This is a genomic window from Larkinella ripae (assembly GCF_054780775.1).
The window spans coordinates 690,294-1,098,598 of sequence record NZ_BAAGVR010000028.1; the positions used below are offsets into that span (position 1 = coordinate 690,294).

The following is a 408,305-nucleotide window of genomic DNA, read 5'->3' on the forward strand; positions in this document are numbered from 1 at the left end:
GCCAGGGCTCCCAAACCGGTGCCCAGAATGATGCCCACCACGGGCTTGGGCGTGTTGAACGCGCGGATAAAATCGGCGGCTTTTTGGATTTGTTCAAGCATAGGTAACCACGGACCGCCGGGCGGCCCCGTTTAGGTGGTATTTTTTGAGACTATTTTATTGGTATTGGAACACGCTGAATCGTTGCTCATGGACTTTAGTCCGTGCGGATTGCGCCGATATGCGTGCCGGCCACAAAACCGGTCGTCCAGGCGTTCTGGAAATTAAAACCGCCCGTGATGCCATCGACATCGAGGATTTCACCCGCGAAGAACAGGCCGGAGTGGGTCCGGCTTTCGAGCGTTTCCGGATCAATCGCGTCGGTGGTGATGCCGCCACAGGTGACAAATTCTTCCTTGAAGGTGCTTTTGCCCGCAACCGCATAGGTGCTGTTTCCCAGCAGGTTGATGAGCCGGTTTTGGGCTTTGGCGGGCAATTCGGCCCAGCGTTCGGTGGACGACACCCCGGCTTCCGTCGCCAGGGCCGCCCACAGGCGGGTGGGCAAACCGAACAGCGACTGCGTGACGACCTGTTTTTTCGGGTGTTGCTGCCGGAACAGTTGAAATTGCTCCCGAATCTGGTTTTCGTTCAGGGCAGCCAGCCAGTTGATCCGGATTTCGTGCCGGTAATCAATTTCGGCCAGATCGCGGGCGGCCCAGGCCGACAACCGTAAAACCGCCGGTCCGCTGAATCCCCAGTGCGTAATCAAAACCGGTCCGCGTTGTTCCTGCTTCGTTCCACCAATGCGAACGATGGCATCCGGAACCGCCACGCCCGCCAGCGCCAGCAAGGGGTTGCCGGGCGTATTGAAGGTAAACAGGGACGGCACCGGTGGCACGAGCGCCTTTGCCGGTTCCGCCAGTCCCGGAATCCAGTCGTAGGAGGGTGCCTGCGGATAGCCCCCGGCCGCCACCAGCACCCGGTCGGCGGTCAGTCTTTCGTCCGTCAGCAGTTCGAGTTGCCACTGGCCGTTTTGGAAAGCCAGCGATCGGACCCCGCAGGAGGTCCGGATTTGAATTCCCAGGCGCCGGGCTTCCTGCAATAAACAGGTAATGATCGTTTCGGATGAATCGGTAACCGGAAACATTCGGCCGTCGGCTTCGGTTTTCAAGCGAACCCCCCGGTTTTCGAACCAGCGGACGGTCGATGTGGCATCAAACTGCTTGAGCAGCGGGCGCAAAAACGTGGATCCCCGGGGGTAATTTTTGACCAGCTGCCGGTTGTCGAAACAGGAATGGGTGACGTTGCAGCGCCCACCGCCCGAAATTCGTACTTTGCTCAGGACGCTTTTGCTTTTTTCGAGGATGGTGACGGCGGCATCCGGGAACTGTTCAGCAGCCGTGATGGCCCCAAAAAAACCGGCGGCTCCTCCACCGATGACAATGATTTGTAGGAACGGCATGCGGGATGGAATGGAATCGGCAAATAAAGACAAAATTAAAACCGTAATCCCGCATTCGGAAACAAATATCGAATGCCAACTACGGATTGAATTCGTAACTTAGCCCCATGTTTTTTCGTTCACGACGTTATTACCGAAGCGGTTTTCGCCTGCGCAGCAACACGCTGATTTTATTGTTTGTTTTTTTTCTGATCGGCCTTTTTCTTCACTACGGCGGTCGGACCGAACCCGTTGTCGCCTTCTGGAACGATGTCAAAAGTCTGGTCGGGATAAAGTCGGATCGAAAAGGACGCCAGGAATCCAATCCCTACAAAGCTCCGGAGCCCGGGCCGGAAGCAGACGCTGACAACACCGACACCGAAGCCTCCGACGACCGGTCGTTGCTGGAGAAGGCGAAAACGGCCGAAAAAGCGGCCCGCACGGCCCCGCGATCCGGGGTGGCCAAGACGCTGTTCGACTTCGAAAAAGCCGTTGATTTTACGCTGCCCGCGTTTGGGGCAACCGACGCGATCATCCGGCACGACGGTTACACGCTGCGGTACCGCGAAGCGTTCGAACAGGCCGATTGGGTGTCGTATCCGTTGCTGGAAAACGAAATTCTGGGCGATGCCGATCGCAAAAATGAGCAGTTTCAGCCCGATCCGATGGTCGAAACCGGCTCGGCGCTGTCGTCGGATTATACGCGCTCCGGCTACGACCGGGGCCACCTGGCTCCGGCGGGCGATTTTAAGTTTTCGCAGCAGATGATGCGGCAGACGTTTTACATGAGCAACATCAGTCCGCAGGTGCCGGAATTCAACCGGGGCATCTGGAAACAACTCGAAGAACAGGTGCGGGTCTGGGCGCTGCGCGACCAAGGACTTTACGTCGTTACGGGGCCGGTTTTGCGGTCGGGTCTGCCGACGATCGGCAAGAAAAACCGGGTTGCGGTGCCGGAATACTATTACAAGGTGCTTCTGTACTGCAACAATCCGGAAATCCGCATGATCGCCTTTCTGCTGAAAAACGAGGAATCGGACCGTTCGCTGAAGCAGTTTGTGGTCCCGGTGGACGAGGTGGAACGACGCACCGGCATCGACTTCTTTCCCAAAATTCCGGACAAGCTCGAGCAGCAACTGGAAAGTGCCCGACCGGCGCAACTGGTCGAAAACTGGTTTCGTTTCTGATGTCAGTTGATAGCCTTAAAATATCATTTCAACGCGTATTTCCCGCACTTTAGGGGCTTCGGGGTTTCGGTGGGCCGGAAAGTTGAATTACTTGTGATCGATTTCAGTAATTCACCGCCACTCTGTTTATTGACATGAACCCGCGACCGACACCGTTTCACTCGTTAAAGTCCATTCTGAACGTTGCTCTGAATGGCAACAAAGACCACGTTGAAGCCATCTGCCACCGAATGGGCATTGATCCCGGTGCGGTTTTCGACTACGTTTGTCAGGCGATGGAATACGGTACCGGGTATCAGCAAACCCAACCGCTGGCCGAACAATCCCGCGCCATTGTGCTGCGTCGGCTCGACAACCAGCAGTCCGCCCAGATCGAAGATATCGCCGATGAACTGGGGTTGTCGGTGCGGTCGCTGCAACGCCGGTTACAGGCCGAAGACGTGACCTTCCGGGAAATTATTGACTACGCCCGGCGCGACATTGCCCTGCGGCTGATTCGCACCAACCAGCACAACATCAACGAAATTGCGTGTGTCATGGGCTATGATGAACCAAGTTCGTTCCGCCGGGCTTTCAAGAAATGGACCGGCCACAACCCGAAAGCGTATCAGTTGGCGACTTGTTAGGGGTCGCTCCGTTGTGACCGGTGTTTGGGGCTGCGTACCCCGCACCTCGGGGAGGGGTACGCAGCCCCGGATTGCATCCGGGAATATCCATAGTCAACCCCTGGCGGGGTTGAGGAAAAAGCAGAAAAACCGCTGAGTCTCCAGCGGTTTTTCTGCTTTTGAGGGGGTGTTATCGCTTGGCTTCCAGGTCTTTCACCCAGTTCTGGGCAAACGTGCGGGCGGCCCAAACCGGCTCTTTGCCCATGCGGAACAACAGCTTCCAGGGGCCGGGTTTGTTGCGGTACTGGGGATTGACAAACTCGGTTTTGGAGCCTTGCCGGGTAAGCTGGGCGTCAAAATCAACCGAACCGGCCAGGGCGATAAAATCGTTCAGGCGTTGTTTCAGCACGGCATTCAGGTTGGATGCGGTTTTGTAGTCGGCCAGGCGTTTCTGGTAGGCTTTGGCATCCTGCTGCGATTTTTCCAGATTATCTTCCTCTTTGCTCATCTGCTGCGCCATCTGGTTCTGGAGCATCTTGTCGAAGCTGGCAATGTACTGTTTTTTGAACTCTTCCGGTTTTGTTTTCGACAGCGCCTGCAAGCGTTTCAGTTCGGCCAGTTCTTTGGTTTTGACGGTTTTTTCGGCCCCTTCGGCGGTTGCGAGATCCGCCTGCACCATCTGGATCTGGCTTTGAATCATCATCGCCAGCGTAGCGGGGGGCATCTGGCTATACGTGCTCTGAATCATCGCAGCCTGCTGATTGTAAGCCGATTTGACATCGTTCATCGACGTGGCCTGGGTTTGGGCGGCTTCCCGGGTCTGCGCATCGCTGACATTGTACTTGTTTTTCAGCCAGTCCTGATACCGGTTTTTGAAATCGCCCGATCCGGCATACGACCTGACGACGGCACCCAGGGCCTGAACAGCCGCCACCCGCGAATTGTCGGGGATTTTTTTGGCGAGCTGCCGGACTTTACCGGTATACTCAACCACCAGCTGATCCGTTGTAACGTTTGAAAAGACGGTTTCGTGAACCTGTTCGGGGGTCAGTCCCAGGTCGGTTACGATGTCGCCGGGACGGGCGGCAATCCACCACCCACCGGCCACGACGGTGAAGGCTATGACAAGAACATTCTTTTTCATGGTCAGACCGGCTTATTTGAATTTGGCGGTCAAACCCAGGCGCAGCACGGCAACGCCGTATCCGATTTCACCAAAACCGCCAAATTTCTCCGAGAACATGTACCGCGAACCAACGTGCAGACCCAAAAAGAGGGAGTTGCCGTAGGGGCTGTAGTAATCGCGGGCCGAACCGTAGGTATCGCTGTAGGAAGAGGTCCGCAGGCCGACCGAAATACCGGCATAGGGATCAAATTTATCGTCGCTGATGTTCAGAATTTCCCCAAAGTGGTAGGTGCCCCGGGCCGTGAAAAATAGAAACGTATAATTCCAGCGGTAGCCCCCGCTGTTGTAGCCGTAGCGGGCGAAGTCGAACGAGCCACCGACCGAAATGTTATCTTTCACCGTATATTCAAAGGATGCGCCGATGGGCAATCCCCGGTAGGTGTAGGTGCCCAGACCGACCCCGGCATTCAGAAATTTGTCGCCTTTTTCGACGGTTTGCGCTTTGGCGGCAGGCATGAGGGCGACGGCAAGCAGCCACGCCAGAATCGTGAGTAAGGTTAACTTTTTCATGTGTTTTTCGTATTTGTTGTTTGGTCCCACCGGTTTTGAGGACCGGTTTCTGTTACAAAGGTAGCGGCAGAAAACGACGCGGGAAGTGTCATTTTACGCAGAAATCGCGCATTTGACGACACTTCCCGACCGCTAACACATTCCGGTTTTCGCCTGAAAGGCGGTTTTTCTTACCAATTCGTGCTTTTGAAGGAGCTGCCCCCGATCATCAGCCATTTGCCGTCTTCCGTAAAACCGTATTTAAACGTTTGGATTTGTTTCTGCAGCTCCTCGGCCGTGGCTTTCCGGTTGAAATTCCGGTTGGACGCGCAGCTGTAAAAACCGCGAAACGATCCCTCGGTGGGGGTGATGGTAAAGGTTTGAGCCTGTTCGTTAAAATCGACTTTCCCCTTATAAAAACTGAACGATTCGGAGCGGCAGCCGTAGTCGTTGGCAACGCCGATGTAGAACATTTCAAAATGGCCGCTTTCCGTGAACTGGAACGCCACGGACTGCTCAAACGGATTGCCCTGGTAGCTGCCGTCGTAGCCCCAGAAGTTGGCCATCGCAAAATTGCCGTGCAGCCATTTTCCGGTCAGCCGGGCGGGTACAAAACCGCCCGGACCCAGCGCATCGTCTTGCTCGTTCGTGCAACTGGTGAAACTAAACAGCAAAGCGGTCGCTACCGACCCAATAAACAATAAGGTCACCTTTTTCATGTGTGGATCGATTTAATGGATACTAAACGGAAAAGCTAGGCCGGCGTGGTTCGCCGGGGATGACTTTGGGAGTGGGGCCTCAATTCGCCCAGCACGTCATTGATGTACTTTTCGCACAGCGCATTAGGGTGGTAGGTCGCAAATTCCGCACGGAGCCGCGCCACGTTCTGGCGGTAGCTGGCATCGCTGAGGACGGTTTTTACCTGCGTACGAATCTGCTCGGGGGTGGGGGTTTCGGTTTTCAGGTTGATCCCTAGTTTGAAGTACCCAATCCGGGCCGTGATCTCACTTTTCCCTTCGTGAACGCCCGCAGCCACCATCGGGAGGCCGTTCTGAATACCGAGCATCACCCCGCCGTAGCCGCCGTTGGTGACGTACACGTCGCAGTGCGGCATGATTTCGTTGAAGTCGATAAAATCTTCGATGATCAGGTTGTCGTGCGGAAACCGGGCCCGAAGTTCGGCCGTCTGCGAACCCCCCGTGGTGGCAATCACGAGCGTATCCGAACTTTTAAAGGCTTCGAGCGTCGGAACGATTATTTTTTCCGGGTCGCGCTCGACGGTGCCCTGCGTTACCAGAACGACGTTACAGTAGCTCTTTAGTTTATCGTACTGCGTGAACGTGGACCGGCTGCCGGTGCGGTAGGGCAGGAGCGGACCCACAAACCGGATGTTTTTTCCCAGGTCTTTCCGGGCGTATTCAAAACCGGGTACGCCACTCTGGAGATAAAGATCGGTGCTCCGAATCAGGGCATCAAAAAAGAAATCGTTGGTGGGGATCAGACCATGCTGTTGCAAAAGCTTGTTATACAGGTCTGTACACGGTTTCAGGAGCACGTTTTTGGTCAGGTAGCGGAGCACGTCCTGCCTGCGCTTTCCCCAGAAACCGTGCGCGGGGGTAAGGCCCATGCCGGCCGGGGGCAGGTCGTTCGATGATTCCGTTAACGGAACTATCCCAATCCCGACCACCGGCACGTTCAGCAGTTGTTTGATGAAGGGTCCGGCTGAAAAGAGTGTGTCGCAAACCAGCAGATCGAACGCAAATTCCTGGTAAATCCCGGTGATGTCGGCGACGAATTCGGGTGCCCGGTACAGGAAAACGTTGTTCATGTCGAACCGCAGCCGGGAAATCGTGCCTTTGATTTTTTTTCGTTCCGGAAACAAGTCTTCCAGATTTTCCTGGTTAACCACTTTGGCGGTTTTGAACGGAAAAACCGGGATGCCGATTTTTTCAGCTTTGGCCAAATAGGGACCACCGGTATACCAGCGAACGTCGTGGCCCAGCGACTGCAAATGCTTGGCGATGCCCGTCAGCGGGTTGAAATGGCCGTCGGCCGGAATGGTGGCGAAAAGAATCTTTTTAGCGTTCATGATGTGTTGGTTGATGAAGAAGGATCCGGTACGGAACGCCACCGGTTCAAACTGTAAGGTAGGGTAAATCCGGCCGGATTCCCGCTTGTCGTTCGGAACTGGAAACCGCCGAAAAACCGGAAAACGGCATCAGATTACGGAAGCATACTGGGGTGAAATGCAGTAATAATACAGGCACGAATGGCCGGATTGATTGCGCAGGGTGTGCCGAATGCCGGGTGCTACGGTCAGCGATTGCCCGGCCGTCAGCCGGATCCAGCGGTCGCCGACAAAAATTTCCAGTTCGCCGTATTCGACCGAAAAATATTCTTCTTCGTCGGAATGCGTGTGCAGGGCCGTTCCGCAGGCTCCGGCGGCCAGCCAGACCACGCCGGTATCAATTTTGGAGTGCGGCAGGCTCGGCAAAAACCAGTATTTGATGCCGCAGGTAGCGGCTAGATCGAGGTCCGCTTCGCGGATGGCGACGTGGGACAGGTTGAGCGTGGCCTGTTGGGTGGCAAAATTGTTCATAAGTTTCCGCGGTGCGGGTCGGATTGTTGTTTACAGACGATGGAAAGCCGTAGCTTCCGGTTTCAAAGGTCCTGCTTTGGCCCGATTCGAGGAAGGGAATGCTGAATGAACATGAAACTTTGGGTGATGAACTGGAAACTTTTCGGGCTGAACCTGTCCCGCAAATGGCGGCCCGGTTTGGAAAGCAGGGAAAAACCGGCTCCGGAAGAATCTGGTCTTCTGGATTGATTCGAGGTTGAGTTCCCCGTAAACACCAGAGGAGCGTTCTGATCGAACGCTCCTCTGGTGTTTAAAACCGTATTTTAACAGGATTGTCTAGGCCAGCTGGCCCTTCAAAGGCAAAACGACTAGGTTTTCTGCTTCTTTTTCTTGGCCGCCGGAAACAGGATGTTGTTCAGAATCAGGCGATAACCGGCTGAGTTGGGGTGCAGGTTCAAATCGGTTGGTTCTTCGTTGATCTCGTGCCGGTAATCTTCCGGATCGTGGCCGCCGTAGAACGTGAAAAAGCCCTTGCCGTAGGGCGCGTGGATGTAGCGGGCTTCGTTGGCGGCCCGGTTTTCGGCCAGCACCACCACCTCCGGTTTAATCAGTCCTTTTTTGAAGGCCGTCGTCTGTCCCATGAACCCTTTAATGATGTTCAGGTGATTTTGTGTCAGCATGGTCGGGATGGGATCCCATTTGGCCGAAAACTGAAACAGCGTAAAATAATCGTTTTGTTCGATCAGGCCGCGTTCTTCGGGCTGGTTGTCGATGTTGGAAAACTCAATCTGGTACGGATTGATGTAAACCTGAAAATTCCGGAAAGCCAGCGTCTGGCTGTAGTCGAGTTTGCTGTTGGCCGCCGGATCGGCGGGATCGCCGTCGTAAATGGATTCGGCAATGTCGGTTTTTTGCGTAGCCAGCGCAATGTCGTACGTATCGGTTGCATTGCACATGGCGAACATATAACCACCGCCGAGGCAGTAATCGCGGATTTTCTGAACCACGCTGCGTTTCAGTTCCGACACCTTGCTCACGCCGTATTTCTTGGCAATCAGTTCGGCTTCCCGTTTTTGTGCCTGGTACCAGGGCTGGTCGCGAAACTGGAAAAACTTGCCGTATTGCCCGGTAAAATCTTCGTGGTGCAGGTGCAGCCAGTCGTACTGAGCCAGTTTCCCATCCATCACGTCTTCGTCAAAAACCGTCTCGTACGGAATTTCGGCGTAGCTCATCACCAGCGTGACGGCATCATCCCACGGCTGCTTGGTTTTGGGGGAGTAAACGGCCACTTTAGGGGCTTTCTGTAATTTAACGGCGTCCATGTTGGCGTCGGGCGAGGCCACTTCCGCCAGAATCTGGCCGCCCTGTGCGTCGGAAATTACTTCGTAACTGACGCCCCGGATCACCATTTCATTGACAAACCGCTGGTTGTGCGGCACCATAAAGCTACCACCCCGGTAATTGAGCAGCCAGTCCACTTCGGTGTCGTATTGGCGCAACACCCAGTAGGCGATACCGTATGCTTTCAGGTGATTCTTCTGATTTTCATCCATCGGAATCAGGATTTTCGACGCCCAGACCGGAGTCGTTAATGCCAAAATCAGGATGAGCGGTAATAGCAGCCTTTTCATCGGTAATCTTTTTTTAGCTGTTTTCAGTAGCTTTGTCTCTACTGAAGTTCAACGAAGATAAGCAATTTTTATGCTAATCGTTTGGTAGGAAAGGGGAATCAGGGCTAAAAGAACGACGTAAAATCGTTCCATTCCGCCTTTTTCCGGTTTTCCTGCTTTTATAACCCCAAAACCTATGAATCTGCTCGAAAATATTCGCGAAGGGATTCGTTCCATCATTTCCAACCGGCTGCGAACCATTCTGACTTCGCTCATTATTGCCATTGGCATCACGTCGCTGGTAGGAATTCTGACGGCCATCGACGGTTTGCAGAGTTCGGTCGACAGCAGTTTTGCGGGGCTGGGGGCCAATACCTTTGATATTCAGGGGCCTCAAATGTACCGGCGGTTTGGCGGCCGTTCCGAAAAGCGCGTACCTCCCATCGATTACCACCAGGCCATGACGTTTAAAAGGCGGTTTCAGCAGGGTGAAAATATTTCGGTCTATGCCGCCGTGACGGGCGCTGCGCAATTGAAATACGGATCAAAAAAAACCAATCCGAACGTTCAGTTGACGGGTGTCGATGACAATTTTCTGGGAATCAAAGCCATGAAGTTGCAATCCGGTCGGAATTTTTCCGCGGTCGATCTGGAAAATTCGCTCAACGTTACCATCATCGGCAGCGAAGTTGCCAAAACCCTGTTCGACCGCAACCAGAATCCGCTGAACAAGGAAATCAACGTCCTGGGTGGGAAATACAAGGTGATCGGCATCCTGGACAAGAAAGGCGGTTTTTCGGGAGGGAGCGATGATCGGATGGTGCTGGTACCGCTGGAAAATGCGCGGGCGATGGCCGCCAACCGGACGCTGACGTTTGACATTACGGGTTCCGTTCCGAACATGGGCGATGCCGAAACCGCCGTCGACGAAGCCCGGGGACTGATGCGGCAGATTCGGCGCGATCCGTTGGGGCGGCCCGATTCGTTTGAAATCAAGCGCGCTGACGAACTTGCCAAGGACTTCGAAAACATCACCAGCTACCTCCGGATTGGCGGTTTTGGCATCGGTTTCATTACGTTACTGGGCGCATCCATCGCGCTGATGAACATCATGCTGGTGTCGGTCACGGAGCGGACCCGCGAAATTGGCATCCGAAAATCGCTGGGGGCGACGCCGAAGCGGATTCGGGAACAATTCCTGATTGAGGCCATTGTCATCTGCATCATGGGCGGACTGGGCGGTATTTTGTTGGGAATTGGGATCGGCAACCTGATTTCGTCGATTGTCAGTCAGGGCAACGGGGTTTTTGTGGTTCCCTGGTTCTGGATGGCGATTGGAATCCTGGTTTGCGTGACCGTCGGTTTATTTTCGGGAATTTATCCGGCGTTCAAAGCCTCCCGACTCGACCCGATCGAAGCCTTGCGCTACGAATAAGGCGGTTTTGTAAATGAATTTCTCCTAAAATGCGGTTTTTTCGCCCGGACGACTTGCAAAACCGTTCGACATGGTTACTTTTGCACCCACGTTCGCTGAGCGACGCGCCGTAGGAATGCCGGGATGGCGGAATCGGTAGACGCGTTGGTCTCAAACACCAATGTCTGCAAGGGCATGCCGGTTCGAGTCCGGCTCCCGGTACATTTAACACCTTACAAAGATCTGATTTTCAGTGATTTGCAAGGTGTTTTTGTTTTACTGCTGTAACATTGCTTAAACAAATTATTACAGATAGTAACGATTAGTCGTCGGCATTGAGACATTTTTAATAACCATTCTCCAGGCTCAATTCAGCCACTAGTTATATGAGAACTCATTCTTGGACTTGATGGATTGCCCTTCGGGCGCGGTAGCTTCGCGAGTGGTATCACCTGCCAATCGCTTTTTACCGGCTTCCAAAAATTCGATTCAGCTTCGGCGGACCAATCTGGCGGTGGTTGATGGTGGTATTGAGTCCTTCTCGTCGGTAGATTTCAGCGACTGACTGTTCACCTTGCAAAACTTCCAGGACGATGCGAATCTTTTCTTCAGTGGTGTATTGGCGTCGGGTTTGACCCGGTGCCGGTGCGGCTGGATGTCTTTAATAATGAATTGGGCAGGTTTGCGTTCAGCCGAAGGATTAGTAGCTGTACGTTTTGATTGGGATTTGACCGATTTGGACATAAATAAGGTAGTTTGGGAAAGAGAATTTAGATAATTGTCTTTCCCATTTTCATCTCTTCTATCAACTTTCATTTGACGATGTATACTTCCTATGGGTTTCAATAGTTTGCAAAGAACAAAAAAAGAGAGGTGCCCATTGCGGAACACCTCTCTTTCTTACCTTCAAAAATTGATTAATTCTGCACAGCCAACGGGTTGTACAAAATTTCATCTTCGGGAATCTGAAGGGTCATATTGGCTACCGGTAAACTGGACTTGGTAACATGGTTGGCAGAGCTGGCTCTGTCCACAGGGATATTCCAGCGCTTGTTGTTGTAGAACTCGCGGCCGCCTTCACCCCAAAGTTCGATGCGGGTTTGTAGCTGCACCATTTGTAAAGTAGTGAGCCCCTGCATCGCAGGATAAGTAGCCGTAGTTAGCGGTGTCACTCCTGTTTTGGTACGGGCAGCCAACAGCCGGTCGAGCGTTGCTTTGGCAGCAGCTTCTGTGGCTGGCGACATCGCTTCAGCTTCAGCCTTCATAAGCAGTACTTCCGAAGAACGCATGTAAAACGCCGTTGAAGCGCCTACATCAATTTTGTTGTTGCTGTTCAATCCGTGGGTAGCTGCGAATTTTAGGTTAGTATACGAAGGAATAAAGGCAACCGTGTTGTTTGGCGGATAGGTGTAGTTGCCAATGGGTTCCAGCGAAAATGCATCTTTACGGAAATCATTGGGTGCGATTTTTTCATACAGTCGGTTATCAATCCTCTTGTAAGCTCTTTCCAGCCCTCCGTTACCTCTACCGAAGGGATTCATGTAAGCGGTAAAGTAAGTATTAGCAGCACCAAGCGGGAAACCTAAAATGACCTCCGGATTTTGCGTATTATTGAGAAAGCCATTGGTTTCCGGCCTTATTTCGGGAGCTGCTGCGGTGCCTATGTTCTTACCTCCGTACTGCGCCTGACTCAGAAGCGTCGGATACTTTGCCAGAATCTCATTACACGCACTGATCGCAGTAGCCCAGTCCCCAGTCCATATCGATACACGTGCCAGCAGAAAATTGGCCACAGCCAGATCGATATCCGTTATATCAGCCGTATAGCCAATCCCAGCCTCTTTGAACAAGGCAATGGCACGGTTCAGGTCGTTTTTGATAAAGGCATACGTTTCTACAGCGGATGAACGAGGCTTGTTTTCCTGAGTGGGTTGAAACCGGTCATACAAAGGAAGGCCAAGTTTGTCCTTTCCGCCCTGCAGGAAGGCGTTCTGATAATTTTCCATCAGGTAGTTGTACCCATAGGCTCTGGCAAACAATCCTCTGGCTTTGCATTCCTTCAGAAAGTTGTTGCCGGCCACGGTTTCATCCGGAAGATAATTGAGCATCTGGTTTGCAGTGGTAATACAAAACCAGCCATACCTCCAGTAATTACCATTCTTTGCGTTGGCAGTTCCAATGAAGTCACCAAGCTGATATTCGATTGAACCGGAGAGTACGTTCAGCCCTTCCTGATCACCCAGAATGATATCATTTCCTTCAATGGAGCGATTGACATCCAGGCCTTGAGTGGAATAATACATGTCCGCAACGCCCGCACCTGTGGCACCTGCGTTGTTGAACAGCAGGGGCATGGCGTTGGCCATACCACCCATGACGATCCGGATCTTGGCCTCGTCACCCGATGCTAGAAGTTCGGCTATTTGCTTGTCGGTAATGCTGTGTGGCGGTTCCACTTCCAGCTTATCGGCACACCCAGAAAATAGCAGCATACCCGAAACTGCCAAACCCGTTATATATTTATTGAGAATACGCATCTTTCGACTAATTAAAAGTTTAAATTAATACCCACCGAAAAGGTGCTCATAGGCAGATACACGGCGGCCCCTACTTCCATTCCACCGACCAGCGACATCCGCGGATCGATACCTGAGTGAGCCGTCAACATCGCCAGGTTGTCGCCGGATGCATACACCCGTACACTTTTTGTTTTCAACCTGTCCAGGATGGGGCCACTAAGCGTATAACCCAAGGAGAGGTTTTTGATATTCAGATAAGAAGCGCTGAATAAAGCCTGATCTGTATATTGCCATGGCCCAAAGGTTGAACCGCCCGTATAGAACGTATCCCCATAAAATGCCATCGGGAATTTGGCGTCTCTGTTCTCAGGTGTCCAGGTATTTCCCAATACTTCTTTCGATAATGCGTTCCCTATGTTCCCCGATCGGTACAGGTGGTTGGCATATTCCACACTCAGGAATTTCCCCCCCAGCTGGTAGGCCAAGATAGCGGTGAAGTCGAAACCTTTATATTGAAAGCTTGTAGAAAAGCCGCCAATAATTTTGGGAATCGCACTACCCATTTCATACCGGTTGGCCAGCGTGTAATTAGTGGTGCTAACAATTTCTCCCACTCTGCTGTCCTTAAAGCGTCCTGCATCCTGGTCTTCCTGCGTAACGGTGTGATGGAACAAGGGCAAGCCTGTGCTCTGATCCACTCCCGCATACTTGTAGAGATAAAGGTTGTAGTAATCCTTATTTTCACCCCGCAGGTACATGATCTGGCCGGCAGTGTTAGCACCGCCATTGGCAATTCCCCATCCATCGATGAAGCCTGTAAAGTTTCCGCCCAGTGATGGCGAACCTACACTTTTGGGAAATTTAGTCAGAATGGTGCGGTAGTGGGTACCATTCAATCCGATGCTCCAGTTGATATTTTTGTTTTGGATGAGTTTGATGTCCAGGGCAATTTCCACACCGCGGTTGACAATTTCAGCGTTGTTCAGGGTGAGTGAAGCTTGTCCCATTGAAGCGGCAAGAGGCTGTGCAAACACGGAGTTTACCGTCTTCTTGTTGTATACATCGATGGTTCCACTCAATCTCCTGTTTAAAAGGGTGAAATCGATACCGGCATCAAAGGTATGCGTGTTTTCCCAGGTTAATTTATCATTTACGGCAGCACCTTGCTGAAGGGTGTACGTTGCAGGAATACCTGCTCCAGCCGTTGAGCTTGTGTAAACCGCACCGTAGCTCCAGGTCTGATAACCCGAATAGTTGCCGATACCGCTCTGGTTACCGATAACTCCATAGCTGGCCCGTAGTTTCAAATCGTTGATGATTTTGCTGGATCCCTGCATGAATTTTTCCTGAGAAATACGCCATCCTCCACCAACAGACCAGAATGTGCCCCAGCGATTCTCGTTGAATCGGAATTTAGACGAACCGTCTCTGCGCAGCGAGCCTTCCACAAAATACTTGTCGTCATAGTTGTACACCGCCCGGCCAAAATAGCTATCCATGGTCGTGATGTCTCCACCATAACCCGGAACACCGAACGGTGCGCCCGCTGTATTGTACCGGCTGGTGAAGTTACCTGCGCCGGTAAACCCATTGATCAGCGAATACGCGGAGGCAAAGTTCACCAGATCACTTTTAAATTGGTAGAATTCATGGGCAGCCAATGCCGTAACGGAGTGGCGACCAAATTCCTGACCCCAGTTAAGCAGCTGCTGCGTGTTGAAAACGCCGGTGTTCGTATAATACTTACCAATCGCACCTATCCCTACTACCGCTCCCGTCTCAGGCGTACCATAACGCGTCCGCTCTTCCGTAAAGCGGTCATACGAAATGTTGTTGGTAAAGCTGAAATTCTTGAGGAAATTCACCGTAAAATACCCTTTAAGGTTCAAATCGTGCGATTCCCTACGATCGATGTCTTTATCCAACAGGTCGATCAGGTTGGTAGCGTAAAGCGGTTGGCTGGTGGTTCCGTTCGGGAACGTACCGGGCTGAACGCCAAGGGGCGAATAGGTATCATTCGCATTATCAGATACCATGTCGGTGCCGTTCGGATTTTTACGGATATTTCCCTGAAGGTCTCTGGCGAACAACGGTACGAGTTGATTCTGTCCATTCACCCACCGGAACGCGTTTTGCTGCACGGTTCCGGGGTTACGTCCGAAACGGGTAGCCGGCGATTGGGTATTCCGCATACTGTAACCCAGATTTGTTCCTACTTTCAGCCAGCTGGTGAGTTGCGCATTAATATTTGTCCGTGCGTTGTAACGCTTAAAGGTCGACCCTCTGATATAAGAAGGATCTTCCAGCAAACCCAAAGAAACAAAGTAATCCATTTTATCGGAGCCACCGCTGGCCGATACAGTATGCTCCTGACGGAACATTTTTTCGAAAAAGTAATCCTTGTACGATCCGGCTTCCCAAAGTGGTCTTGCATCCGGATTTAACTTGCCCGTAGTAGGGTCAATCAGGTACGCACCCGACATGGTCGCACTGGCATTGGCTCCGCTACCGGTGGTGGTATACACGGCGCCCGGCACATCATAGGCCATGTAGTTCCCCAATAGGTTCATGGCAAAGTTTGTCTTTGATCCCGTGTAATCGAATAAATGAGAACTGGCAAACAAACCGGCCGCTTCATGAGACATGTTTGGATTGGCCACATTCGTCGTGAATTTACCGTCGGTAGATGATCCGCCGTTCACACCGTAACGTGCGGAGTTGTAGATGGCCAGCCAGGCATGTTCATAAATGTCTTTGGCATTATCAATGAGATCAAACCGCAATCCACCCAGATAATTGAATCCAGCCCGAGTTTGTACCGAAATATTCGGTTTCCCTTTTGTTCCTCTTTTAGTCGTCACCAGCACAACCCCATTTGCTCCTCGCGAACCGTAAACGGCAGTGGAAGCGGCATCTTTCAGCACGCTGATGCTTTCAATGTCCTTCGGATTGATGGAAGACAGTGCATTGGGGTATTCAGTGGGCACACCATCGATCACGATCAGGGCATTGGAGCTGTTCTGGCTGGTAGAGCCCGCTCCGCGTAAACGAATACCCATGTCCAGACCAGGCTGTCCATCAATGGAAGAGACCTGAATCCCGGGGACCACACCTTCAAGGGCTCTGGTAACCGTGGAGTTTGCCTGCACAGAAATGACTTTAGAATCAACCTGTGATACCGCACCAGTAAGCGTGCTTCGCTTGGCGGTACCGTACCCGATCACGACTACTTCGCTAAGCTGATTGTCTGCCGCAGCCAGATTAATGTCAATAGTTTTCCTGTTGCCCACAACGGTTTCCTGGGTGGTGTATCCGATAAAGGAGAATACCAGGGTGGAATTTGCATTAGGAACATTTGGGATGGTAAAAATTCCATCGGAATTGGTGACAGTGCCGATCGTTGTCTCTTTAACGATCACACTCACCCCGGGCAACGTGGCCCCTGAAGCATCGGTTACCTTACCCGAAACCCTCACCTGTGCATAAAGGCTTAGACTAAAAAGCAGGTTGCACAGAATGAGTAAGGATCCTTTTCTTTTGATCGTAATGATTTTGAGCATACGTGAATGAGAAAAAAAGTGAATAATAAAATGGTAAAATAATTGGTGTAAGAATAATGGTATTTACATGTTGCAAAAGCAAGTGAGAAGAAACTTCTCCTTACCTAGAGTATCCAAAAATTTATTATTTTTTTGCAATTTTAAGATAAAGCCAGGTTTTCTGAACAGCTTTTACTTTGGATGGGCGATAGTCCGGAACTTAATCCGCCGGGCCGCCCGAGCGGTAGAATTGGTCTGGAGGTATCAAATGCGTAGCTTGAGGAACCAATGGGGCCGCCCAAGCGGTCTTTATCAATTTAGCTCAACTACGGGTAGCGATTCAGGAAGAAGATAAAATGATGGATAAAAGCTTCTCCCTTCTTTCGGAAGAAGTCCTAATTATAGATTAATAATCTCTTCTATAAGGAGGAATTGCGGTTTTTGATGTGTTACTAAAACCGGTGAAGATATAACATTAAGTAACCGTCAACAAACTCGTGCCTATTCGGACAACTCGCAGCAGTACGATTAAGTATAAGCTGGTACGAATCATCAACTTAAATGTGTTTTGATTTTCACTTCCTCATTTTCCTTGAAAAGAACCCTAACACTACAGCCACTACTTCATTTCAATTATTAATTGCTACTCAGCTTGAAATATAATCTATATCAAATACCGCTGACCAAAAAGAATAATTGTTTTTGAGTAGCTTTTTTAGCAGAATATTTAACCAATTTAAGTCTTTCAGGACTGAATTCTTACCCGCTACGTCTGTAGGTTGGATAAAATTAGCCTGGACAAATAATGCATTTCCGTCATATGCTGGGAGCGTTTTTGCGAGACCCTTGTATAGGTAACATTTTTGTATAATATGCCCAGCCTGCTTAGGCAAAAAATCCACAGCAGCCAGTAAAAGCAACTTTTACGTTTCGTTTACATTCTTTTACTAACCTCCAACACATCTCAGCAAAAAGACTGGTAGGTTTGTTGAAAGTCGTTGGTATCAAAAAGGAAAAAGGATGAACTACCCCACGTATATGCTTTATTCTTACTGTCTGTTTTTCTCACTTCCTGTGGTCAAATCCAAACAAACTCACCTAAAGATACTAACAAGTCCGAAACCAAAGACATAGTCACTTCCTATGGGCCTAACACCATGGTTCGGAATGTAAAGCAAGATAGAAACGGAAATATTTTGATTGCCTCATGGAAGGGTATTTTTCGATACGACGGAAAATCGTTCACCAATCTCACCAGTAAAATAAGTTTGCCCAGCTTCTGGGATGTCCTGGAAGACCGAAAAGGAAATCTTTGGTTCGCTACCAGGGATTCAGGGGTTTATTATTACAATGGAAAATCCTTTCAACATTTTACAACCAGGGAAGGACTTGCCAATAATTTTGTTTGTAAAATTTATGAAGATAGAGCCGGCATTATTTGGTTCGGCACCGGAGAGGGAGTAAGCCGTTACAATCCCAGCCGGGCAGGTGGGCGATCTTTTCGAAATTTTACAACAAAAGACGGACTTTCCAATAATGGTCTTACTACCATCATGGAAGACAAAACCGGGAAACTATGGTTTGGCACAAGGGGTGAGCCCTGTTTTTATGATGGAAAGACATTTACGGTTTTCAGAAATAAAGATGGTAAAGCCTTTAACAACGTTTGGTCGATCATCGAAGATAAAAAAGGCACTATTTGGCTCGGTGACAATGATGGTCTTTGGCGCTATGACGGCAGCACCTATACACTGGTATCGAAGAGAGGTGCTTCAGCGATGATCGAAGATAAAAAAGGTAACATCTGGACTACGGGTAGTGTACATCCTCCTAATGGAAAGGTCTGGGCACTTTCACGGTACGATCAACAATCGTTGTACAATGAGAAGCCAACTGTAACCGAAATAATGTCAATAGAAGGACCGGGAATGCTTTGTGGGATTCAGGAAGCGAACGATAGAAGTATTTGGTTTGGCGCTATGGGGTCTACAAGTGGGGTGTTTCGTTATAATGGAAAACCATTACGGACTTTAGAAGGAAAGAGGATCAGAAATAAGGTGTATTGCCCCACCTGCTACTTTCTGCTCATTACTAATTAATATGGTTTTACTTTAAACTTAAATAAAATGAAAAAATTAGTTGTGTTTATTCCGGCTGTCCTCCCGGTATTATTTCTCCTAAATTCTTTTGTGCTAAAAGAAAAGGAAGCAAAAAGGAAACCAATGAAAAAGGGCAATTCAGCGGGGATTGTCAACATCATTTTTAAATCTACGGATGGTGGACAAACCTGGCAGGACATTAGCAAAGGGCTGCCTGAAAATTTGCAGAGAGCAGGTGTACCGAGAGATGGTTTCATTGCAAATGACCGTGGGCTCTATTTACGTACCGGAAATGGGATTTATCACCGTGAGCCAAATTCCACAACCCCTTTTTGGACAAAAGAGATCTTCCCTGGTAATCAACGCAACATTGTCCCTGGCAAGAATGGGATATTTGCCTATGATTTCAAGGGTCAATTTTTACAGAAAATAAACGGATCGAGTGATTGGTCACCCGTATATAAGGATTTTCAAGAGCAAGCCGTACGCCTAAACGGAACGATAGATTATTATTACACGAATTATAAAGTAAAATTTGTACGCACCGTTTTTGAAACGGCCGGAGGCACAGTTTTCATCATTTCCAGCAACAGCCTTTTTAGATCAACGAACCAGGGAAAAACCTGGAAACAAGTGCATGTTGGGGGCGGGGATATGAAATTGGTAGAGTCAAACGGTGTCCTTTTGGCTACCTACAGAGAGGGAATAGTAAGATCCACCGATGATGGTCAAAACTGGGATCGTGTAATCAGTGAAGAGGGTGCTGGCATCGCTGTGGAACGGATTGATGGAGGATTTGCGGCTATAGTAAACAACCCAACAACCCAAACAAACAGCCTACACATTTCAATGGATAATGGAAAAATCTGGAATGCCATCGATGAAGACCTTCAGCCTTCCTGGAGTAGTCTCTTGCTGAAAAGAATAGGCTTACGTCAATCTTCATCGGATATTTTATCAATTAAACAAATGGGTAACTATTTGCTATGTGGTCGCTCAGATGGTTTATTCCGGTCATCTGACATGGGCAAAACATGGCAACAACTGGTACTTCCTCCTACAGAAAAGTATGGCTTCAATTTAGCTGTTTCGGGCAACGTGATCTATATCATACCCAATAAAGGATGTTGAAAACTCCAAACTCAGAAATAATAAGTATGCTGTGACCTTAGCCCATATCTTGGACAGTCAAACTTGGAGAATCGGGCTGGTTTTGACCTTGACCCAAATCTTGGACAGCCAAAACTAGAAAATCAGGCTTTCCTTTTCTTTGTTTTTTATCCCCTTTCCAACTTCATCAGGCGTCAAATTACCTAACGAACTGTGAGGACGGTATGAGTTATATTCATGTCGCCAAGCTTCGATCTTGTCCTGAGCATCTTCTAAGGACAAGAACCAATGAGCATTCAAACACTCATCGCGAAAACTCCCGTTGAAGGACTGCGCGGGCAGCCCCGTCAATAAACGGGTTATCAGTGGGTTTCCCGGGTCGAGAAAAATCCAAGGTTACCTGGTTATCATACGCCCGCACGGGCGGCCCCGCATTTATCCAGCGCTTTTGATATAAACTCGCTACCATTGTCCACCTGTATTCGGTTCGGTACGGCTAAATTTACCACCTTTAATTGATTCATTACAGCGACAACGTCTTCGCCTTTCAGCGACTGACCGACATGGATTGCCAGGCACTGTCGGCTAAAGTTATCGACTACAGTTAAAGCCCGAATTTTCCGGCCGTCAAACAACTGATCCGCTACGAAGTCCATGCTCCAACTTTGCCGGGTGGCCGGTGCCATGAATAGTGGAGAGCTTAGGCCTGTCGAGTCGATGAGAGGCCGCTCTATTTCGTTTTGGACGCTTGTTACGGAGGTTCAAACCTTCTTCACAATACACGCGATGGACTCGTTTGTGATTATCCCGCCAGCCTTCCCGGCGCAGCAGTACATGAATCCGTTTATAGCCATAACGAATTCTAACCTGGGCAATTTCCCTGATCCTACGACGGACAGCCGTGTCATCACGCCGGTGCGGTTTGTAATACGGCACCGGCCGCCCGGCAACAAGATCTCTGAAGTTGCACAATCGAGCAGGCGCGTAAGGTTGGAACTCGGTAATCACTCATTAAGCTAGCGGCCAGCATCCGCTTCTGGGCTGGCCTTAAAGCTTTTTTTTGAGCACATCTTGTAACATTTGCTTATCTAAGCTCAGGTCAGCTACAAGTTGCTTCAATTTCTGATTTTCCTCCTCCAACTGCCGAAGTTTTCGTAGTTCTGGAACCCCTAAACCAGCGTACTTCTTTTTCCAATTGTAGTAGGTAGCCTCACTGACTCCCATCTTCCGACAAACTTCTGCAACTGGCACCCCCGTGTCAGCCTGACGGAGTGCAAAAATGATTTGTGCTTCGGTGAATTTCGTCTTTTTCATGAGCGATTTCGGATTGTTTAAGTTATCAAAATCGCCCGAATTTCTCTACTTGCTCAGTGTCCAGTTTTCAGGGATAAGGTCACCCCGGATTCGTTCTGGTTTTCCGTACTGTTCCAACAGTTGATTCAGAAACCGAGTTACTCGTAGGGCAGGTAGCGAATAGTCAACCTCTATGCCTAGTGCTTGCCGATTATAGTCATCGACTACATTTAGGGTCCGAAATTTCCGACCACCCATTGATGTATCACAAGTGAAATCCAGCGACCAGCATTCATTACAAGCCTACGCTTTGGGCAGCGGCTGACACTCATCCGTCAGCCGCTTCTTAGTTTTCCGCCGCAAACTCAAGCCCAAACTTTTGTACAACTCCTTATTCTTTTATGGTTAACTATCTGTCCCTGTTTACGAAACCGACTATAGATTTTCAACAAGTACCAGTGTTGTAACGCCGAGCCAGTTTTTCAATCCGACGACATAGCGCCTGGTCCCTCTTTAGTCTAACCAATTTTGTGCGCCAATAACCTTGTTGGATTCCTAAAAAAACGGTACGAAAATTTGGTAAATCATCGATTGAACCAAGTCAAAAAGTCTTCTAGGAATGAGGGCTAGTATGTTTCGGCTAGCGTAAGGACATTAGAACTGGTATCGTTTGCCTACCACCGTTACGTTGCTTCGACGGCCCTGTTCGGGTACGACCGATGCGGGCTGGGGCCGCTGAATAAGGTGGTTTGGCAAACCGATCGATTGGTCGTAAAGTCTAAGCCCGACCGGGTGCCCGACCGTGGCATCAACGTGCAGCATGAGCTGCTTGCTGAGGGGCAAACCGGTAAATAGCATATCATAAGCCGGGCCATCGGGTGTCTGTTCGGTCTGGATTGGCAGCGCTTCGCCGTTGACGCTGAGGCTATTGATGCGACCCGCCATTCCCGGAAACAAAACCGCTTCAAGATGGGCGGCCCCACGAACCGAATGCAGCCGCAGGGTGAGGTAGCGGTGGCCATTGCGGGTGCTGTCGGTTAGTAGCTCGGCTCCTGGTGGGGCGACGTCAATGGGACGGGCGGGTTGCCTGAGGTAGCTGTTCCAGGCAACCAGGTGGCCGTTGGGAAACACTTCAGTCAGCTGACCGTATGACGGGTTGGTAAAAAACTGCCGGTTCCAGGGGTCGGGCCTTTCCAGGGAATACGAGGCCCAGAATGCCCGCTTCGTATCGGCATTCAGATAGTAGGCCGTTTGCGTATGCAGGGGCTGGCTGTCGCTCGGCGCTTCGTGGTAAATAGCAAAACCCAGGAGCGCGGCTCCTGACAGGAGGGACACCAGGGTCACCGCGGACGCTTTTCGCCAGCGTAGACCACCGTCGATAGCTAACCACTGGGGTAATAACAACAGAAGGAATAAACTTAGCAGCACGACCGACGCGACGGGCAGTTGCAGATCGAAGGTAATAAACAGCAGGTACGCCATTGGTAGCACAATGCCAATTGTAGGGCAGGCCGACAGCAACATAAAGAGAGTACTGGTTAAGGGGTGGGGTTGTCGCTGGGCCAGCCAAGTCAGAAACACCATCCCCAGCAAGGCCCCCAGCAGCGGAAACAGTAAAAAATACGAACCGGCGGGTAGCCAGACGGCCAGGACTCCGGTCAGCACGAACACCAATCCGTAGGCACTCAGGACCAATGCCAGAGGCCGCAGCCAGCGGAGAAAGAGTCGAATCAGTACCCCGAACAGGCCGACGGTCAGCAGCAGATACGCTCCGAAGAACAGGTGGGCGCCGTACGTGCCATTGAAAAAATGCCAATACGGCAAAGCCCGCACCACCCCCAGATTGATACCCCAGCAAGCGCCCCCCAGCATAATCAGCAGCAACAGGCTTAAGCCGAAACCGCCCAGAAACTGAGCGAAGGTAAGTTGCTTCTGTCGGCGACTGACCATCAGGACAAGGATTAAGGTAGCGGTTAACAGGGCAATCCAGAATCCGTTCAGGGACATGGGATAGTGCACTAACCAAGTGCCGAAGCCGTTGAAAAATACTTTGTCGGGTGCCCGGACCTGGTCGAGTGACCCGTTGGCAAAGTGTTGCACCAGCGCCAGCATCGTCTCGCCATGGTGTTGCAGACCATTCTGGTCGAGATTTTGGGGCGAATCAGTTAGCTTATGGTAGTGCACAAAGCCATCGAGAAAAGCCGCATTGACGCCGGCGTAACCAGCCTCGCGCAAGGGGGTGAAGTCGGTGTTGTTAGGCAGCAATCGGTAGATGGTGTACATGAGCGACGAGGTCAGCGGGTGGGGCATGGCCTGGGCCAGGTGCTCGACAATCCAGCCGTTTTGCTCGCTCATCTCAAACAGCAGGCTCGGTCCGCGATTGCCCCGCGATTCGAGGTTAATCACAAAGCCGACGTCTTTGGCCCAGGGGTGGCGCAAAAACGCCCGGGCACCGAATAGTCCGTTTTCTTCGCCGTCGGTGAAGAGCACAATCAGATCGTGTTGCAGCGGATCGGACTGCCGCAGCGCCCGCACCGCTTCCAGAATGGCCACTACCCCTGCGCCGTCGTCGGCAGCGCCAAGGGTATTGGGCTGCGAATCGTAATGAGCCAAGACCAGCACGGACTTTCCCGACTGGCGGCCCTTCAGCCGGGCCATTACGTTATAGACATACCCCGCTCTGGAGGCCACACTCAGCACCGCCCCTGACGTAGGCAGCGAAGCGGGCTTGGTTGGCGGCACCACTACCGTAGCTTCCTGGACCTGTGGCTGTAGGCCCAGTCCCCGCAGAGCCGCCAGCAAATAAGCCCGCACACGGGGGTGGTCGGGTGTACCGCTGGCATGGGGTTGGCGGGCAATCTGACGCAGGTGGCCCATGGCCCGTTCAGCCGAAAACTCGGTCCGTGGGGCTGTGGCGGGCCGGGCGGTTGGCGGCTGCATCAGGTGAATGCTCCAGTAGCACAAGCCAAGGATAGCCAGCAATAACACCAGCGACTGGCGGATCGATGAAGTAGTGAACAGGTCGGTCATGCACAAAAGATACGGAGTATTATCGAATCATACGGGTAGAGCCAAGCGCTTTATAACCGGGTAATGAACCTGGATCGTTGCCACATCGGTAGCGAAGGTTTGTTGAGTTTGAAGCCGGCAGTTCCGATCAGTACTTCATTGGCTTTTTATACTTCATACTTCACTAAACTGGTGTTCTGTATTAATTTCAGGATGCTGCTGTTAGGCCTGTCGGTCCGGACAATGACTGGGCAGGAGGGCTCAGAAGAATCCGCCTGGTAGCCGAAATCACTCCTGGACCATCAAAATTATCCGTTTGGTAAGACGCTGATTGTTTTGGAAAAAGCGCTAGTTGATCTGGTAGCTGACAAATGCGATTTTCTGACTATCGGGACTCCAGGAGGGAACATTGATGGTCCCCTGACCACCGAAAAAGACGGGCGTGAGGTCTTTAATGGTTTGGGTTTTGAGGTCCATCAGCCGAAGTTTGACCTTTTTACCAAACGAATGATTTTGCTTTTCGTCGGACGTATAGGCAATGTAGGCAAGCCACTTATTGTCGGGGGAGGGGTGAGCAAACCAGTTGGAGTTTTCATCAAAGGTCAACTGTTCGGGCTTTGACCCATCGGCCAGCATTCGCCATATTTGCATGTGGCCGGTGCGGTAGGAGTTAAAATAAATGTATTTTCCATCAGGTGAATAATCAGGACCGTCGTCCAGACCTTCCGTGGTGGTCAATCGTTTTTCGATGCCGCCTTCTATACCAATGGTGTACACATCGAAATTTCCATTCCTTACGGCGCAATACGCCAATATTTTCCCATCAGGGCTCCAGCCATGCCAGAATGAAGGTACTTCGGGAGTCACCCGGCGGGGTTCTCCACCCTGGATAGGCACTACGTAGAGCGCTGATTTATACGACACGGGTGAGGGGTTGGTTTTATCATTGTGACTGATAACCAGCCATTTCTTATCGGGTGAAATCCCGTGATCGTTGTTGCATTCTGTCGCAAAACCCGTGTTCAGGTGGGTTACTTTTTTGGACCCCAAATTCAGCGTGTACATCTTTCCCTTGCTGTTGAGAATGAGGTAGTTGTCGGGATGCCAGTTCGGTGCTTCAAAGTGGGCTTTGATCGCCAGTACGGTATCGATCTTACCGGTTATGATGTCAAGCGTTTGAATAAAGCTGGTGGTGTCTTTCCGGCTTTGGGCTACGGTATTCTGCGAGCCAATTAGCCAGCAACAAAGTAGGATGGTCCAATGGATGCGAAAGTGAAAGGCTGTCAGCGAAAACGTAGGGCTCATAAAATACGGTTTTAAGAGGAAGGAAAAACAGATTAAAGCAAAAGTATCATTTTTAATATCATCTAAAAAAAAGATGATATTAAAAACTAGTCATACTCTCTGCATATAAAATTATATAAACTGGCGTATGGTTTACCGGGATAAGCCCTATCTTTAGGCCGCTTCCAGAAAAGTATCGGGTTAGAATGACGAGATTCAATGAGAACGATTTCATTGCACACCTATCGATTGATTGTGTGATCTTTGGCTACCAGGATAAACAACTGTACGTGCTGATCTCCAAATTGAAATTTGAGCCACGCAGTTGGTCGCTACCTGGTGGATACATTTTTAAAACGGAGGGGATTGACCAGGCGGCCCGTCGGATTTTGCAGGAACGGACTGGCCTGGATCATATTTATCTGGAGCAGTTTCGGGTGTTTGGTCACGAAACCCGCATTGCTGATAGCCCTTACCGGGAGGTGGTCCAGTCCGCATTACGCCAATCCGATCCGCAGCGATTTGATGTTCAGGCGATCGAGTGGATGACGAGCCGGTTTATTTGTATTGGCTACTATGCCCTGGTAGACATCAGCAAAGTCGATCCGAAAGCGGGCGAGTTCGATGAGTATTTAGAGTGGTGCAGTGTCCACGAGCTTCCGGAAATGATCCATGACCATGGTCAAATTTTTACGGCTGCCCTCGAGTCGCTTCGCGGGCATTTAGACCAAAAACTTCTTGGCTTCAATCTGTTGCCCGAAACCTTCACCATGCGTCAGGTACAGCAACTCTACGAAGCGGTGTACAACCGGGCCTTTCCAATCAATAATTTCCAAAAGAAAATCCTGGATTTGGGTGTATTGGAGCGCCTTCACAAGAATTATACGGGTGCCGCCAATACCGCCCCTTACTTGTACCGGTTTAAAAAATAAGGTTGGTTAAGAAACAATCGGCCCTCAGTCCTAGCGGTTTTTGCTTCCCGGTTTTCAGGTCGGATACAACTGCGCCGAAGCAGCCGGGTGTTTTCGGCGAAAAGACCGAAGGCTTCCGGTTTCCATGCTCTGGCAACCATCGCTCGTTTTGGATAGTATTGACACCTTGGCTGGCAGGAAACGAACGAACCGCATTTCACCGCCAGCGAGTATGCCCAGCTGACCACTTGCTTTCAGGCGTATGCGCACCCTTACCCAAAGTAAATCCCTGCGGTATCTGACCTTTTTTTACCTCTATATCATGCAGGGCATCCCCTCTGCTTTTGCCCTGATCACCTTGACCAACTACCTGGCCGGCCGGGGGCTGAGTGCGGCCGACATCGCCCGTTTCGGTGCATTGGTGGGGTTGCCCTGGGGCTTTAAGTTTATCTGGGGACCGCTGGTAGACCGTTATCAGCAGTCCGCTATGGGGCGTCGTCGACCCTGGGTGCTGGTGGCCCAGCTCATGGCCTTTGGCGCTTCACTGGGTTTGCTCACGATCACCGATCCCGCCGGACAAGTTAACCTGCTGACGGCCATGTTTGTGGTGCATGGTGTGTTTGCCTCCCTGCAGGATGTAAGCGTCGATGCGATGGCCATTACGGTGGTACCCCCTGGCGAGCGCGGCCGGGTGAACGCCTTGATGAAGGGCGGTATGATTACCGGACAGGCGCTGGGAAGTGCCGGGCTGGCGTTGGTTCTCGATCGGGTGGGATTCCATACGGCGGCCCTGCTGCAATCGGTGGTACTGGGTAGCCTCATGCTGCTGACGCTGTTGATCCGGGAAGAACCCAGTCATGCCGGGTTATCGCTTGGCACCCGCTCAGTCCGGGCGGAAAAGCCTGAAATCACCTCGCTATGGGCGTTGGTCAGCGCTTTAAGCCGGGCGATAGGGGCCCCGTCCCGTTTACGCATATTCCTGGCGGTTGCCCTGATTTTTGTGGCCGAACGGCTGTTTCAGCGGGTGTTTGCCCTGGACCTGATTCAGCGTCTGAACTGGACGCCCACGGCCGTATCGGTGCTGGGCGGTACCTACGGCACGTTATTAGCCGTTAGCATCGCTCTGCTGGTGGGCTGGCTATCTGATCGGGTGGGGGGGCTACGGCTGCTGAGAATGGTGGTTGTGGTGATGAGCTTAAGCATGGTGATGTATTCAGGGGCCGGCAGGCAATGGAGTGACCCGGGGGTTGCCATCGGCGGACTCATGGGTCGGCAAACCTTCGAATCGATCTTCAGCATTGCTGCTTTACCCGTTTTAATGAGCCTGTGTCAACGGTCAGTGGCCGGGGCGCAGTTCGCTTTTTACATGGCCTTGAGTAACCAGGCTGATGTGTTGGGGATCTACGGCTCGGGGCTTCTCTATCCGCACATATCCGCCCCCGCCGTGGGTGTAGGCTGTGGGTTCATTATAGCCCTGGCGGGCTTACTTTTGTTGGGCGCTAACCGTCCTGCGGGTGTATTACCCTAAAATAGCTTGATAATGATTAGGTAAAGTAATCAAGGGGGGCAGCTTTCTCAATTTAAGAAAAAGTACTAAACCAGGTCTGCTACTAGCAAGTAATTAATCGTGGCAAGTTGGCTAACTTGTTGAATGATAGGGGTATATTAATGAAACGTTGGGTAATGTTCACCTGGTCACAGCATCACTTTTACGAGTATCTCCTAATTTAAAGGTTGGTAGGAAAGCGACTTCGCCCAATTGTCTGTGAATCAGCGGGAATACCTAGTGGTCTTGTTGCTTGGATTTGCCTTTTTGAGTTTAATACCTGTTTCCTATCCTCGTCAGATTGTAGCGGGGCCGTCCAGCGGCTGGGCTGTTGAGAGTTCACTGCAAGGCACTGGTTTACGAAGGGCAATGAAGATGGCATTAAAGACCAATTTAGATCAACTAAGCACCAAATTATGCACTATTTAGTTGGGGGTAGTATCGTTCGATTTTGTGAAACTACTACGAAAATCGCCAGCAGCCTGACCCAGCAAGACGATTCGCATGAAAACGCGTTATCCGAGCGGATGAATCGAACTATCAAACCGGGCCGACGGGGTGGATAAGATGCTTCTCAACCGGGCGTTTGTCGGTGTTGAAGCCGCTGAAGAAAAATAAAGAAAAATAAGGTGGAGGATGAAAAACTATCATACCTTGTTGGGTCCCCTGGCAAGTGTGACCCCTTGACCGCACCGGCGGCCCGGGCCTGACCAAGCCCACCAAATGCAGGGCAAATTTGTCCAAAAATGCGCCCATCGCAACGCAGGGTAAAGCAAAAAGCATAAGGGGAGACGGTATCCGTTACTCACAAAGAGTCCTAAATTTTTCAAGCGATTTTACGGACATACACCGGCTGCCATTGCCTAAATTAGCAGGAATTCTAAGGTTTACCCACCGGAAAAACGGTTCCTTTGCGTCAGTGCAACCCCATTAATCCGTTGTGGAACAGCCCGCTCTTATCCTCGACCCAAACCCTGATCATCCCGTCTGGAGACGCCATCTTTTCGAGGCTGATTTTTATTTGTTAAAACAATGGACGCTTGACGTCAAGGGTTCGGGATTGCCCTATACGGGCGACAGTTATTGTTTTAGTCTGGTGTTTAGTAATTCTGGTCAGATAAAATTCGACTTAGCCAACAAAGCTTACGAACTGCATACCGGTTATGTAGTGGTTGAAAAAGGCCATAACTATGATTTTCGGCTGTACCCGGCAACTGGCAGTTTTTCGATCATTGATTTTACCGATGATTTTTACGAACAGTTACTTGATGAATACCACCTGCGTCATAGCTCTTTTTTCGGTAATCCCAACGCACTCACCCTGGGGTTGAGAACAACACCCGTCATCGATTACCTCTTTTACCAGCTTTGGCAGCCGGGAGGGGAAATGAGTCGGTTAGGACGTGACCAGTTAGTGTTGCAGTTGGTACAGGAAGTCGTTGGGCGGATTGAAAACTACGAACCGAATGAACCGATAACCCGCTACAAACAATTTCATCTGCATTCCATCGAGCAGGCAAAGGCGTATCTGCATCGGGAGTTTAGCCGCGACCTGTCCCTGCTGGATTTAGCGGATCACTGCTGTGTGAGCCCGTTTCATCTGGGTCGGTTATTCAAAGCGCACACGGGTTACACGCCGTATCACTATTTGGTCAGCATCCGCCTGGCCCACGCCGAACGGCTGCTGCGCGACACCGCCCTGCCTGTAACCGATATTGGTTTCGCGTCGGGCTTCAACAGCCTGGAATATTTTATCACGGCGTTTAGGCACCGCTACCAGCGGAGTCCGGCGCAGTACCGCAAACAGGGACCATTGTAATGCGTATGCCGGTGGTGGCCATTGTCAATACGTCTCGGCCAGGCCGAAAACGCTGGCCAACTTTCCCGAAAATCCAACATTGCGAAAACCGAGAGGCTATCTGTCATTCATAATCAGTCTGGTTTCTAAATCAAAAAGAAAATGAGAACGGTAAAACTTCAAATGCACCTGTCAATCGACAATTTCGTAAACATGGAGCGGGGCGGCAAAAACTTCAAATGGGACCACGAAGTGATCGAATTCTGTATTAAAAATCTCGATAGTGTGGACGCCATTTTACTCGGACGTAAAACCGCCCAGGAATTAATACCCTTCTGGGATCAAGTGGCTACCGATTCAAGCCATCCTGATTTTGCTCTTGGGCAACGAATTTCGGAACTTCCAAAAGTCGTCTTTTCGAATACCCTCACCGAACATTCCTGGAAAAACACTACGCTAATCAGTGGCGACATGCATACTGAACTAAGCAAGCTCAAAAAATCAAAAGGCAACGATATTCTGGTCTATGGCGGAGCTTCTTTTGCTGCTTCCTTAATTCAAACCGGGTTGGTAGATGAGTTTTATTTTCTGCTGAATCCATTTCGTTTAGGCAAAGGGGTAACCCTATTTCATCCAAACGCCGATGTTCAATTGTTTACGCTTATAAAATCGATGCCTTTTCCCTGTGGTACCGTACTGCTTCACTATAAACCCAAGCAACTGTAGATCCGAAAACTAATCAGGACCAGAAACTACCAATCGCCATGAAAAAATAAGGAATTCGTAACGCACAGATTCCAAACCCTGCCCTAAAAGCACTCGGCCAATTGGTCGGCGAATGGGACACCGTAGGCACCCACCCCGCCGTTCCCGGCAGAGTTTTGACGGGAAAAGCATCCTTTCAGTGGATTGAGGGCGGGGCCTTTCTACGGTGGTACGCTGAGGTGGCTGAAGAAGGATTCCCGGCGGGTATTGCCATTTTCGGCAGCGACGACGCGACCGGCGAGTTGTTTATGCTCTATTTTGACGAGCGGAAAGTGTCGAGAAAGCACCAGGTCTCGGTAGAAAACAAGGTAGTGAAATGGTGGCGTAATACCCCCGGTTTTTCGCAGCGATACACCTTGACCATTTCTGACGACGGGAGTACCATCGTCGGAAATGGCGAATTAAGTAAAGACGACACAACGTGGGAAAACGATCTGGATCAGACCTACACCCGTGTTCAATAATGGTGTTTACCACCATGCTGCAACAAACAATTTCCAATCACCCATGAGAAAGCTTATTTTATTCATGTCAACGTCGCTGGATGGACGTATCGGGGGAACCGATGGGGAAACGACCGCCGAAAACACCATCGACACGCCGGAGCAGGAGGATCACCGTTACGCCAATCAGTTGTTTGCGGCTGCGGATACGGTCGTGTTTGGCCGGGTGACCTATGAAGGGTTTATCGGCTACTGGGATACGCTCGATCTGTCCGATACGTCGGTGCCAGCCGTTGAAGTGGAATTTGCTCAGGCTTTCCGACGGCTAAACCGGGTCGTTTTCTCCCGTACCTTAACCCAGGTACCCGACAACACTCTGTTGATCAACGACGACATTTCAACGCAGGTGAATAAACTCAAGCAACAGGCGGGTCAGGATATGCTGCTGGTTTGTGGCCCCGAACTCCTGGCTACCTTGGTCGAACAGGGTTTGGTTGATGAACTACGGGTCATTATTCTGCCAAAAGCGGTAGGCAAAGGCCAAGTGCTATTCGGCCAACTCCGCCAGCCAGTGAAATTGACGCTACTGACGACCCATGCATTCAAGTCGGGTGGTGTCCTGCATCACTATCAAGTCAATAATGGCTGAACTGATGCGAAAATGCAGGGGGATGCCGGTACGTTTACAAGAAAAATCAGGCTCCCCGTAAAAAACTCATCTACTTTGAGAAATCCGGTCATTATATTCCCTGCCCCGAACCTGATAAATTCAATACGTTATTGAAAACCCTTGCACAAATATATGAAGCTGACCAATCAACAAATCGCGGAAGCGTTCTCAAAACACGAGTTCGAACTAACGTATCCGTATCTGAGCGATGCAATCCAGTGGAATCTGGTTGGTAGCGAACGGATTAGGGGCAAAGAGGGCGTGATGCAGACCTGTAAGGAGTCGGCTGCCTATTTTGACACCGTGACCACAACCTTCGCCCAGTTTGTTGTGCTGACGGGCGATGACTTTGTAGTAATCGATAGCCTGGCTGACTATCAGGATGCCCAGCAGCAAACCACCCGCATTGCATCCTGTGATATTTATCGCTTCACGGATGGTAAACTGTCGGATATTACTTCCTATACTGCCGATGTGAGTGATAACGAGTAGGGAACGGGACGCTTTGAATAGATTACAGGCATTCCATACGTTGAGGAAACACAACCGGTAATCATGAAGCCAGACGCTCAAACCAATAACCTAACGCTAGACGAATACGCCGGGGGCGGGGGCAAACGCTATCGTGTTTTATCAAGCCAGTTTAGTTAATGCACTGCTTCTGCCACTTTCCGGGCATGAGGAGTCTGGTCATGAGGAGCGTATCACGGCGTTTACCGCATAGTATACAAATTAATGCCTGTTATGAATAATATACCATTTCCGGTGATTGATATCAGAAAACAGACCGACGCTGTCACGACCAACTATGCAAATTTTTTGTTAGCTTCCGTTAACGATCATGTGGTCAACGTGAGCGTGATGACCGAAAGCTACTACTGGCATTATCATCCCAACTCGGATGAAACATTTCTGGTGATGGAAGGCGTACTACTCATTGACCTGGTAAGCGAAACCATCGAGTTGCTACCTGGCCAGCTCGTTACCATCCCCCGAAACGTAGTCCACCGAACCCGGCCTAAAGGCGAGCGTTCGGTGAATATAACCGTTGAGCATAGTCAGATTGAAACCATTGCAATTGATCCGGTTGGCTGAGTACGTTTTCTGCCGCTGGCAGGTTGTGATGAATGTTGAATTTGTGGCTGTCGGATTCAGTAGTATATAGAAACAACTACGCGAGGGAGGGTCGTTTATCGAACTGTTTGGGCCGCTGTTGTACAGGTACGTGATAACGTCGGTCGATTCGGATGAGTGTTGATAGGCTATATTCCGTTTTATTTACTTCCCCTTGTTCAGAAGTGGACGTTTGCTATAATCCATTCCAGCCAGCCGCACCTGGATTGGTAGGGACAGTGGCCCCTCTTGCCTTTCCTTTTTTTCTTGATCCCGGCTCACCCGTCATCACAATGCGCCGTTAGGTACCGGCAACTGTACCAAACTGCCTTATTTGCCTTGAACAATGGAACGCACCCGGGGCGATTGCCGAGCTGATAGGATCAGCTAAGACTACAGCGTACCTGACGGGAGCTGGCCACAACCTGTTTATGAAACAACCTTAGTCCTTACCGCAGGTCGGCCACCAAGGATTTATTTCGGTGCTTGACCCGTCGTTCTCCGTCAATGAAGGGTACGATTACGGAGCAGATTGTCCATTTTTACACCCCTTCTGGCAGTCACATCGTTGAAATGCTTCCCTTTGGATTGAAAAGGGGAGTGAGAAGCGAGTTTGATCCGTATTTAATCCTTTCTTTCAATAAACCTGCTGATCTTGGGTTAGCAGGTCGATTCAAAAAGGGGTAAATTCACTGTAATTGCTGTAAGGTTATTTCAGGGTAATACAAACTAAAGCGCCCGTCTTCAATGATATACACCGGATCGCCCTCCAGGAAGCTTTCGAAGCGCTCGAATTTAGCGGCCAGCCAGGTAATCAGCCGGTAAAAAAGGAGAATGGTCACGAAGACGATCAGAGCCGGCAGAATGGCATTTTCCTCGGTGAACATCGGATCACCGGCTGCCGATCCCAGGCCAATGATGATCGCAACTTCAAATAGCGATAACTGCCGAATGCCTTTTTTGCCGGTGAGTCGCAAAAAAGTCAGGATCAAGGTGAACATGATCAGGGTTCGGAAAACGATTTCGGCGGCAAACCCCCAATCTAAATCACTCAGAAAAATGGTTTTGAAATCCATACAAGGTTAACAAGCATACAGGTGGCCCTTTCATCTTTGTAACCAAGTCGGGACCGAATTGATCCGGTTTCGCATATTTTCTGTTTGAATGGCTTTTTTGGACCAGGCTTTTCTTCCTCACTACGACCCTGGTTGCCCAACAGGTGCGTGCAGGATCAATACTTGCAAGCAGATAGTGCCATTGAGAAGGCATTACCTGCTCAAATCAGATACCAGTTCTCTCGTGATTCAAGGCAGGAAAGCAACCAACGGTTCAAGGATTGAACCGCTGCTCATAAAATTTAAAAAGTCAGAAAGCGATGACTTCGCCGGAATTTGACGCAGGGAGTTACTTCTCAGCGCGTGATGCCAAAAAGTCCCGCTGAAATGTCAGCATCAGTTTATTATAGTCCTCTAACTGCGAGGGTTTGGTGGCAAAACCGTTGGCTTGTAGTTGCTCGGCTTTTTGGCGATCCGCCGGTTGACTCGAAGTCGTCAGGATCACCACTGGCACCGAATCGTAGGTTGCATCCATACGAATGTGGGCCAGGGTCTCAAAGCCATCCATAATGGGCATGTTCACATCCATCAGCACCAAGGCTGGCAAAACCGGGGTCTGCTGCAAAGCTTTTAGCAACTGCTCCCCGTTGCTTAAAACCGTCAGGTGACAGTCCGGATTGTATCGCCCAAAAGCATGCTGGAGCAAAAATTGATCGTCCTCATCATCATCTACAATAAAAACACATTTCTTTTCACGCATGGACACACCGGGGATGGGGAAGTCGTGTTGTTGGGTCCCGGATAAAAACCGCCAAGCTGGTGAATAAATTCCGAAGGGCTTTCTGATTTTAATTCAGTCATGGAATGCCCAGGACCAGCGACCGGGTTACACACTCAGTTCTCCGGCATCTCTCAAACATTGCTTCTCGTCATGCTATTGTGTTTGATCACACACCACCAGTTTGAATGGAACGAAATGGCCCTATTGGCTTAATTGACGATGACGAAGATGATCAACTGGTGTTCCAGCCCTTATTGGAAACGATTGCGCCCCAGAGTAGTGGTATTTGATAATGGTGAAGATGCCATTGCGTATTGTACTTACGTAAAAAAGCAATCCCCTTCATCTTTTTTACCTCATTCTAATCAGGCCGAGGCAAACAAAGCGACTCTATGGTTACCTAACAAACTCAAAAGGTGCTGTGGCAATAACATCGTCCCATAATAATCTGAGTTGCCCTCCTTTTTTCGTTTCATTTAGCTCAATAGTGAATTGCTGCTTTATTTCAGTTGATTTTTGGACGGGAATAGCCACTTGGAAAAGTTCTTTTGCCCGATCAGGGTCGGTGGGCCAGTTTTTGACATCCGTGCTTAAAATGAGTATCCATTCATTTACTTTAGGAATGGTGTAGATGCTATACTCGCCTTTGGGGACTATCTTTTTATAGATTTTTACGGCGTTTTCAAAGGTAATCGTCGTTGGACCATTTGCGCCGGTTCGCCATAAGGAGTCGTACGGCACCACGCCCCCAAATATTCGACGGCCTCGTTTATAGGGCCTTCCATACTTCACCGTCACCGTTGATTTCTGGATGCTGGCCTGTAAGGATTCGGTTGGCGAGGGGATGCCAATGCCCCCTGTTTTGGTCATTCGTTTGGCAACCGCATCAATGTCAATCGGAAGATGTTTTGTTACGATATAATTCCACGGCGTTCCAATACCATCCACACTTTCTATTCGGCCCTGCTGGTTGACGGTAATGGTGGTGTATTCCAAAAAAGGTCCACCAAACCTGATTTTATTCTTTGTTTGGTACCGAACCCCGATGTCGTACACGCCGATGTTATGATTGATCATTTTTAAGGGGAGCGTCTGAAACCGGGACTTCGCCAGACGCATGCACTGCCATTCCATAAGGGAGATCAAGGGCACCCAGCCGCCCACAAAATCCATTTGGCGGGCCGGGTGCCGGAACCGTTTTTCCGAATTTGTCCCGGCTTCCGAGTTATAGTAGGTACAGGTATCGTTTCGACAGTTCATGTTTAATCGATACTCGAAAGCGCCCGACTTGGCTTCAAACGGAAGTGAGCTGTTGAGCGGATTCATGGCGTTGATATTGAATTCGCGGATGCTGCCGTCCGGGTAAAAGTGAACGCTGAACTCACCGATGTAATCTTCCGGAACGCGGATAAATGCTTTTCCGTACAGGTGGTTATTAATCATTGTGTACGTTTCGACCAGAACCGTATCCACACCCATTCGTCCAATGAAGGACGCCGTAAAGGGCTTGGAGTTTTGACCAACACAGGGCAACGTAAAGAGAAGGGCCCACGCGCTTAAATACACCCCTTTAAGGTATATTTTGGAACTAAGAAACCAGTGACGATGAACACTCATTAAGAGAAGATTGTCAGGTAAGGACGTAACAATCAAAAGTACCGATGCCCAAATGAAGAAAATTGTAAAAATGCGACATTTTTCAGAATGCAAAACCGGGCATAGCGTAACCAAGACTTATATGGCTATGTTTCCGCTATGCTAAAGCGCTCTGGTGATTTTAAGACGATCTATAAAACGATTCGCAATAACCCAAACCTCATTTATTTACCTGCTCCCAAACGAAACAGGCAGGGTTTGCTGCGGCACGTTTCACAAAGGCAAAGTATTTTGATTTACGTTCGGTACCTAAACAGTTTATTGATACTTGTACCAAAAATTTAGGGGAGTTGCCGATGACCGTATCACTGATCAGGATGCGGTCATGTTGGTTTGACCCGTTTTTCCAGGCGGATTTGACATTAATATCGTTGCTCAATGTGTCTTTCTGTGGAAAGATTTCAAAAAGGATGGACGCCCCTGTGGTCTCCTGGTAATCTGAAGCAATTAAAAATGTTCCCTGATAGCCGCTCTCACAATTCCCTTGCGCTATCAGCGACAGGGGGGGCTGACAAGCTTCTGGCTCCTGCACATTTCTTGGTTGACAAGCGTTAAAAAGCACTTTCAAGCCAAATGTACCTAGGATTTTTTTGATGAATTTCATGGGCAGCTTATCCGGTTTTTTCATCGTTTATTGGACCCAGTAACGCCAAGGTACAGATCGATATTTGGCAACGTTCACCTAATTTGACTTACAATTGCCAGTTTGACCACCCCCTGAAATCATCCGAAAATTAAAACCCAGCTAATCGTTGCCTAATCTCGTTTTTCGCTATTAACCTCCTAAAAGCAAAACCTGACAGAGTACCGGTCATGTCGCGTGTAACCGTTTTTTAGGCAACTAGTATGTAGCCTCTATAGTTGTTTGATTGCTTTTCGTATGAAATCGTAAACGAGGCTACATTTAATCGAAGTACCGCCCAGAATCGCATAAATGACTACGGTCGGTTTAAAAATGAGAGGTCTGACATCCACGCCCGGCACCCGCGTAAATAAACTGGTACGGAAACTGTTGGGTTCCGCTATGATTCGGGCACCAGTCCAGGTAGAGGCAATGACTAAGCCAGCCGCGACCAATATGATATCTTTGATAATATATTGGGCTGCCAACGTAGGAGCATGAGTCGGGCCCGGGAACAATTCGCCAAAATAGATTACTAATGGCGACATAGCCCCAATCATTTGTGCGCCCATCAGCCAAACACCAATCCGTAGAAACCGGCCTGAAATAAAACAAATTCCAATAATGCACTCCAGAGCCGCCACAAAGTGCATAGCACTGTGGCCCCGAAGGCCACCCAGTGTAAGGACAGAGGTGGTTTTGGTGGCCAACACTTCAATGGGGCTAATTCCAGGGAAGAACTTTAAAAAGCCAAAGCCCAGAAATACAATACCCATTCCAAGGCGTAGAAGCGGGATGCTGTGAATCACCAACCAGCGATTCATCCGGGTATCCAGGCGATCGAAGTGTTCAAAGAGATTGGTTAAAGTTTTCATATAGGTTGATTTATTTGTAATCATTTACGCGAAAAACCAAAAGATAGATTTGAAGCGTATAGATTTTCCCTATATAAAAGGTCAATACCGCCGATCATTCAGTTATAAAGTAGTATTAACAACTTTATCTCAATGCAGAACTGATTATTTCAGATTATTAAGCCTGGTGCAAATCAGGCAATACCCGCAACCGGGTAGTCCATCATGGCGGTGTTGGTTTCCTCTCCATCGTTATGAGGGAAGAGCGGGGGCAAGCGGGCGGGATAAAAGCTCCAAAACTTCGCACGAATGGTCTGAATTTCCAGCGATGTAATTCTTGAAGTGAAATTGTAGATTTTAGTTTTGAATAACTAAACGCGTTAGGGGCTTCACAAAAGGAGCGTTTTTATATGATTGCCACGGTATAGTATAGTCATAAGTGCCGGCGAATGGTTAAGGAGACATTATTAATCTTGTCCAGAATTGCCCACATTCAAAGTTCCATCAGCTAGTCATCCCAACCCATCATGGATGACCCCAGATAGACTGGCTGATTTAAGACCGTTCACGATGGATTCTGAGTTAACCCAAATAAAGCCCAGGTATTAAAGTGGGAGGGAAGGGGCGGATTTGATCCGCGATTCCTATCTTTTTGACTTCGTAGTATTCATCGCAAAATCCCCTTTTTAAGCAGGTAATAGATGTCTCTGGCAAATTGGCCGCTTAAATAATTGGTCAAAGATTCAATTGACTGGCTCCGGTTATTAATAACCCCTGGCGCTCCTGAACATAAGCAATTACTGCTCCTTTCGAACGGTCAAAATCAGGTGGCAGGGAGATCGTAACATGCCCGGATTGGGTGGCGTATACGGTTTGTAAAGTCCGTACAACATTGCGGTGTTCCAGTTTGCGTCCTGCGTTTTCGCCCCGGATAACGGTGGTTTCGGTCGATTTGCTAACCAGCGCGACATTCAAAACCGCATCGTCAAAACCGCCTTTCAGGGAATAGGAAACCGCCAGGCTCTCCGGTTTCTGGGCCGATATCGCAAGGGCAATCGCCACTCTGGCGGGCTGACGCAACGAGCTCGCCAGGGAAGTTTGCAACCGTTGCCGGTTGGATCCCACAAATTCCGTCTTTCCGTTGACCACCCCCTGGGGCGTGTAAATACCTTTAGCCGCAAACTGGCGGGCATAGCGCCGTTGCCGGTCCGAAAACTGGCGGTTGCTGTACGGATCTTTCCAACCCAGTCGGTCCCAGTAATCGACGTGAAACGACAAACCGTACACGTGCTGGTGATTCGTATTTGCTTCCGTAACTGCCTCATTCAACAGTTTATCAGCGGGTGGGCAACTCGAGCAGCCCTGCGAGGTAAATAATTCCAGGACGGCAACGGGTTCGTACAGCGGTTCAGAACCAGCATTAAGCAGCAATAAACCGGACGTAATCAAGGCGGATAAGTTTAATAATATTTTCATCGGAATGTTCGATGGGTGACCGTGATGCACTATAAACCAATGAAATAACGATAGCCATATACCGTCAGATAATCACGTAGGCGTTTGATATGGTCAGCGAAGCGAATATCGCCAATTCCCTTCGGATTTTTCACTCCGTATTTAACCGGATTAATCACACACAATGAAGCACCGTGCGAACCTGTTAACGATTGTCCGTTCATTTTGTAGGCTAAAAGCGTCCGCGGATGGATCGCACGGCCTTTGTCGATGCCGACGTTATAAATGGGTAATCCTCAGCAGATCATCCCGGCCAGAACCGGGAAGTTGATCCGGTGAAACCAGCAAATGGCCAGTTGGTGTCCATGAACGATGCGCGTCATTTGCAACGAAAGCCAGGCGCCTGAACCGCAATTGACCGATCCCGCTATGACGGGATCGGTCAATTGGGATTATAAAGATCTTAGCGGTTGTTTTCTTTACTTTCATCCATTTTACCGTCTTTCTTCATCTTGTCCTTCTTCATTTTGGAACGTTCCATTTTCGATAATTTACCGCCTTTCATTTTGTCATCCATCATTTTGCCGTCTTTCTTCATCTTATCCTCTTCCATTTTGGAAGAAGCCATTTTGTCTTTCTTCATTTTATCGTCCTGAGTTTTATCCTGGGCAAAAACCGCAGGGGACAAACAACAGACGCTTAGTAGTGCAGAGGCCACGAGTGACTTTATGGATGCATTGGTTTTCATGAGGTTATGATTTAGTTTCACCCAGAGAACGGCTCGCTGAATTCAAAAGTTATCACGAAAGTCTAACGTTTTTGATTTCAGAAGCCACTACCGAACAATCGGGAATCGGGGCGTGTTGAAAAGCAATATCACTAGGTCCGCAACTGCCAAGCCGATGAAAAAAGTCCTGATGATTGAAGATGATACGACGTTGGTCGAGCTGGTGCGGATTCATCTGCGGGAGTTAGCGTGTGAGGTAATCACCACCCCGTCGGGGCTGGATGGGTTGACCATCATCGGCCGGCAAACCGTGGATTTATGTATTCTGGACTTAATGTTGCCTGATCTGGACGGGATGGAGGTTTGCCGTCGAATTCGCCAGCAGCTTTCGCACCTGCCCATCCTGATGCTGACCGCCAAATCCCAGGAGCTGGACAAGGTGTCGGGGCTGGAAGCCGGGGCCGACGATTACCTGACCAAACCCTTCGGGATCCGGGAGTTGCTGGCGCGCGTTAAGGCCATTCTCCGGCGCAGCGAACTCAGCCCACCCGAAAATCGAATTGATTCTGACCCAATCCAATTGCAGTATAACGATTTGTTGATCGACGTCGCTAAAAAACGGGTAACGATTCGGGATGAGCGGGTTGAACTGACGCCAAAAGAATTCGACTTGCTGGTTTTGCTGGCGGGCAATCCCGGAAAAACGTACAGTCGGAAGGAGTTGCTAACGCTCGTTTGGGGGTACAAGTTTGAGGGATACGAACATACCGTTACGGCCCATGTGAATCGCTTACGCAGTAAAGTAGAACCCGACTTTGCCCATCCCAGCTACATTCTGACATCGTGGGGAGTGGGCTACCGCTTCGCCGAGACTGAACCCGATAAACGTCATGCGTAAGCGCTTCATCCCTACGATCAGCAAACGACCAAACCTTGGTTTGTATGGAAAACTGGCATTGACCTTTTTGCTGGTACTCACCCTGTTAGCCGCTGTTTATGGCTTCCTGACGGCGTATTCGGCGAACCGGTATTTTGAAGCCAACTACCAGCGGCTGAATCGGGAGGTTGCGGCTCACATTGCCAAGTTTACGCTGCCATTTATTAATCAGCGGGTAAATCGAAAAGGGGCTGAAACCATTTTCTTCAATGCGATGGTCACCAATCCCAGCGCGGAAGTGTACCTGCTGGATTCGGCCGGAACCATTTTGCTGTACCACGCCGAACCCAAGGAAATCCACCTGAATCGAATCGCGCTGCACCCCATCCACGACTACATTCAGACCAGGGGGCAAGTTTACATTCTGGGCGATGATCCGAAAGATCCGCTGGAAAAGAAAATATTTTCGGCGGCAAAAGTAGTCAAAAACGGCCGGATGCAAGGGTATGTTTACGTCATTCTGACGGGGGAAGGATACAGTTCCCTAATGAGCCGGTTGCTGCAAAGTCACGTGTTGACGTGGGGTATCCGAATGATGGTAATCACCTTGCTGGCGGCTCTGATGATTGGATTACTGATGTTTTACCGGTTAACGCGAAACTTAAACCTTATCATTCAAACCGTAAAGCAGTTTCGGGAAGGCGATTTTTCGGCCCGCATCCAGGTCCGGTCTTCGAGTGAGCTGAGCGGAGTCGCCACTACGTTTAATGAGATGGCTGGTGCGTTGTCGCAAAATATTGAGGATTTGAAGAACGCGGAGCAACTAAGACGCGATTTGATCGCCAACGTTTCCCACGACTTGCGGACACCCGTCACGGCCATTCACGGGTATGCCGAAACGCTGGCTTTTCACCCGATTCGGCCTGGTGAACAGACGCAGTCGTATGTAACCGTCATTTTGCAAAGCACGCAGAAACTGATGAAACTGGTGGAAGAACTGTTCGAACTTTCCAAACTGGAAGCCCGGCAGTCGCAGCCGCACCAGGAGCCGTTTGTATTGGCCGAGTTGGTGGCGGAAACCGCTGCGAAGTTTGAACTGATTGCCGCTCAAAAAGGCATTGTTCTGAATTGTGAAGACTGCCGGTCCGAAATTCTGTGTTATGCCGATATTGGAATGATTGAGCGTGTTCTTCAGAATTTGGTCGAAAACGCCATAAAATTCACACCGGACGGTGCGTTTGTGCGCCTAAAAATGAAGGTGAATCCGAAAACCGTGACGGTTTCGGTGATTAATTCCCTTCAGGGGCATCCGCTTAGCGATACCATGCGCCAGTATCTGGAAAAAGTTCGGGATACGGGTGAATCGGCGGCCAACCGTCCTTCCGGCGTTGGTCTCGGATTGACGATTGTGACCAAAATACTACAACTGCATCAGGAAAAGCTCCACATTGAAACGGCCGCCGATACCATCTGCTTCTGGTTTGAACTTCCGGTTTATCTGCCCAATCGGAATGAATAAAACAGGTGTTGAATTGGCTGGTTATCGACTTTTTTAAATTATTATCCCCGTAATAAGTTTCTTGCTAAACCGTATTTTTTGCGATACTCTTCGAAGGAATACTTTTTAACTACTGGATACTCGGGTGAATATCGATCGATATTCACCCGAGTATCCAGTAGTTATCATCCTCTTTTTTATCGGAACTCATCTTGTTTTATAAGCTACCGATTTAAGCGTTGATTTATTTATCAAAACCAGCCAATCCTAAAAAAATGTATTTGCCGGCAATTCCTTTTCCCGCAGCCGTAGTTGCCAGGATCGTTTGTGATTTATAAGTCGCACCGGCGCTGGTGTTCTCGAAAAGATTAATGGAATACGATTGAAACGATCCCAGATTATAGACATATTTATTGTCCGGCGAAACCCACAATTCTTTGGAGTCACCGTTAGGAGCGATGCCACTTCTGCCTTCCGCTTTTGTTAACGTTAAACCGGATGTGCCGACGCCAAACGTTGATACAAGATTGGTTTGAAAACTGGCGACGAATAACTTATCCCCGGTGGCGTTTAACACGGTCCAGCAGGCTTCATTAATAGCCGGTGAAGAAGAAACCCCGTAATTGGAAGTCTTTGTCACCGTTGAACCGTTATCTTCTAACACGGTTACGCTGTTGTTCAATTTGTCGGGAGTCAGGTTGAAGTTCGAAACAAATAATTTGGTATTGCCCGAAATTGCCCAATTGAAACCAATGGTTCCTGCAATACCGGATTCTTCAAAATAACGAGTTTGGCTGACCATTCCGTTGGCGAAATTATAGACATAAACCCGGCTTGGATGCTGTTCATCCAAGGAAGTTAATTTTGTGTTGAAATGGGCGATTCCCCAGGTTGCTACGGCCAGTTTTGTTCCGTCGGGGCTAAAACTGACCGTTGTGGGTCCGCCATTTTCCCGGACATATTTCGCCAAAAGCTTTTCATAGGTTAAAATCCCGGTTTTCGCATTAAAGGAAAAAAGCTGGATGTTTCGTTCATTATCCGATGCGTCCGGTTGTTTCAAATCCATGGCATGGAAAGCATCATTCGGGTATCGCTCAATTGCTGCTCCGTCCTTCTGTATGTTGGGGTTATTCCATTGGTTACCGACAACCACCCAGTACTCATCGGCAAGACCTACCTTTGGGGTATAGGCAATACTAACTGGCCTGGTTCCACCCGAACTGGTATTGCTTTTAAACGTAAGGTCGCCATTTGATCGGTTTAGCGAAAAAACGGAAACTTCGTTACCACCGGCATTGGTGGCTAACAAATAATCACCAAGCAGCTGAACGGCCCCCTGTGAGTCGAAATCCCCGTGTGCATCACCACCAGCCGACACATTGGCACCTCCCTTACTATTGGTAGGATAAGCCATTTCATCAGACAATGATCCATCGGCACGACGGGAAAATTTGACGACCTGATTGATGTCTTCCCCATTGGTTGTTGTGTACAGGTAGCCAGCAATTTGATTGGAAGGGATTGTGTGATCCTGTAAACAGCTTTGAGCCAGAAAAACAGTGGATACAACGACGGCTTTTAATAATGCTGATTTATTTCCCATGGTTTCGAGTATTTAGTGATTTATAAATGGATAAATTTTGAAATGCAGAACAGATAAAAAAGGGAAATGCTTGCTTTTGCAACAGATAGGTAATAGCCATCGGAGGAGCGGCTATCGGGATAATTTCTTGGCGATACCTTGGTTTAGTTTTTTTTCGAAATCGTTGTCTAATTGTACAATTTTGAACAGCCTCAAATCGGAATAAGTTATCACGAAAGTGTAACATTTTGATTTTATTGAATTGCCAAAATAGTTTATTGTGGTTTTTAACGAAGCTTCGCAGATGCTTATAATTTCCCTGCTTTTTTCTGATGCGCCAAGCCGTTTATTATTCTTTATCGAAGCTGAAACAGGCAATACTGACTGAAGAAGGAATATAAATTCCTTTCTTTGCCTGATATAAGATTTTGTTAATCAAGACCAAATGCCTTTTTGAGCCCGCGCAAACTTGGGTTATACAAGCAGCCTATTTGGAAGTACATAATACTGGTAAGCTATTACTACCATTTGGATACTTTTTTGCAGGCAAAGGGCCGTTTAGAAGTAGACCGTAGAAGGATTGGAATGGTCTTCGTCTCACGAGAAGAAGCGTTTGGTGAGATGACGCGCTGTTTGTTTCATTTTAGCCTGGAGCTAAAGGATACGCAGTGCAGGTAGGGTTTTTATTCGATCCCGAGTTTTCAAGCCAAGGATTGAGCTGGCAAGAATTCCGTAGCGGTCCGAAAAGAATGAGAAAGTGATGCGAAAGGAGTGAAAAAAGGATGAACGTCGGGGGATTCGTTCAAGTTATGAAGCTAGTTCCATGCGTAGGACTTTAAAAGGAGCGTTTAAGGAGACGGTTTATTTGTACGATGATCCCAATGGCGTTCGTTGGTTAGGATCATCGCACCAGCCACTTAATTGAGCAACTGGCGATGACGGTAATCATTGGGCGCCAGGCCAGTTGCTTTTTTGAAGAACCGGGTAAAATGCTGGGGATACTTGAACCCCAGCTCAAACGCAATTTCGCTTACCGATTTGCCTGGATCGAGAATTTTCTCTTTGGCAAGTTCCATTACTTTCAATTGAATGGATTCCGAGGGCGTTTTCCCCGTTTCTTTTTTGATCAGATCGCCGAAATAATTGGCCGAAAGGTGTAGCTGATCCGCACAATAGCTAACGGAAGGAAGGCCAATGGTTTGGGGCTTCTCGGATTGGAAATAGGTTTTCAACAAGGCCTCAAATTTTTCCAGACTGTCGGTATTAATGTCTTGCCTGGTAATAAATTGGCGATCATAAAACCGGGTGCAGTAATTGAGCAACAACTCAATATTGGCCGAGATAAGCAGTTTGCTGTGTTTGTCGGTTCCCTGTTCGAGTTCATACCGAATTTTCTCAAAGCAATCCAATACGATTTTGCGCTCTCTTTCGGAGACATGCAGAGCTTCCCTGCTTTCATAAGAAAAGAAGGTGTAATCGTCGATATGCTTCCCCAGTGCCGTCCCACGAATCAAGTCAGGATGAAACAGCAGAGCGTAGCCTTGTGGTTTGTAATCTTCATTTATATCCACGTTGATAATTTGCCCGGGCGCGACGAAAAGCAGGGTTTGATCCTGATAATCGTAGGTATGGCGGCCGTAGTTCATGTCGCCACAGTTGACTTCTTTTAGATAAACTGCGTAGAATCCAAAGTTCATTCTTGAGGCATAGACCTCCGGGGTTCTGCCCGTAAAATTGATCACGCTTACCAGCGGATGCCGGTTTTCCTGCTGGTAAAAAGCATCGTGCTCGCTGACGGTTTCAATTCGCAAAATGGTATCCATATCCCTTCTAGATGTGTCGGTACAAATTTACCGGTAATTATTTGCGACCCATATCGGCAAGCCCATATCTGTAAAAAGGGTAGGTAAACCCGTAAATGGTATAAGTGCTGATTGTCATCGGTCTACGACCTTTGTACCTAGATTTGTTTAACGGCCCATATTTTTTCATTAACCAACTAAAACCACTTGAATCATGAAGATCATGAACGATAAAGTTGCCCTGGTAACGGGCGCAGCAGCAGGGATTGGGTTTGCAGCCGCTAAAGCATTTGCCCAGGCGGGCGCATCGGTCGTCCTGGCCGATTGGGATGAGAAACAGGTCCATGCGGCAGCCGGGCAGCTGGCAGCCGAAGGGTACAAGACGCTGGCCGTGGTCTGTGATGTAGCTGATGACCAGGCTGTTCAGGTCATGGTGGAAAAAACCGTATCCACTTTTGGACGGTTGGATGCCGCCTATAACAATGCCGCAGTTCAGAACGTACTGGCCGGTGCCGCCGAGCAGACGCGGGATGATTTCGACCGGGTAACGGCCATCAATCTGCGGGGCGTTTGGAGTTGCATGAAGTACGAATTACAGCAGATGCGCCAGCAAGGCCATGGTGCCATTGTCAATTGCTCGTCGATCGGTGGTATTCTAGGGGGGGCTCAGCGGGGTACCTACCATGCCGCCAAGCACGGCGTCATTGGATTGACCAAAAGTGCGGCCCTGGAATACGCATCTCAGGGAATCCGGATTAACACCATCTGTCCGGGCATTATTCACACTCCAATGGTTGATCAAATGCTTGCCGGCGGCCAACAGGAGGTGCTTGATGCCATGCTAAAAGCAGTACCGGTGGGGCGGCTCGGGCGGCCGGAGGAAATTGCCAATGCGGTGCTTTGGCTGTGCAGCGATGCGGCCAGCCTGGTCATCGGCCATACGCTGGTCGTTGATGGCGGTTACAGCATTCAATAGCTAAAATTTATTGGCATTAAGGCACCGATGGATAGCTCAATCGATCCATATGAACTTTAATTTCACCCGCCGATCAGTCAGTAGAATCGTCAGGACCAGAAAGCCGTAAAAATCCGGCCGCCTGGTTCATTGGCCTGGTGGGCGATTCAAAATTCGATTTAATAACGGTATTTAAGAAACCGGCTTGGATCGATTTGCCGCCATTTCTGACCGCTATGAGAACCGGGGGTATCCGGATGCAACGCGCCACCAACAGTCTGACCGCCTGAATGGGTTGTCTGTCCTGTAATTGGTTACGTATGCCGCTCGACCGTAGGATGCGAACCCGATTATTGGTTGTTCATGGCTAAATTACTGCTGTAATAAACGGGCAAATGCTTGTTATAATTTTAGTCCGCTTGAAGATTGCTTAGCCTGCTGGAGCCGAACGCATCCCGGTGACCATCACATTCAGTACGAACCCCATGTTAAAAGCATTGTATTCCGACTCGATCACGCTTCATTTGATTGAAGATGACAATCTGGCCGATGTCTGCCTCCTATTTCAGGGCTTTCCTGACTCCCGTGATATGCTGGCGGAACTGCTACGCAATTATCTGCCCCGTTATGAGAATGGTCGGCGAACCAATTACGGCTTCTATGTTCTGCTGAATGACGAACTGGCGGGCATGACCCTGTTGAATGTGGATAGCCCTCCCGACCAGTGGAATGGATCGACGGGAGCCGACATGTTTGCTCACATGCGGGGGCGGGGCATTACCCCTCGGAGTAAACCCCACTTGTTTTACTTAGCGTTCGAACTGCTGGGGCTAAACCGCGTGGCGACGGGCTGTTTGATCTCCAATGAGTCTTCGAAACGATCCATTGAGAAAACCGCCGGTTTTCAGTTGGAGGGCATCTCGCGGGAATCAGGCGTCAATGAACGGGGTGAGTTTGAAGACGAATACCTCTACGCCATCTTGAAGCGGGACTGGCTCGCTCTATACGATGCAGCTCAGATTCGGGTAATTCATTAACCATTTCGGCAAAATCACCCTATACCTGACCCCATTCGTAAACCCACGTTTCCTGCTGAAGCTAGCGGTTAATTGAAGGATCGACAGGCCATCCGCTTTCAGTCAGGGGCTCAACCGTCGGAAGGCACTGCAACAGGTCGACTTGCTGTGAATTCGTCTTCATCCGATCGCGACGGTCTTTCTGGTCTATACTTGTGGATTGTTCGTTTATGCCCCAGATAAACGAAGGGTGGCGCGTGGAGGTCACACCTGACTGTTAAAATTTTCCAGATTTACATAGGAATCAATTCCATGAAACTTACCGTATTCAGTGCCACTGGCGGCACTGGTAAACAACGGGTTGAGCAGACCCTCTGCGGAGTCCGTATGTCGGTTCGTGAAAGGTATCCGTGCTGTAGCTGCGTTGTCGAAATACAGCACGGATACGTGGAATTTCTGGGGCTCTGTAGACACCCCGAAGCAATAAACATACCTTCCTCTTTTCTCAAATCCGGTAGCGCCAGGCATAAAAGCAGAATTGTCTGTCCACCAGAGTTAGGTTCTCCCTAACCCTGGTTTGAGGAGCGACCTCCTAAATGCCATGGGTTGCCTGTCTCCCTTTTTTGCTTTTGCCGCTTTTCAATAAAATCCGCCTAAAGTTTTCCAGGCACAGGGGCGGAGTTCAACTACAGCCTCTATTTCCTTATTACTTTCACGGTTACGCTTTTTAGCCCATTGATGACCCGTAAAAAAAGCAATCCTGCCGGTTGCTGACCCACCGATAGGCTTTGCCGTTCAACGGCTTTGGCAGCTTCAATTTGGCGCTGGCTGATCAACCGCCCGCTGGCATCGGTGAGTTGTAACCGTATGGGCTGGCCTTCCGCCCCCCGAACTTCCAGCTCAATCTGGTCCGAAACCGGGTTGCCCAAAACCGTTACCTGAAGCGGGGAGCTTGTTTCGGCCGACAGACGCACCGGTGAATTACAGGTGAGAACCTTGGGCCCTCCTTTCAACGCATAGGTGCTGCCCAGCACCCGGGCCATGATCGGCCGCGATACACCGTCTTTAAGCCCGTCGGGGACGGTGAGACTATAGCCGTGAACGCCGTTGCCCTTGCCCGCATCTTTCAGATCCTGACGGGATATGTTGGCCACCGTGCTACCATAAACCTCTTTGGTTACGTTGTGGTAGAATTCCACCGTCAAGGGGGTATTGGGTTTGCCCCGATCCCACACCCAGCCGCGGATCGTGCCGCACTCGACCTTATCCAGATAACCTTCAAAACTGCCCGTCACTGTTGTAGTCGAGGCCGGGTTAACCGTTAGCGGAAAGCTCACCGAATTGGTTAAGGGGCCAGGGTCGGTCGCCTGATACGTCAATACGAAGGCGCCCGCTTCCGAAGGCGTTCCGGTGATCACCCGCGAGGTTTCATTGATCAGCAATCCACCCGGTAATCCGCTGAGTTTATACGTCAAGGGCTGTCCTTCCGGATCGGTGAAGGGAACTAAAGTTCCCGAGAAGGGAACACCTACCTGAGCCGCCAGCGGAGCAATCAGGATGGTTGGCGAAGGGGGTAAAGGGGGCTTGTTGCCCCCCGGAACCGGCACACCTTCACAAATCAGAGCCTTCGGCGAATCTTTCAGAATGAAACTGCTCCCCTCGATGCGGGCCGATAGCTTGTGAGGTAAACCATCTTTGAGACTTGCTGGAATGGGGAAACTGAACGCATGTTTGCCATTGCCTTTGCCCCCGGTTTGCAGATCCTGCCGAAACTGATCGGCCATGATGGTGCCGACGTGGTTCGGTCCATCCAGAATTTGAATGGAAAAGGGCGCATTGGGTTTGCTTCGGTCCCAGGCCCAGCCCCGAAACGTCGAGCAATCGGCTCCGTAGACAAACCCGTCGAAAGAGCCTGTTACCAGCGGGGGCGATATCGTGACCGTGTGCGATGCGGTCCCCGTGCAACTGCCCTGCGTACAGGTCACCGAGTAGACAAAGCTGCCGGGGGCGGAGGTGGAAACGGGGATCGTAGCGGTGGTGGCAGTCAGGCCGGCCCAGGTAATCGACCCTCCTTCGCAACCCTTCACCGTCAGGGTTACCCCCAATGTGTTTGGCAATAGCGGGAGGGTCGTCACGTTGGAGTGCAGGCTGGGAAATCTACATTCATGTAGGGCCACCAGCCAATAATCAAATTGACCCTGGTAGGGTTCAGTTCGATCCCCGCCGGTTGCATTTGATTGCCCCAGTAGCAGATACTCGCCCTGGGTGGTCTGGGCCAGGCTAAATAAGAGATCATGCCCCGAACCCCCGACGGTTTTATCTTCCTGCAAGGTCCCGTCGGCACCCAGTTTAACCACCCAATAATCAGTGATGCCCTGACTGCCCTGGGTTTTGGTGCCGCTCTGGCCGGACTCAGAATAGCCACCTATCAGGTAGCCGTTATCCTGCGTGGCCAGCACGGAGAAACAATAATCCTGTCCACTGCCCCCCAGTGTACGATCCCACTGCTTTCGGCCCAGCGCATCAATCTTGACTACCCAGTAATCATTTTCACCTTGATTAATCTCGGATTTATCTCCGCCGATGCCAGAATTTGAAATGCCCCCCAGAAGAAAGCCGCCGTCCGGCGTTGGGGTCGCAGTCGTTAAAACATCCTTACTATTTCCCCCCAGGGTAACATCCCACTGGCGGACGCCTTGCGAATCGAGCTGAATGAGCCAATAGTCACTGTCCCCCCGCAACGTATCTTGAATGTCTTCGTTGTTGGTTGAGGAAGTATACCCCATCAATAAGGCACCACCCTGGGCGGTGGCCAGTATGGCCCTGCATTCGTCGTGGTCATTTCCTCCCAGGGTTTTATCCCAGAGTTTCTGACCCGAAGCGTCGATTCGCACCACCCAGTAATCTAAGTTTCCCTTACCATTCTGGCTTTTGTCCCCGCTGGCGGGAGAGGATGAGTTTCCTGTCAAAAGATAGCCCTTGCCCTCTGGTACTTCCGCCAGAGCATATAAATAGTCAAAGTCCGATCCCCCGAAGGTTTTATCCCACTGCTTATTGCCTAAGGAGTCAATTTTTACCACCCAGTAATCAATGGTGCCTCGGTTCATGTCGCTTTTCTCCCCACTGATGGTTGAGTTGGAATGTCCGCCCAGCAGGAATCCCCCATCGGAAGTAGCAATCATGGCCGTAAAATAATCGATGGCCGTTCCCCCGAAGGTTTTGTCCCACTGTTTCTGGTGATTGGCCGAGTATTTGACCACCCAATAATCCCAGCTTCGCCGGGCCGTATCGGTTTTGGTGCCGGTGGCACCGGAATCGGAGAGCCCGCCCAGGATATAACCGCCGTCGGGAGTAGCCAGTACAACCTGTCCCAAATCATCACCCGTTCCGCCGATGGATTTGTCAAAGTGTTTGGTAATCTGAGCGAAACCGGTACGGCTCATGAAAGTCCCCGGGATAAGCACTAGGAACCAGAACAGGACACGCGATTGGAGTAAAATAGCTTTCATACGATAATCGATTAGGAGGACACTAGAATTAATTACTCCAAAATTAAAGGCCCTCACCGACCAGGCGTATTCAGAATGTTACACGATGCTATCAATTATGTTACATTCTTAAAAAAACTCCGGTAACAAAGCGACTTTCTTTACCGATGGGCAGCAAATTTTGTGAATTGAGAAATCAGAGAAACGGGTTGAATCAGCGGCCTACTCCGCGATGATTTTCTTTCGTTAAGCTGGCCCTGAATCGACCTGCCATCTAAAGGCTTATCCAGGGTCAATATGTCCATCCAATACTGTTATTACGCTAACATAATGAACCCATCCGTGTAAGGAAATTTCATAGTAATACATTCCTCACCATGCCAATACGTGACCTTCTGCGGGTTATTTTCGTCGGATTACTACTAGCTTCTTTCCCCTTGCGTGCCCAAACAGTCCGAATGGATTCCTTACTGAACGTACTCTCAATTCAAAAACCGGATACAAATCGAGCCCAGACGCTTCTGGCTATCAGTTGGGCTTTCCAGGAAATCAACCAGCAGCCCTTGCCGAGCAACAAAAAAAGAAGCGCTGATTCTGCTGCTTCAAAAGGAAGCGCAACTAAACCAGCAGCAAACCGAGCGGGCCCAATTCCGTGGCCACGCGCTCCTGGCAGTTGGTCTGTTCCTGCTCCTGTTGGGGGCGCCAGTAGTGCCTGGCTTTTGAACCGATCCTGATTTCGCCGGCTCCAGGAAGCTCAGCAACTCCGTACCCAGATTGCCCATGACCTGCATGATGAGGTGGGCAGCAAGCTCAGTAGCATCTCCATACTGAGTGGCCATACCGATACCTTGCTCAGTCAGCAGAAAGCCGAATCGGCCCAAAAAATGGTCCAGAAAATTTATCCGGATGCCCGCCAGATTCTCGAATCGATGGATGAGATCATTTTAGGGAGTACGCCCAGCTCCTGATGGAATTGAAAGACATTGAAATGTCTTTTCAGACCGACCCCTCGCTTGAAAAATTGATTGTCCCCGTGGAAGTTCAGCGGAACATGCGGGGGAATTTATCAACGCTGGGATAAAATCGGGATTCTAAAAAGGGTTCGAAGGCAAAGCGCCAGCTCGGAATGCCAGCAAAGCCCCGGGAGCGTGGCAGCATTTCAAGATCTCATTCCGTGCGCCCCGCTTTGACAAAAATGGCGCAAAAACGGAGAATGCGCGGTTCATCCAGGTGCTCAATGACGTGATCGTCAACGAGAATGTCGAAGTGACTGGCCCCACCCGATCAGCGCTATTTGAAGATGAGCGTTCCCTGGGCCCTCTGATGTTTCAGGGCGATCATGGGCCCTTGGCCATCCGAAATATCCGCTATACTTTGTTATGAGAAACGTCGCCTAAATTGGACGGTCCAATGCAGGGCCGATCGTGCGGCACATTCCGGTGGGTTGGTTATTTTTTACCTAATGCTTGCCCGGTAAAAAATAGGGGATGGTTAACGCGTGGTGTATAGTGCCGAACAAGCCCGTCAGGCTTTGAATAGCCTGACACGAGGTACATAGCGATTGAATAAAAGTGGACCGCATTCAAACGAACTCCCTTTAGGCCAGAATTGGATGCCGGTGAAACGGTTTGCTGCGGTCAAAAACATACCGGTAGGTAATCAGTTTCCGGCTCTGCTCGGCACCCAGATTTCGCGAAATATTCAGTATTCTTGGATTAAAATCGCCTTGCCACTGCAACTCCACTTCCCGGTAGCGGGTTGAAGCTTTGATGACTTTTTCGGCCTCTACAATCATAAAATAGTCAATGCCCGTTCCTTGAAACGCCGGCACAATACCAAAAGCTACTCCCACAAATCGGCGACAGACGCCAAAAAACCGGAGAATGACAAAGACCAGCTTGGCCCACAGATTAAACCGCCCATTCAAATAAGCGATAATCTGATTCAGATCGGGCAGGTTAATCCACATGGCAACGGGCTGCCTCTTGTGGTACGTAAACCAGATTAGTTTTTCATCCAGAATGGGAGCCATGGTCTTGAACAACTGGTGGGCTTGCTCCGGACTGATTTCCTTGTTTCCTTCATGCTCTGCCCAGGCCTGGTTGTAAACGGTACTAAAGTCCCGGGCATACTTCTCCAGGTCGTTTTTCGTTGCATGAACGGCCTGGAAATCCGGGTCATTGGCAAAGTTGCGGTGCGCAGTATAAAACTTGGGTTGTAATTGGGACGCCTGTGAAGCTACGTCCATTCGCCAGCAGATCTGATTATAAAAGACCTTAAATCCGTAGTTTTCAAACAATGCCTGGTAATAGGGGGGATTGTAATTCATGGTGTAAAGCGGAGGGTCGAAACCCGCAACCAAGAGTCCCCACCACTTATCCCGTTCCCCGAAATTAATTGGTCCATCCATGGCCTGCATGCCCCGATCCAGTAACCAGCTTCTGGCGCTATCAAAAAGATAATTGGCCGCCGATTGCTGATCAATGCATTCGAAAAAACCCACTCCTCCCACCTGCATATCGTCGCCTTTATTTTTATAGCGTCGATTGACAAAGGCGGCAATTCGACCAATCAAATGGCCTGCTTCGTCTTTAAGAAGCCACCGGATGGCCTCACCATGTTTAAAAAACTTGTTTAGTTTACTATCAAAAACCGCCTTTATATCTTTGTCCAGGGGCCTGATCCAGTGGGGGTTGCGCTGATTGACCAGAATATGGACGTTGAGAAAGTCACCTTCGTGTTGGGGGGTCAAAACTTCGATTAGCTCCATCGCATTTACTTCGTTTCCTGTAGGAGAACTAACGAATTAACGCGGCAATACGTCAACACCACCCAGGATAAATGTATACTTCCGATCGATTCAGGTAACGCTACTACCCGGAAAAACCGGCTCAAATCTAAATCATGGGCGGTTTTACCTGGCTTTATTTCGCTTTTTTGTCCGGTAAAATCGGTACTGATCGAGCAGCACCCCCTGCTTCCAGTTATCCTGATTTGAATTTCCTGCGAGCGCCCCACTCTAAAAACCGGTAGGACATAAATTGCAACAGGGGTAATAATTTCGCATCGGTACCGACCCGGTAGCTGAAGCGGGGGCGGGTCGAGCGAAGAATTTTCAACGTCACTTCGGCGACCGGTTCGGGCGTTGGCGCCTTTTTAATGGATTCCGAGAAAATACGCACTGCATTCTGCTAACTCACCGCATAGTCGGTAAGGGTAGGGGGAGTCGATTCATGAGCCTGTTCCAAATTAGATTTGAAAAAACCGGGTTCAAGGACCGAAACGTCGATATTAAACGGAGCTACCTCATACCGCAGGGATTTAAAGAAGCCTTCGATCGCATGCTTGGAAGCGGCATAATAACTTTGAAACGGGACACCGATCAGCCCTGCTAAAGATCCGATCGTAATAATGCGTCCCTTTCGCTGTTGCCTCATCAGCGGCAAAACCGCTTTGGTCACCATGACGGTCCCCCAAAAATTAGCGTCAATTTGTGGGCGGGCCTCCGCTAGGCTCGTTTCTTCCGCATTACCACTGATAAGAATACCGGCATTGTTAATCAACACATCGATAACCGGGGAACGGGCGAGGAAAGCCGCCACGCAATTTTTAACCGACTCTTCGGATGTGATATCAAGGGGTAAAAGTGGAAAGGGGAGAGTTGATTGATGCTTTTCCGGAAACCGGCTGGTGCCAACAACGGAAAAACCATTCTCATGCAGTTTGGAGGCAATCGCCAAGCCAATACCCGAAGTTGCTCCTGTAATCAAAACCGTTGTCATATCGAGAAATGAAAGGTCTTTAGGTAGTACCTGTTTGGAATGGGAATGTTCAGCGGATCAGGCGATTAGCCCGAAAGAATTTTTTTACTGAGAAAATAGGGGTCGGTAATAAAATGAATATACTTGTTAACTGAGTTACTTAGGAAACGTTCGTTTCCAGCAAACTCAGTAGCTCCTCTATTGGACCCGTCTTGCTTAAATGAGCCTCAAAACCCGATTCATAAGCCCGCTGTTTATCTTCTTGCTCGCTGTAGCCGGTTAAGGCAATCAACCGCGCCTGATGACCCCAGGGCTGCTGACGGATCAACCGACACGTTTCGTATCCATCTATGCCCGGCATGCTAATATCAAGAAGGACGACTTCCGGCTGGTAGGTTGCGCCCACTTGCAGGGCTAAGGTCCACTCGTACTGGTCTGAACAGGAAAGCTTTTCAATTCTAAGAGCATCCGTAAAATCACTACTGCATCGGGGCTGTCATCCACCACTAAAACTCGGCTGCAAATGGAAATAGGCTGATTCATGATGGGCCAGGTTTTTTGTAGGGTGGTAAGATAGGCAGATAAACGATAAATTCACTGCCCTGATCCAGACCCGCGCTCTGCGCGTCAACGCGCCCACCATGCATCTCCATACCAGGGAAATTAGCGGGATAAGAATATCCAATCACAGGATAGCTGTTCGGCACGGAGGGCGAGAGTTGGCAAAACACAAAACCGGATGGGGCCGTTAAGTCTAAATGATTCCGATACAGACCTTGCCCGCAACCATTGAAGCAATCATTACGGCGGGCCCCACGCCGGCTGACACCCTTGATCTGGTGGTGCAAACCGTTGGCAAAGCGCTGAATGCTGACCGCTGTTTTCTCTACGTCCGGCAGCCCGCGCGAGGGCGGGGTCGAACCGCTTTTTGCTGGCGGAAAAACAAAACCATTACGGACAAAAATACGGTTCAGCCTGACTGGCAAGCCGATACCGACACGTTGCCCGCCCAAGATCCCCTGATTCGGGCTGGTTTGGCCGGGCAACCTTCGGTGTATGTCGATGATGTGGAGACGGCAAATCCGGATGTCCTCAACCGGCAGTTTGAGCGGGAAACATTCGGCCACCGGGCGCTCATTCATGCGCACATTCAGCGGGATAATCAACTGTGGGGGATTCTTCAGCCCTGCATGTTTGGGAACCCCCGGCACTGGACTCACGAAGAGAAGGCACCGATCGAGGCCATCCTGCCGCTTCTGCAGCCGGTGATCGCGGCTTTTGTAGAAGTCGACTCAAAGAACTAATACGGTAAAAACCGGTATTGGAAAGAAATCAGGGTTCGATTCAGGTAGCCAATGCGAACTGTGCTGATAAATCTCTATCATCAGGCACTTTTGAGCTTTAGAACCACTTGTTGACTTGTAAGTAAGTCATCCTTCCCGTATTTTTAGGTGCATCCACCACAACCCGGAACACGGGTTGATCGACGTTTGCCTAGACTAAACCTTCCCTGATGAAACCGACTTTATTTCTGCTGATTGCCTGGTTGACTGCGAACACGGTCTACGCCCAATCCGACGTTCAGAAACGCTACCAGACGAAACTGATTATGGCCGAGGATGGCAGTACCATCGAGTTGGATGCGGGCACCTTCACGTTCACGAGCAGTTTATCACTCCAGGACAAAAAGCGCATCGTGATTCGCGGAAAAGGCGTCGACAAAACCGTACTCAGCTTCAAAGGCCAGACAGACGGAGCTGAGGGGCTACGCGTGTCGAACGGTGAGAATATTGTCATCGAAAACCTGACCGTCCAGGATTCCAAAGGCGATGGCATCAAGACCATGAACGTCAAAGGCGTCACCTTCCGCAACGTCAAAGTTGAGTGGACGGGACCACCCAAGTCAACCAATGGCGGTTACGGCTTGTATCCGGTTCAGTGCGACAACGTAATCATTGACGGTTGCACGGCCATTGGGGCTTCCGACGCGGGCATCTATGTGGGGCAGTCGCGCGGGATTGTCGTCAAAAACAGCAAAGCTTACCATAACGTAGCTGGAATTGAGATCGAAAATTCACTCAACGCGGAGGTGTTCGACAACGAAGCATACGAGAACACGGGCGGTATTCTGGTGTTTGATCTGCCCGATCTGGTTCAAAAGCAGGGCGGCAATGTGCGGGTGTTCAACAACTACGTTCACGACAACAACCTGCCTAATTTTGCTCCCCAAGGCAATATCGTCGCCACCGTAAACGCCGGGACCGGTCTGCTCATCCTGGCGGCCAGCGGGGTGGAAGTGTTTAACAACCGGTTTATTCGCAACCAAAGTACGGGAACGGGCATCATCAGTTACCTGTTCACCCAGCGACCTATTACCGACAAAGCCTATTATCCGTTCTCGACAGCGATTTCCATCCACGACAACGTCTACGAGCGCAACCCTGATTCGCCCCGCCCGTCGGGTGAACTTTTTGAACTCATCCTCAAAACCGGTCCGTCCATTCCTCATATTCTATACGACGGCATTGTGGATCCGGCCACGTTGGACAAACATGGGAACCCGCAGCCCGACCGGCGCATCTGTATCCGAAACAACAAAAATCAAAGCTTCCTCAATCTCGATGCCGGGCAGGGTTTCAAAAACATGTCCCGCAATGCCGCGCCGTACGACTGCCAGCTGCCACCCTTAAAGACCACGACGGTCAACGCCCGTTAACGGATGAAAACTTACCTGATCGGTGCCCTGCTGGTGGCCCTATGGCTGATACTGGTTAGCTGGCAAACGGCCGGGGTTCCCGAAAAACTATCGGACTATGGCTTTTTTGCCGTTGATCTGGCCCAACAGCAACCGGTCGCCGGGGTGACTCCCTACAGGCTGAATACGCCTTTGTTTTCGGATTACGCCGAGAAACTCCGGTTTGTCAAGCTACCCCCGGGTCAGTCGGTGGCTTATTCCGAAACCGGGGTGCTTGATTTTCCGGTCGGCACCACGCTAATCAAAACTTTTTACTACCCGAATGATTTCCGCGATCCGGCCAAAGGACGGCGGCTGTTGGAAACGCGCTTGCTGGTTCATCAGCCGGACGGTTGGAAAGCCTACGTATACGGGTGGAACGATGCGCAGACCGACGCGGTGCTGGAAGTGGCGGGGGACAGTAGAACCGTCCAGTACGTGGATGCGCAGGGCGCGCGCCGTCAGCACAGCTACGTAATTCCCAACTTAAACCAGTGCAAAGGGTGTCATAATCGCCAGGAAATCCTGACCCCCATTGGTCCGTCGGTACGGCAACTCAACGGTGATGTGCTGTACGCCCGGTCGACAAAAGCGGAAAACCAACTTCAGTATTGGGCGCGAACCGGGATGTTAACAGGGATGCCCGCGCTGGCCGACTGTCCCAAAACGCCCGTCTGGGACCAACCCAAAACCGGCTCGCTTAACGACCGGGCGCGGGCCTGGCTCGACATCAACTGCGCCCATTGCCACAATCCACACGGTCCCGCGATGACGTCGGGACTCAACCTGAGCATTGGGGAGACGAGCCCTACGGCGCTGGGAATTTTAAAAACGCCGGTTGCTGCCGGGCGCGGGACGGGTGGGCGTGCCTTCGACATCGTTCCGGGCAAACCCGATGAGTCGATTTTGGTTTACCGCCTGCATTCGACGGACCCCGGTGATATGATGCCCGAACTCGGCCGCAAAACGGTGCACCGCGAAAGTCTGGAACTGCTCCGGGCGTGGATCAAAGCGATGGATTGAAGCGAGTCGGCCTAAGTCTACCGGGTTATTAGGTCGGTTCAAAAATGGACGTTTCTGAAACAATTTGCTCGCTGTTTTATAAGGTCCAGTGTTATTTCCGTCTCCCATTCTTCCAATAGCCTTTTCAAAAGATGCCCAGCAACCTTTCTACTTCTTTTTGATAGAGTCGGCCGATTGGTAGCTCCTGCCCGGCTACTTCGAGGTGCCGGGGTGTATAGGTTGTAATATGGGCCGCAGACACGATGTAAGACCGATGAATTCGAACAAATTGATCGGCCGGTAACATCGCTTCCAGCGTACTAATCATTTGCTTGACCAGTAACGGCTTACCGAATGAAGTGGTGATCCGAACAAAGTCTTTTAAACTTTCGATGTAAAGGATATCCCGGGTCTGCACTTTCATTAATTTGCGATCGACCCGAAAAAAAAGAAATCCTGCTTCGGGGATTTGGACTGCATTCTTTTTGGCAGCTCCTGCCGCCGTCGGCCCCTCGACCGTTTTTTGAACTTTGCCGATGGCCCGCAAAAACCGGTTAAATGGAATGGGCTTCAGCAGGTAATCGACCACATCCAACTCATAACCATCGAGGGCATACTCCCGAAAAGCCGTGGTAATGATCACGGCTGGCGGCTGGCGCAAGGTTCGCAAAAAATCAGTGCCCAGGATTTGGGGCATGGTGACATCTAAAAACATCAGATCGATGGGTTGCCGTTGCAGCACCTCAAATGCTTGCAGAGCATTTTCGCACCGGGCAACCACTTCCAGACTCTCTACCGATTCGATGTAGCGTTCCAGAACGTCCAGTGCCGGGGGTTCATCATCAACGATAAGGCAACGAAGTTTCATTGGATGAGACAGCTTAAATAACGGTAAACCGGTCCCGTCATTTCGTGAGGAGTTGACTTACAAACTTTAAGTAAGGTAGCAAAATTTGCCAGGTTCTTTGCGAATGCATTAGCGACTGGTTACCAACGCCGTTTGCCAGTAGGGTGGTCCAATCATTGGCCAGGCAGTGACGAAATTTGCCGCCGTAACCCAGCACTCATGATTCAGTGGAGCTTGGCATTAGGGCGGTTCCTTGTGATGGGTGATTGATAAAAGCAGTTTCAGAGAAACCACATACGCATCTGGCTTCGACAAAAGTTCCAGCTCAAAATTCTCCTGGTAGTAAAAATTGAGTTGTTTCTTTAAACTCTCCAACCAGTTGAAGGCATCCGGTTGGCTGCTAGCCTGCCCGTGGACGGTTTTCAGCGTCAGATGCGTTTCACTGACGGCCAGATCAATCGTGACCCAGAACGGGTCACCGGTGATGGGCTTGATGAGTTCTGTTGAAAACGGCCCAAATGCCTGTTCGACAATAGGAAATAAAATTAGGGGCGGAATCCGATGCTGCCCTGTATCACCGCGAATTGCTAACGAAACCTCCATTCCAGCCGGATGCAGGGTTTGCTGTAAGAAAACATACTGTTCAATCACCTCAATTTCCCACGCCAAGGGTACTCGGGGGCGCTGACTCTCATAGAGCGAATAGCGGAGGAAATGAGCTAAAGTTAAAACCAGCTCGGAAGCCTGCGCGGGTTGCTGCTGCGTGGTTTGGTGCAAACGCTCCAGCAGTCCAAAGAGAAAGGCCGGATTCAGTTGAAGCTTAAGCAGTTGGAGTTCCGTCTGAAGTTTTTGATTTTCGAGTCGCTGGCTTTCCCGCTGTTTCTGAAACCACTGACGATACAGCCGTGTCCCGACAAGCAATCCGGCCACCAGATTTACCTCAAAAAGAGTTCCGTTTGTAAAGGTTGGGTTAAATACCGCCCAATTGGCCCATAGTTCCGCCGGCCCGGTTACCGGCTGATCGGTCATGGCGGGAATGGTAATGCCGAATAAAATTCCACTCAGCACATCATTCAGACACCAGGTTAGTACCACCAGCAGCCCCAGCCCGACGCTGAACCGCCCGAATTGCCGGCGCAGCACGTAGGGGAGGAGCTGGTAGCTCAGTCCATAGCTATAAACCAGCGGGATGGGTAAGAACACTAAAAAAAAGTTGGTCAGATACACGAGCTGATCCATCTCGTAAATTCGTTGGTCGGCGTGGGCCGCACCCATCATGAAAACAATGGCTACTCCCCAGAAGAGCAGGTGACGGACCAATCGGTGAGCGGGCCGGCGAATTGGCATATGGTTAAGCAGTGCGGGCCGAACGGGAAACTTCCTCCCCGGCAACGGAGTGGATAGGCAGGATAATGTTCAGCTCAACTACAAAGCAACCCGGTTTTTCCTGAATCGCCAGATGGTGGGCCGCGGGATAGAGCAGTTGGAGTCGCTTGCGGACATTCGCCAGACCGATGCCGCGGGTAGTGGCCGGCGCGGATCGGAACAAAAGCGCTGACTGAGTTTTAGAGGTTCGGTCGATACTGTTTTCCAGCCGGAACGTCAGCACCCGATTCTCCATCCGTACCAGCAAGTCAATCCGGGCCTGATCGGTTTGTTGCGAAGCCCCGTGTTTAAACGCATTTTCCAGGAATGGAATCAGCAGCAGAGGAGTAATGCTCTGATCGTTGGTATTGCCTTGTACGGTTGTCGTATTGATCAGGCGGTTGCCGTACCGCAGCTTCTCCAGGGCGATGTAGCTGTTGAGAAAATCAATTTCCTGGCTCAGTAGCACCGTTGGCCGATTGCACTCGTGGAGCATATAGTGCAACAAGTCCGCCAGTTTTCGCACCGTATCCGGGGCCTGCCGGGACTGTTGAAGGGTTAATGAATACAGATTGTTGAGCGTATTGAACAGGAAATGCGGATGGATTTGCGCTTTAAGTACCTGTAATTCTACCGTGAGGGTCTCGTGATTTAGTTGTTGAGTATGCCGCTCTTTTTCGTACCAGTAACGCGCCAGCTTGATTCCCAAAGCTGTCAATACAAGACAGTGCATAATCATAAAACCACCAACCGTAAAAATGGTCAGGTAGGACGTATTTAAAACTCCGTTGAAAACCGGGGTTGGCTTACCCGTCCGAAACGGAATCAGCACCAGCGCCCGAAAAAGAAAATGGCCCACTAGGCTCCCGAGCAAAAAAAAACCGACCAGTACGGCAAACTGCGTGTACTTCCCCTGCACCAACCGGGGAATAATGCCATAGAGCATGGAATACACAAACAAAAAGTGGAAGGGTAAATGCAGCAGCGCAGTCTGGAGACTAACGGTAAAACCGCCCACGCGCGGCATCATCACCCAGGTAAAAAAAACGACGTAGACAAACCAAAACAGCAGGTGGCGTCCCAACCACTGGCGAACCTGCCCATTTGAAAGTTTTTCGTACCAGCGCATGGTAGGGGGTTGATTCAAGCTGACATTCGGGATGGGTCATTTCCGGCAAGGAGGCCGGTTACGGGGTTCGGTGTGGATTGATGCCTACTAAAATAGTCTCAAAAAAAGAACCATCCTATTTTATCAGCACCATTGTCGATTAAACGCGCGGTAAGACCGTTCAACGCCGTTGGTCGGTGATAAACGACATTGAACCAGCCTGATAGGCTGTCTGACTGACCCGTCGGGGGACTGGTCGATAAATCCGGCGCGGGACGAAACAATTGCTGAGGTTTCCATCGTAAAGTCAATTATTAACCTTTGCGCACCATTCCCAATGAACAGCTTATCTGCTTTCCTTGCTTACCTAAAACAACAGTTTCCGGTTTTCCTGGTCATGCTGACTATGGCCGGAGTTTGCGTAACCTGCACGGTTCAGGATCACCGGCCTGCCGTAGCTGATGCCGCCGATTATCCCGGTGACGTGGTCCGCTCGTGGCTGACTCTGCAACTGAAACTCGCCTTAACTGCCCCGGGAGGGCCAACTTCTTCACCCCGGCGGTATGCCTATACCGGCATTGCTCTCTATGAGTCGATTGTGCCAGGGTTGGCGGGGTACCAGTCGATTGCGCCCCAGCTTAACGGATTGCCCTCGTTGCCCCCGATTGAGCCTAACGAAGTGTACTACTGGCCGGCTTGTGCGAATGCCGCCATGGCCGCTATGAACCGAAACTTTTACCCCACCACTTCAGCCTCTAACAAAGTGTTGATCGACTCCCTGGAAGCCGCCAATTTCGCGCTTTACCAGAAAGGCCGTTCCGCCGACGAGTTGAACCGATCGGCCGCGTTTGGCAAACAGATAGCCGCGGCTGTTTTCGCGTGGGCGAAAACCGACGGTAATGACAACACATTACCCTACACTCCACCGGTTGGCCCGGGTTTGTGGGTTCCGACCCCACCGGCGTTTGCTCCGGCTGCCCTCCCCAATTGGGGCAAAAGCCGCCCGATTGTTGCGGGTAGCGATGAAGGTACCGAGCTGGGGACGCCAATACCGTATTCCGAAGACCCATCTTCCGCTTACTACGCTCAGGTAAACGATTTATATACGGTTTCACAGAGCCTGACAACGGAGCAGAAAATAATTGCAACGTTCTGGCCCGATAATGCCTGGCACAATATTCTGAGTCAGGTGTTGGCCATTGAAAAACCGAACCTGGACGTTGCCGCCGTGGCTTTTACCCTGATGAGTATTGCCATGTCGGACGCGCAAATCAACCTTTTCAAAGGAAAGTATTTTTACAACGGGGTTCGGCCCATTACCTATATCCGGACCGTGATGAATCTTCCGGACTGGAACACGTTGATTCCAACCCCGCCCCATCCCGAATTTCCGGCCGGGCATTCGGTTACCTCCGGGGCTGCGGCTCAAGGCATGACGGTCGTTTTCGGACCGAATTACCACTATACGGACACTCCTTATAACCTGGTGGGATTCAGCCCGCGGTCCTACGATTCTTTTAACGAAGCGGCTACCGAAGCCAGTCTGTCGCGTCTATTCGCCGGAGTTCATTATCGTAAAACAGTCGAATTGAGTCTACTACAAGGCAAGGTGATTGCCAATACCGTAGCTCAAAAACTGAAATTTAAGCCCTGATTCGGCGAATGCAACGGTTCTTATTGAGTGCTCAGCACGCTAACGATTTGAGGGATGAAACGGGATTTCTAGAAGTAGGCTTATTGGGAAGTGGTACCTATTGGAATTTTGAATGATGCGATTGTTGTCTAAACGATCATCTTTAGATAGCGGCTGAAACAAGATTCTTCATTCCCGTTTCAACCTCACGAAAGGTCATAGTATAAAGGCAAACTCTCTGAGCCTAAATTTCGCAGCGTATCCAAATTGCTTATTTCGGGTTATCATCTCTCAAAAACCGCCTTTCACTGGCTATCGCTTTAGCCATGCCTTTTTCAAGTTTGACATCTCAATAAGACTTTGTCTTCCGACAGACAGTAGTGATGATCTGTAATTTCAAAGTCAGGTTAGTCTGGCTTTCCTTTTACCACCGATTTTCCATTTGCCCCAATGCTAATCGCTGTGAAGATTGTCGAATTGAAAGACGTTTCATTTTTAATTACGCCAAAAACAAGGCTTTTCTGTTGCTAAGAAAAGCCGGGGTCGGTTTGATAAACCGTCCCTAACAAGCCCGCTCATGATGCGCCGGGGATCAACGCTCTAATTAGTCTGCGCACCTTTTTCGTTAAAAAAAACGGTCAGGCAATCCTTCCCTGCCACTACAATATCCTGCCGACCCGTACCCCGCAAATCGCCGAGCGCAAACGAGATGCCGGTCCCTTTGCCCACACCGGCAAGTCCGTAGGCAATCGGGTGTTTGGTGAAGGCTTTACCATCCCAGGTAAAGTAGTACAGGCCCACCTCGTCGTAGCAGCCGGGGTCGGTGTCGTTGTGAGCCCGGAATCGTTTGCCCGTGATCAGTTCCGGTTTGCCGTCGCCGGTAATGTCGGCCCATTCCATCGTGTGGTATTGGGAAGCCTTTTCGTCAATGCTGTGCTTGATCCAGCTGCGTTTGCCTTCCACCACGCGCTGTTCATACCAGTGCAATCCGTAGCTATGCCCCTGACCCACAATCAGATCGTTGGTGCCGTCGCCCGTTAGATCCACCACCAGAATCGGAACACTGGTCGTTCCCAGATCAAATTCCGCTTGCAGTTCCCAGGTCCCGTTCCCTTTGTTCTCGTACCAACCTTTGCTGACAATGAAATCCCCTTTGCCGTCGCCGTTGAGGTCACCAAAGCCTAATCCGTGGTTTTGCATTGGCCCCACCGTAACCTGACGAAAGCGCCCGGGCTGCTCCAGCTTGAAGTAGTTCAAGGGCTTCCCCGGATTGTTCGGAACAATTTCGACCACGCCGTCACCGTCTACATCCCAGGCGCGGGTACACTCCACGGCGTTTACGCTGGCCACAACGTGCACCGGCCAAACCCCGGTTTTTCCCGGATTTTCCAGCCACCGGAGCGTACCGCCCCAGTAGCCGCCCGTGATCACATCCAGGTTGCCGTCCCCGTTAACATCCAGCGGAATGGTCGAAAAATCATCGTAATACTGGCCATAGCGTTGCTGGTAGCCAAGCAAATGCCGTTTCCGAAACAACGCCTTGGGATCGGACGAATTCTCGTACCAGAAATCGCCCGACACCAGGTCCGGTTTTCCGTCCTTATTTACATCGATCAACCCCACCGATTCGTAGCTTTCGGCGGCCACGAAATAGCGGAAAAAACGAGGGAGTTCTTCTTTAGCCGGGCGGTCGCTGATCGAACTTAGGGACAAAACCGTCGTGACCGAAAGCAGAACCAGCCTGTTGACAGAAGAAGTCAAAAACAGGGTTGAGATGGCGCTACGCATGGCATTTTACGGTATTTCAAAATTACTTGACACTCAGCAGGTAGCTCAGAAGTTTATTGAACTGATCCGGGGGCATCACCTGACCGAAATGGTCGGGCATCAGCGTGAACTTGGACGCCTGGCTTTCGGCAATGTCTTTTTTGGGCACGATAAATTCCTCCCCGGCCGCGTTGGCAAAAACCAGCGAAGCCGCTTCCTCCCGTCGGAACAACCCGGTTTTCACGATGCCGTTTTTCAGCTTAATCGTGTAGGTGCGAAAAGCTTCGGAAATGTTACGATTCGGATCCAGGATCTTGGTTGTCAACGCTTTGCTGCCCCAACTGCCGATGCCATCGAGCTGGGGTCCAATCAAGCCACCTTCTTTGTTGATCTGGTGACAGGGGGAGCAATTCTGCACAAAAACCGTGCGCCCCCCTTCCTCCGGACGCGTCAGACTCGCAAACTGGGTTAGTCGCTGTTGAATCAAGGCTTCCCGCGTCTCATCGATGGGACTCAGGTTGGCCGTCAGCTGTTGAAATTCCGCCCGTTGTTTCGGGCTAATGTTGAGAAAGAGCCGATCTTCCAGACCCGGTTGCACCAGAATCCGGGTGTAGAGCAGACCACTTCGCACCTGCTTCAGAATGAGATCTTTGCCTTCCGGAGAGGCCGCCAGGGCTTTCAGTAATTCGAGCTGAATGTCGCCGGTAGCCGTTTTCAGGCCCGCTTCCAGCACCTTCCGGGTCTGGGCCAGGGGCGCTTCACCCAGCAGCACCGCCAGTTCCTTTCGATAGGCCAGCGGAAGTTGTTCCTGGCTGAGCAGACTACCTAACAGCGGAGCGGAGCGTTCGGGATTCAGCCGGAGCAGGGCCCGGGCACAGGCGGTTTTGATGAAATACTCCGTTGCCGGGCTTTGAAAAAGCGTCTGAATGGCGGGTTCCAGCCGGGTGATGCCCGATTCGCCCGCCGTTTCGATGGCAAAGCGTTGCTGCTCGGCTTCCTCTTTCGGACTCAGGGCCGGTAACCGCACCGCCGGCGAACTGAAACCGCCCGCCCAGATGAAGCCGGCGGACTGATCGATTACCTCCAGAAAAACCGCCTTACCCTGATAGGGAGCAAGATCCCAGGAAACATTCGCGGCCGGGTAGTCGTCTGCTTTGGGAAATTCCTGCCGGGCAATAACCTGGGCGGTTTCGTCGGCTAGCCGGAGCTGCACCCGGTTGAGCGGATCGGTGGATTTGCGGGCATTGGCTTGGACCACCGCGAAGGTCAGCGAGGCTGGAGCCGTAAAAACCGGCGACCGAACGATGCCCCGAAAACCGCCCAGCTCGAAGCCAATCAGGTTCAGGTCCCGGGCCAGCGGGGTCGTCGGGGGCGGATTGCGCAGCACCACGGGACCGGTTTTCAGGTACACATCGCCCTCTAGTTGGTACGGCCAATTGATGGCCGGTGCGTTAATCAGGCGCTCAGCGAGGGTGATGCCCCACTTTCGAACCAGGGCATTCTCGGGGCTGCTCCGTTGTTTAATACTCTGCTGAATGACTGTAAACAACCGGTACTGGCTGCTGGCATCACCCGCGTATTTTGTTTGAATAAAGGTAACCAGGCCATCGCGTTCGGCGTCGGGCAAATAAAGCGCCGTGTGGCGGAATAGCTTTAATTCCGTTGCCAGGGGAAATTCAATGGTTTTCAACGTCCTAAGCAGGTGCTGAGCGGCATAAGTGGTATCGACGCCACTCATGGGCTCGGCCAGTATCATCAGATCTGCCCGGCTCCAGGAAGCCCCTACCACGGCCTTGCCCAGCACGTCCTTTCGAAGCAGATTCCGCAGACAGAGGTTGGTGGTAAACTTCAGGTGAGTGTCTTCTGCCGGAATCCGGGGCTGAAAAGCGACCAGCGCCCGGACCGTTTCGAACGCCGGGTAGTTCTCCAGCGCTTCCACAGCAGCCCGCTGAACGTGCGGACTGGCATCGACCAGCGCCCGAAGCGTCGGCTGATAGAAAGCGTGTCCCGGCGTTATTTTTTCCCGAATAATGCGCAGCGCGTGCGTTCGGACCCGTTCGTCCGGATGCTGCATGGCCCGGAGCAGGACTTGATCCTGCAAGGCACCCAGTTGATGCAAAATCCATAGACCATGGGCCATTTGGGTGCCCGAGCCCTTCCGCCCATTGACTAGGCGGGTGAGGGGTTCAATCGCCTGTTTCCCCAGGCGGTGAATTACCTGGTCGGCCGCCGTCATTCGATTGGGTAAGGTATGCTCCTCGGTTAGAGCCGCCACCAACGTTTTGAGGTCCGCTTTGGTCCAGTCCCGGTAGCCATCTTTATCGGTTTGCCCTTTGTAAGTAATCCGCCAGATCCGGCCCCGCAGATGATCGCGCCCGGGATTGGTCAGGGGCACTTCGTAATGCCCGATGATCCGGTTATAAAAATCAGCTACGTACAAAGCGCCGTCGGGGCCTTGTACAATGTCGGTTGGTCGAAACCAGGGATCAGCACTGCGCAGAAAATCCTCTTCCAGTTTCGCCACGGGCGACGAACCTTTAAAGACGTACGAATTGCGGTAGATCCGGCACTTCACCACGTCGCCGACGTAAAAACTGTTGCGGTAGGGTTCCGGAAACGTCGCTCCGCGGCTGAGCCCCAGTCCGGCCAGGGCCGTCGCTTCTTTTTCGTGCGGTTTCATTACTGGCGCAAAGCCGACTCCCTGCGGCAACCGGCCGAAATAAGGATATTCGGCACCCCGGATGAGCTGATAAAGGGGCGACGAATGACAGTCGGACGAATAAAGATAGCCCCAATCGTCGAAAACCATCCCGAACGGGTTGACCCGTCCCCGGGTAGTCTGCTCTACCCGGCTGCCATCCGCCCGAAACCGGAACGTATTGCCCGACGCCAGGACTACGGTATCGCCGTCGCTACCCGTAATTTTTGACAAGTTCGTGTACCCGTGGCAGGCGTGAATCCAGCCGTCGAAGCCGCGCGTGAGGTGATTGACCATGCCATGGGTGTCTTTGTAACCAAAGGGTCCCAGGAGAATGTCGCTTTTTTCAGGCTTGTCATCGCCGTTTGCATCGGTCAGTTTGTACACATTGGGAATGCTGAAATGAACCGCGCCATCCGGCACCGGCAGAATACCAATCGGAATGTTCAGCGTATCGCGAACGGTCGTGAAGGTATCCGCGCGGCCGTCGTGGTCTTTGTCTTCCAGAATGGTCAGGCGGTCGCGGCCCTGCCCCGGGTTGGCGGCAAACGGGTACTCGACGGATTGGGTTACCCACAGGCGCCCCCGGGCATCGAAGGATAAATTGATCGGTTTGCCAATCTGCGGTTCGGCGGCAAACAGGCTGATTTCAAAACCGGGGGGCAGGCTGAATCCCAGTCGCTCTTCTTCCGGGGTGCGGGCTTCCGTGGTACGAATAGGGTCGTCAAATACTTGGCTGTTGTACTTGGTTTCGGGTACCGAAGAAGCCACCGGTTGCGATATTTTTCGTTGCCAAGGCGCCGTACAACTGGCTACTAGCAGCAAAACAATGAAAAGGTTGCGTAGAAAGAACTGCATGAACTTGATATAAAAACCTTTGTCGACCAGGTGGCCATTTGGCAAAATTACATGTTGCAGAAAGTGCAATCCTCTACGTTATTTCTTATTTATGGTATTTTTATTCAAGCTCCTATTTAAAGGGATATCCTGCCTGTCGTCAAATGCATGTGGACAAAAGAGCGGGCCGATGGACCAATAAGAGCGGAGTGGGATGCCACTGCGGCAATTCAGATATTGCACCGCCGATGGTAGGGGCGTACTAAAAAAACAGGGAGCAGACCGATCAGTGGAGACATATTCTTACTCTCTGAAAATTGAAATCCGAAATGAGCCCATCCAATAGAGTTGAAGCCAAAGCCCTGTTGAAGATTGAAACATCGATGGGATCAATTGGCTAGAGTCTTAAAAGGAAACCGATCTTTAGGGAAATCGAAGTATAAATCCCCAGCTTCCAATTAAAAACATTACCTTCATCTTATAAAACAAACTGTCTTTGGGAAGCCCTAGAGCCCATTAGAGTCTGGTTGATGTGTGGATGAGTCATACTTTCATTATTACATGCTTTGTGTTATTCTGACTTATTCTATAATTTTATATAGGTAGTGCTCTCAATTGTAGTTATTTCTCCTCATGAACCTTTCCCCTCAACGTCAGATCGAAGAACAATTGCGGGTACTAGGGGAACATGTTCCAGACTTCGGCGTATTTTTAGTGGATCTGCAAGGCAAAATTCAGTCTTGGAATGATGCAGTTGATCGAATTACCGGATACCCACATCAACAGGTTGTCGAGAAGTCTTTCTTTGTATTTGATCTTCTGACTAAAACAACCATTCCTCCTGCGGTTCAATTGAATACCAGTCTTCAGCAGGGTCGTTGTGAACAGGAATGCTGGTTGATCAGAAAGGATCAAAGTCAGGTCCGGATTACATTTATTCTAACAACCGTTCGGGATGAAAAAGGAACCGTAGCAGGTTTGGCCGCAATTATTCATCCAGCAGCCTTACCCGCGCAACTTGATGAACCCCTTTCAGTTGATGAGCAGCAAAGGCTTCATCAAACCCACCTGTTATCGACTATCCTGGAGAAATCACCGGTAGGTCTGGCGTTGTACAAACCCGTTTTCGATGACCAAGGTCGAATTCTGGATTTTATGTGTACCCTCACCAACCCCGCTAATGCCGCAACCGGCAGCTTAAAGGTCGAACAGTTAGCGAATCACTCCCTGAAAGAGCTGTTTACGCGGGCCGAAGAGACTATTTTTTGGCGAAAGCTGGCCGCTTGTTACTACACCAGTGAATCCCAGCACCTTGCCGGGCATTTTGTCGCCTACTGGATGGATATCTGGATCGATGGCACCTTCTATAAATTGGACGAGGAGGTGCTTTGGGTTGCTCTGGATGTCACTCAGCTTAAAAAGGCGCAGGTAGAACTGGAACAACAAATAATGAGCCTGAAGGAAGCCAAGCAGCAAGTCGAGATCGATTTAGTGCGGATTCAGGTAGCTGAGAAGGAAGTAGGGAAAGCCCTGAATACCGAGCGGGAGATGAATAAACTCAAAAGCGAATTCATTAACCTGGTTTCTCATCAGTTTCGCAATCCGTTGACGAGTATTTTTCTGAAGGCCGAAGCCCTCAAACGGCTGAGTGACGGTTGTAGTGACCCCGCTTTTGCGCATAAAGTAATCGAGTATTCGGAGCAGGTGGGACGGGATATTCACCGGCTCAATAAGTTGATCAATGAAGTGCTGTACAACGAACGTTTGCGATTAGGTCAGGTCGAGATTCACCAGGAGCAGGTCGATTTGGTACATTTATTTCAACAGTTAATCCACCAGCAGCAACACCACGATCCGGCTTATCAACGAGTCCATTTTGAATGTAAAGCGGAAACGGTAATGCTTTGGATCGATGAGACGTTGTTTGAGCAGGTCTTGGAAAATCTCATCAGTAATGCCTTGAAGTATTCGGAGGATTCGGACCAACCCGTTGAAGTGGGTCTGGAAGAAACGGAAGATGCGTGGATAATAGCGGTGAAAGATTACGGGATCGGTATTCCTGCTGATGACCTGAAGCATGTGACCCAGAGTTTTTACCGGGCCTCGAACACCAAACTCTACCCCGGCACGGGTTTAGGACTAAATCTCTCGTACCGGTTCACGCAGATGCACGGAGGAGAACTCACCATCGAAAGTGAAGAAGGGATTTACACCCTGTGCAAAGTTAGCTTACCCAAACATCCTAAGGGTGGTTCGGACGTAAAAGCCGGAAAAAAATATCAGTAAGCTTGCTGGTGTTGAATTGCAAATTAAAACAAGAGGGTATTGATGCAATGCCAGTCGTTGAAGTCCATTCCTTACTAATTGAAAATGTTCCCCAGGTCATTGATCTTTCAGTCTGATTCTGCATCATACTTGAGAAAATCAAAGTAGTAATGCTCTAAGCAGTTGCCACCGATAGTATCAGTATCAGGTAATGTCAGTCGCTTTCGCCACCGGATTTCTTCCATTGCTTGTAAACCCCGCTAAATTATTTCTATTGACATCAGGTATTTGAACGGTAGCAACCTAATAAATTGATTCTTTCTATCAAAGTATGGCCCTGACTATTAATTCATAGTATTGTATTTTAGCGTTAAATAAGATGTCAAAAGCGACGTTAAAAACAAAGTCGAATTAGCAGTTGGAAAGTAGGTCTAAAAACGACGCTTTTTGGTATGTTATTTTTTATGGTATTTTTGGCCGCAGGATTAACGTTAAACAGAAGACAGGCATGATATTTACAGTCGGCGGAATCAAAGGCGGATCGGGCAAGAGTACAATCGCCACCAACCTCACGGTCTGGCTCAGTAAACAGGGGTACGATGTATTGCTCGTCGATGCGGATGAACAGCAAACCGCAACAAAGTTTTCCCGCTGGCGGGAACAATTCACGGATGGGAACAGCGGCTACACAACCACCATACTGACTGGCGATGCGGTCCGTCAGCAGGTCGCAAAATTCAAACCCAAATTCGATCACATTATCATTGATTCGGGCGGGCGTGATACCACCAGCCACCGGGCCGCGTTGTTTGTTTCGGATGCGTACATGGTGCCGTTTAATCCCCGAAGTTTTGATCTGTGGACGATTGAAGAGGTCGAAAACCTGGTTCGGGAGGTTCGCGTTCTAAAACCCAACGAGCTCCATGCCTTTACGTTTCTGAACCGGGCTGATTCGCAGGGCTCCGACAACAAAGACTCCGCCGATCTGTTGCAGGAAAGTACCATCCTGGAATTTGTGGGACCCCCGATTGTTTCAAGAAAAAGCTTTGCAAACGCATCTTCCCGCGGTCTGGGTGTGATCGAACAAACGCCGGTGGATAAGAAGGCTATCCATGAAATCACGTTGATTTTCAAGACAGTTATGCAAAAATTAGACGTTAAAGTTACGGTCTAAAATAGCGTCAAAAATTGCGTTATTTTTAACTTTAAAAAACTGTCATTATGGCAATATCGAAAGCGCCGGGAACTGCCAAACCGGAGGAAGCCAAGAAAACGGCTTCGGAGCGAAAAATTCAGGAGTTTATTAATCAGGGGGGCAGCTCTACGGCTAAGGGTCGATTGAATCCGGAAAGTGCCGATGCGACCAAAAGCATCAAACTGATTCTGAAAGAAACTGAGATGGAGGCTATCAAGCAACTCCGGAATCAGCGCCCCCGAAACCGCAACAAGAAAATTACCATTTCCATCCACGACTGGGTGCTGGAAGCCATCGAAGAAAAAATCCTGCGGGAACAGAAGAAATACGGTTTGACGCTGTTATAAACGTTTTATCAGGCGTTTTATTCGCTGTCGGAAACAGCGTCGAATTAAATGCAATAAATAGCGTCATTTTTGGCGTTTAAAAGCCAGCACTTAAAATTGATAAACAGGCTTATAGCGAAAAATGGTCTGTTTCGTTTCTCATGAAAAAGATTGTGGCGGGGCTTGGTTTTCTGATAATTTCGTTGGCCGGTTTTGCGCAGGCTCCGAAAGGCAAAGGATTGCTCGTTTGCGGTGACAGCAAGGTGCATCTGGTGAATTATGAGCCCGGCAAAGACAGCATTCCGGAGGTGATCTGGACCTGGGACGCGCACGAAGCGATGGACCTGCCCACCGAAATTCGAACCCAAAAGTTCAACACGATGGACGACTGCAAAGCCATTCAGAACGGTGAACAGATTCTGGTTTCGTCCTCGGGCGGAGTCATTGCAATAGTCAATCGGAGGGACAGCAAAGTGCTGTTTCACGCCAATGTACCCAACGCCCATTCCATCGAACTGCTACCCGCTGGCCTGATTGCTGCGGCAGCGTCGACCCACCCGAAGGGCAACCGGATTATGCTGTTCGACCGGCAACAACCCGACAAGCCACTATTTACCGACAGCCTGTACTCCGCGCACGGTGTGGTCTGGGACCAAAAGCGGCAACGCCTGTATGCACTGGGCCTGACGGTTTTGCGGGAATACCGGCTAGAAAAGGGCAGCTTGCCATCGCTTAGACGAGTGCGGGAATGGACCATTCCGGGCAACAGCGGCCACGACCTGCAACCGACGCTGGACGGCGATTACCTGTTTCTAACCGAAACCGGCGGGGCCTGGCAATTTGATCTGAGGAAACACACGTTCTCGAAAATTCCCGGTTTTGCCGATGCACCCCACACCAAAAGCGTCGGCCGGGATCGCTCCGGGCAGTTCATTTACACCGTTCCGGAAGAAAGCTGGTGGACGTTTCACGTCCGGTTTCAGCACCCGAACCACGCGCTGAGTTTCCCGACCATGAAGGTCTACAAAGCGCGCTGGTTTCAGCCCTAATCGGTCTCGACGAAGCGCTGGTGTGAGCGAAGGACAAAACCATTCTGGTGCTGAACAAACAGGATGGTTCAATCGAAGCCCGCGTTCGGAAAGGGGAGCAGCCCGGGCCGAAGCCGCTGCCATCCTGATGCCCGATACTTTTGAGCAAGCCAGAACCGCTCACCGGCTGAATCCAAATAGTCTGATGGAAGTGGTGTTGGGCTGCATCGAAGCCGATCTGGCCATCAATGCGGGTACGGCCCTGAAACCGGTGCAAACCTGATCGTCCTCTAAAGGCGGTTTTTTTCAATGACCGGAGCCTGAAACCGCTACCGACGCTTCAGCCAGGTAAAAGCCCCCGCTGCGGCTAATCCGCCAATCAGATACCAGCCAATGGTCATGGCCGCCGTGGCGGTGGTGCGTCGGCTGGGCGCGGTTCCCAGACCCAGCGGACCGGGCAATCCGACGGCCCCAACTCCCGCAGCCAACCCCAGAACCGTACCCGCCACCAACGCATTTTTGGGTTTGGCGAGCCCCACCAGGCTGTAATAAAGTGCGTTGGAAACCAGATCGGCGCCCAGCGCCCATTGGTGCAGTTCCTTATCGGCGGGCGGCTCCGTACCGGTTTTTTCCAGGACTTTCTTGATGGCCCGCATGCCGAGAATATCCGCGCGGGGCGCATCGTCGATCACTTGCCGGGCGGATTCGTGGAGCGCAGTCAGGACACTGGCTCCAACCAGTCCACTGCTCAGCGATTGCAGAATTGTTTTGTTTAGATCAGCCATAGGTGCTTAACTCAAAACCGCCCCGGAATGTTGCTTTCGGGAAAGCTTCCGGCGAATTTTCGGCTGTAGCCGGTTTTTTGGGTCCAAAAGGTAGTAGATAAAAACGCCCTAACGCCTTCTAATCACATTCGTTCTTAAAGAGGAATACAAGGCAAAAATCTTCAAAAGGGGTGGGGTATTGCATGATCCGTTCTACTATGTTCCGGTTTTGGAAAGTAAGTCTGACTCTGCTTTTTCTCGGTTTGATAACCACAAGCGGTTTTTCCCAAAAACCGGTTAACATCCTGTGCATCGTCACGGAGGATATCAGTCCGTATCTGGGTTGTTACGGTGACCCGGTTGCGAATACGCCGAACCTGGATCGGCTGGCGACCGAAAGCATCCGGTTTACGCGGATGTTTACGCCCGTGGGGGTTTGCGCCCCCAGCCGCGCGGCCCTGATTACGGGCCTGTATCCGACGGCCATCGGGGCCAACCAGATGCGGAATTTTGCGCCCAACGCCCCGGCTAATTACTTTCCGCCCGGTATTCAGCACTACGAAGTCGTGTTGCCGGAAGGGGTGAAGTGTTACACCGAATACTTCCGGGCTGCGGGCTATTTTTGCACCAACAACGCTAAAACCGACTATCAGTTTGCGCCCCCGCTGACGGCCTGGGATGAAAACGGCACCACGGCGCACTGGAAAAACCGGGCCGACGGCCAGCCGTTTCTGTCGATTTTCAACCTGGAAGTAACGCACGAATCCCAGATCTGGCGCCGGAATCGGGAGCCGCTGGTGATTGATCCGGACAAGGTGCCGCTGCCGCCGTACTTCCCCGACGATTCCACCGTGCGCCGGGACGTGGCCGTGCTATACAGTAACATCCACGAAATGGACAAGCAGGTGCAGAGGCTGATCGACGAACTGAAAACCGCCGGATTGCTCGACAACACCATCATCGTGTTTTACTCCGACAACGGCGGCCCGCTGCCCCGCCAGAAACGCGAACTCCGGGAGAGCGGAACGCTGGTGCCGTTCATGGTGCGCTTGCCGGACGGTTTTCGGCGCGGCCAGGTCGAAAACCGCCTGTGTTCGTTTGTAGACATTCCGGCCACCCTACTGTCGCTGGCGGGCCTTAAACCGCCTTCGTACCTGCACGGTAAAGCCTTTTTGGGGAAATACCAGACGGCCGCGCGCGCGTATGTCTTTGGGGGCCGAAACCGCATGGACGAGCAAATCGACAAACAGGGCTACGTGCGCGACCGGCGGTTTCGCTACATCCGCAATTATCAGCCCGAAAAACCGGGTTATCTGCCGGTCGGGTATCGATTACAGATTCCCATGATGCAGCGGATGTGGGCGTTGCACGAACAGGGGAAACTGAACCCCGCGCAGGAGCAGTGGTTCCAGGCGCCCCGGGCCGTCGAAGAGTTTTTTGAGGTCAGCAAAGACCCCCACGAACTAACGAATCTCATCAACGACCCGGCTTACCAGAAAGACATCGCCCGCTTGCGGCAGGCTTATAGCGATTGGGATAAAACGCACAACGAGCTGTGGACCTTATCGGAAGCGGAATGCCTGGAGCGGTTTTGGCCCAACCGCCAGCAACCCGTGGTGGCCACCCCGACGTTTAAAACCACCGCCGACGGGCTGGTCATCACTTCCGCGACGAAGGGCGCTTCGCTGGCGTACCGGGTAAACGGACCGGATAAAAAACACTGGAAACTGTATACCGGTCCCCTCAAAACCCGACCGGGTGAAGTGGTCACCGCGGTGGCGGTGCGGGTGGGGTATAAAAACAGTCCGGAAGCCGTATCCAGCGCCGATAATTCCAAATAACGTTACGTCACGTTCATGCAAAAAACCGTTCCTGCCCTCATCTTCCTGACGATCACCGCGGCCCTGGCATTTCGGATAACCGAACCGCCGACGGACTGGCCCGAATACAACGGCAATGGCGCCCGCAATCATTATTCCGCACTCGATCAGATCAACAAAACCAACGTTGGTCGGCTCAAAGTAGCCTGGACCTACGCTTCGGGCGGGGCCGACACGCTACAAAACCGCACCCAGATGCAGTGCAATCCCATCGTTATCGACGGGGTTCTGTACGGCGTTGCGGCCAATACCCAGGCGTTTGCCATTGACGCCACAACCGGAAAAGAACGCTGGAAAACCACCTTGACCGACAACAAAGGGACCTTGAGCCGGGGGGTAACCTACTGGTCGGATGGTGCCGACAAACGGATTTTCTTCGGAGCCGGCAGGTGGCTGTACGCGCTCGATGCCGCCACCGGAAAGCGCATCGACGGTTTCGGCGCGCAGGGGCGCATCGACCTGAAGGTGGGTATTGAGCGGCCCGGCGCGGATGATTACATTGTTTCCAATACGCCCAACACCATCTACAAAAACCTCATCATTGTGGGGGGGCGGGTGGCCGAAACCGAAACCGCCCTGCTGGGCGACGTTCGGGCGTATGATACCAAAACCGGCCGGCTTGTCTGGACTTTTCACACCATTCCGCAGAAAGGAGAACCGGGCTACGAAACCTGGCAGCCCGAAAACCCCCGGCAGCGGCTGGGGGGAGCCAACGCCTGGGCCGGTATGTCAATTGACCGGGAGCGGGGCATTGTGTACATCCCGCTGGGGTCGGCGGCTTACGATTTTTACGGTGGCAATCGGAAAGGAGACAATTTATATGCCAACTGCCTGCTGGCGCTGGATGCGGCCACGGGCAAAAAACGATGGCACTTTCAATTGGTTCACCACGATGTCTGGGACCGCGACCCGCCCGCTCCGCCGAACCTGCTGACCATCACGCAGAACGGACGGAAAATCGACGCGGTGGCCGTCGTTACCAAACAGGGGCAAACGTTTGTTTTTGACCGCGTAACCGGAAAACCGGTTTTTCCGATCCGGGAAGTGGCGTTTCCGCAGGAGGGCGTTCCGGGCGAAAAAGTTGCGGCAACCCAGCCGGTGCCGCAACGACCGGTGCCGTTTACCCGCCAGTCGTTCACCGAAAACGACCTGAGCCCGTTTGTGGCCGACCGCGATTCGCTGGCGGCCCTGATCCGCACGGCCCGCACCGGTTCGGCCTACATTCCCATTACCGAAAAACTGACCATTTTCTTTCCCGGTACCGACGGGGGCGCGCAATGGGGTGGGGCCGCTGCCGACCCCGAAGGCATTCTTTACATTCCGGCCAAGGAATTGCCGGTGTATACGAGCCTGATTCGCCGGGAACAAGCCCGCAGCAACGATCCGGCAACGGGCGGTAGCCAGTACAAACAGTATTGCTCGGCCTGCCACGGCCTCGACCGCAAAGGTAGTCACGATGGCTCGTATCCGTCGCTGGTGCAGCTGGGCGACCGGCTTTCGCGCGAACAGGTGCAGCAGGTGTTGGTGAGTGGGCGGGGCATGATGCCGTCGTTTTCGCACATTTCGGCGGCCGAGCGGGGCGCCATCATTGATTTTCTGTTCAACAAAACCGCCACTAAACCGGTGGTGACAAGCCAGAAAATGGTAATTCCGTACCAGCATACTGGCTACAATCGCTGGTACGATCGCAACGGCTATCCGGTCAGCAGGCCGCCCTGGGGTACGCTGACGGCCCTGGATCTGAATACCGGCGAGCGTCGCTGGCAGGTGCCCCTGGGCGAATATCCGGAATTGACGAAACGGGGTATCGCGCCGACCGGCACCGATAACTACGGCGGTCCGCTGGTGACGGCGGGCGGTTTACTGTTCATTGCGGCCAGCCGTGACGAAAAAATCCGGGCGTTTGACAAGCAAACCGGCCAACTGATCTGGGAAAGCCCGCTGCCCGCGGCCGGTTATGCCAGCCCGAGCACCTATACGGCCAACGGGCGGCAGTACGTGGTGATTGCCTGCGGGGGTGGTAAGCTCAAAACCAAATCAGGGGACCGGTACGTGGCGTTTTCACTGGGCGATTGAGCGCTGCTCCCTTTTTCTGCTGCGCTTTCCAACCTTTCGGGCTCCATACTGCACTTTAGCTTGTTTCAACGGTTTTTCGGTCCGTCCATGGCGATGGATACGGTTTACCGGGATGCAACTCTAAATGCGTGTTTATGAAATCCACTTCCGCGTTTTTTCTAGTATTCTTCCTGGTCCGGCTCGTGGGCAATGGGCAATCGCAGGAACCGGCTCCGGTCAGCTACTCGCAGGAGGGCCGCCAAATGACCACGAATGAACTTCAGCGGTTTTACCGGTACATTACCCGGGCCAGCGTACAGGAAAAAACGATGGTGAAACTGGGTATCTGGCCGGCATCGGATCGGGGAGAGCAGTCCGAACAGCGCAAATTCCGGGCGGGTTTTAACGCCGAATGGGTCGTTGAGCAGAAGCTGTCGCCCGCGTTCTCGTTTCTGGCCGGCTTCGACGCTTTTTGGCGGTATGCGACCTATCGCCAGCGTGACGGCGTTTCGCTGATCCCCAACCCAAACCCGGCTCAGGCCAATTTTCCCAAGAAAGAAAGCCGGTTTCAGGTGAACTGGAAAGCCGGTTTTCGGTACTATTATGCCATGCCCGCTCGAATCCGAAACGGGAAATCAGCCAACAATTTTTCGGGAAATTACGTGGCGGTTCAAGTCGCGGAGCCCCTGCGGAAGTACAGCCGGTACGAAACCTACAACCCGATTCTGAAGCGGGAAGAAAACCGCCGGTGGACGGATAATCTGCTGGCTAATCCGTCCCCACGACTGCTGCTTGCGTACGGCATTCAGCGCAGGCTGGGTTCGATGGGTTACGCCGACCTTCAGGCCGGACCGGAAATCCAGTTTTCAGACCTCCACGCCGGTCCCAGTTTTTCATTTCAATTGACCGCCCTGATTGGATTGGGTTGGTAGTCAACCCGAAAACAGGGGAACGGGGGATGATCCGGTAGCGCGCGGCACGTTGGTCGTGTCGGCGCTGGCCGAATTTTTTTGCTCCCTCCAGACCATCACCCGTTCATCAATCGCTACATAGACAGCCCCAGCCGAATGGCCTGTTCGACCGGGGTATACCCGGTTTCGGACCCCGCAATCCGCAGCGCGTTCCGGAGCAACAGGGGCGGATGGGCTAAAAACCGGGGTTCGGTGCCGTGGTGCGGCTGAGCCGCGTGCGCCAGAAAAGGGTGGCACAGAAAAACCGTACCCGCCGGCCAGGTGGCCAGAACGTCCGGCCGCTGGGGCAAGGACGACAGGTTCTGGGCCAGCTCCAGAAAAGAAAGGCCCGGTTCGCCCGCCGGAGCGAGCAAGCCGGCTACCTCCCGGTGGGAGCCAGACCGGATGCGGGTCGGGGCGTCTTTTTCGCCCACATCCGAAAACAGGAACAGCATCAGGAGCGCGCGGCCTTTCGAGTGCAGGTTAACCCGCCACTCGAAATAATTGGCCGGATCGTCGCCGGGAAAACCGGCATCGACGTGCCAGCCCGTATCACCGGGATCGTCGTCGGACGGAAAACGCACCGGGAACGTGCCCATGCTTCGGCAGGGAAGCCAGTTGCCAGGCCCCACCAGCTGGTCGAACGCCCGGTGCAGGATCGGCGTGTTGGCGGCCTGAATAAACGGTTCCTGCGCGTACATTCCCAGGCGAACCACCGGTTTGGTCCAGGTGGCCGGGTTGGTCGGGTCGCCGGCCAGGTCCTGCCAAAGAAGGGTTCGGGCTTCCCGGGCGGTTTCCGCCGAAAACGCCTGGTCGACGCGCACAAAACCGTCCGTAATGAATTGATCGATTTGATTTTTCGTTAAAGCATCCATGCTGGTGTTGTCAGGAGTATAAAAAAATGGGTCTTGCTCAGGAAGTAAGCCGGGTCGTGGGCCGAACGCGTTTGTATGCCGGGCCACGTTCTTTTCAGTGGGCCAATACGGATGATCCGCCCACGACTGCCGTAAAACCGAATGCAAAGACCATACGAAGACGGGCCTTCAAAAAGGCCGTTTGTCGGAGCGACAAGAGGAGGGAGCTTAAAGCATGGGTGCCATTCTCATACGGGCAAAATTAAGCGAATTGGACCAGTCAACCAAAGCATGGCCCGAAAGCGGCCTGTTTTTGGTACGCGTTCACAGCCGTTTGCAGGACTGAAAGGGGCATAATGAAGTGGCTTGGTAAAACAAGTATCCGGTTTTGAAAGCGTCAATAATTTACAAGCCGCTTTCCATCAGGTCTTTAAAGAAATACGTTGTATTAAAATGCGATTTCAATAAACTTTACCGCCGAAACGCCCAACCGCTAAAACAAAAGGTCATCGGTTCGGGTCATTAGACCGCAAGTCAGCGAATGAATCAGGCTAACTGATTGGCGTATAACCGTTAGGGTTAGACGGCATGATGATCTTTCGGGCCGGATGCGTACCAATCCGGGAGTTAAATGCACCAGCGAATGAAATAAGAAACAGGCCAAACCGTGGTAGCCATGCCAACCCAGACGCCGGTTTTTCAATTGCAGTCGTTCCCCCACTACGAACCCGACACTCTTTTTCACATGGTCCGGCTGGAGGAGGCCGAGGGTGAGTTGGCGGAAATTGGCCAGCCACACGCGCACACCTACTACCAGCTGATGTGGATCGGGGAGGGTGGTGGGACGCACACCATTGGCGCCAGATCGTATGCAATGGCCCCGGCTCAATTGTATTTTCTGGCGCCCGGCCTGGTGCATCGCTGGGACCTCTCGCCGGATTGCCAAGGGTATCAGCTGTTTTTTGATGCCGATTTCTGCCGCGACCGTTCGGGCCATTTTCTGTACCGGTATCCTTTTTTTAACGCCGACAGGCACCCTCCTTTTCTGGCTGTTCATGATCCGGATGCGCTGTTCAGCACCGTTCTGGATTTTATGTACCGCGAATACGCCAGCCAGCAGCCCAACCGGTTGGAAATGATCCTGTCGGCTTTGCACATCATTCTCGAGCTGACCGACCGCCAGTACCGGGCGCAGTGGGATGGCGTGGGTTCGTATCTCTACGATCGGATACGCCAGTACGAAGAATTGATTGAGCACCAGTTTCAGACGGTTCGGGAGGTCAGCGAGTACGCGGCCCAAATGAACCTGACCCCGCATTACCTGAATCAGCTCTGCAAAAAAATCATTGGCAAAACCGCCAGTCAGGTCTTTCAGGAGCGGGTCCTGCTCGAGGCAAAATTCCTGCTGCACCACACCTACGGTTCGGTCAAGGAAATCGGGTTTCAACTGGGCTTTCAGGATCCGTCGTATTTCGTGCGGTTTTTCAAAAAATGGACCGGCGAAACCCCCGCTTCGTTCCGCCACCGCCCCCGGTCGAAACGCTGATCTGTACCACAAAAGGTACGATTTGTCATTTTATTGAAACCGTTGTGCGCTTAGTTTTGCACGATATTTGAACGTACCATTGTCTGATAACAAAATCAGCCTGGTAATTTTTAGCACCAACTTCAAGTGGAATTCAAGTCGTGAGCGGAAGGAAGTGGCGTCCTGGAATGGGTAAAGTGGTTTATCTTCTGGTCAACTAAGGACGGGTCGTTCGCAACGTCCTGATCAAATTTCTACGGCCGGTTTTTCGCCGTTCGGGTGGTAACCCGCGCCAGGGTGATATGTTTGTACAATAAATTTAAATAGTGTCATATTTTAATTTAAATCAGCGTATGCAAAACCGTAACTTGACTCTTTTATGGCTCGTTTCTTTTTTGGGTTTCTGGTTTTCAGGCGGTTTCACCCGCGCGGCCGCCTTCCCGCCCCCGGCCGGCCACCCCATCACACGTTCCGGCGGGGCCGTACCCGTTAACCAGCAGCGGTACATTGGACTGACCATTTTCAACTTTGAAACCGATCCTGAGGTGGATGATGAACGGATCCGGCACTCGGCCGGCGCCGGGTGTAATGCCGTGGAAATCACCATCAACTGGGACCGGGTGTATCCGACCCGCCAAAGCTCGGCTAACTGGAAGGTGGTCGATTCGCACGTTCAGACGGCGCTGCGGCACGGTCTGAAAATTGCCCTGCGGATTCACATCGGCCGGGAGCTTTCGCGGCTGGGCGGTTTCTGGGGCGATGGCGAAACGATGTGGTCGGCCGACGGTTCCCGGATGGACGGCGGGGGCATCACGCAGTTTAGTTTTGCTCACCAGGCCACGCTGGAGCTGGCGAAGGATTTTGTGGAAGAAACCACCCGGCGTTACCGGTACCTGCAGCAGCAAAACCGCCTGCTGTTTATGTCGGTCGTGGCTTCGCCGGCGCTGGAATCGGAATACTCGCCGGTGCACCACAAACCCGACGGCACGAAGTACGTGGTGCCGTTCGATTACGGTGATCCGATGAAACAGGCGTTTCGGGACTGGCTGCGGGGGCGGTTTTCGCTGAGCGTGCTGAACAGCCGCTGGAGCACCGGTTTCGGCGACTGGAACGCCGTGACCCCGCCCACGGGCAACCTCAGCGATCCGTATAAACTGTTCACAACCAACCGCCAGGGGCAGGATTGGTACGTACTTCGGCACTGGATGCTGGAGCGTTATCTAAATGAAATCATGACCACCGTCCGCAGCGTCGATGGTTCGATTCGGGTGGTCAACCAGCACGGGGCGGTTTGGGACCGGCTGAGCGGGTTGCGCGGAACGTTCGCCTTTAAAAGCCTGAACCGGAACGCGGATGGACTGAAATTCAACGATGGACCGACCTACAACCACCGGTTTTCGATGGATGTGGTGCGCAGCAACCTGAAACCGGGCGCCTTTCTGATCAACGCGGTCGACGGCATGTTTTACACCACGGTCTCGGTCGATACCTATTTCGACCAGATTGAGCAATGTTTTGAACACGGCGCGTCGATGCTGACCCTGGCCAACTTCGGACCCAAAAACGCCCGCGCACCCCTCACGGAACTCATTCAGCGGGTCGTCAGTGCCGGCTTGCTCGACCAGCCGGTGACGGCGGTGCAAACCGGAGGCACCATCAGCTACAAAGTATCGGAAATTGCGAAAAGCAATTACGGCCCAATTGCGTCGCGCTGGAATGACCAGTACACGAAATCCGGCAAAAAACCGGTTCAGGTGCATTTGGTCGAAGACTGGCTGGACGATACGGACGAACCGGTTCAACCCGATGCCAACCAGGCTCCGCAGATCATCAAAGCGTTTCCGGACCAGACCGCAACGATTGGAAAACCGTTCAGCCTGGCCGTGGCCGAAAGCCACTTTAGAGATCCGGATGGCAGCATTGCCCGGGTAGACGTGAGCGGGTTGCAGGCCGGACTGAGCTACCATGCCGGAACCAACCTGATTTCGGGCACGCCCACCGCAGCCGTAACCCTGACCGTAACCGTGAAGGCGACGGATAACGACGGAGCTTCCGTGACCGCCAATTTTCGGATCAGAATCGGCGGAGAAACCACCGCTCCGCCCGCTGATCCCGAACCGGAAGAACCGGAAACCGGCGGCAACGTAACCGGCAATTTTGAAGGGTATCTGGACAAGGTGGAATGCGGCACGATGCGCGGCTGGGTCTGGGATCGGGACCGGCCCAATACGCCGGTGGTGCTCGAATTTTACGCCGATGGGCAGCGAATTGGTACCACGGAAGCGGATAGTTACCGGGCGGATCTGAAAAGCGCCGGCAAAGGCGACGGTAATCACGCCTACAGTTTCACGACGCCCGCGGGCATGAAAGACGGAAAAACGCGCGAAATCAGCGCCAAAGTGCTGAACTCGGAATACACCCTGAAATGGGCGCCCAAGGAGTTGACCTGTCCGTCGCCGGCCCGCCTGGCGGCCGAATCCGCCGAACGCGGTCTGGACGTAAAGGTGCTGGGCAACCCGGTGGGCAACCAGCTGGCGGTTGAACTCCGGGGCGCCGAAGGCAAGTCGGTACGTTTTCAGGTAACGGACCTTCAGGGCCGGGTGGTGATGGAACGGGTTATCGAAAGCGCAGGCGGCACCGAAACCCAGCGGTTCAGCCTGGCCGCCGAACCACCCGGTTTGCTCTTCTTGCGGGTTGCGACGCATTCGCAGGCCGTTACGCTAAAAGTGATCAAACAGTAAGTGTTTTGAAAAACCGCCCGGAACCCACGATTCGGGCGGTTTTTTCTGCCTATCGTTGAAAATTACCCCCTGTAAAAACCGGGTGCGCGACCAGAACCGGATGTGCTGTCCGGTTTTTCCTTTAAAAAACGTTCGACGTTTCCCCGCAGTTTCTGTACTTTTGCGAACCTGAAGCCTGCGCTCGGGCGCATCGCTTCCTTCATCGACTTCCTATTGCAATGACCGGCCCGCTTCTTTCAGGGGACGGTTTTTTTGTGTCACCAGGCCGCAATTACCAATTTCTCTTTTTTATAATGGATACTTTATCTCAACAGTTGAAGAGTTTGTTTCCGGCGGAAGACCAGATTCCGGCGGAGTATCGGATTGAACCCCTGCACCAGCGCGACTACCTCGTCGGTGGGGAGATCCGGTCGTGGGACGGACCGACGCAGGAAGTGTTGTCGCCGGTTTTTGTGCAAACGACCGATGGCCTGGTCCGGAAAGTTATTGGCAGTTACCCGCTTCCGATGGACGATAACGAAGCCCTGGACGCGCTCGATGCGGCCGTGCGGGCCTTCGACAACGGCCGGGGCGAATGGCCCACGATGGCGGTGGCCGACCGCATCGGCTGTATGGAGCGGTTTGTCGGGAAAATGATGGAGCAGAAAACCGCCGTAGTAAACCTGCTCATGTGGGAAATCGGCAAGACCCTCGGCGATTCAATCAAGGAATTCGACCGGACGGTGCAGTACATCTACGACACCATCGACGCCTTCAAGGACCTCGACCGGGCCAGCTCCCGGTTTCGGATCGAGGAAGGCATTATTGGCCAGATCCGGCGCTCACCCCTGGGCGTCGTGCTGTGCATGGGGCCGTTTAATTACCCGCTCAACGAAACCTATACGACGCTGATTCCGGCAATTCTGATGGGCAACACGGTTTTGTTCAAACCGCCGAAACACGGCACCTTGCTGCACCACCCGCTGCTGGAAGCCTTCCGGAGCTCGTTTCCGAAAGGGGTGGTCAATACGGTTTACGGCCGGGGAGCCACGGTGGTGCCGACGCTGATGAAATCGGGAAAAATCAACGTGCTGGCCTTGATCGGGTCGAGCCGGGTGGCCGACAGTCTCAAAAAAATGCACCCCAAAAGCAACCGCCTGCGGGCGGTGTTGAGTCTGGATGCCAAAAATGCCGCCGTGATTCTGCCCGATGCCGACATTGAGCTGACGGTTAAAGAGTGTATGCTCGGCACCATGTCATTCAACGGGCAACGCTGCACGGCCCTGAAAATTCTGTGGGTGCACCGCTCCATTGCCGACGCCTTTCTGCAACGCCTGGGCGAAGAGCTGAACAAACTAAAACCGGGTTTGCCCTGGAGCAAAGGCGCGCAGGTGACTCCGCTGCCGGAACCGGGCAAACCGGCTTACCTGGATGAGTGTCTGCGGGATGCGGAAGCGCAGGGGGCCCGCATCCTGAACGAAGGGGGCGGCACCACCGTCGAATCGTTCGTCTTTCCGGCGCTGGTTTATCCGGTGAAGGAAGGCATGAAATTATACCGGGAAGAACAATTCGGGCCGGTGGTTCCGGTGGTGCCTTTCGATAGCCTCGAGGAGCCGATTCAATACATCATCAATTCGGATCACGGGCAGCAGGTCAGCATTTTTGGCAGCGAAACCGGGCAGATTGCCCACCTGATCGACCCGCTGGTGAATCAGGTGAGCCGGGTGAATATCAACGCCCAGTGCCAGCGCGGACCGGATACGTTTCCGTTTACGGGCCGGAAAGACTCGGCGGAAGGTACGCTGTCGGTGGAGGATGCCCTGCGGTCGTTTTCCATCCGGACGGTGGTGGCCACCAAAGATACCGATCCCAACAAGCGGATTCTGAACACCATCGTCGAGCAGCAACAGTCCGAGTTCTTATCGACGAAGTTTATTTTTTAGCAATACGGTTTCGGTTTACGGGTTTCAGTATTCGGTTGTCGGTTTTCGGCATACGGTTTTCGGCATACGGTATACGATTTTGGTGCTGATGCTTACGCTTTCAGTGCTCTTTCTTTGTTATTCGTTATCGAGCAAGGAAGGCATCAGCCCACTGAAAACCGTATACCGTAAACCATAAACCAATAACCGGATACCGAATACTGTAAACCGAAAACCGTAAACTCTTTTTGTATATTATTAATCCGATTTTAATTTCCCGCTCCCTCAATTTCTCTTAATCGTATGAACCCATCCGCGCCGGTACGGTGTTAGGATCAGGATAATTTGGTCCGATAACAACAATCCCCGCTGGTATGGCTATTGAACTACTACCGATTGATCGCGTCAGCAAGGCCGACAAGACCCTTTTTAAAGAATCGTATTTTAAAAAACACCAACCCGCTATTATTCAGGATTTCTGCCACGACTGGCCGGCCTACAAAAACTGGTCGTTTGAAAAGTTGAAAGAACGGGCCGGGCACCTCACCGTCGATTTGTACAATAACAAGCCTGCGGATCCGGACAAAAGCACGATGTTCGTCGATGAGCGAATGAATTTCGGGGAATACCTGGACAAGATCGGTTCCAACGAGCAGGTTGAACTGCGGATTTTTCTTTTCAACATTTTCAAGCACATTCCCTCGCTGAAGAAAGACATTCTGAAACCGGATCTGGTCGACGGTTTTGCGATGAGTCTGCCGTTTATGTTCTACGGGGGGGCCGGGTCGGTGGTGCACATGCACTATGACATTGACCTGTCGCACGTTTTCCTGACCCAGTTTGTGGGCCGGAAGCGGGTGGTTTTGTTTGCGCCCGAATACACTCCGCTGCTGTACCGGCTGCCGTTTTCAGTCATTACCTACACCAACGTTAACAACCCGGATTACGAGAAATACCCGGGATTGCAGCACGTCAAAGGCTACGAATGCACGCTGGAATACGGCGAAACACTCTATATGCCAGCTGGTTACTGGCATTATATTGAATACATCGACGGCGGCTACGCCCTGGCGTTGCGGGTTCTGAACGAATCCTGGCTGAAACGGATTGAAGGCGCCTGGAACCTGCTGGGCGAAATGCGGATCGACAACTTCATGAAGAAGCATTTCACCAAATTGTGGTTTGAATACAAAAACCGCAAAGCCTTCGAGAACGCGGACGAAGCCATCAAACTGGTCCGCCGTTCAGCAGAACTGGTGGTGTGAAACCCTTTTTTTTCGCAACCCGGCCCGAAAATTGGTTTTCGGGCCGGGTTCTTTTTTGGCCTTCTTCGACGCCGTTTGGAAAGAAATAAGACACGGACAAGAACGAATCATGAATGGATTAGTGGTTTTCAATCCGAGCCCAATCCATTCGTTATTCATCGTTTTACCGGTCTTATTTTCCAATGAATCCGGAATCGGGCTGTAACTCGCCTGCGTTGTTACCTGGTAACCTTTTCTCTCTTTTTTATATTCATTTGAAAAATGATACCTTGCGTCTACCCTTACTGTACTCTACTTTACTATACTCCTAAATCATCCTCAACCGAAACCTTGATTTCCTATGATGAGACGAATGCTAGTGGTAGCCGGCCTGTTGATGCTGCAACTGGTGGCCTACGCCCAAACCCCGTTTACCCACGGCCGATTGCGGGTTTCGGACAACCAGCGGTTTTTGGTTCACCAGGACGGAACCCCGTTCTTCTGGCTGGGCGATACGGCCTGGGAGCTTTTCCACCGGCTCAATCGCGAGGAAGCCGACCGGTACCTGAAACGCCGGGCCGAGCAGGGCTTTACGGTGGTGCAGGCCGTGGCGCTGGCCGAACTTGACGGTCTGAACACGGCCAACGCGCTGGGCGACAAACCATTGGTGGACAACGATCCGGCGAAACCCAACGAAGCGTACTTTAAACACGTCGATTACATCATCGGAAAAGCCGCCGAGCAGGGCATCGTCGTGGCGCTGTTGCCCACCTGGGGGGATAAACTGGACAAATCCACCTGGGGCAAAGGGCCCGAGATTTTTAATTCACAAAACGCCCGGGCGTTTGGCAAATGGATCGGAAACCGCTACAAAAACCGGGAGAACATCGTCTGGGTGATGGGCGGTGACCGCACACCCCGCCAGGGTTCCGAGGATGTGGCCGTCTGGCGGGCTATGGCCGAGGGGGTAGCCGAGGGCGTGGGCGGACACGACAAGGCATTGATGAGCTTTCATCCGCAACCCAATTCGCTCGAAATGGGCGGTTCGTCTCACTGGTTTCACAATGACAAGTGGCTGGATTTTAATATGTTGCAAAACGGCCATTGTCGGGATACGCCCACGCACGACAAGATTGCCCACGTCTACAACCGGACGCCAGCAAAACCGGTGATGGATGCCGAGCCGATTTACGAAGACCACCCGGTTTGCTTCAATGTAAAGGATCTGGGCACGTCAAACGCCTACGACGTGCGGAAATATGCCTACCTGGACCTGTTTGCCGGGGCCCACGGCCACACCTACGGATGCCACGACATCTGGCAGATGTTTGCACCGGGCAAGGAGCCGACCAACGGCCCGCACTTTGCCTGGTACGACGCGCTGGAGTTGCCCGGCGCCAACCAGATGCAGTTGGTCCGCAGGCTGGTGGAATCGCGGCCGGTGTTGGACCGGGTGCCGGATCAGTCGCTGGTGGCGGAAAATAATCTCGTTCCGGCCGAGCGCATCCAGGCGACGCGGGGCAAGGATTACGCCTTTATTTACAGCGCAGCCGGTCGGCCGTTTACGGTTCAGCTCGGAAAAATTAGCGGAAAGGAGGTCAAAGCCACCTGGTTCGATCCGCGCAAGGGCGAGGTAAAACCGGCGGGGACGTTTGCCAACCAGGGCAGCCAGGCAATGAAACCGCCCACGACCGGCTACGGGCAGGATTGGGTGCTGATCGTGGACGATGCGTCCAAAAATTTCGCCATGCCGGTGGCCGCCCGCTAAGGCATTTTCAAAAACCGGGTGTTGAGCTCAACACCCGGTTTTTCATCACGACCGGATTTGGGCCGGGTTGCGACGGCCCCAGAAAACAAAAAGAAGGAAGGCCAGCAGGACCAAATTGAAGGGAGTGTTGGCGGCTTCCCCGCGGGCGAAATGGAACCCAATGGCGCAAACTTGAAGTGCCGCACACCCCAGAGCCGCCAGACCCCTCAGCCCCGGCCTGATTCGGGTGAACATGGGCAAAACCAGGCCGATGCCGCCCGCCAGATCCAGAACGCCCGTCAACCGGACCAGCCCCGGGTAGTCGCCCGCCCAGGGCCACATTCCGGCGAGCGTCAGAATAGGAGTAACGAGTTTGAAAAGGCCGGTGCCGTCAAAGAGGAGCGCCAGCAGAATCTGAACGGTCCATAAAGCGATGTGCAGCGGTTTTGAGGGGTGGCGGTGGCGGATCATGGGAATACGCAGTTGGTTGGTCCCGCAAAGGTCACTACTTTTGCCTTCAAAAAAGCGGGCGGTTACCTGCACGTAAGCACCATGATTTTAACGGAGGGCACAACCAAACAGCTCCATTGCCTGGACCAGATGCGGCCGATTCGCGATGCGCTGGAGGTGATCGGCGGGAAATGGAAAATTATCATTCTGACGGCCATCATGCAGGGAAACCGGCGGTTTACGGAAATTGAAACGAGCCTTCCCAACATCAATCCGAAGGTGCTGGCCAACGAATTGAAGGACCTGGAGGAGCATCTGTTGATCCAGCGCATCGTCCGGGACCATCTTCTGATTGAATACGTCGCCACGGAGTATTCCTATACGCTCAAAAAGGTGATGATGGAATTACACGCCTGGGGCACCAGCCACGGGGAGAAAATACGAGGCCAGTAACGAAACCGCCCATGAAAAAACCGGCAAAACCGTCCGAATCAGACCAAGTGGCCGCTTTCATGGCCGCGCTCGATTACCCGTTGAAGGCGGAGGTAGAAACGCTCCGGCAGCGCATTAAAGAGGCCAGTCCGGAGCTTAGCGAACGCATCAAATGGAACGCGCCGAGCTACTACACCGAAGCCGATCTGCTGACGTTCAACTTCCATTCGGCGAAGGAAATCCGCCTGATTTTCCACCACCCAGCCATCGTGGACATTGCATCGGACTGGCTGAAAGGCGACTACAAAGACCGGCGGATCATGTATTTCGCCAGCAGCGCCGAGGTGGAAGCGGGCCGGGAAGAACTCGGAAGAATCCTGAACGCTTACGTGGCACTTGCCAAAAAAAATAAGGCCTGATTCACCGGGTTTTACCAGAAAAACCGGGTTGCGAACCAGTAGTATTTGAAACCGGGTGACTCTTGCTGGGGAATTGAAGCCATTTCCTGCACACACGAATGAAACGACGCAACTTTGTGAAAGCCTCCCTGCTTACGGGCTCGGCGGCCGGTTTTCTGAATCCCCTGGATCCGGCAGCCACCCCGGAAAATTCTGCTCAAAATCCGGCTCCGGAATTTTATGAACTCCGGGTTTATACCTTAAAAAACGGTCGGCAGCAGAAGCTGGTCGAAACCTATTTCCAGCAGGCCGCCATTCCGGCCCTCAACCGGCTGGGCAGCCAGACGATCGGCGTCTTTACGGAGTATCTCGCGCAGGGTTTTACGAAACTGGTGGCCTTGATTCCGTATCCGTCGCTGGACGCTTACCTGAAAGCGCCCGATTTACTGGCCCGTGATGCCGCCTACCAGCAGGCCGGAGCCGATTACCTGAACGCAACGGCCACCGAACCCGCCTACGAACGCATTGAAAGTTCGTTGCTCAAGGCGTTTGCCTACATGCCGAAACTGGAAGCGCCGGCGAAAAAACCGCGTATTTTTGAACTGCGTCGCTACGAAAGCCCCACCGAGGTGACCGGGCAAAAGAAAATCGAAATGTTCAACGAGGGCGGTGAAATTGCCATTTTCAAACGGGTGGGCCTGACGCCGGTTTTTTTCGGCGAGACCCTGATTGGGCCCTTGCGCCCCAACCTGACGTACATGCTGACCTTCGACGACATGGCCGAACACGACCAGAACTGGAAGACCTTCGGGAGTGATCCGGAATGGAAGAAAATCAGCGCGAAACCGGAATACGCCAACGCCCGCATCCTGTCGAACATCACCCGGACGTTTCTGGTGCCGACGGCTTTTTCGCAAATCTAAACCGCTTACTTTCTCTTTCTACCGCAATGAGGGCAATGGATACCGGTTCGGTGCAACTGGGCTATGAATCGACGGAACCAAAGCGCCGGGGGCCGCACGAAATTCTGGGTTTTCGGTCGTCCAGACACCAGCCGGTTCCCGAGACGCCCGCGCCGGAGGGGATTTTTTACGATGGCACGGCGCACCTGATGACCATTGCCGCCACGGGTGCGGGCAAGGGGCGGGGCGTCGTGATTCCGACCCTGCTGACGTATCCCGGTTCGGTGGTGGTGCTCGACCCAAAAGGCGAAAATTACCAGGTGACGGCCCGGGCCCGGCGCGAAATGGGTCAGCGCGTAATCCGGCTGAATCCCTTCGACATCAACGGCCCGGAAACCGACGCCCTGAACATGCTGGACCTGTTCAAGCTGCCCAATACGGACGTGGAAACCGAAGCCCAGATGCTGGCTGAACTGTTTTCCAACGGCAGCCGGGGCACACGCGAACCCTTCTGGGATCTAACCGCCTGCATGCTGCTGGCCGGAGTGATTGGCTACGTCGTAACCATTCTGCCGCCCGAAGAACGCACGCTGCAATCCATTCGGAAAGTGCTGTTTTCCAACTCGGTCGACTACGACATTGCCGTCATTCTGGACACGCACGGGAAAAACCTGCCCCGGGCCACTTACCACCAGCTGGCGGCTTACCTGTCGATGCCCGAGCGCGAAACCCGCCCGAGTGTGCTGGCAACGGTGAACGCGTATCTGTCGCCTTTACTGAGCGAACAGGTTACCGAAGTGACCAGCCTTTCGAGTTTTTCGCTGCTGGATTTCCGGGCGGGTGAACCCATTTCCATCTACATCATTTTGCCGCCCGACAAGATCAAATCACACCGGGCGCTGATCAAGGTGTGGGTGGGGGTGCTGCTGCGGGCCGTCACCAGCCGGGAATCCATTCCGGAATTGCAAACCCTCTTTTTGCTGGACGAAGCCGGACAGTTGGGCAATTTTACGTATTTGCAGAGCATCATCACGCTTTGCCGGGGCTACGGCCTGAAGTGCTGGACGATCTGGCAGGACATGGCGCAACTGGTGGCGAATTATCCCGACGACTGGGAAACGCTGATGAATAACTGTGGGGTGCTGCAATTTTTCGGTTGTAAAAACTTCAAAGTAGCCCGGAAGATCGAGGATTTTACCGGCGTTCCCGCCAACGAAATCCGCCAGTTGACGGACACTGAACAGTTGGTCCTGATCGACAGCCAGCCGATTTTTTCGAAACGGATGGATTACCTGACTGACCCCCAGTTTGCCGGGCGGTTTGATGCCAATCCCCTGCACCTGCGTAGCCGGATGAATGGCAAATCGGCCGGTTCCGGGATGTAGCCGGTTTTTGTTGGATAACCGAACCGGAAGTCCCGGTTTTTTGGAAAAAGTAAATTCAAAATAGTTAGTAATGATATAAATAAGTGGGTTTTGGTTTCCTATTGTTAATTCTATAACATATATTTGCTAGGTATTATAGTATAACTAAAATATAATAGGACGATGCAACCAATCCAATCCCGCATCTGGGACGGCCAGAAAATGCTTTACCTGACCGGGCTGCCCATGACCCCGGAACCGTACTTATCCATCTGGCTCCAGGAAGCCATTGCAACGGTCAATCAAGAGCCGCCGACGGAGGAAGTAGCCGACCAGACGACGGTTTCCTGGCGGCTGATGCGCACCATTGGGCAGTCGGACCGGCAGGGAATTTTGCTGTACGAATGTGATCTGGTGGAGTGGGACGGTCGGATTTTCGAGATTGGCTGGTCGGGTCAACGCTGCGGGTATGCCTTGTTCCAACCCCTCGGTTCCGGTGAGTTTCCGGCGTTTTCGCTCAGCGCCCTCCACGCCCGGCAGCTGCGGGTGCTCGGCAACCGGTACGAAACTCCGCAACTGCTCGAACAGCGATTTCTGGTGCAGGCTGCGGCCTGAGCGGACGCCCAATTAATTGATAACCAAGAAGCTTGTACGTGCCCCTTCCAACCGAAGCCGGCGCCTGCAAGCTTTTTTGTTGGCTGCCGGGTCGAAAAAACCGGCTCGTCGCAACCGCCCGTCCGGCCGTCGTCCCGAAACCGGATCAGTTCATCAATTGCTGGCGTTTTTCGCGGTTCGACGACGCCGAATGCGTGAAAACGAGTTCCTTGGCGACGTCCGGTTTTGGACTGCCCAGAATCCTGGCCAGGGTGGCTTCCACCGTCGGTCGGTCGTCGTCAAAATCGCCGTGGTGACGGGCCGTCGAGCGTTTGCGGGGGTCTTTGGTTTCGGTGTTCGGCGACTGAATCCAGTCCACCTGTTTCGACTTGAAGAGTTTGTCCAGTTCGGGATCGAAAAAATCGCCGTCATTGGGATTCAGCGCCTTGTCGATGAACCGGGCCAGCCCCAGAATGGGTTCGCCGTTCGGACGCAACAACGGAATGCGGGGTTTGGCTTCAAAGGCATTCGACACTAGATACAGCAGTGATTTGTTGTAAATCCGGGCGCAATGATCGTCCTGTTCGGCTTCGTCGGTCAGGGTAAAAAGCGCAAACCGTTTGATTTTTTTGCTTTTAATCGCGGGCAGATACTTCTCTTTGAACAGGGAAACTGTGCAGGCCGGAGCCCACAGGGTGCAGGATTCGACCGTGAGCCCGAACGTATTGGTGAGCAGCTCAATAACCGGCCCCTGAAAAATGCTCCCGGCGCTGTGGCCCACCACGTGAATTTCGATCTCTTCCCGTTTCGCCAGTTGGGCAATCTGTTCCAGCGCCAGCAGCGCCCCACCGTTTTTTGCCGTCGCCAGCCGGGCATTTTCCTTCATTTCGTCCCACTGGAGCTTGCCCATCACGGCGCGGGCCACCGGTTCCAGCGCGTCATCCAGCCGGTCGAGCATAAAATCCTTGCTGGCGTCCAGAATCCCCTCGGGCCGACGGCGTTTCAAGGCATCCTGTAAAATATTGGTGGTAGTCGTCCAGAAATCCGTGTGCCAGATGAACGAAACCGGGTACACTTGGGCATCCAGCAGGGCGGGGCGGTAGTCGGCCAGCCGCTGCACGGCGGCATCTTCGCCCACCAGCCCACCGTGGGCGTACAGGAGTAAACGTTTCTTCGTCCAGTTTTTCGTCATCGCCGGAAAGTCGTCCTGAAAAATCGTTTCCACCTCGGCTTCGGAGGTGCCGAAACTGCCGCCTTCGTTCAACCGTCCGTCGTTGCCCAGGCTGATGATGTGGGGCCGCAGCGACGAAAAGGCGTAGGCGTTTGATTTGCCGGATGCGGCCGAATTGCTGATGGCAATGGACTGGGGTTCGGCCAGCGTCACCGGTGCGCCCAGCCGGGCCACCCAAACGTCGGTTCCGTTCACCAGCCAGTCGTCGTACGAAATCAGGGCAAAACCGTCTTTTCCCCAGGTTGGCCCCCACGAGTTCTGGATCCAGAAACCGGTCTGATTATACCCCACGATCGCAAAGGCGTGACCGCCCAGCACCTGCCCCGAATGGGCGATCAACCCGTCGGCCTGAACGTTCCGCCAGCCTTCGTGAACCGAGGCCGTCGCGTACAAAATACCGACTTCGGCCATGGCGCTGTGCATCGCCACCAAATCTTTGTGGTTCACCCGGTAATAGGCCCCCAGCGGCCGCAGCCGACCGTCGCGGGTCCGGGTTTCGGTGAGTCGCTCTTTTTTGCCGGTGGCCTGGTAGGGCCAGCAATCTTCCGCGCAAATACCGTGTTTATGCCAGCCTTTCATGGCCCCGCGCGCGCTCGAACCGCTGTAATCTTCGCCCGGCCACTCGTCGTAGCGCCGGGCCATTTCGTAGAGCATCCGCGGGCTGACGGGCTTGGGATCGGGCACCACTTTGCGCCGGAGCAGGAGGTAATTGGCGACGGTGGCGAGTCCAAAACCGGTGCAGGCCCCTTCCTGGCCCTGATCCAGAATCGGTACCTTCCAGCTTTTGTACTCGTCGAGGTCGATGCGAACCGGCACTTCGTACAGGTTGGAAACGTAAATTTTATCCCGAAAATCGAGCGTGTCGGGCCGGGCGTTGAATTCGCTTGTGCTAATTGGGGTAGGGGTCGCCATTTTTTTGATGCGTTAAAAGGTAAGCGGTAGAATGGAGGGGCTAGGGCGCTTTGCGGGCCTGGGCTTCGAGAATGAGCTGGATCTGCGCTTTTTCTTCCGTAACGTGTTCGTAACTACCTTGCCCTGCGGTGGACAATTTTCTTAAATTGGCTGAATTGATCACCGTTCGGCCAAACGTCAACACGCTTAGGTTGATGCTTTTCCGGGCAAACTGACCGACCGATTCAAACGTCTTTTCGCTGATGGGAAACTCGCCGTCGGTGGCCAGAATGATCCGGTTGTTGCCGGCCGGAATAAAATGGGTATCGGCCACCTTGTAGGCGGTCCGAATGCCTTCGTTGCCGTCGGTTTCACCGGTGGAGCGGAGTTGGTCGATGGCCTGGATGATGTCGGCGGTTTTGGCCCCGGAAGTCGGCGGCAGCACCACGTTGGCCTTGCCCGAATACACCACAATCGACACCTGATCTTCGGGGCGCAGCAGGGGGAGCAGGGATTTGATCGCTTTTTTGAGCAACGGAAGTTTGAACGGCGATTCCATCGAGGCCGAGACATCGAGCAGCAGCACCAGGTTGTTGGTTGCAAAACCGGTCAGCGTGGGTGCGGCCCCGGTGGGCGCCGGGGCCGGATTGGCGGGCATCGGCGCGGGCGGTTCCGTTTTTTCAAGGCGGGGTGCGGCTTCGCGCTCCGGTTTGACGGTGCTTGGTCGTTGAAACGCAAACAGATTGGGTTGGTTGACCATCTTCAGCACCCCGGTTCGGGCCAGCGCGCTGAATTGGTTGTAGAGATACACCAACTGTCCGTTGTAGAAATAATAAAACGATTCGTACGGATGCGCGCCGTACGACCGGTTTTTCGGAGAAATTGGCTGTATCTGGGCTACTTTTTCGGCAAACTGACCGGAGTTTTCGGCCACATCCTCGTACGGCGTATACGGACAAAGGCCGTTGCTGCGCCCGTAACGCGGGAGTCCTTTCAGGTTTTTGTATTCGTCCGTGATCAGGTTTCGCCTGTGAGTCAGGATCTTGTCGGTTTGGGGCAAGTCGGTGGTTTCTTCCTTCATGAAATCCCGCACCCCGAACAAAACCGCCCGGTCGTCGTCGATGGCTTTCAGCAGCGCCTGTCCGGCCACGTGCCACGAACTGGCCGGATTTGCCGGTTTATAACTTTCGTGAATCCGCCGGACATCGGTATACAACTGCTCCTTTTTCTGGTCAAACAGGTCAAACAAAACCGCATACCGGTCCAGAATTTCATCCGAACGGTTCAGCCGGTCCTGTTCATACCCTTTCTCCTGCGTGTACCCAATCAGCTCGATGCTCAGGCCATCCATTTCCTTCAGCATGTTCATCAGCACCTCGGCCTGGCTGTTGATCGGTGTCCGATAAGTAACCGGAATGGCCTTGCTGTTCGTCAGCAGAAGCTGGTAGTCGGCCGCCGGAACGTGGAAGGCGTTGTGGTCGTAGGTGAGTGGAGCCCGGCGCCGATTGGGGTCCGGATTGCGGCAATATTCCGCCGACGACTGGTAGTTCCGCACCTGAAGCTGGAGGAGGTTCATTTGCCGCAGCGATTCGTTGATGAAGTCGATGTAGGCATTCAGGGCGTGAAAGGTGGCGTCGCTGGCGGGCAGAACCGACGGTTTGGTGTTGAACACCACCAGCGGCAGGTCCCGAAACGGCTCCGTGCGCGTAGTTTTTGACGCACTGGCACCCACCGTCTCCAGGACGAAAACCGGGGCGAATTTGGGGTAATCGAGCAGGCGTTTGTGCGGGGCGCTGGACGTGACAAACGTCTGGTAAAACGCCCGCAAATCGTTGTTGTAATGATTGAGCAGGTTCCGGTAAACCGCGTTGCCGTGCCGCGCCGACTGCCGGGCCGCAAACGTGTAACCGTTCACCGCATTCTGTTTCAGGTCCTGAATGGATTGGAGCGCGCTGCGAAACGAGCCGATCATGCTGGAAGCCGGGTAGGCAATTTTCGACGCATTTTTTCCAAAACCGGCCAGCCATTCCACATCCTTCAGCATGCTTTCGCGCAGGCTGTCCACCGGCCAGGCCGACGGACTTTCTTCGTTGAGAACATACGGCCAGGCCGCCAGCGTTTGTTGCTCCCGGCTCAAAATCTGCACCATTTCGCGTTCCAGTTCAAGATACGGATCGCTGGGGTCGTAAGGCTGATACTGGCGGTAAATTCGCTGAATCTGGCGGTAAAAAGCCTCGCGTTTGCGGCTGATCTGGCCCGCCTGCTTTTGCAGATCGGCGAGCAGCGCATCCGATTTTTTCAAGCCGTCGCGTTGGTAGTCCTGTAGCCGGACGTAGGTTTCCAGCGCCTTCCCGGATGCATCGAGCGTTTCGAGCAGGTGCCAGAGGGCTTCGGCTTCGGCATTCAGGTGCTGGCTTTCGGCGGCACTGAGTCCCGAGTGGGTGAGGTCGACGGCTCTTCGGTAGTAAAATTCTTCCAGCGGTCCCGACGACGGAAGCCGCAGGAGCGTCGTGGGTTTGGTTCGGAACTGCCGGGTCGCTTCGTAGTACGGATGCAGCATCTGCATCCGGTCGGACACCAGCTCGGCCGATTGATCCAGAAACGCCACGTAGTGATTCAGGGATTGCGGGGCCGGATTGCGCTGGGCGTACGCCGATCCAAAAACCGTCAGAAAAAACAGGGCTAGCAAGCAGGTGGTGTGCATAATTGTTTCAGAATCAACCGGTCCGCAAGTTGGGCGCTTTGCGGCAAGATCGCGATACCGTTTACGAAAAACCGTATTTCTACGTCCGAAAACCGGGTGATTGACCGCGGGTGAAAATAAATCCTTCTGGAAAATTGATCAAATCTCCAAAATTCTGAAAACCGCCTTCCGGAACATATTTTCCGCCAAAAGCGGTAAGTCGGGGGCGGTTTTGTCTTATACCGGTAATTCAAAGGCTATTTCTTCGGTTTCCGATTTCCTGATCCATGATTCAAATCAACAACGCCCTTCAACCGGCTGACTTTTCCACCCGACTTCAGCAGTTCTGGGAGCTATCCGCCCAAAAGATCAACCTCATTGACCGCCAGTACGATACCGCCAAAGGATCCCCGGTTTTTACGGTGCAGGGCCAGTATACCACCCGCGGCTGGACCGAGTGGACCCAGGGCTTTCAGTTTGGCTCGTCCATTCTCCAGTTCGATGCCACCGGCGACACGCATTTTCTGGAAACGGGGCGGCAAAAGACCCTCACGGTGATGGCTCCGCACATCAGTCACACGGGGGTGCACGACCACGGCTTCAACAACGTGAGCACCTACGGCAACCTGCTGCGGCTCATGAACGAGGGTAAAATTGCCTTCAATGAGTGGGAAAAGAATTTTTACGAACTGGCGCTGAAGATATCCGGGGCCGTGCAGGCCAACCGCTGGACGGCCGTCAAAACCGGGGGCTTCATTCACTCGTTCAACGGGCCGCATTCGCTTTTTGTCGATACCATCCGGTCGTGCCGGGCGGTGGTGCTGAGCCACAGCCTGGGTCACGTTTTCCAGGGTGAAGGCGACGTGGTGATCAACCTGCTCGACCGCGGTTTGCAGCACATGAAAGCGACGGCCGACTACTCGGTTTTTTACGGCGAGGGGCGCGACACGTACGACCTCTGGGGCCGCACCGCCCACGAAAGCGTGTTCAACACCAAAGACGGCAATTTCCGCTGCCCCAACTCGCAGCAGGGTTATACCGGTTTTTCGACCTGGACGCGCGGACTGGCCTGGGCCATGTGCGGTTTTGCTGAACAGCTCGAATACCTGGATACGATCGACAAAACCGAGCTGGAACCGTTCGGCGGCTGGGCGGTCATCGAAGCGTACCTGCTGAAAGCCGCCCGCGCCACCTGCGATTTTTACATCGAACACACGCCCGTCAACGGAATTCCGTACTGGGACACCGGCGCGCCGGGTCTGGCCAACATGGGCGCCTACCTCGACAAACCCGCCGATCCGTACAACGATTTTGAGCCGGTAGACAGCTCGGCAGCCGCCATCGGTGCGCAGGGGCTGCTCCGTCTGGGAAGATACCTGTCCGAAAAAGGAGAACAGGAAAATGGGCTGCGGTACTGGCAAGCGGGGTTAACGGTGTTAGATACGCTGTTTCAGGAACCGTATCTGAGCACCGATCCGGACCACCAGGGCTTGCTGCTGCATTCGATCTACCACCGGCCCAACGGCTGGGACTACGTGCCCGAAGGTAGCAAAATTCCGTACGGCGAGTCGAGCATGTGGGGTGATTACCACGCCCGCGAAGCAGCCCTGTACCTCCAGCGGGTTCTGAACAACGAGAAGTACTATACCTTTTTCGGAGCGCTGTCATGAACGAGAATCCGCAAACCGCAGCTTCGGCCCGCGAACCCTCGTTCACGGACTTTTCCAAACTCTGCGTGCACACGATCACCACCAAACCCTGGTCGGTGGAGGAAGCGGCCGAGCATTTTGCCCGTTCGGGCATTGGCGGCATCACGGTCTGGCGGGACGCGCTGGCCAACCGAAACATTCAGCAAACCGGCCAGTTGCTTCGCGATCATAACCTGACGGTGGTTTCGCTCTGTCGGGGCGGTTTTTTTCCGCATCCGGATGCGGCCGGTCGCCAGGCGGCCATCGACGACAACCGCCGGGCCATCGACGAAGCCGCCGAATTGGGGGCTCCGCACGTTGTGCTGGTCTGCGGAGCCGCGCCGGGTCAGCCGCTGACCGAATCCCGCAAGCAGATCCGCGACGGAATTGCCGCCCTTTTGCCCCATGCCGAAGCTAGCAACGTCAGGCTGGCCATTGAGCCCCTGCATCCGATGTACGCCGATAACCGCTCGGCGGTCAATACCTTGGGGCAGGCCAACGACATGGCGGAGGAGCTGGATTCGCCGTTTGTGGGCGTAGCCGTCGATGTATACCACCTCTGGTGGGACCCGACGCTGGAACAGGAAATTGTCCGTTGCGGTAAAAACGGCCACTTGTTTGCTTTTCATATCTGTGACTGGAAAACGCCGACGCTCGACCTGCTCAACGACCGGGGATTGATGGGCGAAGGCTGCATCGACATCCGCCAGATCCGCTCCTGGGTCGAAAAAACCGGGTTTAGCGGGTTTAACGAAGTTGAAATCTTTTCCCATCACTACTGGGCGGAAGACCAGACCGAGTTTCTAGAGAAAATAAAATACGGGTATCGGTATCATTCCTGAAACCGGGTAACCACTAGCCAGTGAACCAATCCAACCATACAGCCATCTAACCATTCATTACAAGTGAAAGAACACAAAGTCGGTATTATCATGAACGGCGTTACGGGCCGAATGGGTACGAATCAGCACCTGTTGCGTTCCATAGCCGCCATTATAAAGCAGGGCGGGGTGAAAGTCGGAGCGGATGAGGTCATCATGCCGGACCCGATTCTGGTGGGCCGCGATGCTAATAAACTCGAAAAACTCTGCCAGCAGTCGGGCGTGACGAAAATGACGACCAACGTCGATGAAGCCCTGGCCGATCCGCATAACATCATTTATTTCGACGCCCAGACCACCGGGCGCCGGGCCGAGGGAGTCCGCAAAGCCGTCGAAGCCGGCAAGCACGTTTACTGCGAAAAACCGACGGCGGTGAGCACGGAGGTGGCCCTGGAACTGTACAATCTCTGCACCGCTGCCGGCCTGAAGAATGGCGTCGTGCAGGATAAACTGTGGCTACCCGGTTTGCTGAAACTGAAACGCCTGATTCAGAACGGCTTTTTCGGGGAAATCCTGTCCGTTCGGGGCGAATTTGGCTACTGGGTATTTGAAGGGCACACGATTCAGGCCCAGCGGCCTTCGTGGAACTACCGCAAGGAGGACGACGGCGGGATCATCGTCGATATGCTGTGCCACTGGCGCTATGTGCTTGACAATGTGTTTGGTAAGGTGAAATCCGTGTCCTGTCTGGGCGCCACGCACATTCCCGAACGCATCGATGAGCAGGGAAAACCGTATGCGGCCACGGCCGACGATGCCGCTTATGCGACCTTTGAACTGGAAGGGGGCGTGGTGGCGCAGTTCAACTCCTCCTGGACCACGCGGGTTCGGCGCGACGACCTGCTGACGCTGCACGTCGACGGTACGAAAGGCTCGGCGGTGGCCGGGTTGCGGGAGTGCTACATCCAGCACTACGGCAACACGCCCAAACCGGTCTGGAACCCCGATATTGAGCAGCCGATCAAGTTTTTCGAAGGCTGGGCCAAAGTGCCGGAGCAGGAAGTTTTTGATAATGCCTTCAAAGTGCAGTGGGAGCTGTTCCTGAAACACATCGTGAAAGATGAGCCGTTTCCCTGGGATTTGCGGGAGGGGGCCAAAGGCGTTCAACTGGCCGAAAAAGGCATTGAAAGCTGGGAAAAACGCTGCTGGGTTGATATTCCGGAATTATGAAAAAAGTAGCGTTTGTAACCGGCGGGAGCCGGGGCATTGGATACGGAATTGCGGAGCACCTGGCGAAAGCCGGTTTTGATCTGGCAATCAACGGCGTTCGGCCGGAAGAATCCGTTGGCGAGGCCCTCAGCGGCTTGCGGGAACTGGGGGCTGAGGTCATCTATTGCCAGGGCGATATTGCTTCCCGCTACGATCGTTCGCGCATGGTGGAGCAGATCCGGTCGCATTTCGGTCGGCTGAACGTGCTGGTCAACAATGCCGGGGTGGCACCGAAAGAGCGCCGGGATATTCTGGAAGCAACCGAGGAAAGTTTTGAGCACGTGGTATCGACCAACTTGCAGGGGGCGTATTTTCTGACGCAGGCAGCAGCCAACTGGATGGTGCAACAAAAGGCTGAACAGAAGGCATTTGCGGGTAGTATAATAAATGTATCCTCGATCTCCGCAACCGTCGCGTCCGTCAACCGGGGCGAGTATTGCATTGCGAAAGCCGGGTTAAGCATGGCAACCCAGTTGTTTGCCGCCCGGCTGGGGGAGTTCGATATTCCGGTTTTTGAAGTCCGGCCCGGCATCATCCGGACGGACATGACCTCCGGGGTGGTCGTAAAATACGATAAACTGATTGAGGAGGGATTGACGGTCCAGAAGCGCTGGGGCTTTCCCGACGATGTGGGCCGGGTGGTGGCCGCCCTGGCCCGGGGCGATTTCCCGTACTCGACCGGGCAGGTCATCATGGTCGATGGCGGCATGACGATTCCCCGGCTTTGAGTTGTTTCACAGCGGTAATCAGAGAACATCAGACCTTCTCTGATTACCGCTGGTTTCCACCGATCAACTCTGTGAACTAACAGGTAATAATTCTCCTAAACTCCCTAAAAAATGCAAAACGACTCCCGCAGAACCTTTCTGAAAACCGCAGCCACCGGCTCCCTGGCCGTGCTGGGCTTGCCGACCATCATTCCGGCCCACGCTTTCGGGGCCAACGACCGCGTCCGGGTCGCCGTCATCGGCGTCAACGGGCGCGGGCAAAGCCACATTTCCGGTTTTTCCGCCCTGCCCAACGTGGAAGTTGTCACGCTCTGCGATGTCGATAACGTCATTGCGGCTGAGCGGGCGGCCGAATTCGAGAAAAAATATTCCCGCAAGGTGAAAACCGAGCAGGATTTGCGCAAGGTGTACGAAGACAAAAACATCGACGCGGTGAGCATTGCCACGCCCAACCACTGGCACGCGCTGGCGGCCATCTGGGCGTGTCAGGCCGGCAAGGATGTGTACGTCGAAAAACCGGGTACGCACAACCTGCGCGAAGGCCGGAAACTGATCGAAGCCGCGTCGAAATACAACCGTATGGTGCAGCACGGCGTGCAGTTGCGCAGCTCCACGGCCATTCAGGAAGCCATCAAGCACCTGCGCGACGGCCTGATCGGAAAGGTGTACATGGCGCGGGGACTGGTCTACAAATGGCGGCCCGACATTGGAAACAAGGGCAACGGACCGGTTCCTGAGGGACTGAACTGGGATTTGTGGCAGGGACCGGCCAAAACCCGGGACTTCAGCAAAAATTACGTGCACTACAACTGGCACTGGTTCTGGGATTACGGCAACGGCGACATCGGCAACCAGGGCATTCACGAAACCGATCTGGCGATGTGGGGACTGGACGTGGGCCTGCCGGAAGAGATCAGCTCGACGGGCGGCAAATACCTCTGGAAAGACTGCAAAGAAACGCCGGAGGTGCTGACATCGACCTACAATTATCCGAAAGAAGGAAAGGTGATTCAGTTTGAAGTGCGCCCCTGGATGACCAACAAGGAAGACGGCGTGGAAGTGGGCAACCTGTTCTACGGCGACAAAGGCTACATGGTCATCAACGGCTACAACGATTACAAAACATTTCTGGGCAAGGAGCGCACCCCCGGACCGGCGGGCCACGCGGGCGGGGATCACTACCTGAACTTTATCGAAGCGGTTCGGTCGCGGGATAAAGCGAAGCTGAACGGCCCGGTCGAAACCGCCCACCTGTCGTCGGGTCTGGCGCACCTGGGCAACATCGCCTACCGCCTGGGTCGCCAGTTGAAGTTTGACCCGAAAAAAGAAGAATTCATCAGCGATTCAGAGGCCAATTCGCACCTGAGCCGCCAATACCGGTCGCCCTACGCGCTGCCGAAGCAAGTATAACGTTCGGTTTACGGTATACGGTTTTCGGTGGGCTGACCAGCAGAAAAGGACGAATGAATCCAATGCGTAAGCAACCGAAAACCGTATACCGTAAACTGTAAACCTTAACCGAAAAAATGATTGAGCAACCCAAAACCGAGAAAAGCCTGAGTAGTCAATTGCTTCAATTGCCGGTGATTGTGGCCGCGCTGGGGTACCTGGTGGACATGTATGATTTGTTTCTGTTCAGCGTGGTTCGGGTGCCGAGCCTGAAAGCGATGGGCGTGGAGGGGGACCAGCTTTTGCCCGAAGGCATTGCGCTACTGAACTGGCAAATGGCCGGGATGCTGCTGGGCGGTATTTTCTGGGGTGTGATGGGCGACAAACGCGGTCGGCTTTCGGTCCTGTTCGGGTCGATCCTGATTTATTCGCTGGCCAATATCGGAAACGGCCTGGTGACCACCCTGCCCATGTACGCGGCCCTGCGGTTTGTGGCCGGCGTGGGGCTGGCGGGCGAACTGGGCGCCGGGGTGACGCTGGTGACCGAAGTCCTGCCCCGACAAATTCGGGGGTACGGCACCACCATTGTCGCCACAATGGGCGTTTTGGGGGCCATCATGGCGTATTTTGTGGCCGACCTGTTCCAGTGGCGGATTTCGTATTTCGTGGGCGGTGGCCTGGGCCTGCTGCTGCTGGTGCTGCGCATCAACATCTTCGAATCCCGGGTTTTTGAAGCCGTCAAGGAGCGGCAGGTGAAACGGGGGGATCTGGCCATGCTGTTTACCAATTCGAAGCGGTTCTGGAAATACATTCAGTGCATTCTGGTGGGCCTGCCCATCTGGTTTGTGGTCGGGATTCTGGTAACGTTTTCGCCGGAATTCGGCCAGGCCATCGGCTTATCGGAGCCGGTGGTGGCGGGCAAGGCCGTCATGCTGACTTTTACCGGACAGGTTTTTGGCGACATTGCCAGCGGGCTGCTGAGCCAGTACCTGAAAAGCCGCAAGAAAGTAATTGGCAGCTTTATCGCCCTCTCGCTGGTGTTCGTGCTGGTGTATTTGCTGATTCCGATGAAGGATCTGAATGCGTTTTACCTGGTGTGTATTCTGCTGGGCGTCGCCAACGGGTATTGGGCGTTGTTCGTGACCATTGCCGCCGAGCTTTTCGGTACCAACCTGCGGGCCACGGTGGCCACCACGGTTCCGAACTTTGTGCGCGGGGCCGTCATTCCGCTGACCTCCCTGTTTGTATACGGAAAAGCGCAGATCGGTACGCTGCAAAGCGCGCTCTGGGTGGGCCTGTTAACGGCCGTCCTGGCGTTCACGGCGCTGTATTTCATGGAAGAAACCTTTAAGAAGGAGCTGAATTATGTGGAAACGGACTAGGCTTTTGGGTCTGTTGGTGGCCGGGCTGCTGGTTTCAAAACCGGCCGTCCGGGCGCAAAAGGCGGGGGGCGGTTTTCGGCTGCACCCGCAGAATCCCCATTATTTTCAGTACCAGAATAAACCGATCCTGCTCATTGGCTCGGGCGAACATTACGGTTCGGTGGTCAACCTGGACTTCGATTACAGCCGGTATTTGCGGGCCACGGCGGCCGACGGCATGAACACGACCCGCTTGTTCGCGGGCGCGTACGTGGAAAAACTGGGCGATTTCGGCATTATGAAAAATACGCTGGCTCCGGCGGAAGGGCGTCTGGTCTTGCCCTGGCGCCGGAGCAGCGAAGCCGGGTATGCGCTGGGCGGAGCCCGGTTCGATCTGAATCAGTGGGACCCGGCGTATTTCGAGCGGCTGAAAAATTTCATGACCGAGGCCCGCCGGAACGGGGTCATTGTGGAAATCAATTTGTTTTCGGCGCATTACGCCGATGGCTGGAATTACAGCGCCCTGAATCCCCGAAACAACGTCAACCAAACCGACAGCATTCGCTCGCAATGGGTCAACACGCTGGAAAACGGCAATTTGCTGGCCCATCAGGAGACCTACGTCCGGAAACTTGTGCGGGAGCTGAACGGGTTCGATAACCTGTATTTCGAAATTCAGAACGAACCCTGGGCCGACCAGACCGACATCACGCGGATGCGCAACGAGTACGGCCCCGACAATGACTGGCGTTCCACCCTGCAGGTGGTGTCGCAGCGCTCGAATGCCTGGCACCGGCGGGTTGCGCAGTGGATCAGGGACGAAGAAAGCAGGCTGCCGAACCGGCACCTGATATCGCAGAACGTCAGCAATTTTCATTACCCGATTGCGGATGCCGATCCGAACATTTCCATTTTTACCTTTCACTACGCCCTGCCGGAAGCGGTCACGGAAAATTACCACCTGAACCGGGTCATTGGCTTCAACGAAACCGGGTTTGCCGGCCGCGCGGATGCCACCTACCGCCGGCAGGCCTGGCGGTTTCTGATGGCCGGGGGCGGTTTGTTCAACCAGCTCGATTATTCGTATTCCGTCGGTTCCGAAACCGGGCAGGATACGATCTACAAAGCTCCCGGCGGGGGCAGTCCGACCCTGCGCGCCCAGTTTAAAATCCTGAAGAATTTTTTCGAAACGCTCGATTTTGTGCAATTAAAACCGGACCCGGCCGTCGTGGCGGTGGCCCCGGGCGCCACGACCCAGGCGCTTGGCAACGGCAAATCGGAATGGCTGATCTACTACGAACCGCTGGCCGTGAAGCCCTATGACCTGCAGTTGAGGTTGAAAAGTGGTTCGTACCGGGCCGAGTGGACGGATGTGGTGACCGGACAAAAACTGAAAACCGCAACCGTAACCAACGGGCGGCTGGCGGTTCCGGAAGGGCCCAACGAGAAAGTAGTCGTGATTCGAGCGGCCGGCGGGAAAGCCCGTTAAGAGTTCGGGATGGCCGCCGGAATCAGCAGCGGAAGCGTGACGATGAAAAAACCGTCCTGCTCCGTAATCCGCGGTTCCGATTCGTCCAACAGCCGGTATTTGGCCGCGATGTTGTTCAACCCGACCTGATTCGACAGCACTTTGGTGGTTTTCCGCTGCACGTTATTGCGCACCCGCAGCCAGCCGTCGGGCGTCAGTTCGATGCGGATTTGCAGCGGATTCGTGGCCTGAACCCGGTTGTGCTTAACGGCGTTCTCGACCAGCAACTGCAGGGTCAGGGGCGGTAATTGCCGGGGGAGAAAATCCCCCGGAACATCGATGGTGAGCAGCACCCCGGCGCCGTAGCGCATTTTCAGCAGGTGGTAATAGGATTGGATAAAATCCAGCTCATTTTCGAGGGAAGTCAGGGTGTTTTCGTTGGTTTGCAGCAAATACCGGTACACCCGCGCCATCTCGTCCACGTACTGTTCCGCCTGCCGGGCGTCTTCACTGATCAGGCTGGACAGGGCGTTGAGGCTATTGAACAGAAAGTGCGGATTGATCTGGTTTTTAAGCACATCCAGCTGGTTCAGCAGCACCTCGCGCTTGTAGATTTCGGCCTGCAAACTGTTTTCCTTCCACTTCGTCAGCGAGTAAAGTCCTTCGTACAATCCGATGAAAAGAATAATGGTACAGGCCGCCAGCCAGAGGTTATTGGTCGCGATCTGTTCGGGGTGAAAATTCAGGAATTCGACGTGCTGATAGGTGTAGAAAGGAATTAGGGTGGATGCGCTGATGGTGGCAAGAAACACCAGAAATTCGAGGACAATGCGCGTGAGCGTCTGCCGGATTTCGGGAAACCGCTTCATGATCCGGAAGATCAGGTTTTCCTGAACAACCAGCAGCGTCAGGCACACCACGTAGGCAAAAACCGTGGTGGAAAGCCAGATGCGCCAGTCGGAAAAAAACCGGTCGCCAAACCAGTTGTAAATCCCGAGCGGGGCTGACCAGGAAACCAGGGCCACAAATATCCAGATGCGTCGCTTGGAGAACCGAAGCAAAGGATGCTGAAAGATCCGGCGAAATTGCATTAATGAGTCAGAAGAGCGATCCAATAAACGGCAAGCAACAGAGAACGCGATTTGAATGGCTAATATATGAAATAAAATGGAGGCATTCAACCGGTTCTCCGTCGCTGATTGGCCTGGCGCTTACCGCTTCGCCTGCGAGAAAGAATAGGGGAAAGCCGCGGGCTGCGTGCCGCGTTGCTGGTTGGGCGTGGGCCGCAGCGTAAACTCCACGGTTCCGCCCCGCAGCAGCGCCTGGTGACTCAGCCAGTTTTGAGCGTGCGGTTTTCCGTTCAGGTTCACCGCGTCCACGTAGCGGTTTTTGTCCGAGTTGGTCGGCGCGCTGATCACCAGTTGTTTGCCGTTTTCGAGTTGCAGCGTGGCCTTTTTAAACAGGGGCGCACCCAGCACGTACTGATCCGTTCCGGGACAAACCGGGTAAAAGCCCAGCGCCGAGAACACGTACCAGGCCGAGGTCTGGCCGTTGTCTTCGTCGCCACAGTAGCCGTCGGGCGTGGGCAAATAGAGCCGGTTCAGGGCTTCGCGGACCCAATACTGCGTTTTCCAGGGCGCTCCGGCGTAATTGTACAGGTAAATCATGTGCTGGATTGGCTGGTTGCCGTGGGCGTAATTGCCCATGTCGGCGATCTGCATTTCGCGGATTTCGTGAATTACGCTGCCGTAGTAGCTCTCGTCAAAAACCGGTGGGAGCGTGAACACCGAATCCAGTTTGGCGACAAAATTTCGGGGTCCACCCATCAGCCCGATCAGGCCCTGCACATCGTGAAAAACCGACCAGGTGTAGTGCCAGCTATTGCCCTCCGTGAAGGCGTCCCCCCATTTGAACGGGTTGAACGGTTTCTGAAACGAACCGTCCTTGTTCTTGCCGCGCATCAGCCCCGTAGCCGGGTCGAACAGGTTGCGGTAGTTCTGGCTGCGTTTGGCAAACCGGTCGATTTCGGCCTGCGGTCGTTTCAGGGCTTTGGCGAGTTGGTAAATCGTAAAGTCGGCGTAGGCGTATTCGAGCGTCCGGGCGGCATTTTCGTTGATCTTCACATCGTACGGCACGTACCCCAACTCGTTGTAATACTGAACGCCCCGCCGACCCACGGCGTCCATGGGGCCTTCGTTTTCGGAGTTTTTCAAAACCGCTTCGTAGAGCGTGTTGATGTCGTAACCGCGCAGGCCTTTGAGGTACGCATCGGCCACGATGGAGGCCGAATTGGACCCGATCATGGTGTTGCGCAGGCCCGGACTGGCCCATTCGGGCAGCCAGCCGCCTTCCCGGTAGGCATTCGCCAGCCCTTCCTGCATCTGGGCGTTGAGCGACGGATACATCAGGTTGAGGAACGGAAACAGCGAACGGAAGGTATCCCAGAAACCGGTGTCGGTGAACAGATACCCGGGTAGAACCTGGCCGTTGTAGGGGCTGTAATGAACGACTTTCCGGTTGGCGTCGAGTTCGTAGAACTTGCGCGGAAACAGCAGCGAGCGGTACAGGCAGGAGTAGAACGTCCGGGTTTGATCGACCGTGCCGCCTTCGATTTTGATCCGGCTCAGTTCCTTATTCCAGGCGGTTTTGGCTTTCTGCGCGACGGTTTCGAACGAATCGCTGCCGATCTCCCGCAAATTCAGTTCGGCCTGTTCGGGGCTGATGAACGACGATGCCACGCGGACGTTGACCACCTCACCCTTTTTCGTTTGAAAACCGACCACCGCGCCGACGTGATCGGCCTGGCGTTCGAGAACCTGGCTTACCGCCTGTTTACCCTGAAAAACCGTGCGGTACGTGAACGGTTTGTCGAAAATCAGGACGAAATAATTCTTGAAATTGGCCGGAACACCCCCGCTGTTTTTGGTCGTGTAGCCGATGATCTTGTTTTCACCGGGAATGATTTTGATGAACGAACTCTTGTCCAGCGCGTCGATCACCACCGAGGCACTGTCGGTTTGCGGAAACGTAAACCGGAAGCGGGCGGCCCGTTCGGTGGGGGCAATTTCGGTGGTTACGTTATGGTCGGCCAGGTACACCCGGTAGTAATACGGTTTGGCAATTTCGGATTTGTGCGAAAACCAGCTCGCGCGTTCGTTCTCGTCGAAACGGACGTTGCCGGTGACGGGCATGATGGCAAACTGGCCGTAGTCGTTCATCCAGGGCGAGGGCTGGTGCGTCTGTTTGAAGCCCCGGATTTTATCGGCCGCGTACGTATACGCCCAGCCGTCACCCATGCGACCGGTTTGCGGCATCCAGAAATTCATGCCCCAGGGCAGGGCGATGGCCGGGTAGGTGTTGCCATTCGACAAGCTCGGCTTGGAGTCCGTGCCCATCAGCACGTTAACGTACTCCACCGGGTCGGCCACCCGGCTGACGGTTTGGGCGGGGGCGGTTTTGAAAAGGAGGCAGGCTAAAAGCAGCAGGAAAAGGTTGCGCATGGGGCTAGTGGATAAACCGGACGTTTAGACGCAAAGGTAAAGCCCCGCGGGCTCAATTTCCTATTTTGCCGTCGCCGGTTTTAGCGGATCACCGTTTTCGTCGACTTGGGTGGACTGGGATGAAAACCGGATGGCAACCGCCTGCAGAGTGCTGCCTTCAATCATCAAACCGCCATCCTGCCAGGGGGCATTGAATGAGTCGTTCGGCGGGACCGAACCCTGATTGAAATGAACAAAGTGCAGTTCATAAAAACCGTTCGGCATTTTAAAAACCCGGTCGTCCGAACCGGGTTGCCAGCGGGCGCCCCATACGTAGATTCGAGGTTGTGATCTCCGGGGAATTGCCAGGTTTTCCAGGAGATTGGCGGGGGCCAGCGCCCGGTTTTCGTGAAAGGGTTGCCCGGCGCCGTCAGTAGAAAAGTGGTCGCGGATTCGGGCGAACTGCCGGCGCAGCAACTCGTAAAAATGGGCCTCGGTCAGCTCGAATTGCTGCACAAAAAGCATCAGTTTCCGCAGGTCCGGAACCGCCATCTTGTCAACGACCTTAAAATCCTGGTACGAATCGCCCGTCCGCACGTAATCCAGTGCCCCCGCCGTCCCGTTTTTTTCGACCGGATAAAAACCGGGGGCCGCCGAACTAAATTTCTGGTAAGCCGGAATTTTTCGAACCGCAGCACCCTGGGCAATGGCGATAATGGCCTGACTGGTAGGCGCATTGGGCTGTCTGGCGTCAATTTTCACCCGGTAGTCCGCTTTTCCGACCCTGACCTTCAGATAAAGGTCGTCGTTCACTACGCTGGATTGCGTCAGGGTTCCCACCAAAACCCCGTACTCGCCCGGAATGCCCCGTTGAACGGTGGTTGCCGGCCGATCCGGTTGTTTTACGCGGGCGGTCGTGTCGGTGGGTACGTTGGTGGCCGGCGTCTGCTGCTGGGGAGTCGCCGTTGGCGGTACTTGTTCGGGTCGGGTTTGCGCGGGTGCCTGATACACTGGATTTTTCGACCGAACCGGGCCTTTTTTGTTCGTCCGAACCGGCTGTTTGCGCGCCGGGGTGCGCCGGGAAGTCACGGTGCTGGAGACGGGCGGTGCACTTTCCACCGGCTCGTTTGCCAGGGATGGGCGGTAATTCAATTGGATCCAGGCGGCATTGAGCCGGGCCAGCGAATCGATTTGGGAAGCCGAAAGCGGGAGCCGGGAGATGGTCAGCGTAAGCAGGCTTTTGTCCGTCGGCGCATCCGGCAGAACGAGTTGCACCCGGTTGAATTGAGCCGCCTGCCTGGCCGTACGGATGGTCTGAATTTCCAGATTGTCGTTTCGGTAGTAACTAATGGGCCGATGGCTGTCACCGGCCAAATCCCGCAGCTGAGTTCGGATGGTGTCGATGGGGCGATCCAGATTCAAGATTTTCAGGTACTGCGCCAGGGTCGAATCCGGCGGAATCCGGTCGGCGGATAAAAACCAGGCGGTGGGGGCCATGATCGCTTTGATATTCCGCAACGCAACGACCTTTTCCTGAGAAACGAGTTGGCGGGCGGTATCGAGTTCAGCTCCCCGTTGGTAGCGCAGCGCGTGGAGGTTGTACAGGGCCTCAAAGGTGGGGCGGTAACGGCCCGAAGCCCTTAAAAAGACAATTCGTAACGCATACAACTCAGCCTCCGGCAACGAACGGAGGGCAGTGGTTTGAAAGGGCGACGGAAACCGGAATCCCAGCGCCTGACCGCTGCGCAGCACCCGGAAGGCCGTCGCGCTGTCTTTGAGGCTGTCCTGCGAAACCGCAGTCGCCAGGTTGTTGTAAATCACCGCGCTGTCGGAACCAACCCGGGCCGTTTCGGAATACAAAAACCGGCCCAGCCCGCCCGCCGATTCCTGCTGGCCGGGCGGCTGGGTCTGATAACCGGCCGCCAACAGAAAAACCGCAACGGCCGCCAGCAGTCCCCAGTACACCCGGTTTTGGCGCTGGCTGCGGGCTTTCACGCGGTGTGCCACCCGTTTGTCGGCAATCAGTCCGGCTTTCTGGAACGGCGCCAGTTGCTGCAGGGCTTCCCGTTTCCGGTTTTCGTCGGTGAGCCAGATTTCGTACGTGTGCACGTCGCGTTCTTCTGCGGCCCCGCTGCCCGGCACCACCGGCACCGATTGCAGCAAATCCAGCACGGCACTGCGAACGGCAGTTTTTAGCTTTTCCGGTAATTCCGAAAACCGCTCCAGCAACTCCTGCCGCAGTTTTTCCGGTATTTTTTGCTGTTGAAGCCAGGGTAAGGCGGTTATTTTCAGGAGATTGGTGGTCGTGACGATCGCCATAGTCTCGTAATATCCCTCAAGGGCTTTTCCAATGATCAGCGTCATTTCCCAGGTCGGGGTGGGGTAGAGGGCGGTCGCGTACGCCCATTGCTTCAACACTGTAAACCCTTGTAAGGTCGGCTGTTCGGTCCGAAACGGCTTTTCCAGAAACCGATCCACGTCGGCAAGGCTGAGTTTTTCGGCGGCTACGCCAAAGATGCCACGGTCGGGGGCGGGGTCCGGATCGACCTGAAAGCGTTCCCGCAATTCCGAAAAAGTTGGTCGGTCCTGCGCCAGAAAATAGTCCCGCAGCGCCAGCTGACCCTCGGGCGTGGTCGGGAGCAGGATGAAAAACGGAACAAGCAGTTGCTCGACGGCCTGCCAGTTGTCGGGATATACCGGGGTCAGTATCGCGCGTTTTTCCCACGGGCCGAACAGCCTAGCGACCCAGGACGCCAGCGCGCCGGTGTTGAAATCAATGAGTCGGATGCCGTCCGTCATCAGCACCAGGTAGGAAGTGCGGTGAAACCGGTACAGGTCTTCCGGGCCAATGCCATTCGGGTATTTTTCGCTCCAGCAAATGCGCGGATCGGCGTTGAAAAAAAACGTCTCTAATTCCACTTCCCCCGCGGCCAAAACCGTTCCCAGGTAACTGTAAAGCCGGGCCTGCTGGTGAAACGTCGAGCGGTTGTCGATCAGAACGAGGTAACGCGGACGCACTTTAATGGGCCGGTAATGAATCGTGGGATACCCGCCGGCACGGGCCGTAGCCCGGATGCTCCGACCAATATCCATCGTTCGCCGTTGGCTTTCGTCGCGCTGGTTGAGCTGACGCGCCCAGGTGTCCAGCGACTCGGTTTGTTGGATGGTTTTTTCCTGATCGGGGAAAGTTAAAAAATAAGGCGGGCGGTTGCTGGGCCTGATTTTTCGCAGCGGATAAAAAAACCGGTAGGCGATTGCCCCGACGGCGCCCGTGCCGAAGAGAACCGCCAGCAACAGGGTCCAGGGATTAAGCTGGTAGGTCGTCAGAACGGTTTCTGCGGCTCTGATTAGCGGAAACGATTCGACGGGCGCGGCCGGGGACGTGGTGGGCGTTGCGGGTAAACCGGAGTCCAAAACCACGGAACGGTTGGTGTCGGCGGGGGTTGGAACGGGGTCGGGTAAAACCGGACTGGGTGTCAGGATTTTATAAAGGACGATACCGGCCAGCACCAGGACCGCTGCCAGCAGAAGGGCCCCAATCAGGCGGTAATTTGGGCGGGGCGGTTTTTCTTCCGTCTCCGGTGAGGTGCTCTGGTCCTGGGGATCAGCCGGCTCCGAACGGTCGGTGGTCAGTTCAGGATTGGCCAGGACCCGGTCGAAAATAAGCCCGAAATTTTCCAGCTCGCTTTCGGAGCGGGCCACCACCGGACCCAGCAATTCGCGGAGCTGCTGGTGTTGCCGGTCTTCTTCGGCTTGGGTCAGCCCATTCGGAAAATACGCACTGCTCACCCGAAAACACCGGTCGTAGATCTCTGGCGTAATCGCGAAGCCTACCTGGCGAAGCTGTTCAAGCAATTCGCCGAGGGGCAACAGTCGATAGGCGGGCGGGGGCGTCATGGGTTTTCGGAACCAACCGTTAGGGCGTCATTTTCCGAATGATTTCGAGGTCTTCCGCGTGTTTGGCCAGAATGCTGAAACTGGCCTGGCGCGTCGCTTCCGGAACTTCGCGGAGGCTTTGCCCGTTCAGAATCGCGTGCCGCAGGAAATAAATCCAGCTGATGAGTTCGGCCGTTGCCGGTTTTTTCTTCGATACGCTGGTTTTCACGTCGTCGAAAAAGGTGATGTATTCTGCGATGCGCTGCTCCACGGCCTGGCGTTTTGCGTCGCTGGCCGTCAGGTCCGGAAATTTATTGAAAATCTGGTTCCAGACGATTTTCTGTAATTCCTGCTTTTCCGGAAACTTGATGTGGTAAAAAATACACCGGCGCAGAAAGGCGTCCGGCAGGTTGTTCTCCGAATTGCTGGTCAGAATCACAAACACGTTCCGGTCGCCGATTTTGTACTCGGCGTTGCCATCTTCCCGCACCTGAAACTGGAAGCGGTCCAGTTCATTGAGCAGATCGTTCGTGAAATCCCGGGGGGCTTTATCCACTTCGTCAATCAACACCACCGAACTGCGGGGTTTCGACGCGTCGATGTCCTTCACGGGCAGGTAAGGGCATTTGTCGAGCATTTCCTGGCTGCTCAGCACGATGGCCTGCCCCAGCGCCTGAAGCCGGATGTGTTTAGTCACTTCCGGAACGGACGGTTTTTCCGGAACCGACAAAACCGGGGCGGTTTTCCGGTTGGGTCCGTCGGATTGGGCCGCGTCGAAATGGGTGGCGTGGAAATGGCCCAGTGCGTCGTAGAGGTAAAATAAATCGGTGGATGCCGACACGGTTTTGGTGTTGAACACCAGCGGTCTTTCGAGGTATTCCTCCGGGAACGCAGCGTGCAGGTCGGCGGCAAGTTTTTCGGCCAGTCGGGTTTTTCCGGTTCCGGGTTCGCCGGTCAGCAACAAGGGCTGCTTGAGCAGAATCGCCACGCGAACGGCATTCGCCAGCGCCGTGTCGAGGATGTAATCCGACGGATTTTTTGCCATCCGGGGCGCATCCAGTTCGTTTTGTTTGTCAAACGTAAATTTTTCGACCAGAGCCATATTCCTAACGGGTTTGAGAAAGCCTGAGGTGGGCGATAAGCGTCAACAACTTGTCTTCCAGCACTTCCACATCGATCTTTTTGGATCTGAAAACCTCGCCGGCCACTTTTTCCCGCTCGGTTTCGGGCACCGACTGGAGGTAATTCCGAAACCAGCGGTGCAGCTCGTTTTCGCCCTTCGGTACCGACAGGAACTGCTCGTCCTGATTGAGAATGATCAGCGCACTTTTCTCCGGCTCCTGCGGATTGACCAGGTCCGATTCCTGAAACGGCCTGAGAATTTTCCGGACCGGGTTGCCCTCAAAAAAAGCCGAAAACCAGTTTTCTTTCGGGGTGTAGATGATGTTCCAGAAAAATAAAAAATAAGGTGGTTTGGCGGGCTGGGCCGCCGGTTCGGCCGGGCGGAACTGGTCCATAAACTGGCGAATGGCCTGCCGTACGCTTCCGTTTAAATCGTCGGCGCTGATTTTCAACGCCACCAGCGTGTACTCGTTGTGCTGAACTTCCGGGATTTTCAGGAAATCCGGGAACGAATAACTGCTGGTTTTCGTCCGGCCTTTCAAGACTTCATAAATGGCAAAACTGATTTTGTTTACGTTTTTGTGGGAGCCGTTGAGGTAAACCGTCCGGTTATCCTCCGGGTGAAAAGGGTAGTTGTAGTGGTTTTCGGGTTTGTTGGTAATCTTTTCGTACACCAGTTTGCGCGCCAGTCCGAGCGGAGACTGGCAATCCTCGCCCACCAGCAGGTAGTGCTGAACGGGCCGGTTCATGGCGTCCAGACTGAAACTGGCGTCGAAGGCCGTGCGGTATTCGTCGCGGCCGCACAGGTAGGCAAGCTGCTTATCGGCCAGTCCTTTTTCGGCGGGGAGCAGCGAGCGGTCGTTGAGCAGACACCAGGTCAAAACCGCATCATTCCGGCAGTACAACCCCCAGGCGCAGGGGGTTTCCGGCGGGCCGGTCGGGATGGCGCCCCGCAGGTAGAGGGACTGGCGGCCGGTCAGGGAGGGCAGGGTGGAAACCGCTTCATCAAAGGCCTGCTGCAACGACCGGCGGGGGCGCGTAAACGATTCGTAGAACTTGATGGCAAACTGGCTGGCCGGCCCGTCGGGAACGGCGGTTGAGGTGGCAATGACGGCTTCGACCCCGTGGTCGAGCAGGGCTTCGACGTAGCCGTAGGTGGAGCAGCCGTTCAAAAACACCAGCTTCGGTTTTTTGCCACTCAGCAATTTCAGGAAACGATCCTGGTGGTAGCTGCCGTCGGTCAGCGTAAAATGGGTCTGGCTGGCGTGGCCGCAATAATGAAAAACCGCCAGATTTTTATCGATGCTGATCACCGCATTGTGAATGTCGTCGGCGTCGGTTTCGGTGGCGTAGGCCGTAAAGGTGAGAAGGTCTTTAAGCTCCAGGTCGTTGAGAAGCCGGCTGATGGCCTTGATTTCAATTTTTAATTCGCCCAGATACGCTTCGTATTCTTTCGCTAACGTCGTCGGATTTGCGCTGGCAAGGTAAACAACCGGTTTGTCCATTCTCCTATTCAGATTCAGCCTGGAAAGTAAGGTACTGAAAATAGTCAGAAACCGGAAATGGCGACTTATCCAACGGTCAGCCGGTCGTTAAAAACCGGTTTTTCCCTAGTTCGGAAGGTGGAGGTGTTTTAAAATGACCCGGGTGAGAAGGGCCGGGTTGTAGGGTTTGACCAGAATTTCGTTTAGTCCGGCGGTTTGGGCGCGGTCGCCGACCTCCTGCGCCAGGCTGGCGGTCAGGGCGATGATCGGCAGGGTTTCGTTGCGTTCCCGGATGATCCGCGTGGCTTCGTACCCGTCCATGACCGGCATCTGCAAATCCATTAAAATCAGGTTGTGCCGGGAGGAATCGAGCCGGTCGACGGCTTCCTGGCCGTTGGTGGCCACATCGACCGACGCCCCGAGCCGGTTCAGAATGGTTTTGGCCAGCATGATGTTCATGGCGTTGTCATCGACCACCAAAATGATCATGCCTTCCAGCGGTTTTTCCTTGAGTACGGGATTGGGTTCTTCCTGATTTTCGGACGGTTGGGCCATGATCGGAAAGGTCTGCGTGAAATAAAACCGGGAACCCTGGCCCGGTTCGCTCTGCAACCGGAGGTCCACGTGCTGCAACTCCAGAATTCGCCGGCAGATGGTCAGACCGAGGCCGGTGCCGCCGTAGCTGCGGGACATCGACGAATCGGCCTGCGTGAAGCGGTTGAAAACGAGTTCCTGCTTTTCGGGGGCAATCCCGATGCCGGTATCTTCAATGGAAAAGGTGAGGGTGATGGTTTGGTCCGTTCGTCCGTTGACGGCCAGACTGACCAATACGTGGCCTTTTTCCGTGAACTTGATGGCGTTGTGGACGAGGTTGGAAATCACCTGCGCCAGCCGGGTGGGATCACCGCCGATTTTGCCGGAATAGTCCGGATCGACCACCAGCCGCAACTCCAGCGCCTTCTCTTTCGCGGCCACCTGATAGCTCGACACCACATTTTGCAGAATGCCGACCGGGTCCATCGGAATGGTTTCGAGGATGGTTTTGCCCGCTTCAATCCGGTTGAAATCCAGAATATCGTTGACGATGTGGAGCAGGTTTTTGGCCGAGAACAACATCACGTCCAGGTGCTGTTTCTGGTCCTGACGCGGTTTGTCCTGAAGCAGCAGGTGCGTCATGCCGATCACGGCGTTGAGCGGGGTGCGGATTTCGTGGCTCATCGTGCTCAGAAATTCGCTTTTGATCCGCAGGCCCTCTTCCGCCTGTTCCTTGGCCCGCTGCAGGGTATTGGCAAACCGAAACGACAGCACAAGCGATTGCAGAAAGAAAAAACCGACGTAGCCGACGAACAACACCAGGTCTTCGGGAAATGCCACCTGAAAATACTTCAGGATGATGACAACAAAAACCGCCAGCAACACGCCCGTGCTTAGCAGCGAGTAGGTCGCCCCCGGGCGGTTCCGGCGGGCCGCCAGCCAGTATATATAAAAGGCGTAGGCGATGTAGACGACCATCAGCCCCAGAAAAGGCGAAATCAGCTGGGTAAAAACCGGGGGCGGAAACACGATCGTCACCCCGGCAAACAGCAGACTGATGGAGGCCATCGCCCGGATAAACCATCGGCTGACATCTTCCGGATACAGCGACCCGGTATACAGCGCAAACGTGGCCACGCTCAAAAAGAGCGACAGGTATTCGAGGTGCAGCGTCAGTGACCATCCCGTATCCTGAAAGAGCGTATGGAGGGCGTAGAGGTCGGTGCCGACGATGCGGTAACTGTAGAGCAGGCAGAAAACCGAAAAGTAAAGAATTGAAATCTCGTGCCGACCAAAAAGGAACAGGCCCAGAAAAAACAGCCCCCCCATAAACAGACAGCCGGTCAGGAAAAAAACCAGCATTTGCTCGCGGTTGAAATCAATCAGCAGAACGTCGGCCGGGCCCAGCTCCAGCGGTTTGTAAACGCCCCCTTTGGAGTGGTGAAAATTAGCGACCTGGAGCAGCAGCCGGAGGGTATCGGAGGTGGGCGGCAGCGGTTTGACCTGGGTGGACCAGAATGGAGTGGTGGTTTCGCGGGTCGTTCCGGGAAAACCGCTGTGGGTAAATTCCTGCCCGTTTACAAACAGGCGGTACGACGTAAACGCATCGGGTAGTTTGAGGGCCAGCGGGGGCGTTTGGGCGGGCAGCAAAACCGTCAGCGCATAGGTGGCATATCCGTAGGAGGGAAGGGGCTGATTTTTCCAGGTTTGCTGGTCCCAGCGTAGGGGAAACGGGGTAAATTCGGCGGGGATTTCCGGATCACCCGGTTTTCGGAGCGCCTGCCAGTACCATTTCCAGCTTCCGGTTAATGCCACGGTTTGCAACTTAAAATCGACGGTGCGGAGGTCCTGAACGCCCAGTCGGGCCTGAGGCAGGGCCGGATCGGTGGACTCCAGTTCGATTGGGGAACAACCCGTTAGCAGCAAAGCCAGCAGCATCAGGTAACCACGGAAAATGGGGTTGCTCTTTCCGCCCGAAAAAAACCAGCTTTTCATGTCGTGCATCCAACGTCCGGTAATGATGGGACTAACATACTAATTAACAGACAATATGTTTTCATCGGTTCGCGTAATTTTTGCGCAGAAAACCGGGGGAGAGGCCGGAAGGTCAGTGATTGGCCGGAATGCGGGCCGCGTGGATCCAGAAGGTCCGGGTCTGGTCGATGAGGTAACTAAGCTGCTGGTAGCTAGACGGTTTTATCAGGTACGAGTTCGCCCCCAGCTCATAACAGCGGGTGATGTGTTCGGGCAGCGAAGAGGTGGTCAGGACAAGAACCGGAATGGCGCGGTAGGCCGGGTTGGCGCGGAGTTCGTTCAGGGTCGTAAAACCATCCATGCGGGGCATGTTCAGATCCAGAAAGATCAGGGCCGGTAATTGCCGGGGATTGGCGTTCAGATGTTCCAGAAGTTCAACACCATCACTCGCAAAAAGGACCTCGCAATCCAGCCAGCTTTTATCCACTACGGACTTAAACAGAAGCCGGTCGTCATCGTCGTCGTCGGTAATGATAATGCGGTATTTGGGATTCATTGAACAGGAATGGCGGCAGGTCGTTTCTCAAAGATAACGAATGCCGGTCAAATCCAATTTATCCCCGCTTAAACTTTTTGAAAACCAAATCCGTCCTTCCTTCAGTACATTACTTACCATTTTGTAGGAATTGGATAGTGACCGGAAAAGAGTAGCGGATGGAGGATACGTGCGAACCAACGGATGACCTGGAGCCAACCCATATAGGTGGCCTTAAGCAGGAGGGAAGCGTTGGATCGGAAGATTCGTTTGAGATGCCGGGCAGGCGGCCGAAAGCAAGCGGATTCAGGGGTGGAGAAATTGCACTACCTGTGGCAAATACTTTTATTTGTGGCGATTTTTTTGCATATTTGTATGATAGGCCAATCGTTGAATGGGCCTCCAGCCGTCCGATGATTTTCTACGGTTTGGTTCCACTTTTTTAACCATCGCTTCGTTCGTATTACCGGACAAAGAATTGACTTCTTATGGCAGAAGAGACAGAAGAACAAAACAACTCCACCAACATTATCCCCATCAACATTGAAGACGAAATGCGCGGTGCCTACATCGATTATTCGATGTCGGTTATCATCTCGCGTGCTCTGCCCGACGTGCGGGACGGTCTGAAGCCGGTGCACCGGCGGGTTTTGTTTGGCATGGCGGAGTTGGGGGTCAATTATAACAAACCCTTTAAAAAGTCGGCCCGGATTGTCGGGGAGGTGTTGGGAAAATATCACCCCCACGGCGACTCCTCGGTGTACAGCACCATGGTGCGGATGGCCCAGGACTGGTCGCTGCGGTATCCGCTGGTGGATGGGCAGGGCAACTTCGGTTCCATCGACGGCGACGCTCCGGCGGCTATGCGGTACACCGAAGCCCGTTTGAAGCGGATTGCGGAAGAAATACTGACGGATATATACAAGGAAACGGTTGATTTCCAGCCCAACTTCGACGATTCGCTGGAAGAACCGAGCGTAATGCCGGCCAAACTGCCGAACCTGTTGCTGAACGGCTCGTCGGGAATTGCCGTCGGGATGGCCACCAACATGGCACCCCACAACCTGACCGAAGTGGTGAACGGGATTGTGGCCTACATTGAAAACCACGACATCACCGTCGATGAACTGATGGAGCACATCAGCGCTCCGGATTTTCCGACGGGGGCCACGATTTACGGAATGGAAGGCGTCAAGAATGCCTTCCGGACGGGTCAGGGCCGGGTGGTGTTGCGGGCCCACGCCACCATTGAGGAAAATAAAGGGAAGACGCAGATTATTGTGACGGATGTTCCCTATATGGTCAACAAGGCGATGATGCTGGAAAAAACCGCGGAGTTGATCAATGACAAGAAAATTGAGGGTATTTCGGCCTTTCGGGATGAGTCGGACCGCGACGGTCTGCGCGTGGTGTATGACATCAAACGCGATGCCGTGCCGAACGTGGTGCTGAACAACCTCTATAAGTACACCCAGCTGCAGTCGTCTTTCAATATCAACAATGTCGCGCTGGTGAAAGGCCGGCCGGTTTTGCTGAACCTGAAAGACATGATCCGGTATTACGTGGAGCACCGCCAGGAGGTGATTACCCGCCGGACGCTGTACGAACTGCGGGAAGCCGAAAAGCGGGCGCATATTTTGGAAGGTTTGCTGATCGCCCTGGATAACCTGGATGCGGTGATCGAACTGATCCGGAGTTCGCGCGACCCGGACGTGGCCAAGAACGGCTTGATCGAGCGGTTCCAGTTGTCGGAAGTTCAGGCCAAGGCGATTCTCGAACTGCGGCTGCAACGGTTGACCGGACTGGAGCGCGATAAGATTGTTGCCGAATACGAAGAACTGGCCCGGCTGATTGCCGATTTGAAAGGCATTCTGGCCAGCGAAGAACGCAAGCTGGAAATTATCCGCGAAGAACTGCTTGAACTCAAGGCCCGCTACGGCGATGCCCGCCGGACGGAAATCAACATGCTGGGTGATGGTAACATCAGCGATCTGTCGCTGATTGCCGACGAGGAAATGCTCATCACCATTTCGCACCAGGGATACATCAAACGGACGCCGTTGACCGAATACCGGACGCAAAGCCGGGGTGGCGTTGGCTCACGGGCCGCTAAAACCAAGGAGGACGACTTCACGGAGCATTTGTTCATGGCCACCATGCACAATACGCTGCTGATTTTTACCCAGAAAGGACGATTGTACTGGTTGCCGGTTTATGAACTGCCCGAAGGCGCGCGCGATTCGAAAGGACGGCCCCTGGCGAACTTCATCAACATCGAATCGGATGATAAGGTCCGGGCGGTGATCAATGTGAAGGATCTCAAAAATACCGACTACATCAACAACAATTACATTGTGATGTGTACGGAGCAGGGAACCATCAAGAAAACCTTGCTGGAAGCTTATTCCCGTCCGCGGCAGAACGGGATCATCGCCATCACGATCAACGAAGAGGAGGGAGACCGGCTGCTGAATGTGTGTATGACCAATGGACAGAACGATATCATCATTGCATCGAGCGAAGGAAAAGCCGTTCGGTTCAACGAAAGCCGGGTTCGTCCGATGGGTCGGACGGCCGCCGGGGTTCGGGGGATTGATCTGGAAGAAGGCGTAAAAGCCGTCGGTATGGTTTGCATCGGTCGCGAGGATGCCCAGTTGCTGGTGGTTTCGCAGAAAGGGTTCGGCAAACGCTCCCCGCTGGACGAATACCGGGTAACCAACCGGGGTGCCAAAGGCGTTGGTACGCTGAAGGTAACCGATAAAGTCGGCAATCTGGTCGGGATTTTGGAGGTTACGGATTCCGATGATCTGATGATCATTACGAAATCGGGAACCGCCATCCGGATGCACGTGGAGGAGGTTCGGGTCATTGGCCGGAACACCCAGGGCGTGCGGCTGATCAACCTGCGGGACGGGGACGAAATTTCGTCGGTAACCCGAATTGCGCGCGAAGAAGATGAGGAAACCGAACCGGCGACCGGGGAAGCGGGGGTGTCAGGCGATGGGTTGGAGGAAACCGCGTCTGAGTAAATGGCTTGATAATCCCATATTTTATTCGGTACTTTCCAAAATTAATTCTGAATGAAACGTTCAACCACAAATTTTAGTCCCATGAAACGACTCTCGTTCTTTCTACTGGCGGGATTTTTATCAGTAGGAGCCTATGCTCAACAAGGCCTTGATGCTCTGACTGAAAAAACCTTCCAGAGCGAGAAAGAAAAAAGCGACAAGGCCATCACGGATGAAAAATCGTCGGCCAAGCCCAAAACCTGGATGGATCGCGCCAAAACGTATGAGAACATCGCCACGCAGGCTATCAAGCTGGACTCGAATGCCGCAAACGTTGCTTATGAAGCGTACAAAAAAGTAGTCGAGTTAGACAAAGATAAGAAGTCGGGTGGGCCGGGTAAAATGGCCAAAGAAGCCGAAGAAGCCCTGAAAGGGCAGACGATGTTCCAGGCTTTCATGAACTCGGGGATCTACAAGTACCAGGCTAAAAATCTGAAGGATGCTGCGGCCCTGATGGCAAAAGCGGGTGAGATCAACCCGAAGGATACGACGGCGGCCTTGTACGGCGGAATATTTGCGCAGGGAGCGAATAACAACGCCGATGCCAAAACGAATTTTGAGCGGTACATCGCCAATGGTGGAAAAGACGTCTCGGTTTACACTACGCTGGTGAGTCTGTACTACCAGGACAAGGAAATTGAGAAGGCGCTGGCCACAATCGACAAAGGCATTGCGAATTTGCCAAACAGCAAAGACCTGAGCACGCAGAAGGTAAGCATTCTGGTTTCGACGGGTAAAGAAGAGGATGCGATCAAAAACCTGAAAGACATTCTGGCGAAAGACCCCAACAACCTGACTAATTTGTTGACGATGGCGGGCCTGTACGATAACATTCAGCGTTCGCAGTCGGATGAGTTGAACAAAATGTCCGGTAGCGCCAAGAAAGGCCCTGGTGCCGCCAAGCAGCTGGAAGAGGAAAAAATGGTGCTGAAAGAATCGCAGGCCGAATTGACCCGGCTGAGTGCCCGGGCCAAGCGGGAGCCGAAAAACGTTGATGTGAAAAACCAGATTACGCGCGTAAAGCAGATGATCACGGATTCGCAAACGAAAATGTCCGGTTTGGAGAAGGACGTACAAACTCAGGCGCAACAGGCGCAGGCCGCTGGTGATCAGACGCAGAAGATTGCTGACCTGACGAAGAACCTGGAAAGCAATCGCGTGTCAATGAAAGAGTACTACCAAAAAGCATTGCAGGTGGATGCCAACAGCTTTGACGCCAATTTCAACCTGGGTGCGGCTTACTTTAACGAAGCTATTCAGATCCGGAAACAACTGGAGTCGATGGACATGAAAGAATACCAGGCACGCGGCAAAGAAATCGAAGGTCAGGTTTGCGGTAAGTTCAAACAAGCGCTGCCGTATTTCGAGAAAGCAAAATCCGTGAAAGATTCGGATCAGGATTTGAACGACAACCTGACAAACCTTCAGAATATTCTGAAGCAGTTTGAAGAGAAGAAGGTTCCCTGTGTCGAAGTAAAAGGATAAGGATAGAGGACAGCTTGAAACGGCTGTCCTCTATTTTTAAAAAGTCTAGTTAACATAATATAAATTATACAACAACTATTTCGGGTGCTTTATAAGCGATAAGTATACTCGTAATAGCTTACTAGATAGAGGGTTATATAAGACCGTATCGATCAATGATTTATGGATTCACGTGGAACAATTGTCAGCGAGTTAGCTTTCTGGAGATTGGCCGAACGGAAAATAAGAAGGCCGTTTACGTACGATTGATCAGTTTTCAGCAGGTACCAAATCCAGAAAAATAAATTGGGAATCCCACTGATTCGATTTGGCGTACGAACGCCGAACGATTTCGCCTTTTTTAAATGCTACCGGTTTTTTGAAAATCGGCCCGTCGTACACAAAGGAATGATACTCGCCGTTTTCACCACACGGATCAACATTGAGCGGTAATTCATTTACCATGGTATCGTCTACGGCGCGGCCCACCCAGCGTTCGGATAAACGATTTTCGTTCAGGCAAACCAGCAACGCTTTAAAACCGCATTGGTGAAACGTTCGCACTAGCGAAACCGTGTTCTGGTCCCACAACGGAAAAACGCCGTGCAGACCGAGTTCGTGCAATTGCTTATCGCGGAACTGTCGTAAATCTTCCAGGAAAATATCGCCGTAGATGACGTGGGTAATTCCTTCATGTTTTAATTCAGTCAGGCGTTGTTTGACGAGTTCGTTGTAGCGTTCCATGGAGACGTCTCCCGAAAAATTCAGGCGGTACAGCGGCAGGCCGATCGCCTGGGCCTGCGCTTCGACGAGTTCCGTGCGGACACCGTGCATGCTCACCCGGTTCAATTCTTCATTGACGTTCGTCAGCAAACCAACGATGTCATACTGGCCCGACTGGCGGCAAAAAAAGAGAGCGAGGGCCGAATCCTTGCCCCCGCTCCAGCTCACAATAGCTTTATGCATTAAATCGGGTGGATAATGTTAAAACAAGCGAGTGAATCCCTTCCTGATAAGAATTGTAGGCTTTACCCGCTTGTCTCCCTTTATTTAAAATAAAAACCGGACGGTCCGATTTCGGCCTTGACGGAATCAATCAGCGTTCCGTTGGGCTGATACCGGAAAACATACCCCGCCTGTTTGAGGGAGGGCGTAACTCCGCCGTAAAGTATGCCGGAAGTAGGCTCAATGGCCAGACCACTGAACAGTCGTTTGATAAACGGGGCCGTGGCTGGCACGCTGGTGTCCGTTACCGAAAACCGGTAGAGTTCCCCGATCTGGGTGTAATTGGCGTCGTAATAACTGTTCGTGAAATAAAACGTCTGTTTGTCGGCGCTGAGCCGGAACATGCTCGGCGATTTGCCCGAAGCGCTGCCAATTTTCAGGCGTGTTTCGATGGCTTTGCTCTGCGGGTTGATCCGAATCAGCTCGCTGCCGGACGACACCCATAATTTTCCGTTGGCGTCGACCGCAACCGGATTCGGATTGGCACCGATTTCAATACTGGTTTTGACCTGTTCCGTTGTTACATCGATCACCGTCAGTTTGGTGGCGCCACCGGCCGATCCGGCAAACACCTCGGTGCCTACCAGCAACAGGGACTCCACTCCTTTTACCGCCGGAATTTTCTTAGTTACCGTGTTGGTGGTTAACTCAACCACGGCAATGTAACCCGGATCTTTGTAGAACGTACCGTTGGAGAAATCACCGGAAACATCCCAGCAACTGACGTACACTTTATTGGCACTTACGCGCACGACCGAACGGGGGTTTTCGATTTCGGGTGTTTTCAGGGTGGCTAACGACTTAAAGGTATTGGCGTCAACAATTTCCACCTTGTCCTGCGCGGAAGTCATGTTGTCCACCAGAATCACCCCCTTGCCGTCGGATTCCGTGTAGCCCTGCACACTCCCGGTCAGGGAGCGCTGGTTTACCTGGTTGAAAATATCGTAGGAAGCCGTTGTGCCGGTGGGCGGAAAATAAGTGATCGTACCGTTGTTGTCGGAGAAGTTACCCTGGTTGACGACCAGTACGCCCGAACCGTATGGCACCGCTTGCGGATCGTCGGTATCCGTGTTACAGGACCAGTTCAGCGCGACCAGCAGGCCCAGCGCCAGTTTCAAGTGGATTGACAAGTGGATTTTGGTTTTTTTCATTGGTTTGTGGTATGCAGATTACAGATTAATTGAAGACTAAAATGACGCCCCGGCATGGCGTTGCGTTTCACATTGAGGTAAAGCGTGTCGAATACGTTGTTGATCTGCCCCTGAAGCCGGGCTTGCACCGGTCCTAGCCGAACGGCCGTTTCGAGCAAAATATTGGTGAGGATAAAACCGCGCAGGAACTGAATGTTGTCGAAGGTGATGTATTGCCGGGAGTTGAGCTGGTTCTGGATGGTCAGGCGGTTTTTTCCGCGAGCCACGTAGGCTGAAATCCGCCCGACGTGTTTGGGCACGTAAACGAGCTGTTTCCCAATGATATCCTGGGCGTACGTATTATAGACCCGTTCCTGGCTCGAGCGGGTCAGGGCGTAGCTTAGCTGCAAACCCGATTGCCAGTTGGCGGTTTGGTAGGTCAGTGTTCCCGACCATTCCAGCCCCCGCGAAACCACCAGTTGCAGGTTCTCGACCCGGTATCCGGACTCGGGGTTCCAGTAAGACCAGTCGTCGATGCGGTTTCGGAACACGGTCGCTTCGGTGGACCAATTCAGGCGGTCGGACGGTGCCCAGCGGGCGGCCAGGCCGGTTTCCAGGTTAAAACCGCTTTCGGGTCGCAGGTCGAGATTACCCAGTTCCCGCCAGTACCGCTCATTCAGGGTCGGGACCCGGTAGCTGCGTCCGGCCGAGGCTTTGGCGGTCAGGCTGAATTCTTTGCCCTGATAAAGCGCATATTCGGCGCCGACCGATGGCGTAATGGGCGGATCAAACCGGGTGACAAAAGCCTGCCGCAGATTCGCCGAAATCAACCATTTAGCCCATTGAATCCGGAGCAGCGCAAACAGATCGGCCCGATCTTCCTGGATCAGCTGGGTGCCGTAACCATCGACCCGCGTCCAGTAGTGCGACCATTCACCTCCTACCCGCAGGTTCCATTGACTGTTTTGACCCTGATGCGTAAACTCCCGTTCAAATCGACTGATTAGTCGGTCGGTTTCGGAATGACTGGGATTCCTGAAATTGCCGCGGGCGTAATCAATGATGTCGCGAATGAAGCCGACCCGGGCGGTCAGTTTAGCGGTTTCGAAGGTGGTCAGAAACCGGTACGATTGGGACCGGGTTCGCTCCCGAACCGTGGTATCGAAGGGCGAAACAATGAGGTCATTATCCGTGAGCCAGATGTTGGCCGAAACCTGTTGATTCTTCTGGTTGCGGAAATAAAGATCCTGAATAAAGCCCCGCTGGTTAGTCGTCGAGCGTTCGACAAAATAGTTTCCACGCTCGCGGTACGGAAAATCGTTGTTGAACGCGGTCCGGTTTACGAAGGTTTTTCCGGCGAGTTGCCAGCGTTTTCCGGGGGAAGTAACAAATCGCACACCCGCCTGGGTGCCCGAATTCCGGAAGCTGCCCAACTGCTGGCCGAGGGTGGCCGAAAAACCGGGTTGTTGCCATTTCGGATTGCTCATCAGCAGAACGCTGCCACCGACGGCATCCGAACCCACGCAGCTGGCGGAGGAACCGTACTGCACGGCGAGTTGATCAAATCCCGTGACGGGCAGCGTTGAAAAGTCGGTTTGACCTAGAGTCGGCTGGTTGATGTTAATGCCGTTCCAGAGAACCGCCGTGTGGTTGGCCGATGTCCCCCGAAACGAAACCGTAGCCAATTGACCGGCACCGTAGACTTTAAACGCAATTGGGGAGTTGTAGGTCAGCAGATCCGTCAAGGTCTGAAACCGGAACTGCTCGAGCGCAAGGGAATCGATCCGTTGAATTTTCTGACCCGCCAAAAACCATTCGGGCGTCGTGCCCCGAATCGTTACCGCAGGCAACGTTTGGTCAGGACCCCTGCTCTGCCCGTTTCCGTTTAAAAACGAACCGACCAGCATGGACAGGAAAATCCCGTCTCTATACCGCATAAGATAAGTCGTAAGAATGCAATCGAAAAACCGACCGGTTTTAATACGTTCGATCGGACCCGGTTTTTTTCACCCGAAAAAAACAGGCAACACATGGCAGAGGCAGGTCTCCTGACTTACCCACTGATTTCGGCCTTCCCATCCGGAACCATCCGGACAGTGGCAAGAAGAGGAAATCAGTCGCTACGGGTTTACAGTTGCGGGGACAGCGTCGGTTTTTCACCGACTTCCCTATTAAGCCATCGCTGACAAACATCAGGCGGCACCTTTACGGAGCAAAGGTAACAGGATGAAAAGGAATATCAAATGGAGGACGGCAGGAAAGCGAAAACCCATGGCGGCTAACGGCGTCCGGGTGTAGGAAGCAAGGATGGATGACTTCAAATATGGTCACCTGGAACGGGTTGAAATTAGACCCGGGAGGTTCACCGATTACCTGTTTATTATCCTTGCCATGGACACCGAAGCCATTAAGGCCATCTTTCAGGAGGGTGAATATTCCCGAAAGGTCCCATCGGTGTAGAAAACGAGAATTCGCTCTATGCTTTTTTCATCTTTATTTTTTCCTACAGCCGATTGTACGGGCGCAGGATAAGCCGGTTTTTCATCCAGAATTTCGGGTGGCTGAACGGTTTTCCGACCAGCCGTATACAACGTCTCCGGTTGCCGTTGATTTACATTTGTTACGGGGTGTTGATCATCTTCCAGAATCCAGTCGTACCCCAGTTCCGGGAAACGGCGAATAATTTTCTGAATGATGTCGAAACTGGGTCGGTTCCGTCCCGATAAGATGTGGGAGATGCTGGACCGCTGAACACCAATTTCATCCGCAAAATACGAAGGAGTTAAATTCTTATCCTTCAATACCTGTTTAATTTTGTCATTTACATTCATAACCAAGTACTTTTTACAAAAGTATACAATTCACAAAAATAAACAATGGGTGGTAGTTGTATTTTGTGAACTACAAACATTTGTAAACTGATTGAGAATGAAAATGGCTAGCTTACAATTGTAAACCAGCCATTTTCACGGATAAAATGAGGTTGCTATTTACACCGTCACATTGTTGTCGCGGAGCGCATCATTAAGCGAAGTTTTTAAATCAGTGGATTCTTTGCGCTGACCAATAATTAGCGCACAAGGAACCTGATAAGTTCCGGCTGCAAATTCTTTAGCAATACTACCGGGGATCACGACGGAATTAGCAGGAACAAACCCCCGATGTTCGACCGCGGTTGGTCCGGTTACGTCGATGATTTTGGAGCTGCCGGTTATGGTAACTCCCGCTCCCAAAACCGCTCTTTTTCCAATGTGAGCACCTTCCACTACGATACAACGGGAGCCGATAAAAGCGCCGTCTTCGACAATAACCGGAGAAGCCTGGGGCGGCTCGAGAACTCCGCCGATACCTACTCCCCCACTAAGGTGAACATCTTTTCCAATCTGTGCGCAACTCCCCACTGTCGCCCAGGTATCGACCATCGTGCGCTCATCAACATAGGCACCAACGTTCACGTACGACGGCATCAGAATTGCCCCGGCCGCAATGAACGAACCATAGCGGGCAACGGCTGGCGGAACGACACGCACTCCCCTGCTTTTATAAGCGGTCTTGAGTGGAATCTTGTCGTGGAACTCAAAAATGCCGACCTCCTGAGTCTGCATGGTCTGGGAAATAAAATAGAGTAATATAGCTTTCTTGACCCATTCATTAACGGTCCATTTTTCTCCATCAGCACCTGGTTCAGCAACTCGCAATTGACCGCTGTCCAGTTCGTCGATGATATTCCTAATGGTCTGTAAAGTCTCCGGGTCGCTCAATAAAGAGCGATTTGACCAGCAATCTTCAATACGTAACTTGTACTCCATAATCCAATAAATTGATTGTTTCAACAGTTTAATTTAGAGAATATAAATTGCTGATTATGAGCTACATAAACAACGTGTTCTTTAGATATTTTTATCGTATAAATTATATTTTTCGTATCGCATACGACCCATCTTGTGGTTGTCAGTCTCAAATAAATAATCTATTATTTTCGCTTCAACCTCCCCCATTTTTTGATTCAACTCTTTAATTATTACTTACAAATTTATATGTTGTCGTAGAAATATAATATAGCTGTATTATAAGATTTTAAAGTGTTATCTATTTAAATCTGCATTAAACAATTCTTCAATCTCGTCACCTTCTCTGGTAATTTTATTTTTAAGGCCAAATTCATAAGTTCAATCAAATCTTTATAATCCACTAGTCAAAGTAGATTGTATACTCTAATAACAAAAAAAAGATGGAATTTGATTTAATAAAATATCTTCTTGCATTGGCCCGTATGAGCTGATGGGAAAGCTAAAATGATAAGCCTGGTAGCGAATGTCATAAGGCGTTTCCAAAGGATGTTTCCTCATTGTAAGTGAGTCAAAAGAATGATCAGGTTAAGTGGTAAGCAACAAGTTTAGAAGTAAAAGAATCGACGAATTTTATAAAACCAGATGTGCTACGGCTACCTTTTCGATGAGGATCCCTTTATCTTAAACTAGGGAAACAATACCTAAAAATAATAAGTATTTGGCCCTGCTCAAATGAAAAAGGATAAATAGATACAGCCACTAATAAACAACTAAAAACAAGAACTATATACCATTTAAATTAGTAAATTTTCGGAGCAGAATTAGCAAATTACTAAATTTGATATCCGATTTAGGTTTTATTATTGGCAAAAGAACTACTAAACCTACCCTGAATACTAAATTGTTTACTTAACCATTTATTCCGGTTACTTTCTTAAGTGTATCTATATGAATGAAGTTCTCTCTTCCTCACATTCATTTTATAAGGATGATTCTAGACACAACCTTTTCGTTTCAATCAGGAATACTATCTTTGCACCGTTATTGCAAACTAATACAAACACACATGGGCAAAATTAAAGTCGCCATCAATGGTTTTGGCCGGATTGGCCGGTTGTCTTTTAGAAGGCTGCTTGAAAAAGACAATGTTGAAATTGTTGCTATTAATGATTTAACTGATAATGCAACACTGGCTCATTTATTAAAATACGATTCAGTACACGGTAAATTCCAGGGTGAAATTACCTCTGATGCTGATAGCTTGACCATCAATGGGGTCCGTATCCATGCGTATGCCGAACGCGATCCTAAAGCACTCCCCTGGGCTAACTTAGGGGTTGATGTTGTCCTGGAATCAACGGGTCGGTTTGTTGATGAAGCCGGAGCTGGACAACATTTAACGGCCGGTGCTAAAAAAGTGGTCATTTCTGCACCCGCTAAAGGAAATATCCCGACGATCGTATTGGGCGTAAATGAAGATACGCTGACGGGAACGGAAACCATTCTGTCAAACGCTTCCTGTACGACCAACTGTCTGGCCCCAATGGCCAAGGTCCTGGATGATGTTTTTGGCATCGAAAAAGGCTACATGACCACAATTCACGCCTACACTGCCGACCAGAATCTTCAGGATGCACCCCACTCCGACCTCCGTCGCGCCCGGGCAGCTGCTTTGTCGATCGTACCCACATCAACCGGCGCTGCTAAAGCAGTTGGTTTGGTTCTGCCCCAGTTGAAAGGAAAACTTGACGGTTACGCGTTGCGGGTACCCATTCCGGATGGTTCGGTAACGGATTTGACGGCTATTTTGAAGCGCGAAGCCACCAAAGAAGAAATCAACGCTGCCATGAAAGCTGCTGCTGAAGGTCCATTGCAGGGAATTCTGGAATATTGCGAAGACGAAATCGTATCAACCGATATCGTAGGCAATGCCAGCTCTTGTATTTTCGACTCCAAGCTCACCTCCGCCAACGGCACGCTGGTGAAGATTGTCGGCTGGTACGATAACGAATTTGGCTACTCCAGCCGTATCGCTGACCTGATTGCAAAATTGTAATATTAGTAGGTCGAGAAACAAAAAAGGCGGGAAATCATCCCGCCTTTTTGCATTTTAAGTATTTTATCGAAAATCCTTTCCTGGTAAAAATCTCCTCGTATTTCGTTTTAATCCCCAGGTGAAGGTCGTTCATTTCGGAAGCGTACAAATCACGCGTGGTGATAAGCTCCTGAAAACCGTGGCCGGTGAGGGTTTTAATACTAAAGTCAAAGAAATCGTCATGATCGGTTTTAAGATGCAGTGTCCCCTCAACCGCTAGGATTTGCCGATACAGATCTAAATAACGCGCATCGGTCAGACGGTTTTTGATCTGGCTAATCCTCGGCTGCGGGTCCGGAAAAGTAATCCAGATTTCGTTGACTTCCTGATGGCCAAAGAAATCCGGTAACCGAAACGCATCGGTGCGCAGAAAAGCTACATTTTGCAGGCCTAACTGGATGGCCTGCTGACTGCCCTGCGCAATCCGGTCGCCTTTCCGATCAATTCCAATAAAATTTAATTGGGGATAATGCCGGGCCAGACCCACCGTATATTCTCCTCGCCCACAGCCTAACTCAATCACAAGCGGATGATCATTCCCGAAATAAACGTCACGCCACCGGCCCTTGATGGTTTCAAACAATTCTTTTCCCGGCTCCAACACATTATCACTCAGTCGATTGTGTTCAAATCGAGCTAATTTATTCCGACTCACGCTTCTAATTGATTTAATTCGGCAACAACGTAGGTGCTCCCCGTCACGAGGATACAATCTTCCGGCTGGGCGCGGTTCAAAGCAGCCCGCAATGCTTCATTGACATCTTGATGAACTTCCCCCGACAAACCGTACCGACCAAATTCCTCCGCCAGGGCGTCAGCATCCAGGGCGCGCGGGATATCCGGCTGGCAAAAATAATAAACCGCATCGGGCGGAAACAATTGAATTACTTTCGATAAATCTTTGTCCTTTACAAAGCCAACCACCAGATAAAGTTGCCGATACGAAACCGTTTGCAACGATTCCAGGACACTCCGTATTCCGGGTTCATTATGGCCCGTATCGCAGATTACAGTTGGATTTCGTTGCAAATACTGCCAGCGCCCCTGCAAACCAGTCAGCTTAATTACGTTGGCAAAACCGTATTGAATGTCGGAATCCAACCATTTCGCCTTAAATTCTTTTGATTTTTCCAGCACGTCCAGAACCGTCAGCACACCGGCCACATTTTTTAATTGATAGGTACCGAGCAATTCGAGAGTCGCCTGAAAAGCATCTTCTCTCCAGGGCTCAATGGAAAAATGGCGGCCCTCCGCATCAACACCCCGGTCCGTAACCGCAAAACGATCCGATCCGACAAAAATTTCACTGCCGCACGCCTTTGCCCGGGCCTCAAAAACCGGATACGTTTCCGGGTCGTATTCACTGATCACGACCGGAACTCCGGGCTTTATAATCCCGGCTTTTTCTGCCGCAATTTGTTGGAGACTATTGCCCAGAATATCGCTGTGATCCCAGCCAATGTTCGTGATCAATGAAATCAGCGGGGTAATCATGTTCGTTGAATCGAGCCGCCCCCCTAGTCCTACCTCTATAACAGCTATATCGACGTTCTGACGGGCGAAGTAGTCAAAAGCCAGGGCAACGGTCACTTCAAAGAATGAAGGCTTTAAATCCTCAATAAACGCCCGGTGCCGAACTACGAACGCGGCAACCTCCTCCTCCGGAATAGGCAGGCCGCCAATCCGGATTCGCTCAGTAAACGATTTAAGGTGGGGCGAGGTGTACAAGGCGGTTTTGTAGCCCGCAGACTGGAGAACTGCCGCCAGCAGATGCGACGAGCTGCCCTTCCCGTTGGTACCGCCGACGTGAAGGCTTCGAAACTGCTCCTGAGGATTCCCCAAATGGGCGCAGAATTCTAAAATATTAGTCAGACCCGGTTTGAGGGCCTTCGGTCCTATCCGATGAAAAACCGGTAATTGCGCATAGAGATAAGCAAGCGCTTCCGAATACGTCATTCGGTACTAATTTGATCGAATATTGATGGTATAAATTCCCGTGGAAATGGGCGGTGCCGCCGAGCCTTTCGGGACCAACTGCAATTTATATACCTGCTGTTTGTAAAACTCGGTCACAGTCGGACTCAGCCGCGTTTCCTTCACCCGAACGAAAGTCACATCGCCTTTATCATCCACTTTGATCTCAAATACGATCTTTCCGCTTTCGCCCGAATTATCCTGCGCAATCCGGCTGCTGGCCAGCCGCCAGCCCGCCATATTCAGCGAAACGCCCGAACCCGTGCCGCCCGGCGTACCGTAGAATTGCTTGGCATTAATGTTCCCGTCCGGATTTCCCTTATCGCCCACACCCGAAGCATCATCACCATTGTTGTTCCCTCCTACGCCGGCTGCTTTGCCCACCGTACCGTTCGAGCCTCCCGAACTTGATTTTTTGTACAACGCGTTGGCATCCACCTTTTTAGGCTCGGCAACGGGCTCGGCTTTGGGAGGTGCGGGCGTCGGTTTGGGCGTCGTGGCCTCCACTTTTTTCGGTTCAGCTTTTTCAGGAACCGTCACCGGGCTTTCGATCTTGCTGGCGATATCCGGTTTTTCAGTAATTACCTTACTCGGTTTGGCATCAACAATTTTCGGAACCGGTGCCGTTGGCGTTTTTTCCACCCGGGGGGTGGTCGTAATTTTCGAATTGGGTTTATCCTCTTCCTTTTTTACATCCTCCGTATTTTTCGAATCGCTGGCTTTGTTGTACGTCTGCACCGAACCGCTACCGATCAGGTCCGTACCGAAATTAACGTCTACGTACTGAATCGGTGGAGGATCGGGAATCGATTGCCACAGCCGTATGTACAGAAGCAGGAAAAACAACAGAGCGCAAATGGCAAACGAACTGGCCAAAGCCGTTACCCGGTATTCGTTCTCATTTTCCAGCGTGACACGATTCATGGAAACAGGTTTTTAGGCATTAAACGGAATAACTGGTCTAAACTATTGTTCTCCTTCGGCAAAAATAAAACGATTTCGCGAATACTTCGGTTCACCAACGCAAAAAGGCAACCTTTGGGCTGCCTGTTGAAAACCATAATTGAACCGAATTATTCCTTGATTTTATGAACCCAGGCTCTGGAACCGGACAGGCGGCTCACTTTATCGAGGGTAGCGAGCACCTCATTCTTGTCCGTTGATCCGGAAGCCGCTACTTTCACCAATTCCTTTTGTTTGGTCTGGGGCATGATGTAAGCCGTTTCAAAACCGCCCTGACGCAGTCGGCGCAACAGCCGTTTGGCATTGACCTTGCTAGCAAAACTGCCGGCAATGGCCAGGTAATACGTCGCCGGTTTTTTAACCGCAACAACCGCAGCCACGGGCTCGGCAACCACGGCCGGTTTTTCCGGTTCCGCTACGGGCATTTCAACCGCTTTAGCACCCGGAATCGGGGCCGTTGCGGTTTTTGGAGCAACTTCAACCGTTGGACTTTCAATCGAAGTGCTCGGCGCAACGACCGTTTCACGCGCACCAGCCGCCGGCGCTTCATCCTCGCTCACAAATGAATCGAAAGGATTCAGGCTGCTCAACACCAGCGATGGCGATTTCTTTACCGTGAAGAAACCCAGCGAGCAGACCAGCAATACCGCTGCCGCCCAGGCCAGGTACGGCCGACGGTGGTTGGTTACCGGCATTTCTACCAGAGTCGCCGGAACTTCCTCCGCTTCCACGGCAATCGCCGTTTCTTTCGGCTGAGGCAGCAACGCTACGGGCGCTTCCACTTCCGCAACGACGTTCACCAACCGGGCCGAAACCGGTTGAAAACCGTATGACTCCCCCTGAAAATTATGCCGAATTTCGGGATCAAACTGCAGTTTCCCCTCCTCATTTTCCGAGAACAAACCCAGGCCTTCAATTGCAAAGATTCGTCCCTGCCGGACCTCCTGCTTCAACTCATCCACAAACTGCCGAATCACCTGCAAAGCCTCATCCCGCGAACAGCCTTCGTGCAGCACCATGTAGTTGACGAGTAGGCCGTCATCCAGTTTCAGGGCTTCGTTAAAGGCAATTTTCTTCCGGGGTGGCATATACAAGCCGTTGGCCGCGATAAACGTGGCCGGAATAAAGTGTAAAATGAAGCCTCCAAGTTCGGGAACAACGATACAATCGTACTGAAAAAGCAGTTTTTTGAGGTAATCCGCTACTGGTTTCATGGGCTTACGGTTTGGGAACTGTCAGAAGCTGTACGACAATCCTCCGAGAAAGTTAAGCCCTTGTTGCGGATAATACAAATACCGCTGATAATTACCGCCTATAATGTTATTCAACGAAACAAACGCTGAAACCTGTTTTCCCAGGAAATAGTCAATTTTAAAGTTCAGATCCCAGATCGGTTTGAGGGTGAAAATCTGGTTGGTAACAAAGTTTTTGCCTTTCATTCCCTGATAATGGTACAAATCCATCGTGATGAACAATTTTTTATTCACAATAAACGAATTCGACCACGACCCCGAAATCGTCGGCCGGTGCCAGGCTTCTTCCATCCGGCTCAGGCTATAATCAAAAAAATCGGTTCGCAGAGTCGAACGAAAAACTTCCTTGTAGGTATAGCCAACCTGGGCCGAGACGGTCAGCACGTGGGTGCGGTTCCCGTCGTAAACCACAAAAAACTTGGAGGTGTCCGGCCAGGTGTTGTTGAAACCGTAGAAGTTCCGGTAGCGGGCGTACGAGACTTTTCCTTCGTACGAAAGGCCACCCCCAAGCTCTCCCTTGCTCCCGCCGTATATATCCCAGGTTTTTTCGGTGTTGGCCAGCACAACCTGGGGCGCCAGCCAGCGGTTTTCACCCAACAGACTCCGTAATGTATTGCGGTTAATATCACCATCAACGCCCGCGAAAAAGTGAATATTTCCAGCCGGAACTACATCCAGGTCAATGACCGGAAAAGCCCGGGTCCGGTTGACTGCCAGGCGCATATCGGATTCGTTAACAGCGTTAACCCCAAATGTTGCCGTCAGAAAAGAATTAGAATATTTAAAGGTCGGCTTCACCCGGAACAGATTCCGGTTATCCACCGGTCCGTCGGTCCGCTGGGTCACAAAAGCATCCGCGGCCAAAAGTGCAACGAAGTTGTCGGAAATCCCCACCGAGCCTTTCAGGTTGGTTCCCCAGTCAAACTCGTTCACATCGTAGTTGTCCGACAGGGTAATGATCCCGGTTTTCAACGAGTAGTCAATGTTCCGGTCCGGATCCACGTTTTCAATGCCGACCCGAATCTGCGAAGTCTTCAGAACCTGCCGAATCGTCTGCCGGTCGATTTCGCGGGGACGCTGGTACCCGTAAAAATAAAATGCCTCGCGGTCATAGCCCAGGTTCGCCGAGAGTTTAAACGCATCCGTCTGGTAGTTGCCGTTGAGTTTGATCCGGTTTTCGCCCGTCGCGGAATTTTTGCCATCCACCGGCCCCATGGACGATGAAAGATGCTTGAACGAGCCATCCACCGAAATATTTTCCATCACCTGCCCGCTGCCGAAGGCTTCCCCGTAGAACGAGCCATAATTTCCCGCTCCGGCTTTCACGTAATTATTGAACAGGTCCTGCTGTTCGGCCTGGGCTGCCGGTAAGGGCAGGGCCGAAGGTGAAAGGCGCGGATCACCAACGGACAGCGCCCGGTCGTTGAATTCGTAAGTCAGTTTTCGCTGCTCGGAGGACGGTTTTACCGATGGGATTTTGTTGAAAAGCCGGTTGGCGGGGGGCATTTCAATTTTCCGGTTTTTCTCAATCGTAATTTCCTGGTTATCCACCTCACCTTCCCGCACGGGGGCAGGTGCAGGCCGTTGCTGCGCGTTTACGGCAATCGAGGTGTGGAACAGACTCCCCGTTACCAGCAAAAGAAAAGCGACGTGACGGATGGAAGTTTTTGGTAAAAACATGCAGCTATTCTGTTGAAACCGAATGGATTCGGATGAATGATTAGGGTTCGTTGCGTACGAAAACCGGGCTACCGGTTGAAGCTTAATTTTTCGCATCGATGGCGGCCAGTTTCTGTTTGGCTTCCGCAATGATTTCTTCGTTCTCGGCATTTTCAATGATGGAATTGAGGACTGCCTTAGCCTGCGCCACTTCGTTCTGGGCCACGTTGTTATCGGCCACCAGAATAAATCCTTTTCCTTTCCAGTAATCGTACTGGGCGAAATCAGAATTAAATCGCAGCAGGGCGTCGATGGATTCCTTGTGCTTTTTGGTACGGAACAGGATATCGGCAATCCAATAATTGGCCTCCGCGCCCTGTTCGTCTTTCGCCAGGGTAATGGTTTTCTCAAATTCCGTAGTCGCCTGTTTGAAATCACCTTTGGCATATGCAACTTTGCCAAGCATCAACTGCGCCCGGTTTTGCGCGCCCGGCACCACGTTCCCCATCGACAGCACTTCGCGGGCCATTACCTGCGTCGAATCGTTGTTGCCGGTCGCATAATAGGTATCCATCAGGCCCAAAACCGCCTGCGACTGTTCGTTCTTACTCTTCGACTGGGCCAGCACCGTGCGGTAATTCCGGATGGCGCGCGGATAATTCTTCTGCTGGCGTTCAATATCGGCCGCCCGGGCCGCAGCGCGGGTAACAAAATCGGACTTGTTGTCGCTGATCACCGTGTAATAATACCTGAGCGCATTTGGCTGATCATTCGAACGGGAATACGAATCGGCCAGGTAGTAACGGGCTTCGTAGGCCAGCGGGCTGTTGGGATTATCGTCGATAAATGCCTGTAAAGTGGTGATAGCCTGCTGATATTTCTCATTGAAATATAAGCCTTTAGCATTTTCAAACTCAACCTTTTGTAGATCCGTGCTGCCGGGGTTATTTTTCTTGTAGCTCGACAGCGTACTGCCAAATTCGTCAGCCCGTCCGGCATCACTCAGGGCATTCTGCAAACCGAGCAGCGCGCCTGAAGCCGAAGGGCTACCGCCATACTGATCGAGAATCCGCCGGTAGTCCTGAATCGCCGGTTCGTACAGTTGAAGGTTGGTATTCGCCGTCGCCCGTTTCAGCAAAGCAGCCGGAATCAGATAACTTTTGGGTTTGTCGGTGATTAAGCGGGTAAATGAACGAATGGAAGCCTGATAAGCGCCCTTCTCAAAATCCACGTTGGCCGCCTGAAACAAGGCATCGTCGGCGTAGCGTGAATTTGGGAATTGCTTCAGCACGGTTTCAAACTGCGCTTTTGCTTCCACATCCCGTTCCATGAACGCCAGAATCATGCCCTTCTGGTATGCCGCGTAATCCCGGTCGATGCGGCCCTGCGCAATGGCATTGTCGTAATACCGCATGGCCTCGTTGTAATTCTTGGTCGCAAAGTAACTGTCGGCCACCCGCACAGTGGCGTCTTCCAGCGCCTGTTTGTCCGAACTTCCCGACTTGGCAATGAAATCGCGGAAATAGGTAACGGCCTGCGAATAGTTTTTCTTGTTGTAAGCGGCATACCCGAGGGCGTACAAACTTTTGCCCTGCAAATCGGCGCTGGCATTGCCGCCCCGCAACGCCTGCTGGTACAGGGGGATTGCGTCGTCGTATTTGCGCTGGGCCGAGAACGTTTCCGCCTTCCAGAAAAGGGCGTTGTTCCGCAGATCGGGATCCACCGGATTTTTCAGGGATTTGTCGAAGTTCGCAATGGCCTGATCGTAGCGTTCGGCGTTGAAGTCGTTCACCGCCTGGTTATAGGTGATCCGCTGGTACGATGCGTTAATACGGGGTGTCCGCCGTCGCAGCCCTTCGATGTACGAAATGGCCGCACTATAATTATTGGAGGAGAAATAGGCTTCGCTGAGCAGTTCGTTCGACTCGTTTTCAAATTTGCTATCCGGGTAGCGTTTCAGAAAATCCGTAAATTCCTTCACCGCGTCGCCCCCGTTGTTCAGGTCGAGTTGCAGCTTGGCGTGGTTAAACGCCGATTCCTGCTGAATATCTTTGTTGAAGCTGAGCCGCGCCGACTGGTCAAACGCATTCAGGGCAAAGCTCGGGTTGGCAGTTTGCAGGTAACTGATTCCCAACCGGTAGGCTGAATACTGGGCTATGGTGTCTTTGCCGGCCGAAACATTTTTCAAAGCCGCAATGGCGCCCGCGTAATCACCGGTTTTGAACAGGGCATCGCCGTAGCGGAACTGCACCGCCGGCGGAACCGCACGTCCCTTAATGTTACTATATTGTTTATAAAACGGAATAGCCTTGGCATAATCCCCTTTTTTGTACAGGACTTCCGCCGTAAACAGGGCCACCTCCGCCAGTTGGGTCGCATTACCCCGGTTTCGTTGCAGCAAGGGTTGGGCGTAGGCCAGCAACTGGTCGTATTGCCCGGCCTTATACATCGACTGCACAATCCAGTTCGGCACCTCGTTCTGGTAGGTCGGGTTTTGCTCGATTCGTTTGAAATCAGCCACCGCTTCCCGGAAATTTCCCTGGCGGAAGTTGATCACCCCGGCATAATAGGAGGCCGATTGCGCCTGTTCCAGACCGGGATCCTGTTTGATCTGGTTCAACAAGGGCAAAGCCTGCCGAAAATCCTGCTTTGAATAGTAGGCCATCGCCAGCAGGTATTTGCTTTCCGCCTGACCGTTGGCATTCTGATTATTTTTAATGGCCTTCTCCAGGAAGGTGATCGCCCGGTCGTAATCGCCTTTGTCAAAATAGTATTTTCCCAAATCGCCGTACAATAAACCGGCTTTCGGGTGTTCCCGGTGGTTTTTCACGAAGCGGTCAACCTGCACCTCCGCTTCCGGAATGTCCAGGTACAGGCCCGTCAGGGCAATATAGTATTCGGCCGAAACCGCATTCTGGTCGCTGATGTTCGTGATCGGTTTTTTCCGATCGAGGTATTGCAGAAACTCCTGCCGCGCAGCCGCGTAATTATTTTTTTCAAACCATTCCAGTCCATTCCGGAACAGAACGTCGGGTTCGGTGTAGCTTAGCGTTCGCTGGGCTGATACCGTAGTTGACAGCACCGAGCAGGTTATTAAAACCGATAATTGGAATGCCTTTCCAAACAGGTTCGGACGCATAGGTTGGAGTTAAACAGATTTTCTTTATCGTTTGTACGTTATACTTTTGCAGGTAGTACGAACGGGTTTTCACCATCTGAAAACGAAAGTACACGCATTTCCGTATGAAAAAAAATCATTGGCTTTTCTTTTTCCTTGCCTTGCCGCTCTGGGTCGCCGGAGCAAATCCAACGCTTCCTTGGCCCGAAACATCCCCTTTCGTTGCGGTTCCGGCCATTTCCTATATTCTGTCGATGCCCGAACCCCAAACGCACTATTTCGAAGTTGAAATGCGGGTGAACGGCGCAAATGCCGGTTTGTCAGCCGGATCTCCAAACGGATCAAAAACCGCCCCGAATGGGTACATCGATGTTAAAATGCCGGTCTGGACCCCCGGTTCCTACCTGATTCGCGAATACGCCAAAAACGTGGAAGGGTTTCGGGCTTCGGCGGGTGGGCAGGCCGTTCGCTCGGAAAAAATCCGGAAAAACACCTGGCGGGTTTATTCCACGGCAGAATCCCTCACGATTCGCTACAAAGTTTACGCGTATGAATTGAGCGTGCGGACCAGTTTTCTGGATGCCACGCACGGTTACCTGAACGGGGCCAGCATTTTTCTCTACGTGGATCAGCTCCGCAATCAACCGCACCGCTTACTTATTCAGCCTTTTAAAGACTGGAAAAAAATCAGCACCGGTTTAGCGGCCGTTCCCGCTCAGACCAACACCTACGAAGCCGCCGATTATGACGTGCTGGTCGACAGTCCGATTGAAATTGGCAATCACCACACCTTCTCGTTCACGGCTGCGGGAGTGCCGCATACCGTCGCGATGGTGGGCGATAAACTATACGACGATGCCAAACTGGCCGACGACCTGAAACGGGTGTGCGAAGAAACCTTCCGGGTGATTGGCGAACATCCCTGCAAAGAGTACACTTTTATTATCCACCAGACTCCCACGGGCGGGGGCGGTTTGGAGCACGCCAATTCCTCCACGCTGCAAATTACCCGGAATGCGTTTTTGAACGGGAAATTGTACCAGGATCTGCTAAGCCTGGTGGCTCATGAATACTTTCATTTGTGGAACGTGAAGCGAATTCGCCCCAAAGCCCTCGGACCGTTCGATTATGAAAACGAAAATTACACGCACCTGCTCTGGGTGGCCGAAGGCATCACGAGTTTTTACCAGACCGCCATTTTGCAGCGGTGCGGTTTCATGGGCTCGGAAGCCTATTTGCGGTCGTTTGCGGGCGAAATTACGGGTATAGAAAATTTGCCGGGAAATCAGGTACAGTCGGTGGCGGAATCAAGTCTGGACGCCTGGATCAAGTACTACCGCCCGAACGAAAACTCGGTGAACAGCACGGTTTCGTACTACAGCAAAGGCAGCGTGCTGGGCGGTTTGCTAAATCTGACCATTGTATCGAGTACCAACGGGCAGAAAAACCTGGACGATGTGCTGCGCCTGTTGTATTCGAATTATTACAAGAAACTGCAACGCGGTTTTACCGACGATGAATTTCAGGAAGCGGTTGCAAAGGTGGCCGGTCGAAACCTGGATACCTTTTTCCAGAATTACGTCTTCGGTACCGAAAAAATTGATTTCAACAGTTTTCTGGCTCCGGTCGGTTTGCAACTCGTTGACGCAAGCGCCAGCAAGCAGGATGCTTACCTGGGAGCCATGACGAAATACACCGACGGAAAACTGACGGTTTCGTCGGTCCGGCGCGACTCACCGGCCTGGATCAGCGGGTTAAACGTCAACGACGAAATTCTTTCGGTGGATAACCTGCGGGTGAGCAACGATCTGGAACGTATTCTGGACACGCATCATCCCGGAACTACCGTTTCGGTCGTAGTGAATCGCGCTGGCAAACTAAAAACCCTGTCAATTTCCCTGACTGGCAACCCACTGGCCGCTTTCCGGATTCAGCCCGTGGCCAGTCCGACGCAGGAACAGCGGGATCTGTACAAAAAGTGGCTTTCGATCACAAATACTTAATCGAGTTCGTGGCGCCCGATGGTGCTCATGAAATCGTCGTGCATCTGGGCAAACCGCTCGTTGACCCGTTGTAGGAAAAGATCATCGACTAAGGCGATCACCTCGTCTTCGGAACCGACGTCCATTTCGCTGATCTTATAGGTCTGTTCGTACATCCCTGCTTCTATTTTGATCAGGTATTTATTGTTCCAGACATATAGGCCAACCCGGAACGCTGGATGCAAAATTTCTTTAATATAGCGCATATTGTTGCGACTTAACACTGTTAGACTGTCAAATTTACAGCATTTTCATATTTAAATGACCCCCTTCATTCGCTTTCATCTCTTGTATCGCTCGTTAGTCGTTGTTCATTGCTGCCTCTTTTTCGGCTGTTCCAATCCGGAGAACAGTGAAGCGGTGGTGTTTTTTCAACGGGCAAATTTAGCGTTCAAATCGGGCGAATACCGTCAGGCTATAAAATTTTACAATGAAGCCATCGAAAAAAAACCGGACTTTGCCGATGCCTACAACAACCGGGGATTAGCCCAGTACCGAATTGGTGATTTTCAGAAAGCCCTGGACGATTACAACCTGGCCGTTGAAAAAGACCCGGAATTTTGGCAGGCCTATTTTAACCGCGCCGAAATTCGGGCGGATCTGAATGATCTGAAAGGCAGTGCTGATGATATGGCTAAAATTCAGGCCGTTTATAAAGACTCATCGTACTTTTACGTTCGGCTGGGAAATCTTCAGGTAAAGCAGGACCAGAGTTCGGCGGCTCAGGCGTCATACGAAAAAGCGCTCGCATTGAACCCTAAAAATGCCGAAGCCCTGACCAACCGGGGCGTGTTGTATTTCAATCAAAAACAGTACAATCTGGCCAAAACCGACTTTCAGCAGGCGACCCGCCTGGATTCAAAACAGCATTTTGCCTTCAATAACCTGGGTTTGCTGCTGGGTCGGGAAAAAAAATACGCCGAAGCGCTGCAACTTACCGACCAGGCTTTGGCGCTTCAACCGTCGCAACCCTATTACCTTAATAACAAAGGGTATCTGCTGTTGCAATCCAACCGGCCGGATGAAGCCTTGAAATTGATTCAGCAATCGATCAAGCTCGACGATCAGAATGGATGGGCACACCGGAACCTGGGCTTGTATTACCTCACGAAACAGCAGGCCGCTCAGGCCATTTCGTCGTTTCAGGTGGCCGAGAAGCTCGATCCGTCCGTCGAAAATGTATACGCTTATCTGGGGCAAGCCTATCAACTAGCCAACGATCCGACCCGGGCGTGTCAGGCCTGGAAAACCGGCGCCAAGATTAGCGATGAGCTGGCGCAGGAGTCCCTAAAGCGTTACTGCCGTTAAGTTATTCTAATCCTTTATCAATCAGATTTTTATACTCTTTAAACCGATCCGCATTGATGCGTCGGTCGGTTTCAATTTCCAGCAATTTGGCGCGGTGACTTTCGCTAAAAAAGTCCGCCAGGACAGTTCTTAAATCCCCGTAATTGGATGCTTTTATATAGAGCAACCCGGCATCTTTGGCCGTATTTTCGGCCGAAAGCGGCTGACTTGTTTCAAAAAAATCGTCCAGTTCGAGTTGTTTGGATGGTCCGTCAATGATTCGGAAAATGTTACCACCGTGATTGTTAAGAACGATGATCCGCAGGTTGGGTGGCACCAGATTGTTCCAAAGGGCATTGCGGTCGTAAAAGAACGCGACGTCGCCAATGAGCGCGGTAACGGTTTTGGGGGTCGTCAAAGCCGCACCCACCGCCGTGCTTAAACAGCCGTCGATGCCGCTGGTTCCGCGGTTGGCGAACACCTCGACCTGTTGCTTTTCGTCCAAACCGCACAAATTCACGTACCGAACCGGCATGCTGTTCGCTACATGAAGCTGACTATTTACCGGGAATGCGTCCAGCAGCCGCTGCACCACCGCCCATTCGTGAAAAACCGCTTCGTCGTTCAAAAAATGGCTCACCAGCCGGGCGGCTTTCCGGTCGAGCGTTTGCCATTGTACCTGAAAATCCGCATCCAACACGTCATCGTCGTTGCTGACAAAGCGCTGATAGTCAATATCGTAAAACAGTTTTTCAAAGAAAGCCGTGGGTTCGTAGGGAATCAAACGGGTCATTGACTGAAACGGGTCCGCCAACCGGTGGTGCGCTTGAATGTGCCAGTGTTGCCGGGGCGGCTGTTTACGCAGGAAAAGCTTAAACTGCTTGGAAATAAACGACTGGCCGCAGGTCAGCACCAAATCCGGTGCCAGATTTCCCCGGAGGGTTTCATCCGTCAGATTCAAAAAAACATCCTGCTGCGTCACGAATTCGCCATTTTTCGGCAGATTGGAAATCACATCGCCAACGACCGGCACCCGCCATTCGTCACTGATTTTTTTTAGAATGGCCAGCAAAGCCGGATCGTGGGGGCCCTGGCCAATGGCAATCAGTTTCCGTTCCGCCGACTCCCACTCATCCTGCAAACGGTGCCAGGTTTCCGCAGACAGCGCCGAAGCCGTCGCCAGTTGTTCAATGACCCGCACCGGACCAAACTGAAACGGTTCGTCGGTAGTCGGGTACAAGGGTTCGCGCAGGGGAATGTTTATGTGAATGGGGCCAAACGCTGCCGTACGTGCCAGATCGACCGCTTCATTCACGATCCGTTCGGCAAACCAGTGGGCATCCGGATGAACAAAGTCGGCGGGCAGCTCAAACGACTCCTTCACGTTTTTGCCAAAAATACCGGTTTGGTAAATGGTTTGCCCGTCGAGCTGGTGCGTCCACTCCTTTGGTCGGTCGGCCGTCAGAATCAAAAGCGGGATTTCCTGAAAGTAGGCTTCGGCCACTGCCGGCGCCAGGTTGTAAACCGCACTACCGGACGTGCAAACGAGAATAACCGGCTGCCGAATTTGCTGGGCAATGCCCAGGGCGATAAAACCGGCGGATCGTTCATCGGCTAAAACCCAGGTCGTAATTTCCGGGTGGCGGGCCAGCGCCAGCGTAAGCGGAGCACTGCGCGAGCCGGGCGAAATAACCGCCTGCCGGATGCCTTTGCGCGCACACAGCTCGACCAGATTCAGAATGGGTTGGTGAATAGCCACAACGTGTCTTGCTAAAAAACGGAACTGCAACAAAAAAGCCGGAACCGCAAAGTAACTCTGCGATTCCGGCTAAGGTTCTGGGTTGATCCGGCAAAGGGCCGAAAACCGCTTATCCTAAATACGTCTTCAACGCTTTGGAACGCGAGGTGTGACGCAGGCGCCGAATGGCTTTTTCTTTAATCTGCCGAACCCGTTCGCGCGTCAGGTTAAATTTCTCGCCAATTTCCTCCAGCGTCATCGCGTGTTCGCCGTTTAATCCGAAATACAGGGTGATCACGTCAGCTTCCCGTTGGGTCAGCGTCGATAGGGCGCGTTGTACTTCTTTACGCAGCGAATCGTTGATCAGGCCCGAATCCGGTTTGTCTTCGCCATCATTTTCGAGAACGTCGAGCAAACTGTTTTCTTCGCCCTGCACAAACGGAGCATCCATGGAAACGTGGCGACCCGAAATTTTCAGCGTGTCAACCACTTCGGCGGCCGAAATCTCGAGCACGGCCGCCAATTCCTCCGGCGACGGTTCGCGCTCAAACTTCTGCTCCAGATCGGAGAACGTTTTCGAAATCTTGTTCAGGGAACCCACCCGGTTGAGCGGCAGACGAACAATCCGTGACTGTTCGGCCAGGGCCTGCAGAATCGACTGGCGAATCCACCAAACGGCATAGGAAATAAATTTAAACCCCCGGGTTTCGTCAAACCGTTGGGCGGCTTTGATCAAACCCAGGTTTCCCTCGTTGATCAGGTCACCCAAGGACAACCCCTGGTTCTGGTACTGTTTTGCGACGGAGACAACAAACCGCAGGTTGGCTTTGGTCAGCCGCTCGAGCGACAACTGGTCGCCTTCGCGGATTTTCTGGGCCAACTGTACTTCTTCGTCCGGCGTCAGCAGATCCACTTTACCAATCTCTTGCAAATACTTATCAAGCGACTGGCTCTCGCGGTTGGTAATCTGTTTGGAAATTTTTAGCTGTCTCATGTACGGAATACTGCCTTCCGGCGGTCCGGTTTTATTACTACTTCATCAGGCTATATGCCATTGCAAGTCCAAATGGTAACGAAATCGTAAACTGATCTTGTACACTAAAAACAACAAATCAGGCTGGATTTTTGTTCACTGGCTTGGGCAGCAGGATTTTCCGCGAAAGACGGTATTTTCCGGTTTTTTTGTCGATGTCGATCAGCTTCACGCGGACCTCTTCGCCAACTTCCAGAACGCCTTCCATGGTTCCCAAACGATCCCACTTGATCTCCGAAATATGCAATAAACCGTCTTTACCCGGCAGGAACTCGACGAACGCACCGAACGGCATAATGGTCTTTACTTTTCCATCATAAATTTCACCAATCTCCGGCACCGTAGCAATGCCTTTGATGCGGGAAACGGCTTTATCCATGCTGGTTTGGTTCGTCGCAAAAATATTAACGAAACCGGCATTGTCTTTTTCTTCGATAACGATGGTCGCTCCGGACTCCTTCTGGATTTCCTGGACCACCTTACCGCCCGGCCCGATAACGGCCCCGATAAATTCGCGGTCAATTTTAATTGTAACGGCCCGGGGAGCGTGCGGTTTCAGATCCGGTCGGGGAGCCGACAACGTCTTATTCATCTCGCCCAGAATGTGCAGACGTCCCGCCCGCGCTTGTTGCAGCGCCTGCGTCAGTACGTCATACGACAAACCGTCGACTTTAATATCCATCTGGCAGGCCGTGATGCCCGCTTCGGTACCCGTCACTTTAAAATCCATGTCACCCAGGTGATCTTCATCGCCCAGAATGTCGGACAAAACCGCGTATTTTCCGGAGTCGTCCGTAATCAGACCCATCGCAATACCGGCCACGGGAGCTTTGATCTTCACCCCAGCGTCCATCAGCGCCAGCGTACCGGCGCAAACCGTCGCCATCGAAGACGATCCGTTGGATTCCAGAATATCGGAAACGATCCGGATGGTGTACGGATTATCGGCGTCCGGCGGCATCACTTTTTTCAATGCCCGGTGCGCCAGATTTCCGTGCCCGATTTCCCGGCGACCCGCCCCGCGATTCGGTTTTACTTCGCCCGTTGAAAAACCGGGAAAGTTGTAGTGCAGCAGGAATTTTGCGTAGCCCTGAACCATGGCCTGGTCGACAATCTGCTCGTCCATTTTCGTTCCGAGCGTCACGGTGGTCAGCGACTGGGTTTCGCCCCGCGTAAAAACCGCTGAGCCGTGGGCCGACGGCAGGTAATCCACATCCGTGGTGATCTGCCGGATTTCGTCCAGCTGCCGACCGTCCAGTCGATAGCGTTCGTCCAGCACCAGGCGACGCGACGCTTCCCACTGAACATCGTGGAAATACTGTTTCGCCAGCGTCAGTTTCAGCGGATCTGTTTCGCCATCCGGGAACAGGACGGTTTTGAATTCTTCAAAAACCGCCTTGAACGATTCGCTGCGGACCTTTTTGTTTTTATTGGCCTGCCGGGCTACGGCGTATACTTTATCGTAAGTTTGCTGATGCACCAACTGACGCAATTCTTCGTCGTGCGTTTCGTGGCTGTACACCCGCTTTTCCTGCTTGCCAACGGACGCTTCCAGTTCTTTCTGGGCGGCACACTGGAGTTTGATCACTTCGTGGGCGGCTTTCAGCGCTTCGACCACTTCTTCCTCGGAACATTCGTTCATCTGGCCTTCCACCATACAAATGTCTTTGGCCGTTGCGGCCACGATCAGATCGAGCGTTGCCCGTTCCAGATCGGAGGTTTTGGGGTTGATCTGGTATTCGCCGTCGATTTTAGCGACCCGAACCTCCGAAATAGGACCGTTGAACGGAATGTCGGAAACGGCCAGGGCCGACGAAGCCGCCAGGGCCGCCAGCGCATCGGGCTGCACCTCGGCATCCGCCGAAATCAGGGTAATCATCACCTGAGTATCAGCGTGGTAGTCTTCCGGAAAGATCGGACGCAGGGCCCGGTCAACCAGCCGACTGATTAATACTTCGTGATCGCCCAACCGACCTTCCCGGCGCTGAAAGCTGCCCGGAATCCGTCCGGCTGACGCGAACTTCTCTTGATAATCAACGGAAAGCGGCAGAAAGTCGGCCCCTTCTTTTCCTTCTTTGTTCGATACCACCGTTGCCAGCAACATGGTATCACCCAGCCGGACGACTACGGCCCCATCGGCCTGCCGGGCCAGTTTGCCCGTTTCGATGGTGATCGTTCGTCCGTCAGGAAGGTTAATGGATTGCGTGATGATTTGTGACATACCTATATAATAATACCCTCTACAGCCGCATTTTAAACCGATTGCTTCTTAACCAAGACCGCAATATCTAGATACTCGCCGACCGCTCGTTCGGACCATCCGAACGGAAAGAAATTAAAAGAAAAAATCTACCTGATCAGGTAAACATGAAATCAGGGAACCTGTTTACCGATTCCCTGATTCAATGATGATTTTACTTCCGCAGCCCTAATTCAGCAATAATGGCCCGGTAACGACTAATGTCTTTTTGGTGCAGGTAGTCCAGCAACCGACGGCGCTTCCCAACCAGTTTAAGCAGACCCAGGCGGGTGCCGTAATCGTGCTTGTGTTTTTTCAGATGCTCTGTCAGGTGGTTAATCCGGAATGTAAACAGAGCGATCTGAGATTCAGCCGACCCAGAGTCTTCCGTGGTTCTTTTGAACCCCTGGGCAGCAAAGATTTCTTGCTTTTTTTCGGTGTTTAAATACATCGTCAGACAGCTAAAACTATTGAATAAAGTGAATGAAACGCAAAGGTACGGCTTTTTTCCTGAAATGGTTTAAAACCAGCGCATAATATTTCAGGCCAGATCGGTCTGTACGCGCCCCGACCGCCAGTTGGCATAGCGCTTTTTCAGCCGCTCAAACCCGATGACGTACACGTCTTTATCAAACAACCGCGAATCATTACGCGCCTGTTTCATCAGGTAAAGGCCAATCGGCAGCAGGATCACGTTGGCCATCCAGGCTCCGGCGGGCACCCACACCAGTCCGTCTTTGGCGTACTTGTCGCCCGTCAGGGTCAGCACATACAGGAGGATAAAGAAAATAATGGAAACCAGAACCGGAATCCCAAAACCGCCTTTCTTAATGATGGCCCCCAGCGGAGCACCGATCAGAAACATAATGAAACAGGAAATGGCCTGGGTGAACTTGTGATGACTTTCCAGTTCGTAGCGATTGACGGTTTTGGCCTTTTCTTTCAGGTAGGTCTGGTTCGATTCGGCATAAGAAAGCATGTTGCGGGCCTGCGACAGGGCCATATCGGTCGTTTCACCCTGTATCCGGGCCGCCACGGGCTGCTTCAGCAGCGAATCGATCCACTTCCCGGCCCGAACCACGGGCGGCCCAACCACAGTCGCGGTTGTGGCCGTTGGAGATGATGGAATGGGCGGAGCCGGGAGCTTGAACTGGTAACTGTAGTACTGCCGCGAGGTGGTAGCGGTGCTGGCCAGGGTAGTCCGCAGTTCCTTCTTGAGCGAATCAGTCAGCATCGCCAGTTCGCTCAGATTCTTCATGTATTCGTGGTATTCAAACTGCTGCTCGTCCGTTCGTTTCAGTCCGTACGAATCCAGGCTGATCCGCAGTTTATAGTGCTGAAAACCGTTACGGAGAAATTTGGCCAGTTGGTTCGGTGAACCGTTGCTGGCGTACGACATGGTCGAGTTGTCGGTATATTCGGTGTAATCGTTGCCGTTGTACAACTCAAAAATCAGGTACTGTTTGTCCGGCGTAGTAAACATCCGGCCCGAATCGGCCAGGATGATCTCGCGGTTGCCGGTTTCCAATCCGCTTTCCTGATGTTTGTAAATGACCATGCCGCGGAGCAGGTCGCCCTCTTTCCGGTCCGCTTTAATGCTGTAGCCGGGCAGGTCGTTGTAGAAAATCCCTTCCTTGATGCTCAGGGTAGCCTTGGAGGATTTAATGTCCCACAATAAACTGTAGCCCTTGAGATTGGCCCAGGGTGCCACTTTGTTGTTAAACCAGAAAGAAAATAGGGCGATGCCGGTGGCGACAATCAGAAGCGGACGCATGGCCCGGGTCAGGGAGATGCCGGCGCTTTTCATCGCCGTCAGCTCAAAAAATTCACCCAGATTGCCGTAGGTCATCAACGACGACAGCAAAATCGCCAGCGGCAGGGCAATCGGAACCGTAATGAGACTGAAATAAATAAGAATTTTACCAAAAACCGCCAGTTCCACATCTTTTGATACAAACTGATCGATGTAAAACATCATCAACCGCATCAGAAAGATGAAAACCACCACACAAAGCGTCAATACGAACGGTCCCCAGAATGACTTCAGTACGAGCTTATCAATTTTTTTCATCGCGCCCTAACTCCCCACAATTTCTTTTAACTTATCGATTAAACTGTTCCAGAGCGATTTAAGTTCATCAGCATCGGTGTTAGAGGAGTAGTCGGTGATGCGCAAAAACGTGGATTGGGTCAGTTCACTGACATCAACCCGAAAGTCGATGTAATTATGTTCTTCGGGCGCCGTGCCGGTTCCGTTCAGAAACTCGAAACGCACGCTTTTATTCTGACGAATGGAAACTTGCCGGGCCAAATGGCTTTCATTATCCCAGAAAAAATCAAACTGATGATCCGGGCGGGTGTTGACTTTGTTGGCAAACCATTGAGAAAGTCCGGAAGCGGTGCTGATATAGGGAAAAAGGACTTTCGGAGAGGCCCGAAGCTCGTATTCCGCAATGAATTTGTATTTTTCCATATCAGTGAATTTTAAAGGGTAATGTGGCAAAGTTAGCAGAATTTTAACACGGTACTCAAAAAGGTGATTTGGAGTAGATTATTTTTTTCTTACTTTTGTGGCACGAAATCTGGCGGGGTAGCTCAGTTGGTTAGAGCACAGGATTCATAACCCTGAGGTCACGAGTTCAACTCTCGTCCCCGCTACAGGAAGCTGCAAAAATCGTGCAGATAGCGAAACCGCCCTCTACCCAGGCGGTTTTTTGCGTTTAGCACTTTACCTTTTGGGGTGATGGCTCACCAGCATATTAATTCCGGAACGAAAGAGGCCCCTCCGACGTATTTCAGGGCTTAATGCAGAATTTCAAACACCAGTTGCCGCAGGATTGCGCCTTCGTTGATGGTAGGAGCCTCTACCCCTTTTGAAGTGGCGTCGGCCTGCCGGATGGAATGAATGATTCCGGCAACTTTCCACAGCGGATACGCCCGGGCCGTTTGCAGATAATCCTTGACGAAAAAGGTGTGCACGCCCAGTAAAGTCGCCAGCGCTTTTTCCGACTGGTCCCGGGATGCCTGCACCATCAGCACTTTGGTGAAAAACTGGTAGAGAATGATCAGCATCGGCGGCAACGGATTGTCTTTGGGATTGCGGCTGAAATAATCAACGATGCGGTTGGCTTTCAGCACGTCCCGCAGCGTCAGGGCTTTCTGCAGCTCAAAAACGTTGTATTCTTTACTGATCCCAACCAGTCGCTCAACAGTTTCGGCACTGACTTCCTCGCCGGTTTTCAGGTTGATCATGATCTTGTCAATTTCCCCGGCCAGCCGTTTCAAATCGTTACCGATGTAATCGAACAGCATCTGGATGGCTTTCAGGCTGATCTTCACCTGCTGCTGGCGGCAATACTCGCCGATCCAGTCCGGCACTTTGTTGTCGTACAGCTTTTTCGAGTTCAGCAAAACGCCCTTTTGACCGATGGCTTTCGCCAGGGCTTTGCGCTCATCAAACGGGCCGGTGTGGCACAACACCAGCACCGTCGACGGCAGGGGTGCCTTGGCGTAGTCTTCGAGCAGCGACTGATTCGCTTTTTCGCCCAAACCGCCCAGTTGCTGCGCTTCTTTGACCAGCACCAATTGCCGATCGGCCATGAACGGATACCTGCGGGCCATGTTCATCACCGCCCCCACCTGCGCGTCTTTTCCAAACACCACAAATTGATTGAAACCCTTCTCGTGTTCCGGAACGACGGTTTTCTCGAGTTCGTCCGCAATCATCTCCACGAAGAACGATTCATCGCCGTGCAGCAAATACACGGGAGCAAAATTTTTCTTTCGAATGTCTTTCAAGAGCTGATCAACGGCGGGTGTCATAACGATAACCTATATACGTAATTAAGTATCCATTTAGTTAATTAGTCAGCAGGTCTGGCGGACGCAAGAAAATCGCGCACATGGTGCTGCAAATCAGGAAAAAATCGGTCGAAGCCCTGGTCAAAAATGGCATAATTTTCCTTTAAATCCTCGATGGCGGTGTCCAGATTCGAAACAAAAGCCGTCCGCCGGGCAATGCCTTTCAGGCTGCGGTCAATGCCCTCCAGGTACTGGTAATTCGTCAGCCAATCCTGTTGGATCATGTACCCGCTCATCCGGCGGGCGGCATCGGGCAACTGATTCTGGTGGGTTTGCAGAAACCGGTACAGCCGGGGGACAAAAACCGCCAGCGGCTGCTGCGCAATCTCCGAAAAATGCCGGGCCAGGAAATGGTCCAGAAACACATCGATGGCGGCACCGGCGTATTTGTGACAGCGCGGCCGCACCAGGACCCGCATTTCCTCAATCAGGGGATGATGATCCGTGAATGAATCGATCTGCCGGTGCAACCAGATGCCGCGCTGCACACGCACCGACAACCCATGCCGCGGGTGTTCGGGATTTCCCTTGATAAAATCCGCGATAAAATTGCCAATGATCAGGCCATCGTCGTGGCCCGACAAAAATGCGTGTGCTAAAATATTCATCCCAAAAACCGCCTACAGATGCGGGTCGCCCTGCACAAATGCCGCTTCAAACCCTGCCGTTGGCTGGTACTGCACGGCTTCAACACCGAATTTACGCAAAAATTCAACACCCTCGTCGGTGGGGATACCTTTATACTGCGCGTAGGAATGCAGAAAAACTACTTTGTTGATTTTCATGCTGTAGATGATCCGCGCGCACGCAATGCAGGGCGACAGGGTGACAAAGATCGTGGCTCCCTCAACGGTAGAACCGTTTTTTGCCGCGTACAGAATGGCATTTTGCTCGGCGTGCAGCGCCAGTGAACAGCTCCCTTTTGAATCGCGCGGGCAGCCGACCCCCGGAAATTCTTCATCGCAATTATGGGTCCCGGAGGGCGGGCCGTTGTAGCCAATGGAAATAATCCGGGTATCTTTGGCCAAAACCGCCCCCACCTGGGCCTTAATGCAATGTGACCGTCGGGAAAGATTGACGGCCAATTCCATAAATATATCGTCAAAGCGCGGTTTAATCATCTGACATCAGTCATAGCGGATCCGGTTTCAAAGTAACGGAAAATACCGCAGTATCCGCGCCGGTCAGACCGCGTTTTGGAGGGTTTGCCGAAGTTTTCCGGAAATCAGCCAGTCCGGCTTGTGCGTAATGACGTTGGCGTTCAGTTCGTTGAGCATCGAATAGAGTCCAAAGTACGTCCGGTTAATGTACAACCCGTGTTGCGAGCCGCGCGCAATTTTCGAGTTTTTCAGCTCCTGCACAGTACCGAGTTCTTCCGCAAAAGCGTAAACCGTGTCGAAATAGGAGTTATCGCCAAAATCAAACGTAGGCGCGGCAAACGGTTTTCCAAGCAACACAATCATCTTTTTGAACAGATCGGCAAAAAAAGCCACTTCTTTCGGCGAATCTTCGGGCACGATAAACTCCAGATTTCGGAAAATCTCCATCGTGGCGGGTTCGTCGTCGAGCGTATCGAAGTTGATGAGCCGAAAATAATTATCGTAGAAGAATTCCGGAATTACTTTCACGCAGCCGAAATCAATGACGCCCATCGTTCCGTCGGTCCGCATCAAAAAATTACCGGGATGCGGGTCGGCGTGAACCTGTCGGAGGTCATGGATCTGGAAGTTGTAAAAATCCCACAAGGCCTGACCGATGCGGTTTCGGAGTTCCTGCGAGGGGTTGGTTCGCAGAAAGTCGCGCAGGTGAAAACCGTCCAGCCAGTCCATGGTCAGGATGCGCCGGCTCGATAATTCCGGGTAATAAGTCGGAAAAATCAGGTTCGGAATCGCTGCACACTGCGTTGAAATGTAGATGGAGCGCTTTAATTCCAGTTCGTAATCGGTTTCTTCGAGCAGCTTCGACTCCACCTCGCCCATGTAGCGGTTGATCTCCTTCTCGTTCAGATTCAAAAGCCGGATGGCGAGGGGTTTGGCAATCCGCAAATCGGAACTCACGCTGTCGGCCACGCCCGGATACTGCACCTTCACGGCCAGTTTTTTTCCGTCTTTCCAGGCCTGGTGGACCTGCCCAATCGAGGCTGCATTGACCGCGTTCATATCGAAGCGGTCGTAAATCTGCTGGGGTGTTTTGCCGAAATAGGTACGAAACAGCTTAACGACCAGCGGGCCCGACAAGGGGGGGGCCGAATACTGCGACATGGCAAACTGATCGACATACGCGCGCGGCAAGATATTCCGATCCATACTCAGCATCTGAGCCATTTTCAACGCACTGCCTTTCAGTTCACTCAGCGCTTTGTATATATCGGTGGCATTGTCCTGGTGAAGTTCCTCTTTGGTGAGCGCCGGATCCAGTAACTTCTTGCCGTAATGCTTTAAATAATTTCCACCAACCTTCACCCCCGCTTTCATAAACTGGCTGGCCCGGGCAACTTTAGAGGTCGGAATATGATTTTGCGTCTTCATGGAATGGGAATAATGAGGTAGTAAGGAAGAACAATGAATTGCGGTGCGTTAGCTCATTCATCGTTCATCACCGCGCGGGCGGCCCCGTCCTAACTCATCATTTGTTTTGGTAAATAAACTTAGCCAGGTCGAAAAGGGAATCCAGCGGAGAGCGGCCGATCAGATCAAAGGCCGTGTTGACGGATTTCTCGATGGCCGTGTCGGTTTTTTCAAAATTCCGACTCACGTCATTGACCCAGAAATGGAGAATAAACAGCGTTTGGGTCCACAAACCGTTGGCGTAGCGTTCCGATAGAAACGGCCGGGGTTCCACCTCCTTGCTTTCGCGGCCTTCGGCCAGCAAGTCCCGCACATACTCAGAATAAGCATCCCGGAACGGATAAAGCACCCGCGAGACCGGGTTTCCCATCCGGGCTTTGGCCAATGGCGAACTCGGAACGGCGGTTTCCCGCATTCGCTGGTAACTGAAAACCACAAAGCTCCGCTGGGCTTTCAGCGCTTCGATCCAGGTATAATAAAATGCCAGGAGTTTCTCCCGTACGGAATACGTCGGATAAACCGGGTCAGCCTCAATGGATTGCCGGGTTTGGCTGAAGAATTCGAGCCAGACGGCGGCTTCAATGGACTCAAATGAGGTGTACTCCTGATAAAATTCCGCTTCGGTCAGCGCTAGTTTTTTCGCAAACTGAAAAACGCTTGGTGGTGGGGTTCCGTGTTCCAGTACATAGTCGATGTAGGTTTTCCGGATTTCTTCCTGTTTCTCCATACTGAGCAAACGAAGCGTTTTGCAAAAAAGTTTAGCTTTTCATGTTCACAAATTGCAACGAAACGTCCAGTTCAGTCCGGCGAAGCAGGGCGATAACGGCCTGCAGTTCATCAATCTTTTTGCTCGTTACGCGCACCTGGTCGTCCATGGCCTGGGCGGTTAGTTTCGGGAACTGTTCTTTGATCAGTTTCAGGATTTTCCGCTGCTGATCTTTGTCGAGCCCCTGCCGAATTTTCAAATCACGTTTGAGCCGAAAACCGGACTGTTGCGGTTCCGCCGAAAAATCCAGACTTCGCCCGTCGACACCCTGTTTGACCATTCGGCTCAGCAAAATATCTTCCACTGATTTCAGACTCATATCGTTATCGGTTTCGATCCGGACATTCAGGTCTTTTTTATTCAGTTCCACACTGGTTTTGCTGTTCCGCAGATCATAGCGGTTGGCAATTTCCTTAATGGCCACATTAATGGCGTTATCCAGCGTCTGAAGATCCACTTTACTCACAATGTCAAAAGAAGCCATGGCGTCAACGGTTAAAACGAAGCAAAAAACGATACCCGCAAAAGTACAGGCAATTCCCCTTCCCTCCAACCCCGAATCCAAGGCCGGCTCCCGTTCCACCTTCCAATCCGTATCAGCCGTTCCACCTTTCATAATTTGTTTGTATATACATTTTTATCTATTTTCGAGCCGTACTCTGTCTCTCTGTTACAATGAAAAGAATCCTTTACTTACTTGGTGTCACCTTCCTGTTCCTGCCGGAATTCGTTTTTGGGCAATGTGCCCCGCCCTCGCCCAGTTGCGCCGGCTGCACCAATCTAACCGGTAACAATCAAAACCTGAGCACCGGAACCTACTGCGTCGCGTCGGCGCTCAGCAACATCAACATTCAGGCGGGTGCAACGGTCTGCCTATCCGCCACTGGATCGCTCACCAACTCCAATCTCAACGGAGGAACGCTGATCTTCAATGGCGGTACACTCACCAATTTCAACGCCAATTCCGGTGATCTCCGAATCCACGGCATCCTTTCCAACCCGGTCAACACCAGTTTCAACGGTGCCCGGGTGATTGTGGAAAACGGGGGCGTATTGAACATGGGTAACATGGATGTCAACGGGGCCGTGGTGGTCGATGGCGGCACAATCAACACCACCGGTTTGTTCCGGATCAACGGCAATGGCATTGTCTGCCTGGCGAATATGGGGCAAATCATCACCAATACGTTTGAAAATAACCGGAACAACAGCACCACCGCCCAGGTGACCCGGGGTTGCATTCGGATTGCGCAACCCGGAAACATCAACCAGCCCCTGACCACCACACCGAATGTGCTGGTTTGTTTGCCCGGAACAACGGTACCGCCCAATCTGGGATCCGCCACCGTGAACACGACCTGTTCGGGCTGTGCGGTGGCCCTGCCGGTTACGTATGCCTTTTTCCGGGCGCAACCCTTGCCGCAGGGCGTTCGGCTGGAGTGGCAAACCTCGGCCGAATCCCACCACAGCCATTTTATTGTGGAACGGTCAGCGGATGCAATGGATTTTGCCCCCATCAGCGGCAAGGTTATCGATCCGTTCGGCTCCGAAAAGGGCACCTACCAATACCGCTACACCGATCAGGCGGTGACGCAGGGCACCTTCTACTACCGGCTCAGGCAGGTTGACACCGACGGCACCGTTGCCCATTCGAAGCTCCTGGCGGTTAGCCTGGGCGATCAGAACCTGGCGATCCGCTTATTCCCGAATCCAATTACCAATGAATTAACCGTGAATCTGGAAACGGCCGAAACGGGGAACGTCGGCATCGAAGTCCTGGACGTAAACGGCCGGCCGTTGCTCCGTCAAAGCGGCCAGAAACTGGGCAGCAGTCACGTCCAGAAGCTGAACGTGGACCCATTACCACCCGGTATATACCTCGTTGCGATCCGGCTGGGCGATCGGTATTTTATCAGGAACATTGTCAAGTAATTTTTAGAATCCTGCGACAAAAGCGCCCTGCTGGCGGACCGAATGGCACGAAATTCCCCGTTCGCGGGCTTCGGCCAGCAAGCGGTCGGTCAGCGGGGTTTTATTTGAATCGTCGAAAATAATGTGCCGGGCCGCCACCCGGTTTTTCAGTTGGGCCCACTCCTGCACTGCGTTTCGGCTAATGATCAGGTAATCAACGGGAACCGGCAATCGCCACGGGTCGGATCGGCGCAGGCGGTTGATGATCAGGATTCGCTTGCACTGCCAGTGAATCAACTCGAGGGAGCGGTTTTGGAAAACCGGTACCGGCTTATTTATCCGATCCGGTTGCGCATACCTCACCCGGCTTACGCCTAGACTGTCCCAGGTATTTCGAACGTAAAACCGGACTTCCCGGCTTTGGTCCGTCAGGGCTTCTCTGGTCAACAAAACCGCCGAACGTCCCCACACCAAACTGAGGGCCGACTGGTGCGGTACAAAATGAACAAGGAGTAACCGCTGGTTTTTCTGACGCACCGTCGTCCAGCCCACCGATCCGGCCAGTACCACCGAGCAAGCGGCCAGCAGCCAGCCAAACCGTTTTTCCCGCCGGGTTAGCAGCGCAACTCCCGACAAAATGACGGCATACAGCAACCCCAATTCCCAGGGAGTCGTCATCAGCGGTTTCAGAATCGATTGCGGCAGGGTTTCGGTCAGCACAATGCTCTGGTTGAGGAGCCACATCGCCCAAAACAGAGTTTTTCCCACCAGCAGACCAACGTACGGAACCCAGCCCACCACCAGCAGACCCACTGCCAGAATCAAAACGAGGGAGGAAAGTGGAATCACCACGGGGTTCGCCAGCCAGAAATACGTCGGAAACTGGTGGAAATAAAAAATGCCGAGCGGAAAGGTCACCAGCTGGGCAACCAGCGAAACCGCCGTGAGCTTCCACAACCAATCGGCCCATCGGTGGCGTAACGTAAAGCTTTGGTACAGGCCCCGGTGCCACAGAATCAATCCACCCACGGCCAGATACGACAACTGAAAACCGGCGGTGGTAACCGCGTACGGATCGAAAAGCAGAATCAGAAAAGCCGAAGTCGCCAGCGTATTCAGCGGATTATTCGCCCGCCCAATCGTCTGCCCGATCAACAGCAGCGAAAACATAAAAGCCGAGCGCAAAACCGGGGCCGAAAACCCGGTCATCAGGGCGTAGAACCAGAGCAGGGCGAGCATAATGGCGGCAAAGGCATACTGACCCGCTTTACTGCGCTTCAGAAAGGCCAGCACAAAACTTAAGGCAGTGAACAACACCCCCACGTGCAGACCCGACACCGAAAGGATATGCACCGCTCCGGCCGCCGAATAGGCCTGCTGCAAGTCGGTATCGATGCCATCACGCACGCCCAGAATCATGGCTTTCACAATGGCGAATTCCTGCCCGTTGCCCAGGTGACTCGTAAAAACACTGTCGGCCCAAGCATTCAAGGTGTAAGCCTGCGCCTTGAGCCAGTGGGGTGGTTGGCGGCCCATCACCACGCGATCCGTTGGACGCAGGTATTGCTGGTGGTAAATGCCGCGGTGCGCCAGAAACCGCTTGTAATTAAATTCCCCCGGATTAAGCGGTGGATCAATTGGACGGGGCTCCCCCCGAACCAGCCAAACATCGCCGTAACGCGGTTTTTCGGACACGGTTTTATCCAGGTACACAATCAGCCGGCCACTGGCCGGGCGCCAGCTGCGGTCCGTTAACACCTTCCGCACGCTCAGCTCCAGCCGGAACGTTTTCGCCCGGTTTTCGGCCTGACCATCCACTACGGCCTCATAGGCCCGAATGGGACGTTTAAGATGGCTAATGTTCTCCGGATCATTCGCAGCGGTATGCCAGCCGGTGAGGATCCAGCCCAGGCAACCCAATGCCCCTAAACCACTTAATCCTTTCAATACGGCCAGCAAAGAACGATTGCCAATCAATGTTGCGACCAGAATACTTGTATTGACCAACAACAATGCACCACCGATAATCGGATTTCCCGGAAGAAACAGGTAAGCGACAATTCCGGCAATCAAGGCCAGCGTATAGCGTACGAACGGAAAAGCATTCCAGAAAAGCATCAGGCGGGAAAGGATGAAGCGGGCAAAACCATCTTATAATGCTGAATACCACACTCTTCGAAGAGTGGCCCCACCGGCTTGAAGCCAAATTTGGCGTATAAGGGCATGGCGGTTACCTGGGCATTCAGGTAAACCGATTCAATGGGTTCCGGCTGCTGGCTGAACACATCGTCGAGTACGGTTTTTACCAACGCCTGCCCCACACCCCTGCCCCGAAATGAAGCCAGAACGGCAAACCGCTCCAGTTTGATACCGTTCGACGTTTTCCGCCAGCGCGCGGTTCCGCAGGGCTTTCCATCGCACAGCGCGAGAAAATGCCGGCTGCTTTCCTCAAATTCATCGTATTCTTCATCCGCCCGCACCCCCTGTTCGTTCACAAACACCGCTTCGCGAATGGAAAAGGCCTGCTGCATTTCGTCCGGACGGTTAATCTGTAGTACGTTAATCATACGTCGGGAGGTTATACGGTTTTCGTTTGTCAGGATGCGGTTTCTGGTAGTGATGCACGGCTTGCAATAGTAAGTCGCCCGCCAACCGTATCCTGAAAACCGTATACCGTAAACTAAATAACCGAATCAATGAATCAACAACCGCTGAGAAGCGGTTTCCTTATCCGTTTGCACTTTTACGAAATAGATGCCCCGTTCCAGGGTATCGACGGCAATACTGATCGTAGAACTGGGGTAATCAGGGTAATTCTGGGTGCGAATGACGCGCCCGGACAGATCAACTAAATCAACCCGGAACGTTTGAAACCCCGTGAACAAGACTTCCAGTGAGGACTGCTTCTGCGCCGGATTGGGAAAAACAGTGACCGTCAGCATTTCCGTCTGGGGCAGGGGGTCCGCCGACCGAATGATCCGCTGACGCCGGGGACTGGCCTCCAAAACCGCGCGCATCCGCGCCCGCTGGTCCTGCGTGAACAGATTCATGCAGGCATCGGGCGTGTAATCCAGGTAATTCTCGATCTGGTTGCGGGTCCGGACGCCGTTGCAATTGGACGACAGCTCCGGGCAACTCGTCGACTGGTTCGCGCCTTCGGTCGGGGGCGTATCGTTGCAGTAATCATCGCCACAGACCGAATCGCCCCAGGTATGAATCAGGCCCAGCCAGTGGCCCACTTCGTGGGTCGTCGTGCGTCCGTATTTGTAGACCGAGCTCGTGACGGCGCCGATGTCGCTGCCAAAATACCGGTAATCAATGAACACGCCATCCGTTCGCTCGTTTTCCAGCGATGACAAACCGGGAATTCCTTCCGCTTCCGGAAATTGGGCGTATCCCAGGTATTCATTCCGCAGGGTGGTTACCCAGATGTTGAGGTATTGATCACTGGGCCAGTAGGCCAGTTGGGACAACTGGACATCATCCCCGCTGTTGCCGTTATAAACATCAAAATTGGGCTTTGACGAATAATGGCGGGTGATTCCGGTGGAAAGCCCTCCGTCGGGATCGGTACGGGCCAGAAAAAATTCAATGCCGGTATCGGCCCCGATCGGGTTGGTGTTGAATCCCCGCGTGTCGGGCATCCGGCGGTAATCTTCGTTCAGCACCCGGATTTGGGACGCAATCTGCTCATCCGAAATGTTGGAGTTGCCCGCGCCCCCGACAAAACCGGAAGAGTTGTTATGAACGACATGCACCACCACCGGAATCCGGTAAACGACCTCGCCGACCCGGGCATTACCAGGCTGACTCGCCCGTTGCCGGATGATCTCTTCGATCTGTTCGTTCAGCTTCAGGCGTTTATCCCGTCGCTGGGCATCCCGTTTCTGTAAAACCTCTTCCCGAAAAACGATCCCGCAACGTTGAAAAACTTCGGGCGCCTGCGCCCGAAGTTCCGATAATCCAATACTGAGGAGGAGTCCCAGCGCAGCCAGCAGCGGTTTACTTTTCAGCCCGTTCATACGCCGTAATGATTTCTTTCACCAGCCGGTGCCGAACCACGTCGCTGCCGTCCAGTTCAACAAAGGCAATTCCTTTGATATCCCGCAGCAGATCAACCGCGTCGATCAACCCCGAACGCTGGTTTTTCGGCAAGTCAATCTGCGACCGGTCGCCGGTGATAATGGCTTTCGAGCTTGGCCCCATCCGCGTCAGAAACATCTTCATCTGCATAGGAGTCGTGTTCTGCGCTTCGTCCAGCAGAATAAAGGCGTTGTTCAGCGTCCGTCCGCGCATGTAAGCGAGTGGCGCAATTTCAATGGTCCGGTTTTCGATGTAGGTTTTCAGCTTTTCGCCCGCAATCATATCGTCCAGCGCGTCGTAAATGGGCCGCAGGTACGGGTCGATTTTTTCTTTCAGATCGCCGGGCAGAAAACCTAAATTCTCACCGGCTTCCACCGCCGGACGGGTTATAATGATCTTTTTAACCTCTTTGTTTTTCAGAGCCCGAACCGCAATGGCGACGGCGGTGTACGTTTTTCCGGTACCGGCCGGGCCGACGGCAAACACCAGGTCGTACTTTTCCGACACATCCACCAGCCGCTGCTGGTTGGCCGTTTTGGCCCGGACAATTACGCCTTTGGTTCCGTAAACCAGCACATTGTCATCCGGCTGCAAAGCCGCAACTGAGTCCCGTTCGTTGTTCTGTAAAAAACTGCGAACGTTTTCGTGGGTGAGTTTACCGTACCGCTGGTAGTGTTCGAGCAGCGAGTCGAGAATATCGGTGATGCGTGAAATCTCCGGACTGGTACCTTTGATCCGGATTTCGTTTCCACGGGAAATAATTTTGCTCATCGGGAAGGCAGCCGCTACCTCTTTGATGTTGTTGTTTTCGACCCCCAGAAAGTCGATGAGCGATACGTTGTCAAGGGTAATTACTTTTTCTACCAAATCCGGATTCATATTATCAGTGTGACCATTACTAATTTCTCTTCTAAATTTAAAGGTTCGTACGTACTAAACAACAAAATTCGTCAATTATTATCTCCCAATCGTACCAAATTTGTGCAAATCCTTCACGATTAAACAGTTGCAGATATCAGGAACGGTGATCTTATTTCCGGACGTAACCGGACAAAATCGATCTGTTAAGGGGGTTGCAACCGTACGCTAAATTGGAATCTTTTTTTCATTTTTTTTTCAGCCGGACTGGAAAGAATATGTACTTTAGAGACAAGAACTTAGTGGTCCAGTTTACGCTTAAAAACCGCCCGAGTACCCACCCGCCGGCTTTTCAAATTACCACCGATTGGCTATACTTGCAGTGTAATGGAGAACGATCGACCCACCAATTCAAACTTTCGGAAGACCCCGTACGTGGGCAACCGGCGCAGCATGTCCGATGGTGTCAACCACATGTTAACACCGACGGGGCTGGGCAAATTACCACCGCAAGCCATTGATCTGGAGGAAGCCGTGCTCGGGGCGCTGATGATTGAAAAAGATGCCCTGTCGGCGGTGATCGACATTCTGAAACCGGAGAGTTTTTATAAAGAAGCCAATCAACGCGTTTACAAAGCCATCGTCACCCTGTTTGGCAATGCCGAACCGGTTGACATGCTGACCGTTACGCAACAGCTGCGAAAAAACGGCGATATTGAAATGGTTGGGGGCGGTGGCTACATCACCGACCTGACCACCCGCGTCACCTCAGCCGCCAACATCGAATACCACTCGCGCGTCATTGCCGAAGCCGCCATCAAACGGGAACTGATTACGGTTGCCAATGAAATTCAGCGGGATGCGTACGAAGATACGACCGACGTATTCAACCTCCTGGACCGCATTGAGCAGGCCATGTTCCGGATTTCGGAATCGAACATCCGGAAAAATTACGCCGACATGGGCACCATCATGCGGCAGGCACTGGACGAGCTGGAGCAGAAAAAAAACATGAAAGACGGCCTGACGGGGGTTCCGTCGGGTTTCAGTGCGCTCGACCGCCTGACGTCCGGCTGGCAGCGTTCGGAACTCATCATTCTGGCCGCCCGGCCGGGGATGGGAAAAACCGCCTTCGTTGTCAGCGCCCTGCGCAATGCCTCCGTTGATTTTGGGCAGGCGGTGGCCATTTTCTCACTGGAAATGTCGTCGGTGCAATTGGTGAACCGGCTTATTTCGGCGGAAGCCGAGATTGACAGTGAAAAAATTAAGAAAGGAAATCTGGCCCCGCACGAGTGGGCGCAGCTCCACCATAAAATTCAACGGCTGACCGAAGCGCCGATTTTTATCGACGACACGCCCGCGCTGTCGATTCTGGAAATGCGGGCCAAATGCCGGCGGTTAAAAGCGCAGCACGATATTCAACTGATTGTAATTGACTACCTCCAATTGATGTCGGGTGACTCGTCGGGCAAACCGGGTGGAAACCGGGAGCAGGAAATTGCGTCGATTTCGCGGGCCATGAAAAACCTGGCGAAAGAACTGAACGTGCCGGTGATTGCGCTTTCGCAGTTAAGCCGGGCCGTGGAAACCCGGGGTGGCGACAAAAAACCGCAGCTTTCCGATCTTCGGGAATCCGGTTCGATTGAGCAGGATGCCGACATGGTAATCTTTCTCTATCGCCCTGAATATTACGGCATTACGGCCGATGAGCAGGGCAATTCGGTTTCCGGAATCGGGGAAGTGATCATCGCCAAAAACCGGTCTGGTTCGCTCGATACCGTGCAATTGCGGTTTGTGGGCAAATACACCAAATTCGCAGATCTTGACGCCTTCTTCATGCCGCAAACCCCTCCCCCATTCGGCGGTCCGTCGGCCGGTTTTGATCCGAAGCTTTCCGGGGCGCAGTCCTTCGAGAACCAGGGCGGCATTGTCAAGAGCAAAGCCAACAACCTCAACTCGCCCAACCCGGGCGGCTTCACCAACTTCGGCCACGTTGATCCCAGCCAGCAGGAAACACCGTTTTAAAGGAGCCAGGGGAATAAGGGAGGAATGGTAACCAAGATTTTCCCTTATTCCTTTCTTCCCTTATTCCCCTTGCTCCTTTTCTCCTGTTCTTTCAACCCCTCTTTTCCAATTTCACGACATTCTCGACGTGGTGCGTGTGCGGGAACATATCGACCGGCTGCACGGCTTTCACTTCGTAGTGTGGGTCTAAAATGGCCAGATCGCGGGCCTGCGTGGCGGTATTGCAACTCACGTACACAATGCGCTGGGGAGCGGCCAGCAACAGGTTGCGCGTTACGGCTTCGTCCATCCCGGCCCGGGGCGGATCGGTGATGATCACATCCGGTTTTCCGTGGGTCGAGAAAAGCTCCGGTGTCAGAATTTTCCCCATATCACCCGCCAAAAACTCGGCGTTGCCAATTCCGTTGATGGACGCGTTAATGCGGGCATCTTCCACCGCCGATTCCACGTATTCGATACCGACCACCTGCCGCGCCTGCCGGGCCACGAACAGCGCAATGGTCCCGGTTCCGGTGTAAAGATCATACACTCGCTCCGAACCCGTTAATTCCGCCCAGTCGCGCGTAATTTTATACAGTTCAAATGCCTGGCTCGCATTGGTCTGGTAAAATGATTTGGGACCCACCCGAAACGTCAGCGGCTGGCCGCTGCCATCGTCCATCTGTTCCTCGATGTACGGTTTTCCCCAGTACGGAATAACCGCCTGATCCTGGTACGAATCATTCAGTTTCTGGTTCAGGATGTAATTGAGGGACGTAATCTGCGGAAATGACGTTTTCAGCATTTCCATTAAACCGGCCAGTTCTGCGGGCCGGTCTTCCGCGACCTGAACCACCACCATCACCTGGCCCGTCGATGCCGTGCGAATGATCACCGTCCTGAGAAAACCGACGTGCGTATTCAGGTTGTACATGCTCAGGCCGTGCTGAAAGGCATGCGCACCGACCGCCAGGCGGATCGCATTGGAGGGATCGGGCTGGAGGTAGCAATGTACAATCGGGAGGATCTTGTCAAACCGTTTCGGAATGTGAAAACCGACCGCCCGTTTGTCCATCGTCACACCCGACCGAACTTCTTCCTCGGTCATCCAGCGCCCGTCGGCGCAGGTAAATTCGAGTTTGTTGCGGTAATACCGGGTTTGCGCCGACGGAAACGTGGGCTGCACCTCCGGCAATTTCACCTTGCCGATCCGGGTCAGGTGATCGACGGCCTGCTGGCCTTTAAACCGCAACTGTTCGTCGTACCGGATATGCTGCCATTTGCAGCCGCCACACGTGCCAAAATGCGGGCAGAACGGCTCCGCCCGGCTGGGACCCAACGAGTGCACTTTTTCGACCACCGCTTCCCGGTACTGCTTTTTACGGTTCACAATCCGGATATCGACCACATCACCGGGCGCAGCAACCGGGCCTCCCGTACGACCTTCCACAAATATGACACCTTCGTCCGTGCGAATTAAACATTTTCCTTCGGCTGCAACATCATCTATTCGAACGGCTTGCAACCGATGCACCATCTTTTGGGTCTTTCCTGACATACTTTACTGTAATAAATTCTGTAAATTAAGCACCGTATTTTGGTTTCAACAACCCTTATCGATTTGGAATGAAACAGTTTTACCGGATTATTGCCTGGTGTGGTTGGGTATTAGGGGGATGGCTGGCGCTCGGTTCGCCGGCATTGGCAACCCATATTGTGGGCGGAGAACTGGAGCTGAAAAGGCTCACCAATCAAAATCCGTATACGCATCAGATCAACCTCAATCTGTATTTTGACGAACTCAACGGAAACCCGCAGGCCGAAGACCCCACCGTGGGCATTTTCATTTACCGAAAAGGCGACAACGCCTTCATTGGATCCGTCGAAATCCCGCAGGTTGGTTCGCAACGAGTTGATTACACCAAACCGGAATGCGCCCTTCCTTCCTTGCGCACCCGCTTATTGCGCTACAGTGGCAACGTGGTCTTCAACCTGAATGCGTTCAACGATCCGCGCGGTTATTACATGGTCTGGGAGCGGTGTTGCCGCAACAATTCCATCAACAACATTCAAAATCCCGGGGCTGCCGGCTCAACCTTCTACCTCGAATTTCCGGCACAGCGCCTGAGCAGCGGCTCGGATTTCATAAATTCCTCGCCTACTTTCCGGCCGGTTCAGGGCGATTACATCTGCATCAACCAGCCGTTTGCGTTCGATTTTGGCGCCACGGATCCGGACGGCGACAGTCTGGCCTACCGACTGGTAACGCCCTATAACGGATTCAGCACGGCGTCCAATCCGCGTCCGCAGGTGTCTCAAGGCAGTTCGGCCTACCCCGAAGTTCGGTGGATCAACGGACTGAATCAGGACCGCGCCATTCCGGGACCCGCGCCGTTACGGGTCAACAACCGCACGGGTTTGCTCACGGTAACGGCGGGGCAGGTGGGCCTGTTCGTTTTTTGCGTTCAGGTGGAGGAATACCGGAAAAACTCATCCGGCGTCTGGCAGCGGGTCGGGCTGGTCCGTCGGGATTTCCAGTTGAAAGTCATTGACTGTCAGAAAAATAATCCCCCGGCATTGGCGATGCGGCCGGCGGGGCAAACGGCTTTTTACCAGGAAGGGACGGTTTTGAAAATCACCGAAAAAGATGCCAATTGCCTGGATCTGTACATAACCGACCTTGATCCCAACCAGCGGGTCAGAATGTCGGTGCTCAACGGCCCGGCGCAGGGCATCACCTTTTCGCCGGAAGAAGTGCTGATCCGGATGCCCGGCGACACGGTTCGCACCCGGGTGTGCTTCGACAAATGCCTGGCGGAAGGAAAACCGCTCCGACTGGCGCTGCTGGCCACGGATGAAGGTTGTCCGCAGGGATTGAAAGACACCCTGGTCATCACGCTCGAAATGGCGCCTGAACTGAATCGAAAACCGGATGTGGTCACCACCCTACCCGGCAACCAGACCAGCGTGCAGGCCGGTAAAACCCTCCGGTTTCTGGTGAACGGCACCGATCTCGACCTGGATCAGCTCACGCTCACCGCCGTCGGACGCGGTTTTAATCTGGCCCAGGTGGGAATGAGCTTTGCCGCCGTTGCGGGACAGGGCACGGTTAGTCAGACGTTCAACTGGACTCCGCAGTGCGGACAGGTCCGAAACGCCGAATACGTAGTTGATTTTATTGTGACCGATTTGCGCTGTAACCGCAACCAGCGCGACACGGTGACAGTTCGCCTGAAAGCCACGCCCGAAACCAGCCGTCCGCCCACTGTTCGAACCACCCTGGATAACCCCGTGGTCGAACTGGTTGTTACGCACGATGACTCGATTCCGGCCGCCGTCCGTTTCAATGCCATTGGCGAAGACCCCGATCCGGATGTGCTGAAACTAACGGCCGTTGGCAACAACTTCGACTGGAAACGGATGGGGATGCAGTTTGAAGAAAAAACCGGTCCGGGGCCGCTTATTTCGCCGTTTACCTGGCAACCTGGCTGCCTGGTTTTGCAAGGAAAAGAGGAAGCCACGTACGAACTGGACTTTATTTCGGAGGACAGCAGCTGCCCGAGTCAGTACGATACCACGCGCGTCACGTTTATTGTTAAGGACATTCCCGTCGATTACAACATTACCATCACCAACGTCATCACGCCTAACGGCGACGGCAAAAACGAGGTGTTCAGCGTACCGAATTTACCCCAGGACAACTGCGCCGATCAGTTCCGGAAAGTCGAGATTGTCAACCGCTGGGGCAAGGCGGTTTTCTCGTCCACCGATCGAAATTTTCAATGGACCGGCGACGAGTACCCGCCGGGCTTGTACTATTATCTGATTCAGTACACGCACCGCTCCTACAAGGGAAACGTGACGCTGCTGCGTTAGGCGAGCAAAAAAAAAGCTACTCGTCGGAGTAGCTTTTTTTACGAGAAAATACGATTTTTAAAATTCTACCCGCTTGATGTCGGCCCGAATCTCACCACCGGGATACGCCGTGGTGTGCAGGTTTACGTACAGCCGTCCTTCCATCAGGGCATTCTCCTGTTCCTGCCGCAGTGTGCTGCGACCGCTGATTGGCGAGGTCAGGGTGCTGAAGGGAATGATCACCGCTCCGTTCGTTCCCGGACCGCCCGGTGCCAGGTGAATGTGGCCGGCAATGGGCGTAATTCCGGTGTAATTGACGGTATAACTCAACTCTTTTGTTGTCTTATTGTAAGTACCTGTCATTGTGCCGGTTGCAGAAGAAGCGGTGGAAGGTACCTCCTGAGCACCGTTCAATGTTCCTTCGAATTCAACCGTATCTTTCTTGTCAGGGGCATCTTTAATGGGTGAGCAGGATGTGACCGACAGTGCTGTTGCCACGAGGGCAGTCATCAGATACGCAAATGTTTTTTTCATAAATCGTGAATGTTGAATGGTCCAGATTGCACCGCAATAATACTAACTTTGCCGTAATTCTCTACAACCTTAGGCGGGCAATACCAATATAACTTTTTTCGAAGCGAAGTTTCTTCCGGAAAAGTAACAATTATTCAAGGGCCCGCCTTTTCTGATGTTACGACGAGTTACCAGATTTTCATGAAAGACAAAGTGGTGGTGATAACCGGGGCTTCCTCCGGCATTGGCAAGGCGCTGGCGTTTGCGTTCGGCCGCGAGCAGGCCCGAATTGTGATTTGCGCCCGTCGCCCCGAATCCCTCGAAACCGTCAGCGCCGAACTCCGCCAGAGCGGCATCGAAAACCTGTGTCTGCAGGCCGATGTCAGCGTAGAAGCGGACGTAGAGCAGCTAATTGAAAAAACCGTTCAGCGCTACGGCCGGCTGGATATTTTGATCAACAATGCCGGCATTACGATGCGTTCGATGCTGCTGGATCTGGACCCCAGCGTGATCCGGAAAGTGATGGACATCAATTTTATGGGCACAGTGTATGCCACGCGCTACGCCCTACCCCACCTGCTGAAAAGCCAGGGTTCCATTGTCGGCATCTCCTCCATTGCGGGGTATCGGGGCCTGCCGGTTCGCAGCGGGTATTCGGCCTCGAAATTTGCCATGAACGGTTTTTTAGAAGCCGTCCGGACCGAATTACTGGACACGGGCGTGCATGTCCTGGTGGCGTGTCCCGGTTTTACGAGCTCCAACATACGCTACTCGGCATTGAATCAGGAAGGCCAGGTTGCGGGCGAAACCGTACGTGACGAAAGCAACATGATGAGTGCTGAAGAATGCGCCGATCACATTCTGAAAGCCGTCAAACGCCGGAAACGCGATCTGGTCCTGACCGGCCAGGGCAAGCTGACGGTTTTTCTCAACAAATGGCTGCCCGGCCTCATGGACCGCCTGGTTTACAACACCCTCGCCAAAGAAAAAGACTCGCCTTTGAAGAAAGGGAGGTAAAGGTTTACGGTTTTCAGTTTACGGTTTTCGGTATACGGTTTTCGAAAAGGCTGGGTTCCAGTGGGCAAACGGAGCGGTTTTCGCAAAGAATTTTCCATTCTGGTTGCAGGCTGTAATAGCAACTGATGCAACAACCTACCGCAAACCGTAAACAGAAAACCGTAAACAGAAAACCGAAAACTCAAATCTGCCAGACGTTATCCTTTCGAACGTAGTACAGCCCGTCGTTCCAGAACACGTACAACCAGACGTCTTCGCTGCCCAGAATGTTGACCTTGTGGCCGCGATTGATGACATCGGCGACCGGAGCAGCCGCCGATGGATCGCGCCGGAGCAGCACCCGGTCGCGGTTGATGATGCCGGATTGGTAGCGTTCGGGCAGATTGACCAGCAACAGCAGGCCCGTCAGGTAGGCCAGCACAATGAGTTTGTGCGTCCGCCGGGTGGGCTCCTGGTTCCGGAATTTGATCCAGAAAATGCCGAACGCATACGTGCCGAGCAGCACCAGCGCCAGCGTTATGTACAAACCGTATTGTTTGTAGAAAAGGTAAAAGTAGTTCAGGTCGTCGGTTTCGTAGCCCCTCAGGTTGTATTGGGTGGCAATGTCGTGCATCTTTTTCAGCACGGCTTCATCGGGCCGGCGGTCGAAATACACCTGGAGGTAATACAGCATTTTTGCCACATCGCCCTGCTTTTCCCACACAAACGCCAACTTTAGCAGCATCGGATCAGTCGGTTTTTGACCTGAATTCAGGTAATTTTCGTAGGCTTCAACGGCGGCCGGATACAGCCCGGCAGCAAACAGAGAATCAGCCTGATAGAGTGGTGTTCCGGCCGTTTCTGCCCCTGCTTTTCCGCCCAGAAGCAGAAACATCAGAGAAAAAAAATAGACCAATTTCAAAGGGGAGCCTTGCATTTCCGTCTCAAAAAAGATACTTTTGCATCGCAATTTTGGGAAGCAACTCAAAATTACAAAAGGTAAAAGTAGGAAGGTTACGATACGCATCATTTCTTTTCGTCTGCTCCTTTTCGATCTGGTAGCTCAGCTGGTAGAGCAATACACTTTTAATGTATGGGTCCTGGGTTCGAATCCCAGCCGGATCACCTAGAAAAATGAATAATTACCAGACAATTTTTAATTGGGTTGTTCATTTTTAATTGTTAAATCTTCTTCCGATCTGGTAGCTCAGCTGGTAGAGCAATACACTTTTAATGTATGGGTCCTGGGTTCGAATCCCAGCCGGATCACTTGATTTTTTTCTCCGCCCGCTTTCGGCCCCGAAGCGGGATTTTTATTGCATTCCATTCAATTTACCAACATTCATCCGCCTTTCCGGTTAGAACAAAACCGCCTTACCAAACCGGCGGTTTTTAGCACTATTCCGTATCGGCATGAAAACAAGCCTGACGTATAGCTTCCTGCTTTTAATAACCCTCCTTGCGGCCTGCAGCACGGTCCGGGTAGTCAAAACCGAGCCCGCAGCCAATTTTTCGCTTGCGAAATATAAAACCTACGCGTTTGCCGACATTGAATCGACGGGCGATATTCCCCAAAGCGGCTTTTACCGCTCACAGGTCGATGCCCTGAAGAAATCCATCGAAAATCAGCTGACCCGAAAAGGCCTGCGCCGGGTCGAATCGCAGCCCGATCTGATGATGAATATCGGCATCGCCGTCGATGAAAAGACGCAAACCCGGCAAACGGATATCCGGACCGATCCGCCCTACTACATCGGGCAACGGCGCTACAGCTGGCGGAGTCGGGAAGTGGAAGTGGGAAAATACCGGCAGGGAACCATTGATGTTCACCTGATTGATCCCAGACAGAATGAAATGGTCTGGCGGGGCATCGTCGAAGGGATTGTTCCGAAAAAACCGGAGAAGCTGCAGCAACAGATCGACGAAAGCATGGAGAAGTTGTTTGCCAACCTATGATCCGGGCGGTTTTCGGTCACCTGAAAACCGCCCGAAAGCAGGTTCACAAATCAAAAAGGTAGGCCGTTGTCGTCTTCTTCAAATGAGGTCAGCGGACGGTCGTTAGCGGGCCGCGATTCCGACCGGCGGGGAGCGGCTGCCGGGGCCGATGCCGGTTGCTGTTCGGCGCCTTCGGCCGATTCGATCCGCCAGGCGCGCACATCGGTGTACCAGCGATCGTTGTACTCCCGCGATTCGATGCTGATGGCAAGCCGCATGGTATCGCCGGGTGCAAATTGGGCCAGTTCGCCGGTTTTATCGCCCCAGGCCATCAGGCAGACTTGTTTGGGAAACTGGTCGATCGTTTCGATCACAAATTGTTGTTTCGTCCAGGTTCCATTCTTTCCCTGCCCGCTTTGTTCGGGTAACACTTTGACCAGTTTACCGGTTAATTCCATTGCCATATTGAATGTCGTATTTACTGTTGGTTCGCTGACAGAACGGTTTCTTTTCTGCCAAACGAAGGTGAAAACGAAACCTTGAAGTTACAACTTTTTGGCTTAATTTTCCCGAATAAATCACCTCAATCACCCCCCGGTTTATGAAAATTGGCGTCTTGTTACACGGAAACGGTGTTTACGACGGAACGGAAATTCACGAAGCGGTTTTGACCCTGCTGGCCCTGGCCGAAGTGGGGGCCGAAGCCGTTTGTTTTGCACCGGACCTGGATCAATACCACGTTGTCAACCACCTGACGGGCGAAGAAATGCCGGAATCGCGGAATGTGCTGGTGGAGTCGGCCCGGATTGCGCGCGGCAACATCCGGAGCCTAGCTTCGCTGGCGGTCGATGAACTGGACGCGCTGGTGATACCCGGCGGTTTTGGAACGGCCAAGAACCTCACGAAATGGGCCTTTGAAGGTCCGGAAGGTCCCATTCTGGAGCCGGTCCGGCAGTTGATTCTGGATTTGATTTCGTTGAAAAAACCGATTGTCGGCTTGTGCATGAGTCCGACCACCATTGCCAAGGCACTGGAAGGCAGCGGCATTTCAGCTGAGCTGACGGTGGGTACCGACCAGGAAGACAGCCCTTACGAAATTAAGGGCATTGCCGACGGGCTAACTTCCCTGGGTCAGCAGGCCGTTTTGAAAACCGTGCGGGAAATTTCGGTCGATCAGACGTATAAAATCATTACGGCCCCCTGTTACATGATGGAAGCATCCATTCTGGACGTTCGGAACAACATCCGCGCAGCCATTGACGAATTAATGATTTTATTGGAGGAAAGGGAATAAAGAAGCAGAATAAAAGGAGTTGACCGTATTTCCCACCGAATGACGTTCTCCAAGGCGGAAAAAACACTGGCTCCTCTGTCGGGAGAAGAGCCAGGTTCGGTGCTAACCTATGATAAACGAATCAGACAGAAGCCATGCGTCCGCTGATAACGGGAATTTGCCGCTGAAAATCAGGCAACAAAATCCCTAAGACGTTTTGCATTAAAAAGAGATTAAACCATCATGTATACTCACCGGCTACCGAATTTTCGGGAATATAAATCGTAGCTTGGTTTTTTGAGGCCCAACTCCTACATTTGCATCCACAAAAATAAGGTTTTCCGGTCCATGTGGTGGAATTGGTAGACACGCCATCTTGAGGGGGTGGTGCCGTACTGGTGTGAGGGTTCGAATCCCTCCGTGGACACGTTTAGCGATTATTACCTCCGTTTTGACAACAGCAACCGCCCCACAAAGGCGGTTTTTGTGCTTATAGACAGCCTGCGATCACGGAACCTGTTCCTGCCGCCGGATCGAAGCCCGCTCCAGGGCGGTTTTCAACACATTGAGCAAAATGGGTTTGGAAATGTAATCATCCATACCGGCTTCGAGGCACTCCTGCTGATCTTCCTTCATGGCGTTGGCCGTCATCGCAATGATGATCGGCTGGTATCCCGTCTGCCGCCGAATCTGGCGGGTTGCGTCCAGTCCGTTCATTTCGGGCATCTGCACGTCCATCAGAACGGTGTCGTAGGGTTGTTTCTGCAGCATGGTCAATACCTCCAGGCCGTTCTGGGCGAGGTGGGGTTCATAACCCAGTTTATGCAGGATGTTCAGGATCAGCTTCTGATTGGCCAGATAATCCTCAGCGACCAGAATCGTCAGCGGATGCTCTTTGGCAAAACCGGCTGATAATAGTTGTTGTGAGGGTCGGGCGACCGGTACCGAAATCTCATCGGCCTGTTTGAGTTGCCGCTGCACGAGGTCGAAAAGCTGCTGCTGGTGAATGGGCTTGGTTAAAACCGCCGAGAACAGGTCCGAATAGGCTTTCCGCGTTTCTTCCCCCACGGAACTCAGGAGGATAATCGGCAGGCGGGGGTAATCGGCCCGGATGTTTTGGGCCAGCTGGACACCGTTCATGCCCGGCATCTGCATATCGGTAATGATCAGGTGAAAAGGCGTCTTATCGGCCAGTAATTCCAGCGCCTGAGCGCCCGAAGATGACACCACCGGCGTCAGTTTCCACTGCTCCAGTTTGGTTTTCAGAATGGTTAGATTCGTCTGGTTGTCATCGACGATCAGCACCCGCTTCCCGTTGTTTTCAATGGTATTGAACAAAATGTAATGCCGTTGCGCCTGCTGGCTGATCCGGCATTGAATGGTGAACGTAAAGGTGGTGCCCAGACCCTCCTGGCTATCCACGGAAATGGAACCGCCCATCAGTTTAACCAGGCGCTCGCTGATGGCCAGTCCCAGTCCGGTTCCGCCGTATTTCCGGGTCATGGACGAGTCAACCTGGGAAAACGCCTTGAAAAGCCGCTGCCGCTTGTCCTCCGGTATTCCGATGCCCGTATCCCGCACCTGAAACACCAGTTCCAACTCCTGATCGCTGATGCGCTGCCTCACATCAGCCCGGACGAATACTTCGCCTTTGTGGGTAAACTTAACGGCATTCCCGACGAGATTGATCAGAATCTGCCGCAGTCGCAAAGCATCGCCAATGATGTGCAGGGGCACATTATGCTCAAACTGATAAACCAGATCGAGCCCGGTTTCGGCGGCTTTTCCGGCAAACAGATCAAGCACTTCTTCCACGCAGTGCAGCAGGTCAATGTCGCCTTCCTCCAGATCCATACTGCCGGATTCGATTTTGGAAAAATCCAGAATGTCGTTGATGACGCCCAGCAGATTGGTGCCGCACTGGTAAATGGTATCGACGTACTCGTTTTGCTCCTCCGACAGCTCGGTTTCCTGCAACAGATAGGTCATGCCCAACACCCCGTTCATGGGCGTGCGGATTTCGTGGCTCATGGTTGCCAGGAAAACGCTTTTGGCCTGATTGGCTTTTTCGGCTTCTTCCCGCGCTTTCTGCTCCTGCAACCGCTGTTCGTGGATTTCCTCCACCAGCGTTTGCAGGTGTTCCGACTGCGTCTGGAGTTCTTCTTTCTGATACAGCACCTCCGCCGTCCGCTCGCTCACAATTTCTTCCAGTTTTTCTTTCTGGGCTTTCAGAGCGCGGGTTCGCCAGCGGTAGATAAAATTGGGACTAGCCAGAAAGGCAATGGCAATCAGGGCGCCAAACCACCACGTTTGCCAGAACGGATGTTTGATGACGACCCGAAAGCTGGCCGGATTTTCGTTCCAGACCCCGTCATTGTTCGACGCCTTCACCAGAAACGTGTACAAGCCGGGGTCCAGGTTGGTGTAGGTAACGACCCGTTTGTTTTTGTAATTCCAGTCCTTGTCAAAACCGTCCAGTTTGTACGCATACTGGTTTTTTTCGGGCAGCGAGTAATTCAGGGCAGCAAATTCAAAGGTCACCGTGTTGTCCTCAGGCGACAATGACAGGCGGTTGGCCTGGTTTGAAACCGGCTCGTCGAATACCTGCACGTTGGTAATGTATACCGGGGGCACAAACGGATTGTCGCGCAGACTGTCCGGATTGAACTCGTTCAGCCCCTGAACACCCCCAAAATACATTTCGCCCTGGGGAGCTTTGAAAACCGCCATGCGATTAAAAGAGCTTTTCTGCAAACCGTCATTGGCATCAAAGTTCCGGAAGGTTTTGGTTTTCAGATCCAGTTTCGACAGGCCTTTATTTGTACTGACCCAGATGTTACCCTTCCGGTCGCTGGTGATGGCCTGAATAATTTCATTGGCGAGTCCCTGCTTTTTGCGATACGCTACAAAGGTTTTTTTCTGCGGATCAAACTGGTTTAGGCCACCGTTGGTGCCCACCCACAATTGTCCCCGTACATCTTCGTAGAGGCTATTGATCAGGTTGTGACTCAGACTCCCGGGCGCATCGCGCTGGTGCCGGTAGGCCGTAAAGGTACCGGTGGCGGGGTGAAACAGGTTTAGCCCCCCGCCCTCAGTGCCAACCCATAAATTACCCTTGCGGTCGTAGCAAAGGGAACTGATGTAACCCTGGCTGATGCTTCCGGGTCGGGATGGGTCAGGGCGAAAATGGGTAAACGTTCCGCTCGTTTTATCATACCGGCTGATTCCGGCGCCAATGGTGCCCAACCAGATCTCTCCTTTTTTTCCTTCGATGATGGTGCTGACGGTTTCGTGGCTGAGTCCTTTCGCGTCGGCCCGCGGCCCGATCGTTACGAATGTGCCCGTCGATTTCTGCCACCGGCTTAATCCGCCTTTGTAACTTCCCACCCAGATATCCCGGTCGCTGTCCTGAAACACACTCATGATGAAATTACTGCCCACACTGCCCGCGTCGGCGCGGTCGTAGCGGTACCGGACAATCCGGTTTCCGGCACTCATCCGGACATTCAGTCCTCCGCCGTCCGTGCCCATCCACAAATTGCCTTCATGGTCCTTCAAAACCGCCATAACGTTGTTGTTATTCAGGCTATTGGGATTGTTCTTATTTTTCTGGTAGAGAATAAATTTGACCGGTTCGTGATCGAAAAAGTTGATACCCCCGCTGTACGTTCCAATCCACATGTTGTTACTCCGATCGCGGCAAATGGCATACACCGACCCATTGTTGAGTCCGCCCTCGTCGTTTTCGTCATAGGGATAGTGAATAAAGTCGGTGCGGTTTTTAGGCAGTACGCTGATGCCCCCGTTTTCGGTACCGACCCAAAGATTACCCCGGTTGTCCTCACCCAGCGAATTCAGGTCATTGTGGCTGATTGAAGTCGGAACCGCCGGATAGTGCAAAAACCGGGTAAATGATTGTTGATCAGGATTGAGCCGGTTCAGCCCCCCGCCTTCCGTGGCGATCCAAAGCCGCCCCTGAGAGTCCTGAAACAATTTTTTAAGGTTATCGTGACTCAGGGACTGCTGATTTGCCGGCCGGTGCCGATAGTGATGAAAAGTGCCGGTGTCTTTCTCCAGCCGGTCTAAACCGCCCCCAAACGTCGCAATCCAGACCTGGTCGTTTCGGTCGACCAACACATCCCGAATAAAGTCACTGCTCAGGCTACCGGCGACAGCCGGTTGGTGGGTATACCGGGTGAACGTGCGGTTTTCGGGGTTAAACCGGTTTAATCCCCCGTCCGTACCCAACCAGAGATTGCCCTGCCGATCTTCCGAAATAGCCGTCACCCGGTTATGACTCAAACTGTTCGAATTGTTTTTTTGATGGCGATAGAGGGTAAAATTGTCCGTTTCTGTATCGAACATGGACAGGCCACCATCGTCGGTGCCAATCCAGAGTCGCCCTTTCCGGTCAACATACAGCGCCCGGACATAATTATCACTCAGGCTGGTGGGCTGATTGGGGTCGTTCCGGTAGACGGTAAAGGAATACCCATCGTAGCGATTGAGTCCATCCTGCGTGCCAAACCACATAAACCCTCTTTTATCCTGCACAATGGCAGTAACATTGCTTTGCGAAAGTCCTTCGTTGGTCGTGATATGCTTAAACCGCACGGTTTCCGTCTGGGCCTCACCCCACTGTAAAAACACCAGCAAGGCCAGCAGCGTGCAAAGAAATCGTTTCATGAAAGGTGCAGAACTTCTAAATGGTTAAATTTAGATTATTTCGTGTGAATATATACCAATGTCTGATAATTAAGTATACCTAACAAAAATTGATCCTAAAATTTTAGTTGGTTCAACGTAATTTTCCTCACCAGAAATTCAGGTTAATTTCAATCAGATTTAAATGTGAGGCAGGAAATTAGGCGAAGTCCTGGGCAAATTTTCGCAAACTAAAACCCCAGAACATTCTGATTTCCAAATAATTTTTCAGAAAAAACTTTGCCAGACTGAAAAACTCGCCAAAGCGTTCTAAGGCATTGCGGTAAAAAGCGAATACAGCCTTCAGGAAAAAAGTTACGGTTTTTTCCATCCGGAACTGCCGGTTATTACTCAGGATAATTCCGTTTTTAACGTTGGCTGATTTTGAGGTGAGCGAAAGAAGGCATCGTGGAATAACCCTTATTAATGCCCTATCATGCCCGTGTCGATACGCTTTTTGAAAACCGCCTTTATGAAAGCGAAAGAAAATGATAGTCTGGACACCTGACCAGCAGGCATCGGTTTTGTAAGCATTGGGATACAGCGGTGCGGTTTTTACCCCCCAGCGAACCGGATCTGGCTGCTATAGGCTGTTCAAGACGCGGTCCACCTTCCCGATTACGAAGGCCAAGTCCGCCTGATTTTTTACATAATCTAAATCATCGACGTCGATCACCAGCAACTGACCAGCTGAATACTCCGCCACGAACGATTCATACAACCGGTTGAGGCTGGCCAGGTAGTCGGGACTGATGGATTTTTCATACGCCCGGCCCCGCATCCGGATGCGTTCCTGAAGTTTTGGGAGGCCCGCGCGCAGGTAGATCATCAGGTCCGGCGGGTGCACCAGCGCCAGCATGTTTTCAAAAACCCGGCGATACGTCTGGTAATCGCGCGGACTCATGAAACCGCTTTCGTGCAGGTTTCGGGCAAAAATGTGGGCATCTTCATAAATGGTCCGGTCCTGCACGACCGACTGCCCACCGGCATTGATGGTGAGCATCTGTTCAAACCGGCTATTCAGAAAATAGATTTGTAGATTGAACGACCAGCGCTTCATATCATCGTAGAAATCAACCAGATACGGATTCCCTTCCACCGCTTCGTTCAGAATGTTCCAGCCGTAATGATCCGCCAGCAACGTAGCTAAAGTTGTTTTTCCGGCTCCAATGTTTCCGGTAATGGCAATGTGCATGATCGATCGCTTTTATGCCCAACGTAATCGTCAGGGATACTTTTTGTATCTTTGTGTGTTAACCGATTACAGGTCCTGTTGTGTTATGAAGCCCTATCGCGTTTTATTATATTACTGTTATACAACCTTAGAAGACCCCGCGCAGTTTCGCGACGAACATCATCAGTTGTGCATTCGGCTGAATTTGCTGGGTCGAATTATCGTAGCGGCCGAAGGGTTGAACGGGACAGTTTCGGGTTCACCAGCCGACTGTGACGAATACATGCGGACGGTGAGAGCCGATTCTCGCTTCGCCAGCCTGGAGTTCAAGGTGGACGAATCCGACGAACACGCCTTTCAGAAACTGAACGTCCGGCTGAAAAACGAGATCGTGAATTCGGACCTGCCCGTTGATCCGCTGGTGAAAACCGGCATTCACCTGGAACCGGATGCGTTCAAAAAAATGAAGGACGAGGACGACGTGGTGCTGATCGATATGCGGTCGAACTACGAACATTCGGTTGGCAAGTTCAAGGGCGCCATTACCTTCGACATGGAGAATCTGCGGGAATTGCCGCAGCACATGGCCGAAATTGACCACCTGAAAAAGAAAAAGGTCATTACCTACTGCACGGGCGGCATCAAGTGCGAGAAGGCCAGTGCTTATCTGCTCGATCAGGGTTTTGAAAACGTCTACCAGCTCCACGGTGGCATCATCAAGTACGGTCTTGAAGCCGGCGGGGAAGATTTCGACGGGAAGTGTTACGTTTTCGACAACCGGGTGGCGGTGGACGTTAACCAGGTGAATCCGGCGGTTATTTCCAGCTGCTACCGCTGCGGATCACCCTCCGACCGGATGATTAACTGCGCGAGCCCGGCCTGCAACAACCACGTAACCCTCTGCGAAGCCTGTGGTGCCGAACACCAGGGAACCTGCCGCGACGAATGCAAAACGGATCCGGAGTTGCGAGCCTACGACGGAAGTGGGTATTACGCCAAAGAAACCCGGGGCTATTCGCCCCTGCAGGGGTACCGGAGTCAGGCATCGTCAATAAGTCACTAATTCTTTTTCGAGCACAAAATCATTCATCCAGTACGGTCCAATCGGAATGTCTTCTTCCCGGACCACCCGAAAGCCCAGCCGTTCGTAGAACTGCCGGGCTTTATTGTAGCGGTTTACATTGAGGTACAGGCGGTTTCCCCCCAACGCCAGGCACCGCCGGACAACTTCCTGCAACAATAGCCTACCGGTTCCCCGGCCCTGTTCGGTTGGCAACACGTAGATTTTGTGCAATTTAAACCGTTCCCCATCGGCCGCATTCCGGGAATACGACGCAAAACCGACCAGTTGCCGATCCGAATAGGCCAGAATAAAAATCTGATTTTCGGCGGTCATTTGCTCCTCCAGCGCTTCCTGCGAGTAAATGGCCTGAAACATATACGTGATCTGTTCCTGATCGAGAATGGCGCGGTACGTCGGTTCCCAAATCTGCTCCTGGAGCGCTATTATAGAGGCTATATCGGCAATGGTGGCGGTTTTAAATTCGAGTGACATGCGGCTGAATGGGTTTGAACGTCAAAAATAGGCGAAAAGAGGATGGATGAAAAACTACCGGTGTCCGACTTAAATCGGTTTTCTCATTTCATTATTCCGTACCTTTGGCCACCAGTAAACAAGAAAACGAAGAAGTATGTCGGATCAAAAACCGTTAATTTTAGTCACGAATGACGATGGCATTACCGCCCAAGGCATTCGAACGCTCGTTTCTTTAATGAACCAACTGGGTGAGGTCGTGGTGGTTGCGCCCAACAGCCCGCAGTCCGGAATGGGCCACGCCATTACGATTGCCTCGCCCCTCCGCTTATTCGAAAGCGATCTGTTTCCGGGCATTCCCGCTTACGAATGTTCCGGCACACCCGCCGATTGCGTCAAACTCGCCAAACATTTTGTGCTGAAAGACCGGAATCCGGATCTGGTGGTGAGCGGAATCAACCACGGCAGCAACACCTCGATCAGCGTATTGTATTCGGGCACGATGTCGGCGGCCATTGAAGCGGCCATAGAAGGAATTCCGGCCATCGGTTTTTCCCTTTGTGATTACAGCCACGACCCGGATTTTACGCACACGCACGATCACATTTTAAAAATTGCCGGACACGCGCTGGAAAACGGCATTCCGAAAGGAGTTGCCCTGAACGTCAACTTCCCGGCTAAATCTGAAAAACCGCTGGGCGAAATCCGGATTTGCCGCCAGGCCGACGCCCGCTGGCAGGAAGAGTTCGACCAGCGCAAAGATCCGTATGGCCGCAGCTATTTCTGGATGTCGGGCAAATTTGTCAACGACGATACCGGCGAGGACACTGACGAATATGCCCTGTCGCAAAACTGTACGGCGGTGGTGCCCTGTCAGCTCGATCTGACCGATTATAAAATTCTGGCCGATATGAAAGCCTGGAACATCAACGAACGCACGGGTTCCATTCCGAAACCGGAGTCCACGGAGATCATCCAAGCCATCGAACCTGTCCGCCAACCCTCATAAACGCTCTGACTGTATGGCCTTATTGGGAAGCTTACTTAAAGGAGGAATTTCGCTGACGAACATTGTCAGACGAAAAAAGCTGAATGCGCTTAAATTACAGAAGAAAACGTTTGTCAAATTGGTCGGCAAAGCCCGCTACACACAATTTGGGCAGGCTTTTCAGTTTGAAGACATCGAAAATTCGGCCTTTTTTGACGACGAAAAAGAGTTCTACACCAAGTTTAAGGAATTTGTTCCGATTTACGATTACAACAAAATTCACAAAGACTGGTGGCAGCGCTCGGTGAACGGGGAAAAAAACGTTTGCTGGCCGGGCCGCGTGAAGTATTTTGCGCTGAGTTCGGGCACCTCGGAAGCCGCGACCAAATACATTCCGGTGACCAAAACCATGTCGAAAGCGATTCAGAAAACCAGCATCCGACAGATTTTGAGTTTGAGTCGCTACCAGCACCTGCCGTCACAACTTTACGAAAAGGGCTTCCTGATGCTGGGCGGCAGCACCACCCTCAATTACCGGGGCAACCATTTCGAAGGCGATTTGAGCGGGATTACGGCCAGCCAAATTCCGTTTTGGTTCCAGCAATTTTATAAACCGGGGAAAGATATTGCGCAGGAACGGGACTGGGCGCTGAAACTGGATGAAATTACCGAACAGGCGTCGCAGTGGGACATCGGTTTTGTGGTGGGCGTTCCGGCCTGGATTCAGCTCCTGATGGAAAAAATCATTGCGCACTACAAGGTCAAAACTATTCACGACATCTGGCCGAATCTGATGGTGTTCTGCCACGGCGGAGTGTCCTTTGAACCGTATAAAAAAGGCTTTGAGCACCTCCTGGGTCGCCCCATCACCTACATTGAAACGTACCTGGCCTCGGAGGGTTTCATTGCCTACCAGACGCATCCGAACGCCGTGGGCATGCAACTGGTGCTCGACAACGGTATTTTCTTTGAGTTTATCCCGTTCAACGATGATAATTTCAATGCCGACGGTGAGGTGGTTGAAAAACCGCAGACGCTGATGATCGACGAGGTGGAAGAAGGTAAGGAATACGCCCTGCTAATTTCAACTTGTTCAGGTGCCTGGCGGTATTTGATTGGTGACACGATCCGGTTTGTCTCCAAAAAACGTTGCGAAATTGTCATCACTGGTCGGACGAAACATTTTCTGAGCCTGTGCGGGGAGCACCTTTCGGTCGATAACATGAACAAAGCCGTTGAACTGGCTTCCCGTGATCTGAAAATTAATGTTCGCGAATTTACGGTGGCCGGGATTTCCCACGAAACTTTGTTTGCCCACCACTGGTACATCGGCACGGACGATCCGGTGGACGAAGCGGTTTTGAAAAATTTGATTGACACCAAATTAAAGGAATTGAATGACGATTACGCCGTTGAACGAAAACACGCCCTCAAGGATGTTTTCGTGACGGCCTTGCCCACGGCTACCTTTTACAAATGGATGGAAACCAAGGGGAAGCTGGGCGGTCAGCACAAATTTCCGCGGGTCTTAAAAAAGAATCTGATTGCGGATTGGGAAGGCTTCCTGAAAACGCAGGGCATCGAAGCGGATTCCATCCGGGAGCCCAGACAAGTCTGACCAAAATCTTTTAGAACGAAATCCAACCCCCCGATGGAGCTTAACAAAGGCAAATCCATCGGGGGTTCTTGTGTCAACGGATGACTTGATACCCGATGTGGGCATTCAGGAAATAATTGCTATTTCAGCATGGCAATCAGCGGATCATACAACCGCGTCCAGGCCAGTTGCAGGGCGATGAAAATGAAAACGATGCCCGTGGTTCGGTTGAAAATCAACACCACTTTGGGGGTAAAAAACCGCTTGAGTTTGTGGGCAAAAACCGCCAGCGCTGATTCGGTCGCAAAAATCCCCACCAAGGAAGACGCCATAAAGACGTACCGCTCGACCGGGCTGTAATGCAGCGAATTGGTGAGATAAGCCGCCAGCGTTACCCAGGTAATAAAATTGATGGGATTAATCGCATTTAAGACAAAACCGGTGGTAAAATAGTATAGAAAGTTACCAAACCGGGTTTTAGGGTAGGCCAGTCGCGGGGTACCTTTAAAAAGATTGGCAACCCCCATCGCCAGCAGCAATAAAACCCCAAACAAGGTCAGGTAGACTTCAAAACCGTCAATTTTAGGCAGGAAAGCCGTACCAAACAGGGCACAAACGACAAATATGGCGTCACAAACCACCACCCCGAACGCAATCTTGATGCCGGACCGATAGCCGTTATCGACGCTATTCTGCATCAAAGAGAAAAATACGGTTCCGAAAGTTAGACAAAGTAAGATTCCCGCTACTAAACCGTATAAAATGGCTACTATCATTGTACTCAAATCTGTTTCAACCGCGCCACTTTCAGCAGGGCGCAGACACTGAGCGCATCGGTGATCTCGCTGTTCATCACCATTTCAACCGCATCACTCAGTAAAACCCGTCGGATTTGTAATTGTTCGGTTTCTTCCGGTTCATGCGCGCCCTGCGACAGGTCTTCGGCGATGTACAGAAAGCCTTCCTCGTCGGTGGCCGAATTTGAGGTGTGAATGCGGCCTATCATGGTCCAGGTGGCGGCTTCGAGGCCAGTTTCTTCCTTCAGTTCACGGCGGGCCGATTCGAGCAGGTCGGTGCCGATGGGCGCACCACCTTCCGGAACTTCCCACGAATACTCATTGAGGGGGTAGCGGTATTGCCCTACCAGGTAGGTGTAGCCTTCCTGGTCAATCGGAACCACCACGACGGCTTTATTCTTGAAACTGACGACGCCGTAAATACCCGGCGTATTTGAGGGCGTTAAAACATCTTCATGCCTGATTCTCAGCCAATTGTTTTCGTAGGCAACCGTTGACGTAAGCGTTTTCCAGGGATTATCGGTGAACTCCATGTTGGCAAAGGTAAAGAGAAATCCTTAACAGTTTGCTACCTTTGCAGGCTATAACCAGCCCCCGGTTTCATGCTGCCCAGTCAACGAATTAAATACAAGTGGATGTCAATCTCACTCGGATTAAGCGTTACGCTGGTGCTGATCAAGTTTGCCGCCTGGTGGCTGACGTCGTCAACGTCCATTTTAACGGACGCGCTGGAATCAATCATTAACGTAATTGCCAGCGGTTTTGCGCTTTACAGCATTTACCTGTCCGGTTTGCCGCGCGACCGGAATCACCCGTACGGCCACGGCAAAATTGAGTTTTTTTCATCGGGGTTTGAGGGCGCCTTAATTTTATCAGCCGGTTTTTTCATCATCGCGCAGGCCATACAGTCTTTTATAGAACCGCAGTCGATTTCGAATCTTGGCTGGGGCGTCGGGCTCATTACGCTTACAACCGTTGCCAACGCCCTGGTCGGCTGGTTGCTGGTGCGCAACGGGCGGGCGACCAATTCCATTACGCTCATTGCCGACGGTCGCCATTTGCTGACCGATAGTTTGAGCAGTCTGATCGTGGTGGCGGGCATCGGGGCCATTCTGCTGACCGGCTTGACCTGGCTCGACGGTGTGATTTCACTGGTGCTGTCGGGGCTGATCATCTGGAACGGTTTTGGGCTTATCCGGCAGTCCGTAGCCGGGTTGATGGACGAAACCGATCTGGCCCTGCTGCAGCGCATCCTCGACATTCTGAACCAGCACAAAAGCAGCAACTGGATTGACATTCACAACCTGCGGGTGCAACGATACGGCGCTGATTTACACATCGATTGCCACCTGACCCTGCCCTATTACTGGAGTCTGGCGCAGGTTCACCAGGAAGTCCACGAATTTGAGGAAATCATCAAGCGGGAAATCAACACCGAAGTCGAAATTTTCATCCATACCGATCCGTGTTTACCCGAATGCTGCCATTATTGCCGGATTGCGGATTGTCCGGTGCGGGCGCAGCCGTTTTCGGGTGATGTAAAGTGGACCATCTCCAATATTTCGACCAATCAAAAGCATTTTATGACGAATGATGACTAGGGTTTATCGCCCATAATTGCAAAACTTTTTCTTAAAAATCCTTGAAAAAAAGTTGACCATTATGAAGTTTTTTGTAATTTTCGGTGAGAATTTAGTGCTCAAATGAGATACTTAATTCAGGTTGTATTCATATCCCGGTTAAAAAGGCCCTCGTACACGCTGCAGAGGGCCTTTTTCCTTCTCAGGGTAAGTCCAGGGTAAGTTGCCCCTAAAAACGGATTGTTATTAAGCGGCCTTTTTGGGGGGATTATCAGACTGTAATTTTCGGATTTTGCCCGTCATCAAGTTATTTTTCACCTCAGTAACCGGTAATTTATGGGTGCAACTAAAGGCGAGAATTATTTCAATGATCCCTATTCCATTCTATTTCAGGCGCTTTCAAATGCTCGTTTGGGAGCAGCTTTTTGACGACGTGGGACAGGATTTACTGCGTAAAACTTATAAAATTTTCATTACCAATCACATACGAATTCGGTACCAAACCGGCAGCCGGCAACCCAAGCTTTTTCGTTATCTTGCCGTAATAGTCCACCCGGTTTTCGGGAATCACTAACCTAACAAGTATTTCTATGTTTTCACGTCGCCACTTTTTAAAGCAAATCGGCGCCCTGTCGGCTGCATCGGCCGCCCTTCCGGCCTGGGCCGAATTTGCAGCGAAAAAACCGTTCTTCGAGATTTCACTGGCCGAATGGTCGCTCCATAAAGCGCTGTTCAACGAGAAAAAAATTACAAACCTCGATTTTCCGGCGCTCGCCAAAAATGAATTCGGGATTGAAATTGTCGAGTACGTCAACCAGTTTTTCAAGGACAAAGCCAAAGATGCAACCTACCTGAAAGAATTGATGATGCGCTGTAAAGACAATGGCGTGCGGAATCACCTGATTATGATCGACGGCGAAGGTTTCCTGGGCGAAACCGACGCGGCCAAACGCAACGACGCCGTTGAAAAACACAAACCGTGGGTCGAATGCGCCAAAACGCTGGGCTGTAAAACCATCCGGGTAAACGCGTTTGGCAAAGGTACGGAGGATGAAGTAGCCAAAGCCGCCGTCGAGGGCCTGGGGAAACTGGGGGAATTTGCCAAAACCATGAACATCAACGTGATCGTGGAAAACCACGGCAGTTATTCGTCCAATGGACAGTGGCTCACGGGGGTGATGAAGCAGGTGAATATGAAAAATGTCGGTATTCTGCCGGATTTTGGCAATTTCTGCATCAAACGCAGTGACGGATCGGAATGGGGCGGCAAGTGTGTTGAAGAATACGACCGCTACAAAGGCGTCTCGGAAATGATGCCATTTGCCAAAGGGGTCAGCGCCAAAGCCCACGATTTCGATGCCAGCGGCAACTGCACCGATACGGACTACATGCGCATGATGAAAATTGTGAAAGACAGCGGCTTCAAAGGCATCGTCGGCATCGAATACGAAGGATCAACATTGAGCGAATACGAAGGCATTAAAAAAACAAAAGCGCTCCTCGACCGCGTAGGAACACTTGTTTAAAAAACGATACTGTATGCATGATGGACGATGAATGGGTTGCTTCGCGCTAGCTCATTCATCGTCCGTCGTTCTTACTACTTCCTTATAAAGCTGCTGTTGGTTCGCTGACGTGCCGGAGAAACTCCTGACGGGTTGCATCGTCGTCCTTGAATTTGCCGCCGTAGTGGGCGGTTACGGTAGAACTGTTGACATCCTGCACCCCGCGCATCGACACGCACAAATGCCGGGCGTCGATCACGACGGCTACATCCTCGGTCTCCAGCACTTTTTTTAATTCGTCCGCAATCTGCACCGTCAGTCGTTCCTGAACCTGTGGCCGTTTGGCGAAATATTGCACAATGCGGTTTAGTTTCGACAAACCGATCACCTTCCCGCTCGATATGTAGGCTACGTGCGCCCGGCCCAGGATCGGCACAAAATGGTGTTCACAGTGCGATTGAACGGTTATGTTCTTTTCGACCAGCATTTCCTTGTACTGGTACTTATTCTCAAACAAAGCTGCCTTCGGTTTTTTGGCCGGATTCAGTCCGCTGAAAATTTCCTTCACGTACATTTTGGCCACGCGCCGGGGCGTTCCTTTCAGGCTGTCGTCATTCAGGTCGAGGCCCAGAATGTTCATGATTTCGCGAAAATGCCCTTGAATTAGCTCCACTTTCGCGTCATCAGTCAGGTCAAAGGCACCCTCCCGCATGGGCGTTTCCAGGGAAGTGGTCATGTGATCATCACCGATTTCATCGACCGACACATCATTCAGCAGGTCATAATTGAGGTGATGGCCGTTAGACCGGGTATTCAACGAAGTTCCGTTCGGTTTCATAGAGTCTAATTTTCAATTCCAGAGATGAGTCAAGCTGGCTGCGCAGCGAATCGTATATAACAATCGCAATGTTTTCGGCGGAGGGGTTCAGGGTCTTGAATTCGTCGGTATCCAGATTCAGGTTTTTGTGATCAAATTTATCCGTAACCCGGTTTTTGATCAAATCCCCGAGGACTTTCATGTCCATCACATAGCCCGAATCCGGATTCACTTCGCCCGTAACCTGAACAATCAGTTCGTAATTATGACCGTGGTAATTCGGATTGTTGCATTTGCCAAAAAACCGCTGATTCTCTTCCTCCGACCACGCCGGATTGTGGAGACGGTGAGCCGCATTGAAATGCTCCTTTCGGAACACCGCTACCCGTTTTTTATCCATTCTGTCAGCGCCGGAAAACCGGCATTACGATTAGCAATTATCTCGACCAAAATGTCGTCAGAAAGGTTGTCTGCAACACATTTAAGCCGTCAAGCGGTGAGACAATCCGCTTTCAGGAGATATTTTAGTGAGTTCTGATGGGTTAACAGCCCGGTACTCGTTTTGGTTCATACGAAACGTGCAGTAGTCCAAATTATCCGAAAACCGTATATTGTACGGATTGTCCAGGGCCCGCGAAGGCCTTCACCCTCAACTATTCGGGTCAATTTTTGGCTCTACCGATATTTTCTTATTTTTTTACGGTGAAGTCACCCGAACTTCCTAAACCACGACACCCTTTGAAAACCAATCGACGTCTATTTCTGCGGTCGGCAGCCGCCACGGTTTCCTCCGCGCACCTGTTTCCGGCCATTTTAACGGGCGCACCCGCCCAGGATGCCAACGTACGGCTGGCGTTTATTGGCGTGGGGGGTCGCGGGCGCAGCCACGTCGAACAGGCGCTCTACCGTAACGATGTAGCGATCACGGCCATTTGCGACATCGACCCCGAAGCCATCCGGCACACCAAGGCCATGATCACCAAAGCGGGCCGGGCCGAACCGGCGGTTTTTGGCAAGAATGACGAAGATTTCCAGAACATGCTCAAACGCGACGACATTGATGGCGTCGTGATTGCCACGCCATGGGAATGGCACGTTCCGATGGCCGTCGCCACCATGAAAGCCGGGAAATACGCGGGCGTGGAAGTGTCGGCCACGGTCACGCTGAAGGAATCCTGGGATCTGATCGACGCGTCGGAAAAAAGTGGAAAACCGTGCATGATTCTGGAAAACGTCTGCTACCGGCGCGACGTCATGGCGGTTCTGAACATGATTCGGCAGGGCATGTTCGGCGAAATGCTATACGCCCATTGCGGCTATCAGCACGATTTGCGCAACATCAAATTCAATGACGGAACGGTTAAACAGGGCATTGGGGCCGAATTTGGTGCCAAAGGATACTCGGAAGCCCGCTGGCGCACCCAGCATTCCGTTGATCGCAACGGCGATTTGTACCCCACGCACGGTTTGGGACCGGTCGCCCACTGGCTCGATATCAACCGGGGAAACCGGTTTTTGCACCTGACCTCCACGGCCACCAAAGCGCGCGGTTTGCACAACTATGTGGTCGATAAGGGCGGCCCGAACCACCCGAATGCGAAAGTCAACTTCAAACTGGGCGATATAGTCACGACCGTAATTCAGTGCGCCAACGGCGAAAACATCGTCATCATGCACGACACCAACTCGCCCCGTCCCTATTCACTGGGCTTCCGGGCGCAGGGCACAAAAGGTGTCTGGATGGACGATGGCAAAACGATTTACCTGGAAGGTACGAGTCAAAAACCGCACCAGTGGGAGCCATTCAAGGAATACCAGGAAAAATACGATCACCCGCTCTGGAAACGCCACGCCCAGACCGCCGAAAATGCCGGCCACGGCGGCATCGATTTTTTCGTGATCCGCGCCTTTATCGAATCGGTCAAACGGAAGGTGCCGCCCCCAATCGATGTTTACGACGCTGCGGTTTGGAGCGCCATCAGCCCGCTCTCCGAAGAATCCATTGCCAAAGGCAGCAAACCCATTGAAATCCCGGATTTTACACGGGGTAAATGGAAAACAAACAAGCCCATTTTTGCCCTCAACGATGCCTATTAATTTGGTTAATTTTCAGCGAATGCGAATAAATCCTTACTTATTAAAATAATTCAAAATATATTGGACGTTCGTTTTCATTCAACGCACAACCGCTCGCGCATTTTTAAACTTCAAAAAAATGATCCCGACTGCAACCCGGAATTCAACGAACAGTAATTTTTTCCCGTTGGTGATTATTGGCGTCTTGTTTTCCATATTCGGATTTACTACCTGGGTAAACGGGGTTCTGATTGCGTTTTTCAAACAGGCTTTTCAACTCAGTACGGTCGGTTCCAATTTAGTAGCCTTTGCCTTTTTCATCTCCTACACGCTCATGGCCATTCCGTCGGCCTGGCTGCTCCGAAAAACCGGGTTTAAAAATGGGATGTCGCTGGGTTTGATCGTCATGGCGATCGGAACGCTTATTTTTATTCCGGCGGCCAAGGCGGTTTCTTACCCCTTATTTCTGACGGGATTATTCCTGATCGGCATTGGCTTAACGGTTCTCCAAACGGCTTCCAACCCGTACGTAACGATTCTGGGACCGCGTAAAAGTGCCGCCCAGCGAATCAGCATCATGGGCGTTGCCAATAAGCTGGCCGGAATTTTCAGCCAGTTTATTTTTGGCAGCATTTTATTTTCCGGGGGTAATGCCCTATCGGCGTCGCAGTCGCTGGAAAAACTGGTGACTCCCTACCTGATCTTGACGGCCGTTCTGATTGTTTTCGCCCTGCTCATCCGGTTTTCTTCCTTACCGGAAGCTTCCGAAGAGCAGGAAGATGACGAAACCGGACCCGTCAAAACGCACTCCGAATCAACGAACAGCATCTGGCAACACGCCAACCTGGTGCTGGGCGTTATCGCCATTTTTTGCTACGTCGGGGTCGAAGTTATTTCGGGTGACACGATCATCAACTACGGAACGTCCATCGGTTTTTCCAACAACGAGGCTAAATACTTTACCGCTTACACCCTCTACGGGATGCTGGGGGGGTACATTCTGGGCATTGTGCTGATTCCGCGCTTTGTTTCCCAGCAAAAATCCCTGCTTTACGGCACGAGCCTGGGCCTGGTTCTGACGGTTGGCGCGCTGTTAACCGACGGTTTCACCTCCGTATTGTGCATTGCACTGCTCGGTTTTGCCATCGCTCCCATCTGGCCGGCGATGTGGCCGCTGGCGCTCAACCGCCTGGGACGGTTTACTAAATTAGGGTCGGCCCTGCTGATTATGGGCATTTCGGGGGGAGCCATCCTGCCGCTGCTACACGGTTACCTCACCGATGCGGTAAGTCCGAAACTGGCCTACGCGCTGATTCTGCCGTTGTTAAGCTATATCTTGTATTACGCCCTCGTTGGTAGCAAAAAAACAAATTGGTGATGAGCGAAATCAGTGTTTCCACACCCGGTCGTATCTGCCTATTCGGCGAACATCTGGATTATCTGGGTCTGCCCGTTATTGCGGCCGCCATTAACCGGCGCATTCGGATCACCGGCCGGCAGCGGAACGACAACAGGATCATCATTAACCTTCCGGACATTAACGCGCGCGAAGAATTCGAATTGTCGGGTTCCAGCCTGGTCTACACCAAACCGCGCGATTACTTTCGGAGCAGTTACAATGTCCTGGTGCGGCACGGATTCCGGTTTTCAAAAGGGGTGGAATGCGAAGTGCGTGGCACCATTCCGATCAATTCGGGCACTTCAAGCTCATCGGCGCTGGTCGCTTCCTGGCTCCATTTTCTAATGCGGTTGAGCAACCGACCGCGGCTGCTGAGCCGCCAGCAGATCGGAAATCTGGCCAACGAAGCCGAAACCCGCGAGTTTGGCGAACCCGGCGGCATGATGGATCATTATTCCACCGCCATCGGGGATGTTATTTACCTGGAGTCGGAACCGGAAATCGAAATTGAAGAATTGCGGCCCAAACTGGGCGCTTTCGTGCTCGGCGATTCGCAGGAGCCTAAAGATACGCTGAACATCCTGGGGCGGTTGCGGAACGGCGTCAACGAAATTGTCGGGAAAATTGAAGCCGTTAACCCGGAATTTTCGCTGCACACGGCAGATATGCTGGAAATCGACGATTACCGGTCTTATTTGTCGGGTGGTGAGAATACCCTGCTGGAAGGCACCCTATCGAATCGCGATCTGCTGCGTGAGGCCCGGCAGGTGCTGGAATCGGCCGATCTGGATCACATTCGGCTGGGCAATTTACTCAACCGGCACCACGCGAACCTGCGCGACGCCCAACGCATCTCGACTCCCAAAATTGACCGCATGCTCGAAGCCGCCCTGAATGCCGGGGCGCTGGGTGGCAAAATCAACGGTTCGGGGGGCGGTGGCTGTATGTTTGCCTACGCACCCGGCCATGCCGGGGCTGTTGCCGAAGCCATCGAACGCCAGGGCGGTTCGGCTTACATCATTCGGGTCGATGAAGGAACAAAAGTTGAAGAATAAGGCAATTCACTGTCTTTCAGTAGTTTGCGACCATATTTTCGTTACCTCTTTGTGAACATATTTGGTCAAAAATCGGTTCTATAATTAGCTTCTGCGCGGAAAACAATTCGGTTTCGTACCTTTGTTTACTCTTCCGTACTCGCTGTTTAGGCTATGCTTGACTTCGCAACACCGTCTTCTGTACAACCAGCCGAAAAACCGGCTCTCTATTGCAACTCGTTAACCGAATACTCGCGCCGAAAAACCATCACTGTTCCCATCGGGGCGGTTCCGCTGGGTTCCGACTTTCCCATTCGGGTGCAATCCATGACCACCATCGACACGATGGATACCCTGGGTTCGGTGGAACAATCGATCAAGATGATTGAAGCGGGTTGTGAATACATCCGGATTACGGCCCCGAGCGTCAAGGAAGCACAAAATCTCGAAAACATTCGCAAGGAATTGCGGGCCCGCGGTTATACCACGCCCCTGGTGGCCGATATTCACTTTACTCCCAATGCCGCCGAACTAGCCGCCCGCATCGTTGAGAAAGTCCGGATCAATCCCGGCAACTACGCCGACCGGAAACGGTTTGAGGTAATTGAGTACACGGATGCCTCCTATGCGGCTGAACTGGACCGCATTCGGGCTAAGTTTTTGCCTCTCGTTTCGATTTGCAAGGAATACGGCACCGCCATGCGCATTGGCACCAACCACGGCTCGCTCTCCGACCGGATTTTGAGTCGGTACGGCGATACCCCGCTCGGCATGGTGGAATCGGCGCTGGAATTTCTCCGAATTTGCGAAGACGAGCACTACTACAGCATTGTGCTTTCGATGAAATCCAGCAACCCGCAGGTGATGGTCGAAGCGTACCGCTTGCTGGTGCAACGCCTTGACGAAGAGGGCTTAAAACCGTATCCGCTGCACCTCGGGGTAACCGAAGCGGGCGAAGCGGAAGACGGGCGGATCAAATCGGCGGTCGGGATTGGCACCTTACTGGAAGATGGGCTGGGTGATACCGTACGCGTTTCGCTGACTGAAGATCCGGAACTGGAAGCTCCCGTGGCACAAGCTCTGATCGACCGGTATACCAACCGTGCCGGACACGCGCCGATTCCTCCCATTAAATCGTACCCCATCGATCCCTTTCAATATACGCGCCGGAAAACGCACGAAGTGGCTAATTTGGGCGGCATCAACGTTCCGCGCGTTATTGCCGATTTTGCCCAAATTCCGGTAACCGAGCACGAGCAATTACGGCCCATCGGTCATTTTTACCTGCCGGTTCCCGATAAATGGCGGATGAACGATCTGGGTGCGGATTACATTTATACCGCTTCCCGGCCCGCTTCGTTTATGTTGCCAAACGGCCTGAAAGAAATCCAGGACTACGCCACCTGGCTTTCCCATTCAGACACGGTTCACAAATTTCCGTTGCTGAACGCGGCTGATTACCTGGAAAACCGGACGCAGCCCCAAAAGCTGCACCCGGTTTTGAACTTTTTGAAAATTCGACTGAACGACTGGTCGGAGTCGCTGGCTGACGCATTGACGGAAGATTCTCGGATGGTATTGGTGATCCGGACCGAAAACGACCACGCGATGGCTGAACTCCGGCGGATTTACGTTGAGCTGATCAATCGTGGCATCACCTGTCCGGTGGTCACGCTCCGCAGTTATCCGGATCGCCAGGGGGACTCCCTGCAGTTGTATGCAGCGACCGATCTGGGTGGTTTACTGGTCGATGGGCTGGGCGACGGGGTCTGGCTGGCGACGGACCGTTTGCCCGAAATGCCGGACAAGGAGCGCGTGCAAACCGCCAGCCGATACAATTCCCTTGCTTTTGGGATTTTGCAGGCGGCCCGCACCCGGATGTCGAAAACCGAGTACATTTCCTGTCCGTCCTGCGGCCGCACGCTGTTCGACTTACAGGAAACGACCGCCATGATTCGGAAGCGCACCGACCACCTGAAAGGCATCAAAATTGGCATTATGGGATGCATCGTCAACGGTCCGGGCGAAATGGCCGACGCCGATTATGGCTACGTTGGAATCGGAAAAGATAAAATTTCGTTGTACCGGGGCCAGCAAGTCATTAAAAAATCCGTTCACTCCGACAACGCCGTGGATGAGCTCATCGAACTCATCAAAGAAGATGGTCGCTGGAACGAACCCGAACTTGAAGTATGAATGATAAAGGATGCTCAATGATTCGGCTTAGTCTGCTTTCTAATCCAAGAGGATCTAATTCATTGTGCATCATTGGTCATCCATCCTTATTAACTACGCATTCTATGTCTCGAATAGGTGACTATTTCAAATTAGGCGATGTGTTCCGGTATTTTTACCGGGTTTTCCAGAAACCGGATCCCAGCCGCCCGACGAACACGAACATCCGTATGATGCACGGTATCAACCGGATTTCCATCATCATGTTTCTGTTTTGTCTTATCGTTATGATCGTTCGCGCCATTCTCCGATGAACATCGAAACCCTGCGTACGTATTGCCTGAGCAAGCCCGGCGCGACCGAGTCCTTACCGTTTGGGGAAGAAACGCTGGTGTTTAAAGTCGGTGGTAAAATATTTGCCCTCACGTCTCTGGATGCCAACCCGTTGTCGGTTAATTTAAAGTGCGATCCGGAACTGGCGGCAGAGCTGCGGGAGCAATACGATGCGGTTCGGCCCGGCTATCACATGAATAAACGGCACTGGAACACGGTCCTCATCAACGGTTCGGTCCGGGAAAATGACCTTCGGTGCTGGATCGATCATTCGTATGAATTGATTGTGAGCAGTTTGCCAAAAACCGTTCGGCAAACGCTCGAAAAATAGGAATATAGTTGCTAAAGCCGGGTTTTTCCGGTATTTTCGATGGTTGCGTGACTATTTCAGCACATGGAAGTTGCATTAATTGGACTCTTTTTCATCTTCTATCTTTTCGTCCGGTATTTCGTCATTGACCACGAAACGCCGGCGGAAAAAGATCGCCGGCGTTTCGCCACGGGTCTTCAGCTGGTTCAGCAACACCGGAACGACGAAGCCTTTCGTTTTTTCGATGATGCCGTTAAAGCGTATCCCAAATCGTCCATCGCGTTTGCGTACCGGGGTAAATGCCACCTCCGGAATGAAAATGTCTACTCCGCGCTCTTCGACCTGACGTATGCGTTAAGTCTGGATAACACCGTTCCGGATTCTTACCTGGACCGCGGGATTGCGCTGTACCAGTTGAATCAGTTCGGCGATGCGTTCAAGGAATTTGATAAAGCGGTCTGGTATTTTCGGGGGCAGCAACCGGACGCGATCCGCTGGCGGGCCATGGCCCGGATGAAGCTGGAACAGTTCAAGCAGGCCGAAAAAGACCTGATTCGGGCCATTGAACTGGGCGACGAAAATTCGGCGTATCTGCTGAAACTGCCGCCCTTCTCCAATGTCATTTACTCTTGAAATTACTTAAAACGACTCAGTTGGGCCGTATTCCGCCGGGTGTCCTGTTTGGCGGTTTTGGCCAGTTCCAGCGACTTCTGGGCGGCTTTCAGCCCATCTCCGGTTTTCCCGCCCCGCCGGTAAATTTCCGCTAACTCGAAATACAAATCGGCTTGTTCCGCGGGGGTTTTGGCCTGAGGAATGGCTTTGTTGGCCCATCGTGCCACCGTCGGAGCGTCACTGGCATCGGGACTTTTCCGGTTGAACAGGCGGATAACGTACAAATATTCGGGCGTCGAAAACTGACTTTGGGCAATGTGGTCATCCATGCGGGAAGCCGCTTTCTGGGCCTGTCCCGCCCGAAAATAAGCGTTTACTTCGGGCAGTAAGGTGCGGTTGCTGGCGACGCGCCCATCAATTCCGACCTGCTGGAGCTGGTTGCGGATCGTGATGATTTTCGCGGCCGGATACTGGTTGCCCCGGCTGCTGTAAAGCGATGACATCAGGATGTTTTCCCCAACCGTTTTGACTTGCTCGGCGGTATACGGTTTTACGAATTGGTCGAGGTGACCGATCATGTACTGAAAAAGAGGATTGTCAACGTCTAAGATTAATTTTTGCAGCACCAGCCAGTTGGTGGAATTTGCGTACGTTCCGGCGGTTTGCCGGGCGGCATACTCGTTCATAACCCGGATGTTGGTTGCCGTATCCCGGGTTACCCGGGCGTACATTCCGTAATCAATCAGAAAATTTACCGAGCGTTCCCCTTCTTCAAAGCGTTTGTGCATCGCCGAGGAGCGGTTTTCCGGACTCAGAGCCGTCGAGCCGTGCCGAATGACTTCTTCCGCCGAATTGTTGCTCATTGCCATGTGCACCAGTTTCCCCTGCGGATCGAAGTACAGAAACAAGGGCAGGGATGGCACAAACAGGCGGTTTTTTTCCAGAAAGGCCACGGTTTCTTTGGTCCCAATGTCGATTTTGGTGTTGATAAACCGGCTGTTATAAAATTTTCCGACGTTTTTTTCCTGAAACGTGGGAATAAAACTCTGACAGACGTGGCAAGTCGCCGAATAAACCTCAATAAAAACCGGCTTTCTGGCTTTGCGGGCGGCATCAAAAACCGTACTTAGCGCACCGGTCCGAAATTGTACGCCCTGCGCACCGACCGAACCCATCGTCAGCCAAACAACCGTCAATACGATACTGAGAAATCTCATAGAATAAAATGAGGGGTATACGGTTTTCGGTGTACGGTTTACAGGGACTGAATTATATCCGAAAACCGTACACCGAAAACCGTCTTTATGACTGCTGCTGTTGCGCCCGGTATTCTTCCTCCACTTTCTTGCTCAGATTCCGGCACAAATTATCAATTTCGTCGGCCATCGGCTGATCGCCCGTTGCCGTAACGATGGTGTCGGCCAGACTGCCCAGCACTTCAATGCAAAACCGCTTCATGTCCGTAACGGCCATGTCTTTGGTCCAAAGATTCAGCCGAAGCGTTCCCTGGTTGTAGTGATCCCAAACCGAAACGACGACCGCTTTGGTATCGCTCAGCCCCTCGTTGGGGTTATCGGTGGCATTCCAGAAAATCTTTTCCGGGATATTTTGATTGTCTAACTCTACTGAAAAATTGATTTCTGATTTTTTCATCGCTTTCGGTACAAGGCATTAAAAACTCCGCTGTCCCACCGGAGTCGCCCGGGGGCAGACCCCGGCTTTTGCGGAGTTTACGAGCTCAAAGGTAACCAATTGTCAAACGGATTTCCAATCCGGCTGGCGGGATTCCAGGACAAAAACCAACGGGGCAATCGGTTTACTGCTGACTAAACACTTTTTTGAGCAAATCATTCACCCGGGCCGCCGGGTTTTCACGAATCCGCTTTTCTTCCTGCTCAACGAGGGTAAAAATACCGTCAACCGCCTTGGTTGCGGCATAGTTGGTCAAATCCGGATTGACTTTCTGGGTCGCGATGGGCAGTTTGTTGTACGTCCGGACCAAATCGCTGTAGTAGCGGGTGGCCTGGTTTTTTTTCAGGGTGCTATCAATCACCGGCGTAAAAGCGGCCATCAGTTCAGCCGAAGTCGTGCGCTTAAGGTATTGAGTGGCCGCGTTTTTGTCTCCGCGCAGAATTCCGACCGCATCCTGAATGGTCATTGAGGTCAGCGCATTCAGAAAAATCGGTTTGGCCTTTTTGGCGGCATCTTCCGCCGAGCGGTTCAGTGACAGGACGAACTGATCGACCTGCTTGCCCAAACCGAATTTCCGCAGGGCGGACTCCACCTTCTGGGCTTCGGGCGGCATCAAAATTTTGATCAGGGCATTTTTGTAGTAACCGTCCGTGGCCGACGCCTGGTCCGATCCTTTGCTGATGCCGATCCGGAGGGCTTCTTTCAAACCGCTGGCAATCTCGTCGCTCGATAAAGACCCGCCCCCGACCGACTCGCCTACTTTTTCGAGGATCTGACCGAATACGGTTTTCTTTTTCGGCTGGGTGGAATCGGATTGGGCCATCACCGATCCGGATAAAGTGGTGAACAGCAGACCCAGTAAGCATGATTTTTTCATAAGAATTTCAGGTTGGTACTATATAGGTAACGCTCGTCCGAAGATTGTCGGGACAAGGAAAACCGTTTTTTTGCGTATTTTTGGCTCGAAACGGGTCGGTCAATTGTTCTTCGGTCAACGGGCCTTTTTCTTAAGACAAGAAAGTGGACCAAAAGTATAAAACCGACCTAAAAAAATTAGCGAATCTCTCCATGAAACCCATTCTGGCCGAAGTCATAACGATTGGTGATGAAATACTGTTTGGACAAATTACCGACACAAATACGCAGTGGATTGGCGCAGAATTGACCAAGATTGGCATCCGAACGATCCGAAAGTCGTCGGTTGGGGACACTAAAGAGGCCATTCTGGGTATATTGGAGGAAGCCACCCGTCGTGTTGACCTGGTGATTCTGACGGGTGGTTTAGGCCCCACGAAAGACGATATTACCAAAGTAACCCTTTGCGACTACTTCAACACGACCCTCGAACGAAATCCGGAAGCACTGGCTTTTGTGACGAAGTTTTTTGAAAGCCGGGGCCGCCAGATCACCGAGATAAACGCCCGTCAGGCCGATTTACCGCTTAACTGCACCTACATTCCGAACGACTGGGGAACCGCGCCAGGCATGTGGTTTTACGAAAACGATACGGTTTACGTGTCACTGCCCGGCGTCCCTTTTGAAATGAAAAACCTAATGCAATACCGGATTATTCCGAAGTTGCAGCAGCATTTTGAAACGCCGGTAATCGTTCATAAAATGATCCGGACCATCGGCATTGGCGAGTCGTTTCTGGCAGAAACCATCGCCGATTGGGAAAACAACCTTCCTCCGCACATTAAACTAGCCTATTTGCCGAGTTTTGGGCAGGTTAGGCTGCGGCTGACCGGCACGGGAACCGACACCTTGCAGGTGCAGCAGGAAATCGAAGAGCAACTTCAAGCCGTTCTGCCGCTGATTCAGCCTTATGTTTTTGGCTATGACAGCGACGAATTGGAAACCAAAGTGGCGCAACTGCTCGCCGAGAAAAGCTGGATGCTGGCGACTGCCGAAAGCTGTACCGGCGGTTTTGTAGCCAGCCAGATCACCAAATATTCCGGCTCCTCCGCTTATTTCGTCGGTGGTGTGGTGGCCTATAGCAACACGGTGAAAATAAGTCAATTGGGCGTAAATCCCGAAACCATCCATCAATTTGGCGCCGTGAGCGAGGAAACCGTCCGCGAGATGGCCGAAGGCGTCCGGAAAACCCTGGGCGCGAACGTCGGGATTGCCACCAGCGGCATTGCCGGACCCGATGGCGGAACCCCCGAAAAACCGGTCGGCACCATCTGGATTGCCTGCTCGACCGAAAAACAGACGGTAGCTCGTTTGCTGAAGCTGGGGCCCCACCGGGAGCAGAACATTCAGCTTACCTCCGTTTATGTCCTGAATCTTCTCCGGCAAACGCTGCTGGACGAACTATAAACCACTCCCCAATGGCACTAGTTGACATGGTGATGCCCAAAATGGGCGAAAGTATTATTGAATGCACGGTAATTTCGTGGATCAAAAAACCGGGTGACCGCATTGAAGCCGACGATTCGATTCTGGAGGTGGCCACCGACAAAGTTGATACCGAAGTTCCGGCGTCGCATTCCGGCATCCTGAAAGAAATACTGGTCAACGATGGCGATGTTGTGGCCATTGGCAGCCCGGTCGCCCGGATTGAACTTGAGCAGGAAGACGCTGTTACTGCCGCCGAATCATCACCGCCCGACCCGATCAACGTGGGCGAAACCGCCGAACAGGATGTGGCGAGTGTCGCGGCTCAACTGGAAGCCGATGTCTCCACGCTGTCGTCCCGCAATCCGGAGTTTCCGGCGCAGACCGAAACCGCCCATTCAGAAACCGCCCCTTCCGGAGCCGCCAACCGGTTTTATTCACCGCTGGTGTTGAGCATCATCAAGGCCGAGGGAATTTCGGAGAATGAACTGGCCACCATTGCCGGCACCGGGGCCGAACAACGGGTGACGAAGCAGGATATTCTGGCGTACCTGGAAAAACGAACGACCCAACCGGCAGAAGCGCCCAAGCCCTCTCTTCCCAAAGCGGCTTCCGTGAACGGCCAGACGGACATCATTCAGATGGACCGGATGCGGAAGATGATTGCCGAGCGGATGGTGGAATCGAAGCGCATTGCGCCCCACGTTTCCTCGTTCGTCGAAACCGACATGACGGTGCTGGTGCAATGGCGCGAGCGGAATAAAAAGGCCTTTCAACAGCAGTACGGTGAGAATATCACGTTTACCCCCCTGCTCATCGAAGCGGTCGTGAAAGCCATTGGCGATTTTCCGATGATCAATGTTTCGGTGGATGGCGACTCAATTATCGTCAAAAAATCGATCAACATTGGCATGGCCGTTGCGCTGCCGAGCGGCAACCTAATTGTCCCGGTTATTCACAATGCGGACCAGTACAACCTGGTCGGGCTCACCAAAAAAGTAAACGATCTCAGTCGGCGCGCCCGCGAAAACAAGCTCACCGCCGACGATCTGGCGAACGGCACGTACACGGTTTCCAACATCGGTACGTTTGGGAACGTAATGGGAACGCCCATCATTGTGCAACCCCAGGTGGCCATTATGGCGTTCGGGACCATCGAGAAAAAACCGGCCGTCATTGAAACGCCCCAGGGTGATCTGATCGGCGTTCGGCAGAAAATGTTTATTTCCCACAGCTACGATCACCGGGTGGTGGATGGCTCGCTGGGAGGGCAGTTCGTCAAGCGCGTATCCGACTACCTCGAGCGGTTTGATCCGGATCGGAAACTGGTTTGAAATCCGGCACGGCGATTCAGTCATGCATTCGTGCGTTTCATGACGGGAAAGAAACCGTTCACCGTGATTGGCTGAAAAAATCGGTTTTGATCGCTTAGTTTTAGGCGGTTTTACGATTTAACAACTACTACAATAATGAACTTGAAATGGACAGTGACCGGTTTGGGTTGCGTTTTGTTATCGCTCACGACGGTTTTTGCGCAAACGAATGCGCGGGTGGAAAAAATTCAGGGCGTCCAGACGTACGTCATGTGTGAGCCTTTGCAGGCTTACGAAACCGTATTTGAAGTGACTTCAGGAGCCAAGGCGGCCTCGCTGCTGACCGGTGGTGTGGTCAACGAAGGCGTTTCCGCCAAAGTGTCGCAGTTTGTGCGCCGGGCCACCAAAGACGCGAAAGCGAACGACAAGGCGTTTGATGCGGTAGTGATTTCCGGTTCGAAAACGGCAATTGCCATTAAGTTTAAAGGCGCAGGCGGTTCGGACAAGGCGCTGGCGCGCGTCCGGAAGATTGACGGTCTGGCGGTTTATGTGATGAACGAGCCGGTGAAGGATTACGAAACCGTCGTCGATGCCTCCGGCGGAGTGAAGGCTAAATCATATTTCACGGGGGGTATTGTAAATAATTCCGTAGAAGAAGATATAGAACAATTTGTCCGGCGGGTGAAAAAAGAAGCCCAGGAAGCCAAAAAGCCAATTGACGCCGTTGTATATTCAAGCGGAAAAAGAGCTATTGGTGTAAAATTCAAAGAATGAAACCTCGCATTGCAATTGACATGGATGATGTGCTGGCGGATACCGTCGGCAAATTTATCGACATCTACCGCCGTGATTTCGACACGACTGCCCTGCCCGACGTATTTCGAACGGAATCTTTTCACGAAATTCTGGAAGAGGACGTTTCGCAGCGGCTATCGGATTACGTGCACGAACCCGGTTTTTTTGCTGACATTGCCGTGATGCCGGGCGCTCAGGAATTTACCCGGGCGTTATCGGAGAAATATGACCTGTTTGTTACCTCGGCGGCAATGGAATTCCGAAATTCGCTGGCGGAGAAGTACGACTGGCTGGACGAGCATTTCCCGCACATTCACTGGAAAAACCGGGTTTTCTGCGGAGACAAAAGCATCATTCGGGCCGACGTCATGATTGACGATATGCCGTATAACCTGGTTAGTTTTGAAGGGAAAGGGTTGTTGTTCGACGCTCCCCACAACCGCGACAATTCACTGTTTCAGCGGGTCCATTCCTGGGAGCAGATCGCGGGTATTTTATTGTAAGAAATGAGCTTGTAAGCCCAACAAAAAACCGGGACTGGTCCAGTCCCGGTTTTTTGTTGGTTTACGTTCAGGCTCCGATTAGGCCGACACCTGCTCGTTTTTCTCGACCAGACGATCGTGGCCGGTTTCAAATTCGGCACTGGTCGCTTTAACAGGACGCATTTTGATGATGCCGGTCGCCGACAACAGCTTGATGACGGGATAAGTCGGATCAATTTCCCACCATTTGGCACCGAAATTTGCGGCATTCGGACGTTTGTGGTGGTTGTTCTGGAACAATTCGCCCATCATCAGCCAATCGAAGAACAGCGAATTTTTTGATCTGTCGTGGTTATCGAAGTTGGCATATCCGTATTTGTGCCCACTCCAGTTTACGATGGCACCGTGGATAGGCCCCATCAGGAAGTGAATCGGCAGCAGGAAGAAAAACGCCCAGTGCATGTCCAGGTAAACAAAAGCGAAGATGTAAAACAGCGAGTACGCCGTTCCCCAGGCCACGCGTGAAATCCAGGAATCCCCGATTCTTTCCAGCGCGTACCATTCCGGATAATTACGATCAAATTTAGCTTCAATGGGCCGAACCCGGTTCAGGACGGCATTATAAATGTCTTTCGTCTTCCACATCATCGTGAATACATTTTTCGTATGATGCGGTGAGTGCGGGTCTTTGGGTGTATCACTAAAGGCGTGGTGCATCCGGTGCAGCACGGCATAAGCACGGGGGCTCAGGTACGACGAACCTTGTGAAGCGTAGGTCAGGAAAAAGAAAAACCGCTCCCACACCTTACTCATCGTAAACATTTTATGAGCAGAATACCGGTGCAGAAAGAAGGTCTGGCAGAAGAGTGATACGTACCAGTGAACAACAAAGGCAATAAGGACTATTACCACAGGCTTGATTTTGTTAAAGGTGAATGGCTAAAAACCAACTTCAGTGCAATTAGATTATACAAATTTATAACAATAACGCCGATAGTTAACCGAATAAGACAAATTTTTTGTATTTATTTTTTGGTCAGAATACGGTTGTCGAATACTGTAAAAGGTTGGCTCCCATTCGCAAAGCCTGCTGACGGGACTCCTCTGGATCATTATAAACGGATTGATCTTCCCATCCGTTCCCCAAATCGCACTCGTAACTGTAAAAACACACCAAACGCCCTTCCCAGATTAATCCAAATCCCTGCGGTGCCTTCCCATCGTGTTCGTGGACTTTCGGCAAGCCACTGGTGAAATTAAATTTTTGGTGATACACCGGATGATTGTACGGTAGTTCAATAAATGACAGTTCCGGGAACACTTTTTTCATTTCCCGCCGGATGAATTTGTCCAGCCCGTAATTGTCGTCAACGTGCAGAAAACCGCCCGACATCAAGTACCGACGCATATTCTGCGCTTCGGCATCCGTGAAAACGACGTTGCCGTGGCCGGTCATGTGCACGAAAGGGTAGGAAAATAATTCCGGACTCCCGACCTCCACAATGTCCTCCTCGGGAAAAATGTTCATGCGCAGGTTGGAATTACAAAACTTGATCAGGTTCGGAATCGACGTCTTGTTGGCGTACCAATCGCCCCCGCCATTGTATTTCAGTTTGGCAATTTTATACGAGTACTGAGCCCAAACCGTCGTCGCCTGAAGTGTTGAAACTACCAGAACTGCCACCCAAATTGCCGTAATTCGTTTCATCAGATTAAGGTTGTATTGATCAAATGAATGGTATGGCAGGCCGCTAAAGCCGCCGTTTCGGTTCGCAAGCGGGTAGCGCCCAGCGTCACCATAGTAAATCCGTTTTCCCGCGCCTGGGCCAACTCCGAGCCGGAAAAATCCCCTTCAGGACCAATCAGCACCAGGGTCGTACCGCCGGGTTGGGCCGATTTACCCAACGGCACAGCCGGTTCATTTTCAGGAAGATGGGCAATAAACCGTTGATCAGCTAACAGTGTTAGGACCTCATTTAATTCCCGGAGTGGATCAATTTGCGGCAAAAATAACTGCAGGGACTGCTTCATGGCCGCAATGGCAATTTTTTCCAGTCGTTCCGGTTTCAACGACCGGCGCTCGGAATGCTGACTGGTGAAAAAACTAAAGCGATCGACGCCCAGCTCCACCGCTTTTTCCACCAGCCACTCGATTCGATCCGTATTCTTGGTCGGCGCCACGGCCAGGTGAACCCGGTAGGGTCGTGGCAGTTCTTCCAGCGTCTCAACAATCCGAAAACCGCACCGGCGTGGGTCCGCAGATTCAATTACCGCTTGATACCGGCGGCCTTTTCCGTCGGTCACATCGATGACCTGACCTTTGGCCAACCGCAGCGTTTTGACACAATGACGAGATTCTTCTTCGCTCAGAAACGGATTCGACTCCGCTTCCGGTTGATAAAACAAATGCATAAAAACGGTTCACCCGGTGCGGCCGGTTCTGGCACTCCCGGTTTTTATTCTTCCGGCTCGTCGTTTGAAAATGAATACATGGTTTTATCCAGCTTCAACGCGTCCTTGTTAAAGTTAGCAATAAACTCTTCAATTACCTCCTCCGAAATTTCTTCGACGTTCAGGCACACATCCAGGCTGATCCCGTACTCAAAATCGGTGTCGACGTCAATATGCTCCTGTACTTTTACGGCTTCCGTTTCTTCAATTTCCTCGATAAGCTCGGTCAGAAACAACTCAATTTCTTCTTCCAGTTCGGCATCGATCCGGTAATTGGGCTTCCGGTCCTCCACCGGAACGTACTCCGGAAACGACTTTTTGACTTTTTCCATCGCCATTTCGTACACCAGACTGCTGTGGTGAAGGCGCAGGGTATAAATGATGGCGTCGTAAATGACCTCATCCCCTTCGTGTTTACCAACAAACTGAATGTGAACGCATTCGCCAGAATTCAGCACGTCCAGATCGTCGTCCTCATCCTCAACATAGACAAACGAGCTCCCCTCCTGTTTGCATTCTTCTTTCAGTTGTTGAATTGCAGCCGGATCAAATCCTTCGTTTTTAATCGTTCCCATATGGTGCTAGTAAATAAATCGTTGTTCTCGATACCAAAAATACAAATCAACCCCCGGTTTTCCACACGTTGCGGGTAGCGTTTCCCCTGGTCATATCCGCTCAGCGGTAATTTCGTGGGACTGGTAATGCCGCACAATGGTCTGAATCGCAAAGTCAACCGCCGTTGGAATCGCCGACAAATCCGTCACCAGCAATTGATCTTCCGGGCGGTGAATATTAATCATGCGGCCTTTTTCGTCCATTGCGGAAAGGCTCATGACCGGTATTTTCCGACGCACAAACCACACGCTATCAAAATCGGCCGTGTGCCAGCGTCCGGGCGTCACCACCCCCTGAAACGGTTTTTCGTCCAGCAAGCTTTCGGCCGATTTCATCAGTCCGTTCGTGTATTCAATAACTTCAATGGTGCCGGTATGTTTGATCAGCCGGAGCGTTCCGTTGCCCAGGGTATCGAAATTAACGACAGCGGTCCGGTCTTTGGGCCAGCTCCCGCCGTTTTTTTCGATGTAAGCCCGCGACCCGTGCATGCCCGCTTCTTTAGCTCCCGTTAGCACCAGTTCAATTTCCATGCCGGGCAGGTACAATTGCCGCAGCCGGTCCGCCGTTGCAATGGCGGCCACGACACCCGTGGCATTGTCGCTGGCCCCGTTGGAAAACCCGTAGAGCCAGTAGCCAAGCGAACCCAGCAGCGCCTGAAGGAAAAAATAGGCGATCATACCGTATCGAATCCAGGGAAACCAGTGGCTGTTGAGGCCCACCTGTTGCAGCAAAAGCAGCAGCCCACCACCCAGCATCAACAACAGGGAAACGACCAAAGTGGCATGAAAGGTATGAACGCGGTCGGCCCGGTACAGAAGCGATATGGGAGCCGTGTCGTAGTGCGCCATCAGAATCACCTTCATAACCGGTTTTTCCTGATCTCCGGCGTACCCAAATCCGGTTTCGCGCCAGCGACCGATTAGATTATAGGCGGTTACCTGGGGGGGCAGTTTGGTAGCGGGTGAATACCGCCAGTTGAAAAACAACCAGGCCAGCACAATCCACGTCCAGGTCCAGCCCACCGCCAGCCAGCCCAGCGCCGGAAAAACCGCCAGTCCGGAAACCAATCCCGCCATTAGCCAGAAGATAATTGATACGTACGTTTTGGGGGTTCGGAACGATTCAAGGGTTACCGTTGCCTGTAGTTCACGCAGCGTTGAGGTGAGCAGTTCAATGGCCGATGCTTCGGAGCTGGTAGCGACCCCGCGGTGCGGAAGACGGCTCAGATCGCGCATCAGCGTTTCAACGGTAAAGGGCATAAAAGTTCAGGCTAACGGATGGGTCGGTACTCAGTCACTAAACATCATGGCCGGTGTTTACCTCAACGGTCGATTACCGGCCAGAACGGCGGTTTTTTGCCCGAAACCGCGCGGGTATACGCTTCAACGGATAAACCGTAAATAAACACAAATTTGTATATAAAACCGTATTGGGAAGCTCAAAAATAGTTTTTGGCCCAAAACAAAAGCCTGCACCAATCGGCGCAGGCTTTATGTGGAAATTATGGTTGGAAAAATAAATTACTTTACGAAGAGCATTTCCCGGTATTTCACCAAAGGCCAGTCTTCGTCGTCGATAATCAATTCAAGTTTATCTACTTCGTACCGGATCACTTCGAAGAAGTCTTTTACCTCCGTGGCGTACACTTTCGCCATTTCGGCGGCTGTCGGCAGCGCATTGGCTTTTTTCCGGGTTTCGGTCATTTCTTCCACCCCCTTCTTGATGGCGATGATACGGCTCGAAATTTCGGAGATCATGGCTTTGATCGGTTCGGCTTCGCTGTTCATGCCCAGGTCAACGAGCGACTTGGCGGTTTCGGCCAGTTTGTTGAGGTATTTCAAGGCCGTGGAAACAATGTGGTTCATGGCCAGATCACCAATCACGCGCGACTCGATCTGTACTTTCTTGACGTATTTCTCCAGCTCGATTTCGTAGCGGGATTCGGCCTCCGAATGATTCAGAACGCCCGTGCGCTCGAACAATTCCAGCGACTCCGGTCTCAGGTACACACCCAGGGCTTCCGGCGACGATTTGATGTTGGACAGGCCCCGCTGAGCGGCTTCTTCCACCCACTCATCCGAATACCCGTTTCCTTCAAACAGAATGCGTTTTGAATCCGCGTAATACGCTTTCAGAATGTCGACAATGGCGAGTTCTTTTTTCTCCCCACTGGCCAGACGGGCATCAAGGTCAGCTTTGAATTTGGTCAGCTGATCGGCAACAATGGCGTTCAAAACCGTCATGGTTGACGCCGAGTTGGCACCACCACCCACGGCCCGGAATTCAAACTTATTACCCGTAAAGGCAAACGGCGACGTCCGGTTGCGGTCGGTGTTGTCCCGGAGCAACGACGGAATCCGGTTGATGCCCAGTTTATAATAAACGTTATCGCCTTTGTTGACAATCACTTCCGACTTTGTTTCGAGGTCTTCCAGCGCTTTCGTCAGCGACTCACCCAGGAAGACGGAAACGATGGCCGGGGGGGCTTCGTTGGCACCCAGGCGGTATTCGTTACCGGCCGACGCGATGCTGGCGCGCAGCAGATCGGCATGATCGTGCACGGCTTTGACGACGTTCACTAAAAACGTCAGGAAGCGCAGGCTTTCTTTCGGTTTTGAACTGGGTGCCAGTAAGTTAACCCCAGTGTTGGTACCGAGCGACCAGTTGTTGTGCTTGCCGCTACCGTTGATTCCGGCAAACGGTTTTTCGTGGAACAGGATTTTGAGGTTGTGTTTCTCGGCCACTTTTTCCATTAAATCCATCAACAGGGCGTTGTGATCGATGGCCAGGTTCACTTCTTCAAAAGTCGGAGCTACCTCGAACTGGCCGGGTGCCACCTCGTTGTGACGGGTCCGAACCGGCATGCCCAGTTTCATGGCTTCGAACTCAAAATCCACCATGAACGCATTGACGCGCGGAGGAATCGAACCAAAATAATGGTCTTCCAATTGCTGACCACGGGCGGGCGAGTGCCCAAAAACCGTACGACCGGACATCACCAGGTCCGGACGGGCGTAGAACAGCGCCTTGTCAACCACGAAGTACTCCTGCTCGGCTCCGAGCGTCGGGGTTACTTTCGAAACGTTCCGATCAAAATACTGGCAAACGGCCGTCGCTGCCTTGTCAACCGCCGACAGGGCTTTCAGCAAAGGTGTTTTATAGTCAAGTGCTTCACCCGTGTACGAAATGAAGACGGAAGGAATACAAAGCGTTTTACCACCCGCACCGTTGTCCATCAGGAACGCTGGTGAGCTGGGATCCCAACCCGTGTAGCCGCGGGCTTCAAACGTATTCCGCAGACCGCCGTTGGGGAACGAAGAAGCATCGGGCTCCTGCTGAACCAGGGCGCTTCCCTTAAATTTCTCAATGGCTTTCCCTTCAATCGTTACATCGAAGAATGCATCATGTTTTTCGGCGGTGTCGCCCGTCAGGGGCTGAAACCAGTGGGTGTAGTGAGTCGCTCCTTTGGACAGTGCCCACGATTTCATGGCATTCGCCACCTCGTCCGCAATATCCCGATCGATTCTACCGCCGGTTTCAATCGCCTGGGTGATTTTGAGGTAGGCTTCCGGCGACAGCAGGGAGCGCATTACTTCATTATTAAAGGTATAGGAACCGTAGTATTCCGTTACACGATCAGCGGGTGGCGGCACAATCAGGGCTTGCCGACTTTGTGCAATTTCGAGGGCTTTAAACCGAAAGTTAGACATATGAGGATTGAGGTGGTTTTTGGATTAAAAACATCCAAAAATAAGAACAACTCAACATCATTTCCAAAAAATAACATTCATTTTAACCCTTTTTTCACGAAAAAATGTCAAAATTCACAAAAACTGGTTTCAAAACTTTGAAAATACGAGTTCTAGGAAAATAACTATTTCACAACAGTTTTGCACATACCATAGAACAAATTGCACGTACGGTAGACAGACGTTTCCCTCCTCAGCCTAACCGTTTATATAATAAGCATTTATCCCTAGTAAAAATCCTGTTATTTTTGCCGTAGGTTTTTATAACAGCAATCTAATGAAGCGTCGATTTGTTGTCCTGATTCTTTATCTATTGGGCTGGACCCTCTGGCTCCTGCTGGGTCGTATTCTATTCCTGGTTTATCAGCCTCAAACTGCCCAACTGGATGCCTCGACCGTGTTTGGTGTATTTGCCCACGGCCTCCGAATGGATCTCTCGACAGCCGGTTACCTGACGATTCTACCCGCCCTGCTGTTTGCCCTGCTTCCCAAATGGTCGCCAGCAAAAACGGCCCGGACCCTACGTATTCTAACGTTTCTGGAGCTGCTACTCGTTGCGACCATCACGGTTGCCGACCTGGAAGTGTTCCGAACCTGGGGCTTTCACCTGGACATTACGCCCCTGCATTACCTGAAATCCCCGCGCGAAGCGGCTGCGTCGGTCGGTGCATCACCCCTGCTCCTGCTGGCAAGCCTGTTTTTTGCCATGCTTTTTCTGGGCGATTTCTTTTTTCGTCAACTGGCTCAACGGTCCATTACCGGTTTTCGTCCGGTGACCGGATGGCTGGCCAGTCCGGTGCTTTTCCTGGCGTCGGCGTCGTTGATACTACCGATCCGGGGCGGTTTCCAACTGGCGCCGATGAACGTCAGTACTGTTTTTTTCTCCCCAATTGCCTTTGCAAACTACGCATCGGTCAGCCCACCCTGGAATTTTATGCAGTCCGTTCTGGAACGGAATAAATACGGGTCGAACCCATTCGCCTTTTTTCCAAAAGGGCGGGCCAACCGCACGGTCAAAACGCTCTTTCAGCCCGCTTCCAACAACCAGACCCTACTGACAACGCCAACGCCCAACGTGATCGTGATCGTTTGGGAAAGTTTTACGGCAAAATCTGTAGCTTCGCTGGGCGGACGAACGGGCATTACGCCCCAATTCGAAAAACTGGCACACGAAGGTCTGTATTTCAACCAGTTTTTCGCCAGTGGCGACCGGAGCGAAAAAGGATTGATTGCCTTGCTGAGTGGTTTTCCGGCCCAGGCAACGGCTTCGATCATGACCCTGCCGGCCAAAGCCGCCAAACTTCCCACCTTGGGCCAGAAATTTAAAAAAGCCGGTTATGAAACCTCCTTTTATTACGGCGGTGAAACGGAGTTTGCCAACATTAAATCGTACCTCTACCACAACCAGTTCGACCGGATTGTTTCCAAAACCGACTTTTCGCCCGGTGACTGGAATTCGAAATGGGGCGCTCACGATCATGTGGTTTACAACCGGATTCTGTCGGATCTGGACACTTCCCAAAAACCGTTCTTCGTTTCGTTATTTACGTTGAGCAGCCACGAGCCGTTTGAAGTGCCAATGCCGACGATTTTCCCCGGCACAGACGAAGAAGCTCTGTTTCTCAACTCCTTATATTACGCCGACCGGAGTTTGGGCGAATTTATTGCCCAGGCGAAAAAACAAGACTGGTGGTCGAACACGCTGGTGATTATTACCGCCGACCACGGCCACCGCTTACCGGTTTTGTCGTCCGACCGCGCGCGTGATTTTCACATTCCCATGCTTTGGCTGGGTGGAGCGCTGAAAGCAAAACCGCAGGTAATTGACCGAATCGGCTCACAAACCGATCTGGCTGCCACCTTGCTGCATCAATTGCGACTGGATTCGTCGGAGTTTAAATGGAGCCGCGATTTGTTGAATCCCCAAAACCGCCCCTTTGCTTATTTTGCGTTCAACAACGGTTTTGGCATCGTCCAAACCAATCGGCATCTGCTGTACGATAACACTAGCCGCCAGCTCATTTCCTCCACCGGAGCCATCGAAAAGCAGGACATCGAACTGGGTGAAGCGTACGAAGAGGAATCGTATCAGGATTTTTTGGATAAGTAGCTGCATTCATGACCAGAAGCTTGTGCGTTCTATATAATGTACGAGGAAAAGCCCTGCCCAAGCAGGTCCATCCGGTAGTCCGTGGGTGCTGTTCGGGAAAGTTTTTGTAATTTTGCGATCCATGAAAAAGATTGCCTTTTATACCCTCGGCTGCAAACTGAATTTCTCCGAAACCTCAACCCTGGCCCGAATACTGGAACAAAAGGGCTATGAGCGCGTGGAATTCAACCAAAAGCCGGATATTTTCATCATTAATACCTGCTCCGTTACCGACAATGCCGACAAGAAATGCCGGAAAATTGTGCGGGAAGCGCAACAGATCAATGCCGACGGGTACGTAGCCATTGTGGGCTGTTACGCCCAATTAAAACCGGACGAAATTGCCGGCATTCCCGGTGTCGATGCGGTTTTGGGAGCGGCCGAAAAATTCCGCCTGGCCGAACTACTGGGTGATTTCGTGAAAGAACCTACTGGCAAAGCCACAGTTTATAATTCGCCGATTGAAGAAGCCATTGAGTACCACGCTTCGTATTCGCTTAATGACCGCACGCGCACGTTCCTAAAAGTGCAGGACGGTTGTGATTATCCCTGCGCGTATTGCACGATTCCGCTGGCGCGCGGTAACAGCCGGAGCGACACCATTGCTAATGTGCTGCGGGCCGCCCGCGAAATTGCGGCCCGGGGCGTGAAAGAAATTGTGCTGACGGGCGTCAACATCGGTGATTTTGGCGCCAATCCGAAAACCGGCCCGGAAAATGAAACGTTTTTGGAACTGATTCAGGCGCTGGACGAAATTGAGGGAATTGAACGCTTCCGGATTTCATCGATCGAGCCCAATTTACTGACCGACGCCATTATTGAATTTGTTGCACAATCCCAGCGGTTCGTTCCCCATTTTCACGTTCCGCTGCAATCGGGCTCCAACCGGGTACTGGCGCTGATGCGCCGTCGGTACAAGCGCGAACTGTACGTCGATCGGGTCAATAAAATTAAGGCACTGATGCCGCATGCCTGCATCGGAGTCGATGTGATCGTTGGCCATCCGGGAGAAACCGACGAAGCTTTTCTGGAAACCTACGAATTTCTAAACCAATTGCCGGTGTCTTACCTGCACGTCTTTACGTATTCCGAACGTCCGAACACCCACGCGCTGACCATTCAGCCGGTTGTGTCCCCGGCGAAGCGGGCCGAACGCTCCAGGATGCTGCATAGTCTGTCCGATAAGAAAAGGCGGTTTTTCTACGAACAGCAGGTGGGTCGGGAAGCCAGCGTTTTGTTTGAAGAAGCGGTTGAAAACGGCCAGATGCTGGGCTTCACCGAAAATTACGTGCGTGTTACGGCCGTCTACGATCCCCTTCTGATCAACGAAACCAAACCGGTGCGGCTGACGGGCCTGAACGCAGCCGGTTTAATGGAAGCGACTGAACAAGAGCCGACCCCGGCGCTTCTTCATCACTAACATGTGTTAATTTTAAATGTAGAATGCTGAATGACGAATGTAAAAGGGGAATATTACACCACCTTTTACATTCAATATTCAGCGCTTGACATGTAAAATTCCCTTCAAAAAAGAAGGTATCCGTCAAAGACAGATACCTTCATCGAGTACAACAAAACCACAGGCAACCCCTGTGGCTCTGTCATAATATCTTGAGCCTAGGCATCAACCAGGTATTCATCGTGCTGGCTGACATCCAGACCAACTTTCTCATCTTCAAGGCTCACCCGCAGCGGCAGGATAGCGTTGGTAACAATCAGAAGGACGTACGAAGCAACAAAAGCGAAAACCGATACGATCACCAGCGCCATCATGTGCGTCAGGAACAGTTTGGTGTCACCAAAAGCCAGCCCTTCGTCAACTACGGCGGAATTAACGCCTTTGGAAGCGAAAATACCCGTCATGACCATGCCGACCATACCACCAACCCCGTGGCAGGGAAATACGTCCAGCGTATCATCCAGCGTTGATTTTGTGCGCAGGTGGGCCACAAAGTTGCTGATGATGGCCGCTATGGTTCCGATGAAAATGGAAGTCGGGATCGTAACAAAACCGGCGGCTGGCGTAATGGCCACCAGACCGACAACCGCCCCGATTGCGAAGCCCAGACCGGAGACTTTCTTGCCTTTCGCAGCATCAAACAACACCCAGCTCAAACCGGCCGCAGCAGCCGCCGTGTTCGTGGTTGCAAAAGCCGAAGCCGCCAGCGGAGTGGCACCAACTGCCGAACCGGCGTTGAAACCGAACCAGCCAAACCACAGCAGACCCGTGCCCAACAGCACGAAAGGAATGTTGGCCGGGGGGAAATAATTTGATTCAGCGTGTGATTTACGACGTTTCAGGTAGAGTGCGCCCGCCAGAGCCGCCCAGCCCGCCGACATGTGAACGACCGTTCCACCGGCGAAGTCCAGAACCCCCAGTTTGAACAGGAAGCCATCCGGGTGCCAGGTCATGTGCGCCAGCGGAGTGTATACCACCAGGCTGAACAGAATCATAAAAAGAACGTACGATTTAAAGTTAACCCGTTCGGCCATCGAACCCGTTACCAGGGCGGGGGTAATCATGGCAAATTTCAGTTGAAAGAAAGCGAACACAACCAGGGGAACCGTAGCCGCCAGCGGCCAGGGTTTACCATCGAGTACGCCATTGAACATGAAGAACGTGGCGGGGTTACCGATAAACCCGCCAATATCGTCACCAAAGGCCAGGCTGAAACCAACAACAACCCAAAGGATACTGATCACTCCCATCGCGATGAAACTTTGCAGCATCGTCGAGATCACGTTTTTGTTGTTCACCATGCCTCCGTAGAAGTAGGCCAAACCAGGCGTCATCAACAAGACCAGAGCCGCGGAAACCAGCATCCAGGCGGTATCGCCAGAGTCGATTCCTTCGGTTACGATGGTGGTCGGAACCGATGGAAAAACAACTCCCAACACACTGACAATCAGCAATAGGATAAGCGGTAAGTAAGACGGTTTTTGCATGATACCAAAATGGTTTTAGTTGTACATTAAGTCGGGTACGGTCCGGGGTAGACCGGTGTGGGGTTGCGTATTAAAACTTGTAAATAAAGGCCAGGCCAAGCGTTGACTGCGAAGATTTGGTGAAACCGCCATCGCTGTCTTCAAATTGTTGGGCTTCGGCACCACCCGAAGCGGGTTTGGCGTAGCTGTCGATCCGGAATTCCGGTTTAATCAGCAGGTTTCCGTCGGCCGCCGTGATGTTACCCGTCAGCGTGATCGAGTTAACACTCGTTCCACTGCCCAGTGAATTGCGCAGAGCCCGTGCGCCGTCGCTGTTGTCGAAGTATTCGTAGCGGGCTCCCAGACCAAATTTGCCGGTAAAGGCGTAATTGGTATACAGTGCAAAACCGCTCCAGGTAGACGTGCCGGTTTTGACCGGTGCATAGCCCTGAAAATCGGCTTTCTGCGAGCCGATCGCGGCATTCAGTCCCAGATAAAATTTCTCGGTGATTTGGTAGGTTGTCGTCAGGTCGAACACCGAATACATGCCCTTCACTTTGTTGCCCAGTGAATCCGGGTTGGCTTCGTTGCTTACAATCCCGTTCAGGTACACATTCCAGCCCGATGCGGGTGCGAAAAACAACTGACCGATGATGCCTTTGGATTTGTTGTTATCTCTCCAGCTATCCACGTTGTTGACGATCCCGAGCATCAACGAAGCTTTATCGCTGAAGGCGTAGGTGCCTTTAATTCCCGTGTGGTAGAACGGGCCGTTGTTAAAGAGGTTTGAGAGCGAGTAGTTGTAGTTGACGGGAGCATCAATGACTTCATACCCGATGTGTGTTCCGAACTGTCCGACCATAATGGCGAATTTGTCCGACGTCTTCCAGTTGATATAAGCCTGCTTGATGGCGAGTGAAGTAGAACCGGGTCCCAGTGAACCCACCAGGTTTCCGTAGTTGCCTAGGTCGGCATTCGGACCGAAGGTCAAATCCAGAACGGCGTCAACTTTGTCGGTGCTGTAACCGATTTTCGTCTGGATGAGTCCCAATGAAATCTGTCCGGCGCGTTGATCGAATACCCGGGCGGTCCCGGCTACCCCCAAATTACTGCCCGAACGAGGGTTATTAAAATTACCGCTATAATACGTATCGATGTAACCAGAGAACGTGAATTTGCCTTTGTTCTCAGGTTCCGGCTCAGGGGTTGCACTCGCAACAACCTCTTGCGGCTTCGAGGTGCTCGGAGAGGTCTCCTGAGCTTTGGACAATAAAAAGGAAAACGAACAACATACCAGTAAAACAGTTTTCTTCATAATTTTCTTTGGTTTGTTCGAGGACAAATGAGATCGTTAAATTGTTTTACAAATATTATGTACGATCTGTTATTTTCCAAGTTATAAGTTAAAATTTATAGCATTTTTCTGAAAAAAGGAATTTATTTTATCAAAACAGGTTTAAAATTCTCCCATTTTTCTCATTTATTACGTATTTTCCATTTATATCATATTTTGAATTAGCCATAAAATGTAAAATATCATAAAGATTCCCCCTTGTATTCGACTTCAATTAATTGTAGGAATAATTCAATTTTCTTAATGCGGGGGCAAAAAAAATCCCGGATCGATGATCCGGGATTTTTCTGATGTATGTAGGGAGTCAATCAGACGGCTTCGGCGTGCAGCCAGGCTTTTTTCGCCAGTAAAGTTTCTTCGTCTTCCACGACATCCGGATCGGGGACACAGCAGTCGACCGGACAAACGGCAGCGCACTGGGGTTCTTCATGGAAACCAACGCATTCCGTGCATTTATCAGAAACGATGTAGTAAAATTCGTCGGACACCGGATTTTGCGGATCTTTACCGTTGACTACCGTACCATCACCGAAATCGACGACATCCAATTCCGTCCCTCCGCTCCAGGTCCATTCCACACCGCCTTCGTAAATAGCCGTGTTCGGACATTCGGGTTCGCAGGCACCGCAATTGATGCACTCATCTGTGATCATGATCGCCATTTGCAGGTAGAAATTTAATGATTCGTATGTTGTTCAATCTTCCGGCCCGAAGATCGTCGCCATACCAAACCGTTGCTTGTTAAAATGAAACGCTAATTGAATAACAAATATAATTATTTAAAGGTTGGCGACAAACTATAATTTATTTTTGCCGGTTCACTACTAGTATATGTCTTCTTTCAGCCGATGAATTTATCCGAGCGAGTTGCCACGTTTGTCCAGTTGGGAAACGATTTAAAAAACCCCGAAAATGCCGCAGAATGGCAGGAAATTGCCGAAAAAGCTTTTTATGCCAATCATTGGTTTACGCCCGAAAATACCCTTCGATCCCTGCAGGCCATTGCCGATGAGTACCTGAATGAAGAAAAGTTATCGGCATGGATTAAAGGTTATAACGTCAATGCGGAATCGCCTAAAAATGTGGGCGTTGTCATGGCGGGCAATATTCCGGCGGTTGGCTTTCACGATTTGCTGTGCGTTCTGTTGAGCGGTCACCGCCTGCTGGCCAAATTAAGTACCCCAGATTTTGTACTAATCAATTATTTTATTAAAAAAATCATTGAAATCAATCCTGAATTTGCCGAATTCATTCAGATCAGTGAACGGTTGAATCAGGCTGATGCCTTTATTGCAACCGGCAGTTCCAATTCGGCCCGGTATTTTGAGTACTACTTTTCCAAAAAACCGCACATTATTCGTCGCAACAGGTCGTCGGTGGCCGTTCTGACCAACCGCGAAAACCGGGAGGATCTGAATGCGCTGGGCCACGACATCCTCGATTATTTTGGCCTGGGGTGCCGGAACGTGTCTACTTTGCTGGTTCCGGACCACTATGATTTTATTCCGCTGTTGCAGGAACTGGAACCGTGGTTTCCCCAATTCACCAGCCACCATAAATACAATAACAATTACGACTACAACAAGTCCATTTATCTGATCAACAGCGTACCACACCTGGACAACGGTTTTTTGATGGTTACGGCCAACGAAAATCTGGTCTCTCCTATTTCGACGGTGTATTATCAAACGTATTCGGATTTGCCAGCGCTGGAAGAAAAGCTCCGTTCCGTATCGGCCAGTATCCAGTGCATTGCATCAAAAGACGGTTTTTATCCGGGTAGTGTGCCGCTGGGAACAACCCAGCACCCCGGCCTGAGCGATTACGCCGATGGGGTGGACACGATGGCGTTTTTAGTAACCTTAACATAAAGGAATGTAAAATAGAAAGTTCCGGGAGGCCAGTCTGGCTTCCCGGAAACTCAACTACTAACCTATAATGAAGGTCGATGGTGTGGATAATCCCGTTTATTTTGCCACTAAACCATTTGTATCTCCGGCCGTTTTGGATTTGGTGGTAATCAATACCTGTGAAGGCTGGTAGCTCAGTGTGATCAGGTCGCTAAAGGTTGGCTTTGTTTCCCAGACCTTGCTGATCTGCACCCGGTAATCCCCCATTGGCATGTTCCCCATTCTAAAGCGATACGTGCATTGGAGCCGGTTGTTGTATTCCTGAGCCACAACATACCCTTTTGAATTCAGCACTTCGATCCGCACCCGCTCCTGCTTCGGATTGTACAGAAAGAGCGTGATATAAGCATCAAAACCATCGGCGGCCGGAACAATTCGGGCCATTAAATCCGCGGGTGATGCCTTGCGTTCGGCGTCCATGACCCGTAATCGTTCCCGGGCGATGCGCGGGTTTTCAGTGTTAGCCGGCAACGAGACCGACCGAACATGGGATGGCTGCGGCTGATTCTGGGTTACTTTGACCAGGGCTTCGTCCAGCCGCCGAACATTCCGTTTCGTAAGCTTGACGAGTTGTTTCGGTAGCGTCTCCTGATACAGCAACTGCCGATCAGCATTGAAATACCGGATTGCCGTGCCGTTGGTCTTGTAATCCGTTGTTACCTCCCAGTACGCACGGCGGTCGCTGGGGTCCGCACGGTAGTACGCATTCGTTTGTGCCCGTAAAAAACCGGTCGAGAGCAGGCCGACAAGTGAAATACACAAAAATGTTTTCATGGTGTGGATAGAAGTTAGTACGACCTCTTAGTCGGGCAACTTTGTTTTTTGGTAACATCTGCACCTAAAAAATTGAAAACCAAGCATTTTTCGGCATATTTGGCTAGAGCTTCTCCTTCTCCAAATGGCGTTTTTCGGTCGTCACCCAACGGATTCAGATCTAATTGCCGGACTAAAAGCCGACGGTGTTCAACGTCGGCAAGCCGAAGATCGCCTGTACCTGAAATACCAGTACATGATTGGTGATGGCGTCCGTAAACACCGGTTGGACGAAGAGGACTGTGCCAGTGCGTATTCCGATACCATTTTAAGTGTTATTGACAATGTCCGCCGTGGCAAGTTTGAAGGCCGTTCGGAACTGAAAACCTATCTTTATCAGATCTTTACCAACAAGTGCATTGACCTGATTCGAAAAAAGTCAACCCAGCGGGACCGGGTTCATGACGCCGTTTCGCTGGATAATTCGTTGTTGCAACTGCCCGAAACGGCCCGCTCCATGATTGAGCAATTGATCGCGCAAAGTGATGTTGACCGGTTGCGGGCGCTCATCGGGCAATTGGGCGATAAATGCCGTGAAATCCTGTTGGCCTGGGGAGAAGGCTATTCCGACGAAGAGATAGCCTTGCAAATGCATTACAACACCGCTTCGGTTGCCAAAACCAGCCGCCTGAGGTGTATCGAACGATTACGGACCCTCTACCGATGAACGAGCTGGAACGCATCGACGATTATTTTTCCGGACGGTTGTCGTCCGAGGATCGGGCGCGTTTTGAGATGGAAATGCAAAGCGATCCGTCGCTGGCCGAAGCAGTCGCATTTTATACGATGACCCACCGGGCCGCCCAGGCCGAAGCCCGGACCCAGCGAAAAGCCGAACTGGATGCGCTTCGCAGCCGGTCCGCCCGTGTTCAACCCCTGCCCATTAGATCGCTGATTGCGCTGGCGGCAAGTGTCATTTTGATTGTAGGCTTAGGCGTTTACTGGTTGTTTCACCGGCAAGCCGCATCGCCCACGGAACTAGCCGATCAGTACATTACGGAAAAATACAGTCAGTTGTCGGGAACCCTCAGCGGACAGACCGATAGTTTGCAAACCGGAATTTCATTGTATAACCGGGGGGATTTCCAGGCGGCAGGGGCGGTTTTTAAAAGGCTATTGGTTAGCCAACCCGATAATGACCGGGTTCTGCAATTCGCCGGTTTGGCGGCTCTGCAAACCGGGCAGTACGATCAGGCCATCGAACTCTTTCACCGCCTGGGCACACGCACCGATTTATTCGCCAATCCGGGTCTTTTCCTCGAAGCGCTCTCCCGGCTGAAACGCGGTCAGCCGACGGATCAAATTCAGGCAGAGACGCTGTTAAAAACCGTCGTTCAACAGAATCTGGACGGAAAAGCGGAAGCGGAAAAACTGCTTAAGACGATGTAAAAGTTTTCGGTTTACGGTTTTCGATTTACAGTTTACGGTTTTCAGTTCACGGTTTACAGTTTACGGGTTTCCATTCTTGGTTTTGCCAGGTTTTCTGGCTTTCGGCCTGATTACTCCGCTGAAACCAAAAACCGTATACCGAAAACCGTAAACCGCATATCACCTGAATTTTCAGACACGCTGTTCGCGGAAACGGCGGCAATACCGACTAAGGCAGTATGCTTGGTGATGGGATGAATTATCGCCAAGCAAGCTTCTATCCACACTGCCCGTCATGAACGATCTTGAACACATCGAGGATTATTTCGCCGGGCGGTTACCATCCCCTAACCGGGCCCGCTTTGAAACCCGGTTACAGGACGACCCAGCCTTTGCAAAAACCGTAGCCTTCTACCTGCTGGCCCGCCAGGTCGCCCGGGCTGAAGCGCAACGCCGGATAAAACCGTTGCCCGTCCGTCGAACGCCAGCCTGGCGAGTGGTTGCCCTTGCCGCCAGCCTGGCGGTGATCATCGGGCTGAGTTTGTATGTGCGAATCTGGGAAAAACCGACCACGGTCGGCGACCTGGCCGACCAGTATGTAACCGAACAGGTCAGCCAGCTTCCGATCAACTTGGATGGCCAAACCGACAGCCTGAAAATTGGGGCCTCCTATTTTAATCACGGCGCGTTCAAAAAAGCTGAAGCGGTTTTTGAAGCAATCCTCCAGTGGACTCCCGCGCACCCGGAAGCGCTAAAATTTGCCGGTCTTGTATCCCTCCGTTTACAAAATTACGACCAAGCAATCAATCATTTTCACCAATTGGGTCGGCAAACGGATCTCTACGCCAATCCCGGTTTTTACCTGGAAGCGCTCGCTCGTTTGAAGCGCGGCCAACCGATGGATAAAAACCGGGCGAAAAAATTGTTACTGACTGTTATTCAGCACAATTTAGACGGAAAGGCGGAAGCGGAACAGTTAGTGAATCGATTGGAATCAACTTACTAACCACGTATCAATTATGCGCATCACCCATGCTTTGCTCTGCCTCGGTTTGGCGACTTCCTCCTTCCTTTCCTGCACTTCTAAAGCCTGGTTAGGCAATTATCCACAGGCTGATTTTAATCCCGACCAGAACATCATCCTGTTTCGCTCGGATTCTTCCGGTGCGGGGGTTCGTCCCATGCCGGTAGCGACCCAACTCGCCATGATTCGGAAGGCCAACCAGGTGCTGAAAGTTGCAGGAAAAGACACCATTCGGGTAAAAAGCTGGTGTCCGTGCGATAGCTCGCTCGTCCTGCTGGAAGGAAAAGACATCAGCAACCTGAACATCAATGGCAAAGAAATGGCTTCCAACACTCGCCCGAATGACCACGTGGAAGGCCGACCACCGTTCGACGATATAAAATTCAACAGGGCCAATAATACGCTGGATTGGCCGCAACTGATTGGCGACGGCTCTCCCAACTACGTCCTTTCCTTGCCGTACGATGCCAGTCGTGACACCCACAAACCGCCCTTCCTCAACTTTAGTTTACCCACCCGACCCGCCGACGGATCATTCATTATTGCCATTACCGATACCGGGATTCAACCGGAGCTTTATCCAGCCATTAAACCGTACATGTGGATTAATCCGAACGCGGGAGCCAGCGGAGATACGGATCGAAACGGGTTGACCGACGACCGGGTTGGCTGGGATTTTGTCAACAATTCCAGAATTCCCTACGACAGCAACGGCCACGGAACGCTTGTTACCTCGCTGGTTCATGAGCAATTGCTGAGCAACGAATGGGCCCGCCGGAACGTCCGGTTTATGTTTCTTAAAACGTACGATAAAGAAGGGAAAGGGCTGCTCTTCAACAACCTCTGCGCACTTTCCTACGCCGAACAGAAACGGGCGCGAATCGTAAATGCAAGCTGGGGCTTTTACGGACTTCAACCCAGCGCCTTGCTGGGCTATTTCCTCAACGAACTGAAAGCCAATCAGATCACTTTTGTTGCGGCCGCCGGCAATGAAGTCCCAAAGCTTGAAAAAAAGTTTTTAGGCATCATTCCGTACAACTACCGCGATTTGAAGGTAAATCCATTCTGGCCCGCCAATTACAGCAAAACCCACACCAATGTCGTGACGGTTACGACGGTGCATCCAACGGAAATGGGTTCACCAAAAAATCGAATCTATAAAGACTTTGAGACCTGCAAGGATCAGAATTATTCGGATCAGTACGTCAGCCTGGGGGTGTTCAATAATGGGAATCCCCCGGCCCTACTTAGTTTTTGCGAGGTGCAAGATATCACCTATCCCACCGGGGCAAAACCCAAAACCGGATCATCGTTTGCCACGCCGGTCGTCACCGGTCGGTTGGTCAGCAAGCTGGGTCAAACCTGGCGCACCAATGTCCGTGGTAAACTGATTCAGGATTTAGGCGGAACGGCCGCGAACGGTTTGGTGGCTGACCCGGGCTTAAAGGATAAAATCGATCAAAGCTTATACATTCTCCGAAAATGATTCAGTAAATGATGAGAATAACCCGGTCATCCTGCAAAGTCGTTACCCGGTTTTGCCAATCGTTTCGTTGGCAAGGGTGGCGGCTTTGCGTGGTTTGGGCAATCATCCTTGCGGTTTTATTCATTCCGCATTTCGTCAATGCCCAGTGCCCGTCTCCCGAAATCATTCGTTCTCAGTTCGAGAGCCTGATGACCTTGCCAAAGGAGCAGCAAGCCGGCGGTTTCTGGCAGCTTGCCCGAACCTGTGAGCGCTGCGGCCAAAACCGGGACTCCACGTACGCAAAAATCTGGCACCGGTTGGGGGTCCTGGCCAACGGCCGAAAAGAGTACGTAAAAGCCATTGCGTACACCCGGAAAGCGATTTCGGTCAACTCCCGACGGCGGGCCGATACCAGTCCTTTGGGACTGGCAAAAAGTATGTTTAACCTGGGTGAAATGTACCGAAATATTCAGGATGAACGGACGGCCCGCCTGATCCTTCAGAAGTACGTACAGCTGGGCAGTCGCTTTCCGGACCGGTATAAACAGGTGGCTACGGCCTATTGGGAACTGGCGAATTTGTTTTTTAAGGAATCAGATTACCAGAAAGCAATTCACCAGGCTGAATTAGGTGTCTCCTTTGCCGAACGGATTGGCGATTCTAACCTGGTTGCGGCCAATTTGACCGAAAAAGCCAACAGTTTGAAAGAACTGGGCGATTACCAGCAAGCCTTCCTCGTCGTCCGGCAGATCATCCGGGTTTTCGGCGATCAACCGGCGCCGTCGATTGAATTAGCCAATGCGTATTCCGCTCTAGCCAGCGTTTTGGGCCGTTTGAACCGCATTGAAGAAGCCCGGAAGGCGTACGAAAAAGCCTACGACGTCCATACTCAAATTGAAAATCCGCTGGGCCAGTCGGAGGTGACCTCCAACATCGGTTTTTTGTACGACAATTACCTGAAACAGTACGACAAGGCGCTTACGTTTTACCAGAAGGCGCTGCACCTCATCGGCAATGATCAATTTGGCCGGGTCCGGATTCTAAGCAACATCGGGGAGATTTACTGGCGCAAGCAGCACTACCCAACCGCTTTAACCTACTTTCGGGTTGCGCTGGACAGTCTGCATTTTAACGACCGGCAAAAACCGTCAACCCTCACCGAGGCCATTCGGCTGATTCCGTACAAAGAGTACCTGCTAAGCGTCATCCAAAATAAAGCGTATACCTGGCTTGATTACGCCAAAAGCCGCACCCAGCCCAACAAAAACCAGCTCCGGCAGGCGCTGAAAAGTTTCCAGCTGGCCGATCAGGTCATCGACGTCATGCGGTTTGAGCAGTCCGGTCAGCAATCCAAACTCTACTGGCGGCAAAATACGCACAGCATGTACGAGCGCGCCATTGAAGCGGCTTACCTGTCGAACAACAGCGAGCTGGCGTTCCATTTTTTCGAGAAAAGTCGGGCGGTTTTACTCAGCGACAAACTCAATGAACTCGGTGCGCGTCAGCAGTTGCCCCCCCAAAGAGCGCAGCAGGAACAGACCATGCGCCAGACGATCAGCGAATTACAAACAGCTCTGGCCGAACTGAAACCCGGTAATCGACCGTACGATTCAACCAAAACGGCCCTGCTGACCGAGCAGGAAAAACTGGACGCCTTCCTTAAACAAACGGAGCAGGAAAATCCAGCTTATTACCGGTACAAATACGACAATGCCGTTCCATCCCTGGACCGGGTTCAGCGCTGGCTCACCGACCGGAAATCCACGCTGGTGGCGTATTTTGTGGGCGATCGTGCACTCTATATTCTTTCCGTTGCGCCCACCGAAACCAGGCTGCTGCGTCAGCCGATCGACGCGTATCAAAAAACCGTCCAGGCGTTTCTGCCGCTTTGTGCCACCAGTCAGCAAAACCGCCATTTCGGGCAATTCGTCAGGCTCAGCAACCGGGTTTACAATCAGTTGATCAAACCGATTCATCTTTCAACCGAGCGCGTGGTTGTTTCCCCGGATTTTCACTTCATCCCATTTGAAACCCTCAGCCAGTCCGCCGACCAGCCCGATTTTCTTCTTTATCGTCACGCTTTTAGCTACGGCTATTCGGCTACGGTTTTGCTGAAAGAACCAGCGGTTTCCACCCCGAGCAGCGCCGAATTTCTGGGCATGGCGCCCGTCAGGTTCAACGCCCAGCTTCAGCAGGCAACGCTGCCGGGTTCCAATCAGGTGCTGGCAAACATCAGTAATTTATTCAGCCGACCAACCGTCCTGACCAACCAATTCGCCACCCGCCGGGCTTTCCGGACCCTGGCGCCGAACTTCCAGGTCGTGCAGTTGTTTACCCACGCCGACGCCGACAGCATTGGCCGGGAGCCCCTCCTCTATTTTGCCGATTCGACCCTGCGACTTTCGGAGCTGACCGATGACCATCCGTACCAAACCCAGCTCATTGCCTTGTCGGCCTGCAAAACCAACATTGGCATCAATCAACAGGGCGAGGGCATTTTTAGTCTGGCCCGCGGTTTTGCGTCGCTCGGTATTCCCAGCGTTTTGACCACCCTCTGGAGCGTTGAAGATCAGGCCACTTACCAGCTAACGGAGCGGTTTTACCGGCATTTAAGCGAAGGGCTTCCGAAAGATCTGGCGCTCCAGAAAGCCAAACGCGACTGGCTGCAAACGGCTTCCCGCACCGATCAGTTGCCTTACCGCTGGGCGGGGATGATTCTGGTCGGCAATACTGAACCGCTTCCCGTTTTTGGCCTTTCGCACTGGTGGCTGGTCGGTGGTGGGCTCGTGACGCTGGTACTCCTTGCGGGTTTCTGGCAATGGCGTAGGCGAAACCATCAACGCCCGCCGGTTTATTGATATACCCGCACGTAATCAATCGCCATGCGTTGCGGCCAGATCGACTCATCGACGCCTTTTTGTCCACCCCAGTCGCCACCAACGGCCACGTTCAGAATCAGGTAAAAAGGCTGGTCGAGCGGCCATTGCTCGTAACTGCTGCCGGTTTCCTGTTTGGTGATCGTAAAGTATTTTTCGTTATCAATCAGGAAGTCAATTTTGTCGGCCGTCCAGTCGATGGAATAAATGTGGAAATCCTGCGTGGCCCCCGGGAGTTTTTTGATGCCGGTTTTATGGGTGTTTTTGGTATGGTTGTAGGCTTCCGTGTGAATGGTGCCGTGAATCTGGTCTTCGTTGAAACCGACATGCTCCATGATGTCGATCTCACCGTCGAGGGGCCATTTTAGGGGCGTTTTGGTGCTCAGCATCCAGATGGCCGGCCACGTACCGCGCCCTTTCGGCAATTTGGCCCGGACGTCGATTCGGCCGTACTGCCACTCGCCCGTGCCTTTTGTGACTAATTTGGCCGAGGTGTAATCCCGGTTTTCGTGCTTCTCTTTCCGGGCTTCAAGAATCAGAAAGCCGTTTTCCACCCGGGCGTTTTCCGGGCGGGAACTCCGGTAGAACTGCAACTCATTGTTGCCAAAACCGCTGCCGCCCACCTCATAGTTCCACCGGGCCGGATCGGGCAAACCGGGTTTGTCAAACTCGTCGGACCAGACTAGTTTACGATCAGCGGTTTTTGCCACCGGTTCGGAAAATTGACAGGCGATCAAAACCGCCAGAATCAGGGTTGAAAAGAGGGTTTTCATGGGTTCAAAAGGTATAGGTCATCATCAGGAGTTGGCGGACGCCGGGTTCAGTGAAACGCCCAGGTCAGAAACTGCGGCATGATTTCGCCCCAGGTTTCGGGCTCGTGCCGGCCACCCGGCACTTCGACGTACTGAACCTCCCGGCCCCAGCGAAAGCCTTTGCGCTCCAGTTCCGCCACCAGATCAAGCGTATCGTCGATGGAATCGATCACCCCATCGTGGTCGCGGTCGTCGGTTTCGTCGAGCGTGCCGGTTTGCAACCAGAACTGCGCTTTTTTCGGTGGCCCGGTTTTTCGGACCTGGGCGTGCATGATCCGGTCGGCGTCCGAGTAGCCGTCATTAAGTCCCCTTTGCCGCCACCAGAATGAACCGGAGAAAACGCCCGCTTTCCGGAACAACGCCGGGTGGTTCCAGACCAGATCAAAAGCCGACAGACCGCCCAGCGAAAAACCGGCAAAAACCGCCTGCTCCGGATCGCTGGTCACCCGGTAATGCTTCTGGACGTAGGGCAGCAGTTCGTGCACCACAAAATCAGTGTACAAACCGGCTTTGGCGCCCCGGTGCAGGTAATCGGCCTGCGCGGCAACGCCATATTCCTGAATCCGGTCACCCGCGTGAATGGCCACCAGCACAAACGGCCGGATGGCCTGCCGGGCGTACAACGAGTCCAGACGCTGCACCATCCGCAACCGTTCCAGATCCTGACCGTCGTTCAGATACAAAACCGGCAGCGGCTGGCGGGCAGTTTCGTAGTTTTTTGGCAACACAATTTCCAACTGAACCGTCCGATTCAGATACACCGACACCAAACCCGTATCGATTCGGCTGACAACCCCTTCGGCAGCGGCAGAAATCATACTCAAGATACTCATCAGTAAATAGTTACAAACAAACCTCGTTCCATTCATTTTGAAAAGGCAGTCCAAATTTAATGGAATCGCAGAACCAAAATTACAAACTGTTTTCTTGGAAATTAGTAAATATGGTTATCTTTCCTCCTGAATCATCATCAAACAAACCGAACAATATTTTGCAGGAAGACTACAGAAAGTGGTATTCGCACCACCTGGGACGCGATATTGAAATGCTGGTTTACGGCAACTGGGGCTATCCGGTGCTGCTTTTTCCGACCACCATGGGCCGGTATTACGAAGCCAAAGATTTTAAACTGATCGAGTCCGCCCGCTGGTTTATTGAGAATCGGAAAATTAAATTGTATTGCATCGACAGCATCGACCGCGACAGCTGGTATGCCAAACACCTGCACCCTTCCGTCCGAATCCAAAACCACATGTGGTATGACCGGATGGTAAATGAGGAGCTGATTCCCTGGATTCAGCAGGAGTGTCACGTTGATAAAATTGCGGTGGGTGGTTGCAGTTTTGGCGGTTTTCAGGCTTTGAATTTCGCCTTCCGGCACCCCGAGCGCGTGGCCCACCTCTGGTCGATGGGCGCCAAATTCGACATCAAATCGTTCATGAACGGGTACTACGACGAGAATGTCTATTTTAACAATCCGCCCGATTACATCCCGAACGCCCACAACGACCAGTTTTACCAGATGAAAATCATTCTGGGCACCTCGGAACACGATTTCTGCAAACCGGAAAATTACCGGATGTCGGACATCCTGAACCACAAAGGCATTCACCACTGGCTCGATGTCCGGCCCTGGGGGGAACATGACTGGCCCGTCTGGCGGGAAATGTTTCCGCATTATTTGTCGACGGTTTGACGGGATACGGTTTACGGTATTCGGTTTTTGGTTCACGGTTTTCGGTTCACGGTTTTCGCTGGATGCCCTCCTAGGGATAGTTTCAAGCCGATCCTGAGGCATTCAATCCTGAAAACCGTAAACTGAAAACCGTAAACTGAGAACCGTAAACCGAAAACCGTATCCCAATTAAACAATTTTGGTCGAAATAGCTTTATCCACTCATTATTAAATCAATACCGCAGCCGTTAATCCAGTGTGATCTTTATGAAGAAAATTGGCATTCTTTTCGGACAGGAAAACTCGTTTCCGCAAGCTTTTGTGGACCGTATCAACAGTAAAAAAGAAAAAGACATTGTGGCCGAATTCGTGACGATCGATAAAGTCGTTCAGGGCGAAGCCACCGAATATGCGGTCATTATCGACCGGATTTCGCAGGATGTTCCTTTCTACCGGGCGTACCTCAAAAATGCAGCACTGACCGGTGCGGCCGTTATCAACAACCCGTTCTGGTGGAGCGCCGACGAGAAGTTTTTCAACAACTGTCTGGCAACCAAGCTCAACGTGCCGGTGCCGAATACGGTTTTGCTGCCCTCGAAAGAACGGCCCGACGATACGAATGAAAATTCGTTCCGGAATCTAAAAATGATGGATTGGGAGCTGATTTTCAAATACATCGGTTTTCCGGCGTACATGAAACCGCATTCGGGGGGCGGCTGGAAAAGTGTTTATAAAGTCTATAATTCCGACGACTTGTGGGAGAAGCTGGCCGAAACCGGTCAGTTGGTGATGATGTTGCAGGAAGAAATTGTTTTCGATGATTATTTTCGGTGCTACTGCATCGGCGGCACCGACGTCCGGATCATGCCCTACGAACCCCGCAACCCGCACCACCTGCGCTACGCGGCCGAACCGAAAACCGCCGGTGATGCCTACAAAAAATTGATGACCACAGTCAAAAATTACGTCATTGCCCTCAACCGAGCGCTCGGTTACGACTTTAATACCGTGGAATTTGCGGTGCGCGACGGCATTCCGTACGCCATTGATTTCTGCAACCCCGCGCCGGATGCCGACATTTATTCGGTGGGCCAGGAAAATTTTGACTGGGTGGTGGAAGCAGCCGCTACCATGGCCATCAACCGGGCGAAAGCGCAAAAACCAGGTGAAGACAACCTGACCTGGGGCTCCTACGTCCAGAGTTCGTCGCACGGGCGATTTTTTGTGCCGGAACTAACGCGCGGGGAAATCGTAGAAAAACCGGCGGCAAAGAAAGACCAAAAAGTGGCCGAAAAGCCGAAGAAGAAAGCCGATAGTGAAGCAGCCACAGCGGTGGAAGCGCCGAAAAAAAGTGCCAAAAAGGACAAAAAATCCAAATAACCGAATCTCATTCACCCCTATCCTGTTTCATGCCAGTTTTCACATTAGGAATCGAAGAAGAATTCCAGACCATCGATCCCGTCACCCGGGAACTGCGCTCGCACATGTCGAAAATTGTGGAGGGCGGTCAGATTCAGCTCCAGGAGCGCGTTAAAGCCGAGATGCATCAGGCGGTGGTGGAAGTAGGCACCAACATTTGCACCAACATCCACGAGGCCCGTGAGGAGGTAACGTACCTGCGCAAGATGGTTCTGGATCTGGCCAATAACCAGAACCTGAAAATCGCGGCCGCCGGAACCCACCCCATTTCCGACTGGCAGGATCAGCTCATCACCGATAACGAACGCTACGACAAACTCATTGATGAGATGCGCGACGTAGCCCGCTCGAACCTGATTTTCGGGCTCCACGTTCATGTCGGTATCGAAAACCGCAACGACGGACTGCACATCATGAACGCCGTGCGGTATTTTCTGCCCCACGTTTACGCCCTTTCGACCAACTCGCCGTTCTGGTGCGGTCGCAACACCGGTTTTAAATCGTACCGCTCGAAAGTGTTCGACAAGTTTCCAAGAACCGGTATTCCGGATTATTTTGCGTCGGCGGCCGAATACGACGATTACATCAACCTGCTGGTCAAAACCAACTGCATCGACAACGGCAAAAAAATCTGGTGGGACATCCGGCTGCACCCGTTTTTCAACACCATCGAGTTCCGGATCTGCGACGTTCCGATGCGGGTGGACGAAACCATCTGCCTGGCGGCCGTGATGCAGGCGCTGGTGGCCAAAATCCACAAACTGCACAGCCAGAACCTGAATTTTCGGCCCTACCGGAAAATCCTGATCAACGAAAACAAATGGCGGGCGGCCCGCTACGGCATCGAAGGCAAGCTGATCGACTTTGGCAAACAGGAGGAAGTTCCCTACCACACCCTGGCGCAGGAATTGCTTGAATTCATCGACGATGTGGTGGACGAACTGGGGAGCCGCAAGGAAATCGAGTACGTAAAAACCATCCTGGAAATGGGCACCGGCGCCGACCGGCAACTGGCGGTTTTTCGCCAAACGAATGATTTAAAACGGGTTGTCGATTACATTGTGGAGGAAACTTCTCACGGTCTGACGTAGTTATCCAGTAGACGAGCTGTCGTCCATTGCATCAACTGTAGCTTTGAACTTACCCAATGGAATCAATGAAAGTGGCCGTTCTGGACTTGTACAACAACGTTCCGAACGAAGGGATGCGCTGTATTCTGCAACTGATCCGGAATATCGGCGAAAAAGAAAATCTGGAATTGACGCATACGGTTTTTGACGTGCGCGGCAAAAATGAGGTACCCGGTCTGGATTACGACATCTATATTTCAAGCGGTGGCCCGGGCAGTCCGCTGCCCAGCGACGAACCCTGGGAAGCGCCCTATTTTCGGCTAATTGACCAGATTTTTGCGTTTAACCGCGCCCAGGAGCAAAAAAAATATTTATTTCTGATCTGTCATTCGTTTCAACTGGTTTCACGGCATTTAGGCATTGGCACCGTTAGCAAACGCAATTCACCCTCGTTCGGCATTTTTCCGATGCACAAAACCGACTCGGGCCAGACGGATCCGTTGTTTCAGGATCTGCCCGATCCCTTTTTTGCGGTCGATTCGCGGGATTACCAACTGACCAAGCCCAACTGGAAGCGGATCAGGGAGCTGGATGCCAGGGTGTTGTGTCTTGAAAAAATCCGGCCCCACGTTCAGTACGAGCGGGCGATCATGGCCGTCCGGTTTACGGACGAGGTTTTCGGAACGCAGTTTCACCCGGAAGCCGATGGCGAAGGAATGCTGCGGTATTTTATGAAAGACGAGAAAAAACAGCAAATTATCGACAATCACGGGGAAGCGAAATACAACGAAATGGTGGCTTCGCTTCAGGACCCGCAGAAAATCAGGCTTACCGAATCGGTCCTGATACCCGGTTTTCTAGGTCAAACCAGTGTGGTAAAACTTTAACCGGCACACGGTTTTTCAAAACCGTGTGCCGCCCCTTCCTATGATTGAATCTGTTCGTCAGGCCTACAATCAGGCATTCAGCCCGGAAAAATACCGGGCTTTTTTGGATCAAATTCAACGCGATTATCCCGGTAAACTGGATTTTCGGGTGGCCGAAACCCCGGTTTTTGTTCCGAGAACGTTGAAAAACCGCCTGGTAGACGCCTGCGAATCAATCATCGACACCTTGACGCTGGATAACTTTAAAGAGCTCTCGGAAGCGGCCATTCCGCCCCACCAGCGGGTTCCCAATGAAAATGATCACGCGTCTTTTCTGGCAATTGACTTTGCGATCTGCAAAGATGAAACCGGCAATTTGCTTCCCCAATTAATTGAATTACAGGGTTTTCCGTCCATATTCGGATTTCAGTCGTATCTCTCGGCCAATTTCCGCCGGCATTTTCCGATTCCGGACGGTTTTAGCCACCTGTTTAACGTTGATTCGGACGAAACCTACCGCCAGCACCTGCGCCGGCTCATTGTGGGGACCGAGCAACCGGAGCAGGTGATCCTGCTGGAAATCTATCCGGAAAAGCAGAAAACCCGGCTTGATTTTGCGATCACGCACGACATGCTGGGCATCGAGGCCGTTTGCCTGACCAGAATTCAGAAAGAAGGCCGTCAGCTTTTTTACGAGAAAAACGGTCAGCGGTACCCCATCAAACGCATTTACAACCGGCTGATCTTCGATGAGCTGGACCAGTACCCGGAGTTAAAAACCGCCTTTTCGCTAACCGACGATGTGGATGTGGAATGGATTGGGCACCCGAACTGGTTTTTTCGCATCAGCAAGCACACCTTGCCGCTGCTCAACAGCCCGTACGTGCCGGAAAGCTATTACCTCAATACGCTCGAAAGATACCCGGACGATCTGGAAAACTACGTTTTGAAACCGCTCTTTTCATTTGCCGGTAGCGGGGTCAAACTGAGCATCACGAAGGAAGATCTGGACGCGATTCCGGATAAACAGAATTACCTGCTGCAACGGAAAGTTAACTACGAACCCGTCATCCAGTCGCCGGACGGGCTGGTAAAGTGCGAAATCCGGATGTTATATATCTGGCACGAAAAAGATCCGCGTCCCACATTATTAACGAATCTGGCGCGCCTGAGCCGCGGGGCAATGATCGGCGTCAATTTCAACAAAGACTATGACTGGGTTGGCGGTACGGTTTGCTTTTTTGAAGAATAGGCACAATCGGTGAGCCTGGACACAAAAGTTTGAATATTCTCTTTTGTCCTTTGGCTCACCGATCGGGTCGGCCTTTTCACTTTCCAATCCGGACCATATAGCTCAGATACGGCAGTGGGCTGGGACGGATCAAACCGTTGTTGCTGTAAATCGGCATTAAAAGCGCCGTATCAAACGCATGCCGACGCCGGTTAAACCGCAAACCCGCAGACGTTAAACCGGTCAGGTACGTATACTGCGGTTCAATGGCTTCCCCGATCAGGATGTTATTCTGGCTGATGAACGTCAAATCCGGTGTGAGTTTCTGAACGTACCCGATGGTTACGACACCCGACGACGCGAGACCCTGGTGCGAAAACGTGACGCCCGCGCCAACGGTGATGTTGCGCTCCGCATTGCCGACCGTTACCAGTCCCTGCGCCAAACCGATTCGTGTTAACAGACGTTCGTTCAGCCGGATACCGATGTACTGAATGTTCAGCGCAATCTGGCTGCGGGGCGTTATCCGGGTGCCGACTTTGGTGGAGAACGTGTGAAAATTCTGCGGACTCAGGGTCTGAAACGTGGTGCCCACGCTCCAGTGCTTGGTTAACCCAACATCCAGGCGGCTAAACAACACATAACTGCTTTGGAAGTACAGGCTCTTTTTTTCGGCGGAATAAGCGGTCGGCATAAAAAACAGCCGGAACGGAAAACCGTTCGGATAGTCGGGGCCACTCCCCAGGGTGCCGCCGACCAGATCGGCCCGGACAATATCGTTCGCCGGCAACAACCGGTCGCCCTCTTTCTTGGTTCGAATCAGATACGACGCGCTGTCCCGCCGAACAAACTGTCCGCGAATGCTAGTGCCATTCTTCAGCACAAAATCGTAGGTTCCGGGAATGTGGGATTGACCGGGTTCATAGTAGACATCCTGCGCCTTCGCCCCTGAAACCATCAACATTCCCAGAAAAATAAGCAGGTAAAATAGCTTCATAGGCAGGCAAAATTGTCCAATTACGAAAGGTAATAAACAAACCGATTTCGCCCAACTGTTTAATCTGTGTATTTTTGTACCGGCTAATAACTATTTCGCTTGACTACCAACCCACTCCTGACGCATCGGCAGCTTTTTTTCCAGCACGTTGCCCAAACTTCCGACTTCCCGCTGGCTCTTGAAATTGATCGCGCCGAAGGCGTTTACCTGTACGGCAGAGGAAGCCGGTACCTGGATCTGATTTCCGGCATCGGCGTGAGTAACGTCGGCCATCGGCATCCCCGGGTGCTGGCCGCCATTCAGGAGCAGCTCGACAAGTACCTGCACCTGATGGTGTACGGCGAATTTGTGCAGTCTCCGCAGGTCGAACTGGCGCAGGCGCTGGCGCAAACCCTTCCGGAGCCTCTGACGAACGTTTATTTCACCAATTCGGGCACCGAGGCTATTGAGGGTACCATGAAACTGGCGAAGCGGTATACAAACCGGTCGGAAATTATTTCGTGCTTTAACGCCTACCACGGCGCGACGCAGGGCGCCCTATCGCTGTCGGGAAGTGAGAATTTCAAGCGGAATTTTCGCCCGCTGCTGCCCGGCATCCGCCACATTCAGCACGGCGACTGGCAGCACTTGGACCGGATCACCAACCAAACGGCCGCCGTGATTATGGAAGTGGTGCAGGGCGAAGCAGGCGTTCGCGTGCCGGAAACCGCTTATCTTCAGGCGGTTCGGCAGCGTTGCACGGAAGTGGGCGCGTTGCTGGTGTTCGACGAAATTCAGACCGGTTTTGGCCGTACCGGAACGTTCTGGGCGTTTGAAGACTTTGGCATCGTTCCGGATGTGGTGGTTTGTGCCAAAGGCATGGGGGGCGGAATGCCCATTGGTGCATTCATCAGTTCGCCCGAGATCATGGGCGTGTTTAAATCCAATCCGATTCTGGGCCACATTACCACGTTCGGCGGCCACCCGGTTTGCTCGGCGGCCTCCCTGGCCACCCTGCGCGTCATCCGGGATGAAAACTTGGCGGCTCAAGCCGAAGCCAAAGGGCAGTTATTCCGGCAATTGCTGGTGCACCCGGCCATCCGGGAGGTGCGGGGAAAAGGTTTGATGCTCGCGGCCGAGTTCGACTCGTTTGAGGTCCTGAAACCGGTCATTGACCGGGCCATTGGCGGGGGGGTCATCACGGACTGGTTCCTTTTCTGTGATAACTCCATGCGGATTGCTCCGCCTTTGATTATCACCGACGAACAAATCCGGGAAGCCTGTGCGGTTATTTTGAATGCAATTTAAGGTAAGTAATTTGGGCTGTTTGAGATCGGCACTTCCACTCAGCGCGTACAACTTTACGAAGACAGTTTCACGGCGCGAACGGGCGACCCATTACGCACTTCTTCCGTTGCCGTGGTCATGATCTGATCGCCCTCTTTCACCTCGCCAAATACCTCGACCTTGTCGCCATCTTCCAGCCCTTTCTGAATGGGTACCCATTCCGCTTTCCGGTTGACCACCTTCACGACAAAAACGCCAACTGAGGAATTGATGATGGCTGATTTGGGCACTACAAACGTCGTATTTTTGGTTGGCAGCGGAATGGTCACCTCGGCAATCATGCCCGGCAACAGCTTCCGGTCGCTGTTCGTTACGTCCACTTCGGTTCGTTCGGAACGCAGCCGTTTGTCCAGCGATCCGGCCAACCGTTTCACTTTACCACTGAATTTTTTGTCCGGAAAGGCTTTTACCGTAAAACTGACGTCATCATTCTGATCCACATACCCGGTGTACGCTTCCGGAACGGCTACCACCAGCCGCAAGCGTTTCTGCTCGGCCAGGACAAAAAGCGGCAGTTCCGAGCCTTTGCCCGACGGGCCAACGTAGGCGCCGGTGCTCACATTCCGCAAACTGATGATGCCGCTGAACGGGGCCCGGATTTCGAGGTATTTCCGCATGTCGGCTACTTCGCGGTAGGCCGCTTTGGCCGCTTCCAGTTGCGCAAAATCGGATTGTTTCTTGGCCAGCGTTTGCTCAATCATCGACTGGGCCACGGTTCCGGGTGTTTTGGCCGCGTCCAGGTACCGGTCGTAGTTGGATTTGCTGGCAATGTAGAGGGCTTCCTGCGACTTCAGCCGCGATTCGGCGGCCGACAGCTGGGCGTTCAGTTCGGGCGCTTCGGCCAATGCCAATAGCTGACCTTCTTTCACTTCCGTGCCCACGTCGGCGTGAATGGATTTGATAAAACCGGTCACCCGGGCGTAAATATCCACATCGCGGAAGGCCACCAGTTCACCGGGAATCTGCAAATTCGACGACAACGTTCCTTTTTGAAGCGCAAATACTTCAGTCGGTTCGGGCTCTTCCGCAACGGCAGCGGTTTCGGTTTTCCCCTCTGAAGAGTGACAACTATTCAGCACCGCAACGAGCAAAAAACCGATACCAACAGACTGTAGTAAGGGATTCTTAATTAACTGATTCATATACGCCGGATATATAATGTTTACTTTCTTTATCCTCAGGGTCTAACGAAACCGACTGTACCGATGCACTGCCCTGCACCCAGGCAAAAACAAGGGGCAAAATGTGCAGAGCGGCAAACGTGGAAGCGATCAGCCCACCAATCACGGCGCGGCCGAGCGGGGCGGTTTGCGATCCGCCCTCGCCGAAGCCCAGGGCCATCGGTAACATCCCGACCACCATCGCCACGCTGGTCATCAGAATGGGCCGCAACCGCAACGAAGCCGATTCCTTGGCCGCCAACAGGGCGTTGTGGTTTTTCATCCGCAGTTGTTCGGCGTTGGTCACCAGCAAAACCGCATTGGAAATGGACACCCCCACCGACATGATCATGCCCATGTACGATTGCAGATTCAGCGTCGATCCCGTCAGCAGCAGGAGCGCCAGCGATCCCGCCAAAACCGCCGGAACCGTACAGAGCACCACAAGGGAAACTTTAAATGACTGGAAATTAGCGGCCAGCATCAAGAAAATCACGATAATGGCCGTTAACAAACCGGTTTGCAGGCTATCCAGCGTTTCGGTCAACACCTGCGTAAGACCCCGGGTTTCGATGGTCAAACCGCGCGGCAGTTCGCCCAGATCAGCAATGGCCTTTTTCACGTCATTGGTAGCCGTACCCAGATCCATATCGTTCAGGTTGGCGGTAACCGACAAAACCGGCACCGCGCCAATGTTGTCGTTTTCGCCGTAAGTTCTTTCCTTTTTTATGGTCGCCACGTCGCTCAAAACCGGCCGGTTGCTGTTGGGTAACACCGGAATTTCCCCAAGGTCACTGATGTTCTTCATCTGGTTTTCGGGAATCTGAACCTGAACGCTGTACATCTGGGCACTTTTGGGATCAATCCAGACGCTTTTTTCCGTAAACCGGGACGACGACGTTGACGCCGTCAAGGAACGTGAAATCGCCGATACATCCGTTCCCAACTGGGCCGCCCGCACCCGGTCAATCTCAATGGAAATGGCCGGATAATTAACCGCCTGACCAACCTGCACATCGCGCAGATACGGAATCTGTTTTAATTTGGCAATGACCTTGTTGGCGTACTCCTCATTCTGTGGTTTATTCTTGCCAATTACCTTTACTTCAACGGGCGTCGGCGAACCCTGACTCAAAATCTTATCGGTCAATTCAATCGGTTCAAACGAGAGTTTTATGTTCGGCAGTGCCGCCTTCATTTTGTTCCGGTATTGATCTTTTAGTTGATCCAGGTCGGCATCAAAACCGTGTTTTAAACTCACCTGGAGAACCCCTTCGTGCGGCCCCGCCATGAACAGATAAATCGGGCTGGTCGAAAATTGGGAGCCATGCATCCCCACCATTGCCGAGGTAATGTCGACGTTTTCTTTCCCGACCAACTGGTGCAAAACGTCAATAGCCTTTACCATCGTGGTTTCGGTTTTTTCCAGGCGGGTTCCGTCCGGAGCCCGCAGTCTGACCTGAAACTGACCGCCATTGACCCGCGGCAGTACATCCCGGCCGATCATCGTCAGGAACAAAACCGTGCTGCCGATGGCCACGACGAAATACCCGAGGGTAATCAGCTTTTTATGCGGAATGGTCCACTCAATAAACTGAATAAACGCAATCCGTAGCCGCTCGAATACCCCGATCTTTCCGTCGTTGTTCAGGTCAGCGTGGCTGACTACCGGTGTTTTCCCATTTACTGATTTGCCGTTGGAACTTGCGCCGTTTCCGTTTAATTCTCCGGATTTATGAGTTACTATTTCGGGTTTCGACGCTTTGCCACTGGCTTTGTGGGCGTGGCTTTTCATCAACCAGTTGGCCAAAACCGGCACCAGGGTCTGCGCCATGATATAGGACGTAATCATGGAGAAGGCAATGGCCAGGGAGAGCGGTAAAAACAGCGCCCCCGGAATGCCCTTCATCGTAAAAGCCGGGGCAAAAACCGCCAGAATACAGAATAAAATCAGAAGTTTTGAAAACGCGATTTCTTTACAGGCGTCCCAGATCGCGAGGGCTTTCGGTTTGCCCATATCGAAATGCTGGTGAATATTTTCAATCGTAACCGTTGATTCATCCACCAGAATACCGATCGCCAGCGACAGACCGCTCAACGTCATAATGTTGATGGTCTGGCCGAATAACGATAGAAATAAAACGCCGGAAATGATACAGATCGGGATGGTGATAATTACGATTAGGGCCCCGCGTGGATCACCCAGAAAAAGCAGGACCATCAGACCGGTCAAAATCGCCCCAATGACTCCTTCGGTGATCAGACTTTCGACCGAATTGATGACATAAACCGACTGGTCAAATTCGTACGACAACTTAACATCTTCGGGTAGTAACGACTGAAACCGGGGCAACTCTTTTTTCAGATTCTGAACCACTTCCCAGGTCGAGGCATCGGCTGATTTGGTGATCGGCAAATACACGGACCGCCGGCCGTTCACCAACACGTAGCCCGACGTAATGTCGGCGCCATCTTCCACTTTAGCAACATCCCGCAGGTACAAATTCTGCACCGAACCGGTATAAATCGGGATGTTTTCAAAATCTTTGACATTTTTAATCGTCGTATTGGCCGGGGTAAAATAATTCAAATCCCCCACCCGCACATTTCCCGCCGGAGTAGCCTGATTATTGACCCGCAAAGCCGCCACCAGTTGATCGGGTGTGAGGTTGTGCGAACGCAGCAGCGCGGGATCGGCTTTGATAACAATCGTCCGCGAGTTTCCACCAAACGGCGCGGGGGCAACCAGCCCGGGAATAGAACTAAAACCGGCCCGTACATAGACGTTGGCCATGTCCTGCAACTCGTTATTCGTTCGAATGGGGCTACTCAACACCAATTGCCCGACCGGTAGCGTCGAGGCATCAAACCGTAAAATGAACGGTGGCTGCGATCCGGGCGGAAAAATGGCCTGCGCCCGGTTGGTATACGACGACACTTCAGCAGCCGCCTGGGCCATGTTCGTCCCTTCGTAAAACGATAATTTGATGAGCGTAAGACCCTGAATATTTCGGGTTTCGATGCTTTTCACCCCCGAAACATACAAGAGGAGATTGACATATTGCTTGCCGAAAAAAGACTCCATCTGGTTGGGCGTGAACCCGCCAAAGGGGTGGGAAATGTAAATAACCGGCAAATCCAGATTCGGGAAAATATCGATCTTAATGGTGCGGACCGCACCCACTCCAAAGTAAAATAGCCCCGCTACCAGCACCAGAACAGTAATGGGTTTGCGCAAGGCTGAACGGATTAATTCCATAACGTGATATCCGGTTTTTAATGGGTTCGATTACGGGGCAGGCAACGGGCTACTGAATTTGTCCCGTGATCTTGGCCGCCCAGTACCAGGCTTTTTTAGGATCGCGGTCGGCTACACTTTGCAGCAATGAAGTGTGCATACTTTGTTTGCTGAGCAAGGTTTCGGTCGTAATGAAAACCTCCATAAAGGATTTCTTCATTTTGTCAGCAATAATTTTGTACAAATCCGCCAGCACCTCATTTTTGGACGCCATTGCCAGCCGGATGTGAAACTGAATGTCGGCTTCAATGCAGGCTTCCGGCTTATTTCGCAGAGCAGCTTCGTGGCGTTTTTTCAGAAAAACCGTCATCACCTCGATGTCTTCCTGCGTCCGGTTGAGGGCGGCTTTTTCGGCAATTTTCAGTTCCAGCAATTGCCGCACTTCGTTTACTTCATCGCCCTCGGCCCGCGAAAGGCTTTGGTGAAACGGCTCAACGCTGTTCTGCTGAGCCTGCACAAAGGTCCCCAGTCCCTGCTGAACCCGAATCAGCCCTTTGTTGGCCAGAATCCGAATGGCTTCCCGAATCGTGGAGCGCCCGACCCCCAATTGCTGCATCAGTTCAGGCTCGGAAGGCAGCTTTGCCCCAATGGAATAACGGCCCGACAAAATTTGCTGTTGCAGTTTATTGACCACCACATCCGCCAGACTTTCGCGCTTGATTTGAACAATTTCTGTAGTCATCATATCATCTGATGAGTAAAGATAACAGAGTTTATCCGCATATGCGTAAAGCAGTCAAAATTTATATTTATTTTATTAATGATTCGAAGGCAGTAGAGTTCTCACGCAGTGGTGTTGAATTATTTTTATTTTAAAAGACAACCAATTAACCGGTGTCTTTAATTCATTCGATAATGGAAAACCGGTATTGGTCAAAAACCGCAACCTCCTTCACTCCTGCTGCCAGCATTTGTGACATCCTTTTTATTCTTTTTTCGATCAGCAAGCACGGTTCATTCCGAAAACTTTCTTCTTGCTGGCGATCCAGATTTATAGCTAAATCACTCCGATTTACACGCGCAACTCAAGTCGTTCACCAGGCTCGGAAGAGACCAGCCGTACGTCCTATTGTCGGCAAAATTCGGATGGGTAATCGTTCGTACAAATTAAGGAAACACTTTTCGGCATTGCTTTATGCAACGGTTCGGGTTCATGCGCTTGCAGATTCATCTGGCTCACGACCGTTTCTTTTCGTATCTTGATTTGTTTTTCCAAATCGAACGGAATTGCCAAAAAAACCGTATCCAATTACGGATTCTTGTATACTCATTGTTTCTGCTATGTCCACCCTTGTTAACGAAAAGCTTCAACTGGCTCACGACTTCATTCTGCATACCAACCGGAATGTGTTTCTGACGGGAAAAGCCGGAACGGGTAAAACAACGTTTCTTCATCAGGTCAAACACCAATCTTCCAAGCGGCTGGCGGTGGTTGCGCCGACGGGTGTAGCCGCCATCAATGCCGGTGGGGTTACGATTCACTCCCTGTTTCAGCTGCCGTTCGGGCCGCTGGTGCCGGGTGCCCTCAACCGGGAAACCCGGAAATTTACCCGGGAGAAAATCAATCTGCTCCGGACGCTCGACCTTCTGATTGTGGACGAAATCAGTATGGTGCGCGCCGACGTGCTCGACGGAATCGATGCGGTTTTGCGCCGGTTTCGCCACCGCCCCGAGCCCTTCGGCGGAGTGCAGTTGTTGTTGATTGGGGACATGCAGCAATTGCCGCCGATCATCCGGGATGAAGACTGGGCCTTGCTGAGATCGCAGTACGAAACCGGGTATTTTTTCGGTAGCCAGGCGCTCCAAAAAACAACGTACATTTCCATTGAGCTGGACCATATTTACCGACAGGCCGACCAGCGGTTTATTGAGATCCTGAACAGCGTACGGGAAAAACGGATTACGCGCGCCCAACTGGACACCTTAAACCAGCGGCACATCCCTCATTTTGCGCCCGACGACGAAGACGGGTACATTACCTTATCAACCCACAACCAGGCCGCCCTGCAAATCAACAGTCAGAAACTTCAGTCGCTGAGCGCCAGACTGCACACGTTCGAAGCCACGATTGAAGGGGAGTTTCCGGCACACGCTTATCCTACGGAAGCCAGTCTGGAGCTGAAAGTGGGCGCACAGGTGATGTTTAACAAGAACGATCTGTCCCGCGATAAACTGTTTTACAACGGCAAAATCGGGCAAATCACCGACATTGACGACGATGTAATTTATGTTAAATGCCCCAACGACCTGGACACGCTGGCCGTCAGTCCGATGGAATGGGTGAACGTTCGCTATTCGCTGGACCCGCAAACCAACGAAATCAAGGAGGAACCGATCGGCAAATTTGTGCAGTATCCCCTGAAACTGGCCTGGGCCATTACCATCCACAAAAGCCAGGGGCTGACGTTCGAAAAAGCCATCATTGATGCCGCGTCGGCTTTCGCCCACGGTCAGGTTTACGTTGCCCTAAGCCGGTGCAAAACGCTGGATGGTTTGGTCTTGCGGGAACCGATTCCGTCCCACAGCATCAAAACCGAGCTTTTGCTTGAAGCATTTCACGAACAGGTACAACAGCAAACGCCCGACGAGCAGGAACTGTGGCATTCAAAACAGCAGAATCAGGAATCGTTGGTGCTGGATCTGTTTTCCTTTGACCGAATCGACTACCTGCTCAACAAGTACCGGCGGCTGGTGGGCGAACATTCCGCCAGTCTCGACGAAGGACTCGAACCGACTCTGAGGCAAATCCACACGGTTTTTCGCGAAAAAGGCCAGGAAGTTAACCAGCGGTTTCGGCAGCAGCTCCTCTCCTATTTTGCCGAAAGTTTACTGCCCGAAGAAAATCAGCGTTTGCAGGAGCGGGTCAAAAAGGCCAGCGCCTACTACAAAGAATTGATCGGCAGCGAGTTGATTCCGTCGCTGGAAAGTTGCCCGACGGAAACGGATAACAAGCAGGTCAGGGATGCGGTGCGCGAAACCGCGGATGAACTCGGCAAAGAGCTGTTCGTAAAACTGCGGTGCTTTGAAACGGGCCTGACCGGTTTTGAAGCGCTGTCGTACTTGAAAATCCGCAATCATGCCGAATTGGAATTCCAATTCAGTCGGAAAAAAGAAAACCGCAAAACCGGCGAATCGGCCGAAAACGGCGGAAAAAATCCTTCCGGTTTGTATAAAGCTCTGGAAAAATGGCGCGACGATCTGGCGGGCGAAAACGATACCGAAGGCTACATGATCCTGCCCCGAAAAACCATTCTGGAACTGACCCGCATTCGTCCACTGACACCGGAAGAGTTGCTGACCGTCAAGGGTTTTGGTAAAACAAAAGTCAAAATGATTGGCGATGAGGTACTGGCCATTATTCAAGCCCATTCGGAGGATCAAGCGCCAACCAAAGTGGCAGCGCCAACGCCTGCTGCGAAGGAAAAACCGCCAAAAACGCCTTCACCCAACCTGAGTTTAGCGCTGTTTCGGGAGGGAAAAACCGTAGCCGAGATTGCGCAGGAGCGAAACATTACGGCTTCAACGGTGGAAGGACACCTGGTCCAATTCGTCAGCACCGGCCAGATCGCCGTTCACGAGTTGATGCCGGCCGAAAAAGCGAAGACGATTCGGGCCTATTTAGAAAAACATATGCCCAAAACCCTGACGGAAGCCAAAACCGGTCTGGGTGATGCGGTTTCGTACAGTGAAATCCGACTGGTCTACAGCTCCATTCTGGCGGGCGATGATGCGAATGCGGAATGAATGCTTCGGGCGGTTTTTTAGGATTCATCCGTTCTCATGGGATTACTTTGTGTAATCGGGCAATGCCCCAGTCGCGTTCCTGCTCCTTATTGGCCAGGCTGATAGGTTTTGGCGGCATGTTGCTGGACCTCTTCGGGGTAAAACCAGATTTCTTTAAATTTCCCGGCACTGAACAACGCAGCCTGGTCGTTGAAATGCGGAGAAGCCGGATCGCTGCTGTGTCCGCCGTTGACCACCGTGCGCGCCTTGACGCGGTCACCAAACTCGACCACGGCCACGAAGCTGTTGCCCACGTACCCGTACCGTTTTTTGGTATTGGGGTAGGTTCGTGCCCCGAATGACGCCAGCGATCCCCAGGTGGAGGGTGTAAATGCCACCGGAAAGCTCGGCTTGGTATCATCGAAAGTCTCCTGAATTTTGCCGGTCAATCGCTGAAACCGGTTGATTTCGCCCCAGGCGGTTTTCCAGGTTCCGAAATCCCGGTTTAACTCTTCAATCACTTCCGCCAGCAGCGCCACTTTTTCCGCTGCGGTTGTTTTTTCGATGACAAAAACCGTAAACGTCTGGAAATCAAACGGCTGATCGGGCGAAAACCGGGTTCGGGCCAGGCGCTGAATTTTCTCGCCCCAATGCACTGCCAGGGTCGTCGCCACCGAATTCACGCCGTAGGTTCTGTCCCACAATCGCAGAATTGCAATGGCTTCGGCAACGGACTGGCGTTGCGCTTCCGCCGGGTTGCCGACGGTTTCGTAGGCTTTCACCAGCGCCGGAATCAAATCGTCAAAACCGGGCAAATGCGGATCGTTGGCGGCAGCAATCAAAGTATCCAGCGTAAAATCGGATTTTTTACTCAGGGTCCGAACGGCATTGATGCCCCGATAATTCTCGCCGTCGGGCGCCATGTATGCGGGAAACCGGGCTCGGTCTGGACTATCGGCCCCCGAAACCGTAAACGGCGTTGAGTTGCAATTCTGAATCCAGCCCGGAGCGGGGTTTTTCACCTGCACAATTTCGTCAATGCTGTGTAACCCTTTCCAGTCGGTCTCCAGGTCACTACCGTCCACGGGATTGTTCCAGTCGAATTTTGGATTTCGCTTCGGGATGAAATTACCGTGCCAATACGCAATGGTGCCTTTCCGGTCGGCGTAAACCGTGTTGTTGGTCGCATTCCCGTTCAGCTTCATAACCTTTTTATAGCTCTCGTAATCCTTCGCTTTCGTCCGCCGATACGACTGGGCCAGGGCGTTTACCGGGTCATTCATCATGCTGATGGTGATCCACTTTTCGCCCACCTGACCCGCCACGGGGCCGTGGTGCGTGCGGTACAGCGTAAATTCCCGGTATTGAACACCGCTGGCGGTTTTGTATGGAAATTTGAGGGTCTCAGCCTGCACGGGTTTCCACGCGTTGCCGTGTTTGTAATAATAGGTTCCATCCCGTTTCTCCACCGTTTCCAGGTATTCGTCCACCGAATCGGCATTGCCGGACGTGTGCATCCAGCCGCAATTTTCGTTAAAACCCTGATACACAAAAAATTGCCCCCAGGTAACGGCTCCGTACGCATTCAGCCCTTTTCTGCTAACCATGTGCACCTCCGACCGAAAATAGAAGGACGTGTGCGGATTAATCAGCAGCATGGCATTTTTGCCGGCGGTTTTGGAGGGCGCAATGGCAAAACCGTTCGAGCCCGTGGGCTCCCGCTCGTGTTTTTCAAAATCGTACCGTTCGGCCGACCATTTCGAATTCGTATAGAACGCCTTGATCCGATCCTTAGAAATTACGCTGATGTTGCCACCAATGCTGCCTTCGCTGAACATCAGGGGCATCCAGGGCTGAAACCGGGTCAGCAAGCGCGGTTTAACGTTCGGATGCGTATGGAGAAAGTAGTTCGTGCCATCGGCAAAAGCATCCATCAGCTCCCGCATCCAGCCCGGGGATTTTTTGTACAGGGCAATGGCCTGCGTGGTGTCCATGAAAAGCCGGGCGCGAATGTCGTGGTACAAAGCCTCTTCGCCCTCCACTTCGGCCAGTCGACCGATGGCGTCGATGTAATTCTCTTCCACGCGCGCAAAATCATCTTCGCATTGGGTGTATAAAAGTCCAAAAACCACGTCGGCATCGGTTTTTCCGTAAATGTGCGGGATGTCCCAGGTGTCACGGGTAATGGTGATGGCTTTTGCCCGTTTTTGCCAGCGGGCAATTTCGTCGGTCGAAAAGGATTGAGCGATTCCTGAAAGAGTGGCAAACAACAAAAGCAGCAGGAAAACGTGTTTCATCGGTTGGGAGGGATCCGGTTGTACGGAAAGATAGATTAAAAGACAAAACCGGACAAGTTTCCTAGGCACCTTCCTGCCACATCACCGCCAAATAAAAACAAAAAAGCCCGGCTTTTCAGCCCGGCTTTCCTGCATTTGTTGAGTAAACCGTTCTTACAACTGCGCGACCAATTTTTGCTCCAGAACGGCTTTGGGAACTGCACCAATCACTTTATCAACCATTTTACCGTTTTTAAACACCATCAGCGTCGGAATGCTGCGGATGCCGAACTGGGCCGGAACCTGCGCGTTCATGTCCACGTCCATTTTCGCCACAACGGCTTTGCCTTCGTATTCACCGGCCAGTTGTTCCACAACGGGTCCGATCATCTTACAGGGTCCACACCATTCGGCCCAAAAATCCACTAACACAGGAATATCCGAATTGATTATTTCTGCAAAGTTAGCGTCGGTTATTTCAATTGCTTTTGCCATGACTAGTATCTCGATTTTATCTATTTGAACTCATCTGTACGTACAATGTTTTGGACGAAAAAAAAGTTCAAACCGTATGCTCATTCCAATCATTGAGTAATTGAACAATTTCAGCATTCAAAACAGGAAGATGCTTAATGACAATTGACCACACAACGGTATCATTGACGGCATCATAAGCATGAATAATCCGGTTACGCGTATCCACAATCCGACTGGCATTGGATATCGCTAATGTTGGTGCCAAGCGAAGGGCACTGTTGGTTGCTTCACCAATAATTTCCAGTTCGCGTTCGACTGCCCTTCGCAGCATTTTGTTGTTCTAATATACGTTGAACGAGCGATTATCTGCCAGGTAGCTGTCGATTGATTCGATCGATATTACTATATCAATCAGGGATTTACGCACCTATCCACTCATTCCAGAATCGGGATTTTGATGCGGTTTACGGAATATATAAAATACGGATTTTGGAGCGTTGCCTCTTCAACCAGTTCAACCGGCCGACCCAACAAGGTTTCCAGTTCTTCAGCTAGTTCAAAGTAATTATCGGCGTAATCTTCGATTGCAATCTTGTTTTGGTCGAAACTGAGCAACAAATCAATATCGCTTTCTGGTGAAAAATGATCTGTACAGGCGGAGCCAAATGCATACAGTCTTCTCACGCGGTGTCGAATTGCAATTTTCCTGATTGATTCCAGATTGCTGGTCAGAATGGATGCTAACATTAGTTCGGTTATTAATTCAATCGGTAGTCCACCCCGTCCATGGCATCCAGGGCTTTGAGTAATTCGTTGACGGGCGTAATTTTAAAAGGCCGCGACAGCATACTGACATTCATCCCATCTTCCTGGTCGGTCACCTTAAGGACCAGGTTGCACGAACCCGGATAGCCTTTGATCAAATCCGTAATCCGGGTCACAAACTCGTTGTTAATCAAGTTCAGATCCAGTTGAACGCAGAGCTCCTTGCTGTATTTCGTCCGCACGTCGGTCAGCAACTGGATGAAATTCGGGCGAAATTCAAAGGTATCGGAGTTCCAGCGGTTTTGCAGTTTTCCTTTCACGTGCAGAAACAGCCCTTCTTCAATGTAATTGCCCATCCGCACGTAATCTTCCCCGAACAAACTCATTTCGACGGTTCCATTGTAATCTTCCAGCTTGAAAATCACGAATGGGTTGCCATTTTTCGATTGCCGAAGCTGTTTGCTCGTCACGATGCCCCCCACGGTAATTTCCTTGCCCTGATTCACTTCGTCAAATAACCGGTCAAGCGTACAGGTACAAAAACTTTCCAGTTCAATCCGGAATTCATCCAGGGGGTGGCCGGAAATGTAAAACCCAACGACATCTTTCTCAAATTTCAGCCGTTCAATTTCACCCCAGAGCGGAACAATCGGCGCTTTCGGGCGCGGCAACGAAGGCTCCCCACCGATGCCACCGAACAGCGATTGCTGGGAAGCCGATTTCTCGGCGTGGTAGTTGTTGGCGTATTTGGTCAGTTTTTCAATGAACGCGCCGTTCTCCCCCACAGGAATATCGAAATACTGCGCCCGGTGAAAATCGTCGATGTTGTCGAACGCTCCGGCGTAGGCCAGCGATTCAAGCGTTTTCTTGTTGACCGTCCGCAGGTTAATCCGAATCACAAAATCGAACACGTCCTTGTACGGCCCGCCCTTTTTGCGCTCCTCAATGATGGATTCAACGGCGGCATCGCCGGTTCCCTTGATGGCACCCAATCCAAACCGGATTTCGCCTTTCTGGTTGACCCCGAAAAACCGCTCCGACTCGTTCACATCCGGCCCCAATACCGGAATACCAATGGCTTTACATTCCTCCATAAAGAAGGTAATTTTCTCAATGTTGCCCAAGCAGCTCGTCAAAACAGCCGCCATGTATTCCGACTTGTAATGCGTTTTCAGGAAAGCCGTCTGGTAGGCCACAAAGGCATAACAGGTCGAGTGGGATTTGTTGAAGGCGTAGGACGCAAAGGCTTCCCAGTCGGTCCAGACCTTCTCGCAGGTTTTGATAGTCAACTTATTAGCTGCGCAACCATCGATAAACTTGCCTTTCATTTTATCGAGCGTGGCGCGGTCTTTTTTCCCCATCGCCTTCCGCAGCACGTCAGCGTCGCCTTTGGTAAAATTGCCCAGCTTCTGCGAAAGCAGCATCAACTGTTCCTGGTACACCGTAATGCCGTATGTATCAGCCAGATACTCTTCCATTTCGGGCAAATCATACTTAACCTCTTCCCGACCATGCTTCCGGTTGATAAAGTTCGGAATGTAAGCAATCGGGCCGGGCCGGTACAGGGCGTTCATGGCAATCAGGTCCTCGAAGCGGTCGGGCTTGAGGTCCTTCATGTACTTTTTCATCCCGTCGGATTCGAACTGGAAGATGGCGTTCGTTTCCCCGCGCTGGAAGAGTTTATAGGTGTCCTCATCGTCCAGCGGAATGTCATCGATGTCGGTTTCAACGCCGTTGATGAAAAAACCGCCGTGGTTTTGCCGGATGAGCCGCAGGCATTCCTTGATGATGGTCAGGTTTCGCAGACCCAGGAAGTCCATCTTGATAACGCCTGCGTCCTCAATGACTTTCCCTTCGTACTGCGTAATGATCAGGTCCGATTCTTTGGAAGTCGAAACCGGCACGATGTTCGAGAGGTCTTCCGGCGCAATGATGATCCCGGCCGCGTGAATCCCCGTATTCCGGATGTTCCCTTCCAGCTTCCGGGCCTGTTTCAGCACTTTCGCCTGCAAATCGTTTCCGGATTCGATCTGCCGCATTCGCTTCACATTCTCGACTTCCTCCGGCTGGATCATCTGCCCCAACGTATCAATCGAATCCTCAAAAATCTTTTTGAGGGTCATGTTGTAAGTTGGTTTATCGGGCACGAGTTTCGCCAGTGCGTTCGACTCCGGCAGCGGCAATTCCATCACGCGGGCCACGTCCTTGATGGCCGATTTGGCCGCCATCGTACCGTAAGTAACAATCTGGGCCACCTGCTGCTTGCCGTATTTCTTCACCACGTAATCGATCACCTTCTGGCGGCCTTCATCGTCAAAATCCGTATCAATATCGGGCATGGACTTCCGGTCGGGGTTCAAAAACCGCTCGAACAGCAGGTTGTACTTGATGGGGTCGATGTTGGTGATGCCGATGCAATAGGCCACCGCCGATCCAGCCGCCGAACCCCGGCCCGGACCCACCATTACGCCCAGGTCGCGCCCGGCCTTGATGAAGTCGGAAACGATCAGGAAGTAACCGGCAAAGCCCATCTGGCGAATGACACCCAGCTCAAACCGCAGCCGTTCGTCGGCTTCCGGCGTCAACACCCGGTAGCGTTGCTTAGCGCCTTCAAACGTCAGAAATTCAAGGTAATCGTCCTGGGAGGCAAAACCGTCGGGAATCACGAAGTTCGGCAGCAGAATATCCCGCTTCAGCTTCAGCGTTTCTATCTTATCGACAATCTCGTTGGTGTTGTCAATGGCTTCCGGCAAATCCCGGAAGAGCGTCGACATCTCCTGGGTATTTTTGAAGTAAAACTGGTCGCTGAAAAACGCAAACCGGGTTCCCTTTTTAAAACCCTCTTCATCGTTGAATTCCTTCTCGGAAGGCGTACTCAGCTTTTCGTTCGTGTTGACGCACAGCAAAATATCGTGCGCGACCCAGTCTTCCCGATCCACATAATGGGAGTCGTTGGACGCGATGATCTTCACGTTGTATTTGCGGGCAAGCCGCACGAGCACTTCGTTGACCTTGATCTGGTCGGGAATCTCGTGGCGCTGTAATTCGACGTAATAATCTTCGCCAAACCGGTCGAGCCACCACTGAAACTCTTTCTCCCCGGCTTCCTCGCCTTTTTTCAGAATCGTTTTCGGCACCGACGCTCCAATGCAGCAGGTGGACGCAATCAGACCTTCCTTGTGCTGGTCGATCAATTCTTTGGTGATGCGGGGGTATTTCCCGTATAACCCCTCCATGTAACCCAGCGAGCAGAGTTTAATCAGGTTTTTATAACCCGTCGGATTCTTCGCCAGCAGCAGCTGGTGGTAGCGAATGTCCTTCTGTTCTTTGGTAAACTGCTTTTTGGTGTGATCTTCCACCACGTAAAACTCGCAGCCAACCACCGGTTTGATGCCCTGTTTGGCGGCTTCGGCCACAAACTCAAACACCCCGAACATGTTGCCGTGGTCGGTGATGGCGACGGCGGGCATGTTATCGGCTTTGGCCTTCTTAATCAGCTTCTTGATCTCAGCCTGCCCGTCGAGCAGCGAGTATTGCGTATGGCAGTGGAGGTGGGAAAATTGCATTGGTTCTTGTTTTCGGGAAGAATTCTTAAGCTAAAAATAAAGCTTTCGGGCGAGCTTCTTTCGATTTAGCCGGAGAATATTTACGCAATCCTGGTTGTCAGCGACTTAAAAAATACGCGTTGAATTCCACAAATTCTGCCCATTCCATTGCCCAAAATTTCCCAAATAACGTTTCACCTACCTGTGATTTCAACGCCGAAATTCCCACACCGGTCAACCGTATCCCCTTGTCGGTCAAAGAGTTTGTGTATTCGATTTCTTCCGTTTTTTCTCTTTCACCCACTCCTGCCGGAACGTCATCATCACGGATTCATGGTCCGAAACCGGGTAATTGACCAGCATGTGTTTGGCATCGCGGCTCATGGGCAGATACACCAGTCCCCGAACGGATTCGCCGGGTTGCAGCGTGGTCGGCTTTAAACACAGCTCTTTCCAGCGGTAGGTTTCGTAATCGTACCGCTGCATCCGGTCGGCGAACAAACCGTGGTCGATGATGCGCTTGGCCTGAATGGCCGTGTAAATATTGTCGTGCGTGATGCGGTTTTGCACCCAACGCTCGGAACGCTGGTTGGTGCGGTTGGACGAACTAGCAACGTCGCTGGCGACGGCGGCTACCAACAAAACCGTATTAATGACTTTAGCGGTTTTTATCCGCTTCACCTCGCGCTCCTGATTATAAACCGTCCGATCGGCTTCGCGCACCGGATCAGCCGCCGAAAACATGAGCGGTTTTTGGGGTGAACTGGTGGTGATGAAAACCGTCCGTTGGTCATTGTCCAGCGCCGTATACTCAAAATCCGCCGGATTGACCACAAACGGGCGATCGGATTTATTTTTCACTTCAATATCCAGGGCTACATATTGCAAATCCAGCCGCTCGTACGAAGCCACTACCACAATTCCGTCTTGTTCCGCTTTGGTTGTCGGGCGACCATCAATTTGCGCAACATCACCCGAAACCGGATTGAGTTGGTAGACTTTGGTGGCGCAACTGCTGAGGCCACCCAGTGTAAGAAAACAAACTACCGCGATCAGTACATTTTTTCCCGTTTTCATACCATCATTTGTTTGTTGATCGAATATACACTTCTTTGAAACCAATATCAATCGGTTTTGTGATAAAAGACCCCAAATGGGTATAAACCGTTTACATAAACAAATTCTGAAGGGCCAGCCACACGTTCCAGCCGCCAAAAAGCAGGGAAACGGCCACCACCAGCAGCATCGCCAGGTTCTGCCAGACCGAGTTGCGAAACGCTTCCGGAATCAGATTTCGGTCGTTGACGGCCAGAAACAGAAAAACCGCAACGACGGGCAGCAACACGCCATTGAGGGCCTGAACCACCACAATAATGGTCACCGGGTTGTAATCCGATAACCCGAAGGCCAGCCCAACGGCAATCACCAGAACCAGGATAAGGCGGTATTTCCAGGAATGGGCCGACCAACCCAGCAAGCTCCGGGCCGTCACGGCTGCCGCCAGCGGGGCCGTTAGCGAAGAAGCAAAACCGGCGGCAAACAAACCAACGGCAAACAGAACACCCCCCCACGCCCCGACCCGGTTGCTTAGCACCTGAGCCATGTTGACAAACGAAAAACCGCCCGTAACCAGTAAACCGGCGATCAGTAACACAACCGAAATTAGCCCGCCCAGCAGCACGGCAATCCAGAGGCCCAGCCGCATTTCGGACAGGGTCTGGCCCTGCGTGATGCCCGAACCGAAAAATAAATTGTACGGCACAATGGTCGTGCCGATCAGGCTGTTGATGAGCAACAGCGAACCCGCCGGATACGACGGAATGACCAGCGCTTTCAGGACGTCAACCGTGGGTGGAGACGCTCCGAAGGCCACGTAGGCAAAGGCGCCACCCATCACAAAGACGATGATTCCCAGAAAGTTAGCAATCCACTGGGTCGAACCGATGGCCAGCAGCACCAGACAAAGCAGCCCAATCCCCAGCGTCAACCACTTGGCCGACCAACCCGTGAGCAGCACCAGGCCGGAAACCGCCCCGAGCATGTTTCCGGCCTGGTAGGCGGCACACCCCAAAAAAACCGCCAGAAATAGCAGCAACGGCACGGTTTTGTTGCCACGTTGCCGGTTGGTCAGGGCAATGGTCTGGCCCAAATCCCGGCCGGTGGCAATCGTGATGCGCGAAGCCGCTTCCTGCAACCACACCGTTCCCAGGGTCGCGAAGGTCAAAACCCAGAGCAGACTCAGACCATACTGGGCCCCGGCCATCGTGCAGGCCGTGACCGAACCGGGACCAATGAAAGCCGCCGAAATAACGGACCAGAATAAAATACTGCCAAGTCCGGAACGAAAGGATAGCGTTTTGATGGATGAAGAGTTAAGACGTGTGAAATGTGAATCACCGGTTCAAGGGAAGCAATTTAAGAGAAAATCAATCCATTGGCTCCTAAAACTTTGGCGTAGGCCCGGACTGGAAAGGTACCGACCCCTTTGAACTTGGGCGGAACGGCATTAAACCAAAAACCGCTCGCGGGCAGGTGATCCAGGTTACACAAATGTTCAACGATCAGAATTTCCTCTTTGAGCAAAACCGTATGCACCGGTCTGGCATTCGTGCGGGTGTCGTCGATGTTGTGGCTATCGATTCCGACCAATCTGGCCCCACTATCAACCAGGAAGTTAGCGGCTTCTTCGGTCAGAAATGGGTGATTCTCATAATACAAATCCGTCCGCCAGTGCCGCGACCAGTCGGTAAAAACCAAAACCGCCTTTCCGGCAACGGGCTGATTCTGGAAGTATTCGATTCCAATTTCGAGCGTGTTGCGGGCGTCGATCCGCACGCCTTCCAGATCGACAAAGTGGTGGAGCAGCGTTTCGGATAAGTCTTTACCATCCGCGTAGCGATGAAACGGACAATCGATGTAAGTCCCGGTATTCGACACCATCTCGATTTTACCGATCTGAAACTCAGTCCCTTCAGCGTATTTGGTTCTGGAATCTTCCCGACTCAGATAGTCGCAGATCACCGGGGCCGGCAAGCCTTTGTAGGTAATCATGCCGTTTTCAATAACATGGCTCAGATCGATGAGATTCTCTGCTTTCATTTCCAGACCCATAAAACTGATTTTCAAGAATTTAATCCTTATCCTTCTTCTCCGGTTCCGGGGGTGCGCTGCGCCCAAAACCGCCCCCCCCCGGCGTTTCAATCCGGATTCGTTCACCCGGCTGCATGGCCCGAGTGAAAATGCCGGGCATTTTAGTTTCCGCACCGGTTTTGTCGATTAACGTTTGCTGACCGGTTTGGCCCGGTTCCCCGCCCTCTAGGCCATACGGAGACTCAACCCGGTGTTGACTCAGCAAGGTTGCCTGAACCGGTTCCAGAAATTCGATTTCCCGGACAATGCCGTCGCCCCCGCGCCACGCCCCCGCCCCGCCCGAACCGGGGCGAATGGCAAACCGATGCAACCGCACCGGATACCGCCGTTCCAGTTCTTCCGGGTCGGTCAGTTTGGTGTTGGTCATGTGCTGATGCACTGCCGAACGCCCGTCAAAACCGGGTCCGGCGCCCGTTCCTCCACCAATGGTTTCGTAATACCCAAACGGATTGGCCGATTCCGCCGGTTTTCCAAACAAAAAGTTGTTCATCGTTCCCTGGCTACAGGCCGCCAAGCCCAGGGCTTTCAGCAGGGCATCGACCAGCCGCTGACTGACTTCGGTATTGCCGCCCACCACCGCCGGGCATTCGGCCGGATCGTGGGAGAACGTTGGATTCAGGAAACCAACCGGCAACTGGAGCGAAACCGCAGCCATCAGCCCTTCATTGAGCGGAACGTCCTGCCCGCACCAAAGCCGCAGCACGTACAAAACCGCGCTGTTGAGAATCGATACATTCGCGTTGAGGTTGCGGGGATGAACCGGTGACGTACCCGAAAAATCAAACATAACCTGCTGATTTTTAACCGCAATTTCAACACAAATCCGGGACCCATCGTCCAGGGACTCCTGGGCCGAAAACGTCTGGCCGTCGTGCCGGGCCAGGATGGGAGTCAACGAATCGGTAGCGGCCTGTTGCAGGCGCTGCATGTAGCGCTGAACTGTCGAAAAACCGTGTTGCCGAACCAGGTCCTGAAAAGCGGTTTCGCCCGCCCGCAGGGAGGCCAGCGCAGCCTCGATGTCGGCCCGGTTTTCGGCCAGGGCGCGGGTCGGAAAAACCGCGTCTTCAAACCGCTTCTGAACATCTTCCCACAAAAACCGCCCGCTTTTCACAATGTACTGCGGTTCCAGCACCACGCCTTCCTCCAGCAGATTGGTGGCATCGGGCGGCATCGAACCGGGCACTTTTCCGCCAATTTCGGCGTGGTGGGCGCGGTTGATCACATAGCCGATCAGGTCAGCGGTTTCCGTAAAAACGCCAGCGAGCAAAGTGACATCGGGAAGGTGCGAACCGCCGTATTTGGGATGGTTGGTGATGATGACGTCGCCCGGACCCAGCGGCAGTTTCTCCAGCACCAGCCGCGCACAGACGCCCAAACTGCCCAGGTGCACCGGAATGTGCGGAGCATTGACCAGCAATTCGGCCTTTGAATTGAGCAGGGCGCACGAAAAATCGAGCCGCTCTTTTACGTTTACCGAAAACGCCGTTCGCTGGAGTTGAGCACCCATTTCTTCGGCAATGGCGACAAACCGCCGGGCAAACAATTCGGTCTGGGCGGCTTCCAGCACGGGTTTTTCGGCGGTGTGTGGCTCCCCGATATAGCGGGCGACGGCATTCCGGTTCGTTCCGATGGTTACCTGCCAGCCCGCTTCCAGAAAACCGGATGAAGTGGTGTTGAGCAACAAAGCCGGACCGTTAAAAACCGCCCCTTCCGGCAGCCTGGTCCATTCAAAAACCGGCACTTTACCAACCGAAAAAACCGGCTCCACCGCAAGGGAACTGCGATTTGACTCAGAAACCGGGCTAGCTGGCTGCCTGCTGCTGACTATGACGTGAACGCTTTCCAGTTCGATGCTCCGGTTGGCCGGGAAATGACCATAAAGCTGCTGGTAACGCTCCCGAAAGAGCTCCGGCAAGGATTCCACCGAATGGTTTCGGGAATACGGTATTTCAAGGCTGGTCTCCTGTCCCCGTAACCGCATGAATAACAACACGTTCTGTACGTCCGTCAGTGCCAAATTGCCCACGTCCTGACGGAGTTGCTCCGCTGCAGTCTTGATCAGGTCGTTTACACATTCCGCCAATGTTGGCCCAAATTCGGAGAGCGATTGCAGCACCTGCCGAACCGCCATCCGCTCAATTCGGGCCTGGCCGATTCCGTAGGCGCTGAGCAGACCGCCATCGAAGGGCAGCACCAGCGTTTGAATTCCCAGCAAAGTCGCCACCGCACAGCCATGCAATCCGCCGGCCCCCCCGAAAACCAGCAGGGCATATTTTTTCGGGTCAAAACCGCGTGCGACGGAGATCTTGCGGATCGCGCCCGCCATCGTTTCGTTGGCAATGCGTTCAAAACCAAGCAACAGGCTCTCAACCGCGACGGTTTTTCCGGTTTTGTATTCGACCTGTTCCCGAACCCGCTGCAAGGCTTCCTGCGCTTTTTCCATCTCGACGGGAAGGCCGAACAAGGCCGGATGCAGACGCCCCAGCAACAAATTCACATCCGTGATGGTCAGTGGTCCACCCGCGCCGTAGCAGGCCGGTCCGGGTGAAGCGCCCGCACTCTGCGGTCCCACCCGTAACTGCTGCCCGTCGAACCAGCAGACCGAGCCCCCCCCGGCGGCCACGGTTTCCACCGCCAGCGAAGGCGACTGCAACTCAAATGGCCCGATTCGGGTGGTAAACTGGTAATCGACCCGCCCATCGTAGCGGGCTACGTCCGTGCTGGTGCCGCCCATGTCAAGCGTCAGGGTTCGTTGAATGCCCAGTTCATGGGCGATCTGTCCGGCCCCGACAACGCCCCCCGCCGGACCACTCAACAGGCAATCTTTCGGTTGATACAGCTCCGCTTTCACCAGCCCGCCCCCGCTGGTCATCACCCGCACCGGATTGTCGCCCAACTGCCGGGTCAAATTCTGAAGGTAGGACGATAAAACCGGGCTCAGGTAGGCATCGACCACCGTGGTTTGGGTGCGGGGCAAATACTGAACCGAGGAGGATATTTCGGTGGAAAGAACCACGGAAAAACCGGCTTTCCGCAGGATTTCACCTATCTGGTGCTCATGCGCCGGATTTCGGTACGAATTCAATAACGAAACGGCAACGATATCCGGCTTTGTCGGCCTGATTAGTTCGGCCAGCGCCTGAATTTTATCATCGGAAACCGCGGTGATGACCTGCCCCCGCGCATCCATTCGTTCGTCCAGCTCCCAAACTGAATCGAAAAGCATTTCGGCGGGCGGAATGGCCAGTTGGAAAAGATCAGGACGTTGCTGGGTACCGATCGGGAGTAAATCCTTAAAACCGGCGGTTACGATAAGCGCCACCCGTCCCCCGTTGCGTTCCAGCAAGGCGTTGGTGCCTATGGTGGTGCCGAGTCGCATTTCCAGGGGAGGAAATGCATGATCTAACGGTGTAAGAGTCAGTAAACGCGCGGCTAAAACCGGGGCTTCTTCGCCCGTCGATAACTCAACGGTTCCTTGAGTTTCGGCCCGTATGTCTTTATCCAATACCAGTTTACCCGAGCTGTCCAGATTCAAAACCGTGGCTTCCTCGCCGGTTTCCAGGACTTTCAGCCGGTAGCCATTATAAATCGGGGTCTGAAGCCATTTTGCCTCCAGAACAAGCCCATTGCCAGACCGCATGATCCCCCGCAGGCAACTGCTGCTGAGAACTTTGGTCCGGTGGAGGTTACCGTCCGGATCAATCGCCATCCCGTCCGTAAAGGTGCCGCCCGTATCAATCCAGATTTGCCACATTATTTACCGACCGAAATCATGTTGGCAAACAAGCGGTAGGCCCCCGGCACACCGGCGGGCAGTTCGCGGAAGAAAACAAGGCCGGTGTACATAAAATGGCCTTTTCCGAATTGGCAATAAAGCAAGCTTCCTTTTTTCTCGGCTTCGTTGGCATCATGGGCCGAAAACAAGGGTACATACGCTTTGTCCCAGTCCTGCGCAAAATAAATTCCCCGCTCCTGAATCCAGCCATTGAAATCCTGATCCGTTATCTGGTTGGGGGTGTTCAGCAGGGGGTGCTGCGGATTCAGAAACGTCATTTTAGCCTCTTCTTCCGTAACGCGATCCCGGCCGATCGTGAACGGATACGGGCCGATCTGGTTGACTTTCAGCCCGTTCTGAATGAATGAACCGCCGGGGGTCACGTACTGGACAATCATCGTACCGCCGTTTTTTACGTAGTCCATCAGTTTGGGTTGGTAAAACCGTAGCCAGTCCTCCGTGTTGTAAGCCCGTACCCCAACCACAATGGCGTCAAAACCGGACAAACCGGCGTCAATTTCACGCGGCCCCAGGGGCGTTACCAGACAGCCGATTTGCTGCAAAGCCGCCGGAACCTCATCCCCCGCCCCGACAATGTAACCGATATTTTTACTTTTCACCTTGATATCCAGCTTTACCAGTTTGGCCTCTGCCGCCGGAAAAACGGTCTGCGTCGGAATGTGCTTGTAGGCGACAATCCGGAGGCTGCTGGCGTAGGCGGTTTTTGCAGGAGCCGCCGTACTGACCAGGGCCCGCAGTTTGCCCTCGCTGTAGGAAGCCGACGGAAAAACCCGGAACGTTACCCGCATTTCCTGCGCTTTATCGATTAGTTCAAAGGGCAATTGGGCCGGCTCGACCCGCCAGCCCGCGGGCACGTCCAGTTTGAGGGTTCCGGAAACTTTCGCGCGACCCGCTTTCAACACCACATCGACCGGCTTGGGAGAATTGTCGGCAAAAACGTAAACCCGTTCGGCCAGATTGGCGGTTACGGCCGGCTGGATTACAAACGGGCGATACACCTCCCCATCAACCGGATCGGTTGATTTGTAGACCCACGGGCTTTCAAACGTAAACTTCTGATTGTCAATTTCGAACGTATACCGCGTCACAAAAGCGGGCGGGTTTTCGGGCCGGCCGATCAACGTCTGGTCCGTAACCTGAAATAATCCCTTGTTGACCGGTTTTTCCAGCCAGTAGGGTTGCGAAATGGGTTGATTCGGCGGTATGGTCACGGTGGTCGTAACGGCCCCTAAATCGTTGGGCTTCAGCGCCAGGTTGATCACGGTGTCTTTTGCCACAGCGGGCATCTGCATGCTGATCCATTTAACCGGAAAATCGGCCCGGTTCACGACGCTGCTCGTCACCCGGATGCCTTCGCCCGGGGCGGCAGCGTAATCGGTCGGATTCGTTTCAAACCAAAGCCCAATGCATTGCCGAATCAGTGTTTCGACTTCCTGCCGCTTGGTTTTCACATAACTGTTGGCCGTATCGAGTTGATTTAGTGCTTTGTAAGTCTGCACCAAAACCGGCACCGATGCCGACGGTTTTTCCGGTTTGAAGGTCGCAATCGCCTGATTGATCAGTTGTTGTACTTTGCCGCTGCCTGCCACGCGCTTCCAGCTCAGGTCAATGCCGTCGAACGGATCGTTGGGGGCCGGTTCGCCCCCTTTCAGGGCCAGGTAATCCAGTTTGACGCCCCGGCTGGCCGGAACGCCAAAGCCCTGACTTTTGTGCTGGCTCCGGCTTTCGGCGGCAATTTCCCCGTACGATTTTCCCAGCAACGGATTATACAAGCCGGTTTCGACGGTAATCACGCCCGGTTCATCCGGTTTTTTGTTGCTCATAAAAGCGCCGGGAATAAACACGTTCCAGAAAATTCGCTTCGGCTGCCACGGTTTTACCCATTTGAGTTGCTCCGGGTATTTGGCCGGATCATTGGCGATTTTAAAGGCCTCTTCGGCCAGGTAGCCCGAGGCACTGTGGTGCCCATGCCCCGCGCGGCTGTCGGGCGGAAACCGGGTCATAATCACATCGGGGCGGTATTTTCGAATCAGCCAGACCACATCGCCCAGCACCTGCTCCTGCCCCCAGGTTTTGACGGCTTCGTCGGTTGATTTGGAAAAACCAAAATCGTAGGCCCGGCTGAAAAACTGCTCCGGACCGTCGATGCGCCGGGCGGCCAGCAATTCCTGCGTACGGATAATACCAATGTATTCGCCCTGCTCGGTTCCAATCAGGTTCTGACCGCCATCCCCGCGCGTCAGGGCCAGATAGCCGGTGCGTACCAGTCGCTCGTTAGCCAGGTAGGCCAGCAATTGCGTGTTTTCGTCGTCGGGGTGGGCGGCAATGTACAAAACCGTTCCGACGACATTCAGCTTCTTAAGACCCTGAAGAATCGAGCCGGCAGCGGCTGGTTTGGTCTGTGCGTGAACGGATTGTAAAACGAGCACACCTGCCATCAGGGCGAGGGCGGCAAAAAAACGGGAGGAATAACGGTTTATCATCGGCAGGAAATGATCACTTGGTCGGCAAAAATAGTCAGCTCAGGTGAACCAACTGCTGGTTAAACACCTGCATCTTGAATTAAATGCCCTTTTTTTTGAGATCATAAAAATAGCCACAGTTTTTCCCTTAAAAATCTAGAAAACTCTTTTCTTGATTTTGGAATGCTGCCAATCCAATTATATTTGCGACTTTGCAAAAATTAAACCTTTTAATCCTTCAGCATGAATTCGAGTATTTACCTAGTTCCCATTCTGGGCCTCATTGGCCTGGTGGTGATGTACACCAAGTTTATATGGGTTTCGCGCCAGGATGCTGGTAACGAACGGATGCAGGAAATCGCATCGTACATCGCCGACGGAGCCATTGCTTTTTTGAAAGCGGAGTGGCGAATTCTGATCGTGTTTGGGGTGGTCGTTGCCATTTTGCTGAGTTTTGCCGGAACCTTGGTTGAAAATTCGGACTGGCCAATCGGCATTGCCTTCGCCATCGGTGCCTTTACCTCCGCCCTCGCCGGTTACATTGGCATGAAAATCGCCACCAAAGCCAACGTCCGCACCGCCCAGGCCGGACGGACCAGCCTCACCCGCGCCCTGAACGTTTCGTTTACCGGCGGTTCGGTAATGGGAATTGGCGTTGCTAGTCTGGCGGTTATTGGCCTCAGCTTACTTTTTATCCTTTTCCACTCCATTTATGTGGGCGCCACCGGCGATGTGAACGGCATTGCGATGGAAAAAACGCTGGAAGTTCTGGCCGGTTTTTCGCTGGGTGCCGAGTCGATTGCCCTGTTTGCCCGGGTGGGCGGTGGCATTTACACCAAAGCGGCCGACGTGGGCGCTGACTTAGTGGGCAAAGTGGAAGCCGGTATTCCGGAAGATGATCCGCGTAACCCCGCCACCATTGCCGATAACGTGGGCGACAACGTGGGCGATGTTGCCGGTATGGGTGCCGATTTATTCGGTTCGTACGTGGCTACCATTCTGGCCACCATGGTTTTAGGCCGCGAAATCCGGATTCCGGAAGCGAGTAATATTTTTGGTCACGCCCCCATTGTCCTTCCGATGCTGATTGCGGGTTTGGGACTTATCTTTTCGATTGTTTCGACCTATTTTGTTCGGGTGAAAGACGATAAGGGCAATGTACAGGCCGCCCTGAACATGGGGAACTGGGCGTCCATCATCATGACGGTTGTTGCTTCCTATTTCCTGGTCAATGCGGTTTTGCCGACCGGAATCCTGGAAATTCGGGGGGTAGAATTTACGCGGCTGGATGTCTTTTACGCCATTTTTACCGGTTTGATTGTCGGTGCGCTGATGTCGATTATCACCGAATATTACACCGCCATGGGCCGACGCCCGGTTTTGACGATCGTGCGGCAATCGTCCACGGGCCACGCTACCAACATCATCGGTGGTCTATCGGTCGGAATGGAATCCACGGTTTTACCGATCCTGACGCTGGCCGCCGGTATTTTTATCTCCTATAAGTTTGCCGGTTTATATGGTGTGGCAATCTCGGCCGCCGGCATGATGGCCACCACCGCCATGCAACTCGCGATTGATGCGTTCGGTCCAATTGCCGACAACGCGGGCGGGATTGCCGAAATGAGTGAGTTGCCCGAAGAAGTGCGCGGTCGGACGGATATTCTGGATGCCGTCGGAAACACCACCGCAGCCACCGGAAAAGGTTTCGCCATTGCTTCGGCGGCACTGACGTCGCTGGCCCTGCTGGCGGCTTTCGTCGGCGTTTCCGGCATCACGGGAATTGATATTTACAAAGCGGATGTGTTGTCGGGATTGTTCGTCGGCGGCATGATTCCGTTCATCTTCTCATCCCTGGCCATTGCCGCCGTGGGTCGGGCTGCCATGAAAATGGTGGAGGAAGTGCGTCGCCAGTTCCGCGAAATACCGGGAATCCTGGAAGGAACCGGCAAACCGGAATACGAAAAATGCGTGGCTATTTCGACGCAGGCTTCCATCCGCGAGATGATTCTGCCGGGTGCCATTGCGCTGGTTTCTCCGGTGCTGGTCGGCTTTTTGTTTGGCCCCGAAGTGCTGGGCGGTTTTCTGGCGGGTGTTACGGTTTCCGGCGTGTTGATGGGAATTTTCCAGAGCAATGCCGGGGGAGCCTGGGATAACGCGAAAAAGTCATTCGAGAAAGGCGTTGAAATCAACGGCCAGATTTATTATAAAAAATCAGAGCCGCACAAAGCGTCGGTGACGGGCGATACCGTGGGCGATCCGTTCAAAGATACGTCCGGCCCCTCGATGAACATCCTGATTAAATTGATGTCGATTGTGTCGCTGGTCATTGCGCCCTACATTGCCGTTCATTCGCACGAAACTGCGGGGTACGCGCAGGAAGGCGTGGTGGCCGAAGGAAGTATGGAAGCGGTTGAACTGGAAAAATCGACGGCGGCTGATAACGAGTCGGTGAGCACTCCCAACCTGGGCGATTTCAAAGCCGTTAAACTGTTGAGTGGCATTGAACTGAGCCTGCCCGAACGCGGAGTCGAAAACAAACTGCTGGCGTTTATCAAAGACGAAGAAAAAGCCGTCGATAAAGAAACCTGGTTTGATTTTGACCGGCTGACGTTTGAAACCGGCAGTGCCACCTTAAAACCGGAATCGCAGGAACAATTGAAAAACATCGCCGAAATTCTGAAAGCGCATCCCGATGTTGCGGTCAAACTCGGTGGCTACACGGATAATACCGGGAATGCGAACGCCAATCTAAAGCTCTCGAACGACCGGGCCGCTTCGGTGGAAAAAGAACTGGTCAATCTAGGAATTGCCGAAAGCCGCCTGGAATCAGAAGGATACGGTCAGGAACACCCGGTGGCATCGAACGACACCGAAGAAGGCCGCGCTCAAAACCGGCGGATCTCCATCCGGGTGACGAAGAAGTGACGGTTTTCCGGATTTGGTAGCCTTATCACACTTTTTTGTTTCTTGTTGACCTTCTGAGGTCTATTCAACCAGAAAGCCCGCTCAACTGAGCGGGCTTTCTGGTTAATCTATTAGTTAATAAACCACAATTAGGCTGCGGTTTTTCCCCGCATTGCCCGCGGAATTTCGATGCTGGCAATCGGCAGCAGCGGACCGTCCAGAATCTGAACGCCTTCCAGCGTAACCGCGCCAACTTTGATGGTCTTGCCCAGATCCAGATCGACGACGTTCACATCCACGTAATCGGGAATGCGATCCACCGGTCCGCGCAGCTTCAGCTTGCGGAGTTTCTGAATCAGTTTTCCCCCTTTCTGAACGCCCGGAGCGGTTCCAACAAACCGGATCGGCACTTCAACTTTGATGTCTTTGCCTTCGACAATCTCCAGGAAATCGGCGTGCAGCAACTGGTCGTTGACCGGGTGGAACTGCGTATCCTGCAGAATGGCGACGTATTCGTCTCCTTCGATGTTCAGCGTTACTTCGTACGCTTCCGGCGAGGTCAGCAACTGACGGAACAGGATCGTCGGAGCGTAAAAATGCACCTGCGTTTTACCCCCATACAATACTCCGGGTACGTAGCCTTCGGCGCGCAGAGTTTTTGACTCCGTTTTACCGAGATTCGCTCTGTTATACCCTACAATCTCGTGTTTTTTCATGACTTTTGATTTTAAGGAGAAGCGAATAAAAGAGAAGGAAGACGGTAAACTTTTTCCTTTTTTCCTTTCATCCGGCTTCCTGATTTTTAGTAATTTATAAACAATGAACTAATAGATTCGTGATCGCGAATGCGGCCGATGGCTTTGGCAAAGAGATCGGCCACGGTCAGCACTCGTATTTTCGGACTCTGGAATTTCACCGGCAGCGTATCGGACACCACCAGTTCTTCCAGGACCGAGTTGGCAATGTTGTCGTACGCTTTCCCCGACATCACCGGGTGCGTACAAATGGCCCGAACCGACTTGGCGCCTTTATCCAGGATGATTTCGGCGGCTTTGCACAAGGTTCCACCCGTGTCCACCAGGTCATCGATCAGCACGACGTTGGCGCCTTCCACATCCCCGATGACCTGCATGGAGGCAATTTCGTTGGCGCGCTTGCGGTGTTTATCACACAAGACGATGTCGGCGTTGAAATGCTTGGCAAAGGCCCGGGCGCGGGCCGCTCCCCCCACATCCGGCGAAGCAATCAGCAGGTTGTCCAGGTTCAGGCTCCGGATGTAGGGAACGAAAACCGACGCGCCTTCCAGGTGGTCGACCGGGAAATCAAAGAACCCCTGAATCTGCCCGGCGTGCAGATCGATAGTCATTAACCGGTCGGCACCAGCGGCTGCCAGCATGTTGGCCACCAGTTTGGCGGCAATGGCCACCCGCGGTTTGTCTTTCCGATCCTGGCGGGCGTACCCAAAGTACGGAATCACGACCGTTACGTAGTGAGCCGATGCCCGACGGGCGGCATCAACCATCAGGAGCAACTCCATCAGGTTGTCGGCGGGAGGGTTTGTCGAGTGGATGAGAAACACATCACACCCCCGCACGGATTCTTCATAACTCGGCGATAATTCGCCGTCGCTGAATTTACGAAGGGTGTAGCCGCCCAGATCCTTGCCGTATTGACGGGCAATCTTCTCTGCCAGGTAGGTCGATTGACTTCCTGAAAAAATCTTAACCGTATTGAGGGATGCCATTCGGTGCCGAAAATTTGCGCAAAAATACGAATATTGTTCGACTGTTGGGGAGGATTGGTCAAAGTTTTCTTGCAGTCCGCTGCCAATTAAACTATTGCCTTATTTTATTGAATAATGCAGGCAGAAAAACCGCCCTATCCCGGTTTTGAAACCCGGTTTGTCAGTTTCCGGTAGACCCAAACACAAAAAAAAGCGATTCCTGCGCCCACGCCCGCACCCGCCAGCACATCCCCCGGGTAATGGGCGCCGACGTAAATCCGGCTGTAGGAAACCACAAAGGCCCACAGATACGCCCATTTTACCCACGAAAACCGCCCGCCCACCAACAGCCACAAGGCGGTGGCCAGCGCAAAGGTGTTGGCCGCGTGGGAAGAAGCAAAACCGTACGTTCCTCCGCATTCCAGAACCGGGTGGATCAGTTTTTGGAGCGCCGGCTCGTGGCAGGGGCGCAACCGCAGGGTGAGCGGCTTCAACACCGCCGACGCCATCTGATCGCTCAGGGCAACCGCCACAATCAGCGTCACGACCAAGCCCAGCGCCTGTTTCCGGTACTGAAAGACGAGCCAGGCAATCAGCAATCCATAAAACGGAATCCAGGTATTGCGCAGCGTCGCTCCCACCATCACCGCATCAAGCCAGGGCGCATACAAGCCGTTGAGCCAGAGAAACAGGTCGGTATCGAGTTGGTTAAGGGTCTCCAAATTGAATGAGTGAATGAGTGATTGACCGGGCCGCCGGAGCTGTGAATAGGATCAAAGATCACGCTGGAAGGCAGCTTCTCGCTCAATCGCTCATTCACAATTAGTTATAGCCCAACTTGGTCCGGACGCGCTGGATGGTTTTTGAGGCAATGGCGCGGGCTTTTTCTTCGCCCATCCGTAGTTCTTTTTCCAGCGCTTCGTTATTTTCCATGTAATACGAAAACCGCTCCCGGGCGTCGGCGAATTGACTGATGATCAGTTCGTACAGCTCTTTTTTGGCGTGCCCATACCCGTAGCCCCCGTTCTGATAGTTCTGGCGCATGGTCTCCACCTGCCCTTCATCGGCCAGCAAGGCGTAAAGTTTATAGGTAATATCGGTGTCCGGATTCTTTGGTTCTTCGAGGGGTGTTGAGTCCGACACGATTTTTTTGATGACCTTGTAGAGCTCGTTGGCGGGCAGGAAAATGTCGATGTAATTATTATACGACTTGCTCATTTTCTGCCCGTCAATGCCCGGAATGGTCATGATCCGCTCGTCGATCTGCGATTCGGGCAGCACAAAAATTTCTTCGCCCACCCGGTTGTTAAGCGCACTCGCCATATCCCGCGTCATCTCGACGTGCTGCTTCTGGTCTTTCCCCACCGGGACGATGTTGGCATCGTATAGCAGAATATCAGCCGCCATCAGACAGGGATACATAAACAAACCGGCATTCACATCCGATAAGCGCTCGGATTTGTCCTTGAACGAATGCGCATTGGCCAGCATTGGATACGGCGTAAAGCAGTTCAGGTACCAAGCCAGTTCGGTGTGCTCGGGTACGTGCGACTGTCGCCAGAACGTGTTTTTGATGGTATCCAGCCCAAACGCCAGCCAGGCCGACGCCACCGCGCGAATGTATTCCCGGCGCAGGTCGCCATCTTTGATGGAGGTCAGGGAATGCAGGTCGGCAATAAATAAAAAAGATTCGTTTTCGGGCTGCTCCGAAAGCTGAATGGCGGGTTTAATGGCCCCCAGGATATTCCCCAGATGCGGTCGCCCGCTGCTCTGAATACCGGTTAGAATGCGAGACATGGATTTTTTTAATGATGGAATGACTGAATGATAAAATGATTGAATTGGATCGAAGATCACGCGTTTTCCGGCGGCAGCTATTCACTCATTTTATCATTCACTCATTCAAAATTGATTTCGCAAACTTCGGCATTTCTGGTTAGCTTTGGAACTGTATGAAGACGAAAAAAGCGCCTGCTTCTCAGTTATCGGTTCAAACGCTTGACTTTCTGCGCGATCTGGTTCAAAACAACAACCGCGAGTGGTTTCAGACCAACCGGGCCCGCTACGATGCCGCTAAATCCGAGTTCGAAGGCTTGGTGGGGCGGCTGCTCCAGGGCATCGAAACGTTCCAGCCACTGCCGAACACGGCCGTAAAAGACTGCATTTTCCGGATCAACCGCGACATCCGGTTTTCAAAGGACAAAGCCCCGTACAAGAAACACTTGGCGGCTGCCGTCGGGCCCGGTGGCCGGCATTCGGGCCGGATCGACTATTACGTTCACCTCCAGCCCAACGGCGAATCGTTTCTGGGCGCGGGCATGTGGCAACCCACGGCGACGCACCTGGCCAAATTCCGGCAGGAAGTTGATTACAATGTCGACGAACTAAAGGCCATCATCGAAGCGCCCGGATTTCGGGCTTATTTTCCGGAAATTACCGGTGAAACGATGAAAACCGCCCCGAAAGGCTACAAGGCCGACCATCCGGAAATTGAGTTGCTCCGGCGAAAGGAGCTGTTTTTCATTCATCGCTATTCGGATCGGGACGTATTAAAACCGGATTTTGCCGACGAACTGGTGAAAGCCTGCCATTTGATTAAACCGTACTGCGATTACCTGAATTACCTGTTTTACGACGAACAGGATGAGACGGTCCGCATGTAACGGGAATTAAAAGGAAAGGGGTTTGTGTTACCCCAATGAACCTTTTAATCACCTTTGTTATGGCGAAAATTGCGTTGTATGGCTTCGGACGGATCGGGCGGCAATTCCTCCGGATTGGTCTGAGCAAAAATCTTTTTGTGCCGGTTTCGATTTCAGACATTCGGGATGAAGATACCCTGGCGGCTTTGTTTGCCGTCGATACCAATTATGGCCGCTGGCCCGAGCCGGTTTCCGGCCGAGAAGGCAAGCTGACCTTCGGCGAGCGGAAAATTCCTTATATCAATTCGGCCAAGGAAATCCCCGACTGGGCCGCCCTCGGCGTCGATCTGGTCGTCGATTGTACGGGTCGGGCCACGGTACGGGCGGGGGCGCAGGCTCACCTCGACCGGGGCGCCAAATATGTGCTGGTCAGCGCGCCCAGCAAATCGCTGGCCGATTGCGATGCGGTTTTGCTCAAGGGCATCAACCTGGAAACGTTCGACCCGGCCAACCACCACGTTGTCAGCATGGGCAGCTGCACCACAAACGCGCTGGCCGCGGTGGTCAAAGTTGTGCTGGAAAACTTCGGCATTCAGTACGGTTTATTTTCGACGGTTCACTCCTACACCAACACGCAATCGCTGACCGACCAGCCAATGAAAGACCGGCGCGACTCCTGGGCAGCCGCCGAAAACATCATTCCCTCATCGTCGGGAGCGGCCCGGGCGCTGCAATTTATCTGGAAGGACCTCAAAATCACCGGAAAAGCCTACCGGGTGCCGACCCGTACCGGCAGCATCGCCGAACTGAACCTCATTACGGAGAAAGATCCGACGGTTGAGGAAGTCAACGAAGCGTTCCGGAAGGCAGCCGCTGAAGGACCACTGAAAGGCGTGATGGACGTGCTGGAAGGCGAATGGGCCTCCTCCCGCATCGTGGCCGATCCGCACTCCTCAATCATCGATTTGCCGCTGACGGCCAAACAAGGCAACCTGCTGTCGGTAGCCGCCTGGTACGACAACGAATGGGGCTTCTCAAACCGGCTGGCCGAAGTAGCGGCTTACCTGGCCGACCGAATCGATTAAGCGGTTTTCGGTTGCTTAACGCTCTTTGGCCCAGATGTCTTCATACCGTTCCGGGTGACGCTTGAACTGAACGTGCACATAGGGACAAAGCGGCACAACTTTTAACTGATTCTGGCGGGCGTATTCCACCATCGCGGTGAGCAATTCGCCCGCTATTCCTTTGCCTTCCGCTTCGGGCACCACCTCGGTATGATACACCGTTAGGGTCGTATCGGACTGATCAAAAACCATCTCGGCAATCGTGCGTTCCTCTTCGCGGATGTAAAACATTCCCTTCCCCTTCAGAAGCTTCAATTGTACGTTCTCCATAACAAAATTTTTTGCCCTTAACCGGCGGAATTTCCACCGGATTAACTGGGCTACCACCGACAATGTTACCATAAATTCAGGAGTGCGCAACGAAACAGGCTAAGATTTTCGCGCATCCCGGCCGGGTCAGCCCGTTGGCGTTGCATTTTAGCAGGAATTAAACGTATTTCAGGAGTATTCCAATTCCAGCCTGCTTTACGGCCTGCCCAGCGATGAGAAGAACGTTTTTGGTAATGGTGCTGTATTCGCTGTTTTTCGGAGCCTGTCATGAGCGGCAGGAACTTCCTGCCCTGATTAAGATTCCGCTGGAGGTGCAGGAAGGATACGGCCCCTTTCGTCCGGGTTTTGGCATTCTTAGCGCAGAAACGGACGATTATCCCAAAGGCCCTCCTTCCCGAACCAGCAGCCTGCCCCTGCGCGGCATTCCGACCGCGTGGACCAACCGCGTTACGACTCGAATTGATCTGGACTCCCGCCAGTTTATTTATCAGAATTTCTGCGCGGGCAACGTTGATTCGGCCTGGTACAGCGGTTTTCTGGATTACTGGAACTGGGAACCGGACCGTACCCAACTTTCGGAGAAGCCGATCAAGTGCTACATCTACGTGGTGCGGGGCTATGACCCGCTGGCGGGCAAATGGGCCGTGCTGGTGGATACGAATAACAACCTCGATTTCGGTGACGAAACGGCGGTGTATCCGGAACCCCAGGACCCCACCGGTCAGAATTTTGCGTATCAAAAACCGCTGATCATCGCGCACGAAATGTACCGGAAGGGGCGTGTTATAAAAACCAAAACCCCGATGGTTATCAAAACGTTACGCGGTGACTTTGTTTATAATTTCCCCCAGTACGCCAGCGCCGTTCTGACCCAGGGCTCGAAAAAACACGAGTTACTGATCAGTTCCGGCGGGTTCAACCAACTGGATTATGAAAGCATCCGGATCGTTGAAAAACCGTCCTGGTTCTGGCAGAAAACCGTACCGGAAGATAAGCTGGTTGACATCGGGGAGTACATTACCCTGGACGGAATTTCCTATAAGAATTTGGGCGTTGATGTGTTCAACAACGAATTGCAACTGGAACGCGGCAGCCCGAATCCGGATGACTACGTGCTGCAAGCCGGACATCCGTTTCGGCCTTTCCGGGCCAGGGAGTTTACCACCGGAAAACCCATCACGCTGGCCGACTTCAAAGGGAAATACCTCTACATCGATTTCTGGGCTACCTGGTGTAAAGGCTGCGTCCAGGACATGCCCGAGCTAAAGCAAACGTACCGCGATCTTGATAAAAACCGCTTCGCGTTTTTGGGCGTGGTGGGCGACGATAAGCCCGAGCGCGTCCGGCAATTCCTCCGAAAAGAAGCCATCGACTGGCCACAGATCTTCTCGGATTCAACGGATAAAATTACCCGGTCGTATGCTATCAAGGGGTTGCCGGTCACGGTTTTGCTCGGCCCCGATGGCCGGGTAATTGCGAAGGATCTGCGGGGAAAAGCCCTGACTGATAAGTTGCGCGAACTGGCCGCCCGCTGAATCCGTTTGGTATCGAAACCGCTGCCGTTTGGTCATCAGGACCGGTTTTCGGCTTCGCGCAGCAGCAGATAAAAGGCCAGAACGTGAATAAGCTGGATGCTCACGATGTTCCACTCCTCGCGCAAGGCCGTGCCGAAAATCAGGGCAGCCATCGTAATGCCACCGAGCAAACCGCCCCAGACCAGAAATCGCCCGCCCACCAGCAACAAAACGCCAATCGCCAGTTCGACAAACGGCAAACTGAGCGCAAAACCCCGGACGAAAAAGTCCGGCAACAGGGTGCCCGCAAAATCCGCCACCATTTTATCCGCAAACTTAGTGAGCTTGGGCAGCCGCACCAGGCCATGCATCCCCAGATCGACGCCCAGTCCCAGCCGCAGAACGAGCAAGGCAAACGGACCGGTATTTCGGCTAAATCCACTTCGTGCCATTTTCATTTTGGTTTTCGGTATGCGGTTTACGGTTTTCGCCGGGCCGTCGGCACCGACACCTTCAGCGTTCGATATTGATTATTCGATATTAACTAATTGAAGGCGTCAGCCACCGTAAACCAAAAACCGGATACTGAAAACCGTTCTACCACCGTACGGCCAGTTTCAGCCCACCCGTCAGGTTCCGGCGCGGTGCGGCATTGTAAAACCGCCCCCCGAACGCGTTCAGGTCGTAGCCCAGGCTGTAGGTTTGATCCAGCAAATTATCGCCACTGAGGTAAGCCTCGACCGTCCAGCGCCGGCCAATGGCCTTGCGGTAACCCACCGTTGCATTCAGCAAACGGGCAATGTCGGATTGAACGGTATTGACATCATCCAGCGGGAATCTGTCGATGTATTGATGCGTGATATGGGCATACAGGCCGACCCCGGTTTCGGCATCCAGCCCGGTGACGAGCACCACCGGCGGAACGCCCGTTACACGGTTGCCGGACACATCGGCGGTGCCCTGCTGATAATTCCGGAACCGGTAATTGGTAATCGTCGTGCTGTTCCAGAGTCGGACGGATCGCCAGAAACGATCCGGTTTGGGCATTACCAAATTATAGGTCAACTGCGTTTCCAGCCCCTTCTGGTCGGTTTTACCGGCATTGATGAAATATTCGGCCCCACTTTCGACCGACCGTCGGACGATGGTTTGCCGCAGCCGGAATTGATAAACCGCCACGTCAAACTGAAACCGGTTTAACCGACCCCGCACGGCGGCTTCCAGGTTCGTGCCCTGTTCCGGATCGAGGGTGGGGTTGAACGTGCCTTCCGAGGGCCGGACCTCCTGAATGGTCGGTGCGGAATACCCGGTGCTGACGCTGGCAAAAACCGACACAAACTCGCCCAGTTTTTTCAGCAGGGCCACACGCGGCAACCAGACCGGCTGAAAACCGCGCGGCTGCCCCACAACCGGCAGCACCGAAAACCGGGTGAAGCGATAGGCTACTTCGTTGCGGCTCAAACCGGCAGTAGCAATGATGCCCCAGGGCAGCGTAGCTTCCACCTGGGCAAACAAAACCGACTGCGACGCCCGAAGTTCGTCGTCGGCCTGCAAGGTGTCGGGCTGGCCGGCCCGGTTTCCGTAATTCCGATCGACCGTAAAATTTTGCTGCCATTCGCCCCCAAACACCAGCTGCGTCGGAACGCCCTCCTCAATCATCTGCCAGCGCGTCACCGTTCGGCCGCCCACACCCTGATCGGCGCGTTTTTCGTAGTTGGTAATGAACGGATTGGCAAAATCAGTCAGCGAACCGTACAGCACCGTGGTGTTCTGGATGCGATTGTTCCAGCGGTACTGGTGCGAAAATCCGAGGTAACCGGTTTTTTGGTAAATGCCCGCCCGCTGGGCCACGCTTCCGGCCGCCACCGGCGTCGATGGCCGGGCCTGACGCGGGTTGGCCTTAAACTGGGATGCATTTAAACCGCCGGGCGTTTGGTACATGAGGTCGGAATACAAGCCAATGACCGAAATCGTCTGGTTGGGATTGACCGCAAACGTGGCATTCAGGTTGAGGTTATCGCGGTACATCCGGCTTTGATGGCGGTAGCCGTCGGATTGTAAATGTCCGTAATGAAGCGAAATGGCCGAATTATTTTTTCCCGTCTGAATGCTATAACTCTGTCCTGATAAACCGTAGGCTCCGGATAGCGCCCCCACTTCGGCGCGATTGGCCCACTCGCCCGCCGGACTGCTCTGACCGCTAAGCAGCACGGCTCCGCCGGTTCCGGCACCGTACAAACTCCCCGAAGGGCCTTTTATTACTTCCGCCCGTCCAATCGAGCGGACATCCAAGGCATTCAGGTAGGTCGTTCCACCGGCATCAGTGAGGGGCAATTCGTTCCAGTAAATCTTGACATTCCGAACCCCGAACGGCGAACGAATCAAACTGCCCCGAATGGAAAGCCGGTAGCTGCCGGGCGAACGTTCGTCCATGCGCACACCCGGCAGGGTGTTGAAGGCCGGTACGAGCGCCGGGGAGCCGAAGCGTTGCGTCAGTTCTTTCGGCGACAGCACGTTGACCGATGCGGCCGTTTCCAGCAGGGGCCGGTTCGTTTCGTAGCCGCGAACCGTGACCTCCGCCAGTTGAACGGAATCGGAAACCGCCCGCCCGGCTTGCGGTTGCTGCGCAAAAAGTGAAATGGGGACAAAGAATAACGCGTAACCGTATTTAAGCATGTTTTTACCGGTTTCCTGAATTTTCTGTAAAACTAAGCGATCACAAGGATGTTTTACTTTTTAGGGCGCACTAACCTCAATTCAACCCCCAAAGTCGGCGGTTCAAGCAGTCTGTCGTTCTGCATCGGAATTAAACCCTGTATTTTTACAAAAAAGTTAAATTTTAGTTGCAAAATAAGTGACTCCGCACGAACGACCGAACGACCGATGGCTCCGCTGGATTGGAATCCCGCTGGTGGTGCTATTGGGCAATCTGATCTACCTGAACGAACACCAGTACAATCCGGTTTTGTATTTCGGCTGGGTATTCATGGGCATGGCGTATATGACCCTGGCGTGGGAGGGTTCCGTGGTCTGGGTCCATTCCGTCCGCTCGCACTTTCCCGACGCCCGCCATTCGTTCCGGCGGATTGTCATCACGTTCACCGGTTATTTTCTGCTCGCCATCCTCGGTCAGTCGTTGTTTGTCTACCTAACCGACCTCAGCGGACTGGCCATTATTCCCATCACGGCCCACGTTTATCAGGCTTACATCGGAATCGGCCTGATTTGTTCCCTGTTGCTCGGAACAACCTATGAAATTATTTACTACCTCCAACAATACCGCCGGGCCATTGCCGAAGCCGAAGCCATTCAGAAATCCCGGATTCAGGGGCAATTCGACAGTCTGAAGAGCCAGGTCAATCCGCATTTTCTATTCAACAGCCTTAATTCGCTGTCGGCGTTGATTTCGGAAGACAAGCAGCAAGCCAATAAATTTCTGGAGGAAATGTCGAGCGTCTACCGGTATTTGCTGCAATCCAACGAACGGAAGATGGTGACGCTCCAGACCGAAATTAATTTTATTCAGTCGTTTTTTTACCTCCTGAAAGCCCGTTACGGCCCGGCCATCGACCTGCACCTGGCCATTGATCCGGATTTGATGGATTGCTTCCTGCCGCCGTTCAGTCTGCAAATGCTGATCGAAAACGCCATCCGCCACAACGTCATCCTGGCCGACCGTCCGCTGATTATTTACCTGCAGGCGAACCTCGAAATCCGGAACGAGCAACTGTCGTTGCAGGTGTCCAACAACATCCAGCGGAAAAACCTTCAGGTTAAGAAGCAACCGGGCGGTTTGCGGCAACTGACCGAGCGGTTTTTGCTGCTGCGGCTCCCCAGCCCGGTCATCACCGACGACGGCCAACACTTTCGGGTTTGTATGCCCCTGATCGTCAAAGGTGCCGATTTTTTGGTAAATTTACCCTGATTCTTCCTACCGATGTGAGCCTCAGACTAACCCGTTATACCCAAAGAGACAGTTGGATTGCGTTAGGCCTTTTGCCAGCCTATTATGTTTTCCTGAATTACATGCTGCTGGGGAAAGTTTATTTTCAACAGGCCGCCCTGTTTGTTCCGGCCACCCTGCTCTGGACGCCTTTATTTTTTCTCCACGCCATTCCGGCCTTATACCTGCGTCGGCAGTTTCCGCACATTCGCCAGACCTGGATGCGCCTGGCTTTTGCGCTGGTGATTCACATTCTGATGTCGGCGGTTTTTATTGCGTTCCTCTTTTTTTTCTACGACTGGATTCAATTTCCGGGCTATGTATTTAACGGCGAACGGCTCGGCTGGACCATCGTGCTCGGGATGATCGGTAATCTGGTCACCAACATCGTCCACGAAAGTGTCTTCACATTTGAGCGGTGGACGCAGACCATCGCCGAAACCGAGCGACTCAAAAAAGCCAATCTCCAGAGCCAGCTCGACAGCTTGAAGCAGCAGGTCAATCCGCATTTTCTGTTCAACAGCCTCAACACCCTTTCCTCCCTGATCGACGAGGATGCCGACAAAGCCGAGCTGTTCATTGAAGAATTGTCGAGCGTTTACCGGTATTTACTCCAGACGAACGAAAATGCGCTGACGACCCTGCGCGACGAATTAAGCTTTATCGACTCCTATTTTCACCTTCTGAAAACCCGCTACGGCAACGGCATCGACTTGCTGGTGAAGGTGGCTCCCGAATTCCAGACGGCCCAGCTTCCGCCCTTGACGCTGCAAATGCTGGTTGAAAATGCTGTCAAACACAACATCATCCTGGCCGATCAGCCGTTGCAGATTCGCATCGAGACTGTCGATCACGGGCGCCTGCTGGTAGCCAATAACGTGCAGCGAAAAAACGCCCGGGTTATTTCCAATGGAGTTGGTCTGGCCAACATTGCCACCAAATACCAGCTATTGGGTCACCAAAGTTTGGATATTCAAAATACGGAAAACAACTTTTCGGTTACTTTGCCCCTGCTGGTCAACAGCAACTGACATTTATGGAGATGAATGGTTTCCCCGAATTCCATGCCGCCTTTTAACGATACCCGTCTTCGGTTGGTCGGACCGCTGGTGCTGTTTCTGTTCGGTTCGTTATTCTTCCGGATTAAAATGCTGCTGGGCTACACTTCGGTGGAGTTGGGCCGGTATTGCCTGGTTGGCATCACGGCCGGCTACGTCTGCTGGAATCTGACCCGCTGGCTCACCCGGTTCATTCAGCGGAATTACCCGGGTCTGTCGCACACCCGCCACCGGCTGGGTCTGCTGCTGCTGGCGCTCCCTTTTCTGATCAATTTCGGGTATTTTATCCGGCAATTCGGCCACAGCCTGTTCACCTCGCAGCCCGGTATTTCGCAATCGTATCTGGATTCGGCGGTTTTCATTACCTACATCGAAACCATTGGGATTCAGATCTTTTATCACTTTGTTTACCTGGGCATCTACGAAGGGTCTTATCTTTTCAACCAATGGCAGAAAACTAACCTGGAGAAAGAATCGTTGCTGCGGACCCAGTGGCAGGGGCGGTTTGAAGTTTTGAAAAATCAGGTCAATCCGCATTTTTTGTTCAACAGCCTCAACACCCTTTCCTCCCTGATTTCCGAAAACCCGGATCTGGCCGAAGCGTTCGTGGATGACATGGCCAGCGTGTACCGCTATCTGCTGCAAAGCAACGACCGCGAACTCACCACCCTGCGCCGGGAACTGGAGTTTATCGATTCGTATTACCACCTCCTGAAAACCCGCTACGGTTCGGCGCTATTTTTGGAAGTATCGGTCAGCGAGGACGACCAAGAAGCCCAGTTGCCGCCCCTGACGCTGCAAATGCTGGTAGAAAACGCCGTCAAACACAACCTGATGCTGCCGGAACAACCACTGCGGATTACGATTGACGTTATGGACGGTTTTTTGCGGATCCGGAACGGGTTGCAACGGAAAAATGTGCGGGTCGAATCCAACCACGTCGGCTTGTCGAACATTGCGTCCAAATACAAACTGCTGGCCCTGCCCAGCCCCTCTATCGAGGAAAAAGACGGTTTTTTCGAGGTCAGTTTACCCCTACTTGACACGAAGATTGGCGTTAAGTAACACCCAACGGTTCAAGGACAGACTCTACCGCTTCGACCGTCCTTTGTGCGGGTTCAACGGAATGAAATTTGGAAAAAACGCGGTTCGGGTGCTATTTGTAAGAAAGATTGGAATTGTAAACCGCCAACAATCATTAACCCAGAAACTATCACCCGTTGTATGGATGTACTGGTAATTGAAGACGAAGAACTGGCCGTGCGAAAGTTGACGAAACTTTTGCAGGACGTGGATCATTCCATCCGTATCGTTGGAACGGCCGCCAGTGTGCGCGCATCGGTGCAGTGGTTACAAAACAACACGACGCCCGACCTGATCCTGATGGACATTGAACTGGCCGACGGGCAAAGTTTCGAGATTTTCGAACAAACCCCGGTGGAGTCACCCGTTATCTTTACGACTTCGTACGACGAATACGCGCTTCGGGCCTTCAAAGTCAACAGCATCGACTATTTGCTGAAGCCCATCAAACGCCACGAACTGGAAGCCAGCCTGGAAAAACATCGGAAACTGCGTAACCCCGCCGAGCCCGAAACCGGGGGCAGGATGGCCATCGACGCGCTGGTTCAGCAACTTCGGCAGCAGATTCAGCCGACCGAATACCGGAAGCGGTTTTTGGTGAAACACCTCTCGCAGTGGATGCCCATCGAGGTCGCCGACATTGCGTATTTTTATTCGGAAGAAGGGGTCAGCCTGTTCCGGACCCGCACCAACCAGAAATTTTCGGTGGACTATACGCTCGACGAACTCGAAGCCATGCTCGATCCGGTGCAGTTTTTCCGGGCCAACCGGCAGTTCATTGTCGACATCAATAGCGTCCAGCAAATTCATCCGTACTTCAATAACAAGCTCAAACTGACGCTTAAACCGGCGCCCGAGGAAGAGGTGCTGGTCAGCCGCGAGCGCGCCACCGAGTTCAAAAAATGGATGGGAAAATAATCGGCCGCGCTAAAGCAGCCGTTTGGGCAACTCAATCAGGGGATTGGGCGTTTCTTCCAGCAATTGTTTAACCCGCAGCAGGTCGTTGCGGAACTGGCGTTGCAACTGGTGAATCAAGAGGGGCGCCATGAGCCGTTGCCAGCCTTTCAGTTCCAGACTCATTTCGTAGGTAACGCGGGTTTCTTTTTCGACCCGCTCAAACAACCGCTGTTCCCACAGCTCGACGGGGCTTCCGACGGTTTCGTGGGCGGTTCGGCGGTTGGGGGCAGCCGCGGTCACTTCCGCAAAAATCGTCATTTCCTGGTCAAAAAGCCGGACGACCTGCCGGAGTTTCATGCCGGAACGGGCCAAACCGGGGGCGTCCTGCCGAATGGAAAACAGGTTGCTGCGCCACAACAGATCGTATTCGTAACACCCCAGCAATCCGTAGACTTCCGTTAGCGGCAATCGAATCAATTCGGAGTGACGAACGGTAATCATGAATGGGGGTTTAATTTTACCTGTACGGACGGAAGAGAAAAGCGGGTTGGGCGGTATCCATTGTTCCTACACCGTGCTCGCTTTCCTGGACTCCTCCGCTATAAATTGTTCGGCTGCGTTTAGCGTTTCAAATAAATAAGTAGGAATCACCGGGTTACTCCGCTCAAAGAGGGCCTCAGACGACAATTTTGAAAACAAGTCCGGCGACAGAATGCTGATGTTGTAGCGCACCCCAACTGCGTGCGCTTTCGGGAAATACTCCTGCACGATCCAATCGACGGAACCCGCCCAGGCCACATCGAACTCCTTGGTGTCATGAACGTGGAACCGGCAGCCCCGACTCTGTCCGACGCTTTTTTGCCAGTCCAGCATGTGCAAGGTAGCCTGCGCCAATTCTTCGTCGGTGCAGAAGCCAATCCATTTCATCAACAGGTAATTCTTGGCGGGCTCATCGCTTAAGACAGCATAAACGATACCTTCCTTATTTTCAATTCTGACTATTTCATTCACGGCAGATCGTACCTTCGTTAGCGGTAATCAGGTCAATTCATTCACGCATCCAAGAAACCGGATACATTACAAATATACGTCAAACCCCAATACCAGCCTGATACCGTTGGAGGGTTTCGGGGGTAACTCCTAAATAACTGGCGACAAATTCGGGCGGGATGCGGTTCAGCACTTTCGGATGTTCGTCCAGCAACCGCCGGTAGCGGTCTTCCGGCGCGTCTTTCAGTAGCGAAGCTTCCCGCCGTTCCACCCGCATCAACTGGTCCTGTAGCAGCAGCGTGGCAAACCGCTGCCAGATCGGAAACGTACGGCACAGCTGCATCACCTCCTCGTACTTCATTTCCAGAATGTGCGTTTCTTCCAGGGTGGCCACGTTGACATTGGACGGTTTTTGCGTAAAAAAACCGACAAATGAACCTAGGAGCGAATTCTCGAACACAAACTCTTTCGATACCTCCCAACCGTCGATTTCGTAAAACAACCGTCCGCATCCTTTTTCAATGAAAGCGATGGTGGGACACGGATCACCGGCCCGGACGTAAACCGTATCGGGAGCTAAAATCCGGGGATGCACGATGCGTTCGAGCGCAGCCTTTTCTTCCGCAGTGGGTTTGGTTATTCGTTCAATGTTGAATAGGACGCGCTGCATACGGATACAATCTTTCAATTCAGGGCTAAAATGGGGAAAATACTACGGAAAAGCAAACCGCTGCCCGGCGTACAGCTTCGGCAGAAACGACTCAAAATTGCCCACCTCTTCGACATTGTGTTTGAGCCAGGCCCAGCCCATCGCCCGCGTGAACACAAATTGGTGCAGGTACGGATTGATCAGCCACCGACCGAGCCGACTTTCAACCCCCACCTGCATCCGGGAGAGGTACTGCGTTCCCCCTTCAACGGCAATGAACCGGTGGGCCAGCCGGTAAACCTCCAGCCCCGCAAACCGGATGACCAGCGTGATGCCATCAACGTCTAGCTGAATGACGTCTTCGGTGCTGTCAATGAGGTGTTTCAGGTTGCCACCAAAGGCTTCGACAATCCGGAATTTGGCGCCTGCCCCACCCCGGCCGTCAGCCGCCGGCCGGACCAGCTCCCAATGAATGTGGTCGATGGGATGCCACACCAGGTAGCGGGGGTAGGTTTTCCCGTTGACCACGATGGTTCCACCGATGTTTTGAAACCACCACTGCAACATTTCCGGCGTTACGTCCTGAACAACAGAATGTTCAATGGCCAACTCGTAACTGCCGTACGGCAACGTATTAAAATGGGTGCGGGCGCTGTCAAGCGGTTTTTGAATCCAGTTGATGACCCGTTTCGGAGGCAGCTTCCAAGCCATGAGAATCGCGCGGTTTAAAAATCAACCTTGTATAAAGTTTCCAGTTGTCGTTCGTTGATGCGGGCCGGCAATAGCCGGAACAAGCCGTTGCGCAACGTTGCCAGCATCGCACTTTGGGTCTGGGCCAGTTGTCCGATCCGCCGGGAGTTTTCCACGATGTACTGGGTTCGTTTCAGCCGTCGTTGTTCAAACCGCCTGAAGGCATTCACCGTTGGGCCGTCTTTGGCCAGTTCATCGGCCAGCACAACGGCATCTTCGATGGCCTGACAAGCGCCCTGGCCCATGTTGGGTGTGGTGGCATGGGCCGCATCGCCCAGCAATACCACGTTATCGAAAGCAAACCGGGACAGCGGTTTCAGGTCGCTGATATCATTCCAGAGGAGATTTTCGTCGCGGGTTCTGGCCAGAATTTCGGGAATGGGTCCGTGATAATCCGCAAAGTGCGCCTGCAAATCCCGGACTTTGAACGCCCGCAACCTCGGATCGTTCGCCGGCGCATTGACCGTGGCAAACCAGTAAATCTGCTTGTTGGCCAGCGGAACAATGCCAAACCGGCCACGCAGCCCCCAGGTTTCGGTGGCTTCGTTCAGATTCAGGCCGGTGCCGTCCACCACCGAACGCCAGGCCGTATACCCGGCATAGCGGGGTTGGGAATCGGGGATCAACTGCTGCCGAATGGCGGAATGAATTCCGTCGGCTACCAGCAGAAAATCCGTCTGGTGCAACGTCCCATCATCGAACCGCACAATCACGCCGTCACGGCTCTGGTCCACCGAAATGGCCCGTTTGCCGAGCACAATGGGGTTGCCAACCAGCTGGTTGAGAAAGGCCTGGTGCAGCGCGGCCCGGTGGATGGTGAAATTGTCGATGCCGTATTTCCGACTGACCGCCCGGCTGTCGGTGCGGGTAATTTCCCGCCCGCGTTCATCCAGAATCACGAACGCATCCAATTGACGCCCAGCCGGTAAGATGGCATCGGCCAGATCCAGTTTCTGAATAGCTTTCACGGCATTGGCCGCCAGCGCCAGCCCGGCCCCCAGCGGCTTGATGGCCGGTGCCGATTCAAAAAGCGTGGCCCGGATGCCTACTTTCCGGAGGGCAATGGCGGTGGTCAAACCGGCGATGCCTCCGCCTATGATTGTAAACCGGTGAAGATGGTTCATATGGTTTCGTAAATTAGTCCTTTTAACGGCTCAGCGAGCACCCGAGTTACTGAAACCGGGGGGCGCCGATTGCATTTCTTCGGGATTGCATTCATTATCCGGTCGTACATCCGGTTCGGATTTGTGGCACCTATTCCGTCGGAACAGGGCAAGGTCGGCAAACGTGTTATTGGCTTTCTCATCGGGAATAAAACCGGTGTGGAATGCGGTTTTGGTGTTGAATACCCAAAATTGAACTGCAAGGGCAACCGAAACTACGCCAAATTCAATGAAACGGAAAAAGTCCGATGTGAAGCGGTCGACTTATCGGATCAGGGGAAGGGTCACTACAAATTCGTCCACGGTTTCCTCAACGGTGGGCGTCAACTGATCGAGCATTTTGTACTTAGTCAGGATATTGAGCAAGCCTTTCTTGGTTGATTTCACCCGCTCCAGCGATTTTCGCTGAAGCGTATTCCGCACGATAAGCCAGCCCGGATCAGTCGTTGAGATATAAATTTTCAGGGGCTGTTCGCTGGAGACCACGTTGTGTTTGACAGCGTTCTCAATCAGGAGTTGCAGCGTTAAGGGTGGTAATTGGGCGGTCTTAAATTCTTCCGCTACCGCGATGTCCAGCGAGATTCCTCGTCCATACCGGGTTTGCAGCAGGTGAAAGTACGAGTGAAGGAATTGCAGTTCGCGGCCCAGGGTCGTCAGTTCATAATCGCCGGTTTGCAGAATATACCGGTACACACTGGCCATTTCATCGACAAACTGCTCGGCTTTAACGGGTTCGTCGCTGATCAGGGATGACAGGGAGTTGAGCGAATTGAACAGAAAATGCGGATTCAGTTGCGATTGCAGCGCCCGCATCTGTACCTCCGACATCTCCTGCCGGAGCTGCTGCACGTTGAGTTCCGCTTCGAGCTGGCTGCGCTGGTGGGCTTCCTGTTGCCGGGCAATCCGTTGTTCCAGCACCGCCGACCGGATGGCGGCATGGCGCTGCCGATAGCCCAATCCAAGCGAAAAGCAAACCAATTCTAAAATGATTCCGACCTGGATGGGCGTTAATGGCGCCTGCCAGAAATAAATCGACGGCGAAAAATCGTCCATCAGAAAGGTCAGCACCATGGAACTCACCGCGCCCACCAGCAGGCAGGCCGACCCAATGACAAAATACCGGGCGACCGTATCCTGCAACTGAAAAATCTTAATAACGCCGTAGACACCCAGCACCGCCATCCCCACCCGAACCACCGTATGGGCGGCATTATACAGGACGGAATCGCTGTCACCAGTCAGGTAGCACAGTGTAAACTGAAGCGCAATGTACAGCAGCAGGCACAGCCGGGTGTACTGAAAAATCCGAAATAAACCGGGCAACTGTTTTCGCAGACTAATGAACGCGTCGGTAAAACCGAAGTAGATGAAATAGGCGATCATAGGCATGCAGGCTTTCACAAAAAACCAGTCGTTGCTGCTCAGCCCCAGCCCGGTCCGGATGGGCCGAATGCGCACGACGAAGTAGGCCAGCCAGGCCAGCATATACAGGGTGTAGAGCCCGTATATGCGTTCCCGGTACGTTATCCATTGGACAACATTCAACAGCAGGATGGAAATTACCATGCCGGTGAACATGGGTTGCCAGACTTCAAACGTCATCGATTGCGCAAAGCTTTTACGGTTTAAGGTACCGGTTACAGACCAACTCCCCGCTCAATTTCCCGATGAAACGGTAAAAATGGGCGGTGAAACGGTACAAGTTATTTCGCCGAGTTAAGCGGAGAAAAAGTAGAGTTGATCAGAGAAAAAACTCAGTTTACCTCCTTCTTCTCTGCTAACCTATGCGATATACCTTTTCTCAAAACATAAAAAAGCCCCCAAAACACGGCGATTTTGGGGGCTGATAGGAAAAACCGCCTTTTAAGCGTCTTGCCGCTGTTTGATCAGGTTCAGGGCCGAACCGGCTTTGAACCACTCGATCTGCGTTTCGTTGTAGGTGTGATTCACCTGGAATTCTTCGCTTGTTCCGTCCGTATGGTTCAGGCGAATCGTCAGCTGACCGTTCGGGCTGAATTCCGTCAGACCCAGGATGTCGATCGTGTCATCTTCGCGGATATCATCGTAATCGTCCGGATCGGCAAACGTCAAGGCCAGCATACCCTGCTTTTTCAGGTTGGTTTCGTGAATCCGGGCGAATGACTTCACCAGAATGGCCCGAACGCCCAAAAACCGGGGTTCCATGGCCGCGTGTTCCCGGGATGATCCTTCGCCGTAGTTTTCATCGCCCACAACAATGGATCCGATACCGGCCGCCTTGTAGGCCCGTTGCACCGCCGGTACTTCCCCGTATTCTTCCGTCAGCTGATTCTTTACGGTATTGGTCTTTTCATTGTAGTAATTGACCGCGCCGATCAGCATGTTGTTGGAAATATTGTCGAGGTGACCCCGGTATTTCAGCCACGGTCCCGCCATCGAAATGTGGTCGGTCGTGCATTTGCCTTTGGCTTTGATCAGCAGTTTCAGGCCGGTCAGGTCAGTGCCCTCCCACGCCTTGAACGATTCGAGCAGTTGCAGTCGATCCGAGGTCGGGCTCACCACCACCTGAACCCCGCTGCCGTCTTCGGCCGGAGCCTGATACCCCGCGTCATCCACGGCAAAACCGTTCACCGGCAATTCGATACCCGCCGGTTCGTCCAGCATCACTTCGTCGCCGGTTTCGTTGGTCAGCTTGTCAGTCATCGGGTTGAACGTCAGGCTACCGGCAATGGCCATCGCCGTTACCAGTTCCGGTGACGCCACAAACGCGTGGGTGGTTGCCAGGCCGTCGTTCCGTTTCGCAAAGTTCCGGTTGAAGGACGTAATAATCGAGTTTTTACGGTTCGGATCATCGATGTGCCGCGCCCACTGGCCGATGCAGGGTCCGCAGGCATTCGCCAGCACCACACCGCCAATTTTTTCAAACGTATCCAGCAACCCATCGCGTTCGGTAGTAAACCGCACCAGTTCGGAACCTGGTGTTACGGTGTACTCCGAATGCGTTTTGAGGTTTTTAGTAATCGCCTGCTGGGCCACGGAAGCCGCCCGGGTCAAATCTTCGTACGAAGAATTCGTGCAAGAACCGATCAGGCCGACATCCAGTTTTTCGGGCCAGCCGTTTTCTTTCACCGCCTGCGCAAATTTCGACAGCGGCCACGCCAGATCCGGCGTGTAGGGGCCATTGACGTGCGGTTCGAGTTCGGACAGATTAATTTCGATCACCTGATCGTAGTACGTTGCCGGATCGGCATAAACCTCATCATCCGACCGCAGGTGCTGCTTCACGGCATTGGCCGCATCCGCCACATCCGCCCGGTCGGTCGCCCGCAGGTAATCGCCCATTTTCTCGTCGTAGGCAAAAATTGAGGTCGTAGCACCGATTTCGGCACCCATGTTACAGATGGTGCCTTTTCCGGTGGCCGACAGGCTGTCTGCGCCTTCGCCGAAATACTCCACGATGCAACCCGTACCGCCTTTAACGGTCAGAATACCGGCCACGCGCAGAATGATGTCTTTGGCTGATGCCCAGCCCGACAATTTGCCGACCAGTTTAATGCCGATGAGTTTCGGCATTTTCAGTTCCCAGGGCAAGCCGGCCATCACATCACAGGCATCGGCTCCACCGACCCCGATGGCGATCATTCCCAGGCCACCGGCGTTCGGTGTGTGCGAATCCGTGCCGATCATCAAACCGCCCGGAAACGCGTAGTTTTCAATTACGACCTGGTGAATAATTCCGGCACCCGGTTTCCAGAAACCAATCCCGTATTTGTCCGAAATGGACGCCAGGAAGGCGTAAACCTCCCGGTTTTTATTATTTGCATTTTCCAGATCCTCCGTGGCACCCACTTCCGCCTGGATCAGGTGATCGCAGTGTACCGTAGACGGCACTGCCACTTGCGGACGACCGGCCTGCATAAACTGCAACAGGGCCATCTGGGCCGTTGCATCCTGCATCGCCACGCGGTCAGGGGCAAAATCAACGTAGTCTTTGCCCCGGTTATACGCCTTCTGGGCAATACCACCACTTAAGTGGGCATATAATATTTTTTCCGACAAGGTGAGCGGGTGACCCGTAATTTGCCGGGCTGCTTCGACACGTTCGCCAAAACCGTCGTATACGCGCTGAATCATGTCAAAATCAAAAGCCATAGACTGGAGGAATTAAGCTGTGAATAGTAATAAGTATCTGTATAGACAACTTTACTACCGGAAAATGAGTTTCCGGAATGGTGTGCCAAAATTAGATGATTTTTAACATTAAAATAAAACCACCCCCCATTTTACCCATAATTTGGAAACGTTATCAATATTTTCCCAGACTTTCGAGTACCGGTAAGGGGTTAACAGCCAGTTCATACCGTTGCGGGCGAATAAAAGGACCATGCGTAATGGCCCGGAAACAGCAAGTAACCGGGCGGATTAAATAGTACGATCTGTTCATTTTTACCCCCGCTTTCCGGAACGTTTAGGCCGTAAAATTGGTTATTAAGGCATATACAGTACCCACCCGACCATCTTTCCCGCCCCGGGATTTGTAAGTATTACGTCTTTTGCTTCTATATTTGGCACGAGACGTGGAGTCCGATTGTCGGCACAATTTTAACATTCAACCTGAATTCATATGTCAAAAAACCTGGTTATCGTGGAATCACCCGCGAAGGCGAGGACCATTGAAGGGTATCTGGGTAAAGATTTCGTGGTGAAATCGAGTTATGGCCACGTCCGGGATTTGCCGAAAGATGATATGGCAATCGACATCCCGAACGGTTTTCGTCCCGCCTACGAAATCTCTCCGGATAAGCGACAGGTTATCAGCGAGTTGAAGAAGCTCGCCAAAGAAGCCGAAGAAATCTGGCTGGCAACGGACGACGACCGTGAAGGGGAAGCCATCTCCTGGCACCTGAAGGAAGCACTGGGTTTGAAGGACAATACCAAGCGGATTGTATTTCACGAAATCACCAAGAAAGCCATTCAGAACGCCATTCAGTCGCCCCGTCAGATTGACATCGACCTGGTGAATGCGCAGCAGGCCCGGCGCGTGCTCGACCGGCTGGTCGGTTTCGAGCTCTCCCCGGTTTTGTGGAAAAAAATCAAATCGGGTAGCTCGATGGCTCTCTCGGCCGGTCGCGTGCAGTCGGTCGCGGTTCGGCTCATCGTGGAGCGTGAACGCGAAATTGACAGCCACAACACTAAATCCAGCTACAAAGTAACCGCCCAGTTTATCGTCGACGGTGGCAAGGTGCTGAACGCCGAGCTCCCGAAAAACTTTCCGCCCCTCGACGAAGCGCGGGCGTTTCTGGACAAATGCCGGGCCGCCATTTTTACGATTAAAAATCTCGAAACCAAACCCGCTAAAAAATCCCCCGCTCCCCCCTTTACGACCTCTACGCTGCAACAGGAAGCTTCCCGCAAGCTATCGTTTTCGGTTTTGCAAACCATGACGCTGGCGCAGAAACTGTATGAAAGCGGCAAAATATCGTACATGCGGACCGACTCGACCAACCTTTCGCAGGAAGCCATCGACAAGGCCAAGCAGGCGATTACGACGGAATTTGGGGAGAAATACGTGCACACCCGTCAATACAAAACCAAATCGGAATCGGCGCAGGAAGCCCACGAAGCCATCCGGCCCACTGATTTTTCGGTAAAAACCGCCGGGGGTGATCGCAACGAACAGCGGCTGTACGACCTGATCTGGAAACGCTCGATTGCCTCACAAATGGCCGATGCCCAGCTCGAACGCACCACGGCCACCATCGGTATTTCGACCACGCCGGAGGAGCTGATTGCCCAGGGCGAAGTCATCAAATTCGACGGTTTTCTGAAGGTTTACATGGAGTCGACCGATGATGAAGACGAAGAAAGCAAAGGTATGCTGCCACCGCTTTCCATCGGCCAGGTGCTGAATCTCGATCAGATGAAAGCCACCCAAAAGTTCAGCCGACCGGCCCCGCGCTATACGGAAGCCAGTCTGGTTAAAAAGCTGGAAGAAATGGGCATCGGCCGGCCGTCCACCTACGCACCGACGATTTCAACAATCATCAAGCGGCAATACGTTATTAAAGAAGACCGCCCGGGCAAAGAGCGTGAATTCAAGGAACTGACGCTGAAGCAAGGCGATATTCAGGAAAAAACCGGGAAGGAAAACTACGGTTCCGAAAAGGCCAAACTGTTCCCGACCAACATGGGACTGGTGGTCAACGACTTTCTGGTGGAATACTTCGAGGGCATCGTCGATTACAAGTTTACGGCGTCGGTCGAAAAAGAGTTTGATGAAATTGCCAACGGGAAAATGGGTTGGCAACAGATGATTGAGAATTTTTACGGCGATTTTCACCGGACGGTCGAAACCGTGCAGGGCGCAGCGCTGACGGGCGGAAAACCGGGTAGCCGGGATCTGGGCCTTGATCCGCGTTCGGGCAAAAAAGTGTCGGCCCGTTTGGGGAAATACGGCGCTTACGTGCAGATTGGTGAAGCCACCGACGAGGATAAACCGGTATTTGCCAACCTCAAGAAAGATCAGCTGATCGAATCCATTTCGCTCGAAGAAGCGCTCGACCTGTTCTCGCTGCCCCGCGAAGTCGGTTTTTTTGAGGACAAATCCATGATCATCGGCATCGGGAAATTTGGGCCGTACGTCAAACATGACGATAAATACGTTTCGTTATCGAAAGACGATGATCCGTATACAGTAACGGCGGAACGCGCCATCGAGCTGATTCAGCAGAAACGGGTCGAGAACATCAGCGAATCCATCGGTGAGTTCGAGGGTAAGCTGATAACGACCGGCAAAGGCCGTTTTGGACCGTATGTCAAACACGATGATAAATACGTTTCGCTCCCGAAAGGCCAGTCACCGGCCGGATTGACGCTGGAACGCGCCATTGAGCTGATTTTGCAGAAACGGCAGGCCGAAAGCAACAAATACATCAAGGAGTTTCCGGAAAATCCGACGGTAAAAGTGGTCAATGGCATGTACGGACCGTACATTTCCATCGGCAAACGGAATGTTAAAATTCCCAAGGATGTGGAACCGGCTACGCTGACGCTGGAAGACTGTCTGAAACTGGCGGGCGACACGGCCACGGAGGAAAAGCCAAAGGCGAAAAAAGCCGCATCCAAAGCACCCGCAGCGCGTCCCTCTGCGGCTAAAAAAACCGTTGCCAAGAAAAAATAGCCCCGATATTATTTTCTGCGTTCAAAACCGCCCTTCACTTCCGGGGCGGTTTTTTCATTTCAGGAGTTTCTGAACTTGAATCATTACCTTGTCATTCAGCTACTTGTTCAGCTGGAACCATCCTTTGCTTCACTTTCATTGATAAAACTGGATTACCAATCAATGCGCACGGCTCTGGCAAAAAGTCCATAAGATGTACCAAACCTTGCTGGCGGAACGACTCAACAGCGGTTTTGCGTTGTACGGTCTGACGCAGCCTGCCCGGCAGAGGGCCACGCCGAAGTGACCCAAGCCTGCATAACTTTTCTGACGACCTGTTGCAAAGCCCATTAATGCGCGAGAAAAGATTGCAAAAGAATCGTTAAAAACCCTGAATAACCGACCAGCGAAAAGAGAAATGAAAAAAATTGTGGTATTAACGGGAGCGGGCATAAGCGCGGAAAGCGGGTTACGCACCTTTCGGGATTCGAACGGTTTGTGGGAAAACCACCGGGTGGAGGATGTTGCCACTCCCGAAGCCTGGAACCGGAACCCAAATTTGGTACTTGATTTTTACAACCAGCGCCGGAAGCAGGCCCTTGACGCCCAACCCAACGCCGGGCATCGGGCCCTAAAGGAGCTGGAACGGTATTTTGAGGTGACAATTATTACCCAAAATGTCGATAATCTGCACGAAAAAGCCGGATCATCGACCGTAGTTCACCTCCACGGTGAATTGTTCAAATCCCGCAGTACCCGCGATGAAAACCTGGTGTATGACCTCAAAGGCTGGGCATTAAACATGGGCGACCACTGCGAAAAAGGTTCGCAGCTTCGCCCGCATATTGTCTGGTTTGGTGAGGCTGTGCCAATGATGGATACCGCCGTCGAAATAGTGAATCAGGCGGATATTTTGATCATCGTTGGCACGTCAATGGCCGTGTATCCGGCCGCCGGTCTGATCGATTATACCCGGCCGGGGGTTCCGATTTACGTGGTCGATCCGACTATTCCAAAAATCCGGCCCCGCAAAAACCTAACCTTCATCGCCGAACCAGCCACGACGGGTTTGTCGCGGCTGGCGGAACAATTGGTGGTTAGTGCAACGGGCGGGGTTTAATCATCCCACCTTTCACGTCGGCAATGCTGTGTTCAATGAGAAACGCCTTCTCATCAACTTCGCCGATTTTATCCTTTAACCGGGTGATTTCCAGACGGGTGACGACTGCGTACAGAATATTGATATCGTTATCCCGCATACCGCGCTTGCCAAACCCTTTTTCGCCCTTCAAAACCGTAACGCCCCGTTCCAGTTCTTCCGTAATCAACTGCCGCACTTCTTCGTGCCGGTCCGACACGATCATCACGGCGATGTATTCTTCAATACCGTGGATGATAAAGTCAACGGTTTTCGATGCCGCCAGGTAGGTTAACATCGCGTACAAGGCGGTTTCTACGTTAATAAAAATGGCGGCAGACCCGAAAATCAGGACGTTGATGACCATGATTACGTCACCCACCGATAAAAACGACCGGCGGCTAACGTAGATCGCCAGCACCTCCGTTCCGTCGAGTACTCCGCCCCCCCGCATGGCCAGCCCGATGCCGGCCCCGAGGAAAAAACCGCCAAAAACGGCAATCAGTAGTTTATCGGTAGTCACAATCGGGTACGGAATAAAGGCCAGACACAAAGCCAACAGCCCGATTCCCACGGCGGTTTTAAGGGCAAACGCCCAGGAAACCTGGCGATAGCCCATCAAAATAAACGGAATGTTGACGATCACCACGAGGATCGCCAGATCGATGCCGGTTTTGATTTGCAGCAACAGGGAAATACCGATGACACCTCCGTCCAGAAAGTCGTTGGGCAGCAGGAAGCCTTTCAGGCCCATACCCGCACAAAGCACCCCCAGAACAATAAAAAAGCCTTCTTTTATTTCCCGAAAAATGGCGGAGTTCCTGGCTCTTTGGATACGTTTCTTGACCATAATATTAGCGATGGTTTGTGGATAAATGACTTGTTGACAACTAATTAGAGAGACGCAGCCCGTCGAATGTATCGAAATGGCTGGTTATGGCAATGCCGCAGTCCATCACCAGATGAATTCAATCGAACCTACCGACGGAACGATAGCGGGAGAAGGCAGCAGGGAGGACAAAAAAAAGCAGGTATTGGCTTAAAAACGACTCAGGGAGCGTTGATGGCAATGTGGTGGCCGAATAAACGCCGGAAATAGGCAAAGAAATAATACGAAATCCGCCCGAGCCGGATCTGTTTTGGACAATGAATCAGCACCCAGATAGCCGGGATAATGGCAATAAGGGCATGGGGAAACTGGTGGGAAACCGGCGGAGCAACAATGGCTTCGTTGACAAACGAACCCGGCGCCCAATCCGTCAGATGATCCGTGTAATCGAAATCCGTCGTGGTACCGATTGTCGCCACTTTCAGGACCGTTGCCTTCACCGAACGAGCCGACGGCCCGGCCAGCCAGCCAAGCGCCCATCCCGTCAGAAGGATGCCTAAAAGTGGATATATCAATCGATAAAACTTCATTAATTTGTCTCTCGGTTTCCGGTAGTGATTTGGCGGTTTTTACAAGTATACTAAATTTTGCGCTAAAAATCCAGTCTTCTTTTAAATAATGGCCCGCAAAACCGGAAACACGTCCGGATAAAACCGCTACCTTTGCCTTTTTATTGAACCGACGCATGCAACTCCTCGACGGAAAACTCCTCTCCCAACAAATCAAGCAGGAACTGGCGGCCGAAGTGGCCGAAATCAAATCCCAAAACGGCAAAATTCCGCACCTGGTCGCCATTCTGGTGGGCACGGCGGGCCGCAGCGAAACGTACGTCGCCAGCAAAATGAAAAGCTGCGAAGAGATCGGCATGAACTCGACGCTGATCCGGTTTGATGACGCCGTAACGGAAGAAGAACTCATCAAGGCCGTTCAGGACGTCAATACCAATCCGGACATGGATGGGCTGATTGTGCAGTTGCCGCTGCCCGCCCACGTTTCGGCCGATAAAGTCATGGAAACCATCGACCCCGCCAAAGACGTGGACGGTTTTCACCCGATCAATATTGGCCGCATGGCGAAAGGCTTGCCGGCCTACATTTCGGCCACACCGCAGGGAATTCTGGAAATGCTGAACCGGTATAACATCGAAACCGCCGGTAAACATTGCGTGGTGGTGGGTCGTAGCCAGATTGTCGGTTTACCGATGAGCATTCTGATGCAGCGCAACACGAACCCCGGAAATTGTACGGTAACGCTCACGCACAGCCGGACGCAGAACCTGCCCGAGATTTGCCGCTCGGCCGATATTCTGATTGCCGCCCTGGGCCGACCGGAGTTCATCACCGCCGATATGGTCAAAGAAGGTGCCGTGGTGATCGACGTGGGACTCGAGCGCGTGCCGGATGCAAGCAAGAAAAGCGGTTTTGCGCTGAAAGGTGACGTAAAATTCGATGAAGTCGCCCCCAAAACCAGCTTCATCACCCCCGTGCCCGGTGGTGTCGGCCTGATGACCATCTGCTCGCTCATGCAAAATACGCTGAAAGCCGCCAGAAAAGAGATTTATCAATAGAAAGACAGGAAGAAGGGATGAAGGGAATAAAGAAGGAAGAATCGGCAATCGACCTTTTTTTCTCCTTTCATCTCTTTTTTCTTTTGTTTTTCTACCTTTTCCCCGCCTTCAAAATCCGATCCCAATTACCAGCGGCTGCACTAGCCACGCGTTGGTATTGAGGTTGTAAATCGTGCGGACACCGGCTTCAAATGGCGTTCGGAGCCGCATGACGTTGAAGACAAATGACAAATCGAGGCCCGTCGTAGCGTAGGAATCAGTAATCCGTTGTGACTGTCCGTTCACCCGGACCAGACTTTGGCCCTGGGCAGCATCGTAAAAACCGACGGCTTTCACGCGCTGGACGTAAAGCCAGCGGCCAATTGACCAATGGGGATTCAGCAGCGGCAGGCGATATTCGGCACTCCCGACCGTTAACTGATTGTGACTGACGTAGGATTGCCCGCGCGGAAAGAAAACCGCGGCCGCAAACCGGTAATTTCCCGCCATCTGCTCCTGATAGCCCGCGCGCAGCCGCAGGGAATGGTGCTTGCCAAGTCCCGGAATATACAAACTGCCCTGCACCCCCCAAACTTCACCCTTGAGTCGACCGCCGAAGGGTGTCGTGCGCCAAACCGCCGAAACCGCCTGGCCCCAGCGGGGGCCCACATCCCGTTTGCTTTGTTTCAACGTCCGGGAATACGACAATCCGTAGGACAGGGAGTTGAGCGATTGGGCGAAACCCACTTCCGTGATCGGGCGGACCGGTAAATCATACCCACTAACTTGCTGAAAACCGTAATAGGCCGACAGCAAAGCGTTTTGAATGTATTTCGAGCGGGTCAATTGCAGCGGTATACGAAAACCGGCCGTGAGCTGGTTGTAGCTCCAGCTGTCGCTCCGCAGCGAGTCGAGCGGGGTCCGTTGGTCTATATAAACCGAGGTTGACCGACGACCCCGCTGAAAACCGACATCCAGGATTGGAAACAATCCCTGGTAACTCAGGTTGCCGTAATAATTGACCGTCCGCTCGGTTTGGTCATAGCCAACGCCCACGTCAATCTGGGTGGTGCTCAGCAAATCCTGCGACTGGAGGCCCACCGTTCCACTCTGGCCGTCGGAGCTCACCACCGGCCCCCAGCTATGAATGTTAAGGGCGTGTTGCAGCCGACGAAACCGGCTTATCGGAAAAACCGGGTTGGCGGGCAACGAATCGGCCAGCGCAGAACGAACGGCAGCCCCGCCGGGCTCCTGCGGAACGAACGGGCCAAAATACCGCACCGACCGGTCCTGTATCTGCTGGACGGAAACCCACTTCGCGGGCTCGATTGGCATCGTGGCAATGCGGTGGCCACTGGCCCGGAAATCGTGAAAACCCAGGGTTTTACCATCGGGTGAAACCGTCGCGTGGTAGGCCCCCAGCGGCCGGGAAGTTACTTGAAAACGCTGACCGGTTTCGGTGTTCAGGGCGTAGATATTATCAATCCCCGACTGGGGCGAGTTGTAGAAAATATACTGTTTCCAGGGTTGCGGGTGACTGATGTTCTGATCCTGAACGGGCATCAGGTCGCGCCGGGCATTGGTTTCAGAATCAATGCTCTGAATTGTTTTCCCTTCTTTTTTCCGGACGACGGCCACCAGCGTCCGGTTGTCGGCCCGCCAGCGGGGCTGAACGTACAGATCGTTTTCCGGATTGTCCAGCGCCCGCACGACCTGACCGGTTTCGGCGTTCAGAATGACCAGCTTCGTCTGGTAGGTTTCGTCGTTTTGCACGGCGGCCACCTTCGATCCGTCGGGCGAAAGAACCGCCACTGCAAAGCGCCCGTTCAGGGTCAGGCGGTTTAATTTCCGGGTTTTTAAATCGAAGACTTTAATTTCGGAATTGATTTTCTGACTAAACCGTACGTCATACCGAAACTCGGTCCAGCAAATTTTTCCGCCTGCGACCGAAAGCATCTCCGGGTTATTCAGTAATCCGGGCACGAACACCTTTCGTTCGGTTCCGTTCGGGTTGAGGGATACGAACTGAACAATGTCACCCAGGCCGGATTTCAGGGCAATGACTTCCTGCTCAGAACTATACTGCGGGTACTGGTAGTTGGTATAGACGGTTTCCGGGGCTTTCGCGGGAAAGGTAACGGCTTCTGTCAACCGAAGATCTTGTTGTTGTTTTTGCCAGCTTTCCCGAACATCCTCCATCGACCGGCGATAAAGTTCTTCAACCCGGTATTTCGTCGTTTTTTTGATGCTGTTGGAAAAGGAAAACGGATACAAGGGAAACCGGTAATACCGATTCAGCACGCTGCTCCAGGCATCGGCCCCGTGAGCGCGTTTCAGGTAGGTTGACATAAAGTAGCCCAAAACGTAATGATTGGGAACGTTATCGCGGTAGGAACCGGCCACGGCTTTGGGGTAGCGGAAGGGTCGGCCCGCCAGCAAATTAGCCCGCATTCCCAGGTCGAAATTCGGAATCCGCCCGCGCCCGGCCCGGGTCAGCGCCGACTCGGTTCCAACCGCATCGCCCTCCCAAAACCAGTCGGGCACACCCAATGTCAGGGCCGACAGGGCCGAATTTCCGAACAGGTAATAGGCTACGCCCGTAAATCCCTGCAAGGCTTTATCGTATTGAACAACGTGCCTGAACTCGTGAACCGCCAGCAAATCGAGCCATTCGAGGTTCCCGGCCAGGAAGGGGTCCTGGGGCGGCACGGCAAAAAATTCGGATCGCCGGGGCAGCATCGTCACAAATCCATTGCTGATCATGGTCTGGTTCTGCAAAATGACCGACAACCGGCGGGGCGTTTTTTTCAGCGAAGCACTCACCGGTTCGTAAACCTGTTCCAGCCGCCGGGCGGTTTTTTGGGCGGTCTGCTCAAAATTGGCGGGATAGATCACCCGGAAATGCGGTGTCTGGAGCTGATACCACCGGAAGCCGGGCGGATTTTGATCAAGAATGGGAAGCGTCTGAGCAGCACCGGAAACCGTCACTAGGCAAAATACCAACAACCAATAGCGCATAAGCTGGAAAGAGCAATCAAAAAAATGTTTACCCAATAAGGTATGAAAAAGCAGGAAAAAATCTAATTTGGCCAACATTATGATTGTACAAGTTGCCAATCATTCAGAAAACCGTTACCTTCATTCGCTCATTTCGAGCCATCTGTCCAGTACCCTTGATTGTGTATGTTGCCCAACCGCCCATTTACCATCCTAGTTGCCGAAGACGATGAGGAAGATCGCCTGTTGCTCGACGAAGCCTTTATGCAAAATGGATTGTTCGATTGCGGACGGTTTGTCGAAGATGGGGATCAGGTAATTGACTACCTCCGGAACTGCATTGGCCCTGATGCTTCCAATCCGCTTCCCTCCCTGATCATCATGGACATTAACATGCCGCTCCGCAACGGACTGGAAACTTTGCTGGCGATTCGGTCGGACAACCAATTGAAAAATATTCCGGTTCTGATTTTGACTTCATCGCGCCAGGAAGTTGAAAAAGCCTACCGCATGGGCGCCAATTCCTACCTGGTCAAACCCGTCCAGTTTACCGACCTGATTCAAATGATCGGCGACGTCGCCACCTACTGGCGGGACACGGTTAATCTGCCCTACAGCGAGAACTGATCACGATTTTACCATGTGATACAACACCGAGGCCCGAAAACGCAGCTCCCGGTAGACCTTGTTGTCGAGCAAACCTTTTCCCGTGTAATACCGGTGAATGATGTTTTTACTGTTGCCCTGAAAATGCAGGGTATGTAACGTAATCTCCTGCTTCAGGAATTTATTGTAGGCCACCGGAGAACCGTTTTTCATGACGATCTTTTTACGGCCCAACCCAAATTCGTATTCATTCAGGTTGTAATTCGTCGCCATGCAGATGTTGTGGTCGAAAGCGGACCCGTTCCGGCATTCCGATAAACTCTGAATGCGGGACCGATGCTCTTCGTAAAAAACGTACAAAGCCGTCATATCCGACACGCCCGCACTGTCATTTTTGATGATCTTTTCGGCCCGAATCTGATCCATGAACGCCATCAGCCGTGGTTCCGAATAAAGGTTGATCGCCATCTCACAAAACAGGTTGATGCCTTCCCAGGTCCAGTACGACGAATGGCCCGAAGCCGAGCGAACCCACTGATGATCAACCCCGATGTTATAGGCAGCCAGGCAGGTGTCCAGATTGCTCCGGTTCACGAAAGCCGTGATGTCGGAATAAATCATCACGTCCGAATCGGCCACAAAAACCCGGCTGAACCCTTCCCGTTTCATTAATTCCTTCACCACATACCAGCGCACGAAACAGAACAATTCGTAATCAAATTGGTTGGGCGAGGTGTGCTGATAAACCTGGGTAAAATGGTCGGCTTCTTCGTTTAAATACTCACTGATGTGGTGATGGATGACGAAAGGAAACCGGTTATTGGTCGAATCCCCCAGAAAGTGGATCGGACTGTTGGGATTGGAATGAACAACCTGGCGCAGCGTGAACTCCAGATAAGGACTGTACCCTTTGTGAATAAAAATAATGGGGATGCCGGAGCGATGACCGGGGTTTTCCGTCTGTTTGTGTGAGATTCCGGGAACGGTAATTGAGGACTCAGATTGTACGGCAGAAGTATCGACCATATTTCTTGTTGAGTATAAACTTGGCACTAAGATAGGTATTCCTGCTGATCGACCCAATAGTGCGGCCAAACGTTTAAATGCGTTTCACAAAAAAATCAATGAGCCGGTTTATTTTGTCTGAATATGGCGGGTAAATGTACTGAGTAATCCCGAATTGCCGCTTCACAATTCCCCGCGCATTGGAGAATTCCTGGAAACCGAAAAAACCGTTTGCTTTCCCGATTCCGCTCTGGTTGACCCCCCCAACGGGCAGTTCGGTATGGGCAAAATGAATCATCGTATCGTTGACAACCGTGTTGCCGGCGGTGGTGCGGCTGATCCAGAATTGAACATCGGACTCCCTCCGGCTAAAAATGTACAGGGCCAGCGGTTTTGCCTGGCTGCTCAAAAACCGGACCACTTCTTCCCGCGTATCGTAGGGAATTACAACCAGAATCGGGCCAAAAATCTCCTGCTGCATCACCGCCATTTTTCCCGTAACATTTTCCAGCAACGTGGGTTCGATAAACCGATCGGCAGGGTCCATGCCGCCACCCATGGAAAGCGTGGCTCCTTTTTCCCGCGCGTCTTTCAAAAGGGACTCCAGCCGCTCAAAATGCGGGTCATTGATGATCCGGGCGTAGCTTTCAGACGCCTGAACGCCCCTCCCGTTTTCATCATACATGCTCCGGACGGCTTCCCTGACGGCTTTGACAAACCGACCCGCCACCGACCGCTGAACCATCACAAAATCCGGCGCGACGCAGGTTTGCCCGTTGTTCACCCATTTGCCCCAGGCAACCCGCTGAGCCGCAGCTTCGATGTCGGCGGTTTCGTCGATGATGCAGGGCGATTTGCCACCCAGTTCCAGCGTTACCGAACTGAGGTGCTGGGCCGCAGCCGCCATTACTTTTTTCCCAACGGCGGTGCTGCCCGTAAAGAAAATATGATCGAAAGGCAATTCCAACAAGTTTTGAGCCAACGCAGCATCTCCTTCCAAAACCGCCACTTCGTCCTCCTGAAACAGACTTTCAATCATCTGCCGGATAAAACCGGAGGTGTGCGAACTGACCTCCGACGGTTTGATCAGGGCGGTATTTCCGGCGGCAATGGCCGAAATTAACGGTTTAATACTCAGGTAGAACGGATAATTCCAGGGAGAAATAATGAGCGTGACGCCTTTGGGTTCGTACCGAACGGAACTGCTGGTGCCCAGCAGCGGCATGGGGGTGGAAACCGGCTGCGGTTTCATCCATTGCCGAAGGTTCCGAATGGCTTCCTTGAGCTCGTTGTTGGTCGCAAAAATTTCGGTAAGTAGGGTTTCCGTGGGTGGTTTTCGAAAATCGTCATGCAGTGCCTGAATGATTCCCGCCCGGTTTGCTAGAATGTAGGCCCCCATCTTTTTCAGTTTCGCAATGCGCTCGGCCGCTGTAGTGGCCGCGACAAAGGCCGAATGCTGCCGTTGCGCATCAAAAATTTCCCGAATCCGTGTTCTGTTTTCCCGATCAAAAACCGCGCTGTTCATGCCCTGAGTACGTTTTCATTAAAAAGATCGAAATAATACAGAAATACTAATATTTTTGTCAAAACGCCACCCCATGAGTATTGTCAGTAATAACATCAAGTACCTCCGCCGACTGAACGGGTTGACGCAGGAGCAGTTTGCCCGCCGGATCGGCATCAAGCGATCGCTGCTGGGGGCTTATGAAGAAGCCCGCGCCAACCCCAACCTGGACAACCTGATGTCCATTGCCCGGGCGTTCAACACCACGGTCGATAATTTACTGAAAAGTGATTTACGGAAAATTCGGGAAACGCCGGATTTGTCCCTCCCCCTGGATCGTTCATCGTCTGATAACCACCCTAAAATCCCGGCTTCATTTCCGGCATCCCCCCTGCCCAAAGATATTCAGGAAACCGATCATCCGGCTACCGCACCCAAATCATTATCGGCGGTTCTGGAAAAATATTACCAGCAACCCGCCACCAAACCAGCGGCCGGTTTTCAAAAACCGGTCGACCCTACACCGCGGATCAAACTGGTGTCGCAACGGATCATTCCGCGACCGGTTTCGCACCGCGAGGGCTTTTCGCCGTTTACCCTGCCCCGCCCAGAGCCAGTCGCCCCGCCGTTGTCGTTCAACAATGCCTACGAAAATGCCCGGACCGGTTCCAAACCGGAGAGCGAACGCCATACTCACCCGGTTCAGGAAGCGACCAACACCATCCAGTGGGTGCAGAAACGCCAGTATTCGGATTATATGCAGCGTTACCAGCAACCCGAATTCCTGAACCGGCTGGCTGTTTTACAACTGCCCCTGTTACCCCCTGACACCTACCGGGCTTTCGAAGCGGGCGACGAGTTTGTGTATCCCGGTGCGATGCTCATTGGAAAATTCGTCCGGAACTGGTACGATATTGCCGATGGAAAACTGTACATTCTGCTGGTGCAAAGCCAGGGAATCCTGTGCCGCCGGGTTTTCAATCAGGTTAAAACGAAGGGCATGTTGCTGTTGTCTTCCGAAAATGCATCGGTCAGCACCCGCGAAGTGCCCATCCGTGAGGTGCTGGAAGTCTGGGAAGTGGCCGCTTTCATCAGCCAGCAAATGCCCGAAGTCCCGCCGTCCCTCGACGGAATCAGAAGTCTGGTGGAAGATTTACAGTATGAGCTGGATCGGATTCAGAAAAAATAATTCCTATTTTAACGCCCGATTTTTGTACAGGCTTTCGTAAAGCCGGTCCCAATAACGTCCTATCTACAAGGCTGTGAACACCTTATCACTTTCCAGAAAAAAAATTCCCAAACCGCTTGGCGCAAAAATTTTCAATGGGTTTACCAGCGTAGTGTGCGGCTCTGTCATTCTTTTTTTTATCTATTACGTTGCCACATATTCCCTTAATTTCCCTTTTCAGGATGACAACAGTTTGTTGTCAGTGATAACCGAGGTACGAAAAGGCCTCGGCTGGAAGCACAACCTGTACGCTTTTTTCCGGGCCGAAAATGACCACCGGCTGTTTCTCCCCCGCCTGATCGCGTACCTGGATTACGTCCTGTTTGGCTACCTGAATTTCAAAAATTACATCCTGATCGCCACGATCAACCTGGTACTGGTTACCGGTTTTATCTATCAGCTATTCCGGCAAACCAAACTGCCTTTCTACTATTTTCTTCCGATTCCGTTCTTTATCTTTCAGCCTCAGTATCACGAGGTTAGCTTCTGGGCGCTGACCGGTCTGCAACACACCTTCCTGCTTCTGCTGCTCAGTGTGTGCCTGACGCTGCTCAAAAAACCGGCTTCGTCCCTTCGCCTGGGTCTGGCCATCGGACTGGCCGGACTGGCAACCTTCACCCACGGAAACGGCATTCTGGTTTTTGCCACCGGCGGCTATTTTCTGTTGATTGAACGGCACTACAAAACCGTGGTGATCTGGCTTCTGGCCATGCTGGCGGCCCTGGGATTTTACCTGATCGGGTACACGCCCGGCAGTGGAGTTCGCAGCAGCGTCAACTGGGCGTATCTTCCGGCGTCTTTTTTTGCGAAAATCGGAGCAATCTTTTCGGTATGGCACCAGCTTTCGTTCGCCGGACCCATCATCTGGGGGCTGCTTATTAGCGGGATGGTCATTCCGGCAATGATCTCCCGCTTGGTGGATTCGGTCAAAAATCCCCATTCGCGGCATCCGCTGACCAATCCGCTGTATGCCTATTTCTGTTTTATCTTCCTGACGATTGCGTTGATCACGGTTTTTCGGGCCGGCTCCGAAATTATTCTGGAAAACCGCTTTAAGGTTTACGCAGCGTTCAGTTCCGTCTTTTTTTACCTGTTTCTGCTGCTGCGTTTTGACGATTGGCGCAAACCGATCCTGGTTTCTTTCGGTGGATTTGCCGCCCTTTTCTATCTAAATTCCTTCTACCACTACACCCCCGAAGTGGCGGATAAATACAGCCGGGCCGTAGCAGACACGTATAACTGGCCCCAAAACCAGACGGAACTGTGTAATTTCTATCCAATCGACAACAGCCTGCATTTCCTGCTACCGGCCTACCGGGAAGGCTACTGGCGGGTGCCCAACGTCCTCGGAAATGTTGATCAACTGGTGGATCGTGCGCTTCACCCGTCCTTTAAATCCTTTCCCTTCCTGACGCAGTACTTCCTGCATCCGGCCGGCGGCCATCCCCAGCTTTTTATCGAGATCAACCAATTCCCCTTCCAACGGCGTAGCCTGAGCGACAACCTATTTATTATCCTGCGGGATGAGGGTCAGCAGAAAACGTACCTGACCGGAACCGTGCCCAAGGTAGCGGGCTGGCGTCGTTTGCTCACCGAAGGCTCGTATTTCGGCCCCGGTTTTTCAACGACGATTCCGCTGGAAGCCATGCAGGCTGGTAAGTATACGCTGGGTTCCATGCTCATCAGGGCCAACCGGCAACCCGAAATCATTATGACCCATCAAACTGTCAGCGTGAAGCAGTAATCAGATCAGCCGGGCCAGCGCTTTCCGAAGTTTGTTGACGGCAGCCTCTTCGCCCGTCACCGCCGTGCCGAGCTCGTACCATTCGGGAGTGCCAAGGTTCAGAAACCGGCCGGTTTTCCGGGGCAAATTAGGCAGCGCTTCCTCGCTGTTGTATTCAACCCCATACACGATTTCCATAAGTCCCTTGAGTTCGGGCCAGGGTAGGCTGGTGGCCTGATTCTGGTTGTCGCGCCGGTTTTCCAGCCGGGCTTCCCGCCGACTAAAGGAAGCCGTCAGATGGGCCTCTGCGCGATTTCCCCCATCAATTTCAACGTACGTTATTTCGAACGGTTTTTCTTTTTCCGAAACCTCGTAAATCGCCTGAATCAATTCCTGACTTAAAAACTGCCATTCCGAACGATGTGAGGGGGCGCCGGAAAGGGTGTTCTGGTCTTTTTGTTCAATGGCGACCAGAAAATAATCCTGATCGTCACTCAGTTTCTCTTCATCGAACGGTTTGATTTGGGTCTTTTGAACCAGATTTTCCACAGTTTGCCGCCAGACAGCCGGTAGCTCACCCGTCCACTGGTAATCATCGTTGCTGGTGAATCCTTCGCCGATAATTTCGTCCTCCTCCAGTTCATCCCGTTCGGTGTACGTCAGGGTCAGGTCAATAGCCAGCCGGTTTTCAGCCGACGAACGCAGGGTAATGGTAAAAAAATGGGCGTACGGGGGCGGCACGACCAGGGCGGTCTGATACCGTATTTCCAGGCTTTTAAAACGATGATCAATCATGGTAGGCGGTTTGTTAAGGGACAAAGATACGCCGGAAAACCGTACTCATTTCGTATACTCCAGAATATCGGCGGGCTGACAATCGAGCACGTCGCATAGCTTTTCGAGCGTGGAAAACCGGATCGCTTTGGCTTTCCCGGTTTTCAGAATTGAGAGGTTGGAAAGCGTAATGTCAACGTGTTCGGCCAGTTCCGACAGTGACATTTTGCGACGGGCCAGCATGACATCCAGATTAACAACAATCGGCATGGGTTAAACGGTTAAGGCGTTTTCTTCCTGAATCGACAGGCCGCGCTGGTAAATGATAGCAATCGCGTAGACAATCAGACCGGTAATAAAACCGCTTCCGATTTCGGTCATCAGGTCAAAACCGGGATTTGAAAGGTGCTGCTCAACCAATCGATTGAAAACAAGGTAATGAATCAGTTTCAATCCATCGGAAACCGCAAATAATAGCGCCAGCCGCACCAGGTTATTCGAAATACCCGCCTTGAATGGCTCGCGGACGCTGGCTTCGCTGAATATTCTTCTGAATAACCCCAAAATACCTATGACCAGCAGGCAGTTCAGCATGACTACGGCGAATGAATAATAACCCAGCACCGATTTCGGCTTAATTTCCAGGCGGTACCGGTTGACGATGGGATGAAATTGAAGCAGACTGTCCGCCGAAAAGGCAGTCCCGGGCTCCCGACCATCCATTCGCATCCGGATGGGGCCTCCGCTGTCGAATAGAAACGCGCCGGAACCGGTTCCGGTCACCTTATGGGCTACCACCTCGTGACTAAACTGGGCACTGCGATCCGGGGTGGGATTGCCAAAAAAACCCAATACACCCTTCGCAAATACCAGTACCGTAATGGCAATCATGGCGTAATACAGAAAGCTGGTGCCGATCCGGAGAAAAGAAAAAATGAATTGAGGTTTCATACGATTTGCGTTTATGTCATGGGGCAAAGATAGCATTGACATAGTTGATGAACAATAATTATTTATCGTTTTTCAACAAATAATTATTGTTCATCAACTACCCTATTCATACCCGTACGCAATCTTATGAAGAGCGGATTGCCGTGACAATGGCCTTTTTATCAATTTTGCCAGTGGGCGTTTCGCTAAAAACCGGGTAGTATAAAACGTGTCTCGGCACTGCGTAAGGGCCAAGTTTTTCCCGAATAGCGGTTTTAACGGCTTCAAGCCGGTTTTCGGCCCAATGCGATTCGGCTTCCAGAAACAAGGCGACCTGCTGGCCCAGGCGCTCGTCCGGAAGGCCATAAATAAAAAACCGGGTGGCCTTCAGGTCCGGCGGCAGGACTCCCAAAATCACGTCTTCGATTTGTTCCGGCAGTAGTTTCACGCCCCCGCTGTTGATGATCGAATCGGCCCGACCCAGCAGGTGAAACCGGCGCGCATCCAGCAATTCCACAACGTCGTTGGTCTGTACGGTTTCGAAATCCGTCGCTTCGGCTCGGATATACAAACAACTCCGTTCATCGACGCCGATTTCCACACCCTCCAGCGCCCGGAAAACCGCCGTTTGATCGGGGCCGTTGATCCGCCGGATGGCAATGTGCGAGACGGTTTCGGTCATCCCGTAGGTGCTGAAAACCGGAGCCTCAATGCGTTGTAATCGATCGGCCAGCGCCCGGTCCACACTGGCACCACCCACCAGAATGGCCTTCATTTGGTTCAAAATCGGGAGGGCCTGAGCGGGATTCTCAAGCATGGTTTGCATCTGGAGCGGAACAAAAGCCGCGAAGGCAAAGTGATCGGTTTCGGGATTGAACTGGTGAATGGGATTCGACGAAGGCTCCACCACCGTCAGCTCCAGACCCAGTTCCAGACCCCGCACCAGCATCATCAGCCCGGCAATGTAGCGGACATTTAAACAAACCAGCGCCCGGTCGCCCGGTTTCAGGCCAAACGTCTGGCCGGTCAGCCGGGCACTGGCCTGCATCTGGCGACGGCTCAGGGAAATGGGTTTGGGCGTGCCGGTCGAGCCGGAGGTGTGCAGCACAAAGCGCGACTGACCGGAAAGCCATTCACGACAAAATTCAACAGCCCGGGCTTCGGATTCGGTTTGGGGTTCGGGCAAATAACCGGGAGCGATTCGCATGCGTTGTACGGAATGAATCGCAAAAATACGCTACTTTTGCCCCGATTTTGTTACTCCGGCGAGGTTAAAGAAATAATCCCGAAAACCGTAAACCCTGGGTAATTCATGAAGAACGCCTTTCCGGTCGAAAATTACGGCTCCTTTTTAAGGCGCGCTGACAACGATAAACCGGTTTTGCTGTCTTACCAGGTAAACGAAAGCCAGCCCACACGCTATGATTGATGAAGAGTTTGAAAATCCGATTTCGGTCGATAAAGTAACGGACAAACCGGGTCTGCTCGAGTACGCCCATTCGGTGGGCAGCGCCCTGATCAAACCGGAGGACAAAGGCAAAATGAAGGGCCGGGCCGTCACGGCCATGCGCGAACAAACCGACCTGCAATTGTCGCAATTGTACCGCCAGATGCAGCTCCTGGCCGAGCAGGCAACGGCCATCCGCAACCGCGTAGAAGTGTCGGAACGGATTTACGACGCGCAGATGGGTTTCGAGCCCATTGTCGGACATACGTATTATTTTTACGAGAAAAAAGACGGTACCGATGTGCTGTCGATGATTGCACCCAACGAGTGGGGACGGGTGTATCCGTTCCGGCGGTGCGTGGCCACCGTGCGCATGATGGCCGATCATACGTGGGATGTTCAGTATCACGACAGCGAATTTTCGGAAGAATAATCAAACCGGACCGGCTTTCAGCGCAGTCAGCCAGTTAACCCTTTAAATTTCAACCCCATGCAGCGTCAATATTCCTGGGAAACCATCAAAGAATACCGTGAGATTTTATTTCAGTATTACGAGGGAGTCGCCAAAATCAGCATCAACCGACCCGAAAAACACAACGCCTTTACGCCCCTGACCGTCAAGGAGATGAGCGAAGCGATGGAACTGGCCCGCCAGGATGACCGGGTCGGGGTTGTCATCCTGACCGGCGAAGGCGGAAAAGCGTTTTGCAGCGGTGGTGACCAGTCGATTCGCGGGCACGGCGGCTACGTCGGTGAAGACAGCGTGCCGCGCCTGAACGTTCTCGATTTGCAAATGCAGATCCGGCGCATTCCCAAACCAGTGGTAGCGATGGTGGCTGGTTGGGCCATTGGCGGAGGGCACGTCCTGCACGTGGTCTGCGACCTGACCGTTGCCGCCGATAATGCCCGGTTTGGCCAAACCGGCCCGAAAGTGGGCAGCTTCGACGGCGGTTTTGGCGCTTCGTACCTGGCCCGGATTGTCGGACAGAAAAAAGCCCGTGAAATCTGGTACCTCTGTGATCAGTACGACGCGCAGGAAGCCCTGCAAATGGGGCTGGTCAACAAAGTTGTGCCCCTCGACCAACTGGAAGAAACGACGATGGAATGGTGCCGTAAAATGCTGGAGAAAAGCCCGATTGCCCTGCGGATGCTGAAGGCGTCTTTCAACGCCGAACTGGATGGCCAGGCGGGTATTCAGCAACTGGCGGGTGATGCCACCCTATTATATTATCTATCGGATGAAGCGAAAGAAGGCAAAGACTCGTTTTTAGAAAAACGCAAGCCTGATTTCAGCAAGTTTCCAAAATTCCCCTAAGCCTAACCCATGATTGATCTGCATATTGAATCGCAGTCGAGTGTTCCGAAATACCGCCAGATTGTCAACGCGGTGATCAACGGCATTGAAATAGGGACCCTCAAACGGGACCAGCAACTGCCGTCGATCAACGAACTGAGCGAAGAATATTACCTGGCCCGCGACACCGTCGAGAAAGCTTATAACTACCTGAAAAAAGAAGGCATTATTCAGGCCGTGCAGGGCAAGGGTTTTTTCATCCGGCGCGAGGGACCGGGTCAGGTGCGGGTTCTGCTGCTGATCAACAAGTTTAGTGCCTACAAAAAAATCATTTACTATTCGCTGGTGAACGCACTGGGCCACAATGCGGTCGTTGATTTACGCATTCACCACCACAGCGCCCAGCGGTTTAAGAAATTGCTGGAAGAAAACCTCGGGCAATACCATTACTACGTGGTGATGCCGCATTTTTACGAAGAAACCGAGCAGGTTAACGTCGTGAAGTTGCTGGAACAGATTCCGGCCAACGAACTGATTATTCTGGACCGCGAAATTTCGGAATTACACGGCCCGTATTCGGTGGTCTACCAACAATTTGACCGCGACATTTATGAAGCGCTGGAATCCGGTCTGGATGTGCTGGCCAAATACCAGAAGCTGATTCTCGTCTTCCCCAAAGAGGTTTATTACCCGCGCGAGATCGTCCGCGGTTTTCGCAATTTCTGCGTGCATTACCACAAAGAATTTGAGTTGCTGGATACCCTAACGGGCCGCGAACTTCAGCCGGGCACGGCTTACATAGTGCTGGAAGACGGCGATCTGGTCGAGCTGGTCCGGCAAGTCAAGCAGCGGGGCCTGCAACTGGGGCAGGACATTGGCGTGCTGGCGTTTAACGAAACACCCCTGAAGGAAGTGCTGGCCGACGGAATTGCCGTGCTTTCGACCGACCACGAGAAAATGGGCGAAACAGCCGCCCGCTTAATTTTGGAAAAGCGGCACGAAAAAGTAAAAAATCCGTTTCAATTGATTCGGCGGGCTTCACTGTAGGCCATCTGCTGCCAGGCGGTTTCGTTCAACCGCGCCACCCGAATCCCCGAAAACTGGCGGTTCCACTGCACATACTCGGCCAGCGGTTCCTCAGAAATCATCACTTCGCCATACTGCGACGAAGCGTGCAGCAGGTGCGCTCTCGGTACGCCATCCAGTCCGGTTTTCCAGACCACGAAACCGACGTGTTTCATGTCCAATCCGGGCCGCGAAGCAGTCAGCATGATGATATCCCCTTCTTTCAGGCTGCATTCAATGTCTTTGATCTGTTTTTTGGGAATAAACCAGAAGCTTTGCTGACTGATGGCCGATTCGACCAGGGCAATCTGCTGACGGGTTGGCGGATCCGAAAGTTGCGGATACTTCCAGGTGGACTGGGTCATGTACGACACCGGTTTGGATACCTGCATCCCGCCAATCCGGCGCGTCACATCCTGAAGAATGCCTTTCTGTTCGTTGTCGGCCAGCCATTCGGAAAAGTAGTGCAGGCGGCTGGCAAAACCTGCGATTCGGCCGTTGCGGTAGCGAATCTGGGTCAGGTTCCGACGGTACAGCTGATCAAACCGGGCCGAGTCCCTTTCGTTCGTCAGCTGGTGCCGCGACAAGGCCAGCGCCAGGGTGGTTTCCAGAAAAGTAGTGCAGTCGAACGTTTTGAAATTGATTACCAGCTGCTCCGTTTCGTAGCCTTCGAGGGTGTGAGCGACGTAGGGCCGGCTCAGAAACGACTTCCCGATGGCTACGGCCGTTTCGGCTGGGTGGCTTCGGGATGCGGTTTTTGCGTGCCGGAGCGCAAAATCAGGCGTAAGCTCCTGAGCAAAGGATGGGGTCAATAGCAAAATCGCTACCAGGCCGGTAAACAATTTCTTCATGCAGTTACGGTGATTAAGAAAGCCGGTAAGGTCTGGCGTGAAAATACAAAAAAACCGCAAAACAATATGCTGGCTTCCCAATCCAGGCCCATTCGCGCCGAATAATTTTAAATCAATAACTTATTTGCCGAAACGGCCAAAGAATCTATTTTTTAGCCTCAGCAACTCTACTGGTATGACCTACTTGATTTCCAGCACCAGCACGCCCAGGGGCGGCACTTCGACGGGCACCCCGGCACTGGCGGCCGCTTTCAACCGGGTTTTGGTCCGGAAAATATCCGCAAACGAATAGGTTTTGGCCCCGTCCAGCTTCATGGCTTTCCAGGCTTCCGCCGGAATCCGAACCGTGGTTTTAGCCGGTTTTTCTTTGTCGAAATTACAAACAATCAGCAGCTTTTGCTGCGACGAATGCCGCAGGTAACCATACAGCCGGTGCGGATCGTAGCCACCGGTTGAATTGGCGTACTGAAGATCGTAAAAACCGCCGGTACGGATGGCGTGGCTGCCGTTGACCAACTGGTTGAGCTGCTGATAAAACTTTCGCAATTCCTTCTGGTTAGCATTCAGTTTCCCCCCATCAAACCGGGCCGATTCTCCCCCACTCGCATTCGTCCAGGCCTGGTATTCCGGGATGCCCCAGTAATCGAAAATCGTCGTGCGGCCATCTTCCCCCTGAAAACCCTCGGCCTGAGTGGGATTCACGCCCAGCTCCTGCCCGAAATAAATCATCAGGGGACCGGTGTGCAGGGTGGCCGACAAGGTCATGGCCGGCACCGCCGTCCACGGATCATGGGCAAAAAACCGGGATGCAATGCGCTGCTCGTCGTGGTTTTCCAAAAACCGCAGCATATGATTCGCGTAGTCGCCCGACTCCTGTTGCCAGACCCGGGTAATCTTCTCCACCGAACCGCGGCCTTCCATCAGTTCGCGCAGGGCATCGTACAACCCCACTTTGTCGTACAGGTAATCGAACTTGCCGGTGAAAATGTAATTACGGTATTGCTGCGGATTGTAAATCTCGGCAATGAAAATAATCCCCGGTTTGGCGGCTTTCACCTGCGGAATGGCCCACCCCCAAAACTCGACCGGCACCATCTCGGCCATGTCGCACCGAAAACCGTCGACGCCCTTTCCGGCCCAGAATAGCAGAATATCCCGCATTTTTGTCCAGGTTGACGGAACCGGGTCGAAGTGCGTCTGGCGATTGTTTTGGTAATCGACCCCGTAGTTGAGTTTGGTGGTTTCAAACCAGTCGTTAATGTCGGGCTGGGCCCTGAACACATCGTTGCCCGTCGCCCGGGCGGGATGTTCCGAATAAGCGACCGGGGGCGTTTCGGGGATCACGACCCCATCCGGAACGTGAAACGACTGTTCGGGCAGGTAATAAAAGTTATTCTGGGGATGAAACGCCCGGCTGGTGTCATCTCCTTCGCCCAGATCCTGCACCCCCGCCGGTTTAGCGTCCGAATCATACTGGCGCGCAACGTGGTTGGGAATAAAATCAATGATGACTTTCAGATCGTTGGCGTGCGAACGCTTCAGCAAATCCTCGAATTCCCGCATCCGGTTTTTGACGTCAACGGCCAGATCGGGATTGACATCGTAATAATCCTTGACGGCATACGGCGAACCGGCCCGCCCTTTGACCACCGCCGGATGATCTTTCCGGATGCCAAATTCCGAATAATCGGTCATCAGCGCGTGTTCAATGATTCCGGTGTACCAGACATGCGACACTCCGAATTTTTTCAGCTCCTGCAGGGCTTTCGCCGTGATGTCATTGAACTTCCCGACGCCGTTTTCGTCGCGGCTTCCCCAGGGTTTGTTGGTGGTGTTCTCATTCCCGAACAGACGGGTAAAAATTTGGTAGATTATGAGCTTGTCCGATTTCTCTTCCTGCGGTTCCGAGGTATCCATGCGTAACTGAATGGGTTCATGAGCAAGGCCCGCAACGGTGTGCAGCAGGCCCGTGGCAACCAGCGCGGCCGTAAAGGTCCGGCGGTTCAGGGTTGCTGTTTGGGTGACCGATTTGCGGGTTTCCATGGTCAAGTTACAAATTTACAAATGCTGACCAGACCCGTCTGGTCGGATTCGGGCGCAAATTCGAAAACTACTGGCAAAATGAAAAGAAATCCTTTATTTTGACATATATTGAAACCGCGCCAATCCCTGTTATCCGTATGAATCGTGTCGTTCCCGCCCTTTTTCTGCTTGTCCAACTAATTCTGATTGCCTCCATCGACGCCCGGTCCCAAACCGCAGCCATTCAGCGCATCGACCCAAGCAACTGGTGGGTCGGTATGAAAAACCAGAATCTGCAATTGATGGTGTACGGCCCCAAAGCCGGTTCGATGACGTATTCGATTGCGTACCCGGGTGTAAAACTCATAAAAACTCACAAAGCCGAAAATGCCGATTTTGCGTTTCTGGACCTGAGCATTTCGCCCGCGGCCAAACCGGGGACCTTCCGGCTGGTCGGCAGAAACGGCGCAAAAACCGTATCCCGGCCTTACGAACTCAAACCCCGCACCACCGGCCCCAAAGGCCAGGGGGTTTCGTCCGCCGATTTCATTTACCTGATCATGCCCGACCGCTTTGCGAACGGCGACCCGGCCAACGATGCCTTTCCGGACCTACTCGACACCAAAGCCGACCGCTCGATTCAGCACTTGCGGCACGGGGGCGATCTCCAGGGCATCACCCACCACCTCGATTATTTGCAGGATCTGGGCGTCACGGCGATCTGGATGACCCCGGTGCTGGTCAATGACGAGACGTTGAAGCAGGAAGCCCCCGACCGGATGCAGGCGGGGTACCACGGGTATCATTTTACCGATCATTACCAGATTGACAAGCGGTTTGGCGGCAACGACGGCTACCGTAAATTTGCGCAGACGCTGCACCAGCGCGGCCTGAAACTGGTGCAGGATGCCGTTTACAACCACGTCAGCGACGACCACTGGCTGTATAAAAATCAACCCTTCAAAGACTGGTTCAACCAGTGGCCGGGCTACACCGGCAGCTCGCACAAGGAGCAGGCGCTGTACGATCCGTATTCGTCCGCTTCGGACCGGAAAGTGCTGCTCGATGGCTGGTTTACGCCGTTTCTGCCCGACCTCAACCTGCGCAATCCGTTTCTGGCCACTTACCTGATTCAGCACGCAGTTTGGTGCACGGAGCTGTTTTCACTGGATGCCTGGCGGGTGGATACCTATAAATACAACGACCTGAACTTCCTGAACCGCTGCAATCAGGCGCTGCTGACCGAGTTTCCCAACCTTCATATTTTCGGCGAAGCCTGGGTGGGTAATCCGGTCGCGCAGGCGTTTTTTGTCAAAAATAAAATCGACCAGCCGTTTAAATCGAATCAGCCGGGCGGACTGGATTTTGTGCTGTACGATGCCACGAACGCGGCCCTGCGCGAGGAGTTCGGCTGGGATACGGGCGTCAACCGGTTTTATCAGGCCCTGACCACCGACGGTTTGTATACTGATCCGCAAAAACTGGTTACGTTTCTGGAAAACCACGACACCGACCGGTTTTTGTCGGTGATCGGTGATGATTTTGCCAAATACAAAATGGGCGTTACCTGGCTGCTGACGACGCGCGGCATTCCCTCCTGGTATTACGGCACCGAAGTTCTGATGAAAAACACCAAAAATCCGTCCGATGCCGAGGTGCGCCGGGATTTTCCGGGCGGTTTTCCGGGCGACCGGGAAGATAAATTTACCGCAGACGGACGGAGCAAAAAGGAAAATGAAGCCTTCGATTTTGTCCGAAAACTGGCAAATTACCGAAAAAACACGCCCACCTTGCAATCCGGCAAGCTGATGCAGTACGTTCCGCAGTTGGGCACCTACGTGTACTTTCGTTACGACAACGCCAAAACCGTCATGGTGGCAACCAACTCGACCGCGGCCGATATTGACCTGGACATGAGCCGGTTTACCGAACGGACCAAAGGGTTTACGAAAGCCCGGAATATGCTCACCGACGAAACCCTGGACCAACTCACTACCGTGAATTTGCCCGCGAAAACCGCCGTTGTTTTGGAACTTATAAAGTAATTTTTTGGCCTTGAAAACTGGGGATGGTTGGCGGACAAGTGCATTTTTATTGCTTTCTTGCAGAAAACAACCTGACTGAACTGACAGCCAATGCCCATTAAAGCTCTGCTATTTGACCTCGACGGGGTCATTGTCGATACCGCCATTTTCCACTACCAGGCCTGGCGACGCATGGCCAACACCCTCGGTTTTGACATTTCGGAGGAATTCAACGAACAACTCAAAGGCATCAGCCGAACCGAATCGCTGGACCTGATTCTGGCGCACGGCGAACTGACCCTTTCCGACGAAAGGAAAGCGGAACTGGCCACGCAGAAAAACGACTGGTACCTCGAACTGGTTTCGCAGATGACGCCCGCCAACATCCTGCCGGGGGTGACAGACTTCTTTGCCCAGGTAAAAACCGCCCGGCTGAAAACCGCCCTGGGATCGGTCAGTAAAAACGCCCGGCTGATTCTGGAACGCATCGGAATGCTCGATGATTTCGACGCCATCATCGACGGCACGAAAATCAGTCGGGGCAAACCCGATCCGGAAGTGTTTTTGAAGGGAGCCGCCGAGCTGGGCGCGCAAGCGGACGAATGCCTGGTGTTTGAAGATGCCGTGGCCGGCATTGAAGCCGCCAAACGGGGTGGGATGCTGGCCGTGGGCATTGGCGACCCCGCGGTTTTAACGCGGGCCGATCTGGTGGCTGGTTCTCTGGCGGACCTGACGCTGGCCCGGGTTCTGGCTTTATCGGCGGTGAATCGCTAACGGTTTCTCAATCCATCCAACCCATGCAGAAACTTGAAACGGCACAACAGCTTCAGGAGCGGATCAGGGCGGTGCTGGCCATCGTCGAGCGCGAATTCCGGCCCCTGACCGACGAGCAACTGAACTGGAAACCAGACACCCGGCAGTGGAGCATCACGCAGTGTTTGCAGCATTTGAACCTGGCCGAGCGGTTTTACATCCGGAATCTCCAGAAGAAAGTCGATGACCTGGGCCTGATCCAAACCCAGCCAACCGACCAGACCCTGGAATCGGGTCTGGCCGGGCGACTGCTGCGGTACCTGGTGGATCCGCAAACGAAATTGAAACAGCCGGCTCTGTCGTTCATGAAACCGCGAAACGACCTGAATGGCCGGGACGTGATGCACCAGTTCATGGAGTTACAGCAGCTTTTGCTCGAGTTGCTCGACAAGGCCCTTTACCTCGACTGGAATCACGAAAAGATGATGACGCTGTTTGGCAACTGGCTCAAAATCAACGTGGGCGATGCGATGCAGATGCTGGTCGCGCACACGGAACGGCACATCAATCAGGCGCTGCGGGTGAAGCAGCAGGCCGGCGGTTTTTTAAAAATTACTTAATCTAAATGCGGTTTTATCACACTTAGCTTTCTATAAATCCTGTACCGAATGAAACAATACCTCAAACACGACCCCTGGCTGATTGTTGAAGAGGAGTTCCACCGTAGCTACAACGAAATTACCGAAAGCGTCATGAGTCTGGGAAACGGGCGCATGGGCCAACGGGGCAATTTTGAAGAAAACTTTTCAGGCAAAACGCTCCAGGGCAACTACATTGCCGGCGTGTATTATCCCGACAAAACCCGGGTGGGCTGGTGGAAAAACGGCTATCCCGATTACTTCGCCAAGGTGCTGAATGCGGCCAACTGGATCGGCATCGACATTACCATCGAATACGAAACCCTCGACCTGAACACCTGCGAGGTCCGCGATTTTCGGCGGGTGCTGAACATGCGGGAAGGCTACCTGGAACGCTCGTTTGTGGCGGTTTTGAAAAGCGGCAAAGAACTCCGGGTCATTACCCAGCGGTTTTGCTCCATTGTTGACGACGAAGCCGGGGCCATTCGCTACAGCCTGACACCCCTGAATTTTGACGCTAAAATTACCGTAGAACCGTACATCGACGGCAACATCCGCAACCGGGATTCCAACTACGATGAAACCTTCTGGGACGAGGTGCGGAAAGAAACCGGCTATGGCGAAGGCTACATCGAGCTGCGGACCCGAAAAACCGGTTTTCACGTCTGTTCGGGCATGTGCGTGGAGATTGAGCAGGACGGCGTCCGGGTTGATTTCCAGTCGCAGCCCATCCGGCGGGAAAAATACGTGGCCAACCGCATGACCCTGGATTGCCAGCAGGGGCAGAAAACCGTCGTTTATAAATACGCGGCCAATCTGTCGTCGCTCAATTACGACTCGGATTCGCTGGTATCGGAAACCCACAAATACATCCAGCGCATCACCCGCAAAGGCTTCGACCGGATGTTGCTCGATCAGCAGCAGGCCTGGGCCGACAAATGGAAAACCAACGATATTACCATTGAAGGCGATGCGGCCGCCCAGCAGGGAATCCGGTTTTGCATTTTTCAGCTCAATCAAACTTATACTGGTGAGGACGAACGGCTGAACATTGGGCCGAAAGGCTTCACCGGCGAAAAATACGGCGGTTCTACGTACTGGGACACCGAAGCCTACTGTTTGCCGTTTTATTTGTCCACCGCCGATCAGAAGGTGGGCCGGAATCTGCTCCGGTACCGGTATAAACACCTCGAAAAAGCCATCGAAAACGCGCGAAAACTCGGTTTTAAAGCCGGGGCCGCGCTCTACCCGATGGTGACCATGAACGGCGAGGAGTGCCACAACGAGTGGGAAATCACGTTCGAGGAAATTCACCGCAACGGGGCCATCGCCTACGCCATTTACGACTACGTGCGGTATACGGGGGATGAAACGTATCTGGTCGACTACGGCCTGGAGGTGTTAATCGCCATCAGCCGGTTCTGGAGCCAGCGCGTCAACTGGTCGGAAGCCAAACTACAGTACGTGATGCTGGGCGTGACGGGCCCGAATGAATACGAAAATAATGTCAACAACAACTGGTACACCAACTACCTGGCCGTCTGGACGCTGCGTTACACCGTTGAAGCCGTTGGCCGGGTGAAGGCGCTGAATCCCGAAAAGTTTACGGAACTGTGCGATCGGATTCACTTCCGGGAAGAAAAGGAAATCGCGACGGCGACGCACATTATTGATAACATTCACCTCCCCTACGACGAAAACCGGCGGGTATTTTTGCAGCAGGAGTCGTTTCTGGACAAGGAACTGATGCCGGTTAGCGACATTCCGAAGGGCCAGCGTCCGTTGAACCAGCATTGGTCGTGGGACCGGATTCTGCGCTCGTGTTTCATCAAACAGGCCGACGTTTTGCAGGGCATTTATTTTTTTGAGGACGAGTTCGATGCGGAGACTATTCGCCGGAATTTCGACTTTTACGAACCGATGACCGTCCACGAATCCTCCTTGTCGCCTTGTGTTCACTCGGTGCTGGCCTCGAAGCTGGGCATGAAAGCGAAAGCCTGCGAAATGTACCTGCGCACGGCCCGGCTGGATCTCGACGATTACAACAATGACACGGAAGACGGCTGCCACATTACGTCGATGGCCGGAAGCTGGCTGGCGGTGGTCAAAGGCTTCGGCGGTTTTCGGATTCAGAACGATAAGGTGGTGCTGAGCCCGAATTGCCCCGACAACTGGGAATCGCTGGCCTTCAAAATCCGGTTCCGGGGTGCGCTGCTGGAGGTAAAAGTGACCCAAACCGAGGTGTCGGTGGAGAACTTTTCGGATCAGCCGGTTAAAGTGATTCTGCTGGAAAAACCGCTGGTCCTGAATGGCAAAAGTCTTCAAACGGTCCGGAAAACCGCTGCTGCGGGAGCCCGTTCCGAAACGGAAGAAACCGCTGCGCTTTCCGACGAAACGGGAACGAAATAAGGGATTGGGCCAAAACCAAATGGTTGGGAATGCGTTAAGAAAATACCGGCACACATCCGGTATTTTCTTTTTGAACGTATGCTGACATCCGGAATCAACGCGCAAAAAAGTGAAATTGGACCCGAGCTGGCCTCATTTAGACCGAACAAAACCATTCCGTCGGTGATCGAAAAAAACGTGCTGACGGCCTTGTCGTTCTACCCCGAATTACGGAATACGGAGATCCGGTTTTGTTTCAAGCAAAAAATCCGCTCGTCCGTCATGCAGGCCCAGCCGGTTTTTCGCAGTCTGCTCAACCGCCGGGAACTCCGCGCCTACCGCATCAACATCAGCGCGATGTTTAAGCTGACGCACACAGCCATTCCGATACACCAGATTCCCGACGCGATCATGATTGGCTGGATTGGCCACGAACTGGGGCACATCATGGATTACGAAGCCCGCAGCAACATCGGTCTGGTCGGTTTTGGCATCTCCTACGTCACCTCACCCGACTACGTGAAAAAAGTCGAACGCATTGCCGATGCGTACGCCGTTAGCCACGGTTTGGGCCATTACCTGATCGAAACCAAGCGGTTTATCTTGGACCATGCCGAGCTGCCGCAGGCGTATAAAGACAAAATCGCCCGGCTGTATGTTTCGCCGGAAGAGATTGTGGAACAGGTAAAAAAGCTGGAAGAAGAAAAACTTCAGAAACAGAAACGGGAGTTATGACAGCTGCGTGATGTACTGTTCAAACTCCCGGAAATCCTCCTCTTTCATCACGCGCGGAATCTTCGTCTGCCCGCCGAGTTTCTTGAATTCTTCACTCCACCGGTAAAATTTTTCGACCGGCACCACCTCGGCTTCCACGCCTTTTAACGATTTGCTTCGGGCTACTTTGTAGTTCTTGTTGGTTTCGCACAATTCCTGATCCAGCAAAACCGCAAGCTGCTGATTATCAACCGTTCGGTCGGACCCAATAAACCATTTATTGATGTATTCGCCGTCCTTTCGGATGGCGGCCACCACAAATTCCTTGATTTCCACGTCAAAATGCTGCTGAATTTTCTGCATTGCCTGGTTCATTTGAAAAACCGACAATTGCTCGCCCACGACGTTCAGGAAATGCTTGGTCCGGCCCGTAATTTTAACCTCGGAACGTTGTTTGTCGGTAATCATCACCGTATCGCCGATCATGTAGCGCCAGGCGCCCGAAACCGTCGAAATCAGCAGGACGTAGTCGGTATTTTCCTCCGCATCGGCCAGCGACAGAATGGTGGCATCCGGTTTTACGCGGCCCTCCTCATCCATGTTCTCGTCGGTAAACGGCACAAATTCAAAGAAAATACCGTTGTCGAGAATCAACGCCAGCGACGAAGTATCCGGTCTTTTCTGCGTGGCCAGGTAGCCTTCCGAGGTTAAATACGTGTCGATATACGTCAGCGGCCGGGCAAACAGTTTTTCCAGACTTTTGCGGTACGGTTCAAACGCCACCCCGCCCGTTGTGTATACGTGCAGATTCGGCCAGATGTCGTGAATCGTGTTCAGTTTATTGTACGAAACGACTTCCTTCAGCATCATTTCAACCCAGGAGGGAATGCCGCTTAAACTGCCAATGTCCCACTTCGGGGCTTCAATCGCGATTCTTCGTACTTTTTCGTCCCAGTCTTTGATGGAAGCAATCTCCGCCCCGGGTTTGTAAAACGTCCGAAACCAGGCCGGGAGGTTGGCTGCACTGATGCCGCTGATTTCCCCCGCCTGGTGATCGTCGGCTTCAATCAGGCTGACGCTGCTGCCGAGCATCATGATTTGTTTCTGGAAAAAATCGGCGGGCAAATCGAAATTTTTCAGGCTCATGATCTGCTGAATGCCCGATTTACGGATCGAATCCAGCATATCGTCCGTCACCGGGATGGATTTGCTGTTGCTGGTGGTGCCGCTGCTCAGGGCGAAGTAATCCTGCCCCCCGGGCCAGGTCACATTCTGGTGTCCTTCAAGCAAATAATGCCACCAGTCCCCGTACATTTTGTCGTAGTCGTGCACCGGAACCGCCTGCTGAAAAGCCCGGACTACCTCATCGCTTTTCAGAATTTCCGTAAAGTTGTGTTTTTTGCCAAAAGCTGTCAGCCGTGCTTTCGTCAGCATCGTTTGCAACACCTCGCGTTGGGCCTTCGCCGGGTCGGGCTCCGACGTAATAAAACCATAAACATCAATCGCTTTGCGGATGAATTCGCCAATAACTGCCATCGGTATTTTTGTTCGGATAGGATCTACCGGAATAACCTGAATCTGGGCGGTTTGTTCCTGAATTTACCCCGGGAACTGATTCAAGGTCCGGATCCGGGTCCAGGGAACCAGTATCGGGTCACCGATCACAAAACTTCGTTTTGTTCCCGCAGGACCAGTTCCGGTTCGAGAATCACCTTCTGGAAATCGGTCGGAGCAATTTTGCCGCTGATAACTTTCAGCAGAATGTCAGCCGCCATGAAACCGATCTGGTAAGGATGCTGCTCCACCGAAGCGAGGGGTGGGTGTTCCAGGTACGTATTGAGGGGTAAATTGGCAAAACTGACAAACGAAATATCCTGATTGACCACCAGACCAAACGTCCGGCAAACCTGCATGGCATCCAGCGCCACGTAATCATTGAAGGCCAAAACCGCATCCGGCCGGGTGGGCGACGACAGCAACTGATTCATTTTCAGCACGGTTTCGGGCGTCGTCAGATCGCTTCGTTTGATCAGCGCATTTTCGACGGGCAAACCTTCTTCAATCAGGGCCGTGATATACCCCCGATACCGCTCTTCGCTGGCTACCAGCGCGTGGGGACCATTCAGCAGCGCGATGCGTCGGTGCCCCCGCCGGGCCAGCCACTTGGTTGCTTCGTAGGCCCCTTTCTCCATGTTGCACTCCACCTGATGAGCGGCAATGTGGGGCGGAATGCGGTCAAACAAAACCAGCGGAATCTGCCGGTCCATCAACTCTTGAATGTGGTGATTCTGCTGCGTTTCTTTGGCAACGGACAGCAAAACGCCATCGACGCGGTTGGACGCCAGCACGGTCAGAATCTGTTTCTCGCGGTCGAAGCGGTCGTGGGACTGGTAAAGCGCCACCGTCATCTGATGGTCGAAGGCCAGTTCTTCAACGCCGTTGATGACCTCCGAAAAGAAATTCTCGCGGATTTCGGGCAGCACCATCCCGATCACCCCCGTCCGGCCCCGTTGCAGGTTGCGCGCCGTCGTGCTGGGCAGGTATTTTAATTCGCCGGCCAGGGCATGTACGGCATTGCGGGTGTGGGCACTGATGCGGGGATGATTTTGCAACGCCCGCGACACGGTGGATGGCGACACATGCAATTGCCGGGCAATTTCCTTTATGGTAATAACATCCTTCATGTGTGTCGTATTCCGCCTTACAATTTACGCTATTGGACGAAAATCGCAAAATTTTCTTTGGTTTTGCACAAACGTTTGCGCACCCGCGAACAAACGTTTGCGCAGATCAAAACCGTCAGAATCAGGTCGCTATAGGCCCGGTTTTGGTTGTTCGTTTATTACCTTTTCTTCAATTTTCGGAATCAACTAACTCAAATTCCTTAACACAAGGAACCTTAACGTAAGTGCACCGCCCTATGCCGCTATCCTCTCGCCGATCCTTCCTGCGCACCGCTGCCCTAAGTACGGCTGCCGCGCCCCTGATTCCCTCGTTGTTCGAACCGGTGGCCGCTTTTCCAAAACCGGCGGCTTTGTCGCAGGTTCGGCTGGCCTTTATTGGCGTTGGATCGCGCGGCCGTAGCCACGTTCGGCAGGCGCTCTTCCGCGACGATGTGGTCATCACCGCCATTTGCGATCCGGACCCGGAAGCCATCAGCCGCACCAATTCCATGATCGAAAAAAGTGGCAAAAAAGCGCCGGCTACCTACATCAAAGGCGGTGAGGATTTCCTGAACATGCTCAAACGCGACGACATCGACGGTGTCGTAATCGCTACCCCCTGGGAATGGCACGTTCCGATGGCCGTTGCCACCATGAAAGCCGGAAAATACGCGGGCGTGGAAGTGTCGGCCACGGTCACGCTGAAAGAATCCTGGGATCTGGTCAACACCTTTGAAAAAACCGGGTCGCACTGCATGATTCTGGAAAACGTCTGCTACCAGCGCGATGTGCTGGCGGTTTTGAACATGATCCGGCAGGGCATGTTCGGCGAAATGCTGTACGCCCATTGCGGCTACCAGCACGATTTGCGCAACATCAAATTCAACGATGGCAAAGGCGGAGTTGGGGCCGAATTTGGCGCCAAAGGCTACTCGGAAGCCCGCTGGCGCACCCAGCATTCCGTTGATCGCAACGGCGATTTGTACCCCACGCACGGATTAGGTCCCGTCGCCCACTGGCTCAACATCAACCGGGGAAACCAGTTTATCCGCTTGACCTCAATGGCAACCCAGCCGCGTGGCTTGCACAAATACATCGTCGACAAAGGCGGTACCAACCACCCGAACGCGAAGGTCAATTTTAAGCTCGGCGACGTGGTGACGACGATGGTTCAGTGCGCCAACGGCGAAAACATCGTCATCATGCACGACACCAACTCGCCCCGCCCCTATTCACTGGGTTTCCGGGCGCAGGGCACCCAGGGCATCTGGATGGATGATGGCAAAACGATTTACCTGGAAGGAACCAGCCCAAAACCACACCAGTGGGAGCCATTCGCGGCTTACCAGGAAAAATACGATCACCCGCTCTGGAAACAGCACGGCCAGACCGCCCAGAGTGGTGGCCACGGCGGCATTGATTTCTTCGTGATGCGGGCCTTCATCGAATCCATCAAGGCGCAAACCGCCCCGCCGATCGACGTGTACGACGCTGCGGTTTGGAGCGCCATCAGCCCGCTGTCCGAACAATCCATTGCCCAGGGCAGCAAACCAGTTGATATTCCGGATTTTACGCGGGGAAAATGGAAAACGAACAAGCCGGTTTTCGGCCTGAATGAGATTTATTAAGCCTATTTCTATCGTACTGAATGCTCCGGGTTTGTAACGGGCCGAAACCACCGGGTTTCGGCCCGAAAGCCCACCGTTTGCCTTTCTTACAACAACTCACTTTATCCATTCAACAACATGAAACAGCTTTCCGTAAGTTTATTGCTGTGGCTGTCGGTAACCGTTTGCAGCGTTGCGCAGTCGGTTTTACGGGGAACAGTCCGCGACGACGCCGGGCAGCCCTTACCGGGTGCCACCATCATCGTGCGGGGAACCACGCAGGGCACGACCACCGACGATCAAGGCGTTTTTTCCGTCCGCACGACCCCGGCGGATGTGCTGGAAATCAGCTCCATCGGGTACCAGGGAACCACCGTCACCGTTGGCAACCGCTCGACCGTCGACGTGTTGCTCAAAAAGGCGGACACCATGCTGGACGAGGTGGTTGTGATGGGTTACACCACCACCAACCAGCGCAACCTGACCGGTTCGGCGCAGGTCGTCACGGCCAAAGAACTGAAAGATGTAACGGCCAACAACGTCGGCCAGCTCTTGCAGGGAAAAGCCGCCGGGGTGTTTGTCGGCAACAGTTCCGGCGATCCGCGGACGCCCCCCAAAGTGCTGATCCGGGGTGTGGGAACCCTGACCGCCAGCTCCAACCCGCTGTACGTCGTTGACGGGGTGATCGGCGGCATTCCGAACCCCAGCGACATCGAATCCATGACGGTTTTGAAAGATGCCTCGGCCACGGCTTTGTACGGTGCGCGGGCGTCCAACGGCGTGATTGTCATCACCACCCGCCGGGGTGCCTCCGGCAAAACCCGGTTGACGGCCCGCTTGAATCAGGGCATTGGGACCCTGAGCCTGGGAAATTTCCGCCTGCTGGACGGCCCGGAACTTTACGATTTGCAAAGAAAAGTGTTCCAGCGCGACCGGCCCACGGGCATCCTGAACGACTACCTGCCCACGCCGGAAGCGAATGCCAACACCAACTGGTTCGACCAGGCTTTTCGGACCGCGAGCAACACACTGGCGGAGCTGAGCGCGTCGGGCGGCAGCGACAAAACCCGGTTTTTTCTGAGCGGTAATTACTACAAAGAGCAGGGCATTTTGCAGGGAACCGGTTTGGACCGGTTCGGCGGACGGCTTAATTTCAGCCACAACATCAGCGACAAATTCCGGGTGAGCGTCAATGGGGCCGGGCTTTTCACGCGCGGTTACGACGACAGCAACGGCGCGCTCTATGCGGCCTACACCTATCTGCCGTACGATGATCCGAATTACAACGGCCAGCCGTACAACCCGGTTACGGGCGCGAAAAAATGGTACGGCCGCGACAACGCCAACTTCATTTACAACCGCCAGTTCAACACGTTCCGGGAGAACACCCTGTCGGGCGATCTGCTCTTTAAAGCCGAATACGACCTGCTGCCCTGGCTCACACTGACAACCACCAACCGGGCTCAAACCAGCTATTACGGCAGCCAGAGCAGCCAGGATATGCGCGGCCCCAGCGCCCTGGACGTGCAGGGACGGCTTTCGAACACCACCACCCGCGACTACACCTTGCTGACCTCCAATCTGTTGCGGTTTCGGCACAGCTTCAACGGCGGCCACAGCCTGGACGGCTTGGCCGGTTACGAATACCAGAACTATTACTACGAATCGCTGGGGGCCACGGGCAAAGGAATTTTCTCCGGGCTGAGCATTCTGGATGCCACTTCGCAGCCGGAAACGATTACCGGCACCAAAACCGACAACGCCTTCTCGTCGTACCTGTTCCAGGCCAATTACGGTTATCAGGACAAGTACCTCTTCACCACCTCGTTCCGTCGGGATGGCTCATCGAAGTTTGGCCGTGACCGGAAATACGGTAATTTTTACGCTTTCGGTCTGACCTGGAATGCCTCGAACGAAGCGTTTCTGCGCAGCAATCCGCTGTTGACTAACCTTAAATTCCGGTTGAGCTACGGAACTACCGGAAATGCCGACGGCATCAACGACTATGCCGCCCAGGGGCTGTACAACCTGACGGGCCAGTACGCCGGGATTCCGTCAGCCTACCCCACCCGCATCGAAAACCCGAACCTGTCGTGGGAGGTGTCCAACAACACCAACCTGGGCATCGACGCCAGTTTGTGGAACCGGCTTTCGATCACCGTTGATTTGTATAACCGGCTGACGAACAATCTGTTGTTCAACCGTCCACTTCAGGCTACCAGCGGGTATTCGTTCATCACCGAAAACGTCGGTGCGGTTCGGAACAAAGGGCTCGAAGTCGTGTTGTCGGCGGAGATTCTGCAAAAAACCGCCCTGAAATGGCGGATGGATCTTAACGCCGGAATCAACCGAAACCGGGTGACGGCCCTGTACGGCGACCGCAGCTTCGTCGCCAACGGCCAGCGGCCCTACGCGCTGGATCAACCGCTGAACAGCTGGTACCTGCGCCGGTGGATGGGCGTCGATCCGCAAACCGGCGGGCCCCTCTGGGAAAAAGTCGGCACGGACGGCACCAGCACCACGACCAACAACTACAACGATGCGACGATCCAGTTCATTGGCAGCAACGCGAATCCCAAACTGTTCGGCGGTTTTCGGCAGGTGCTGAGCTGGAATGGTCTGGAACTGAACGCGTTCTTCACCTACAGCACGGGCTCCATCCTGTACAACGGGGACCGGAACCTGTTCGACAACGACGGCGCGTACGACCGCTACAACCTGATGGCCTTGCAGGAGGGTTGGAGTCGGTGGGAACAGCCCGGCGACGTGGCCACCCATCCGAAGTACGTCATCGGCGGGAACAACAACGCCCAGCGCCCCTCCTCGCGCTTCCTGGAAAACGGCAACTACCTGCGCCTGCGCAACGTCAGCCTAACCTATGATCTGCCGACGGCCCTGGTGAACCGGGCCAAACTGGATGGCGTGCGCCTGTCGGTTTCGGCGGATAACGTGTTCACGATCACGAAGTTTTCCGGTATTGATCCGGATGTAACCGAAACCGGCGAAGTTGGCACGAAATACCCGTTCAGCCGGAAATTGGTTTTTGGTCTCCAGTTTAACTTTTAAGCCTCAACCCCATGAAACTCTCCATATCGCGCATTTTGCTGCTGAGTTGTGTGGTGGCGACCACCGCCTGCGAAATTGATACCACGCCCTACAACGGTTTGTCGGAATCGGCCATTCTGCAGGGTGAGCAGGGACTCCGGGCGGCCACCGACGGAAACTACACCTTTCTGAAGGAGTTGGATTATACCCGTAACCTGTTCATTATGAACGAATATCCGGGCGATAACCTGACCCTCAGCGGAACAACCACCGATGCGCTTTTTCTGACGTACACCTACCGACACACTTCCGACCAGGCCAATGCGCTCCAGCTGTACCGCAAAGCCTACCAGATTATTGTGGGCTGCAACAAGGTCATTGGCGCCCTTCAGCCCGGCACCTCGAAGGAGATGGATCAGATTCTGGGCGAGAATATCTTTCTGCGCGCCAGCGTTCATTTCGACCTGGTGCGCCTGTTCGGACGGCCTTACAACCAGAGCCCGGAAACGAATTTGGGCGTAATCATCAAAACCGACACCAAGGCCGACGACAATGCCGCCCGCGCGACGGTAAAAGACGTTTACGCATTCATCGTCAGCGAATTGCAGAAGTCTGCTACGCTGATGACGGTTCCGCGTACCAGCAGTTACGCCAGCGCCACGGCGGCCAACGCGCTCCTGTCGCGGGTGTATCTGTACATGAACGATAACACCAACGCCATCAAATACGCCGATCTGGTGATTACCGAAAACCGCTTTGCGCTGGCGACGCCGGATCAGGTTCCTACCTTTTTCACGCTGGAGAACGAGCAGAATAAGGAAGTTATTCTGGCAATCAAACACACGCTGAAAGACGACCGCGCCTGGAGTTCGCTGGGTTCGATGCTCTATACGTCTCCCGGTGGGGTTGGCTGGGGCGAGGTTTACGCATCGCAGGATTACCAGGATCTGGTCAACAAATACCCGAACGACAAACGGCGGACCTTTCTGGTGCGGAAGCTGACGGCCCAGGGCGCGCAGGAAAAACGGAACGGCATCGACAAGGTGTACGTTACGAAATTTTCCAACCAGGGCGGTATTGCCACGCTCAGCTCCCCCATTCTGCTGCGTCTGTCGGAGGTTTACCTGAACCGGGCTGAAGCCTACGCCAAAACCGGCGCCCCGGACAAAGCCATCGCCGATGTGAACCTGATCCGTCGGCGGGCGGGCCTGGCCGGCGCCGAACTGTATACCGGAACTGATCTAAAAGGACTGGCAACGGTGCTGGACGTGGTGTTGCAGGAACGGCGGCTCGAACTGGCCTTTGAAGGACACCGAGCCTACGATCTGTACCGCAACGGGCGGAGTCTGGTACGGAATTACCCCGGTTACCACAACACGGCGACCGGCCAGCAAACCGTCCCGGCCGACGACAAACAAGTGGTTCATTTGATTCCGGAAGCAGAAATTGTCTTAAATTCCAACCTGAAACAGAATCCTCTGTAAGTTTTTTTCGAATGGCTTTCCTAACCCAATTCCTTTTTTGGATCTGTACCGGATGGGTGATGCCGACGGGTGGTTCGCACGACGCGAATCGCCTGTCGGTACCCATCGGCGGCAACGCCTGGGTGAGTAAATCGGCGGAGGGTACCGGAAAAATTACCAACGACGGACTCACAGGCTGGACGAGTTCCGAAACCGAAGTCTCGGTGTACATCCGGCTGGCTAAAACCGGCACGCTCAAACTGTCGGCAATGCTGGATGTTCCGGAAGGGACCAGTAAAATCCGCGTCACGGTTTTGGGAAAACCGGTCGAGTTTTCGGCCCGCTGCAAGGCCGAAAAGGAATATTTTCTGGGTGAATGGGCGGTTCAAAAACCGGGTTACCTCCGGATTGCTATTCAGGGTTTGGCCCGGTCGGGGGAGAGTTTCGGGCGCCTTCGGGCATTGGGCGTGAGCGGCAGCGCCATCGATGAAAAGGCGGTTTTTGTCCGTACCAACGAAGGCAATTATTTTTACTGGGGTCGGCGCGGGCCGTCGGTTCACCTCAAATACGCGCTTCCGGAAACTACGGATTTCGAGTGGTTTTACAACGAAATTACCGTGCCCGAAGGCAGCGACGTCATCGGTTCCTACTTCATGGCGACCGGTTTTGCCGAGGGCTATTTCGGAATGCAGGTCAATTCGCCCACCGAGCGCCGGATTCTGTTTTCGGTCTGGAGTCCGTTCAAAACCGACAACCCGAAAGCAATTCCCGACGATCAGAAAATCCTGCTGGAGAAAAAAGGCGAGGGCGTTACGACCAACGATTTTGGCAACGAAGGTTCGGGCGGACAAAGCTATAAGCGATACAATTGGAAAGCGGGCCGAACCTACCGCTTTTTGCTCCGTGGCCGACCGACGGATGCGAACGTCACCACCTATACCGCCTATTTCTCGGCAGCCGACGAGACCGACTGGCAGTTGATCGCCAGCTTTAAGCGCCCGAAAACCACGACCTATCTAAAGTCTTTTCACTCGTTTTTAGAGAATTTCATTCTCGATTCCGGCCCCATTACCCGGCAGGTTGCCTTTGGTAATCAGTGGGTTCGGACCAAAGACGGCGACTGGCAGGAAGTGGTCTCGGCCCGCTTTACTGGCGACGCCACTGCCCGGGCCGGGTATCGGCAGGATTACGCGGGCGGTTTAACGTCCAAACACCAGTTCTTCCTTAAAAACTGCGGCTTTTTCGACGAATCCGTGCCCCTCAATTCTGACTTTACCCGCCAACCCCAAAAGAAAGCGCCGTCCGTTGATTTTTCCCGCTTACCGTAATTAAACGCTTATGTCCTTCCCTACCTCACTCGCTATATCCACACCCGGGCGCATTTGTTTGTTCGGAGAACACCAGGATTACCTGGGTTTGCCGGTAATTGCCGCGGCCATTTCCCAACGAATCCGGATCACCGCCGAACCGATTGCGCAACCGGAAATTCGCCTTTCGCTCCCCGATCTTTCGGCCGAAGAGCGGTTTTCGCTCGAAATGCTGCCCTTGTCCTACCAGCACGACCGGGATTATTTCCGCTCCGCGGTCAACATCCTGGTGCGCGAAGGCTTCCGGTTTTCCGGCGGAATTCGGGGCGAAGTGCGTGGGGAAATTCCGATCAATGCGGGCACTTCAAGCTCCTCGGCCCTCCTGATTACCTGGCTGGCCATTCTGAGTCAGCTGGCCGACAACCCACAGACGCTAGCCCCCCGGCGGCTGGCCGAACTGGCCTATTCGGCGGAGGTGCTGGAGTTTGGCGAACCCGGTGGCATGATGGACCACTACGCAACCGCTGTCGGCGGGGTAATTTACCTGGAATCCAAGCCGGACATTCATCTGGAGTCGTTTCAGCCGCACCTGGGCGCTTTTGTGCTGGGCGACTCCCGCCAGCCGAAAGACACCATCGGGGTGTTGAAGCACGTCAAGTTCGGCATGCTGGGGGCAATTGAAAAAATCCGTCAGTACGATCCCGGTTTTTCGCTCCACACCTGTCCTTTCGAAAAAGCGGACGAATACCGCCCTTTGCTGACGCCCGACGAAATGATTCTCCTGAAAGGCAACCTGTCGGACCGGAACGTATTGCAGGAAGCGCTGGCGATGTTCCGACAGGGTGTTATCAATCACCAGCGACTGGGGGATTTGCTGACGATTCACCACAGCAGCCTGCGGGATGCCAAGCGGGTTTCGACGCCCAAAATTGACCGGATGATCGACGAAGCATTGAAAGCCGGGGCTTACGGCGGCAAAATCAACGGTTCCGGCGGGGGCGGCTGCATGTTTGCCTACGCGCCCGAGAATCCGGAAGCCGTGGCCGAAGCGATCGAGCGGGCGGGCGGAAAACCGTACCTCATCCGGGTCGATCAGGGCGTTTCCCAACGTCCCAGCGCGGTGTCCATCGCAGAGTAGTTGGGTCGTTAATGAGCACTTTTTAATTTCAAATGGAGGGCACTGTCAGGTTAATTTAGCCTGACACTTAACCCTTTCCGCTCAGGACAGCAGTAAAAACCGTTCCCAGGGAGTTGGCGCCCCTAATTCGGCAAGGAGGCACAGGCCGATGCTGCTTTCACCATCCAGCAGGCCCAGATTGGGTTCGAAGCCTCCGCTGCCGTGCGAGAGAAACACATTTTCCTGGCCTTCAACCAGAGCGTAATGGCCCGTTTCCTCTGCCCAGGCGTCAGCCGCTTCGGTCAACACCGGATGGGGGAAGAACCGCGCAAACCGCCGAAACAGAAACGCCACCCCCGCAGACCCGTGGCAAAGACCGGCATCCTTCACGAACGTATCCGTCGGCTCCCGGCGATGGGCGGCTTTCAGCATCGTTTCGCAGGCAATTGACTTCCACTGCGCATTTTGTAGGGTTTGACCCGCCAGCCAGAAGGCATTCGCAATCCCCAAATCACCGTAGCACCAGCCCAGGCGACTGTCCTGATCGACCCGGTTTTCCGGCACCATCGACGGAAAAACACTCCTCCCCGAACGGTTGCGCTGGTCCCAAAGCCCTTGCAGCGTCCTGTCCAGCAGTTCGGCGCAAAGGGCCCGGGCGTACCCCCGTTCGTAAAACAGACTCAGGATTGAAACAATGCCGGCCGTACCGTGGGCCAATCCGGGATTGTAGCGCAACGGATGCGCCGGTTTTCGGGGACCGGACCCGTAGAACGGCCAGCTAATGCCGCCCCCCGGAAACCGGGTTGCGGTGGCCACCAACGTTTCGATTAGGTGGGTGATGTACCGACCGATTTCCGGCGTGGGGGTTCGTTCCAGAAAATAGAGAGCCGCGCTCAGGCCACCATACAGATAATCATAATCGCCTTCCCGCAGCAACTCCCGTGACAACTCAAAAAGCGGCTCATCCAGATCGGCGACAACGTCCTGAGCGTCAAAACCGTCAGCCAGAACCAAACCGTGATTAAACAGGTGCAGAAACGCCCAGGCCACCCCCGCCATGCCGGTTGCGAACGAAGGCGTCAGCTCACCGTTCTGGATTGCCGCCAGACTCGCCGACACCCGCTCCCAAATCCGGTTGTCGTCCGGTTGACCGGAAAACCGCTGGGCATACGCTTCGAGCAGGGCGTAGCCCATCTGCCCGGTGAGCAGGCCAACTTCGGCATCAACCGGCTGGCGGTGAACGTGGCCGTAAATGCGGTCCAATAGGGCGCGGTTTGTTTGCGTTGGTAAGTCGGTGAAAGTGTTCATTAGGTTGTTCTCCCGCCGTGTGGTGGTGGTTGTTTTCAGGAATTGATGAACTAAAACTAGCGCCGTACCTTCCTGTTCACCAGCCGCACTCAACAGCCGGCGGTTTTAACTGAATAACCGGCTGGAAAAAAACCGTAGGAGGTGGTAATCGAAAATGCGGTTTTCAGAGGGATTTTCGCAGGGTTAACCCGCCGGGATTCGCGATTTTCTCCCGACGGCGGTGGGTCAGCAACCACCCGGCGGTTTGGCCCATCAGCGCAAAATCGGTGGAAATGACGCTGATCCCCCCCGCCAGAATTTCTTTCATCGGGGTATCATCGTATGACAGCAGCCCAATCTGCCGGCCCAACGTCAGACCCTGCCGGTCAATGTCTTTCAGAAAAGCCACCAGATCGTGGTCGGCAAAAAGCAGCAGCACTTCGCCGGGCTGAACCAGGGCGTCGGAATACGTATCGACCACCTGAGAAGGAAACCCAGTCTCCTGACCGAACCGGCGAAAACCGGCCAGCAGCGCGGGGGGGACGTATTGAAACCGGTCTTTGGACAGCACCAGCGTCAGCCTTCGGTACGCTTTCAGGCGCTCCCGGGCGGCCGAAAGTGCGTTATACATATCCTGCTCGAAATTCTGGTAAACGGCGGCATAATCACCCGGCAAACCGGGAAGGTTCTGGTCCAGCAGCAACAGTTTTTCGGGAGGGATCAGGCTCACCACCTCCGACACATCCTGCTCAAAATGAGGCATCAAGACGTAGGCGCCGAAACGGCCCAGGTTGTTGCGCACCAGCGTTTCAAAGATGACGGGATCGTAATGGTGGAAGAACACGCTCAGCACCGCATCATCCGGCAAAGCCGACTTCAGGGCGTCATACAGCGCTTCCTTGTAGGCATTCAGGGTGTCGAAAATCAGCAGCACATTCAGCGACAACCGCACATTGGTGCTGGCGACGTAAAACCCTTTGCCGTGCTGCGACCGAATCACACCCCGCTGCCTTAAATCCTCGTACGCCTTCGCCACCGTCACCTTGGCAATGCCCAGCGAACTCGCCCATTCATTAATCGACGGCAGCTGCTGACCCAACACCAGTGTCCCCTGCTCAATATGGGTCAGAACGGTTTCGATCAACTGCTGGTATTTGGGTTGATTCGTTGACAGGTCCAGGGGCGTATCCAGCATATCCGCGTCGGTTCATTCAATGGGTTGAGCTTGTAAAAATAGGAAAACCGGGGCAGTATTCGATGCCAGCCGGGGCTTCGGCGGGTCGGGTTGGCATTAGCGACCCAGCATTAGCTCCTCGATCCGGCGCTGAATCTGCTCGACGGGGGCTTTGATCGCGACATACGAATGCCGGGGATTCGCCGGTTTTTTCCATTCATTACGCCCATCCGGAAACACAACACATTGGCCTTCTTTTACTTCGGTAAAATAGGCGCTGGCACCTTCTATGGCTTCCAGAACCGCCACCTGATCCCAGCTGGCCCGGCCTTTAAAATCATTGTAATGGTGGTAAGCCTGATAAACCGGACTGGCAGACCGACACCGGGACTTGAAGTCGATCCCACCCGTGATTAACTGATTGCCCACCTCCCAACCCGCAAACGTCACCGATTTTGGCCATTTTGCCAGACAATCGACTGTTGAAGCCGGATCGGGCCGGTAGAAATTGGCTTCTTTTCCGCCCGGAAACTGACCGCCCATGCACGACCATTTTTTGGCTTTTCGGGCCACTAGTTCCCGTCCGTTCAGCGGGCTAATGGCATCCGGTTTGGAGTTCAGCAGGCGGCTTAAACTCGTCAGGTGTCCAATCGTCAGGATAACGACGCTGTTGTCCGGTTCTTTCGCCAGCAGCCGGCGGTAAACGCTCGTACTCTCTTCCGCATCTGCGTTGGTCGAAAACCGGTGCGGAAACTCCTGGGCAATTTTTTGGGTATAGCGGGAAAAACTTTTTAAGGAATCGCGCTGGCTGACGCCAACCGGCAACCCGTTTCGGCCAAAATAGGTGTTAATGGCATCGGTGCAGGGCGCGCTGTGGGCTTCGTCACTGGTCACAATTACGCCCAGAATCCTTGCCTGACCCGCCCGCTCGTAGGCATGGAGCATCGCCAGCGCGCCCACATCGTCAACATCCGAATCCATGTCCGTATCCAGAATCACCGCTGTCGGTTTTTGGGCAGTCGGCGGCCTGGTGAAAACCGGTTCACTCAGCAAAACCGCCAGCATCAGGGCAATAAGATGTACGTTCACCATCCTTTTTCTTTTTTTAACCAATGACCCAAACCCGACTGGCCAACCCGGTTTTTCGGGCGGCAGGCAAACCGGTGGTGGAATTCCCGGGTTTTTCTGCGGAAAGGTAAAAAACTTTTAGGTCCAATTGCCCCGGCGACTTGTAACCTCGGCCAACAGCGGCTTTTCCGATCATCGCAGTGGGTGCTTCCAACAAGCCGGATGCTGGCATTTTTGACCCAAATCCGAATCCAATTTTAAGCCCATTTCCTCACTTCCGCGGCTGTTTTTCCAAACTTTTCGGGTTACAGGCGGTTAAAATGGCATCCGGGCAGGCACTGGCTTCAACCGCAAAATGCCTGTTCGGGAATCCTTATTTTTCGTTTATTCCAGTTAGTGCCACGTATTGAGCAATCCCTATGAATCACCCCATTACCAGCTACCGGATCCAGTTTCATGCCGGTTTTACGTTTCGTGATTTTGAGAAAATCCTTCCATATCTGCAAAAACTAGGGGTCGATACCGTCTATGCCTCGCCTATTTTTGAGTCGGTTCCCGGCAGTCAGCACGGCTACGACGGGGTCAACCCGCACCGGATCGACCCGGAAATTGGCACCGAAGAACAATTTAAGAGCCTGAGTAAAAAATGCCGGAACCTGGGAATTAGCTGGCTACAGGATATCGTTCCGAACCACATGGCGTTCCATCCCAACAATCCGTGGCTGATGGATGTGCTGGAAAAAGGGCCCCTGTCGCGCTACGTTCCTTTTTTTGATACGGTCTGGACCAGCCAGCTTTTTCACGGGCGACTGACCGTACCGTTTCTGGGGGCACCACTCGAAGACGTGATTCAAAACCGGGAACTGAAAGTCGTCTACCAGGATGGCCGGTTTGCCTTGCAGTATTTTGAATCGGTGTATCCCATCCGGTTGCGCTCCTACCCAACGATTTTGCAGGCCAGCGACCAGCCGTTGCCCGAATCGGTCCAGCAGGTGATCGACCAGATTCGGCAGACCCAGTTGGTCGAAGAACCCGAAGCCTACGCCCTGGCGATGAACGAACTCCGCCAGCAACTGATTGCGCTCCAGAAAAACCGCCCGACCCGTACGTACCTCAACGCCTGTCTGAAGGCGCTCAACCGCCAGCCGGGTCTGATCCGCCAATTGGCCGACGAACAGGTATACCGCCTGAGTTTTCATCAGGAAACCGACCAGCGCATCAACTTCCGGCGGTTTTTCACGGTCACCAGCCTAATTGGGGTCAACATGCAGAACGATGCGGTTTTTTCTCATTTTCACCAGCGCCTGAAAGCTCTGCTGGACGAGGGCGTCATCAGTGGGGTGCGGGTCGACCACATCGACGGTTTGTACGACCCCAACCGGTATTTGCAAAAACTCCGGGACCTGGTGGGAGAAAAAGGCTACATCGTAGTGGAGAAAATTCTGGAAGCCGGGGAAGACCTGCCCACCACCTGGCCTATTCAGGGCACCAGCGGGTACGAATTTCTGGCGCAGGTAAACAATGTGTTTACGCAATCGGCCAGCGAAGAACCATTCACCCGGTTTTATCAGCAGCTCATCGACGATAATACCCCCATTTCCCGGCAGATTCTGGACAAAAAAGCCCATATTCTTTACCAGTCGATGGGGGGAGAACTGACCAACCTGTACCGGTTTTTCCTGGAACTGAACCTGATCGAGGAGAAGTCCCTGGCCGATTTGCCGCCGGAAAGCCTGCAAACGGCCATTGGCGCGTTGCTGATTTATTGTCCCGTTTACCGGTATTACGGCACAGCCTTTCCACTCGTTGAAGCGGAAGCCTCGGCCATTCAAAGCATTCTGAACCAGGTTCGCAGCGATCAGCCCGAATTAAAAGCCGCCCTCGATTTGCTGGAAGAAGCGTTGCTGGAAAAACCGCAGCAGGGCGATGACGACTACAACGCCCGACTGAGCCGGTTTTACCAGCGCTGTATGCAGGTAACCGGCCCGCTCATGGCCAAGGGAGTGGAAGACACGCTGATGTATACCTACAACCGGTTTCTTGCGCATAATGAGGTGGGCGATGCGCCGGAAGCCTTCGGGGCTACGCCGGATGAATTTCACCGGATGATGCAGGAGCGTCGGCAACACTGGCCGCTTTCGCTCAACGCCACCTCCACCCATGACACCAAGCGCGGGGAAGACGTGCGCGCGCGGCTAAACGTGCTGTCGGATTTACCCGATGAATGGATGGCCACCGTCCGGGAATGGCAGCGACTCAATGCCGATTTAAAAACCCAGGGCGCGCCGGATGCCAACGACGAATACTTTATTTATCAGACCCTTCTTGGCGCCTACCCGATGCCCGGTCAGGACGCCGACGGTTTTGAAAACCGCCTGCACGAATACCTGGAAAAAGCCCTGCGGGAAGCCAAACGGCACTCCAACTGGAACGAACCGGATGCTGAATACGAAGCAGCCGCCCAGGCCTTTGCCAGCGGCTTGCTGAACCCGAAAAGGCCGTTCTGGAAAAGCTTCCGGAAATTCCACCAGAAAGTCGCGGATCACGGCATTCTGAATTCGCTGGCGCAACTCGTGCTCAAAACCACCTGCCCCGGCATTCCCGACATTTATCAGGGCTGCGACCTGTGGGACCTGAGCCTGGTGGACCCCGACAACCGCCGACCCGTTGATTATAAACTACGTCAACAGGCGCTTGATGCACTAACTGCGGATGATTCGGCGGAGCCGGTAACCCTGTTGCAGGAACTCTGGCAAAACCGCTACGACGCCCGGATCAAGCTCTGGCTCACGCACGCGTTGCTGCAGCTGCGAAAACAGCAGCCCGCGCTATTCAGTGAGGGACTTTATCTACCGCTTTCCGTGGAAGGCCGCTGCAAGGATAATGTGCTTGCTTTTGCCCGGCGACATGGGCAGAACTGGCTCGTTGTGGCCATTCCGCTTCATCTGGCGGCCTTAAGCCAGCGACAAAACCGCCCGGTTACGGGTCTGGACTGGAAAGACACCCGGATTTTGTTGCCGCCGGATGCGCCCACGCAGTGGCACCACGGTTTTCTGAAAACCAGCGGGCAGGTAGAAAACGAACTGCCCGTTAAAGACCTGTTCGCGGGCTTTCCGATGGCTATTCTGCAACTGGCGCAACCGGCCAACGACCGGAGCGCCGGGGTGTTGCTGCCCATCACCTCCCTGCCGTCGGCTTTTGGCGTCGGTGACCTGGGGCCCGAAGCGCGAATATTTGCCGATTTTTTGAGTCGCAGCCGCCAGCAGCACTGGCAAATTCTGCCGCTCAATCCCACAGAACCGGGAACGGGCCATTCCCCGTACAGCACCTATTCGAGCATGGCCGGAAACACCCTACTCATCAGTCCGGAAGTGCTGGTGCAGGAAGGGTTGCTGGACACCGCCGAGCTGGAAACCTACCGGCTTCCGGTTACCGACCAGGTAGACTATCCGGAAGCGGAGCGGATTCGGAACGACTTGTTCGAGAAAGCGTACCGGGCGTTTGGCGAAAACCGCACCTCACCGCTGCACGAACCGTTTCAGGCGTTTTGCCAGCGGGAAGCCTACTGGCTTAACGACTTTGCGCTGTACATGGGACTGAAACACAAACACAACGGAAAACCGTGGTTTTCGTGGGCAGAAAGCTACCGGCTACGCGATCCGGATGCGTTGAAAACGTTTTCAGAAACCGAGCAGGAGGTGCTGAATAAGGTAAAATGGCTTCAATTTCTGTTCAGCCGGCAGTGGCAGCAGTTGCGAACCTACTGCAACGACCGAAACATTCAGTTGTTGGGCGATTTGCCGTTTTACGTCAGTTATGATTCGGCGGATGTGTGGTCGCACCCGGATCTGTTCAGCCTGGATGAAGCAGGTCAGCTAACGGCCGTGGCCGGCGTTCCGCCCGATTATTTCAACGCCAACGGGCAATTGTGGGGAATGCCGGTTTTTCGTTGGGAACGGCTGAAAGAGCGCAACTACGATTGGTGGATTCAGCGCATCCGGAAAAACGTGGAATTGTACGACCGGGTACGCATCGATCACTTCCGGGCGCTGGCCGATTATTGGGCGGTGCCGGCGGGCGAGACTACGGCCATCCGGGGTGAATGGAAACTGGGTCCCGGCCCGGAATTCTTCCACGTCCTGGAAAAGGAACTGGGCGCTTTGCCCTTCGTTGCCGAAGACCTGGGCGATATCAGCCCGGAGGTTTACCAGCTCCGGGATGCGTTTCACCTGCCCGGCATGAAGGTCGTTCAGTTTGCGTTTCATCAGGATTTGCCGATTTCACCGCACAGCCCCCACAATTATACCCCCGAGTTTATTGCCTACACCGGAACGCACGACAACAATACGACGCGGGGCTGGTATCGGCAAAACATGACGCAGGCCGATCGGAGAAAATTGCGGCAATACGTCGGAAAACCGGTTTCTGAGACTAATGTGCACCAGGTGCTGAGTCAGTTGGTGTACGCGTCCGTTGCTAAAACCGTCATTTTGCCGATGCAGGATGTGCTGGGTCTGGACGAAACCGCCCGAATCAACACCCCGGCTGCCACTGAAAACAACTGGCTCTGGCGGCTGGTGCCGAATCAGGTTACGCCCGAAGCGGAAATGCAGCTCCGCGAGTGGACAACATTGTACAATCGGTGGTAACTTGCGTCCCCACGGCCGGAATTCCGGATAAGCATATTTCACGGTTTTCAGTCCGTGGGGACGTTTATGAAAAAAACCGTATTGATTACCGGCAGCACCAGCGGCATCGGTCTGGCGATTGCGCGCGCCTTTGCCCGTGAGGGCCACCACTTGATTTTGAACGGACTGGAAGCAGACGGTGAAAAAACCGCAGCCGAAATTGCGACGGAATTCCGGGTTGATCATCTGTTCGATCCGGCCAACCTGCTGCAACCCGAAGCCTTGCGGGCGATGGTGCGAAAGGCCGAACAGCGGTTTGGAGCCATCGATATTCTGGTCAACAATGCGGGCATCCAGCACGTTGCGGCCGTCGAGGATTTTCCGGACGACAAATGGGATGCCATTATCGGTCTGAATCTGACGGCGGCTTTTCACCTGACGAAAGCCGTCTGGCCGGGCATGAAACAGCGGCAGTTCGGTCGGATTATCAACATCGCGTCCGCCCATGGGCTGGTGGCTTCCGAACACAAAAGTGCTTACGTGGCCGCCAAACACGGCCTGGTCGGTTTTACGAAAACCATTGCGCTGGAGGGTGCCCGTTGCGGCATTACGGCCAACGCCATCTGTCCCGGTTTTGTCCGGACGCCCCTGGTCGAAAAACAGATCAGCGATCTGGCCACGGCCCAGCAGCTTCCGGAACCCGAGGTGGCCGAAAAAATCCTGCTGGCCAAACACGCGATCAAGCAGTTTATTCCGGCCGAGGCCATTGCCGATCTGTGCCTTTTTCTGGCTTCCGAAAGTGCCGCCACGCTGACCGGCGCATCGCTGCCCATCGACGGCGGCTGGGTAGCGCAGTGATCGTAGCGGTTTTTAGTTGGTCAGGCGATACCAGTTGTAGCCATATCCGCGCAGTTGAATTGGATTTTTACCGTCGTTCTCGGCCTTCAGGCTAGTTTTATCCAAAAGGCTCGTCAGTGTCCGACCGGTTTTGGCCTGGGTGTCCAGCCGGAACTGCTGCGGGTTGGGACTGAAATTATGGAGCATCAACAGCGAGCGGCCTTCCCAGTCGTACCGAATCGCCAGCACGTGCGGGGAGCCGGTTTCCAGTATTTCCCACGTTCCCCAGCCAATTTCCGGGCACGTTTTCCGCAGCCGGGACAAGGTAGTTATGCGGTTTAGGAGCGAGCTGGAGTCGGCCAGTTGCCGGGCCACATTCACCGTCGGAAAACCGTAGGGGCCCTGACTGATCACCGGACGCACGGTTTTGGCGGTGGTTGAAAAACCGGCATTCGAGGCATTTGACCACTGCATGGGCGTCCGGATCGACTCCCGCTCTTTCAGACTTAAATCATCGCCCATCCCGATCTCCTCCCCGTACCGAATGACGGGCATCCCGGGCAGCGAAAACAACAGGCTGTAGGACAGATCGAGTAACTGCCGATTTCCGAGCATGGGCGCCAACCGACGCCGGATGCCCCGGTCGTAGAGCTGCATTGACGTATCCGGCCCCATTTTGGCGTAAACCTTGTCCCGCTCCGTGTCACTCAGCCGCCCCAGATCGATTTCGTCGTGGTTGCGCAGAAAATGCGCCCACTGCGCCGTCGGCGGGATGTCTTTGGTATCGTTCAGGGCTTTTTTCAGCAGGTCCACTTCACTGGTTGCCAGGGCGTAAAACAGGTGTTGATTCGCAAAAAAATTAAACATCGTCTGCATACCCTGGGCGTCTTTGCCAAAATACGGTTCCTGTTCCTTCGGATCCACGTTTGCTTCCCCGAGCAGAATGGCGTCTTTCTTGTTCCACTGAATAAACTGGTGGAGTTGGGCAATCATGTCGTACTGGTGCTCGGGGTTCTCCGGATTAAATTCTGCATTGGCAATTTCGATCAGAAATGGCACCGCGTCCAGTCGAAACCCGGCGATCCCCTTGTCGAGCCAGTAGCGCACAATTTTCCGCATTTCCCGCTGAACCGCCGGATTCTGCATGTTCAGGTCGGGCTGAAAATCGTAAAACCGGTGGTAATAATACGCTCCGGCTTGTTTATTGAATGTCCAGACCGCTTTCTGAACGCCCGGAAAAACCATGCCTTTGTCCCAAATTTTTGGACGCTCCTTCGACCAGACGTACCACGACCGGTACGGGGATGTCGGACTCTGCACGGCCTGCCGGAACCACGGGTGCTGATCGGAGGTGTGGTTGGTCACCAGATCCATCATGACGCGAATGCCGCGCCGGTTTGCCTGCCGCATGAATTCGTCAAAATCCGGCTGCGTTCCCAGATTGGGGTCGACGCCGTAAAAATTCGAGATATCATAGCCGTCGTCGCCGTTCGGGGTGGGCTGAAAGGGCGCCAGCCAGATCGCATCAACGCCCAGATTTTTCAGGTAATCAAGTTGTTGGGTGAGCCCGTTGAAATCGCCGTACCCGTTGCCGTCGGAGTCTTTAAAGACCTCCACATCCACGCTGTAAATCAGGCTGTTTTTATACCATAATTCCTCAATAAAATCGGTCGGAAGCGGGGCCGGTGGCGTTTTCTCGGCAGCCTCTTCCGGTTTAGTATTCTGACAGGCCGCCAGAAAAAGGAGGGCAAGCAGCAGCGTAAGTTTTTTCATGAACCGAACCAGCTAGTATTAAATCAGGATTTGTTCATGGGATAACACCTCAACTTGCCCGATGGCTTAATCTTTTTCGATTTCCCGATTCACTGGTCTAGCCAGGCACTTTCGCTCACCTATTTTAATTTTTTTTTCAAAATGCGAATCAAATGCGTTTAGCAGAAAGTTAACCGGATATGAAAAAAGACGAAATCTTTCTGGATGACTGGCAACGCATTTTGATTGGGAACGCCCCGGCCGAATTTTTGCTGGAAGTTTTCATCCGGACCACCACTATTTACATCGTACTTATCATCGTCCTGCGGTTTTTGGGAAAGCGAATGAACGGGCAGGTTACCAACCTGGAGATGGCTGTTATGCTAACGCTGGGCGCCATTGTTTCGCCCGCCATGCAATTGCCCGACCGGGGTTTGTTGTCCGGTATTGTCGCCCTTTTATGCGCCCTGACGTTCCTGCGGCTGACCAATCTTTTGGGTTTTAAAAGCAACAAAGCCGAACAGCTCATTCAGGGAACGGAAACGCTGCTGGTTAAGGATGGCATCATTCAACTGGACGCCATGGCGGACAACCGGCTTTCGCACCAGCAGATTTATGCCGCTTTACGAAGTTGTAATGTCTATAACCTGAGTAAGGTAAAACGCCTGTATCTGGAGCCATACGGCATGTTCAGCCTGTTCTCCGAAGCTCAGGAAAAACCGGGTTTGTCGGTCCTGCCCCCGAACGATGACGAAATTCATTCAATTCACCAGCGCCCCGAAGTAAAATCCGTGGCCTGCACCAGATGCGGGTATACGGTTTCGATCAACTCCAAACCGGATTCCTGCCCTAATTGTCAGGCCGATCACTGGGCAAATGCGGTTATTTAAGTACCCATGGAAAAAGACGCAATCCATTTATACGACTGGCAACGAATTCTGGTCGGTGAGGTTCCCCTCCTGTTTTACCTTGAAATTCTAATCCGTGCCGCGGCTGTTTACCTGATTCTGGTAAGTTCGATGCGGCTGATGGGTCGCCGGATGTCCTCTCAACTGAGCCGGAATGAGATGGCGGCCACCATTTCACTGGCTGCGGCCATCGGGGTACCGATTCTGGACCCCAGCCGGGGCATTCTTCCGGCGGTAATCATTGCGCTGGTCGTCATTTTCGTTCAACGGCTAATTTCCTACTGGGCTTCCAAAAACGAGCACTTCGAGGGCGTTTCGCAGGATATCGCCAGCACGCTGGTGGAGAATTCGGTGATGCAGCTGACGAACATGAAGGGCTCCGGCATCTCCCGCGAACTTCTGTTTGCCCAATTGCGCTCGAAAGGCATGGCGCACCTGGGCAGCGTCAAACGCTTATACATGGAAGCCAACGGAGCTTTCACGCTGATTGAACAATCGGAGTCCCAGCCGGGTTTGTCCATTTTGCCGGAATGGGATGCCGAGTTTCTGGCGCAGCAAAACTACCCCGCCGATCAATTGGTTTGTTACCACTGCGGCAATCCGTTGCCAGCGAACGCGCAAAAAAACGCAACCTGCCCGAACTGCGGAGAGCAGCGCTGGGTTCCGGCCATTCAGTAAATCCGGTTCAGCCCGCTTATTTTTTCCGTTCGTCCTGCCAGATCAGGACCCGGTTTTGGGCATTGCCGGCAAAATCCGGGCAACGGCCGTCGCCGTTGCCCGTAAAACCGCCATCGGGCGCGCAGAGCGTATCGCAGCCGGCGATGACCAGGCTGGGAAGGTCGCAGCAGCGCGCCGGAATGTAATAAACCTCCTGGCCCTTAAAGTCGTAGCGGTAAACACTGGCGGGTGGATTCCAGACCACCTCCTGTCTGAGCTGTTCGATCACCCGTTGAATGCAGTCCGGTCTGGTTGCTGGCGCCGGATCGTTCTCCCGGCAACTGAGAATGAACAAAAGAAGGCCCAGACTTCCCACGGTTTTCATAGCTTTGTCGTTTTCTGTACGGAATCCTGATGCACCCAACTGGCTGGATTTTCGCCGGATGCCTGACGCTGTCTCTGCTGGCTTCCTGCACCAAACCGGAGCCCAAACAACTGAGCCCCGCTTTTTATTACTGGCAAACCACCTACCGAGCCAATCCGTCGGAGCAACAACTCCTCGACCGGCTGCACATCCGGAAGCTGTACATCCGGTATTTCGATGTGGACTGGGATGAGCCGACGCAATCGCCGGCTCCCAAAGCTGTAATCCGGTTTGCCGACCAGCCCGCCCACCGAGCCGTCGTGCCGGTGATCTTTATAACCAATCAAACGCTCATTCGTTGTCCGGAATCGGCAGTTTCTCCGCTGGCCGAAAATCTGGTGCGAAAAATTGGCCAAATCAGCGCCCGACACGGCATTCGGCCGCAGGAAATTCAACTGGACTGCGATTGGACCGCCCGCAGCCGGGAGAAATACTTCCAGTTGATTCGGGAAGTGAAAACCCGGTTTTCGGGACTGGTGTCGGCGACGATTCGACTTCACCAGATCAAGTATCCCGAGCAAACCGGTATTCCGCCCGTCGAGCGGGGTATGCTGATGTTTTACAACATGGCCGACTGGAAACTTCCGGCTACCCGAAATTCCATTTACGATCTGGAGGTAGCGGGCCGGTATTTGAACCGCCTGGAACACTATTCGCTGCCCCTGGACGTTGTCCTTCCGTTGTTCCGCTGGACGGTCGTGTACCGGAATAGCCGGTTTTTAACGCTTTTGAATCAAATCGATCAGCAGACGCTGGAGCGGCAACCCTTTCTGAAACCGGAGGGCGAAAACCGGCTGGTGGCGGTGCGCGATACGACGGCGTTTGGCCTTTCGGTTCGGCGGGGCGATTTGTTCAGGGCCGAAGCCTGCCAACCGGACGATTTGCTGGCTGGCCGGCAGGTTTTGCTATCGAAAATTAGGAATCAAAAACTTACTTTTGCCCTCTATCATCTCGATTCTACTGTCATTTCTTCCTATACCGATGCGTTTCTTCAATCCCTTGTCCGGCCGTCTCCGTAGTATTTTGCTGTCCCTGGCGATTCTAATCGGTTTTGCCTGCGGACCGAGCACGTACGACCTCAACGAGTTCGTGAGTTTTTTCATGCCGGAAAGTAGCCAGGCGTCGGCCCGCGACCAGATTTACCATTTCACTCCGCAACTGTACCGGTACGACGATACGTACGACACGGACGAAGACCCAATTCAAACGGATGAAAATACGCTGGCGTGGGGGGCTTACACTGGCGGGAAGGTAGCGCAAACCGAGATCGGGGCCGCTTTGTACAACCGGGATGAGAAGGCCACGAATGGGTTGGTTCGCTGGGCTTCCAGGGCTAATCCATCGGCGTTGTCGTATCTCCAATTCGCCTGGCGGGCCGAAGCAGCCGCCCCGCGACCCATAAATCGCTGGGAAGCCGACACGGCGCGGGGGGACACCTCAACGGTCCCTTTAACGACCTTGGTGGCCGAAGCCCGGACGGCATACTCGGCCAGCGCAGACCAATTCCTGAAAGAGCGATACGGTTTTCAGGCGGTAAAACTAGCGGCCATGGCCAAAAAATACGAGCAGAGCCGGTCGCTTTATGACGAATTGATTCGGCCGCTGGCCCGGAAAACGTTTATCAGCGACTGGGCGTATTGCCGACACGCGGGGGCAACGATGGCGGTGGGTGACACGGCCCGGGCTATTTATGAATTTGCGCAGGTGTTCGACCGCTGCCCTTCCCGCCGACGTGAAGCCGAAACCAGCCTGCGGATTTATGGCATCCGGTTTCGGGAAAAAGCGCTGGACTTTTGTGCTAATGACCACGAAAAAGCGGCTGTTTATGCGCTCTGCGCCCTACAACCCAAACAGGACGCCCTACCGTTTTTGAAAGAAATGGTTCGGCTGAATCCTAAAAATCCACTGATTGAACTGGTGATGGCGCGGGAAATTAACCGCAACGAATTTTTCTTTTTTCAAACGGCTTCGCCCATCTATGCCTATGATGAAACAAGCCGGGCTGACTCGGTCCGGTTTATCGACCGCAAACAGGACGCACCCAATTATTTTCAACAATTACGGGCGTTTGCCCTGGAGTCGGCCACCAATAAAACCCTCAACAACCCGGCTTTCTGGTACACGGCCACGGCCTACCTGGATTACCTTGGCAAAGCGTATTCCGATGCCAAAGCGAACCTGGATCTGGCCAGCCAGCAAACGACCGCCAACCCGGTTTTGAAAAAACAGATGGCCCTGCAACAGATGCTACTGCTGACCGCCCAAACGGAAACACTCACGCCGGAAATTGAAAATCAGCTCATTGGCTACCTGGAGCAATTTGGCAACTCGCTGAATTTTTACATGACGAATGCGTTTGTGGAAACCTGCAAACAGTTGGCGAAAAAATACGGATATGGACAGCCCCCCGAAAAGGCATCGGGGGGGTGGTTAACGGGCTGTTTTCGTTCCAAAGTTTCGGATTCCAATGGACCCAGCACGGCGAAAGCGTTTTTGCTCACCGCCCTAACGTCTTCCCAACTCAACCGAAACGAAATTTATTTTGATAGTCATTCGGATTTGTACGACATTGAGGACACTACCTCGGTGGCCACGGTTCAGCAGGTTGTTGCTTACGCGACGAATCCGAATCCTACGGAATTCGACAAACGGTTGTTGAAATTAAGCGGTTTCGACGCCAATTCGCTCAACATTTTACTAGGAAGACGCTTGTTGACGGAGAACAAAATTCCGGAAGCCGCCGAAGCCTACGCCAGGGTCGATCCCAAAATCTGGAAAACCGAACCGTATAAACTGTATTTCAATTCTAATCCATTTATCGTCAGTTTGCTAGGCAGTCAGCACCAGCCGAAAAATGAAAACAGCTTCTCTCCGGCTACTTTTTTAAAGAAAATGGCGGAGCTGGAAATTCTGGCCAAGACCGCGTCGGGCGATCAGGCGGCCGAACTTTATTACCAACTGGGCAGCGGAGCCTTCAACCTGAGTTGGTTTGGAAATTCCTGGATATTGGTGCGTCCCCGCTGGAGTGGTGGCGAGCCCGTTTTCAACCGGTTTTCGTATCGTCAGGTCCAGCAGTCGGAGCAACATCAGGAGTTGGAGCAGGTCAGCCAGCAGGATTATTACACGACGGCAATTGCCAAATCGTATTTCGAAAAAGCAATTTCGTCGGCCCAAAACCCGGAATTAGCCGCCAAAGCCTGCTTCATGGCCGCCCGTTGCGAACAAAATGCCTTTCACACCCGGCAGGAAGCGGAATTTGCTAGGCGAAATTACCCGGCTGATAACGAACCGTTTAACGCCGAAATGAAAAAACTTCGCCGGGAACACTACTCAACCAACTTTTCAAAACTAGCGGGACAATACGGTCAAACCCGGTTTCAAAAGGACATGATCCGGGAGTGTGCGTCGTATTCCGATTTTGTAACCGGGAAATGATTGGCGGGTCGCGACCGGACACCTAGTTCTTTTTAAACCGTTCGCCAAAATAAAAATTCAGACCGACGGCGGCATATCCCCATTTATCATGGGTGTTTTTGCCGTAATGATTGCCCTCCGTAAAAGCCGGGGTGCCGGGCTGCATCACCTGGTTGTTATTGTCCAGCGTAGCGTCCAATTTGTCCGTCCGAACGAGATTAAACCGAACATCCCCAAAGACACTGATCCGGCGCGCCAAGGCCGTCGATCCACGAAGACCCAGCACCCCCACCAGCTCATGCGTGCGTTTGACGCCCGGTTTTCCCCGGGTTTCGATTCCGTCGCGCGTTCGGTGGCTGTTTTCATTGTTGGTCAATCGTTGCAGTTTTCCGGTAATTAGGTCCAGGGCTTCCGCCCGGAAAAACAAGAGTCCCGCCCCCGCGTAGGGCCTGATCTCCACCAGCTTGTTGTCTTTTCTAAACCACTCCACTAGGTTGACGGAACCGACAACTGCACCCTGGATAAATCGGGCTTTGGAGGCAGAATGGTAGAACTCGTCCTGCTGTGCCTGGAGCATCCCAACATCAACCGGCAGCTCCACTGAGACGGTTTTCGTAATTGGAATCATTAGGGAAGCCCCGGCGAACGGAGTGGAAACCTGATCGTTTAGATCACCGAACAATTGTGTCAATCCGGCTCTGATAGCCAGGCTGGCGGGAGGTGAGTCTTTGAATCGGTTCGGGGCTTTTTGTTGCGCAAAAACCGCCAGGCTGGCGACTTTTAACAGCATACAAACTAAAACCGGGTAAAATTTCTTTCTCATTTGTGGCGGATTACGTTTAATCATTAGACTCTCCGCTCTTGAAAAAGTCATCAAAGGCAGTAAGAATTGCCGGTTTCTGACTTACGGCACAACACTGGGCCTTTGATTCGATTACTTTATGGCGTGTACACTGCTCAATAATTAACCTTTTATGGTTTCTAAAACTGCATCCAGTTAAGTATGAAATCGAAATGCTTATTGACTTGATGATGAAATCCAACCCTTCAGCGGATCGTGGCTTTGATAGGATTGCGCCGGTTTATGATGGACTTGCCCGGCTGGTTTTCGGCAATGCCCAGCGAAACGCACAAACGCACTGGCTTCCAACCCTTCCACCGAATTCGGACTTCCTGATTTTCGGGGGCGGCTCGGGTTGGTTGCTGGCGCGCGTTCTCACCGTTTGCCAGCCCCGCACCGTCACTTATATCGATGCCTCCCCGGTCATGGTCGCCCTGGCACGCCAAAGGGTAAAAAACGATCAACGGGTTGATTTCCGAATCGGTACCGAAACCGCCATCCGGCTAAATGACCAGGTTGATGTCATCATCACGCCCTTTGTGCTGGACCTGTTTACGGACGAGCGTTTAGAAAACCGGATTGTTCCGGACTTGTTGCGGGCATTGCGCCCAGGCGGTTTTTGGTTATGCTGTGATTTTACGTTGCCAACGCGCTGGTGGCACCGCATCCTTCTCTGGAGTCAATACCGGTTTTTTCGACTGATCAGCGGAATCGAGGCCCGTCAACTTCCGAATTGGTACGAAATACTCAACTCGCTTTCGGCTACCACGCACCGACAAACGGCAACGTTCTTCGGAGAAATGATAGCCAGTGGCTATTGGGAAAAAAGTAAGTCAACCGGTTGACATAAAAAAGCCAGCCTGTGATGCAGGCTGGCTCGAATCGGTATTACTTATTGCTTATTTCACTTCTTCAAACGGAACGTCTGAAACGTTGTCCTGCTGACCCGCCGACTGACCGCTCTGGCCGTCGGAAGGACCGCCCTGACCGGCAAAACCGTCTGCGGGATTCGGACCTTGCTGACCGCCCGTCGCATTGTACAGTTCCTGCGAAGCGGCTGCCCAGGCTGCGTTCAGTTTTTCCACACCGGCTTCAATAGCGGCTGCATCGCGGCTGCCGTGGGCCGTGCGGAGTTCGCTCAACGCTCCTTCGATGGCGGTTTTGTTGCCTTCCGACAATTTCTCGCCGTATTCTTTCAATTGTTTCTCCGTCTGGAAAATCAGCGAGTCCGCCTGATTGACTTTCTCAATCGTCTCCCGCTCGGCTTTATCGGCCGCTTCGTTGGCCTTGGCTTCTTCGCGCATCCGGTTGATTTCCTCGTCGCTCAAACCGCTCGACGCTTCAATCCGGATTTTTTGTTCTTTCCCCGTTCCTTTGTCGCGGGCCGTTACGTGCAGAATCCCGTTGGCATCGATATCGAACGTTACTTCGACCTGCGGGATACCGCGCGGTGCGGGCGGAATACCGTCGAGGTGGAAGCGACCGAGGGAGCGGTTTTGGGCCGCCATCGGCCGTTCGCCCTGCAAAATATGGATTTCCACGCTCGGCTGATTGTCCGAAGCCGTTGAGAAGGTTTCTGATTTTTTGGTCGGAATTGTCGTGTTGGCGTCGATCAGGCGAGTCAAAACACCACCCATCGTTTCGATACCCAGCGACAACGGGATCACATCGAGCAGCAGAACGTCTTTTACTTCACCCGTCAAAACACCACCCTGAATCGCAGCACCTACGGCAACGGCCTCATCGGGGTTAACACTTTTCGACGGCTTGCGGCCGAACAGTTTCTCCACTTCATCCTGCACTTTCGGAATCCGGGTTGATCCACCGACCAGAATCACTTCGTCGATCTGGCTGGCCGATAAACCGGAATTTTTCAGGGCCCGGCGGCACGGTTCCAGACTGCGTTGAATCAGCGAGTCGGCCAGTTGCTCAAATTTGGCACGGGTCAATGTCCGAACCAAGTGTTTCGGAATCCCGTTTACCGGCATGATATACGGCAGGTTAATCTCCGTCGAGCTGGAACTTGACAGTTCAACTTTGGCTTTTTCAGCGGCTTCTTTCAAGCGCTGCAACGCCATCGGGTCTTGCCGCAGATCAATATTTTCGTCGTTTTTGAATTCCTGTGCCAACCAGTCGATGATCACTTGGTCGAAGTCATCACCTCCCAGGTGCGTATCACCGTCGGTTGATTTTACTTCAAACACCCCATCACCCAGTTCCAGAATTGAAATATCGAACGTACCGCCCCCTAAGTCGAACACGGCGATTTTCATGTCGTGGTGCTTCTTATCCAGACCGTAAGCCAGCGCAGCCGCCGTTGGTTCGTTGATAATCCGCTTCACATCCAGACCGGCAATCTGACCCGCTTCTTTCGTGGCCTGACGTTCGGCGTCGTTAAAATAGGCCGGAACCGTGATAACGGCTTCCGTAACGGTTTGTCCCAGGTAATCCTCGGCGGTCTGCTTCATTTTTTGCAGAATCAGAGCCGAGATTTCCTGAGGAGTATATTGCCGGTCACCAATCCGGACGCGGGGCGTATCGTTTGGCCCCCGTTCGACCGTATAGGCAATCGTTTTGATTTCATTCTGAACTTCATTGAACCGCTTCCCCATGAACCGCTTGATCGACGAGATCGTGTTCTTCGGGTTCGTGATGGCTTGCCGTTTGGCCGGATCACCGACCTTCCGTTCGCCATTGCCATTATCCATGAAGGCGACAACGGACGGTGTGGTCCGACGACCCTCGCTGTTGGCGATCACCACCGGCTCGTTGCCTTCCATGACAGCTACACACGAGTTTGTTGTTCCTAAGTCAATTCCTATAATCTTTCCCATGATACGTTTACGAATGTCTTGCTTTAGTCGTTTGACAAACTACAATTGCCTAATGAACAAGTTCGGTGCCAGCCCACAAAAACATTCTGAAATGTGACAGATTGACAGCCTAAGCTGACTGAATGGCTATAAAATGATATTGCAGTAGGTTCATTTCTGACAGGATGGATTAATGTTCCGTTACCTCACCAGTTGGTTGAAAAATTCAATTTTCTTCCAATCAGGATAAAAAACAAAAAGGCGGATTTTCCAAACCGCCTTTTTGTTTTTCGATTTATTTCCCAAATAATCCGCCCAGCAAGCCGCCCAAACCTCCACTACTGGATTGGTCTGGTTTCGACGTATTGCCTCCACCCATAAAACCGCCCGCAACGCGCATCAGATCGCCCATATCCAGCTTCCCGTCGGCCATGGCCGCGCTGGCTGCTCCCATCCAGTCGACGCCCTGGTTGCCGGTTGCTGCCCCCAGAATTTGATTTCCATCTACGCTGGAATCATTCGGATCCCGGGATTTATTCATCAGTTTACTCAATACCATCGGCACCACCACGGAAGCAATCGACATGGCCGTCTGCGACGAAATACCCAGCCGTTCAATCAGGCTTTGCTGCACATTTTGCTGCACGCCCTGCGTCACCGGACTGGAGTTGACATTGGCACCACTGCCCTGTCCGGTGACCATACTCAGGAGGTCGCTGAGATTACCGCCCTGCGCCTGTTGCTGTAAACCGCCGAGAATGCCGCTTGAAATGGCCTGCACCGCATCCTCGTTTTGATTATTCGGAATAGCCGGATTGTTAACAACCGCATCGCCGGATTGCTGACGAATCAGGTTCATGAGGGTTTCCATCATGATTGAAATAGAGTTTGGTTGGTAAAAAATACTGTGAATTAGGTTGACAAACTGTTTCTTTGTAGATAACTCTGCGTCGGAGAATCAGTTTTTATTAAGACGCATTTATTTCCGGATTGTAACACATGCCACACGAAGAATTGACGCCAGAACCCGCGATTACCGACTGGCTGAACGACCTGTATTATCCCAGCGAATCCGACAAACCGGTTGAATACGTGGAATATACCATTGATTTTGAAGCGCCCTTAACGACGACTCAGGTTCGGGATTGGTTACTGATTACCACGGAAGTTTATATTGAGGAAATTCCCGAAGAAGCATTCTGGGAACCGGTGACAACTGATCAGGAGTGGTATGACGACGAGGAGAAGCAGCGAACCGCCCGGTTTATCGCCTTGCGGCAGAAGATCGACCAATTCTTAACGAGTCGCCAGGTATTTCGGGTTGGAGATGGGGAAGTCGGTTTGTACCTGCTGGGCCGAAAAACCGATGGCTGCTGGGCGGGCCTGAAAACACTGGTCGTTGAGACCTAAAAAAAACAGGCAGCTCGCTCGAGCTGCCTGCCAGGACTTTATTTCACAGTTTCAACAACGGCTTTAAAAGCCTCGGGATGGTTCATGGCCAAATCGGCCAATACCTTTCTGTTCAATTCGATACCGGAAGCGTTGATTTTTCCCATCAACGCTGAGTATGAAACACCGTGCAGACGCGCACCGGCGTTGATCCGCTGAATCCAGAGGGCGCGGAAGTCCCGTTTTTTCTGGCGACGATCGCGGAATGAATAAACGAGGCCTTTCTCAACCGCATTTTTCGCAACCGTCCAAACATTTTTACGACGACCAAAGTACCCTTTGGCCAATTTCATTACTTTTTTGCGACGTGCCCGGGAGGCAACGTGGTTCACTGAACGTGGCATTTTTTACTGGTTAGTTTTTGACGACAGGCGGCAGGAAAGAAAGGATTACTGAAAATCAGAGATCACTGTCCATTTTTTACTGCTCTTAAAGAGCCTGCAATCGGGTTGAACATGAAACCGTGCGGAATTTCCGCATGTTGCCGGCCTTTAGGCCAGGCCGAGCATTACCTGAATCCGACGTTCATCGCCTTTGAAAACCAGGGCGTCATGCACCAGGTTCCGCTTGCGTTTGGTCGACTTTTTCGTCAGGATGTGGCTGTGGAAGGCGTGCTTCCGTTTGATCTTGCCGGTGCCGGTCAGCTTGAACCGCTTCTTGGCGCCCGAGTTGGTTTTAATTTTTGGCATTGGATGAAACAGAAATGTTGCTGATTGTGAAACAGGCCGCAAAGATAGAAAAAAAGAAGGAGAAAGGAAAAAAATAAAGGAGGAAGGGATGAAAGGAATAGAGAAAGATCCGAGGCAATCAATTGCCTTCCTTCTTTATTCCACTCCTCCTTTCCTCCTCTCCTTCCTTGTGTATTATTTTTTCAGCTGCACAACTTTCGGAGCCAGGAACATGCTCATTCGTTTGCCTTCCAGTTTGGGTTCGGCTTCGACTTTACCGATGTCTTCCAGGCCTTTGGCGAACCGCTGAAGCAGTTCAACACCGCGTTCCTTAAAGACAATGGACCGGCCCACGAACTGAACATAGGCTTTGACTTTGGAGCCCTCTTTCAGAAAGTTGATGGCGTGTTTGAGTTTGAATTCAAAATCGTGATCGTCGGTGTTCGGTCCGAACCGGATTTCCTTAATAACGACTTTCTGAGCCTTCGCCTTGATTTCCTTTTGTTTCTTCTTCTGTTCATATTTGAACTTCGAATAGTCGACGATGCGACAAACAGGTGGTACGGCATTCGGAGAAATTTCGACAAGGTCTAGATTCTGCGCCTGGGCCATTGCCTGCGCCTGCTGAATGTCGTAAATGCCCTGTTCAACATTTTCACCAACTACCCGAACCTGGCGGGCTAGAATACGGCCGTTGATCCGGTAAGGTTCTTCGACCACACGCGGGGGGCGCATGGGTCTGCGCTGTAATGCCATAGATTGTATTTAGGGTTGAAAAATAATCCGCTAGTGCGGTTGATTACCTGCGTATAACGCAAGGCGGTTTATAAAGTTTCCGGTAAAATAAAGATTTTGATTGTTTGGAACAAGATTTTTGGTGAGAATGAAGAATTAAATCTGAATGACCAAAGAACCAACCGGCGGTTCTTTGGTCATTCTCCCGCTAAACCGGCTGCGCCGTGGCTGGTTTGATTTCATTCTGGAAGAGATCGACAAACTCGTTCAGTGCCATCGACCCCAGATCCCCTTCGCCTTTCCGACGCACCGAAACCCGACCCTCGGCCTGTTCTTTTTCGCCCAGAATCAGCATGAACGGCACTTTACTGATTTCCGAATCGCGGATTTTACGGCCAATCTTTTCGTCGCGGTGGTCAACGTAACCCCGAATGTCGTGTTCCTGCAACGCCAGAAATACCTCGTTGGCGTAGTCTTCGTACTTTTCCGAAATCGGCAAAACCGCAATCTGATCGGGCGACAGCCAGAGCGGAAAATGACCCGCCGTGTTCTCAATCAGAATCGCAATAAACCGCTCCATCGACCCGAAAGGCGCCCGGTGGATCATCACCGGACGGTATTTCTGGTTGTCGGAACCGGTGTATTCAAGTTCAAACCGATCCGGCAAATTATAATCCACCTGAACAGTTCCCAGCTGCCATTTCCGGCCCAACGCATCTTTCACCATAAAGTCGAGCTTAGGTCCGTAAAATGCCGCTTCACCCAGTTCCGTTACGGTTCGCAGGCCTTTTTCGGCGGCAGCCTCCACGATGGCGGCTTCGGCTTTTTCCCAAACTTCATCCGAACCGATGTATTTTTGTTTGTTTTCCGGATCCCGCAGGGAAATCTGGGCGCTATAGTCCTCAAAGCCAAGCGATCGGAAAACGTAAAGCACCAGGTCGATTACCTTCTTGAATTCATCCTTCACCTGATCCGGGCGGCAGAAAATGTGCGCGTCGTCCTGCGTAAAACCGCGAACGCGCGTCAACCCGTGCAACTCCCCACTCTGCTCATAGCGGTAAACCGTCCCGAATTCGGCCAGCCGCAGGGGCAGGTCGCGGTAGGAACGCGGTTTGGTTTTATAAATTTCGCAGTGGTGCGGGCAGTTCATCGGTTTAAGCAGAAACTCCTCGCCCGCTTCCGGGGTCAGAATGGGCTTGAACGAATCCTGGCCGTATTTTTCCCAGTGACCGGAGGTCACGTACAATTGCTTGGCGCCAATGTGCGGGGTCACCACCGGCGAATACCCCGCCCGAACCTGGGCTTTCCGCAGGAAATTTTCCAGCCGTTCGCGCAGCATGGTGCCTTTCGGCAACCAAAGCGGTAAACCGGCGCCCACCTTCTCCGAAAAAGCAAACAATTCGAGTTCCTTGCCCAATTTCCGGTGGTCGCGCTTTTTGGCTTCTTCCAGCAGGTGGAGGTAATCGTCCAGTTCCTTCTGTTTTGGAAAGGTCACGGCGTAAACCCGGGTCAGCATCTTGCTCTTTTCGTCACCCCGCCAGTAAGCCCCGGCCACGTTCATGATCTTGACCGCTTTGACAAAACCGGTATTCGGGATGTGGGGGCCGCGGCACAAATCCGTAAAATTGCCCTGGGTATAAAACGTAATCGTACCGTCGTCGAGCCGTTCCAGCAGGTCCAGTTTATAGGGATCGCCTTTTTTCTCAAAATAAGCAACCGCTTCGGCCTTGCTGATCGGCTGGCGCACAAATTCCTGCTTCTGCCGCGCCAGTTCGAGCATTTTGTCTTCCACTTTCTTGAAGTCTTCCTGCGAGAAATGCTGGCCGTTCAGATCAACATCGTAATAAAAGCCTTTTTCAATGGGCGGGCCAATGCCAAATTTGATACCCGGATACAATTCTTCCAGGGCTTCGGCCAGCAAGTGGGCCGACGAGTGCCAGAATGTCGCTTTCCCTTCGGTATCGTTCCACGTCAACAGCGTAACCGTTGCATCCGTTGTAAGGGGGCGCGTGGCATCCTGTACCGTGCCGTTGACTTTGGCCGCCAATACGTTCCGCGCCAGCCCTTCACTGATGCTCGTAGCAATTTCCAGACTGGTTACTCTGTTGGGATACTCCCGGACACTGCCATCGGGCAGCGTAATGCGAATTTGGTCACTCATTTTCGTTTTAATTTAGTCATTGGTATTCAAGCGGCAATTATCCACAAAAAGAATCCTGAAAGCAAAGGAAGCGGTTTAATTTCTCGTCGAATCCCGGGGAAACCGCGTTCGGGGCTGGATCATCCGTATACGAACCCGCGTCGTGTCCAGAATGGAACCGGGGCGGGTGGGCTGGATGGGGCGGTTTTCGTACGACATATCGGTTTCTTCACCGTACTCTTTTCGTTTTTGCACCCGCCAGTAGCCGTAATAAGCCTGCTGGTCGGCGGAGTTCTGCTGCATGGCTAACGCATAAAACCGGATGGCTTGTTCCCACTGCCGGGATTGTTCGTAACAAATGGCTTTGTAATAATTGATGCGCGGATACGCGGGGTCCTGCTTCAGAATCTGGTCGAAGTGCCAGAGCGCCCGCTCCGTGTTGTGCAGTTTCATCATAACCAGACCCGATTGCAAATGCGCCCGCGCCATCGACGGGTCCAGTCGCAGGGCTTTCTGGTAAAAGAAATAAGCGCTGTCGGGCCGGGCGGTTTGCTGAAAGATATGACCCAATGCATACAGCAAACCGGGATCATTCGGAAAATAAGCGGTTCCGCGTTTGTTGAACGCAATCGCCGATGCATAGTCTCCCCGAACGGAGTGAATGATCGACAGCTGAACGTACGGTTCCAGCAGACGGGGTTTCAGAGCCAACGCCCGGTTGTAATACAGGACCGCCCGGCTGGTGTCCCCCGATTTGGCCGCAACCACGCCATTCAGGTAAAAGGCCACTCCTTCATACGGCGCCATTTGCAGGGCCTTCACCAAATAAAACCGGGCGCGATCCAGCTGTTTCTGCTGCTGGAGCAAATCACCGATCACAATGTATAATTCGGGCGTGTTAACCCCCAACCCCTCGGCGCGCAGGGCGCTTTCCAGACCGTCTTCGTACGCTTTCCGTTTCCAGAGCACCTGCGCCCGCACAAAATGGTAGCGCCCTTCGTTGTTTTCCTTTTCAAGCGCTTCATTGATATCGGAGAGTGCTTCGTCGGTTTTGCCCAGGTCCATATAAACCGCAGCCCGTTTGGCGTAGGCTGATGCCGGGCTGCTCTGGTTGATGGCGCGGGTCAGGGCTTCCAGCGCGGCCTGATTCCGGGTTTCGGCCGAATTTTCCGGGACAGCCGGAATCCGGGCCTGCCGACGATCGTCATCGGAACAAGCCATTAGAACTCCCCCAATTATCAGACACCAAAGGCTCCAGAATCTGCCCATCCTTTTTCACAAAACCGCCCCCGACTGCCGGTTTTCCCGCTGGCAGCCCGACCGGCTTTCCGGGCAAATATACGGTTTTTAGACGGAAGCAAACCGATAAAATACGCCGAGAGGCAGGCGTTTGGCAAAACCGTCGGTCAGGTAAAGCTCGCCGAATTCGGAATTGGCCCGACTGCCGAAGTACGCTTGCATCAGGTTATCGAGGATCAGCGCCGAAAATCCCAGCGAATACAGATTGATGATCAGAAAAAAATGCTCCCGGTCCAGCAATTCCGAACAGGATTGCAACAATTCGCCCAGGTGTTCTTCCAGCAGCCACTTCTCTCCTTCCGGCCCGCGTCCGTAGGCGGGTGGGTCCAGAATCAAGCCGTGGTAGGTGTTACCGCGCCGAGCCTCCCGCCGAACAAATTTCAGGGCATCTTCCACCACCCAGCGGATGTTGTCGAGTCCGCTGGCTTCCATGTTTTCGCGCGACCAGGTAATCACCTGACGAACCGCATCGACGTGCGTTACATCGGCACCGGCCTGTCGGGCGGCCAGCGAGGCCGCACCCGTGTAGGCAAACAAATTCAGAATGCGCGGGTTGGCAACCGGCAGGGCTGCCACTTTTTGCCGGATATACGACCAGTTAACGGCCTGTTCCGGAAAAATCCCGACGTGTTTAAACGACGAAAGTGATAATTTAAAATTCAGCTCCAGGTTAGACTGCCGGTACGGAATAAACCATTTCTCGTCCATTTTCTGGCGCACCGCCCACTCGCCCTTCTCCTGTGACCCTTTATCCCGCTTGAAAACCGCATGGGCGAGCCGGTCCCACTCGGTATTGGCGAGCGATTTGGGCCAGATGGCCTGCGGTTCCGGGCGACTAAGAATAAATGACCCGAAGCGTTCGAGTTTCTCAAAACCGCCGGTATCAATTAGTTCGTACGATGGCCAGCTTTCGGGGGTCAGAAGGTCCAGACGGTTATTGTGCATGCGCCAGGGATAAAATATACTCAAAATCGGTGGCGGTAATGGGAACCACCGACAAACGGGAATGCCGGAACAAAGGCAGGTTTTGCAACAGCGGGTCGGTTTTCATCCGTTTCAGCGAAACCGGTGCTGAAAACCGGGTGACCGGCTCCAGTTCCACCGCCACCCAGCGGGGATCTTCCGGAATGGTAGGATCGGGATAGGCTTCGTGAATGACCCTCGCCAGTCCAACAATTTCCTTCCCGGTTACACTGTGGTAGAAAAGCACCTGATCCTCCAGACGCATCGAGGCCAGGTTATTGCGGGCCTGGTAATTTCGTACACCGTCCCAGACGGCTTTTCCTTGCGTCACAAAATCATTCCACGAAAAAGCGTCGGGTTCTGATTTAACGAGCCAGTAATTCAATGGACTGAAAGGTAAAAAAGGTGAATAGGACTAATAATCGCCGAAATCATCGCCGTAGCTCGGCCCAAATTCATCACGGGAATGATCCTCGTCCAAGCCTTTGAACTTCAGTCCCTTCTTGATGATTGAAATCTGACCGGAATGGTACGTATCGTGGTTTATGACGCCGTGCAGCATATCGTAGTACGTATAGTCCCGACCGGGAACAATATCCTCCAGGAATTCGTCATCGTCGCGTTTATCGAGTTCGTTGACGAGTTCCTCCTGGCTGAGACTCAGTTCCATCTGCAGGGCTTCCCACTCAAAATCGTCGATCACCTGAAAAGAGCCAAAATTTTTCTCGGGCGTTTTGATATCGAAATCTTTGTCGCCCTGCATTTTTTTCACGCAGAAAATGCGCCAGCTCGTCATGTGAAAAACCAGCTCGGCAATCGAATGGGTATTTGGGGTCAACCGGTGGCCGGCCATTTCGGGCGAAACGCCACTTAACACCTCGACCAATGAAGGTCCATGCCAGGCTTCTTCTCCTTCATAGGTTGTGTTGAGTAAATCAATAATTCGTATCAGTTCGTCGTTCTGTACCATTTTGAATCAAGTTGTCCTTTGGCGATGGAATATAACCTCTTTCTATTCGTTCGGCAAAGGTAAGAGGGATTGTTGTTTTTTCATCGTGTAACTTTCTTCATCGAATAACCGATTCGCAATATCAATTATTAAAGAATCTGCATCAGATTCAAACCCGGTATTTACTGTCCAAAATCCAAATTATTTCAAAAAATTCCGTAGAAATACTCAGTCAAATGCAAAAATTCCGGAGCCCTCCCCATTTATAAATTTAGCGAGATTATCGGACAAATTTTAAACAAACGCTTGACATTTGTATAGACAAGCATTAGTTTTGAATCACCGAGCATCTGCTCAACTAGTCGTACTCAAAGGGTCAGCCTCCTCTTTGTGTTCAATACGTAGTTAACAATTTCTCTGTAACTATCAACTTTATGAACACCTGTCGTTACACCGACGAGGAGCTGGTAAAATATTACCTTGCTACCCAAAAAAGCGACTATTTCGGTCAGCTTTACAAGCGCTATTCAAACAAGGTTTACCGCCGATGTTTGACCATTACCAAAGATCCGGTTGATGCGGAAGATTTCATGCACGACATCTTCATGCGGGTTTTGTCGAATCTCCACAACTTTAAGGAGAAATCCACCTTTTCAACCTGGCTGTACACGGTTTCGACCAATTACTGCATGGACCGGATGAAGGCAGGTCGGCGACGGAGTGACTGTGTGCAACTGGATAGCGAAATGATCAAAACCCTGCCGGAATCCAACGATTATGCGGGGCTGGAGGAACGCTACCAGATGGTCGACCTGATTTTGGAAAAAATTGATCCCAGTGAATCCATGTACCTGCGGATGAAATACGAAGAAAACATGAACATTCGCGAAATGGCCGTCATGCTCCAGGTAAAAGACAGCGCCGTCAAGATGCGGCTGAAACGCGTTCGGGACAAAGTAAAAGACATTCTGATTATCTGCCAATACCATTGATTATCGAAACACCAATACTTTCACCCTAATTAAGGCTTCTTAAAAGTACGAACGACCAAATCCGTTTGGTCGTTCGTATATACCATGACGTGCCGTAAAAAACCGCCTATCCACACCAATTTTTTAAAGGCATCAATACCCCTCTGACTACCAGGTCGGGCATTTTCGCGTGGGTCGTATAAAAAGGTATTCCTTAAAAATGCCGACCAACTCAGATTCCGTAGATGTTCAGCTATCAAAATCTGTCACGTAGCTTGTCCATCTTAAAGGAGCAAAACCGGGTCGGATTCAGCAACTACTTTTTGTTCATCGGTCGGCACGATGTCAGGCAGGAAAAACGCTTGGAACAATCACTGCCTATCAGGGCCGATTTTAGCCTGACGGTTACGATTTTCCAGAACTGCATTCCCACGACCGATGCGCTGAGAATTAAAGCCAAGATGTACTATTCACCAAGTACCTTCCATAGCGTAGAAAAAACACGGTCACTGGAAAAAGAAGGTTGATAGGACCGTTTTGCCGTCCAAATGAAATCAGATTTTGCCTGTTTTTAAATTTCGACGTACCTTCACGTCATGAAGCGTATTCACATTCGTACGGTGTCGTTGGCCACCATCATTCTGCTGACCGCTCTAAGCCGGTTGCTTCCACATCCGCCTAACTTTGCCCCGATTGCAGCCCTGGCCTTGTTTGGCGCAGCTACGTTCGATCGCAAATGGATTGGCCTGATCATTCCATTGGCAGCCATGCTGGTCAGCGATCTTATCATCGGATTCCACGGCAATATGGCTGCCGTCTACGGCTCATTTGTGCTGATCTGGATTCTGGGGCTACTGATGCTGCAAAAAATCACCATAAGTCGGGTCGGTTTTGTGACCGTTTTGTCCTCGATCTTGTTTTTCCTGATTACCAACTTTGCGGTTTGGTTTGGAAGTCCGTATTATCCGCAAACTCCGCAGGGGCTGCTGGCTTGCTATGCAGCCGGTTTAGCCTTTTTCAATGGGCAATCCTTTTTTCTGAACGGCGTCATCGGCGACCTGACTTTCAGCACGGTTTTGTTCGGTAGTTATGCTTTGCTCCAACGCCAATTCCCGGTGCTTAAGCTAGCCCGATAGCGATTATTTTTGAATTCTGTTCTTTCTTAAAGACCGGTCAGCGATCCAGCAGCCGGTCTTTTTTTTTCGTAAAGTCCTCAGGCTCACGAACGCGTAGAATGAAAGCCGAAAGGGTTACAATAAACGATCGGGCATTTCAGTTTTATCGTGGAAATGTGAAAGATTATGTGTAGCCGATTCCTGCCCATCGTACTCGTTCTGGTTTTTTGTCTTGGCTTGAAGCCTGCATCGGAAGTATCACCCGCTGACCACTACAGCCGGATTGACTACTACGCCCGCAATGCGCCCGATTCGTACACCCGCAGCATCAGCAGCCTGTCGGATTATTTAACGGCTCCGGCGCGGACCGATATGGATAAAGTCCGGGTCATTTATGCCTGGATGGTTTCGCACATCCGCTATGATCTGGCGGCTGTTCAAAACCGCAGTTCCCAGAAATACTATTCGGAAATAGAATACGCCAATCGGGTGCTTCGGCAGCGGAAAGGACTTTGCACCGGTTATGCTTTGCTGTTTAAATATTTGCTGCAACGGGCCGGTGTCCAATCGGTGACGATTCGGGGTTATGCCCGAACGGAAGACAAAGAAGCGGGGCATCCCATTCGCCTGGTCGATCACGAATGGAATGCAGTCAACATCGAAAATGAATGGTACTTACTGGATCTGGCCTGGGCTGTAACCACTGTTTCCGGTCAAGAGGGCAGCAATGACTTCTATTTTCTGACGCCCCCCGAACTGTTTGTTTCCCAACACTTTCCCAGCGATTCGCGTTGGCAGTTGCTCAGTCAACCACTCAGTAAAACTGATTTCGACCGGTTTCCAAAACTGTACGATCCGTATTTTCAGTTGGGATTTGGGCCTGATTTTCCGCGCGAAGGCCAGATCCGGACGCAGGGATACGCCGAATTGATGCTTCAGAATGAGCAATCGGTCGATTACCTCTGCACGATCAGCCGGTTTGGGCAATCCAAAGGGGCCGAAGTCCCGGTGGCTGTTTCCCGGTCTGGTAATCTGCATCAACTCCGGTTCAAGGTTCCGATCCGTGGCTGGTCCACGCTCCACATTTATGCCCGCTCCCGGGGTAACTCCCGAATCCGAAAATACGATTGCATTGCATCGTATTCAGTCTTCAACTCGTGAACTAGACAAGCGAAACAAAGGCGCATTTAAAACCGCCTATCTACATTCTTTTGCCTCAACATTTCACTCCACTCTATCTCAAAAAGATTTGCAGATTGCGGTTTAAATCCATTCGGGCGTGGCTTTTTTCGCGCATTACGACCGTCGATTCCGGTCCTTCGATAATTGCGGGGCCAGACAGCGTGTCTTCCGCCCGAATCCCTGCCCGGTCGTAAATGGGACACCCGCAGGGCGTCAGGTCTTTTTCGTAATACACCGACCGATACCCCTTCAAGGCATGAAAATCACCCGACCGCTGGGTCGGGTTGTAATAACCCGCCCGTTGAATGGTTGGCGGTATTTTCCATTCCGGATCGTTTTCGGCCAACACCAGCAAATACCCCAGCGCCGAGGAGACACCGGCCCCAACCGGAACCACCACCCGGGAAATCCCCAATTGCCGCGCAATTTCACAGGCATGAACGGGTCCGGCACCACCAAACGCCAGCAGGCTATACGATTCGAGTTTGGCAGAATGCGCGCCGGTCAGCTCCCGAATGTGGTTTGAAATGGTCGTTTCGACACCATCCGACACCCGCATGGCGGCTTCCACAACTGAAATATTCAGGGGAGTCGCCAGGTATTTTAAAATGGCCTTTTTGGCCAGTTCAACTTTCAATGGAATCGCACCGTACAAGAAATAATCCTTGTTTAAATACCCCATAACCAGATCGGCATCGGTCAGAGTTGGATATTCTCCCCCGCGACCAAAACAGGCCGGTCCCGGCCCCGGTGTGGCGTGTTCGGGCAGCAAAACGGGTTCGCTGTTCTCATTGATTCCAACGTAACTGTTCCCACCAATGGGTAAACTTTTCACCTGGCTTTCCAGGGATTGGTCCAGGGTGCCCAGTGAGCGGGATGACAATTCGGTTTGCAGCGATACAAAAGCCGAAGACCCGCCGATTCGCAGAATAATCAGGTTTTTCTGCCCGATCTGTTCGCCAAAATACCGCCCGGTCATCAATCCCCCGATGCCCGGATGCATGATGGCTTCCGGATTTTCGGCGGCTTCACCAACCGGTACCAACTGCCCGTGGCTCGTCACCAGCCGAATGGGACAGATCCAGCCGTTTGCCTGGAGTTTCTCTTCAAGATCACGGGCGCATTGAATGGCCAGGGCGGGTGGCATCTGGACGTTTAATCCAACCACCATCATTTCTACGCCCACGGGTTCTACGTTGCATTCGGCCAAGAAAAACCCCAAATCCTCAACCAGGCTCACGGTGGAATCATGAATGGTTGTTGGTATTTTCTTAATTGACAACCGTCCGGTATCGTCCATCAATACGAAATCCGTGAAGGTTTCTCCTAAATCAATGCTAAAACGGTAACGACTCATGCTGATTCGTTAAATGATGAGAAGCTGGGTTATTTGGAAGAAACCCGCATTTCGGTAATGCGCCACCGCCCATCCGGGTCTTTTCGGAGCTGGCTCGTTGCCGTTGCGGTCTGCGGACTGGCGGTTGCGGTGCCGGGAGTACTGGCTGGAACGTACGAATACACCTCAACGGCCTGGGCCGTATTTTCGTTGATTTCCAATTTCCGAACCCGGTAATTTCGGTAGGTCTGGTTGGCATGGGAAGCCTGGAATTCCGCGGGCGTTTTGGAGCTGCCGTCGTTATCGGTAATGCGCGCTTCCTCCGTAAACCAGCCCGTCAGGCTCCCTCCGGTGCCGGCTCCGGGATTCAAAACCGCCATTCGGTTTTTGAGCAGGGCCAAAATCGAGTCTCGTTCCGCGTACAGGGTGGGCGTGGTCGTCCGGGTTTCGGTGCGCCGAAGCCGTCGTTGCGTTTCTTCGGTTGGCGATGTCGGTTGCTGGGCCTTTATCGATGCCGACAGGGTGAGCAGAAACACCAGCATCCAATACGGTTTTTTCATGACTTCGTTCGTTTAAATCTTTATTATCCACCTTTCGGGTTGCTGAAAGGTGGGTCGATTCGGTTGCTCAATTAGCAATCAAAATTTCCAAAAACCGCAAGGCGCGTCCACTTTGTATTCGGCCCAAGCCTAAAAATAAAGCTTTTCGGCCAGCCGAAACGTGTTGCAATGCGCTTCCACAATGTCAGCCAACCGGGGTGAATAACCTCCTCCCATTGAAACGACAAGCGGCAATTTGTGCTTAATCGCCTGATTAAAAACAAATTCGTCGCGCTGTTTACATCCTTCCCGGCTGATATCTAATTTGCCTAATCGGTCAGATTTCAGAATATCAACGCCGGAAATATAAAACAGAAAATCCGGCTTTTGTTCTTTTATCAACGTCGGCAAACGATCGTACAAGGTATTCAGATAGCTCTCATCGGTCATTCCAGTCGGTAACTCAATGTCCAGATCCGACTGTTCCTTGTGCAACGGATAGTTGTCCTTCCCGTGCATACTGAACGTAAAAACGCGCGGTTCGTTTCGAAAAATAACCGCCGTGCCGTTGCCCTGATGCACATCCAGATCAATAATGAGGATCTTTTTAATCGGTTGGGTATCCAGCAAATAATGAGCCGCAACGGCAACGTCGTTCAAAAGACAAAACCCTTCGCCCCGATCCGGAAAAGCATGGTGGGTCCCGCCGGCAATGTTCATGGCCACCCCCGCCGTTTGGGCGATCCGGCAACAGTCGATCGTGCCCTGCGTAATCGTCCACTCCCGCCGAACCAGGCCAGCGGACACGGGAAAACCGATCCGGCGCTCCATCTCGGGCGGAATTGTCAAGGTTTGGAGTTGCCGGACGTATTCGGCGGTATGGACCCGCAGCACCCAACGGTCATCCACCAAATCAGGTGAAAAAAAGTTTTCCGGACGGCAGGTTCCTTCGTACAGCAACTGGTCATGAATCAATTCATACTTTGCCATCGGAAACCGATGCCCCTCAGGCAATGGGTGTCGGTAAATAGAATTATAAGCAATTTTCAACATCCGTCGGTAAGTTAGCGGACAATACCATTTACTTATCCGCTTATGCAAACTGTAATTGTGACTGGAGGAGCGCAGGGGATCGGGCGCGTAACGACACAGTATCTGTTAACCCACGGTTATCGGGTCGCTGTTTGGGAAAACGACGTCGAGGCCCTTGAGGAGTTTAGTGAGACCATGAAATCGTCCAATTCCAAAGCTTTGATTCTTAATTGTGACATCAGTTCCGAAACGGCCGTTAAAAATGCGGTTCGGGCCACCCTCGACCGGTTTGGCCAGATCAACCACCTGATCAACAATGCCGCCATGATGATTGACAAACCGCTCGATCGGTTCTCGCTCGAAGATTGGAATAAAGTCATCAGTACCAACCTGACCGGCACCTTCCTCTGCGCCAAATATACCGCCCCCCACCTCGCCGAACAACAGGGCAGCATTGTCAATTTGTGCTCGACCCGCGCTTTTCAATCCGAACCGGATACGTTTGCCTACTCCGCGTCGAAGGGCGGTATTTTTGCCCTTACGCATTCGCTGGCCGTTAGTCTCGGCCCCGATGTCCGGGTCAATTGCATCAGTCCGGGCTGGATCGATGTGGCTGCCCTGAAGAAAAAAGGGAAGGCGCGAAATGAGCAGCTCAAACCCGAAGACCACACCCAGCACCCCTCCGGTCGGGTCGGACAAGCTGATGACATTGCCCGGATGATTCTCTTTTTAATCAACGATTCCAACTCGTTCATAACCGGACAAAATTTCACCGTAGATGGCGGTATTTCGCGCAAAATGATCTATATATAGATGCTGACAATCAATAGCTTAAAAACTAGTTCAGATTTTTTCGGCCATAATTTTTATATGTAGAAATACTTATGTATTTTTACGCAGCGATTTAGAATTTAAAGTCAAATCGATCAAACGTTAGTGGTTCGAATGTCACTTTATGAGGATAACAATTTGCCCAACCATGCGACAATCGAAACCCGATGGTTAAAGCTGGTAAATGAGATCCAGCAGAAACACAATGTATTGATTGACCTGATCGAAAAGTTTGAGCAAAATCCAGTAATGAATCAGGTCAATGTCTTTTATCTGACCCGTTTGCAGCAACATGTCCTGGATACTCTAAATAATTTAATTGCCGAATCGCTGACGGATAGTGAATCCGTTAGTCCGGTCCAGTTTTCGGAAGAATTGCATAAAAAAGATGCCCACAGCGAAGTCCTGATTCAACTGCGGCAGCAAATTGATCTGGAACTGGATAAGCTTAGTTTGTAGAAAATACCGGGTTTCAGCCCGATGCCAATTTCTCTGTCCTCCTTTCCATTTTCTCTGTCTTATTTAACCAGCAAACCCCAACTAGTTGGGGTTTGCTATTTTGCCAGGATCAGACCCAACCCCCTTACTATCTTTTCACCCACTGGTCAGAACAAAGGTGTACTCAATTCCTGTTCGCTTGCGAAGTCCCACTTATTTCATGAGGCTACTCAAACCCAAATCAGGCTTCTTCACTTTAAACAGAAAACTCGGAATTCTTACCAATTAAGAATACGCTTAAACCAGTTTGCAGATACGGTACTCCTTTCATTTTTTAACCAGCTCGATGTGAATGCGGTCCGGATCGTAAATGGATTCTGCGTGAACATCCAGCCACTCTTCCAATTGCATACGGGCTCCTTCCTGGTCAAAAGCGTTGTAAACACGGCTTGCTAATTGAGTGCCATCCTTGGCATAAACCGTACAAATGAATTTTTTTCGGCCGGACCGGCTCGACAGGGTAAACATGTTCATGGTTCTCACGGTGATTTGGTAGCGTTAATGAACAGAGAAAAATTTAATGGGAATCGTTTTTAACAGGCGCAATGATTTTGAACACTCCCAGCTATACCGCTTTGGGAATACTCATGAATTGCAAATTACGTTTCCGTCGGTTTTGAAAGATTTACCTGATTAAACCTGAGCCAGGAAGCCCAGATCAATTTCACGTTACAAAATTAGTATACAATTGATTATCAGCATTTTAAATAAATATATGCCTAAGTATTTTAATGAATTACAAGGTAGCTTCCATACTCAGTTCATTCGCTACTTGCCATAAATGTAGCAAAAACTGCTCCAAATTACCATTGAAATTTATATAATTCCTCTTTTATTTACCATTTTCAAAATAACGGTGATCTGCTATACGCAAATATTTAGCTTCACTCAACAAGATATGCTGCTCAGTCTGGGAGTTACCAATGTGGTACCGAATCTCATTTGGTAAACGGTTCCTATAATATGGAGTATGCGAGAATAGGGCTTCACCGAATTTTCCAGTAAAATTTAAGCATTCAAACCTTCTGGAGGTCGATAGGTCCTGATCGAAAGGGGTTAAAGCAAAAAAGCGTTACAAGGAATTCCTTGCAACGCTTTATGCACAGTTGGCTGTGACCGATACGGGAATCGAACCCGTGTTTCAGCCGTGAAAGGGCCGCGTCCTAACCGCTAGACGAATCGGCCAAATCCCCATTTCAGACGCGTCAGCCGTGTTTTGCTAACCCTGATTCTGAAATCGTGGTGCAAAGATACGGGGAATATTGATTGCTGCAAATCTACCATTAAAAAAAATCGAATTTTCTTCAATTGAGCGGGTTTTGACGCTTTCGGATTATTTTTGTTGTTTGCCCGATAAATCCAATATTTGCCCGCATGAATCGACTCCTTTTCTTTGGTTTTTGTCTGTTAACGACATTTACCTCCCTTGCCCAGAATGCGTTACAACATCCAGATCAATTTCTGGGGTATACCGTCGGCAAACGCTTTTCGCCCCAACACCGGGTTTTGGCCTACGCCGAATATGTTGCTCGTCAAAATCCTACCCGTGTCAAGGTATTGCCGTATGGTACTACGTTCGAGGGGCGCCAGCTTCTGGCGGTGGTAGTAGCCTCCGAAAAAAACCTAAACCGGCTCGAAGAAATCCGGACGACCCACCTCCAACAGATCGGCCTAGGCAGTGCGGGAGGTTCTGTTTCAAAAACCGCCCCTTCGTCTCAACCACCCATCGCCTGGCTTAGTTACAATGTGCACGGCAACGAAGCGATCAGCTCCGAAGCGTTTATGCTGGTTTTATACGACCTCATGAATACTGCCAATCCGGTTTCCCAGAAAATCCTGTCGAATACGGTGGTAATTCTGGATCCCTGCCTGAATCCCGACGGTCACGACCGGTATGTAAACTGGTACAACCAGATGAGCGGAACAAGCCCCGACCCCACCCCGTTGGCCCGCGAACACAGCGAGCCCTGGCCCAGCGGGCGGTATACGCATTATCTGTTCGACCCCAACCGCGACTGGGCCTGGCAAACGCAGGAAATTACGCAGCAACGAATGGCCCTCTACCAGCAGTGGATGCCCCACCTCCACGGCGATTTTCACGAAATGGGTCCCGAAAGCCCGTATTATTTTGCCCCTTCCGCCCGGCCCTACCACGAAGATATCACGCCCTGGCAACGGCAATTCCAGCAAATTATCGGACAGTACAATACCCGGTATTTCGACCAGAACGGCTGGCTGTATTTTACCCGGGAAAGCTTTGACCTGTTCTATCCGAGCTACGGGGATACCTGGCCGACGTACAACGGCGCCATCGGAATGACCTTTGAACAGGGCGGTGGTGGCCGGGCCGGGCTCGCCTATCGGAAAAATGACGGCGATACGCTCACCCTGCGCGAACGCATCGACCACCACCACGCAGCCAGCTTTGCCACGCTCGAATCGGTTGCCGACCGGCCCGACGAAGTGGTTAAAAATTTCAACAGCTTTTTTGAAAAATCGCAGACCAATCCGGTGGGTGACTTCAAAAGTTACGTCATTAAAACCGCCAACGATGAGGGTCGGATTAAAGCTCTGCGCAAACTGCTCGATAACAACCAGATTCGCTACGGTCTGGCCGGAAAATCCCAGAAGCTGAGCGGCTTTAATTACCAGTCGCAAAAAAACGAATCCTTAACAACCGAAAATAATGATCTGGTGATCAGCGCTTACCAACCCAAATCGACTTTATTAAAAATCCTGTTTGAACCGAAATCAACGCTGGAAGATTCGGTTACCTACGACATCACCTCCTGGTGTATCCCCTATGCCTATGGCCTGAAAGCCTACGGTTTAAAAGAAAAACTGACCCCCACGGCCTACCCCGGCGCACCGGCGCTTTCGGCGACCACCTCACCCGCTTCCGGCCCCAAACCGTATGCGTATCTGATACGCTGGCAGTCGGCGCAGGACGTTCAGTTTCTGGCGGGTTTACTGAAAAATAAAGTACGGGTCCGGGTGGCCGAACGGACCTTCCGGCAGGATAATCAAAGTTTTGAGGCCGGTACCCTGATTGTGACCCGTGCCGGAAACGAACGGCTGGGCGAACGTTTTCACCAGATCATTCAGCAGGAAGCTACCAAACACGACATCCGGCTGATTCCGGCTACGACCGGTTTTGTAACGGAAGGGGCCGATTTTGGATCAGGCAGTGTGTTTTCACTTAAAAATCCTCGGGTGGCGGTGATTGCCGGCGACGTGACCTCACCAACATCTCTGGGTGAAGTCTGGCATTATTTCGACCAGGATCTCCAATATCCGTTGACCTTGATCGATGCCAATGCTTTTCCGTCGGCCTCGCTCGACGGCATCGATGTGCTGATCATGCCCCAGGGCTATAACTACGGTAAAATCCTGACGGACCGGACCTTCACCAAATTGAAAGAATGGGTCCAGGCGGGCGGAAAACTGATTGTGATGGAACGGGTCACCAGTTTTTTTGCCGACAAAGCGGATTTTGGCTTGAAACGGAAAGAGGACAAAACCGAAGCCCGGAAAGAAAGAACCGATAAAAAACCGGAAGTTGACGAAACCCTGCGCCAATATGGCGAACGCGAACGCGAAGCGGTTTCGGAAGAAACGCCGGGCAGCGTCTACCGGGTGGACCTGGATCGCACGCACCCGCTCGCCTTTGGCTACCCCAACGGCTATCATGCGCTGGTGCAAAATGTTTACGATTACGATTTTCTGAAAGACGGCTGGAACGTCGGCTATTTGCGGAAAGGCAATTACGTAGCCGGTTTTGTGGGTAAAAATGCCAAATCAAAACTCAACAATACCCTGCTGTACGGGGTGCAGGATCTGGGCCGGGGAAGCATCGTTTACATGATGGACAATCCGCTGTTCCGCGGATTCTGGTACAACGGTAAACTGCTGTTTGGCAATGCGGTTTTTATGGTGGGAAATTAGCTTTTTAGTAAAAAGGGTGGGACAAAAGTGACTAGAAAAAGGACAGACGATTACTTCTTTTAAGCGATTGTCCCACCTTTCAAATCCTACGTTCCAGGTCTAGCCGACCAGTTCGGCCATTAAGGCCAGTAATCGTTCGGCGGTTTCGGGCGTTCGGCGCCCCAGGCCACAGGAAGTGGCCACATCCACCGGTTTGCCAACGGCCGCTTCAATGCTGTGCAAGATATACTCGTTTTCGGCCAGGGTGCGGTCTTCGTGCACAAAACCGGCCACAAACCGGGTGGAGGGTGGCAATTTAATATTTTTGAGCGGCAGGTAATATCCGGAGTCCGTCGAGGGCGGCACCCGTCCTTCGGCAAATGGGTAATGAACGTAGACAAGTGTGTGTTGCGACGGCCATTCTTCCACCAGCCGGTTCGAAAATGCCACCATTTTACCGAGCGTTTTGGGATGAACCAGCGCGTGATTGTGAAAGTCGCCCAGGCATAAATGCATACCAATCTGCGCGCCGGGATTAATTTTGGACAACAAATCCTTGATCGGTTTCAGCGCCCAGCCCATCAGCGCCGTGGGCAGCATATAAGCCGCGTACAATTCGGGCGGCACTTCAATCTGAACAATCACGTCCTGGCCGGCTTCATCCAAAACCGCATTGATTTCGCGGGCGATTACGGTATTGAAGGCGTAGGTATACCGAATCCACTGGAGCTGGCTGGCAAAAGCAAATCCCATGGCAAAACCGGTGGGAACACCCAGCTGAAATTTCAAATCGGGGCGGTTTCGCTCCGTCCGCAATCGTTTAAAAACCGGGTAGCTACTCCGAAAAAAATCATCGTATCCCAGCCGGACGTGGTGCGGCATGTCGGCGGGTGAGCGGAGCGGTTTTAGTTTTTGAAACGATTCGTAACTGGCCGCCATACCGTCCTCTCCCCGAACGGGTTGTTTGACGATTTTCCAGTTCGTTTGATCGGCCGTAATTTTTTCGATGGCATACACAACCCAGGCAATGCGGTTTCCTTTCGGAAAAGCCGCCGATTTTTCCCCTACTTCGCCGTCGGGCAGGCAAAACAAGACCGGGGCCAGCGCATCCAGGGCGCGGGTCATGCATTCTTCTTCGTCTGAAAAGGGCAGACTCCCGACCAGCAGTGCCGAACGTTCAGGGGGCTGCGTGCGGGATGTATTCTCCGGCAATGGAGCGTCGGCGGGTGATTTCAAAGTAGATTAGGATAGAGTTAGGGAGCATTAAATTACAAATAATATAGTATCTTTCTTCCTAATACAGGAGCTATATTTGTTATTTCTACTCAAAAGCGCACTAAAATTATTCCTATTTGTGAAACTTCTCCCTTTTCTTTTCTTTCTGGTAGTTTGTTGCACCCCTCTTTTTGCCCAAAAGAAAAACGAAGCCTATCAATACCACATCCGGCAAACCCAGCCGACCGATCGGACACCCCACCTGAAAATCGACGGGGTGATGGACGAACAGGCCTGGCTGGAAGCCGAAACCGCCACTGATTTTTTCATGGTGCTGCCGATGGACACCAGTTTTGCCAAGCTTCGGACGGACGTAAAGATGACGTACGACCAGCAGAACCTTTACATCATCGCCATTTGCTATTACGCCCGCAACCCGGACAGTTCCTGGGCAAACCGCCCGTTCGTGCAATCACTCCGGCGCGATTGGGAGTTTGGCAAAAATGATAATTTCATTTTTTTCATGGACCCCTTCGACGACCAGACCAACGGTTTTACGTTCGGTGCCAACGCGGTGGGCGCGCAGTGGGACGGTTTGCTGTATGAAGGCGGAAAAGCCAATCTGAGCTGGGACAATAAATGGTATTCGGCGGTGAAAAATTACGAGGACCGTTACGTGTTCGAAGCCGCCATTCCGTTCAAAACCATCCGGTACAAAAAAGGCATTACGCGCTGGGGCATCAACTTCAGCCGGCAGGATTTGCGAACCACCGAAAAATCGAGCTGGGCGCCCGTTCCCCGGCAATTTCCGACGGCTTCGCTGGCGTACACTGGTTCCATCATCTGGGATCAGGCTCCTCCGCAGGTGGGTCCCAACATTTCCGTCATTCCGTACGCGCTCGGAGGCTTGACCCGCGATTATCAGAACCGAAAACCGACCGACTTTCGGGGCGATGCGGGACTCGATGCCAAAGTAGCCATTACCTCGTCGCTCAACCTGGATTTGACCGTCAATCCGGATTTTTCGCAGGTTGATGTGGATCGTCAGGTCACCAACCTCGACCGGTTTGAGTTGTTTTTTCCGGAACGACGCCAGTTTTTTCTGGAGAATGGTGATCAGTTTTCCAACTTCGGCTATGCCAACATCCGGCCGTTTTTCTCCCGCCGGATTGGACTCGGCGTTCCCATCCGGTTTGGCGCCCGGCTCAGCGGCAAACTCAACAAGGACTGGCGCATCGGTCTCATGGATATGCAAACCGGCAAGGTCGACGAAACCGGGTTACCCGCCCAGAATTTTGCGGTGGTGGCCCTCCAGCGCCGGGTTTTCTCGCGCTCGAACATTGGGGCCATTTTCATCAACAAAGAATCGCTGAATTACGAGCCGGGCGAGGTTGGAGCGGGCCGGCCGGTTTATTCGAAATACAACCGCAATCTCGGATTTGAGTATAACCTGGCCTCTTCCAACAACACATGGACCGGCAAGGCGATTGTTCTCAAATCGTTTGATCCGCAAAACGCCAACCGCAGTCTGGTTCACGCAGCCAATCTGCTGTACAGTACCCGCAAGTGGATTGTCGGCTGGCAACACGAATACGTTGGGCGGAATTACTCGGCGGAAGTGGGCTACGTGCCGCGCCGGGGCTACATTAAAATCAACCCGACCGCCAGTTACCTGATGTTTCCGAAAGGTGGTTCGGTGCTGAGTCACGGCCCGCAGATTACCTCTTTTTACATCTACAACGAATCCTTCAAACAGACGGACAATGAAACCGTGGCGATGTACCTGACCACCTTCCGGACCAAAAGTATATTCGCGGTCTGGGCGGGCAGTTCCTACATCCGGCTGCTGCAACCGTTCGATCCGACGAATACTGGTCGTGACACCCTGGGGCGGGGTACGGAACACCGCTGGAAAGCCGTGGGCGTCGATTATATTTCAAAACCGCAAAGTCTGTTTACGTACTCATTTTCAGGACGATACGGCGGCTATTACGCCAACGGAACCCGGCTGAACCTGATCACCGAATTAGGGTACCGGTTTCAGCCCTACGTGAGTCTGGCGCTCAGTGCCAACTACAACGACATCCGTCTCCCCGAACCCTTGTCGATGGCGAAGTTCTGGCTGGTTGGCCCCCGCGTCGATCTGACCATGACCAATACCTTATTTTTTACAACCTTTCTGCAATACAACGAACAGGCCCGAAACGTGAACCTCAACACCCGGTTTCAGTGGCGCTACGCTCCCGCGTCCGATCTGTTCATTGTCTACACGGATAATTACCTACCCGGCTCGCTGACGGTGAAAAACCGCGCCCTTGTCCTGAAACTAACCTATTGGTGGAATGTGTAAATAGACTTCAAAAAACAAATAAACACCGTTGGCAGTTGTTTAGGGGAACATTAACAACCAACGATATGCGTAATTTCACTCATTTCCTATACAGCCTGTCGATCGCTCTGTTTTTACTGGTTGGGATGACCAGCTGCGAATTGGTCGGCGATATTTTCAAAGCGGGAGCCTGGACCGGTGGTCTGCTGGTCATTGGCGTGATTGTGCTGGTCATCTGGGGGTTCGCCCGTTTGTTTGGCGGCCGCAGGTAGCACTTGTTTTCCGTCTTGCTTAAAAAAGCCCCGGGAAAAACCGGGGCTTTTTTAAGGAGGCAACTCGAATATTAGGCCACCAGCTCCACCAGCTTGTCGCGTTGCAGCACGGCCCGCATTCGTTCGCCCAGTTCGTCGGCTGCGGGGTAAAGCGGCAAGCGCACCTGCGAAGAAATTAGTCCCAGAATTTCCAGAATTTTCTTGATTCCCACCGGATTACCCTCTTCATACAACAGCGGGTCGATGCGCAGGAAATGCCCCAGTTCCTGCTGAGCAAACGCAAAATCACCGCGCAAAGCCGCGTGAATCATGGTCGTAAACTTCGCCGGGAACGCATTGGCAATCACCGACATAACGCCCACGCCACCAATGCTGATGATGGGAACGCCCTGAACGTCATCGCCCGAAATCAACAGAAAATCAGCCGGTTTGTCCCGCGCAATTTCCATGCACTGCTCAATGATGCAGGAGGCTTCTTTTACGCCAATAATATTCGGATGTTCGGCCAGCGTACAAATCGTTTCGGCCGATATATTGATCCCCGTCCGGGGCGGAATGTTGTACAGAATGACCGGCACCGGGCTGGCATCCGCGATGCGGCTGAAGTGCTCGATCACCCCGCGTTTGCCCGGTTTGTTGTAATACGGGCAAACCGACAGAATGGCATCAACGCCTTCAAAATCAGTGTCTTTGATCGTCGCCAGCACCTCCGGCGTTACATTACCGCCAACGCCGTATACGATCGGTAATTTCTTCGGATTGTTTTCCTTTACGTACTGAAGTAGCTGTTTCTTTTCCGATTTGGTCACCGTGGGCGATTCGCCGGTGGTACCTTGCAGCACAATATAATCGACACCGCCGTCGGTTATGTGCTGAACGACGCGGCCAAAACCGTCGAAATCAACAGTCAGGTCGTCGTTGAACGGGGTTACAATGGCGACCCCAACGCCGTGGAAACGAGCATTCATCTACTTATTTTCTGGATTAGAAGGAATATGCAAACCGAAAAGTAGGACAAAGGTACGGTTTTTCGGTATGAAACCGTATAGAGGTTGTATTTTAAACCAGTATCATGGCCTGAAATTCATCTTCTCCAATCAGCGATACGCCCATTTTCTGGGCCTTTTCAACTTTCGATGGGCCGGGACTTTCGCCCACAATCAGGAAATTGAGTTTTTTGGAAACCCCGCTCAGCAGCTTTCCGCCGTGGGCTTCAATTTCGCTTTCCAGTTCTTCCCGCGAAAAATTGGCAAACGTACCGGTGTACAGAAACGTCTTGCCGACCAGGGATTCGCCTTTCTTCTCCACCGCCACCCGGTCGGTTTCCATCTGCAAACCCGCCAGCCGCAGGCGCTCCACAAATACCTGATTATCCGAGTCGGTAAACCAGGCCACCACACTTTGGGCAATCCGGTCGCCTACTTCTGGCACCCCCAGCAGTGCCTCGTGCGAAGCCGTCCGCAGCGCGTCCATGTTGCCAAAATAGTCCGCTAATTTCTCTGCCGTGGTGTTTCCGACGTACCGGATTCCGATGGCAAACAGGACGTTGGAAAACGGCTGGGCCTTCGAGCGTTCGATGGCGTTCAGGATATTTTCGACGGATTTTTCCCGCAAACTGACCACCCGCGTCTTCCCGGTTTCTTCCGGACCGCCGGTGCGATCCGTGTACGTCTTTTCCAGCCCCAGCAATTTTTCGGTCGTCAGTTCGTAGAGGTCGGCGGGGCTGCGCACCAGACCGCGTTCGATCAGCAATTCAATTTTTCCTTCCCCTAGGCTCTCGATGTTCATCGCCCGGCGCTGGATAAAATGTTCGAATCGGGCCTGTTGCTGCGGAGGACAGCCTTTTTCGTTCGGACAATAAAAATGCGCTTCGCCCTCCTTCCGAATCAGCGGAGTCTGGCAGGCCGGACAAACCGTCGGATACACAATGGGTTGGCTGGCATCGGTGCGCTGACTTAAATCGACACCGGTTATTTTGGGAATGATCTCCCCTCCTTTTTCGATAAAAACCGTATCGTTCAGCATGACGCCCAACCGCTGAATTTCATTGGAATTGTGCAACGACGCCCGCCGGACCACGGTCCCCGCCAGCAAAACCGGCTTCAGGTTGGCAACGGGGGTCACGGCGCCGGTCCGGCCCACCTGGTACGAAACGCTGTTCAGGATCGTGCTGGCGGCCAAAGCTTTGTATTTAAAGGCAATCGCCCAGCGCGGACTTTTGGCCGTAAAGCCCAGTTCGCGCTGCTGGTCGTACCGATTGATCTTGATGACAATTCCATCCGTAGCCAGCGGCAATTCAAACCGCCGGGTTTCCCATTCGTTGATAAAGGCAAAAACCGCCTGTATGGTGGCACATTTCCGCCACGTTGGCGATACGTTAAAACCCCACTCCTTCATTGCCAGCAGGCTCTCTTCGTGAGTCTGAAACACTTCGGGCTCCGACAGAAACGAGTAGAGGTAACAATTTAGCCGCCGTTTGGCCACGGCCCCGGAATCCTGCTGTTTGAACGTGCCGGAAGCGGCATTACGCGGATTGGCCAGCAAGGCTTCACCAATGTCTTCGCGTTCGCGGTTAATGCGCTCAAATTCAGCCAGGGGCAAAAACCCCTCCCCCCGAACTTCAAACAAAGCGGGAATGGCGGACCCGTTGATTTTCAGCGGCAAAGTCCGGATCGTCCGGATATTCGGCGTAATATCGTCGCCCCGAACGCCATCCCCCCGCGTAACGCCCCGCGTCAGAATGCCATTTTCGTAGGTCAGACTCAGGGCTACACCGTCAAATTTCAGTTCGCAGATGTATTCATAAGGCGCGCCGTTCAGTCCTTTCTGAACCCGGTTGTCAAATTCGGTCAAATCGGCTTCGGAATAGGTATTCCCGAGGGAAAGCATCGGAAACCGGTGGTAAACCGTCGCAAATTCCTTGCTGATGGTGCCGCCCACCCGGTGCGTCGGCGAATCGGGCCGGCTGAATTCCGGGTGTTGCCGCTCCAGCGCCGAAAGTTCTTCCAGCAATTGGTCGAACGTAAAATCGTCGACTACCGAGACGCTGTTTTGGTAGTATTGATAATTGTATTCATTCAGCCGATCAGTTAGTTCGGCAATTCTTTCCTGTGGATTCATTCTATTTTTGACCGGTATTTACAAACGAGTTATCCAAACCCTAACGAACTGCAATCATAACAAATCCTGCTCTGACTCTAACAACAGTTCAGAAATGTTCCGACAAAAGAATTAATTTTGGTGTCACCTTTGACAGATCGGACCTATAAATTCGATAGAACGTATTTTTCATGATCCCACCTTTGATTGCTCCTTCCATACTGGCGGCTGATTTTGCGAACCTGCAACACGATGTTGAATTACTCAACCGGAGCGAAGCCGACTGGATTCATGTGGACATTATGGATGGGGTTTTTGTACCGAATATTTCGTTCGGCCTCCCGGTTTGCGAAGCCGTAAACCGCCACGCGGCCAAACCGCTGGATGTTCACCTGATGATTACCCAGCCGGAGCGCTACCTCGACGCGTTTGCCAAAGCCGGAGCGGCCCATCCGGAGCGGCCGGGTTGCCTGACCGTCCATCTGGAAGCCTGCACGCACCTCCACCGCACGCTGACCCACATCCGGGAACTGGGTTGCCGGGCCGGGGTTGCCCTCAATCCGCATTCGCCGGTGGAACTGCTCACGGATGTCCTGGACGACATCGACCTGGTTTTGATCATGTCGGTTAATCCCGGTTTTGGTGGACAATCATTTATTCCTCATACCTTGCAGAAGATTCGGAAGTTGCGCAAACTCCTGGCGAGTACGAGCCACCCGGTTTTGATTGAAGTCGATGGCGGAGTGGGCGCGGACAACGTGGCGGATTTGGTGGAGGCCGGTGCCGATGTGCTGGTGGCCGGTAGCTCGGTTTTTCGGGCCAGTGACCCTACGGAAGCCATTCGTACGTTGAAATATTTCAACCCAACACCCCGGCAGGAAACCCGGCTGGCATAAAACGGCGGTCTAGACATTCATACGAGCTTACCCATTAAGCATGCATACGAAGATAATCTGTAGTTTACTCGCGGGCGGTTTTTTCTTTTTTTCCGTACTATCCTGTACGAAAACCCCCACGGCGGGCAACGATCCGACGAATACCAGTGATTCTACCGTGGTGCAGTCAACCATTCCAACCATCGACTGGGCCAAAAATGCAACGATCTACGAAGTTAATCTGCGGCAATTTTCGGAGGAAGGTACCTTCCGGGCCGTTGAACAGCAACTCACCCGGCTAAAGGAACTGGGCGTCGATATCCTCTGGTTCATGCCGATTCATCCTATCAGCAAAGAAAACATGCAGGGATCGCTCGGCAATCCCTACGCGGTAGAAGATTACAAAGCCGTAGATTCTTCGTACGGCACGCTGGCCGATTTCAAGGCCCTCGTTAAGCAGGCCCACGATTTGGGGATGCACGTCATCCTCGACTGGGTGCCCAACCACACCGGCCGGGGGCATTCGTGGGTGAAGCTGCACCCCGACTGGTACACCAAGATCAACGGCAAACTGAGCCCGCCGATTGATGACCGGGGCAAGGTAACCGAACGACCGGACGTGGTGGACCTGGATTACAAAAACCCGCAATTACGGGCCGCCATGATCGACGCCATGCAGTTCTGGATCCGGGAATGCGATATTGACGGGTATCGCTGCGAGGTGGCCGGTTATGTGCCGGACGATTTCTGGACCGAAGCACGCCCGAAGCTCGATGCGATCAAACCGATTTTCATGCTGGCAGAGTGGGAAGACAAACCGGCGTATTTTCAGGAGTGTTTTAACATGAACTACGGCTGGAGCATGCACCAGTTGATGAAGCAGATTGCCAAAAACAAGCGGCCGGCCACGGCCATCGACTCGCTGCTGGAATACAACAAAAAGCGGTTTCCACCCTGGTATTATCAGATGCACTTTGTTCAAACGCACGACGAAAATGCCTGGACCGGAACCGCTACGGAATTGTTTGGCAATGGCGCGGATGCGTTCACGGTGCTGGCGTTCACCTTCGACGGGATGCCGCTGTTGTACAACGGCATGGAATCCAACCTGAACAAGCGGCTGAAGTTTTTCGAAAAAGATCCGATCTACTGGGGCAACTACGCAAAAACCGACTTTTTCAAAACCCTCTTGACCCTCAAACACCGCAACCGGGCTCTCTGGAACGGCCGGGCGGGTGGGCCACTCATCAAAATTCCGACCGAGAAAGACGACAAAGTGTATGCCTTCTACCGGCAGCACGAAAACGATCAGGTGGTGGTCATTGTCAACCTGAGCCCCACGCCCCAGACCATCCGCCTGAACGGCGACGGCTTTGAGGGCGTTTATACGGAAATTTTCACCCGCGAACCCGCCGAACTGCGCAACTCCCTGACCTTCGCCCTCAAACCGTGGGAATACAAGGTCTATACAAATTGAGCGTTAAGAAAGATGAGGTAGGGCGGGGTTGCCCGCACGCTGAGGAACGATGAATTGTAGCCATTTTTTTATAACTTATCACCGGCACAGGCGGCAGTGCCCTCATTCATCGTTCCTTCATTATAATTCATCGTTCAATACCATGACACGGGGAGTGCTCTTACTGCTTGGATGCCTGATTTTTGGTCAGACTGCCGCTTTGGCGCAACAGGTGCTGTGGGCGAGTTCAGTGGTCGGTTTTTCGTCGGAAGGACGCGGTGAAGCCTACACGCAGCAGTACCGCGCCAGCCAGATTCTGGGTAAACCAAACCGGCTTCCCCAGGTTGGCGACAGTCCCTGCGCCTGGTCACCGCTTTATCCCGACGGCCCAAACGACGAGTGGATCACCGTCCGGTTTTCGGAGTCGATTCCCATCCGGCAAATCGCCATCTTTCAAAGTGGCAACCCCGGCGCCATCAGCCAGGTTTTTGTCATCGATGGTTCGGGCCGCGAAACACCGGTGTATTCGGTTCTCAAAACCGCAGCCTCCGTTTCCACCTCCGAACCAGCCACCGCCCCCCTGCTGCACATTCTCCCAGCGCAGTCGGCGCTGACGGCCAACACCCTGAAAATCGTGGTCAGTCCCAACCGGGTCAAAGGTCCCAACCAGATCGACGCCATCGGGATTTCCAGCGAAACCCAACCCATCACCATCGCCATCAATGTTTCCAAGGATGCTCCCAAGGATCTGGTGAAGGAAAACCTCGGAACCCGGGTAAACTCGCGGGGACAGGAAGTCGCGCCCGTGATTTCGCCCGACGGTAAAACCCTGTATTTCACCCGCGGCCAGCACGAACGGAATACCGGCGACCCCAAAAGCCAGGATGTCTGGTATTCGACCCTCCAGCCCAACGGCGAATGGAGCAATGCCGTCAATCTGGGGCCGCCCATCAACAATGTGTCCGACAACGCCATTAGCGGAATGTCGCCCGACGGTCGAACCGTTTATTTGATCAACGTTTACAAACCCGATGGTTCAGTTACCTACGGTTTATCCAAATCGACGCTTGGTAAAAACGGCTGGTCGTTTCCGGTTGAATGCGTGATCGCCAACAACCACAACCTGCACAAAAACTCCTACACCGAGTACGCCATTGTGCCCGATGGCAAAACCATTGTGCTGTCCGTCCAACGGCGAAATTCACTGGGAAATAAGGACTTGTACGTTTCGTTTTTGCAACCTAACCAAACCTGGAGCGAACCCGTCAGCATGGGGCCGGTGCTGAATACCGCCGATTATGAGGGCGCGCCGTTTGTGGCTTCCGATTCCCGGACCCTGTATTTTACCTCAGCCGGTCATCCGGAATACGGCAACGGCGATATTTTTGTCAGCCGCCGACTCGACGACACCTGGACGCAATGGTCGGAACCCGAAAACCTCGGGCCGGTTATCAACACCACGGAATGGGACGGTTATTTCACCATTCCGGCCACCGGCGATTATGCCTACCTGAGTTCGATCCAGAATTCGATGGGTGGCGAAGACATTTTCCGGCTGAAGCTGTATCCAACCATTAAGCCCGACCCGGTTGCCATCGTGTCCGGCCAGGTCATCGATGGGTTCACCAAAAAACCGGTTTCGGCCGAGATCGTGTCAGCCAGCACCCCCGGTGACAAAGAGCAAACCCGCGTGACGTACGAACCCGAAACCGGCGATTATAAGCTGCTTTTGCCCATGCAGCATAGCTATACCCTGACCGCCAAGCGCGACGGGTATTTTCCAACAACGGAACTGCTCGACCTCAGCAAAGACAAGCGTTTCCGCGAAATCCGCAAGAACATTATCCTGATGCCGATCAAAACCGGCCAGCGCGTCATTTTGCACGAAGTGCTGTTTGAGCAGAGCAAGGCCATCCTGCTGGCCGGTTCCAATGCCGAACTCGACCGGGTGGCGCAGATGCTCAACGACTACCCGACGATGGAAATCCAGGTGGAAGGCCATACTGATAATCAGGGGGTTTGGGACCTCAACATGAAACTCTCGCAGGACCGGGTCCGGGTGGTTAAAGACTACCTGCTGGAAAAAGGAATCGCCGACGCCCGCATCCAGACCAAAGCTTGGGGACCCAGCAAACCCATCGCCAGCAACGAAACGGAGGAAAAGCGCCGGCTTAACCGAAGAGTAGAATTTACAATTCTGAAAATGTAAAGTCTCGGAAATCAGTTTAATTTTGCTCCGCAGAAACGCTTTTTCCTGGTTAATGTCCGTATCACCGCACCGTCGAACGTATTATTTACTCTTTGCCGGAATTCTCCTTCTGGCTTTTGTACTCCGAATTTACCGACTGGACACTTACGGTATTTGGTTCGATGAAAAATCCACGCTGCTGGTCAGTCAGGGGGTGGTGCTGGAGGGTTCCAATCAAAAAGACGTTTTCGACAAAGCCGACACCGCGTATTTTACTCCGCAGCAATTCTGGAAACCCAAAACCTTCGCCGATTTCATTGAAGCCAACATCAAAGGCGATATTGGCAACAGCCCGGTTTACTACGGGATCATTTGGGTCTGGATCAGGCTATTGGGTCCGGGTGATTTTTCGATCCGGTTTTTATCCGTCGTATTCAGCCTCTTAACGCTCCCCCTGCTCTACCGGTTTGTCACCCGCCACTTCAGGCTGGACCCGGATCAGGCATCCCGGCTCGCCCTGACAACCTGCTTTCTGGCCGCGATCGAACCGTATTTCGTGGCGCAAAGCCACATTGCCCGCAATTATACGATGACGTTTTTTTTCACCTTGCTGGCTACCCACCTTTTCCTGCTGATTCTGGAGAAAGACAACACGGGCAAACGGCAGTCGTCCGCGCGTCTTTATGTACTATACGGTTTTCTGGTGGCGGTTTCGCTGCTTTCGCATTACCTGGCGCTGGCGGTTTTTCTGGGGCACGGCTTATTCGCCCTGCTGTCTGTTCGCAGGCTCCGGACCTGGCTTCGACTGGCGCTTTCCGTCAGCGCGGGCGTGGGCGTCGTTTCGCTCTGGTTTATCTACGGCGGGGGAAAATACACGTTTTTTAGCCTGAACAACCAGGCGAAGCTGTACCTCAGCCTGGCCCTGACCAATCCCTATAACAACGGATTCGGGCTGATTCTGCCCGCGACGGTGCCCAATGTGTTCTGGCGCTCGCTCCCGGTTTTCAGCGATCTGGTCCTGTTTACCAACGGGCTGGCAACGGCGGTGGTCGGGTACCGGAATTTCGCGCTGGCTACGCTGATTGGCCTCATCGCAACGGTTTTACTGGTACGGTACCGCAGCCAGCGGCAACCGCCGGTTTGGGTCAAAATTGGATTTCCACTGGTATTTGCCGCCGGTTTACCGATTTACAGCATCAACCCCGCCCAGCATCTGGTGTTGTCAGCGGTGCTGCCGCTGGCTTACCTGCTTCTGTCCGCCATGCTGGAAGATGTAGACCGGCAGAATCGGCCATTGCTGGTTTTTCTGGTCATCCTGGCGCTGGTTCCCACCCTTTTCCTGCTGGTGATGGCGTTCCGGTCCGGCCATACCTACGGCATTACGCAGCGGTATTCGGGCTTTTCGTTTCCGTACGTCCTGATCCTGCTGGCGCTGATTTTGCTCAAAATTGCTTCGTTACGAAACTGGTTCCGGTTTCCACTGGCCCTCATTCTGGTGGTTCAGGCGGTTTTTGTCATCCTGCTCACCCAACGCATTTTCAACGACACCGAACCAAAGTATTCGGCAGCCCCCTTAAACCGGCTCCCAAATCCGTTCCGGGAATCGGCCCAAAAAATCAAGGCGATGTATGCCGAAGGCGATACGGTTTTGTATCCCTCGCTGCGCCGGCACGAATATTCGGAAATCGACCGGATTGGTCGTCCCTTTTCGGTCATCGACGCCCAACTCGTGAATGTTTATTTACCCAAAGACGCCACGTATTACCAGCGCATCGACACGACCGAACCGGACAAGATTGTACTGGTCAAAGGCCGGACCGGCCAGAAAATCACTATCTTTGACTTCGAAGGAATGAAATACCGGTATTAAAAATGACGTCAACAGCCACCACCACCGATATAATGACTTTCAGCGGGCAACTGCGGCTGAAAGTTCTGGAATTGTATCATCAGGCCAATGCGGGTCACATTGGATGCTCGCTGAGCTGCCTCGATCTGATGATTGCCAGCCTGATCCTCCGGAAGCAGGCCGACGATACGTTTATTCTGTCGAAAGGCCATGCCGCAGCGGCTTTGTACGTTTGCCTCAACCATTTGGGCGAAATTTCGGACGAGCAGCTGAGCACCTTCTATAAAAACGGAACCACCTTGCCCGCCCACCCCGCTCCCAACAAACACCAAGGCATTCCGTTTGCCACCGGCTCGCTCGGGCACGGTTTGCCCATCGCGGCCGGCATTGCCCACGCCAACAAATTGCAGGGAAACGATAATGCGGTTTACGTACTGATGTCCGACGGCGAAACCAATGAAGGCACCACCTGGGAAGCCGCGCATTATGCGTTGCAGCAGGGGCTGGATAACCTGACGGTGCTCATCGATAAAAATGGTTTGCAGGGATTTGGCTCTACCGCCGATGTTTTTGGGGATACGGCCGATGTAGCCAAGTGGCAGGCCATTGGTTTTGAAGTCGTGGAAGCCGACGGGCACGATGTGGAAGCGCTGATGGCCCAACTGGACACGCTGCGGCTGCAAACCAACGGCAAACCCAAAGTCATCATTGCGCACACCGTGAAAGGCAAGGGCGTTTCGTACATGGAAAACCGGCTTGAGTGGCATTATTTGCCGATGAACCCCGACCTTTACGAGCAGGCCCGCACCGATATCCAAGACCGGTATTTCACTGCGTAGTGTTGCAGACCTGCACGGATTTCAAACCCGGAGGGTTTTCAAAAACCCCTAAGTCTGAAAACCGGCCTGATTCCGATCCATACTAGTTAACCACGAATGTCTGACCAGATCCTACCATACCGGGATAAAATCCTTCAACTCAAAGGTCCCATTTTCGTATTCGGAGCCAGCGGCTTCATCGGCGCCAATCTCTTCGACCAGCTATTTCAACTTCGCAAGGATTGCTACGCCCTCACGCACGACGCTACCAAAGCCTGGCGGCTCAAACTGCTGAATGTTCCGGCCGAAAACGTCATCCACTGTGATATTTTATCTTATAAATCGGTTCAGGAAATCTTTGACCGCTACAAGCCCCAAACCATTTTCAACCTGGCGGCTTATGGGGCCTACAGCAAGCAGAAAAACGTCAACCTGACGTACGAAACCAACGTTAACGGCACGGTTAATATTCTGGAAAACTGCACGCCCGAAACGGTTTACATTCACGCCGGCAGCAGTTCGGAGTACGGTTTTAACTGCACCGCTCCCAAAGAAACCGACCGCGTCGAACCCAACAGCCACTACGCGGTTTCGAAGGTTTCGGCGGCTTACATGCTCGAATTTTACGCCCGCGTTCACGGCCTGAAAACCCTGAACCTGCGGCTGTATTCAATCTACGGCGGCTGGGAAGAACCCGACCGCCTGATTCCACGGTTGGTGGAAGAAGCCCGGAAAAACACCCTGCCCCCGCTGGTGTCGCCCGACATCAGCCGCGACTTTGTTTACATCGACGATTGCGTGGAAGCTTTCGTTGATGCGGCTTTAAAAGTCGACAAAACCATCAGCGGGCGCTCCTACAACGTGGCTACGGGGCAGAAAACCACCATGCGTGAACTGGTCGACGAAACCCGCCAGACGTTTGGGCTGTCGGTCGAGCCCGTTTGGGGCAGCATGGGAAACCGGCAGTGGGACCTGAGCGACTGGTACGGCGATCCGGCTGCGGCCCAGACCGACCTCGGCTGGCAAGCCCGCACGCCCCTGGGCGAAGGACTCCGAAAAACCGCCAACTGGCAGGTGCAGCAACAGTATGCCGAGCGTGTGCTTCCGGCCTTTGCCAACCCCACCCTCAACCCGGTTCTGACGGCCATCATTGCCTGTTACAAGGATGCGCAGGCCATTCCGTTCATGTACGAACGGCTGGTCAAAACATTCAACGAACTGAAGGTCCGTTACGAAATTATTTTTGTTAACGACAATTCACCGGACAACCAGGAGGAAGTCATCGACGCCATTTGTGCCAACGATCCGAACGTGATCGGCATCACGCACTCCCGTAATTTCGGGTCGCAGTCGGCCTTTTTGAGCGGCATGGAAATCTCGACGGGTGACGCGGTGGTGCTGATGGACGGCGACTTGCAGGACCCGCCCGAAATCATTCCGAAGTTTTACGAAAAGTGGCAGCAGGGCTTCGACGTCACCTACGGCGTTCGGGTGCAGCGCGAGATGCCGCCCCACGTGCACTTCTTCTACCGGACGTTCTACCGGCTGTTCAAGAAAATGTCGTACATCAACATTCCGGTCGATGCGGGTGATTTTTCGATGATCGACCAGAAAGTGGTGCGCGAACTGGTGGCCCTGCCCGAAACCGAGCAGTTCCTGCGGGGTCTGCGGGCCTGGGTGGGTTTCAAACAAACCGGCGTCGATTACGTCCGGCCCGAACGGATGTTTGGCGTTTCGACCAACAACTGGACCAAGAATATCTGGTGGGCCAAGAAAGCGATCTTCTCGTTTAGTTTCGCCCCGCTGGAAGCCATGTCCTACGCTGGTTTTATTCTGACGGGCCTTTCGCTGCTGGGCATTGTCTGGCAGATCCTTGCCAAGTTCCTGATTTTCCCCAACACACCCGCCGGTTTATCGACGGTCATTGTGCTGGTCATGTTGTTTGGTGGAATCAACCTGCTCGGCATTTCGTTTTTGGGTGAGTACATCAGCAAGATTTTTGAGGAAACGAAAAAACGGCCCAAATTCATCCGGACGAAGGTTCGGAAAGGCGGACAACTGTATAAAACCGCATCCGAAATCCGGGCGCTGGTGGAAGCCAGAAAGACAAAATGAGGTTGAAAGATACGGTTTTTTTGACCTGAAAAATAACGTTGGGAATACCGCTGATTTTAACGTCAAAACCGCACCTTAAAAACCGCAAATTCACACACATGCGTAAAGAATTTTCAGCCGCCATTGAGCGCATTGCCGCGAATGACGAGCAAATTATCTTCATCACGGGCGATCTGGGTTACAATGCCCTCGAACCTGTAGCCACCATCATGGGACCGCGTTTCATCAACGCAGGTGTGGCCGAACAGAACATGGTCGGTGTGGCTGCGGGCATGGCTTACAAAGGCTATAAAGTATTCTGTTACAGCATCGCGCCGTTTGCGGTGTACCGCTGTCTGGAACAGTTCCGCAACGACGTATGCCTGCACAATCTGCCGGTTTTTATGGTGGGCAACGGCGGAGGCTACGGCTACGGCATCATGGGCTCCACCCACCACGCCATCGAAGACCTGGCCTGTCTGAGCGGATTGCAAAACGTCAAAACCTGGATTCCGGCCTTTGCCGACGAACTGGATTCCGTGGTTGACTCCATCGTGGCCGAGGGCCGACCCGCCTATTTGCGACTTGGCGCCGGACCGAAAACGCCCGAAGGCAGCGAAACCGCCGGTTCGTTCAAGAAAGTAGTCAGCAGCGAAAACCCGAAAGGAACCGTCGTCGCCCTGGGTCCGGTGGCGGCCAATGTGCTCAAAGCCCTCCAGACGTCCGACGCCCTGGGCAACCAGTTTGATGTGTACACCGCCCTGAACCTGCCGCTCGATCTGCCCGCCGGTTTGGGCCGGCAGTGGGCCGAAACCCAGAACCTGCTCATTGTTGAAGAGCACGTCAGCATCGGCGGACTGGCCCAGCAGCTTTCCGTTAAACTGCTCGAAAACGGTTTGTCGTTCCGGCAGTTTGTCAGCCTTTCGGCGCAGGGGTATCCCGATGGCTTGTACGGCGACCAGAGCTACCACCAGCAGCAATCCGGTTTGGACGCGGCAAACATTCAGGAAAAACTGGCGGCTTTTTTGTAAGACGCCAGTTTCAGGCTTTCCCTGAAAGTATTTGAGTTAACCCGAATTTATTGAAGAGTCGAATGGACTCAAAAACGCAATCCTTTTCAGCGACCGAAATTCGCCCCCGGCCCACTTCCCGACTCCATGCGGTTTGGGGGAGTCTGGTGCTGGCCCTGCCGGCTTTCCTGTACGGCTGGATTTTTAGCCGCTATGCGATCAACATTCCGAAATACGACGACCATGCCCTGAAGGCGTTTCTGCTCAATCTGGACAAGGCCGATTCGGTCCGTGATGCCATATACGAATTCTTTCGACAGCACAACGAACACCGTATCGTCTACGACCGGCTGATTGCCTGGCTCGATTTCCACCTGACCGGCAAACTGAATTTCGTGCACCTGATGGTGGTCGGTAATCTGAGTCTGGTGCTGCTGCTGGCGGTTTTTGTCCGGGCGTTGCGGCAGGTAAAGGCGCCGGTCTGGATGGCGCTGCCCGTTTCGCTGCTGCTGTTCAACCTTTCGCACTGGGAAAATATGTTCTGGGGCATGGCGGCCCTGCAAAATTTTACTGTGGTGGCGCTGTCCGTTGCCACGTTCTACGAGCTTTCGTTTAAAAACCGGGTGGGCTGGCTGGCGATTGCGCTGGCGGTGGCCGCTACAATCACGAGTGGGAACGGTTTGCTAATCTGGCCGGTGGGTCTGGTTCTAATTTTTCTGCGCCAGGATTATGCGGGTGTGGTGCGCTGGCTACTGGCTACCGCGATTACCTTCCGGCTGTATTTTCTGGGTTACGAAAAACCGGAAGGCAACCCGCCCGACCGGGGTTCGCTGCTCGACTGGGGGCAGGGTTGGTGGCTCTTCAACGGGGCTGCGGGCGAGGCTTTCCCGGTTCAGAATTTTCTGCTGAGCTGTCTGATTCTGGGCGGTGTAATGGTTGTGGTGACGGCCGTGATCGGTTTTTCGTCGCTGGGACAGCGATTTCGCGGAAAACCCCTCAGCAGCTGGCAACTGTTCTTTCTGGGTGGGGCCGCGTTTGTAGTCGGAACCGGGTTAACGGTGGCGTTCAACCGCGTGGGTTTCGGCATGGGAACCCTCACCACGAGTCGGTACAAAATCTATTCGCTGACCTTACTGGCCTTTCTGTTCAGTTACGGAATTGCCCAAACCGGCCCAAAACGGCGCTGGCTGATCACGGGGCTGGCTACGGTTTTCAGTTTGGCCATCGCTTTTTTTTCGTACAGCACGTACCTGGACAAAACCGTCTTTCAGCGTCAGTTTGAAACGACTTACCAATTCAATTTCACCTACACGACCAACTCGACAACACCTGCCATTGATTCCATTACCCAGCGGTACGTCAGCAATGCCCCGGCTTTTTACGACAATCACCTGCCCGCATTGCTAACCGATCTGCGGCCCGGTTCTCCCCTGCTGCTGAATTCGGTTTACCAAACCGGATCGATGTTTACCGTAGTTCAATTCACGCAGCCGCCCCTGGGTTTGCGCGACGAAGGAAGTTACCTGATGGCGCGCTCGGCCCAACGAACGTATCTGTTTCCGGTGAAACAAAACCGGAGTCGCAGCCCCCGGGGCTGGTTCTGGCCGCTTCGCGTTTTTTCGCCCGGGTTTGTGGCCGAAATTCCGGAGATGGAACTCGAACGGGGCCGGTATCAACTCTTTATGGTGATGGTTGAGTCGGATCAATCCCTGGAAATTCACCCCACCGGCCAGCGGATTTTCGCTTCGGGCGTTCGGTATAAACGCCCAAAATCAAACTGGTAGGGGTTCCGCCTAAGCTTCTTGATTTGTTATTTCAACCGTCGAGATTCGACATTCACCAGGTGATATTTTCCATTCTTCGCTTCGACAATCACCATTTGAATATTTTGATACACAAAGAGGAAAGTAATCTGGTTTCGTTTGGTCCCTGGATGAGTTTGAGTCGGTTTAATAGCGAATATCCAATGGTGAATGTCGAATAACAAGGTGAATATGGGCATGAAAAACTACTTCGGACAACTGGACGGCCTGCGGTTTGTGGCGGTTTCGCTGGTCATGGTCGATCACTGGCTGAGCGATCAGATTGTGGTGCCGATTGGTTATTTCGGCGTTAACCTGTTCTTTGTCTTAAGCGGTTTTTTGATCACCCGGATTCTCATTACCAGCAAACAACGCGATGAACAGCTGAATCGCTCACCCGGTTTTTCGCTGCGGCAGTTCTACATCCGGCGCAGTCTGCGGATTTTCCCGGTCTACTACCTGACCATTTTCGTCCTGGCGGGGATCGGTTACTCCGCCGTTCGCGAGCACCTGGGCTGGTTTCTGACCTACACCCCCAACATCTGGATGATGCTCCACCACACCTGGTTCGGGGCCGTCGATCACCTCTGGTCGCTGGCGGTCGAGGAGCAATATTACCTGTTTTCCCCGTTTCTGATCCTGTTTACGCCCTTCCGGTTTCTGCCGCACTTGCTCATCGGCCTCATCGGTTTTTCGGTTTCACTCCGGATAGGCCTGTTTGCCGCCGGGACTTCCTGGATGGTCCAGTTCATGCTGATGCCCACCTGCCTCGACGCCTTCGGGTTGGGCGGGGTGCTGGCGTATCTGATGGTTTTCCGGCGCGAGCAGTTTGAGCGGGTGGCCGGCAACCCGGTTTTGCTGGGCATCAGCTTCGCCCTATACGCCCAGAACCTCTACCTGATGACGGTGACAACGCCCGCGCGCAACGTGTTTACGGACATTACCGACCGGTTTTTTACTTCCTTTTTCTGCTTTTTCATCATCGGAAAAGGTGTCATCGGCTACGCGGGAATTACCCGGCGGTTTCTCGAGCATCCCATCAGCAATTACCTCGGCCGGATCAGCTACGGATTGTATCTTTTTCATAATCTGGTTTTTAATTTTTACCACACGCTCCCTGATTTCATCACCGTTCGGGCCTGGAACCGCCTGCTCCGCGAACTGCCCGTCCTCACTTCCTTTGGCCTGGAAAGCATTGCCAAAGTGCTGTTTTTCTACGCGATTACGGTTGTTATTGCCACGGTATCCTGGTTTTTGCTCGAAAAACCATTCAACGACCTGAAAGATCGCTTCGCTTACAGCCGTTCCTGAACAATTCGGGCATTAGCTGGCAAATCTGGGGGCTTATTTGTACTTTTGGCACTTTCCATCAAGCTATTCACACGTGGACGCAGGGCAATTGGGTTGGTTCAAAAAAGAATCGAAAGAGACCGTTTCACCGACCACTCCAACCGGAGCAACGGAACACCCGCCCCTTTCCGGTTCCAAACCGGCCGCGACCATTTCGTACCTGACGCAGTTGGATGGCGTGCGGTTCATCGCCGTGGCGCTGGTGCTCTACGATCACTGGATGGCCGAGCGGAACAGTCTGCCGCTGGGGCCGCTGGGGGTTACCATTTTCTTTGTCCTGAGCGGTTTTCTGATTACCCGGATTTTGCTCAGCAGCAAGGAAAAGCTGGCCGACCGGCCCGATGGCCTGAGTTTTTACCTCAAGACGTTTTACATTCGGCGGACCATTCGAATCTTTCCATTATACTATTTTTCGCTGTTTCTCCTGTTTATATTCAACGTGCCGCCGGTTCGCGAAAAACTGGCCTGGTGCGTTCTCTACGCAACCAACATTTACATTGCCTATTACCAGCAGTGGCTCGGCGTCATCGACCATTTCTGGTCGCTGGCGGTCGAGGAGCAAGTTTACCTGATTTTTCCGCTGCTGCTGTTTTTCGTTCCGCGCAAACACGTTCCGTTGACGATGTGGCTGCTGATTGCCGGTAGTGTCCTGTTTCGGTATTACCTGTACGAACAGCAGTATTCGTGGGTGGTGGCCTACGTTTTCACCCCCGCCTGTCTGGATTCGTTCGGTTTGGGAGCGCTGCTGGCGTATCTATGGCTGTATCGAAAAGAGTGGATTGAGCGAATGTTTGCCAGTTCGGCCGGGGTTGTTGCCAGCCTGGCTGTTTATGTGGCGCTGGTCGTGCTTTCCAAAACGTACACGGAACCCCATAACGTGGTTTCGGAAGTCTGGGATCGCCTGGCCGGTTCCGTACTCGGTTTTTTTCTGATCGGTCGGGCCGCCGTCGGTTTCAAAGGCTGGATGCGCTGGTTTCTGGAAAATCCGGTGAGCCGGTATCTGGGGCAAATCAGTTACGGTTTGTATATTTTTCACAACCTGGTCTACAACTACTACCATACGCCCCCCAGCCACCCCACGATCCGGATCTGGAATAAGCTGGCAACGTTCGTACCGGGCATCGACGACTTCTTTGTCTTAAAATTTTTCTATTTTGTTCTGCTCACGGTTTTCGTGGCTTCGCTGTCGTGGTTTCTGCTCGAAAAACCGATCAATGCCCTGAAAGACCGGTTTTCGTACTGATGAAATCATAAAGGACCGATTGAATGGCCATTCCCTAAATGTTCGGTGGTGTGCAGCACAATATATATGTCCTATTTCCCTATCTTTGTTTCCATTAACCATCATGGCAGTATTTGTTGAAATTCACCGAAATGTTCAACGCGACTGTTAACCTGTTTGCTACCAGCTAATGAGTCTACACCTGTCAATTGTAATGCCGGCCTACAACGAGGAAGAATGTATCCACGAGGTTGTAGACATGTGGGTTGACCTGCTCACCCGGCAATTCCCGACTGAAAATACGCGACTGATTGTCATCAATGACGGTTCGAAAGACCGTACCGGTGCCATCCTGGATTCGCTTAAACCGAAGTACCCGACCAAACTGGAAGTGGTGCATACGCCCAATGGCGGCCACGGAAATGCCGTGGTTCGGGGCTACCATCACGCCGTGGCGATGGGCTCAGAATACGTTTTTCAAACTGACAGCGACGATCAGTTCATCACCGACGACTTCGCCAAATTGTGGGCAAAACGCCATGAGTCCCACTTTATTCTCGGCTACCGGCAGGTTCGTTTCGACGCCTTTGCCCGGCTGATCATCACCCGGATACTGAAATTTAGCCTGTTCCTCATCTACGGAACCTACATCAACGACAGCAACATTCCATTCCGGCTGATCAACGGGGCTTACCTGAAAAAGCTGCTGGAACAACTGCCCAAACCGACACCGTTTGCGCCGAACATCTTTCTGGCGGTAATGGCCCGGAAAGCCGGGCAGAAAACGTTTGACATTCCCATCACCCACAAGGAGCGCCTGACCGGAACGGTGTCGATCCTGAAGTGGAAACTACTAAAAGTCTGTATGCAAAGCTTCCGGGAGCTGGCGGCTTTCCGCATGGATTTGGGCGACAAAGTCAAAGCCCTGAAAGCGGTTGATGTGAAGCAGCCCGTTAAACTGTAAGCCGAGCAACCCGGTGGGGTGCTCCCTGCGATGACGCCGATTGAACGGATTCCGGCAGATTTTATCTGCAAAAATCCGCCCGGTCGGCGTCATCGGCATTTTATTTTTGCAGATATTACGGGATCGAATACACGTACATGACTAAAAAACAGCTCTGGATTGGCCTGACGGTTTTAGCGCTTATTCTCGGCGGCTATTTTGCGTACCGCTGGTGGAAAGCCCCCGCCCGTTCGGCCTGGATGCTGATTCCGTCGGATGCGCTGCTGGTGCTGGAAAGTTCGGCTTTGCAGGATACGATCTCCAAGCAGGCCCGGCTCAACGAAATGGCCCTGCGCACCACGCCGGTTTTTCAGGAAGCCATCCGGAACCTGGAACGGTTTGCCTGGGCCCCGCTCGACACGCCCAGCGCCATTGCGTTTCTGCGCGAAAAACCGATCTGGTATTCGCTGCACCCGACCTCCAAAGACCGACTCGGTTTTATTTTTTACATTCCGATAAACTCCCTTCGGGATCAACCGTTTGTCAACCGGATTCTGAACCCGAACGCCGACCGGTTTCGCGTGCTTAGCCATCCCTACGAAGACACCCGGATTCATGAATTGCTGACCGTGCGGAATGAATCCCTGGGCTCGTTCGTTGTGCTGGACGATTACCTGATTGCCAGTCCGTCAACGATTCTGATGGAAAGCGTCATCCGGCGCATCAAACAACGGTTTTCCGAAACGCCCCTGCAACGCGCCGATGTTTCGCTCGTCCGGCCGGGCACGATGGCCGGCATTTACGTCCGCAGTTCGGTGTTATCGGCCATCCTGTCCCCCACCGAAGCAAGCAGCGATTACCAGACCAAATACATCAAAGCGCTTTTGCCCACGGAGTTGCTAACCCGGTTTCGGCAATCGCCTTCGCGTTCGCACCTGATTGGCCTTTCGACGGATAACATTGGTGCCAAAGGGGCGCTCGCCAACCTGTTCGACCAGCAGACTCCCTTTCGGATCAGCTGCGGCAACCTGATCCCCGACCAGACCACCACCCTTTTTCATTTCAGTTTGAGCAATGGCCCGCGTTTTGGGAAAGCGCTGACGGCCTTCATCAATGCCGAGGACGAATCCGATACGCGGGAGGGTCGCCGGAAACTCCGGCCCTTGCTTCAAAACGAGGAAAACGGCATTTACAAATACGTGGGCAATGAAATTGCGCTGCTTCGGCTTGATGCGCCGACGGCCGACCGGCGGCTGGTGATGCTGATTCACTCGACCAACATCGAGCGGCTGTGGGACCGTTACCAACTGGCGGCTTTGCTGGCATCGGGCACCGACCGGCTTTCGAGTTCAAAGCCGTATTTGCGTTACCGGATTTCGGCCATCAACGCGCCCAACCTGCCCGCCTTTCTGTTTGGTGGACTGTTTCGGGGTTTTGAGCAAAACTGGCTCGCGCAGGTCGGTGATTATCTGGTGATTGCCAACGGGCAAAGCGTTTTGCAGGAATATTTACAGGCAGTTGAACAGCGTACGGTCTGGTCGGAATCGTACCGCCAGCGGGACCTCCTGACTCAAACCTTGCGACCGGCTAATTTTACGGCTTACACCCGGTTTAGTCGGGCGGGTGAATCGGTCACGGCCAATTGGCCCCAGTCGTGGCAATACCTGCTCAATCATGATGAAACCGCCCTCGATAACGTTGAAAATCTGATTTACCAAAGCACCTACGGCCGCGAACGGATTTATTCGTCGCTTATATTGGGGCACTCGACCCGCCGGGCCAGCGAAGCCGTGCTGAACCGGGTTTTTCTGCAACGGAAAATAGCCCTCAACGCGCCTTTGCTGAGCCAGCCCATGCCGCTGGGTGATTTTGTGGGTGGTTCCGGAGCCATCTGGGCCGTGGACAACGCGCAGCAATTTCTGCTGATAACGCCCGAAGGTGAAAAGCATCCGATGGGCTCGGTCAATGGTCCGGTGCAGACGTCACTAATTCCCGTCGATTTTCTGAGCAATGGGCGTTTGCAGTATGCTTTCGCCACCTCCCGTTCACTGTACATTGCCGATCCGGTCAACGGTTTGGCGAAACTGCAATCCATTCCCCTGCCGGACGGTGCCGAACCGACCACCCTGATGGCGCCCCGGCGCGATCAAAACCGGAACCTCATTTTGCTGGTTTCGCACCGCAACGGCAGTGTTTACGGCTATGATCGTCAGCAAAAACGGTTCGTGCGCCAATTTTCCGTCAGCAATGGTGCCGGGGAAAGCGTATCGGCTTTTCATGCGCCGGTCCGGAATCAGTCGCTCTCGGTGGTTTCCGTTCAAAAAGACGGGAAGTTATCATTCTGGAACGAAAACGGCGGTTTAGCACCCGGTTTTCCGCTGGATCTGAAAGCCGAAATGACCGGACCGGCCTGGCTCGAAACCGGCAATCCTCCGACCATTACCACCCTGACCAAACAGGGCGAACTCATTCATGTAGGATCAGACGGCCAAAACATGGAACGCAACCAGTTGTACCGTCCCATCCGCCGGGGGTCGTTCCGGCTGTTGCCCGATGTCAACCAGAACGGGTATTTGCTCCTCCGGACGTCGGACACGGAAGCGGCTGTTCTGGATCGGAATGGAAAATCCCTGTTTGAAGTGCGGGGGCTGCGACCGGGGCAAACCCTGATTCGCTACCACATTTTGGGTTCGGGGGTTAATCTGATCAGCGTAAAATCCGGTAATTTTACGACGCTGTATAATTTGACGGGACGCCCCGTCGGCGACCGGCCCATTCCCGGTCAGTATCCGGTCGAGTTGCAGTTTTCGCCCACCCGGAATAAATTATTTGTGTATAGTACCGACAGCAAAGCCGTTCAGATCTGGTCGGTCAAGTTGCGTTAAAAGGAGAAGTATGAAAATTGGCGTCATTGCCCGCTACCTGGTTCTGCTCGTTGCAATTCTCGTTTACATCGGAAGTTGTTCCTCGGAGGTCATGTATTCGGCGCAACGAAAAGGACTGATTCCGGACGATTACCGGTTTGGCGATTTGTACCGGATGGCCAATTTGCCGCAATTCAAAGCCCGGCAAATTCCCTGCCCGCCCGCTCTTCCCGCCCATGCTCCGCGCAAACCCATTCATTTGTACATCATTGGCGACAGCTTTTCCGAACCTCCGCGCGTCACCCGGAATGATTTGCCGGTCGAACTTTTTCACCGGACCAAGTGGGCGTTTGACCGGCGCGTTCAGTTGGATTCATCCAAAACCAACATTCTGATCATTGAAACGGTCGAACGGCATTTTCGGGATCAGTTCGGCAAACACATTCAGGATCTGCACGTTGTAGCCGACACGACCAAACCCGTTGCCAGTCCCCAAAACCGCCTGACCTGGTTCGCATTTACGAAGGAACTGGAGGAGTTGTTTTCCCGGGATGCCGTGGAGGGCCGTCTGGAAACCATTCTGTTTTTTTCCGACTGGGCCTTGTGGTTCAAGGATTTGAAAGGTTGGCTCACCTACAGCTGGTTCGACCGCGTCAATCCCAAAACGTCACTTTCCCCCGATCGGCAGCATTTGCTGTATTATTACGATACCGATACCTCCCTGCACAATTCATCCTTTCGGCCCCTTCCCGATACGCTGCTGAATCGCTACATCGATACGATTAACGTGACGGCGGATCGGTATCAAAAAGCCGGTTTTGACCAGGTCGTGTTGTCAATTATTCCGAACAAAACCAGCATTTACGCGCCTGACATGGGACCGCTGCCGTATAACCACCTCATCGAGCGGGTACAGCAGAGCCCCCGGCTCCGGGTTCCGACGATTGATATTTATACGCCTTACAAAGCCAGCCGCATTCCGCTGTACGAAATCAGCGATGCGCACTGGAACTGCGACGGACGGGCCATCTGGATGCGGGAAGTGACGAAAATGTTGAATGAAACCGACAAGGTGAAACCAGTGAAGTAAGCGTGGCGGTTTTCCTTTTTCGCTTGCTAATGCAGTAAATCCTTTCGGATAAAACTGTATTCGCCGGGCTTTAAGCCTTCTTTTTTAAGGAATGTTGGGGGCGGATTTTGAATAAACCGTTGCAGGCTGCTATCCCCTTTGTAATAGTCCAGAAGGATGGGCCGGAAGACCAAGAGATTAATATCTTTCTGCCGCACAAAAGCGTAAAAATCCGTATTGCGTTGGTATTCGGCGTACGATATTGCATTCCCACCTACGTAGGTAATTAGCTGATCTTTGTTGTCAAAGATACGAATGCGGTTTTTGTCTTTGACGGGTTCCGTTAATTGTTTAACGTATTCAACTAATTCATTTTCGCCGAGCGGTTTTGGCACTTGCTGCTTCCAGTTCCAACCCAGAAATAAACCCATTCCCGCTAAAAAAACAGAGCCCAATCCCCACTGAACGCTTCGGCTTTTTAGAGTAGTATTTTCAATACTCTTTTGAAGCCACGGCCGAACCTGAATGCTGCTGGCCAGCAATCCAATAAAAACCGGAAAGAAGAAATAAAAAGGTGGCAGATACCGCGGTTTTGTTCCCATCGAATACAAGGAACTAACAATTGGTGCCAGAATCGCCAGGCTTGCCATCAGAAAAGGCAGCGGTTGTTCAACAACCGTTGAGGCCAGTTTACGCCCGGTTTTCCGCAATGACACAACAGTTATGGCAACCATTAAGAGTAATAACCAGACTAATTTACTCGAATAGAGTCGTGCGGTAAATGAGAACCCAGGCAGTTTACTCACTGGCTCCACGTAGGTGAAAAGCAATTTCGCCAGTTGGTCAGCAAAGTTGCGGGCATTGAACAAAAGGTGATTTTCAATCACCAGCGCCGGATGCTTGATCAGTGCATCACCGAATCCTTTCACCGGTTCTCCGAAAATGATGCGGGACATGGTTTCGTAATCCACCCAGTTATTGTAGGGTTTCAGCCGCTCATCATCCAGATGCTGCATATTATAATTATAGGAAAAATCCTGCTTGAAGGCACTCTCCCCTTTGTCAGACAGCGGACTCCCCACTCCGAAGAATATAATAAGAATGCCCACCGCGATCCCACTCAGTGCTACCGGCGATTTTCGGATGCGAATGGTTGCGCCGATTAAAACCGCCATGCACAATCCGAATGAAACAATAACCTCAGGACGGATGTAGGTAAAACCGTAATAACAAAACGTGGTGATCAGCAGGGATTTGTACAGATCATGCTTCAAAAACCGAGCACAACCGATGAACAACAGCAGCGTGGAAAGAAATAAAAAAATGGAAACTTTAACGCCTTCCGGAAAATTAATCGCCGAAAAATGAAAGACTAACGTAGCGTATAAGGCCCACCACCAGCGGAAACCCGCCAGTCGAATCGCCCCGTACAAAGCCAGCGTTGGCAACGACGATAGCAACACCATGTTGAGGTAATACAGCCGGACGGTATCGCTTTCAAAAAAGGAAAGAAATTTATACCAGAGTGAATAAACCGGGCCCCAGTCGGTTTGCAGGCCCAGTCGAAAATTGGAAATACCCTGGTACATGTAGAAGCCTTCATCGCCCATCTGAATGTTGGAGATGGCCGTGATCTGGTGATTTAATACGTAGCAGGCAAGGACAATCAGGAGCAGGCTTATTCCGTCAAGATATCGGTTTTTCATCAGGATTGGTCTGGATTGGATGCAACGGGATCAGAAAGCAAAAAAGCTTTTTATCAGGGCGATAAAAAGCTTTGAATTGGAGTAGGATGTAGCGGGCTCGAACCGCTGACCTCCGCCCTGTCAAGACGGCGCTCTGAACCAACTGAGCTAACATCCTGTCGTGGTTTCAGGGTCACAAAATTAGGAGATTTCTTCGGTTTCCAAACGAACTTTATAAACTTTTTGCGACGGAATCCGCCACAGGAGCAGCAGACCGGCAATGAATAGCACCAGCAGGGCCAGTACGCTGTTGCGCATACTGCCCGTAACCTGCTCAATCAGACCGTAAATAAGCGTACCAATTACAATGGAGAGTTTTTCGGTAACATCGTAAAAACTAAAATACGAAGCCGTGTCCTGCGTCCCGTCCGGGATCAGCTTGGAGTAGGTGGCCCGCGACAGCGCCTGAATACCGCCCATCACCAGTCCCACCAAAACCGCCAGCGCGTAAAATTGATTTTCGGTCATGACGTAATAGGCCCCGACGCAAATGCCGACCCAGATCGTGACGGCAATCATCAGGGCGTAGATGTTCCCGAATCGTCCCGACAATCGGGCGAAAAGAATGGCCCCCGGAATGGCGATTAACTGAATCAGTAAAATGGTGATGATCAGGCTTTGGGCCGGGAGTTTGAGTTCGTCGCTGCCGAAAATGGTGGCGATGTACATCACCGTCTGCACGGCCATGTTGTAGATAAAAAAGGCCAGCAAAAACTTTTTCAGCAGCTTTTGTTGCTGCACCTGCCCATACACCTTTTTCAATTCGCGGAAACCGTTGAAAATCCAGTTGCCGCCGGTTTCGACCCGGATTCGGCGCTCGGGGGCGGGTAAAGAGCGGAACGAGAGCAGGGCAAACCCAATCCACCAGACGCCGACGGTCAAAAATGATATCCGGGAGGCCATGGCACTCGACAGGCCGCCGTACCACTGCGGAAACAAAATCATGGTCAGGTTGAAAACCATCAGCAGCACACTCCCGATGTAGCCCATCGTAAAACCGCGCGCACTCACCCGGTCGATCTGGTCTTCGGTAACAATTTCGGGCAGGTAAGAATTGTAGAAAACGATGCTGCCCCCCCAGCCTACCAGACTCAGGATAAAGCAGAAAACCGCAAAGGTTGTCGTTTCCTGCGTAAAAAAGTACAGCAGCGAACAGCTGATGGCGCCCAGAAAACAGAAAAATTTCATAAAACTTTTCTTCTGCCCGCTGTAGTCGGCCAGCGCCGAAGAAAAAGGACTCAGGAGGGCGATGAGCAGAAACGAAGCCGAAACCGCGTAGGAAAACAAAACCGAGTTTTTGACCGAAAAGCCCAGAAAATCAATCACATTGCCGCCCGCATCGTTCAAAGCCGTGGCGCTGAAATAAACCGGAAAAATACTGGAAACGATCACCAGCGAATGCACGGAATTTGCCCAGTCGTAAAGACACCATGCATTGATGACACGGGGGTTATTTTTCATGGAAAAGAGGAAGAGAAAAGGCGTAAAGATGGAGAGCAGGCAGGGAGCATGGAGGAGGCAGTGCTCCTCCTTTCCGGCTTTCTACCACTATTCCTTTTTGTAATACCGTACGTAATCGATCGTAAAAATAAAAGGAAATTTCGAGGAATCGATTGTTCCTCCGCTGCTCCCTCCCATGGCCAGGTTCAGGAGCAGGTAATGCGGTTTGGTAAAGGGTGCCCAACCCACGGCCGCCATGTCGCTGGCTTTGTAAATGGCGTAATTAAAATCGTCGAGGTACATGCGGATTTCGGTTTCGTCCCATTCAAGCGCATAGACATGAAAGGCATCCGATAAATCCGCCGTAGCCGGTGAAATGCTGAGCAGGGGCGCATCCTGCCCGGCGGCATCCGGTTTGTGTAGACTCCCAAAAACAAACTGGGGAGCCAGCCCGAGCCACTCCATGATGTCGATTTCCCCGCAGGTCGGCCAGCCAACCGTATCCTCATTAATCCCCTTCATCCAGATGGCCGGCCAGGTTCCTTTACCCGTCGGCATTTTGGCGCGAACCTCGACGCGACCGTACAAAAAGTCGGTTTTTCCTTTGGTAATGATACTGGCGGAACTGATGGGATTCGACGGCAGGCTGTCGTTGAGGGCCGTAATGATCAGATTTCCGTTTTCGACCCGGCTGTTGACCAAACGCTTAGCCCGGTAATATTGCGCTTCGCTGTTCCGTCGTTTGCCTGTTTCGTAGGTCCAGCGCGTCGAATCGGGCAAACCGGTATAATTGAACTCTTCCGACCAAACCAGCTTGTACGTCGGTTCAGGCTCCGGTTTATGCTTACACGAAAGAAAAAAGGCACTGAAAATTCCGGTAATCAAAAAAAGTTTATTCATCGAAATCATCACTTCAGCAAATCCAACAAGAGTTCCGGTTCATCCGTCGTGATGAAATCCACGTTTTGGTCCAGAAACCACTTCATACTCATTTGATCGTTAACCGTCCAGACATTGACGGTCAGTTTTTTCTGCTGGGCTTCCCCAATCCAGTCCGGCTTCAGCATCAGAATTCCGTAGTGGTAATCCAATCCGGTCAATCGGTCGGCGGCCAGTTGTGCGGGCGGTTGATCGCCGTTCAGATACGCCACGCGGGCGCCGGGAACCAGTTCAAGCATGTAGTTACAAACCGCATAATCAAAACTAAGGTATTCGACGAGCTGTTCAGTGCGCATCGTTTTGACCAGTTGAACCACTTTGCGGGCCGTGGCCAACGAACGCTCCCGGCTGATTCGGGACCCCTTGAGTTCGAGCACCAACCGGGTCTTCGATTGTTTAACGCCTTCAGTCAAAAAGGCCTCCAGGGTGGGTAGCGACTCGCCATTGCTCAGTTTTAGGGCTGAAAGCTGACTGGATGGGGTGTTTTCAAGGGAAAAACCCTGAACCGCGTTATCGTGGAAAATAAACAAAACCGAGTCCGACGACATCTGCACATCAAATTCGCTGCCATAACAACCTAGTCGTATAGCTTGCTGAAGCGACGCCAGCGAGTTTTCGGGAACCCCGGCGGTTTTCCAGGCGCCCCGGTGGGCAATCACATTCGTCTGGTACGGACTCGTTAAAACTGGCTCTTTTTTGCAACTACTTAAAAACAGGGAAACGGCAACACTGAACACTACGCACCCCTTCATAAACCAAGAGAATTTCATTCAAAAGCTTTTTGGAACGTTGTACGGTTTTCGTTCCCCGTAGAATTGAAAGATACGTCAAAAACTGACGGCAAACCAAACTTCTCCGGATTATTCGCGGTTAAACCGGAAGTCCGTTAGTCCGCATCAATCACCCGATACCATGAACCGACTTGCCCGCGAAAGTAGTCCCTATTTGTTGCAACACGCCCATAATCCGGTCGACTGGTTTCCGTGGGGTGCTGATGCGCTGCAGAAAGCACAGTTGGAAAACAAGCCGATTCTGGTCAGCATTGGCTATTCGGCCTGCCACTGGTGCCATGTTATGGAACGGGAATCGTTTGAAAATGAATCCATTGCGGAAATCATGAACGCGCATTTCGTGTGCATCAAAGTGGACCGGGAGGAACGGCCCGATGTGGATGCAATTTACATGGATGCCGTGCAGGCCATGGGCGTTCAGGGTGGCTGGCCCCTGAATGTTTTTCTGATGCCCGATGCCAAACCCTTCTACGGCCTGACCTACCTGCCCCCCCGGCAGTGGGCCAACCTGCTCCAAAGCGTTCGCTCCGCGTTTGACGAACAGCCCGATAAGCTGGCCGATTCGGCGGAGGGTTTTGCGCGTCATCTGAACATGAGCGTCACGGAGCAATATTACCTGACCGACGCGGCCCCGGCTTTTTCGCGCGAGTTACTCGATGCCATGTACCAGAAACTGGCGGCATCGTTTGATCCGGCCAAAGGAGGACCGCGCCGGGCGCCTAAGTTTCCGATGCCCAGTATTTACGGTTTTCTGCTGCGGTATTACCAGGTTACCCAACACGAAGAAACCTTGCAACACCTTCGCCGAACCCTCGATTTTATGGCATTGGGTGGTATTTACGACCAGATCGGGGGCGGTTTTGCCCGCTATTCGGTGGACGATCAGTGGTTTGCTCCGCACTTTGAAAAAATGCTGTACGACAATGGGCAGTTGGTTACGCTCTACAGCGAAGCCTACAGCCTGACCCAACGTTCGTTATACCGCAACACGGTTTTTCAAACCATTGATTTTCTGAAACGGGAATTGACAAGTCCCGAAGGCGGTTTTTATTCGGCGCTGGATGCGGACAGCGAAGGTGTGGAAGGCAAATTTTACACCTGGACCACGGCAGACTTAAGGACCATTCTGGATGACGACTTCAACTGGTTCAGTGAATTGTACCACATCGCTCCGGACGGTAACTGGGAGGAACACGAGGGCGTGGGCCGGAACATCCTGCACCGGGTGGTTTCGGACGAAGATTTTGCCCGAATGCAGGGCTTATCGCTCGACGAATTAAGCGGTAAGCTTGCGACGGCTCACCAAAAATTGATGACTGTTCGTAACCAGCGCATTCGGCCCGGACTGGACGACAAAATTCTGTGCTCCTGGAATGGACTGATGTTGAAGGGGTTGGTGACCGCTTACCGGGTTTTCGACGAGCCATCTTTTCTGGAACTGGCCGAACGCAACGCCGGTTTTATTCACCAGAAACTGACGCATTCCGAAACTGGCCAACTCTGGCACAGTTACAAATCCGGCGGTAATGATGCACCGGGGACGGCCACGCTGACGGCCTACCTGGAAGATTATGCTGCCGTGATCGACGGTTATCTGGCACTCTATCAGGCTACTTTTAAAGAGTCTTATTTGCAGGAAGCGGATCGGCTGGCGCGCTACACGCTCGATCATTTCTGGGATGAAGAAGACCACCTGTTCTACTTTACGGACCAGACCGGCGAGGCCCTGATTGCCCGAAAAAAGGAAGTTTTCGATAATGTGATTCCGGCTTCCAATTCGATGATGGCGCACAACCTGTATACCCTCAGTTTGCTCCTGGAAAAACCGGTCGAAGGGGCACCGGCGTATGCTGATTTGGTAAACGCGATGCTGGGCCGGGTGCAACCGTTGCTTCAGCAAAATGCGGAATACCTGACCCACTGGGCTGCGTTGTACGCGATGCGGGTTGAACCGACGGCCGAAATTGCAATTGTTGGTCCGGATGCCGGCTTATTTCGGCGGGAAATCGATCAGCGGTTTTACCCGAATAAAGTCCTAGCCGGAACCGAAAGTGAAAGTGACCTGCCGTTGCTGGAAAACCGGACGACGATCAATGGGCAGACGGCGATTTACGTCTGCTACAACCGCGCCTGCCAACTGCCCGTAAACCGGGTGGAAGACGCTTTTAAAAGTCTGGAGAGGGATTAACGGGCCAGAGAACTGAAATTTTGCACCACCAGCATTCGGAAAGCGGAGCGAATTTCCTGATCGATGACGGTCCGGGCATCCTGCCCGTGCTGAATTTTGACGCAAACCTGGCTGCGGCCTAAAATCGTCAACCCCAGACCGATAATCAGGTAGACACCTGCCAGGGTTAATCGGCTTCCTACTAACTTTTTCATGGTGTTACGGCTTTACGCAAAGATTCTGTTGAACCGATGCACAAAAGTAGCGGGCGCCAACGAAATAAGTATGCGTAGTTTCCCCTGTTTTGAGGTGCGTCTTATACCCTTTTTAAAGAAGGATTACGAAACCCGTCCGGGGTTTTCGCTCGCAAAAGCCGACCAGGCGCCTTTCTTTGATTTTTTCCCGGTCGATTTGGCACCGGGCAGGGCGTCTTTGTGAAAGTGGTGACAAATCGCAATGGCCAGCGCGTCGGTGGCATCGAAAAATTCGGGGTCCAGATCAACTTTCAGCAAATGGCCTACCATGTGAGACACCTGTTCTTTGGACGCATTGCCGTTACCCGTCACCGATTGCTTGACTTTTCGAGGAGCATACTCGACGATGGGAATGCTGCGCGACAGGGCTGCCGCCATGACAACCCCCTGCGCCCGGCCCAATTTGAGCATGGCCTGAACGTTTTTACCAAAAAAAGGATCTTCGATGGCCATTTCATCGGGCAAATGCTCTTCAATGAGCTGAAACATCCGGTCAAAGAGTTTCTTAAGTTTCAGTTCGTGGGTGCTATATTTGCTCAGATGAATGACACCATATTGCAGCATGGTCATCTGATCTTTCCGAATGCCGATCACCCCATACCCCGCAATCTGGGTGCCGGGGTCGACGCCCAGAATGATTTTGTCGTACGACTCGGGAATAGAGGCATTAACTGAATTAGGCATGGAGGTGTCGTACGGTGTTTTAGCTTTAAGTTATGCAAAATAACGGGTTCGTCCCTCAAAGAACGCGATCTTCGACTAAAAAAATCGTTTTTTGGTCGAAGATCGCCATTCTGACGCTCATCATCAGCTACATTCTGTATTCGCTCAATCGCCAGCAGCACGATTTTCAATCCGTCTGGCGGTATTGGCAAGCGGCCAACTGGATCAGTTTTCCGGTTTTTCTTCTGCTGGCGTTAACCCCCGTTAACTGGCTGCTGGAAGCGTTGAAATGGCAGATTCTGGTTCGGCGCGTCGAAGCGATTTCGTTGCGGCAAGCGACCCAGGGTGTTCTGGCCGGACTGGCGATGGGGTTTGCCTTACCGGCTCAGTTGGGCGACACGGCCGGCCGGCTGCTTTCACTGCGCTCCGATCAACGCTGGCAGGGCATCGGAGCAGCGCTGGTTTCGGGCGGAATGCAGTTTTTTGCGGCCCTTTTGTTTGGAACCCTGGCGTTATACGTCCAGCTGCAAAACAATAATCAAACCGCCCCGCTGGTGCAATGGCTCCTGTTCTGGGCGTTAATCCTAACACTTTTTCTGGGTTTGCTGGCCGCGTGGCAGCGACACTATTTTGCAAACATCCGGTTTCGATGGGCACACCGCTGGGAAAAATACTGGTCCGTCGCCACCTATTACACCGCTGCTGAACTGCTTCAGTCCTTCGGGGCAGCCTCAGCCCGCTACCTGGTGTTCTCGCTGCAATTTTACCTGGCGCTGCTAGTTTTTGGCATTCAGTTGCCGTTTCGTGAAATGGCCACGGGCATCGGCCTGGTTTATCTCGGCAAAACCATCATTCCGGCCTTTAATCTGCTAAGCGATCTGGGCGTGCGGGAAGCAACTTCCCTGTGGGTATTTGGACAATGGCAGGTACCGGCCCCGCAAATACTGTCGGCCACGTTGACCCTCTGGCTGTTTAATATTTTAGCCCCGGTTTTAATCGGCCTTTTCTGGGTCTGGAAATTGAAATTTTCAACGAATTGATTGATAATGTATTATATACTCCTAAGTATACTAATCATGTATGCGGTTTTTACACTCACCATGGTCCTAACCTGGTGGCGAATGCCGGTTTTTAAGACGTCTGCCCATTCCCGATCAGGGCATTCTCCCACCATCAGCGTAATTATTCCGGTGCGTAATGAAGAGCATACCCTGCCCCTTTTGTTGCAGGATTTAGCCCGCCAGACGTATGACCCGGCCAACTTCGAAGTCATCGTGGCCGACGACTCCTCTACGGATCATACGCTGAGCGTCACTCACTCGCTGATAAAAAGTGTTCCTTATTCCCTGCGTCCGCTACCCCTCGCCAACGAACCAACAACCTCACCCAAAAAACGCGCCATTCGCCAGAGCATTGCCATCGCCACCGGTGATTTAATTGTTACTACCGACGGCGATTGCCGGGTGGGGGCGCGCTGGCTGGAAACCATTGCGGGCTATTACGAACAAACCGGAGCGCAACTCATCAGCGGCCCCATCAGTTTCCATCCCGACCACACGGTTTTTGGCAACCTTCAACTGGTTGAAAGCAGCAGCCTGATCGGAGCGGGTGCCTGCACGATGTGGTGGGGCTTTCCGACGATGTGCAACGGGGCTAATCTTACCTACGAAAAACGGGTTTTTGATGAAGTAGGGGGTTTTGAAGGAATTGACCACGTAGCGTCGGGGGATGACGAATTGCTCTTGCACAAGATTGCCAGCAAGTACCCTAACGGTGTTAGATTCCTGAAAAGTCCGGATGCCATCGTCCACACCAGCCCCCAGCCCAACTGGCAGGCCTTCTATCACCAACGAAAGCGCTGGGCCAGTAAATGGCGCGCCTACCAGAGCAAATTGCCGTCGTTGCTGGCGGTTTTTATTTTTCTCAGCAATCTGGCCCTGCCTTTAACCGTTGCCGTTTTTTTTGGAAACATCCTCTCCGGTAATCAACTTATCGGGCTGCTGAGCTTGAAAGCTGTTCCGGAGTGGCTATTTTTAGGGTCGGTTTTGGGATTTCTGAAAAAGAAACGAATCATTCCCTGGATCCTGCTGACGCAGATGGTGTATCCTTTCTACGTCGTTTTTTTTGGTCTGGCGGCCCAACAAAAAGGTTTTCAATGGAAAGGGCGGTCGCTTCACTAATCACTTTCAAACAGCCCGTCGCTATGTTTTTGCATAAAACTAACTTTCTGCTGCGAACCCTCTTTCCGCGTTACCAGTGGCGCGTCCGTACGCCGGAAAAAATTATCTACCTGACGTTCGACGACGGCCCGATTCCGGAAGTAACCGAATTTGTCCTGGAGACCCTGCAAAACCACCAGGCGAAAGCAACTTTTTTTTGCATCGGTGACAATATCCGGAAACATCCGGCGGTTTTTCAAGCCGTGAAAATGGGCGGTCATTCCATTGGAAATCATACCTTTAATCACCTGAATGGCTGGAAAACCGCCGACGAACCTTACCTGGAAAATTTCCGCCAGTGCCAACAGCAGTTAGGTGTCCCTACCCGGCTTTTTCGACCGCCCTATGGCCGGATGAAACGCAGCCAGGGCTCCGAAATCCTGAAAACCCACGATGTCATCATGTGGGATGTGCTGACGGGCGACTTTTCGTCCGAATTGACCCCGGAAGTGATTTTGCAAAAAACCCTGAAACACATCGAACCGGGTTCCATTGTGCTTTTCCACGACAGCCTCAAAGCCTGGCCCCGGATGAATTACGTTTTACCCCGCGTTTTATCCCATTTTTCGGAAAAGGGCTACCGATTCGACGGTCTGCCCCAAATCTCGCCGGTTTCGTGAGCGTTGACGTCAGCATTCTGATTGCCGCCCGCAACGAGGAAGCCAATATTGTACGCTGCCTGCAAGCCCTCGACCGACTCAACTATCCGGCCGATCGCTTCGAAGTATTGATCGGCAATGATCAATCAGACGACCAAACCGGGTGGCTGATCGCTGATTTCATTCAGGAAAAGTCCCAGTATCGTTTGTTTTCAATTTCAGAACGAGTTGGAAATCAGGCCGGGAAGGCCAATGTGCTGGCGCAGCTAGCCCGTCAGGCCCGGGGGCGGTTTTTGCTATTTACCGACGCCGATTGTGCAGTACCGCCCGACTGGATCAGCGGCATGCTCGAACCGTTTGAACGAAAAAAAACCGGCATTCTGACCGGCTGTACGCAGATTGTGGGAAAAACCGCCTTTCAAAAATTGCAGGCCGTGGATTGGTTTTACGGGCAATTCCTAATCAAGCAATTCACTAATTGGAAGATTCCGGTCACGGCGATGGGCAACAACATGGCGGTGCGCCGGACGGCTTATGACGCGGTGGGCGGGTACGAAAACCTGCCGTTTTCGGTGGTGGAAGATTATCAGCTGTTCAACGAGATAATTCATCAGGGGTTCAGCTTCGCCCATCGCTTCGATCCGATCGTCCTGGCAACGACCCAACCGTTACCAAATTGGAAAACGTGGCTACAGCAACGAAAACGCTGGATGGTGGGTGCGCTGCAATTACCGGTTTATTTTGTGTTTCTGTTTCTGCTTCAATTGCTATTTTACCCGGTTCTTATCGTCCTCGCATTCGGCAATCCAGCGCTGGCGGCAACCATCTGGGGTATTAAATGGGGGATTCAGACGGTCCAGTTGCTCTGGATTCTGAACCGGTTTCGCCGGTGGGATTTGGTACCGTATCTGGTGGGGTTTGAATTTTACCTGCACATGGGTTATTTTATTTCGTTTGTTTACTATTTGTTACCGACTCAAGTGGTCTGGAAAGGCCGAACCTATTCATGATTGACACCCACGCTCATATTTACGACCCGCAGTTCGACGACCCGGAAGCCATGCTACGCGCAGCCGCAACGCAGGGTATTACCCAAATCTGGATGCCAAATTGTGCGAACGAAACCATCGGGGGCATGATGGCACTGGCCGAAACCTATCCGGAGCGCTGTTTGCCGATGATGGGTCTGCATCCGTGCTATGTTTGCGAAACCGTGGAGGACGAACTGGCCACCGTCGAAAGCTGGCTGAACCGGTATCCTTTTTTTGCCATTGGCGAAATTGGCCTGGATTTTTACTGGGACCTAACCCATATCGACCGTCAGGTTGACGCTTTTACCATTCAGTTGCAGTGGGCTTCCCAGCGTAAGCTGCCGGTTTCCATCCACAGCCGGTCTTCGAAAGATGGCAATCGAAATGCTTTTACGGAAGCGGCCAACCTCATCGAAAAGCTCGCATTACCGAATCTGACCGGCATTTTCCACTGTTTTGTCGGCACGGTTGACGAGGCTCATCGCGCCATCGACCTGGGGTTCAAGCTGGGCATTGGGGGCGTTTCGACCTTCAAAAATGGCGGCTTGGATCAGGTGTTGCCCCGCGTTGACCTTGCCCACCTGGTGCTCGAAACCGACGCGCCTTACCTGGCTCCGGTTCCGTACCGCGGGAAACGCAATGAACCGGCTTACCTGAACCTGATTGCCCAGCGGGTGGCCGACCTGAAGCACGTCTCCCTTGAACACGTGGCTGAACAAACGACAAAAACCGCCCAACAGCTTTTAAACCGCTAACCATGTACCGAACCATTCACATCAACCCGGTTTTGCCCGGCCAGTCGCGGACCTCGGTGCTTGTTATTTACACCGGTGGAACGCTGGGCATGGTCTATGATCGAACGAACGACCAGTTGGTGCCCTTTGATTTTGAACAGGTGCTGGATCGCGTTCCTGAAATCCGGCGTTTGGATTTTGCATTGACGGTGATTGTTCTGAATGAATTGCTGGATTCCTCAAACATGAAACCGGCGAACTGGATTCAGTTGAGTAAAATCATTGGGGAAAATTACGCAGCCTACGACAGTTTTGTGATTCTGCACGGTACCGATACCATGGCCTACACGGCTTCGGCGCTCAGTTTTTTACTGGAGGGACTGAATAAACCCGTGATTTTGACCGGGGCGCAGCTGCCGATTGGCGTGGCCCGCTCGGACGCCCGCGAGAATTTCATTACTGCGATGGAAATTGCAGCTGCTCAGGAAAATGGCCGACCGCTGGTGCCAGAAGTTTGTATTTATTTTAACTCGCTGTTACTTCGCGGCAATCGTGCCAAGAAGAAAGAAAGCGTTCATTTCAACGCTTTTCACTCCGAAAATTACCCGCATCTGGCGATGGCCGGGGTCAATATAGAATACAATACGCCCTTCATCCGTTCGTTTACGGCCGACTCGCAACTGATTGTGCACAAAGAAATGGATACGCAGGTGATCGTTCTGCCGTTGTTTCCAGGCATCAATCAGTCGGTTATTCGTGCCGTTCTGGGCATTCCGGGTTTGCGCGGCCTGGTGCTGGAAAGTTACGGAGCGGGCAATGCGCCAACGGAATCCTGGTTTCTGAACGCCCTACTGAGCGCCACCGAGCGCGGGCTGGTCATTTTCAACGTTTCCCAGTGTGACGGCGGCCGGGTGAAGCAGGGGCAATACCAAACCAGTAAACAACTGGGTGCCATTGGGGTATTGAGTGGCAGCGATATCACGGTGGAGGCCGCTGTGACGAAACTGATGTTTCTGCTGGTTAACGAACCCCACCCGGCGTTGTTGAAAAAACGGCTTATTGAACCGCTTTGTGGCGAAATGAGTCGATGAACTTCCTGATCGGATTGTAATTATCAGGAATTACCGACATCTTTGCATCCCGTTTCAACCCAGAGAGGTGTCCGAGTGGTTGAAGGAGCACGCCTGGAAAGTGTGTATACGTCTCAAGCGTATCGAGGGTTCGAATCCCTTCCTCTCTGCTATGTTGTTGTTTAGACCGCGTAAACCGCCCACTAAGGCGGTTTTTTGCGTTTCTGCCCCCTGCTGATCATCCCTGACGTAACCGCACCCCAGATTTCGGATTCGGCAACGGCGTTATGCTAACGGTTACGTAAGGATTACTCAGAATAAATACTCTGTTTTTTTATCATAATATATTTGACTTATATTATACTATTTTGGTATGTTGGGACCCCGATCATCCTGTCCCCTACCATTATGGAAAATTTGTTTTACCGCATGGATGTTTTATTCTGGTTTCGAAAGTCAGAGAGTCAGCCGCCCGTTCCCCCTTACCTGTCCCGCTCCGATGTCTTTGGTTCGATCTCCTGCCGGATCACTATCAACGGTGAGCGTTGTGAGGTTGGCAGTACCAAGGCGGCCTGCTGGAAATCGGAATGGGGTACTGATAGTGAGAAGATTAAGCGGAAAGACAAGGATTACGGCCGTGAGATGCTGGACAATGCCCGCATCAACGATATGCGCTCGGCCCTGCATTCGGTGCATATGCTGCTGGTATCAATGACCAAGGCGGAGGGCGGCCCGGTGTCTGATATTACCTGTTACGATGTCAAGCGAAACTTTCAGGAGAAACAGAACGGCTACTCCATCAAGGCGGGGGTTCGGGTCCGTGAAGTGCTATCCGCCTGGATCGATTACGAGCTCCGGCGCCTGTTCGGCAAAGAAATTTCACAAGCCAGCTACGATATACGTTCCAACTACGTGGGCAACATCAAAGACTTTCTGCAATCCACCCGGCGCGATGTTCAGGCCAAGGATTTTGACGGGGGCTGGATGGATGAACTAAGAATCTATTTAACAGGGGCTAAAGGCTTTAAAATCACCCACGCAGCCAAACACCTGCAAGCCATGAAGCAGGCTTTCATCTGGGCCCGGCGCCGAAAGTTAATCAGGGACAATACCATCAGCGATTACATCATTACCGGCAAGGATGTCCGGCCCGACACGACGCACTTGGAAGAAGACCATCTAAGGATCCTGTTTCATTTTGACCCCTATAAGCTTATTGCCGAGGGTAAACTTACACCGATGCTGGCTAAAATAATGGATCAGGAACGCGACGCGCTTTTGTTTACCTGCGTAACCGGGATGCACGACGGAGACTATAAACGCCAGGAATACAAATTGATCGAAGATGAATACGGGGTTTGGGTGTTCGGTAAACGCCAGAAAACCGGGGAAAAATTCAGGGTGCCGCTGGATCCCATTGGCCTGTCGATCCTAAAAAAATACGGGGGCATCGGCAATTTGCCCAAGCGGCCTAACCAGAAACGAAACGGCTACTTAAAAATGTTATCGGTGCTGACCGGGATCCCGGTACACCTGACAACCAAGATCGGCCGGAAAACCTTTGCGAACCGGACGCTGAACGAGTTGGACTTTGATCCCATTGATGTAGCGTCGATGCTGGGGCAGCGTGATCTGAAAAGCCTGAAGCATTACGCCAGGGTGCAGCCGCAGCGCCTGGCGAAGAAATTTAAACCACTTAATCTTGATGACAATGAAGAAGCTGCTTGATTGGCTGAATGCAACGCAGTTCTGGATCTTCCCCCTGCTGCTGGTGGCCGTGGTGGGGGCGATTTGGGGGCTGGGGGGTTGAAACGTAAGGCTGTATCCATTACCT

The 408,305-nt window shown here is 52.6% G+C and carries 321 protein-coding genes, 8 tRNA genes, 3 pseudogenes and 1 riboswitch (1 of these 333 only partly in view); of the genes and pseudogenes, 160 read left to right on the forward strand and 172 right to left on the reverse strand.

The window, feature by feature from the left end:
• A protein-coding gene (locus tag ACYVHX_RS24745; protein ID WP_460674385.1) for a purine-nucleoside phosphorylase crosses the window boundary here: on the reverse strand, positions 1-101 show its 5' portion. The gene continues 715 nt to the left of window position 1, outside the view; 101 of the gene's 816 nt are visible here — the first part of the coding sequence; its start codon is at positions 99-101; its stop codon lies off the left edge, out of view.
• Positions 102-196: 95 nt separating this feature from the next.
• The gene (locus ACYVHX_RS24750) at positions 197-1,441 is read right to left on the reverse strand and encodes a BaiN/RdsA family NAD(P)/FAD-dependent oxidoreductase (protein ID WP_460674386.1); all 1,245 of its coding nucleotides are present in this window, start codon (positions 1,439-1,441) and stop codon (positions 197-199) included.
• 107 nt (positions 1,442-1,548) lie between these two features.
• On the opposite strand from ACYVHX_RS24750, the gene ACYVHX_RS24755 reads away from it, so the two are divergent.
• Positions 1,549-2,607 carry a DNA/RNA non-specific endonuclease gene (locus ACYVHX_RS24755; protein WP_460674387.1) on the forward strand — a complete coding sequence of 353 codons (1,059 nt, stop codon included), beginning with the start codon at positions 1,549-1,551 and terminating at the stop codon, positions 2,605-2,607.
• A 134-nt stretch (positions 2,608-2,741) separates the two neighbouring features.
• Positions 2,742-3,233 (forward strand): helix-turn-helix transcriptional regulator, encoded by a 492-nt coding sequence (locus ACYVHX_RS24760; protein ID WP_460674388.1) that lies wholly within the window; start codon positions 2,742-2,744, stop codon positions 3,231-3,233.
• Positions 3,234-3,402: 169 nt separating this feature from the next.
• Here ACYVHX_RS24760 and ACYVHX_RS24765 read toward each other — a convergent pair whose 3' ends face one another.
• The 6 genes from ACYVHX_RS24765 to ACYVHX_RS24790 form a co-directional block, all read right to left on the reverse strand.
• A complete protein-coding gene (locus ACYVHX_RS24765; protein WP_460674389.1) occupies positions 3,403-4,356 on the reverse strand; it encodes a hypothetical protein in 954 nt (317 codons plus the stop codon).
• Positions 4,357-4,368: 12 nt separating this feature from the next.
• Positions 4,369-4,908: a hypothetical protein gene (locus tag ACYVHX_RS24770; RefSeq protein ID WP_460674390.1), complete on the reverse strand. Its 540-nt coding sequence runs from the start codon at positions 4,906-4,908 to the stop codon at positions 4,369-4,371.
• A gap of 170 nt (positions 4,909-5,078) precedes the next feature.
• Positions 5,079-5,606: a hypothetical protein gene (locus ACYVHX_RS24775; protein WP_460674391.1), complete on the reverse strand. Its 528-nt coding sequence runs from the start codon at positions 5,604-5,606 to the stop codon at positions 5,079-5,081.
• A gap of 35 nt (positions 5,607-5,641) precedes the next feature.
• Complete coding sequence (locus ACYVHX_RS24780; protein WP_460674392.1) at positions 5,642-6,976, reverse strand: glycosyltransferase; 1,335 nt, start codon at positions 6,974-6,976, stop codon at positions 5,642-5,644.
• A 129-nt stretch (positions 6,977-7,105) separates the two neighbouring features.
• A complete protein-coding gene (locus tag ACYVHX_RS24785) occupies positions 7,106-7,486 on the reverse strand; it encodes a cupin domain-containing protein (RefSeq protein WP_460674393.1) in 381 nt (126 codons plus the stop codon).
• Positions 7,487-7,833: 347 nt separating this feature from the next.
• Positions 7,834-9,096, reverse strand: a complete 1,263-nt coding sequence (locus tag ACYVHX_RS24790; RefSeq protein ID WP_460674394.1) for an asparagine synthetase B — start codon at positions 9,094-9,096, stop codon at positions 7,834-7,836.
• Between the two features lie 175 nt (positions 9,097-9,271).
• Between ACYVHX_RS24790 and ACYVHX_RS24795 the strand changes: the two genes are divergently transcribed.
• Positions 9,272-10,510 (forward strand): ABC transporter permease, encoded by a 1,239-nt coding sequence (locus tag ACYVHX_RS24795; protein ID WP_460674395.1) that lies wholly within the window; start codon positions 9,272-9,274, stop codon positions 10,508-10,510.
• A 117-nt stretch (positions 10,511-10,627) separates the two neighbouring features.
• Positions 10,628-10,711, forward strand: a tRNA-Leu gene (locus ACYVHX_RS24800).
• 183 nt (positions 10,712-10,894) lie between these two features.
• Here ACYVHX_RS24800 and ACYVHX_RS24805 read toward each other — a convergent pair.
• From ACYVHX_RS24805 to ACYVHX_RS24815, 3 genes and pseudogenes are all read right to left on the reverse strand, one after another.
• Positions 10,895-11,233: pseudogene (locus ACYVHX_RS24805) on the reverse strand (transposase); the annotation flags it as partial.
• Positions 11,234-11,406: 173 nt separating this feature from the next.
• Positions 11,407-13,026: a RagB/SusD family nutrient uptake outer membrane protein gene (locus tag ACYVHX_RS24810; protein WP_460674396.1), complete on the reverse strand. Its 1,620-nt coding sequence runs from the start codon at positions 13,024-13,026 to the stop codon at positions 11,407-11,409.
• Between the two features lie 11 nt (positions 13,027-13,037).
• Complete coding sequence (locus ACYVHX_RS24815; RefSeq protein WP_460674397.1) at positions 13,038-16,568, reverse strand: SusC/RagA family TonB-linked outer membrane protein; 3,531 nt, start codon at positions 16,566-16,568, stop codon at positions 13,038-13,040.
• Positions 16,569-17,704: 1,136 nt separating this feature from the next.
• Here ACYVHX_RS24815 and ACYVHX_RS24820 point away from each other — a divergent pair.
• A complete protein-coding gene (locus tag ACYVHX_RS24820; RefSeq protein ID WP_460674398.1) occupies positions 17,705-18,646 on the forward strand; it encodes a ligand-binding sensor domain-containing protein in 942 nt (313 codons plus the stop codon).
• A 27-nt stretch (positions 18,647-18,673) separates the two neighbouring features.
• Entirely contained in the window at positions 18,674-19,777 is a 1,104-nt protein-coding gene (locus ACYVHX_RS24825; RefSeq protein ID WP_460674399.1) for a WD40/YVTN/BNR-like repeat-containing protein, read from the forward strand.
• 114 nt (positions 19,778-19,891) lie between these two features.
• Here the strand turns inward: ACYVHX_RS24825 and ACYVHX_RS24830 are convergent.
• From ACYVHX_RS24830 to ACYVHX_RS24845, 4 genes and pseudogenes are all read right to left on the reverse strand, one after another.
• Positions 19,892-21,070: pseudogene (locus ACYVHX_RS24830) on the reverse strand (IS3 family transposase).
• A gap of 45 nt (positions 21,071-21,115) precedes the next feature.
• Positions 21,116-21,334 (reverse strand): annotated as a pseudogene (locus ACYVHX_RS24835) (IS3 family transposase); the annotation flags it as partial.
• Positions 21,335-21,703: 369 nt separating this feature from the next.
• Positions 21,704-24,079 (reverse strand): M20/M25/M40 family metallo-hydrolase, encoded by a 2,376-nt coding sequence (locus tag ACYVHX_RS24840; RefSeq protein ID WP_460674400.1) that lies wholly within the window; start codon positions 24,077-24,079, stop codon positions 21,704-21,706.
• Between the two features lie 327 nt (positions 24,080-24,406).
• The gene (locus ACYVHX_RS24845) at positions 24,407-25,363 is read right to left on the reverse strand and encodes a TolB family protein (protein WP_460674401.1); all 957 of its coding nucleotides are present in this window, start codon (positions 25,361-25,363) and stop codon (positions 24,407-24,409) included.
• Between the two features lie 185 nt (positions 25,364-25,548).
• Between ACYVHX_RS24845 and ACYVHX_RS24850 the strand changes: the two genes are divergently transcribed.
• The 8 genes from ACYVHX_RS24850 (at position 25,549) to ACYVHX_RS24885 (ending at position 32,570) form a co-directional block, all read left to right on the forward strand.
• Positions 25,549-26,274 carry an NUDIX hydrolase gene (locus ACYVHX_RS24850; protein ID WP_460674402.1) on the forward strand — a complete coding sequence of 242 codons (726 nt, stop codon included), beginning with the start codon at positions 25,549-25,551 and terminating at the stop codon, positions 26,272-26,274.
• Between the two features lie 241 nt (positions 26,275-26,515).
• Positions 26,516-27,781: an MFS transporter gene (locus tag ACYVHX_RS24855; protein ID WP_460674403.1), complete on the forward strand. Its 1,266-nt coding sequence runs from the start codon at positions 26,516-26,518 to the stop codon at positions 27,779-27,781.
• Between the two features lie 958 nt (positions 27,782-28,739).
• Entirely contained in the window at positions 28,740-29,618 is an 879-nt protein-coding gene (locus ACYVHX_RS24860; RefSeq protein WP_460674404.1) for a helix-turn-helix domain-containing protein, read from the forward strand.
• 141 nt (positions 29,619-29,759) lie between these two features.
• Positions 29,760-30,323: a dihydrofolate reductase family protein gene (locus ACYVHX_RS24865; protein ID WP_460674405.1), complete on the forward strand. Its 564-nt coding sequence runs from the start codon at positions 29,760-29,762 to the stop codon at positions 30,321-30,323.
• A 101-nt stretch (positions 30,324-30,424) separates the two neighbouring features.
• Complete coding sequence (locus ACYVHX_RS24870; RefSeq protein WP_460674406.1) at positions 30,425-30,826, forward strand: hypothetical protein; 402 nt, start codon at positions 30,425-30,427, stop codon at positions 30,824-30,826.
• Between the two features lie 43 nt (positions 30,827-30,869).
• Positions 30,870-31,454 (forward strand): dihydrofolate reductase family protein, encoded by a 585-nt coding sequence (locus tag ACYVHX_RS24875; RefSeq protein WP_460674407.1) that lies wholly within the window; start codon positions 30,870-30,872, stop codon positions 31,452-31,454.
• 153 nt (positions 31,455-31,607) lie between these two features.
• The gene (locus ACYVHX_RS24880) at positions 31,608-31,967 is read left to right on the forward strand and encodes a nuclear transport factor 2 family protein (protein WP_460674408.1); all 360 of its coding nucleotides are present in this window, start codon (positions 31,608-31,610) and stop codon (positions 31,965-31,967) included.
• Positions 31,968-32,219: 252 nt separating this feature from the next.
• Positions 32,220-32,570 carry a cupin domain-containing protein gene (locus tag ACYVHX_RS24885; RefSeq protein ID WP_460674409.1) on the forward strand — a complete coding sequence of 117 codons (351 nt, stop codon included), beginning with the start codon at positions 32,220-32,222 and terminating at the stop codon, positions 32,568-32,570.
• A gap of 707 nt (positions 32,571-33,277) precedes the next feature.
• Here ACYVHX_RS24885 and ACYVHX_RS24890 read toward each other — a convergent pair.
• The 8 genes from ACYVHX_RS24890 to ACYVHX_RS24925 all read right to left on the reverse strand — a co-directional run bounded on the left by ACYVHX_RS24890 (position 33,278) and on the right by ACYVHX_RS24925 (position 39,759).
• Positions 33,278-33,664, reverse strand: a complete 387-nt coding sequence (locus tag ACYVHX_RS24890) for a DUF421 domain-containing protein (RefSeq protein WP_460674410.1) — start codon at positions 33,662-33,664, stop codon at positions 33,278-33,280.
• Positions 33,665-33,992: 328 nt separating this feature from the next.
• Positions 33,993-34,403, reverse strand: coding sequence for a response regulator (locus ACYVHX_RS24895; RefSeq protein ID WP_460674411.1), 411 nt, complete (start codon positions 34,401-34,403; stop codon positions 33,993-33,995).
• Positions 34,404-34,820: 417 nt separating this feature from the next.
• Complete coding sequence (locus ACYVHX_RS24900) at positions 34,821-35,903, reverse strand: DUF2911 domain-containing protein (RefSeq protein WP_460674412.1); 1,083 nt, start codon at positions 35,901-35,903, stop codon at positions 34,821-34,823.
• A gap of 337 nt (positions 35,904-36,240) precedes the next feature.
• Complete coding sequence (locus ACYVHX_RS24905; protein ID WP_460674413.1) at positions 36,241-36,708, reverse strand: hypothetical protein; 468 nt, start codon at positions 36,706-36,708, stop codon at positions 36,241-36,243.
• Between the two features lie 227 nt (positions 36,709-36,935).
• The gene (locus ACYVHX_RS24910; RefSeq protein WP_460674414.1) at positions 36,936-37,577 is read right to left on the reverse strand and encodes a hypothetical protein; all 642 of its coding nucleotides are present in this window, start codon (positions 37,575-37,577) and stop codon (positions 36,936-36,938) included.
• Between the two features lie 714 nt (positions 37,578-38,291).
• Complete coding sequence (locus ACYVHX_RS24915) at positions 38,292-39,032, reverse strand: DUF1223 domain-containing protein (RefSeq protein ID WP_460674415.1); 741 nt, start codon at positions 39,030-39,032, stop codon at positions 38,292-38,294.
• 29 nt (positions 39,033-39,061) lie between these two features.
• Positions 39,062-39,298: a molybdopterin-dependent oxidoreductase gene (locus ACYVHX_RS24920; protein ID WP_460674700.1), complete on the reverse strand. Its 237-nt coding sequence runs from the start codon at positions 39,296-39,298 to the stop codon at positions 39,062-39,064.
• 176 nt (positions 39,299-39,474) lie between these two features.
• On the reverse strand, positions 39,475-39,759 hold the full coding sequence (locus ACYVHX_RS24925) for a pentapeptide MXKDX repeat protein (RefSeq protein ID WP_460674416.1): 285 nt from the start codon (positions 39,757-39,759) through the stop codon (positions 39,475-39,477).
• Positions 39,760-39,913: 154 nt separating this feature from the next.
• Between ACYVHX_RS24925 and ACYVHX_RS24930 the strand changes: the two genes are divergently transcribed.
• Together ACYVHX_RS24930 and ACYVHX_RS24935 are read left to right on the forward strand one after the other, a co-directional pair.
• Complete coding sequence (locus tag ACYVHX_RS24930) at positions 39,914-40,636, forward strand: response regulator transcription factor (protein WP_460674417.1); 723 nt, start codon at positions 39,914-39,916, stop codon at positions 40,634-40,636.
• Positions 40,629-42,134 (forward strand): sensor histidine kinase, encoded by a 1,506-nt coding sequence (locus ACYVHX_RS24935; RefSeq protein ID WP_460674418.1) that lies wholly within the window; start codon positions 40,629-40,631, stop codon positions 42,132-42,134. The genes ACYVHX_RS24930 and ACYVHX_RS24935 overlap by 8 nt, the downstream gene beginning before the upstream one ends.
• 223 nt (positions 42,135-42,357) lie before the next feature.
• Here the strand turns inward: ACYVHX_RS24935 and ACYVHX_RS24940 are convergent, their stop codons facing one another.
• Positions 42,358-43,716, reverse strand: coding sequence for a lactonase family protein (locus tag ACYVHX_RS24940; protein WP_460674419.1), 1,359 nt, complete (start codon positions 43,714-43,716; stop codon positions 42,358-42,360).
• An 896-nt stretch (positions 43,717-44,612) separates the two neighbouring features.
• Positions 44,613-45,518 (reverse strand): helix-turn-helix domain-containing protein, encoded by a 906-nt coding sequence (locus tag ACYVHX_RS24945; protein WP_460674420.1) that lies wholly within the window; start codon positions 45,516-45,518, stop codon positions 44,613-44,615.
• 193 nt (positions 45,519-45,711) lie between these two features.
• Between ACYVHX_RS24945 and ACYVHX_RS24950 the strand changes: the two genes are divergently transcribed.
• Complete coding sequence (locus tag ACYVHX_RS24950; protein ID WP_460674421.1) at positions 45,712-46,473, forward strand: SDR family oxidoreductase; 762 nt, start codon at positions 45,712-45,714, stop codon at positions 46,471-46,473.
• Between the two features lie 464 nt (positions 46,474-46,937).
• Positions 46,938-47,489 (forward strand): GNAT family N-acetyltransferase, encoded by a 552-nt coding sequence (locus ACYVHX_RS24955; RefSeq protein ID WP_460674422.1) that lies wholly within the window; start codon positions 46,938-46,940, stop codon positions 47,487-47,489.
• Positions 47,490-48,163: 674 nt separating this feature from the next.
• Here the strand turns inward: ACYVHX_RS24955 and ACYVHX_RS24960 are convergent.
• Positions 48,164-50,911, reverse strand: coding sequence for a putative Ig domain-containing protein (locus ACYVHX_RS24960; protein ID WP_460674423.1), 2,748 nt, complete (start codon positions 50,909-50,911; stop codon positions 48,164-48,166).
• Positions 50,912-51,753: 842 nt separating this feature from the next.
• Between ACYVHX_RS24960 and ACYVHX_RS24965 the strand changes: the two genes are divergently transcribed.
• Entirely contained in the window at positions 51,754-51,924 is a 171-nt protein-coding gene (locus ACYVHX_RS24965) for a hypothetical protein (protein ID WP_460674424.1), read from the forward strand.
• Between the two features lie 196 nt (positions 51,925-52,120).
• Positions 52,121-52,339 carry a hypothetical protein gene (locus ACYVHX_RS24970; protein WP_460674701.1) on the forward strand — a complete coding sequence of 73 codons (219 nt, stop codon included), beginning with the start codon at positions 52,121-52,123 and terminating at the stop codon, positions 52,337-52,339.
• 214 nt (positions 52,340-52,553) lie between these two features.
• Here the strand turns inward: ACYVHX_RS24970 and ACYVHX_RS24975 are convergent, their stop codons facing one another.
• From ACYVHX_RS24975 to ACYVHX_RS24985, 3 genes are all read right to left on the reverse strand, one after another.
• Positions 52,554-53,726, reverse strand: a complete 1,173-nt coding sequence (locus ACYVHX_RS24975) for a hypothetical protein (RefSeq protein ID WP_460674425.1) — start codon at positions 53,724-53,726, stop codon at positions 52,554-52,556.
• A gap of 421 nt (positions 53,727-54,147) precedes the next feature.
• On the reverse strand, positions 54,148-54,738 hold the full coding sequence (locus ACYVHX_RS24980) for an SDR family oxidoreductase (protein WP_460674426.1): 591 nt from the start codon (positions 54,736-54,738) through the stop codon (positions 54,148-54,150).
• Between the two features lie 139 nt (positions 54,739-54,877).
• Complete coding sequence (locus ACYVHX_RS24985; RefSeq protein ID WP_460674702.1) at positions 54,878-55,174, reverse strand: response regulator; 297 nt, start codon at positions 55,172-55,174, stop codon at positions 54,878-54,880.
• A 301-nt stretch (positions 55,175-55,475) separates the two neighbouring features.
• Here ACYVHX_RS24985 and ACYVHX_RS24990 point away from each other — a divergent pair, with 301 nt between their 5' ends.
• From ACYVHX_RS24990 to ACYVHX_RS25000, 3 genes are all read left to right on the forward strand, one after another.
• Positions 55,476-56,021, forward strand: a complete 546-nt coding sequence (locus ACYVHX_RS24990; protein WP_460674427.1) for a GAF domain-containing protein — start codon at positions 55,476-55,478, stop codon at positions 56,019-56,021.
• A gap of 209 nt (positions 56,022-56,230) precedes the next feature.
• Entirely contained in the window at positions 56,231-57,433 is a 1,203-nt protein-coding gene (locus ACYVHX_RS24995; protein ID WP_460674428.1) for a parallel beta-helix domain-containing protein, read from the forward strand.
• 3 nt (positions 57,434-57,436) lie between these two features.
• Positions 57,437-58,474, forward strand: a complete 1,038-nt coding sequence (locus ACYVHX_RS25000; RefSeq protein WP_460674429.1) for an SO2930 family diheme c-type cytochrome — start codon at positions 57,437-57,439, stop codon at positions 58,472-58,474.
• A 124-nt stretch (positions 58,475-58,598) separates the two neighbouring features.
• Here ACYVHX_RS25000 and ACYVHX_RS25005 read toward each other — a convergent pair whose 3' ends face one another.
• From ACYVHX_RS25005 to ACYVHX_RS25015, 3 genes are all read right to left on the reverse strand, one after another.
• Positions 58,599-59,321: a LytR/AlgR family response regulator transcription factor gene (locus tag ACYVHX_RS25005; RefSeq protein ID WP_460674430.1), complete on the reverse strand. Its 723-nt coding sequence runs from the start codon at positions 59,319-59,321 to the stop codon at positions 58,599-58,601.
• A gap of 219 nt (positions 59,322-59,540) precedes the next feature.
• Complete coding sequence (locus ACYVHX_RS25010) at positions 59,541-60,527, reverse strand: sensor histidine kinase (protein WP_460674431.1); 987 nt, start codon at positions 60,525-60,527, stop codon at positions 59,541-59,543.
• Positions 60,528-60,651: 124 nt separating this feature from the next.
• Positions 60,652-61,794, reverse strand: a complete 1,143-nt coding sequence (locus ACYVHX_RS25015) for a sensor histidine kinase (protein ID WP_460674432.1) — start codon at positions 61,792-61,794, stop codon at positions 60,652-60,654.
• Between the two features lie 316 nt (positions 61,795-62,110).
• Between ACYVHX_RS25015 and ACYVHX_RS25020 the strand changes: the two genes are divergently transcribed.
• Positions 62,111-63,427, forward strand: a complete 1,317-nt coding sequence (locus ACYVHX_RS25020) for a vanadium-dependent haloperoxidase (RefSeq protein ID WP_460674433.1) — start codon at positions 62,111-62,113, stop codon at positions 63,425-63,427.
• 579 nt (positions 63,428-64,006) lie between these two features.
• Here the strand turns inward: ACYVHX_RS25020 and ACYVHX_RS25025 are convergent.
• Together ACYVHX_RS25025 and ACYVHX_RS25030 are read right to left on the reverse strand one after the other, a co-directional pair.
• Positions 64,007-65,194, reverse strand: a complete 1,188-nt coding sequence (locus tag ACYVHX_RS25025) for an FG-GAP repeat domain-containing protein (RefSeq protein WP_460674434.1) — start codon at positions 65,192-65,194, stop codon at positions 64,007-64,009.
• A gap of 22 nt (positions 65,195-65,216) precedes the next feature.
• Positions 65,217-68,642 (reverse strand): PVC-type heme-binding CxxCH protein, encoded by a 3,426-nt coding sequence (locus ACYVHX_RS25030; RefSeq protein ID WP_460674435.1) that lies wholly within the window; start codon positions 68,640-68,642, stop codon positions 65,217-65,219.
• A 699-nt stretch (positions 68,643-69,341) separates the two neighbouring features.
• On the opposite strand from ACYVHX_RS25030, the gene ACYVHX_RS25035 reads away from it, so the two are divergent.
• The 5 genes from ACYVHX_RS25035 to ACYVHX_RS25055 all read left to right on the forward strand — a co-directional run bounded on the left by ACYVHX_RS25035 (position 69,342) and on the right by ACYVHX_RS25055 (position 73,805).
• Positions 69,342-70,994 (forward strand): sensor histidine kinase, encoded by a 1,653-nt coding sequence (locus ACYVHX_RS25035; protein ID WP_460674436.1) that lies wholly within the window; start codon positions 69,342-69,344, stop codon positions 70,992-70,994.
• A 487-nt stretch (positions 70,995-71,481) separates the two neighbouring features.
• Positions 71,482-72,147 (forward strand): AAA family ATPase, encoded by a 666-nt coding sequence (locus ACYVHX_RS25040; RefSeq protein WP_460674437.1) that lies wholly within the window; start codon positions 71,482-71,484, stop codon positions 72,145-72,147.
• A 47-nt stretch (positions 72,148-72,194) separates the two neighbouring features.
• Positions 72,195-72,515, forward strand: a complete 321-nt coding sequence (locus ACYVHX_RS25045; RefSeq protein WP_460674438.1) for a hypothetical protein — start codon at positions 72,195-72,197, stop codon at positions 72,513-72,515.
• 140 nt (positions 72,516-72,655) lie between these two features.
• Positions 72,656-73,543 (forward strand): DUF6528 family protein, encoded by an 888-nt coding sequence (locus tag ACYVHX_RS25050; protein WP_460674439.1) that lies wholly within the window; start codon positions 72,656-72,658, stop codon positions 73,541-73,543.
• A gap of 127 nt (positions 73,544-73,670) precedes the next feature.
• Entirely contained in the window at positions 73,671-73,805 is a 135-nt protein-coding gene (locus ACYVHX_RS25055) for a hypothetical protein (protein WP_460674440.1), read from the forward strand.
• Between the two features lie 46 nt (positions 73,806-73,851).
• On the opposite strand, the gene ACYVHX_RS25060 is transcribed toward ACYVHX_RS25055, so the two are convergent.
• Positions 73,852-74,307: a hypothetical protein gene (locus ACYVHX_RS25060; RefSeq protein WP_460674441.1), complete on the reverse strand. Its 456-nt coding sequence runs from the start codon at positions 74,305-74,307 to the stop codon at positions 73,852-73,854.
• Between the two features lie 182 nt (positions 74,308-74,489).
• On the opposite strand from ACYVHX_RS25060, the gene ACYVHX_RS25065 reads away from it, so the two are divergent.
• From ACYVHX_RS25065 to ACYVHX_RS25075, 3 genes are all read left to right on the forward strand, one after another.
• Positions 74,490-76,127, forward strand: coding sequence for a sulfatase family protein (locus ACYVHX_RS25065; protein WP_460674442.1), 1,638 nt, complete (start codon positions 74,490-74,492; stop codon positions 76,125-76,127).
• Between the two features lie 15 nt (positions 76,128-76,142).
• Positions 76,143-78,242 (forward strand): outer membrane protein assembly factor BamB family protein, encoded by a 2,100-nt coding sequence (locus tag ACYVHX_RS25070; RefSeq protein WP_460674443.1) that lies wholly within the window; start codon positions 76,143-76,145, stop codon positions 78,240-78,242.
• 134 nt (positions 78,243-78,376) lie between these two features.
• The gene (locus ACYVHX_RS25075; RefSeq protein ID WP_460674444.1) at positions 78,377-79,153 is read left to right on the forward strand and encodes a hypothetical protein; all 777 of its coding nucleotides are present in this window, start codon (positions 78,377-78,379) and stop codon (positions 79,151-79,153) included.
• A gap of 113 nt (positions 79,154-79,266) precedes the next feature.
• Here ACYVHX_RS25075 and ACYVHX_RS25080 read toward each other — a convergent pair whose 3' ends face one another.
• Positions 79,267-80,046, reverse strand: a complete 780-nt coding sequence (locus tag ACYVHX_RS25080) for a phytanoyl-CoA dioxygenase family protein (protein ID WP_460674445.1) — start codon at positions 80,044-80,046, stop codon at positions 79,267-79,269.
• Positions 80,047-80,701: 655 nt separating this feature from the next.
• On the opposite strand from ACYVHX_RS25080, the gene ACYVHX_RS25085 reads away from it, so the two are divergent.
• From ACYVHX_RS25085 to ACYVHX_RS25105, 5 genes are all read left to right on the forward strand, one after another.
• Positions 80,702-81,571 carry a helix-turn-helix domain-containing protein gene (locus tag ACYVHX_RS25085; RefSeq protein WP_460674446.1) on the forward strand — a complete coding sequence of 290 codons (870 nt, stop codon included), beginning with the start codon at positions 80,702-80,704 and terminating at the stop codon, positions 81,569-81,571.
• A 332-nt stretch (positions 81,572-81,903) separates the two neighbouring features.
• Positions 81,904-84,291 carry a putative Ig domain-containing protein gene (locus ACYVHX_RS25090; RefSeq protein ID WP_460674447.1) on the forward strand — a complete coding sequence of 796 codons (2,388 nt, stop codon included), beginning with the start codon at positions 81,904-81,906 and terminating at the stop codon, positions 84,289-84,291.
• A gap of 293 nt (positions 84,292-84,584) precedes the next feature.
• Positions 84,585-86,213: an NADP-dependent glyceraldehyde-3-phosphate dehydrogenase gene (locus ACYVHX_RS25095; protein ID WP_460674448.1), complete on the forward strand. Its 1,629-nt coding sequence runs from the start codon at positions 84,585-84,587 to the stop codon at positions 86,211-86,213.
• Positions 86,214-86,566: 353 nt separating this feature from the next.
• The gene (locus tag ACYVHX_RS25100) at positions 86,567-87,457 is read left to right on the forward strand and encodes a cupin-like domain-containing protein (RefSeq protein WP_460674449.1); all 891 of its coding nucleotides are present in this window, start codon (positions 86,567-86,569) and stop codon (positions 87,455-87,457) included.
• Positions 87,458-87,800: 343 nt separating this feature from the next.
• Positions 87,801-89,204 carry a glycoside hydrolase family 140 protein gene (locus ACYVHX_RS25105; protein ID WP_460674450.1) on the forward strand — a complete coding sequence of 468 codons (1,404 nt, stop codon included), beginning with the start codon at positions 87,801-87,803 and terminating at the stop codon, positions 89,202-89,204.
• A 45-nt stretch (positions 89,205-89,249) separates the two neighbouring features.
• Here the strand turns inward: ACYVHX_RS25105 and ACYVHX_RS25110 are convergent, their stop codons facing one another.
• Complete coding sequence (locus ACYVHX_RS25110; RefSeq protein WP_460674451.1) at positions 89,250-89,654, reverse strand: DoxX family protein; 405 nt, start codon at positions 89,652-89,654, stop codon at positions 89,250-89,252.
• Positions 89,655-89,735: 81 nt separating this feature from the next.
• On the opposite strand from ACYVHX_RS25110, the gene ACYVHX_RS25115 reads away from it, so the two are divergent.
• The 5 genes from ACYVHX_RS25115 (at position 89,736) to ACYVHX_RS25135 (ending at position 93,344) form a co-directional block, all read left to right on the forward strand.
• Entirely contained in the window at positions 89,736-90,086 is a 351-nt protein-coding gene (locus ACYVHX_RS25115; RefSeq protein WP_460674452.1) for a winged helix-turn-helix transcriptional regulator, read from the forward strand.
• An 11-nt stretch (positions 90,087-90,097) separates the two neighbouring features.
• Positions 90,098-90,484: a DUF1801 domain-containing protein gene (locus ACYVHX_RS25120; RefSeq protein WP_460674453.1), complete on the forward strand. Its 387-nt coding sequence runs from the start codon at positions 90,098-90,100 to the stop codon at positions 90,482-90,484.
• 98 nt (positions 90,485-90,582) lie between these two features.
• Positions 90,583-91,386: an NIPSNAP family protein gene (locus ACYVHX_RS25125; RefSeq protein ID WP_460674454.1), complete on the forward strand. Its 804-nt coding sequence runs from the start codon at positions 90,583-90,585 to the stop codon at positions 91,384-91,386.
• Between the two features lie 26 nt (positions 91,387-91,412).
• The gene (locus tag ACYVHX_RS25130) at positions 91,413-92,750 is read left to right on the forward strand and encodes a type IV secretory system conjugative DNA transfer family protein (protein WP_460674455.1); all 1,338 of its coding nucleotides are present in this window, start codon (positions 91,413-91,415) and stop codon (positions 92,748-92,750) included.
• Between the two features lie 162 nt (positions 92,751-92,912).
• Positions 92,913-93,344 (forward strand): YopX family protein, encoded by a 432-nt coding sequence (locus ACYVHX_RS25135; RefSeq protein WP_460674456.1) that lies wholly within the window; start codon positions 92,913-92,915, stop codon positions 93,342-93,344.
• Positions 93,345-93,489: 145 nt separating this feature from the next.
• Here the strand turns inward: ACYVHX_RS25135 and ACYVHX_RS25140 are convergent, their stop codons facing one another.
• Positions 93,490-95,466: a C1 family peptidase gene (locus tag ACYVHX_RS25140; RefSeq protein WP_460674457.1), complete on the reverse strand. Its 1,977-nt coding sequence runs from the start codon at positions 95,464-95,466 to the stop codon at positions 93,490-93,492.
• A 40-nt stretch (positions 95,467-95,506) separates the two neighbouring features.
• Positions 95,507-98,149: a vWA domain-containing protein gene (locus tag ACYVHX_RS25145; RefSeq protein ID WP_460674458.1), complete on the reverse strand. Its 2,643-nt coding sequence runs from the start codon at positions 98,147-98,149 to the stop codon at positions 95,507-95,509.
• Positions 98,150-98,415: 266 nt separating this feature from the next.
• Between ACYVHX_RS25145 and ACYVHX_RS25150 the strand changes: the two genes are divergently transcribed.
• From ACYVHX_RS25150 to ACYVHX_RS25180, 7 genes are all read left to right on the forward strand, one after another.
• Positions 98,416-99,798: a glycosyl hydrolase gene (locus tag ACYVHX_RS25150; RefSeq protein WP_460674459.1), complete on the forward strand. Its 1,383-nt coding sequence runs from the start codon at positions 98,416-98,418 to the stop codon at positions 99,796-99,798.
• Positions 99,795-100,658, forward strand: coding sequence for a sugar phosphate isomerase/epimerase family protein (locus ACYVHX_RS25155; RefSeq protein ID WP_460674460.1), 864 nt, complete (start codon positions 99,795-99,797; stop codon positions 100,656-100,658). Before ACYVHX_RS25150 ends, ACYVHX_RS25155 begins: the two co-directional genes overlap by 4 nt.
• Positions 100,659-100,721: 63 nt before the next feature.
• A complete protein-coding gene (locus ACYVHX_RS25160; protein ID WP_460674461.1) occupies positions 100,722-101,867 on the forward strand; it encodes a Gfo/Idh/MocA family protein in 1,146 nt (381 codons plus the stop codon).
• Entirely contained in the window at positions 101,864-102,634 is a 771-nt protein-coding gene (locus ACYVHX_RS25165; RefSeq protein WP_460674462.1) for a 3-ketoacyl-ACP reductase, read from the forward strand. The genes ACYVHX_RS25160 and ACYVHX_RS25165 overlap by 4 nt, the downstream gene beginning before the upstream one ends.
• A gap of 111 nt (positions 102,635-102,745) precedes the next feature.
• Positions 102,746-104,044: a Gfo/Idh/MocA family oxidoreductase gene (locus ACYVHX_RS25170; protein WP_460674463.1), complete on the forward strand. Its 1,299-nt coding sequence runs from the start codon at positions 102,746-102,748 to the stop codon at positions 104,042-104,044.
• A gap of 116 nt (positions 104,045-104,160) precedes the next feature.
• Complete coding sequence (locus ACYVHX_RS25175) at positions 104,161-105,405, forward strand: MFS transporter (RefSeq protein WP_460674464.1); 1,245 nt, start codon at positions 104,161-104,163, stop codon at positions 105,403-105,405.
• The gene (locus ACYVHX_RS25180; RefSeq protein WP_460674465.1) at positions 105,389-106,873 is read left to right on the forward strand and encodes a cellulase family glycosylhydrolase; all 1,485 of its coding nucleotides are present in this window, start codon (positions 105,389-105,391) and stop codon (positions 106,871-106,873) included. The genes ACYVHX_RS25175 and ACYVHX_RS25180 overlap by 17 nt, the downstream gene beginning before the upstream one ends.
• Here ACYVHX_RS25180 and ACYVHX_RS25185 read toward each other — a convergent pair.
• From ACYVHX_RS25185 to ACYVHX_RS25215, 7 genes are all read right to left on the reverse strand, one after another.
• Entirely contained in the window at positions 106,870-107,913 is a 1,044-nt protein-coding gene (locus ACYVHX_RS25185) for a sensor histidine kinase (protein ID WP_460674466.1), read from the reverse strand. The genes ACYVHX_RS25180 and ACYVHX_RS25185 overlap by 4 nt on opposite strands.
• A 150-nt stretch (positions 107,914-108,063) precedes the next feature.
• Positions 108,064-110,352 (reverse strand): GH92 family glycosyl hydrolase, encoded by a 2,289-nt coding sequence (locus ACYVHX_RS25190; protein ID WP_460674467.1) that lies wholly within the window; start codon positions 110,350-110,352, stop codon positions 108,064-108,066.
• A 60-nt stretch (positions 110,353-110,412) separates the two neighbouring features.
• On the reverse strand, positions 110,413-114,228 hold the full coding sequence (locus ACYVHX_RS25195) for a DUF2278 family protein (RefSeq protein WP_460674468.1): 3,816 nt from the start codon (positions 114,226-114,228) through the stop codon (positions 110,413-110,415).
• 19 nt (positions 114,229-114,247) lie between these two features.
• On the reverse strand, positions 114,248-115,309 hold the full coding sequence (locus tag ACYVHX_RS25200; RefSeq protein ID WP_460674469.1) for an AAA family ATPase: 1,062 nt from the start codon (positions 115,307-115,309) through the stop codon (positions 114,248-114,250).
• Positions 115,310-115,313: 4 nt separating this feature from the next.
• The gene (locus tag ACYVHX_RS25205) at positions 115,314-116,903 is read right to left on the reverse strand and encodes a CHAT domain-containing protein (RefSeq protein WP_460674703.1); all 1,590 of its coding nucleotides are present in this window, start codon (positions 116,901-116,903) and stop codon (positions 115,314-115,316) included.
• Between the two features lie 36 nt (positions 116,904-116,939).
• The gene (locus tag ACYVHX_RS25210; protein WP_460674470.1) at positions 116,940-119,342 is read right to left on the reverse strand and encodes an ATP-binding protein; all 2,403 of its coding nucleotides are present in this window, start codon (positions 119,340-119,342) and stop codon (positions 116,940-116,942) included.
• A gap of 112 nt (positions 119,343-119,454) precedes the next feature.
• Entirely contained in the window at positions 119,455-119,877 is a 423-nt protein-coding gene (locus tag ACYVHX_RS25215; protein ID WP_460674471.1) for a response regulator, read from the reverse strand.
• 467 nt (positions 119,878-120,344) lie between these two features.
• Here ACYVHX_RS25215 and gyrA point away from each other — a divergent pair, with 467 nt between their 5' ends.
• Positions 120,345-122,885: a DNA gyrase subunit A gene (gene gyrA / locus ACYVHX_RS25220; RefSeq protein ID WP_460674472.1), complete on the forward strand. Its 2,541-nt coding sequence runs from the start codon at positions 120,345-120,347 to the stop codon at positions 122,883-122,885.
• A gap of 81 nt (positions 122,886-122,966) precedes the next feature.
• Positions 122,967-124,409, forward strand: coding sequence for a tetratricopeptide repeat protein (locus ACYVHX_RS25225; protein ID WP_460674473.1), 1,443 nt, complete (start codon positions 122,967-122,969; stop codon positions 124,407-124,409).
• 249 nt (positions 124,410-124,658) lie between these two features.
• Here ACYVHX_RS25225 and ACYVHX_RS25230 read toward each other — a convergent pair whose 3' ends face one another.
• From ACYVHX_RS25230 to ACYVHX_RS25250, 5 genes are all read right to left on the reverse strand, one after another.
• Positions 124,659-125,354, reverse strand: a complete 696-nt coding sequence (locus ACYVHX_RS25230; protein ID WP_460674474.1) for a Dph6-related ATP pyrophosphatase — start codon at positions 125,352-125,354, stop codon at positions 124,659-124,661.
• An 80-nt stretch (positions 125,355-125,434) separates the two neighbouring features.
• Positions 125,435-126,544, reverse strand: a complete 1,110-nt coding sequence (locus ACYVHX_RS25235; RefSeq protein ID WP_460674475.1) for a DUF5074 domain-containing protein — start codon at positions 126,542-126,544, stop codon at positions 125,435-125,437.
• Entirely contained in the window at positions 126,541-128,460 is a 1,920-nt protein-coding gene (locus tag ACYVHX_RS25240; RefSeq protein WP_460674476.1) for a TonB-dependent receptor plug domain-containing protein, read from the reverse strand. Before ACYVHX_RS25240 ends, ACYVHX_RS25235 begins: the two co-directional genes overlap by 4 nt.
• Before the next feature lie 84 nt (positions 128,461-128,544).
• A riboswitch (cobalamin riboswitch) is annotated at positions 128,545-128,745 on the reverse strand.
• A 198-nt stretch (positions 128,746-128,943) separates the two neighbouring features.
• Positions 128,944-129,354: a helix-turn-helix transcriptional regulator gene (locus ACYVHX_RS25245; protein ID WP_460674477.1), complete on the reverse strand. Its 411-nt coding sequence runs from the start codon at positions 129,352-129,354 to the stop codon at positions 128,944-128,946.
• Positions 129,355-129,513: 159 nt separating this feature from the next.
• Positions 129,514-130,332 (reverse strand): 2,3,4,5-tetrahydropyridine-2,6-dicarboxylate N-succinyltransferase, encoded by an 819-nt coding sequence (locus tag ACYVHX_RS25250; protein WP_460674704.1) that lies wholly within the window; start codon positions 130,330-130,332, stop codon positions 129,514-129,516.
• Positions 130,333-131,380: 1,048 nt separating this feature from the next.
• Here ACYVHX_RS25250 and gap point away from each other — a divergent pair.
• Positions 131,381-132,370, forward strand: a complete 990-nt coding sequence (gene gap, locus ACYVHX_RS25255) for a type I glyceraldehyde-3-phosphate dehydrogenase (protein ID WP_460674478.1) — start codon at positions 131,381-131,383, stop codon at positions 132,368-132,370.
• A 34-nt stretch (positions 132,371-132,404) separates the two neighbouring features.
• Here gap and trmB read toward each other — a convergent pair whose 3' ends face one another.
• The 6 genes from trmB to ACYVHX_RS25285 form a co-directional block, all read right to left on the reverse strand.
• Positions 132,405-133,064, reverse strand: a complete 660-nt coding sequence (gene trmB / locus ACYVHX_RS25260; RefSeq protein WP_460674479.1) for a tRNA (guanosine(46)-N7)-methyltransferase TrmB — start codon at positions 133,062-133,064, stop codon at positions 132,405-132,407.
• The gene (locus ACYVHX_RS25265) at positions 133,061-134,365 is read right to left on the reverse strand and encodes a bifunctional folylpolyglutamate synthase/dihydrofolate synthase (protein WP_460674480.1); all 1,305 of its coding nucleotides are present in this window, start codon (positions 134,363-134,365) and stop codon (positions 133,061-133,063) included. Before ACYVHX_RS25265 ends, trmB begins: the two co-directional genes overlap by 4 nt.
• Before the next feature lie 6 nt (positions 134,366-134,371).
• Positions 134,372-135,307, reverse strand: a complete 936-nt coding sequence (locus ACYVHX_RS25270; protein ID WP_460674481.1) for a hypothetical protein — start codon at positions 135,305-135,307, stop codon at positions 134,372-134,374.
• Between the two features lie 149 nt (positions 135,308-135,456).
• The gene (locus ACYVHX_RS25275; RefSeq protein WP_460674482.1) at positions 135,457-136,560 is read right to left on the reverse strand and encodes an HU domain-containing protein; all 1,104 of its coding nucleotides are present in this window, start codon (positions 136,558-136,560) and stop codon (positions 135,457-135,459) included.
• 21 nt (positions 136,561-136,581) lie between these two features.
• On the reverse strand, positions 136,582-138,279 hold the full coding sequence (locus ACYVHX_RS25280; protein ID WP_460674483.1) for a TonB-dependent receptor: 1,698 nt from the start codon (positions 138,277-138,279) through the stop codon (positions 136,582-136,584).
• An 82-nt stretch (positions 138,280-138,361) separates the two neighbouring features.
• Positions 138,362-141,397, reverse strand: a complete 3,036-nt coding sequence (locus ACYVHX_RS25285; protein WP_460674484.1) for a tetratricopeptide repeat protein — start codon at positions 141,395-141,397, stop codon at positions 138,362-138,364.
• Between the two features lie 104 nt (positions 141,398-141,501).
• On the opposite strand from ACYVHX_RS25285, the gene ACYVHX_RS25290 reads away from it, so the two are divergent.
• The gene (locus tag ACYVHX_RS25290; protein ID WP_460674485.1) at positions 141,502-143,379 is read left to right on the forward strand and encodes a M61 family metallopeptidase; all 1,878 of its coding nucleotides are present in this window, start codon (positions 141,502-141,504) and stop codon (positions 143,377-143,379) included.
• Here the strand turns inward: ACYVHX_RS25290 and ACYVHX_RS25295 are convergent.
• On the reverse strand, positions 143,376-143,624 hold the full coding sequence (locus ACYVHX_RS25295; RefSeq protein WP_460674486.1) for a hypothetical protein: 249 nt from the start codon (positions 143,622-143,624) through the stop codon (positions 143,376-143,378). The two genes, ACYVHX_RS25290 and ACYVHX_RS25295, sit on opposite strands and share 4 nt — an antisense overlap.
• Positions 143,625-143,679: 55 nt before the next feature.
• Here ACYVHX_RS25295 and ACYVHX_RS25300 point away from each other — a divergent pair, with 55 nt between their 5' ends.
• On the forward strand, positions 143,680-144,726 hold the full coding sequence (locus ACYVHX_RS25300; RefSeq protein WP_460674487.1) for a tetratricopeptide repeat protein: 1,047 nt from the start codon (positions 143,680-143,682) through the stop codon (positions 144,724-144,726).
• A 1-nt stretch (position 144,727) separates the two neighbouring features.
• Here ACYVHX_RS25300 and menD read toward each other — a convergent pair whose 3' ends face one another.
• The 6 genes from menD to ACYVHX_RS25330 form a co-directional block, all read right to left on the reverse strand.
• Positions 144,728-146,464, reverse strand: coding sequence for a 2-succinyl-5-enolpyruvyl-6-hydroxy-3-cyclohexene-1-carboxylic-acid synthase (menD, locus tag ACYVHX_RS25305; protein WP_460674488.1), 1,737 nt, complete (start codon positions 146,462-146,464; stop codon positions 144,728-144,730).
• Between the two features lie 109 nt (positions 146,465-146,573).
• On the reverse strand, positions 146,574-147,437 hold the full coding sequence (locus tag ACYVHX_RS25310) for a sigma-70 family RNA polymerase sigma factor (RefSeq protein ID WP_038118528.1): 864 nt from the start codon (positions 147,435-147,437) through the stop codon (positions 146,574-146,576).
• Positions 147,438-147,555: 118 nt separating this feature from the next.
• Positions 147,556-149,697 carry a polyribonucleotide nucleotidyltransferase gene (gene pnp / locus ACYVHX_RS25315; protein WP_460674489.1) on the reverse strand — a complete coding sequence of 714 codons (2,142 nt, stop codon included), beginning with the start codon at positions 149,695-149,697 and terminating at the stop codon, positions 147,556-147,558.
• A 193-nt stretch (positions 149,698-149,890) separates the two neighbouring features.
• Positions 149,891-150,166: a 30S ribosomal protein S15 gene (gene rpsO, locus ACYVHX_RS25320; protein ID WP_460674490.1), complete on the reverse strand. Its 276-nt coding sequence runs from the start codon at positions 150,164-150,166 to the stop codon at positions 149,891-149,893.
• Between the two features lie 90 nt (positions 150,167-150,256).
• Positions 150,257-151,786, reverse strand: a complete 1,530-nt coding sequence (locus ACYVHX_RS25325; protein WP_460674491.1) for an LptF/LptG family permease — start codon at positions 151,784-151,786, stop codon at positions 150,257-150,259.
• 6 nt (positions 151,787-151,792) lie between these two features.
• A complete protein-coding gene (locus ACYVHX_RS25330) occupies positions 151,793-152,188 on the reverse strand; it encodes an START-like domain-containing protein (RefSeq protein WP_460674492.1) in 396 nt (131 codons plus the stop codon).
• Positions 152,189-152,299: 111 nt separating this feature from the next.
• On the opposite strand from ACYVHX_RS25330, the gene ACYVHX_RS25335 reads away from it, so the two are divergent.
• Positions 152,300-152,373: transfer RNA gene (locus tag ACYVHX_RS25335), tRNA-Met, on the forward strand.
• 144 nt (positions 152,374-152,517) lie between these two features.
• On the opposite strand, the gene holA is transcribed toward ACYVHX_RS25335, so the two are convergent.
• The 6 genes from holA to ACYVHX_RS25365 form a co-directional block, all read right to left on the reverse strand.
• A complete protein-coding gene (gene holA / locus ACYVHX_RS25340; protein WP_460674493.1) occupies positions 152,518-153,537 on the reverse strand; it encodes a DNA polymerase III subunit delta in 1,020 nt (339 codons plus the stop codon).
• A gap of 41 nt (positions 153,538-153,578) precedes the next feature.
• Complete coding sequence (locus ACYVHX_RS25345) at positions 153,579-154,184, reverse strand: acyl carrier protein phosphodiesterase (RefSeq protein WP_460674494.1); 606 nt, start codon at positions 154,182-154,184, stop codon at positions 153,579-153,581.
• Between the two features lie 12 nt (positions 154,185-154,196).
• On the reverse strand, positions 154,197-154,667 hold the full coding sequence (locus tag ACYVHX_RS25350) for a deoxycytidylate deaminase (protein WP_460674495.1): 471 nt from the start codon (positions 154,665-154,667) through the stop codon (positions 154,197-154,199).
• Between the two features lie 93 nt (positions 154,668-154,760).
• Positions 154,761-156,104, reverse strand: a complete 1,344-nt coding sequence (locus tag ACYVHX_RS25355) for an ABC1 kinase family protein (RefSeq protein WP_460674496.1) — start codon at positions 156,102-156,104, stop codon at positions 154,761-154,763.
• A gap of 97 nt (positions 156,105-156,201) precedes the next feature.
• Positions 156,202-156,870, reverse strand: a complete 669-nt coding sequence (locus ACYVHX_RS25360; protein ID WP_460674497.1) for a TetR/AcrR family transcriptional regulator — start codon at positions 156,868-156,870, stop codon at positions 156,202-156,204.
• A gap of 31 nt (positions 156,871-156,901) precedes the next feature.
• Entirely contained in the window at positions 156,902-157,393 is a 492-nt protein-coding gene (locus ACYVHX_RS25365) for a YajQ family cyclic di-GMP-binding protein (RefSeq protein WP_460674498.1), read from the reverse strand.
• Positions 157,394-157,584: 191 nt separating this feature from the next.
• Here ACYVHX_RS25365 and ACYVHX_RS25370 point away from each other — a divergent pair, with 191 nt between their 5' ends.
• Positions 157,585-158,841, forward strand: a complete 1,257-nt coding sequence (locus ACYVHX_RS25370; RefSeq protein WP_460674499.1) for a T9SS type A sorting domain-containing protein — start codon at positions 157,585-157,587, stop codon at positions 158,839-158,841.
• 3 nt (positions 158,842-158,844) lie between these two features.
• On the opposite strand, the gene ACYVHX_RS25375 is transcribed toward ACYVHX_RS25370, so the two are convergent.
• From ACYVHX_RS25375 to ACYVHX_RS25390, 4 genes are all read right to left on the reverse strand, one after another.
• The gene (locus tag ACYVHX_RS25375; protein WP_460674500.1) at positions 158,845-160,938 is read right to left on the reverse strand and encodes a ComEC/Rec2 family competence protein; all 2,094 of its coding nucleotides are present in this window, start codon (positions 160,936-160,938) and stop codon (positions 158,845-158,847) included.
• On the reverse strand, positions 160,938-161,387 hold the full coding sequence (locus ACYVHX_RS25380; protein ID WP_460674501.1) for a GNAT family N-acetyltransferase: 450 nt from the start codon (positions 161,385-161,387) through the stop codon (positions 160,938-160,940). Before ACYVHX_RS25380 ends, ACYVHX_RS25375 begins: the two co-directional genes overlap by 1 nt.
• A gap of 126 nt (positions 161,388-161,513) precedes the next feature.
• Complete coding sequence (locus ACYVHX_RS25385) at positions 161,514-162,842, reverse strand: M43 family zinc metalloprotease (RefSeq protein WP_460674502.1); 1,329 nt, start codon at positions 162,840-162,842, stop codon at positions 161,514-161,516.
• Positions 162,823-163,770: a PhoH family protein gene (locus ACYVHX_RS25390; RefSeq protein WP_460674705.1), complete on the reverse strand. Its 948-nt coding sequence runs from the start codon at positions 163,768-163,770 to the stop codon at positions 162,823-162,825. The genes ACYVHX_RS25385 and ACYVHX_RS25390 overlap by 20 nt, the downstream gene beginning before the upstream one ends.
• Before the next feature lie 378 nt (positions 163,771-164,148).
• Between ACYVHX_RS25390 and dnaB the strand changes: the two genes are divergently transcribed.
• Positions 164,149-165,786 (forward strand): replicative DNA helicase, encoded by a 1,638-nt coding sequence (dnaB, locus tag ACYVHX_RS25395; protein WP_460674503.1) that lies wholly within the window; start codon positions 164,149-164,151, stop codon positions 165,784-165,786.
• A gap of 91 nt (positions 165,787-165,877) precedes the next feature.
• On the opposite strand, the gene rlmD is transcribed toward dnaB, so the two are convergent.
• A complete protein-coding gene (gene rlmD / locus ACYVHX_RS25400; protein ID WP_460674504.1) occupies positions 165,878-167,323 on the reverse strand; it encodes a 23S rRNA (uracil(1939)-C(5))-methyltransferase RlmD in 1,446 nt (481 codons plus the stop codon).
• A gap of 68 nt (positions 167,324-167,391) precedes the next feature.
• On the opposite strand from rlmD, the gene ACYVHX_RS25405 reads away from it, so the two are divergent.
• On the forward strand, positions 167,392-169,641 hold the full coding sequence (locus ACYVHX_RS25405) for a T9SS type B sorting domain-containing protein (RefSeq protein WP_460674505.1): 2,250 nt from the start codon (positions 167,392-167,394) through the stop codon (positions 169,639-169,641).
• Between the two features lie 57 nt (positions 169,642-169,698).
• Here the strand turns inward: ACYVHX_RS25405 and ACYVHX_RS25410 are convergent, their stop codons facing one another.
• On the reverse strand, positions 169,699-170,154 hold the full coding sequence (locus ACYVHX_RS25410; protein ID WP_460674506.1) for a CHRD domain-containing protein: 456 nt from the start codon (positions 170,152-170,154) through the stop codon (positions 169,699-169,701).
• Between the two features lie 180 nt (positions 170,155-170,334).
• Between ACYVHX_RS25410 and ACYVHX_RS25415 the strand changes: the two genes are divergently transcribed.
• A complete protein-coding gene (locus tag ACYVHX_RS25415; protein WP_460674507.1) occupies positions 170,335-171,150 on the forward strand; it encodes an SDR family oxidoreductase in 816 nt (271 codons plus the stop codon).
• Positions 171,151-171,331: 181 nt separating this feature from the next.
• On the opposite strand, the gene ACYVHX_RS25420 is transcribed toward ACYVHX_RS25415, so the two are convergent.
• The gene (locus ACYVHX_RS25420; protein WP_460674508.1) at positions 171,332-172,024 is read right to left on the reverse strand and encodes an SH3 domain-containing protein; all 693 of its coding nucleotides are present in this window, start codon (positions 172,022-172,024) and stop codon (positions 171,332-171,334) included.
• A 157-nt stretch (positions 172,025-172,181) separates the two neighbouring features.
• Here ACYVHX_RS25420 and ACYVHX_RS25425 point away from each other — a divergent pair.
• The 3 genes from ACYVHX_RS25425 to ACYVHX_RS25435 all read left to right on the forward strand — a co-directional run bounded on the left by ACYVHX_RS25425 (position 172,182) and on the right by ACYVHX_RS25435 (position 173,085).
• Positions 172,182-172,254: transfer RNA gene (locus ACYVHX_RS25425), tRNA-Lys, on the forward strand.
• Between the two features lie 71 nt (positions 172,255-172,325).
• A tRNA-Lys gene (locus ACYVHX_RS25430) sits at positions 172,326-172,398 on the forward strand.
• A 144-nt stretch (positions 172,399-172,542) separates the two neighbouring features.
• A complete protein-coding gene (locus ACYVHX_RS25435) occupies positions 172,543-173,085 on the forward strand; it encodes a DUF4136 domain-containing protein (RefSeq protein ID WP_460674509.1) in 543 nt (180 codons plus the stop codon).
• Between the two features lie 50 nt (positions 173,086-173,135).
• On the opposite strand, the gene ACYVHX_RS25440 is transcribed toward ACYVHX_RS25435, so the two are convergent.
• Positions 173,136-173,528, reverse strand: coding sequence for a DUF3127 domain-containing protein (locus ACYVHX_RS25440; protein WP_460674510.1), 393 nt, complete (start codon positions 173,526-173,528; stop codon positions 173,136-173,138).
• Positions 173,529-173,665: 137 nt separating this feature from the next.
• On the opposite strand from ACYVHX_RS25440, the gene elbB reads away from it, so the two are divergent.
• Complete coding sequence (gene elbB, locus ACYVHX_RS25445; RefSeq protein ID WP_460674511.1) at positions 173,666-174,358, forward strand: isoprenoid biosynthesis glyoxalase ElbB; 693 nt, start codon at positions 173,666-173,668, stop codon at positions 174,356-174,358.
• A gap of 323 nt (positions 174,359-174,681) precedes the next feature.
• Positions 174,682-174,764 (forward strand) — tRNA-Leu (locus tag ACYVHX_RS25450).
• 80 nt (positions 174,765-174,844) lie between these two features.
• On the opposite strand, the gene ACYVHX_RS25455 is transcribed toward ACYVHX_RS25450, so the two are convergent.
• Together ACYVHX_RS25455 and ACYVHX_RS25460 are read right to left on the reverse strand one after the other, a co-directional pair.
• Complete coding sequence (locus ACYVHX_RS25455; protein WP_460674512.1) at positions 174,845-179,023, reverse strand: hybrid sensor histidine kinase/response regulator; 4,179 nt, start codon at positions 179,021-179,023, stop codon at positions 174,845-174,847.
• Between the two features lie 601 nt (positions 179,024-179,624).
• Positions 179,625-180,236 carry a deoxynucleoside kinase gene (locus ACYVHX_RS25460; protein ID WP_460674513.1) on the reverse strand — a complete coding sequence of 204 codons (612 nt, stop codon included), beginning with the start codon at positions 180,234-180,236 and terminating at the stop codon, positions 179,625-179,627.
• An 85-nt stretch (positions 180,237-180,321) separates the two neighbouring features.
• On the opposite strand from ACYVHX_RS25460, the gene trhO reads away from it, so the two are divergent.
• Positions 180,322-181,278 (forward strand): oxygen-dependent tRNA uridine(34) hydroxylase TrhO, encoded by a 957-nt coding sequence (gene trhO / locus ACYVHX_RS25465; protein WP_460674514.1) that lies wholly within the window; start codon positions 180,322-180,324, stop codon positions 181,276-181,278.
• Here the strand turns inward: trhO and ACYVHX_RS25470 are convergent.
• The gene (locus ACYVHX_RS25470; protein WP_460674515.1) at positions 181,264-181,770 is read right to left on the reverse strand and encodes a GNAT family N-acetyltransferase; all 507 of its coding nucleotides are present in this window, start codon (positions 181,768-181,770) and stop codon (positions 181,264-181,266) included. The genes trhO and ACYVHX_RS25470 overlap by 15 nt on opposite strands.
• Before the next feature lie 136 nt (positions 181,771-181,906).
• On the opposite strand from ACYVHX_RS25470, the gene surE reads away from it, so the two are divergent.
• Positions 181,907-182,758 carry a 5'/3'-nucleotidase SurE gene (surE, locus tag ACYVHX_RS25475; protein WP_460674516.1) on the forward strand — a complete coding sequence of 284 codons (852 nt, stop codon included), beginning with the start codon at positions 181,907-181,909 and terminating at the stop codon, positions 182,756-182,758.
• Between the two features lie 13 nt (positions 182,759-182,771).
• A complete protein-coding gene (locus ACYVHX_RS25480; RefSeq protein ID WP_460674517.1) occupies positions 182,772-184,355 on the forward strand; it encodes a GH3 family acyl-acid amido synthetase in 1,584 nt (527 codons plus the stop codon).
• Between the two features lie 119 nt (positions 184,356-184,474).
• On the opposite strand, the gene ACYVHX_RS25485 is transcribed toward ACYVHX_RS25480, so the two are convergent.
• Complete coding sequence (locus tag ACYVHX_RS25485) at positions 184,475-185,110, reverse strand: LysE family translocator (RefSeq protein ID WP_460674518.1); 636 nt, start codon at positions 185,108-185,110, stop codon at positions 184,475-184,477.
• A gap of 5 nt (positions 185,111-185,115) precedes the next feature.
• Positions 185,116-185,664, reverse strand: coding sequence for an NUDIX domain-containing protein (locus ACYVHX_RS25490; RefSeq protein ID WP_460674519.1), 549 nt, complete (start codon positions 185,662-185,664; stop codon positions 185,116-185,118).
• A 69-nt stretch (positions 185,665-185,733) separates the two neighbouring features.
• On the opposite strand from ACYVHX_RS25490, the gene ACYVHX_RS25495 reads away from it, so the two are divergent.
• Both ACYVHX_RS25495 and ACYVHX_RS25500 read left to right on the forward strand, forming a co-directional pair.
• Positions 185,734-186,732: a cation diffusion facilitator family transporter gene (locus ACYVHX_RS25495; RefSeq protein WP_460674520.1), complete on the forward strand. Its 999-nt coding sequence runs from the start codon at positions 185,734-185,736 to the stop codon at positions 186,730-186,732.
• Between the two features lie 569 nt (positions 186,733-187,301).
• Positions 187,302-188,237, forward strand: a complete 936-nt coding sequence (locus ACYVHX_RS25500; RefSeq protein ID WP_460674521.1) for a sugar phosphate isomerase/epimerase family protein — start codon at positions 187,302-187,304, stop codon at positions 188,235-188,237.
• An 82-nt stretch (positions 188,238-188,319) separates the two neighbouring features.
• Here the strand turns inward: ACYVHX_RS25500 and folE are convergent, their stop codons facing one another.
• Positions 188,320-189,054: a GTP cyclohydrolase I FolE gene (gene folE / locus ACYVHX_RS25505; protein WP_460674522.1), complete on the reverse strand. Its 735-nt coding sequence runs from the start codon at positions 189,052-189,054 to the stop codon at positions 188,320-188,322.
• Positions 189,017-189,433, reverse strand: a complete 417-nt coding sequence (locus tag ACYVHX_RS25510) for a 6-pyruvoyl trahydropterin synthase family protein (RefSeq protein ID WP_460674523.1) — start codon at positions 189,431-189,433, stop codon at positions 189,017-189,019. The genes folE and ACYVHX_RS25510 overlap by 38 nt, the downstream gene beginning before the upstream one ends.
• Positions 189,434-189,831: 398 nt before the next feature.
• Here ACYVHX_RS25510 and ACYVHX_RS25515 point away from each other — a divergent pair, with 398 nt between their 5' ends.
• The 7 genes from ACYVHX_RS25515 (at position 189,832) to ACYVHX_RS25545 (ending at position 196,993) form a co-directional block, all read left to right on the forward strand.
• Positions 189,832-191,130, forward strand: coding sequence for a Gfo/Idh/MocA family protein (locus ACYVHX_RS25515; protein ID WP_460674706.1), 1,299 nt, complete (start codon positions 189,832-189,834; stop codon positions 191,128-191,130).
• A gap of 118 nt (positions 191,131-191,248) precedes the next feature.
• Complete coding sequence (locus ACYVHX_RS25520) at positions 191,249-192,487, forward strand: sugar MFS transporter (protein ID WP_460674524.1); 1,239 nt, start codon at positions 191,249-191,251, stop codon at positions 192,485-192,487.
• Positions 192,487-193,563, forward strand: a complete 1,077-nt coding sequence (locus ACYVHX_RS25525) for a mevalonate kinase family protein (RefSeq protein WP_460674525.1) — start codon at positions 192,487-192,489, stop codon at positions 193,561-193,563. The genes ACYVHX_RS25520 and ACYVHX_RS25525 overlap by 1 nt, the downstream gene beginning before the upstream one ends.
• Before the next feature lie 153 nt (positions 193,564-193,716).
• Positions 193,717-195,738, forward strand: coding sequence for a (E)-4-hydroxy-3-methylbut-2-enyl-diphosphate synthase (gene ispG / locus ACYVHX_RS25530; protein ID WP_460674526.1), 2,022 nt, complete (start codon positions 193,717-193,719; stop codon positions 195,736-195,738).
• Between the two features lie 104 nt (positions 195,739-195,842).
• Complete coding sequence (locus ACYVHX_RS25535) at positions 195,843-196,031, forward strand: DUF6728 family protein (RefSeq protein WP_460674527.1); 189 nt, start codon at positions 195,843-195,845, stop codon at positions 196,029-196,031.
• On the forward strand, positions 196,028-196,381 hold the full coding sequence (locus tag ACYVHX_RS25540; RefSeq protein ID WP_460674528.1) for an MmcQ/YjbR family DNA-binding protein: 354 nt from the start codon (positions 196,028-196,030) through the stop codon (positions 196,379-196,381). The genes ACYVHX_RS25535 and ACYVHX_RS25540 overlap by 4 nt, the downstream gene beginning before the upstream one ends.
• 63 nt (positions 196,382-196,444) lie before the next feature.
• Complete coding sequence (locus ACYVHX_RS25545) at positions 196,445-196,993, forward strand: tetratricopeptide repeat protein (protein ID WP_460674529.1); 549 nt, start codon at positions 196,445-196,447, stop codon at positions 196,991-196,993.
• 2 nt (positions 196,994-196,995) lie between these two features.
• Here the strand turns inward: ACYVHX_RS25545 and ACYVHX_RS25550 are convergent, their stop codons facing one another.
• The 3 genes from ACYVHX_RS25550 to ACYVHX_RS25560 form a co-directional block, all read right to left on the reverse strand.
• Positions 196,996-198,189: a DUF255 domain-containing protein gene (locus ACYVHX_RS25550; protein WP_460674530.1), complete on the reverse strand. Its 1,194-nt coding sequence runs from the start codon at positions 198,187-198,189 to the stop codon at positions 196,996-196,998.
• A gap of 85 nt (positions 198,190-198,274) precedes the next feature.
• Positions 198,275-198,625, reverse strand: coding sequence for a gliding motility protein GldC (gene gldC / locus ACYVHX_RS25555; protein WP_460674531.1), 351 nt, complete (start codon positions 198,623-198,625; stop codon positions 198,275-198,277).
• Between the two features lie 163 nt (positions 198,626-198,788).
• A complete protein-coding gene (locus ACYVHX_RS25560) occupies positions 198,789-199,541 on the reverse strand; it encodes a DUF4197 domain-containing protein (protein ID WP_460674532.1) in 753 nt (250 codons plus the stop codon).
• Between the two features lie 191 nt (positions 199,542-199,732).
• On the opposite strand from ACYVHX_RS25560, the gene ACYVHX_RS25565 reads away from it, so the two are divergent.
• From ACYVHX_RS25565 to ACYVHX_RS25580, 4 genes are all read left to right on the forward strand, one after another.
• A complete protein-coding gene (locus ACYVHX_RS25565) occupies positions 199,733-200,986 on the forward strand; it encodes a competence/damage-inducible protein A (RefSeq protein ID WP_460674533.1) in 1,254 nt (417 codons plus the stop codon).
• Positions 200,987-200,997: 11 nt separating this feature from the next.
• The gene (locus ACYVHX_RS25570) at positions 200,998-202,338 is read left to right on the forward strand and encodes a dihydrolipoamide acetyltransferase family protein (RefSeq protein WP_460674534.1); all 1,341 of its coding nucleotides are present in this window, start codon (positions 200,998-201,000) and stop codon (positions 202,336-202,338) included.
• Positions 202,339-202,473: 135 nt separating this feature from the next.
• Entirely contained in the window at positions 202,474-203,091 is a 618-nt protein-coding gene (locus tag ACYVHX_RS25575) for a hypothetical protein (RefSeq protein WP_460674535.1), read from the forward strand.
• The gene (locus ACYVHX_RS25580; RefSeq protein ID WP_460674536.1) at positions 203,088-203,615 is read left to right on the forward strand and encodes a 5' nucleotidase, NT5C type; all 528 of its coding nucleotides are present in this window, start codon (positions 203,088-203,090) and stop codon (positions 203,613-203,615) included. Before ACYVHX_RS25575 ends, ACYVHX_RS25580 begins: the two co-directional genes overlap by 4 nt.
• 78 nt (positions 203,616-203,693) lie before the next feature.
• Here the strand turns inward: ACYVHX_RS25580 and ACYVHX_RS25585 are convergent, their stop codons facing one another.
• From ACYVHX_RS25585 to ACYVHX_RS25610, 6 genes are all read right to left on the reverse strand, one after another.
• Positions 203,694-204,506 carry an acyl-CoA desaturase gene (locus ACYVHX_RS25585; RefSeq protein WP_460674537.1) on the reverse strand — a complete coding sequence of 271 codons (813 nt, stop codon included), beginning with the start codon at positions 204,504-204,506 and terminating at the stop codon, positions 203,694-203,696.
• Between the two features lie 124 nt (positions 204,507-204,630).
• A complete protein-coding gene (locus ACYVHX_RS25590; RefSeq protein WP_460674538.1) occupies positions 204,631-205,302 on the reverse strand; it encodes a DUF4159 domain-containing protein in 672 nt (223 codons plus the stop codon).
• Positions 205,302-206,006, reverse strand: coding sequence for a 16S rRNA (uracil(1498)-N(3))-methyltransferase (locus tag ACYVHX_RS25595; RefSeq protein ID WP_460674539.1), 705 nt, complete (start codon positions 206,004-206,006; stop codon positions 205,302-205,304). The genes ACYVHX_RS25590 and ACYVHX_RS25595 overlap by 1 nt, the downstream gene beginning before the upstream one ends.
• A 44-nt stretch (positions 206,007-206,050) precedes the next feature.
• A complete protein-coding gene (locus ACYVHX_RS25600; protein ID WP_460674540.1) occupies positions 206,051-206,620 on the reverse strand; it encodes a hypothetical protein in 570 nt (189 codons plus the stop codon).
• A 90-nt stretch (positions 206,621-206,710) separates the two neighbouring features.
• Positions 206,711-207,919, reverse strand: a complete 1,209-nt coding sequence (locus ACYVHX_RS25605; RefSeq protein WP_460674541.1) for a M28 family peptidase — start codon at positions 207,917-207,919, stop codon at positions 206,711-206,713.
• A 261-nt stretch (positions 207,920-208,180) separates the two neighbouring features.
• The gene (locus ACYVHX_RS25610) at positions 208,181-210,370 is read right to left on the reverse strand and encodes a glutamine synthetase III family protein (RefSeq protein WP_460674542.1); all 2,190 of its coding nucleotides are present in this window, start codon (positions 210,368-210,370) and stop codon (positions 208,181-208,183) included.
• Positions 210,371-210,686: 316 nt separating this feature from the next.
• Here ACYVHX_RS25610 and ACYVHX_RS25615 point away from each other — a divergent pair, with 316 nt between their 5' ends.
• The gene (locus tag ACYVHX_RS25615) at positions 210,687-212,519 is read left to right on the forward strand and encodes an LTA synthase family protein (protein WP_460674543.1); all 1,833 of its coding nucleotides are present in this window, start codon (positions 210,687-210,689) and stop codon (positions 212,517-212,519) included.
• 121 nt (positions 212,520-212,640) lie between these two features.
• A complete protein-coding gene (mtaB, locus tag ACYVHX_RS25620; RefSeq protein WP_460674544.1) occupies positions 212,641-213,978 on the forward strand; it encodes a tRNA (N(6)-L-threonylcarbamoyladenosine(37)-C(2))-methylthiotransferase MtaB in 1,338 nt (445 codons plus the stop codon).
• 197 nt (positions 213,979-214,175) lie between these two features.
• On the opposite strand, the gene ACYVHX_RS25625 is transcribed toward mtaB, so the two are convergent.
• From ACYVHX_RS25625 to ACYVHX_RS25635, 3 genes are all read right to left on the reverse strand, one after another.
• Entirely contained in the window at positions 214,176-215,504 is a 1,329-nt protein-coding gene (locus ACYVHX_RS25625) for an ammonium transporter (protein WP_460674545.1), read from the reverse strand.
• A 70-nt stretch (positions 215,505-215,574) separates the two neighbouring features.
• Complete coding sequence (locus tag ACYVHX_RS25630; RefSeq protein WP_460674546.1) at positions 215,575-216,798, reverse strand: porin; 1,224 nt, start codon at positions 216,796-216,798, stop codon at positions 215,575-215,577.
• A gap of 347 nt (positions 216,799-217,145) precedes the next feature.
• Positions 217,146-217,499: a 4Fe-4S dicluster domain-containing protein gene (locus ACYVHX_RS25635; RefSeq protein ID WP_460674547.1), complete on the reverse strand. Its 354-nt coding sequence runs from the start codon at positions 217,497-217,499 to the stop codon at positions 217,146-217,148.
• A gap of 186 nt (positions 217,500-217,685) precedes the next feature.
• Here ACYVHX_RS25635 and ACYVHX_RS25640 point away from each other — a divergent pair, with 186 nt between their 5' ends.
• Positions 217,686-218,708 (forward strand): aldehyde dehydrogenase family protein, encoded by a 1,023-nt coding sequence (locus ACYVHX_RS25640; RefSeq protein WP_460674548.1) that lies wholly within the window; start codon positions 217,686-217,688, stop codon positions 218,706-218,708.
• A gap of 96 nt (positions 218,709-218,804) precedes the next feature.
• Here the strand turns inward: ACYVHX_RS25640 and ACYVHX_RS25645 are convergent, their stop codons facing one another.
• Complete coding sequence (locus tag ACYVHX_RS25645; RefSeq protein WP_460674549.1) at positions 218,805-219,521, reverse strand: hypothetical protein; 717 nt, start codon at positions 219,519-219,521, stop codon at positions 218,805-218,807.
• Between the two features lie 124 nt (positions 219,522-219,645).
• Between ACYVHX_RS25645 and ACYVHX_RS25650 the strand changes: the two genes are divergently transcribed.
• The 5 genes from ACYVHX_RS25650 to ACYVHX_RS25670 all read left to right on the forward strand — a co-directional run bounded on the left by ACYVHX_RS25650 (position 219,646) and on the right by ACYVHX_RS25670 (position 226,275).
• Positions 219,646-220,227 (forward strand): RNA polymerase sigma factor, encoded by a 582-nt coding sequence (locus tag ACYVHX_RS25650; protein ID WP_460674550.1) that lies wholly within the window; start codon positions 219,646-219,648, stop codon positions 220,225-220,227.
• Positions 220,224-220,949 (forward strand): tetratricopeptide repeat protein, encoded by a 726-nt coding sequence (locus tag ACYVHX_RS25655; RefSeq protein ID WP_460674551.1) that lies wholly within the window; start codon positions 220,224-220,226, stop codon positions 220,947-220,949. Before ACYVHX_RS25650 ends, ACYVHX_RS25655 begins: the two co-directional genes overlap by 4 nt.
• 274 nt (positions 220,950-221,223) lie before the next feature.
• Positions 221,224-221,934 (forward strand): hypothetical protein, encoded by a 711-nt coding sequence (locus tag ACYVHX_RS25660; protein WP_460674552.1) that lies wholly within the window; start codon positions 221,224-221,226, stop codon positions 221,932-221,934.
• 13 nt (positions 221,935-221,947) lie between these two features.
• Complete coding sequence (locus ACYVHX_RS25665) at positions 221,948-223,438, forward strand: S8 family serine peptidase (RefSeq protein WP_460674553.1); 1,491 nt, start codon at positions 221,948-221,950, stop codon at positions 223,436-223,438.
• 8 nt (positions 223,439-223,446) lie between these two features.
• On the forward strand, positions 223,447-226,275 hold the full coding sequence (locus ACYVHX_RS25670; protein WP_460674554.1) for a CHAT domain-containing protein: 2,829 nt from the start codon (positions 223,447-223,449) through the stop codon (positions 226,273-226,275).
• Here ACYVHX_RS25670 and ACYVHX_RS25675 read toward each other — a convergent pair.
• Both ACYVHX_RS25675 and ACYVHX_RS25680 read right to left on the reverse strand, forming a co-directional pair.
• Positions 226,269-227,066 carry a glycoside hydrolase family 16 protein gene (locus ACYVHX_RS25675; protein WP_460674555.1) on the reverse strand — a complete coding sequence of 266 codons (798 nt, stop codon included), beginning with the start codon at positions 227,064-227,066 and terminating at the stop codon, positions 226,269-226,271. The genes ACYVHX_RS25670 and ACYVHX_RS25675 overlap by 7 nt on opposite strands.
• Before the next feature lie 47 nt (positions 227,067-227,113).
• A complete protein-coding gene (locus ACYVHX_RS25680; RefSeq protein WP_460674556.1) occupies positions 227,114-227,938 on the reverse strand; it encodes an alpha/beta hydrolase in 825 nt (274 codons plus the stop codon).
• 158 nt (positions 227,939-228,096) lie between these two features.
• Between ACYVHX_RS25680 and ACYVHX_RS25685 the strand changes: the two genes are divergently transcribed.
• The 5 genes from ACYVHX_RS25685 (at position 228,097) to ACYVHX_RS25705 (ending at position 233,387) form a co-directional block, all read left to right on the forward strand.
• The gene (locus tag ACYVHX_RS25685) at positions 228,097-228,801 is read left to right on the forward strand and encodes an esterase family protein (protein ID WP_460674557.1); all 705 of its coding nucleotides are present in this window, start codon (positions 228,097-228,099) and stop codon (positions 228,799-228,801) included.
• Positions 228,802-229,047: 246 nt separating this feature from the next.
• Positions 229,048-230,160, forward strand: coding sequence for an ATP-grasp domain-containing protein (locus ACYVHX_RS25690; RefSeq protein ID WP_460674558.1), 1,113 nt, complete (start codon positions 229,048-229,050; stop codon positions 230,158-230,160).
• A 29-nt stretch (positions 230,161-230,189) separates the two neighbouring features.
• Positions 230,190-231,290 (forward strand): carboxylate-amine ligase, encoded by a 1,101-nt coding sequence (locus tag ACYVHX_RS25695; protein WP_460674559.1) that lies wholly within the window; start codon positions 230,190-230,192, stop codon positions 231,288-231,290.
• Between the two features lie 56 nt (positions 231,291-231,346).
• Positions 231,347-232,156, forward strand: coding sequence for a type 1 glutamine amidotransferase (locus ACYVHX_RS25700; protein ID WP_460674560.1), 810 nt, complete (start codon positions 231,347-231,349; stop codon positions 232,154-232,156).
• A gap of 40 nt (positions 232,157-232,196) precedes the next feature.
• On the forward strand, positions 232,197-233,387 hold the full coding sequence (locus tag ACYVHX_RS25705; protein ID WP_460674561.1) for a hypothetical protein: 1,191 nt from the start codon (positions 232,197-232,199) through the stop codon (positions 233,385-233,387).
• A gap of 76 nt (positions 233,388-233,463) precedes the next feature.
• Here ACYVHX_RS25705 and ACYVHX_RS25710 read toward each other — a convergent pair whose 3' ends face one another.
• The gene (locus tag ACYVHX_RS25710; RefSeq protein ID WP_460674562.1) at positions 233,464-234,363 is read right to left on the reverse strand and encodes a hypothetical protein; all 900 of its coding nucleotides are present in this window, start codon (positions 234,361-234,363) and stop codon (positions 233,464-233,466) included.
• A gap of 117 nt (positions 234,364-234,480) precedes the next feature.
• Here ACYVHX_RS25710 and ACYVHX_RS25715 point away from each other — a divergent pair, with 117 nt between their 5' ends.
• Complete coding sequence (locus ACYVHX_RS25715; protein ID WP_460674707.1) at positions 234,481-235,650, forward strand: aspartate aminotransferase family protein; 1,170 nt, start codon at positions 234,481-234,483, stop codon at positions 235,648-235,650.
• 53 nt (positions 235,651-235,703) lie between these two features.
• Here the strand turns inward: ACYVHX_RS25715 and ACYVHX_RS25720 are convergent, their stop codons facing one another.
• From ACYVHX_RS25720 to ACYVHX_RS25730, 3 genes are read right to left on the reverse strand one after another with little or no spacing between them, the layout of a single operon-like run.
• The gene (locus tag ACYVHX_RS25720; protein ID WP_460674563.1) at positions 235,704-236,831 is read right to left on the reverse strand and encodes an efflux RND transporter periplasmic adaptor subunit; all 1,128 of its coding nucleotides are present in this window, start codon (positions 236,829-236,831) and stop codon (positions 235,704-235,706) included.
• Entirely contained in the window at positions 236,815-240,108 is a 3,294-nt protein-coding gene (locus ACYVHX_RS25725) for an efflux RND transporter permease subunit (RefSeq protein ID WP_460674564.1), read from the reverse strand. The genes ACYVHX_RS25720 and ACYVHX_RS25725 overlap by 17 nt, the downstream gene beginning before the upstream one ends.
• Positions 240,109-240,157: 49 nt before the next feature.
• On the reverse strand, positions 240,158-240,832 hold the full coding sequence (locus tag ACYVHX_RS25730; protein WP_460674565.1) for a FadR/GntR family transcriptional regulator: 675 nt from the start codon (positions 240,830-240,832) through the stop codon (positions 240,158-240,160).
• 596 nt (positions 240,833-241,428) lie between these two features.
• Between ACYVHX_RS25730 and ACYVHX_RS25735 the strand changes: the two genes are divergently transcribed.
• Positions 241,429-243,891 (forward strand): helix-turn-helix domain-containing protein, encoded by a 2,463-nt coding sequence (locus ACYVHX_RS25735; protein WP_460674566.1) that lies wholly within the window; start codon positions 241,429-241,431, stop codon positions 243,889-243,891.
• Between the two features lie 86 nt (positions 243,892-243,977).
• Here the strand turns inward: ACYVHX_RS25735 and ACYVHX_RS25740 are convergent, their stop codons facing one another.
• From ACYVHX_RS25740 to ACYVHX_RS25785, 10 genes are all read right to left on the reverse strand, one after another.
• The gene (locus ACYVHX_RS25740; RefSeq protein ID WP_460674567.1) at positions 243,978-246,167 is read right to left on the reverse strand and encodes a penicillin acylase family protein; all 2,190 of its coding nucleotides are present in this window, start codon (positions 246,165-246,167) and stop codon (positions 243,978-243,980) included.
• 153 nt (positions 246,168-246,320) lie between these two features.
• Positions 246,321-246,641, reverse strand: a complete 321-nt coding sequence (gene trxA, locus ACYVHX_RS25745) for a thioredoxin (RefSeq protein ID WP_111628139.1) — start codon at positions 246,639-246,641, stop codon at positions 246,321-246,323.
• 67 nt (positions 246,642-246,708) lie between these two features.
• A complete protein-coding gene (locus ACYVHX_RS25750) occupies positions 246,709-246,954 on the reverse strand; it encodes a HepT-like ribonuclease domain-containing protein (RefSeq protein ID WP_460674568.1) in 246 nt (81 codons plus the stop codon).
• 104 nt (positions 246,955-247,058) lie between these two features.
• Positions 247,059-247,370 (reverse strand): nucleotidyltransferase family protein, encoded by a 312-nt coding sequence (locus ACYVHX_RS25755; RefSeq protein WP_460674569.1) that lies wholly within the window; start codon positions 247,368-247,370, stop codon positions 247,059-247,061.
• A gap of 11 nt (positions 247,371-247,381) precedes the next feature.
• Positions 247,382-250,954 (reverse strand): DNA polymerase III subunit alpha, encoded by a 3,573-nt coding sequence (dnaE, locus tag ACYVHX_RS25760; RefSeq protein WP_460674570.1) that lies wholly within the window; start codon positions 250,952-250,954, stop codon positions 247,382-247,384.
• Positions 250,955-251,188: 234 nt separating this feature from the next.
• Positions 251,189-252,010, reverse strand: a complete 822-nt coding sequence (locus ACYVHX_RS25765; RefSeq protein WP_460674571.1) for a hypothetical protein — start codon at positions 252,008-252,010, stop codon at positions 251,189-251,191.
• Between the two features lie 91 nt (positions 252,011-252,101).
• Positions 252,102-253,196, reverse strand: coding sequence for an NRAMP family divalent metal transporter (locus ACYVHX_RS25770; protein WP_460674572.1), 1,095 nt, complete (start codon positions 253,194-253,196; stop codon positions 252,102-252,104).
• Positions 253,197-253,348: 152 nt separating this feature from the next.
• A complete protein-coding gene (locus tag ACYVHX_RS25775; RefSeq protein ID WP_460674573.1) occupies positions 253,349-254,032 on the reverse strand; it encodes a cyclase family protein in 684 nt (227 codons plus the stop codon).
• Between the two features lie 31 nt (positions 254,033-254,063).
• Complete coding sequence (locus ACYVHX_RS25780; protein ID WP_460674574.1) at positions 254,064-257,837, reverse strand: hydantoinase B/oxoprolinase family protein; 3,774 nt, start codon at positions 257,835-257,837, stop codon at positions 254,064-254,066.
• Positions 257,837-260,362, reverse strand: a complete 2,526-nt coding sequence (locus ACYVHX_RS25785) for a PIG-L family deacetylase (protein ID WP_460674575.1) — start codon at positions 260,360-260,362, stop codon at positions 257,837-257,839. Before ACYVHX_RS25785 ends, ACYVHX_RS25780 begins: the two co-directional genes overlap by 1 nt.
• A gap of 222 nt (positions 260,363-260,584) precedes the next feature.
• Here ACYVHX_RS25785 and ACYVHX_RS25790 point away from each other — a divergent pair, with 222 nt between their 5' ends.
• Positions 260,585-263,269 (forward strand): sodium-translocating pyrophosphatase, encoded by a 2,685-nt coding sequence (locus tag ACYVHX_RS25790; RefSeq protein WP_460674576.1) that lies wholly within the window; start codon positions 260,585-260,587, stop codon positions 263,267-263,269.
• 128 nt (positions 263,270-263,397) lie between these two features.
• Here ACYVHX_RS25790 and ACYVHX_RS25795 read toward each other — a convergent pair whose 3' ends face one another.
• The 4 genes from ACYVHX_RS25795 to trpS form a co-directional block, all read right to left on the reverse strand.
• Entirely contained in the window at positions 263,398-263,964 is a 567-nt protein-coding gene (locus ACYVHX_RS25795; RefSeq protein ID WP_460674577.1) for a 50S ribosomal protein L25/general stress protein Ctc, read from the reverse strand.
• A gap of 86 nt (positions 263,965-264,050) precedes the next feature.
• Positions 264,051-264,992: a ribose-phosphate pyrophosphokinase gene (locus ACYVHX_RS25800; RefSeq protein ID WP_460674578.1), complete on the reverse strand. Its 942-nt coding sequence runs from the start codon at positions 264,990-264,992 to the stop codon at positions 264,051-264,053.
• Positions 264,993-265,126: 134 nt separating this feature from the next.
• A complete protein-coding gene (locus tag ACYVHX_RS25805) occupies positions 265,127-265,693 on the reverse strand; it encodes a phosphatase PAP2 family protein (RefSeq protein WP_460674579.1) in 567 nt (188 codons plus the stop codon).
• Between the two features lie 100 nt (positions 265,694-265,793).
• Positions 265,794-266,768: a tryptophan--tRNA ligase gene (gene trpS, locus ACYVHX_RS25810; protein WP_460674580.1), complete on the reverse strand. Its 975-nt coding sequence runs from the start codon at positions 266,766-266,768 to the stop codon at positions 265,794-265,796.
• Between the two features lie 155 nt (positions 266,769-266,923).
• Between trpS and ACYVHX_RS25815 the strand changes: the two genes are divergently transcribed.
• Positions 266,924-267,634: a DUF2461 domain-containing protein gene (locus ACYVHX_RS25815; RefSeq protein ID WP_460674581.1), complete on the forward strand. Its 711-nt coding sequence runs from the start codon at positions 266,924-266,926 to the stop codon at positions 267,632-267,634.
• 59 nt (positions 267,635-267,693) lie between these two features.
• Positions 267,694-268,698, forward strand: a complete 1,005-nt coding sequence (locus ACYVHX_RS25820; RefSeq protein WP_460674582.1) for a type I glyceraldehyde-3-phosphate dehydrogenase — start codon at positions 267,694-267,696, stop codon at positions 268,696-268,698.
• Positions 268,699-268,713: 15 nt separating this feature from the next.
• Here the strand turns inward: ACYVHX_RS25820 and ACYVHX_RS25825 are convergent, their stop codons facing one another.
• On the reverse strand, positions 268,714-269,007 hold the full coding sequence (locus tag ACYVHX_RS25825) for a GNAT family N-acetyltransferase (RefSeq protein WP_460674583.1): 294 nt from the start codon (positions 269,005-269,007) through the stop codon (positions 268,714-268,716).
• A gap of 212 nt (positions 269,008-269,219) precedes the next feature.
• Here ACYVHX_RS25825 and ACYVHX_RS25830 point away from each other — a divergent pair, with 212 nt between their 5' ends.
• Positions 269,220-270,542, forward strand: coding sequence for a TlpA family protein disulfide reductase (locus ACYVHX_RS25830; protein WP_460674584.1), 1,323 nt, complete (start codon positions 269,220-269,222; stop codon positions 270,540-270,542).
• A gap of 35 nt (positions 270,543-270,577) precedes the next feature.
• Here the strand turns inward: ACYVHX_RS25830 and ACYVHX_RS25835 are convergent, their stop codons facing one another.
• Together ACYVHX_RS25835 and ACYVHX_RS25840 are read right to left on the reverse strand one after the other, a co-directional pair.
• Positions 270,578-270,973: a DoxX family protein gene (locus ACYVHX_RS25835; RefSeq protein ID WP_460674585.1), complete on the reverse strand. Its 396-nt coding sequence runs from the start codon at positions 270,971-270,973 to the stop codon at positions 270,578-270,580.
• Positions 270,974-271,118: 145 nt separating this feature from the next.
• The gene (locus ACYVHX_RS25840; RefSeq protein ID WP_460674586.1) at positions 271,119-273,197 is read right to left on the reverse strand and encodes a TonB-dependent receptor; all 2,079 of its coding nucleotides are present in this window, start codon (positions 273,195-273,197) and stop codon (positions 271,119-271,121) included.
• A gap of 178 nt (positions 273,198-273,375) precedes the next feature.
• Here ACYVHX_RS25840 and ACYVHX_RS25845 point away from each other — a divergent pair, with 178 nt between their 5' ends.
• The 4 genes from ACYVHX_RS25845 (at position 273,376) to ACYVHX_RS25860 (ending at position 277,523) form a co-directional block, all read left to right on the forward strand.
• Positions 273,376-274,446: a sensor histidine kinase gene (locus tag ACYVHX_RS25845; protein WP_460674587.1), complete on the forward strand. Its 1,071-nt coding sequence runs from the start codon at positions 273,376-273,378 to the stop codon at positions 274,444-274,446.
• 71 nt (positions 274,447-274,517) lie between these two features.
• Entirely contained in the window at positions 274,518-275,495 is a 978-nt protein-coding gene (locus ACYVHX_RS25850) for a sensor histidine kinase (RefSeq protein WP_460674588.1), read from the forward strand.
• A 33-nt stretch (positions 275,496-275,528) separates the two neighbouring features.
• A complete protein-coding gene (locus ACYVHX_RS25855; RefSeq protein ID WP_460674589.1) occupies positions 275,529-276,587 on the forward strand; it encodes a sensor histidine kinase in 1,059 nt (352 codons plus the stop codon).
• Positions 276,588-276,746: 159 nt separating this feature from the next.
• Entirely contained in the window at positions 276,747-277,523 is a 777-nt protein-coding gene (locus ACYVHX_RS25860) for a LytR/AlgR family response regulator transcription factor (RefSeq protein WP_460674590.1), read from the forward strand.
• A gap of 9 nt (positions 277,524-277,532) precedes the next feature.
• Here the strand turns inward: ACYVHX_RS25860 and ACYVHX_RS25865 are convergent, their stop codons facing one another.
• From ACYVHX_RS25865 to ACYVHX_RS25895, 7 genes are all read right to left on the reverse strand, one after another.
• The gene (locus ACYVHX_RS25865; protein WP_460674591.1) at positions 277,533-278,003 is read right to left on the reverse strand and encodes an SRPBCC family protein; all 471 of its coding nucleotides are present in this window, start codon (positions 278,001-278,003) and stop codon (positions 277,533-277,535) included.
• A 66-nt stretch (positions 278,004-278,069) separates the two neighbouring features.
• Positions 278,070-278,429: a hypothetical protein gene (locus ACYVHX_RS25870; RefSeq protein WP_460674592.1), complete on the reverse strand. Its 360-nt coding sequence runs from the start codon at positions 278,427-278,429 to the stop codon at positions 278,070-278,072.
• A 163-nt stretch (positions 278,430-278,592) separates the two neighbouring features.
• Complete coding sequence (locus ACYVHX_RS25875) at positions 278,593-279,162, reverse strand: Crp/Fnr family transcriptional regulator (RefSeq protein WP_460674593.1); 570 nt, start codon at positions 279,160-279,162, stop codon at positions 278,593-278,595.
• 42 nt (positions 279,163-279,204) lie between these two features.
• Positions 279,205-279,852, reverse strand: coding sequence for a DAPG hydrolase family protein (locus ACYVHX_RS25880; protein ID WP_460674594.1), 648 nt, complete (start codon positions 279,850-279,852; stop codon positions 279,205-279,207).
• A gap of 14 nt (positions 279,853-279,866) precedes the next feature.
• Positions 279,867-281,015 (reverse strand): FAD-dependent monooxygenase, encoded by a 1,149-nt coding sequence (locus tag ACYVHX_RS25885; RefSeq protein ID WP_460674595.1) that lies wholly within the window; start codon positions 281,013-281,015, stop codon positions 279,867-279,869.
• Positions 281,016-281,318: 303 nt separating this feature from the next.
• Positions 281,319-282,656, reverse strand: coding sequence for a sensor histidine kinase (locus ACYVHX_RS25890; protein WP_460674596.1), 1,338 nt, complete (start codon positions 282,654-282,656; stop codon positions 281,319-281,321).
• 261 nt (positions 282,657-282,917) lie between these two features.
• A complete protein-coding gene (locus ACYVHX_RS25895) occupies positions 282,918-285,185 on the reverse strand; it encodes an aconitate hydratase (protein ID WP_460674597.1) in 2,268 nt (755 codons plus the stop codon).
• Between the two features lie 472 nt (positions 285,186-285,657).
• Between ACYVHX_RS25895 and topA the strand changes: the two genes are divergently transcribed.
• Together topA and ACYVHX_RS25905 are read left to right on the forward strand one after the other, a co-directional pair.
• On the forward strand, positions 285,658-288,213 hold the full coding sequence (topA, locus tag ACYVHX_RS25900) for a type I DNA topoisomerase (RefSeq protein ID WP_460674598.1): 2,556 nt from the start codon (positions 285,658-285,660) through the stop codon (positions 288,211-288,213).
• 397 nt (positions 288,214-288,610) lie between these two features.
• Positions 288,611-289,312: an SIR2 family NAD-dependent protein deacylase gene (locus tag ACYVHX_RS25905; RefSeq protein ID WP_460674599.1), complete on the forward strand. Its 702-nt coding sequence runs from the start codon at positions 288,611-288,613 to the stop codon at positions 289,310-289,312.
• On the opposite strand, the gene ACYVHX_RS25910 is transcribed toward ACYVHX_RS25905, so the two are convergent.
• Positions 289,290-290,180: a YitT family protein gene (locus tag ACYVHX_RS25910; protein WP_460674600.1), complete on the reverse strand. Its 891-nt coding sequence runs from the start codon at positions 290,178-290,180 to the stop codon at positions 289,290-289,292. The two genes, ACYVHX_RS25905 and ACYVHX_RS25910, sit on opposite strands and share 23 nt — an antisense overlap.
• A gap of 200 nt (positions 290,181-290,380) precedes the next feature.
• Entirely contained in the window at positions 290,381-290,749 is a 369-nt protein-coding gene (locus ACYVHX_RS25915) for a hypothetical protein (protein ID WP_460674601.1), read from the reverse strand.
• 155 nt (positions 290,750-290,904) lie between these two features.
• Between ACYVHX_RS25915 and ACYVHX_RS25920 the strand changes: the two genes are divergently transcribed.
• Positions 290,905-291,786, forward strand: a complete 882-nt coding sequence (locus ACYVHX_RS25920; RefSeq protein ID WP_460674602.1) for a bifunctional 5,10-methylenetetrahydrofolate dehydrogenase/5,10-methenyltetrahydrofolate cyclohydrolase — start codon at positions 290,905-290,907, stop codon at positions 291,784-291,786.
• Positions 291,787-291,894: 108 nt separating this feature from the next.
• Here ACYVHX_RS25920 and ACYVHX_RS25925 read toward each other — a convergent pair whose 3' ends face one another.
• Positions 291,895-294,783: a hypothetical protein gene (locus tag ACYVHX_RS25925; RefSeq protein ID WP_460674603.1), complete on the reverse strand. Its 2,889-nt coding sequence runs from the start codon at positions 294,781-294,783 to the stop codon at positions 291,895-291,897.
• 165 nt (positions 294,784-294,948) lie between these two features.
• Between ACYVHX_RS25925 and ACYVHX_RS25930 the strand changes: the two genes are divergently transcribed.
• A complete protein-coding gene (locus ACYVHX_RS25930; RefSeq protein WP_460674604.1) occupies positions 294,949-295,389 on the forward strand; it encodes a response regulator in 441 nt (146 codons plus the stop codon).
• On the opposite strand, the gene ACYVHX_RS25935 is transcribed toward ACYVHX_RS25930, so the two are convergent.
• The gene (locus ACYVHX_RS25935) at positions 295,390-296,394 is read right to left on the reverse strand and encodes a hypothetical protein (RefSeq protein WP_460674605.1); all 1,005 of its coding nucleotides are present in this window, start codon (positions 296,392-296,394) and stop codon (positions 295,390-295,392) included.
• 73 nt (positions 296,395-296,467) lie between these two features.
• Positions 296,468-297,898 (reverse strand): aldehyde dehydrogenase family protein, encoded by a 1,431-nt coding sequence (locus ACYVHX_RS25940; protein ID WP_460674606.1) that lies wholly within the window; start codon positions 297,896-297,898, stop codon positions 296,468-296,470.
• A gap of 73 nt (positions 297,899-297,971) precedes the next feature.
• On the opposite strand from ACYVHX_RS25940, the gene ACYVHX_RS25945 reads away from it, so the two are divergent.
• Positions 297,972-299,066 carry a helix-turn-helix transcriptional regulator gene (locus ACYVHX_RS25945; protein ID WP_460674607.1) on the forward strand — a complete coding sequence of 365 codons (1,095 nt, stop codon included), beginning with the start codon at positions 297,972-297,974 and terminating at the stop codon, positions 299,064-299,066.
• A 241-nt stretch (positions 299,067-299,307) separates the two neighbouring features.
• Entirely contained in the window at positions 299,308-300,849 is a 1,542-nt protein-coding gene (locus ACYVHX_RS25950; protein WP_460674608.1) for a hypothetical protein, read from the forward strand.
• On the opposite strand, the gene ACYVHX_RS25955 is transcribed toward ACYVHX_RS25950, so the two are convergent.
• From ACYVHX_RS25955 to ACYVHX_RS25970, 4 genes are all read right to left on the reverse strand, one after another.
• Positions 300,850-301,623 (reverse strand): hypothetical protein, encoded by a 774-nt coding sequence (locus ACYVHX_RS25955; protein ID WP_460674609.1) that lies wholly within the window; start codon positions 301,621-301,623, stop codon positions 300,850-300,852.
• Positions 301,624-301,668: 45 nt separating this feature from the next.
• Positions 301,669-301,872 (reverse strand): helix-turn-helix domain-containing protein, encoded by a 204-nt coding sequence (locus tag ACYVHX_RS25960; protein WP_460674610.1) that lies wholly within the window; start codon positions 301,870-301,872, stop codon positions 301,669-301,671.
• A gap of 3 nt (positions 301,873-301,875) precedes the next feature.
• Positions 301,876-302,553 carry a DUF2975 domain-containing protein gene (locus ACYVHX_RS25965; protein WP_460674611.1) on the reverse strand — a complete coding sequence of 226 codons (678 nt, stop codon included), beginning with the start codon at positions 302,551-302,553 and terminating at the stop codon, positions 301,876-301,878.
• 124 nt (positions 302,554-302,677) lie between these two features.
• Positions 302,678-303,739: an AMP-binding protein gene (locus tag ACYVHX_RS25970; RefSeq protein ID WP_460674612.1), complete on the reverse strand. Its 1,062-nt coding sequence runs from the start codon at positions 303,737-303,739 to the stop codon at positions 302,678-302,680.
• 214 nt (positions 303,740-303,953) lie between these two features.
• Here ACYVHX_RS25970 and ACYVHX_RS25975 point away from each other — a divergent pair, with 214 nt between their 5' ends.
• The 3 genes from ACYVHX_RS25975 to ACYVHX_RS25985 are packed head-to-tail and all read left to right on the forward strand — an operon-like array spanning position 303,954 to position 306,320.
• Positions 303,954-304,412: a DUF2452 domain-containing protein gene (locus ACYVHX_RS25975; protein WP_460674613.1), complete on the forward strand. Its 459-nt coding sequence runs from the start codon at positions 303,954-303,956 to the stop codon at positions 304,410-304,412.
• A 57-nt stretch (positions 304,413-304,469) separates the two neighbouring features.
• A complete protein-coding gene (menB, locus tag ACYVHX_RS25980) occupies positions 304,470-305,294 on the forward strand; it encodes a 1,4-dihydroxy-2-naphthoyl-CoA synthase (RefSeq protein ID WP_460674614.1) in 825 nt (274 codons plus the stop codon).
• A 9-nt stretch (positions 305,295-305,303) separates the two neighbouring features.
• Positions 305,304-306,320, forward strand: coding sequence for a GntR family transcriptional regulator (locus ACYVHX_RS25985; RefSeq protein ID WP_460674615.1), 1,017 nt, complete (start codon positions 305,304-305,306; stop codon positions 306,318-306,320).
• Here the strand turns inward: ACYVHX_RS25985 and ACYVHX_RS25990 are convergent.
• Together ACYVHX_RS25990 and ACYVHX_RS25995 are read right to left on the reverse strand one after the other, a co-directional pair.
• The gene (locus tag ACYVHX_RS25990) at positions 306,293-307,189 is read right to left on the reverse strand and encodes an N-acetylmuramoyl-L-alanine amidase-like domain-containing protein (RefSeq protein ID WP_460674616.1); all 897 of its coding nucleotides are present in this window, start codon (positions 307,187-307,189) and stop codon (positions 306,293-306,295) included. The genes ACYVHX_RS25985 and ACYVHX_RS25990 overlap by 28 nt on opposite strands.
• Before the next feature lie 180 nt (positions 307,190-307,369).
• Positions 307,370-309,106 carry an alpha-amylase family protein gene (locus tag ACYVHX_RS25995; protein ID WP_460674708.1) on the reverse strand — a complete coding sequence of 579 codons (1,737 nt, stop codon included), beginning with the start codon at positions 309,104-309,106 and terminating at the stop codon, positions 307,370-307,372.
• A 263-nt stretch (positions 309,107-309,369) separates the two neighbouring features.
• On the opposite strand from ACYVHX_RS25995, the gene ACYVHX_RS26000 reads away from it, so the two are divergent.
• The 5 genes from ACYVHX_RS26000 (at position 309,370) to ACYVHX_RS26020 (ending at position 315,749) form a co-directional block, all read left to right on the forward strand.
• Positions 309,370-311,256 (forward strand): glycoside hydrolase family 13 protein, encoded by a 1,887-nt coding sequence (locus ACYVHX_RS26000; protein WP_460674617.1) that lies wholly within the window; start codon positions 309,370-309,372, stop codon positions 311,254-311,256.
• 90 nt (positions 311,257-311,346) lie between these two features.
• Entirely contained in the window at positions 311,347-312,009 is a 663-nt protein-coding gene (gene pgmB / locus ACYVHX_RS26005; protein ID WP_460674618.1) for a beta-phosphoglucomutase, read from the forward strand.
• Positions 312,010-312,032: 23 nt separating this feature from the next.
• Positions 312,033-312,608 (forward strand): DinB family protein, encoded by a 576-nt coding sequence (locus ACYVHX_RS26010; RefSeq protein WP_460674619.1) that lies wholly within the window; start codon positions 312,033-312,035, stop codon positions 312,606-312,608.
• Between the two features lie 48 nt (positions 312,609-312,656).
• Positions 312,657-315,035 carry a glycoside hydrolase family 65 protein gene (locus tag ACYVHX_RS26015; protein ID WP_460674620.1) on the forward strand — a complete coding sequence of 793 codons (2,379 nt, stop codon included), beginning with the start codon at positions 312,657-312,659 and terminating at the stop codon, positions 315,033-315,035.
• Positions 315,036-315,113: 78 nt separating this feature from the next.
• Positions 315,114-315,749 carry a hypothetical protein gene (locus ACYVHX_RS26020; protein WP_460674621.1) on the forward strand — a complete coding sequence of 212 codons (636 nt, stop codon included), beginning with the start codon at positions 315,114-315,116 and terminating at the stop codon, positions 315,747-315,749.
• Here the strand turns inward: ACYVHX_RS26020 and ACYVHX_RS26025 are convergent.
• A complete protein-coding gene (locus tag ACYVHX_RS26025) occupies positions 315,744-317,264 on the reverse strand; it encodes a GH3 family acyl-acid amido synthetase (RefSeq protein WP_460674622.1) in 1,521 nt (506 codons plus the stop codon). The two genes, ACYVHX_RS26020 and ACYVHX_RS26025, sit on opposite strands and share 6 nt — an antisense overlap.
• A 125-nt stretch (positions 317,265-317,389) precedes the next feature.
• Positions 317,390-318,412, reverse strand: a complete 1,023-nt coding sequence (locus tag ACYVHX_RS26030; RefSeq protein ID WP_460674623.1) for a LacI family DNA-binding transcriptional regulator — start codon at positions 318,410-318,412, stop codon at positions 317,390-317,392.
• Positions 318,413-318,648: 236 nt separating this feature from the next.
• On the opposite strand from ACYVHX_RS26030, the gene ACYVHX_RS26035 reads away from it, so the two are divergent.
• The 5 genes from ACYVHX_RS26035 (at position 318,649) to ACYVHX_RS26055 (ending at position 326,951) form a co-directional block, all read left to right on the forward strand.
• Positions 318,649-320,019: a Gfo/Idh/MocA family protein gene (locus ACYVHX_RS26035; protein WP_460674624.1), complete on the forward strand. Its 1,371-nt coding sequence runs from the start codon at positions 318,649-318,651 to the stop codon at positions 320,017-320,019.
• Positions 320,020-320,136: 117 nt separating this feature from the next.
• Complete coding sequence (locus tag ACYVHX_RS26040) at positions 320,137-323,064, forward strand: SusC/RagA family TonB-linked outer membrane protein (protein WP_460674625.1); 2,928 nt, start codon at positions 320,137-320,139, stop codon at positions 323,062-323,064.
• Positions 323,065-323,075: 11 nt separating this feature from the next.
• Entirely contained in the window at positions 323,076-324,527 is a 1,452-nt protein-coding gene (locus ACYVHX_RS26045; RefSeq protein WP_460674626.1) for a RagB/SusD family nutrient uptake outer membrane protein, read from the forward strand.
• An 11-nt stretch (positions 324,528-324,538) separates the two neighbouring features.
• Positions 324,539-325,834 carry a DUF3472 domain-containing protein gene (locus ACYVHX_RS26050; RefSeq protein ID WP_460674627.1) on the forward strand — a complete coding sequence of 432 codons (1,296 nt, stop codon included), beginning with the start codon at positions 324,539-324,541 and terminating at the stop codon, positions 325,832-325,834.
• Positions 325,835-325,844: 10 nt separating this feature from the next.
• Positions 325,845-326,951, forward strand: a complete 1,107-nt coding sequence (locus ACYVHX_RS26055) for a mevalonate kinase family protein (protein ID WP_460674628.1) — start codon at positions 325,845-325,847, stop codon at positions 326,949-326,951.
• Positions 326,952-327,032: 81 nt separating this feature from the next.
• Here the strand turns inward: ACYVHX_RS26055 and ACYVHX_RS26060 are convergent, their stop codons facing one another.
• The 3 genes from ACYVHX_RS26060 to ACYVHX_RS26070 form a co-directional block, all read right to left on the reverse strand.
• Entirely contained in the window at positions 327,033-328,238 is a 1,206-nt protein-coding gene (locus tag ACYVHX_RS26060; RefSeq protein WP_460674629.1) for a lanthionine synthetase LanC family protein, read from the reverse strand.
• 163 nt (positions 328,239-328,401) lie between these two features.
• A complete protein-coding gene (locus tag ACYVHX_RS26065; protein WP_460674630.1) occupies positions 328,402-329,412 on the reverse strand; it encodes a GntR family transcriptional regulator in 1,011 nt (336 codons plus the stop codon).
• A gap of 96 nt (positions 329,413-329,508) precedes the next feature.
• The gene (locus tag ACYVHX_RS26070) at positions 329,509-330,483 is read right to left on the reverse strand and encodes a nucleoside hydrolase (protein WP_460674631.1); all 975 of its coding nucleotides are present in this window, start codon (positions 330,481-330,483) and stop codon (positions 329,509-329,511) included.
• A gap of 395 nt (positions 330,484-330,878) precedes the next feature.
• Between ACYVHX_RS26070 and treY the strand changes: the two genes are divergently transcribed.
• A complete protein-coding gene (treY, locus tag ACYVHX_RS26075; protein ID WP_460674632.1) occupies positions 330,879-335,108 on the forward strand; it encodes a malto-oligosyltrehalose synthase in 4,230 nt (1,409 codons plus the stop codon).
• A 66-nt stretch (positions 335,109-335,174) separates the two neighbouring features.
• Positions 335,175-335,945: a 3-hydroxybutyrate dehydrogenase gene (locus ACYVHX_RS26080; RefSeq protein ID WP_460674633.1), complete on the forward strand. Its 771-nt coding sequence runs from the start codon at positions 335,175-335,177 to the stop codon at positions 335,943-335,945.
• Between the two features lie 12 nt (positions 335,946-335,957).
• On the opposite strand, the gene ACYVHX_RS26085 is transcribed toward ACYVHX_RS26080, so the two are convergent.
• Positions 335,958-337,697 carry an alpha-amylase family protein gene (locus ACYVHX_RS26085; RefSeq protein ID WP_460674634.1) on the reverse strand — a complete coding sequence of 580 codons (1,740 nt, stop codon included), beginning with the start codon at positions 337,695-337,697 and terminating at the stop codon, positions 335,958-335,960.
• Between the two features lie 179 nt (positions 337,698-337,876).
• On the opposite strand from ACYVHX_RS26085, the gene ACYVHX_RS26090 reads away from it, so the two are divergent.
• Both ACYVHX_RS26090 and ACYVHX_RS26095 read left to right on the forward strand, forming a co-directional pair.
• On the forward strand, positions 337,877-338,566 hold the full coding sequence (locus tag ACYVHX_RS26090) for a DUF421 domain-containing protein (RefSeq protein ID WP_460674635.1): 690 nt from the start codon (positions 337,877-337,879) through the stop codon (positions 338,564-338,566).
• Between the two features lie 6 nt (positions 338,567-338,572).
• On the forward strand, positions 338,573-339,262 hold the full coding sequence (locus ACYVHX_RS26095; RefSeq protein ID WP_460674636.1) for a DUF421 domain-containing protein: 690 nt from the start codon (positions 338,573-338,575) through the stop codon (positions 339,260-339,262).
• A 16-nt stretch (positions 339,263-339,278) separates the two neighbouring features.
• Here ACYVHX_RS26095 and ACYVHX_RS26100 read toward each other — a convergent pair whose 3' ends face one another.
• On the reverse strand, positions 339,279-339,626 hold the full coding sequence (locus ACYVHX_RS26100; RefSeq protein WP_460674637.1) for a DUF6970 domain-containing protein: 348 nt from the start codon (positions 339,624-339,626) through the stop codon (positions 339,279-339,281).
• Between the two features lie 29 nt (positions 339,627-339,655).
• Between ACYVHX_RS26100 and ACYVHX_RS26105 the strand changes: the two genes are divergently transcribed.
• The gene (locus tag ACYVHX_RS26105) at positions 339,656-340,684 is read left to right on the forward strand and encodes a hypothetical protein (protein ID WP_460674638.1); all 1,029 of its coding nucleotides are present in this window, start codon (positions 339,656-339,658) and stop codon (positions 340,682-340,684) included.
• The gene (locus tag ACYVHX_RS26110; protein WP_460674639.1) at positions 340,647-343,100 is read left to right on the forward strand and encodes a hypothetical protein; all 2,454 of its coding nucleotides are present in this window, start codon (positions 340,647-340,649) and stop codon (positions 343,098-343,100) included. Before ACYVHX_RS26105 ends, ACYVHX_RS26110 begins: the two co-directional genes overlap by 38 nt.
• 22 nt (positions 343,101-343,122) lie before the next feature.
• Here ACYVHX_RS26110 and ACYVHX_RS26115 read toward each other — a convergent pair whose 3' ends face one another.
• Positions 343,123-343,902, reverse strand: coding sequence for a hypothetical protein (locus ACYVHX_RS26115; RefSeq protein WP_460674640.1), 780 nt, complete (start codon positions 343,900-343,902; stop codon positions 343,123-343,125).
• Positions 343,903-344,093: 191 nt separating this feature from the next.
• On the opposite strand from ACYVHX_RS26115, the gene ACYVHX_RS26120 reads away from it, so the two are divergent.
• On the forward strand, positions 344,094-344,765 hold the full coding sequence (locus ACYVHX_RS26120; RefSeq protein ID WP_460674641.1) for a class I SAM-dependent methyltransferase: 672 nt from the start codon (positions 344,094-344,096) through the stop codon (positions 344,763-344,765).
• A gap of 54 nt (positions 344,766-344,819) precedes the next feature.
• Here the strand turns inward: ACYVHX_RS26120 and dnaK are convergent, their stop codons facing one another.
• Together dnaK and ACYVHX_RS26130 are read right to left on the reverse strand one after the other, a co-directional pair.
• On the reverse strand, positions 344,820-346,754 hold the full coding sequence (dnaK, locus tag ACYVHX_RS26125; protein ID WP_460674642.1) for a molecular chaperone DnaK: 1,935 nt from the start codon (positions 346,752-346,754) through the stop codon (positions 344,820-344,822).
• 274 nt (positions 346,755-347,028) lie between these two features.
• A complete protein-coding gene (locus ACYVHX_RS26130; protein ID WP_460674643.1) occupies positions 347,029-347,607 on the reverse strand; it encodes a hypothetical protein in 579 nt (192 codons plus the stop codon).
• A gap of 125 nt (positions 347,608-347,732) precedes the next feature.
• Between ACYVHX_RS26130 and ACYVHX_RS26135 the strand changes: the two genes are divergently transcribed.
• Positions 347,733-348,143: a nuclease A inhibitor family protein gene (locus ACYVHX_RS26135; protein WP_460674644.1), complete on the forward strand. Its 411-nt coding sequence runs from the start codon at positions 347,733-347,735 to the stop codon at positions 348,141-348,143.
• Positions 348,144-348,181: 38 nt separating this feature from the next.
• Here the strand turns inward: ACYVHX_RS26135 and rplT are convergent, their stop codons facing one another.
• The 8 genes from rplT to ACYVHX_RS26175 all read right to left on the reverse strand — a co-directional run bounded on the left by rplT (position 348,182) and on the right by ACYVHX_RS26175 (position 354,957).
• Positions 348,182-348,526 carry a 50S ribosomal protein L20 gene (gene rplT / locus ACYVHX_RS26140; protein WP_423346238.1) on the reverse strand — a complete coding sequence of 115 codons (345 nt, stop codon included), beginning with the start codon at positions 348,524-348,526 and terminating at the stop codon, positions 348,182-348,184.
• Positions 348,527-348,673: 147 nt separating this feature from the next.
• Positions 348,674-348,871, reverse strand: a complete 198-nt coding sequence (gene rpmI / locus ACYVHX_RS26145; RefSeq protein WP_111628078.1) for a 50S ribosomal protein L35 — start codon at positions 348,869-348,871, stop codon at positions 348,674-348,676.
• Positions 348,872-349,045: 174 nt separating this feature from the next.
• The gene (gene infC, locus ACYVHX_RS26150) at positions 349,046-349,606 is read right to left on the reverse strand and encodes a translation initiation factor IF-3 (protein WP_460674645.1); all 561 of its coding nucleotides are present in this window, start codon (positions 349,604-349,606) and stop codon (positions 349,046-349,048) included.
• Positions 349,607-349,793: 187 nt separating this feature from the next.
• The gene (gene thrS / locus ACYVHX_RS26155) at positions 349,794-351,746 is read right to left on the reverse strand and encodes a threonine--tRNA ligase (RefSeq protein WP_460674646.1); all 1,953 of its coding nucleotides are present in this window, start codon (positions 351,744-351,746) and stop codon (positions 349,794-349,796) included.
• Between the two features lie 75 nt (positions 351,747-351,821).
• A complete protein-coding gene (locus ACYVHX_RS26160) occupies positions 351,822-352,946 on the reverse strand; it encodes a tetratricopeptide repeat protein (protein ID WP_460674647.1) in 1,125 nt (374 codons plus the stop codon).
• A 126-nt stretch (positions 352,947-353,072) separates the two neighbouring features.
• Positions 353,073-353,969 carry a class I SAM-dependent methyltransferase gene (locus ACYVHX_RS26165; RefSeq protein WP_460674648.1) on the reverse strand — a complete coding sequence of 299 codons (897 nt, stop codon included), beginning with the start codon at positions 353,967-353,969 and terminating at the stop codon, positions 353,073-353,075.
• Positions 353,959-354,372 carry an EVE domain-containing protein gene (locus ACYVHX_RS26170; RefSeq protein ID WP_460674649.1) on the reverse strand — a complete coding sequence of 138 codons (414 nt, stop codon included), beginning with the start codon at positions 354,370-354,372 and terminating at the stop codon, positions 353,959-353,961. Before ACYVHX_RS26170 ends, ACYVHX_RS26165 begins: the two co-directional genes overlap by 11 nt.
• Before the next feature lie 30 nt (positions 354,373-354,402).
• On the reverse strand, positions 354,403-354,957 hold the full coding sequence (locus ACYVHX_RS26175; protein WP_460674650.1) for a DinB family protein: 555 nt from the start codon (positions 354,955-354,957) through the stop codon (positions 354,403-354,405).
• 413 nt (positions 354,958-355,370) lie between these two features.
• On the opposite strand from ACYVHX_RS26175, the gene ACYVHX_RS26180 reads away from it, so the two are divergent.
• The 3 genes from ACYVHX_RS26180 (at position 355,371) to ACYVHX_RS26190 (ending at position 358,183) form a co-directional block, all read left to right on the forward strand.
• The gene (locus ACYVHX_RS26180; protein WP_460674651.1) at positions 355,371-355,928 is read left to right on the forward strand and encodes an RNA polymerase sigma factor; all 558 of its coding nucleotides are present in this window, start codon (positions 355,371-355,373) and stop codon (positions 355,926-355,928) included.
• Between the two features lie 575 nt (positions 355,929-356,503).
• Entirely contained in the window at positions 356,504-357,043 is a 540-nt protein-coding gene (locus tag ACYVHX_RS26185) for a DUF6580 family putative transport protein (protein WP_460674652.1), read from the forward strand.
• Between the two features lie 165 nt (positions 357,044-357,208).
• On the forward strand, positions 357,209-358,183 hold the full coding sequence (locus ACYVHX_RS26190) for a transglutaminase domain-containing protein (protein WP_460674653.1): 975 nt from the start codon (positions 357,209-357,211) through the stop codon (positions 358,181-358,183).
• Between the two features lie 73 nt (positions 358,184-358,256).
• Here ACYVHX_RS26190 and ACYVHX_RS26195 read toward each other — a convergent pair whose 3' ends face one another.
• The 3 genes from ACYVHX_RS26195 to ACYVHX_RS26205 all read right to left on the reverse strand — a co-directional run bounded on the left by ACYVHX_RS26195 (position 358,257) and on the right by ACYVHX_RS26205 (position 361,132).
• Positions 358,257-359,561 carry a hydantoinase/oxoprolinase family protein gene (locus tag ACYVHX_RS26195; RefSeq protein WP_460674654.1) on the reverse strand — a complete coding sequence of 435 codons (1,305 nt, stop codon included), beginning with the start codon at positions 359,559-359,561 and terminating at the stop codon, positions 358,257-358,259.
• Positions 359,562-359,590: 29 nt separating this feature from the next.
• Complete coding sequence (locus ACYVHX_RS26200) at positions 359,591-360,100, reverse strand: Cif family virulence factor (RefSeq protein ID WP_460674655.1); 510 nt, start codon at positions 360,098-360,100, stop codon at positions 359,591-359,593.
• Between the two features lie 129 nt (positions 360,101-360,229).
• The gene (locus ACYVHX_RS26205) at positions 360,230-361,132 is read right to left on the reverse strand and encodes a histone deacetylase family protein (RefSeq protein WP_460674656.1); all 903 of its coding nucleotides are present in this window, start codon (positions 361,130-361,132) and stop codon (positions 360,230-360,232) included.
• A 42-nt stretch (positions 361,133-361,174) separates the two neighbouring features.
• Between ACYVHX_RS26205 and ACYVHX_RS26210 the strand changes: the two genes are divergently transcribed.
• Both ACYVHX_RS26210 and ACYVHX_RS26215 read left to right on the forward strand, forming a co-directional pair.
• A complete protein-coding gene (locus ACYVHX_RS26210; protein WP_460674657.1) occupies positions 361,175-361,924 on the forward strand; it encodes an SDR family oxidoreductase in 750 nt (249 codons plus the stop codon).
• Positions 361,925-362,056: 132 nt separating this feature from the next.
• Positions 362,057-362,401 (forward strand): hypothetical protein, encoded by a 345-nt coding sequence (locus ACYVHX_RS26215; RefSeq protein WP_460674658.1) that lies wholly within the window; start codon positions 362,057-362,059, stop codon positions 362,399-362,401.
• 306 nt (positions 362,402-362,707) lie between these two features.
• On the opposite strand, the gene ACYVHX_RS26220 is transcribed toward ACYVHX_RS26215, so the two are convergent.
• Positions 362,708-362,914 carry a hypothetical protein gene (locus tag ACYVHX_RS26220; RefSeq protein WP_460674659.1) on the reverse strand — a complete coding sequence of 69 codons (207 nt, stop codon included), beginning with the start codon at positions 362,912-362,914 and terminating at the stop codon, positions 362,708-362,710.
• 639 nt (positions 362,915-363,553) lie between these two features.
• A tRNA-Glu gene (locus ACYVHX_RS26225) sits at positions 363,554-363,625 on the reverse strand.
• Between the two features lie 189 nt (positions 363,626-363,814).
• Between ACYVHX_RS26225 and ACYVHX_RS26230 the strand changes: the two genes are divergently transcribed.
• Positions 363,815-366,385, forward strand: coding sequence for a M14 family metallopeptidase (locus tag ACYVHX_RS26230; protein WP_460674660.1), 2,571 nt, complete (start codon positions 363,815-363,817; stop codon positions 366,383-366,385).
• 99 nt (positions 366,386-366,484) lie between these two features.
• Here ACYVHX_RS26230 and ACYVHX_RS26235 read toward each other — a convergent pair whose 3' ends face one another.
• Positions 366,485-367,600 carry a hypothetical protein gene (locus ACYVHX_RS26235; RefSeq protein ID WP_460674661.1) on the reverse strand — a complete coding sequence of 372 codons (1,116 nt, stop codon included), beginning with the start codon at positions 367,598-367,600 and terminating at the stop codon, positions 366,485-366,487.
• Between the two features lie 118 nt (positions 367,601-367,718).
• Between ACYVHX_RS26235 and ACYVHX_RS26240 the strand changes: the two genes are divergently transcribed.
• Both ACYVHX_RS26240 and ACYVHX_RS26245 read left to right on the forward strand, forming a co-directional pair.
• Positions 367,719-369,929 (forward strand): carbohydrate binding family 9 domain-containing protein, encoded by a 2,211-nt coding sequence (locus ACYVHX_RS26240; RefSeq protein WP_460674662.1) that lies wholly within the window; start codon positions 367,719-367,721, stop codon positions 369,927-369,929.
• 65 nt (positions 369,930-369,994) lie between these two features.
• The gene (locus ACYVHX_RS26245) at positions 369,995-370,180 is read left to right on the forward strand and encodes a hypothetical protein (protein ID WP_460674663.1); all 186 of its coding nucleotides are present in this window, start codon (positions 369,995-369,997) and stop codon (positions 370,178-370,180) included.
• A gap of 71 nt (positions 370,181-370,251) precedes the next feature.
• On the opposite strand, the gene dapA is transcribed toward ACYVHX_RS26245, so the two are convergent.
• Complete coding sequence (gene dapA, locus ACYVHX_RS26250) at positions 370,252-371,148, reverse strand: 4-hydroxy-tetrahydrodipicolinate synthase (protein WP_460674664.1); 897 nt, start codon at positions 371,146-371,148, stop codon at positions 370,252-370,254.
• Positions 371,149-371,239: 91 nt separating this feature from the next.
• A complete protein-coding gene (ligA, locus tag ACYVHX_RS26255; RefSeq protein WP_460674665.1) occupies positions 371,240-373,300 on the reverse strand; it encodes an NAD-dependent DNA ligase LigA in 2,061 nt (686 codons plus the stop codon).
• Positions 373,301-373,470: 170 nt separating this feature from the next.
• On the opposite strand from ligA, the gene rpe reads away from it, so the two are divergent.
• The 13 genes from rpe to ACYVHX_RS26320 all read left to right on the forward strand — a co-directional run bounded on the left by rpe (position 373,471) and on the right by ACYVHX_RS26320 (position 392,840).
• On the forward strand, positions 373,471-374,175 hold the full coding sequence (gene rpe, locus ACYVHX_RS26260; protein ID WP_460674666.1) for a ribulose-phosphate 3-epimerase: 705 nt from the start codon (positions 373,471-373,473) through the stop codon (positions 374,173-374,175).
• A 40-nt stretch (positions 374,176-374,215) separates the two neighbouring features.
• On the forward strand, positions 374,216-375,631 hold the full coding sequence (locus tag ACYVHX_RS26265; protein ID WP_460674667.1) for an alpha-amylase family glycosyl hydrolase: 1,416 nt from the start codon (positions 374,216-374,218) through the stop codon (positions 375,629-375,631).
• Between the two features lie 142 nt (positions 375,632-375,773).
• Positions 375,774-377,819: an OmpA family protein gene (locus ACYVHX_RS26270; protein WP_460674668.1), complete on the forward strand. Its 2,046-nt coding sequence runs from the start codon at positions 375,774-375,776 to the stop codon at positions 377,817-377,819.
• Between the two features lie 52 nt (positions 377,820-377,871).
• The gene (locus ACYVHX_RS26275; protein ID WP_460674669.1) at positions 377,872-379,668 is read left to right on the forward strand and encodes a glycosyltransferase family 39 protein; all 1,797 of its coding nucleotides are present in this window, start codon (positions 377,872-377,874) and stop codon (positions 379,666-379,668) included.
• 2 nt (positions 379,669-379,670) lie between these two features.
• Positions 379,671-380,486 carry a transketolase gene (locus tag ACYVHX_RS26280; RefSeq protein WP_460674670.1) on the forward strand — a complete coding sequence of 272 codons (816 nt, stop codon included), beginning with the start codon at positions 379,671-379,673 and terminating at the stop codon, positions 380,484-380,486.
• Between the two features lie 96 nt (positions 380,487-380,582).
• On the forward strand, positions 380,583-382,580 hold the full coding sequence (locus tag ACYVHX_RS26285; RefSeq protein WP_460674671.1) for an NAD-dependent epimerase/dehydratase family protein: 1,998 nt from the start codon (positions 380,583-380,585) through the stop codon (positions 382,578-382,580).
• A gap of 98 nt (positions 382,581-382,678) precedes the next feature.
• On the forward strand, positions 382,679-383,590 hold the full coding sequence (locus ACYVHX_RS26290; protein WP_460674672.1) for a transketolase family protein: 912 nt from the start codon (positions 382,679-382,681) through the stop codon (positions 383,588-383,590).
• A 62-nt stretch (positions 383,591-383,652) separates the two neighbouring features.
• Entirely contained in the window at positions 383,653-385,353 is a 1,701-nt protein-coding gene (locus tag ACYVHX_RS26295) for a hypothetical protein (RefSeq protein ID WP_460674673.1), read from the forward strand.
• 216 nt (positions 385,354-385,569) lie between these two features.
• Positions 385,570-386,682: an acyltransferase family protein gene (locus ACYVHX_RS26300; RefSeq protein ID WP_460674674.1), complete on the forward strand. Its 1,113-nt coding sequence runs from the start codon at positions 385,570-385,572 to the stop codon at positions 386,680-386,682.
• A gap of 73 nt (positions 386,683-386,755) precedes the next feature.
• Positions 386,756-387,964, forward strand: coding sequence for an acyltransferase family protein (locus ACYVHX_RS26305; protein ID WP_460674675.1), 1,209 nt, complete (start codon positions 386,756-386,758; stop codon positions 387,962-387,964).
• 169 nt (positions 387,965-388,133) lie between these two features.
• Positions 388,134-388,907 carry a glycosyltransferase family 2 protein gene (locus ACYVHX_RS26310; protein ID WP_460674676.1) on the forward strand — a complete coding sequence of 258 codons (774 nt, stop codon included), beginning with the start codon at positions 388,134-388,136 and terminating at the stop codon, positions 388,905-388,907.
• 137 nt (positions 388,908-389,044) lie between these two features.
• The gene (locus tag ACYVHX_RS26315) at positions 389,045-391,771 is read left to right on the forward strand and encodes a hypothetical protein (RefSeq protein WP_460674677.1); all 2,727 of its coding nucleotides are present in this window, start codon (positions 389,045-389,047) and stop codon (positions 391,769-391,771) included.
• 10 nt (positions 391,772-391,781) lie between these two features.
• On the forward strand, positions 391,782-392,840 hold the full coding sequence (locus ACYVHX_RS26320; RefSeq protein ID WP_460674678.1) for a hypothetical protein: 1,059 nt from the start codon (positions 391,782-391,784) through the stop codon (positions 392,838-392,840).
• Between the two features lie 26 nt (positions 392,841-392,866).
• Here ACYVHX_RS26320 and ACYVHX_RS26325 read toward each other — a convergent pair whose 3' ends face one another.
• From ACYVHX_RS26325 to ACYVHX_RS26345, 5 genes are all read right to left on the reverse strand, one after another.
• Positions 392,867-394,525: a hypothetical protein gene (locus tag ACYVHX_RS26325; protein WP_460674679.1), complete on the reverse strand. Its 1,659-nt coding sequence runs from the start codon at positions 394,523-394,525 to the stop codon at positions 392,867-392,869.
• An 82-nt stretch (positions 394,526-394,607) separates the two neighbouring features.
• A tRNA-Val gene (locus tag ACYVHX_RS26330) sits at positions 394,608-394,682 on the reverse strand.
• Between the two features lie 23 nt (positions 394,683-394,705).
• Entirely contained in the window at positions 394,706-396,025 is a 1,320-nt protein-coding gene (locus ACYVHX_RS26335) for an MFS transporter (RefSeq protein WP_460674680.1), read from the reverse strand.
• Positions 396,026-396,112: 87 nt separating this feature from the next.
• Positions 396,113-396,904 (reverse strand): glycoside hydrolase family 16 protein, encoded by a 792-nt coding sequence (locus ACYVHX_RS26340; protein WP_460674681.1) that lies wholly within the window; start codon positions 396,902-396,904, stop codon positions 396,113-396,115.
• A gap of 8 nt (positions 396,905-396,912) precedes the next feature.
• Positions 396,913-397,713 carry a glycerophosphodiester phosphodiesterase gene (locus ACYVHX_RS26345; protein WP_460674682.1) on the reverse strand — a complete coding sequence of 267 codons (801 nt, stop codon included), beginning with the start codon at positions 397,711-397,713 and terminating at the stop codon, positions 396,913-396,915.
• Between the two features lie 142 nt (positions 397,714-397,855).
• On the opposite strand from ACYVHX_RS26345, the gene ACYVHX_RS26350 reads away from it, so the two are divergent.
• Complete coding sequence (locus ACYVHX_RS26350; protein WP_460674683.1) at positions 397,856-399,922, forward strand: thioredoxin domain-containing protein; 2,067 nt, start codon at positions 397,856-397,858, stop codon at positions 399,920-399,922.
• Here the strand turns inward: ACYVHX_RS26350 and ACYVHX_RS26355 are convergent.
• Together ACYVHX_RS26355 and ruvC are read right to left on the reverse strand one after the other, a co-directional pair.
• Positions 399,919-400,116: a hypothetical protein gene (locus ACYVHX_RS26355; RefSeq protein ID WP_460674684.1), complete on the reverse strand. Its 198-nt coding sequence runs from the start codon at positions 400,114-400,116 to the stop codon at positions 399,919-399,921. The genes ACYVHX_RS26350 and ACYVHX_RS26355 overlap by 4 nt on opposite strands.
• A 123-nt stretch (positions 400,117-400,239) precedes the next feature.
• Positions 400,240-400,839, reverse strand: coding sequence for a crossover junction endodeoxyribonuclease RuvC (ruvC, locus tag ACYVHX_RS26360; protein ID WP_460674685.1), 600 nt, complete (start codon positions 400,837-400,839; stop codon positions 400,240-400,242).
• A 32-nt stretch (positions 400,840-400,871) separates the two neighbouring features.
• On the opposite strand from ruvC, the gene ACYVHX_RS26365 reads away from it, so the two are divergent.
• The 8 genes from ACYVHX_RS26365 to ACYVHX_RS26400 all read left to right on the forward strand — a co-directional run bounded on the left by ACYVHX_RS26365 (position 400,872) and on the right by ACYVHX_RS26400 (position 408,199).
• Positions 400,872-401,858, forward strand: coding sequence for a lysylphosphatidylglycerol synthase transmembrane domain-containing protein (locus tag ACYVHX_RS26365; protein WP_460674686.1), 987 nt, complete (start codon positions 400,872-400,874; stop codon positions 401,856-401,858).
• Positions 401,859-401,918: 60 nt separating this feature from the next.
• Positions 401,919-402,998: a glycosyltransferase gene (locus ACYVHX_RS26370; protein ID WP_460674687.1), complete on the forward strand. Its 1,080-nt coding sequence runs from the start codon at positions 401,919-401,921 to the stop codon at positions 402,996-402,998.
• Between the two features lie 23 nt (positions 402,999-403,021).
• Entirely contained in the window at positions 403,022-403,657 is a 636-nt protein-coding gene (locus ACYVHX_RS26375; RefSeq protein ID WP_460674688.1) for a polysaccharide deacetylase family protein, read from the forward strand.
• Positions 403,654-404,646, forward strand: coding sequence for a glycosyltransferase (locus ACYVHX_RS26380; RefSeq protein ID WP_460674689.1), 993 nt, complete (start codon positions 403,654-403,656; stop codon positions 404,644-404,646). Before ACYVHX_RS26375 ends, ACYVHX_RS26380 begins: the two co-directional genes overlap by 4 nt.
• Complete coding sequence (locus ACYVHX_RS26385; RefSeq protein WP_460674690.1) at positions 404,643-405,422, forward strand: TatD family hydrolase; 780 nt, start codon at positions 404,643-404,645, stop codon at positions 405,420-405,422. The genes ACYVHX_RS26380 and ACYVHX_RS26385 overlap by 4 nt, the downstream gene beginning before the upstream one ends.
• A 2-nt stretch (positions 405,423-405,424) precedes the next feature.
• Positions 405,425-406,492: an asparaginase gene (locus ACYVHX_RS26390; RefSeq protein WP_460674691.1), complete on the forward strand. Its 1,068-nt coding sequence runs from the start codon at positions 405,425-405,427 to the stop codon at positions 406,490-406,492.
• Positions 406,493-406,553: 61 nt separating this feature from the next.
• Positions 406,554-406,641, forward strand: a tRNA-Ser gene (locus ACYVHX_RS26395).
• A 238-nt stretch (positions 406,642-406,879) separates the two neighbouring features.
• Positions 406,880-408,199, forward strand: a complete 1,320-nt coding sequence (locus ACYVHX_RS26400) for a hypothetical protein (protein ID WP_460674692.1) — start codon at positions 406,880-406,882, stop codon at positions 408,197-408,199.
• Positions 408,200-408,305: the final 106 nt, after the last annotated feature.

Excerpts from the sequence above, each read along its gene's own strand:
- ACYVHX_RS25075 (WP_460674444.1), top strand. The coding sequence starts at position 78,377 with ATGAAATCCACTTCCGCGTTTTTTCTAGTATTCTTCCTGGTCCGGCTC.
- ACYVHX_RS26215 (WP_460674658.1), top strand. The coding sequence starts at position 362,057 with ATGTCACTTTATGAGGATAACAATTTGCCCAACCATGCGACAATCGAA.
- surE (WP_460674516.1), top strand. The coding sequence starts at position 181,907 with ATGTCGGATCAAAAACCGTTAATTTTAGTCACGAATGACGATGGCATT.
- ACYVHX_RS25250 (WP_460674704.1), bottom strand. The coding sequence starts at position 130,332 with ATGGAGTACAAGTTACGTATTGAAGATTGCTGGTCAAATCGCTCTTTA.
- ACYVHX_RS25680 (WP_460674556.1), bottom strand. The coding sequence starts at position 227,938 with ATGAGTATCTTGAGTATGATTTCTGCCGCTGCCGAAGGGGTTGTCAGC.
- ACYVHX_RS26175 (WP_460674650.1), bottom strand. The coding sequence starts at position 354,957 with ATGGTACAGAACGACGAACTGATACGAATTATTGATTTACTCAACACA.
- ACYVHX_RS26400 (WP_460674692.1), top strand. The coding sequence starts at position 406,880 with ATGGAAAATTTGTTTTACCGCATGGATGTTTTATTCTGGTTTCGAAAG.
- ACYVHX_RS25595 (WP_460674539.1), bottom strand. The coding sequence starts at position 206,006 with ATGCATTTGTTTTATCAACCGGAAGCGGAGTCGAATCCGTTTCTGAGC.
- ACYVHX_RS26070 (WP_460674631.1), bottom strand. The coding sequence starts at position 330,483 with ATGGTGAACGTACATCTTATTGCCCTGATGCTGGCGGTTTTGCTGAGT.
- ACYVHX_RS25295 (WP_460674486.1), bottom strand. The coding sequence starts at position 143,624 with ATGCGCTATATTAAAGAAATTTTGCATCCAGCGTTCCGGGTTGGCCTA.
- ACYVHX_RS25700 (WP_460674560.1), top strand. The coding sequence starts at position 231,347 with ATGGAATCAATGAAAGTGGCCGTTCTGGACTTGTACAACAACGTTCCG.
- ACYVHX_RS25375 (WP_460674500.1), bottom strand. The coding sequence starts at position 160,938 with ATGCTTTTCTGGAATGCTTTTCCGTTCGTACGCTATACGCTGGCCTTG.
- ACYVHX_RS24960 (WP_460674423.1), bottom strand. The coding sequence starts at position 50,911 with ATGAGCCGTACCGGTTTCGCTCAGATTACCAAACACTTTGACAAATCC.
- ACYVHX_RS25830 (WP_460674584.1), top strand. The coding sequence starts at position 269,220 with ATGAGAAGAACGTTTTTGGTAATGGTGCTGTATTCGCTGTTTTTCGGA.
- ACYVHX_RS25665 (WP_460674553.1), top strand. The coding sequence starts at position 221,948 with ATGCGCATCACCCATGCTTTGCTCTGCCTCGGTTTGGCGACTTCCTCC.
- ACYVHX_RS25170 (WP_460674463.1), top strand. The coding sequence starts at position 102,746 with ATGCAAAACGACTCCCGCAGAACCTTTCTGAAAACCGCAGCCACCGGC.
- ACYVHX_RS26085 (WP_460674634.1), bottom strand. The coding sequence starts at position 337,697 with ATGAAAAAACTTACGCTGCTGCTTGCCCTCCTTTTTCTGGCGGCCTGT.
- ACYVHX_RS24990 (WP_460674427.1), top strand. The coding sequence starts at position 55,476 with ATGATTCCGATACAGACCTTGCCCGCAACCATTGAAGCAATCATTACG.
- ACYVHX_RS25180 (WP_460674465.1), top strand. The coding sequence starts at position 105,389 with ATGTGGAAACGGACTAGGCTTTTGGGTCTGTTGGTGGCCGGGCTGCTG.
- ruvC (WP_460674685.1), bottom strand. The coding sequence starts at position 400,839 with ATGCCTAATTCAGTTAATGCCTCTATTCCCGAGTCGTACGACAAAATC.
- ACYVHX_RS25695 (WP_460674559.1), top strand. The coding sequence starts at position 230,190 with ATGCCAGTTTTCACATTAGGAATCGAAGAAGAATTCCAGACCATCGAT.
- ACYVHX_RS25415 (WP_460674507.1), top strand. The coding sequence starts at position 170,335 with ATGAAAGACAAAGTGGTGGTGATAACCGGGGCTTCCTCCGGCATTGGC.
- ACYVHX_RS25190 (WP_460674467.1), bottom strand. The coding sequence starts at position 110,352 with ATGCGCAACCTTTTCCTGCTGCTTTTAGCCTGCCTCCTTTTCAAAACC.
- ACYVHX_RS24785 (WP_460674393.1), bottom strand. The coding sequence starts at position 7,486 with ATGAACAATTTTGCCACCCAACAGGCCACGCTCAACCTGTCCCACGTC.
- ACYVHX_RS25265 (WP_460674480.1), bottom strand. The coding sequence starts at position 134,365 with ATGACGTATTCGGAAGCGCTTGCTTATCTCTATGCGCAATTACCGGTT.
- ACYVHX_RS26190 (WP_460674653.1), top strand. The coding sequence starts at position 357,209 with ATGTGTAGCCGATTCCTGCCCATCGTACTCGTTCTGGTTTTTTGTCTT.
- ACYVHX_RS26050 (WP_460674627.1), top strand. The coding sequence starts at position 324,539 with ATGGCTTTCCTAACCCAATTCCTTTTTTGGATCTGTACCGGATGGGTG.
- ACYVHX_RS25460 (WP_460674513.1), bottom strand. The coding sequence starts at position 180,236 with ATGCACATTGCCATTACCGGAAACATTGGAGCCGGAAAAACAACTTTA.
- gyrA (WP_460674472.1), top strand. The coding sequence starts at position 120,345 with ATGGCAGAAGAGACAGAAGAACAAAACAACTCCACCAACATTATCCCC.
- ACYVHX_RS25820 (WP_460674582.1), top strand. The coding sequence starts at position 267,694 with ATGGCGAAAATTGCGTTGTATGGCTTCGGACGGATCGGGCGGCAATTC.
- ACYVHX_RS25355 (WP_460674496.1), bottom strand. The coding sequence starts at position 156,104 with ATGAAGACGCAAAATCATATTCCGACCTCTAAAGTTGCCCGGGCCAGC.
- ACYVHX_RS26185 (WP_460674652.1), top strand. The coding sequence starts at position 356,504 with ATGAAGCGTATTCACATTCGTACGGTGTCGTTGGCCACCATCATTCTG.
- ACYVHX_RS24945 (WP_460674420.1), bottom strand. The coding sequence starts at position 45,518 with ATGGATACCATTTTGCGAATTGAAACCGTCAGCGAGCACGATGCTTTT.
- ACYVHX_RS25975 (WP_460674613.1), top strand. The coding sequence starts at position 303,954 with ATGATTGATGAAGAGTTTGAAAATCCGATTTCGGTCGATAAAGTAACG.
- ACYVHX_RS26340 (WP_460674681.1), bottom strand. The coding sequence starts at position 396,904 with ATGAATAAACTTTTTTTGATTACCGGAATTTTCAGTGCCTTTTTTCTT.
- ACYVHX_RS25055 (WP_460674440.1), top strand. The coding sequence starts at position 73,671 with ATGCCCGATACTTTTGAGCAAGCCAGAACCGCTCACCGGCTGAATCCA.
- ACYVHX_RS25025 (WP_460674434.1), bottom strand. The coding sequence starts at position 65,194 with ATGCGTAGCGCCATCTCAACCCTGTTTTTGACTTCTTCTGTCAACAGG.
- ACYVHX_RS25735 (WP_460674566.1), top strand. The coding sequence starts at position 241,429 with ATGTCCACCCTTGTTAACGAAAAGCTTCAACTGGCTCACGACTTCATT.
- ACYVHX_RS24795 (WP_460674395.1), top strand. The coding sequence starts at position 9,272 with ATGAATCTGCTCGAAAATATTCGCGAAGGGATTCGTTCCATCATTTCC.
- ACYVHX_RS26095 (WP_460674636.1), top strand. The coding sequence starts at position 338,573 with ATGGAAAAAGACGCAATCCATTTATACGACTGGCAACGAATTCTGGTC.
- ACYVHX_RS25995 (WP_460674708.1), bottom strand. The coding sequence starts at position 309,106 with ATGGATACCTCGGAACCGCAGGAAGAGAAATCGGACAAGCTCATAATC.
- elbB (WP_460674511.1), top strand. The coding sequence starts at position 173,666 with ATGAAAATTGGCGTCTTGTTACACGGAAACGGTGTTTACGACGGAACG.
- ACYVHX_RS25330 (WP_460674492.1), bottom strand. The coding sequence starts at position 152,188 with ATGGAAAAATACAAATTCATTGCGGAATACGAGCTTCGGGCCTCTCCG.
- ACYVHX_RS25955 (WP_460674609.1), bottom strand. The coding sequence starts at position 301,623 with ATGATTGATCATCGTTTTAAAAGCCTGGAAATACGGTATCAGACCGCC.
- ACYVHX_RS26290 (WP_460674672.1), top strand. The coding sequence starts at position 382,679 with ATGCGTAAAGAATTTTCAGCCGCCATTGAGCGCATTGCCGCGAATGAC.
- ACYVHX_RS25510 (WP_460674523.1), bottom strand. The coding sequence starts at position 189,433 with ATGGATAAAAAACGGGTAGCGGTGTTCCGAAAGGAGCATTTCAATGCG.
- ACYVHX_RS25985 (WP_460674615.1), top strand. The coding sequence starts at position 305,304 with ATGATTGATCTGCATATTGAATCGCAGTCGAGTGTTCCGAAATACCGC.
- ACYVHX_RS26325 (WP_460674679.1), bottom strand. The coding sequence starts at position 394,525 with ATGAAAAACCGATATCTTGACGGAATAAGCCTGCTCCTGATTGTCCTT.
- ACYVHX_RS25565 (WP_460674533.1), top strand. The coding sequence starts at position 199,733 with ATGAAACCCATTCTGGCCGAAGTCATAACGATTGGTGATGAAATACTG.
- ACYVHX_RS24895 (WP_460674411.1), bottom strand. The coding sequence starts at position 34,403 with ATGCGTGAAAAGAAATGTGTTTTTATTGTAGATGATGATGAGGACGAT.
- ACYVHX_RS25435 (WP_460674509.1), top strand. The coding sequence starts at position 172,543 with ATGAAAACAAGCCTGACGTATAGCTTCCTGCTTTTAATAACCCTCCTT.
- ACYVHX_RS26080 (WP_460674633.1), top strand. The coding sequence starts at position 335,175 with ATGAAAAAAACCGTATTGATTACCGGCAGCACCAGCGGCATCGGTCTG.
- ACYVHX_RS25485 (WP_460674518.1), bottom strand. The coding sequence starts at position 185,110 with ATGATAGTAGCCATTTTATACGGTTTAGTAGCGGGAATCTTACTTTGT.
- ACYVHX_RS25815 (WP_460674581.1), top strand. The coding sequence starts at position 266,924 with ATGAAGACGAAAAAAGCGCCTGCTTCTCAGTTATCGGTTCAAACGCTT.
- ACYVHX_RS26055 (WP_460674628.1), top strand. The coding sequence starts at position 325,845 with ATGTCCTTCCCTACCTCACTCGCTATATCCACACCCGGGCGCATTTGT.
- ACYVHX_RS25020 (WP_460674433.1), top strand. The coding sequence starts at position 62,111 with ATGAACAGCTTATCTGCTTTCCTTGCTTACCTAAAACAACAGTTTCCG.
- ACYVHX_RS24905 (WP_460674413.1), bottom strand. The coding sequence starts at position 36,708 with ATGAAAAAACCGGATAAGCTGCCCATGAAATTCATCAAAAAAATCCTA.
- ACYVHX_RS25705 (WP_460674561.1), top strand. The coding sequence starts at position 232,197 with ATGATTGAATCTGTTCGTCAGGCCTACAATCAGGCATTCAGCCCGGAA.
- trpS (WP_460674580.1), bottom strand. The coding sequence starts at position 266,768 with ATGTCTCGCATTCTAACCGGTATTCAGAGCAGCGGGCGACCGCATCTG.
- ACYVHX_RS25540 (WP_460674528.1), top strand. The coding sequence starts at position 196,028 with ATGAACATCGAAACCCTGCGTACGTATTGCCTGAGCAAGCCCGGCGCG.
- ACYVHX_RS25835 (WP_460674585.1), bottom strand. The coding sequence starts at position 270,973 with ATGGCACGAAGTGGATTTAGCCGAAATACCGGTCCGTTTGCCTTGCTC.
- ACYVHX_RS25105 (WP_460674450.1), top strand. The coding sequence starts at position 87,801 with ATGAGACGAATGCTAGTGGTAGCCGGCCTGTTGATGCTGCAACTGGTG.
- ACYVHX_RS24750 (WP_460674386.1), bottom strand. The coding sequence starts at position 1,441 with ATGCCGTTCCTACAAATCATTGTCATCGGTGGAGGAGCCGCCGGTTTT.
- ACYVHX_RS25360 (WP_460674497.1), bottom strand. The coding sequence starts at position 156,870 with ATGGAGAAACAGGAAGAAATCCGGAAAACCTACATCGACTATGTACTG.
- ACYVHX_RS25740 (WP_460674567.1), bottom strand. The coding sequence starts at position 246,167 with ATGAAACACGTTTTCCTGCTGCTTTTGTTGTTTGCCACTCTTTCAGGA.
- ACYVHX_RS25235 (WP_460674475.1), bottom strand. The coding sequence starts at position 126,544 with ATGAAAAAAACCAAAATCCACTTGTCAATCCACTTGAAACTGGCGCTG.
- ACYVHX_RS25135 (WP_460674456.1), top strand. The coding sequence starts at position 92,913 with ATGCAACCAATCCAATCCCGCATCTGGGACGGCCAGAAAATGCTTTAC.
- ACYVHX_RS25275 (WP_460674482.1), bottom strand. The coding sequence starts at position 136,560 with ATGAAACCAGTAGCGGATTACCTCAAAAAACTGCTTTTTCAGTACGAT.
- ACYVHX_RS25070 (WP_460674443.1), top strand. The coding sequence starts at position 76,143 with ATGCAAAAAACCGTTCCTGCCCTCATCTTCCTGACGATCACCGCGGCC.
- ACYVHX_RS24810 (WP_460674396.1), bottom strand. The coding sequence starts at position 13,026 with ATGCGTATTCTCAATAAATATATAACGGGTTTGGCAGTTTCGGGTATG.
- ACYVHX_RS26280 (WP_460674670.1), top strand. The coding sequence starts at position 379,671 with ATGACGTCAACAGCCACCACCACCGATATAATGACTTTCAGCGGGCAA.
- ACYVHX_RS25775 (WP_460674573.1), bottom strand. The coding sequence starts at position 254,032 with ATGAAAGCAGAGAATCTCATCGATCTGAGCCATGTTATTGAAAACGGC.
- ACYVHX_RS25965 (WP_460674611.1), bottom strand. The coding sequence starts at position 302,553 with ATGAAACCTCAATTCATTTTTTCTTTTCTCCGGATCGGCACCAGCTTT.
- ACYVHX_RS26100 (WP_460674637.1), bottom strand. The coding sequence starts at position 339,626 with ATGAAAACCGTGGGAAGTCTGGGCCTTCTTTTGTTCATTCTCAGTTGC.
- ACYVHX_RS25165 (WP_460674462.1), top strand. The coding sequence starts at position 101,864 with ATGAAAAAAGTAGCGTTTGTAACCGGCGGGAGCCGGGGCATTGGATAC.
- ACYVHX_RS24825 (WP_460674399.1), top strand. The coding sequence starts at position 18,674 with ATGAAAAAATTAGTTGTGTTTATTCCGGCTGTCCTCCCGGTATTATTT.
- ACYVHX_RS25015 (WP_460674432.1), bottom strand. The coding sequence starts at position 61,794 with ATGCGCTGGTACGAAAAACTTTCAAATGGGCAGGTTCGCCAGTGGTTG.
- ACYVHX_RS24885 (WP_460674409.1), top strand. The coding sequence starts at position 32,220 with ATGAATAATATACCATTTCCGGTGATTGATATCAGAAAACAGACCGAC.
- ACYVHX_RS25300 (WP_460674487.1), top strand. The coding sequence starts at position 143,680 with ATGACCCCCTTCATTCGCTTTCATCTCTTGTATCGCTCGTTAGTCGTT.
- ACYVHX_RS24915 (WP_460674415.1), bottom strand. The coding sequence starts at position 39,032 with ATGAAAATATTATTAAACTTATCCGCCTTGATTACGTCCGGTTTATTG.
- ACYVHX_RS25840 (WP_460674586.1), bottom strand. The coding sequence starts at position 273,197 with ATGCTTAAATACGGTTACGCGTTATTCTTTGTCCCCATTTCACTTTTT.
- ACYVHX_RS25605 (WP_460674541.1), bottom strand. The coding sequence starts at position 207,919 with ATGCCCTTTACCGTTGAAACGCTGATGCGCGATCTGAGCCGTCTTCCG.
- ACYVHX_RS25035 (WP_460674436.1), top strand. The coding sequence starts at position 69,342 with ATGAACCTTTCCCCTCAACGTCAGATCGAAGAACAATTGCGGGTACTA.
- ACYVHX_RS25645 (WP_460674549.1), bottom strand. The coding sequence starts at position 219,521 with ATGAAAACATTTTTGTGTATTTCACTTGTCGGCCTGCTCTCGACCGGT.
- ACYVHX_RS26135 (WP_460674644.1), top strand. The coding sequence starts at position 347,733 with ATGCCACACGAAGAATTGACGCCAGAACCCGCGATTACCGACTGGCTG.
- ACYVHX_RS24900 (WP_460674412.1), bottom strand. The coding sequence starts at position 35,903 with ATGGGTGTGGATACGGTTCTGGTCGAAACGTACACAATGATTAATAAC.
- ACYVHX_RS26390 (WP_460674691.1), top strand. The coding sequence starts at position 405,425 with ATGTACCGAACCATTCACATCAACCCGGTTTTGCCCGGCCAGTCGCGG.
- ACYVHX_RS25960 (WP_460674610.1), bottom strand. The coding sequence starts at position 301,872 with ATGCCGATTGTTGTTAATCTGGATGTCATGCTGGCCCGTCGCAAAATG.
- ACYVHX_RS25610 (WP_460674542.1), bottom strand. The coding sequence starts at position 210,370 with ATGTCTAACTTTCGGTTTAAAGCCCTCGAAATTGCACAAAGTCGGCAA.
- ACYVHX_RS25970 (WP_460674612.1), bottom strand. The coding sequence starts at position 303,739 with ATGCGAATCGCTCCCGGTTATTTGCCCGAACCCCAAACCGAATCCGAA.
- ACYVHX_RS25385 (WP_460674502.1), bottom strand. The coding sequence starts at position 162,842 with ATGAACGGGCTGAAAAGTAAACCGCTGCTGGCTGCGCTGGGACTCCTC.
- ACYVHX_RS24770 (WP_460674390.1), bottom strand. The coding sequence starts at position 4,908 with ATGAAAAAGTTAACCTTACTCACGATTCTGGCGTGGCTGCTTGCCGTC.
- ACYVHX_RS25575 (WP_460674535.1), top strand. The coding sequence starts at position 202,474 with ATGAACTTGAAATGGACAGTGACCGGTTTGGGTTGCGTTTTGTTATCG.
- ACYVHX_RS25630 (WP_460674546.1), bottom strand. The coding sequence starts at position 216,798 with ATGAAGAAAACTGTTTTACTGGTATGTTGTTCGTTTTCCTTTTTATTG.
- ACYVHX_RS25525 (WP_460674525.1), top strand. The coding sequence starts at position 192,487 with ATGAGCGAAATCAGTGTTTCCACACCCGGTCGTATCTGCCTATTCGGC.
- ACYVHX_RS26220 (WP_460674659.1), bottom strand. The coding sequence starts at position 362,914 with ATGAACATGTTTACCCTGTCGAGCCGGTCCGGCCGAAAAAAATTCATT.
- ACYVHX_RS24930 (WP_460674417.1), top strand. The coding sequence starts at position 39,914 with ATGAAAAAAGTCCTGATGATTGAAGATGATACGACGTTGGTCGAGCTG.
- ACYVHX_RS26120 (WP_460674641.1), top strand. The coding sequence starts at position 344,094 with ATGCTTATTGACTTGATGATGAAATCCAACCCTTCAGCGGATCGTGGC.
- ACYVHX_RS24940 (WP_460674419.1), bottom strand. The coding sequence starts at position 43,716 with ATGGGAAATAAATCAGCATTATTAAAAGCCGTCGTTGTATCCACTGTT.
- ACYVHX_RS26025 (WP_460674622.1), bottom strand. The coding sequence starts at position 317,264 with ATGGCAGTTATTGGCGAATTCATCCGCAAAGCGATTGATGTTTATGGT.
- ACYVHX_RS24865 (WP_460674405.1), top strand. The coding sequence starts at position 29,760 with ATGAGAACGGTAAAACTTCAAATGCACCTGTCAATCGACAATTTCGTA.
- ACYVHX_RS25625 (WP_460674545.1), bottom strand. The coding sequence starts at position 215,504 with ATGCAAAAACCGTCTTACTTACCGCTTATCCTATTGCTGATTGTCAGT.
- ACYVHX_RS25150 (WP_460674459.1), top strand. The coding sequence starts at position 98,416 with ATGATTCAAATCAACAACGCCCTTCAACCGGCTGACTTTTCCACCCGA.
- ispG (WP_460674526.1), top strand. The coding sequence starts at position 193,717 with ATGCTTGACTTCGCAACACCGTCTTCTGTACAACCAGCCGAAAAACCG.
- ACYVHX_RS25440 (WP_460674510.1), bottom strand. The coding sequence starts at position 173,528 with ATGGCAATGGAATTAACCGGTAAACTGGTCAAAGTGTTACCCGAACAA.
- ACYVHX_RS24890 (WP_460674410.1), bottom strand. The coding sequence starts at position 33,664 with ATGGATTTCAAAACCATTTTTCTGAGTGATTTAGATTGGGGGTTTGCC.
- ACYVHX_RS25130 (WP_460674455.1), top strand. The coding sequence starts at position 91,413 with ATGAGGGCAATGGATACCGGTTCGGTGCAACTGGGCTATGAATCGACG.
- ACYVHX_RS25710 (WP_460674562.1), bottom strand. The coding sequence starts at position 234,363 with ATGAAGCTATTTTACCTGCTTATTTTTCTGGGAATGTTGATGGTTTCA.
- ACYVHX_RS25920 (WP_460674602.1), top strand. The coding sequence starts at position 290,905 with ATGCAACTCCTCGACGGAAAACTCCTCTCCCAACAAATCAAGCAGGAA.
- ACYVHX_RS26310 (WP_460674676.1), top strand. The coding sequence starts at position 388,134 with ATGAGTCTACACCTGTCAATTGTAATGCCGGCCTACAACGAGGAAGAA.
- ACYVHX_RS24845 (WP_460674401.1), bottom strand. The coding sequence starts at position 25,363 with ATGAGCCCTACGTTTTCGCTGACAGCCTTTCACTTTCGCATCCATTGG.
- ACYVHX_RS24910 (WP_460674414.1), bottom strand. The coding sequence starts at position 37,577 with ATGAAAACTTTAACCAATCTCTTTGAACACTTCGATCGCCTGGATACC.
- thrS (WP_460674646.1), bottom strand. The coding sequence starts at position 351,746 with ATGAGTGACCAAATTCGCATTACGCTGCCCGATGGCAGTGTCCGGGAG.
- ACYVHX_RS25880 (WP_460674594.1), bottom strand. The coding sequence starts at position 279,852 with ATGGCTTGGAAGCTGCCTCCGAAACGGGTCATCAACTGGATTCAAAAA.
- ACYVHX_RS24775 (WP_460674391.1), bottom strand. The coding sequence starts at position 5,606 with ATGAAAAAGGTGACCTTATTGTTTATTGGGTCGGTAGCGACCGCTTTG.
- ACYVHX_RS24980 (WP_460674426.1), bottom strand. The coding sequence starts at position 54,738 with ATGACAACGGTTTTGATTACAGGAGCAACTTCGGGTATTGGCTTGGCG.
- ACYVHX_RS25405 (WP_460674505.1), top strand. The coding sequence starts at position 167,392 with ATGAAACAGTTTTACCGGATTATTGCCTGGTGTGGTTGGGTATTAGGG.
- ACYVHX_RS26245 (WP_460674663.1), top strand. The coding sequence starts at position 369,995 with ATGCGTAATTTCACTCATTTCCTATACAGCCTGTCGATCGCTCTGTTT.
- ACYVHX_RS25040 (WP_460674437.1), top strand. The coding sequence starts at position 71,482 with ATGATATTTACAGTCGGCGGAATCAAAGGCGGATCGGGCAAGAGTACA.
- ACYVHX_RS25145 (WP_460674458.1), bottom strand. The coding sequence starts at position 98,149 with ATGCACACCACCTGCTTGCTAGCCCTGTTTTTTCTGACGGTTTTTGGA.
- ACYVHX_RS24975 (WP_460674425.1), bottom strand. The coding sequence starts at position 53,726 with ATGGAGCTAATCGAAGTTTTGACCCCCCAACACGAAGGTGACTTTCTC.
- ACYVHX_RS25545 (WP_460674529.1), top strand. The coding sequence starts at position 196,445 with ATGGAAGTTGCATTAATTGGACTCTTTTTCATCTTCTATCTTTTCGTC.
- ACYVHX_RS25050 (WP_460674439.1), top strand. The coding sequence starts at position 72,656 with ATGAAAAAGATTGTGGCGGGGCTTGGTTTTCTGATAATTTCGTTGGCC.
- ACYVHX_RS25755 (WP_460674569.1), bottom strand. The coding sequence starts at position 247,370 with ATGTTAGCATCCATTCTGACCAGCAATCTGGAATCAATCAGGAAAATT.
- ACYVHX_RS25905 (WP_460674599.1), top strand. The coding sequence starts at position 288,611 with ATGAAAAAAATTGTGGTATTAACGGGAGCGGGCATAAGCGCGGAAAGC.
- ACYVHX_RS25750 (WP_460674568.1), bottom strand. The coding sequence starts at position 246,954 with ATGCTGCGAAGGGCAGTCGAACGCGAACTGGAAATTATTGGTGAAGCA.
- ACYVHX_RS25420 (WP_460674508.1), bottom strand. The coding sequence starts at position 172,024 with ATGTTTCTGCTTCTGGGCGGAAAAGCAGGGGCAGAAACGGCCGGAACA.
- ACYVHX_RS25280 (WP_460674483.1), bottom strand. The coding sequence starts at position 138,279 with ATGTTTTTACCAAAAACTTCCATCCGTCACGTCGCTTTTCTTTTGCTG.
- ACYVHX_RS25195 (WP_460674468.1), bottom strand. The coding sequence starts at position 114,228 with ATGACGCCCCCGCCCGCCTATCGACTGTTGCCCCTCGGCGAATTGCTT.
- ACYVHX_RS25065 (WP_460674442.1), top strand. The coding sequence starts at position 74,490 with ATGATCCGTTCTACTATGTTCCGGTTTTGGAAAGTAAGTCTGACTCTG.
- ACYVHX_RS25925 (WP_460674603.1), bottom strand. The coding sequence starts at position 294,783 with ATGCGCTATTGGTTGTTGGTATTTTGCCTAGTGACGGTTTCCGGTGCT.
- ACYVHX_RS24950 (WP_460674421.1), top strand. The coding sequence starts at position 45,712 with ATGAAGATCATGAACGATAAAGTTGCCCTGGTAACGGGCGCAGCAGCA.
- ACYVHX_RS25580 (WP_460674536.1), top strand. The coding sequence starts at position 203,088 with ATGAAACCTCGCATTGCAATTGACATGGATGATGTGCTGGCGGATACC.
- ACYVHX_RS26370 (WP_460674687.1), top strand. The coding sequence starts at position 401,919 with ATGGTCCTAACCTGGTGGCGAATGCCGGTTTTTAAGACGTCTGCCCAT.
- ACYVHX_RS25370 (WP_460674499.1), top strand. The coding sequence starts at position 157,585 with ATGAAAAGAATCCTTTACTTACTTGGTGTCACCTTCCTGTTCCTGCCG.
- ACYVHX_RS25230 (WP_460674474.1), bottom strand. The coding sequence starts at position 125,354 with ATGCATAAAGCTATTGTGAGCTGGAGCGGGGGCAAGGATTCGGCCCTC.
- ACYVHX_RS25455 (WP_460674512.1), bottom strand. The coding sequence starts at position 179,023 with ATGAAACGATTTCTTTGCACGCTGCTGGCCTTGCTGGTGTTTTTACAG.
- ACYVHX_RS25270 (WP_460674481.1), bottom strand. The coding sequence starts at position 135,307 with ATGAATCGTGTCACGCTGGAAAATGAGAACGAATACCGGGTAACGGCT.
- ACYVHX_RS25200 (WP_460674469.1), bottom strand. The coding sequence starts at position 115,309 with ATGGCTCTGGTCGAAAAATTTACGTTTGACAAACAAAACGAACTGGAT.
- dnaE (WP_460674570.1), bottom strand. The coding sequence starts at position 250,954 with ATGCAATTTTCCCACCTCCACTGCCATACGCAATACTCGCTGCTCGAC.
- ACYVHX_RS26210 (WP_460674657.1), top strand. The coding sequence starts at position 361,175 with ATGCAAACTGTAATTGTGACTGGAGGAGCGCAGGGGATCGGGCGCGTA.
- ACYVHX_RS25670 (WP_460674554.1), top strand. The coding sequence starts at position 223,447 with ATGATGAGAATAACCCGGTCATCCTGCAAAGTCGTTACCCGGTTTTGC.
- dnaB (WP_460674503.1), top strand. The coding sequence starts at position 164,149 with ATGGAGAACGATCGACCCACCAATTCAAACTTTCGGAAGACCCCGTAC.
- ACYVHX_RS24995 (WP_460674428.1), top strand. The coding sequence starts at position 56,231 with ATGAAACCGACTTTATTTCTGCTGATTGCCTGGTTGACTGCGAACACG.
- ACYVHX_RS25290 (WP_460674485.1), top strand. The coding sequence starts at position 141,502 with ATGAAAAAAAATCATTGGCTTTTCTTTTTCCTTGCCTTGCCGCTCTGG.
- gap (WP_460674478.1), top strand. The coding sequence starts at position 131,381 with ATGGGCAAAATTAAAGTCGCCATCAATGGTTTTGGCCGGATTGGCCGG.
- ACYVHX_RS25790 (WP_460674576.1), top strand. The coding sequence starts at position 260,585 with ATGAATTCGAGTATTTACCTAGTTCCCATTCTGGGCCTCATTGGCCTG.
- infC (WP_460674645.1), bottom strand. The coding sequence starts at position 349,606 with ATGGCATTACAGCGCAGACCCATGCGCCCCCCGCGTGTGGTCGAAGAA.
- treY (WP_460674632.1), top strand. The coding sequence starts at position 330,879 with ATGAATCACCCCATTACCAGCTACCGGATCCAGTTTCATGCCGGTTTT.
- ACYVHX_RS26030 (WP_460674623.1), bottom strand. The coding sequence starts at position 318,412 with ATGAAGGATGTTATTACCATAAAGGAAATTGCCCGGCAATTGCATGTG.
- ACYVHX_RS25560 (WP_460674532.1), bottom strand. The coding sequence starts at position 199,541 with ATGAAAAAATCATGCTTACTGGGTCTGCTGTTCACCACTTTATCCGGA.
- ACYVHX_RS25590 (WP_460674538.1), bottom strand. The coding sequence starts at position 205,302 with ATGAAACGAATTACGGCAATTTGGGTGGCAGTTCTGGTAGTTTCAACA.
- ACYVHX_RS25085 (WP_460674446.1), top strand. The coding sequence starts at position 80,702 with ATGCCAACCCAGACGCCGGTTTTTCAATTGCAGTCGTTCCCCCACTAC.
- ACYVHX_RS25240 (WP_460674476.1), bottom strand. The coding sequence starts at position 128,460 with ATGCGGTATAGAGACGGGATTTTCCTGTCCATGCTGGTCGGTTCGTTT.
- rlmD (WP_460674504.1), bottom strand. The coding sequence starts at position 167,323 with ATGTCAGGAAAGACCCAAAAGATGGTGCATCGGTTGCAAGCCGTTCGA.
- ACYVHX_RS25175 (WP_460674464.1), top strand. The coding sequence starts at position 104,161 with ATGATTGAGCAACCCAAAACCGAGAAAAGCCTGAGTAGTCAATTGCTT.
- ACYVHX_RS25045 (WP_460674438.1), top strand. The coding sequence starts at position 72,195 with ATGGCAATATCGAAAGCGCCGGGAACTGCCAAACCGGAGGAAGCCAAG.
- ACYVHX_RS26265 (WP_460674667.1), top strand. The coding sequence starts at position 374,216 with ATGCATACGAAGATAATCTGTAGTTTACTCGCGGGCGGTTTTTTCTTT.
- ACYVHX_RS25635 (WP_460674547.1), bottom strand. The coding sequence starts at position 217,499 with ATGGCGATCATGATCACAGATGAGTGCATCAATTGCGGTGCCTGCGAA.
- ACYVHX_RS24765 (WP_460674389.1), bottom strand. The coding sequence starts at position 4,356 with ATGAAAAAGAATGTTCTTGTCATAGCCTTCACCGTCGTGGCCGGTGGG.
- pnp (WP_460674489.1), bottom strand. The coding sequence starts at position 149,697 with ATGTCACAAATCATCACGCAATCCATTAACCTTCCTGACGGACGAACG.
- ACYVHX_RS25225 (WP_460674473.1), top strand. The coding sequence starts at position 122,967 with ATGAAACGACTCTCGTTCTTTCTACTGGCGGGATTTTTATCAGTAGGA.
- ACYVHX_RS25780 (WP_460674574.1), bottom strand. The coding sequence starts at position 257,837 with ATGTGGCAAATCTGGATTGATACGGGCGGCACCTTTACGGACGGGATG.
- ACYVHX_RS25100 (WP_460674449.1), top strand. The coding sequence starts at position 86,567 with ATGGCTATTGAACTACTACCGATTGATCGCGTCAGCAAGGCCGACAAG.
- ACYVHX_RS25125 (WP_460674454.1), top strand. The coding sequence starts at position 90,583 with ATGAAACGACGCAACTTTGTGAAAGCCTCCCTGCTTACGGGCTCGGCG.
- ACYVHX_RS25380 (WP_460674501.1), bottom strand. The coding sequence starts at position 161,387 with ATGATTAACGTACTACAGATTAACCGTCCGGACGAAATGCAGCAGGCC.
- ACYVHX_RS24760 (WP_460674388.1), top strand. The coding sequence starts at position 2,742 with ATGAACCCGCGACCGACACCGTTTCACTCGTTAAAGTCCATTCTGAAC.
- ACYVHX_RS25870 (WP_460674592.1), bottom strand. The coding sequence starts at position 278,429 with ATGAAATGGATTGGCTTCTGCACCGACGAAGAATTGGCGCAGGCTACC.
- ACYVHX_RS25825 (WP_460674583.1), bottom strand. The coding sequence starts at position 269,007 with ATGGAGAACGTACAATTGAAGCTTCTGAAGGGGAAGGGAATGTTTTAC.
- ligA (WP_460674665.1), bottom strand. The coding sequence starts at position 373,300 with ATGAATCCACAGGAAAGAATTGCCGAACTAACTGATCGGCTGAATGAA.
- ACYVHX_RS25410 (WP_460674506.1), bottom strand. The coding sequence starts at position 170,154 with ATGAAAAAAACATTTGCGTATCTGATGACTGCCCTCGTGGCAACAGCA.
- ACYVHX_RS24820 (WP_460674398.1), top strand. The coding sequence starts at position 17,705 with ATGGTTCGGAATGTAAAGCAAGATAGAAACGGAAATATTTTGATTGCC.
- ACYVHX_RS25930 (WP_460674604.1), top strand. The coding sequence starts at position 294,949 with ATGTTGCCCAACCGCCCATTTACCATCCTAGTTGCCGAAGACGATGAG.
- ACYVHX_RS25615 (WP_460674543.1), top strand. The coding sequence starts at position 210,687 with ATGAAGCGTCGATTTGTTGTCCTGATTCTTTATCTATTGGGCTGGACC.
- ACYVHX_RS25210 (WP_460674470.1), bottom strand. The coding sequence starts at position 119,342 with ATGAAAAGCTGGTTTTTTTCGGGCGGAAAGAGCAACCCCATTTTCCGT.
- trxA (WP_111628139.1), bottom strand. The coding sequence starts at position 246,641 with ATGGCAAAAGCAATTGAAATAACCGACGCTAACTTTGCAGAAATAATC.
- ACYVHX_RS26130 (WP_460674643.1), bottom strand. The coding sequence starts at position 347,607 with ATGATGGAAACCCTCATGAACCTGATTCGTCAGCAATCCGGCGATGCG.
- ACYVHX_RS26020 (WP_460674621.1), top strand. The coding sequence starts at position 315,114 with ATGCTGACATCCGGAATCAACGCGCAAAAAAGTGAAATTGGACCCGAG.
- ACYVHX_RS25480 (WP_460674517.1), top strand. The coding sequence starts at position 182,772 with ATGGCCTTATTGGGAAGCTTACTTAAAGGAGGAATTTCGCTGACGAAC.
- ACYVHX_RS25885 (WP_460674595.1), bottom strand. The coding sequence starts at position 281,015 with ATGAACCATCTTCACCGGTTTACAATCATAGGCGGAGGCATCGCCGGT.
- ACYVHX_RS26375 (WP_460674688.1), top strand. The coding sequence starts at position 403,022 with ATGTTTTTGCATAAAACTAACTTTCTGCTGCGAACCCTCTTTCCGCGT.
- ACYVHX_RS26275 (WP_460674669.1), top strand. The coding sequence starts at position 377,872 with ATGTCCGTATCACCGCACCGTCGAACGTATTATTTACTCTTTGCCGGA.
- ACYVHX_RS25090 (WP_460674447.1), top strand. The coding sequence starts at position 81,904 with ATGCAAAACCGTAACTTGACTCTTTTATGGCTCGTTTCTTTTTTGGGT.
- ACYVHX_RS25140 (WP_460674457.1), bottom strand. The coding sequence starts at position 95,466 with ATGGCGACCCCTACCCCAATTAGCACAAGCGAATTCAACGCCCGGCCC.
- rpsO (WP_460674490.1), bottom strand. The coding sequence starts at position 150,166 with ATGTATTTAAACACCGAAAAAAAGCAAGAAATCTTTGCTGCCCAGGGG.
- ACYVHX_RS25895 (WP_460674597.1), bottom strand. The coding sequence starts at position 285,185 with ATGGCTTTTGATTTTGACATGATTCAGCGCGTATACGACGGTTTTGGC.
- ACYVHX_RS25095 (WP_460674448.1), top strand. The coding sequence starts at position 84,585 with ATGGATACTTTATCTCAACAGTTGAAGAGTTTGTTTCCGGCGGAAGAC.
- dapA (WP_460674664.1), bottom strand. The coding sequence starts at position 371,148 with ATGAATGCTCGTTTCCACGGCGTTGGGGTCGCCATTGTAACCCCGTTC.
- ACYVHX_RS25650 (WP_460674550.1), top strand. The coding sequence starts at position 219,646 with ATGGCGTTTTTCGGTCGTCACCCAACGGATTCAGATCTAATTGCCGGA.
- ACYVHX_RS26285 (WP_460674671.1), top strand. The coding sequence starts at position 380,583 with ATGTCTGACCAGATCCTACCATACCGGGATAAAATCCTTCAACTCAAA.
- ACYVHX_RS25785 (WP_460674575.1), bottom strand. The coding sequence starts at position 260,362 with ATGATAAACCGTTATTCCTCCCGTTTTTTTGCCGCCCTCGCCCTGATG.
- ACYVHX_RS26350 (WP_460674683.1), top strand. The coding sequence starts at position 397,856 with ATGAACCGACTTGCCCGCGAAAGTAGTCCCTATTTGTTGCAACACGCC.
- ACYVHX_RS25155 (WP_460674460.1), top strand. The coding sequence starts at position 99,795 with ATGAACGAGAATCCGCAAACCGCAGCTTCGGCCCGCGAACCCTCGTTC.
- ACYVHX_RS26270 (WP_460674668.1), top strand. The coding sequence starts at position 375,774 with ATGACACGGGGAGTGCTCTTACTGCTTGGATGCCTGATTTTTGGTCAG.
- ACYVHX_RS26015 (WP_460674620.1), top strand. The coding sequence starts at position 312,657 with ATGAAACAATACCTCAAACACGACCCCTGGCTGATTGTTGAAGAGGAG.
- ACYVHX_RS26165 (WP_460674648.1), bottom strand. The coding sequence starts at position 353,969 with ATGCACAATAACCGTCTGGACCTTCTGACCCCCGAAAGCTGGCCATCG.
- ACYVHX_RS24815 (WP_460674397.1), bottom strand. The coding sequence starts at position 16,568 with ATGCTCAAAATCATTACGATCAAAAGAAAAGGATCCTTACTCATTCTG.
- pgmB (WP_460674618.1), top strand. The coding sequence starts at position 311,347 with ATGCCCATTAAAGCTCTGCTATTTGACCTCGACGGGGTCATTGTCGAT.
- ACYVHX_RS25945 (WP_460674607.1), top strand. The coding sequence starts at position 297,972 with ATGAGTATTGTCAGTAATAACATCAAGTACCTCCGCCGACTGAACGGG.
- ACYVHX_RS25720 (WP_460674563.1), bottom strand. The coding sequence starts at position 236,831 with ATGAATCAGTTAATTAAGAATCCCTTACTACAGTCTGTTGGTATCGGT.
- ACYVHX_RS25110 (WP_460674451.1), bottom strand. The coding sequence starts at position 89,654 with ATGATCCGCCACCGCCACCCCTCAAAACCGCTGCACATCGCTTTATGG.
- ACYVHX_RS25675 (WP_460674555.1), bottom strand. The coding sequence starts at position 227,066 with ATGAAAACCCTCTTTTCAACCCTGATTCTGGCGGTTTTGATCGCCTGT.
- ACYVHX_RS25365 (WP_460674498.1), bottom strand. The coding sequence starts at position 157,393 with ATGGCTTCTTTTGACATTGTGAGTAAAGTGGATCTTCAGACGCTGGAT.
- rpe (WP_460674666.1), top strand. The coding sequence starts at position 373,471 with ATGATCCCACCTTTGATTGCTCCTTCCATACTGGCGGCTGATTTTGCG.
- ACYVHX_RS26000 (WP_460674617.1), top strand. The coding sequence starts at position 309,370 with ATGAATCGTGTCGTTCCCGCCCTTTTTCTGCTTGTCCAACTAATTCTG.
- ACYVHX_RS25115 (WP_460674452.1), top strand. The coding sequence starts at position 89,736 with ATGATTTTAACGGAGGGCACAACCAAACAGCTCCATTGCCTGGACCAG.
- ACYVHX_RS25535 (WP_460674527.1), top strand. The coding sequence starts at position 195,843 with ATGTCTCGAATAGGTGACTATTTCAAATTAGGCGATGTGTTCCGGTAT.
- ACYVHX_RS25800 (WP_460674578.1), bottom strand. The coding sequence starts at position 264,992 with ATGGCATCCCTCAATACGGTTAAGATTTTTTCAGGAAGTCAATCGACC.
- holA (WP_460674493.1), bottom strand. The coding sequence starts at position 153,537 with ATGACACCCGCCGTTGATCAGCTCTTGAAAGACATTCGAAAGAAAAAT.
- ACYVHX_RS26115 (WP_460674640.1), bottom strand. The coding sequence starts at position 343,902 with ATGAGAAAGAAATTTTACCCGGTTTTAGTTTGTATGCTGTTAAAAGTC.
- ACYVHX_RS24840 (WP_460674400.1), bottom strand. The coding sequence starts at position 24,079 with ATGACCGACCTGTTCACTACTTCATCGATCCGCCAGTCGCTGGTGTTA.
- ACYVHX_RS25855 (WP_460674589.1), top strand. The coding sequence starts at position 275,529 with ATGCCGCCTTTTAACGATACCCGTCTTCGGTTGGTCGGACCGCTGGTG.
- ACYVHX_RS25935 (WP_460674605.1), bottom strand. The coding sequence starts at position 296,394 with ATGGTCGATACTTCTGCCGTACAATCTGAGTCCTCAATTACCGTTCCC.
- ACYVHX_RS25865 (WP_460674591.1), bottom strand. The coding sequence starts at position 278,003 with ATGATTACCGTTCGTCACTCCGAATTGATTCGATTGCCGCTAACGGAA.
- ACYVHX_RS26385 (WP_460674690.1), top strand. The coding sequence starts at position 404,643 with ATGATTGACACCCACGCTCATATTTACGACCCGCAGTTCGACGACCCG.
- ACYVHX_RS25770 (WP_460674572.1), bottom strand. The coding sequence starts at position 253,196 with ATGGCCGGGGCCCAGTATGGTCTGAGTCTGCTCTGGGTTTTGACCTTC.
- ACYVHX_RS25860 (WP_460674590.1), top strand. The coding sequence starts at position 276,747 with ATGGATGTACTGGTAATTGAAGACGAAGAACTGGCCGTGCGAAAGTTG.
- ACYVHX_RS25655 (WP_460674551.1), top strand. The coding sequence starts at position 220,224 with ATGAACGAGCTGGAACGCATCGACGATTATTTTTCCGGACGGTTGTCG.
- ACYVHX_RS26060 (WP_460674629.1), bottom strand. The coding sequence starts at position 328,238 with ATGAACACTTTCACCGACTTACCAACGCAAACAAACCGCGCCCTATTG.
- ACYVHX_RS26200 (WP_460674655.1), bottom strand. The coding sequence starts at position 360,100 with ATGAAAAAACCGTATTGGATGCTGGTGTTTCTGCTCACCCTGTCGGCA.
- ACYVHX_RS24875 (WP_460674407.1), top strand. The coding sequence starts at position 30,870 with ATGAGAAAGCTTATTTTATTCATGTCAACGTCGCTGGATGGACGTATC.
- ACYVHX_RS25080 (WP_460674445.1), bottom strand. The coding sequence starts at position 80,046 with ATGGATGCTTTAACGAAAAATCAAATCGATCAATTCATTACGGACGGT.
- ACYVHX_RS25570 (WP_460674534.1), top strand. The coding sequence starts at position 200,998 with ATGGCACTAGTTGACATGGTGATGCCCAAAATGGGCGAAAGTATTATT.
- ACYVHX_RS25520 (WP_460674524.1), top strand. The coding sequence starts at position 191,249 with ATGATCCCGACTGCAACCCGGAATTCAACGAACAGTAATTTTTTCCCG.
- ACYVHX_RS26160 (WP_460674647.1), bottom strand. The coding sequence starts at position 352,946 with ATGGCTTGTTCCGATGACGATCGTCGGCAGGCCCGGATTCCGGCTGTC.
- ACYVHX_RS26315 (WP_460674677.1), top strand. The coding sequence starts at position 389,045 with ATGACTAAAAAACAGCTCTGGATTGGCCTGACGGTTTTAGCGCTTATT.
- ACYVHX_RS25915 (WP_460674601.1), bottom strand. The coding sequence starts at position 290,749 with ATGAAGTTTTATCGATTGATATATCCACTTTTAGGCATCCTTCTGACG.
- ACYVHX_RS25600 (WP_460674540.1), bottom strand. The coding sequence starts at position 206,620 with ATGGGAACGATTAAAAACGAAGGATTTGATCCGGCTGCAATTCAACAA.
- ACYVHX_RS25215 (WP_460674471.1), bottom strand. The coding sequence starts at position 119,877 with ATGAATCCCAAATACCGCATTATCATTACCGACGACGACGATGACGAC.
- rpmI (WP_111628078.1), bottom strand. The coding sequence starts at position 348,871 with ATGCCAAAAATTAAAACCAACTCGGGCGCCAAGAAGCGGTTCAAGCTG.
- rplT (WP_423346238.1), bottom strand. The coding sequence starts at position 348,526 with ATGCCACGTTCAGTGAACCACGTTGCCTCCCGGGCACGTCGCAAAAAA.
- ACYVHX_RS26205 (WP_460674656.1), bottom strand. The coding sequence starts at position 361,132 with ATGTTGAAAATTGCTTATAATTCTATTTACCGACACCCATTGCCTGAG.
- ACYVHX_RS25060 (WP_460674441.1), bottom strand. The coding sequence starts at position 74,307 with ATGGCTGATCTAAACAAAACAATTCTGCAATCGCTGAGCAGTGGACTG.
- ACYVHX_RS26355 (WP_460674684.1), bottom strand. The coding sequence starts at position 400,116 with ATGAAAAAGTTAGTAGGAAGCCGATTAACCCTGGCAGGTGTCTACCTG.
- ACYVHX_RS25285 (WP_460674484.1), bottom strand. The coding sequence starts at position 141,397 with ATGCGTCCGAACCTGTTTGGAAAGGCATTCCAATTATCGGTTTTAATA.
- ACYVHX_RS26045 (WP_460674626.1), top strand. The coding sequence starts at position 323,076 with ATGAAACTCTCCATATCGCGCATTTTGCTGCTGAGTTGTGTGGTGGCG.
- ACYVHX_RS25490 (WP_460674519.1), bottom strand. The coding sequence starts at position 185,664 with ATGGAGTTCACCGATAATCCCTGGAAAACGCTTACGTCAACGGTTGCC.
- ACYVHX_RS26300 (WP_460674674.1), top strand. The coding sequence starts at position 385,570 with ATGAAAAACTACTTCGGACAACTGGACGGCCTGCGGTTTGTGGCGGTT.
- ACYVHX_RS24935 (WP_460674418.1), top strand. The coding sequence starts at position 40,629 with ATGCGTAAGCGCTTCATCCCTACGATCAGCAAACGACCAAACCTTGGT.
- ACYVHX_RS26105 (WP_460674638.1), top strand. The coding sequence starts at position 339,656 with ATGCACCCAACTGGCTGGATTTTCGCCGGATGCCTGACGCTGTCTCTG.
- ACYVHX_RS25795 (WP_460674577.1), bottom strand. The coding sequence starts at position 263,964 with ATGAAAAAACACGAGATTGTAGGGTATAACAGAGCGAATCTCGGTAAA.
- ACYVHX_RS25990 (WP_460674616.1), bottom strand. The coding sequence starts at position 307,189 with ATGAAGAAATTGTTTACCGGCCTGGTAGCGATTTTGCTATTGACCCCA.
- topA (WP_460674598.1), top strand. The coding sequence starts at position 285,658 with ATGTCAAAAAACCTGGTTATCGTGGAATCACCCGCGAAGGCGAGGACC.
- ACYVHX_RS24850 (WP_460674402.1), top strand. The coding sequence starts at position 25,549 with ATGACGAGATTCAATGAGAACGATTTCATTGCACACCTATCGATTGAT.
- ACYVHX_RS25500 (WP_460674521.1), top strand. The coding sequence starts at position 187,302 with ATGTTTTCACGTCGCCACTTTTTAAAGCAAATCGGCGCCCTGTCGGCT.
- ACYVHX_RS26365 (WP_460674686.1), top strand. The coding sequence starts at position 400,872 with ATGCAAAATAACGGGTTCGTCCCTCAAAGAACGCGATCTTCGACTAAA.
- ACYVHX_RS26180 (WP_460674651.1), top strand. The coding sequence starts at position 355,371 with ATGAACACCTGTCGTTACACCGACGAGGAGCTGGTAAAATATTACCTT.
- ACYVHX_RS25730 (WP_460674565.1), bottom strand. The coding sequence starts at position 240,832 with ATGATGACTACAGAAATTGTTCAAATCAAGCGCGAAAGTCTGGCGGAT.
- ACYVHX_RS25495 (WP_460674520.1), top strand. The coding sequence starts at position 185,734 with ATGCTGCCCAGTCAACGAATTAAATACAAGTGGATGTCAATCTCACTC.
- ACYVHX_RS24780 (WP_460674392.1), bottom strand. The coding sequence starts at position 6,976 with ATGAACGCTAAAAAGATTCTTTTCGCCACCATTCCGGCCGACGGCCAT.
- ACYVHX_RS25765 (WP_460674571.1), bottom strand. The coding sequence starts at position 252,010 with ATGAAAACGGGAAAAAATGTACTGATCGCGGTAGTTTGTTTTCTTACA.
- ACYVHX_RS26295 (WP_460674673.1), top strand. The coding sequence starts at position 383,653 with ATGGACTCAAAAACGCAATCCTTTTCAGCGACCGAAATTCGCCCCCGG.
- ACYVHX_RS25470 (WP_460674515.1), bottom strand. The coding sequence starts at position 181,770 with ATGTCACTCGAATTTAAAACCGCCACCATTGCCGATATAGCCTCTATA.
- ACYVHX_RS26320 (WP_460674678.1), top strand. The coding sequence starts at position 391,782 with ATGAAAATTGGCGTCATTGCCCGCTACCTGGTTCTGCTCGTTGCAATT.
- ACYVHX_RS24855 (WP_460674403.1), top strand. The coding sequence starts at position 26,516 with ATGCGCACCCTTACCCAAAGTAAATCCCTGCGGTATCTGACCTTTTTT.
- ACYVHX_RS25350 (WP_460674495.1), bottom strand. The coding sequence starts at position 154,667 with ATGGAATTGGCCGTCAATCTTTCCCGACGGTCACATTGCATTAAGGCC.
- ACYVHX_RS25310 (WP_038118528.1), bottom strand. The coding sequence starts at position 147,437 with ATGAGACAGCTAAAAATTTCCAAACAGATTACCAACCGCGAGAGCCAG.
- ACYVHX_RS26035 (WP_460674624.1), top strand. The coding sequence starts at position 318,649 with ATGCCGCTATCCTCTCGCCGATCCTTCCTGCGCACCGCTGCCCTAAGT.
- ACYVHX_RS25660 (WP_460674552.1), top strand. The coding sequence starts at position 221,224 with ATGAACGATCTTGAACACATCGAGGATTATTTCGCCGGGCGGTTACCA.
- ACYVHX_RS25940 (WP_460674606.1), bottom strand. The coding sequence starts at position 297,898 with ATGAACAGCGCGGTTTTTGATCGGGAAAACAGAACACGGATTCGGGAA.
- ACYVHX_RS25245 (WP_460674477.1), bottom strand. The coding sequence starts at position 129,354 with ATGAATGTAAATGACAAAATTAAACAGGTATTGAAGGATAAGAATTTA.
- folE (WP_460674522.1), bottom strand. The coding sequence starts at position 189,054 with ATGAAACCGAACGGAACTTCGTTGAATACCCGGTCTAACGGCCATCAC.
- ACYVHX_RS24790 (WP_460674394.1), bottom strand. The coding sequence starts at position 9,096 with ATGAAAAGGCTGCTATTACCGCTCATCCTGATTTTGGCATTAACGACT.
- ACYVHX_RS26040 (WP_460674625.1), top strand. The coding sequence starts at position 320,137 with ATGAAACAGCTTTCCGTAAGTTTATTGCTGTGGCTGTCGGTAACCGTT.
- ACYVHX_RS26110 (WP_460674639.1), top strand. The coding sequence starts at position 340,647 with ATGCGTTTCTTCAATCCCTTGTCCGGCCGTCTCCGTAGTATTTTGCTG.
- ACYVHX_RS26010 (WP_460674619.1), top strand. The coding sequence starts at position 312,033 with ATGCAGAAACTTGAAACGGCACAACAGCTTCAGGAGCGGATCAGGGCG.
- ACYVHX_RS25120 (WP_460674453.1), top strand. The coding sequence starts at position 90,098 with ATGAAAAAACCGGCAAAACCGTCCGAATCAGACCAAGTGGCCGCTTTC.
- menB (WP_460674614.1), top strand. The coding sequence starts at position 304,470 with ATGCAGCGTCAATATTCCTGGGAAACCATCAAAGAATACCGTGAGATT.
- ACYVHX_RS25890 (WP_460674596.1), bottom strand. The coding sequence starts at position 282,656 with ATGACGTTTGAAGTCTGGCAACCCATGTTCACCGGCATGGTAATTTCC.
- ACYVHX_RS25550 (WP_460674530.1), bottom strand. The coding sequence starts at position 198,189 with ATGAGATTTCTCAGTATCGTATTGACGGTTGTTTGGCTGACGATGGGT.
- ACYVHX_RS26065 (WP_460674630.1), bottom strand. The coding sequence starts at position 329,412 with ATGCTGGATACGCCCCTGGACCTGTCAACGAATCAACCCAAATACCAG.
- ACYVHX_RS25005 (WP_460674430.1), bottom strand. The coding sequence starts at position 59,321 with ATGAAACTTCGTTGCCTTATCGTTGATGATGAACCCCCGGCACTGGAC.
- ACYVHX_RS24755 (WP_460674387.1), top strand. The coding sequence starts at position 1,549 with ATGTTTTTTCGTTCACGACGTTATTACCGAAGCGGTTTTCGCCTGCGC.
- ACYVHX_RS26195 (WP_460674654.1), bottom strand. The coding sequence starts at position 359,561 with ATGAGTCGTTACCGTTTTAGCATTGATTTAGGAGAAACCTTCACGGAT.
- ACYVHX_RS24925 (WP_460674416.1), bottom strand. The coding sequence starts at position 39,759 with ATGAAAACCAATGCATCCATAAAGTCACTCGTGGCCTCTGCACTACTA.
- ACYVHX_RS26230 (WP_460674660.1), top strand. The coding sequence starts at position 363,815 with ATGAATCGACTCCTTTTCTTTGGTTTTTGTCTGTTAACGACATTTACC.
- ACYVHX_RS25725 (WP_460674564.1), bottom strand. The coding sequence starts at position 240,108 with ATGGAATTAATCCGTTCAGCCTTGCGCAAACCCATTACTGTTCTGGTG.
- ACYVHX_RS25000 (WP_460674429.1), top strand. The coding sequence starts at position 57,437 with ATGAAAACTTACCTGATCGGTGCCCTGCTGGTGGCCCTATGGCTGATA.
- ACYVHX_RS26345 (WP_460674682.1), bottom strand. The coding sequence starts at position 397,713 with ATGAAATTCTCTTGGTTTATGAAGGGGTGCGTAGTGTTCAGTGTTGCC.
- mtaB (WP_460674544.1), top strand. The coding sequence starts at position 212,641 with ATGAAAAAGATTGCCTTTTATACCCTCGGCTGCAAACTGAATTTCTCC.
- ACYVHX_RS25910 (WP_460674600.1), bottom strand. The coding sequence starts at position 290,180 with ATGGTCAAGAAACGTATCCAAAGAGCCAGGAACTCCGCCATTTTTCGG.
- ACYVHX_RS25875 (WP_460674593.1), bottom strand. The coding sequence starts at position 279,162 with ATGCAGCGCGTCCTATTCAACATTGAACGAATAACCAAACCCACTGCG.
- ACYVHX_RS25640 (WP_460674548.1), top strand. The coding sequence starts at position 217,686 with ATGAATTTATCCGAGCGAGTTGCCACGTTTGTCCAGTTGGGAAACGAT.
- ACYVHX_RS25690 (WP_460674558.1), top strand. The coding sequence starts at position 229,048 with ATGAAGAAAATTGGCATTCTTTTCGGACAGGAAAACTCGTTTCCGCAA.
- dnaK (WP_460674642.1), bottom strand. The coding sequence starts at position 346,754 with ATGGGAAAGATTATAGGAATTGACTTAGGAACAACAAACTCGTGTGTA.
- ACYVHX_RS25325 (WP_460674491.1), bottom strand. The coding sequence starts at position 151,786 with ATGAAAAAAATTGATAAGCTCGTACTGAAGTCATTCTGGGGACCGTTC.
- ACYVHX_RS25345 (WP_460674494.1), bottom strand. The coding sequence starts at position 154,184 with ATGAATATTTTAGCACACGCATTTTTGTCGGGCCACGACGATGGCCTG.
- ACYVHX_RS24880 (WP_460674408.1), top strand. The coding sequence starts at position 31,608 with ATGAAGCTGACCAATCAACAAATCGCGGAAGCGTTCTCAAAACACGAG.
- ACYVHX_RS26090 (WP_460674635.1), top strand. The coding sequence starts at position 337,877 with ATGAAAAAAGACGAAATCTTTCTGGATGACTGGCAACGCATTTTGATT.
- ACYVHX_RS26335 (WP_460674680.1), bottom strand. The coding sequence starts at position 396,025 with ATGAAAAATAACCCCCGTGTCATCAATGCATGGTGTCTTTACGACTGG.
- trhO (WP_460674514.1), top strand. The coding sequence starts at position 180,322 with ATGAAGCCCTATCGCGTTTTATTATATTACTGTTATACAACCTTAGAA.
- ACYVHX_RS24955 (WP_460674422.1), top strand. The coding sequence starts at position 46,938 with ATGTTAAAAGCATTGTATTCCGACTCGATCACGCTTCATTTGATTGAA.
- gldC (WP_460674531.1), bottom strand. The coding sequence starts at position 198,625 with ATGAAAAAATCAGAAATCAATTTTTCAGTAGAGTTAGACAATCAAAAT.